Source organism: Paenibacillus sp. FSL R5-0378 (assembly GCF_038009285.1).
Classification (GTDB): Bacteria; Bacillota; Bacilli; order Paenibacillales; family Paenibacillaceae; genus Paenibacillus_AQ; species Paenibacillus_AQ favisporus.
Genome location: NZ_JBBPAY010000001.1, coordinates 3,990,051 through 4,451,423, shown reverse-complemented (window position 1 = coordinate 4,451,423; position 461,373 = coordinate 3,990,051). Strand labels below are relative to the sequence as shown.

403 protein-coding genes, 1 pseudogene and 1 other annotated feature (2 of these 405 running past the window's edge) are annotated in these 461,373 nt (G+C 52.5%); of the genes and pseudogenes, 74 read left to right on the top strand and 330 right to left on the bottom strand.

Annotation, left to right across the window (positions count from 1 at the left end; all coding sequences use genetic code 11):
• The 18 genes from MKY74_RS20625 to MKY74_RS20540 all read right to left on the bottom strand — a co-directional run.
• On the bottom strand, positions 1 to 707 hold the 5' portion of the coding sequence (locus tag MKY74_RS20625; protein ID WP_076165510.1) for an NAD(P)/FAD-dependent oxidoreductase. 541 nt of this gene lie to the left of the window's left edge; 707 of the gene's 1,248 nt are visible here — the first part of the coding sequence; it begins with the start codon at positions 705 to 707; its stop codon lies off the left edge, out of view.
• Positions 704 to 1,036 (bottom strand): 2Fe-2S iron-sulfur cluster-binding protein, encoded by a 333-nt coding sequence (locus MKY74_RS20620; RefSeq protein ID WP_076165512.1) that lies wholly within the window; start codon positions 1,034 to 1,036, stop codon positions 704 to 706. Before MKY74_RS20620 ends, MKY74_RS20625 begins: the two co-directional genes overlap by 4 nt.
• A complete protein-coding gene (locus MKY74_RS20615) occupies positions 1,036 to 1,308 on the bottom strand; it encodes a (2Fe-2S)-binding protein (protein ID WP_076165514.1) in 273 nt (90 codons plus the stop codon). The genes MKY74_RS20620 and MKY74_RS20615 overlap by 1 nt, the downstream gene beginning before the upstream one ends.
• Before the next feature lie 10 nt (positions 1,309 to 1,318).
• Complete coding sequence (locus MKY74_RS20610) at positions 1,319 to 2,758, bottom strand: aldehyde dehydrogenase family protein (protein WP_076165516.1); 1,440 nt, start codon at positions 2,756 to 2,758, stop codon at positions 1,319 to 1,321.
• Between the two features lie 28 nt (positions 2,759 to 2,786).
• Positions 2,787 to 3,686 carry a dihydrodipicolinate synthase family protein gene (locus MKY74_RS20605; RefSeq protein WP_076165518.1) on the bottom strand — a complete coding sequence of 300 codons (900 nt, stop codon included), beginning with the start codon at positions 3,684 to 3,686 and terminating at the stop codon, positions 2,787 to 2,789.
• Positions 3,687 to 3,729: 43 nt separating this feature from the next.
• Entirely contained in the window at positions 3,730 to 4,728 is a 999-nt protein-coding gene (locus MKY74_RS20600; protein WP_076165519.1) for a proline racemase family protein, read from the bottom strand.
• A 27-nt stretch (positions 4,729 to 4,755) separates the two neighbouring features.
• The gene (locus tag MKY74_RS20595) at positions 4,756 to 5,757 is read right to left on the bottom strand and encodes a proline racemase family protein (protein ID WP_076165521.1); all 1,002 of its coding nucleotides are present in this window, start codon (positions 5,755 to 5,757) and stop codon (positions 4,756 to 4,758) included.
• On the bottom strand, positions 5,754 to 6,950 hold the full coding sequence (locus MKY74_RS20590; protein ID WP_076169291.1) for an NAD(P)/FAD-dependent oxidoreductase: 1,197 nt from the start codon (positions 6,948 to 6,950) through the stop codon (positions 5,754 to 5,756). Before MKY74_RS20590 ends, MKY74_RS20595 begins: the two co-directional genes overlap by 4 nt.
• A 22-nt stretch (positions 6,951 to 6,972) precedes the next feature.
• The gene (locus MKY74_RS20585; protein ID WP_076165523.1) at positions 6,973 to 8,043 is read right to left on the bottom strand and encodes a M24 family metallopeptidase; all 1,071 of its coding nucleotides are present in this window, start codon (positions 8,041 to 8,043) and stop codon (positions 6,973 to 6,975) included.
• A gap of 127 nt (positions 8,044 to 8,170) precedes the next feature.
• On the bottom strand, positions 8,171 to 9,001 hold the full coding sequence (locus MKY74_RS20580; protein ID WP_076165525.1) for a carbohydrate ABC transporter permease: 831 nt from the start codon (positions 8,999 to 9,001) through the stop codon (positions 8,171 to 8,173).
• Between the two features lie 5 nt (positions 9,002 to 9,006).
• Positions 9,007 to 9,897 (bottom strand): carbohydrate ABC transporter permease, encoded by an 891-nt coding sequence (locus MKY74_RS20575; protein WP_076165527.1) that lies wholly within the window; start codon positions 9,895 to 9,897, stop codon positions 9,007 to 9,009.
• Positions 9,898 to 9,936: 39 nt separating this feature from the next.
• Positions 9,937 to 11,316 (bottom strand): ABC transporter substrate-binding protein, encoded by a 1,380-nt coding sequence (locus MKY74_RS20570; RefSeq protein WP_076165529.1) that lies wholly within the window; start codon positions 11,314 to 11,316, stop codon positions 9,937 to 9,939.
• 112 nt (positions 11,317 to 11,428) lie between these two features.
• Positions 11,429 to 13,219 carry a cache domain-containing sensor histidine kinase gene (locus MKY74_RS20565; protein WP_076165531.1) on the bottom strand — a complete coding sequence of 597 codons (1,791 nt, stop codon included), beginning with the start codon at positions 13,217 to 13,219 and terminating at the stop codon, positions 11,429 to 11,431.
• A gap of 32 nt (positions 13,220 to 13,251) precedes the next feature.
• Complete coding sequence (locus MKY74_RS20560; protein WP_076165533.1) at positions 13,252 to 14,775, bottom strand: response regulator transcription factor; 1,524 nt, start codon at positions 14,773 to 14,775, stop codon at positions 13,252 to 13,254.
• A gap of 158 nt (positions 14,776 to 14,933) precedes the next feature.
• Complete coding sequence (locus MKY74_RS20555) at positions 14,934 to 15,479, bottom strand: helix-turn-helix domain-containing protein (RefSeq protein ID WP_076165536.1); 546 nt, start codon at positions 15,477 to 15,479, stop codon at positions 14,934 to 14,936.
• 245 nt (positions 15,480 to 15,724) lie between these two features.
• On the bottom strand, positions 15,725 to 16,651 hold the full coding sequence (locus MKY74_RS20550; protein ID WP_076165538.1) for a VanZ family protein: 927 nt from the start codon (positions 16,649 to 16,651) through the stop codon (positions 15,725 to 15,727).
• 241 nt (positions 16,652 to 16,892) lie between these two features.
• Complete coding sequence (locus tag MKY74_RS20545; protein WP_076165540.1) at positions 16,893 to 17,750, bottom strand: SDR family oxidoreductase; 858 nt, start codon at positions 17,748 to 17,750, stop codon at positions 16,893 to 16,895.
• Between the two features lie 171 nt (positions 17,751 to 17,921).
• Positions 17,922 to 20,054 carry a GMC family oxidoreductase gene (locus MKY74_RS20540; protein ID WP_076165542.1) on the bottom strand — a complete coding sequence of 711 codons (2,133 nt, stop codon included), beginning with the start codon at positions 20,052 to 20,054 and terminating at the stop codon, positions 17,922 to 17,924.
• A 332-nt stretch (positions 20,055 to 20,386) separates the two neighbouring features.
• Between MKY74_RS20540 and MKY74_RS20535 the strand changes: the two genes are divergently transcribed.
• Positions 20,387 to 20,998 (top strand): nitroreductase family protein, encoded by a 612-nt coding sequence (locus tag MKY74_RS20535; RefSeq protein ID WP_076165544.1) that lies wholly within the window; start codon positions 20,387 to 20,389, stop codon positions 20,996 to 20,998.
• 156 nt (positions 20,999 to 21,154) lie between these two features.
• Here the strand turns inward: MKY74_RS20535 and MKY74_RS20530 are convergent, their stop codons facing one another.
• The 4 genes from MKY74_RS20530 to MKY74_RS20515 form a co-directional block, all read right to left on the bottom strand.
• Entirely contained in the window at positions 21,155 to 21,541 is a 387-nt protein-coding gene (locus MKY74_RS20530) for a RidA family protein (protein ID WP_076165546.1), read from the bottom strand.
• A gap of 117 nt (positions 21,542 to 21,658) precedes the next feature.
• Positions 21,659 to 23,185, bottom strand: a complete 1,527-nt coding sequence (gene nhaC / locus MKY74_RS20525) for a Na+/H+ antiporter NhaC (protein WP_076165548.1) — start codon at positions 23,183 to 23,185, stop codon at positions 21,659 to 21,661.
• Between the two features lie 34 nt (positions 23,186 to 23,219).
• Entirely contained in the window at positions 23,220 to 24,395 is a 1,176-nt protein-coding gene (locus MKY74_RS20520) for a MalY/PatB family protein (protein ID WP_076165550.1), read from the bottom strand.
• Between the two features lie 41 nt (positions 24,396 to 24,436).
• Positions 24,437 to 25,108, bottom strand: coding sequence for a helix-turn-helix transcriptional regulator (locus MKY74_RS20515; RefSeq protein WP_076165552.1), 672 nt, complete (start codon positions 25,106 to 25,108; stop codon positions 24,437 to 24,439).
• A 467-nt stretch (positions 25,109 to 25,575) separates the two neighbouring features.
• On the opposite strand from MKY74_RS20515, the gene pdxR (MKY74_RS20510) reads away from it, so the two are divergent.
• From pdxR (MKY74_RS20510) to MKY74_RS20475, 8 genes are all read left to right on the top strand, one after another.
• The gene (gene pdxR, locus MKY74_RS20510) at positions 25,576 to 26,994 is read left to right on the top strand and encodes a MocR-like pyridoxine biosynthesis transcription factor PdxR (protein WP_076165554.1); all 1,419 of its coding nucleotides are present in this window, start codon (positions 25,576 to 25,578) and stop codon (positions 26,992 to 26,994) included.
• A 145-nt stretch (positions 26,995 to 27,139) separates the two neighbouring features.
• Entirely contained in the window at positions 27,140 to 28,018 is an 879-nt protein-coding gene (locus MKY74_RS20505; protein ID WP_076165557.1) for an alpha/beta fold hydrolase, read from the top strand.
• A 262-nt stretch (positions 28,019 to 28,280) separates the two neighbouring features.
• Positions 28,281 to 29,237: an ABC transporter permease gene (locus MKY74_RS20500; RefSeq protein WP_076165559.1), complete on the top strand. Its 957-nt coding sequence runs from the start codon at positions 28,281 to 28,283 to the stop codon at positions 29,235 to 29,237.
• 13 nt (positions 29,238 to 29,250) lie between these two features.
• A complete protein-coding gene (locus MKY74_RS20495; RefSeq protein ID WP_076165561.1) occupies positions 29,251 to 30,180 on the top strand; it encodes a carbohydrate ABC transporter permease in 930 nt (309 codons plus the stop codon).
• 82 nt (positions 30,181 to 30,262) lie between these two features.
• Positions 30,263 to 31,759 carry an ABC transporter substrate-binding protein gene (locus MKY74_RS20490; protein WP_076165563.1) on the top strand — a complete coding sequence of 499 codons (1,497 nt, stop codon included), beginning with the start codon at positions 30,263 to 30,265 and terminating at the stop codon, positions 31,757 to 31,759.
• A 159-nt stretch (positions 31,760 to 31,918) separates the two neighbouring features.
• Positions 31,919 to 33,652: a sensor histidine kinase gene (locus MKY74_RS20485; RefSeq protein WP_144025332.1), complete on the top strand. Its 1,734-nt coding sequence runs from the start codon at positions 31,919 to 31,921 to the stop codon at positions 33,650 to 33,652.
• A gap of 2 nt (positions 33,653 to 33,654) precedes the next feature.
• Complete coding sequence (locus tag MKY74_RS20480) at positions 33,655 to 34,416, top strand: response regulator transcription factor (protein WP_076165565.1); 762 nt, start codon at positions 33,655 to 33,657, stop codon at positions 34,414 to 34,416.
• A gap of 36 nt (positions 34,417 to 34,452) precedes the next feature.
• Positions 34,453 to 35,952, top strand: coding sequence for an ABC transporter substrate-binding protein (locus MKY74_RS20475; protein WP_144025333.1), 1,500 nt, complete (start codon positions 34,453 to 34,455; stop codon positions 35,950 to 35,952).
• A gap of 90 nt (positions 35,953 to 36,042) precedes the next feature.
• Here the strand turns inward: MKY74_RS20475 and MKY74_RS20470 are convergent, their stop codons facing one another.
• Both MKY74_RS20470 and MKY74_RS20465 read right to left on the bottom strand, forming a co-directional pair.
• Complete coding sequence (locus MKY74_RS20470) at positions 36,043 to 36,594, bottom strand: GNAT family N-acetyltransferase (RefSeq protein WP_076165569.1); 552 nt, start codon at positions 36,592 to 36,594, stop codon at positions 36,043 to 36,045.
• A gap of 138 nt (positions 36,595 to 36,732) precedes the next feature.
• The gene (locus MKY74_RS20465) at positions 36,733 to 38,742 is read right to left on the bottom strand and encodes a WD40/YVTN/BNR-like repeat-containing protein (RefSeq protein ID WP_167372819.1); all 2,010 of its coding nucleotides are present in this window, start codon (positions 38,740 to 38,742) and stop codon (positions 36,733 to 36,735) included.
• A 318-nt stretch (positions 38,743 to 39,060) separates the two neighbouring features.
• On the opposite strand from MKY74_RS20465, the gene MKY74_RS20460 reads away from it, so the two are divergent.
• Positions 39,061 to 39,840: a DJ-1/PfpI family protein gene (locus MKY74_RS20460; RefSeq protein WP_076165573.1), complete on the top strand. Its 780-nt coding sequence runs from the start codon at positions 39,061 to 39,063 to the stop codon at positions 39,838 to 39,840.
• A 218-nt stretch (positions 39,841 to 40,058) separates the two neighbouring features.
• On the opposite strand, the gene MKY74_RS20455 is transcribed toward MKY74_RS20460, so the two are convergent.
• The 13 genes from MKY74_RS20455 to MKY74_RS20395 all read right to left on the bottom strand — a co-directional run bounded on the left by MKY74_RS20455 (position 40,059) and on the right by MKY74_RS20395 (position 53,793).
• Positions 40,059 to 40,913 carry a phosphotransferase gene (locus MKY74_RS20455; protein ID WP_076165575.1) on the bottom strand — a complete coding sequence of 285 codons (855 nt, stop codon included), beginning with the start codon at positions 40,911 to 40,913 and terminating at the stop codon, positions 40,059 to 40,061.
• A gap of 271 nt (positions 40,914 to 41,184) precedes the next feature.
• On the bottom strand, positions 41,185 to 41,829 hold the full coding sequence (locus MKY74_RS20450) for an SDR family oxidoreductase (RefSeq protein ID WP_076165576.1): 645 nt from the start codon (positions 41,827 to 41,829) through the stop codon (positions 41,185 to 41,187).
• 264 nt (positions 41,830 to 42,093) lie between these two features.
• Entirely contained in the window at positions 42,094 to 42,579 is a 486-nt protein-coding gene (gene ybaK / locus MKY74_RS20445; RefSeq protein WP_076165578.1) for a Cys-tRNA(Pro) deacylase, read from the bottom strand.
• 184 nt (positions 42,580 to 42,763) lie between these two features.
• Positions 42,764 to 43,753: a phage baseplate protein gene (locus tag MKY74_RS20440; protein WP_076165580.1), complete on the bottom strand. Its 990-nt coding sequence runs from the start codon at positions 43,751 to 43,753 to the stop codon at positions 42,764 to 42,766.
• A gap of 247 nt (positions 43,754 to 44,000) precedes the next feature.
• Positions 44,001 to 45,635: a thiamine pyrophosphate-binding protein gene (locus MKY74_RS20435; protein ID WP_076165581.1), complete on the bottom strand. Its 1,635-nt coding sequence runs from the start codon at positions 45,633 to 45,635 to the stop codon at positions 44,001 to 44,003.
• Entirely contained in the window at positions 45,632 to 47,239 is a 1,608-nt protein-coding gene (locus MKY74_RS20430; protein WP_076165583.1) for a two-component system sensor histidine kinase NtrB, read from the bottom strand. The genes MKY74_RS20435 and MKY74_RS20430 overlap by 4 nt, the downstream gene beginning before the upstream one ends.
• A 207-nt stretch (positions 47,240 to 47,446) precedes the next feature.
• Complete coding sequence (locus tag MKY74_RS20425; RefSeq protein WP_076165584.1) at positions 47,447 to 48,325, bottom strand: hypothetical protein; 879 nt, start codon at positions 48,323 to 48,325, stop codon at positions 47,447 to 47,449.
• Positions 48,326 to 48,549: 224 nt separating this feature from the next.
• Positions 48,550 to 48,762 (bottom strand): hypothetical protein, encoded by a 213-nt coding sequence (locus MKY74_RS20420; protein ID WP_076165586.1) that lies wholly within the window; start codon positions 48,760 to 48,762, stop codon positions 48,550 to 48,552.
• A gap of 121 nt (positions 48,763 to 48,883) precedes the next feature.
• Positions 48,884 to 49,903 (bottom strand): ABC transporter substrate-binding protein, encoded by a 1,020-nt coding sequence (locus MKY74_RS20415; RefSeq protein ID WP_076165588.1) that lies wholly within the window; start codon positions 49,901 to 49,903, stop codon positions 48,884 to 48,886.
• A gap of 16 nt (positions 49,904 to 49,919) precedes the next feature.
• Positions 49,920 to 50,681: an ABC transporter ATP-binding protein gene (locus MKY74_RS20410; RefSeq protein ID WP_076165590.1), complete on the bottom strand. Its 762-nt coding sequence runs from the start codon at positions 50,679 to 50,681 to the stop codon at positions 49,920 to 49,922.
• Positions 50,682 to 50,684: 3 nt separating this feature from the next.
• A complete protein-coding gene (locus tag MKY74_RS20405) occupies positions 50,685 to 51,764 on the bottom strand; it encodes a FecCD family ABC transporter permease (protein ID WP_076165592.1) in 1,080 nt (359 codons plus the stop codon).
• 191 nt (positions 51,765 to 51,955) lie between these two features.
• Positions 51,956 to 53,179, bottom strand: coding sequence for a S41 family peptidase (locus tag MKY74_RS20400; RefSeq protein WP_076165594.1), 1,224 nt, complete (start codon positions 53,177 to 53,179; stop codon positions 51,956 to 51,958).
• An 8-nt stretch (positions 53,180 to 53,187) separates the two neighbouring features.
• The gene (locus MKY74_RS20395; RefSeq protein ID WP_076165596.1) at positions 53,188 to 53,793 is read right to left on the bottom strand and encodes a TetR/AcrR family transcriptional regulator; all 606 of its coding nucleotides are present in this window, start codon (positions 53,791 to 53,793) and stop codon (positions 53,188 to 53,190) included.
• Between the two features lie 239 nt (positions 53,794 to 54,032).
• Between MKY74_RS20395 and MKY74_RS20390 the strand changes: the two genes are divergently transcribed.
• The 3 genes from MKY74_RS20390 (at position 54,033) to MKY74_RS20380 (ending at position 57,169) form a co-directional block, all read left to right on the top strand.
• Positions 54,033 to 55,514 carry a DHA2 family efflux MFS transporter permease subunit gene (locus tag MKY74_RS20390; RefSeq protein WP_076165598.1) on the top strand — a complete coding sequence of 494 codons (1,482 nt, stop codon included), beginning with the start codon at positions 54,033 to 54,035 and terminating at the stop codon, positions 55,512 to 55,514.
• Positions 55,515 to 55,667: 153 nt separating this feature from the next.
• A complete protein-coding gene (locus MKY74_RS20385) occupies positions 55,668 to 56,903 on the top strand; it encodes a cytochrome P450 (RefSeq protein ID WP_076165600.1) in 1,236 nt (411 codons plus the stop codon).
• Between the two features lie 29 nt (positions 56,904 to 56,932).
• Positions 56,933 to 57,169: a DUF362 domain-containing protein gene (locus MKY74_RS20380; protein ID WP_076165602.1), complete on the top strand. Its 237-nt coding sequence runs from the start codon at positions 56,933 to 56,935 to the stop codon at positions 57,167 to 57,169.
• Between the two features lie 96 nt (positions 57,170 to 57,265).
• On the opposite strand, the gene MKY74_RS20375 is transcribed toward MKY74_RS20380, so the two are convergent.
• From MKY74_RS20375 to MKY74_RS20330, 10 genes are all read right to left on the bottom strand, one after another.
• On the bottom strand, positions 57,266 to 59,734 hold the full coding sequence (locus MKY74_RS20375) for a family 43 glycosylhydrolase (RefSeq protein WP_076165604.1): 2,469 nt from the start codon (positions 59,732 to 59,734) through the stop codon (positions 57,266 to 57,268).
• A gap of 115 nt (positions 59,735 to 59,849) precedes the next feature.
• Positions 59,850 to 61,610 (bottom strand): glycoside hydrolase family 2 protein, encoded by a 1,761-nt coding sequence (locus tag MKY74_RS20370; protein WP_076165606.1) that lies wholly within the window; start codon positions 61,608 to 61,610, stop codon positions 59,850 to 59,852.
• Positions 61,607 to 63,640 carry an alpha-L-arabinofuranosidase C-terminal domain-containing protein gene (locus MKY74_RS20365; protein WP_076165608.1) on the bottom strand — a complete coding sequence of 678 codons (2,034 nt, stop codon included), beginning with the start codon at positions 63,638 to 63,640 and terminating at the stop codon, positions 61,607 to 61,609. The genes MKY74_RS20370 and MKY74_RS20365 overlap by 4 nt, the downstream gene beginning before the upstream one ends.
• Positions 63,641 to 63,699: 59 nt before the next feature.
• The gene (locus MKY74_RS20360; RefSeq protein WP_076165610.1) at positions 63,700 to 64,599 is read right to left on the bottom strand and encodes a carbohydrate ABC transporter permease; all 900 of its coding nucleotides are present in this window, start codon (positions 64,597 to 64,599) and stop codon (positions 63,700 to 63,702) included.
• A gap of 16 nt (positions 64,600 to 64,615) precedes the next feature.
• Complete coding sequence (locus MKY74_RS20355; RefSeq protein WP_076165613.1) at positions 64,616 to 65,578, bottom strand: ABC transporter permease; 963 nt, start codon at positions 65,576 to 65,578, stop codon at positions 64,616 to 64,618.
• 44 nt (positions 65,579 to 65,622) lie between these two features.
• Positions 65,623 to 67,194, bottom strand: a complete 1,572-nt coding sequence (locus MKY74_RS20350; RefSeq protein WP_076165616.1) for an extracellular solute-binding protein — start codon at positions 67,192 to 67,194, stop codon at positions 65,623 to 65,625.
• Positions 67,195 to 67,321: 127 nt separating this feature from the next.
• On the bottom strand, positions 67,322 to 68,998 hold the full coding sequence (locus MKY74_RS20345; protein ID WP_244169147.1) for a response regulator transcription factor: 1,677 nt from the start codon (positions 68,996 to 68,998) through the stop codon (positions 67,322 to 67,324).
• The gene (locus tag MKY74_RS20340) at positions 68,998 to 70,797 is read right to left on the bottom strand and encodes a cache domain-containing sensor histidine kinase (RefSeq protein ID WP_076165619.1); all 1,800 of its coding nucleotides are present in this window, start codon (positions 70,795 to 70,797) and stop codon (positions 68,998 to 69,000) included. The genes MKY74_RS20345 and MKY74_RS20340 overlap by 1 nt, the downstream gene beginning before the upstream one ends.
• Positions 70,798 to 71,170: 373 nt before the next feature.
• The gene (locus MKY74_RS20335; RefSeq protein ID WP_076165622.1) at positions 71,171 to 72,505 is read right to left on the bottom strand and encodes a sensor histidine kinase; all 1,335 of its coding nucleotides are present in this window, start codon (positions 72,503 to 72,505) and stop codon (positions 71,171 to 71,173) included.
• 1 nt (position 72,506) lies between these two features.
• Positions 72,507 to 73,193 (bottom strand): response regulator transcription factor, encoded by a 687-nt coding sequence (locus MKY74_RS20330; RefSeq protein ID WP_076165625.1) that lies wholly within the window; start codon positions 73,191 to 73,193, stop codon positions 72,507 to 72,509.
• Between the two features lie 155 nt (positions 73,194 to 73,348).
• Between MKY74_RS20330 and MKY74_RS20325 the strand changes: the two genes are divergently transcribed.
• The 3 genes from MKY74_RS20325 (at position 73,349) to MKY74_RS20315 (ending at position 75,401) form a co-directional block, all read left to right on the top strand.
• Entirely contained in the window at positions 73,349 to 73,558 is a 210-nt protein-coding gene (locus tag MKY74_RS20325) for a hypothetical protein (protein WP_076165628.1), read from the top strand.
• A 106-nt stretch (positions 73,559 to 73,664) separates the two neighbouring features.
• Positions 73,665 to 74,717 (top strand): DJ-1/PfpI family protein, encoded by a 1,053-nt coding sequence (locus tag MKY74_RS20320; protein WP_076165631.1) that lies wholly within the window; start codon positions 73,665 to 73,667, stop codon positions 74,715 to 74,717.
• Between the two features lie 36 nt (positions 74,718 to 74,753).
• A complete protein-coding gene (locus MKY74_RS20315) occupies positions 74,754 to 75,401 on the top strand; it encodes a DUF2306 domain-containing protein (RefSeq protein WP_076165635.1) in 648 nt (215 codons plus the stop codon).
• Positions 75,402 to 75,516: 115 nt separating this feature from the next.
• On the opposite strand, the gene MKY74_RS20310 is transcribed toward MKY74_RS20315, so the two are convergent.
• The gene (locus MKY74_RS20310) at positions 75,517 to 76,065 is read right to left on the bottom strand and encodes an AAA family ATPase (RefSeq protein ID WP_076165639.1); all 549 of its coding nucleotides are present in this window, start codon (positions 76,063 to 76,065) and stop codon (positions 75,517 to 75,519) included.
• Positions 76,066 to 76,246: 181 nt separating this feature from the next.
• Between MKY74_RS20310 and MKY74_RS20305 the strand changes: the two genes are divergently transcribed.
• The gene (locus MKY74_RS20305) at positions 76,247 to 76,810 is read left to right on the top strand and encodes a restriction endonuclease (RefSeq protein WP_076169293.1); all 564 of its coding nucleotides are present in this window, start codon (positions 76,247 to 76,249) and stop codon (positions 76,808 to 76,810) included.
• 92 nt (positions 76,811 to 76,902) lie between these two features.
• On the opposite strand, the gene MKY74_RS20300 is transcribed toward MKY74_RS20305, so the two are convergent.
• From MKY74_RS20300 to MKY74_RS20265, 8 genes are all read right to left on the bottom strand, one after another.
• Positions 76,903 to 77,715, bottom strand: coding sequence for a formate/nitrite transporter family protein (locus MKY74_RS20300; protein WP_076165643.1), 813 nt, complete (start codon positions 77,713 to 77,715; stop codon positions 76,903 to 76,905).
• Positions 77,690 to 78,040, bottom strand: coding sequence for a nitrite reductase small subunit NirD (gene nirD, locus MKY74_RS20295; RefSeq protein WP_076165646.1), 351 nt, complete (start codon positions 78,038 to 78,040; stop codon positions 77,690 to 77,692). The genes MKY74_RS20300 and nirD overlap by 26 nt, the downstream gene beginning before the upstream one ends.
• A gap of 14 nt (positions 78,041 to 78,054) precedes the next feature.
• The gene (gene nirB / locus MKY74_RS20290; protein WP_076165649.1) at positions 78,055 to 80,460 is read right to left on the bottom strand and encodes a nitrite reductase large subunit NirB; all 2,406 of its coding nucleotides are present in this window, start codon (positions 80,458 to 80,460) and stop codon (positions 78,055 to 78,057) included.
• A 235-nt stretch (positions 80,461 to 80,695) separates the two neighbouring features.
• Entirely contained in the window at positions 80,696 to 81,181 is a 486-nt protein-coding gene (locus tag MKY74_RS20285) for a VOC family protein (RefSeq protein ID WP_373309554.1), read from the bottom strand.
• Between the two features lie 196 nt (positions 81,182 to 81,377).
• Positions 81,378 to 81,881, bottom strand: a complete 504-nt coding sequence (locus MKY74_RS20280) for a DUF1572 family protein (RefSeq protein WP_076165656.1) — start codon at positions 81,879 to 81,881, stop codon at positions 81,378 to 81,380.
• Between the two features lie 52 nt (positions 81,882 to 81,933).
• Entirely contained in the window at positions 81,934 to 82,365 is a 432-nt protein-coding gene (locus tag MKY74_RS20275) for an NUDIX hydrolase (RefSeq protein ID WP_076165659.1), read from the bottom strand.
• A gap of 321 nt (positions 82,366 to 82,686) precedes the next feature.
• Positions 82,687 to 83,145 (bottom strand): NUDIX domain-containing protein, encoded by a 459-nt coding sequence (locus MKY74_RS20270; RefSeq protein WP_076165662.1) that lies wholly within the window; start codon positions 83,143 to 83,145, stop codon positions 82,687 to 82,689.
• A gap of 45 nt (positions 83,146 to 83,190) precedes the next feature.
• A complete protein-coding gene (locus MKY74_RS20265) occupies positions 83,191 to 83,586 on the bottom strand; it encodes a VOC family protein (RefSeq protein WP_076165665.1) in 396 nt (131 codons plus the stop codon).
• A gap of 162 nt (positions 83,587 to 83,748) precedes the next feature.
• Between MKY74_RS20265 and MKY74_RS20260 the strand changes: the two genes are divergently transcribed.
• Positions 83,749 to 84,231 carry a nucleoside deaminase gene (locus MKY74_RS20260; protein WP_076165668.1) on the top strand — a complete coding sequence of 161 codons (483 nt, stop codon included), beginning with the start codon at positions 83,749 to 83,751 and terminating at the stop codon, positions 84,229 to 84,231.
• 111 nt (positions 84,232 to 84,342) lie between these two features.
• Positions 84,343 to 85,254: an AraC family transcriptional regulator gene (locus MKY74_RS20255; protein WP_076165671.1), complete on the top strand. Its 912-nt coding sequence runs from the start codon at positions 84,343 to 84,345 to the stop codon at positions 85,252 to 85,254.
• 109 nt (positions 85,255 to 85,363) lie between these two features.
• On the opposite strand, the gene MKY74_RS20250 is transcribed toward MKY74_RS20255, so the two are convergent.
• From MKY74_RS20250 to MKY74_RS20220, 7 genes are all read right to left on the bottom strand, one after another.
• A complete protein-coding gene (locus MKY74_RS20250; RefSeq protein WP_244169148.1) occupies positions 85,364 to 85,558 on the bottom strand; it encodes an isochorismatase family protein in 195 nt (64 codons plus the stop codon).
• 212 nt (positions 85,559 to 85,770) lie between these two features.
• On the bottom strand, positions 85,771 to 86,448 hold the full coding sequence (locus tag MKY74_RS20245) for a DUF3995 domain-containing protein (RefSeq protein ID WP_076165674.1): 678 nt from the start codon (positions 86,446 to 86,448) through the stop codon (positions 85,771 to 85,773).
• A gap of 12 nt (positions 86,449 to 86,460) precedes the next feature.
• Positions 86,461 to 87,519, bottom strand: coding sequence for a hypothetical protein (locus MKY74_RS20240; RefSeq protein WP_144025334.1), 1,059 nt, complete (start codon positions 87,517 to 87,519; stop codon positions 86,461 to 86,463).
• Positions 87,520 to 87,685: 166 nt separating this feature from the next.
• Positions 87,686 to 88,345: a response regulator gene (locus MKY74_RS20235; RefSeq protein WP_076165680.1), complete on the bottom strand. Its 660-nt coding sequence runs from the start codon at positions 88,343 to 88,345 to the stop codon at positions 87,686 to 87,688.
• 43 nt (positions 88,346 to 88,388) lie between these two features.
• Complete coding sequence (locus tag MKY74_RS20230; protein WP_076169294.1) at positions 88,389 to 89,753, bottom strand: sensor histidine kinase; 1,365 nt, start codon at positions 89,751 to 89,753, stop codon at positions 88,389 to 88,391.
• 543 nt (positions 89,754 to 90,296) lie between these two features.
• Positions 90,297 to 93,209, bottom strand: coding sequence for a glycoside hydrolase family 3 protein (locus MKY74_RS20225; protein ID WP_076165683.1), 2,913 nt, complete (start codon positions 93,207 to 93,209; stop codon positions 90,297 to 90,299).
• Between the two features lie 133 nt (positions 93,210 to 93,342).
• The gene (locus MKY74_RS20220; RefSeq protein WP_076165686.1) at positions 93,343 to 94,239 is read right to left on the bottom strand and encodes a stalk domain-containing protein; all 897 of its coding nucleotides are present in this window, start codon (positions 94,237 to 94,239) and stop codon (positions 93,343 to 93,345) included.
• 259 nt (positions 94,240 to 94,498) lie between these two features.
• Here MKY74_RS20220 and rlmD point away from each other — a divergent pair, with 259 nt between their 5' ends.
• Together rlmD and MKY74_RS20210 are read left to right on the top strand one after the other, a co-directional pair.
• Positions 94,499 to 95,908 (top strand): 23S rRNA (uracil(1939)-C(5))-methyltransferase RlmD, encoded by a 1,410-nt coding sequence (rlmD, locus tag MKY74_RS20215; RefSeq protein WP_076169295.1) that lies wholly within the window; start codon positions 94,499 to 94,501, stop codon positions 95,906 to 95,908.
• Positions 95,909 to 95,943: 35 nt separating this feature from the next.
• A complete protein-coding gene (locus tag MKY74_RS20210) occupies positions 95,944 to 96,651 on the top strand; it encodes a DNA alkylation repair protein (protein ID WP_076165689.1) in 708 nt (235 codons plus the stop codon).
• An 82-nt stretch (positions 96,652 to 96,733) separates the two neighbouring features.
• On the opposite strand, the gene MKY74_RS20205 is transcribed toward MKY74_RS20210, so the two are convergent.
• The 7 genes from MKY74_RS20205 to MKY74_RS35730 form a co-directional block, all read right to left on the bottom strand.
• Positions 96,734 to 98,446, bottom strand: coding sequence for an ABC transporter substrate-binding protein (locus MKY74_RS20205; RefSeq protein WP_432206586.1), 1,713 nt, complete (start codon positions 98,444 to 98,446; stop codon positions 96,734 to 96,736).
• A gap of 183 nt (positions 98,447 to 98,629) precedes the next feature.
• On the bottom strand, positions 98,630 to 100,051 hold the full coding sequence (locus tag MKY74_RS20200) for a glycoside hydrolase family 43 protein (RefSeq protein WP_084203684.1): 1,422 nt from the start codon (positions 100,049 to 100,051) through the stop codon (positions 98,630 to 98,632).
• 269 nt (positions 100,052 to 100,320) lie between these two features.
• A complete protein-coding gene (locus tag MKY74_RS20195) occupies positions 100,321 to 101,319 on the bottom strand; it encodes a cation diffusion facilitator family transporter (protein ID WP_076165695.1) in 999 nt (332 codons plus the stop codon).
• 167 nt (positions 101,320 to 101,486) lie between these two features.
• Positions 101,487 to 102,149 carry a hypothetical protein gene (locus MKY74_RS20190; protein ID WP_076165698.1) on the bottom strand — a complete coding sequence of 221 codons (663 nt, stop codon included), beginning with the start codon at positions 102,147 to 102,149 and terminating at the stop codon, positions 101,487 to 101,489.
• Positions 102,150 to 102,250: 101 nt separating this feature from the next.
• Positions 102,251 to 103,393: an NAD(P)/FAD-dependent oxidoreductase gene (locus MKY74_RS20185; RefSeq protein ID WP_076165701.1), complete on the bottom strand. Its 1,143-nt coding sequence runs from the start codon at positions 103,391 to 103,393 to the stop codon at positions 102,251 to 102,253.
• Between the two features lie 98 nt (positions 103,394 to 103,491).
• On the bottom strand, positions 103,492 to 103,920 hold the full coding sequence (locus tag MKY74_RS20180; protein ID WP_076165704.1) for a GNAT family N-acetyltransferase: 429 nt from the start codon (positions 103,918 to 103,920) through the stop codon (positions 103,492 to 103,494).
• A gap of 19 nt (positions 103,921 to 103,939) precedes the next feature.
• Positions 103,940 to 104,185: an NUDIX domain-containing protein gene (locus MKY74_RS35730; protein ID WP_084203685.1), complete on the bottom strand. Its 246-nt coding sequence runs from the start codon at positions 104,183 to 104,185 to the stop codon at positions 103,940 to 103,942.
• A 458-nt stretch (positions 104,186 to 104,643) separates the two neighbouring features.
• Between MKY74_RS35730 and MKY74_RS20175 the strand changes: the two genes are divergently transcribed.
• Positions 104,644 to 105,948, top strand: a complete 1,305-nt coding sequence (locus MKY74_RS20175; RefSeq protein WP_144025383.1) for a catalase — start codon at positions 104,644 to 104,646, stop codon at positions 105,946 to 105,948.
• Between the two features lie 236 nt (positions 105,949 to 106,184).
• Here the strand turns inward: MKY74_RS20175 and MKY74_RS20170 are convergent, their stop codons facing one another.
• The 9 genes from MKY74_RS20170 to MKY74_RS20130 all read right to left on the bottom strand — a co-directional run bounded on the left by MKY74_RS20170 (position 106,185) and on the right by MKY74_RS20130 (position 123,300).
• Positions 106,185 to 107,321 carry a glycoside hydrolase family 88 protein gene (locus MKY74_RS20170; protein ID WP_076165715.1) on the bottom strand — a complete coding sequence of 379 codons (1,137 nt, stop codon included), beginning with the start codon at positions 107,319 to 107,321 and terminating at the stop codon, positions 106,185 to 106,187.
• Positions 107,322 to 107,429: 108 nt separating this feature from the next.
• On the bottom strand, positions 107,430 to 111,629 hold the full coding sequence (locus tag MKY74_RS20165) for a glycoside hydrolase family 2 protein (RefSeq protein WP_076165718.1): 4,200 nt from the start codon (positions 111,627 to 111,629) through the stop codon (positions 107,430 to 107,432).
• Positions 111,622 to 112,302 (bottom strand): hypothetical protein, encoded by a 681-nt coding sequence (locus tag MKY74_RS20160; RefSeq protein WP_076165721.1) that lies wholly within the window; start codon positions 112,300 to 112,302, stop codon positions 111,622 to 111,624. Before MKY74_RS20160 ends, MKY74_RS20165 begins: the two co-directional genes overlap by 8 nt.
• Positions 112,303 to 112,549: 247 nt before the next feature.
• Complete coding sequence (locus MKY74_RS20155; protein WP_076165725.1) at positions 112,550 to 116,326, bottom strand: Ig-like domain-containing protein; 3,777 nt, start codon at positions 116,324 to 116,326, stop codon at positions 112,550 to 112,552.
• Between the two features lie 136 nt (positions 116,327 to 116,462).
• Positions 116,463 to 117,971 carry an ABC transporter substrate-binding protein gene (locus MKY74_RS20150; RefSeq protein WP_076165728.1) on the bottom strand — a complete coding sequence of 503 codons (1,509 nt, stop codon included), beginning with the start codon at positions 117,969 to 117,971 and terminating at the stop codon, positions 116,463 to 116,465.
• A 39-nt stretch (positions 117,972 to 118,010) separates the two neighbouring features.
• Positions 118,011 to 118,895, bottom strand: a complete 885-nt coding sequence (locus MKY74_RS20145) for a carbohydrate ABC transporter permease (RefSeq protein WP_076165731.1) — start codon at positions 118,893 to 118,895, stop codon at positions 118,011 to 118,013.
• Between the two features lie 15 nt (positions 118,896 to 118,910).
• Positions 118,911 to 119,945 (bottom strand): ABC transporter permease, encoded by a 1,035-nt coding sequence (locus MKY74_RS20140; RefSeq protein ID WP_076165735.1) that lies wholly within the window; start codon positions 119,943 to 119,945, stop codon positions 118,911 to 118,913.
• A gap of 221 nt (positions 119,946 to 120,166) precedes the next feature.
• Positions 120,167 to 122,476 (bottom strand): helix-turn-helix domain-containing protein, encoded by a 2,310-nt coding sequence (locus MKY74_RS20135; RefSeq protein WP_076165738.1) that lies wholly within the window; start codon positions 122,474 to 122,476, stop codon positions 120,167 to 120,169.
• A gap of 62 nt (positions 122,477 to 122,538) precedes the next feature.
• A complete protein-coding gene (locus MKY74_RS20130) occupies positions 122,539 to 123,300 on the bottom strand; it encodes an SGNH/GDSL hydrolase family protein (RefSeq protein WP_076165740.1) in 762 nt (253 codons plus the stop codon).
• Positions 123,301 to 123,433: 133 nt separating this feature from the next.
• Between MKY74_RS20130 and MKY74_RS20125 the strand changes: the two genes are divergently transcribed.
• Positions 123,434 to 124,300: a helix-turn-helix domain-containing protein gene (locus tag MKY74_RS20125; protein WP_167372820.1), complete on the top strand. Its 867-nt coding sequence runs from the start codon at positions 123,434 to 123,436 to the stop codon at positions 124,298 to 124,300.
• Positions 124,301 to 124,385: 85 nt separating this feature from the next.
• Here the strand turns inward: MKY74_RS20125 and MKY74_RS20120 are convergent, their stop codons facing one another.
• The 5 genes from MKY74_RS20120 to MKY74_RS20100 all read right to left on the bottom strand — a co-directional run bounded on the left by MKY74_RS20120 (position 124,386) and on the right by MKY74_RS20100 (position 128,582).
• Positions 124,386 to 124,769, bottom strand: coding sequence for a YkvA family protein (locus tag MKY74_RS20120; protein WP_076165743.1), 384 nt, complete (start codon positions 124,767 to 124,769; stop codon positions 124,386 to 124,388).
• A gap of 282 nt (positions 124,770 to 125,051) precedes the next feature.
• Positions 125,052 to 126,164, bottom strand: coding sequence for a hypothetical protein (locus tag MKY74_RS20115; protein WP_076165746.1), 1,113 nt, complete (start codon positions 126,162 to 126,164; stop codon positions 125,052 to 125,054).
• A 100-nt stretch (positions 126,165 to 126,264) separates the two neighbouring features.
• Complete coding sequence (locus tag MKY74_RS20110; RefSeq protein WP_076165749.1) at positions 126,265 to 126,642, bottom strand: VOC family protein; 378 nt, start codon at positions 126,640 to 126,642, stop codon at positions 126,265 to 126,267.
• A gap of 178 nt (positions 126,643 to 126,820) precedes the next feature.
• Positions 126,821 to 128,053, bottom strand: a complete 1,233-nt coding sequence (locus MKY74_RS20105) for an RICIN domain-containing protein (RefSeq protein WP_076165752.1) — start codon at positions 128,051 to 128,053, stop codon at positions 126,821 to 126,823.
• 253 nt (positions 128,054 to 128,306) lie between these two features.
• Positions 128,307 to 128,582 carry a hypothetical protein gene (locus MKY74_RS20100; RefSeq protein WP_076165755.1) on the bottom strand — a complete coding sequence of 92 codons (276 nt, stop codon included), beginning with the start codon at positions 128,580 to 128,582 and terminating at the stop codon, positions 128,307 to 128,309.
• A gap of 163 nt (positions 128,583 to 128,745) precedes the next feature.
• Here MKY74_RS20100 and pdxR (MKY74_RS20095) point away from each other — a divergent pair, with 163 nt between their 5' ends.
• Positions 128,746 to 130,182, top strand: coding sequence for a MocR-like pyridoxine biosynthesis transcription factor PdxR (gene pdxR / locus MKY74_RS20095; protein ID WP_076165758.1), 1,437 nt, complete (start codon positions 128,746 to 128,748; stop codon positions 130,180 to 130,182).
• Positions 130,183 to 130,230: 48 nt separating this feature from the next.
• On the opposite strand, the gene MKY74_RS20090 is transcribed toward pdxR (MKY74_RS20095), so the two are convergent.
• Positions 130,231 to 131,157, bottom strand: a complete 927-nt coding sequence (locus tag MKY74_RS20090; RefSeq protein WP_076165762.1) for a VanW family protein — start codon at positions 131,155 to 131,157, stop codon at positions 130,231 to 130,233.
• A 184-nt stretch (positions 131,158 to 131,341) separates the two neighbouring features.
• On the opposite strand from MKY74_RS20090, the gene MKY74_RS20085 reads away from it, so the two are divergent.
• Both MKY74_RS20085 and MKY74_RS20080 read left to right on the top strand, forming a co-directional pair.
• Positions 131,342 to 131,788, top strand: a complete 447-nt coding sequence (locus MKY74_RS20085; RefSeq protein WP_076165765.1) for a MarR family winged helix-turn-helix transcriptional regulator — start codon at positions 131,342 to 131,344, stop codon at positions 131,786 to 131,788.
• Positions 131,789 to 131,854: 66 nt separating this feature from the next.
• Positions 131,855 to 133,081, top strand: coding sequence for an epoxide hydrolase family protein (locus MKY74_RS20080; protein ID WP_076165768.1), 1,227 nt, complete (start codon positions 131,855 to 131,857; stop codon positions 133,079 to 133,081).
• A 61-nt stretch (positions 133,082 to 133,142) separates the two neighbouring features.
• Here the strand turns inward: MKY74_RS20080 and MKY74_RS20075 are convergent, their stop codons facing one another.
• From MKY74_RS20075 to MKY74_RS20020, 12 genes are all read right to left on the bottom strand, one after another.
• Positions 133,143 to 133,823, bottom strand: coding sequence for a formylglycine-generating enzyme family protein (locus MKY74_RS20075; RefSeq protein ID WP_076169300.1), 681 nt, complete (start codon positions 133,821 to 133,823; stop codon positions 133,143 to 133,145).
• A gap of 103 nt (positions 133,824 to 133,926) precedes the next feature.
• Positions 133,927 to 135,378, bottom strand: a complete 1,452-nt coding sequence (locus tag MKY74_RS20070) for a sensor histidine kinase (RefSeq protein WP_076165771.1) — start codon at positions 135,376 to 135,378, stop codon at positions 133,927 to 133,929.
• Positions 135,375 to 136,088 (bottom strand): response regulator transcription factor, encoded by a 714-nt coding sequence (locus MKY74_RS20065; RefSeq protein WP_076165776.1) that lies wholly within the window; start codon positions 136,086 to 136,088, stop codon positions 135,375 to 135,377. Before MKY74_RS20065 ends, MKY74_RS20070 begins: the two co-directional genes overlap by 4 nt.
• A gap of 93 nt (positions 136,089 to 136,181) precedes the next feature.
• Positions 136,182 to 138,383 carry a M1 family metallopeptidase gene (locus tag MKY74_RS20060; RefSeq protein WP_076165780.1) on the bottom strand — a complete coding sequence of 734 codons (2,202 nt, stop codon included), beginning with the start codon at positions 138,381 to 138,383 and terminating at the stop codon, positions 136,182 to 136,184.
• Between the two features lie 56 nt (positions 138,384 to 138,439).
• Positions 138,440 to 138,808 (bottom strand): YxeA family protein, encoded by a 369-nt coding sequence (locus MKY74_RS20055; RefSeq protein WP_076165784.1) that lies wholly within the window; start codon positions 138,806 to 138,808, stop codon positions 138,440 to 138,442.
• 13 nt (positions 138,809 to 138,821) lie between these two features.
• The gene (locus MKY74_RS20050; RefSeq protein WP_076165787.1) at positions 138,822 to 140,753 is read right to left on the bottom strand and encodes an ABC transporter permease; all 1,932 of its coding nucleotides are present in this window, start codon (positions 140,751 to 140,753) and stop codon (positions 138,822 to 138,824) included.
• On the bottom strand, positions 140,740 to 141,507 hold the full coding sequence (locus MKY74_RS20045) for an ABC transporter ATP-binding protein (protein WP_076165790.1): 768 nt from the start codon (positions 141,505 to 141,507) through the stop codon (positions 140,740 to 140,742). The genes MKY74_RS20050 and MKY74_RS20045 overlap by 14 nt, the downstream gene beginning before the upstream one ends.
• 261 nt (positions 141,508 to 141,768) lie before the next feature.
• Positions 141,769 to 142,992 carry a cytochrome P450 family protein gene (locus MKY74_RS20040; RefSeq protein ID WP_076165793.1) on the bottom strand — a complete coding sequence of 408 codons (1,224 nt, stop codon included), beginning with the start codon at positions 142,990 to 142,992 and terminating at the stop codon, positions 141,769 to 141,771.
• A 19-nt stretch (positions 142,993 to 143,011) separates the two neighbouring features.
• On the bottom strand, positions 143,012 to 143,632 hold the full coding sequence (locus MKY74_RS20035; protein WP_244169149.1) for a TetR/AcrR family transcriptional regulator: 621 nt from the start codon (positions 143,630 to 143,632) through the stop codon (positions 143,012 to 143,014).
• Between the two features lie 136 nt (positions 143,633 to 143,768).
• The gene (locus tag MKY74_RS20030; RefSeq protein WP_076165797.1) at positions 143,769 to 144,851 is read right to left on the bottom strand and encodes a hypothetical protein; all 1,083 of its coding nucleotides are present in this window, start codon (positions 144,849 to 144,851) and stop codon (positions 143,769 to 143,771) included.
• Positions 144,852 to 145,033: 182 nt separating this feature from the next.
• On the bottom strand, positions 145,034 to 145,234 hold the full coding sequence (locus MKY74_RS20025; protein ID WP_076165801.1) for a hypothetical protein: 201 nt from the start codon (positions 145,232 to 145,234) through the stop codon (positions 145,034 to 145,036).
• A gap of 65 nt (positions 145,235 to 145,299) precedes the next feature.
• Positions 145,300 to 146,148: a hypothetical protein gene (locus MKY74_RS20020; RefSeq protein ID WP_076165806.1), complete on the bottom strand. Its 849-nt coding sequence runs from the start codon at positions 146,146 to 146,148 to the stop codon at positions 145,300 to 145,302.
• Positions 146,149 to 146,396: 248 nt separating this feature from the next.
• Here MKY74_RS20020 and MKY74_RS20015 point away from each other — a divergent pair, with 248 nt between their 5' ends.
• Positions 146,397 to 146,924, top strand: a complete 528-nt coding sequence (locus tag MKY74_RS20015; protein WP_076165810.1) for a hypothetical protein — start codon at positions 146,397 to 146,399, stop codon at positions 146,922 to 146,924.
• A gap of 247 nt (positions 146,925 to 147,171) precedes the next feature.
• Here MKY74_RS20015 and MKY74_RS20010 read toward each other — a convergent pair whose 3' ends face one another.
• From MKY74_RS20010 to MKY74_RS19990, 5 genes are all read right to left on the bottom strand, one after another.
• Positions 147,172 to 147,339 carry a hypothetical protein gene (locus MKY74_RS20010; RefSeq protein ID WP_341012776.1) on the bottom strand — a complete coding sequence of 56 codons (168 nt, stop codon included), beginning with the start codon at positions 147,337 to 147,339 and terminating at the stop codon, positions 147,172 to 147,174.
• Entirely contained in the window at positions 147,297 to 147,590 is a 294-nt protein-coding gene (locus MKY74_RS20005; RefSeq protein WP_341012774.1) for an NUDIX domain-containing protein, read from the bottom strand. The genes MKY74_RS20010 and MKY74_RS20005 overlap by 43 nt, the downstream gene beginning before the upstream one ends.
• Positions 147,591 to 147,661: 71 nt before the next feature.
• Positions 147,662 to 150,010, bottom strand: coding sequence for an RNA polymerase recycling motor HelD (gene helD, locus MKY74_RS20000; protein WP_076165814.1), 2,349 nt, complete (start codon positions 150,008 to 150,010; stop codon positions 147,662 to 147,664).
• 495 nt (positions 150,011 to 150,505) lie between these two features.
• Positions 150,506 to 151,288 carry an NAD-dependent epimerase/dehydratase family protein gene (locus MKY74_RS19995; protein WP_076165817.1) on the bottom strand — a complete coding sequence of 261 codons (783 nt, stop codon included), beginning with the start codon at positions 151,286 to 151,288 and terminating at the stop codon, positions 150,506 to 150,508.
• 28 nt (positions 151,289 to 151,316) lie between these two features.
• The gene (locus tag MKY74_RS19990) at positions 151,317 to 151,601 is read right to left on the bottom strand and encodes a GNAT family N-acetyltransferase (protein WP_076169305.1); all 285 of its coding nucleotides are present in this window, start codon (positions 151,599 to 151,601) and stop codon (positions 151,317 to 151,319) included.
• A 220-nt stretch (positions 151,602 to 151,821) separates the two neighbouring features.
• On the opposite strand from MKY74_RS19990, the gene MKY74_RS19985 reads away from it, so the two are divergent.
• Positions 151,822 to 153,231 (top strand): amino acid permease, encoded by a 1,410-nt coding sequence (locus MKY74_RS19985; RefSeq protein ID WP_076165820.1) that lies wholly within the window; start codon positions 151,822 to 151,824, stop codon positions 153,229 to 153,231.
• Between the two features lie 85 nt (positions 153,232 to 153,316).
• Here MKY74_RS19985 and MKY74_RS19980 read toward each other — a convergent pair whose 3' ends face one another.
• Positions 153,317 to 154,000 carry a hypothetical protein gene (locus MKY74_RS19980; RefSeq protein WP_244169150.1) on the bottom strand — a complete coding sequence of 228 codons (684 nt, stop codon included), beginning with the start codon at positions 153,998 to 154,000 and terminating at the stop codon, positions 153,317 to 153,319.
• A 179-nt stretch (positions 154,001 to 154,179) separates the two neighbouring features.
• Between MKY74_RS19980 and MKY74_RS19975 the strand changes: the two genes are divergently transcribed.
• Positions 154,180 to 155,691 carry a stalk domain-containing protein gene (locus tag MKY74_RS19975; protein ID WP_167372821.1) on the top strand — a complete coding sequence of 504 codons (1,512 nt, stop codon included), beginning with the start codon at positions 154,180 to 154,182 and terminating at the stop codon, positions 155,689 to 155,691.
• Positions 155,692 to 155,782: 91 nt separating this feature from the next.
• Here the strand turns inward: MKY74_RS19975 and MKY74_RS19970 are convergent, their stop codons facing one another.
• Positions 155,783 to 156,325: a hypothetical protein gene (locus MKY74_RS19970; RefSeq protein WP_076165827.1), complete on the bottom strand. Its 543-nt coding sequence runs from the start codon at positions 156,323 to 156,325 to the stop codon at positions 155,783 to 155,785.
• A 236-nt stretch (positions 156,326 to 156,561) separates the two neighbouring features.
• On the opposite strand from MKY74_RS19970, the gene MKY74_RS19965 reads away from it, so the two are divergent.
• Positions 156,562 to 157,155 carry an NADPH-dependent FMN reductase gene (locus MKY74_RS19965; protein ID WP_076165832.1) on the top strand — a complete coding sequence of 198 codons (594 nt, stop codon included), beginning with the start codon at positions 156,562 to 156,564 and terminating at the stop codon, positions 157,153 to 157,155.
• A gap of 93 nt (positions 157,156 to 157,248) precedes the next feature.
• Here the strand turns inward: MKY74_RS19965 and MKY74_RS19960 are convergent, their stop codons facing one another.
• From MKY74_RS19960 to MKY74_RS19930, 7 genes are all read right to left on the bottom strand, one after another.
• Entirely contained in the window at positions 157,249 to 158,091 is an 843-nt protein-coding gene (locus tag MKY74_RS19960; RefSeq protein WP_076165835.1) for a nucleotidyltransferase domain-containing protein, read from the bottom strand.
• A gap of 112 nt (positions 158,092 to 158,203) precedes the next feature.
• Complete coding sequence (gene nadE, locus MKY74_RS19955) at positions 158,204 to 159,022, bottom strand: ammonia-dependent NAD(+) synthetase (RefSeq protein ID WP_076165839.1); 819 nt, start codon at positions 159,020 to 159,022, stop codon at positions 158,204 to 158,206.
• A 15-nt stretch (positions 159,023 to 159,037) separates the two neighbouring features.
• Positions 159,038 to 159,652, bottom strand: a complete 615-nt coding sequence (nadD, locus tag MKY74_RS19950; RefSeq protein ID WP_076165843.1) for a nicotinate (nicotinamide) nucleotide adenylyltransferase — start codon at positions 159,650 to 159,652, stop codon at positions 159,038 to 159,040.
• Positions 159,653 to 159,662: 10 nt separating this feature from the next.
• Positions 159,663 to 161,150: a nicotinate phosphoribosyltransferase gene (locus MKY74_RS19945; RefSeq protein WP_076165847.1), complete on the bottom strand. Its 1,488-nt coding sequence runs from the start codon at positions 161,148 to 161,150 to the stop codon at positions 159,663 to 159,665.
• Positions 161,151 to 161,239: 89 nt separating this feature from the next.
• Positions 161,240 to 162,016, bottom strand: coding sequence for an NUDIX hydrolase (locus MKY74_RS19940; protein WP_076165852.1), 777 nt, complete (start codon positions 162,014 to 162,016; stop codon positions 161,240 to 161,242).
• Between the two features lie 188 nt (positions 162,017 to 162,204).
• Complete coding sequence (locus MKY74_RS19935) at positions 162,205 to 163,800, bottom strand: copper amine oxidase N-terminal domain-containing protein (RefSeq protein WP_076165855.1); 1,596 nt, start codon at positions 163,798 to 163,800, stop codon at positions 162,205 to 162,207.
• Between the two features lie 136 nt (positions 163,801 to 163,936).
• On the bottom strand, positions 163,937 to 166,759 hold the full coding sequence (locus tag MKY74_RS19930) for a DEAD/DEAH box helicase family protein (RefSeq protein WP_076165859.1): 2,823 nt from the start codon (positions 166,757 to 166,759) through the stop codon (positions 163,937 to 163,939).
• 186 nt (positions 166,760 to 166,945) lie between these two features.
• Here MKY74_RS19930 and MKY74_RS19925 point away from each other — a divergent pair, with 186 nt between their 5' ends.
• Positions 166,946 to 167,374 (top strand): EamA family transporter, encoded by a 429-nt coding sequence (locus tag MKY74_RS19925; RefSeq protein ID WP_076165864.1) that lies wholly within the window; start codon positions 166,946 to 166,948, stop codon positions 167,372 to 167,374.
• 9 nt (positions 167,375 to 167,383) lie between these two features.
• On the opposite strand, the gene MKY74_RS19920 is transcribed toward MKY74_RS19925, so the two are convergent.
• From MKY74_RS19920 to MKY74_RS19820, 21 genes are all read right to left on the bottom strand, one after another.
• Positions 167,384 to 168,703 (bottom strand): VTT domain-containing protein, encoded by a 1,320-nt coding sequence (locus MKY74_RS19920; protein WP_076165867.1) that lies wholly within the window; start codon positions 168,701 to 168,703, stop codon positions 167,384 to 167,386.
• 327 nt (positions 168,704 to 169,030) lie between these two features.
• Positions 169,031 to 169,675 carry a TVP38/TMEM64 family protein gene (locus MKY74_RS19915; protein WP_167372822.1) on the bottom strand — a complete coding sequence of 215 codons (645 nt, stop codon included), beginning with the start codon at positions 169,673 to 169,675 and terminating at the stop codon, positions 169,031 to 169,033.
• A gap of 15 nt (positions 169,676 to 169,690) precedes the next feature.
• Positions 169,691 to 170,857 (bottom strand): MGDG synthase family glycosyltransferase, encoded by a 1,167-nt coding sequence (locus MKY74_RS19910; RefSeq protein WP_076165873.1) that lies wholly within the window; start codon positions 170,855 to 170,857, stop codon positions 169,691 to 169,693.
• Between the two features lie 82 nt (positions 170,858 to 170,939).
• Positions 170,940 to 171,116: a hypothetical protein gene (locus tag MKY74_RS19905; protein WP_167372823.1), complete on the bottom strand. Its 177-nt coding sequence runs from the start codon at positions 171,114 to 171,116 to the stop codon at positions 170,940 to 170,942.
• A gap of 47 nt (positions 171,117 to 171,163) precedes the next feature.
• A complete protein-coding gene (locus tag MKY74_RS19900) occupies positions 171,164 to 171,961 on the bottom strand; it encodes an alkaline phosphatase family protein (protein WP_076169309.1) in 798 nt (265 codons plus the stop codon).
• A gap of 124 nt (positions 171,962 to 172,085) precedes the next feature.
• Positions 172,086 to 172,709, bottom strand: coding sequence for an undecaprenyl-diphosphatase (locus tag MKY74_RS19895; protein ID WP_244169151.1), 624 nt, complete (start codon positions 172,707 to 172,709; stop codon positions 172,086 to 172,088).
• A gap of 106 nt (positions 172,710 to 172,815) precedes the next feature.
• The gene (locus MKY74_RS19890) at positions 172,816 to 174,222 is read right to left on the bottom strand and encodes a HAMP domain-containing histidine kinase (RefSeq protein WP_076165876.1); all 1,407 of its coding nucleotides are present in this window, start codon (positions 174,220 to 174,222) and stop codon (positions 172,816 to 172,818) included.
• On the bottom strand, positions 174,219 to 174,896 hold the full coding sequence (locus tag MKY74_RS19885) for a response regulator transcription factor (RefSeq protein WP_076165879.1): 678 nt from the start codon (positions 174,894 to 174,896) through the stop codon (positions 174,219 to 174,221). The genes MKY74_RS19890 and MKY74_RS19885 overlap by 4 nt, the downstream gene beginning before the upstream one ends.
• Positions 174,897 to 175,097: 201 nt before the next feature.
• Positions 175,098 to 175,709 carry a C40 family peptidase gene (locus MKY74_RS19880; RefSeq protein ID WP_076165883.1) on the bottom strand — a complete coding sequence of 204 codons (612 nt, stop codon included), beginning with the start codon at positions 175,707 to 175,709 and terminating at the stop codon, positions 175,098 to 175,100.
• Positions 175,710 to 175,923: 214 nt separating this feature from the next.
• Positions 175,924 to 176,679, bottom strand: coding sequence for an ABC transporter permease (locus MKY74_RS19875; protein ID WP_076165886.1), 756 nt, complete (start codon positions 176,677 to 176,679; stop codon positions 175,924 to 175,926).
• Positions 176,670 to 177,347 (bottom strand): ABC transporter ATP-binding protein, encoded by a 678-nt coding sequence (locus MKY74_RS19870; protein WP_076165889.1) that lies wholly within the window; start codon positions 177,345 to 177,347, stop codon positions 176,670 to 176,672. Before MKY74_RS19870 ends, MKY74_RS19875 begins: the two co-directional genes overlap by 10 nt.
• A 188-nt stretch (positions 177,348 to 177,535) precedes the next feature.
• Positions 177,536 to 178,708, bottom strand: a complete 1,173-nt coding sequence (locus tag MKY74_RS19865) for an amidohydrolase (RefSeq protein ID WP_076165892.1) — start codon at positions 178,706 to 178,708, stop codon at positions 177,536 to 177,538.
• A 41-nt stretch (positions 178,709 to 178,749) separates the two neighbouring features.
• The gene (locus MKY74_RS19860) at positions 178,750 to 179,205 is read right to left on the bottom strand and encodes a MarR family winged helix-turn-helix transcriptional regulator (RefSeq protein ID WP_084203689.1); all 456 of its coding nucleotides are present in this window, start codon (positions 179,203 to 179,205) and stop codon (positions 178,750 to 178,752) included.
• A gap of 139 nt (positions 179,206 to 179,344) precedes the next feature.
• On the bottom strand, positions 179,345 to 180,037 hold the full coding sequence (locus MKY74_RS19855; RefSeq protein WP_076165896.1) for an SDR family oxidoreductase: 693 nt from the start codon (positions 180,035 to 180,037) through the stop codon (positions 179,345 to 179,347).
• 44 nt (positions 180,038 to 180,081) lie between these two features.
• Complete coding sequence (locus tag MKY74_RS19850; protein WP_076165900.1) at positions 180,082 to 180,861, bottom strand: ABC transporter ATP-binding protein; 780 nt, start codon at positions 180,859 to 180,861, stop codon at positions 180,082 to 180,084.
• 28 nt (positions 180,862 to 180,889) lie between these two features.
• Positions 180,890 to 181,981: an ABC transporter substrate-binding protein gene (locus tag MKY74_RS19845; RefSeq protein WP_167372824.1), complete on the bottom strand. Its 1,092-nt coding sequence runs from the start codon at positions 181,979 to 181,981 to the stop codon at positions 180,890 to 180,892.
• A gap of 89 nt (positions 181,982 to 182,070) precedes the next feature.
• Positions 182,071 to 182,868: an ABC transporter permease gene (locus MKY74_RS19840; protein WP_076165907.1), complete on the bottom strand. Its 798-nt coding sequence runs from the start codon at positions 182,866 to 182,868 to the stop codon at positions 182,071 to 182,073.
• Between the two features lie 36 nt (positions 182,869 to 182,904).
• Positions 182,905 to 183,732 (bottom strand): VOC family protein, encoded by an 828-nt coding sequence (locus MKY74_RS19835; protein WP_076165911.1) that lies wholly within the window; start codon positions 183,730 to 183,732, stop codon positions 182,905 to 182,907.
• Between the two features lie 22 nt (positions 183,733 to 183,754).
• Entirely contained in the window at positions 183,755 to 184,735 is a 981-nt protein-coding gene (locus MKY74_RS19830) for a zinc-binding dehydrogenase (protein ID WP_076165914.1), read from the bottom strand.
• Positions 184,732 to 186,294 carry a class I adenylate-forming enzyme family protein gene (locus tag MKY74_RS19825; RefSeq protein WP_076165917.1) on the bottom strand — a complete coding sequence of 521 codons (1,563 nt, stop codon included), beginning with the start codon at positions 186,292 to 186,294 and terminating at the stop codon, positions 184,732 to 184,734. The genes MKY74_RS19830 and MKY74_RS19825 overlap by 4 nt, the downstream gene beginning before the upstream one ends.
• Positions 186,295 to 186,332: 38 nt before the next feature.
• Positions 186,333 to 186,743 (bottom strand): PaaI family thioesterase, encoded by a 411-nt coding sequence (locus MKY74_RS19820; protein ID WP_076165921.1) that lies wholly within the window; start codon positions 186,741 to 186,743, stop codon positions 186,333 to 186,335.
• Positions 186,744 to 186,923: 180 nt separating this feature from the next.
• Between MKY74_RS19820 and MKY74_RS19815 the strand changes: the two genes are divergently transcribed.
• Positions 186,924 to 187,907, top strand: a complete 984-nt coding sequence (locus MKY74_RS19815; RefSeq protein ID WP_076165924.1) for an MBL fold metallo-hydrolase — start codon at positions 186,924 to 186,926, stop codon at positions 187,905 to 187,907.
• Positions 187,908 to 188,025: 118 nt separating this feature from the next.
• On the opposite strand, the gene pepF is transcribed toward MKY74_RS19815, so the two are convergent.
• Both pepF and MKY74_RS19805 read right to left on the bottom strand, forming a co-directional pair.
• Positions 188,026 to 189,825 carry an oligoendopeptidase F gene (pepF, locus tag MKY74_RS19810; protein ID WP_076165927.1) on the bottom strand — a complete coding sequence of 600 codons (1,800 nt, stop codon included), beginning with the start codon at positions 189,823 to 189,825 and terminating at the stop codon, positions 188,026 to 188,028.
• Positions 189,826 to 189,920: 95 nt separating this feature from the next.
• Positions 189,921 to 190,808: an AraC family transcriptional regulator gene (locus MKY74_RS19805; protein WP_076165930.1), complete on the bottom strand. Its 888-nt coding sequence runs from the start codon at positions 190,806 to 190,808 to the stop codon at positions 189,921 to 189,923.
• A 148-nt stretch (positions 190,809 to 190,956) separates the two neighbouring features.
• Here MKY74_RS19805 and MKY74_RS19800 point away from each other — a divergent pair, with 148 nt between their 5' ends.
• Positions 190,957 to 192,441, top strand: a complete 1,485-nt coding sequence (locus MKY74_RS19800) for a sulfatase (RefSeq protein WP_076165934.1) — start codon at positions 190,957 to 190,959, stop codon at positions 192,439 to 192,441.
• A 144-nt stretch (positions 192,442 to 192,585) separates the two neighbouring features.
• Here MKY74_RS19800 and MKY74_RS19795 read toward each other — a convergent pair whose 3' ends face one another.
• From MKY74_RS19795 to MKY74_RS19775, 5 genes are all read right to left on the bottom strand, one after another.
• Positions 192,586 to 193,269, bottom strand: coding sequence for an ABC transporter ATP-binding protein (locus tag MKY74_RS19795; protein ID WP_076165938.1), 684 nt, complete (start codon positions 193,267 to 193,269; stop codon positions 192,586 to 192,588).
• Positions 193,266 to 194,390 carry an ABC transporter permease gene (locus tag MKY74_RS19790; RefSeq protein WP_076165941.1) on the bottom strand — a complete coding sequence of 375 codons (1,125 nt, stop codon included), beginning with the start codon at positions 194,388 to 194,390 and terminating at the stop codon, positions 193,266 to 193,268. Before MKY74_RS19790 ends, MKY74_RS19795 begins: the two co-directional genes overlap by 4 nt.
• Positions 194,391 to 194,456: 66 nt before the next feature.
• The gene (locus MKY74_RS19785) at positions 194,457 to 195,833 is read right to left on the bottom strand and encodes a sensor histidine kinase (protein ID WP_076165946.1); all 1,377 of its coding nucleotides are present in this window, start codon (positions 195,831 to 195,833) and stop codon (positions 194,457 to 194,459) included.
• A complete protein-coding gene (locus tag MKY74_RS19780) occupies positions 195,830 to 196,507 on the bottom strand; it encodes a response regulator transcription factor (RefSeq protein ID WP_076165949.1) in 678 nt (225 codons plus the stop codon). Before MKY74_RS19780 ends, MKY74_RS19785 begins: the two co-directional genes overlap by 4 nt.
• Positions 196,508 to 196,700: 193 nt before the next feature.
• Complete coding sequence (locus tag MKY74_RS19775; RefSeq protein ID WP_076165953.1) at positions 196,701 to 197,687, bottom strand: phosphotransferase enzyme family protein; 987 nt, start codon at positions 197,685 to 197,687, stop codon at positions 196,701 to 196,703.
• 288 nt (positions 197,688 to 197,975) lie between these two features.
• Between MKY74_RS19775 and MKY74_RS19770 the strand changes: the two genes are divergently transcribed.
• The gene (locus MKY74_RS19770; protein ID WP_076165957.1) at positions 197,976 to 200,420 is read left to right on the top strand and encodes an S-layer homology domain-containing protein; all 2,445 of its coding nucleotides are present in this window, start codon (positions 197,976 to 197,978) and stop codon (positions 200,418 to 200,420) included.
• 145 nt (positions 200,421 to 200,565) lie between these two features.
• On the opposite strand, the gene MKY74_RS19765 is transcribed toward MKY74_RS19770, so the two are convergent.
• The 3 genes from MKY74_RS19765 to MKY74_RS19755 form a co-directional block, all read right to left on the bottom strand.
• A complete protein-coding gene (locus MKY74_RS19765; RefSeq protein WP_244169153.1) occupies positions 200,566 to 201,225 on the bottom strand; it encodes a GNAT family N-acetyltransferase in 660 nt (219 codons plus the stop codon).
• 97 nt (positions 201,226 to 201,322) lie between these two features.
• On the bottom strand, positions 201,323 to 203,086 hold the full coding sequence (dhaK, locus tag MKY74_RS19760) for a dihydroxyacetone kinase subunit DhaK (protein WP_076165960.1): 1,764 nt from the start codon (positions 203,084 to 203,086) through the stop codon (positions 201,323 to 201,325).
• Positions 203,087 to 203,444: 358 nt separating this feature from the next.
• Positions 203,445 to 203,867 (bottom strand): nuclear transport factor 2 family protein, encoded by a 423-nt coding sequence (locus MKY74_RS19755; RefSeq protein ID WP_076165963.1) that lies wholly within the window; start codon positions 203,865 to 203,867, stop codon positions 203,445 to 203,447.
• Between the two features lie 259 nt (positions 203,868 to 204,126).
• Between MKY74_RS19755 and MKY74_RS19750 the strand changes: the two genes are divergently transcribed.
• Positions 204,127 to 204,993: an SPL family radical SAM protein gene (locus tag MKY74_RS19750; protein ID WP_076165967.1), complete on the top strand. Its 867-nt coding sequence runs from the start codon at positions 204,127 to 204,129 to the stop codon at positions 204,991 to 204,993.
• A 113-nt stretch (positions 204,994 to 205,106) separates the two neighbouring features.
• Here MKY74_RS19750 and MKY74_RS19745 read toward each other — a convergent pair whose 3' ends face one another.
• From MKY74_RS19745 to MKY74_RS19725, 5 genes are all read right to left on the bottom strand, one after another.
• The gene (locus MKY74_RS19745; protein WP_076165970.1) at positions 205,107 to 205,970 is read right to left on the bottom strand and encodes an SDR family oxidoreductase; all 864 of its coding nucleotides are present in this window, start codon (positions 205,968 to 205,970) and stop codon (positions 205,107 to 205,109) included.
• A 241-nt stretch (positions 205,971 to 206,211) separates the two neighbouring features.
• Complete coding sequence (locus tag MKY74_RS19740) at positions 206,212 to 207,693, bottom strand: S-layer homology domain-containing protein (protein WP_076165974.1); 1,482 nt, start codon at positions 207,691 to 207,693, stop codon at positions 206,212 to 206,214.
• Between the two features lie 132 nt (positions 207,694 to 207,825).
• On the bottom strand, positions 207,826 to 208,521 hold the full coding sequence (locus MKY74_RS19735) for a response regulator transcription factor (RefSeq protein ID WP_076165977.1): 696 nt from the start codon (positions 208,519 to 208,521) through the stop codon (positions 207,826 to 207,828).
• Positions 208,496 to 209,998: a sensor histidine kinase gene (locus MKY74_RS19730; RefSeq protein WP_076165981.1), complete on the bottom strand. Its 1,503-nt coding sequence runs from the start codon at positions 209,996 to 209,998 to the stop codon at positions 208,496 to 208,498. Before MKY74_RS19730 ends, MKY74_RS19735 begins: the two co-directional genes overlap by 26 nt.
• Positions 209,999 to 210,105: 107 nt before the next feature.
• The gene (locus tag MKY74_RS19725) at positions 210,106 to 210,696 is read right to left on the bottom strand and encodes an ankyrin repeat domain-containing protein (RefSeq protein WP_089550202.1); all 591 of its coding nucleotides are present in this window, start codon (positions 210,694 to 210,696) and stop codon (positions 210,106 to 210,108) included.
• 320 nt (positions 210,697 to 211,016) lie between these two features.
• Here MKY74_RS19725 and MKY74_RS19720 point away from each other — a divergent pair, with 320 nt between their 5' ends.
• Positions 211,017 to 211,211 carry a hypothetical protein gene (locus MKY74_RS19720; protein ID WP_076165985.1) on the top strand — a complete coding sequence of 65 codons (195 nt, stop codon included), beginning with the start codon at positions 211,017 to 211,019 and terminating at the stop codon, positions 211,209 to 211,211.
• Between the two features lie 81 nt (positions 211,212 to 211,292).
• On the opposite strand, the gene MKY74_RS19715 is transcribed toward MKY74_RS19720, so the two are convergent.
• On the bottom strand, positions 211,293 to 212,156 hold the full coding sequence (locus MKY74_RS19715) for a LysR family transcriptional regulator (protein WP_076165990.1): 864 nt from the start codon (positions 212,154 to 212,156) through the stop codon (positions 211,293 to 211,295).
• Positions 212,157 to 212,298: 142 nt separating this feature from the next.
• Here MKY74_RS19715 and MKY74_RS19710 point away from each other — a divergent pair, with 142 nt between their 5' ends.
• On the top strand, positions 212,299 to 213,513 hold the full coding sequence (locus MKY74_RS19710; protein WP_084203692.1) for an MFS transporter: 1,215 nt from the start codon (positions 212,299 to 212,301) through the stop codon (positions 213,511 to 213,513).
• 13 nt (positions 213,514 to 213,526) lie between these two features.
• On the opposite strand, the gene MKY74_RS19705 is transcribed toward MKY74_RS19710, so the two are convergent.
• The 13 genes from MKY74_RS19705 to uxaC all read right to left on the bottom strand — a co-directional run bounded on the left by MKY74_RS19705 (position 213,527) and on the right by uxaC (position 226,689).
• Positions 213,527 to 213,910: a YciI family protein gene (locus MKY74_RS19705; RefSeq protein WP_076165995.1), complete on the bottom strand. Its 384-nt coding sequence runs from the start codon at positions 213,908 to 213,910 to the stop codon at positions 213,527 to 213,529.
• Between the two features lie 108 nt (positions 213,911 to 214,018).
• Complete coding sequence (locus MKY74_RS19700) at positions 214,019 to 215,107, bottom strand: GerAB/ArcD/ProY family transporter (protein ID WP_076165999.1); 1,089 nt, start codon at positions 215,105 to 215,107, stop codon at positions 214,019 to 214,021.
• Positions 215,108 to 215,122: 15 nt separating this feature from the next.
• Positions 215,123 to 215,356, bottom strand: a complete 234-nt coding sequence (locus MKY74_RS19695; protein ID WP_076166003.1) for a hypothetical protein — start codon at positions 215,354 to 215,356, stop codon at positions 215,123 to 215,125.
• A gap of 10 nt (positions 215,357 to 215,366) precedes the next feature.
• A complete protein-coding gene (locus MKY74_RS19690; protein ID WP_076166007.1) occupies positions 215,367 to 216,539 on the bottom strand; it encodes a Ger(x)C family spore germination protein in 1,173 nt (390 codons plus the stop codon).
• Positions 216,536 to 218,038 carry a spore germination protein gene (locus MKY74_RS19685; RefSeq protein WP_076166011.1) on the bottom strand — a complete coding sequence of 501 codons (1,503 nt, stop codon included), beginning with the start codon at positions 218,036 to 218,038 and terminating at the stop codon, positions 216,536 to 216,538. The genes MKY74_RS19690 and MKY74_RS19685 overlap by 4 nt, the downstream gene beginning before the upstream one ends.
• 473 nt (positions 218,039 to 218,511) lie before the next feature.
• Positions 218,512 to 219,894, bottom strand: coding sequence for an amidase (locus tag MKY74_RS19680; protein WP_244169154.1), 1,383 nt, complete (start codon positions 219,892 to 219,894; stop codon positions 218,512 to 218,514).
• 133 nt (positions 219,895 to 220,027) lie between these two features.
• A complete protein-coding gene (larC, locus tag MKY74_RS19675; protein WP_076166018.1) occupies positions 220,028 to 220,513 on the bottom strand; it encodes a nickel insertion protein in 486 nt (161 codons plus the stop codon).
• A gap of 28 nt (positions 220,514 to 220,541) precedes the next feature.
• The gene (locus MKY74_RS19670) at positions 220,542 to 221,591 is read right to left on the bottom strand and encodes a LarC family nickel insertion protein (protein ID WP_076166021.1); all 1,050 of its coding nucleotides are present in this window, start codon (positions 221,589 to 221,591) and stop codon (positions 220,542 to 220,544) included.
• Complete coding sequence (larB, locus tag MKY74_RS19665; RefSeq protein WP_432206587.1) at positions 221,588 to 222,361, bottom strand: nickel pincer cofactor biosynthesis protein LarB; 774 nt, start codon at positions 222,359 to 222,361, stop codon at positions 221,588 to 221,590. Before larB ends, MKY74_RS19670 begins: the two co-directional genes overlap by 4 nt.
• Positions 222,362 to 222,379: 18 nt before the next feature.
• Positions 222,380 to 223,180 carry an ATP-dependent sacrificial sulfur transferase LarE gene (gene larE, locus MKY74_RS19660; protein ID WP_076166029.1) on the bottom strand — a complete coding sequence of 267 codons (801 nt, stop codon included), beginning with the start codon at positions 223,178 to 223,180 and terminating at the stop codon, positions 222,380 to 222,382.
• 26 nt (positions 223,181 to 223,206) lie between these two features.
• Positions 223,207 to 223,980: an SDR family oxidoreductase gene (locus tag MKY74_RS19655; RefSeq protein WP_076166032.1), complete on the bottom strand. Its 774-nt coding sequence runs from the start codon at positions 223,978 to 223,980 to the stop codon at positions 223,207 to 223,209.
• A complete protein-coding gene (locus MKY74_RS19650; RefSeq protein WP_076166035.1) occupies positions 223,981 to 225,267 on the bottom strand; it encodes a lactate racemase domain-containing protein in 1,287 nt (428 codons plus the stop codon).
• An 18-nt stretch (positions 225,268 to 225,285) separates the two neighbouring features.
• Positions 225,286 to 226,689: a glucuronate isomerase gene (gene uxaC / locus MKY74_RS19645; RefSeq protein ID WP_076166039.1), complete on the bottom strand. Its 1,404-nt coding sequence runs from the start codon at positions 226,687 to 226,689 to the stop codon at positions 225,286 to 225,288.
• Between the two features lie 204 nt (positions 226,690 to 226,893).
• Here uxaC and MKY74_RS19640 point away from each other — a divergent pair, with 204 nt between their 5' ends.
• On the top strand, positions 226,894 to 228,069 hold the full coding sequence (locus MKY74_RS19640) for an ROK family protein (protein WP_076166043.1): 1,176 nt from the start codon (positions 226,894 to 226,896) through the stop codon (positions 228,067 to 228,069).
• A gap of 150 nt (positions 228,070 to 228,219) precedes the next feature.
• Here MKY74_RS19640 and MKY74_RS19635 read toward each other — a convergent pair whose 3' ends face one another.
• The gene (locus MKY74_RS19635) at positions 228,220 to 228,780 is read right to left on the bottom strand and encodes a pyridoxamine 5'-phosphate oxidase family protein (protein ID WP_076166047.1); all 561 of its coding nucleotides are present in this window, start codon (positions 228,778 to 228,780) and stop codon (positions 228,220 to 228,222) included.
• 153 nt (positions 228,781 to 228,933) lie between these two features.
• On the bottom strand, positions 228,934 to 229,266 hold the full coding sequence (locus tag MKY74_RS19630; RefSeq protein ID WP_076166051.1) for an antibiotic biosynthesis monooxygenase family protein: 333 nt from the start codon (positions 229,264 to 229,266) through the stop codon (positions 228,934 to 228,936).
• Between the two features lie 116 nt (positions 229,267 to 229,382).
• On the opposite strand from MKY74_RS19630, the gene MKY74_RS19625 reads away from it, so the two are divergent.
• Together MKY74_RS19625 and MKY74_RS19620 are read left to right on the top strand one after the other, a co-directional pair.
• Positions 229,383 to 230,267 carry a LysR family transcriptional regulator gene (locus tag MKY74_RS19625; protein ID WP_076166055.1) on the top strand — a complete coding sequence of 295 codons (885 nt, stop codon included), beginning with the start codon at positions 229,383 to 229,385 and terminating at the stop codon, positions 230,265 to 230,267.
• A gap of 186 nt (positions 230,268 to 230,453) precedes the next feature.
• Entirely contained in the window at positions 230,454 to 230,879 is a 426-nt protein-coding gene (locus MKY74_RS19620) for a hypothetical protein (RefSeq protein WP_144025336.1), read from the top strand.
• Between the two features lie 73 nt (positions 230,880 to 230,952).
• Here the strand turns inward: MKY74_RS19620 and gndA are convergent, their stop codons facing one another.
• The 3 genes from gndA to zwf form a co-directional block, all read right to left on the bottom strand.
• Positions 230,953 to 232,371: an NADP-dependent phosphogluconate dehydrogenase gene (gene gndA / locus MKY74_RS19615; RefSeq protein WP_076166064.1), complete on the bottom strand. Its 1,419-nt coding sequence runs from the start codon at positions 232,369 to 232,371 to the stop codon at positions 230,953 to 230,955.
• Between the two features lie 30 nt (positions 232,372 to 232,401).
• A complete protein-coding gene (fsa, locus tag MKY74_RS19610) occupies positions 232,402 to 233,067 on the bottom strand; it encodes a fructose-6-phosphate aldolase (protein WP_076166067.1) in 666 nt (221 codons plus the stop codon).
• Between the two features lie 64 nt (positions 233,068 to 233,131).
• Positions 233,132 to 234,655 carry a glucose-6-phosphate dehydrogenase gene (gene zwf / locus MKY74_RS19605; RefSeq protein ID WP_076166070.1) on the bottom strand — a complete coding sequence of 508 codons (1,524 nt, stop codon included), beginning with the start codon at positions 234,653 to 234,655 and terminating at the stop codon, positions 233,132 to 233,134.
• A gap of 148 nt (positions 234,656 to 234,803) precedes the next feature.
• Here zwf and MKY74_RS19600 point away from each other — a divergent pair, with 148 nt between their 5' ends.
• The gene (locus tag MKY74_RS19600) at positions 234,804 to 235,682 is read left to right on the top strand and encodes a LysR family transcriptional regulator (RefSeq protein ID WP_076166074.1); all 879 of its coding nucleotides are present in this window, start codon (positions 234,804 to 234,806) and stop codon (positions 235,680 to 235,682) included.
• Positions 235,683 to 235,765: 83 nt separating this feature from the next.
• On the opposite strand, the gene MKY74_RS19595 is transcribed toward MKY74_RS19600, so the two are convergent.
• Positions 235,766 to 236,641, bottom strand: coding sequence for an AraC family transcriptional regulator (locus MKY74_RS19595; protein WP_084203693.1), 876 nt, complete (start codon positions 236,639 to 236,641; stop codon positions 235,766 to 235,768).
• 117 nt (positions 236,642 to 236,758) lie between these two features.
• Between MKY74_RS19595 and MKY74_RS19590 the strand changes: the two genes are divergently transcribed.
• Entirely contained in the window at positions 236,759 to 238,294 is a 1,536-nt protein-coding gene (locus tag MKY74_RS19590; RefSeq protein WP_076166078.1) for a sulfatase family protein, read from the top strand.
• 147 nt (positions 238,295 to 238,441) lie between these two features.
• On the opposite strand, the gene MKY74_RS19585 is transcribed toward MKY74_RS19590, so the two are convergent.
• The 4 genes from MKY74_RS19585 to MKY74_RS19570 all read right to left on the bottom strand — a co-directional run bounded on the left by MKY74_RS19585 (position 238,442) and on the right by MKY74_RS19570 (position 243,174).
• On the bottom strand, positions 238,442 to 241,000 hold the full coding sequence (locus MKY74_RS19585; protein ID WP_076166082.1) for a glycosyl hydrolase family 95 catalytic domain-containing protein: 2,559 nt from the start codon (positions 240,998 to 241,000) through the stop codon (positions 238,442 to 238,444).
• Positions 241,001 to 241,226: 226 nt separating this feature from the next.
• The gene (locus tag MKY74_RS19580; RefSeq protein WP_076166086.1) at positions 241,227 to 242,024 is read right to left on the bottom strand and encodes a polysaccharide deacetylase family protein; all 798 of its coding nucleotides are present in this window, start codon (positions 242,022 to 242,024) and stop codon (positions 241,227 to 241,229) included.
• Between the two features lie 39 nt (positions 242,025 to 242,063).
• Entirely contained in the window at positions 242,064 to 242,231 is a 168-nt protein-coding gene (locus MKY74_RS19575) for a hypothetical protein (RefSeq protein ID WP_167372825.1), read from the bottom strand.
• A 31-nt stretch (positions 242,232 to 242,262) separates the two neighbouring features.
• Positions 242,263 to 243,174 carry a LysR family transcriptional regulator gene (locus tag MKY74_RS19570; protein WP_076166088.1) on the bottom strand — a complete coding sequence of 304 codons (912 nt, stop codon included), beginning with the start codon at positions 243,172 to 243,174 and terminating at the stop codon, positions 242,263 to 242,265.
• Between the two features lie 214 nt (positions 243,175 to 243,388).
• Between MKY74_RS19570 and MKY74_RS19565 the strand changes: the two genes are divergently transcribed.
• On the top strand, positions 243,389 to 243,856 hold the full coding sequence (locus MKY74_RS19565; protein WP_076166093.1) for a DinB family protein: 468 nt from the start codon (positions 243,389 to 243,391) through the stop codon (positions 243,854 to 243,856).
• A gap of 149 nt (positions 243,857 to 244,005) precedes the next feature.
• Here the strand turns inward: MKY74_RS19565 and MKY74_RS19560 are convergent, their stop codons facing one another.
• From MKY74_RS19560 to MKY74_RS19545, 4 genes are all read right to left on the bottom strand, one after another.
• Positions 244,006 to 244,617: an NAD(P)H-dependent oxidoreductase gene (locus MKY74_RS19560; protein WP_084203694.1), complete on the bottom strand. Its 612-nt coding sequence runs from the start codon at positions 244,615 to 244,617 to the stop codon at positions 244,006 to 244,008.
• A 141-nt stretch (positions 244,618 to 244,758) separates the two neighbouring features.
• Positions 244,759 to 245,070 (bottom strand): ArsR/SmtB family transcription factor, encoded by a 312-nt coding sequence (locus MKY74_RS19555; protein WP_076169325.1) that lies wholly within the window; start codon positions 245,068 to 245,070, stop codon positions 244,759 to 244,761.
• Positions 245,071 to 245,182: 112 nt separating this feature from the next.
• The gene (locus MKY74_RS19550; protein ID WP_244169155.1) at positions 245,183 to 245,737 is read right to left on the bottom strand and encodes a GNAT family N-acetyltransferase; all 555 of its coding nucleotides are present in this window, start codon (positions 245,735 to 245,737) and stop codon (positions 245,183 to 245,185) included.
• Positions 245,734 to 246,666 carry an AraC family transcriptional regulator gene (locus MKY74_RS19545; RefSeq protein WP_076166100.1) on the bottom strand — a complete coding sequence of 311 codons (933 nt, stop codon included), beginning with the start codon at positions 246,664 to 246,666 and terminating at the stop codon, positions 245,734 to 245,736. Before MKY74_RS19545 ends, MKY74_RS19550 begins: the two co-directional genes overlap by 4 nt.
• Positions 246,667 to 246,883: 217 nt before the next feature.
• On the opposite strand from MKY74_RS19545, the gene MKY74_RS19540 reads away from it, so the two are divergent.
• Positions 246,884 to 247,138 (top strand): Atu4866 domain-containing protein, encoded by a 255-nt coding sequence (locus MKY74_RS19540; RefSeq protein WP_076166104.1) that lies wholly within the window; start codon positions 246,884 to 246,886, stop codon positions 247,136 to 247,138.
• A 79-nt stretch (positions 247,139 to 247,217) separates the two neighbouring features.
• Positions 247,218 to 247,955, top strand: a complete 738-nt coding sequence (locus tag MKY74_RS19535; RefSeq protein WP_076166108.1) for an SDR family oxidoreductase — start codon at positions 247,218 to 247,220, stop codon at positions 247,953 to 247,955.
• Positions 247,956 to 248,046: 91 nt separating this feature from the next.
• Here the strand turns inward: MKY74_RS19535 and MKY74_RS19530 are convergent, their stop codons facing one another.
• Both MKY74_RS19530 and MKY74_RS19525 read right to left on the bottom strand, forming a co-directional pair.
• On the bottom strand, positions 248,047 to 248,958 hold the full coding sequence (locus MKY74_RS19530; protein WP_076166111.1) for a GNAT family N-acetyltransferase: 912 nt from the start codon (positions 248,956 to 248,958) through the stop codon (positions 248,047 to 248,049).
• 127 nt (positions 248,959 to 249,085) lie between these two features.
• Positions 249,086 to 249,643, bottom strand: coding sequence for a GNAT family N-acetyltransferase (locus MKY74_RS19525; RefSeq protein WP_076166115.1), 558 nt, complete (start codon positions 249,641 to 249,643; stop codon positions 249,086 to 249,088).
• Between the two features lie 340 nt (positions 249,644 to 249,983).
• On the opposite strand from MKY74_RS19525, the gene MKY74_RS19520 reads away from it, so the two are divergent.
• Entirely contained in the window at positions 249,984 to 250,874 is an 891-nt protein-coding gene (locus tag MKY74_RS19520) for a class I SAM-dependent methyltransferase (RefSeq protein WP_076166118.1), read from the top strand.
• Between the two features lie 33 nt (positions 250,875 to 250,907).
• The gene (gene trxA / locus MKY74_RS19515; RefSeq protein WP_076166122.1) at positions 250,908 to 251,216 is read left to right on the top strand and encodes a thioredoxin; all 309 of its coding nucleotides are present in this window, start codon (positions 250,908 to 250,910) and stop codon (positions 251,214 to 251,216) included.
• A 121-nt stretch (positions 251,217 to 251,337) separates the two neighbouring features.
• Here trxA and MKY74_RS19510 read toward each other — a convergent pair whose 3' ends face one another.
• The 16 genes and pseudogenes from MKY74_RS19510 to MKY74_RS19435 form a co-directional block, all read right to left on the bottom strand.
• Positions 251,338 to 251,694, bottom strand: a complete 357-nt coding sequence (locus MKY74_RS19510) for a hypothetical protein (protein WP_076166125.1) — start codon at positions 251,692 to 251,694, stop codon at positions 251,338 to 251,340.
• A 69-nt stretch (positions 251,695 to 251,763) separates the two neighbouring features.
• On the bottom strand, positions 251,764 to 252,732 hold the full coding sequence (locus MKY74_RS19505; protein WP_167372826.1) for a phosphotransferase enzyme family protein: 969 nt from the start codon (positions 252,730 to 252,732) through the stop codon (positions 251,764 to 251,766).
• A 78-nt stretch (positions 252,733 to 252,810) separates the two neighbouring features.
• The gene (locus MKY74_RS19500) at positions 252,811 to 253,413 is read right to left on the bottom strand and encodes a class I SAM-dependent methyltransferase (RefSeq protein WP_076166131.1); all 603 of its coding nucleotides are present in this window, start codon (positions 253,411 to 253,413) and stop codon (positions 252,811 to 252,813) included.
• A 14-nt stretch (positions 253,414 to 253,427) separates the two neighbouring features.
• Positions 253,428 to 253,577 (bottom strand): annotated as a pseudogene (locus MKY74_RS19495) (aminopeptidase); the annotation flags it as partial.
• Positions 253,578 to 253,592: 15 nt separating this feature from the next.
• Complete coding sequence (locus tag MKY74_RS19490) at positions 253,593 to 254,150, bottom strand: hypothetical protein (RefSeq protein WP_076166134.1); 558 nt, start codon at positions 254,148 to 254,150, stop codon at positions 253,593 to 253,595.
• Between the two features lie 5 nt (positions 254,151 to 254,155).
• Positions 254,156 to 255,307: a non-hydrolyzing UDP-N-acetylglucosamine 2-epimerase gene (wecB, locus tag MKY74_RS19485; RefSeq protein WP_076166138.1), complete on the bottom strand. Its 1,152-nt coding sequence runs from the start codon at positions 255,305 to 255,307 to the stop codon at positions 254,156 to 254,158.
• A 181-nt stretch (positions 255,308 to 255,488) separates the two neighbouring features.
• Complete coding sequence (locus MKY74_RS19480) at positions 255,489 to 256,115, bottom strand: hypothetical protein (protein WP_144025337.1); 627 nt, start codon at positions 256,113 to 256,115, stop codon at positions 255,489 to 255,491.
• A gap of 99 nt (positions 256,116 to 256,214) precedes the next feature.
• Positions 256,215 to 257,273 (bottom strand): ATP synthase beta subunit C-terminal domain-containing protein, encoded by a 1,059-nt coding sequence (locus MKY74_RS19475; RefSeq protein ID WP_076166145.1) that lies wholly within the window; start codon positions 257,271 to 257,273, stop codon positions 256,215 to 256,217.
• Between the two features lie 257 nt (positions 257,274 to 257,530).
• Entirely contained in the window at positions 257,531 to 257,881 is a 351-nt protein-coding gene (locus MKY74_RS19470) for a 4Fe-4S binding protein (protein ID WP_076166149.1), read from the bottom strand.
• The gene (locus MKY74_RS19465) at positions 257,878 to 259,488 is read right to left on the bottom strand and encodes an FAD-binding protein (protein ID WP_076166154.1); all 1,611 of its coding nucleotides are present in this window, start codon (positions 259,486 to 259,488) and stop codon (positions 257,878 to 257,880) included. Before MKY74_RS19465 ends, MKY74_RS19470 begins: the two co-directional genes overlap by 4 nt.
• 33 nt (positions 259,489 to 259,521) lie before the next feature.
• Complete coding sequence (locus tag MKY74_RS19460; RefSeq protein WP_076166156.1) at positions 259,522 to 260,544, bottom strand: ABC transporter substrate-binding protein; 1,023 nt, start codon at positions 260,542 to 260,544, stop codon at positions 259,522 to 259,524.
• Between the two features lie 27 nt (positions 260,545 to 260,571).
• Positions 260,572 to 260,904 carry a 4Fe-4S dicluster domain-containing protein gene (locus tag MKY74_RS19455; RefSeq protein ID WP_076166160.1) on the bottom strand — a complete coding sequence of 111 codons (333 nt, stop codon included), beginning with the start codon at positions 260,902 to 260,904 and terminating at the stop codon, positions 260,572 to 260,574.
• Positions 260,901 to 262,502: an FAD-dependent oxidoreductase gene (locus tag MKY74_RS19450; RefSeq protein ID WP_076166165.1), complete on the bottom strand. Its 1,602-nt coding sequence runs from the start codon at positions 262,500 to 262,502 to the stop codon at positions 260,901 to 260,903. The genes MKY74_RS19455 and MKY74_RS19450 overlap by 4 nt, the downstream gene beginning before the upstream one ends.
• 31 nt (positions 262,503 to 262,533) lie before the next feature.
• Complete coding sequence (locus tag MKY74_RS19445) at positions 262,534 to 263,451, bottom strand: ABC transporter permease (RefSeq protein ID WP_144025338.1); 918 nt, start codon at positions 263,449 to 263,451, stop codon at positions 262,534 to 262,536.
• A gap of 12 nt (positions 263,452 to 263,463) precedes the next feature.
• The gene (locus MKY74_RS19440; protein ID WP_076166169.1) at positions 263,464 to 264,273 is read right to left on the bottom strand and encodes an ABC transporter permease; all 810 of its coding nucleotides are present in this window, start codon (positions 264,271 to 264,273) and stop codon (positions 263,464 to 263,466) included.
• Between the two features lie 36 nt (positions 264,274 to 264,309).
• Positions 264,310 to 265,086, bottom strand: a complete 777-nt coding sequence (locus MKY74_RS19435) for an ABC transporter ATP-binding protein (protein WP_076166172.1) — start codon at positions 265,084 to 265,086, stop codon at positions 264,310 to 264,312.
• 240 nt (positions 265,087 to 265,326) lie between these two features.
• Here MKY74_RS19435 and MKY74_RS19430 point away from each other — a divergent pair, with 240 nt between their 5' ends.
• Positions 265,327 to 265,797 carry a GNAT family N-acetyltransferase gene (locus MKY74_RS19430; protein ID WP_076166176.1) on the top strand — a complete coding sequence of 157 codons (471 nt, stop codon included), beginning with the start codon at positions 265,327 to 265,329 and terminating at the stop codon, positions 265,795 to 265,797.
• Positions 265,798 to 265,835: 38 nt separating this feature from the next.
• Here the strand turns inward: MKY74_RS19430 and MKY74_RS19425 are convergent, their stop codons facing one another.
• Positions 265,836 to 266,327, bottom strand: coding sequence for a GNAT family N-acetyltransferase (locus MKY74_RS19425; protein WP_341013963.1), 492 nt, complete (start codon positions 266,325 to 266,327; stop codon positions 265,836 to 265,838).
• Positions 266,328 to 266,436: 109 nt separating this feature from the next.
• Complete coding sequence (locus MKY74_RS19420) at positions 266,437 to 266,880, bottom strand: DUF5348 domain-containing protein (RefSeq protein ID WP_076166183.1); 444 nt, start codon at positions 266,878 to 266,880, stop codon at positions 266,437 to 266,439.
• Between the two features lie 408 nt (positions 266,881 to 267,288).
• Here MKY74_RS19420 and MKY74_RS19415 point away from each other — a divergent pair, with 408 nt between their 5' ends.
• The 3 genes from MKY74_RS19415 to MKY74_RS19405 all read left to right on the top strand — a co-directional run bounded on the left by MKY74_RS19415 (position 267,289) and on the right by MKY74_RS19405 (position 271,470).
• On the top strand, positions 267,289 to 268,077 hold the full coding sequence (locus MKY74_RS19415) for an AraC family transcriptional regulator (RefSeq protein WP_179231958.1): 789 nt from the start codon (positions 267,289 to 267,291) through the stop codon (positions 268,075 to 268,077).
• 138 nt (positions 268,078 to 268,215) lie between these two features.
• Positions 268,216 to 269,964 (top strand): methyl-accepting chemotaxis protein, encoded by a 1,749-nt coding sequence (locus MKY74_RS19410; protein ID WP_143811847.1) that lies wholly within the window; start codon positions 268,216 to 268,218, stop codon positions 269,962 to 269,964.
• Positions 269,965 to 270,549: 585 nt separating this feature from the next.
• A complete protein-coding gene (locus tag MKY74_RS19405) occupies positions 270,550 to 271,470 on the top strand; it encodes a nucleoside hydrolase (protein WP_076166190.1) in 921 nt (306 codons plus the stop codon).
• 510 nt (positions 271,471 to 271,980) lie between these two features.
• On the opposite strand, the gene MKY74_RS19400 is transcribed toward MKY74_RS19405, so the two are convergent.
• The 8 genes from MKY74_RS19400 to MKY74_RS19365 form a co-directional block, all read right to left on the bottom strand.
• Positions 271,981 to 272,862 carry a glycoside hydrolase family 43 protein gene (locus MKY74_RS19400; RefSeq protein ID WP_076166193.1) on the bottom strand — a complete coding sequence of 294 codons (882 nt, stop codon included), beginning with the start codon at positions 272,860 to 272,862 and terminating at the stop codon, positions 271,981 to 271,983.
• 12 nt (positions 272,863 to 272,874) lie between these two features.
• Positions 272,875 to 274,530 carry an MGH1-like glycoside hydrolase domain-containing protein gene (locus MKY74_RS19395; protein ID WP_076166196.1) on the bottom strand — a complete coding sequence of 552 codons (1,656 nt, stop codon included), beginning with the start codon at positions 274,528 to 274,530 and terminating at the stop codon, positions 272,875 to 272,877.
• Between the two features lie 130 nt (positions 274,531 to 274,660).
• Positions 274,661 to 275,980 carry an ABC transporter substrate-binding protein gene (locus tag MKY74_RS19390; protein WP_076166199.1) on the bottom strand — a complete coding sequence of 440 codons (1,320 nt, stop codon included), beginning with the start codon at positions 275,978 to 275,980 and terminating at the stop codon, positions 274,661 to 274,663.
• A 109-nt stretch (positions 275,981 to 276,089) separates the two neighbouring features.
• Complete coding sequence (locus MKY74_RS19385) at positions 276,090 to 276,923, bottom strand: carbohydrate ABC transporter permease (RefSeq protein ID WP_076169332.1); 834 nt, start codon at positions 276,921 to 276,923, stop codon at positions 276,090 to 276,092.
• Between the two features lie 12 nt (positions 276,924 to 276,935).
• Positions 276,936 to 277,850, bottom strand: a complete 915-nt coding sequence (locus MKY74_RS19380) for a carbohydrate ABC transporter permease (protein ID WP_076166202.1) — start codon at positions 277,848 to 277,850, stop codon at positions 276,936 to 276,938.
• A gap of 110 nt (positions 277,851 to 277,960) precedes the next feature.
• A complete protein-coding gene (locus MKY74_RS19375) occupies positions 277,961 to 279,529 on the bottom strand; it encodes a helix-turn-helix domain-containing protein (protein WP_076166205.1) in 1,569 nt (522 codons plus the stop codon).
• Positions 279,504 to 281,330, bottom strand: coding sequence for a cache domain-containing sensor histidine kinase (locus MKY74_RS19370; RefSeq protein WP_076166209.1), 1,827 nt, complete (start codon positions 281,328 to 281,330; stop codon positions 279,504 to 279,506). The genes MKY74_RS19375 and MKY74_RS19370 overlap by 26 nt, the downstream gene beginning before the upstream one ends.
• A gap of 257 nt (positions 281,331 to 281,587) precedes the next feature.
• Complete coding sequence (locus MKY74_RS19365) at positions 281,588 to 282,886, bottom strand: Gfo/Idh/MocA family oxidoreductase (RefSeq protein ID WP_076166212.1); 1,299 nt, start codon at positions 282,884 to 282,886, stop codon at positions 281,588 to 281,590.
• Positions 282,887 to 283,010: 124 nt separating this feature from the next.
• On the opposite strand from MKY74_RS19365, the gene MKY74_RS19360 reads away from it, so the two are divergent.
• Positions 283,011 to 283,874 (top strand): AraC family transcriptional regulator, encoded by an 864-nt coding sequence (locus MKY74_RS19360; RefSeq protein ID WP_076166216.1) that lies wholly within the window; start codon positions 283,011 to 283,013, stop codon positions 283,872 to 283,874.
• A gap of 102 nt (positions 283,875 to 283,976) precedes the next feature.
• On the opposite strand, the gene MKY74_RS19355 is transcribed toward MKY74_RS19360, so the two are convergent.
• The 8 genes from MKY74_RS19355 to MKY74_RS19320 all read right to left on the bottom strand — a co-directional run bounded on the left by MKY74_RS19355 (position 283,977) and on the right by MKY74_RS19320 (position 295,560).
• Positions 283,977 to 286,385: a glycoside hydrolase family 95 protein gene (locus MKY74_RS19355; RefSeq protein WP_076166220.1), complete on the bottom strand. Its 2,409-nt coding sequence runs from the start codon at positions 286,383 to 286,385 to the stop codon at positions 283,977 to 283,979.
• Between the two features lie 32 nt (positions 286,386 to 286,417).
• The gene (locus tag MKY74_RS19350) at positions 286,418 to 288,082 is read right to left on the bottom strand and encodes an ABC transporter substrate-binding protein (RefSeq protein WP_076169334.1); all 1,665 of its coding nucleotides are present in this window, start codon (positions 288,080 to 288,082) and stop codon (positions 286,418 to 286,420) included.
• 70 nt (positions 288,083 to 288,152) lie between these two features.
• Positions 288,153 to 289,073 (bottom strand): carbohydrate ABC transporter permease, encoded by a 921-nt coding sequence (locus MKY74_RS19345; RefSeq protein ID WP_076166224.1) that lies wholly within the window; start codon positions 289,071 to 289,073, stop codon positions 288,153 to 288,155.
• Between the two features lie 25 nt (positions 289,074 to 289,098).
• A complete protein-coding gene (locus tag MKY74_RS19340) occupies positions 289,099 to 289,953 on the bottom strand; it encodes an ABC transporter permease (RefSeq protein ID WP_076169336.1) in 855 nt (284 codons plus the stop codon).
• A gap of 301 nt (positions 289,954 to 290,254) precedes the next feature.
• A complete protein-coding gene (locus MKY74_RS19335) occupies positions 290,255 to 292,567 on the bottom strand; it encodes a helix-turn-helix domain-containing protein (protein WP_076166228.1) in 2,313 nt (770 codons plus the stop codon).
• Positions 292,568 to 292,701: 134 nt separating this feature from the next.
• Entirely contained in the window at positions 292,702 to 293,718 is a 1,017-nt protein-coding gene (locus tag MKY74_RS19330; RefSeq protein ID WP_076166231.1) for a zinc-binding alcohol dehydrogenase family protein, read from the bottom strand.
• Between the two features lies 1 nt (position 293,719).
• Complete coding sequence (locus tag MKY74_RS19325; RefSeq protein ID WP_076166234.1) at positions 293,720 to 294,667, bottom strand: aldo/keto reductase; 948 nt, start codon at positions 294,665 to 294,667, stop codon at positions 293,720 to 293,722.
• A 50-nt stretch (positions 294,668 to 294,717) separates the two neighbouring features.
• Positions 294,718 to 295,560 (bottom strand): amidohydrolase family protein, encoded by an 843-nt coding sequence (locus MKY74_RS19320; RefSeq protein WP_208629237.1) that lies wholly within the window; start codon positions 295,558 to 295,560, stop codon positions 294,718 to 294,720.
• Positions 295,561 to 295,772: 212 nt separating this feature from the next.
• Between MKY74_RS19320 and MKY74_RS19315 the strand changes: the two genes are divergently transcribed.
• The gene (locus MKY74_RS19315; RefSeq protein WP_076166236.1) at positions 295,773 to 296,639 is read left to right on the top strand and encodes an AraC family transcriptional regulator; all 867 of its coding nucleotides are present in this window, start codon (positions 295,773 to 295,775) and stop codon (positions 296,637 to 296,639) included.
• A 128-nt stretch (positions 296,640 to 296,767) separates the two neighbouring features.
• On the opposite strand, the gene MKY74_RS19310 is transcribed toward MKY74_RS19315, so the two are convergent.
• The 12 genes from MKY74_RS19310 to MKY74_RS19255 form a co-directional block, all read right to left on the bottom strand.
• Positions 296,768 to 297,178: a VOC family protein gene (locus MKY74_RS19310; protein WP_076166239.1), complete on the bottom strand. Its 411-nt coding sequence runs from the start codon at positions 297,176 to 297,178 to the stop codon at positions 296,768 to 296,770.
• Between the two features lie 206 nt (positions 297,179 to 297,384).
• Positions 297,385 to 298,671: an ammonium transporter gene (locus MKY74_RS19305; protein WP_076166242.1), complete on the bottom strand. Its 1,287-nt coding sequence runs from the start codon at positions 298,669 to 298,671 to the stop codon at positions 297,385 to 297,387.
• Positions 298,668 to 299,084: a hypothetical protein gene (locus MKY74_RS19300; protein WP_076166245.1), complete on the bottom strand. Its 417-nt coding sequence runs from the start codon at positions 299,082 to 299,084 to the stop codon at positions 298,668 to 298,670. The genes MKY74_RS19305 and MKY74_RS19300 overlap by 4 nt, the downstream gene beginning before the upstream one ends.
• Before the next feature lie 280 nt (positions 299,085 to 299,364).
• On the bottom strand, positions 299,365 to 299,952 hold the full coding sequence (locus MKY74_RS19295; RefSeq protein WP_076166250.1) for a TetR/AcrR family transcriptional regulator: 588 nt from the start codon (positions 299,950 to 299,952) through the stop codon (positions 299,365 to 299,367).
• The gene (locus tag MKY74_RS19290) at positions 299,953 to 300,708 is read right to left on the bottom strand and encodes an alpha/beta fold hydrolase (RefSeq protein WP_076166253.1); all 756 of its coding nucleotides are present in this window, start codon (positions 300,706 to 300,708) and stop codon (positions 299,953 to 299,955) included. It lies immediately after the preceding gene.
• A gap of 175 nt (positions 300,709 to 300,883) precedes the next feature.
• Positions 300,884 to 301,279, bottom strand: a complete 396-nt coding sequence (locus MKY74_RS19285; RefSeq protein WP_076166256.1) for a VOC family protein — start codon at positions 301,277 to 301,279, stop codon at positions 300,884 to 300,886.
• A 177-nt stretch (positions 301,280 to 301,456) separates the two neighbouring features.
• Complete coding sequence (locus MKY74_RS19280; protein WP_167372827.1) at positions 301,457 to 301,630, bottom strand: hypothetical protein; 174 nt, start codon at positions 301,628 to 301,630, stop codon at positions 301,457 to 301,459.
• A 16-nt stretch (positions 301,631 to 301,646) separates the two neighbouring features.
• Positions 301,647 to 301,841 (bottom strand): small acid-soluble spore protein H, encoded by a 195-nt coding sequence (locus MKY74_RS19275; protein WP_076166259.1) that lies wholly within the window; start codon positions 301,839 to 301,841, stop codon positions 301,647 to 301,649.
• 139 nt (positions 301,842 to 301,980) lie between these two features.
• A complete protein-coding gene (locus MKY74_RS19270) occupies positions 301,981 to 302,283 on the bottom strand; it encodes a putative quinol monooxygenase (RefSeq protein ID WP_076166262.1) in 303 nt (100 codons plus the stop codon).
• Between the two features lie 172 nt (positions 302,284 to 302,455).
• Positions 302,456 to 303,541: an aspartate-semialdehyde dehydrogenase gene (gene asd / locus MKY74_RS19265; protein WP_076166265.1), complete on the bottom strand. Its 1,086-nt coding sequence runs from the start codon at positions 303,539 to 303,541 to the stop codon at positions 302,456 to 302,458.
• Between the two features lie 197 nt (positions 303,542 to 303,738).
• Positions 303,739 to 304,006, bottom strand: a binding site (T-box leader).
• A 119-nt stretch (positions 304,007 to 304,125) separates the two neighbouring features.
• Positions 304,126 to 305,043, bottom strand: a complete 918-nt coding sequence (locus MKY74_RS19260) for an NAD(P)/FAD-dependent oxidoreductase (RefSeq protein WP_076166269.1) — start codon at positions 305,041 to 305,043, stop codon at positions 304,126 to 304,128.
• Positions 305,044 to 305,099: 56 nt separating this feature from the next.
• Complete coding sequence (locus MKY74_RS19255; protein ID WP_076166272.1) at positions 305,100 to 305,585, bottom strand: RrF2 family transcriptional regulator; 486 nt, start codon at positions 305,583 to 305,585, stop codon at positions 305,100 to 305,102.
• A 225-nt stretch (positions 305,586 to 305,810) separates the two neighbouring features.
• Between MKY74_RS19255 and MKY74_RS19250 the strand changes: the two genes are divergently transcribed.
• The 4 genes from MKY74_RS19250 to MKY74_RS19235 all read left to right on the top strand — a co-directional run bounded on the left by MKY74_RS19250 (position 305,811) and on the right by MKY74_RS19235 (position 311,120).
• The gene (locus tag MKY74_RS19250; protein WP_076166275.1) at positions 305,811 to 306,950 is read left to right on the top strand and encodes an NADH-dependent flavin oxidoreductase; all 1,140 of its coding nucleotides are present in this window, start codon (positions 305,811 to 305,813) and stop codon (positions 306,948 to 306,950) included.
• Positions 306,951 to 307,126: 176 nt separating this feature from the next.
• Entirely contained in the window at positions 307,127 to 308,734 is a 1,608-nt protein-coding gene (locus MKY74_RS19245) for a spore germination protein (protein ID WP_076166279.1), read from the top strand.
• Between the two features lie 36 nt (positions 308,735 to 308,770).
• Complete coding sequence (locus MKY74_RS19240; protein WP_076166282.1) at positions 308,771 to 309,994, top strand: Ger(x)C family spore germination protein; 1,224 nt, start codon at positions 308,771 to 308,773, stop codon at positions 309,992 to 309,994.
• 19 nt (positions 309,995 to 310,013) lie between these two features.
• A complete protein-coding gene (locus MKY74_RS19235; protein WP_076166286.1) occupies positions 310,014 to 311,120 on the top strand; it encodes a GerAB/ArcD/ProY family transporter in 1,107 nt (368 codons plus the stop codon).
• Positions 311,121 to 311,279: 159 nt separating this feature from the next.
• On the opposite strand, the gene MKY74_RS19230 is transcribed toward MKY74_RS19235, so the two are convergent.
• The 27 genes from MKY74_RS19230 to rhaB all read right to left on the bottom strand — a co-directional run bounded on the left by MKY74_RS19230 (position 311,280) and on the right by rhaB (position 351,857).
• On the bottom strand, positions 311,280 to 313,109 hold the full coding sequence (locus tag MKY74_RS19230; protein ID WP_076166289.1) for an alpha-L-fucosidase: 1,830 nt from the start codon (positions 313,107 to 313,109) through the stop codon (positions 311,280 to 311,282).
• Between the two features lie 49 nt (positions 313,110 to 313,158).
• Positions 313,159 to 314,334 (bottom strand): glycoside hydrolase family 88 protein, encoded by a 1,176-nt coding sequence (locus MKY74_RS19225; protein WP_244169157.1) that lies wholly within the window; start codon positions 314,332 to 314,334, stop codon positions 313,159 to 313,161.
• A gap of 37 nt (positions 314,335 to 314,371) precedes the next feature.
• Positions 314,372 to 315,403 (bottom strand): glycoside hydrolase family protein, encoded by a 1,032-nt coding sequence (locus MKY74_RS19220; RefSeq protein WP_244169158.1) that lies wholly within the window; start codon positions 315,401 to 315,403, stop codon positions 314,372 to 314,374.
• Between the two features lie 91 nt (positions 315,404 to 315,494).
• On the bottom strand, positions 315,495 to 316,694 hold the full coding sequence (locus MKY74_RS19215; RefSeq protein WP_076166292.1) for a glucuronate isomerase: 1,200 nt from the start codon (positions 316,692 to 316,694) through the stop codon (positions 315,495 to 315,497).
• A gap of 22 nt (positions 316,695 to 316,716) precedes the next feature.
• On the bottom strand, positions 316,717 to 319,101 hold the full coding sequence (locus MKY74_RS19210; RefSeq protein WP_076166295.1) for a glycosyl hydrolase family 95 catalytic domain-containing protein: 2,385 nt from the start codon (positions 319,099 to 319,101) through the stop codon (positions 316,717 to 316,719).
• 57 nt (positions 319,102 to 319,158) lie between these two features.
• Positions 319,159 to 320,721: an extracellular solute-binding protein gene (locus MKY74_RS19205; protein ID WP_076166298.1), complete on the bottom strand. Its 1,563-nt coding sequence runs from the start codon at positions 320,719 to 320,721 to the stop codon at positions 319,159 to 319,161.
• A 209-nt stretch (positions 320,722 to 320,930) separates the two neighbouring features.
• On the bottom strand, positions 320,931 to 322,772 hold the full coding sequence (locus MKY74_RS19200) for a cache domain-containing sensor histidine kinase (protein WP_244169159.1): 1,842 nt from the start codon (positions 322,770 to 322,772) through the stop codon (positions 320,931 to 320,933).
• A gap of 29 nt (positions 322,773 to 322,801) precedes the next feature.
• Positions 322,802 to 323,827: a response regulator transcription factor gene (locus MKY74_RS19195; RefSeq protein ID WP_076166304.1), complete on the bottom strand. Its 1,026-nt coding sequence runs from the start codon at positions 323,825 to 323,827 to the stop codon at positions 322,802 to 322,804.
• Positions 323,828 to 323,903: 76 nt separating this feature from the next.
• Positions 323,904 to 325,484, bottom strand: a complete 1,581-nt coding sequence (locus MKY74_RS19190) for an extracellular solute-binding protein (protein ID WP_076166307.1) — start codon at positions 325,482 to 325,484, stop codon at positions 323,904 to 323,906.
• Positions 325,485 to 325,701: 217 nt separating this feature from the next.
• Entirely contained in the window at positions 325,702 to 326,565 is an 864-nt protein-coding gene (locus MKY74_RS19185; protein ID WP_076166310.1) for a carbohydrate ABC transporter permease, read from the bottom strand.
• 19 nt (positions 326,566 to 326,584) lie between these two features.
• Positions 326,585 to 327,544 carry an ABC transporter permease gene (locus MKY74_RS19180; RefSeq protein WP_084203699.1) on the bottom strand — a complete coding sequence of 320 codons (960 nt, stop codon included), beginning with the start codon at positions 327,542 to 327,544 and terminating at the stop codon, positions 326,585 to 326,587.
• A 109-nt stretch (positions 327,545 to 327,653) separates the two neighbouring features.
• Positions 327,654 to 330,068 carry a glycoside hydrolase family 95 protein gene (locus MKY74_RS19175; protein WP_244169160.1) on the bottom strand — a complete coding sequence of 805 codons (2,415 nt, stop codon included), beginning with the start codon at positions 330,066 to 330,068 and terminating at the stop codon, positions 327,654 to 327,656.
• A 44-nt stretch (positions 330,069 to 330,112) separates the two neighbouring features.
• Positions 330,113 to 331,405 carry a cupin domain-containing protein gene (locus MKY74_RS19170; RefSeq protein WP_084203700.1) on the bottom strand — a complete coding sequence of 431 codons (1,293 nt, stop codon included), beginning with the start codon at positions 331,403 to 331,405 and terminating at the stop codon, positions 330,113 to 330,115.
• A gap of 257 nt (positions 331,406 to 331,662) precedes the next feature.
• Positions 331,663 to 334,344, bottom strand: a complete 2,682-nt coding sequence (locus tag MKY74_RS19165; RefSeq protein ID WP_144025339.1) for a discoidin domain-containing protein — start codon at positions 334,342 to 334,344, stop codon at positions 331,663 to 331,665.
• A 271-nt stretch (positions 334,345 to 334,615) separates the two neighbouring features.
• Complete coding sequence (locus tag MKY74_RS19160; protein ID WP_076166320.1) at positions 334,616 to 334,933, bottom strand: thioredoxin family protein; 318 nt, start codon at positions 334,931 to 334,933, stop codon at positions 334,616 to 334,618.
• Positions 334,934 to 335,308 (bottom strand): MerR family transcriptional regulator, encoded by a 375-nt coding sequence (locus tag MKY74_RS19155; RefSeq protein ID WP_076166323.1) that lies wholly within the window; start codon positions 335,306 to 335,308, stop codon positions 334,934 to 334,936. It lies immediately after the preceding gene.
• A gap of 79 nt (positions 335,309 to 335,387) precedes the next feature.
• Positions 335,388 to 336,068 (bottom strand): serine/threonine protein kinase, encoded by a 681-nt coding sequence (locus tag MKY74_RS19150; RefSeq protein WP_076166325.1) that lies wholly within the window; start codon positions 336,066 to 336,068, stop codon positions 335,388 to 335,390.
• A gap of 210 nt (positions 336,069 to 336,278) precedes the next feature.
• Positions 336,279 to 338,354, bottom strand: coding sequence for a serine hydrolase domain-containing protein (locus MKY74_RS19145; protein ID WP_076166327.1), 2,076 nt, complete (start codon positions 338,352 to 338,354; stop codon positions 336,279 to 336,281).
• A gap of 209 nt (positions 338,355 to 338,563) precedes the next feature.
• Positions 338,564 to 340,810, bottom strand: coding sequence for an FAD-dependent oxidoreductase (locus tag MKY74_RS19140; RefSeq protein ID WP_076169348.1), 2,247 nt, complete (start codon positions 340,808 to 340,810; stop codon positions 338,564 to 338,566).
• Positions 340,811 to 340,814: 4 nt separating this feature from the next.
• Positions 340,815 to 341,660, bottom strand: a complete 846-nt coding sequence (locus MKY74_RS19135; RefSeq protein WP_076166330.1) for a carbohydrate ABC transporter permease — start codon at positions 341,658 to 341,660, stop codon at positions 340,815 to 340,817.
• A gap of 23 nt (positions 341,661 to 341,683) precedes the next feature.
• Positions 341,684 to 342,565, bottom strand: a complete 882-nt coding sequence (locus tag MKY74_RS19130; protein ID WP_076166334.1) for a carbohydrate ABC transporter permease — start codon at positions 342,563 to 342,565, stop codon at positions 341,684 to 341,686.
• 349 nt (positions 342,566 to 342,914) lie between these two features.
• Positions 342,915 to 344,255, bottom strand: coding sequence for an extracellular solute-binding protein (locus MKY74_RS19125; protein ID WP_076166339.1), 1,341 nt, complete (start codon positions 344,253 to 344,255; stop codon positions 342,915 to 342,917).
• Positions 344,256 to 344,405: 150 nt separating this feature from the next.
• Positions 344,406 to 345,155, bottom strand: coding sequence for a response regulator (locus MKY74_RS19120; protein ID WP_076166342.1), 750 nt, complete (start codon positions 345,153 to 345,155; stop codon positions 344,406 to 344,408).
• A 119-nt stretch (positions 345,156 to 345,274) separates the two neighbouring features.
• The gene (locus MKY74_RS19115; protein ID WP_076166346.1) at positions 345,275 to 347,065 is read right to left on the bottom strand and encodes a sensor histidine kinase; all 1,791 of its coding nucleotides are present in this window, start codon (positions 347,063 to 347,065) and stop codon (positions 345,275 to 345,277) included.
• Between the two features lie 239 nt (positions 347,066 to 347,304).
• Positions 347,305 to 348,579, bottom strand: coding sequence for a BNR-4 repeat-containing protein (locus tag MKY74_RS19110; RefSeq protein ID WP_076166349.1), 1,275 nt, complete (start codon positions 348,577 to 348,579; stop codon positions 347,305 to 347,307).
• A 515-nt stretch (positions 348,580 to 349,094) separates the two neighbouring features.
• Positions 349,095 to 350,372 carry an L-rhamnose isomerase gene (rhaA, locus tag MKY74_RS19105; protein WP_076166352.1) on the bottom strand — a complete coding sequence of 426 codons (1,278 nt, stop codon included), beginning with the start codon at positions 350,370 to 350,372 and terminating at the stop codon, positions 349,095 to 349,097.
• A gap of 36 nt (positions 350,373 to 350,408) precedes the next feature.
• Positions 350,409 to 351,857 (bottom strand): rhamnulokinase, encoded by a 1,449-nt coding sequence (rhaB, locus tag MKY74_RS19100; protein ID WP_076166356.1) that lies wholly within the window; start codon positions 351,855 to 351,857, stop codon positions 350,409 to 350,411.
• Between the two features lie 253 nt (positions 351,858 to 352,110).
• Here rhaB and MKY74_RS19095 point away from each other — a divergent pair, with 253 nt between their 5' ends.
• Positions 352,111 to 353,004: an AraC family transcriptional regulator gene (locus tag MKY74_RS19095; protein ID WP_076166361.1), complete on the top strand. Its 894-nt coding sequence runs from the start codon at positions 352,111 to 352,113 to the stop codon at positions 353,002 to 353,004.
• 90 nt (positions 353,005 to 353,094) lie between these two features.
• On the opposite strand, the gene MKY74_RS19090 is transcribed toward MKY74_RS19095, so the two are convergent.
• From MKY74_RS19090 to MKY74_RS19080, 3 genes are all read right to left on the bottom strand, one after another.
• A complete protein-coding gene (locus tag MKY74_RS19090) occupies positions 353,095 to 354,813 on the bottom strand; it encodes a histidine kinase N-terminal 7TM domain-containing diguanylate cyclase (RefSeq protein WP_076166366.1) in 1,719 nt (572 codons plus the stop codon).
• Positions 354,814 to 355,013: 200 nt separating this feature from the next.
• Positions 355,014 to 355,883: a sugar phosphate isomerase/epimerase family protein gene (locus tag MKY74_RS19085; protein ID WP_076166370.1), complete on the bottom strand. Its 870-nt coding sequence runs from the start codon at positions 355,881 to 355,883 to the stop codon at positions 355,014 to 355,016.
• Positions 355,883 to 356,875 (bottom strand): Gfo/Idh/MocA family protein, encoded by a 993-nt coding sequence (locus MKY74_RS19080; protein ID WP_076166373.1) that lies wholly within the window; start codon positions 356,873 to 356,875, stop codon positions 355,883 to 355,885. Before MKY74_RS19080 ends, MKY74_RS19085 begins: the two co-directional genes overlap by 1 nt.
• A 304-nt stretch (positions 356,876 to 357,179) precedes the next feature.
• On the opposite strand from MKY74_RS19080, the gene MKY74_RS19075 reads away from it, so the two are divergent.
• Positions 357,180 to 357,380: a hypothetical protein gene (locus MKY74_RS19075; RefSeq protein ID WP_076166375.1), complete on the top strand. Its 201-nt coding sequence runs from the start codon at positions 357,180 to 357,182 to the stop codon at positions 357,378 to 357,380.
• Positions 357,381 to 357,447: 67 nt separating this feature from the next.
• On the opposite strand, the gene MKY74_RS19070 is transcribed toward MKY74_RS19075, so the two are convergent.
• The 9 genes from MKY74_RS19070 to MKY74_RS19030 all read right to left on the bottom strand — a co-directional run bounded on the left by MKY74_RS19070 (position 357,448) and on the right by MKY74_RS19030 (position 369,488).
• The gene (locus MKY74_RS19070; RefSeq protein WP_076166378.1) at positions 357,448 to 358,752 is read right to left on the bottom strand and encodes a discoidin domain-containing protein; all 1,305 of its coding nucleotides are present in this window, start codon (positions 358,750 to 358,752) and stop codon (positions 357,448 to 357,450) included.
• 177 nt (positions 358,753 to 358,929) lie between these two features.
• Positions 358,930 to 360,882, bottom strand: coding sequence for an elongation factor G (locus MKY74_RS19065; RefSeq protein WP_076166380.1), 1,953 nt, complete (start codon positions 360,880 to 360,882; stop codon positions 358,930 to 358,932).
• 262 nt (positions 360,883 to 361,144) lie between these two features.
• Entirely contained in the window at positions 361,145 to 361,702 is a 558-nt protein-coding gene (locus tag MKY74_RS19060) for a GNAT family N-acetyltransferase (protein WP_076166382.1), read from the bottom strand.
• A gap of 127 nt (positions 361,703 to 361,829) precedes the next feature.
• Positions 361,830 to 362,114, bottom strand: a complete 285-nt coding sequence (locus tag MKY74_RS19055) for a DUF4183 domain-containing protein (protein WP_076166384.1) — start codon at positions 362,112 to 362,114, stop codon at positions 361,830 to 361,832.
• A 163-nt stretch (positions 362,115 to 362,277) separates the two neighbouring features.
• Positions 362,278 to 364,566 carry a 5-methyltetrahydropteroyltriglutamate--homocysteine S-methyltransferase gene (metE, locus tag MKY74_RS19050; protein ID WP_076166388.1) on the bottom strand — a complete coding sequence of 763 codons (2,289 nt, stop codon included), beginning with the start codon at positions 364,564 to 364,566 and terminating at the stop codon, positions 362,278 to 362,280.
• Positions 364,567 to 364,743: 177 nt separating this feature from the next.
• Entirely contained in the window at positions 364,744 to 365,781 is a 1,038-nt protein-coding gene (locus MKY74_RS19045) for an iron-hydroxamate ABC transporter substrate-binding protein (RefSeq protein WP_244169161.1), read from the bottom strand.
• A gap of 101 nt (positions 365,782 to 365,882) precedes the next feature.
• Positions 365,883 to 366,815, bottom strand: coding sequence for a DMT family transporter (locus MKY74_RS19040; RefSeq protein ID WP_076166392.1), 933 nt, complete (start codon positions 366,813 to 366,815; stop codon positions 365,883 to 365,885).
• Positions 366,812 to 367,672, bottom strand: coding sequence for an AraC family ligand binding domain-containing protein (locus tag MKY74_RS19035; RefSeq protein WP_076166395.1), 861 nt, complete (start codon positions 367,670 to 367,672; stop codon positions 366,812 to 366,814). The genes MKY74_RS19040 and MKY74_RS19035 overlap by 4 nt, the downstream gene beginning before the upstream one ends.
• Positions 367,673 to 367,880: 208 nt before the next feature.
• Positions 367,881 to 369,488, bottom strand: coding sequence for a gamma-glutamyltransferase family protein (locus MKY74_RS19030; RefSeq protein WP_076166398.1), 1,608 nt, complete (start codon positions 369,486 to 369,488; stop codon positions 367,881 to 367,883).
• 273 nt (positions 369,489 to 369,761) lie between these two features.
• On the opposite strand from MKY74_RS19030, the gene MKY74_RS19025 reads away from it, so the two are divergent.
• Positions 369,762 to 369,905 (top strand): hypothetical protein, encoded by a 144-nt coding sequence (locus MKY74_RS19025; protein ID WP_163873822.1) that lies wholly within the window; start codon positions 369,762 to 369,764, stop codon positions 369,903 to 369,905.
• On the opposite strand, the gene MKY74_RS19020 is transcribed toward MKY74_RS19025, so the two are convergent.
• Positions 369,886 to 370,851, bottom strand: a complete 966-nt coding sequence (locus MKY74_RS19020; RefSeq protein ID WP_076166401.1) for a DMT family transporter — start codon at positions 370,849 to 370,851, stop codon at positions 369,886 to 369,888. The two genes, MKY74_RS19025 and MKY74_RS19020, sit on opposite strands and share 20 nt — an antisense overlap.
• Positions 370,852 to 370,974: 123 nt before the next feature.
• Here MKY74_RS19020 and pdxR (MKY74_RS19015) point away from each other — a divergent pair, with 123 nt between their 5' ends.
• Positions 370,975 to 372,390, top strand: a complete 1,416-nt coding sequence (gene pdxR / locus MKY74_RS19015) for a MocR-like pyridoxine biosynthesis transcription factor PdxR (RefSeq protein WP_076166404.1) — start codon at positions 370,975 to 370,977, stop codon at positions 372,388 to 372,390.
• Here pdxR (MKY74_RS19015) and MKY74_RS19010 read toward each other — a convergent pair.
• The 15 genes from MKY74_RS19010 to MKY74_RS18940 all read right to left on the bottom strand — a co-directional run bounded on the left by MKY74_RS19010 (position 372,387) and on the right by MKY74_RS18940 (position 384,046).
• Complete coding sequence (locus MKY74_RS19010; protein WP_076166407.1) at positions 372,387 to 373,211, bottom strand: isocitrate lyase/PEP mutase family protein; 825 nt, start codon at positions 373,209 to 373,211, stop codon at positions 372,387 to 372,389. The genes pdxR (MKY74_RS19015) and MKY74_RS19010 overlap by 4 nt on opposite strands.
• Positions 373,212 to 373,371: 160 nt before the next feature.
• Positions 373,372 to 373,605, bottom strand: a complete 234-nt coding sequence (locus tag MKY74_RS19005) for a hypothetical protein (RefSeq protein WP_076166411.1) — start codon at positions 373,603 to 373,605, stop codon at positions 373,372 to 373,374.
• Positions 373,595 to 374,035, bottom strand: a complete 441-nt coding sequence (locus tag MKY74_RS19000) for a hypothetical protein (protein WP_076166414.1) — start codon at positions 374,033 to 374,035, stop codon at positions 373,595 to 373,597. Before MKY74_RS19000 ends, MKY74_RS19005 begins: the two co-directional genes overlap by 11 nt.
• On the bottom strand, positions 374,028 to 375,071 hold the full coding sequence (locus MKY74_RS18995; RefSeq protein ID WP_076166418.1) for a discoidin domain-containing protein: 1,044 nt from the start codon (positions 375,069 to 375,071) through the stop codon (positions 374,028 to 374,030). Before MKY74_RS18995 ends, MKY74_RS19000 begins: the two co-directional genes overlap by 8 nt.
• A 12-nt stretch (positions 375,072 to 375,083) precedes the next feature.
• Entirely contained in the window at positions 375,084 to 375,674 is a 591-nt protein-coding gene (locus tag MKY74_RS18990) for a putative phage tail protein (RefSeq protein WP_244169163.1), read from the bottom strand.
• A complete protein-coding gene (locus MKY74_RS18985) occupies positions 375,664 to 376,725 on the bottom strand; it encodes a baseplate J/gp47 family protein (protein WP_076166422.1) in 1,062 nt (353 codons plus the stop codon). Before MKY74_RS18985 ends, MKY74_RS18990 begins: the two co-directional genes overlap by 11 nt.
• Position 376,726: 1 nt before the next feature.
• A complete protein-coding gene (locus tag MKY74_RS18980; protein WP_076166426.1) occupies positions 376,727 to 377,140 on the bottom strand; it encodes a DUF2634 domain-containing protein in 414 nt (137 codons plus the stop codon).
• A complete protein-coding gene (locus MKY74_RS18975; protein WP_076166430.1) occupies positions 377,140 to 377,607 on the bottom strand; it encodes a DUF2577 family protein in 468 nt (155 codons plus the stop codon). The genes MKY74_RS18980 and MKY74_RS18975 overlap by 1 nt, the downstream gene beginning before the upstream one ends.
• Positions 377,608 to 377,610: 3 nt before the next feature.
• Positions 377,611 to 378,621 (bottom strand): XkdQ/YqbQ family protein, encoded by a 1,011-nt coding sequence (locus MKY74_RS18970; protein WP_076166433.1) that lies wholly within the window; start codon positions 378,619 to 378,621, stop codon positions 377,611 to 377,613.
• Positions 378,618 to 379,277, bottom strand: coding sequence for a LysM peptidoglycan-binding domain-containing protein (locus MKY74_RS18965; protein ID WP_076166436.1), 660 nt, complete (start codon positions 379,275 to 379,277; stop codon positions 378,618 to 378,620). Before MKY74_RS18965 ends, MKY74_RS18970 begins: the two co-directional genes overlap by 4 nt.
• Positions 379,277 to 381,283 (bottom strand): phage tail tape measure protein, encoded by a 2,007-nt coding sequence (locus MKY74_RS18960; protein WP_076166438.1) that lies wholly within the window; start codon positions 381,281 to 381,283, stop codon positions 379,277 to 379,279. The genes MKY74_RS18965 and MKY74_RS18960 overlap by 1 nt, the downstream gene beginning before the upstream one ends.
• A gap of 230 nt (positions 381,284 to 381,513) precedes the next feature.
• Positions 381,514 to 381,912: a phage tail assembly chaperone gene (locus tag MKY74_RS18955; protein ID WP_084203702.1), complete on the bottom strand. Its 399-nt coding sequence runs from the start codon at positions 381,910 to 381,912 to the stop codon at positions 381,514 to 381,516.
• Positions 381,913 to 382,052: 140 nt separating this feature from the next.
• A complete protein-coding gene (locus MKY74_RS18950) occupies positions 382,053 to 382,487 on the bottom strand; it encodes a phage tail tube protein (protein WP_306433663.1) in 435 nt (144 codons plus the stop codon).
• 38 nt (positions 382,488 to 382,525) lie between these two features.
• The gene (locus tag MKY74_RS18945; protein ID WP_076166449.1) at positions 382,526 to 383,578 is read right to left on the bottom strand and encodes a phage tail sheath subtilisin-like domain-containing protein; all 1,053 of its coding nucleotides are present in this window, start codon (positions 383,576 to 383,578) and stop codon (positions 382,526 to 382,528) included.
• Between the two features lie 18 nt (positions 383,579 to 383,596).
• On the bottom strand, positions 383,597 to 384,046 hold the full coding sequence (locus MKY74_RS18940) for a hypothetical protein (protein WP_076166454.1): 450 nt from the start codon (positions 384,044 to 384,046) through the stop codon (positions 383,597 to 383,599).
• Between the two features lie 278 nt (positions 384,047 to 384,324).
• Between MKY74_RS18940 and MKY74_RS18935 the strand changes: the two genes are divergently transcribed.
• On the top strand, positions 384,325 to 384,912 hold the full coding sequence (locus tag MKY74_RS18935; RefSeq protein WP_076166459.1) for a response regulator transcription factor: 588 nt from the start codon (positions 384,325 to 384,327) through the stop codon (positions 384,910 to 384,912).
• On the opposite strand, the gene MKY74_RS18930 is transcribed toward MKY74_RS18935, so the two are convergent.
• The 8 genes from MKY74_RS18930 to MKY74_RS18895 form a co-directional block, all read right to left on the bottom strand.
• Entirely contained in the window at positions 384,899 to 386,305 is a 1,407-nt protein-coding gene (locus MKY74_RS18930) for a sensor histidine kinase (protein ID WP_167372828.1), read from the bottom strand. The two genes, MKY74_RS18935 and MKY74_RS18930, sit on opposite strands and share 14 nt — an antisense overlap.
• Before the next feature lie 720 nt (positions 386,306 to 387,025).
• Positions 387,026 to 389,395 carry a glycoside hydrolase family 2 TIM barrel-domain containing protein gene (locus MKY74_RS18925; RefSeq protein ID WP_076166473.1) on the bottom strand — a complete coding sequence of 790 codons (2,370 nt, stop codon included), beginning with the start codon at positions 389,393 to 389,395 and terminating at the stop codon, positions 387,026 to 387,028.
• Positions 389,396 to 389,441: 46 nt separating this feature from the next.
• Positions 389,442 to 391,517: an alpha-glucuronidase family glycosyl hydrolase gene (locus MKY74_RS18920; RefSeq protein WP_076166477.1), complete on the bottom strand. Its 2,076-nt coding sequence runs from the start codon at positions 391,515 to 391,517 to the stop codon at positions 389,442 to 389,444.
• 26 nt (positions 391,518 to 391,543) lie between these two features.
• Positions 391,544 to 392,218 carry a GntR family transcriptional regulator gene (locus MKY74_RS18915; protein WP_076166482.1) on the bottom strand — a complete coding sequence of 225 codons (675 nt, stop codon included), beginning with the start codon at positions 392,216 to 392,218 and terminating at the stop codon, positions 391,544 to 391,546.
• Between the two features lie 108 nt (positions 392,219 to 392,326).
• Entirely contained in the window at positions 392,327 to 393,133 is an 807-nt protein-coding gene (locus MKY74_RS18910; RefSeq protein WP_341012684.1) for a Nif3-like dinuclear metal center hexameric protein, read from the bottom strand.
• Positions 393,134 to 393,290: 157 nt separating this feature from the next.
• Positions 393,291 to 394,928 carry an ABC transporter substrate-binding protein gene (locus MKY74_RS18905; protein WP_076166491.1) on the bottom strand — a complete coding sequence of 546 codons (1,638 nt, stop codon included), beginning with the start codon at positions 394,926 to 394,928 and terminating at the stop codon, positions 393,291 to 393,293.
• Between the two features lie 82 nt (positions 394,929 to 395,010).
• The gene (locus MKY74_RS18900) at positions 395,011 to 395,883 is read right to left on the bottom strand and encodes a carbohydrate ABC transporter permease (RefSeq protein ID WP_076166494.1); all 873 of its coding nucleotides are present in this window, start codon (positions 395,881 to 395,883) and stop codon (positions 395,011 to 395,013) included.
• Between the two features lie 13 nt (positions 395,884 to 395,896).
• On the bottom strand, positions 395,897 to 396,832 hold the full coding sequence (locus MKY74_RS18895) for an ABC transporter permease (RefSeq protein ID WP_244169228.1): 936 nt from the start codon (positions 396,830 to 396,832) through the stop codon (positions 395,897 to 395,899).
• Here MKY74_RS18895 and MKY74_RS18890 point away from each other — a divergent pair.
• The gene (locus MKY74_RS18890) at positions 396,732 to 397,163 is read left to right on the top strand and encodes a hypothetical protein (RefSeq protein WP_244169249.1); all 432 of its coding nucleotides are present in this window, start codon (positions 396,732 to 396,734) and stop codon (positions 397,161 to 397,163) included. The two genes, MKY74_RS18895 and MKY74_RS18890, sit on opposite strands and share 101 nt — an antisense overlap.
• A gap of 301 nt (positions 397,164 to 397,464) precedes the next feature.
• On the opposite strand, the gene MKY74_RS18885 is transcribed toward MKY74_RS18890, so the two are convergent.
• From MKY74_RS18885 to MKY74_RS18870, 4 genes are all read right to left on the bottom strand, one after another.
• Positions 397,465 to 398,580 (bottom strand): glycosyl transferase, encoded by a 1,116-nt coding sequence (locus MKY74_RS18885; protein WP_244169164.1) that lies wholly within the window; start codon positions 398,578 to 398,580, stop codon positions 397,465 to 397,467.
• Positions 398,581 to 398,593: 13 nt separating this feature from the next.
• Positions 398,594 to 399,760, bottom strand: a complete 1,167-nt coding sequence (locus MKY74_RS18880; RefSeq protein ID WP_076166502.1) for a glycosyltransferase family 4 protein — start codon at positions 399,758 to 399,760, stop codon at positions 398,594 to 398,596.
• Positions 399,757 to 400,806, bottom strand: a complete 1,050-nt coding sequence (locus MKY74_RS18875; protein WP_076166506.1) for a nucleotidyltransferase family protein — start codon at positions 400,804 to 400,806, stop codon at positions 399,757 to 399,759. Before MKY74_RS18875 ends, MKY74_RS18880 begins: the two co-directional genes overlap by 4 nt.
• 437 nt (positions 400,807 to 401,243) lie before the next feature.
• Positions 401,244 to 402,245 (bottom strand): BadF/BadG/BcrA/BcrD ATPase family protein, encoded by a 1,002-nt coding sequence (locus MKY74_RS18870; RefSeq protein WP_076166509.1) that lies wholly within the window; start codon positions 402,243 to 402,245, stop codon positions 401,244 to 401,246.
• Positions 402,246 to 402,606: 361 nt separating this feature from the next.
• Here MKY74_RS18870 and MKY74_RS18865 point away from each other — a divergent pair, with 361 nt between their 5' ends.
• Positions 402,607 to 403,863 carry a cytochrome P450 gene (locus MKY74_RS18865; RefSeq protein WP_432206601.1) on the top strand — a complete coding sequence of 419 codons (1,257 nt, stop codon included), beginning with the start codon at positions 402,607 to 402,609 and terminating at the stop codon, positions 403,861 to 403,863.
• Positions 403,864 to 404,022: 159 nt separating this feature from the next.
• Here MKY74_RS18865 and MKY74_RS18860 read toward each other — a convergent pair whose 3' ends face one another.
• Positions 404,023 to 404,292, bottom strand: a complete 270-nt coding sequence (locus MKY74_RS18860) for a YrhK family protein (RefSeq protein ID WP_076166513.1) — start codon at positions 404,290 to 404,292, stop codon at positions 404,023 to 404,025.
• A gap of 325 nt (positions 404,293 to 404,617) precedes the next feature.
• Here MKY74_RS18860 and MKY74_RS18855 point away from each other — a divergent pair, with 325 nt between their 5' ends.
• On the top strand, positions 404,618 to 406,354 hold the full coding sequence (locus tag MKY74_RS18855) for an ABC transporter ATP-binding protein (protein ID WP_076166516.1): 1,737 nt from the start codon (positions 404,618 to 404,620) through the stop codon (positions 406,352 to 406,354).
• A gap of 81 nt (positions 406,355 to 406,435) precedes the next feature.
• Here the strand turns inward: MKY74_RS18855 and MKY74_RS18850 are convergent, their stop codons facing one another.
• The 7 genes from MKY74_RS18850 to MKY74_RS18820 all read right to left on the bottom strand — a co-directional run bounded on the left by MKY74_RS18850 (position 406,436) and on the right by MKY74_RS18820 (position 415,416).
• A complete protein-coding gene (locus tag MKY74_RS18850) occupies positions 406,436 to 406,699 on the bottom strand; it encodes an HPr family phosphocarrier protein (RefSeq protein ID WP_076166519.1) in 264 nt (87 codons plus the stop codon).
• Positions 406,700 to 406,702: 3 nt separating this feature from the next.
• Positions 406,703 to 408,427 carry a phosphoenolpyruvate--protein phosphotransferase gene (ptsP, locus tag MKY74_RS18845; RefSeq protein WP_076166522.1) on the bottom strand — a complete coding sequence of 575 codons (1,725 nt, stop codon included), beginning with the start codon at positions 408,425 to 408,427 and terminating at the stop codon, positions 406,703 to 406,705.
• Between the two features lie 62 nt (positions 408,428 to 408,489).
• Positions 408,490 to 409,629 carry a mannitol-1-phosphate 5-dehydrogenase gene (locus MKY74_RS18840; protein ID WP_076166527.1) on the bottom strand — a complete coding sequence of 380 codons (1,140 nt, stop codon included), beginning with the start codon at positions 409,627 to 409,629 and terminating at the stop codon, positions 408,490 to 408,492.
• Positions 409,626 to 410,063 carry a PTS sugar transporter subunit IIA gene (locus tag MKY74_RS18835; protein ID WP_076166532.1) on the bottom strand — a complete coding sequence of 146 codons (438 nt, stop codon included), beginning with the start codon at positions 410,061 to 410,063 and terminating at the stop codon, positions 409,626 to 409,628. The genes MKY74_RS18840 and MKY74_RS18835 overlap by 4 nt, the downstream gene beginning before the upstream one ends.
• A 5-nt stretch (positions 410,064 to 410,068) precedes the next feature.
• Complete coding sequence (locus MKY74_RS18830) at positions 410,069 to 412,240, bottom strand: BglG family transcription antiterminator (RefSeq protein WP_076166535.1); 2,172 nt, start codon at positions 412,238 to 412,240, stop codon at positions 410,069 to 410,071.
• Positions 412,241 to 412,325: 85 nt separating this feature from the next.
• Entirely contained in the window at positions 412,326 to 413,801 is a 1,476-nt protein-coding gene (locus tag MKY74_RS18825; RefSeq protein WP_076166539.1) for a PTS mannitol transporter subunit IICB, read from the bottom strand.
• Positions 413,802 to 414,666: 865 nt separating this feature from the next.
• The gene (locus tag MKY74_RS18820) at positions 414,667 to 415,416 is read right to left on the bottom strand and encodes an SDR family NAD(P)-dependent oxidoreductase (protein WP_076166542.1); all 750 of its coding nucleotides are present in this window, start codon (positions 415,414 to 415,416) and stop codon (positions 414,667 to 414,669) included.
• 138 nt (positions 415,417 to 415,554) lie between these two features.
• Here MKY74_RS18820 and MKY74_RS18815 point away from each other — a divergent pair, with 138 nt between their 5' ends.
• Positions 415,555 to 416,448, top strand: coding sequence for a LysR family transcriptional regulator (locus MKY74_RS18815; RefSeq protein WP_076166547.1), 894 nt, complete (start codon positions 415,555 to 415,557; stop codon positions 416,446 to 416,448).
• Between the two features lie 98 nt (positions 416,449 to 416,546).
• Positions 416,547 to 417,203 (top strand): NADPH-dependent F420 reductase, encoded by a 657-nt coding sequence (locus tag MKY74_RS18810; protein ID WP_076166550.1) that lies wholly within the window; start codon positions 416,547 to 416,549, stop codon positions 417,201 to 417,203.
• Positions 417,204 to 417,300: 97 nt separating this feature from the next.
• Here the strand turns inward: MKY74_RS18810 and MKY74_RS18805 are convergent, their stop codons facing one another.
• The 19 genes from MKY74_RS18805 to MKY74_RS18715 form a co-directional block, all read right to left on the bottom strand.
• The gene (locus MKY74_RS18805) at positions 417,301 to 417,810 is read right to left on the bottom strand and encodes a GNAT family N-acetyltransferase (protein WP_084203705.1); all 510 of its coding nucleotides are present in this window, start codon (positions 417,808 to 417,810) and stop codon (positions 417,301 to 417,303) included.
• Between the two features lie 36 nt (positions 417,811 to 417,846).
• The gene (locus MKY74_RS18800; RefSeq protein WP_076166553.1) at positions 417,847 to 418,158 is read right to left on the bottom strand and encodes a Dabb family protein; all 312 of its coding nucleotides are present in this window, start codon (positions 418,156 to 418,158) and stop codon (positions 417,847 to 417,849) included.
• 111 nt (positions 418,159 to 418,269) lie between these two features.
• Positions 418,270 to 419,274 carry a LacI family DNA-binding transcriptional regulator gene (locus tag MKY74_RS18795; RefSeq protein WP_084203707.1) on the bottom strand — a complete coding sequence of 335 codons (1,005 nt, stop codon included), beginning with the start codon at positions 419,272 to 419,274 and terminating at the stop codon, positions 418,270 to 418,272.
• A gap of 13 nt (positions 419,275 to 419,287) precedes the next feature.
• Complete coding sequence (locus MKY74_RS18790; protein ID WP_076166561.1) at positions 419,288 to 420,178, bottom strand: CehA/McbA family metallohydrolase; 891 nt, start codon at positions 420,176 to 420,178, stop codon at positions 419,288 to 419,290.
• Positions 420,179 to 420,212: 34 nt separating this feature from the next.
• Positions 420,213 to 421,121 (bottom strand): carbohydrate ABC transporter permease, encoded by a 909-nt coding sequence (locus MKY74_RS18785; RefSeq protein WP_144025341.1) that lies wholly within the window; start codon positions 421,119 to 421,121, stop codon positions 420,213 to 420,215.
• Between the two features lie 17 nt (positions 421,122 to 421,138).
• Positions 421,139 to 422,863 (bottom strand): extracellular solute-binding protein, encoded by a 1,725-nt coding sequence (locus MKY74_RS18780; protein ID WP_076166566.1) that lies wholly within the window; start codon positions 422,861 to 422,863, stop codon positions 421,139 to 421,141.
• Positions 422,864 to 423,004: 141 nt separating this feature from the next.
• Positions 423,005 to 423,955: an ABC transporter permease gene (locus MKY74_RS18775; protein WP_076166569.1), complete on the bottom strand. Its 951-nt coding sequence runs from the start codon at positions 423,953 to 423,955 to the stop codon at positions 423,005 to 423,007.
• 608 nt (positions 423,956 to 424,563) lie between these two features.
• Entirely contained in the window at positions 424,564 to 425,562 is a 999-nt protein-coding gene (locus MKY74_RS18770) for a LacI family DNA-binding transcriptional regulator (protein ID WP_076166572.1), read from the bottom strand.
• Between the two features lie 78 nt (positions 425,563 to 425,640).
• Positions 425,641 to 427,107: a CoA-acylating methylmalonate-semialdehyde dehydrogenase gene (locus tag MKY74_RS18765; protein ID WP_076166574.1), complete on the bottom strand. Its 1,467-nt coding sequence runs from the start codon at positions 427,105 to 427,107 to the stop codon at positions 425,641 to 425,643.
• 21 nt (positions 427,108 to 427,128) lie between these two features.
• Positions 427,129 to 428,130 carry a 5-dehydro-2-deoxygluconokinase gene (iolC, locus tag MKY74_RS18760; protein WP_076166577.1) on the bottom strand — a complete coding sequence of 334 codons (1,002 nt, stop codon included), beginning with the start codon at positions 428,128 to 428,130 and terminating at the stop codon, positions 427,129 to 427,131.
• Positions 428,127 to 428,951 (bottom strand): 5-deoxy-glucuronate isomerase, encoded by an 825-nt coding sequence (gene iolB / locus MKY74_RS18755; protein WP_076166580.1) that lies wholly within the window; start codon positions 428,949 to 428,951, stop codon positions 428,127 to 428,129. Before iolB ends, iolC begins: the two co-directional genes overlap by 4 nt.
• 14 nt (positions 428,952 to 428,965) lie before the next feature.
• A complete protein-coding gene (gene iolE, locus MKY74_RS18750) occupies positions 428,966 to 429,877 on the bottom strand; it encodes a myo-inosose-2 dehydratase (protein WP_076166583.1) in 912 nt (303 codons plus the stop codon).
• A 23-nt stretch (positions 429,878 to 429,900) separates the two neighbouring features.
• Positions 429,901 to 431,763, bottom strand: coding sequence for a 3D-(3,5/4)-trihydroxycyclohexane-1,2-dione acylhydrolase (decyclizing) (iolD, locus tag MKY74_RS18745; protein ID WP_076166588.1), 1,863 nt, complete (start codon positions 431,761 to 431,763; stop codon positions 429,901 to 429,903).
• Between the two features lie 66 nt (positions 431,764 to 431,829).
• Positions 431,830 to 432,855 (bottom strand): inositol 2-dehydrogenase, encoded by a 1,026-nt coding sequence (iolG, locus tag MKY74_RS18740; RefSeq protein ID WP_076166593.1) that lies wholly within the window; start codon positions 432,853 to 432,855, stop codon positions 431,830 to 431,832.
• Positions 432,856 to 433,186: 331 nt separating this feature from the next.
• The gene (locus MKY74_RS18735) at positions 433,187 to 434,320 is read right to left on the bottom strand and encodes a Ger(x)C family spore germination protein (protein WP_076166596.1); all 1,134 of its coding nucleotides are present in this window, start codon (positions 434,318 to 434,320) and stop codon (positions 433,187 to 433,189) included.
• The gene (locus MKY74_RS18730) at positions 434,317 to 435,411 is read right to left on the bottom strand and encodes a GerAB/ArcD/ProY family transporter (protein ID WP_084203708.1); all 1,095 of its coding nucleotides are present in this window, start codon (positions 435,409 to 435,411) and stop codon (positions 434,317 to 434,319) included. Before MKY74_RS18730 ends, MKY74_RS18735 begins: the two co-directional genes overlap by 4 nt.
• 35 nt (positions 435,412 to 435,446) lie before the next feature.
• Positions 435,447 to 436,871 carry a spore germination protein gene (locus MKY74_RS18725; protein ID WP_167372829.1) on the bottom strand — a complete coding sequence of 475 codons (1,425 nt, stop codon included), beginning with the start codon at positions 436,869 to 436,871 and terminating at the stop codon, positions 435,447 to 435,449.
• Between the two features lie 160 nt (positions 436,872 to 437,031).
• Positions 437,032 to 438,912: a WG repeat-containing protein gene (locus tag MKY74_RS18720; RefSeq protein WP_076166604.1), complete on the bottom strand. Its 1,881-nt coding sequence runs from the start codon at positions 438,910 to 438,912 to the stop codon at positions 437,032 to 437,034.
• A gap of 250 nt (positions 438,913 to 439,162) precedes the next feature.
• Complete coding sequence (locus MKY74_RS18715; RefSeq protein WP_076166608.1) at positions 439,163 to 439,354, bottom strand: hypothetical protein; 192 nt, start codon at positions 439,352 to 439,354, stop codon at positions 439,163 to 439,165.
• A 322-nt stretch (positions 439,355 to 439,676) separates the two neighbouring features.
• On the opposite strand from MKY74_RS18715, the gene MKY74_RS18710 reads away from it, so the two are divergent.
• Positions 439,677 to 439,832, top strand: a complete 156-nt coding sequence (locus tag MKY74_RS18710; RefSeq protein ID WP_076166611.1) for an aspartyl-phosphate phosphatase Spo0E family protein — start codon at positions 439,677 to 439,679, stop codon at positions 439,830 to 439,832.
• Between the two features lie 64 nt (positions 439,833 to 439,896).
• Here the strand turns inward: MKY74_RS18710 and MKY74_RS18705 are convergent, their stop codons facing one another.
• Entirely contained in the window at positions 439,897 to 440,649 is a 753-nt protein-coding gene (locus MKY74_RS18705) for an SDR family oxidoreductase (RefSeq protein ID WP_076166614.1), read from the bottom strand.
• 197 nt (positions 440,650 to 440,846) lie between these two features.
• On the opposite strand from MKY74_RS18705, the gene MKY74_RS18700 reads away from it, so the two are divergent.
• Positions 440,847 to 441,716, top strand: coding sequence for a pentapeptide repeat-containing protein (locus tag MKY74_RS18700; RefSeq protein WP_076166617.1), 870 nt, complete (start codon positions 440,847 to 440,849; stop codon positions 441,714 to 441,716).
• A 73-nt stretch (positions 441,717 to 441,789) separates the two neighbouring features.
• Here the strand turns inward: MKY74_RS18700 and MKY74_RS18695 are convergent, their stop codons facing one another.
• The 3 genes from MKY74_RS18695 to MKY74_RS18685 all read right to left on the bottom strand — a co-directional run bounded on the left by MKY74_RS18695 (position 441,790) and on the right by MKY74_RS18685 (position 444,774).
• Positions 441,790 to 442,101, bottom strand: a complete 312-nt coding sequence (locus MKY74_RS18695; RefSeq protein WP_076166622.1) for a hypothetical protein — start codon at positions 442,099 to 442,101, stop codon at positions 441,790 to 441,792.
• Between the two features lie 244 nt (positions 442,102 to 442,345).
• Positions 442,346 to 443,845, bottom strand: a complete 1,500-nt coding sequence (gene proP, locus MKY74_RS18690; RefSeq protein WP_076166626.1) for a glycine betaine/L-proline transporter ProP — start codon at positions 443,843 to 443,845, stop codon at positions 442,346 to 442,348.
• Positions 443,846 to 444,006: 161 nt separating this feature from the next.
• A complete protein-coding gene (locus MKY74_RS18685) occupies positions 444,007 to 444,774 on the bottom strand; it encodes an arylamine N-acetyltransferase family protein (protein WP_084203711.1) in 768 nt (255 codons plus the stop codon).
• A gap of 204 nt (positions 444,775 to 444,978) precedes the next feature.
• Here MKY74_RS18685 and MKY74_RS18680 point away from each other — a divergent pair, with 204 nt between their 5' ends.
• Positions 444,979 to 445,407 (top strand): hypothetical protein, encoded by a 429-nt coding sequence (locus tag MKY74_RS18680; RefSeq protein WP_076166630.1) that lies wholly within the window; start codon positions 444,979 to 444,981, stop codon positions 445,405 to 445,407.
• A 24-nt stretch (positions 445,408 to 445,431) separates the two neighbouring features.
• Here MKY74_RS18680 and MKY74_RS18675 read toward each other — a convergent pair whose 3' ends face one another.
• The 6 genes from MKY74_RS18675 to MKY74_RS18650 form a co-directional block, all read right to left on the bottom strand.
• Entirely contained in the window at positions 445,432 to 447,105 is a 1,674-nt protein-coding gene (locus tag MKY74_RS18675) for an extracellular solute-binding protein (RefSeq protein ID WP_076166633.1), read from the bottom strand.
• Positions 447,106 to 447,128: 23 nt separating this feature from the next.
• Positions 447,129 to 449,477, bottom strand: a complete 2,349-nt coding sequence (locus MKY74_RS18670) for a helix-turn-helix domain-containing protein (protein ID WP_244169165.1) — start codon at positions 449,475 to 449,477, stop codon at positions 447,129 to 447,131.
• 239 nt (positions 449,478 to 449,716) lie between these two features.
• Positions 449,717 to 450,841 carry a glycoside hydrolase family 88 protein gene (locus tag MKY74_RS18665; protein ID WP_076166642.1) on the bottom strand — a complete coding sequence of 375 codons (1,125 nt, stop codon included), beginning with the start codon at positions 450,839 to 450,841 and terminating at the stop codon, positions 449,717 to 449,719.
• A 48-nt stretch (positions 450,842 to 450,889) separates the two neighbouring features.
• Positions 450,890 to 451,714: a carbohydrate ABC transporter permease gene (locus tag MKY74_RS18660; protein ID WP_076169368.1), complete on the bottom strand. Its 825-nt coding sequence runs from the start codon at positions 451,712 to 451,714 to the stop codon at positions 450,890 to 450,892.
• A 67-nt stretch (positions 451,715 to 451,781) separates the two neighbouring features.
• A complete protein-coding gene (locus MKY74_RS18655) occupies positions 451,782 to 452,705 on the bottom strand; it encodes an ABC transporter permease (RefSeq protein WP_076166645.1) in 924 nt (307 codons plus the stop codon).
• Between the two features lie 58 nt (positions 452,706 to 452,763).
• Entirely contained in the window at positions 452,764 to 454,389 is a 1,626-nt protein-coding gene (locus MKY74_RS18650) for an extracellular solute-binding protein (protein WP_076166648.1), read from the bottom strand.
• A 311-nt stretch (positions 454,390 to 454,700) separates the two neighbouring features.
• On the opposite strand from MKY74_RS18650, the gene MKY74_RS18645 reads away from it, so the two are divergent.
• Together MKY74_RS18645 and MKY74_RS18640 are read left to right on the top strand one after the other, a co-directional pair.
• On the top strand, positions 454,701 to 455,891 hold the full coding sequence (locus MKY74_RS18645; RefSeq protein ID WP_076166651.1) for a cytochrome P450 family protein: 1,191 nt from the start codon (positions 454,701 to 454,703) through the stop codon (positions 455,889 to 455,891).
• 85 nt (positions 455,892 to 455,976) lie between these two features.
• Positions 455,977 to 457,167 carry a styrene monooxygenase/indole monooxygenase family protein gene (locus MKY74_RS18640; RefSeq protein ID WP_076166655.1) on the top strand — a complete coding sequence of 397 codons (1,191 nt, stop codon included), beginning with the start codon at positions 455,977 to 455,979 and terminating at the stop codon, positions 457,165 to 457,167.
• A gap of 15 nt (positions 457,168 to 457,182) precedes the next feature.
• On the opposite strand, the gene MKY74_RS18635 is transcribed toward MKY74_RS18640, so the two are convergent.
• Together MKY74_RS18635 and MKY74_RS18630 are read right to left on the bottom strand one after the other, a co-directional pair.
• Positions 457,183 to 457,848, bottom strand: coding sequence for a response regulator (locus MKY74_RS18635; protein WP_076166658.1), 666 nt, complete (start codon positions 457,846 to 457,848; stop codon positions 457,183 to 457,185).
• The gene (locus MKY74_RS18630; RefSeq protein WP_167372830.1) at positions 457,832 to 459,019 is read right to left on the bottom strand and encodes a sensor histidine kinase; all 1,188 of its coding nucleotides are present in this window, start codon (positions 459,017 to 459,019) and stop codon (positions 457,832 to 457,834) included. Before MKY74_RS18630 ends, MKY74_RS18635 begins: the two co-directional genes overlap by 17 nt.
• A 208-nt stretch (positions 459,020 to 459,227) precedes the next feature.
• On the opposite strand from MKY74_RS18630, the gene MKY74_RS18625 reads away from it, so the two are divergent.
• Positions 459,228 to 459,743: a hypothetical protein gene (locus MKY74_RS18625; protein ID WP_076166661.1), complete on the top strand. Its 516-nt coding sequence runs from the start codon at positions 459,228 to 459,230 to the stop codon at positions 459,741 to 459,743.
• 93 nt (positions 459,744 to 459,836) lie between these two features.
• On the opposite strand, the gene MKY74_RS18620 is transcribed toward MKY74_RS18625, so the two are convergent.
• Positions 459,837 to 460,532, bottom strand: coding sequence for an FHA domain-containing protein (locus MKY74_RS18620; protein ID WP_076166664.1), 696 nt, complete (start codon positions 460,530 to 460,532; stop codon positions 459,837 to 459,839).
• 154 nt (positions 460,533 to 460,686) lie between these two features.
• On the opposite strand from MKY74_RS18620, the gene pbp4 reads away from it, so the two are divergent.
• Positions 460,687 to 461,373, top strand: partial view of a penicillin-binding protein PBP4(5) gene (pbp4, locus tag MKY74_RS18615; protein WP_076166669.1) — the start only. Its footprint extends 1,368 nt past the window's final position; the window shows 687 of its 2,055 coding nt (coding positions 1-687); its start codon is at positions 460,687 to 460,689; its stop codon lies beyond the right edge, outside the window.

Here is a 461,373-nt window from a genome sequence, read left to right as displayed (position 1 = left end):
ATCTTGATCCCGCTCCTTGGAATGAACCTCGATACGAAACCCGCCATCCCCAAAGCGTTTGCAGCTTTTCCTCCGATCCTCATCAGCGGTGACGGCGCCAAATGGGCCATCCCCATCAGTTCCTTCAGGCTCTCTTTTGGCGATGCTTCTTTGCCGGTTATCGGCCCAATCCTGGGCAGGACAATGCCTGCGATCGAAACGCCGCTCACCGACAGCTCGCGGGAGATCGCCATGGCGAGCACATTGACGCCTATGATCAAGCCTCGGCGTCCCGGTTTGACGTAATGGACATTGGCCATCACCTGTGCGGCGCCGATCGACATGACTCCCGGCAGCGTCCACCCCGGCAGGGGGTGGGGAATTTCAGCGCTGCCTGTGGCGAGCAGTACGTTCCTTGCCTGCATGGATCCTTCGGAGGTCTTCAGGACCCAAACGGCGCCGCTTCGCAGGATGCTGTGGACGGATACTCCGCACCGAATCTTTACTCCTAGCGCGGAGCACTTGTCGAGAAGCTGCTCGGCCACCTGTCTTCCGACCCACCAATGTCCTTTCTCCTCGTGAAACTGCCCTAACATGCGGCCTCCTGGTTCGGGAAATTCGTCCACCACGGCAACGCGGAGACCTCGGCTGGCAGCTTCCGCAGCCGCCGACAATCCTGCCGGACCGGCACCGACGATCAACAGATCAAAAGGAATCGCCTGCGTCATGGAAGCCTCCTCCCCGTAATCTCATTGGGAAGACGCTCCCCTTCCGAGATGCACATCCCCGCTTCCAAAGGAGTCAGGCAGGCTCTCACCGAACCTTTGCCCTGCACGTTCACCCGGCACTCCATGCAGTGGCCGATGGAGCAGTACAGACCGCGGGGGCTGCCCGACTCCTCATGCCGACGCAGTGTTCGTAGGCCCAAGGCGAGCAGCGCAGCCGCAATCGGCTCGCCTTTCAGCCCGGCCCATTTCTCCCCGTTAAACGTGAAATCTACGGGTTCCCGCTTTGTTTTCCTCGGTCCCAAGATCGGATGATTTTCAATTCTGTCCATTACACCTCTCCCTTCGCCAGCTGCCCGAACGTGACGGGACGGATCGGCGGACGGTAAGACAGCTGCTCCGCATCCCGGGGTAACTGCGGGTTCTTCATATGAACCCAGGCGTCGAGCATCTGTCTGCATACCCGGCCCTGGCAGGCTCCCATTGTCTCTCTCGTCTTCATTTTGATCTGCCTGGCTGTACAGCAGCCCGATTGGTAGGCTTGCTCCAATTGTTCCAAGGTCACTTCTTCACAACGGCAAACGATCAGGTTTGATGTACTCATAGCCGGCCTCCTACCAATACCGGATTGCGCAGGTTTTCAGCTCGGTATAAAAATCGAGCGCAGCTTGCCCCTGCTCGCGCGAATGTGAGCTCGACAGCTTCAAGCCGCCGAACGGGGATTGATATTCCACGCCCGCCGTTTCCTGGTTGACGCGGACCATTCCGGCCTGAGCCTCATCCAGGAAACGATGCGCATAAGCCAAATCCCGGGTAAACAACGAAGCGCTGAGTCCGTATAGAGATTGATTGCATAATGCGATCGCCTCGTCGAAATCGGCTGCCTTCATCATCACGGTAACCGGTCCGAAAATTTCTTCCTGAATCAATGGATGGCCTGGATCCACGCCGGCTGCTGCGATCGGCGGAATATAATATCCTTCTTCGTTCGCCTCGGCAGAGCGGCCTTCGGCTACGATTTCAGCCTGCTCCCGCGCAAGCTTCACATAGGACCTCACCGTTTCATACTGGCTTGCGGAAGCAACAGGTCCAAGATAGGCCGACGGATCCAGCGACGGAGCGAGCTTAATTCCGTCGATCGCCTTCTTCATCGCTTCAACAAAAGCGTCATAAATTCCGGATTCAATGATGATTCGGCTGGTTGCCGTACATTTCTGGCCGGCCGAACGATACGCGCCGCTCACAATCATCGGGACCGTCTTCTCCAGGTCGGCGTCATTCAGGATCACCGCCGCATTCTTTCCGCCCATTTCGGTCTGATACTTGATGTTTCGTTTCGCACAAATTTGGGCGATGCGGGTTCCTGTCGCCGTGGAGCCAGTAAAGCTTACGGCGTCGAGGGAAATCTGCTCCAGAAGGGCGTCGCCGATCCTGCTTCCTTTGCCGACCACCAGGTTCAGGACGCCTGGCGGAAGAGCTGCTGCCGCAAAAACTTCGCACAGCAGGGTGGCGGTCAAAGAGGCGTTTTCCGCTGGCTTCCAGACCACCGTATTGCCGCAAATGAGCGCAGGTGCGATTTTCCATAAAGGGATCGCCACCGGGAAATTCCATGGCGTAATGACACCTACCACGCCCAAAGGAACCTTCTTCGTATGCTGGAGCACGTTCGGCTCGCTTGCGGGGATGACCACTCCGTTAGAGCGGACGCCTTCCGCCGCATAATACCGAAGCAGGTTGACTCCCCGGATGACTTCGCCTTGCATTTCGGTAATTGGCTTCCCCATTTCCATGCTGGCGAGGCGGGCGACATCCGCGGAGGCGGACTCGAGCGCTGCCGCCATGCGATACAAATACTCACTTCGGGCGGCACCGGTCAAACGGGACCAGGAACGATATGCGGCTCGGGCTGCCTGCTCCGCCTGAACGATATGCGATGCATCCGACAGATGAAGCACCCCGATCTCCTCATGAATGTTGGACGGGTTCTTCACGGCCAGCTCATCCGACGCGGGGGTGATCCACTCTCCGCCAATCCAATTTCGGCTGTGTACCATACGCTAACCCTCCTTTTTCAATCTCTTCTTATGAGCTCTTCGCTTCACCGGCAGCATGACGGTTAACGGCATGCTCAAATGCCCTTTGAATCGCTTCATACTCAGCTTCCGGAAGCGGAAGGCGCGGAGGTCTGGTCGGACCAACCGGGAATCCGCCAAGCTCCATCATGTACTTGATCGACTGCACTAACTGGGGACTCGCATCATAATGGAACAATGGGAGCAGGCGGCGGTACAGCGTGGTCGCTTCCTGAACCTTCCCTTGTCTCGCCAGATTAAAAAGCTCCACGCCTTCCTTAGGCAGCGCGTTTGGCACCCCGGAAATCCAGCCCACGGCCCCCATCAGCGGACCTTCCATGGCTAAGTCGTCGACGCCGATCATCACATCCAGATCGGTATATTCGAGGATGTCATGCACCCTGCGGATATCGCCCGAAAACTCCTTCACCGCCACGAGATGCTCCAGTCTCGAAAGCTTGGCGAGCAGCTGCGGTGTCAAATCGACCTTATAATCATGCGGATTATTGTAGGCGATCATCGGCAGGCCGACTTCATTCAGCGCTTCATAATGGGCAATGACCTCATGCTCCAGTGGACGATACTGGATCGGCGGGAGGGCCATAACGCCTGCAGCGCCCGAATCCTTCGCATGCCGGACCCACTCCGCGGCTTGCCTCGTGGATGGAGCGGCTGAACCGACGACAACCGGTACGCGTCCCGCCGCGGCTTCTATGACGGTATGAACGACCTTTGCCCGCTCCTCATTCGTCAACGTGGCATATTCCCCTAGCGATCCTGTCGGAACCAAACCGTTGACGCCCTGCGTGATGAGCCAGTCACATAGCTCAGTTAGACGCTTGTAGTCCACATCAAATGTGGCCGTAAACGGTGTGACGATCGCCACATAAACCCCTTCAAATTTTGGCATATCAAGCTGTCTCCTCTCATGGTTCAAGTTGATATTCGTAAGGCTAATTCAGTACGAACCCATCCGGTAGCGGATCGTCCGGATCCAATACGAAATTCATAAAACCAAGTACATAGGCGGTTCCCGTCAACTGAGGAATGACGGTTTTATTGCCGGCCAGCAGGCCGTCCCCGGCGATGCTTCCTATGACCTGAACCCCGCTGATCCCTTGATACACGGCCTGCTGTCCGGGTTCGAGCCGTCCGCGGGAGCCAAGGACCGCCAAATGAGCGCATACTCCGGCACCGCCCGGCGACCGGTCAAGCTGCTCTCCGGCAAAGACGCATGCGCTGCGGAAGGACAGACGATCACGCTCATCCCGCCGATAAAAAAACACGCCGTGAATACCGGTTATCCAATCCAGCTGCGGATGCTGAAGTTCAAGCCGCCTTTCAGCTTCACTGCGGATCATAACTGCCCATTCCCTAAGCTGATGGGGCTCTAAGGACGTCGCTGCGAACTCGCTCATATCCACCACGGCATAAAATTCCCCACTGAAAGCGACGTCCACCCGGATTTCCCTTCCCTGGATCGTTACGGGAAATTGCTCCGTATACACATAACTGGGTACATTCCGAAACGACACCGACCTAACCTCGTCCCCCTCCATATCAGCGATCACCCGGACGGTTCCCGCCGGACAATCGATCAATATACCCGCTGCCGCATCGGACGGGGCAATCTGCCCCGTCGCGGTCCAAGCCGTGACCGCGGCGAAGATTCCGTGCCCGCTGACGGATGCAAGACCATGCTGGTTCAGGAACAGCAAACCGAATCGTGCTTCCGGCGTCACCGGCGCTGTAACGATGGCACCGGTCATTGCGTAGTGGCCGCGCGGCTCCGACATCAGCAGCTTCCTTGCGTCATCCTCATGCCGCTGGAAAAATACAGCCTTGTCGCGCATCGTCGAACCGGCCAATGGCGGCAGGCCGCCCGTAATGATCCGCAGCGGCTGTCCGCAGGAATGCACATCGATCGCCGCATACCATTTTTTTGTTTCCATCGTGCTGGCCCCCCGTCGTAGTGATGTTTAGAGCAGGAAGAAACCAGACTTCAGTTCATCCCGTTCCTGAAGAATAAATTGGTGAAAGCCCATCACCCAAGCCGAACCGGAAATCTGCGGAATCACGGCCGGCAGATGGCCGACCGTCGTATCTTCCAGAACACGGGCGCGAAACATCGAACCCACGATGCTCTCATGGACGAATTCCTCTCCGATTGCTAGTTCGCCCTTCGCACGCAGCACAGCTACTTTGGCGGATGTGCCCGTTCCGCAGGGGGAGCGGTCAATCCCCCCGGGAGGGACGACGACCGTATTCCGGCAGTGGGCGACTGGCGACACCGGATCGCTGTAGAACTCGATATGGGTTAGTCCACGAATGACGGGAATTTCGGGATGTACAATTTCAAAGCTGTCATTCACCGCGTCGCGGATCCGGACGGCGGTGCGGACGATCTCGGAAGCCCGCTGGGGAACCAGCGGCAAATGCAGGGATCGGGCATCGACGAGCCCGTAAAAATTGCCGCCGTAGGCCAGATCCAAGGAGACCTCTCCAAGGTCGCCGATCTGCACCCGAACATCCTGCTTGTAGAGAAAAGACGGAATGTTCGTAAAGGTGACCTGTCGTACCTTTCCTCTCTCGATCTCGAGCCTGGCTTCCACAAGGCCGGCCGGCGTGTCGAGCCGGATGATGTCCTTAGTTGCCGGATAATATCCCGTCTCGATCAGCGCCGTGCACAGCCCAATCGTATCGTGACCGCACATCGGCAAATACCCGCCGGTTTCGATAAACACCACCCCAATGTCGGCCTTCTCATCGCATGGCGGAGTCAAAATGCAGCCGGACATGACCTCGTGCCCGCGGGGCTCGAACATAAGCGCTTGGCGGAAATCGTCATGATGCTCGGACATGTAGACCATCTTCTCGGTCATCGTTTTCCCGAAGAGCTCTGGAGCTCCGGACATGACGGTCCGGGTCGGATTCCCGCCGGTATGCGTGTCGATCGTGGTGACCATCTTGGACCATCTCATCGAATCACCTCCTGGGGGTGCGGCATGTTACGGAAGCGGTCATACCGAAGACGGTCCACCGGAATGCAGGTCGCCGCCCCGCTCAGCATTTCGCTGATCACCTTCCCGGTTACGGCGGCCAGGCTGATCCCATCCCCTTCATGCCCCGCTGCCACATAGAATCCGGGGACTTCGTCGATTGCGGAAACAATCGGCAGATGATCAGCCGTCCACGGCCTCAGTCCCGCATAGGTTCTCAGGAGCGGAATCTGTTCCAGCACGGGAAAAAAACGAATGGCTCTTTCCGCAATCAAGCTGATGACCTGCTGATCTACGCCGCTGTCCATCCCGACAAATTGGCGGCTGGAGCCAATCAGGAAGTTTTGCGAAGCGGTAGGCTCGAAGACGAGCGCAACGCCATATTGATCGAATTTAGGGTCCACGGTACGGGTGCCGCCGAATTTACTCATCAAATATCCGAACTCCATCACCTTCCGTTTCCCAATGTTCGCCCATCGGGATGCGACAAGAATGTGTCCTTTGCGGGGTTCGATCGGAATATCGATGCCCACCATCCGTCCGATATGCTTTGCCCATACCCCGGCCGCATTAATGACGATGCTCGTGCGGATTCTGCCCTCTGAGGTTTCAACGGCGCGTACTTTCCTTCCCTCGTCAAGCTGAATGCCGGTGACGAGCGTATGGGTTCGAAGCCTTGCCCCATAGCGCCGGGCTGTGGACGCCAGCGAGTAGGTCAGCAGCACCGGATTGACCGTTGAATCCGTCGCACATTCCAATCCGCCTGGCAGGTCTTCGGCCATGTATGGCCATTCGTCCCTTAGATCCTTTTGATCAAGCATGCGGAAGGGCAGGCCGGCTTCACGCTGGCGTGCGACCCAGGATTCGGCAGCGATCATTTCTTCGTCCGACTCACAGACCAGAATGCTTCCGGGAGCCCTGTATTCGAACTCCTCATCGAGATCCCGTACCCACTCCTTGACCAATTCCTGCGACTTCAGTGACATCTGGCTGTCGAAGCCCGGATCCTTGTCGATGGCGAGGATGTTTCCGTCGCATTTGGAAGAAGTACCGCCGGCGATTTCCCCCTGTTCCACGACGATTACGTCCATGCCGGCTTTCGCGGTATAGTAGGCAATGGACATGCCGATGATCCCTCCCCCGATGATGACAACTTCTGCGGTTTCATCACGCATGGATGCAATCACTTCTTTCGTTTTATAGGACAATCAGCTCTTTGTTTGATTTCGTCAGCACTTCAATCCCGGTGTCCGTCACGAGAATGTCATCCTCAATGCGGACGCCTCCAAAGCCGGGCAAATAGATGCCGGGTTCCACGGTCAAAACCATGCCGGGCTCCAGCAAATCCTCCGTTTTTTCGGAAAGGCGCATCAGTTCATGGATCTCCAGCCCAAATGCATGACCGAGCCCGTGTCCAAAATACTCCCCATACCCATAGCCGACAATGCAGTCTCTAGCCAAAGCGTCCCCTTCCTTTCCGGTCATCCCCGGCTTTAAGCCTTCCAAGGTCTTTCGATTGGCTTCAAGCACAATCCGGTAAATCTCTTGATGCCGCTCCGTCGGATCACCAATAAAAACCGTCCGCGTCAGATCGGAACAATAACCCTCGTAGCTCGCGCCGAAATCGAGCGTCACAAATTCGTCCCTTTCCAGCGGCTTGGAGCTGGCCAGACCATGCGGCAGCGCCGAACGGACACCGGAAGCCACGATCGTCGGGTACGCGGACGAGACGGCTCCGTTTTTGCGCATAAAGTATTCAAGCTCCGTGGCAACCTCCAATTCGGTAACGCCCGGCTTCATGTAGCCCAGGATGTGCTCAAAGGCCAAGTCTGTAATTTCGATCGCCTTTCGAATGTGCTCCTGCTCCCGCTTATCTTTGATTCCGCGCAGCTTTTCCACAATATTTTGCGTCGGGATCAGTTCAAAGCCCTGAAAGGTTTCAATATAGGTTTGATATGACTCGTAAGTGAGATGATTTTGCTCAAAGCCGAGCTTCCGCACTCCTGCAGCACTCAGCTTCTCCCGGATCATTTCAAGCGGCTGGCCCGTATGCTGTTCAACCTGGTATTCTTTGGCCTGTTCCGCCGCTTGACGGGTATAACGAAAGTCGGTGATCAGCAAGGCTTGATTTTTCGTAATGGCGACAAAGCCGGCTGTACCCGTAAATCCGGTCACATATCTGCGGTTATACGGGCTTGAAATCAAGAGTCCATCAATACCTTGACGCTCAAGCTCTTCCCTTACCTTGGTGAGGCGCTGTGCTTCCATGTTAGGTTCACGCTCCTTATTCATCCTCGCAGCTGCAAAGGATGCAATGGTTTCTTGATAATCAATCTAATGTAACGAGATTCAACCCTGTTGAATGACGGCTGCACAAATCTGCAAATTTGCTTCCTTATCCTTTCATGCCAGTCAGCGTAATCCCCTCGATAAAATACCGCTGGCCGATGAAAAACACGATAATGACCGGCAGGATGACCACGGTGGAGGCTGCCATAAGCAGATGCCACTGCGCGCTGTGAAGCGACTGGAACATTTGCAGTCCAAGGGCCAGCGTAAACTTGCTTTCTTCGTTCAAGTACACAAGCGGTCCCATGAAATCGTTCCACGAGTTCATGAACGAGAATAAGCCGATGACGATCAGAGGCGGTTTGGATAATGGGATGATGATCCGCCAGAAAATCGTCCATGGGCCCGCACCATCCACATAAGCCGCTTCATCGAGATCTCTCGGGATGCCGGCATAAAACTGTCGCAGCAAAAAGATGTCGAATGCGGAACCGAACCAAACCGGCAATATCAAAGGTACGTAAGTGTTAATCAGGTCTGCAAGCCTCCACCCGATAAAGGTGGGTATCAGCGTGACCGCGCCGGGAAGCATCATGCTGGCGAGCAGCAGTCCAAAGAAAAACTTCTTCCCCGGCCAGTCAAGCCTTGCGTAGCTGTATGCCCCGAGCGAGCTGCTGATGAGCGCTCCGATCAGACAGCTGGCGGTAATGGTCAAGGTGTTCCGAAAAAAACGGAGAAAATCGATGGTCGTCAGCGCCTCCGCATAGTTCTGAAACTTAAACGGCGAGGGAATCCATTTGGGCGGCATCTCGAAAATCTGCATGGATGACATCATGGAGCTGCGCACTAACCAGAACAATGGCAGCAAACAGAAAACACTCCCCAGGATGAGAATGGCGTATACGATGATCTGCGAGACCCGGCGGCTTTTCCTCATGGGCGCTACACCTCACTTTCGTAAAATACCCAGGACTTGGATGTCCGGAAAAAGATCGCCGTGACGATCAGGATGATGATAAAGAGGATCCAGGCGATGGCTGAGGCCTGCCCCATTTCGCCGAACTGAAAAGCTTGACGGTAAATATAGTAGTTGTAGAACAAGCTGGCGTTATTCGGTCCTCCCTGCGTCATAATTAAGGCTTCCGTGAATACTTGGAAAGCCCCGATCGACCCCATGATCAGGTTGAAGAAAATGATCGGCGTCATCATCGGAATGGTGATATGGCGGAACTTCCGGACCGCCCCTGCCCCATCCACGATGGCCGCTTCATACAGGGATCTGGGTACACCCTGGAGGCCGGCCAGGAAAATAATGATCGTGCTCCCCATTCCCCACAGGCTCATGATCACAATGGAAGGAACCACCGTATTTTCAGAGTACAGCCAATTTAGGGTAGGCAGGTTCAGCGCTTCCAGGAAGCTGTTGAACAGCCCTAGGTCCGGGCTGAACAGCCAGATCCAGATCATCGAGGACGCAACAGCAGGCACGATCGCCGGCAGATAGAAGATCGTGCGGAACACCGATTTGCCGCGGATAAATTCCATGTTCAGCAGGAAAGCGGCGATAAATGAGACGATCAGTCCGAGCGGAACGCGGAGAATGACGTATTTAAAGGTCACCCACAGCGAATTGTAAAAATAAGGATCCGTTCCGTCGAAAAGCCGCTTATAATTCGTAAACCCGATGAATTTGGGCGTATTCACGATCCGGTAATCCGTAAAGCTGAGCAACAAGCTGGTGAGCATGGGCAGAACGACAAACAGCATAATACCAAAGATGCTGGGCAGGGCGAAGAGAATGCCCGCCACGGCGATACGGCGTTTGTGCAGCATTGGAATCCCTCCTTTCTGGATCGGTTCGTTCGGACGGGGTTATTTGCCGTAATAGCCTTCAATCAGCGGCTGTACTTTAGGTTCGATCTCTTTCAGTGCTTCCTCCGCTGACTTCTTGCCGGTCCATACCAAGTCAAGGGCAGGGGTCACCAGCGCATTGATTTTATCCAGGTTCTTCACTTCAAAGCCCGGGGTCCGGATGCCGTTTTCAATCGTCTGTTTCATGTAAGCATCTGTGTATCCCTCCGGGTGAGCCTTGTTCCCCGACGCCCATTTATTGATGAGGTCCGGATTCGTATACCACTCTTTCTTGAGCGGCATCCACAAGCCGCCTTCGATCAGCGGCAGCACCGATTCTGGATCCGCCATGTACTTATACAGCATCCATGCCTCTTTCGGATGCTTGGTCGATTTGAAAATGACCGTCGGCGCGCCGTCCAGCAGCGTATTGCTTTTCATTAATTTAGGCAGGACACCGACGCCAAGATTGAAATCCTGTTCTGCAAAAGCCTGAAGCGCCCAGTTGCCGGATACGGTCATGGCGACCTTCTTGGTTTGGAGCGCCATGTCAGGCAGGCTCTTGGTCTGCAGCGGAGTCGGCGATACGTGGTGCACATACATCAAGTCCGCCAGCTTTTGAATCGCGTCGATCGCCTCCGGCTTCGCCAGGCCGAATCCCTTTCCGTCTTCCGTCAGGAAATTGCCGCCGTTCGAGACCACCGCAGCCATCATGTTGTACGGGTCGTATTGGAGGCCGAACTGCTTGATCTTATTCGGATTAAAATTAGGGTCGAGCGCATTTCGTCCCTGATCGTCCAAGGTCAGCTTCTTTGCGTACTGAATGAACGTGTCCCAGTCCCATGCCTTATCTGCCTGCGTGGGAGGAAGCTCCACACCTGCTTCAAGAAGCATATCCTTGTTGTACATGAGTCCGTAACCTTCTACAGCCGTACTCATGCCGATCGTATTGCCCGGTTCGATTTCATACCAAACTTGATCCAGGTAATCTTCCTTTTTGAATTCCTTGTCCTCCTCGATCAGCGGAGCCAGGTTCAGAAGCTTCCCGTCTTTCCCCCAGCTTAATGCCGCTCCGGATGATAAATATCCGAGGTCGGGTGCGACATTGCCTGCGACCATTGTCGTCAGTTTCGTCAAATAGTCCGCCGGAATGTGCATAGGCTCCACCTGAATCCCGGTTTTCTGCTCAAAGCTTTCGAGCGCTTCCGTGACCGTCTTCTTTTCGATCGTGTCTCCCCAGAAAGCAAACTTTAGCGTGACCTTTTCTTCCCCGTTGCCCCCATCCTTGGTGCCACCTTCACTTTGGACTGATCCTCCGCTGCCCGAACAGCCCGAAAGGGAAACGGTTATAGCCAGTAAAGCGGGTAAGGCGCACCCAGCGAGAAATTTGGAAATCCTCATTCTTTTACCCTCCAATCACATGGAATTGATGTTTGTAAATTCATTGTAAAAAGGCGGAGGTTCAAAGAAAATTCGAACATTTTTGGAATGGTGGACAATTTTTATGTGTTGTTCATTTCGGCAGTTTGATGATGACGGTTGTCCCCTTGCGTTCTTCTGAGGTTACGGTCACGCCGTAGGAATCACCGTAGATGAGTTTGATTCGCAGATCAACGTTGCGGATGCCGATGGAGCGGCTCTCTTCCCGTGTCAAACCAGCCAATCTGTGATGCGGGATGCCGATTCCGTTATCCTCTACCATGAAGATCCGCTCGTCCCCAATAAGCCGCCCCCGGATCACAATCTTTCCACCGCTGTGCAGGCGGGCGAAGCCATGAACGATGGCGTTCTCAACAAAGGGCTGCAGGAACAGCTTCGGGACTTTGAAGGCATACAGCTCAGGCGAGATGTCATAGGTTACCGTGAATTTGCCTTCAAACCGCTGCTCGGTAATCGAAAAATAATGCCTCAACCAATTCAGGTCTTCCTCCAGATCGCCGATGTCCTGATTGCTTGCGGAAGTATACTGCAGCATGGAAGACAGGCTGACGATCATGGCACTCAATTCGTTTTGCTCGTTTTCGAGCGCCGTCCAGTTCATGATGTTGAGCGTGTTATACAGAAAATGCGGATTCAGCTGAATGTTCAGAGACATAATCTGGGTTTCTTTTTCTCTCAGCTTCACCTTATAATTCTCTTCGATCAGGTTGTTGATTTTAACATTCATTTGATTGTACTTGTGGATGAGCAGTCCCATCTCGTTATAGGATTTGACCGGGATGCGGGTATCGAATTCCCCTTCTCCTGTTTTTTTGATCGCTCGAAGCAGCTGTTGAATGGGCTTGGTGATGGAGTTGGCCAGAAAAAATGCCAAGAGAAGCGAGAGCAGCAGAAGGATCAGCGTCAAATAGAACGTGTACGACTTCACCTCCGGCAAAAAGGCGCTGCCGAGCGCCTCCGGCGAGATCGTGACACCGGAAATCCAGCCGGTCACATCGGAAGTGTCGAAGCATACGATGAGCGGTTTACCGTTTCTTGTGATCGTGAGAGTGCCGCTTTTCATCCCCGCCATTCTTTTCAATGAGGTTTCATCCATCGTGGAATCCTTTTCCTGCGAATCGGCTACCCTCTGACCGTCCCGGCTCATGATAAAAAAAGAAGCCCCGGTGGATGGGAGCACGCTGGCGAAGCGGGAACGGTAATAATCGGGCTGATAGGTAATAACCAGCACGGGAAGCTCGGCTGCACCCTGCAGCTCGATCACCTCCCCGTTATTGATCCGAAACAATTTTAGCAGACGGACGCCGGCCAGAAGCTGAACGTTCTCAGAGGGCACGGGAGAACCATCATCCCGATGAAACATGTCACCGAACGAAAACGTCGGGACCCAAGCCATTCCCCCATCCGCTTGTACGGCAGCCTGATACAGGGCTGTTTGGTTAAACCCTTCATAAGGGATGAAGGTCGTAGCACCGGTTGGCCCGATGTCTGAATAGCTGGTGATTAAGTGGATCGAGTACATGTGCTTCAAGTCTGGAAAATATGTATTCAGCGCCCGGCTTACCTTTTTCTCCATCGTGAACATTTGGTATTCGTCTTTCGGGTCGGCGGTGAGGTATTGTTCGTACAGAACCTGCTCCGCGATCAAAGCGAGGCTGCTGTCTTCGACCCTGGCGAGCTCGGCGTCCATAATTTCGTTGTTCTGCTTCACAATGGAGTACAGGTTCTGTCTGGCAAAGTCGGAAATAAACCCGCTGCTCGACACAAAATATCTATAGCTAAGTATCATTAGGGGAATTGTGACGATGAGGGCATAGGATAACATCAGCTTGGTTCGATAGCTCAGATCCTGAAATCGCGGCATCCATCGGCGGCTTCTCAATGAACATCCCTTCCTTATATGCGGGTAGCGGATAAATGGCGGTATTCATCCGGACTTGTGCCGTACTCCTTCCGAAACAGCCGGATAAAATATTTCACGTCCCTGTAGCCCACGTTCTCGGCCACTTGATAAACTTTCTGGGAGGTATGCAGCAGCTGGCTGGCCGCCGCCCTCATTCGGATATGGGTGATGTATTGGTGGATGGTCATACGGGTGTGGTTTTTAAACAGAATACAAAAATACGAAGGGTTAAAATGAAACTTCACGGCCAGCGTGCTCAGGGACAAATCCTCCTCACCATAGTTGGCTTCAATATAGGCTTTGCAGCTGTCCACCACGGTCTCACTTTTACACTGTCTCCGTTGGTCTATATGATTGGCCATATCTAGAGCCCATTGGCACGATGTCTCCCGTAATTCGTCCATGCGGCTGCAGCGCATCAGTGCTCCTTCAAAAACGGCATCGGGAGTGTGAGAGAGCCCCTTCTCCTTCAAAATTGAAGTGACATGGTGGATCGAGGCGGCGACGGAATACTTCAACCTGGAAGGATCGGGATAACCCTGGGCCAATGTACGATCCAGTTCAGTCATAAGACACGCATGAATGCCATCCTTTTTGCCGGATAGAATCGCTTTGGCCAGTTTGCCTGCATCTAAATGGATGATCGCGGACGGGTCTTTAGGGTTCTGTTGGTCAGACTTATACAATTTCCCCGGCCCGTCGTAAAATAAGCTTTGAAGTGCAATTCGGGCCTGCTGATTAGATGAATGTGCTTCTTGCCCCCACTCCGTAAAATACTTGCCAAAGCCAAATGTTAGTTCCCTCTCATGGTCATTTCGAAAATGATCGATCAGTTCCTGCAGTTGCGCTTCAAGCGCATAGATGATGTCAAAAGATACGTCGGCGCTAAGGATCACCCCCGTCAACCATTGATCCGTAACGTAAAAGGCATGGGCAAGTCCGGCTTCCTCCATGATGTGGGCAAGCATGCGTTTAAGCAGGGACAACATCCGCTTCCGGTCCGCTCCGCTTGTGTGGATCACGGCACCCAGCGAGATTCCGCGTCTCCAGCCTGAAAAGGACCTCTGCAGCAAAGTGATGTCTGTTTCGGCAGGACTTCCCTCGAGCAGTTCGGACAAAGCCGATTCGATGGTCGCCTCACGCAGGGCTCCCGCCTTATGTTCGGCTTTCTGAAGGAGAGGCGTAACCTTCTGGGCTTCCACCGGCTTGAGCAGGTAATCGCTTGCCCCGAGCTGCAGCGCGCGCTGTGCATAGGCGAAATCCGAGTATGCGCTCAAAATTACCACGCTTTCGCTCCCCCCGCGGCGGGTCAAATGTTCCACGAATTCGAGTCCGTCCATGATCGGCATCTGGATATCGGTAAATACCAAATCGATCGGATGGAGCTCCATCCTTTCCAGCGCTTCCGCACCATCCCGGGCATTAAAGATGTGATACTCTGGCTTCAGATTTTTCAGCATCCGCGACAACCCTTGTCTGTGCTTTGGTTCGTCGTCAACGACTAAGACGTTCAGCATATCCAATCCCCCTTGCGTATGAATGGTACAAAAAATGCCCATCCGGGTTTCAAGTAAATTGAAGGTGATGGCGCTGCCAACCGTTTACAAGAATCCTGTATGAGCATGTTACAACAAGGACAGACATCAACTTACCGGGCATTGTCGGTTAGACGGACTCAAGCTTTGGAATCCGAACAGAAAACCGACAAGTACTTTACTTCATCCGTGATGGGCGTATATTTATGATTTTCGTAGGAGTCGAAATACAGGCTGTCGCCGGCATGCAGTGTATAAGCTTCCTGGCCGACATAATAAATCATGGTCCCTTCGAGCACATAAATGAATTCCTGCCCGACATGGGAGACCGTCCGCTTCTCCGTCTTCCCTTTTTTCGCTACAAAATAAAAGGGCTGCATCAACTTCTCGGGCCGCTCGGCCGCGATGGCCGAGAACGAATATCCTTTCTCCGACGTGACCATCTTATCCAGGGTCCCCGACATTGTGGTATACACCGTCCCGTTTTGGTCGCTGTCATCAAGCAAGATGGATATTTTGGTTCCAAGCGCCTCGGCGATTTTGATCAGCGTGCCGATGGGCGGCACCGTTTTTCCGTTTTCGATTTTGGACAGCAGGCTTTTGGTAAAGCCGCAGGCATGAGCGATTTCGTCCAGGGTCCGATTTTGGTCCTTGCGAATTTTTCGGATCTTACTCCCCAATTCCATCAGATTGATCTCCTAAATAGAATGAAATTCAACTTAGTTTAATAAAATGAAACAATATTTAATGACGATTGTCAATAAAATTTTCCAATGTATTCAGCATTTTAGCTGTGTGCGAAAGGACGGAAAACCACCATTTACAGCAAAAAAACAAGGAATCTCCGCAGCAAGGACACTCCCTGTTCTCGATAATTAATCACATAAATGATTAATATAATGAATCATAAACTTTCGCGCTTCAACAAGCACTAATTCCAGAAATACTTCATTTCCCTGTAACCGAGATCCCACAATCTCGCATTTCCCTTAACGGTGATCGTTAGTTTATTCGCTTTCTCAATTGGAATTTCGTACGTTTCAGCAGTTCCCTCTTGATAGGTTGGTGCTTCTGTCAGCAGAAGCTGCTGCCCATCGACCGAAATCGCAAGTGTTCCTCCCAGCTTCCCCGTTGCTCCATACTTGAAGTAGAGGATGATATCTCTTCCCCTTAGTTCAGAGGTGTAAACTGCTGCAGTTTGCTCTTTGAAACTGAACACATTGTACTGAGGCAGCACCTGTTCGCGGCCCAACTCAAAACGATATGGTGCTGTGTGTTGAACTGTATTTCCACTGGCGTCCTTCACTTCGTTGATTGCAATGAACGGTCCTTCTTTTTTTGTCAGCGCCGTTTCGATAACTTCGCAGCAGCCCCATACGGCAGCGAAAATGAACAATGCGGAAAATCCGGAAATCACAAGCTGCTTCTTTATCGTTTTTGCGTTTGATCCTAATTTGTAAGCCGCGTATCCGATGGAAGCCCCTATTGAATTCTGAATCGCGTCGTTGATATCGCCGCTGCCCAGATAAGAGAGCATCTGCACCGTTTCGACCACCATGATGGACAAAAAGAACAATGTAATAAATCGAACGTAGCGCATGGGAAACAACATCGGAATCAAAAAGCCGAAAGGAATAAATGCAGCGAAGTTGCCAAAACCAAACAGAGCCATTAAGGAAAATCGAAACAAATCAGTCAAATCCGGTACATGATAAAAATCAAGGGGCGTAAAAATAAATTCGTACTCTGTAATCTGGTGCGATGCCCCGATTCTACCAAAAGCAAAAAACATAAAGTACAAAATGAGGACTGTATAAAGGATGGTGATGATCAGGATAACCTTGCGATTCTTTGCCATAAATTCTGCTCCCTATTGCGAAATGAGTGGATATCTCATGCAATTTTATCCCAAGATTCATACTTCTCCTAGGGTTCATTCTTACACCAAACTTACACGGTTGTCATGTAAGGGAACATTGGGACGCGGCAAAAAGAAGGGCATCAGGTGAACCCTCATCCGTTGCCCTTCTTGAATGTTACCTAGGACCAGCAGTTCGCAGTGGACACGAACACTTCAAGCGGCTGTCTACCAGTTTTGCCTAGGCTTGCAAAGCTTTTGTTATAAGTTCTTTAAGCGTCGTCTGATGTCCGATCAATTGATGTAAATCGTCGGTCGTTTTCTCCATAGTTCCTTCTGCAACAGTGTTATAGATAAAGGCCGTCGTTTGAGCTAAAGATTCCGATAAGCCTGCTTGAACGAGCATGGCCTTCTCTTCGTCGAAGGAAACCTTTTGATGGATGATGTGCTTACCTGAAACTTCGGAGAGAATTTCCGCCAACTCATCGAAACTCCATGGACGATTGGAAACCAGCGTGTATTCCTTGTTTTCGTGTCCTTCCCCGGTCAGTACCGTCGCGGCAGCAAGTGCCAGATCGCTGCGGCTGACCGCATTCAATCTCCCTGTGCCTGTGTTGGTGAAGATCGCCCCGCGTTCTACATTTTCTTGAAGGTGGTCATTGATGAAAAACTCCGCATATCCGCCATTTCGTAAAAAGGTATATGGAATACGGGTCGCGCGGATAGCATATTCGGTCGCCATATGAACGAGTGCAAACGGATTTTCCTCGGCAAAAGCGAAGCTGGTGTAGGCAATATGCCTGATCCCCGCATCTCTGGCGGCTTTGATTACATTGGCATGCTGAACGATCCGCAGCGGATCATCGGTATCCGGACTGGATACAAACAGCAGTTTGATCCCGCCTGCAAAAGCTGCGCGAAGCGTTTCCGGATCGTTGTAATCGCCTTGGCGGACTTCCAGCCCTGCCTCCGTCAGCGAAGCAGCTTGATCCAGATTTCGAACGACTGCAATGATCTGGCTTTCCGGAATCTTTTTCAGTAAATGGTCTATAACGAGCCCGCCTAAGTTTCCCGTGGCTCCTGTGATAACCAGCTTCATCCGATGTGCTTCCTTTCAGAAAGGTATTGTGCGTGAGGAATCATTTCGATTCCATATACAATCATCCTACCACAATCAAATGGTAATAAAAGGTTATAACCGAACTTTCCTCACGCCAATTGATGGAGGGTTATCTCACTAACATTCTGGTATTTACAGCTGATAACCGTTTTAGCCATGCTTCACGATGTTTTCCGAAGTGCGGAATGCCAAAGCTAGAATCGTCAGTACCGGATTCACTCCACCGTTGGTTACATGCACGGATCCGTCGCTCACCCACAGGTTGTCGTAACCGTGTACGCGTCCCATCGGATCGGTGACCGAAGTGGCGGGATCATCCCCCATCCGAAGCGTGCCTGCCTGATGCTGTCCGCCGCTAAGCCCGGTTCCCGGAGTTGTTCGCCAAACCTGGCGCGCACCGGCAGCCCAGAGCCACTTCTCGGCCTGTTCGCCCAGCATCGCTGCCGCCCGAAGCGACTCCGGATGAACCTGGCCCGAGAGCTGGGCGACTGGCATACCGAAACGGTCCTTGACCGTTCGTGAGAGACGTACTCTCGATTCCGACGTCGGGATCTCTTGAATCGGTCCCTGGATCTGGCTGGTGCGCAAATAGCTGTCACGCATCACTTCTTTGCCTGCCAGCCCCCATCTCGGAGCGTCTGGAGCAAGTGCCCTGTACCAATGAATAAGGGGAAGCCGGGTAAATTCGTTGGCAAGCAGTCCGCCACCGATCACGCCGCCGCCATTGTCATGGGCGAAGCGAAGCGTAGCGATGCTGACACCAGGGCCCAGACCGTCCTGGATCGGATCGTCCATGAGACCGTACGCGCCCGTGTAGACATGCCCCTGCAGATTCCGGCCGACTTGGCCGGAACGGTTGCCGATGCCGTCCGGCTCTGCATCGGTAGCCGAGTTCAGCAGCAAACGCGCGCTTTCGATCGCGCCGGCAGCTACGATGACTTGACCGGCTGCCACCAGTTGACGCCGGATCTTCCCGCCTGCTTCCTGCACCAGCCTTACCCCGGTGGCCCGCTTCCCGCCTTCCGTCTCAATCCGCTCCACCATCGTATCGCAGATGATATCGCAGTTACCGGAGGCGGCCGCCCGGACGAGCATCGTGTTATGTCCCCCGTTTTTGCTGTTGGTTGGACAAGCGAAGCCAACGCATTGGCCGCACTGTCCGCATGCCGGCCTGCCGTCCCGTTCGACCGAGTTGATCAGCAGCGGGACCGATCCGGCGTCCCATCCCAAACGGGCTGCCGCTTCCGCCAGCCGCCGCGCTTCCGTCGTCAAGGGCATCGCCGGCATCGGGTAAGGCCGGCTTCGCTTGGCATGCCCGGTGTGGGCGTTCCCGTCACCGGATACGCCCACCTCCCATTCGGCCCTCACATAATAAGGTTCCAGATCCTCGTACGAGATCGGCCAGTCGCTAAGGGAGCTCCCGTCCGGGATGCCGTAGTGGCTTGCCATGCGAAAATCCTCCGGATGGAACCGCCAGGCCTGAGCGCCGTACACCCGCGTACCGCCGCCAACCGTCATGGCATTGTTGTGGTAATCTCCTTCATGCGGAGCTGTGATTCTCTCTTCCCCAGCCTCAGCAAGAAACGTACGCGGACTGCCCTCCAGATCAGGTCCGGTGTTGTGGCCGAATTTGCTCAGCCGGTGGTTGCGCAAATGGTCCCGGCCTACCTGGTCGTACCGAAGCCAACGGCCCCGTTCGATGACGAGAACGCGCATGCCCGACTCAGCCAGCACCGCCGCCGCTACCGATCCGCCCGCCCCGGCTCCGATCACGACGGCATCGTAGCGGTCTTGAAGCTGATCTAGTGTTCGTAAAGGCAAATCGGCTTCGATTGGCGATCCCTGCTGGCCGGATACCGGACCCGGCCGAAAACCGATCATTTCCCATGATTTACCCTCGCGATTCCCGCCGGATTCAGGATTTCCATAATAGCCTTCGACGACAAGCTCCAACAATGCGTTGAAGAACATTGCGGACGAAACAGGCCAATCGCGGACCCGGTCATGCTGGACATCCTGCAGCAATCCATCCTGTTGTTCCTCGGACATTTCTGAAAATGCGTGCCCATACCGGGCCAATGCTTCCGACTCGAGTGCGCGGAGGCCGGGTTCGATCAGCTTGTTCCAAGCTGAAGGATCCTCATCCGCCCTACGTTCCATATAGACGAGTGCTCCTCCGTTGGCCGCAGACGGCCATTCATTTTCCGGGATAAACCGGTTAGAAACCGCTTCCAATATAGAATGCCACTCGACTAACCGGGATGTTTGATCGTTCTGATTCATTTGCTGCCACCTTTCTTCTCGTTCGGATATTCGCTTCTTGTTTTTTCGATACATTCGTAGAGACTACAATTGTTCTTCATGCAAAATTGCCGGTTCACCGTAACCGTTCTCACTATAAGAGATGCATCTAGAATTCTCTTTATTCGTCTCTAAACCCTGCTTGCGGCCATGGTCATTCTGTAAATATACCTAATCATCCATTAAAGATTTTGATTTGACTATATCCAAGTTAAATCATATATTTAATTATATTTAATTAGTAAGTACGTAAGTTTAAGTAAGCAGCAATGACAACACTGCAAATATTTATTTAAAAAGGAGAGAAATCGCATATGAGCAACGTTCAATCCATCGTCAATGAAATTTTGCCGGAGGTGCAAGGACAGCGCAAATCCGAATACCCGGTAAGCCCGCTATTTCTAAATCGCTGGTCTACACGGGCTTTTTCCACCCGTAAAGTCAGTGATCAGGACCTTTATACCATCCTTGAAGCCGCACATTGGGCTCCTTCTTCTTATAATGATCAGCCTTGGCGCTTTATCGTCGCTAAAACCGAAGAGCAGCTCAGCACATTTCATTCATTTTTAAACGAATTCAATTTAACATGGGCATCCAGTGCGCCAGTTCTCATTGTTGTCGCTTCCGACAAGCTTAGAGAAAACGGCGACCCGAACGGTGCGCACGCTTTTGATGCCGGCGCAGCCTGGGCTTCCTTGGCGATTCAAGCGACGATCCTCGGTCTGCATACGCATGCCATCGGCGGTTTTGACCGCAATAAAGCCCGTGACATATTGAACGTACCGGATCACATCGAGCTTCACGCCGTGATTGCTCTCGGCTACCTGGGCGATAAATCCGTACTTCCGGAAGCAATCCAGCAGCGCGAAGTGCCAAATGACCGCCGCCCGCTGAACGAACTTGTTTTTGAAGGGAAATTCGAGTAAAGTAAGCCGCTCCATCGCATCTATTTAACCATTATGTATACCACCTATTTAAAAAGCTGGCCGATCTTGGCCAGCTTTTGTTGTGCTGCATTTAGTCCCGCGAAAAGAGGACAACCCCTTGGAGAACCAAGGGGCTGTTATGTCTACATTTTCAAATTAAACCCTGACGGCAATCACTTCGATCTCCACCAGACCACCCTTTGGCAGCTTGGCTACCTGAACCGCACTGCGTGCCGGATAAGGTTCTGTGAAGAACGTGGCGTACACCTCATTGACTTTCTGAAAATCGTTCATATCCTGCAAAAATACCGTCGTTTTAATCACATCGTTCATGGTAAAGCCCGCTGATTCGAGAATTGCTTTTACATTGAGGAGCGATCGCTGTGTCTGTTCCTCTACGGATGCTGGGAACACGCCTGTTGTGTCCATACCGAGTTGTCCGGATGTAATCAGCATATTACCGATTTGAACTGCCTGGGAGTATGGTCCGATCGCTCCTGGAGCTTCGGTTGTTGCGATGGTTTGTCTCTCTTGTGTTGTCATGGTTTCTCTCTCCTTGTCGCGCTTGAAAGCACGTATAAATGTTTATGGGAATTGCAAAAACCTGGTCAACGTCAACCTGTATTTTTGCAAGTACCTGAATGGAAATTAAGGTTATCGTTAGTTCGTATGGGCTGCCTTCGTCGGAGCCGTTGTATTCAAATTCAACTCTTCTGCATTCGGACCGTCATATTCTTGCAGCATTTCTTGTTGCTGTTCCGGCGTCAGTTTGGCGATCCCAAAACCAGTGAAGCCCCAAATCATGGCGAAAATGATCCCTGTCCAGCACAGCATGGCCCATGGCAGATAGGAGAGCGTTGCGACGCCCAGCGTACCGGCCATGTAGGCGCCTGCTGCCGTCCATGGCAAGATAGGTTCCGTAATCGCAGCGGAGTCTTCGACGGTCCGCCCGAGATTTTTTGGATGCAGTCCACGGCGGATGTATGCTTCGCGCAGCATTTCGCCCGGCATCAGGATGGACACTTGGCCGTTGCTTGTGACGCCGATCATTGTCAATCCGGTCACGATCGTTGCAACGATCATGGACCCTGTCGAGCGTACATGCTTCAGGATTCGGTTCACGATCAGCTCAAGCGATTTGGTGAGCGATATGGTGCCGGCAAACGTAATTGCGCTGAAACAGATTAACAATGTTCCCATCATGGAGTTCATTCCACCGCGGTTCAAAAGCTTCGGTACATCCGGAATGACCGCAGCCGGATCGAATCCTTGGACGTGAACCATCGCGATATCGAACCCGTTCAATACAGAACTTACGACATCGTGCAATGTGAAGCCCTGGAATATCAATGCGTTCGCCATGGCAAAGGCTGAAGACAGCAGCATGACCGGCAGCGTAGGCTTTTTCCGGATCGAGCCATACAACACGATGAGGATCGGGACGATGAGCAGTAAATTCCAGTGGTAAATCGTGCCCAGCGTATCCATAATGGTCCCTACTTTTTCAGGGATACCTGCACCTGCCGTATGTGTGTTCAAACCTGTGATGACATAGACGATTCCGGCTACGATAAACGAAGGCAGCGTCGTGTACAGCAAATGACCGATATGCTCATACAAGTTTACGCCTGTGGACAGGGCCGCGATATTCGTCGTATCCGATAGCGGCGACAGCTTGTCGCCGAAGTAAGCACCGGCAACCACCGCACCGGCAACGGCTGCCAGATTCACATCCAGTCCGGCGCCAACGCCCATAAATGCTACCCCGATCGTTCCTGCAGAACCCCAGGACGTACCGGTACAGACAGATACGACCGAAGTCACCAAAAAGGCGGTGATGAGCAAAAACTGCGGGTTGATAATTTTGAGCCCGTAATAAATCATCATCGGAATCGTGCCGCCCACCATCCATGCCCCGATCATCAACCCTACGGCAATCAGGATTAGAATGGCCGGCATCGTTTTGGCTATTTTTTGGGCAATGGAATTCAAAATATCGTTGTAACTGTGCCCCAGCCTAACTGCAATGATCCCCGCGACAACCGTTGAAGCAATAATGAGCGGTTCAGGCGGCAGCTCGAACATGACGTATCCCAAGCACAGCAGTACCACCATCGTTATGATCGGAAGTAAGGCCAAAAACAGCGTCGGTTCTTTGATTTGTTTTCCCTTCGTTTGCTCTGTCATCGTTGTATTCCCCCTGGGATAAATGAATTGTGAACTACTTCTCGTGCAGAGGATAATGATCTGCCATACGCTGCAGCGCATCCCGGAGAAGAGACCTCGGAGTGGCAACGTTCATGCGGATATAGCCTTCGCCAATCGCCCCGAATGAGGTTCCGTAGCTGACACTAACCCTGCTCTTGTTTTGAATCCAATCCACTAAATCGCTTTCAACCTTCCCGCAGGCGGTGCAGTCCACCCACAATAAATAGGTACCCTCAGGCTGAATGACTTTAAGTTCGGGCATATTGGCCTGTATAAAATCGATCGTAAAGGTGATGTTGTCCGTTATATATGCGCGAAGCTCGTCCAGCCATTCATCGCAACCCGTATAGGCCACTTCCAGGGCAGGCACGGCAAAAAAGGTCGGATTATGAATCCCTGCCTGCTGCAGCCCATCTTTAAAGCGTTTCCGCAGCTGCTCGTTAGGAATAATAATGTTGGCGATTTCCAGACTCGCGAGATTGAACGTTTTTCCCGGGGATGTGCAAATGATCGAACGGTCTGCCACCTGCTCCGTCAGCTTGGCGATCACGGTATGCTCGTGCCCCTGATGGATGAAATCCGCATGGATGTCATCGGATACGATCAGTGCATCGTATTGGATGCACAGCTCACTGATCCGCTCCAGCTCATGGATCGTCCACACCCTTCCGGTTGGATTATGCGGGGAGACTAGCATGACCATTTTCACGCCATCCCTCATTTGCGCTTCCATATCTGCAAAATCGATCTCATATCGTCCGTTCACAAGCAGCAGCGGACTTTCAACCAACTGTCTGCCATTGATCGCTACCGCCTTCGCGACGGGTTGATAAGCAGGTGTATGAATGAGGATGCGGTCACCCTTCTCCGTCAGGTTCTGAATCAGAACCGAGACGGCTTGTACGATTCGTGGGCAGAATACGATCCATTCCTGCGGCACCTGCCAATCATAAGCTTTGGACAGCCAGCCTTGTACCGCTTCGTAATATGGCGGGAACGGATCGGTGTAACCGTAAATGCCATGTCTTGCCATTTCCGTTATCCGGTCCACCACGGCTGGCGGCGCCGGTAAATCCATGTCCGCGACGGACAGTGCGATCATGTCCTCCCCCTGGGATTGGGCCATTCCGTCCCATTTGGCGCTGTTCGTTCCGTATCTGCTGATGATGTGGTCAAAATTATATTTCATGGATGTCACCTTCCCTTGATCCTGCGTATGCCAGTTCCTGATTACTTAAGCTTTTGCAAATAACGGTAGACGGTAGGCTCGGATATCGCTAATGCTGCGGCGACTTGGGAAACGCCGCCTTTCAGCAAGAATACCCCCTGCTCGTTTAACTCACGCACGAGCTCGATTTTCTCCTGTGAGGATAACCGGTCGACAGGAATGTTTATTTTGCTGATGACGGATGCGATCATATGAGTAAGCAGATCATCCGCGTTGCCCTGCAAATATTCCTTGGACTGTTTGTCTTCCTGCGGAGCCTCAATTGAAGCTGGAGGAAGCGGCGAACCGCCTTGTAAAATATGCTGAATCCATTCTGCGGCAGCCTCCATGTGGGTGATGTCAATGTTCAGACACATCAGCCCGACGAGCTCGTTGTCGTCATTTTTGATAAAAAAGGTGGACGATCTGAAGCTTTGCCCCATCTTTCCCGAAGCCTTATAGTTGGCGATAAACTGTTCTTCCCGGTATGCTTCCGCTTTCAGCAGTTTCAAGACCAAGTCCGTGGACGCGTCTCCTACCTTACGCCCGCTGATGTGACCGTTCTCAATAAAAATAATCGATCGTTCCGGATCGCTGACGTCATGGACTACGACTTCGCATTTGGGCCCAATAATAGCCGCAATAAATGAGGCAATTGGAAAAAACTTCTCAAGGAACTGCCGGTTATCATTCATGTACGGATGGTCTCCTTCCCTGTAAACCTTATGTGTTGTTATAAAATTTATCAATATAATAATTTATTATCGTGATAAGAGTATATTACATTTTTAAAACGGTTTCAATCATTATTTTGCAAAAGTGCGCGAAACATGTCGGAGTTTGTTGTTTTTTTTGATAAGGACATGGATTACCCATGCTTTAATAGCGCAAAAAGCCGCAAGGCAGGCGGCTTCAGCATGATAAATTTTTATCAAATTATTTTAGGTTTACATAATATATCTTACGTTAATCAGTCTGGTAATTCCTCTTCTTTCAAAGCCACAAGCTCGGCAATCTGCCCAACTCGGCATCCATTGCACGTTTAAACATCCCTGCATCCCCTTTGTGCGAGTTCTTCAGCTTCCGTATAATGGTGATAATTGGTCATCATAGGAGCCCGAAAGTTGTTTATAAGAAGAACCAATGTAAAGGAGACATGGCTATGTTCGGATTTAGTGCTGCTGCAGGGGCAGGTTCGGTCACCAAGCAGCTATGCAGTTACCTCCGTCAGGAAATTGAGAGTGGTGCACTCGCACCCGGTCTCCAGCTGCCGCCGACGCGCCGGGCCGCCTTGGACCTTGGGATAGCGCGCAACATCGTGATCGAAGTGTATGAGCAATTGACCGCCGAAGGGTATTTGACTTCTAGAGCCGGCTCCGGAACGTTTGTCGCTGAGGGCATCGAAACCCGCAAAGCTATGAAAATCGACCCTATGCCTTCTTCAGCATCAACCGCTCGATCCGAGTCCGTTCCTAAGAAACCGAAGCTCATCGACTTTGACGGAGGTCTGCCTGATTTGTCTCATTTTCCCCGCAGGCTCTGGAGCAAATACGTACGGGAGATGACCGATTCGGCGGTGGAAGACATATTTTCGTATGGCAATATTCAAGGGCTGCCTGCACTGCGTGAGGCCATTGCCGATTATTTGTACCGGGTCAAAGGTATGGCGTGCAGCATGGACCAAATCGTCATTACGTCGGGAACCTCCGAAGGAATCCTGCTGCTGGCGTCTACCCTCTCGGACCGTTTTCATACGGTTTACACGGAAGAGCCGACGATCGGGTTTGTCGGTGATATTTTCAAAAGATTAAACTATACCATCCATCCGGTCGAGGTTGATCATCAAGGAATGCAGATCCAACGGATCGAGCATAACTTTCCTGCCGGTCTGATCGTGCTGACGCCTTCCCACCAATACCCTACAGGGAGCATTCTTTCGATTCAACGGAGGCAGATGGCTATTGCGCTGGCTGAAAAAGCTGGACACTATATCATAGAGGACGACTATGACAGCGAGTTCCGGCATAAAGGCGGGCCGGTCCCTCCACTGCAGCTTCTTGCCCCGAGCAAGGTCATCTATGCAGGCACGTTTAGCAAAACGCTGTCGCCCGCCCTGCGGATCGGATTCCTCGTTGTCCCCCCGGAACTGATCGAGCCGGTCATTCGCACCAAAACGGAGCTAAACCTGACAACTTCCGGTATCATGCAATCGGCACTTGCGCGTTTTATATTGGACGGGCATTTTGACAGGCATATTCACAAAATGAGAGCGATATACAAACGAAAACGTCTCTTTATCGCGGAACAATGCCGCCGCTTATTCGGCGACCGCGTCGAACTGCTAGGTGACGAAGCTGGAATGCATGTCCAGCTCCATTTTAAGCAGCATGCTTACGGGCCGATGGACTGGCACAACATTGAAGGGCTCGGCGTCCGCCTCTCATCTTTTGAAGACTATGCGGTATTAAAAGGCCGCTCCCCCGGCAAGGTGGTACTCGGATACGGGAATCTGACAGAGAGGGAAATCGCTGAAGGGCTGCGTAGAATCCAGCAATTTACGGATTCTTGGAGAAGGATCTGAGATATAGTTTAAAGTTGAACCTTCAAGTGCTACAACAATATAGTTTTGCCATTAGTTCAAGTATATCAGGATAGTTAATTCGCGAAACCGAAAGATTGCATGAATGTTATATGATGACTGTATAAACCATTGGGGAGTGAAATAAATGGAAAAAGTCATCAGGCTCAAGGATTCATCCGAAATCAAAGTTGGTTTGGCAGGACGATCCAGAGGCAAAACAATCATACTGCCTGTCGCCAAAGAATCCGTGTACGGCCAAGAAGCTGAAAGCCTGAAGCTGTGGGGGGTCGACCCCGAATCCGGACAGCATTTCGTCGAGGGACTGGCTGATATGTTCCAAGTCTTGTACTTTGACTATGAAGGCCATCGCATGAAGCACCCCAATCCCGACCATCTGACACCAGACCAGATCGTAGAAGATCTGCTGTTCATCGCCAACGACATGAATGTCCTCCATTTTAGCTATTATGGTTACTCCTGGCTGGCGCTGGTCGGTCTGCAGCTGGCTATCCGTACGGAGCGGCTGGAGAGCTTGATCATGGGCGGATTTCCGCCATTGGACGGGCCCTATAAAGAAATGATGGTGGTGACCCGCAGCACTTATGAACAAGCTGTACGCAATCAATATACCCCTATAATGAAAGATTGGCAGGATTCGAGCAGTCCGGAAAAGGTGGATTGGGACCAGGTTCAGGTCAAGATCGACACGAATCAGACCAAACAGTTTATGACGCTATACCAGCATTTGATGGATTTTGACGATCGGGCGGTGAGTCTGAACCCGGCCGTTCCGAAGCTGGCTTTTGCCGGAGAGAAAGATACGATCGTGTATGGGGAAAACTTCGGCGGCGTCACTGTGGACATTGCCGGGATATTGCAGCGAAACCAACAAGCTTTAGAAGAAATGGGCTGGGACGTTCGTATCTTAAAGGGAGATGGGATGGACCATACCAAAGCCATGCACCCGGAGACCGTTCTTCCGGTCATCAAGCCCTGGTTCGTGTCTAATTTGTTGGACGGTTAGAAGATGTTCGGCTAACGCTTTTTAAGATGATCCCATCGATTATCATTCAAATAAGATTCTTAATTCACTATTTAAAAAAAGGCATCCGGTCGTAGAAACCGGGTGCCTTTATACGTTTATTTCGACAAAAAAATCATAGTCACCTAACGTTTTTTGACTATAGTATCAAGTTTGTTATCTGGAAGCATGGAATCTTCCTTTTATACAATGAATTTACGAAGCGCAAGCTGCAATAGAGAAACCACCGGAAGGAGTGACTAACATGAGTTCAAAAGCCGAGCAAAGCCACAAACGTAAGCGCTTACGTCCGCGTTGGCACAAGCAGGATACAGAACTGACCCTGCTCGCCTTGCCGACGACCATATGGTATATCCTCTTCTGCTTTCTGCCTATGTTTGGGATCATTATCGCCTTTAAAAATTTTAGAATTAGCGGCGGATTCCTGAGCAATGTGTTCAACAGCCCGTGGATCGGCTTCAAAAACTTCGAGTTCCTGTTCAAATCGAACGATGCTTGGATCATTATCCGCAACACGATTGGATACAACCTGATCTTTATCGTTCTAGGCATCGTCCTCCCTGTTCTATTCGCCATTATGGTAGGACTGCTGCACAGCCGGAAGGCCAGCAAAATCTATCAAACGATGATGTTCCTTCCCTATTTTTTATCTTGGGTAGTCGTATCCGCCGTAGGCTGGGCTTTCCTAAGCTTCGATAAGGGGATCGTCAACCAAATGCTCGTCAGTATGGGCAGCGATCCGGTGAACTGGTACATGGAACCGAAATACTGGCCGTTCTTCCTGATTCTCTTAAACGTCTGGAAAGGCCTTGGCTACGGAATGATTATCTACTTGGCCACCATCACGAGCATTGACAGCACGTATTACGAAGCCGCGGTTATCGATGGCGCCTCGATCTGGCAGCAGACGAGATTTATTACGCTGCCGATGCTGAAGCTGGTCATCGTCATGATGTTCATCTTGGCGGTCGGGCGCATTTTCTACACCGATTTCGGCTTGTTCTACCAGGTCACGCGGGACTCCAATTCCTTGTTCAACGTGTCTACGACCATCGATGTCATGGTATACAAGCAGCTGAAAACCGCTACTGTCGGGATGGCCTCCGCTGCTGCATTCGTGCAGTCCGTCCTGGGCTGTGCCACCATTCTGATCGCTAACTGGATTGTCCGCAAAATCGATCCGGAAAGCGCAATGATGTAAGGAGGTAGGGTCGATGTCAACAAGAACGGCTTACGATACGGGCCTGGAGAAATTTAATCGTACCCACAGAGTCGTCGACGTCATTTTCCATCTGATATTTATCGTCTTGGCGCTGATCTGTGTCATTCCTGTCGTTGTGGTTCTGTCCATCTCATTTTCCAGTGAAGACTCGATCCGTGAGACGGGATATCATTTACTGCCGACCGTACTATCGGGTGATGCATACGCCTATATCGCCAAACAGGGGACGACGATTTTGAGGGCGCTCGGTGTGTCGGTTCTTGTCACTGTGATAGGGACCGTGCTCGGCGTCCTGCTGACCGCATCCATGGGTTACGTCATTTCCCGCCCCAACTACAAGCTGAAGGGGTTTCTGACCTGGATCGTATTCATTCCGATGGTGTTCAACGGCGGTTTGGTGTCCAGCTACTTTATCAATACGAATTTATTGGGTCTGAAAGACAGCATCTGGGCTCTGATTCTGCCGCTGGCCGTCTCCTCGTTTAACGTGATCATCTGCAAAACGTTTTTCAAAAGCACGATTCCCGACGGACTCATCGAATCCGCGGAAATCGATGGCGCGAGCCAGCTGCGGATCTTCTTCTCTATCGTCCTCCCGATCTCGCTGCCTGTGATCGCGACGATTGGATTGTTTCTCTGCTTCGCCTACTGGAACGACTGGTTTCAATCGATGCTGTATATCGATAACCAGAACCTGTACTCGCTGCAGGCCCTGCTCAACAGCCTGATGAGCAATGTCGATGCCCTGGCAAAGAATGCCGCAAGCATGGGCGTCAGCTACGCCGTACTTGTTGCGACGATGCCGAAGGAATCCGCGCGGATGGCTGTTGCGATCCTCATCGTTTTGCCTGTAGCCTGCGCCTACCCGTTCTTCCAGAAGTATTTTATCTCCGGGCTTACGGTCGGTGCCGTTAAAGGATAATGACGAAATAAGCCAAGACATCTTGGTTTATGATAAATCACTGCTAATCACGGTGATTCAACATCTATAAGGGGGATTTGGAATGAAAAGATCTTTCAGATTCATCTCGACGCTCTGTTTGCTGACCCTGTTGGCCACAGCTCTGGCGGCCTGCGGCGGTTCGAAGCCTTCTTCTACAGCCGATGGATCGGAAACAACCAAGGAGCCGACGAAGGAAACTTCGACAACGACCAAGGATGTTCCGACGCTGGTCTGGTGGACGATCGGCGGCCAGGTGCCGAGCAACTTCAGTAAGGCGGTTGACGCCATGAATGCCTACACGGCCGAAAAGATCGGCGTGAAAGTGGACATCAAGGTCGCCAGCTGGGGCGAATGGGATACGAAGATGAACACCATCGTCAATACCGGCGAGCCTTTCGACATCATGTTCACGAACAGCGGAAAGTACAGCAAGCAGGTTGCGATGGGCGCTTTTGCCGATATTACCGATCTGGTACAAAGCGAAACGCCTGACCTGTACAAACTGATTCCGCAAAACGTATGGGACGGCACCAAAATCGGCGGAAAATATTATTCCGTACCGACCTATAAAGATTCCGCGTTGACGCAGTATTGGGTATTCGATGACAAGTATGTGCAGAAGTACAATATCGACATCAACAACATCAAGACGCTGCAGGATCTGGATAAGCCGCTTCACGATATGAAGGCCGGGGAAGGTAAAAGCTTCTACCCGCTGCCGATGACCCAAGGTGAAGGCCTGAACGGATTCTTTAACGATTATGACGATTTAACGTTGGGCTTCCCTCCGATCGGCGTGAAAGCGGACGATGCATCGCGCAAGGTCGTTTCCGTTCTGGAACAGCCTGACGTTATGGCTAATCTGAAGCTTTTGCATCAATGGTATCAAGACGGCATCATCAATCCGGATGCTCCGACCAAAACCGAAGCTGATAAAGGCAGACCTTTCTTTGCGGCACAAGCCTTCCCTGGCGCCGAAATCAGCTGGCAGATCAATGATAACGTCCAGAAATACGACATGGTTCAGCATTACGGACCGATCTACACCACGAGTACGATTCAAGGTTCTTTGAACGCGATTTCGGCGAATTCGAAATATCAGAAGGAAGCATTGAAGTACCTTGAACTGGTCAACACCGATCCGAAGCTGCGCAACATGCTGGCCTTTGGCGAGCTGGGCGTAGACTACAAGAACGTCGACGGCGAAAAGGTCATCGAGCGTACAACCGATACTTGGCCGCTGGCTGCTTACACCCAAGGCACGTTCTTTAATCTGGCGGTGACGAAAGGCGCTCCGGAAGATCAATGGGAACAAGTTAAAAAGTTGAACGAAGCGGCCTCCTCCTCCACGATCCTTGGCTTCGCGCTGGACATCAGCAATCTGCAGACCGAAGTAGCGAACTGCCAAGCCGTATGGGACAAATACAAGTATGAGCTTATTACCGGCGCATCCGATCCGGAGAAAATGGTGCCGAAGATTACCGCTGAACTGAAGTCGGCCGGCATGGACACGATTATGAAAGCGGCTCAAGAGCAAATCGATAACTACTTCAAGTAAAAGAAATGGAAGCGCATCCCTTAATGAGACTCTCTTAAGGGATGCTTTTTCCTTCCCATCGATGAAGTTTCGTACTAATCGTGGTACCTTTGCACTAATCGTGGTACATTGGGATTAGCATTCATGCTTTCGACGAGTTGCTGTCAATCGAGGTGTATTATGGGCTCTTTTTTGCAAATCAAAATTTACCGCCACAAGTTTATCGCCTATGTCATCTTCGTCGTGAGCATCGGACTCACGCTGGGCACACTGACCTGTGCCATGCTGCTCAACCAATGGGTCGGCAATGCCCGGATCGAGGCGGCGAACGCATTCTCGCGCGTGGAGAATGAACTGCAGTATGACGCCGACCGTATCGAGGCTTACATGCAGCGGATTTACTCCAATCCGGGATTGCTCGACGATGCCAGAAGCTTTGCGAGCAGCAGCGCTGAAGGTTACTTGACCAGCAGGCTGGATCACAGCATCTACTCGCAGCCGCTGGTTTCCTTTCCCGAAGATCTTAAGACCTACTTATACAGCTGGGCGCAGGGCGAGATTACGCAGATCAGCCTGCACACCGGCGAATACGGCAATGTAGTACGCTTTAACGATAACGGTATCGCCAGTTATACGTTCGGACTTCCGAATAAAGATGAGGCTTTTCATGACACGATTACGAAAGGCTTCGTATACCGCAAGAAACTGTCGAATCCTACGCTGGGCTCTCAGGAATTCGGAGAGTTGCGCTTTTTGGTCAGCAGTGAGCAGGTTTTCAGATCGGTCCAAAATTTCCGGGTTGGCGAAGCTGCGGCCGTCAGTGCTGCCGGCGATATCTACCTGATCGGCGGACACGGCGAAGATTTGGAGCAGATGTCCCGCCTGGCTGCGGCAAATGGACGCACACACGGTATTATTTCAAGGGGAATGCTGAAGCCGATATTTTATGTCACCTTCGCCTCCACCAAGTTTAATTTCAAATTCGTCAGCATCATCGATTTGTCCACGCTGATTCGTCAGCATGCCGGGATGCTGATCACCCTCTTCCTGATTGTGCTGGCCGCGATGGTCAGCGTACTGCTTCTCATTGTCTACAATTTACGGGATGATGCCCTCTTCCTTCACCGCATTATCCAGTCGATCGGACGTGTCAAAACGGCCAATTTTACGACGAGCCGCCCGGCCCGGTACCGGAGAAACGAATACGGAATGATCGCCCGTGAGTTGGATGATATGATACAGCAGCTGGATAAGTACATCCGCAATGAATATTTGCTGAAAATAAAGCAGCAGGAAACCGAAATGAAAGCGCTTCAGAACCAGATTAATCCGCACTTCCTGTACAATACGCTGGAGGTGATCCGCTCTACTGCGCTGGTCAACCGGGACACAGATACCGCCGATGCCATTGCGACTTTAGGGACGCTCTACCGCGAAATCGTGAAGAAGGAAAATATCATTTCGATTGCCAGCGAACTGGAACTGCTGCAGAAATACTTGGAGATTATGGAGTTTAAGTATCCGGGACGTTTTTATTATCAGGTCAATGTCGAACCGGCCCTCCTCTCGATCCCGACCGTTAAATTTTGGATGCAGCCGCTCGCGGAAAATTTCTTCATCCACGGCTTCGATGCCGGTCATGAGTTTAATTTGTATGTCGTTAATGGCTGGGAAGCCGATGACGGTTATGTGCTTGAATTTGTGGATAACGGGCAGGGAATCCCGGCGGAGCGTTTAAATACCGTTCGGCGCACGCTGTTTAACCAGGATGACGCTTCCTCCGGAAGTATCGGGCTCCGCAACGTATATACGCGGCTGCATTTCTTCTATGGGGTCGGCTGTACGATTGAAATCGCGAATAACGAGGAAGCCGGGGTCAAGATAACGGTACGGATATCAAAAAGAGGTGATTGAACATGTACAAGTTGATGATTGTGGATGACGAGCCTCAAATTTTGGAGGGCATGAAACGGATACTGGACTGGAACCAATACGGGTTTGGCCGCATTGAAACGTGTGAAACGACTGAGGAAGCCATGACCAAAGTGGTTGACCTGCAGCCGGACGTGGCCATCTTTGATGTCTGCATTGGCAAGACACTCGGGTATGAGACCATCAGCAGGCTTAACGAATTTAAGATCCCGACGAAATACATTATAATGAGCGGCTATAGTGAATTCAAATATGCTCAGGAAGCCATCCGCTGCGGTGTCAAAGACTATCTGCTCAAACCGGTGGAGCGCACCAAGCTGCAGCAAGTCATTGAGAAAATCATTGTCGAGGATCTTAACGGTACGATCGGCGATAGGAACAGCGAGAACCTGAACAGGGATCCCGTATTAGGGGTTCAATATGAGCACCTTTCCAAGCTCGTCAACCGCATTTTGCTGATGATCAAGATGGAATACGCCCAGAACATAACGTTAAAATCCGTAGCGGAGCGCTTCCAAATGAACAGTACTTACCTGGGACAGCTGTTTCTTAAAGAAACCGGTATGAAGTTTTCGGAATACCTCATGGCATACCGGATGCTGCTCGCAGAAGACCGAATCCGTTCAACCGAAGAGAAAATATCTTATATCGCGTTTTCCGTCGGCTACAACAATCTCAATTATTTCTATACGCACTTTCATAGCTTTTTCGGAAAGTCTCCTTCCGAGCTCCGTGGAAAAGCTTAAGCTGCGTACTTTTCGGAAAGGAGGCTGCTGGTGGTCATGAATGATAGACGCAAGCCGCTCTTAATGACCCTCTCTCTGATATTGCTGCTCATATCATCGACAGGCTGCTTTCGTCAGTCCGGCCAAAATAGCGACTCCGATGACGGCGCACCGGTCAATCTGATTTATTATACAATTGGAGAACCTGATAAGGATTTGCAGCTCGTCAACGATAAGATTAACGAAATCATGGCACCCAAAATCGGCGTCACCGTCACGTACATCAAGGTCGGTTGGCAGGAATATGAAGATCGGCTGCACACGCTCATATCCGCCGGCAGTCCATTCGACATCGCCTTTGTTCCCGATTACGCCCCCACGGCGATGCGCGGTGCCTGGCTGAGGCTGGATGACTACCTTCAGGGACTGGGCAAGGAGATGTACGACGAGGTTGATCCGATCTTTTGGCAGGGCGTACGCATGAATGACGGCGGTATATACGGCATTCCGACCAATAAAGAGCTGGCGGTGCGCGATCAGTGGATGTACCCTGCTTCCATCGTGGATAAGTACCATATCGATATTTCCAAGTACGATACGCTGCAATCACTTGAGCCTGTTCTCCGGATGATTCAACAGAAAGAACCGGATTACGTACCGATGGAGCTCGATCGGGATTCGCACAATTTCTTCGCACTCGACGGTTATGAGTACATCATGAACAACAAAATTCCATTAATGATCAAATCGCTCGACCCGAACGCTAAGGTGGTCAATATATTTGAAACCAAGGAAGCGCGGCGGATTCTGGATACGCTGCGACGTTATTACAAGGAAGGCTTCATTAACAAGGACGCCGCGCTGCGGGAACCCGGAGGCTTGAAGCGGGGCGCCAAAGTATTCTGGAAATCCTCCGGCGGCGGTCCCCTTTCGGAGACGACCTGGAGCAAGGACCGCGGCTACAAGGTTGTGGCGAATCCCGTCACGCCGAGCGTTGTCACCACGGAATCGGTCCGGGGAGGAATTATGGGGGTCAATGCCAACACCAAGCATCCCGCCGAGAGCATCAAGTTTTTGAATCTGCTGAACACGGATCCGGAAATACGGAACTTATTTAATTACGGTATTGAGGGCGTGCACTACACGCTTGATGCCAAAGGGCAGGTTGTCCCCATCTCCTCAAAAGATAAGGATGGAGCCGATGGCTCGTCCCGTTATGCTGGAGTACAGTATACTCAGGGAAATTGGTTTATCCTGAATACGATGGGCGGCGACTACCCGGATCCCCTCGATAAATGGGAGCAGTTCCGTCAATATAACGCTGGAGTCGTCAAGTCGGCCGTGCTCGGATTTACGCCGGATCTTAGCAAAATGACGGCTCAAACCGATAACATCGAGATGGTCTGGCAGAAATACTACCCCAGCCTAATGACGGGCTCCGTCGATGTGGAAGCGATCCTCCCCAAGTTTAATCATGAACTGAAGCAGGCAGGTATTGAAGACGTGCGAAAAGAAGTGCAGAGACAGCTGGATGCATGGCGTGCAGTCAGCAGGTAGCCGTTTGCGAATTCAACTTTGCGCGATACAATCCGTTCTTTAATTAGTACTTTCCGGCAGCCGATCATGCAGCATGTGACCCGCTGCCGGTCATTTCATCGAAAGATATTCCTCTTTCAACAGTCCATAATACACAAGATCCTCGTATTCCCCCTGCTTTTTAGCATGCTGTCGTAACGTGCCTTCATATTTCATCCCCACCTTAGCCATCACTTTACCCGAGGCGGGATTCCTGCCAAAATGACGCGCAAATACGCGGTTTAACCTCATTTCTTCAAAGGCGTACCGAACGATTCCCTTTGCGGCTTCGGTACAATAACCATGATTGCTATAGGGCTTCCCGATCCAATAAGCAAGTTCGCCATGGTCAAATGGCTGATGGAATGCGATGCAGATGGCACCGATCACATATTGTCCTTCCTTATGTACGATAGCCAGCTCGAGGGATCGTCCCTGCTCAAACTGATCTTGGTGGGATGCAATCCAATTCTCCGCTATGCCATCTTCATAGGGATGAGGAATATATAACGTCATGTCAGCGATGTAGGGATCCCCGGCTAATTCCTGAACAGCCTTGGCATCGTCTAGGCAAAAAGGACGTAACAGCAGCCTGTCTAGTGGAATGGTCGGCAATGCTTTCATGCACCAGTCCCCCTTTCTTCTTACTTACATTTAATTAGATTTTAGTTCAAGCGAAGGATTAAAAAAAGCCGCCTTTTGGCGGCAGCAAATGGGCACATGTTTTCAGCTTCTCCGATTTCCGGCTAGCCGAGTCGATGATCACTGCTGAACGGACCAGCTCAGCCCGCCATCAGCCGTTACGGCAGTTCCCTGCAGGAACTGAATCCAGCCATGCTGCGGATCGGAAAAGCCAATCGATCGGACGTCTACCATCTCGGCATCTGCGGGAAAAGGATGATCCGTCCAGGTGCGGCCCCCGTCAGCAGTCATCAAGAGCCGCGTGATCACACCGTCTGTGGCTTCGAAATCTTCAAAAAGCATATACCCGTGCGTTTCATCGCTAAAATAGACCGCATCCGGATACCAGTCCTTGTCCAGCGTCAATACCGTCTCCTCCGGATGGTCCGCACCGAACCGAATGAGCTCAAGACTTCCCTTGGTGTCCGTCTGCTTCAGCAGCCATCCACTGGTATAGGAGGTCAAGGAGACTTGCATTTCACTAATTTCTTTGCTCACCAGCGTTTTGCCCCAGGTCTTTCCGCCATCCGAAGTGCGATAAATAGTCTTCCCTTCTCCTGTGGCGAACAAGACGCCATGATTTGTGTCAAAAAACCGGAAGGCTGAAACGTCGGATATCCCCAGCTTGTTCAGCGATTCGCTGAAAACTTCATGCCAGGTGAGCCCGCCGTCCTGGGTTTTCAATAAAACATGCTGGGGGTCTTTATCCCGGAAAGCCATCATGAAGCCTTCTTTCTCACTGACAAAGCTGATTTTCTCGAGCCGGATATAAGAATCCAGGGAAGCGATGATCTTCCAGCTCGCCCCTCCGTCGATCGTTTTCAGGACCTTACCGCTGTCCAGCTGGGTCCCGATGCCAAATCCGTGTTGACGATTGATAAAAGCCATGTCCTCCGTCGGACTGCCAAACGGCTCGGATATCGGATAAGACTCTTGCCAGCTTATTCCCCCGTCAGTCGAGTGAATGAGAAAATCGGAGCCGTTCATCCCGTCGACGGCGGCCCATATTACCTTAGCGGACACCATCTGTACCTGATTTACTGCCACCGCCTTGCTCACACGGGTAAAGCTGCGGCCGCCGTCCTTCGTCAGCCAAATGCCTCCTTCGATCGGTCCCGCGCCCGGGTGCAGCGAAATTACGCCGGATTTCCCGTCGATCAGCTGAATACCGTTTACATAAGGACGACCCGTCCGCTGTGTGCTCATTTTAGTCCAATGCTTACCACCGTCAACAGTACGGTAAACGTCCCCGCTCAGCATCCCCTTCTCATTTGTCAGCAGCCATCCGGTATTTTCACTCGCAAACTGGATTTGAAAGGCGGACAAAGGCGAATCCTTCGCAGAGAGATCCAGCTGCTTGGACCATGTCCGCCCACCATTATTAGTCTTTACAACAGCAAGCTTGGTATCATCCTTGCCGACCGTACCGACCACATAGCCGGTGCCGGCTTTTGGAAAGCTTGTGCTGATCGGTTTGAAGTCCTGAATTCCAAACACAGCCGTTTGAAAATGATTTCCCCCATCCTGTGTGAGAAGCAGGCGGCCGTTTACGAGCATCGCCCCGCTTTCCTCATTTACGAACGACAATTTCCGCAGAACGGGATTGCCTTGGCTGTGCTCCTCTTGGGATTCGGACTTCCATTTTGTAATCCAGCTGCGGCCGCCGTCTCCGGTTTTCAACAGACGGATCTGTTTGCACTGCAGCTGTCCTGCGCTGCTGGAACAGTTGTCTTCGACCAAAGCATACCCGGTTTTGGCATTGATAAAATCCAGGCTGCGTATATACTTCCCAGGCAAATTCTGTTCCTGCCACTGTGTCCCGCCGTCCTGGGTGGACAGCAGCCTTAGTTGAGCGTCAGTACGCTCTTTGACCGCAAATCCGTTTATGGAATCGACGAAATCGATGACCGGGAGATCATACGGGATATTCCCGTTCCAAATGAGCTCCTTTCCCTGCTGCGGCTGAATAGGGATATCAGCCGAAGACAGCGCGGCCGCTGCTGGTTCCGTCCCTTTAGCACACCCCGTAAGAACGGCTGCCACAATGGACACAAGGACTGCTGCTCTGAAATGCCTGCGTCTTATTCTCATGTTTAACGCCTCCTTCATCCGCGCAAAAAACATTCTGTAAAATAAATCTCCTGTGCTTTAACCGTCCAAGGCTTAAGATTGTTTATGACAAGTTTTATTATAGAGTTTGCTTTAGTGCGATGGGTTAAGGATTGTTCTCGTTTTGGAGTCAACATTTTCATATATTCACGGTTCGATGTATTGTGAGGAGTTGTTGATCCTTTTGTGACTTTTATAGAACGCCGTTTGTGATATTCGCTTGATATGATTCTACTGCGAATAAAAAACGCATGAGCTATATTACCTTGGCTTGGTGCGAAGAGAAAGGAAGATTCAGAAATGAGAAAGATGTTTGCATTATTTTTGTCATTGGCATTGGCACTCAGTCTGGCTGTCCCCGCCGCAAGTGCAAATGCTGCACCAGACAATCAAAACAGGAAGGATAACCTTCATGTTCAAGTCGTGCTGTTCGATGGATTCGATTTGCTCGACGCCTTGGCGCCCTATGAAGTATTTACCGCTGCGGGTATGTATTCCGGTGACAAAGTGACGGTCGAACTGGTGTCCGCAGAAGGCAAGCGTTCTGTTCCGAGCGGGCTGGGTGGACCCTCTCTGGAAGCGAAATCCAAGCTGGACCCCCATCAACCGGGAATTATTGTGGTGCCTGGTGCTGCTGGCAAGCCGGCGGGAAATACTCCTGATACCATTCCGAACCTTCTTTGGAAGGCGAAGCAAACGTCCTTAACCAGCATGATCAAACAGGCAATGAACGATAAAGAAGTGACGGTAGCAACGGTATGCGGAGGTTCCTTATTGCTTGCGATGGATGGACTGCTGAAAGACCGGCATGCCGTGACCAATCCGATTGGCATGGCTGCGTTAAGTGCCGCGGGCGCAATCCCGGTAGAGGCCAGAGTTGTTGAGGATGGACCACGCCTGGTCAGCGGCGGAGGCGTGACTTCGGGATTGGACGTAGCTCTATATTTGGTCGAACGCGAGTTGGGGCCGCAGATCGCTAACGCTGTAGAAAACTTATTCCAGTACGAGCAGCGCGGCACGGTATGGAAAGCCGAAGGCACGGCGCCCATCGACTTTTTCAAGAATACGGCTGTAAAATAAGCGAACGCTGTCCTTTTCAAAAGGTCAAAGATCGGCGTCTGAGCTGAAAATGTAGTTATGAACATAATAAGACACCTCTAAAATGCCATGGCATGTAAGAGGTGTCTTTTAGTTAACGTATCAGGAACGTTTCGGTCGAGACGAGCCTCATCAGCAGGATAGAGGTATGTTCGTACCGAAGGCCGGTAGTTTTTGTATTGCGGTTAGTCGCTGCTAAGTTAGATCTGCTTCAGCTCGAGGTCGCGAGCAATTTCGGCAATAAGGCGGTCGAACCACGGCTTCCCTTGAGGAACCCATTTCCTGGCCGCTTGGGCATACCATGCGAGATGCAGGAAATGATAGATTTGCATAATGCCGATCGGGACGTAACGAACAGGATCAATACCCAGCGAATGTAATAAAGCAGCAGCATCCAGTGATACCGGCCCCCGAATCGGGCGCTGCCAGTCGAGGACCCGGTACCCGTCGTTTGTCACCAGCACATTTTCCGCTTTGAGGTCTGCATGAACATATCCTGAAGGTGAACGGAGTTCGGTAAGCAATGCCGGGGCTTGACTCCACTCGCGCAGTTCGTTGACTTTGCCGATGTCCACTTCCTTGAAGCTTCCTTCGTGAATACATTCGGAAATATCATGAAGAGCAGCCTCGATATATGCGGCCCATCCTTCTTCCGTACTAATGTCGAACATGACAGGCAAATCTCCATGGATCTGTGAGATCATGTCTATCAGATCAGTGGCGATGCTGGCTGCCTCCGAATCTTTTAAAGGAACGTCCTTCAGCCGCGGCGCCTGGATTTCTTCCATGAGCATAGCCGTCATATGGTCCTTCGCTTCGATCACGCGAACCGGTACCAGGAGCGGAGATTGGGCACAAGCATAAAATTTGGCTTCCAGTGTCGGCGGGGCCTGCACTTTATAAATGTAACGGCCTCCCTGCTCCGTAACCATGCGCTGAACACACGATAACGGCCATTCATGAATGGTGATCCGTTGTGAGACCGGGCTGCCTAGATATTCTGCCAGTTCTTCGTCGTCGTGAAGCAGCAAATCAAACGATGGATGACGATGCATATGATCCTCCGCTCCTTTTCAAATTACTCGGCATATTGCTACTAGGTTTACATTGGCGGGAAACAATTCGGAATCTTTCTTATTTCGTGATAACGATCGGTTATCCTCCTTGATCCTTTCGACCTTTGCAACCAATGATCGCTGATGAAACGGAGCGGCAGGGTAGGACATCGCGGCAAAAAGCCGCTTATTCAGCGGCTTCAATCTTATTACGATGTACTTACCGTAACCTGGTTTACCTAGAAATCCCCCTCCGGTCTCTACGGTGTGTTTATAACGCGTTTAACGCTTCCAGGATTGGGGTTTCACCACTAATCATATCAAAAGCTTTACCGATCGTATGAGGATTTTCCAATGATGCTAGTATAGCCTCAGCCACATCTTCGCGGGGAATTTCCCCCCGATCCAAGTCAACCGCCGCGGTGACCTTCCCCGTTCCGGGTTCATTAATCAGCCCTCCTGGGCGAACAATCGTATAATCCAGGCCGCTCTGCTGAAGCCAAATATCCGCATAATGCTTCGCGGCGCTGTAGTAAGGCGCACTCTCCATCCAAAGCTCGCGGTGATGGACCCCGATCGCGCTCACCATGATGAAGCGGCGCACCCCAGATTGTTTGGCAGCCTCCACCGACTTGATTGCACCATCCAAATCAATCATCATCGTTTTATCGGCTCCTGTATGGCCGCCCGAGCCTGCAGTAAATACGACTGCATCCGCCCCCTCGGCAGCGCGGGCAATCTCATCGATACTTCCTTCCAGGTCAGCAAGCACCGCTTGCACGCCCTGCTCTTCAAATGCCGCTTTCTGCTCGTCGCTTCGTACCATTGCGATGGCATTGTGCTTGTCGGATTCCTGCAGCTTTCTTACAATATGCCGGCCAATCTGGCCATTGGCTCCGATAATCAGTACGTTCATAATCAATCCTTCCTTTCTTCTATACTAATTATGGATAAATAAGATTGTTTTTAACGCCTTGCTTTCCATATTTGTTATGGATCAGGGCTATCTTTTGGTATAATCATCCTGAGGTGTTTAACGATGGATGGAAAAAGATTTGTACTGATTATGGTCATTGTTTTAGTGGTAATTGGCGGCTTTTTTATCGCATTTATGCAGCTTTTGAGTTCAATAGGCAAAATCTGATTGGACCTACAGGTTCATGTGTTTGAACCCGTTCCATCATTGCGGGCTACTGTACACAAGATCGGCCAGCACTCCCTCAGCAGCTGCCGCTAAGTCTTGTCCACTTAGAAAAATTTGCAGCCCCCGTCTTCCTCCGCTAATGCTGACGACTTCCATGGAGCTCACGGATGCATTCATATACAGCGGATACTTCTTTTTCATGCCCAGTGGAGACACGCCGCCCCGGATATACCCTGTTAAGGATTGAATGTCTTTCACAGGCACCATCTCCACTTTTTTATTGCCGCTTGCAGCGGCCAGACTTTTCAGATTCAATTCCCGGTCGCCTGGAATACAAGCTGCGATGACCCCTGTCTTATCCCCTTTTAAAATGAGCGTCTTGAACAGCTGGCCGGGCTCCAGCCCTACTTTCGCGGCAACCGTTGCCGCATCCAGCTGATTTTCGTCCCATTCATATTCGTGAAGCGAATACTTGATTTGAAGCGTGTCGAGTATTCGGCAGGCATTCGTCTTGGCTGACAATTTTCTTCACCTTTCCTTTGCAATGACGATTCGTTAAATAACTGGCCGTTGATTAGCTCCGTACTATTTTATCATGGTAACGGACGCCTGGAAAAATCACATCATCGCTGCCAATAGAAAAACAACCTGAACCATGCTCAGGTTGTTTTCTGTCTTTTCAGCGAACCAGCCCACACGATCGCGATTAAAAAATGCTGTCTGGAACGTAATAAATTTTCTGGGTATTCTGCTTACTGTCGGGATTGGTTACGATATTAAAATAAACGTTCCCGTTTTTGTTTTGTACACCCTCAATTTCATGTTTTCCCACGTTGGTGATTTTCACCAGACTCTTATAAGCTCCTGTGTTAGATATCATAGCAATCTGCGGGGTGTTTCCTTCAGCGCCGCCAGACGTATAAATTTCCGTTTTGCCAAGCAGGTCGGCGCCTTGGAAGGAACCGTTCGGTCTCACGATGGCACTGCCCGACTGGGTAAAGCTGGATACACACGCTGCCTTCGCCGCCGCACTATCCAGACGGACCTGCTCGTTGCTGTCCAGCAGCTTGTTCAGTTTAACCGTATCATAAACGGACCAGGTGACCTTTCCTTGTTTCGTTTGAACCCGGAAAAAGGTATATGTGCTGTTTCCGCCGCCGTCAACACGGTACGTGTCGCCTAGTCTTGTGCCCTTTTTGTTGGCGTAATTCATATACGTGAACCGGTGAAGGTCCGTATAATCCAAGGTCTTGCCGGCCGAATATTGAAGTCTCGCGACCTGGAGCGACCAATAATTGCTTGTTGAAGGATCGGCTTTTGAGCTGAAGTAAAAATAGTTGATCCCTTTGTAGGTATACATATCAAGCGTTTGCCCGTGACCGGCATTGGTGATCTTCATTTCATCCTTGTAAGTAGCGGTATTGCCGTTGATAACCAGTCTTGATAGATAGACCGTCCCTTTGGACCGCTGGGTAACATATACGTACTTCGAAGCAATATAAGCTTTCTGAACCGCCAGTTTATGATGAAGTCCTTTGAGGTTGTATGCCAGTTTCGCCGAAGCGTTGACGGTTTTTCCCGGCGATGCCGCAAAGGCGGTCAGACTCGACATCCCAAAGAGCAGGATGGAAAGAGCAACGAAGCAGAATAATTTAAAATGCTTGTTCCTTGAGATCAATGACTGAAATGAATACATCTTGTTGATACCTCCATTTAGAGTTGTTAGCATTATGCTAATAGAAATAACTGGCTATGAAAACCGTTTTTCAAAGAATTAGGGCTTAATACTCACATAATTTTCCCTTATTTGAGATGAACCCAATTCATAATGCCGCAAAATAATCCTCCCAATCTATCATAATTACGAAAATTTGCAAAAATAAAAAAGCGCCATATAGGCGCTTCTCTCGCGTAATCCGGTCAATTCGGTATGCAAAAATACCTTAATCGAGCTTCATTTGCCGGGCCAAGGTGGAAGGGATCTCCTCTTTGTCCACGATCACGTCAATCACAAAAGGCTTATTGAGCTGCAGTGCCTGTTTAAACACATGCGTAAATTCCCTGAGCGTCGTGCACCGTGCACTGTCCGCTCCCATGGAAGCCGCATACGCTGCGGCATCCAAAGGCTGCTTAAAGACCGTGCCGTCGGTTCTTCCGGTAAACTCGCGCATCCCTTTTAATGCCATATCCAGCTGTCCGTTATTGATGACGATAAAAATAACCGGAAGCTGCTCGGCGACGCAGGTTGAGATTTCGGAGCCCAGCATAAATAAACAGCCGTCTCCCGTCAAGCAGATGACGTTCTGGTCCCTGTCGGCAAATTTTGTACCAATCGCCATCCCGATCGCATTGGCCATCGAAGCAAAATAGGAATCGAAGAAAAAGGTGACGCCCGGCTTTACATCCAGCCAACGGACCGCATGGTACCCATGTGCGCCATCATCGGCAAAAACCGTGGTTTGCTCAGGAATGATATCCCCTACCGCCTGGCAGACTTCCGCGACCGAAAGGGACTGAAGCTCGGGCAGCGGATCATGATACCGCTCACCAACACGCACGTCATCAATCACATTGTCATTCGGATACAGGCGCAGCAGTTCCTCCAGATTCGTTGCGATATCGCCGAACACATGCGTATGCTCAGCCTGGATAATTCCGCCCATAAATTCATAAGAGATATCGAACTGAATGATCCTTTGCGGGAAATAAGAACGGTCTAAACCCGCCAGTGCGGTATCGCTCAACCGCGATCCCATCACCAGCATCAGATCAACACCCGACTCCAGCTGGTGCTTGGCTTTTTGGTGTCCTCCAAGACCAAAAGGTCCGTAATATTGTGCATGCATCGAATGGATGCTCCCCTTGCCACCGGGAGTTGTGACGACGGGAATCTGAAACTGCTCGGCGAACCTGGCAAGGGGCTCCTGAGCTCTGGAGAGGACGACCCCCTTTCCTGCCAGAATGACCGGGTTTCGGGCGGCTCGCACCTGATTCACCACATCCGTCAGATTGGTTGCGGCATAGTTTAGACGGCTTGACGGAATATGGATATTCGTCTCGGCTACCGGCGAAATCATCACATCAAACGGGATGCACAGATGTACCGGACCTTTGCGTCCGGTCATGGCTTCGCGAAGCGCATGATTAAGAATCGCCGGGAAGGTATCGGCGCGGGAAACCATCGTGCTGAACAGCGTAACGGGCTTCATAATTTCCGCCAAATCGATGCCGAATAACGAGGAATCCTGGCATTGCGGGATCCCTGTTTCCGCCGCCGACTGATGTCCCGTGATGAAGAGAACGGGAAGGCAGTTCATTTTCGCATGCGCTGCGGCAGTGACCAGATTGGTCCCTCCCGGTCCTGAAGTTCCGACGACCACCCCCAGCTTTTTCCCCGCAAAAGCATAACCTCCGGCTGCAAAACCCGCCCCGCTTTCATGCCTTCCCAGAATAAATTCGATTCCCTGGTTGCCAAATTCCAGAATCACAGGGGCAACCGATTTGCCCGGAATTCCGAAAGCATGCTGAATATCCAGACTGACCAGCGTTTCAACTAAGAGCTCTACGACATTTTTCACACAGGACACTCCTTTAAAATGCCTGACAAAGGTAATCGGATATTGAATTCCGTTCCTGCACCCAATCTGGAATCGACGGTGATCTCTCCGTTATGATTGTTAATAATGCGGTAGGATACGGATAGACCCAGACCCGTTCCGTTCTCTTTGGTCGTAAAAAAAGGATTCTGTATTTTTGTGAGGTTTTCAGGACTAATACCGCTGCCATTGTCAGAAATAGTGATGGTTAGATGTTTGTTTTGTATGGTAGATTTTAAGGTTACGGCTTCTTTAGGCTGAGACGCTTCAACGGCATTTTGTAAAATATTGATCAGTACCTGCTTAATTTGCGAAGCATCGGCATACAGGATGTCCTGGTCGCCGGTATGGTAATCCCGGATAAACCGGATATCGTGCAGCGCGGCCTGTCCTTCCATAAAATCAAGCACGCTGTCAAGGAACAGATTAATTTCGATCGGCTTGACGATTGGAAAAGAAGGCTTGGACATCGTGACAAAATCCGATACGAGATTTTTGACGCGCACCAGCTCCTCGTGTACGAAACCCAAATAACGGGCCGTGTCCGGGTCCAGCGGCCGCTCGCGGATAATTTGCACAAAGCCCATGATGGAGGTAAGCGGGTTGCGGATTTCATGGGCTAAACCGGCGGCCAGCTTGCCGATGGCCGACAGCTTTTCGCTGACGATGATCTGCTGCTCCAGCAAATAACGTTCGGTAATATCCCGCAGCTGCGCATAGGCGCCTTGAATGATCCCATTTTCAAATATCGGAATGATGTCGGCAAGGCAAACCGTGTGTGTCCCGCCGGCGTGAAAATGAACCTCGATTCCCCGCTGCCGCTGGCCGTTAGCAATCGTTTGCAAAAAAAGCGGTCCGAGCTCCGTAATTTGATAGGAGGACTGTCCGACGGAAATATAATCGGGGATGATGTTCAGGGCGACGTGGTTGAAATCGACTACAATTCCGGATCGGTCAGCCAAAAGAATTCCGGTATCCAAATTGTCGACCATGAGATGGTGCAGATCCAGCTGCCGCTGGTTTGTTTTCCTGAGCTTCAGCTCCCTTCCCATAGATTCCGCCATATTCACAAGCATGGCGAGCTGGTAATTGCTGAAATCAACGATGCTTGTCATCAGGGAGATCGTTCCTTCGCGCACCCCATGATTTCCTGGAACCGAAAAAGGGACGCTGTGGCAGGCCGATTCGTGCAGAACAAGATGATAATGATCCGTCCCCACCGTTTGAAATGGAATTTTGTACTCCAGCGTGATCAGCGTCGCACATATCCCCACCTCTCTCTCAATCAGCAAGCTCCCTTCTTTAATATTCAGCTGTGAAAGTTGTTCTCTAATAATCCGATCACCGAAGGAATCAATTACCAAACCTTTGTCATCCGTGACGACGAATGAAACCATTTGCCCGTTTAGTAATTGAATCGTGTTCTCTCCAAATCCCTTGGTAACCTCCAGAATGTCGGCATATAGCCGCTTCTGTCTCTGTAGATGCTCTTCGGACACGGTTGTTCGGAGTGAGGGAACATCGGTTGGCTGCATTCCATAGGCGATGCAACGTCGTCGAACCTCGGCGAGGTAATTGTTTTCCATGTGGTCGAACCCCCAAATTACGACTGTACTTCCTATATCTTATAGTAAATCTGGCTTAAGGAATATAAATATTTTGGGGATTAGGCAATATTTTCAAAGTTAATGTCGAACAAACAAAGAGACTGTCCCCAGGTCTACGGACCCAAGGACAGCCTCTTCATTGTGTCTAAGATATTCACAAATCATCATGGTTTCAAATCACTGATTTCAAATGGCTTCTTCAACCGAAATCGCTCCGACCGAAGAGGACAGCGTAATGACCGGACCCCCGCCATTGAAGTCGGTAGAACCGCTCGATACACCGGAAATGGTTCCGAGTTCGCTCTGAACCTTCAAGGTGCAAGACAAGGAAGTTGCAAGTGCCGCTTGGACTCCGCCTACATCGGTACCTACCTGAAGAGTGCTGTCCTTCTCCATTTCCTGGATGTCCACACGGACGCTTCCGGCATCCGATCGGATTCTGGATTTCCCTGCAACATGCGCTCCTTCAACGGTTATACGACCAACACTATTTTCAACCTGATACGATCCGTTCAGGTTTTTCATCGTGATGCCGCCGACATCGTTAACAATTTCATAACCGGTGATCCGATCCGGTACGTTGACGACATACTCGATGAACAGCTCGGATTTCCCGAAACGGGACTCTGCCCAATCCCATAAATCTCGTTTGGGATCCCCCTTTGCATGTGTCACGATTTCCATCGTGCCGTTGTTATCCACAATGGAGGTTTCCGCTTGCTCGGCAATATTGCGGTGAGTCTGATCATTTAAAAACCAGATGGTGGTCTCCACGGTGATCTTATTTCCTGTACCCCGTACGAGCGTGATATTCCCTGCTTTATGGTGAATTTGTAGCGATGAATCCGCCCCAACTTCCTGTGCGGCCGTAAGCTGAATGCTGTCACCCTTGCTTTTGATGCTTTCTTCGATACCGCTCACTGTATCCATGACCGTTGTTCCGGCAGTCATTGCCGTTTCGTGCGCCCCCTGCTTGAGCTTTTGTGCAGCATCGTCCACGGTTCCGCAGCCTGCGAGCAGCATGACGGCAAGTACGGCGGTCGTCCCTGTGATTATGTTTTTCATTTGTACCCCCAGTTTCTTCCTGTTTGGTTATGTATAATATTCATTATAAGGAAAATCGCATGGAGCACACCTATCAAAAGGCCAGAGTAATCACTAGACCTTAGTCGAGGATAACGGAATGGACGAGAAGCCCATCAGCCTGCTGGGTATAGATATGAAAGTCTTCACGACAAAAAAACAGCCCGGATCGTTCCAGGCTGTCGTTCGGTATGCTAATGACCCATTCAGCTTTTAGACGGAAGCTGTTTTTCGCTGTTTTTGCCAAAGCCGGACTCATACACGGTAAAAAAGGAAATGTTCGAAGTTTGCACCTGATGCTCATTCAATTCTACCCATTCCTCGCTCTTCAGCCTGGAAATTACACCGCTGACGTCATCGGATATAATATTAAGTGCTTCTCCGCCGACAAAATGAATCGTAATGCTGGTCTCGCTCATCGCTCCCACCTCCCATTCATTTCCTATTGGCATAGTATGGCCCAGGCTGTTACTTCTTATTTACACAAATCAGAAGGAAGGAAATCTGATGGAGGAGCGGCTGATTCTATAGGATATGAAACTATTTAAACAAGTCAGGGTACATTTCTTTCGCCAGCTTTTCCATCCCGTCGATCGTATTGTAGCCATAGCCAAACATATAGTTGTAGTCCACCGCATAGATTTGCTTGTTTTTGATCGCCTTCATGCTGGACAATTTGGGATTCGCATAAAGTGCCTCTTTGAGCTTATCCTGGGTCGTGCCGCCCGTCGTGCTCCAGTCCGGGATGATGAGTACATCCGGGTCTGCCTGAATCAGCATTTCGACGCTGACCTCGCCCGTTTCATTCTTAAAGACATTGTCCAGTTTGACCATTTTGAACGCATCATTAAAAAATGTTTCTTGTTGGGCTGCGTATACGCTCACTTCCTTCGGATCGCTCATATGGAGATAGGCGAATGTTTTCTCCGCTTGGATCCCTGCGAGTTTGGAAGCGATGCCTTCCTGCTTCCCTTTCAGCTCCTGGATGAACGACTCGGCCTTGTCTTGTACGTTAAAAATTTCACCTAGATGTTCAATATCTTTGTAAATCGAGTCATAGGTTCCCCCAGTCACGGACGATTCCAGAACATAGGTTTTGATTCCCATGCCGTTCAAGGTGTCCACCGTACCGACTCCCCAATCGGCGTTATCGAATAAGCCGCCCCGTCCGTAAACCAGGTCAGGATTGGTACCCAGCGTAACCTCTTTGCCGACGTACTCGTCGCTAAGGATATTCAGTTTGTTATATTCCGATTCGACCGCTGGATCCGGTGCCCCGAAATTCGCGCCGACCCCGGCGATTTTGTCGCCAAGTCCAAGGTGAAGCAGCAGTTCCGCTGCCGGGCGGGTATTGGCCATGATGCGTTCTGGCGCCTTATCGAATACCTGCTCTTTTTTCTCCCAGGTCGTTCCGCCTTCCGCCTTCGTGAAATTTTCGATCGTTACCGGATAGTGGCTGGCAGCCTGGGCCTCCGGTTCACTGGTTTTCGCCGCATTTCCGCAGGCGCTGAGCACCAGTATTGCCGCAATCCCGGCAGTCAGCAGCAGATGTTTTTTCACTTGTCTTCCTCCCCTTTTATAGACCATAAGCAAATCCCAACCCGTTCGTAACCGGATTGATATATGTCTTACACTTGATCTGATACAGCGCTTCAATGTTCTCCGGCGTCAGCACCTCTTCAGGCGTGCCATGCGCATATACCTCGCCATGCTTCATCGCATAGAGATAATCGCAGTAATGAGCGGCCATTTCCAAATCGTGAAGCGCGGCCAGCACCCCGATATCCAACCCTTTTACACAAGTCAAAATTTCGAGCTGGTACCGAATGTCGAGATGATTCGTCGGTTCATCCAAAATCATGAATTTAGGCTGCTGTGCGATCGTCCGCGCCAAAATGACCCTCTGCTTTTCCCCGCCGGACAGCGACAAATAGCTGCGCTCTTTATAATCCAGCAAATTCGTTCTCGCCAAAGCTTCTTCCACAATCGCCATATCTTCTGCTTTGTCGGATTCCAGCAGCTTCTTGTGCGGCGTCCTGCCCAGCATGACCATCTGCTGGACCGTTAAATCAAAATTCATCTCATTGAACTGGCCCACGACGCCAAGCCGCTGCGACACTTTCTTTTCGTTCGTTTTCAGCACATCCAGGTCGTCTAAATAAACAGTCCCTTTCTGCGGAACCAGGCTCTTGTATATGCTTTTCAACAGTGTGGATTTCCCGCATCCGTTGGGACCGATCAGTCCAACGAACTGCCGGTTTTTGACCTGGATCGAAACGTTCTTCACGATATCTTTTTTGCCGATCCGGACTTGCATTTCCTTTGCGGTCAACTCCATGTCTCACCCTCCGAAATTGTAGCCTTTTTTCACGATCATGTAGATAAACAGCGGCGAGCCGATCACCGATGTAATGATCCCGATGGGCAGTTCCACATTATGAATCAGCGTTCTGGATAAAATATCCGACCAGATCAGGAACAATCCGCCCAGCAGCAGCGTTCCTGCCGTCAGCCGCTTATGATCCGCGCCAAAGATCCCCCTGCCGATATGGGGAATGATTAAACCGACAAAACCGATCATGCCTGCATAAGCGACCATCGTACCGGTAATAAGCGCCGCGGCGATCATATAAAACTTGCGGTAGGCGCTCAAGTTAATACCGAGCGTAATGGCTGACTCGTCCCCGAGCAGCATCGTATTGAGCACACGGTGCTGCAATAGGAACAATGCGCAGCCGAGCAGTACGACCGCCGCCATGATTGGCGTTTTATCCCAGCTGGAGGAAGCCAGACTGCCCATGGACCAAAATGTGACGGTCTTGATGCCCTCCGCGTTGTTGGCAAAATAAATGACCAGGCTGGAAAAGGAACTGCACAAGGCACCGATGACGACGCCGGATAAGACGAGCTTTACCGATGTCGCTTTACCTCCGATGCTGGATAACACCAGCACGGCAATCGACGTGACCATGGCCCCTGCAAAAGCCCCAAAGGCGACGCCGAACTGGGACAGCAGCGCACCGCTGCCGAATCCGACCAGGATTGCAAAGGTTGCTCCCAAGGATGCGCCAGACGAAATGCCGAGAATATACGGGTCAGCGAGCGGATTTTGCACGACCGCCTGCATGATCGTTCCGCATAAGGAGAGCCCCATGCCGATCAAAAGGGCAAATATAACGCGGGGCATCCGGACTTGCAAAATGATGTTGACGTAGGAGTCGCTCTCGACATGGCTCATGGATCCCCATTTACCGTTGGTCAAGGCATGCACGATGATCTCCCACGCCTGCCTGAAAGGAATATGTACCTGTCCAATCGATACGGAAAAGACAGCGGATAACGCAATTAGAATCATCAAGATCAAAATCACTGCATAATAGCCGCTTCCCAACCTAGTCGTTGTTCCTTCCTTCGTATTCAAGAATTCACCTCCTATCGATGCGTATCGATGTCTGTGTATGTAATGATAATGATTATCATTATCGAATATATTAAGGCATATTCTTCCGCATGACAATCCCTAGTTGAAAAATAAGTTGGGTTTTATGTCCTCACAAAATAATAAAGGCCGGGCACTCTATGCCCGACCTTCGTTTTATTGTCGAATTACAATCATGCATTTTTGATAACCTCAAGCGCCTTCTCCAGCGCTCTGTCCCTTCGTTGATACAGATCTTCTCTCCTCACCGGAACTTCGATATCAGGTACGATGCCGATATTCTCAAATGGGTCCCCGTTTGGAAAATAGGAGCGGATGGCTCCGACCAGCACAACGATATTGCCGTCATCGAAATGCTGAACGAGCGGCTGACCGGTTGAACCGTAAGTCCTCTCTCCGATGATGATTGCTCTTCCGTTGTCAATAAACGGCATGGTAAAGTCTTCGGCTGCAGAACCGGTGAATCGATCCACCAAGATGATGACATTCCCTTGGTAGGAGGTTTCGACCGAAGGTTGCGTATAGTCCGGATCAAATACGGGAAACCGATAATCCGTTGTAAAGGATAGTTCTGCATTCGGATGCCGACGGTATAAAAACTCAGGATGGCGCGCCATCTCTTTCCACCATCGATACGGCCGATTCATAAGTTTGTGGATTAACCTTCCCGGCGTGCTCCCGCCGCCGTTTCCTCTCACATCGATGATGATCGATGAGGCGTGTTGATATTCCCCAATCAGCTCGAGAGCCTTCTCTTCAAACCTCGAATGGTTAAAGCTTGGAATATGTATATATGCCGTTTTGTCTTGCTGCAGCCATTTTCCTGATGTATCGCCATTGTTGTGACTGATATAATCTATAGGCCGACGAGATAACGTAACCGTTCGAGTATGGCCCTGCTCATTCAACAATTCGATATCTGCCTGCTCCTTCATGTAAAAATGCGAAATATACACAGGTAGGCGGCCAGCCATCATACGCCAATCCGTAATCCTGAGCCACTGGTTCAGCTCATTCAGCCAATCATTTATCGATTTGCCAGCAATGGATACCACCATATCTCCGGGGTGGGTAAGCCCGGTGTCGTCTTCCTTTACAAGCCAAGAGCCATCCGACTCCAGCAGTGATAATGGAAACGCCCCGCCATGTGGGAACGGCGCCGCCCTGTCGATATAATTCGAATGAGCGTTACGAAGCTGTCCAAAATACCCCCACATCACCTTTTGAAAATCAGCCCGGTTCTCGGCCGCTGCGGCTTTGTCGAAAAACTCTTTTGCGGCTTCCCCCAATTCATCTGGTGTGATGGCTGCACTCTCCCAGTGCGCAAATGCTTTTTCGGTCATCCGGATCGCTTCCGATAAAATCAACAGCCGCTCTTTTAAAGTTAACTCCTGCATCCAACCATTCACTCTCCCTTCGTTTCAATCCGGCTGCGCGTCAGCAAATAAAACTGCTTGGCGAGAAAGGCCGGTGTGTAAGGCATGTCATTGCGCAGCCAGGCCACGATTGTACCAATGAGGGCTGCCGATCCATGCCAGATGGCGATGTCCTTGGGTATGCCTGCTTTGTAACAAAAAGACTCGGTCCCCATCTCTTCGATTCTTGCCGAAATTAACTCGGTCAGCATATTTAACAGCCTTTCACTGAATATGGGCGCCTTCCGCGATCCCAAGATCACCTTGTAAAATTTGTGATGCTCCGCAATGTGCTCCAAAAGCCGCAGCATCATGAACCAATCCTCTTCCTCGGAAGCCGCCGGTTTTTCCGGCTCGATGCCCACCGCCTGCTTGAAATCTTCAATCATATCGTCGGCCATTTTTTCAAGCATGTCGGGAATATCGCGGTAGTGCAAATAGAAAGTGACACGGTTAATGGTAGCACGTTCGGCGATCCGGCTGATGGACATTTTCTCGATATCCATCTCCTGCAGCAGATCGATAAAAGCATCCTTGATGAGCTGCCTTGTACGAAGCACTCTGGGGTCGGTCGGCTGTTTGGAAACGTCGGGCATTTTTTCCTTCCTTTCTCCTGGCCTGCATAATAGACAATTTAATAGCAATGTGCAGTAATTCTCATCACTAATCAACATTAAAACGGTGAAACGAAAACTAATTTACATTTTTTGTGAAAACGTTGTTTGTAAGCTCCCACGGTTCTGTCTATAATCTCATTTATACAATGTTAATTATCCAACACATTGTAAATTAAGTCTAGAGAGAAAAGAAAGGAAGGAGTAGATTGAGTCATCCTATGGACACAACCAGCAGTTCCGTCAAGAAGGGCCCGATTCTGATCATTATGATACTGGGCGCCTTCCTCGCAACACTGAATCAGACGCTCATGAGCGTGGCCACCCCGGAATTGATGATTGATTTCGACATTTCGGCCACCACGGCTCAATGGCTGACCACCGGCTACATGCTGGTCAATGGAATCCTGATTCCGATTACGGCTTATTTTATGCAGAGGTTCTCCACCCGCCAGCTGTTTCAAGCTTCGATGATGATCTTCCTCGTCGGAACCATCGTGTCCGCCCTCGCGGTCAATTTCCCGGTTCTGCTCACGGGACGCATGATTCAGGCTGCAGGCGCCGGCATCATCATGCCGCTGTTAACCAACGTAATTTTGGTATTGTTCCCTCCGGAAAAGAGGGGCGCGGCTATGGGGATGATGGGACTCGCCATCATTTTCGCTCCGGCGATCGGCCCGACACTTGCCGGTTACATCCTGGAAAATTTCAAATGGCAAACGATGTTCTATGGCATGATCCCGCTTGCCGTTATCGTCATTATCTGCGGCTTTATTTATTTGAAAAACGTGTCGGAGACCGTCCGCTCCAAGATGGACATCATCAGCGTCGTTCTGTCCACAGTCGCATTCGGCACGCTGCTGTACGGTTTTAGCCAGGCAGGGAGCCAAGGATGGTCCAGCTCCGAAGTACTGGTGTCCATTGCTGTCGGTGTGATTGCCCTCGGGAAGTTTGTATGGAGACAGCTGGTTTCCAAGAAACCCCTGCTGGATCTCAGGGCTTTCAAATACAACATGTTCTCCCTGACCACGGTGATCAACATCATGGTTACGATGGTCATGTATGCGGATATGATGCTGCTTCCGTTATACCTGCAAAATGCACGCGGCTATTCCGCCCTGGAATCCGGATTGCTGATGCTCCCGGGTGCGCTTGTGATGGGACTGCTGATGCCCGTCACCGGTCGACTGTTTGACCGCTTTGGCGCCAAATGGCTTGCCGTTGCCGGATTGATCATTACGATCGCAACCACAGCCGGATTCATCAACTTGACGGATCATACCACCTATGCGTATCTGCTGCTCATGTCGACAGGACGCCGGATCGGTATGGCGCTGCTGATGATGCCGATTCAGACCGCAGGTCTCAACCAACTGCCTGCCCGATTAAACGCGCATGGAACAGCCATATCCAACACCGTGCGTCAAGTGGCTGGTGCGGTCGGTACTTCCCTGTTGGTAACGGTCATGTCCGACCGGACGAAAACGCATCTGACGGACATGATGACGTCCGGCGGCGCAGCGGCGAATCAGAAGCAACTGGTGCTTGAAGCGACCATCCAAGGAATTAACGACGCCTACGTTGTCATTATCGGCATCGGTATTGTTGGCCTGCTGCTCTCGTTCTTTATCAAGCGTACGTCTCGGAGTATGGAGCATGCATCCGAAGCTGCGATCCAAAAAGGCGTCGTGAGTGAGGCATAAGGGTTCGCCCATAGTCTTGATCCAACCGTTACAACCGGTAAGCGGACCTTTAGGCATAGGTCATTCGGTCGTGGTTCCTCTGTAGATTATATGTTAAATTAACATATGTTAATTTAAATATATTCCAAATAATTCAAACCGGGAGGGAGTATTATGCAGAAGGAAATTATCTCCTTAGCTAAAATCACCCAATTTCGATCCGCCGTGGAAGAATTCAGTCCCTTTGAATGGTACAGGCACCACTTGGAACATGATCCGATCAGCTATAATGAGGAAACGAATTCCTGGAATGTCTTCCGGTATGAAGATGTAAAAAGAGTATTGAGCGATTACGAGTACTTCTCCAGCGTGAGAGCACGGACGACGATCAGCGTCGGCGCCGATAATGAGGAGGGTCAGCATAACTCCGGGCGGGTCGATCTCAGCTCGGATCCTCCGGAACACCGCAAAAGCCGCAGCCTGCTGTCGGCGGCGTTCACGCCCAGAAGCTTGAAGCTGTGGGAGCCGCGCATCCATGAGGTGGTCAGCCAGTTGATCAAGGACATGGGTGACGACCCGGTCATCGATATCGTCAAGAGCTTCTCAAGCGCGCTGCCCACCATCGTGATCGCCGACCTGCTTGGCGTTCCTTCCGAAGACCGCTTCTTGTTTAAGGAATGGGTCGATCATCTGTTCCTCCCTCTTCCGGCCGACAATGTCGAAGATGTTCAGGAGCTGAAGCGGCAGGCGGCAATAAATTACTACAACTATCTCTATCCTCATGTCATCGCCAAAAGAAGCCAGCTCACCGATGATATTATTTCCGACCTGATCCAGGCCGAGGTCGATGGCGAACGTTTGACCGATGACGAAATCGTCCGGATGACCATGTTCATTCTCGGGGCCGGCATTGAGACGACAAGCCATCTGCTGTCCAGCACGTTCTATTCCTTCCTGTATGATAACGACCAGATCTATGGCGAGGTCCAGGCTAACCGCGAGCTTCTTCCGAATACGGTGGAAGAAATGCTTCGCTACCGGTTCCACATGGCGAAAATGGACCGTACGGTGAAGCAGGATAATAACGTGCTCGGCGTGGAGCTTAAAAAAGGAGACGTCGTCGTCGCTTGGATGAGTGCTGCGAATATGGATAAAGAGGTTTTTGAGGACCCGTTTACGCTGAACATCCACCGTTCCAACAATAAACGGCATTTGACCTTCGGCAACGGCCCGCACTTCTGCCTGGGAGCACCGCTGGCCCGGCTGGAAGCCAACATCGGCCTGGGGCTGTTCATGGACCAATTTGAGCGGATTGAGCCCGTTCCAGGATTCAAGCTGGAAGATCACCTAACCCCATCCGCCGCCGGACAGACGCTGACCTCTTTACCGGTACGCGTGATACGCCGGTAGTAAGCATTTCATCGAAAGGGTGAGACCGAATGCCTTATGTGATTACTTCGGGATGTATTGATGAAAAAGCGGCAGAATGCGTGGACGTTTGTCCGGTAGACTGCATCGAGGAAGGCCCGGACCAATTTTTTATCGAGGCGGATATTTGTATTGAGTGCGGTGCCTGTGAGGTAGCTTGTCCGGTCGGAGCCGTTTTTTACGATACGGATGTGCCGGACGAAGAAAAACATATGATCCAAAAAGCCGAGGATTTTTATAAATCGTGATGATGCGATCATGAGAACAGCCTGCCGATCCAGAAATCGGCAGGCTGTTGCTGTTACGGAGAGTACGCAGAGATCGGGCTACCTTCCTGTTACGACTTACGGCGAAACTTTAAAGTTATCAAAATGCGTATGCTTATTGGCCGTTCTGACGCCTGCTTTGCCATGCGTGAACGGGTTCAAACTGTTGTCCGTATAATCGATTTTCGGTTGGTTCATATCATCCACATAAACTTTCATATTTGTCCCTTTCGCCACCACTTTCATATGGTACCAGGTGTTGGTCGCATAAGTCTGCGGAGCACTTTTGATGAACGTCCAGCTGTAACTCATCTTGCCGAGGTTAACCCCGCTTGTCGTCAAATAGGCGTAGTACCCCTGGAAGGCGTCATAGTTGTTTTGCCCCCGCTCCGTGCCATGGGAAGGATTGGACACCCTGAAGAGCAATCCACCGTCACCTCCAGCGTCGATCATTTTGACGTCGGCTTCGACCGTGTAATCCGCCCAGTTCGCGTCACCGATCGTGGACTTGGCAGGTCCAGAGCTCCCAGCGCTGTACTCGCCATTCTCTACGGCCCATGTCCCTTCAAAGCGCGTCCACCCGTTGTCATTCCCATCGTTAAAGTCATCGCTAAGCGCTGTAACTTGTGCGCTCTTATGAAACGTCATCCGCGAGAAATCGGCCTCACCTTTAACGAATTCGACTCGAAGCTCCCGCTGCCCGGCATTCAGATAGACTCCCTTCTTCGTTACGGTCTGCCAGTTATCCCAGTCCCCTGTGTTTGGCACGTCGATGATTCCAGTTACGTCCGTCGATCCGTCCCACAGGCGGATTTGCACACCGTTCATCGTCGTGGCCATTCGGAAGTCGATATCGTAATAACCGCTTGATTCCACGTTGACTTTGTATTTATACCATTCTCCCGTTTGATTCCAGCCCAGGTTAAACAGCCCTTCGCTATTGAGACGAATATCGCCCGCGTCCGTGCGGTACGCGCCGCCGATATTATTCGCGGTCGTGTCATGATAGGCGACACCCTCGCCTCCTTTCATGTAATGCACCGCTTCGATCGTGCCTGGAACCGGTTTGTAAGCATCCCATGCGCTGCTTCCGTTGACATCGTTACTGACAGCCACATAGCCGAAATCCGCATGCGTATCTTCCGTCAGGACACCGATTTTACCTCCGCCCAAATTGGCCGTCCGAGTCCCTTTCAGCATGCCGTCCACGTAATATTTAAACGTCGTGCCGGACTTCTCAATGCGAATGCTGTGCCATTTCGTGTAATCAAAACCTGCAGGCAGGTCGAACGTTTGCCATGCTTGATCCACACCGTTGATCCGGAAGGACGTCGCAAGGCGGTTATTTTTCGAGCTTAGCAGCGCTACTCCATAATTGTCCTCATCCGTATACGAGAAGGTAGCCCCGTATCTTGGGCTGGCGGAAGTGCCCCGCTTCATTTCTTTCGTATTGAATTCAGCCGTATAATCGGAAGCGCTGGATGCCAACGAAATCTGTTTGTACCAGGTCGTATCCCCGATCGAGTCCTGCCACATCAGCTCCTGATTGTAGATGCCCCAATGGCCGCCGTTGACATTGGTCCACCCGCTGCCGATCGATGTCCGGTCGAAGTAATCGTAGAATGTGGGCATCGCCGGATCCTGCTGCGGCGTTGTTGTCGGTCCCTGAACGATCAGCTTGTCGTTGTTCCAAACGATGCGGTCCATATTCAGATGACGAAGCGGACCGACTACGCCCGGCCCCTCCAAGTTGTGATACACGATGTAATGGGTATCGAGGTTAGGGCCGACCACCACCGTGTTGTGACCAAGTCCCACGGTCGGGCCTTCCGTGCTGATTAACGCCGGATTCAGGCTGTCGGCCGCGTAACCGGACCGCGGACCTGTCGTACTCACCGCATAATCTACCCGGTATCCTTTGCTGAACACGTGATTGCCGGTATAAGTCATATAGTATTTGCCGTTCCGCTTGAAGACGGTCGCCCCTTCGGTCCAGCCTCCCATGCCGACACCTGTAGACGAGCTCGCCCCGATCGAGGTCGGGCTGCTCATCGGTGCTGCATCGATGCGTCCCTGCCCGGCATGATAGAAGCTGAATGATCCGTCGTCGTCGATAAAGACGTGGCCGTCGATCGTTTTACCGAGATTGCCGGTAACGACGTTGAACGGACCGGTAGGACTCGTGCTGCTCAGGACGTAATGTCCTTGGCCTGCCGGCGATGTATACATGTAGAACATGCCGTTCCAATAGACGACCTCAGGCGCATAAGCGCCATGCGTAATCGGGTCCGTTGCGGCCAAACCCCGGTAGGACCAGTTCACCAAGTCTTTGGAGCTCCACACCTTAACGCCGTCATCCGTATCTCTTGTACTCACATACAAATAGTAATATCCGTTAAATTTCAAAACGTAAGGGTCTCCGAGACCATACTGCCCCCATTCGTCAGGCAGTGTTCTCGGGTTTTGATAAGCAGAGGTTTCGGTGGGAACCGTGGTGATCAGGGAAAATGTAACCGCTACCATCATTAGCCATCGCAAGGATTTCACTATGATATTACCTCCCTAATTTGTACGATAGATTATGTTTTTCGTAAATGGATCTGATAACGGGAAGAGCCAAAAGAAATATGATTCTTTTGGCTCTTGGAGTATCGGCGTTCGGTTATGCCATATTGATCTGTTTAATTTTCTCGAGCGGAAATTTTGGCGTACGGTCTTCCTTCAGAATCCCGTTAATCTCCTGCTGTACATCAGTCAGCTGCGTATAGCAGTAGCCAACGATGGAATCGACACTCTTGATCGCCATCGTCAATCCCTCGAACCGGCTCAGAAACTCCTCTTCAGTTAAGACTTGACGTCCGTAACCCCAGCCTTTGTCCGACCGGAACGCAATGCCGCCGTACTCGGTGATCATTATAGGCTGGCCCCGGTATTCATACCCTTCGGCAAAAGCGAATTTCCATTGGTTACAGGTCGTTTCGCATGTTAAGACAGCCTCCAGGTTCGAGTACCGTTTCATGAACCCGTCTCCATTTTCGACATAATCATGCAGTGTCAAAATATCGGATACGGTATGCTCCCAGCCATCATTTGTAATCACCGGCCGGTACGGATCAATCGCTTTGGTCAAATGATAAATGCCCTCGGTGAACTTCTGCTGTCTTGTGTCGCGAAGGATCGAAGCAATCCCCCAAGATTCATTGAAAGGAACCCACGTGATAATGCTCGGATGATTGTACTGCTGCCGGACGATCTCCAGCCATTCCTTCGTAAACGCCTCGACCGCCAGATCGTGGAATTCAAAGGTCGCAGCCATTTCAGACCATACCAGCAGACCTTTTACGTCGCACCAATAGAGGAAGCGGGCGTCTTCGATTTTCATATGCTTGCGAACACCGTTATAGCCCATCGCTAACATGCTGTCGATATCTTCGATCAGGGCTTCCTCGCTCGGCGGTGTCAAATGGCTGTCCGTCCAGTACCCCTGATCCAGGATCAGCCTTTGGTAGATCGGCACGTTATTCAGCAGCACCCGGCCATTTTCGATCGAAATTTTTCTCATTCCAAAATAGGAAAAGACGCGGTCCACCACTTGGCCGTCCAAAGTCAGGACAAACTCAACATCGTACAGATTCGGGTGCTGCGGTGACCAAAGGCATTTTTTCCACGGCCCGTTCGCCTCATGAATCAGATCCACTTCCACCGTCAGGCAGGGGCGGTCAATCACTAAGCTCACCCGCTTCACAGGCTTGCCCTTCAATGTAACGATCGCCTCCAGCCTCAAATCGCCTGAAGTTTCCACCCCCTCCACTTGGTAATCGAAACGGACGATCGACCGGTCGACATCCGGTGTGATTTTGACGGTTTCCAGCCGCTGCTCTTCTACATATTCCAGCCATACCGTCTGCCAAATGCCCGTCGTCTGGACATAAAAGCATTCGAAGTTGTCCTTCGTCCAGCGCTGTTTGCCGCGCGGTTGGGTGCAGCTGTCGCTGTCTTCTGCTTTCACCGTAATTTGGTTATCGGCGCCAAAGACCAAGTATGGCGTGATATCAAAGGAAAAGGCGGCATACCCGCCCTGGTGGCTGCCGGCCATCCGGCCGTTGATCCACACTTTGGCAACGTGATCGACGGCTTGAAAATGCAGGATGACCCGTTTTCCCCCGGCTTCTTTCGGGATATGTACCTTTTTGTTGTACCACACGTAAGGGTGGAACTCTTCGATCCCGATTCCGCTCAGCCGGGTTTCGTACGTAAAAGGAACATTGATCTTATGCGTTTCAACAAACGTCTCCTGCCAGCGTTCCTGTTCTCCCGCGTTATGGTCGTCGAATCGGAAATCCCACACTCCGTTCAGGCTCATCCAATCGCCTCTGACGAACTGCGGCCTGGGATAATCCTTGATATAGCCTCTGGTTGTCATTTTGCCACTCCTGACCTTTGTTCTTTCTTGATTTCTACCGCATACACCGATGTTTTCCGTAAAGGATAACCGTCCTGCCAGGCGGAAACCGGAACGACACGGGGCAAGCATTTGATGCGCTCCGGTTCGAAAACGGAGTTAATGTCTTCGAAAGAGTCGCCTGTGATCTCATGTAAAATAGTGTCACCGAAAGGTTCGAATGAAAGCAGGTCAAGCTTCGCCTTTACTTCATGCAGGCTGCGGTTCACGATCAACAAAGTGATGGCGCTGCCGTCCTCGTTAATACCTGCGGTCACGTCCAAGTCAGGCACCGCATCAAGCCCGATGCGCGTCTGCTTCGGCGACTGCACGGCAAAGGTGCCGCACTCCGCATCCACCGGCAGGATCCGCCGGATGTCCCGGTTGGCGTACAGCTTTAACACTTCATAGGTCGGCGTTCCGTACACTGTAAGCGGCAGGCCGCTCCAGCCGGGCTTCTTGCCGCGGTATTGATCGGCGTAGTAATCGCCCACACGGATGCAGCCGCCAAGCCAACCGTTCACCAGATCGGAGAAGCTGCCGATGTGCACCATATCGCTCCTGCGGAGCATTTCGTTCAGGTTGGCGGCGTTGGCCACGGCGGCCCCCAGCGTGTGCTCATCCGGCAGCCCTTTGCGGACCGTGTTCGGAAAATACATGGTGTTGTACTCGGTGACGGCGAGCTTCACATGGCTGTGCTTCGGATTCGCGCGTATGAGTTCCTCCGCCTGCCGGATATCTTTACGGGTCCATTCCGGGAACGTTGCGATGGCTTTATATCGTTCCTCTGCCGGCGTATCACGGTTCATCCCAAAGCGTCCGAAGCCGTGGTATAAATGCATCGTCAAGTAGTCGATATGTTCGCCCGCAATATCGAGCACCGGCTTGTTCCATTCCGGGTCGGTATGCCCGCAGCCCAAGATGACGATGGACGAGTCGACCGCCTTCATCGCTAGCGCGAACGCCTTGCAGCGCTCGGCGAATTCATCGGCGGAGCAGGTTCCCACCTGCCAGTCGCCCCATACTTCGTTGCCGATTTCCCAATACCGTACGTTGTACGGCTCGGGATGACCGTTCGCCGCCCGCAGTGCGCCCATCGGCGTGTCGATGCTTCCGTTGCAGTATTCCACCCACCGTGCGGCTTCCTCAGCCGTACCGGACCCGTCGTTGACGGAGATCAGCGGTTCCACCTGCAGCTCTTGGCAAAACCGGATAAATTCGTCTGTCCCGAAATACTTGCTCGTCCATCCGCCCCAAGCTTCGTTGTACATCACTGGCCGCTCCAGCACTGGACCCACGCCATGTTCCCAGTGGTATGCGCTGATGTAATTCCCCGAGAGCCGCATCATGCCCGCATTCAGCGGCCGGGCCATATCGATCACCTCGCGTTTCACCAGGCCGATGTTGTCCTCAGGAAGCAGGGATACGTGATCGAGCCACAGCATGCCGGTGGAAACATGGTCGGTCCAGCGGGGATGATCTGCCGGAACATAGACGCGAATCTCCGCGTCGGCGCAGTTTCTGGAGACGGGCAGGCTGGCTTCGTATTCCTGCCAATTGTGGCTTTTGAGCTCCATTTTCACACGCCCAAGAAGCTCCTCGGTCCGCCGGTCCACCGCATCCAGTATGATATAACGGAGCTCAACGGATGCGCGGGCGACAATCCGGACCGTGTATGTCATCGGTCCCTTTAGCGCAGCGTTCTGTGCGATGCCAGCGTAGGCCTCATCGTCGCTCATGATCCGAATGCGCTGAGCGCGGCCTGAATGTCTCAGTGCCGGCGCTTCCAGCGCATATTGCGTATTTCGTCCGTTCGTAAAGGGAAACCAGCTTCCCGACACGGCGCTCTCTCCGGTTTTCTCGCTTTCAAAATCCATATCTCTTAAGGGAAAGGCCAGCATCGCTTCCATATGGTCGCGAATATCTTCCACAAAATGCCCGAAGAGATAGGGGTTAACCGTATGTTCAGCAGGCCGGCTGCAGTCGATTGTTATCGTCGCATTCGTTTGCACAATGTACCTCCATAAATAAGATGTTATTAAACGCCGCCAATAAAGGCGTCTGCCCTTGTCTATCCTTTAATGGAGCCAATCATGACGCCTTTGACAAAATGCCGCTGCACAAAAGGGTACATAATCAAAATCGGCAGGCTGGAAATAATGATGACCGCGTACTTGATACTTTCCGCAAGCAGCACCTTACTCTCCAGTCCGACGTTGCCGTCAACGGCGTCGGTCTGGCTGATCAACAGGATTTCCCTCAGGACAAGCTGCAGCGGATACCGTCCCTCGTCGCGGATATAGATCAGGGCATTAAAAAATGAGTTCCAATGGCCGACGGCATAAAACAGCACCATAACGGCCAGGATCGGCTTGGACAGGGGCAGGATGATGTTGATCAACAGCCGCCAGTTCGAGCATCCGTCGATGTGGGCGGCCTCCTGCAGTTCCCAAGGGATGCTGCTCTGAAAATACGTTCTCATAACGATCAGGTTGTACGTGGAGATCGCTCCCGGAACGATCAAGGCCCACATCGTGTCCAGCATGCCCAGATTTTTGACAAGCAAATAAGTAGGGATCAGCCCGCCGCCAAAAAACATCGTAAGCGTAATGATGACCATCAGCATTTTCCGGCCGGGCAGATCGGGTCTTGACAGCGGATAAGCCGCCAATATGGTCAGGATCATATTGACGATCGTGCCGACTACCGTATAAATGATCGTATTCATGTATCCCGTCCATATTTTTCCGTTATGAAAAATATTCGAGTACGCGTCCAAAGACACGCTTTTCGGCAGCAGCCATACTTCCCCGTTCAGCACCTTCGCCGGGTCGCTGAACGAAGCGCTGACCACGAAAATGAGCGGATAAAGCACGATCAGAATGATAAGCGATGCGATCGTATACACGATCGCATCGAACACCCGCTCATCCCTGGGTCTGCTGATCATAGCAGCAGCTTGTTTAGACATGGCGCATGGTCCTCCTTTACCAAAGGCTCGTTTCCGACGTTTTGCGTGCAAACCGGTTCACCAATAGCAGCAGCACCAGGTTAATGACCGAGTTGAACAGCCCGATGGCCGAGGTGTAGCTGTACTCTCCTTTGAGAATACCGGTCGTGTATACAAACGTGGAAATGACATCGCTCGCCTCAAGGTTCAAATTGTTCTGCATTAGTAATATTTTCTCGAATCCGATGTCCATGAAATGGCCGATGTCCAGGATCAGCATGATCACGATGACGGGAACGATTCCCGGCAAGGAGATATGCCACACGCGCCGCAACCGGGAGGCACCGTCCATCTTCGCCGCTTCGTACAGCTGGGGATTGATCCCGCTGAGCGCCGCGATGTAAATGATGGATTGCCAGCCCATGTTCTGCCATATGTTCGAGCCGATGAAAATCGTTTTAAACCAGCCGGCCTCCTCCAGAAATCGGATCGGCGAACCGCCGAATGCCTCAATCAGCGAATTGATCGGCCCCGTCGTAGGCGAGAGGAATACGTTCAGGATGCCTACGATGACGACGACGGAAATAAAGTGCGGTATGAACGTAATATTTTGCAGCAGCTTACTGAACGACTTGCTGCGAATTTCATTGACAATCAGCGCCAGCACGATGGAAATTGGAAAAGCGATCAGCAGCGAGAACAGATTAATCGATAACGTGTTCCACAGCAGCCGCCCGAAATAATACGAATCGAAAAACCGTTCGAAATGATCGAAGCCGACCCAGCCGCTGCCTATAATTCCTTTGGCGGGGTTGAAATTTTTAAAAGCAATTTGCAGACCGTACAGCGGCCCGTAATGAAAGATCAAATACCAGGCGATCGGCACCAGCAGCATGAGATACAGGTCGTACCGCTTGACCATCTGAATCCATATGCGTCTCCCCCGTCTTGCGGAAACCCGGGATGGAGCGGCCGTCGCCTGGACTTGCGCGCTCTTCATAACCATCTACTCCTTACCTCATGAGGAAATATCATCAAATTCGATTACTTTTCCATCTTGTCATAGGCTGCTTGATACATCTCCTGAAGCTTGTCGATCTGCATCTTTTTCAGCGTGGATTGGAATTCATCCCATTTATCGAAGCTGAGCGCACCGGCAATGAATTTCGTGCTTTGCTCTTCGTAATACTTGTCGATATCGTTCCGGAGGATGTTGACTTCCTGTGCCGTCTTCTCGTCGAACATCGGAGCCGCATAACGGACCTTCGGCATGTATGGATCCAGCTTCTTCTGAGCTTCCTGCACCTGAGGAGGATTGATATAAGAGGCTACCTTATCACTAATGAGGTGTGGCGCTCCTCCCCCTGCATAAGGTGTAATTTTGGGCTGGTTATCGGTCTTCAGGAAGTCTTCTTTATAATATGGAATTCCGTCCTTCAGCTCATAGTGCTCGCCTTCTCGCCCGAACCGCAGCAGGGTCGATCCTTCGTCGCTGTAGAAATAGTCGATCCAGCGCATGGTGATTTCCGGATATTTATTGACGGACGAAATGGCGAAGGCACCAAAGTCACGCGGCACCGGCGCTGTCTGGGCCTGCAGCCGATCGCCGTGCGGACCTGCCGGAGGCGCAATCCCTACATATTGGTCGGCAATTGGCAGAAAGTTGTTGTTCGTCTGATCAAAGAAAAATCCGGCATTGCCCGAGCCCTGTTTGGCCAAATACTGTGCTTCCTTCTGCGAGAACAATTCCGGATCCAGAAGCTTCTCTTTGTACAGCTTGTTCAGGTACATGAGCATCTCTTTGTTCTTCTCGCTGCCCATCCAGATGTTGACCTTGTCGTTCTCCAAATTGATGTTGTAGCCAAGCTGCTGATCGAGACCAAACGATCCGCTCATCAAGTTGACGACAGCCAGGCCCGCCCGGGCGGTCATCGGAATTTCATCCTTCTTGCCGTTGCCGTTTGGATCCTTATCGCGGAAGGCCACCAGCACATCGTACAATTCGTCCGTCGTTTCGGGCTCTTTCAGGCCCAGCTTCTTCAGCCACGCCTCATTGATCCACTTCTTATCCGTACGGGCGGCTGCAAGCGTCACGATTCCCGGGATCGCGTAAATGTGGCCTTCCGGTGTCGTGATCGCCGAGCGGATTTCCGGGTACTGTTCCATCAGTGATTTCAGGTTCGGCGCATATTTGTCGATCAGGTCTTCCAGCGGAATCAATTGGCCAACGGCACCATACTGCGTCGCTTCAAGCGGCGTAATGCCTGAGCGGTAAAAAGCGTCGGGCAGTTCATTGGACGCGAACAGCAGGTTTTTCTTCTCCTGGAAGCCGTCTGTCGGCGCTTCGGTGAAGTTTACATGCACATTGCTCATTTTTTCATAATCCTGAAACACCGGCATGTCCTTAAAAGGACCATTCAGCGGGGCAATCCGGGTGAACATGTTCAGTGTGACGGGCTCTTTAGTTAGCGGAAACCCGGTCTCATTCACCGTTGCTTCGGACGGCTCCGCAGTCTTGGCTTCGGATCCCGAACCGCTGTTGGAGCTGCAGCCCGAGAGCAGTAAAGCGGAAACGAGCGCTGTGCTCAGCGCATATTTACCCCAAAGTTTGTACATGATTCTATGACCTCCGTTTTTGTATATTTGGGAACAGTTGAAAGCGTTTCCCCTGGTGCATGTGAGTATTATAGTTCACCCGGCATGACAGCAAATTCTACTTATTTGACTATTTACTCCACATATTTTACGGTTTCGACCGCTGTCGTTCCGGACGGAGGCTCTCCACATAAGCATGCGGCGTCATCCCGGTCAGCTCCTTAAACACTTTGAAAAAGTAGTTATATGTCGTAAAGCCCACTTGGCTGCTGATTTGTTTGACCGAATATTGATCGCTCTCCAGCAGCTTTTGGGCCGCGTCGATGCGTATGCGATTCACGTATTCCGAGAAGTTGCACTGCGTCTCCTCTTTGAATAAACGGCTTAAATAAGAGGGATTGAGCCCGATGGAAGCAGCCACCATTTCCAGGTTGATATAACCTTGATACCGCTCCAATATAAAATGGATAGCCTGCGAGACATGCCGGGAATAGCTGCCTCCAGCACGCTGACGCTTCAGTAAATTCAGCAAGGCGGTAAAGTAGGATTTCAGCCATTCCTCAAGCTCATCCATGCTGCCGATCCGCCCCAGATCGCGTCGCGGTGGGAGTTCGGACATGGCGGCTTCTGCTGCAGGCGTGGAAATGGACTTTTTCAGAGCTTTGTCGCCGGTTTGAAGCAGCTCGCTGACAATCATCTGCACCGCAGGCGAATGAAGCGGCTGATGGCATACAGAACCGCAGACGGAGGCGATCAACTGCTGCATCCTTTCCTGGTCCAGACTTTCCAGGGCAAGAAGCAGCTGTTTCTGTTCCTCAATAGTCAAGGCAACGCGAAGATGCTGCACGTTTGGTCTTTCTTTTGCAGCAGGCTCCTTATGGGTTACATGTTCGGATGGTATTCCATTCTCCACGGCAGGAGAGGTATCGAGCGCCTTTTCGGCCGATCGGTAGCTCGTCCCCAGCTGCATCAAGCTAGCACATGGATGCCCAAGAGCATAGACAGATTTCAAATTCAGCATCAGCTCCAGCGCATGCTGAACTTTGCCCATCCAGCGGTGCGCCTCGCTGCTGCCGGCATGTTCGCTGCGCTCCTTGAACGCAAACACGACCATCAACCGCCCGTTCTCCACATAAGCGGCCGTCCGCTCATGGATATCTCCAAGGCTCTGCTGCATCACATCGACCGCCTGCTGCACCAGGCGGTTTGTTTGGCTGTCGCTGAACGATTCCGTCAGCAGCAGGAACGGGATGATCTGCAGTGCCGCTGCCGCATAACGGACAGCACCTGGATACAAGCCTTCCAGCCCGCCCGCAGCCTCAAGGCTACCTGCCCCTTCCCCGTTCTCTCTCACCAGCTCGGCAATGCGGCTTCTGATCAATACGGGTTTCATCGTCTCCGCCATTTTTTTGCTCGCCAGCCTTCCTTCCTCCACCCGGTCTTCTTCCTGTAAATCCTTAACGGCTTTGCCCAAAACGTTCAGCAGCAGCGCCTCATCAAGCCGGTGCTTGAGCAAATAGTCGACCGCCCCATTCCGCAAGCATTCGCGGACATAATCGTAATCGTCATAACTGCTGAGCATGATCGTCTTAACCGACGGATACCGCTCACGGAGGATGCCTTGGAGCTCTACCCCGTTCATCTCCGGCATGTTCACATCGATAATGGCGATGTGGGGCTGCGACTCCTCCATCATCCCCAATGCTTCCGTCCCGCTGTATGCTTCGCCAACGAACTCGAACCCGTGCTTCTTCCAGTTGAATAACGTTCGAATGACATTGCCAATCAACGGCTCGTCGTCGATCAACAGTACTTTAAACATCATCAGACCACCTCTTCATCAGATTGATCGCTGTTACGAATTTGCGGAAAACGAATTTCTACCTTTGTATATAGTCCCGGCTCGCTGTATAAGCTCAAACCGTACGATTCGCCGAACATTCTCACGATCCGTTCGTTTGCATTGCGTACACCCATGCTGCTGAAGCGTGACGGCATATCCTCACGTCCCGCTGCTCCAAGAAGAGCGTCGATCTGGTCCTGTGTCATGCCCCGGCCGTTGTCCGTGACTTCGATTCTCAGTTCTTGATGCTCCGCATAGACCCGAATCAGGACGTAGCCCCCTTCCCCGGATGGACCGATGCCATGCATAATCGCATTCTCGACGAGAGGCTGGAGCATCAGCTTCAGCACACGGCAATCCAGCAAAGCGTCGTCTTCGATCTGCGTGTGCACCTCGATGGGTTCCAAATATTTGTATTTCACGATGGATATGTAGCTGTTCACATAGTCAAGCTCTTCGCGCAGCGTTAAAAATTCGTTGGAGTTCCCAAGTAAACCCCGCATGAGCTCAATGAGCGAGCCGGATACTTCCTCGATATTGGGCACCCCGTTCAGCTTGGCCAAGTACTTGATCGTATTCAGCGAATTGTACAAAAAATGCGGACGAATTTGCGCCTGAAGGGCGGTCAGCTCGGCCTCCCGCTTCTTCTTCTCGCTTAATCGGATGCCTTCCATCAGCCGTTTCAGTTCGTCTACCATGCTGATGAACACGCGGTACAGCTGTCCGATTTCGTCCTTGGAGTGAATTTCCGTTCGGGGAAACGACAGATTCCCGTCCTTCACCTGCATCATCATCGATCTGAGCCGACGGATATTTATTGTGGTCCGCGAAGAAACCTGATGGGAACCGATCAGGATGACGATAAAGACGATGATCGATACCTCGGTCATCAAATTACGGATTCGCGTCGATTCGCTAAGTAACGAATCAAGCGGAATCAGTGCCAGCGTGCTCCAGCCCGTATATTCGGAATGGCGGCTGACCACGATGTAGGACCTGCCGTTGATCTTCTGCTCCACGACGTCGTTATCTCTGGCAAGCTTCCCTTTGATCTGGACGATTCTGTCCAGCGGAGGCGCATAAGAAGACGGCCCAGACTCGGATTGATACACATAGCCGTTCTGCTCATCAAGAACATACAGCATGCTGTCCGCGGTCGGTTTGACCCCGTACGTTTTTTTAATAAAGTCATAGTCCAAGTCAACCATGACGATGCCGACCGTCTCGCGATTATAGCGAATCTCGCGGCCGACGGTAATGGCATCCGCCGTTCCTTCCGGCTTAAAATACGCATGACGCGATCCATTGTGCAGCATGTAGTTGAGCATCGGAGTACCAAGAACGCTCCGGTCCATCCAGGGACCGCCGGTAAAAAATACTTTTCCGTTCAGCCCGACGACCGCCATGCGGGAAATATAAGGCTTATATTGAATCAATCCGGATAAATACTCCGTAATCCGTTTCTGTTCCAGGAACCATTCATAACTGGGCTCTTCGTTTGGGCTCATGATCGTATTGATCACCGTGTTTTTATTGGTTACGACAACCGTGTTCAGCCGGTCGATCTCCTCGAGCATCACATTAAGTGATTCATCCGCCTGCCGGATGCTGTCCGAGACGGAAGTGACCGCGTTATGCTTGATCGTCTCGCGCATATTCACATAGACGATGGCAGTGACGGAGACGATGGACAGAAATGTGATCAGGCCGAAAGCCATAAAAATTTTTCCCTGGAAACTCGTTTGCGGCCACAGCCATCTTCGCAGCGTTGATAAATTCATATTATACCACCCTTATTAGTCTGCTTTAAATTCGTTTTATATGGCGTTGGACAGGCAATTTATATGCAAGCGCTTCCCAATCCTCAGAAAAAAATATTCGCTTGTTTCTCTAAGGTTACTGCTGGAAGAGATGGTAACACTTTGTACTTACGCAACAAAATGACAACTTTCCAATTGGCACGGGGCTGCTTCTTAACGGGGGAAATTTATACATATTATATAAAGGAAAATAAAAAATTGTCGAGTCAACCTGACATATTGCCAAATCAGGACCAACTGAACGAAATAGAAGCAGCTGCTTAAACGCAAAAAAAGCCGGCCGCCGAATGGCAGTGACCAGCCTATTTCAAAGTGTTATGCGCAGTAAGCTCCGTCAAGAAAGATGTGAGTCTGCAGCTGGAATCCAGCCCGTCAGGCTTGCGCCTTCCTCTGGATCGTTACTTGCCGTGAGTTCGCCTCCATGCTGCCGGATAATTCGCTGCGAGATGGTTAACCCCAGGCCGCTGCCTCCGGTCGAACGGTTTCTGGATGCTTCCCCGCGGTACAGCGGTTCGAACACGCGCTCCAGCTCTTCCGCCGTGAACCCCGGCCCGTTGTCTCGGATCATAAACGCGATTTTGCCTTCTTCCTTGTTACATCGGACATTGATCGTACCGCCTTGCGGGGTGTGCCTCACCGCATTATCCAGCAGGTTGCTCAGTGCGCGCTCCAGCAGATGCGCATCCCCGCTAACGATGCAATCGGCGGCCAGATGGCTGTTGATTACAATACTTTTATGCCCGGCACCGGGACTCAAGCTGTCGATGGATTGCTGGAACACGACCGGTAAATCGATTGGCGCCTTGTTCAATGGACGATCCCAATACTCCATTTTTGTAAAAGTAAACAGGTCTTCCACCAACCGATCCAACTGGGCCGATTTCTCCTTACAAACCGCCACATACTTTGAAATTTTCTCCGGCGTTTGGGCAATGCCTTGCTCCAAGCCGTCCAAATATCCCCTCAGGGCGAACAGCGGAGTGCGCAAATCATGCGCGACTGCGGATATGACAAAGCGCCGTTCTTCCTCCAGCTTTACCTGCTTCTGGTATGACGTTCGCAGCCCTTTTACCATCACATCAAATCCGTCCCCTACTTCAGCGATTTCCGTAATTCTGGACTTCGGTAACCGCACCTCCCAATCGCCTGAAGCAATCTGCCTGGCGGCCCGGCTCATCTTCTCCAGGGGCTTCAGCAGGAACTTCCGCATCTCTACGCCAACGATGAAAAATGCGAGCAGCAATCCGGCAAACGCCGATATCATCGGAAGCGTATTGGACTTGGGCAGGTAAAGAACCACCCTTCCAAGCAAATGACCGTTCTCGATAACGGAGAACCGCTCGGTTGACCGCAAACCACCTTCACGCTCGGTAGACTGATAAATCTCCTCATCAGAACCTGATAATATGACCGCGTCCAGCTTGGTTTGACGAAGTTCGCTTTGCAGCTGGCCTTGCCAGTTCGGATCCCGCCATTGGCCCGAGCCCATCTCAATCATGTGAATGGCCTCGTTTATATCTTTCTGCAGACTTTCATCGTATAGCTGGTTTGAGCCGATTTTTAGCGAATGGGTTTCCAGAAAGTTGGCTGCAACGAAAAATACCCAAGGCACGAGCGTGATCATAAATAGGCAGAGTATCGTAAATGTGCGAATGCGAAGTGTTTTCATCTTATCCTCCCTCGAAGCGATACCCTACTCCCCACACGTTGACCAGGAATTGCGGATGATTTGCATCAGCCTCTATTTTCTCCCGGAGCCGGCTGAGATGGACCCGAATCGTATGGCGGTCGCCGATCCCTTCCCAAAACTTGGCGAGCAGCTGCTCGTAGGAAAATACATGCCTTGGATGTTCGGCAAACAATCGCAGCAAATCGTATTCCTTCGGGGTGAGCACGATGCCGACCCCATCCACAAAAACTTCCCTGGTGGACAAGTTTAATTGGATCCGGCCGTAGTCAAGGATCCTTTCCTTCGTATGCTCCCGCGAAGCGGTGCGCCGCAGGACGGCTTTTACCCTGGCGACAATTTCTCCCGGAGAAGCCGTCTTCACGATATAATCGTCGCCGCCGAGCGTCAGCCCCCGGATCTTGTCCACGTCATCGCTGCGCGCGCTCAGAAAAAGGATTGGAACGTCGCTATCCGTGCGAATCCGGCGGCATAAATCAAACCCGTTTTGTCCCGGCATCATAATATCCAGAATGATGGCGTGAACCGTATTCCGTTCGAACATGTCCCACGCCTCTGCCGTATCGCAGGCCGTGATCACACGAAAATTGTCATTCTCCAAAAAGTCTTTCAACAGTTCGACGATGCTTGGATCGTCGTCTACAACGAGAATCGTATGGCCTCCGCTCATGTACATCCCACCTTCGCATCTAGTTTATCATCTTTTTAGGGAAGAGCTAACTGCCCTACCCATTTTGTGATGCAATGTTTATCGTTTTGTGACACTTATATTTCTTCATTCGAGATATTCATTTGATAGGATGTTGTTCGTGAAGGAGGTTGACCATGGATAACAGCAGTGTATACGTGTTTAGCGCTTTGTTTTGTATCACGCTTTTTTGTTTTTTGGCGGTTCGGATTTATTCCATTCGTCACAAGTCCGGTAACAGCCCCCGCCGGGAGGATGACATTGCCTGGATTCTCAAAAACCGGATGGCCAAAGGTGAAATTGACGAACAGGAATATAGCCGGCTTAAGGACTTGCTGACCAAATAACGATGATGACCCATAATGTACCGTTCGGCGATCGTGTCCCGCGTAAAAACACAAGGGGCTCAAGTCGAACGTACGGGCTTCGTCTTCAATGAAGGAGGATGTATCGATGTTAACCGTTCAAATTGTTCTTTTTGATGGCTTCGATCTGCTGGATGCCTTGGCACCTTATGAAGTTTTCTGTGCCGCGGCGATGATGTCCAATGGTGCGTTGGAGGTGAAGCTTGTCACCGCCGAAGGAGCAAGAGCTGTGGCCAGCGGCACCCAGGGCCTGCCTATTGAAGCAGCCGGCAAACTAGATCCAAACCGAGCGGGGATTATTCTCGTTCCCGGCGCTGCCGGGGATGTCGAAGGCGACGGTCCCGATTCCGTCCCAGCCATATTGGCACGAACCGCAAATACCGAATTGACCGGCATGATCAGGGAAGCACTCGGAAAGAAAGACATCATTGTCTCCACTGTATGCGGCGGATCCTTGGTTTTGGCCATGGGAGGCTTGCTGGAAGGCAGACGGGCCGTTACGCATCATTTGGGCATGGACGTTCTTGGCGCAACCGGTGCCCTGCCCGTCAAGGCACGTGTCGTGGACGACGGCAATTTGGTTAGTGGCGGAGGCGTAACGTCCGGGCTCGATGTTGCCCTGCATCTGGTGGAACGCGAGCTTGGCCCTCGGATCGCCCATGCGATCGAGGAGCTGTTCGAATACGAGCGGAGAGGTATCGCGTGGCGGGCACAGGGGATGGTGCCGAACTCGGAAAAGACCAAAACAGACAAGGAATCGAACCTTGTGCTGAGTACTGAAGCGGTGAATCCACAGTCCCCTCCCCTTCAAAACACATTCGAACAAACAGAGTCCGTTTTCGACGGAGACTGGGATGTGACCATTGCAACGCCCGTGGGCAAAATGGATGTCAAGCTCTCGATCGCAACAAGCCATGGTGAAGTCCACGGAACGGCCACCCAAGGGGATGAAACGGTCAAATTTATAAGTCCCGTCATTCAAGGCAACAAGCTGACCTGGTCCCAGCAAGTGACCAAGCCAATGCGTTTAAACCTGAAATTTGATGTAACCGTCGATGGCGGCGAGCTGCACGGCACCGCCAAAGCCGGCGTGCTTCCGGCCTCCAGGGTCGTCGGTAAGCGCTTGAAATCAACTTTTTAACAATGAAATGAAGTGCTGTCGGGGGTTGTGAATGAAGTGAACAATCGAAAAATCTTATATGGTGTGTTGGTTTGTATCAGTATTTTGTTTATCCTTTACGCTTTATTGGATAATTTTATTATCGATCCAGGTGCGGAAGGTTTTTTAAGCCATAAAACCGGTCTTAGACGTGAAATTCATCTCCCAGCGTGGTTAAGCGTCATGCGCATACATGTTGCTTTTGCATGCATCGCCATGGCGGCTGGGCTTGTCAATTTTTCCAACCGCATTTTTCAAAAAAGCCGCAAATTCCACCGGATCAACGGATACCTATATATGGTGTCGGTGCTTCTTGTCGTTATCACTTCCGGGTATATGGCCCCTTACGCCACCGGAGGAAAGGTGACGAGCATGGCGTTTAACGCGCTGAATTTAATCTGGCTGTTCATTACGGTGACGGCACTCGTTCAAATTAAGAAGAAACGGGTCATTCGGCACCGCAACTGGATGATTCGGAGTTATGCGTTTTGTTTTACAAACCTGCTCATTCATCTGATCACGTCCGTCCTTCAACAGGGCTTTGGGTTGGAATACGCATTGAGTTATACCGTCGGCGTCTACGGCGCGATCGTGCTGCTGCTGATTGTTCCAAATATTCTGATTAGAACGATGGGGTTATCGCGAAAAATTACTGTAGAACTGTAATAAAAATTGTGCTGAGATGAGAAGTGCTAATGTTCCTCCTGTAGAACTGCGAAAGGCTGCCGTGCGTACGGCAGCCTTTTAGTAATCCGCTGAACAGACCAGCAGAATCTGCCGGCTATTGTTGCTCTATCACATGTTCTACGACGATTTCTCCTTCCCCCTGAGGCTCTTCAAACGAGTTAAGAAAATGGTTCAACGTCTCCTCGGTAATAGGAAAGGCGGCGTTCGCATCGAAACGTTGGCTCCGGACCTTGAGGCGCTTTCGCAATTCATCAGGGTGTACTTTTAAATAAATTAACTTCCACTTTCCTCCCGAATGTTCAATAAGCCGTTTATAGTCATCTCTCGCGGAACGGCTCCAAAAGCTGGAGTCGACCACAACCTGCTTTTTGTCTTGAACGAATGTTACTAGCTTTTTTCGCAAGCTTGCATGCGCTTCATCAAGGTATTCTCTGTATTTCTCAACCGGATAATCGATTCCGTAGCGGCCATGCGTGTTCCACACCTCCTCGTCAATAGAAAGACGGATGAATCCTTGTTCCTCCAATCTCTGGGAAAATGTAGTTTTCCCAGAACCGGCGATCCCGCACATGAGCACGACTAGAGCAGTGTCACGATCCCGTTCCCGCTCCAACCATTCCTCGATATTCAACGTATCGGTCATTTATCTATCACACTCCATGTTTTTTATGTATTTACTTTACTCTCTAACGGTCGTGTTCAGCCAGCAAGTCATTTGAAATGACTTCCTTCGTTGACGCGATTTTGATATAGTGGATAAGAACAAACATTCGGATATTTGGAGGAAACCTAATTTGCCTACTACCTTGGATACAACGACCATCATGATCGCCGGGCTGATTGCCCTGCTCCTCGTCCTATTCGTCATACGTTTGGTCAGAAATCGCAGAAAAAGGATCCGCCGGGAGGCGAATCCGCGCAAGATTACGATCAAGGATATCGATTTAATGGCAGACGGCTCTGAATTTGAGCTGTATCTCTTCCGGCTGTTTCACGAGCTCGGATATAGGGAAGTGTATCAAACGACAGCCAGCCGTGATTTTGGAGCCGACTTGGTATTTACGGATCAGAACGGACTAAGGAACGTCTTACAGGCCAAGCGCTACGGCAACAGCAACCCGGTCAGCATCGGAGCGGTTCAGGAGGTTTATACCTCAATGCGTTACTATGAAGCTGAACGGGCAATCGTGCTGACCTCCGGCAGATACACCGATGCCTGCCGCATCCTGGCGGCCGTGAACGGGGTGAAGCTGTTGGACAGGGAAGATCTCGAGGAACTGATCATTCTATTCAAAAGCCGCCGTTACGATGAAGCAATGGCTATCATTGAGGGGCCTGCTGAGACGGAAGCGCCAACGTGGAAGCCAAAAGCCAAGAAAGCGACCTGATGGGGCGTACCGCTCTTTCTTGGCTTTCATTCCCGCTGCACCCTTGGGAGCTCTATAAAGGAAGGCTCACGGCGATTGACTATTTCACAACATTAACTTGCAGACCTTTTGCTTTGCGGCAGAGTTTCGATCTCCACTTTCTCTTTATCTTTCGTCATATACCAATAAGCCAGACCTACGAACACGCTGCCGCCGACCATATTACCGAGGGTAACCGGAATCAGGTTTGCGGCCAGCCCTCCCCAGGTTACCGTGTCTGGATGCGGGATGAAGAGCGAAACCGAGAGCAGCGTCATGTTCGCCACACTATGCTCGAATCCGGAGGTAATAAAGGCGAACAGACACCAGAAAATCATGACCAGCTTGGCAGTCTCGTCCTTCAGCTTCATGGAGCACCATACGGCAAGACAGACGAGCGTGTTACATAAAATTCCCCGCATGAACAATTCCATAAACGGTGCATTCATTTTAACAGCGGCCGTGCTGTTGATAAATTCGGCCGTTCCCCCTTTCGCCAATCCCGTCCATACGAAGATCGCCGCGACCAGCAAGGATCCGGCAAAATTGCCGAGGTAGCTGTACAGCCATATTTTAAGCGTATCGAGCCAGGTCGTCTTCTTGTTCAGCGTGCTGACCACCATGACCATATTGTTGCCTGTAAACAAGTCCGATCCGGCCATCAGGACCAGACTCAAGGCGATACCAAAGCTGGCTCCCATGACGATCTTCATGGCGGGTGCGTGAACCGGCGCGAGCAGTCCGCCGATCGTAAAGATCAGTATGATGCCGAGACCAACGAACAAACCGGCAAGCATCGAGGATACAATGTATTTGCCTATACTCCGGTTCATGAGGCTAACCTTGTTTACCCCGGCGGTTTCAACGATCTGAATGGTGTTTTTCATGCTCTTTCAGTCCTCCAATATAGACGTAACCGTCGATGACCGCGGTTTCGTAGGTCTGGATGCAGCCGTCGTCCGGCTTTTGCACTTCCCCTGTCGTCAGCGAAATTTTCCAGTCGTGCAGCGGACAAAAGACAAATTCACCCGACACAATCCCCTCAGCCAGCGGACCGTTCTTGTGGGGACACCGGTTGCTTACCGCCCGCACCTCCCCGTTTGACAGCCGGAACAACGCAACCGATTCATCGCCAACGCGTACCTCCTTGCCAATCTGCGGCTTCAGCTCCTCCAGCTTCATCACTTTCATCATTTCTCTTGTTACGCTCATGCCCTTCCCTCCCCTTATGGTCTCTCCACGGTATACATCCGGCGGCGTTCTTCGTCTTCCAGCGCGGCCGACCAAGCTTCGCGATACGTTGTTTTCGCATGCTCGAAGCGGCTGGCTAATCCGGCAATCTCCTGCTCATTGCCCAGCATTTGGCGCACCCAATCCGTGCCCATGCGCTTTACCCACGGGGCTGTGCGTTCGCCGTAAATGCCGGTTTCCCGGTATAGCTGTACGTAGGCTTTAGCCAACAGGATCACCTCATCCTCTGTCGCCACCGTCGTCAGGCTGTCGCACTCCCGGACTTCGGTACCGCCGTTTCCGCCAAAATACAGCTGGTATCCGTTCTCCACGCAGACGACGCCAAAATCCTTCGTCAATACTTCGGCACAGTTTCGCGGACAGCCGGTCACGCCCATTTTCATTTTGTGCGGCGTATCGACCATCTCGATCTCCTGTTCCAGCCGGATGCCAAGCCCTAACGAATCCTGGGTGCCGAACCGGCAAAATCTCGAACCGACACACGATTTAACGTTACGCAGCGACTTGGAGTAGGCGTACCCCGAACGCATCTCCAGCTCCTCCCAAACGTTCGGGACGTCTTCTTTCTGTACGCCGTACAGCCCGATGCGGCTTGCGCCCGTAATTTTCACCAGGGGCACGTTGTATTTCTTCGCGACTTCGCCGATACGGATCAAATCCTCCGGTGTCGTCGTTCCGCCATACATCCGCGGAATGACGGAGAATGTGCCGTCCTTCTGCATGTTGCCTTCCATTCGTTCGTTGACATATCTGGATGCCTTATCGTCGGCATACGTCTCGGGATGCAGCATCCGCAAATAATAATTCAGTGCCGGACGGCACTTCGAGCAGCCTTCCTCGGATGCAAACCCGAGCACGATACGTGTCTCCCGCGGCGACTGCAGACCTTTCTCGCGAATGGCGGCTACCACCTCATCGCGGGTAAGCGTCGTGCAGGCGCACATGCCTGCCGCCTTCTGCGCCGATGCGTCGAATTTGTCGCCCAGCGTATGCGCGAGGATCGCCTCAACCATGCCGCGGCATTTGCCGCATGAGCCTCCGGCTTTGGTCACAGCTTTCACTTCGTCGAACGTGGTCAGTCCGTTCTCGAGAATGGCGCCGACGATGCGTCCCTTGGTTACGCCGTTGCACCCGCAAATCGTTTCGTCCGCGCTGATCGACGCGACATCGAGTCCGCTGTCTCCCCCGGCTTTATGGAGCACGGAGGCACTCGTATATTCCTGAATGTCGCTGCCCTTCTTCAGCAGGCTGAACAGCCGGGTTCCGTCGGATACGTCCCCGTACAGCACGACACCGACGATGCGGTTCTCGCGAACCAGGATCTTTTTGTATGATCCGGCGACCTCGTCCTGCACAACGATCGCTTTCGTGTCCGCATCCGCATGGATTTCTCCGCCGGAAAACAGATCGCATCCCGCTACCTTAAGCTGCGTGGACAACACGCTGCCCGCGTAACCTTCCGTTGGCCTGCCCGTAAGGTGGTCCGCAAGCACGATGCCCTGTTCATACAATGGCGCCACCAGACCATAGGCTATGCCGCGGTGTTCAGCGCACTCGCCTACGGCATAAATTGACGGGTCCGTCGTCTGCATCAGGTCGTTGACTTGAATCGCCCGGCCAACCGCCAGTCCCGCGTCCCGCGCCAGCGCTGCATTGGGACGAATGCCGACGGCCATGACGACAAGATCGCATTCGACGTTCGTTCCGTCTTCAAACCGAAGCCCTTGTACTCTCCCATCACCGTAAATTTCCGTTGTTTTCTTTTCCATCAGAAACTTCATGCCCTGGGCTTCCAAGTCCTGCTGAAGCAGCTTTGCCGCTGCCGCGTCGAGCTGCATTTCCATCAGATGCGGCAGCAAATGAACGACATGGACCTCCATCCCCTGGTTCATCAATCCGCGAGCTGCTTCCAAGCCGAGCAGTCCGCCGCCGATCACGACCGCCTTTTTGTATTGTTTAGCCGTTTCCAGCATCACTTTCGTGTCTTCAATGGTGCGGAAACCGACGACGCCTTCCAGGTCATGTCCTGGTACAGGTAAAATAAACGCGCTGGATCCGGTCGCGATAATGAGCTCGTCGTAGGGGACGACGGTTCCCCGGTCGGTTCGGACTTCCTTCGACGCCCGGTTAATCTCTACAGCCCGTTCCTGGGACAGCAAATGTATGTTATTGGACCGATACCAGTCCCAATCGTTAATCGTGATTTCTTCAAACGAAGTTTTCCCTTGCAGCACAGGGGACAGCATAATTCGGTTATAGTTGGGATACGGCTCATCCCCGATCATCGTTATCTCGTAGCGGTCGCGGTCCCGGCGGAGAATTTCCTCGATACACCGCGCCCCCGCCATCCCGTTGCCTATCATCACCAATCGTCTGCTCATAAACACGCCTCCCGTGCAACCTTGTGAAATTAATTACATTGATATCGTAACGGATATGGGAGGCTTTGCCTGTGAAGTAAATCACAGTGGCTTTGTTAAAACAAAAAATTTGTGAAGGCCAGGAATTTTACGGCGTTATTGAGATGACCTCCAACGGTGAGACGCAAAAGTGCAAAAGGCCACCCTGATGGATGGCCTTGATTTCGAACCTTTGTATTTTACTCGGGTAAGAACTCTAATTGTCGTAAGCTTGGTGCAGCGCCTTTATGTCGATTTTCTTTTTCGTCTGAAGTATGGCTTGCATGACTCGCCCTGCTCTTGCCGGGTCGGGGTCACAGATCATCTCCGTTAAATGGCTGGGGATGATTTGCCAGGATACGCCGAATGGATCTTTTAACCATCCGCAAACCTGCGCCTTTTCGTCTCCTCCTTCGGAGAGCTTATCCCAATAATAGTCCAGCTCCGCCTGATCATCGCAATGAACGATAAAAGATATGGCCTCATTGAACTTAAAATGCGGACCCCCATTCAGCGCGACGAATGACTGCCCTTCCAATTGAAATTCCACGGTCATCACCGTTCCCTCTACACCCCGGCTTTCCGGACCGTAGCGGGCAATTCTGCCGATTTTGGAATCATGGAAAATGGACGTATAAAAATTCGCCGCCTCTTCTGCTTGAGAATCGAACCACAGGTTTGGGGTAATCTTGTGCAATTTCATTCGTGTCATACCTCCCGGCTATAATCATTCTATGATGATTGTAGCCGATCAAGGGAACCGGCGTTTCTTTTCGATTGCTTTGTTTCTAGTTTTCAAGGCGCTAATCATGAGGTATACGCCATCCCCTTTGCACCCAGCTGCTGATCGATCGAACAACAGCAATGATGAATGAGATGAACTACAGTTTCTGATCTCTTCAGTCCCAAGTTAACTCGCCTTTTCTCATTTTGGCAATATATATGATCTGTCCCGTATGGTAGTGCACTTCTCTGAACATCGCCATCATCAGATTTAGGGCTGTCGTTTCGTTGTTCACTTGGCTGTATGTAAGCGGCGGCAGATGGAGGAAAGGCTGGGACATCAATTGCTCCGGCTCGGATTGAAGCTGTTCTAGATACTGAAGAATGATATCAAACGCTTCTTTTGTATGCTGATATGCCTCTTCTTTCGTCATCATCAGTCCACGTTCGAATTCCTTCTCCCTGTCCCGCTTGTCCGGAATGTTACACAGGATCGTCTCAACCCGAGAGTGGGCAGCGCCCCGAATATGCGCAACCAAATTAGCAATACTGTTGCTTTCCGGAGTCGGGTGCCAGGTAATATCTTCTTCCGACACTTGTTCAATGGCTTTAAGCGTCCCTCTTTGTTCGGATATCAGCTTGACCTTCATGCTTTGGATAAACTCGAGTGCTAGTTCCATGTTCACACCCCTTCCTTTATTAGCCCGAACATTATGGATACCCTACTGATCCCTATTCGATCCATTGTCTTGGCCCCACCTTGTGAAACAGCTCATGGTTTGGGGTATTGCGAAGTGCATCTTCGATCCGTCTGCATGTGAAATCACTAATGGGTCTAGGCAGTTCGTCTCTTGAATAAAATCCGCATTCCATAATTTCAGGCGAGCTTGGCTGAGGCGCACGGGTATCTTTACTCGTCGCAAGGAACACAAAGTGATGAATGTCATAATCCGGATCGTAATATATGCCTGTTAGGTTCCCGATAAGCACTTCCATGCCGACTTCCTCAAATACTTCCCTTTTTGCAGTTTCCTGAGCCGACTCGTTCTCTTCCGCCTTACCGCCGGGAAGGTCCCAATTGTGTTTGCCATAGCTGTGTTTTACCAGCAGCACTCTTCCCTCAGCATCCAAAATTATAGCCGCGGAGCCAATTAACTTTGGCATGGCTAGTCCTCCTTATGGGTATTGAAAGATATTTAATCGACTTCAATTCATGAAGGTCTTGTTGTTTTTCCAAAATTCTCCTGCTTATTATACCAGAACATATATTCTGAATCATCCCTGAAAATAACATAACCCTCAACAGATTTCTGCTTTCTCAAATCCACATAAAAAAAGAAGCCGCTCAGGCTCCCTTATCACGCTCATTTGTTAAATCACTCGATTTTCAGCAAACGAACAACCTCACTATCCCAAAGGTCATCGCTAACTTTCTGAAACCTCAAAGATTCGTATAAATGACCTGCGGTTATTCACCTGAATCACTTAATTCACATCACCGAGATACCGGACGTTCATTTCATTATTCACTAAATGATGTCCAAGCGCTTTCGGATACAGCCTGATGTGATCGAGTTGACGAATATCCACCCATTCTACGCCGATCTGATCCTGGTCGGGATGAGTTCCATCCATCTGTGCCGGCGCATCCTTTGCAATCGAGCAGACAAAATAAAACTCCACTTGATGAACGTCATGATCCCATGCTGCGAACTCATGATTTTTCCCGATGTACTCGCGCACGTAAACAAGGTCCTGCACCTCAACTTGTACTCCAAGTTCTTCGATGCATTCCCTCTTGAGGGTCTCCTTCAGTACTTCTCCGTGTTCCTGGCCGCCGCCGGGGAACAGGTAGAAAAAACCGTCGTTATCCTTGTTTTTGGTCAATAACAATTTGCCTTGCTGAATGATGATCGCTTTCGCAGAGTTTCTAATTGGCTTTATGCTAACCTCACGATTCCTAGATTTATATGTGGTATGGATCAGTCTTTAAAATCCGTTATGTTGGACAAGGTCCAGCCGATTTCCATAGAGATCCTCGAAGACCGCCTCAATGCCCCATGGGACCTCTTTCGGTTCACTGAGAAAATGAACACCGTTTGCCTTCATTTGTTCGTAATCGCGATAGAAGTCATCGGTTTGGACGACGAGGAATACGTGGTTCGCTGCTTGGGTTCCAACCCTGTCCTGCTTAGCCTCCGTGTCTGCCACCACAAATACGATGGCGGTTTGCGCATCCTTCGACGGAGCTACGGTGACCCATCTCATGCCGTTCCCGAAATGGTTGTCCGTTAACAGAACGAACCCTGCCTTTTCTGTGTAAAATTCAATCGCTTCGTCAAAATTGTTAACCAGCAGCGTAACATGTCCTATTTTTTGCTGCATAAATGCTCACTCCTCGTTGGTATATGAAAAAGCTCATTGGTCCTGAACCTTTTTTATATTTTTCCTTCGGCCATCTCCATGGTAACATTTCCGCATAACAGAAAAAAAGAAGAAGTTGACGGAATGAATCGGCTTCTACATCCGTAAAAGGAGGTTCTTATGATGATTCAGGAAAATGATCTGAAGCATCTCAGACGCTGTGTAGCGTTGGCCAAAGCCGCTCTAGAGGAAGGAGATGAGCCCTTTGGCTCCATACTTGTCTCTGCCGATGGTGAGGTACTGGCGGAAGACCATAACCGCGTAGCCGGCGGCGATCATACCCGGCATCCGGAATTTGAGCTGGCACGTTGGGCGGCCCTGAACATGACGACGGAAGAACGAAGCAAGGCGACGGTCTATACTTCAGGCGAGCATTGCCCGATGTGCGCTGCGGCCCACGGCTGGGTTGGATTAGGCCGAATTGTTTATGCCAGTTCGTCCAAGCAACTGATGCAATGGCTGGAGGAAATCGGTGCTTCCCCACCACGTGTACGAAGCCTCCCGATCCAGGATGTAATTCGTGACACGGTCATCGACGGCCCTGTTCCTGAACTTGCTGAGCAAGTTCGCGATCTTCATCGCCAATTTTATGCGCAGATTCGATAACCCCATAGCCCCGATATGATATACGGCTGTTCAGAACATCCATCCATTCTTGCCTGATGTCAGCTCCTTTGTTATTCTTACCGTATGTTTGAACAAGGAGGCGTTCTGAAAATGGATCGAGAAATGCAACCCAACGGACTCGAACCCTATTTATCTGAATTATCCGGGCGGTTAAACCAGCTGTTGCAGACGGATGGATTACATTTAACAGAGATCCCGTCGCTGCACATGATGCGGGCCACGGCGACGTCCGAACCTATTCATAGCATGTACGCGCCTTCTTTATGCTTCATTGTCCAGGGTGCCAAATCCGCAGCGCTTGGTCAAGAAATATACCATTACAATCCGACCACGTACCTCGTAACATCCGTTCATCTCCCGATCAAAAGTGAGATCACCCAGGCATCGCCGGAGGTTCCGTTCATAGGGCTTCACTTGGAGTTTACGCCGGATCAAATTCTGGATATACTGCAGCATACGGAATTGGCCTGGCCTGAAGAATCTGAGCCGGGAAGCGGCATATTTGTCGGCAAGACGAATTCGCAACTGCTTGATGCCCTGCTGAGGCTGGTAAAATTGTTCGACCAACCTGCCGAAATCCCTATCCTGGCTCCCTTGATTACACGGGAAATTCTCTTCCGCGTTCTGCAGGGCGAGCAAGGCCATTTGGTCAAGCAGTTTGCGGTGATCGGCAGCCAGGCACACGCCATTGCGAAGGCCATTCAGCTCATCCATCGTGATTATTCCAAGCCGCTTCGCGTGGAGGAACTGGCCAAGGAAGTAAATATGGCCGCGTCGTCTTTTCATAAACATTTCAAACAGGTCACAGCTCTGAGCCCGCTGCAATATCAGAAGCGGATCCGACTCCAGGAAGCAAGACATCTCATGATCAGTGAAAAAATGGGGGCAGCCGATGCCGCTTTCCAGGTTGGTTATGAAAGTCCTTCCCAATTCAGCCGCGAGTATGCCCGATTGTATGGCCTGCCGCCTAAAAGTGATTTGAAGCAAGCCTCTATCCAGTAAGGGGGTTCCCTCATTTCCATAGGTGATACACAAGCTGCGCCACAAGAACAGCAGCCCCAATCTTAGTGAGATTGGGGCTTGTTCTCTACATGATGACCAATTTAATTAATCATGTTAATGATTTGTTCACTGGCACGTAACTTCTCGATTCGGTGAAAAATCGTACAGCACACATGCTCATGTTCTTTCTTGGTGGATAGGGCATCGCATCTTCTGCAAACACATGGTGATATTCATGCTGATAGGCTTCACGGGCCGTCGTATCCACACCAATGGATGTCGAAATGCCGCACAGGACGATCATATCAATGCCGCGCCGACGAAACTTCAGGTCGAGAACAGCTTAAAGTACACCCAAGCGCTGTTCAGCAGAAGCAAAGGTCACCGTTTTTAATTAATGTTATTAATTATTCATAATATAAATCACAAGGACATTGGTACCGGATCACTGCAAAAAGCCGCTAATTTAGCGGCTTTTTGGTATATGAACCCTCCACTTTCCTAAAACGGATCATGTCAAAAACTCAAAATATCGGAAAAATCGAATACGATCGACGCAATTAATAACAAAGTCAGAAGTGATACGATCACAACAAATCGGATCATCCACAGCCGGAATCTTGGGAGCATCACCCCGGAAGCATGAGCATAGTGCGCGGCAGCCAGCCCGCTCATTATGCCCATGATCAGAAACCATGGTTCATAAAAAATTAGATCCCATATAGCTAGCCGTTCTTTGTCAATGACTGCCCACCCTTTCAGCTCCAGAGGAATAGCCCCAACCAGGAACAGCGTCTTGGTAACGATCCCAGTTGTCCCATGAGCTATGAGGATAGAGGTGCTGAACAGAGTGGGGATCAAAATCAACTGGCGGGGAATTCTTTTGCGCCTGAAATGGGGGACCCATGCGGGAACCGTAAGCCCCCATGGCTTGACAAGACCAAGCAGAATAAAACCGCAGATTATGATTAGAACTCCCGCTCCATAACTAGCCATGCTGAACCCTTTCGGATTGGAAAGCTGTCCATAACCGCCAATGATGCCGGCAGCCGCTTCATAAAAGCGCACAAAAACGGCATAAAGCAGCGCACAACAGAAACCTGCATATGCTGGCCAAACCGACCGCATAGTAAAACGTTCAAAGGCATTCATCACCTGCGTGGTTGAAGTAACGCTCGTGTGATCTTTGTTCATGGCCTCCCCCTATTAAGCCCGGTTACAAAAACCGCAACCGCCTCGCCGACGGTAATAGTAAGTAACGGCTGCAATGGCAAGCGCCACACCCCAAGGCACCCATAATATCATCGGGCCGATGCCCCCTTGAACAGCATTCAGCGGGAAACCATCGAGTGGGATGAAGTTAAAGCGGATACCCAAATAAGCAAAACTGAACACAACGCCAGCTGCAGTGACCGGGACGGCTACGAACAATGCAGGAATGACCGCCAGTGAAATGGGCACCCTTTTGCCCCCTACAAATGGAAACCAACGCGGAAACACTTCTCCCCATTTCTGGATCAACCCAAGAGTCAACAGACCACCTCCAATGCATAACGAGCCAAACACCCATTCCGTTACATAAGCCATCGGATTCATCCTAGGGAAGTCCCGTACGAAGCTTGGGTCGACCCCCATAGGAATATGAAGTGCCCAAGCAAACCGAGATATCGCATACGGAACGGGGGCTACAGCGGCAATGACCGCTGCGATGCGACCAACTCTATTCAGCAACCGGTGATTCCCACTTTCCTTTCGCCCGCAATGCATGCAGGCATGTAACGATTTACGCCGGTATCCTAATCCGGCAAAAGCCCACAGGCAAGCGCCTAATATACAGACCAATTGATAAAACATTTGCCCGGTAAAAGTGAACTTAAATAAAAAGGCGTAAGCCATACTCATGATCAAACTGATATCCGGAATAAACAAAATTAACGCGATTGCGAATCCCCAAGCATAGCTTTGTATAAGCCAACGAGGAAGAATGCCGATCCGGACGTTATGCATAGCAATGCCGACAAGTATGCTGACAGAACAGATCATCATGGAAATCAGACCGGCCGTTTGTTGGGGAATATAGGTAATTAAGGCCGAAAATATTCCCATGTTTCCCTGCTTATAAGGATATCCTTCTCCGCCTAGCAGCCAGTAAAGCTGAAGCCCCCCATAGATCAGCGACCAGATGATCGCTGCGCTGCCGATCCAAGCTGGCCATCGATTCAAAAATCCGCCGGTCCCCTTTTCCCGTTGTACAATCGCAGTCATCGCACTCACCCTTATCATGTATTATTTGCAGAAGCGAAGATCTGCAAGCTTCGGCTTCGTTAAAAATGATACATTAGGGTACATGGTTTGAAACGCTTCTTGAGGACCGTTTAGACACCCGACTGGAGATCCGTTTAGCGGCAGGACTTAAAGTTCGTTCAGTGGCCTAATTCGGCTCCATCAACCCTTTTTGCCAGGCAAATACGGCAGCTTTGGTCCGATCCAGCATATGGAGTTTGCTTAAAATATTGCTTACGTGGCCCTTCACCGTTTTTTCGCTGATAATGAGCTTCTCGGCAATTTCGGCATTTGACAGCCCTTCGGCGATCAGGCGAAGCACCTCAAGCTCACGATCACTCAACTCGGCAAAAGGGTTGGCATCCTCATGCCGTGATTCGCGAATTTCCTGAACTACGCGAGCGGCCACCTGCGGATGCATCATCGATTCTCCGCGAACGGATCTTCGTACGGTCTCGACCAATTGGCCCGGTTCGATATCCTTCAGAACATAAGAGACCGCACCAGCCCGAAGGGCCGGAAAAATATGCTGATCATCGTGAAATGAGGTCAATACAATGATCTGCGATCTTGGACTGACCTGCTTTACCCTCTGGGTTGCTTCTACGCCCCCGATGCCGGGCATGACCAAATCCATCAGCACGATATCGGGCACCAGTTCCTCGGCTATCCGAACGGCTTGTTCTCCTGAATCCGCCTCCCCAACGACAAGGCAATCCGGCTGTATTTTGAATAATGCGTGCAATCCCTGCCTTACAATCGCGTGATCATCGACGATCAGAATGGTGATCTGTTCCAATTCTGTCACTACGGCTCACTCCCACACTAGAAATCTATCAATACCAGTAACCTCAGCTTATTTCCTTTTGGTTTTCACGGGTATAGCACTGTGCTGTTATCAAGGTACCTTTGCCAGGTTCACTCCAAATATCTAGCTTTCCGCCCAGGGCTGCCATACGCTCCCTCATGGATGAAAGCCCGACGCCGGGACGGATATGCAGTTCATCAAAACCGCGGCCGTTATCCCGAATCATGAGCGTTATGGAATCGCTGCACTCCAAACGAACCGTCACTTCTCTGGCCCCGCTGTGACGGGCCGTATTAGATAAGGCTTCCTGCGCAATCCTGTAGAATGCTTCCTCGATGGCCGGCAGCGCCATATCGTCGCCAAATGATTCAAATGCAGCCGCAATGCCTGTCTGCCCCTGCCAAGCCCGTACATACTCCGAGAGAGCCTTGGGCAGATCTTTACCTTCCAATGCAATCGGTCGCAGTGCCAATATAAGAGCATTCAGCTCCCTCTGCATATGGCCAATCAGCTTTTCCGCTTCCGCCAAATGCGATTTGGCAGTTTCTTTATCCTGTTCAATCAAGGATCTTCCGGTATTTACCCAAATAGAGACTGCAAACATTTGCTGCTTGATGCTGTCGTGCAGCTCCCGTGCCAAACGATTGCGCTCTTCGACCGCCGCCAAATCCTGCCGTGTCCGCAGCAGCTGTTGGAGCTGTCCGGCCATATGATTTAGCCTGTGACCCAGTTGTCCCAACTCGTCACCGGAATGGTCCTGTACAAACACGGAGAAATCACCTTCACTCCAGCGGTTCGCCGATGTGAGAAATTTCTGAATCCGGCGGACAAGACTCCGAGATGTTACAATGCCGAATGCAATACCGACAATTGTGGCACCAACCAGAAATCCCAACAGACTGATCCCGAAGAAACTAGCCGCATTCGGAATAAACTGGCTGAAGGTTTGGGATGCCAGATGGATATGGCTCGCCTTGACCACAAGAACCGCCCGAACTTCCACGTTATTAGCAATCGGCGCTACGATATATACCGTATCTTGGACCTTAGCTGTATAAGTCCTTAATGTCTTGGCCGCTGTGGGCACTAGTGCAAAGGTTGACTGGATGTTCAGCCGGACTTTATCAGGTATGTGAAGCATTCGGATGTCAGGCATAGAATCACCTGAGAAGGCCAGAATCTCGCCGTCTGGGTCAACCACGGCCGAATAACCTTGGAATTCAGCACCGAATTCGGCCGGCCACTCCCGTAGAGCTTGATCGAGCTTGTTTTGGTTGATATAAGGCCCGCTGATGCTTGAAGCAGCATTTTGGGCAACGGTCCCAACCTGCATGGCAAGGACTTTGTTCGTATTGAGATTCACAAAAGCATAATAACCCAAAACGGCAATCATCTCGAGCAGAATCATGACGACAATCGTTGTAAGGATATAAAATAAGGTCAATTTCCACTGCAGCCGATGAAATCGTCCGGATTTGTTCGCTAACACGGTGAATCCCCTCTTTTTCTGATCAAATCATACCGCCCCATCCGCTTGTAATAGGCGATTCGATTATAGCATGGAAACATTAACCAAAGACAAACGGAAATATGAGACTTCTTGACGAAAATGACTGCCTACTAAGCTCAAATGTCATTCCCATCGGCATATTGCGCTTTGAACAGAAAGTTCTAATCGTTACCGATAACGGAATAACACTGAATGGCCTGATAAACAAGCTTTCAAGGATTGTCTTGATGTCATGCTCCGTGACTTTGATGCGGCGGCCAACCCATTGCTCAGATCCTGGAAAAGGAAACAAAATGGACCGGAACAGTACTCGAGAGCGAAGTAAACCGTGCTAATTCTGTCTAAATCAAACACTTTAACCCGCCTTCAATTGAAGGCGGGTTAAAAACATTACCCAATATATATAGGGCATCCTGCATTATAAAATGAGATGCTCTTCGATTAAGCGAATTGGAATTGGCTAATTGCCAGGTTCCCTTTCAAAATAAAATACACATTCTGACTTCCGTGTATTCCGCTAAGCTTGCAGGAATAATCCTGCCATGTCTGTAAGTCGCCTGAAGTTAGAGTGATCCGGCCCACAGGCAGCCCTTCAGGATGATCCAGCCGCACTTCAACAACGGCATCCGCCGCTCCGGCCGCCCGGATCCGCAGCGTATCCGCACCGTCCTCGAACTTGGCATCACGGAAAGTGATCCATCCGGATTGATCCTTCACGATCACGGCGCTGCCGCCTTCCGTACACTCACCAATCAGAACGCCTTCGTAATCGTCGTAATTGATGGCTTTCGTTGATTGCGTCAGGTCACGCGGCGGAATGGTCTCCCCGTCTACAACCAGCTCGGCTGTCAGCGGCAGGTTCTCCGAAGAAGCGCCGGCCATCATCATATAGGTGCCGGTCTCGATGCAGTAGCGCTCGCGGGTGACATCCCAGATCGCCAGCTGATCGAGCGGAACTTCAAAGGACACATCGGCTGTCTCGCCCGGTTGAAGCATCACTCTGCGGAATCCAAGCAGCTGCTTGCGCGGACGCTTGACGCGGGACTGATTTGCCCGGCCGTACAGCTGCACCACTTCCTCCCCTGCCACTTCACCGATGTTGGTTACCCTGCATGTCAGACGAACCGTTTGATCCGTGCCTGCCGTAAGCTTTTCCTTCTCAAGCTGCAGCCCATCGTACCGGAAGCTGGCGTAGGACAAGCCGTGTCCAAACGGATACAGAGCCTCGCCCTCGAAGTATTGGTACGTTCTGCCGTGCTTAATGACATCATAGTCCATAAATTCCGGCAGCTGGTCGACGGATTTATACCACGTCATATTCAGTCGTCCCGCCGGGTTGGTGTCCCCGAACAGCACGTCTGCCAAAGCATGGCCCAGTTCCTGGCCGGCATGGGACGTGTACAGGACGGACGGTACATTCGCGTCCACCCAGTTTAGCGCGTACGGGTAACTGCCTACGATGACGACCACCGTGTTCGGATTGGCTGTATAAACCTCCTGAATCAGCTTCTCCTGCGATTCCGGAAGCGTAATGTCCGGACGGTCGATCGTCTCCTTGCCGTTAATCAGCGGATGATTGCCGACGAACACAACCGCCAGGTCCGCTTCCGCAGCTGCTTCTTTGGCAGTCTGAAGCTTGTCCGTGACGATTTCCAGCTCGAACAGATCGGCATGGACGATCGGGGCGTCCTCACCGGATACTTCGGCAGCACCTGCAACGTTAATCTCATTCGCGGTCTCCGCGGCTTGGCCGTCGCCAACCAGCAGCTGACCTGATTCGGCATGAACCGTCACCGGTGTACCGTTCCATGTTGAGAAGGTTACGCACCCTTGCTCATGTTCGGCAGGATGGATGAGGAAGACTTCTTTGGTGAACCACTCCCAAATTTGTTCGGACGACGCTTTAACGATCTTATCGTCAGTTGTCAGGTAGCGGCCATTGTCTTCAGAGATCAAGGTGTGGCTTCCCCAGCCCCAATCCGTCATTTCAAACACAGACGCATCCAAAGCATTTTCGGTCGTTGCAGCCAGCGCGGCCTCTTCTCCGGCCTGAATTCGCACATACCGCCCCGTCTTTTTGGATTTAAGCCGAATCCGGTCCGTTCCCCCGCTGTAACTTGTCTTGCCGTTCGTTCCTGCCCCGGAAAGCTTCTCTTGGATGCCCTGAAGCGGCGTGACGGCATAAGGGAGCGAACCGCTGTACCAATCCCGGTACACCATTCCGGCGAGCGGCCCAATCACGGCCACTTTGTTCAGCTTGTCTGCATTGAGCGGGAGAAGCCCACGGTCATTCTTCAGCAGCACCATTGCCTTTCGGGCGGCCTCCCGGGACAGCACCGCATGCTCTGGCTGCAGGATTACGGATTCGTCGATCGCAGCATACGGGTTGCCCTCTTCAGGATCGAATTCGCCGAGCCGGAAGCGGACGCGGAAGGTATTCGTCAGTGCGGCGTCAAGATCGCTCTCGGCCAGCAGTCCCTCACGCAGATCTTCACGCAGCGCCTCCTTGATCACAGCCGAATCGTCCGTGATGCTGTCAATCCCGCCTTCTTTAACGGAGCGGGCGACGGCCTCCTTATACGTATCCAGGTATCCATGATCGCGGACGGTACCGGTCACGTCGAAGGCATCGCTTACGACAAAACCGTCCATGCCCCACTCGTCCTTAACGATGGCTTTGACGTCAGGACTCAGGTTCGCCGGCACGCCGTTGATGGCGTTGTAAGCCGTCATCATGGACTGGGCGCCGCCTTCCTTGAACGGAATCTCAAACGCTTTCAAATAATATTCCCTCATGTTGCGCGGATCAATGCTGACCGAAGCGTCACCCCGGCCAACTTCGTTATTATTCGCAATAAAGTGCTTCAAAGTGGCAACCGCTTTCAAGTATACAGGATGGTCGCCTTGAATGCCCTGAATGAGCGCGGAGGCCAGTTTCCCGGTCAGGATCGGGTCTTCTCCATAGGCTTCTTCTGTTCTACCCCAGCGCGGGTCGCGTTCCAAATCGACGGTCGGAGCCCACAGGGTCAATCCGTTCACTTCGGGATTACGGCGGTAGAACCCTCTGGCCTCGTCACCGATGACGCTGCCGATTCGTTTCATGAGTTCCGTGTCCCACGTACAGCCAAGGCCGATCGGCTGCGGAAATCCGGTCGCTTCTCCCAGCCACGCCATGCCGTGGGCTGCTTCCGTACCGTGTTTATACGCTTTCACACCGAGCCGCTCGACGGCAGCTTGATATTGAACCATCAGCTCCACTTTTTCTTCCAGTGTAAATCGGGAGACCAGGTCTCTCACTCGTTCTTCTAGAGGTAAGGATGTATTCTGAAATGGATAGTCGGTCTGTGCTGGCATCGTTATCATCTCCTTCAGGCGTATTTTAAGCCATATCGGTTTCAGGAGATACCCGGATAATTAGAGGCGTTTTCATATAGAATTCATAGAAAGCCTGTCCGTTAGATCACGCTGAGGAAAGATTCGTATGTTCCTAGTTCATCGGTGCGTATTCGACAAAGCCCGTCGTCAATGTTCTTATGCGGATGTCGACGCGCTCCACCTTCCAAGCCCCTCCTATCCAGATGAGCGTAACGGTCCGATCCTCAATGTATTGATCCTCTCCCGTCAGCCCGTTCCCTAACGGAGCCGATTGTGTAAGCGTGGCGGCAGTTTTGCCGGTATATTCGGGGAGGGTATCCGGATCTTTATAGCGGCCGGCTGCCTGCAGCCCTCGATCATGAATCAGTGTACGGATGAAGCGATCGGTAAAATAGGGTTTGTAGTGTGCGCTCACGTATTTAGCGTCCGGGTTTTGGACTTCGTTTAATTTATCCGACAACATCTTCATGCGGGCGGAGGTCAGTTTTTGGGTACCCGGCATAGAAACAGGAGATGGTGACGGTTTAATTTGGATCCGGATTCCTTCCAGCTTCGCCGTGGCAAGCTTGGACGGACCACCCCACTCAACAGTAGCTCCCAATGCTGCTGCGACAAATTTTAACGGAACATAGACACTTCCATTCAACACTTGGACGGGAGCTCCCATATCGGCATACTCGCGATGCGGCAGGTCCGGATATTCAGGAAATTCTCCTCTTGATGGGGTCTCCACGATGGCCCGCTTGAAATTTGCAGCCAGCCGAATGGTAAGGTCGTTTTTGCGGATGACCAATTCCTTTTCTGCAGGAAACCATTCTATACGGGCTCCAAACGGTTCGATTAAAGGCCGGACCGGGACGAGGAGATGTCCTTGGTTCCATTCTGCATGTTGAACTGCTACCGACAGTGGGGCTGCTGCGGCTTGTGCAGATTCATTCATCGCAAATCCCATCATTTCCAATCCTTTTGTGGCCATCGTGATCCATAATAATAATTTCAGCTTTTTCATATGAAACAGGTCACCTCTGCTGCTTTTTAAGATATAAACGCTGACCAACAGGAAATGTCACGGAAAATGCAGAACCCGGCGTCGGAACATGGCATTCGTACCTTGCCGCGTGGTATAGTGAAACGAAGAACAAGCGATGGAGTGTAGAACGAACATGAATGAACGAAAACATCCCAATAACAAACGACAGTCCCAAGCAGGGACTCATTTATATCGAAAGGATACAGCTGCTCGCAAAGGCTTCCGCAAAAATGAGCCGATGAAGCAGACGCCTGGCTCTGCCCGCGATCATGCCGATGAGCTTCGGACCGGCGACCGCATCGTCGTGACCATCAAACGTTTGGGCATTAACGGTGAAGGCGTAGGTTATTATCGGCGGAAGGCGGTTTTTATCGACGGAGCGCTGTCCGGTGAAGTCGTCAAGGCCGAGGTAACTGAAGTGCAGCCTAAGTTTATCAAAGCGCAGCTTACAGAGGTGGAGAAACGATCTCCCCACCGGATCGAACCTCCCTGCCCGGTTTTCGGCGTATGCGGCGGCTGCCAGATTCAGCATATCTCATATGAAGGACAGCTGCAGGCCAAAACGGACATTGTCCGCGAAGCGTTCAACCGGTATGCCGGTATCGACCAGCTCAAGCTGAAACCGATCCTGGGCATGGACCACCCTTGGGGATACCGCAACAAAGCCCAGCTGCAAGTGGAACGCCGGAACGGCGAAATCATAGCAGGGCTGTATGAAGCCGACAGCCACAGCATCGTGGATATCAGCGGCTGTCCAATCCAGCATCCAAAGGTGAATGAGGCCGTGGAGAAAGTGAAATCCGTGCTGGAAGAACTGCGCATCCCGCTGGCCAAAGAAAACGGCAGTAAAGATGGCGTGCGTACGATCGTGGTGCGTCACGGCTTTCAATCCGACCAGCTGCAGGTGACGTTGGTTTGCGCAAACAGCAGCCTGCCGCGTCAGGACGATCTCATTCGTCTGCTCAGATTGTCTATCGACGGATTGGCAGGAATCGCCCTGAACGTCAATCCGAAGCGGACCTCGCTGATCTTCGGAGACCGGACCATCACCATATGGGGGGCCGATTCCATGCAGGAATCCTTGAGCGATTTGGAATTCTCTCTTTCGCCGCGAGCGTTCTTTCAGCTCAATCCGCAGCAGACCGTAAAGCTGTACGAATCGGTCCGGGCAGCCGCCGGCCTGACCGGCCGCGAGACGGTCATTGATGCTTACTGCGGCACCGGCACGATCGGACTCTGGCTGGCCCCGCATGCCAAGGAAGTTCGTGGTATCGAGACGATCGCAGAAGCTGTAGAGGATGCCAAGCGGAATGCCGAGCGCAACGGCCGTCATAACGCCAGCTTCCATCTAGGCGAAGCGGAGGATTTGCTCCCGCGATGGGTCAAAGCGGGACTTCGCCCGGACGTCATCGTCGCCGACCCGCCGCGAACCGGACTGGACCGCCGCTTCCTGGAAACCGTTCTGAAAACGAAGCCCAACCGTTTCGTGTATGTATCCTGTAACCCTTCCACGTTGGCCAAGGACAGCAAGGTGCTGATCGACGGCGGTTATGAGCTCCAGTGGGCCCAGCCCGTGGACATGTTTCCTCAGACGAGCCATGTGGAGTGCTGTTCGCTGTTCGTTTGGAACGGCAAAAGCGGAAAATAAATACGGCAACAATTTGAAGAAGGCGGTGTCAAAGCATGGATTTTGAACAGGTCATGCAGGAGCTCGAAGCTCTCGGCAAGGAACGGCTCAAGAAGCAGTATATGTCCAATGGAGCACACGAACCGCTTTTTGGCGTAGCGACAGGTGCCATGAAACCTATGGCCAAGAAGATCAAAATCGATCAATCGTTGGCTGAGCAGCTGTACGCCACAGGAAATTATGACGCCATGTACTTTGCCGGCATCATTGCCGATCCGAAAGCGATGACCGAAGCGGATTTTGAGCGTTGGATTCAGGGGGCCTATTTTTATATGCTGTCCGATTACGTGGTGGCGGTAACCTTGGCAGAAACCGATATTGCGCAACAAGTCGCCGATCAATGGATCGCAAGCGGTGAGGAGCTGAAAATGTCGGCGGGCTGGAGCTGTTATTGCTGGCTTCTAGGCAGCCGGCCGGACACTCAATTTGACGAAAGCAAACTCGCCGATATGCTGGAATTGGTGACAAAGACAATCCACGAATCTCCGGAACGCACAAAATCGGCGATGAACAATTTTATATACACGGTTGCCGTATCCTATCGGCCGCTTCATGATAAAGCGGTCGAGACTGCAAAAGCAGTCGGTCCGGTAGAAATGAAACGCGATCATAAAAAAAGCAGCATCCTAAATGCTTCGGAAAACATTCAAAAAGCGGTGGACAAGCAGCAGCTTGGTTTTAAACGCAAATATGTAAGATGTTAATTGCAGATATGTAATCTATTAAAAGAAAAGAAGATGCACAGAAGGAGCTAAAGACTCCTTTTGTGCATCTTTTTATGCGCGTTTATTTACCGCTCCACAGCTCCACTCTCGCTTTGACCAGCTCTGTATATTGCTTTTCCATCTCCACGGCGCCCGCGTCGTCGAGCTCCTTCAGCATACCGTCAAAGATCGCATCGAACTGCTCCGGTTTTGCCAGAATGGCTTCCGGAATCCGTTTACGGATAATATCCTGCGTTTTCTGATAAATCACATTATAATTACCGTCCTGCGGAGCTGCAATATTCCAGGCAGCACCCCACGGCTTGACCGGAAATTCCTTGCTCGATGGGAACAGGTCTTTCCAGGTGGTTGCTCCGTATGCCTCAAGCGTTTCCTTTTCCGGCTTGGTGTATGAGGCGATAATTTGTTCCGGAAAATTCGTCGTGTAATAGTTTCCTGTGGCGTCCTTGACACCGTCTCCGTAGTGAGCCGACATGTTTCCGTACAAGCCGATCCCGGTGGTTTTCGTAAAGTTGGCGTTATCATTCACTTTCTTATCCAGCACTTCTTGGGGAATGACCCGTTTGCCATCCACCACATTATAGTGCTTGCCTTCAATCCCCCAGTTGATCAGGACCTGGCCTTCATCGGATGCAAGGAAGTCGAGGAACTTGATCGCCCGTACAGGATCTTTGCACGCGGTCGTAATGCCAACGCCCCAGCCGGACATAAATCCGGTATCCTGGAAGTTATGATCCTTGTACTCTTCCGACATGGTCACCGGAAAATGGGCGTAGGTGCGCTCCGCCTTCCCGCTGGACTTCAGGGCATTCTCCGCTTCCGCATATCCCCATTTGGCGTCAATCAGGCCGAGGACGCGGCCGCTGGCGATTTTGGACTTATACTGATCGCTTTTTTGAACAAACGTTTCTTTATCCAGCAGACCCACATTGTACATATGGTTCAGCCAGCGGAAGTATTCTTTTTCCTCCGGCCGCTTATAGTGCAGCTTGGCTTCAAAGGTGTCCGGATTAATGTAGTATTCACCGTCGTCCTTAAGTCCGGTAGTATACACTGCGGGGTTCGTAACCGTGATCATGATTCTCCAGTCATCGGCGTCCAAAGTTAACGGAATGGTCGGCTTGCCGTCAATGGTCGGATGCTTATCTTTGTACTGCTGGAGAACGTTTTCAAAATCCTTGACGGTTCTGACTTTCGGGTAACCCAGCTCCTTCAGCACCGCATTTTGGATTTCAAAGCCGCTGCCGGCGTCAAAGTCCTGCTGATCAACAGCCGCGTTACTTGGTATGACATAGATAGATTTATCGTCGTTGCTGTATGGCAGGCGGTTCATATACTTGCCGTATACCTTTTTCAGATTCGGTGCATACTTGTCGATCAAATCGGTCAGGTCGATCATAGCCCCGGCTTCCACCAATTTATCGACATCGCCTTTGCCGTAAATCAGATCCGGGTAATCACCGCTCGCCGCCATAAGCGATATTTTATCCGCTCCCGCGCCGGATACGGCGAATTCCGCATCCAGGGTCACCCCTGTCCTTTTGGTGATCTCTTGGCCAACCTCATCCTGCATTTTGTTCCAGTTCGGGCTCGCGTCCGCCCCAAAAAACGAAAATGTGATGGGGCTCGTATCGTCCGCTTTGGAGTCCTGCGTGCTGCCGGCCGAATCGGCTGGCTTGCCATCCCCTGAACTGCTGCACCCTGCCGAAATGAACAGCATGCCGGCAAGAAGAAGCAGCCCGAATTTTTTCCCAACTGTACCTGTCATGGTCATGTTCCCCCTTATTTCTGTTAAGAATGCGTTTGCATTTTTGGGTTTAGCATAGCTGATTGATGTTAGCTCTCCCGGTTATCCTTCCGTTTGTGCCTGCAGTAAAAACGTTTTCGGAAATATCCTCGACAAACATCCCTCCTCTACCGGTTTCCGGTTTGGTTAATAGCCATTGTAATTCGTAATCTACAATCCCCCGGCCACTTCCGTGGAAAGCAGGTGGGTCTCCCCCCAGCCGATTTCCGTCAGTTCTGCTCCCGGCTGCCCGTAATAAAACACGAATTTGTCAGGGTGTACCTCGATCTTCAGTTCCAGCGGCCCTGCTGGACAAGCATGTTCTTTCTCCACGCTTAAGGAACCGACAGTGCGCCGAAGCCGTATCTTCTTGACTCCATTTCTTGACGTAACGGCAAGATCATAGTGATACTTCTCATTCATATAAACCGTTAACCCGGCTTCTTCCCCGTCGCCGACTGGTTCATATTCCATGGCTGCCGAAATATTGCAGGTAAAATGGCACAGACGGCGGCCAACAAACGCCGGAGAGCCGGTGTCGGACAGCGTCGTCCGATTTCCGCGAAGTTCCAGGTGCCCAGGCCGCCGCTCCAAAGACCAGCTACCAGGAGCGGGATTACGCAAGAAGGTCCACTCCAGCTGAAGCTGTGATGCGTCAAAGTCATCCCTTGCCGGCTTCTCGTCCCAGAGGACGGCAGGCAAATTCGGCGAGTCCATAACGGGTTCGATATGTCCGCTTGCGCCGATGACCGGCCAACCGTCCGTCGTCCAGGTTACCGGCGCAAGCATCACTTCCCGGCCCAGGTGGTGGCGCATCGGATAGGACGGAGGCCGGATTCCCAAACAAACCGCCCACCAGCTTCCATCATGAGCTTGTACCAGATCGGCATGACCTGTCGCATGGATGGTGCTCTTTATGCTCCGGTTCGACAGAATCGGATTATGCGGGCAAGAATCATAAGGTCCGTAGGGATCGGTGCTTCTGGCGATCGTCACCATATGTCCGAACTCCGTCCCGCCTTCGGCGATCATCAAGTAATAATAATCCCCGATTTTGTAGAGATGCGGCGCCTCGGGATGCGCCCCTCCGGTTCCCTGCCAGATCAACCGGCTTTCTGTGAGCATCTCACCGGTTTCCTTATCGATCTCACATTGATAAATCCCGTCTCCCTCGTCTCCCATTCGGGTCGATTGGAAATACACACGGCCGTCCTCATCGAAAAACAAGGATGGATCGATCCCGCCCTGCGCAACGTGTATTGGATCGGACCAGGGGCCGGCTGCCTCTACACTGGTCACATAAAAATTCCCGATCCCGCTAACATTGGTCGTTGTCATATAAAACATACCGTCATGGTAGCGAAGGGTTGGCGCGTAAATGCCGCCTGAACTGCCTGCACCCGCCAGCCGCAGCTGCTGCTCGTTCGTCAGGCAATGCCCGATTTGCCGCCAATGCACCAAATCTTTGCTGTGAAAAATAGGCACCCCCGGAAAATACTCGAATGTGCTGGTGACCAGATAATAATCTTCACCGACCCGGCAGATGCTGGGATCCGGATGAAACCCGGGAATGACGGGGTTGGTATACTGCATCGATGCTCAGCTCCTAATCGTGATGATTCCACATGTGACTATATGAGAGCGGTTACGCCAATTTGTTCTGGGTTCAACCGGCTCTGTCCATATTCTAAACGGTTGCCTGCAGTCAAACCTTGATGATCAAGTCAGGAAAATAGCATGATCTAGACATTCAAGCCATAAGATATGGCACATTTGACACCCAACCATCCATCCGGATTCGTGCAGCCCAACACAAAAAAGCCCGCATGCTGCGGACTTTTCAAATATCTTAATGCTAGCGATTACGAAAACTCATTCAAATGCTCCGGCGTCCAATTTTTCACACCGTTATCTTCGATGATGCCCAATACGACATCCGATATATCCGGATCCGAGCTGAGCTGGTCCTGAACGCGGAACTTAATATCATCGGCATCGGCAAGCGACAGGCCGCTCCGAAGTTCGATCATCGTATCCACATGATAGTACCGGCCTTCCTGGATAATCCGCAGACCGTTGATATCGGTGACGTCCTGATCGGACAAAATGATGGAAGACACCTTCTCCGCCACGTCGCGCGGCGCAGCCACACCGATTAGTCCGACCATATTATCATAGCCTACACGAAAAGCCACGGCCACCATCAGCACACCGATGATGACGGTCACGATGCCGTCCAGTGCTTTAAAGGCTGTAAATGTCGTGACGACAACAGCGACAAGAGCCAGAAACGCACCGGTGACCGCTACCAAATCCTCATAAAAGACCAGCCGCGTCGGAGGTGCTGAGCGTGATACATGCTTGAAGGACATAGGGATGAGTGAGATCCCGGAGGCCTCAATCCTTGCTTCTCGGGCAATTTCCTTCATCACCTTAAATAAAATCGCGCCATCGATCACCAGGTTCAGAATAAGCGCACCCACGTTAATCCAAAAAGCTCCGCCCGCTTTGGCCGGATGATGAATCAGATGCCATCCTTCCCGAATCGTTTCATAAGCCATAATCGTCACCACAATGACGGCGACCATGCAGAAAATGTTGATCACCCGGCCGAATCCGGTCGGAAATTTACGGTTGGGCTTTCTTTCCGCAAGCACGCTACCGGCAAACACAAACCCTTGGTTTACACAGTCCGCAAGCGAGTGCATCGCCGATGCAAACATCGCCCCGCTGCCGCTCAAAGCCGCCCCCACCCCTTTGGCTGCAGCGATGACCGCATTGCCGAGCATCGCGATCGCCGATGATTTGTTTCCCTTTTTGATGAGTGCCAGCCAATGCTCCCGTTCCTGCTGCTGCGCCATCTTTTGCCTCCTGCTTAAGAATCCGACATGTTTGAATATGTTCTTACGATGGGAAAAATAGCCTGATTTTATGCAGTGTAATGGGAAATTGACGATGTTTATTGGTTGCCGGGCAAACGATAAACCAAGAAAAAAAGCCCGCTATCAAGCGAGCTTTCGAAAAATCCCTAATCCACGCCGATCATGAGCCCGGTATCTCCGGGATCTTTCAGCCAAATGGACGAAATCGCCCATTGGTCATCAGCAGGTCCAGTCCCCTTCTCAATCGTGAGCATAGCTTTGCCCGTGCCTTCCACGCCTGCGGAGGTCACCAAAGGGTAATCAAAGGAGATTTGCACTTTGCCGTCCGATAACGTCTTGGTAGTCATGTTGGTGACCGTGCCCATATGAGGACTGGAGCCCCCGGTAACCCAGAAATTGTCCTCAAACTGCTGTTTGGTTTTGGCCTGCAGCGCGGGAGTCATCACAGCATACTGCATTGGCCCGCTGCGTTTCTGAACGCCGCGGATCCAGGTATTGGCGGCATCCTCCGGCGTATCGGCCTTCAGGGCATTCATGAAGCCGTTCACCTGCTGAGCCAGCTTGCTCGCCTCGGGCAATGACACATGAATGCCGTCGCTCTTGTACTCCACTTCGCCTTTCAGCTGCTCCACGATGGCCCGCAGCGAGACCATGGCGCTTCCGTTTTCGATTTTCAATTTCATAAAAGTGTTGGCGAATTCCGCCCCATTGATAAAAATCCGCGGCCCGGCCGACACCGCCAGCGCGGAGCCCGACAGAACGACAAATGCCGAACACGCCGCAATGAACACCTTCAACCGTTTCTTCATGGATCATTCTCCTTTATATACGCCATTGGAGACGTATTTCATATGTATTGATGTCATTTCTATTGTAGAAGAATAGCGATCCATGAAGGGTTACGTACGGGTTACGATTCGGTTAACGAACCCTCATCTATGGCTTTGCGGATATCGTAATCGTGTATGTCGATATCAAGCTCCATGCCTTGCGCCAGCTTAGCTAACTGATAGCCGATAAAAGGCCCCATCGTCAAACCGGAAGCACCGAGCCCGTTCGCCGCGAGCAGGCCGCTCCAGCCCGGAACGGCCCCAAGCACCGGCAAAAAGTCGGAGGTAAACGGACGGAATCCGACCCTGACCTCCTGAAAGGTACCGTCCGCCAATCCGGGCGCCAAGGTTAATCCTTTATTCAAAATCTCCTGCATACCACCCGCTGTTGTTCTTGTATCGTAGCCTTCCACGTCATTTTCATGCGTTGCCCCGATCACAATCTTCTGCTTCTCGAAAGCAAGCAAGTATTGATCCGAAGGCGGCATGACAACTGGCCATGTGCCTGTATCCTCATGATTTTCGAGCTGGAGGTGCATGATTTGCGCCTTTTGGTAACGGACGTTAAAGCGGACACCGAGCGGCTGCAGAAGCTGTCCGGCCCACGCCCCTGCACAGACAATCGTGCGGTCCGCTGCATATTCGTCGGGTCCGACCGATACTCCGCTTACCCGGTTCCCATCCACCAGAAGCTTCGCATCCCCGTGAATCACAGCAGCCCCGTGCCTCTGGGCAGACCGAATCAAAGCGTCGCGCAGGGCACGGCCGTCGACCCGGGCGGCGCCGCTGATCCGTACCGATTGATAGCCTCTCTCCAGCAGCGGAAAGCATTGATGGGTTTCTTCTTCCGAAAGCCGGGTAATACCGCCGATTTCCGGTGCATCCGCCTTACGCTGCAATGCCCGCTCCTCCATCTTCCGGATTTTCTCCGGGTCCTGGTGAACGCTGAGTGCACCGACCTTCGCATAGCCCGTCTCGGTTTCGCCTTCTCCTTCCAGTTCCTTGATTAACCCGGGATAAAAAGCCGCTCCTGCCTTGGCGAGCCTATACCAGGCCTGATTGCGGCGCTGCGACAGCCATGGACAAATGATGCCCGCAGCGGCATCCGTCGCCTGTCCTGGATCCTTGCGGTCGATGAGAAGGACATCCGCTCCCATTTTTGCCAGCTGATAGGCCGTCGATGCTCCCAGGATGCCAGATCCGATGATGATATATTTCTTCATAATTACATTCCTTTCTTGATGCCTGTTTCCCCATTATAGCGGACACTTCTCTTACAGAGGAAATTGGAGCTGATCTTTAGGTTTTCCTGAATGTACGGTTACAAATATTTTTTAAAGCCTTTGCTGACTGAGCCGTCATATCCTTCGCGTTCAAAAAATTGATGGGCCCGGACTCGTTTGGAATGGCTGAGCAGCATGATTTTGTGACAATGCAGCGATCTGCAATATTCTTCGGCATATTTCAGAAGGGATTGGCCGATATTGTTGCTGCGGTGGTCCTCATGAACGACGATGTTCTCGATCAATCCATAGGGTCTGGTCCCATGCATGGCTTGAAGACAGATGTTCAGCGTAAGCGTTCCCAGCAATGCCCCTTCCTCTTCATAGACCAGCAGAAAATTGGCGGGATCCATTCTGATTTTCTCGATCTGCTCTTCCGGCACACTCATTTTCTTGCTGTTCGGCACCAGCATTCTGTACAAGTTGCTCAGTTGTTCCCTATCTTTGGATTCCGCTTCACGGATCATAATATATTCTCCCTCCGATCTATCTGACGGCTCTATTTTTAATGTGTTTGACCCCTGTCGTATGATCAAATATGGAATGATCTCTTGGCAAATTTACAAGAAAAAACATCCCCAGCTCGTGAACCTTACGATCCGGAAAGTCTATAAAATTTTCGATTATCCAGAGAAGCTTACGGTCATAGATTGGCGCCCCATATTCTTCCATCATTTCACGTTCTATCGTTTCCTCTGCGGTTTCACCGAATTCCACTCTGCCGCCGGGTATAAACCACTATTGATTATGATCTGCTCTTTGCATCAGTATCTTATCTCTATGGAGGATAATGCAAGCAGCCCTAAACTGAAATGTATTTGTATCGGTCTCATAAGATATCATCATGTTATTTCATTCCCCACCCTCGATAATAATTTTCTTTTGAGAGGCTTATTTATGACATTCCAGCTAACCTATAAGCGACTATATTTCGATACACCGCACCGTGAAACCTGCAGTGACATATGGATGTCCACTCATATTTTCATTGGTAGTCCGCATAAACCATATAGGAGAGAAGTCATGAATATGGAGGTTAAGGAATGAACGATTCCCATCACAACGGTGCTGCCCCTCAGGCTGGCAATACAGCGAACCGTGAACCCAATTCAGCGGTTCCAAATCAGGGGAACGACAGGCCGCATAGCGTTAACCAGTCCTTACCATGGGCAGAGGATCTGCCGGCCGCGATGCACTCGCAGACGGTTGGCGAACGCGGGCCTGTCCTGGAACAGGATAACATTTTGCATGAAACGCTGGAAACCTTTGTACATAGCAAAATCATTGAGCGTCCCGTCCACGTAAAAGGCTTTGGCGCATTCGGTTATTTTGAGACAGTGCATTCCATGACCGACTATACGATGCTCAGCTTTTTGCAGACGCCCGGTCAGCAGGTTCCCGTCACGGTTCGCTTTTCCCTCGCGGTCAGCAATAAAGGCACACCGGATACTTCGCGCAATGTACGCGGGTTTTCCACCAAGTTTTACACGGAACAGGGGGTATTTGATTTGTTATGCAATCATATCCCCGTCTTTTTGGTTCGAGATGCCGTCCGGTTTCCGGAATCAATCAAGGCCTTTCTCCCCTCGCCGAAAAACAATCTGATCGATCCCGAACGCTTCTGGAGCTTTGTAGCGAGGGCGCCGGAAGCTACCCATTTCCTCGTTTGGCTCTACTCGGACGTGGGCACGGTGAAGAGTCTCCGCCATATCAAGGGTCACAGCGTGAGCACTTACGTGTGGAAAAATGCACGGGGTACGCGTTTTTATGTAAAGTACCACTGGATGCCATTAGCCGGCGAGCAGTATATCGATCGGCAGGAAGCAGCCCGGCTGGCGGGTGAGAACCCGGATATTGCCGGCCAGGATCTGTACGATACCATTGCCGCAGGCAAGACCGTGGAGTACGGGCTGTATGTGCAGCTGATGAATCCCGATGATGCGGCGCATCTTCCGTTCGACCCGTTGGATGATACCAAGGTATGGGACCAGCAGCAGTACCCTCTTCGTCCGGTCGGCCGCCTCGTATTGAACCGCAATATGGACAATTATATGGGACAGGTCGAAAAGATTGCCTTTTCCCCGTCCAATCTGCTGGAGGGCGCCGAATTGTCGGATGATAAAATGCTGCAGGGCCGCGCCAACATTTACTGGGATTCCCAGCGCAGGCGGTTAGGCCCTAGCTTTCGCAGCATACCGATCAATCACCAGGAGAATTGGTCTCCGGCTTCCCTGGTGACCAGCGGAAATGGCAGATACGTGGAGGGCAAGCTCGAACGGACCGACATCTCCAAACCGGATAATTTCACCCAAGCCGGGGAGTTTTACCGCGCCATTTCACCAGTACAGCAGGAGCACTTGGTGGATAACTTAGCAGCTGATTTAAAAGGAATATCCCATGAAACGCAGCGGATCGTATTAAGTTACTTGTACGAAGCATCTCCGGAGCTGGGTGAAAGGGTTGCGCGGCACATCGGTATGAAAGGAAAAGGCTGAGACTGAACAAGGAATCATTTCGAGGATCGTTTCGGGTATGCCATACGGAGTTTGGTAGACGGGAGGGGGGATACGTTCTTTAACGTGTCCCTTCTTTTTGTGCTCAGCAGTCTATATGAGCGAACTTTTGTCGTTCAGCGGAAACAGGAACAGCATGAACAATGGCAAAAGGCGGCACAATGGCCGCCACCTTTGTTCATACTCCATTATCGTTTACATTGATTTCGACCCAGCGTTTAGAGCGACCTTTCGTACCAATACCCGGGCGAGCGGCCATCCAGACGCATCAGTGCTTCAAGGAAAAAATAATCGCCCCAAATGACGAAATCATCCGGCGAAATTCCCCCTCTGACAAAGTAGGAGCCATGCCGCAGGAATCCCTCTTCCTCCGTGCTGCCGGCCGTGAAATAACCGTTCGCCATGGAAATGACGGACTGCTCCGCGAACTCCTGAAAAGATGCGCGCTCAGGATCCGATTCGTCCAGATGCTGCGCCAGCTCCAGCATGCCGCATGCTGCAATAGCCGAAGCAGAGCTGTCCCTCGGCTCACCCTGCTGCTGCGGGGCGTCAAAATCCCAATAAGCCACAAGATCCTCCGGTACGTGATCCATGAAATACCGGGCCAGCTGCTTGGCTGTATCCAAAAAATACGGCTCCCTCAAATAACGATAGGCAAGCACGAAACCGTAAATGCCCCAAGCCTGCCCGCGGGACCAAGTGGAACCGTCCCTGAAGCCCTGATGCGTACCCCCGCGGATCGAATCACCCGATAACGGATCGAAGTAGAAAGTATGGTAGGATGATCCGTCCCCCCGTACGAGAAATCTCCGGCTCTTGTCCGCATGAATGCGGGCGATCGCGGCATAGTGAGGGTCCCCGGTCTGCTCGGACGCCCAATACAGAAGCGGAAGATTCATCAGGCAGTCGATGATGATACGCCCGCCGTTTTCCGGGTCCCCTTCCGGACCCCACGCCTGAATGATTTGCGCGGACGGTCTCCATCGTTTTAAGAGCAGGTCGGCTGCCTGTAAGGCGGTTTGCCGGGCATCTTCATTCTGCTCGACAATCCAGCCTGCCATGGCGGACAGAGAATACAGGAAGCCGATATCGTGGTGCTGCAAGTGACTCTCCTGCTGCAGCCTCTCCTGAAAAGAACGGACACTTTGGACTGCTGCATCGTGGATATCCGGATCTTTACTGTATTCGTAACTCAACCATAAAATGCCGGCCCAGAAGCCTTCCGTCCAATCGGTATGATTCACCAGCTGATATTTGCCATCTCCGTGGCTGACATGCGGAAATTGGCCTTGAAAGCGGGCGATGTTGGCTTTCGTGGTTAACAGCGTTTGCTCGATCGTTGCGCTCCAGTTCATAACAACCTCCTGAAAAATGATGAAGTAGGGTCTCTGTTTGGAACTATGGGATGAAGCCCCCTATAAAGTTGCAGTTAAACCTAATCGGCAGCACGCATGTGTACCTGCCTATTTCGGCTCGACTTCGTCCAGCGTCAGGCGGAAAGCCAGATCCTTCATGTACGTACCGTCCCGATTCAGGAAGGTCATGCCGAAAAGAAGGTCTCCCGTTGTCCCGCGAACGATGGCGATGAGCCGGTTCAGCCCGCCCTTCAGGATGATTTCCTGCTCAGGCTTCGAGACCTTTTCCCCGTTTATATAAATCTCGAACCACGCCTCGGTGTTGATCCGCAGCTTCCCCTGCCGCATCTCGTTTTCCTTCCCGGGCACCTGGATGAAACAGCTGAGGAACCATGGCGTGTCTCCAGCGTCCGCTATGCGAAGCATGCCGTCATCCGGGCGCCGTTCCTTCTTCTGCATCCATCCGTACAAGCCTTCGCCCAAATTGTTCAACGAAAATTCGGGGTCCGTGTGATAAGCTTTCATCGCTTCGTAATCGACATGCGGCGGACAAGGCAGGGCCATCACGGCTTCCACAGCCCACTGTGCATCTCCCTTCTCGCTCGTAAGCAAGCCGTCATCGAAGGCCGCACCAAGATTGGCGAGCAGGCGCGAATACAGGCGCAGCGCCTTGTCGCTGCCGGGATCGGGCAGCAGCTGAGAGCAAACCACGCTTCCCCCGCCAATCTGGGCTTCGATCACGAATGCCCCTGCGGGTACGGCCTTAGCGCGATTAAGTTCCACCAGCGCCAAACGGCTGTACTCCGCCGTGTAGCCGTTCACGAAGTAGTCCTTCCAGGCGGTGCCTTCCACGCTGCGGCATAGCACCTCCGTGCCGGGTGCTTCGATTTTGTGGCTGGCCAGCACCCGGTTGACCACGTCGCGCGGCGACAAGAATACCTTGTCGTAGCCGAACAGGTCAACCGGGCTGATGCCGCGCATGGCGGCGCCGTCATCCGCCGCCAAGTGATACGCCTCGTGCGGCGCCACCCGCACGGGGCGGTCCAGCAGGCGCGCCAGCGCCGCCTGCTGCGGACCCTCCGCCGGCAGGACGAGCACGCGTCCGCCGGCTTCGGCGTGGCGCCGGACGGCCTCGGCCGCGCCCGGCGCCTCAAGCAGGCAGGCTTCGGCCACCAGCAGGCCGAAGTCCTGCCCGGGCGGCATGGCGGCATGCCGGCCATGCCCGCCTGCGTCCGGCGCCGGGGCGATGCCCTGCGCCGGCATCCCTGGCGCGGCGGCTGCGCCCGCCAGCGCGAGAAGCGGCGCTGCTTCGCCAAGCGCCGTGTAGTTCAGCCGCAGCTTGTCGAGGAAAGCTGCGGCCGCTCCGCCGGCGCGCACCAGCGCGGCCGTGCGGGCGGTTTCGCCTGCGCCCGCGTCATCGGCGCGCCCGGCGTAGGCGATCAGGTTCCGCAGCAGCAGGCAGGCCTGCGGAACGCGCGTGACGTTCGCCATCAGATCGAGCTGGCTCGCGATAAACATACCTGTGCCGCTGCGGTATTCCAGCAGCGGTGACCACAAGTCTCCACCGTCTCCAAAATCGCCTGCACCGCATTCGAGCAGCAGCGTAAAGTCGCCGATGACCGGCTTTTCAAAGGCCGCCTGGATGATTGGCAGCGGTCCTTCTTCCCGCAGCTCCTCATGCCAGAACATTAAATCCTCGTCGCCGATTCCCTTCAGAACCGGATGGCTGTAGCTGCCAGCATGGGCACGGATGAAAGGCCTCCGTGACAGCGTCAGCTTGCCGAGCGACAGCTGGTTTTGCTCCAGCAGAATGAGACGGCCGCCGCGTTCCACGAATGCCTTCAGCTGCGCTTCCAGCCCGCCGTCCGCATCCTCAGCGTAGGTGCCGATGATGAGTAAGCTGTCCGCCGGCAGTCCGGCTAAGCTTTCCCGCTCTATTGCTGCGCATTCTGGAATCAACCTGCAGATCATGTCATATTCGCCGGCCGGCCCCCAAAAGAATGCTTCCCGGCCAACTTCCACCGCTTCGCTGCGCAGCCTGCCGGAAACCAATCTGTATTCGATACGCAGCTCATGCACAAGCTGCCCGTCATGCATCAGCTGCGCGGTCAGCTCAGCCCGTTCTTCTGCATCCACAGATTCCGGGGTCCATTGCAGCGAGATGATTTGGTGCTCAGCCGGAGCTTGGCGGAAGTCAAAGCTTTGCTCGTGAACCAGCCTCCCTCCCTGCCTGATCTTGCATTCCACCCGGACGTCCTGCGCGGCAAGCGTATCGTTGTACACGTCGAAGCTGCGGTGAACCGGCGCATCATCGTAAAAACAGCGGTTGTATTCGGCCGCGATGATGGTGGCCGGCTTGAATGCTCTGGCCATGATGGCAAAGGCCGGATTTGGAGAATAAGCCGGATACTCTTCAGGCAGCAGACCGTTGTTCAAGGTCAGTGAATAAGCGGGGATCCGCTTTGGCTTGACGCCGGGCTGGCAAAGTTCGCCGGGACCTGTTGCCGGTAAAATCACGTCGCGGTCAGGCATAGCCCGCATGAAATAATGCGCAAAGTTAAAGGTCGAAATGCCGGATACGCCTTGGCGCCGGGCGTATTCCACAAACAGCCGCTCCTTCTCGGCAAGTCCGGCCGTGCTCTCATCTGTCCCGCAGTAGGCTCGCAGTCCGACATACATACTGCTGTTCTGCGGGCAGATGTACCACCACCCGCCATGCTCGCCGAACGTCAGTGGAACGTCACGGTCCCACTGGCCGATCGTGCCGTCGATATTGTAATGGCGGCTCTCCACCTCCGTATCTTCTTTCGACAGAAGACGGTTGTCTCCTTCAGCAAGAATCGGCCGCGTCGGATCCAGCTCGCGGATGGCGGCCATCAGGCCGGGAATATGTGTTTTGAAACCGTCGCGCCCGTCGACCCAGCGCATCTCATTCTGTACGCTCCACAAGATGACGGACGGGTGGTTTTTGTCCCGCTGCACGAGGCGGCGGACATGGTTCCGGCAATTTTCCAGGTAAGCCGGGTGGTCTGCCTGCATCGATTTGCCCGAGCCGTATATTGCAGTTTCATCCACGATGAGCATGCCTTCTTCATCGGCGATGCGTACGTAGTCCTCAGGGTACGGCTCGGCATGCAGCCGGATGCTGTTCACGCCGATGGAGCGGCACATCCGGTACCAGTTCCGGATGTAGGCTTCCGTCTGCTGCACCCCGCCTTGAAAATGCCAGGAGTCTCCGCGCAGATTGACCGGAATGCCGTTCAGGAAAAACTGGGGCCCTTCGCACCAGAACTCCCGGAATCCGAACGTAATATGACAGCGGTCGATGACCCGCTCATCCGCCAGCAGCTCAAGCTCTGCCCGATAGAGGAACGGGGAATCTGGACTCCACTGATGGGCGTCCGGCCAATCCAGTATGATGGAGGCGCGGTATGCGGCCCCGTCCCGCTCGTTTTCGCACAGCCTAGGCAGCTGAACGGCACTCTCAACAGGAACGGCCATTGCACTCGCTGCAAGAACCGGGTTTGGAGCCGGATGAGTCGAGGATGCTTGAGCGTGCTCCAAAGGCTGCGGATCCCCGCTCAGCACACCAAGCTCCCGTACGACAAGCCTGATTTGCACCGCATTCTGCTCCATCTCTCGCGAATTGTGAACTATCTTGGTGGAAGCTCCTCCGGCAATCGCATGCACTTCCAGTTTCCCATCCCTGACAGACGTGCGGATGGTGACGTCTTCCAGAGATAATTCCGGATAGCTCTCCAAGTAAACATCCTGCCAAATGCCGCGGCATACGGTGCCGAACCAGGAACCGGTAAGGCCGGTCACTTTTTGCGATCCGGACGGAAGGGTCACGCGGTCAAAGCTCCCGCAAACGACGTGCAGGTGGTGTTCATGATCCGCCTGCACCCGGGACGTAATATCCAGCCTGAGCGGCAGGTAGCCGTCTTCCCATACGGCGATTTCCTCCTGGTCCAAATAGATAACAGCCTTCTGCATGATACCGTCCAGGCGCAGCACAATCCGCTGGCCGGCCATGTGGTCCGGAAGCCGGAAGCTCCGGTGCAGCACGCCCGCCTCGGCGGTGTCCCATTCCTTCGGATAATCGTACAGGTCCATCGGAACATATCCGTATTCGGGAATGTTCCCGAACGACCGGCCGGTGCCCTGCTTGTAGGTCCTTCTCCAGCTGGATGGGACCTGAACTTTGTGCTGATCGTATACGATGTTCTCCGGCAGCTGACGGGATTGGGGCTGATCGTACAATGGCATGAAATCCCAATCTCCGTTCAGACATAGCGAGTTACGCATGTTGTGCACCCCTTCTTTCGGCCGGGCAGCGCACTTCTAGCACAAGCATCAGCTTGCGCCAAATGTCCTGCCCGTCCGAAGCCCCCTCCCACTTGATAAAATGAGGCTCCATCACCTCGGCCCAGTTTTCAGGCTTCAGCGACGTTTTCAATCGGCCCTCATAGAGCACGGGCGTGATCGTCTCCGGCAGCTCTGAATAGAAAAACAACACGTTCTCGTGCATGCCGATCATGCCGTACTTATCGCCGTCCCCCGGCTTTTCCTCCTGGTATTGGTAGTGATAATATACATAGCTTGCCGTTTGCTCCGGCTTTAGCAGAGCAATTCTTCCGTATGGTGTGCGTTCCTTATGGACTCGGGCCCACTGCGAATTCGACACAGGGTGCTGGTAATGAAAAATATCCGTCATCGGTACCCAACATCTTCCCGGCGCGCCTCCCGGCCATTCAGCCAGCCGCTCTCCGGTTTCAGCCAGCAAGCTTTCCGGGAGAACCGGCGTGTCCAGACATTCATAATATAGAAACAGCTGTTCTTGATCGGCAAATAGGCTTAGATTGGCGACCTGAAGCCGCTCCATCGCATCGGCAAGCGAATGCTCTCTTTCCTGGGCCCGAAAAAAAGAGCGCGGACTGCCTTCTCCGTTCCAGACGGCTCGAAATAAACATCGAATCATGTTGTCCCTCCTTGAGGTGGTTTTTGGTTTTACCGTGCTAAAAATCTTTAGGTATCCGAGAATCGCGCTTATCCATGAATTTCGCGCTGCGCACAGTTAGCACGATTTTGCCATGGAAGGTATACCGTATTGTCCTTGAATAGAATTGAATTGAACCTCTTGAGTGCTGCACCGGACCTGGAATTGTAAAAGCGCCCCCTCCATGCAGGGAGAGAGCGCCGAAGAAACCCTTAAACACCAGTAAGCTTTAAGGCACTACCGAGAAACGAATGTCGTCGAATAGCATGTAATCGAATCCGCTCACATAGAAACCGACTTTGCCGGAAGCTTTATGTCCCGGATCAGTGCCGGACAGCCTCAGTTCCCCGTTCACATAGAGCTGGATGTCGCCGTCTTTGACGACCGCCTTGACGTCATATTCCGTATCCGGCTGCAGGTCTTGCGTAGGCAGCGCTTCTTCCTTGATCTTCTGCCAGGCGGTGTCGTACAGTATCCATGCCGATGTGCCGTCGGCCCTTGTTTTGTAGCCGATTCGCGTTGATGCAGTGGCGTCCTGGCGGTCAAAAATGTACAGCACTCCGTCATTTGGCATAACCGCAGGCGTCTTCAGCTTGAATTCAAGCTGGTAGGACGAGAAGGTTCGGTCGAGCAGGCCGGTGGCGCCGTTTAAGATTTTATAGCGGCGGTTCCCGTCCGGATCGGCTGCAATGCTGCGATTGGGATCGACAGGCCAGCCGTTTCCTCCGGTTTCAAAATCGGTCTCATGCATGACGTTCGAGACGGTGACCGCGATATCCGCCTTGATCAGCGGGTTTACCTTGGATACGGCCGTGATGACCGTTTCGCCCTCGTACACGGCGCTGACGACGCCTGTGTCGTTCACTTCTGCCACCGCAGGATTCGCGGATTGCCAGGTCACATCCGTATCCGGCGTATCCGCGGGATCAAATGTCAGTTGGAGCTGCTTGCTCTCTCCGGCAGCCAGCCGAACCTGATTTTCCGCCGGGATAATTCCGGCCAGATCTGTAGTCAGCGCCTTGAACTGGATGTCATCGAACATCATGTCGCTGACATTGTTAACGTAGAACCCGACTTGACCCTCCGCGTTATGGCCCGGATCGGTGCCTTTCAGCCGGAACCCACCGTTCACGTACACGCTGATGTCGCCGCCCTTGACGAGCATTTTGACGGCATATTCCGTGTCCGGCTTTAAATCATGATCAGGCATCTTGACTTCCTTCAGCACGGACCACGCCGAGTTGTACATCAGCCATGACGATGTTCCGTCCGCCCGGGTTTTATATCCGATACGGCTAGAACCGCTGCCCGCCTGGCGGTCGAAAATATACAGCGTTGCGTTTTCGCCGATGGTCGCCGGCGTCTTCAGCTTGAAGGTCAGCTCATAATCGGAGAACTTTTTGCTGCTCAGCGCGGACGCGCCGTTAAGTAACTTGTACCAGCGGTTTTCATCCACTTTAACGATGCTCCGGTTGGCGTCCACCGGCCATCCATTTGCGCCGGATTCGAAATCGGTGTAGTCCATAATGCCGTCGCCGGCTTCCACGGTTACTTTCACTGATGCTGTCAGCTGCGGATTTTCCACAGATGCTACAGTGATCTCGGTTTGGCCGACAGACTGTCCGGTAATAACGCCGGCTTTATCGACCGTTGCGATTCCCGGATCGGCGGATGTGAAAGACAGAGCCGGATGATCTGCGTTCCACGGCAGGACCGCGGTTTGCAGTTTGACCGTTTTCCAGCGGTCAACCGTCACATCGTCGTTGTACACGGCAACCCCCTGGACAGGATGGCTGTCCTGACCTGTGCTGGTGCCGGCTCTGCCGTTAATGCCGATTTCACCAAACGGGATGTTGGGAAAGCCGGGTATGGCGCTGAATACAGCCGCATCCGGCCGCAGGGACAAATCTCCGTTCGCCAGATCCACAAAGCCCGGATCCTCCGTCGTAACGAAGTTATTGGCATACTGAACCAGCCCGAATTTGTCATACGCTCCGTTGGCATTGGTCGTCGTGCTGCGTGGAATGGTCGGGTTGTAGATGACATTGCCCTGGAACGTGTTCGTATCGGGATAATAACGGTTTTCTGTAAAGAAGTTGGCCAGCTCTGGATACTTGGTCAAATAAGGCGTGCCTACAAAGTCGTTGTTGGCGGCGAAGAGCGCCTGCCATTTTGGCATGTAGTTTTTCGGGATTTGATTGTCCGGCTGATCCCCGAGGTAGATGTCCGCGTAATCATACGGAACTTTACTGTCTACGAAAATATTGTTGCGGGACAAAATATGTGCGCCGCCGTTGTTCTTGATCGCCGAGTTGCCCATTTTGTAGAAAATGTTTTCGTCGATCTGAAGCCCCATAGTGAAGTTGTCGGGATAGACGCCCTCCACGCCGGCCTTGCTTTCTCCAATATTGTGAAAATAGTTTCTGCGGATGACGGTCCCCCGCTGCTGCGGAGTTTCGCCCGCGTTCATGTAAATAGCCCCGAGGTCCGAGAAGGTTTTGCACACATCGTATATGTTGTTGTACTCCACGACATGGTCGTTGCCGAAGATCAGCACGCCAGGATGAGGCGCGTCATGCAGCTCGTTATGTGCCATGCGGTTGCCGACCCCGGAGAGAAGAACGCCCGGATTGTAAGCTTTATGGTAATAAGCAAAATCATGAATGTGCGAATTTTCAACGACATTGTTTCCCGGCTGCAGGGTCGTTTTGTCGCCGCCCGTCAGCGTGACCGCGGTCCCGCCGATATGGTGGATATGCGTGCTGACGATGGCATGATCCGTTCCCGGCACGCCCTGAAAATCATTGTAGTAGAACCGGCTTTGCGTATTGACCAGCACGCCGCTGTTCGTGAAGTTGCGGATTTCGCTGTTCAGAATACGCACGTGGCTGCCGCCCATAATAACCGCTGCCGAGTCGCGTCCATCTTCCATGACCAGCTCGGAAAAGTCGATGTACGAAGCGTTCAGCGCATTGATCATCGGCGTTTTCAGCATCGTAACCTCGATCGTCGGATTCGCCGCTGTAAATTCGGCGTTCGGCAAAAAGTACAGCTTTCCCGCCTGGCGGTCGATGTAATACTCGCCCGGCATATCGATTTCTTCCAGCAGGTTTTGCGCAAAATGAAAATCCGGATACCAGTTTTTGAGCAGGCCGCTCATCTCTCCGTAGCTGAGGGTGATGGTTTTGGCGGCTGTGTCAATGGAGGCGATTTTGTTGTAGGACCATTCCCAGCTGTAGCCGAATATACCGTCCAGCCAAATATCGTCCGCCTGGGTCCAGTACTGAGGCCGGTCATACGAATAGGAAAAGGTTCCTCCGCGCGTATGTACCTCCCCGTTCGGATCTTTCCGCGTCGGACCTGGATCGATGATTTCATCCATCTGTACCGTCCCTTGGTTCGGCCATCTCGCTAAGGTCATTCCCTGCCCGTTGACGTACAGCTCCATCGGTGGGACTTTGCTCAGGTCGTTGGCAAGATAGTAGCCGTGGCGGCTTTGCTCGCCGTAATCGGTAATGCCCTGGCCTGCCAAGTCGGCCACCAGCACGTTTTGTCTCGCCTCGGGACTGATGATCCGGTTAAGAATCGCTTGATCGGTGACCGGTGTGAAGGCGGATTTTTCAATGCGTTTCGATCCGGACAAAGTCACCTTCTCTCCCGGATAAGCCGTATACTTAATCGGCTTCCCGGCTTCGCCGGAGTCCTGCTCGTTCAAATCAAAGCTGCCTGATCGTTCGTACCGCCCCTCACGCAGATACACCGTCACGCCGCCGGCGGGCAGGCCATCTTTCGCTTTCAGCTTCCGGATGGCATCCCTTGCCTTCTCCAGCGTTTTAAACGGATGGTTCTTGGATCCATTATTCGTGTCGCTGCCATTTGTGGCTACATACAGCGATTTTCCCGTTGGTTTGGCGGCAGCTTCTTCCGCTGCAGCTGGCGGCGGAGACGGGGTAAACGTGATCAGCACGATGGCTGCGAGAACCGCGAGCAACCGTTTTTTTGCCATGGCTTCTCTTTCCTTTCAGCATGGATTAGGGCCGGCCCCGGTCCCGTTGTATGCTTCTATTGAAGCCGCCCATGACAGCAGGTTTCTCCCCGTTATCCGTACGCCGCTTGCGCTTCTCTGCCTTTAAATGAACTTCTTACTTTTTCAACCCCTTGTCTTTCAGGAATTGTTCAAACTGTTTCTTCACCTCCTCCACATACTTATCCTCGCCCGCTTCCTTCAGCTTGCCGTAGAGCACCGGCCAGGTTTCGTCAAAATCAAGCGTCCCGGTCACAAGTCCGCGTTTGTATTCGCCCCATACCGCGTTCAGGTTGGCGATCTCCGTGCTGACCGGCTCCGAATTGAATTTGAACGCCCCGACCGGATTGATTTCGGCTGTTTCGTTGATCTTCTTCGTTTCCTCCCAGACGTTCTCCGGCTGGCCTTCCTTCAGATAAGAATTGAATACGCTGCCGAACACCCAGTCCATATTCGGTTTATATCGGGAATCCGGGAGTGCGCTAATGTATTCGCCGGACTGCTTCTCGTAATGAACGCCTTCCAGGCCGTTGCAGAGCAGATTGTACAGCTCCTTGTCGGTGTTCACGAGATTCAGCAGCATCATGGCCCGGTCCGGATTCGGCGAAGTGCGGCTGATCGATTGGTTGGTGGTCGCCGAATAACCGTTGGAGAACCAGTTGCTGAGCGGGATGATGACCACGTCGTGTCCGCCGTTTCTCGCCTTGACTTCAGCTTCGACGCCCGGTTTCAGGACGATATGGTAATCCACCGCGATCTTGCCTTTGAAGTCGCCCGATTTCACGGTCGCCGCATCCTTGTAAATGTAACCTTCCTTGTACCATTTGCTGGCCAGGCGGAAATTGTTCAGCTCTTCTTCCGGATAACGTTGAAGCGTATAGGTCGGGTCATCCGTCTTGATGTAGAAGTGGTCATCGAGCCCCGGCACAATCCAATATTTGTCGTCATGCACCTGCGGATTGATAAAATCAGTGCCGAAGATACCGAACGGGATCATGTCCGGTTCGTTGTCCTTGATCTGCTTCAGGAACGGTTCAATGTCCTCGATCTTTTTAATCTTCGTGGTGTCCAGTTTATACTTGTCGGCAAGCTCCTTCAGCACGATAAATCCGTAGCGGGAACCGTTGATCTGCTGGTTGGGGATGCCATAAATCTTGCCGTCGACGGACAGGCCGTCCCACATCACCTGCGGCACATCGGATTTCAGCTCCGGCGCGTATTGATTCAGCAGATCGTCAAGCGGCTGTATGGCTCCTTTGCGTACCAGCTCCTCCGGCTTCAGCATGTAGCCGGTCCAGAGAATGTCGAACTTCTCGCCTGCTGCCAGCACGGTGTTCATTTTCTGCACGTAGTCGCCGATAGAAACCGGCATCAGCTTGACGGTAGCGTTGATCTTTTCTTTGACGATTTTGTTGATTTCGTCCTGCACTTTCTGCTGATCGGGCTGGAGCTGGGACAGCGGATAATACCAGGTCAGCTCGACGGGTTTCAATCCGCTTTCGTTCTTCACATCCGTTGATCCGGCCGATTCTCCGCCGCCGTCCGCGCTATTTCCTCCGCCGCATCCGGCAAAGACGGTCGCGGCCAGCAGGATAAACGCCAGCACGCCAAACCACTTTTTCTTCATCTGTGTGACCTCCTGTTTTTATAATCGCTTGCGTGTATGTTAACCCTTGAGGGAGCCAACCGTAAGCCCTTTCACGAAAAACCGCTGGAAGAACGGGAAGATGATCAGCATCGGTCCGCCGGCCAGCACGGCGATCGCCATCCGGGCGGAATTGTTCGGGAAGCTCGCCAGGTCGATACCCAGCTGCGTCGCAAACTCGGTATTCGTCGTGAGAAATTCAATGCTGTTCAGCGTCCGGACCAGCAGCAGCTGCAGCGGTACCTTACCCGGATCGTCGATGTACAGCATCGCGTTAAACCAGTCGTTCCAATAGGAGAACGAGATCAGCAGGCCCAGCGTTGCCAATGCCGGCGTGGACAAAGGGAGAATGATGCGGAAGAAAATCCGGAATTCCCTCGCCCCATCCATTTTCGCCGATTCGATGATCTCAAGCGGTATCTTAGACATGAAACCTTTCATGACCATGATGTTGAACGGCGACAGCAGCACAGGCAAAATGAGTGCGAGCAGGCTGTCTTTGAGATGCAGGTACTGGGTCATTAGAATATAGGAAGGAACGAGTCCTCCGCTGAACAGCATCGTGAAAAATACGTAAAAGGTCGTCATCCGGTTGTAACGGTAATCCGGCCGGGAAATGACGTAAGCGGTCATCGCGGTCAGCAGCAGGCCGACGAGCGATCCAATCACCGTGACGGTGATCGTAACCCCGTATGACTGGATCATCACGTCCGGGGCATCCAGCAGATAGCGGTACGCCTCCAGGCTGAACGATTTGGGGATGAATTGATAGCCGTCCCGGGACAATGCCTTCTCATCCGTAAGCGATACGGCGATGACGAGCAGAAACGGCAGCACGACTAAGACGGACAGGATGATAAACAGCAGGTTGATTAATACTTTCGACAGCTCCAATGTTTTTGTCACCTTTACGTCACCTCCTTACCATAAAGAATGGTCGGGATTGATTTTGCGCACAATGCCGTTAGCCAGCAGTACCAGTACGAAACCGACAACCGATTGGTAAAAGCCCGTTGCCGCCGACATGCTCACGTTCCCGATTTCCCGCAGCGCGCGGTACACGTAAGTATCGATAATATCGGTGGATCCATACAGGAAACCTGAGTTGTTCGGAATGAAGTAGTGCAGGCCGAAATCACCGCGGAACATGTTGCCGATGGACAAAATCAGCAGTATGATGACGAGCGGCGACAGCAGCGGAATGGTGATCTTGCGGGCCATCTGCCACTTGGTCGCCCCGTCGATCCGCGCCGCTTCGTAATATTCTCCGTTGATCCCCAAAATTCCCGCGAAATAGATGAGTGTATTGAAACCTACGGCCTTCCATAAATGAACCAGAATGAGAATGACCGGCCATGGCGCCGCGTTCTGATACCAGCTGACCGGATCCATCCCAAACGCTTGCAGCGTCCGGTTGATCAGCCCGTCCGCATGGTTCAAAAAAGCATACGCGACGTAACCGACCAGAACCCAGGACAGGAAATGCGGCAGAAACAAGGCGGTCTGATAAAACTTGCTCCATTTCTGCTTGATTTCGTTCATCAGGATCGCAAGCAGCAGTGCAGCCACGGTGGTCACCAAGATGTAGGCGGCATTGTACAGCACCGTGTTGCGCGTAATCCGCCAAGCCGTATCAGTAGAAAACAAATACCGGAAATTATCGAGTCCCACCCATTTGCTGCCGAAGATGCCCAGATCGTACCGATAATTTTTGAAGGCGATGATGAGCCCCACCATCGGAATATAGGCGAATATCAGCTTATACAATATTCCCGGCAATGAGAGCAGGAACAGCTCCCGGTTGTTACGGAAATGGCGCAGCTCCTTCCGGATGATCGATTTTTGCTTGCGCTGCTTTGGCGGCACGTCCGGCGAGGGTAGCAATCCGGTTTGTCCGGGTTCTGGCGCCACCCGTCTGTTTTCTGCGTCACCCGCCAGAGAAACCTTATTCAACATATCGTAAGCCCCTTTCCTCCTTTGCGCTCTGCCTGGTGTCAGGCTTTGCACGTCTAACGATAACGTAAAACCCTTGCTGCTGCGTACTGTACAATTGCAGGATCACTGTACTGGCGGGCTGTATAGATGCCGGATTCCTGTATTTACAGGCCTGCAGCCGCTCTTGGACATGCAAAAGACCCGCCAGGAAAACGGTTCTCCCGTGCGGGTCTTCATCAGGTTCATATGCTTCTCTCTATGGCTGATTTCAGGCGGTACTCCTTGGGTGTGGTTCCGTATCGGCGTTTGAACAAGCGGTAAAAATAGCTTTCGTTGCCGAAGCCCACCTTTTCCATAATTTCCGCTACGGTCAGCTCCTGCTGCTCCAAATACGTTCGGGCACGGGCCAGGCGGGTGGCATTAATCTGATCGACGACCGTCGTCCCTTCCTGTGCCTTGAACACCTGCCCGATGTAAACCGAGCTCATCTTCAGCATGTCGGCGATCCGCTGCACGTTGAGATCCGGATCGGCAAAATGCTTGTCGATGATTTCTTTCACGGTATCGGCAAGCAGCCTGTTTTTGTCTTCACGCCCGTTCCGCCGCTGTTCGAATACCTCGCGGACGACCTCGAGCAGCACCGTCTCGATTTCATCCAACGTTTCTTTCTCGAGAATGCGCCGGTTGATGGCCTGAACGTTGACCGATACCGGGTTCAAATTGTGATGGTTCATCTCTCCCAGCGTATTGCTGAGCGTCACTGCCAGATGCAGCAGCGCGGAGTACATATTCTCGAAGCTGAATCCGCCGATCAGCTCTCTCCAGCTCCGGATCGCCTGCTCCGTCTCTTCCAGATCGCCGCTCTTTAATCCTTCCGTCAGGCGCCGCTCCAATTCCTGTGGAATGCGGAACGTATCGTTTGCCTCGCAGCTTCGGACCCGTTCCGGCTCTAGCACCGCACCTTTGCCAAAAACCATGCGGTAATTGGCGTGGCGGACAGCCAGGTTATAATGCGCCGTGATTTCGCGGTAGTCTTCAAACGGGTCGCTGAGCGTTACCGTGAAGGTAACCCGATAATATTGAAGGATGGTGTGCTGAAGCTCCCGAAAGCGGTCGGCAAGCATGGCTAGATCCCTGGATTCGCCGCCGACGATAAAGACGAGATGCCCGCTTTTCATATCTGCGGCTTCGCAGGATCCGTGTTTGTGGAGCAGTTCCTGGCCAATATTGGCTATGGCGAAATACAGCAGCGATTCGGCTTGCGATCCCTGGCCGCGGGCAAGGCTCTGTACGTCGTCAATCTGGACCAGAGCCAGCCGGAGTCTTGATGGATACGCGATATCGAGCCCGTACTGCTCCCTGATCCGCCGAAACTCCAGTTCATGTACGCCTTCGCTGAGACCGATCAGGCTGCGCAGGTGATAGACCTTGGCGATGTTCCACTGGGATGCCCTCTCCTGCTCGAGCCCTTTCAGCTTTCCGATCATTTCCGTAACGTTGGCGGCAATGACCGACAGCTCATCCTTCGCTGGGGGAGCATCACGCCGCTGAGGCGGAACGAGCGTCAGGAGCTGTCCGACCGGTTTATACAGCCGAAGCGAAAAAAACACGGACAGCAGCACAGCCAGGACCGCAACGGACAGCGTCACGGCCATCTCCGTCCATTTCATCTGCCGGACGCTGCCGAGCACGTCGTTATAATTCTGGAGGCTGACGATTTGCCAGTTGTTCAATCCTTTGCTCAAATACGTCACCTTGTATTTATGCGAACCGTGCTTATAGATAAAAGAGTCCAGCGTACTGCCGGTAGATTGGATTCGCGGAAGCAAATCCTTTTTGACGCTCAGCCCCTCCGGCAGCGACCGGTCGTTGGAGATCAGCATGCGCCCGTCACTGTCAGTCACGAACAGCATGTCGTTCTCCCGCTCCGCGACACGATTAAGCGCTTTCACGTTATCCAGCATCCATCCCGGCTTGACGGTCAAAATCAGGACATTATCATTTACGGAACCTAAGGACGGTCCGTCATAAATGAAGAAGGCGAATACGTCGATCCCTTCATTTCCGCCGTCCAGATCCATCGGAATCAACTGGAGCTTCGACAGGTCGCTGCGGGACGACATATAATCCCCCAGCCTTTGATACAGCAGCCTGTTGTCCATATCATGGTTGAGCGATGAGAAAAACCGGTGCTGCGCCCCGTTGTAAAAAACAGCAGCGTGGAGATACGGAGACGCTGCGACGGTCTGATTCAGCCGCTCGATCTTCAGAATGCTCTGCTTGTAATCCGCTCCGGATTTCAGTGCGATCAGCTCTTCATCGTTGTACATGGATACCGCCAGGTCCTTGACGATGCCGTTCATGTTTTCGATGTTATAGTTGATTTGGGTCAGCAGCTTGCGGTCGGCTTCGTTCTGAAGGCTGAGCACTTTGTCGCGTGCGAAGGCGTTCATAAATAGGGAGGCCACCGCCAGTGTGGCGACTACGAGCATAAAGCTGAGCAAGATCCGCTGTAAATATTTCCGCGTTCGCAGCATTTGCAGCAAGTTCATCGTACCTCTCTCCCTCCCAATTGTTGGAGTGACCTAACTATAATCCGGTTGATTTTTAGGTGTCAATCCGTTTCTTCCGCAAGCGATTTCGAAATCGCATCCACATCGGGAATAACACCGGGTGCCGCGCCGAACATTTCCTTGAGAAGCGTACGCGCCATAACCCAGTGCCCAGCACGGTTCGGATGAATACCGTCCCCCGAACGATAAGCAGGATCCAGTGCTCTGTGTTCCTTTGTATGGTCCAGCAGCGGACTGCGCAAGTCGATGATCTGGTCTGCCACATCACCCGCAGACAGAAGCCATGCGGAATACTGCTCGAGGACGCGGTCATATTCCTGGAATGGTGTGAGATAGCTGAAATCCGGTGCGCTTTCGGGCAGAAGCCCGGCGTACATAGAGGGTGGGTCAAACGGCGGCGGCGTCATGAGCACTACCTTGGCTCCAGCCCCTCTGATGCGTTCAACTAGACGAAACACCCCCTCTTGATAGGCAGCAAAGCGACCCTCGGAGTAAGGATGGTAAATCCCGTCGTTCATACCGTAACAGGCGGCCACGATCCCGGGCGATACCGTATCCAGCGCGTTCCGAAGCCGATCGTGCACGCAAGGGCGCGGAAACGGGTGTGCCGCCTCACTGAGACCCGATACAGTTTCGCTGGGCACACCGCATGGAACCAGCTTCATCTCCATCGTAGGCCGGTGCTGACGGAGCCAAGCTTCGGTATACCGGATATAATGACCGCTGGCCGTAATGCTGTCCCCCAGAAAAAGGATAACCGGCTTCACGGGCTGATTCGTCCTTTCATACCACCATAAATCCATAGGTACCTCCCCATTGACATTCTATAAGCCGATGACATTTCGATCTGCCATGCGTCGGCCCGTAAACTTAATGGTAGCGCGGTATGCCGTTCTTCGCCTTGACGATGCCGACATTGTTTAGCATAATATGGACATGATGACCAGACTGTTTGCCACGGACATCGGACTCGAACCGGGATTTACGTTCCGCATCCAGAAATGTCCGCTAACGCACGAATATTTTGTACATAGCCACGATTTTTCCGAACTCGTCGTCATTTTGCAGGGCAGCGCCATTCATATCATTGAAGGGAGGGAATACTCCGTTACAGCCGGCCAGGTATTCTTGATTCACAGCGGCGTATCCCATGGATACAAAAACGTCGACGGGATTGAATACATCAACGTCATGTTCCAGCCCGAGCAGCTTCTGCAGCTGTCCGAGCTTAGGCTGCTTCCGGGCTTCCAAGCGCTCTTCTACATCGAACCATTTTACCGCAAGGAAATGAACTTCAAGGGCATGCTTACGCTGAACGAAGCGCAGCTGCAGGAAGCGACAAAGCTGCTTGACCTGATTTTAACCGAGTATGAGCTGCAGCCGCAGGGCTATCGTCTGATGATTCGCTCTTATTTTACCGCTCTCGTCGGCCTGCTCTCCCGGTATTATCAGATCGGTAGCGGACATGAAGACAATAAGGCGCTGCGGATCGGTGAAGCCGTCACTTACATTGAAGAACACTTTCTCCAGCCGATCACCCTGCAAGCGATGGCCGACAAAGCCTACCTCTCCACCCGCCAGTTTCAGCGCGTCTTTACGCGCAACTATCACACCACACCGATGGATTACGTCATACGCAAGCGTCTGGACTATTCCTGCACGCTGCTTCGCTATCCAAACCTGTCCATTTCCCAGGTAGCGCTCGAAAGCGGCTTTCGGGACCAGAACTATTACGCCCGCCAGTTCCGTAAGGTGTACAACTGTACGCCATCCGAGTATCGGGAGAAGCTGCAGGATTCATAAATACGGGGGAAAGGCCATGGTTTAAGCAGGCCGATTGGGCGGGCGATCCGAATCCAGCCGGAAGGCCCTGCTGTGAATCAGCGGGTTACTTCAAACGGTTGTACAGGTAAGTTAATACCGCTGCCAGTACAGCAGCCCATAACAAAATAATCAGGACACCCGCAGCCCAATTCACCGGTTTTCCTTGGTTCATGCGAGCATCCGCTTTCTTTTTGGCATCCTCAATGACCTCACCAGGCATCATTTTTATAGCAGCCAATACTCCCAGCGGTATCAAAACCAAATCGTCCGCATAGCCAATGACGGGTATGAAGTCCGGTATTAAATCTATGGGGCTGAATGCATAGGCAACGACGCACATGGAAAACAGCTTTGCATACCATGGCGAACGTTTGTCCCGATAGGCGTAATAGAGTACAAATACCTGCCTTTTTAATTGTTTGGCCCAAGCTTTCAGCTGTTCCATCATGTCTTCCATTCTCCCCTTGGCTTGTGATGGCTCATTGTATGATCTTCGTATTTAACTTGCTGCACGACTTGCTTTATGTATTCTTCGCCGCCTTAAACTGACAAACCTTCCTGCACTTATTTACGATTCGACACGATGGGAAGGGGACTCTCAGCAGCAGCCGTCCTCTATCTATCATCATTTCCAGTCATACGAATTGGAATCACTGCGGGATATGTACGTTATATTTTCGTGATCATGGGCACCTGCGGAATATGGACATGAAGCATTCAGCCTCAGCGATCAACGCAGCGACTGCAGGAAATCGCTGAATTCTTTGGCGTTCCGAAACCGGTTGATTTGTACTCCGCGGCTCTGAAGATGCTGCTCCAGCTGCGAATCAAGCTGTTCAACCGCCACTTTCAGGGGGGTGAAATCTTCCTGATTCAGTATTCCGATTAAATCTGGAAAGCCAAGTTCCTTATACAAGGTTAGCTCTTCCTCTCCGTCGCACAAAGGCGACGGCCAATACCCTTTCTCGGTGAAATAGAGAAAACGGGATACTTCTTTCTGCACGCCGACCGCCCAGAAATATGCTGTATGGTAGTCGCTTGATTCACAAGCGCTCACCACCTTATCCATAATCCCTTTTACTTCTTCATAGAAGCCCTTCATCCGGCCAGGATAATCTGGACCGCTGACGTCTTTCTCTTTCTGCTGCAAAATGAGACGAAGCGTATCCTTGGTCAATCGTTCGCAGGCTTCCCGGATTTGAAATCCCGAACAGGAAGACAGAATCGTCTCCATCGTCTGCTCCAATGTGTCCGGTTGTATAGGGAAGTTTCGGATTTGCTCCCTGTTTTTGCCCCAGCCTTTGGTGTAGTATGTATGATTAATTAATGAAAGGCTCTCAAGGTTTAAGATCAGGATCTCTTGGGCTTCATAGCGAAAAGAAACCAGATCATCCATAGAGCTCATTTTGCTTAAGTTGTAAAGGTGTATATAAGCTTCTTTCAGCCTCGATTCGGCTTTATGGAGCCATTCCAAGCGTGCCCGGGCTTGGTCAGCAATTTTGCTGCGAAGCTGGAGAAACCGCCCATGATCTTCTTCGGACCGCACATACAGTAGCTTGCAATCCGCGATGATCGATACATTCAGTTCTTCGAAAGCGGCGATTCTCTCCGCACGTTCCCAGCTGATCGGCCAAAAATCAAAGCTGATCCCGTTCACTACAAACTGCAAACTATGACGGAAAGCTTCCACGTTCGCCGGTATAAAGAAAAAATCGAGATCGGAACGCTCCGTCGCCGTTCCTTGCGCGCGTGATCCATAATACCCGATCAGAGAGACGTCGTCTGGAAAATTCGTTGAGATATGTTGGACCATAAGCTCGGCCACTTCAAATGGATTGAACATCTGAAATCCTCCTTGTTCAGGGCTTGCGTTGCATACTCCCTTCTTGCGAAAAGAGCGACGGATCGTTGCCATCGCCCTTTCTTCCGCCCGTGAGCGGCCGTTATTTTTTTTCCATGACCGCAAAGTAATTCGCTTCGTCATCCGCAAAGTTAAACACCCTGCCGGTAGGCAGCTCAACGATTTCACCGACGGTGATCTGTTTATCGGTCAAATCGCGATACAACGCATCCACGTCCTCTGTGAAAAACATTAAAGAAGGCGTGCCGAGATTTAAGCCCTCGGACATCTTCGCGACAGTTTCTTTATCATGCAGTACGATGCTGGAACCTGCATCCTTGGCCGGGGCGACTTCGATCCATCTCATGTGTTCATTGTTTTCTTCAGAAATGACACGAAAACCTAATTTTTCCGTCCAAAATTGTACCGCCTGATCCTGGTTGTTGACGTACAGCATCACTTGACCGAGCTTGTTGATCATTTGTCGTAACTCTCCTTTAATTTGAAAATAGTAGATGATATTTCATTCATGGTCTTCTCAAATTATAGCACGCCCAGCCACCGGAGTTTCTCATCGATTGCCAAGACCTTAGCATTTGTTCCGCTTCAGACACGTATACACAAACAAGCAGCCCATATGTGGACTGCTTGTTTGTGCCTTAATTGATTTTGGTCAAGGCCCACTTCTGGGCGTCCGTTCCGTTATCCGTCCACTGCTGAACGGCCGCGCCATCCGCTGTGGATGAACCGGACACGTCAACGACAAGTCCGTTTGCTTTGGAGACCAGCTTATAATACCCTCCGCCTACGTCGACAATGCTCCATCTTTGCGCGTTCGTCCCGTTATCATCCCACTGCTGCAGCTGGACGCCGGCTGCTGTAGACGAATTCGGCACATCCAATACTTTGCCGCTGTGCACGGCAGTAAGCTTGTAATAACCGTCTCCCGTGCTTTCGATCCGGAATTGCTGGTTGGTGGCGGTATAATTCGTCCACTGCTGGATTTTGGCTCCGCTGGCCATGGACACGTCAATGACATCCATTACTTTTCCGCTCGCCTTGGAGGCCAATGTATAAACTCCGTTGCTGATTGCGCTGGACTGGCCATTGTCCTGATATACACGGACGTAGTCCACGAGCATCTGAGCTGGAAACGGCGTCGAATCGTTCGGAGCCCCCGGCCAGTTGCCGCCGACCGCCAAGTTCAGGAGCAGGAAGAACGGCCGCTGAAATTCCTCGGTATTTCCGGTGCCATTCTCAATATAAAATTCATTGAACTGCTGTCCGTCAACGAACCAGCGGATATACTTCGAATCCCATTCGACGCTGTACACATGGTATTGGGAAAAATCGAGGTTGCCCGAAACTCTTCCGTATTCCGCATGCCCTCCCGCATCCCAGTGAACCGTGCCGTTAACATAAGGGTTGTTATTAACCCGCTCCATGATGTCCGTTTCCCCGCTGTACGGCCATCCGACCGTGCTGATGTTGCTGCCCAGCATCCAGAACGCCGGCCACAGCCCTTGTCCGGAAGGCAGCTTGATCCTAGCCTCTATTTTGCCATAGGTAAAGGATTTCAGGTTTTGCGTTTTGATACGTGCCGAAGTATAGTTCATTCCGCCGTATGATTCTTTTCTCGCCGTAATCACCAGATTTCCTCCGGTAACCTGCAAATTCTGCGACCGGTCCGTATAGTATTGAAGCTCGTTGTTTCCCCATCCGCCGCTGCCCGTGCCGATCTCCGGTGTCCAATTGGAACGGTTCAGTGCGGTTCCTTCAAATTCATCGCTCCACACCAGCTTCCAGTTTGGAGCCGCACTCACCTGTTTGACAGGAAATAAAGCAATCAAAAGACTGACCATGATGATTCCGCATAATCCTTTTTTCAGCATCTTGTTCCCTCCTCATCAAATTGGGAAAACGTCACAGACACTATAAGGAAAATCAGACCTGCATCATTAAGGAGCCCGCCTTTGGGTCGTTAATCACCTCGCTTTATGCATGGAATGGGACAGCGGCAGGGAAATCTAGAAGTCTCAATCTACTAAAGCAAGCGCTTACATTGCTAGTATATCCGGTTTGGATAACATTAACAACCTTTATTTATATTTTTTTACAATTAACTCATCATTTACCTCTGTTTATTCACTTGATCAAAATCACAATCATTATAGCTGCCGCAACGATGCTAATTATGTAGAAGCCTAGAAGCCTAAACCATTTTTTGCCCGTATCTTGGAAGTATTGTGGATTTTGTTCTTTATTGCTTTGGGATTGTCCAATTCTCATCGTTGCGAAGAGTCCCCATATTAATACGATCACGGCAAAAACCATCAGCCAGACCATGCTGTTCACCCGCCCGTCAAGTAGATTTGTTGCAGCTTTATTATAATCACCATCGGACGTGAACACACCAGCCATTGCAATCGTTCCCTGACCATCCATTTCACTAAATGAAACGGGCCGTGTTCATGAAAACGCAAAACTTTCAGTGAGAAAAAGACGGAAATCGTTAAGCGAATAAGATATATTGGAAAGGATGATAAAAATGTGTCGTAATTGTTGTTCGAGGAAGTGAAAACGTATGTGGGGTCTTGACCGAGAAAGTAAAAAACCATTATATCAGCAAATCGCCGACCACATCGAGCGGCGAATTTCGTTTGGGGAATTTCCGCCCGGCAGCCTGCTCCCTTCAGAAAGGAAATTGGCTGAGCAGATCGGTGTAAACCGGAGCACGGTCGTACAAGCTTTTGCGGAACTCCGTTCGCTCGGGATCATCGAAAGCCGTTCCGGCAGCGGAACTCGGGTGAGCCAATTTAAGTGGGGTGCTTCGCCGAAACATACACCAAACTGGAACAGGTATGCCCAAGGCGGGAGCTTTCTTCCGAACCTTCCGTTTCTCCGGAGAATTCGGGAAGCTCTGAGCCAGGATCCCTCCCTGGTCGATTTTGCAAGTGGAGAACTTGCGGCCGATCTGGCCCCGACAAGCGAAATCAGCGAAATCATGAGCAGCCATCAGTACGCATCGTATTTGGGATACGACAACCCGCAGGGATATATCCCGCTCCGGCAAGCTCTGGTTCGATATTTGGCCGAATACCGCGGGCTTCAGGCGACGGAATCATCCATCCTGATTACATCCGGGTCTCAGCAGTCCTTATTTTTAATTACGCAATGCCTGCTGTCCCCTGGCGACGCCGTTGCTATAGAGGATCCATCCTATTATTATTCGCTGCCGATGTTCCAGTCGGCGGGACTGCGGATCTTCCGGCTCCCCGTAGATCAGGACGGCATGAGGCTGGAAGAAATTCGTGGACTGTACAAAAAACACCGCATCAAGATGATATTTACGAATCCGAATTTTCAAAATCCTACCGGTACGCTGCTTGCCGACGAACGGCGTCACCAGCTCCTGCAAACCGCAAGCGAGCTCGGACTGCCGATCATCGAAGACGATCCTTACAGCCTAACCGATTACGAAGGCTTACCACGCATGCCTTTAAAATCAATAGATACGTCCGGCTCTGTCATTTACATCGGATCCTTCTCCAAAATCGCCGCTTCGGGACTGCGGATCGGTTGGATGGTTGCTCCGAATTCCGTCGTGCTGAGACTGGCGGATGCCAGGCAGCAGATGGATTTTGGACTTAGCGTCATTCCCCAGCAGGTGGCGGCGCAGTTTTTGGAATCGGACTTTTTTGAGCCTCATCTCAGCCGCCTGCGGACAAATCTGATGTATAAGCGCGATCTTCTGATCGAAGCGCTGCGGAAGGAACTGCCGGGAGAGATTCAATTCCATATTCCCAAAGGGGGGCATCATTTGTGGTGCAAGCTGTCCGAGCCAGTCAATGACGCAAAGCTGCTGGAAGCAGCGATCCGGAACGGCGTCGTATTCGTGCCTGGCAGCGTGTACGGTTCGGATGCCGGATTCGTCCGGTTTACGTTTGCGCGTGCAAAATCGGAATGCATTGGACAAGGCATCGCCGGATTTGCCCGTGCGCTGCACAGCTTAAGGAATTAATTTGTTCCTTGTTTGGACTGTGAAAGCTGCTTCAAGCAAGCCTGTGGTCTAATTTTTCTTATGATGGCCGGGGCTTTGGCTTGCGGTGATGTCGCGCACCTCTTCCGGCAGTTGATGAGATATGCTGGGGACCTTTTTCGGGAAGTATTCGATCACGTCAGACGACAAAATGGACACAGCCATGCTGCCGCCGCCCGCAAACGCGCGAAGAAGGACCGGCTGGTTGTACGCGTTATCAAAAACAAAATCCGGTCCGCCCCAGCTTACGGTTGCATCTCTGCCCGATGGCACATAGGGAACGTGACGGCTGTGGGAATATCGCTGAACGATCTTCAGCCCTGCGCGATCGGCGGCATTAAACAAGGTGGAGGATACCTGACAGATGCCGCCTCCTACGCCTTCAGATAATTCGCCCCGCACAATGACGGCAGCCCGGCGGTATCCTCTGCCGGTCGTTCGTATGCCGACCACCCGGTTAAATGAGAACCGTTCACCAGGAAAGATGACCGTACCGTCAATCGCTTCAGCCGCCAGAGCAATATTATGCGAGCGGTCTCGGTTGCCGGAGTTGTAGTAAGTAATATAATAACCGATTTGCTTCGAACGCAAAGACGCGAGCAGTTCCGTATCGACCTTCGGATATACCGGGTACGTCGGAACCTCAATCGTGGCCGGCCCGCTCGTTTCGTACAGATACGCATAATATTTCATTAAAAAAGCCCTGCGGTCGAGCTTGTATCCGTTCTTCCCCTCGACAATGCGCCCCCCGGCGTCAAAACTGGCGTTTTGCGCTTCCTTATAGGTTTTCCGGTCCAGTTCGTTGACCCACGCATTATATTGTTCCTTGTCCAGTAAAGGAAACACCCCTAAGCTGTGCGCGTCGCGATTGAGCACGGAGATGGTTTTTCCTTCATGGGTGACCGTAAGCTTGTCCTGTGCCTGTTCTTGATCTGCGGTCGGATTGTGCAGCAGCATGAACAGGAGGCATGCCGCGGATGTCCATCTCAAGCCTCATCACTCGTTTCATCTTGGTGTTTGGAGCAGATCCTGCTTTCATCCTGCTATTATGATGCGATTCCACAAAAATCATTCACCTCCAATTCTCATCCATTCCCAATTTATATTAGACATTTATATAAGTTTCTAATATATTAGTGATATGAAACCTAAACATCTATCCAAAGAATTGGATGTCGCCGATTTTGTTCAAGTGATCGAAAATCTGACCCGGATTAATATTCGACTGCCGTCCATTGAAAAGCTCAGCTTCACCGCCCTGTCGGTCCTGCACACGCTAACCCACAACAGTCCGATGCGCCTGACAGAACTGACTGCCACGGAGCAGGTAACCCAGTCGGCGATCACGCAAATTGTGATCAAGCTGGAGAGGGACGGGCTCGTGGAACGAAGATCCGATCCGCATGACGGCCGCGCTGTTCTCGTGCAGATTACCCCCCAGGGAGCTAACGTGATCGATTCCCGGCGCCTGGAACGGATCGGTCGGATTGCCGGTTTTGCGGAACATCTCACGGCAGAAGAAAGACAGGCGATAGCTGGCGCCATCCCGGCATTGAGACGGCTGGTCGAAATTGCTGGCGAAGCTTAGCGGATTTTTCTCGCTTGAAACGTTCACCTTTTCGTCGGCTCCAAATCACGTCAGAGGAGGATCACTATGTCCCATGCCGAATTTCCGTTTAAAGCAAGTCCCATCCATGTTTCCGAAGAGGTACTGAACGATCTAAACCGTCGTCTTACCTCCGTCAGATGGCCCCTGGATGCAGGGAACGAAGACGGTTACTACGGCGTTCGCCGCGATGAACTGAAAGCGCTCGTCGACTACTGGATTCACGAATTCGACTGGCGTAAATCCGAGCAGGCGATCAACGCCTATGAGCATTATCAAGTCCAAGTCAACGGTGTGCCTGTCCATTTTATGCGCAAGCCCGGAGTGGGGCCAAACCCGGTTCCCCTCATTTTGTCCCATGGCTGGCCATGGACGTTCTGGCATTGGTCCAAGGTGGTGGATCCGCTCGCTGACCCGAGGGCGCATGGAGGTGACCCCGCTGATGCTTTTGATGTCATCGTCCCTTCGCTGCCGGGCTTCGGCTTCTCTGCTCCGCTTCCCGACCATCCGGACATGAACTTCTGGAAGATGGCCGATCTGTGGCACACCCTCATGACGGACATGCTCGGATACGAGAAGTATGCTGCTGCCGGATGCGATGTCGGCGCGCTGATCACCGGTCAGCTCGGGCATAAATACGGAGCAGAGCTGTATGGTATACATATCGGTTCGGCACTCAAATTGGACTTCTTTAACGGGGAGCGTGCCTGGGATTATGCCGGCGGACGTCCGATTCGGGAAGACCTGCCTGAGGAGATCCGGAATCAATTGTTGGAGCTGGACCGCCGCTTTGCTTCGCACCTTGCCGTGCACGTTCTGGATCCCGGCACGCTCGCTTACGGGCTCAGCGATTCACCTGTCGGCATGCTGGCCTGGATTCTTGAACGCTGGATCAAGTGGAGTGACAACAAAGGCAGCATTGAACAGGTGTTCTCCAAAGATGACCTGCTGACGCACGCCACGATTTTCTGGGTCAATAACGCCATCGAAACGTCTATGCGCGTATATGCCAATAACAACCGGTATCCTTGGGAGCCCTCCCATTCACGCCAGCCTGTTATTGAAGCACCGACCGGCATCACTTTCGTGGGATACGAAAATCCACCGGGGGTGACGACCGATCAACGCGTGGAGCATTTTCTCAAGACCGACCGTGCTGCATGGTACAACCATGTGAACATTACAGCCCACGAAGAAGGAGGCCACTTTATACCGTGGGAAGTGCCGGAGCTGTGGGTTCAAGATTTACGCCGGACCTTTCACGGCCGCCGGTAACAGAAGAAGGACCACCCTTAGCGGGTGGTCCTTCTCTTAGGATTTAAATAGGATAGGCAGTTTATCCGAATGACCGATTCCCATCTCCGTTATAGGAGTAAATCGAGCGGGCCAGGCGAAATCCGAGATCGTCGATCTGAAACGTCGGATGGCTGCGCCGGCGGCATGTCGCTCCGCAGCCCCTTGCTTCTTCCGCCCAGCTGCCTCCCCTGAATATGCGATAGGATCCATATACCTCTTCGTCATACAGATCCCAGCACCATTCCCACACATTTCCCAGCATGTCGTATAGCCCCCACGCATTCGGCAGTTTGCCTCCGACTTCATGCGTCATGCCATCGGAATTCTCCTTGAACCAGGCGACTTCTTCTAATTCGCCGTACCTGTAGCCTTGAGAGCCTGCTTTACATGCATGCTGCCATTCGGCCTCTGTAGGCAGACGATAGCCGTCCGCTTCCCGATTCCAGACGACACGCTCGCCCTCAGCGGCAATCTCATAACAAGGCTCCAGTCCCGCTTGCCGGGACAGCGTATTACAAAATGAGACTGCTTCGTACCATGATACCCCTGTGACTGGTGCTTTCGAACGTCCGTGCGTGCGGGTTTTATGCTGCAGCACGGCGTCGTAGAATGCATTCGTTACCGGGACGGGTGCCATGAAAAAGGCATCCAGCTTGACATTCCATGATCTTTTAACCCTGTCATCCCTAAGCGCAACGTCTCCCTCTGGAATACGTATCATCGGATATTCGCCTAGACTCGTCATCCATTCAGCCAACTTCAAACTCTGCCTCCCATGAATCTTGATTCTTTATCATCTATCAAATGATATAGGAATCTTTATCTTATAGGATCTCATCGGATTTGTGAACTTCTGGAAGCGAATGAAGTCTAATCTCGATCTTCGTTCCTTGGTGGAGCTCGCTGGTGACGCGGATCTCTCCCCCATGTGCTTCCACGATATCATGCGCGATGGCCATCCCCAGTCCTGAACCTTTATGCTTCTCGCCCGTATGGGTCCCTCGGTAATAGCGGTCAAAAATCCGGTCCAGTTCCTCTTTGCGGATGCCTTTCCCATGATCCTCTATGATCATCGCCACCGAATCCGCCGTTTTCTCAACCCCAACCTCAATGACCGTATCCTCTGCATTGTGAACCATCGCGTTGTATATTAAATTGCTGACGGCCCTGCGAATGAGGAGGTCGTCCACTTTTGCCTGAATGGTCTCTTCGTTGTAGCTGAAATCGATGTTCCTGCCGCTGTATCGGGGATCATTCAGCACGTCGATAATTACGCTGCGCACCAGGCTGACCAGATTGACGCTATTCAGGTTAAGCGTAATATTTTTGTTTTTAAGGCGGGTGGACAAGTTCAAATCTTCAATGACGTCTTTCAAGTAGTGGGATTTCTGTTCGATGATTTCCGCGTAATCGCGCATTTCTCCGATCGTAAACTCATAATCCTTGTCCCTCATCATTTCGGCGTATCCTTGGATCGAAGCCAACGGCGTTTTGATGTCATGCGTGATATTCGCGATCCACTCTTCCTTCATGCGGTCCAGTTTTTTGCGTTCGGCCTCGCTGGCTTCCAGCTCTGTGCTCAGCAGGTTGACATGATGGAACACGTCTTTGTAAACCCCTTGGGGCTCGTAATGAACCCCATATTTTTTGTGGGCGAGCTGCTTGATTCCATCGATCAGCGTGTGAAGCGGCCGGGTCAGTTTTTTGCTGAACAGATAAGCGATGCACAGCGCAATAAATCCGTCGACCCCCATGACGGCCAAGCTTCCGATTTTGAAAAAATGCACCACGGAGCGAATATCGTACGTTAAGACGTTACGCTCCAGATAAGTATTTTTAAAACCGATTAAGTAGCTGTAGCGCTGCTGTTTGACCTGCTTTTCCCCCACAAAAACGGTCGACATGAGCTCTTTTTCTATATACTTGTAGGTCTGAACCATATCCATCGGCGTATATTTGGTCCTTGCATCCGGGGGGACATGGTAACCGTAGACCTCCTGACCGTTCTCATCCAAAACTTGGATCCAGGCCTGGTTACGGTCAAGAAGTTCCTTCCCTTCACCTGTAATCGTCATCCCCGAATCGGAGAGGATCACTTCTTTGCCGAACGACCGGGTAATCAAATCCGGATTATTCTGTTTGCTTTGAAAAGAAAAATGGGGAAAGGCAAACTGGTTTAAATAAAGACCGGTCACAACCACGATATTCATGAAAATGACAATCACGACGATGAGAACTACAGATACCAGGTATCTTCCGGTGAGCCTCCATTTCATCGCTTCGCGCCCTCCAGCGCCAGCTTGTACCCCAGGCCCTTTACAGTGACCAAATACTGCGGATTGGAGGGATCGTCTTCGATTTTTTCCCGGAGTCTCCTAATGTGGACCATCACGGTATTGTCGTAGCCGAATGAATCTTCGCCCCATACCTGGTCATACAGGCTTTCTTTGCTGATAATTTGGTTCGGGTGTTTCAGCAAGTGGGTGAACAATCCCAGCTCTTTCGGCTTCAGTTCGATGATTTCACCGTTTTTCTTCAGTTCGATCTTTTGCTCGTCAAACACAAAGGGGCCTGCTTGCACAATATGCGCTTTGTCCACATCTTCATAGGCAGCCTCCTGCCTCCGAAAGCGGGCTTTAATCCGGTATGCTACTTCCTTTGGACTGAACGGTTTGGTGATGTAGTCGTCGCCTCCGATGGCAAACCCGAGTATTTTATCGATCTCCTCCGTCTTGGCCGATAGGAAGAAAATCGGTACGTTCGAAACGCTGCGGATTTGCTTGCAGACGTCATAGCCTTCTCCGTCCGGCAGCATAATATCCAGGATGACGACGTCAGGGCGCTGGTCCTGAAATTGCTGCCAACCCTCTTTCGCGGAAAAAGCGGCAAATACATGCTCGAAGCCTTCCTTCAGAAGAACGGTTTTCAAAAGCTTGACGATATCTTCTTCATCATCGACGATCAGCACTTTCTGACTTTGCAGCATACGATCAGTACCTCCTTTCTTCATCATTTCCACCCTGACATCTACTATAACTCTATTTTCAAGTCCACGTCCTCATTTGAAACGCTGCCCGACTTATTCCTGCGCGAAAAACTTAGCCAACGGATTGGCGGTTTTTCGGTCTGACGTGATTTTGCCTGACGCATTCATAAGATAATATTGGTAGTAATCCGTGCTGAAGCTGAGTGCATTTAACATCTGAGCAGGAAAAACCTTCATAGCCGGTTCGCTGAGCGCCTTACCGTTCCAGAAAAAGTGCAGCAGCAGGCGGTTTTGGTTGTAAGGATGCTTGACGATATAAGCGCCTGAAGCTGCTTTTTGTCCCATCAAGCTCGTCCAGTTCAGACCGATCGACTTTGCGTTTATCATGATACCGGGCTTCAGCGCCTGGATCAAGCCGTTCGACCCGGCGCTGCCGATGGCGATAATGTTGCTGGCGGCCAGTTCCTTCTCCATTTGCTTCTTGAGTACTTGACGCTCTGTAATGACGTCGGCATGAATTCCCATCAATTGCAGGGAACCTTGCAGCTGCTCAAGTATCGATTGCTCCTGCTTGTGGGCAGCACCGTCGGCCTGGTCGCTCAACACGATCGTAAGAGGTTCGCCTTGAAGTGCCTTATCCACGATGCGGCTCATCGTTTCCTCCTCAAGATCGGAAATCTGGGTCAGGGACGAATGATAGATGCTCTTGAACTGCTCATGCCAATACGCGGCTTCTTCCGCCTCGGACAACCGGTATTCAGGTTTTAATGTAAAATTCGGGTCATGCAGCGCGCTGTCCATTTCTTTCCGCGCTTCCGTACCGAGCGTATCCTGAATCGTCTGCAGCAGACCGTCAATGGTCGCGTTTTTATATTCATAGCGCTTGAAATATTCCCTCATGAATGCATCAAATTTCTCCTCGCCCACCATACGGTACAGCTGGTAGATCGCCTGACGTCCTTTTCCGTAAAAGACCGGATTCTCTTCGTCCCCCGCATCTGCATTGGTTGAAGCAATCGGCTTATCTATGGACGACAAGTCATCGATTTGGATCGATTGGAATCCGCCCAGAACATCGCCTCGTTTTTCCGCAAAATATACTTTTGAGAAATCTGCAAATCCTTCATCCAAAAACGACTCTTTCTCCGAATTGTTGCCGATTAAGCCGTGGAACCATTGATGGGCGATTTCATGCACGAATACGTCATTATGCGCCGGATCGCTGTTCTCCGCGATTTGCCCCATTTGGATGACCCGGGAGAATTCGACAGCAACCCCCTCTACATAGGATTCCGCAATTCGGAATTCCGGATAAGGGTACTTTCCGTATTTGTCGTTAAAAAAACGGATCGCCTCGAAAGCAGCGTCGATGTACTCATCCACGAGTTTTTTCTTGTCCGGCATATTATCGAAATAATAATATTCAACGGTCAGGCCGTCGCGCGTCACGCTCTCCACCTTGTAATTCGGGCTGGCAAAAAAGACGAGCTCCCGGGTATGATCCGCTGTCGAGCTAACTATTTTCCGTCCCGGCTCCTCGGGAACTTCCTGTGAAGTGATGGTCCCTGGCATCAGGATTTGATAAGATTCGGGTACATTCAAATGTACTTCAAAATCAGAGATGTCGTAATAATCGGTTTCGAAGGTTTTGCTGTACGGCGTCTTGTCCCATTGATGCTTGCTTTCGTCATAGACCGAAGCGGCCGGGAACCAATGCGCGCCGTTCACGATATCTTTGTAATACGACAGACGCTGCATCCCGTACGGAATCTTAACGTCGAAGCTGATTTGGACCGTTACCGACTCGCCCGGTTTCAAACCCTGCTTCAGCTGTACGGTCAAAGCCTGGTTGCTGTTCGCAAATTCTGCGGATTGCCCGTTGACAGCAGCACTCCGGATGTCGATTCCGCCAAGGAAATCTTCCGCCTTCTTCTGCGGATTCTCTTTCCGGATCTCCTCATTGTTGCGCTCAAACATCGACGTTTGGGTCGCTGTGGACCGGTTCGCGTCGGCAAATGTGTGGAATACGATCTCCTGGAGCGTATCTTTGGACAAGTTCCGGTAGGTGACCGATTCGCTCCCCGTAATACGCATCTTTTTCTCATCCAGCCGCGCGTCGATCCGGTACTGAACCGGAGCCTGAACCTGTGCAGATTCAGTGGATAGGAGCGTTGGTACCGACGGGGCGGCCAGCACATGGGAAGAGCCTGCGATTGTTGGACAAGCTGCCAGCGTCAAAGCCAGCGAATACGCCAGTGCTTTTTGGGATACGGTTTTTAAAGTTGTGCGATACATCGGATTCTCTCCCTTTAGTAAGTTTTACTGAATAAATCGTGGTTCACGCAGAGAGATTAGTTCCCTGCACCGTCCAGCTTCTGCTTCGCTCCTTCCGGCAGCTCATCGGCCTTCACTTCTTGATAGGAACTGACCCCATCCCCTTTTACATAAATCCGCAAATAAGCGTCCCTGCGCAGTTCCTTATGTGCCGTAAAAGTCAGAGCTTTTTGTTTCCCGCTTGGATCAAAACCATCCAAGTTGTATTCGTAATAAACATATTTCTCACCATTGTCCGTTTTGTCTTCCATTCGTTTTCCGTCTTGGTTAATCTGCACATAATACTGCTGCGCACCGAGGCGGTTCAAATTCACGTTTTGGATAAATACGACGAATCCGACCAGAACGATCAAAATAACCGCTATTGAGATAAGTCCTTTTTTCACTTCAATCCACTCCTCACTTTACATTCGTAACGATTTTGTAGTAGCTGTTGACGGTCAGGAAATAATAAACGAGATAAATGCAGATATAAATGCCCATGCAGCTGACGACGGGAACGACCAGACTGGTCATCATCAGGTTCGATAAAGCCGATAAGGCCACGGCGCAGTGGGCAATGCCGGCCGCAAGGGGCAGCGCGAATACAAACAGCACCTGCTTGGCGACCGATTTGCGGATTTCGCTTTTTTTAACGCCGATTTTATGCAAAATCAAATACCGGGCTTTGTCGCTGCTTGCTTCCGTCAGCTGCTTGAAGTAAATAATGCTGCCTGTCGCCGCCAGGAATACGAGCCCCAGGAATCCGCCCATAAAGATCATCAGTCCGGTTGACTCCATACCCCGTGCATAATCACTATAGAAGCTCGCCAAGCCGGCGTTCTCGGGCAGAATGCTGCTCAGCTGCTTGGTCAGTTCCTTGGCCTTGTCCTGATGCGTGATCTCGTATGCTTGGACGGTCAAGGATTTGGCTTTGTGCTGAAGCGCCGCGAACAAATCGTCGCTGACGACCAAGGTGGAATAGACGGTCCCGAGGTTCAGCACGCTGTACGTTTTCAATTCGGTAAAATGGATCTGTTCATGGATTCCCTTTCCAGTCAGCACAATGGTAGAACCTTCGTATGCCGGTGAAATCCCCTTCATATACCCGGGCTCCAGAGCCGCGGCATCGCTGCCTTGAAGGCTGAGCACTTCGTCCCGTCCTTGCAGCTTGGCCAGCTTGTTGAAGGTGTGGTTCGACATCACCGTAAACGTCTGATCATTGGAGCCGTCTGTTTGCCCCAGTCCCGTTGTGTCGGCATCCACTTCAAGCAATGGAATGGACTCATGATAGATCACTTTGTGACCTAGAGCTTGTTCGATTGCCTGATCTGCTTTGTTATCTGTCGCTTTGTCCCCTCCGATAAACATGTAGCTGTTCGGGTTCGCCAGCGCCACATTGATCCGGTTATTGTAATACAAGCTGTATGCTGTTCCGACCGCCGTCAGCGTCGTTGCGCTCAGCACGGCGATGATCGTCAGCGTGCGTGCATTCCCTTTCATCCGGTACAAAAGCTGGGAAGTTCCAATCAGGTTCAACCCCCGCCAATAGCTTCTTTTCCGTTTGCGGGCCAGCTTCAGCAGTGTAACGGTCAATGTGTTAAACAGCAGATACGTGCCGAGAATAACCGAGACCAGAATAACTAACGGGGTCACCAGCACACCAATCGTTTTCCATGCCTGTGACGTCAGCATGTTTTGCAGCGCAAGCCAGTAGCCGAAACCAACAAGCAAGACTGATAGAAGAGCAATCCACACCGATGACCGAGGTTCCTTCTCCCGCTCCTGGTCCGCCCGGAACAACTCAATCAGCTTGAACCGGTAAATCAGGCGGTAGCCTTGCACCGAAGTGATCAGCGTAATGATTAAGAACACGGTAATCGTGTTCAGGACGGCTGCCGGGGAAATGGCAAAGTTCGGCATGGCATCGTAACCCATCACGTTCATCAGAAGCATGACAAAAAAACGGCTGAGCACGGCTCCAAGCGCAATGCCGACCAGCAGTGCCAACACACCCATCAGGAAATTTTCATAAAAGAGCATGCGGCCGATCTGCTTTTTTCGGACGCCGAGTAATGAGTACAGTCCGACCTCCTTTTTGCGCTTACGCGTAAAAAATGAATTCGAATACCAGATAAAGATGGCGACGAAGATGATCAGGACGACGGCCGCTCCGCTGAACGCCGAGTTGATTTTATCTGACCCTTCCGATGCCGATTGAATGGTATGATCGTACTTCAACGACACAAACGTAAAATAAATAACGATGCTGAAAATCATTGATGCAAAATACAGAAAATAATGTTTGAAGTTATTCCGGATATTTTTGCCGGCGATATTAAACAATGTCATCTTCCTCACCTCCAAGCGTCGCCAGAACCTCGAGTATTTGACCAAAAAACTGTTTTCGTGAGAGATCATCCTTCCGGAGTTCCATGAACAGCCGGCCGTCGTTGATGAAAATGACCCGCTTGCAGTAACTCGCCGCATTCGCATCATGCGTAACCATCATAATGGTGGATCGATTTGCCTGATTCAGCCGGCTCAAGCTTTCCAGAAGGCGGGTGGCCGACTTCGAATCGAGCGCGCCGGTCGGTTCGTCCGCCAAAATCAGGCTCGGATTGGCCACGATCGCCCGGGAAGCCGCTGCCCGCTGCTTTTGTCCGCCCGAGATATGGTACGGGTACTTATCCAGGATTTCACGGATTCCAAACGTGTCGGCAATCTCGTTAACCCGCTGTTCGATCTCTGCCGCCGATACTTTGGACAGGGCCAGCGGGAGCAGAATGTTTTCCTTGACCGTGAGTGTATCGAGCAGGTTATAGTCCTGAAAAATAAAGCCGAGCTTATTCCGTCGGAAATCGGACAGCTTTTCTTCATTCATAGTCACGATGTTGTGCCCATCAATGATGATTTCCCCGGAAGTCGGCGTGTCGATCGTCGAAAAAATGTTCAACAGGGTGGATTTCCCCGCACCGGAAGGTCCCATGATGCCGACGTATTCGCCCTCTTCGATGCTAAGGCTGATATTGTGCAGTGCCGTATATTGGTTTCCTTTGGTGCCAAAGGTTTTATTGACGTTCTCCGCTTGCAGTATCGTTTTCATGAGTGTCTCCTTCAATTGGGTTGTATTCATTCCTTATCGCTTACATCACTCATGTTAAATCCTGAACCTTTCAGCATGTTAATCCCAACCTTACAGGAACCTTAAATTGATAGAAGGTGCAACAAAACGGAGAGAACCTTTATGAGCTGCGGTCACAAATAAAAACTCGCCTGTCTTCAGGCGAGTTGATCAATGAATTGTAAGCAATATAAAAAGTCCGCATTTCGCGGACTTTTCCTCTAACATGAATATGAAGAAGCTTTAAAAGCTGACGGGAAGGCTCACCAATGATCGGAGCGTACTGTAGTGATATGCCAGGTCTTCCGGTTTCACGTCGAGACGCAGGTTGGGAAAGCGCCGCATTAGGGAGCCGAACGCGATTTGTCCCTCCATGCGGGCAAGGGGTGCTCCCAAGCAAAGATGGATTCCTCTGCCAAACGCCAAATGATCGGTTTCTTGTCTTGTGATGTCCAGCCGCTCTGGGCCGTCAAATCGGCTTGCATCCATATCCGCTCCGGCCAGCGAGACCATAACCATCTCGCCTTTTCGAATAAGTGTACCATGGATCTCGATATCTTCATCTGCAACCCGGCCCGTAATCATAACCGGCCCCGCATACCGGAGCAGCTCTTCAACCGCACCCGGCAGAAGGGTCGGATCCTCACGTAGCAGCTGCATTTGTTCTGGATGCTGAAGCAGTGCCAGGGTTCCGTTGCCGATCAGATTCACGGTCGTTTCATGTCCTGCCGTAATGAGCAGCCAAATGGTAGAGAGCAGCTCGTTCTCGTTAAGTTTATCGCCCTCGTCATATGCCTGCAGCAAACCGCTGATAACATCGTTACCGGGCCGCACCCTCTTTTCGGAAATCAAAGATTGAATGTAATCAATAAACTCCTGTAGGGCTTCTTGAACCAAGTTTGCTTGGCCGGGGTTCAGCGCGCCTTCGGCCAGCTTGTGGGTCCACTCGCGAAATCGCGCCTGATGATGGCCGGGGATTCCCAGCATCTCCGAGATTACGATGATAGGCAGCGGATAAGCAAATTCAGAAATGAGTTCCATCTTGCCCCGGCTGACCACCTTATCCAGCAGCTCGTCGGCGATTTGTTGGATGCGCGGGCGCAGATCCTCAATCATTCGGGGCGTAAATGCTTTGGAGACCAAACGCCGGAGCCGGGTATGGTCGGGTGGATCCACCATGAGCATATTAGGCATGCTTTTGAACCATTCGAGCAATTCATTGACGGAGCTTTTCTCAGGTGAAGATTGTTGCTGTGAAGCGAACTTTCGCCGGTCCGAAAGGAACCGGGGATCTTTCAAAATCGCTGAGACATCCTCATACCGAAAAGCTATCCAAGCTTTGCCCATGCCAAAAAAGTCGTCAAGCCGGTAAAGTCTTTCCTGTCGATTGACCAGTTTTTGGTAAAACGCATTGAAATCACGCATCGTTTCCGGTGCCACCAAATCACTGCTGGTGATGTCTTTCACGGCCGCTCACCTCTTCACTTTAGTTTTCCATACCGTATCGGATCATGTCACATAAAGCTTCCAATTCCTCCATAAGGCTGCGGGTATAGGCTTCGTCAATATGGCTCATCCCCTTCGTCTCATCCAGAAACTTCGTTTCGAAATGTCTGGTTACAGACATGACGAGCTCGAATGCATACGTTCGATTTACGCCTTCGCGAAGGGGAACCTTGTCAAAAAGCTGTGCCAACAGCGCATTTCGGGCTTCGCTCACCTGGCCGTACTTATCCTCGATTTCCTCCTTCAAGCCATCCGGTGTGGCATAAAATGCCTCATATACCAACTTCCATTCATCCGGATGCTCGCGAAAATAGCCGAGTTTCGCACGGCTTAACTCCGTGATGGCTGTAAAAAAATCAGCATGTTCCGTAGTCCGCTCATCAAAATGGATACCCGTTCGGACCTTCTCAAAGCAGTGGTCCACTAAGCTAAGATACAGTTTCTTCTTACTTGTGAAATGGTGAAAGATCAAAGCTTTGGAGATCCCGGCAGCAGCCGCCAGCATTTCCGTTGAAGTGTTCTTGTAGCCGTTGCGGGCAAACACAGTTAAGCAGGCTTGCAAAATTTTCTCCTGTTCGTAGAGCTGTATCGGCAGTCTCATCACCTCTTTTTGAGTATGCTGACCAATTGGTTAGTAAAATCATACAGGATGCTGACCTGCTGGTCAACATAAATGACAAAAAAATCCACCTGCAGAAAGCAGATGAATTTTTTGAAGGTAAAGGTGTACAGGTTTCCTAGTCTCCTCCCCCTCCACAGGAACTGCAGGATGAGGAGCTGCACGAGGACGAGCTGCAGGAAGAATCGCTGGACGAACTGCAAGAAGAATCGTTGGAAGAACTGCAAGAAGAATTTCCGGAATCATCGCCGCTAGGGCTGTCACTGTCCGGAGATAGGCCTGAATCGTCCACCCCAGGATTTGTCGAAGGATCGCTGTCAGAAGGATTCCAATCGCCCGAAGGGTCGTCATCATTCCACGGATCCGTATCCATGGCCGTCAGAAACAGAATGGAGCTGAACGGATCTACCGTCACCCCGTTCTCCTCACTTCGGCGGATGCCGGTGGATTGACCTCGGCCGCTTCTGGGAGGCAAAGGACGGCTTGCCCTCAATGTGCCGGGTTTTGCTGACTTGACGTCACGATAATGTTTTCGGATCGAGCCGATGATGGCCAGTTGAATGGCTTCGATTGCGGCATCGGAACTGCTCTGAAAATATCGGCTGCGGATCTCTTGATCGTTTAGATTGTCGAAGGTTTGAAAGAACTCTTCGTCGATTTTAAATTGGAAAAACGGATTCAGAAGTGCCTCGTTTGCCGGATAAATGTGAAACAGCATGCTGTAGATCAAATCATACCGTGCCCTCTCTTCTTCCGGCAATTTTTTATTATTCGTGTAGGCCACGTTAGGTTGATGATGAATAAACCGTCCTGCGAACGTGGTGCAGAAGCGATCATAATCGCGGGTAAACATCAGCATTTCATGCCAGATCAGGTCGGCATCTTTACTGAACATGGGAACCTGCTTGAGAATCGCGCACATAAGAAAGAACCTCTTCACTTCCAGAAGCATCCATTGATATTGGGCTTGGCTGATGGGATGGCGCTCCATAACCCGCTGCTTTACGTGCTCCATATAGTCCGTTCCCAGCGCGTTCTCCAATCGTATGGCGAGATCGGATAAACCTTGTATCTCTTTATTGATGCCTATGTATGGGGGTATGGGTGTATCAAACCCGTGACCCTTATTCCCTTCTTTTGAGTTATCCCCGGAAGCCGAACCGGAACCCAGCAATCTTTTCAAAAATGACAGCAAACTCATGTTTCTCCTCCTTATGCCGTGGATTTCGGTCCCCAATGGAAATGAATCCCCTTCAATGAGATTACCATATCACGGGAAGGAAGCAATGACACTTTCGTTACTGGAAATCCGTTTCCTATAAAAAGGCAAACCCCCGCTTCTCTAAGAAACAGGGGTTCACCATACACCATTCACTTCCAGGATTAAGAGCTTTGTTTGGCTGACTTCAGTCTGGCCAGTTCTTCCTGAACTTCCTGCTGACGCGACCAATCGGTTAATTTGTCAGCCGCTTGATAAGCCAGCGTCCCTGCTTCTACGTGCATCAGTTTCTGCTCCATGCGCTCAAAACCGCGGGAGATTTTGGTGATATCCGATACCGGAGCAGTCTTTGCCGTATCCCTCATCGTATTCACCGCATTAGCACGAACAAGTAGAAAGGTGAGCTTGTCGGTGAGCTCTTTGTAAAATATTAGCCGTGTAAAGTGTTTAGTTTCCGAAACAATTTACGGATCCACCCGACGATTACAGGGACCAAAAACAGCATGACGAATCCGGCAGCGATGAGAACCCCGGTTTGCGTTTCCTTTTCACTGGAGAGCATTTCCTCTACACTGCTCCCAATCAAAATCATACGCTGATCTTCTCCCTCGCCGGGCAGATGAATGGGCTCCAGATGTCCGTTAACGGCCCGGCCGATCACCGTGATCCTTTGCCCTAGACTAAGCGCGTGATAACCGTATGCCGTCTCCTTAGGGCTCTCCACAAGCAGCGGGCGGGATGTTTCCCCCTCATGGACAAAGGGGAGTTGGCTCGTTTCTACTGTTTCGAAATCCAGAGGCAGCCAGCCGGAGTAGAATTTGAAACGTTCACTTTCCACTTTAACGCCTTGAATGCTTAAATTCCCCCATACTTGCGGGACGGCGTCTTCATTCCACATATAGTTACATCCGCTTTTGCTGCAATGCCAATTAAACTTTTCCTTTTGAAGGAGCAGGTAACGCTGCCGTAACTTGCCTTGATCCGCTGCAGCGGTCTCCCCCTCAGCTTCTCCTTCGATCCGGACGATCCCGTTCGTGTCTGCTGTCAGCTGCTGAACCGGAGCCGCATGTGAGATTAATGAGGCCAACCTGGCCGAGTCCCAATACAGCAGCAGTAAGCCGGCTAATATGAAAAAGCCCAGGAATTTTAATAAACCCAGCCAAAGACGGGAAGCCCGGCTTCCGGCCAGTTTCCCCTTCCGCTTGGATTTACCTTTGCGATCCCCTTGATGAGTCTTTGTGCTGCTGTGCTTTGTTTGACGTTTCGAATGCCTGGCCACGCGCTCGTTCCCCCTGTGAGCTCAAAAATGTTGTCCTTGTAACATTACGGAGCCGCACTAGATCGGGTTTCAGCAGCGTGCACCTGTGTGCTTGATGATTCATACACTTTTCCTGTTCCCTGAATTTGGCTTGCAATTTGCAGGATCTTCCATTATTTTTTTGAATGATGCCGGTATGTGCTGCGTCCTGCTTGCAGGTGTCGGCTTTGATAAGTCCAAATATGATCGAATGACGAAAGGAGATGCCCATGAAGGAGTCGGGAGCTCTAGTTTCTCCACCAAGGGTCTGGTACCAAAAGAAAAGAAACATCCTGCGGATCGTCCTGCTATTGCTATGCCTGGTAGAACTGGCTATTGTCGGGGTGAAGTATGATGGTCATGTCCGCCAATTTTTGTGGATTGGAATCGCCGGATACTGCACAGCTTTAATATTTTTCAGCTATATTTTTACATACGTGGCGCTTCGGTACGGCAAACGGCAACCGGTTACGCGAAGAGCAGACTTGCTATTAGCCATTTTTATATTCTTCCTATCGTTATTCCCTATAATTATGCTTGGGAGAGTAACAGCGGATATCGTTCAGGGGCCAGTGGTCAAAACCGTGCACGTCGTCGAAATATGGGATCCTAGACGTGGCGGGGACCGCGTACGAACAGAGGACGGTAAGGAATACGAGCTCGGGTACAAGCAAATTGTCATAGAGAGTGGCGGCACTTACCGAATCGAGGCTCTGGAATATTCGGGAATGATTCTGGCAGCCGAGAAGCAGAACTAAATAAAAGATTCGATAAACTGAGAGCTGAGAGCATAACGAGCCCGCTGCAAAGCGGGCTTTCTCTTTATATGCCTTGTCAAACCGCCGCTTCCGATAAATTTGTTTGAACTCAGCCCAGAATTCTTTTCATTTGCACCGTAATGATTTTGCGGCCGTCATCTAACTGTGAAATTTTCAAATCGCTCCTAAAGCGGCGTAGAGTGGATAAAATGCAATAAAGATCGTTAGCCTACGCACTGATACGGAATTAAATCAGTTCAGGAAGCGCAAAGACGCCATGGTTCGTAAAGTCGCTGATGATCTCCTCAGGCAAATATTGAACGAGCTCCGACTTCGTGGCCCATCTATATTCATCGTGCTCATGCGAGAGGGTTACGTGCGGTTCGTCGGTTCTGCACAGATAAGATAAAAGCACAATTTGCCTCCCCGGATCCGTAAAAAATGTCGTTGCAAACAGCAATCGATCGATACTTGCGTGAAAATCCCCGCTTCTTCTTTAATTTCGCGAATCAAAGCGGTATCCAAATCCTCGCCAAACTCCAGATTCCCACCGGCTGTTTCCCAGCCTCCCGCGCCTACTTCGTCTGAACTGGATCGTTTGAGGATCAGGATACGGCCTTGATGGATGATTACAGCTTTTAATACGACAACGATCTTACCCGTCATGATATGGTCCTCCCCACATGCAGCGTCTCTCATTGTGATTGAAGATACATGAAATAGGGATGGTTTTCAATTCATAAAATCGAATCTTCCGCAATCCATGAAGAAGCCTCTTGAACAAAACGGCTCGGCTTCCCGATGCTGTACAATTGCAGTTCATGCATGGCCCGGGTACAGGCGGTATAGAACAGCCGACGCAAGCTCTCTTCTCCGTATTCTTCGTCCGAAGCGTTATAGACGATCACTGCATCGAACTCGATTCCTTTGGCCAAATATACCGGAATGACGACGATCCCCTGTTTATATTCGATCGAACCGCTGGTAACGAGCTTGATATCCTCCAGATCGTGAAGGGATTCAAATACGGATGCGCTTTGGGCTGCGGATTTGCAAATAATCGCAACGGTCCGGTGCCCCTGTTCCCGGAATTGTTTGACTTTTTGCCGAATGGACTGATGTAATTGCTCCGCGTCGGCAGCTCTCGTGAGTACGGGGCGGCTTCCGTTCCGGTCAAAAGGAATGATCTCTTCCCCATTCGGGATAAGCGCCCGTGTAAATTCGACGATCGGTCTGGTGGACCGGTAGCTTCGGTTCAAAATAATGGCATCGGTTTGTTCCTTTCCGTACAATTCGGCCAGCATGCCGAAATCATCCGTACCGTCGGCGTGCGCGAAGACTGCCTGGTTGAAGTCGCCAAGCACCGTCATTTTCGCCGCCGGGAACAGCCTTTTTATAAATTCGAATTGAAACGGCGAATAATCCTGCGCCTCATCCACGAGGACATGCCGGATCGAAACATTGGTCTGGAAGCCTTCGATCAGCTCTTTTAACAGCAAATAAGGTGTCGCGTCCTCATATAAAAGCTTCCCTTGGTCCATCTGTCGGGACGTCATTTCGCTGATTTCGTTCCATTCGGAAGGAAGTTCTGCTCCTTCAACCTCGCCGTCAGCCGGATGGGAAACCAGCATTTGCTTATAGATGGCCGGCGTATCGATAAAGCCCAAATCTTTAATTTGTTGCCGAATACGTCTGAATTTCCTGCTGACGATCCGGCGCGCGAGCTCCTTACGGACAAGTTCCAGATCCACATCCTCTTCCGATTCTTCGGTTAACCCGTGTTTTTTTCGAAGATGCGCATAAGCCTGCTGGTATTCATCATTGTCGACCAGCTCAACGGCGTCCTGCACCCAAGGCTTTCTTCTCTCGGCCTTCTCCGCTTCTTTGACCAGCTCCTTCAACCAATCCGACAACTTTTCCAATCTGTTGTTAAAGCGAAGCGTCGTGTGCTCACTGTAAAATCTATCCAGAATTTCCTCGGCGGAAACGAGCGTTTTGCCTTTAAAGGATATATCCTTGAATACCATTCCGGATTGTTCCAGCGCCTGGCGGCAGGATTGGATCCGATCAAAAAACGTCTTTGTCGCCTTAAAGCGGATACCCGCCATCCGTACCCGGTAATCCGGGTCTTCCGAAGCCGTAAGGACGTATTCCAGCTGCGTGTAAGGATCTTCAACGTCGAAGAAGCCGCTCAGCCGGTGATTCAGGTACTCCTGAAACGTGACCTGCTGCATATTCTCTTCCCCAAGCTCTGGCAGCACGCTGGAGACATAACTCTTGAACATGGCGTTTGGCGAAAATAAAAGCATTTGGTCCGCCGTCAAACGGTTCCGGTATTTGTACAGCAAATAAGCGATCCGCTGCAATGCCGCCGACGTCTTGCCGCTCCCGGCCGCCCCCTGAACAATGAGCAGACGTGCGCTGTCATGGCGGATAATCCGGTTCTGTTCCTGCTGAATCGTCGCCACGATGCTTCGCATGTGCGTGTCTGCGGATTGACCGAGCACCTGCTGGAGAATTTCGTCACCGATGGTGAGCCGGGTATCAAACATCGACTGAATAACTCCGCTGCGGATGATGTACTGCCATTTTTGCTCCAGCGTACCCTGAATCGGCCCGCCGGGCGTGATGTATTCAGCGGGACCCGGTGTGCAGTCGTAATACATGCTTGAGACCGGGGCTCTCCAGTCATAAATCAGGAACTTTTCACCGGTAGCATCCGTGAGTGAGGAAACGCCGATGTACACGCGCTCTGTCTCGTTCATTCCCTCTTCGGCAAAATCAATCCGCCCGAAATACGGCACATCCTGCATGCGCTGAAGCTGGGACAGCCGCTTGGAGGACTGACGGTGGCTGCCCTGGCTTAAGGAGAGAACCTCGGACTGCTGCCTTAAGCTGATAATCGTTTCTAGAAAATCGTCAAAGTTGTCCGTGTTCACCGTAACGTCTTCCCAGAAATGCTTACGGATGTCCACAACCTCTTGCCGGCGGCGGGCCGTTGCTTCCTCATATTCGTTGATCTGATCTTGGATGATGCCAATCACCTGATCCACCCGCTGCTGCTCCTGTTGAAGTTCTTGACTCATGAAGAAACACTCCTTTACACAAATGATTGTGAGTTACTGAAAAATAGGGGTTGACGGAACCGACGCTATGGTGTAAGATATAATTAGGAAATACTGATTAAATCAATAGGGATCACATGACGCATATTTAAATTTACCATGTTGCTTTCATTTTGGCAACTCTATTTTTGTTTACCTTCTAACTCCGCCTTTCACGGGATAACTTCCGTATGGCGGAGTTTTTTTATGATTATAGAATTTATAAATTTCAGCGAAGCTGAACCATTCTATAATCGCAAGAAAAACTTCGGCTAAATGCGGTCTGTCTTCTTTGAAGGTACGTCGATAGACGTTTTTCTTATGTTCCAATGCAAATATTTTGTGCCGCAACTCATTGATCAAAGTCAACAAGAAAAGGAGCTACACCGCCTGCAGACGACATAACTCCTTCGCAACTTTTTATAAAAGCAATTCCCGCTTTTCTCGGGAACATATTCAGAACCATTATTTCTATGCCTATTCCTTCTTTACCCCTGGACCGCCTTGGTATACTCCTTCCTCCTGCTTGATGTCGTCTTCGTCCAGCCCCTGCCGTGCCAGCACGTCCGCCGCGTTGTCCTTTGGCACATAGCCGATTTTTTCGCGCAGATATCCAATATCATAATAATTGTCGTCATTCGCTGAGGTTCCGTACATGGTCAAAAACTTAAGGGATGGATCTGCCTCAATGCAGCATTCGGCCAACTGCACCATATCGCGCCGGGAGATCCAAATATGAGCAGTACGGTCCGAGTGCGGACGGTCGTCGCCCGGAAAATTGCCGATCCGGATGTTCACGGAGGAAACTCCATACTTATCAGAATAATAACGGCCCAGAAGCTCGATATAGCTTTTGCTGAGTCCATAAAAGCTGTCGGGACGGTGATCCTCGGGCTTGATATGCTCTCCTACTTTATAAAAACCGGTGGCATGATTGGAACTCGCGAAAATAACCCTCGATACGCCGCCTTTACGGGCGCCTTCATAAATGTGATAAGCACCTGTCACGTTAATCGGGAGCACCTTCCCGAGGAAATCGTCTTCGTCTTTAGCCCAGCCAAAATGAAGCACCGTATCGATACCCTCCAGCGCTGCCGCCACAGCCTCTCCATCCGTGATGTCCAGCTTGCCGACTCCGTGCTCCGGATCGGGACGAATATCTGTTGCGACCACTTCATACTTGCCTGTCGACCGGAGTCCATCCGCTACACAGCTTCCGATCCGTCCGGCTGCACCGGTAACGAGTATTTTCCGTTTCACAGCTCCCACCTCATTCCTTTTTGTTCGATCAGCGTTCTTCCTGCTGCCACACATCCTTATAGTCTTTATGCCGCTTGAATTGAACATGGGCAAATGAGCAGGCGGGAATAATCTTCTTGCCTTCCTTCCGGGCCATATCCACCACCGCTTTGACCAGTTCATCCCCGATCCGCTGTCCTCGCAGCTCTTCGGACACATACGTATGGTCTATGACGATGGTTCTATCGTCTACGGGCTGAAAAGTGATTTCCGCCACCTCCCGGTCATCCTCTACCATCACGAACCCTTGACCCGCTTCACGGATTTCTCTCAACATTCCCACGCTCCTTGTGCAAAGTTGTTCCATCTTTGTTCTATCTTCTTTATTCTTCCCCGCCGAATGGACAAGCGAAACCTACAGAAGGCGTAACGTCATAAAATTGGCTCCCCTAAATTTTACTCTGGTGCTTTACCAGAAGAAAGTGTATGATTAATACTTGTCAGTGTTTTTTCAACAAGTCGATGCATTATTCATTCAAAAGGAGTTTGACATCATGACCAGACACAAACTGGGATTCTGGATTTTGACCGCTCTCGTCGTGGGGAATATGGTCGGTTCCGGAATTTTTATGCTGCCCCGCTCGCTGTCCGAAGCGGCCAGCCCTGCGGGCGTCATTCTGGCCTGGCTGGCGACTGGGCTCGGGGTTCTTATGCTGGCGCTGGTTTTCGGAAGCCTGGCTGTCCGTAAGCCGGAGCTGAGCGGCGGGCCGCAAATTTATGCGAAGGAGCTGTTCCGGGAAGGCTCACATGGCTCCCGCCTGGCCGGCTTCATGTCCACTTGGGGGTACTGGGTAGGCAATATAGCCGGGTTTGTCGCGGTGATTACGACCTTCGCCAGTTACCTGTCGACCTTTTTTCCCGTGTTGACCAGCGATAAAGTGTGGGTGGATACCGGAATATTGACGTTAAAGGCGGGCAATGTGCTGACATTTATCGTCTGCTCGCTTCTGCTGTGGGGCACGCATGCCATCTGCATGAAAGGCATGAACGGCGCGGGCCGATTGAATTTTATCGCGACGGCTACCAAAGTGGTTGGCTTTGCCTTGTTTATTATCATTGCTTTATTTGCTTTTCAAAAAAGCAACATCGGCCCCTTCCTGGCTCCACGGACCAATGACAACGGCGAAACGCTCAGCCTGCTGTCCCAGGTCAATGCTGCTGCCGTTGGAACGCTGTGGGCTTTTATCGGCGTCGAATCCGCCATGGTCTTTGCCGCCCGAGCCCGCCGCAAGCAGGACATCCGCCGCGCAACCATTGCCGGGCTGCTCATCTCCATCGTCCTGTATGTAGGCATCAGCATCCTGACGATGGGACTGCTGACGCAGGATCAGCTGATGGCTTCCCAGAATCCGCTGGTGGACGGCATCACAGCGGTAGTCGGCCCGATCGGCGGCAAGCTCCTCGCTGCGCTGGGCTTGATCAGCCTGCTTGGATCGACGATCGGCTGGGTGCTGCTGAGCGCCGAGGTGCCGTTTCAGGCCGCCAAGCTGGGCGTGTTTCTCCCTTCCTTTTCCAAGGAAAACGGAAAGGGCATGCCGAAGACGTCGCTATGGATTTCGAACGCAGTCGGTCAGGTTCTGCTGCTGTCGACGATCTCCGGCTCGATCTCGGCGGCGTTCGATTTTATCATTTACATTGCTACGCTTGCCTATTTGGTCCCTTATTTGATTGCTTCACTCTATCATATTAAGCTGATTTGGACCGGAGAAACCTTTACAGCTCGCAAAGAACGGGTAACCGAGGGCATGATCGCGGGGCTTGCGGCATTGTATTCGCTTTGGGTCATCATCGCGGGAACGGCGGATTTGAAAACCTTCCTGCTGGGCATCGTGTTGATCGTCAGCGGCATTCTGTTTTATCCGCTGCTGTTCAAGAAAGGCAAGGTACGCGGCACATCAAACTGATCATTACTGTATGAAACACAAAAAGGCGGCCATCTTGGATGGACGCCTTTTTCATAGGATTCCGTTGCGTCGACGGCTTCAACTTCTATGGCTTACCGATATACAGCTTACCGTTCGCAAAAATCGCCGAATATCCGAGCTTGTACAGCTCGAAATACGGAGCAAGCGGGTCTCCTTCAAGCCCGTATCGGTGCCATTGAAGGTAGTACGAAATCCAGTAGTCACAGGCAATGGAATAATAAGCCTCGCTCAACATTTGAACGGGTTCCTGATCATCCGTATGCTCACTCACCAGTTCAAACAACGATTCGTGTACGACGGGATCATATTCCTCCCGGAATTTTTCGAATTCGCTGCCGGATACGATGACTACTTCGGAGACCGTTTCGAGATACGCCGATGCCTCAACCGCTTCCTCCAGCTCGGAATGATCGTCCATCAGCTGCTTCAAACCGAGGATATGCCTTTTGCCGAGATCCCTGAGCTCCTCTTCGGATACATGATCGGATTTTCCGTTAAAATACCCGGGCACCCATTCCCCTTGAAAGTCCTGCGGATCCAGCATTTCATAGATCGGGAGGATGCGTTGTAAAAAGATATCACCGTCTTCCAAGGGTGCGAACGTAGCTTCCACCCCTTTTCCGCTGGGCATATAGATTTGAAAATAGCCGTAAAACATCTCTTCTTCAATGGGCCCTACAGTTTCTTCAGCCTCTTCTTCATCCATCAATCCAAGCACGTATTTTCCATACTCCTGCTGATCGATCATATCCGCCTCCTGTCTCTAGATTCTACTAAATAGAATTATAAAGCGGAGAGAGCGGCCGGGGCAACGGTTGGCCGGGCACGGAGCTTGTCCGATTAAGATTATGCTTGGGCCGCGCAACTTCCCGCATGATGCTTGCGTCTTGATTAGTAGATTCAAGTAAAAGAACACGGAGGATGATCATGAAATATTCCCACTTCATGCAAGGGGTGCTGCTAACTGCAGTGGTTGTGACGGCGGTATCACCCCATTCGCTTGCGGCAGCATCCACTCAACCGGGAGATCGAATGGATTCTGCAGCACGGTTATCGGTTTCCAGCTCTGCAGAGTCACCAGCCGCGTCAGCTTCCAGCACCGCCGCTTTGGGAACGGCTTTCGTTCAGGTAGCAGCCGGGAATTATTATTCGGTCGGACTCCGGGCAGACGGCTCGGTGTGGACCTGGGGAAGAAACTTATTGGGCGAACTCGGGATTCCCGATACTACGGCCGTTTCCAGCATGGTGGCACCTGTTCGTCTCAACACACTGCCACCATTGAACTCGATAGCTACCGACGGGTATGGTTACCAATTGGGCGTCGCACGCGACGGTACGGTATGGGAATGGGGATCACGACCGGGCTACGTCCGGGAAACCCAGGTTCCGCGAGCACTCCGGGGTTTATCCGGGATCTCGCAAGTAACGACATTGCAAAAATACAGCTTTGGTCTCGGAAGCGATGGGTCCGTTAAAGCGTGGATGAAAGATCAGAAGAGCGGCGATTCGAGCCAGCCGATTTCAGTTAAGGGCTTGAAAAATATCGTCCAGCTGCAGTCAGCTTCCGATTATATCTGTGCGCTGGATTCCGCCGGATCTGTCTGGAGGTTTACGGTGAACACTTCAGACAATCAGCTTCACTTCTCCGTACCGATCCGAATACAGGGTTTGCCGGCATTGAAGCAAATTTCCACGCAGCATGCCTATGACGCTTATGGAGTAGACAGATCCGGCAAGGTTTGGAAATGGTCGTCTATCCAAGCTTCTTCCGGCACAGAAAAGCTGTATGTAAAGCCAGTGAGCATTCAGCCGTCCCTTCAGGTTCAAAATGTGTATGCTTCCATCGGTTATATGTTGCTGGTGAGCCGGCAAGGCGAAGTGTGGATGTACGACGGCAAACCGGGCCGATCGGCCGTTAAAGTCAAAGGATTGCAGCGGATCGTATCGGCATCGGCCGGGGATACCCATCGTTTGGCCGTTGATGCCAAAGGCCAGGTGTACGGCTGGGGGGCAAACAATTGGAATGAGGTTGGCGTCGCGCGTAATGCGGGTGACGGCATGGAATACGCACCGGTTCCCATTCAGCGGCCGATCACCATTCGGATCAACGGCAGCCTGCTCCCCGCCTCCTTCCCAGCGGTCAACAAGAATAACTCGATCATCGTCCCTGTAAAAAGCATAGCGAAGGAGCTCGGAGGCTCTCTCGAGGCCTCTACAACTCAGGAAGGGACCACTTACAAGCTTCAATACGGCCAAACTACGGTGACTTTCCGTCTCGGCTCGGCCGAAGCTGCTATACAGGGGCGGTCCATGGCATTATCCAGCCCGGTAAGTATGATAAACGGCGCCGTTATGGTGCCAGCTTCCCTGTTCAAACAGCTGGGATGCCAGGTCGATTGGAATCCGAATCTTGCCGAGCTGAGCATTCAGGGCAAGTAACAGGCTGTTCATGCACTGTTAGCACGCGCCGCTAAATGCGGTGTGTACTTTTTTTATAGCGTAATTGCCTAACGATAATTGTAGCTAAATTTCATTCAGCGGTGATATGCTTAAGCAAAGCCAACAGCTCTCTGATCCTGGGAGCAAGGTCCTCGTTTCCGTTCATGATCCGGATGAACTCCGCTTCACCCTGTTTTAGCAGCACACCGCTGAAATAATAATATCCATAAAAAGGATCCGGCTCGTAACCGCGAGGTTCTTCTTCCTCCCACTCCTCCTCGTCTCCGTCTTCTTGCTCGGGCCAGAGGTACTTGTCATCCAGCAGCTCTTTCATGGAGTTTATCGAGCCCACTTCTTGAATATCCTGATCTGCTAATGCAGAAGCTACAGCAAGGAATAAATCGATCTCTTCGATGGAAACCTGTACCGGTTCCACCGTCCTTAGCTTCTCCATCAGTGCAAGAATGGTCCATGGGGTCACCTGCCACAAGGTCCCTTGATGTTCGATCAATCCCGCTAGGGAAGCGTACTGTTTTTCTTTAATGAACCGTGGAATGTCCGTGCCTCTCCCATAGGCCGTCGTCAATCGATGCCATGGAACGTTTGGAATTTGAATATCGGTATTAGCCTTCATCGATGACCTCACCTCTCGCTCTCTATCTTACTTGCTCTGCTTTTATTTATTTCAACGCCGCAGTACATGCTTCCTTTTTCCAGAGGTTAGCACCTTAGTTACTTAAATAAAGTTTTTATGTTGACAATATTAAATTTAAAAAATATAATAACTTACGTAAAGTAACTTACTGATGAATTCAGACTGCAGTCGGTTCATAATCCAAATACATCATAGATGGTTCAGGTGGTGCAAACATGTCGTTTTTCAAAAAATTATTTGGCACAGCAGCCAAGGAGGAAGTTACAATGAGCAAATTGAACATCGGTATTATTTTGGGAAGCACGCGTCAAGGCCGGGTAAGCCCGCAAGTAGGACAATGGATCAAGGAGATTGCCGACCAACGCGGTGACGCTAACTACGAAATCGTGGATATCAGCGATTATAATCTGCCTTTCCTCGGAACGACAGATGGATCCGAACCTGGCATCGCTGCCTGGAACCAGAAGCTCGGAGAACTGGACGGCTTCGTGTTCATCGTTCAGGAATACAACCACAGCATTACCGGCGCGCTGAAAAATGCGATTGACTTCGCCCGTGAAGCGTGGAACAACAAGGCAGCAGGCATCGTGAGCTACGGCTCTACCGGCGGCGCCCGCGCAGCGGAACATCTCCGCGGTATCCTGGGAGAACTGTTGGTTGCCGACGTTCGCGTTCATCCAACGCTGTCTCTGTTCACCGATTTTGAAAACGGATCGGTCTTTAAACCGCAAGCCCTTCATCTGGACAATGTCAATGCGATGCTGGATCAAGTCGTGGCTTGGAGCGGAGCCCTCAAGACTTTAAGATAATTGTATAGTCAATCCAAATAAATGCAAAAAAGCTGCCGAATTCCCGGCAGCTTTTTTGATATTTTCCTGCATGCTTGCTTTCCCTCACTTGCTTCAATCCCCCGTGGTGACCAGCCTATTGGTTTCCTGCACCAGCTTGCGCAGAATATCAAGCGCCTCCTGTAACCGTCCAGCATTTGCCGATACCAAGGTGAATATTTGATGGACACGCTCTGCATAGGCTGGCGGTACGATTTCGAAAGCGTCGGCGATGGCTGTCGCTCCCTTTTCGTTCATGCAATACTGATGATTTATGGCGAACAGCACCTGGTTCAAGCAGGATACCGCCCTGAAGCAGCATCCGCTCACATAAGAGATGTCTTTCTTGGCGACCCCTTTCATCCCGATGTCAAGCGAAAATTCGGCTTCCCACAAAAACTTGCCGATGACCGCTTGCCGGTATACGGCTGGGAAAGGCGACGTTTTGGACTTCAGTGCGGTAATGATGTCCGCAGGATCCCATAGCACTTGGCACAACGCGACTTCCGCCATGTAAATGGCGTTAATAAAGCCGTGAGGATGGCCTGGCTGATAATCAATCGTGACGTTTCCCTCGAGGCATTCTTCTATCACCATGGAGACTTTGCGGATATCGCGGTACAAAAAATCAACGGGGATTTGTTCGACGTGCAGCCAGCCCCCGCCATTGATCCAAGGTCCCCATCCGCCAATCTCCGTGATCAGGTCCGTTCGGCCGTCATCATCGAGGACAGCAGCGATCCGACGGAGTTCTTTGATGTCCAATCCTTCCCTTGAATCATAATAGATGCCGATATCGATATCGGATCCGGGATGATGCGTCCCTCTGGCTCTGGAACCACCAAGTACGATGGCCCTGACCCCATCAACCTGACCAAGATCCTGTGTTATTCGATGGATTATGGACTGAATATCCATGCCGGCTCACCTCATTCGACTCTTTTCATTTATTATAGCAGCCGCACAAACCGGATTTACGGTAGAAAACGATTTAACGTAAAAAAGCACCGGCTAAAGCCGGCGCCTTGCCTTATTTCCACCATTCATCAAAAGGAGTCACGGGCAGCTCACGTTTATGCTGCGAACGGTCATAACGCTGCTCAATCTTGAGCTGTTCCTGCGGGTCAACCTGCTGCCCGGTCAAATACTGGTCGATCACTTCGTATTCCATGCCCAGCTCGGTTTCATCCGGCTGCTGCGGCTTGTTGTCCAGCAGATCGGCCGTAGGCGTCTTCAGATACAATCTCGCTTCGGCGTCCAAAGCTTTAAGCAGCTGACGGCCCTGCTCTTTGGTCAGCCCCGTCAGCGGCAGAATATCCGCTCCTCCGTCACCGAATTTCGTGAAAAATCCGGTGAGCGCTTCGGCGGCATGGTCCGTCCCGATCACCAAACACTGCCGCTCACCGGCGATGGCGTACTGGGCGATCATCCGCATTCTCGCTTTGACGTTTCCTTTATGGTAATCGGGAAGCCCGTTTCCTGTAGTTTCAGAATACGTAAGGGCAAAAGCGTTGACGGCATTCATAATGTTGAAATCATAGCTCTCGTCCGGCTTGATAAAATCCAGCGCCTTCTGCGCATCGTCCTCATCCTTCTGAATGCCGAAAGGGAGCCGAACCGCGTAAAATTTGGCCTCATATCCTTCCGAACGCAGCTCCTGGACCGCAAGCTGGGCAAGGCGTCCTGCCAGGGTCGAGTCCTGCCCGCCGCTGATGCCAAGCACGAACCCTTTGGCCCCTGCCTTTTTGCAGTAATCCTTGAGGAAACCGATTCGTCTGCGAATTTCCTCCTCCGGCTTAATTTCAGGCTTTACATGAAGTTCTTGAATAATTTGTTGTTGGTTTTTCATATCAATGACTCCCTTCTATCGGTACAGTTTATGTTGGCACATATAAGCATAGCAGTTGTCGGGAACCAGATAACGCGGCTCACCGCCTCGTTGAAATTCATCCCGGATATACGTCGAGCTGATTTCCATCGCGAGCCCTTTGTCGATCAAATGAAACGTCTGTCCGTCGTCGGCATTCCGCAGAATCGGCGATTTGCTGATGGCCGCCAGCATGTTGATCCCGTCCCGAGCCATCACGATGAACTTGTTTTCCTGGATGAGCTCCTCTGATTTTTTCCATTTCCCTTCCCCGATATCAAGCAGCAGATCCGCACCCATAATAAAATAAATGTCGTCGTCCGGGAAAGCCTCCTTGTAATGCTTCAGCGTCAGATAGGTGGCAATTTCCCATCCTGCTTGCTTCATTTCATAATCGTCAGCGACAAATTTATCATTGCCATCTATCGCAAGTTGAATCATGTTCCACCGGTGCTCGTCGCTGGCATGCAGCGATTTATCCGGCCTTTTGCTTGAACAGGGCAGGAAGATCACCCGGTCCAGCCGGCAGCGGTGGGCCACGGTGCTGGCCGTCCACAGATGTACGTTGGTAATAGGATCGAACGAGGATCCGTATATTCCGATTTTCGCCATGTTCCCCTCCTTAAGGCTGCAGCTGCCGCTGGATGTCCCGCTGAATTTCGTCGATCAGCCTCATTTTGTTATCCCAGCATGCCTGGCTCAGGTTCACCGGATACTCTGCCGGATTCAAGATCCGCTGGTATTCCTCCCAAAGCACCTGTAGGTTATCACGCGCAAACGCTCTGATGTCCTTCAAATCTGGCAGTTCATACACCAGCTCTCCGCTGTCAAAAACCAGATGATGAAGCTCCCTAGCCTCAAAACCGGTCACGAACTTGGCAATATACGTATGCACCGGATGAAACATTTTAAGACGCTCCTCTTTCTGTGGTTCTTCATGCTCCAGCGCAATATAATCGCCTTCCGATTTGCCGTTGTTCCGGTTGATGATGCGATAAACCCGCTTTCTGCCCGGGGTTGTAATCTTTTCGGGATTCGAGCTGATTTTAATGGTGTCGACCATATCACCAGTTTCATTCTCAATGGAAATCAGCTTGTAAACGGCTCCCAGTGCGGGCTGATCGTAAGCGGTAATGAGCTTGGTTCCGACACCCCACACATCGATCTGCGCCCCCTGGGCTTTTAGGCTCATGATCGTCTGTTCATCGAGATCGTTGGAGGCATAAATTCGGGCTTGCGGAAAACCGGCATCGTCGAGCATTTTTCTGGCCTCTTTAGATAAATAAGCCAGATCGCCGCTATCCAAACGTATACCTTTGAAGGTGATCCGATCGCCGTACGCTTTGGCCGCCTTAATCGCGTTCGGTACTCCGGACTTCAACGTATCATACGTATCGACAAGAAATACGCAGTCCCGGTGGGACTCTGCATACTTACAGAAAGCGGTATACTCATCCCTGTAAGCCTGAACCATCGCATGGGCATGCGTTCCTGCCGTCGGAATGCCGAACAGCTTGCCGGCCCGCACGTTCGATGTCGCATCAAACCCTCCAATGTACGCCGCGCGCGTTCCCCATATGGCCGCATCCATTTCCTGGGCCCGTCTGGATCCGAATTCCATCGTGACGTCGTTTCCGGTAACCTGCTTCATGCGGGAAGCCTTCGTTGCGATCAAAGTCTGATAGTTGACGATATTCAGCACAGCCGTCTCGATTAACTGAGCTTCCGCCAGCGGTGCCTCAATCCGCATCAGCGGTTCATTGGCGAACGCCAGCTCCCCCTCTCTCATAGACTTCACGGTTCCCGTGAAGCGGATCCCGGAAAGATATTTTAAAAACTCGTCGCTGTATCCATCTTCCTTCAGGTAGGACAGATCAGATTCCGTAAAACGAAATTGCTGCAGATAGCGCACCACCCGTTCCAGTCCGGCGAAGACGGCATAACCGTGGTGAAACGGGATTTTACGAAAATAAACCTCGAATATTGCCCGTCGTTCATGAATTCCATCCTGCCAGTAGGACTGCGTCATATTGATTTGATATTTATCCGTATGCAGCGCGAGGCTGTCATCTGCATGAAGATTTGTATCCGGATTCGGTTGCTGATTCATTCGTTGGTCCTCCTTTTGTAAAATAACAATTAACCAAATGTTAAATCAGATTTCAAAAAAAATAAGATCTTTATTTTCGCACAATGGATTTACTTCTTGCTGTGATATATGGAGCTGCTGATATCCATATCCACAAAGCGGTACAGCTGCGTCGGTTTCTTCGACGTTCGGCTCGTCTTCTTGCCGGCCACCTCCTGGATAAACGGGAGGGACTTGATCTTTCTGGCAAAAGCCGCATCCAGGGCAATCGCCGAATCTTTCGTTACGGTGAGCAGTACGCTCTGCAGCTCCGAATAGGTGAACTCTTCAGGCAGAAAATCCTTGGCCGCCGTCGTCTCCAGCAGCTTCCGCCGGATGACGGCAATGGCGTCCTGGATGATGACTTCATGGTCAAACGCCAAGTCCAGCGACAGGACGTCGTCGACCGGAAACAGCTCAACCTCGCTCGCGTCATCATTGGCTGCTCTCTGGGACAGATGGTGTTCGGGCACGATCGCATAATGCGCGTTCGATATGATCCAGCCCCGCGGGTCCCGGCCCGGCGTATCGTATACACCAAAATGTTCCAGATGAATATGCTCGACCCCAGTCTCTTCTTTCAGTTCCCGCTCCGCCGTTTGAAAAGCGGATTCCGTTGGTTCGACAAAGCCGCCCGGCAGCGCCCATTTCCCTGCTTCGATGTTGGGGCGGCCCTCACTGTCCGTCATACTCCGTTTGATGAGCATGATTTGCAGCTCCATTACCGGCGGTTTAAATGCTTCCGTCTTCTCCGAACGGATTGTAAAGACCGCGATGTCGGACGTATAGCCGTCAGGTGTGCGGTACTTTCGGACATCGTATTGCTGAAGTGCTTGTTCGTTGGACATATTTGCCTACGCCTTTCCTGTTTTGATTTACAATTAACATTTTGTTAATTAATAATATACCCGGGTTGGTTTTTTGTGTCAAGGGTTATGTTGCCAAAATAATAAAAAACAAGCCGACTTCTGCGTCGGCCTGTTCAAATGTTTCGGTCAGGAAGCAGTTAGACAAAATAGGCGGTTCCAAGACTGACCTAATTATTGGAACTTACTTTTAAGCGCTCGAAAGTCTTGACCATTTCGGCATCCTCCAGAAAAATATTTTTACCTCCTAATTGGTTACCCATGCCCAGCTTGTTTCCTCCAGCCAAGTAAATGCTGACGGAATCCCCGGCAGTGAACTCTACCGACATGCCGTGGAAAAACGTTACTGGAAAGGTCTTCGGCAGCGTCACTTCTGTGCCTTCCGAGGAAACTTTTTTAAGGATCCGGCAAACCGTACGAATCCCCTCCTGATCCTTCTTGTTCGCTCCAATCAGAGGTTTGTAAATGAGGTCCCCATCCTGCATATGAACAGACTTTACGGTGTCGACGGCACATGAAGCGGCCATCTCCTGAAAGCTGCGTTCTTTAGGCAGTGCCTTCCGTTCTTCGGCATAAGAAGGCCGTTCATAAGTTAACCGCTCGGAGCTGGCGTTCTTTTGGAACGGACTGAGATAAGCAAAATCTACAATTCCATGCCCCATATCCCCGGCGAAGCTCAGCGTATCTCCAGGATACGGCGTCTGGTTGTCACGGGCGTATGCCAAATCTTTTCCCGTTAAAAGCTTGTCGGCGAGTACTGTGGTCGTGTTATCCTTCAGATCGACCAGCGTCAGTAATCCCGTGCGGCCCGGCCGGACGACTAGATAATCCGCTCCAACAAACTGAACGCCGAACACATCATCCTCCTTGGTCAGCTCCTGCAAATCATGCGTGGCAACGATTTTCCCTTCGTCGTTATATAACCACACGATCTTTCCGTCCGTCAGTACTGTATATTCGATCCAGCCTTTAGGATCATAAACCTCATAGTATGACGTATTTGATTCGTACCGTCGATCATAAGCCGCATGCTTCTGATCGACGATCCGGTTATTGCGGATAAGTAGGGAGTAGACATCATAATGAGGTTTTGGATTGTTGTATTTATCCACAAACGTCAGTACCGTATTCCCTCCTTGCTGGGACCCGCCTTCAGCCGAAACTGTTCCCTTCATCTCCGCATCCAACTTCCCAATGTTCAATACATCGGATTGTTCGTCTTTAGCCGTATACAGCTCATGGGTCGTTCGATCCCACCATATCGTTAGCCACGAGTACAGTTTGAGGTAATCGTCCGATTTCGTCATATGTACGGTTTGCGTAGCCTTATCCCACTTCACTTCCGTTCCCATGGCCTCCGAGAAAAAGCGCAGCGGAGCATACACCCGCCCGTCGACCATTCGAAGTGGCGAGGACAGGGCGACATGCTGTCCATTGACGCTAGCGCTTTTCGAGCCAAAAGGCAGTTTCACGGTGAGCTTTGGATACCTCATGGTTACCGTTTTGGCCTGAACGTTCCAAGAGACCAGGGTACCGAGCACTTCTCCCATATCCCGGACCGGCAGATAAACCGTACCTTTGTCCAGGAAAGGGGGTGTTTTCGGATTTGCAGCTTTACCGTTCATCGTCAAGTTAATGCCAGTATTGGCCGCCGCTTTGGTTGACGCGGAATTGTCGGCGCTAACAGGCAGTGTAATTGCAAATGCAGCAGCGGCGGCCAGAAAAGCAGCCGGCAGAAATGAATTCCATCGTAGTTTGAAGCGCATCAGATAGGATCCTCCCGTTATAAAAAGAATGAGTGCCTAATCAATAAACGCCGGAAATCAGCTGTTGGTTGCTGCCCTGAGAAATTTCCTCGCAAATAATTCACCAGCTACAGTGCCGCATGTGATGGTTCTCGCCTTACAGCCAAGCGCTGACCCGCTCGGATTTGCGGACAAACATCGCCGTCAGGGACTTCGCTCTCGCATCAAGCAGCTTCTTGCGACCCTCGGGAGTCCGGGTATAGACCAGCTCAGCCGGTCCGATATGCTTGCGCCACAGAACGGCAAAACGCTCGGCAATGTCCTTGCGGCGTCCGATCTCCTCCGGGACGGCATGATAATCATGCGACTGGCCAAACCACCGCCGCGATGTGCGATAGACTAAATAGCGGGGATTATCGATCGGATCGAGCAGCTGCTGCAGAGCATTCAGAAACAGCGTCTTTTCATGCGTACTCCCATCCCTCAGCCAGCATACGAAGGTACCTCCTTCCTCCTGGGTACCGATCAGATGAATGCTCGGAGCGGGTTGGACCAGCTTCATTTCATACAGCACGGTGTATACGGCTAATCCGACTTCGCGAATACTTCGATCCAGCGACTGGTGCTTGATCGTCATTTTTGCAGCCTTGTAGATCCAGGGACTGGCACAGACGGCCGCCAAGACGGCTGCGATGCTGAATTTGAACCATCCCGGTGCATCCGAATGCAGCATTTGAGGCGATGAGGCCGCATCAAAAAAGGTCTCCAAACCGAGCACCAGCGCAAAAATAAGAACTGCTTTGATCGTATAGGGATAAACAACCGGCCTTGGAACGCTCTTGCCTTCCGCCTTCAACTCCTCGGTCATCGAACCCTGCAGGGCGACAGCTGATGCCCAGTGCTCCTTAAGCAAATGCCGCTCCTTTGCCCTTTCCAATGTTTGTGCGTTGTACTGCTCAATATCCCTTACCGCTAACTGTCCCTGCCCCAATCCCATTCGCTCCATGCCGGATTCGATCGTCTCATTCGTAATGGACAAGCCCACCAACGAGCGGAAACGTCTGGTAAGAGACGCCATATCTTCTCCACCATCCGCAAGCTCCGTATCGACGCAGGCCAAATGCCATATCGCCCCAGTTTTGTCCGGATTTCCGCGCTGCGAACGGATCGCACGCCCCCGCATCTGATTAGACAGCATAAATGAGCCTACGTAGGAGGCCATGATCATCGAATTGATCCCCGGCGCATCCCATCCTTCGCCCAGCAGCGCAGCCGTACCAACGAGTACGCGGACACCGCCTTGGTCAAAGAGCTCTGTGACCCATTCGACGATAACGGAACGATTCGAATCGCGCACATCGATCGTCACGTAGTCGGAATCGTGGGCGAGCGGCCGCTCCGTGAGCGTAATACCGCGCTGACCGGCCGTCTCCCGCACCCATGCCGCCGCAGCGACTGGCAGGATCACAAGGGAGCCGGTCAAAACGCCGATGGGGAGCTCTCTCCCGCACGGTTCTTTTTCTCTAAGCCGTCTGCGTATGGTTTCGAAAATCGGGACCACCCCGAGGCGCTGAATCGGCTGTTCATCCCCCGCTTGCTTAGGCATGTCTTCCTTCCGGATATAATCGGTCAGGATGACCATTCGCAGGCCTTCGCCAAGGACCGATCTCTCAAAATCGAGGATATGCCCGATTTTCTTCAGCTTCGAAACGCTGTGAATCAACATTTTGTCCAGTGCCGGAGTGGACCGCAAGTACAGCTTGCGCCGCTCAATCATGCCGAGTTGGCTGAGCCGTCTGCGAAGTTCCTTCAGCTCAGGCCGATCTGAATCCACATGGGCATCTTTAAACAATACCCCGCTCAACAGCTCCTCCAGCCATTCGTCGCTTAGATTTGGCGTATCTGCTTCTTTGAGCCCCAGCAGCTTGACCGCATCGCGCCACACTGGCTGATTCGCCGCCCGTAAGAAAATGACCATGCTGGAGTAATAACCAGGGGAAGATAATATCTCTTCCATATGGGATTCCGCGTTCGTGATCCAAGGGTGGCCGGCGATCAGCTCGGTTATGAACTTGTCCCGGATGAGCTCGCCCCGCAGCCTGGCCGCATGCATGCGAAACTCGCGGAGCTGCGCCGCTTCCTTCTCCTCAGGCGGGGTCAGCATGATGTAATCCTGATGCGGGCATAATTCGCCATGACGGACAAGCTCCGGCACGCTGATCTCCTCATCAATCGGCCCGCACAGCTTGATATACCGCTGCCACTCGTTCGGATTCACGTCATACGGCGGCGTTGCTGTCAGCGCAATTTTGGTCGGCCGCTCCAGCAGGCCGCACAGCTGAACCGCGCTCCTCCACCAGGACACGCGCAAATGATGGGCTTCATCAAAAATGACGGTGTGCAGTCCCAGCTTCTTCAGCTTTTCAATGATCTCTATCGCTGCTGAAGGCTGGCCCACCTCGTCTTCCTTTTCCGCCTCAGCCGTGTCTTCTGGAATCTCCTGCTCCTCCGGAGCCGATTCACGTTCAGTCATAGCATCTTCCGTATCATCGACCGCAGTTTTCATCCCGTGTTCACTTAGAACAGTTGACTGCTTGTCTCCCTGCGCCTCATCCTTTTTACCGGCGGCGGTGAGAACAGTATGTAAGGCCTGATATGTTGTAATTGTGACCATGGCCGGATGATGAATAGAAGTCGACAACCAGTCCGGGCGTATGTCTGTATCCAAAAAAAGCTCCATGAAGCGGTTTGCCCACTGCTCCTTGATCGTCAAAGTCGGTGCCAAAATGATCGTCGGCCGGTTGATGCGCAGCATGACTTCCAGGCCCAGAACGGTTTTGCCGGATCCGGGAGGCGCAACAAGATGCAGGTGCCGATTGCGCAAATGCTCGTCCAACCGGTCCAGTATCCGCTTTTGATAGGAACGCCACGGATAGTGAAATTTGATATGCTCAGGAAAAACCTTGGTCTGATTCTCCATGGCAGTTCACCTCTTTTCATCTATTTCCTTTCGTCCATACCCCTCTTTACGCCGAAAAACGTGCCAGGGATTCGGGGAATGGATATTTTGTAAAATCATTCATGATTTGAGCCCGTGATGAACAATACTATAATAGGGAATCTTTGCCGCTGTTGAAAAGTCATTTATGAAAGAAGGGGGATGCTTATGGCTGCATGGCTTATTTACGCGCTGCTTTCAGCCGCGGCGGCTGCGCTGGTGTCCATTTTCGGGAAAATCGGTCTGCAAAACATCGATGCCAACGCCGCCACGGCGATCCGGGCCGTCATTATGGCCTTATTTCTGCTCGGGGTCATTGCCGTACAGGGGAAGTTCGGCCAACTGGGAAGCATTTTGGCACAAAAAAAAGCACTCAGCTTCATCGTGCTCAGCGGAGTGGCAGGTGCAACGTCGTGGCTGTTCTATTTTTTGGCCCTCAAGTACGGCAAGGTGTCGCAGGTAGGCCCCATCGACAAGTTAAGCGTCGTGATCGCCGTCATTCTGGCCTTTCTGTTCCTCGGCGAAAAATTATCCTGGCTGAACTCGGCCGGCGTCGTGCTGATCGCAATCGGCGCACTGCTGGTCGCCGTGAAATAACCACACGCATTAAGCATCTTTGCTGCCGCTGCCTTTTCCTGGGCCCGTCCCGAGTTCCGACTCCTTAAATTTACGCATAATTTCCAGCAGCATCACATGCAGACTGACCCAGACACCGCCAAAAATGTATCCGGCAAACACATCGCTTGGGAACTGCACGTGAAAATAAACCCGGCTGACCCCGACGGCCAAACAGATCAGGATCACCGCCAAAACGATGGGAATCCGGACGTAACGGAAGTGATAATGCCGCAGCAGTAAAAAGGCCGAAAAACCGCATACTGTCAGCGTAACTAACGTTTCCTCGCTCGGAAATGTATTGAACAGCTGTACGCCAGCTGCCACCGGACCTGGACGATGAAACAACAGGCGAAGCACCCTGTCCAAGAACTCTCCGCCGGCCACAACCCAAACCAGGAACGACAAATCAAGCCCGCGGTCTCGGCTGTGGAGCACGATCCACAAGCCTGTCAGGCATAGAACCGGCCCATACAAATCCAAAGTCCCGAACCTCGCAAATACGTGCATCCAGCCCGCCCACTCTGGACCGAACAGAACCGATACTAAATAAGAGGCAATTTGGTCGAATTGTCCGTACTCATGCGACAAAAAATCTTGAATGACGCCGAGCATTAACGAAAAAAACAATACAAATGCGGCAAACGAGGACAGCAGCAATAGACGGACCTTTCCGAACGACTGAAAGTGCCGCACGCCGCTTGCCAGCAAATCCATCAATCGCTCGATCACTTGATGTTTATACTTGCGGTAGACATAAATAGCCGCTGTGACCAGTGCCGAACCGATCCCGAAAATAACCATGTAACGATTGACCGTAGAGTGATAGGCTTCCCATTTCGGGCCGAGCACTTTACCAAGCGAAATGAACAGGCCTACCCAGAAAAGCGCGCCGGTGTAGGCAAATAGCGCATAACGCCGGAAGGGCATACGCGTTACGCCGCAAAAGTAACCGGTAATGTGACGGACCCCCGGTATAAAATATGCGGCAAACAGAAGCTTGTCCCCGTAGCGCTCAAACCAGCCCGTAATTTGTTCCATCCTCTCTTCGGTGAGATGTACCTTGCTGCCATGGCGCGAAATAAATGGGCGTCCAAGCCGGTATCCGATCCAATAAGATAAAGTCACGCCGGTCAAGACGCCGGCTCCGGCCGACGCCATGCTCAGCAGCCAGTTCAGTTTCCCTTCATACACAAACAAACCGGTATAGCTCATCATCATTTCACCGGGAAGAGGCAGAGCAAGCATTTCCAGGCACAAAAATAGATAGATCAATGCGTAACCATAGTGCTCCAGCAAATTCGTCAGCATACGTACTTCCAGCTCCCTCTACACATAACCGCTATAACTTATTAATCGTATAACTATTACTTCATCGGCTTTATAGCAGCCACCTTCTCTATATTTCCCCTTCATTTCACGCTTTTAACATGCGCCGAACCGGTCTTGAATAATACGCAGTGTAAAAAGACTTTGCCTTCTTGTCAAACCGCAGGCTCCAAGCCGAAATAACCAACCCCAACGAAAAATCCGCCGGGCTTGGTTGGAGTTACCAGTCATCCTATGAAACGCTAAACTATTTTGCATAGATCCCAATAAACGGCAAACCGTTCCTTGGCTGCTCCCTCATTGTCTACATTACTCCGCCGTCACCCTGCTTTTTCGGGACTTACCGGACGTCCGCTTCTTTACATACCATGACAAACCGGCAAGGAGCATGAAGACCATGCAGCCGATCACAGCCCAGAGCAGTGAACCTTTCCTTACACCGGCGTACAGTGCGCTCATAGCCACAGTATGCGGAAACACACCGATCGCCGTCGTCAGCATGTAACGAAATAGGTTAACCTTTAACAGCCCGGCGGCATAGTTGACGGCATGATAGGGGATGAAGGGAACGAACCGTGCGATCAGAAGGCCTTTAAATTCACTGGCTCTCAGCCAATCCTCCATTTTGGCAAGATACGGTTCAACCCGCGTACCTGCAAAATAAGAAGAGAAAGACCAGGCAAGCCAATATCCCCCAAAAGCTCCGATGATCCCTGAAGTCCACAAGCAGAGACCTCCCCAATATGGCCCGTAGATTTCCAGAACCATCACGGCGGTGATTTCGCCTGGCAGCGGAAGCATATTTAGCAGGGTTTGAAACAGAAACACAGCGACGAAGCCAATGAAACGATAGCGGCGTATCCACGCGACAATTGATTCCGCATCCCCTGTTTGCAGCACATAAACGGTATATATCGCCAAGGTGGTCAGGAGCAGCATTCCAATCCATTTCATCCTATGCTTCATCGTTTAGGGACGAAGCATCAGCTCATAATCATGGTTTGCATCTTGATAGTTTTGCAGCGTCTTCAAAATATCGTTCACGATCCGCTCGCCTGCCGCTCCTTTATGAAATTCTGCCATTTTTCCGCGGATCCGATCAGCTGTCGTCGGCGCCCCGAGAAAATCCCGGAGCTGCTCCGCGAGCTGGCGGACATTGGATGAAATCTGGGCCATGCCGTTGGTTTTAAAATAGCGGGCGTTTTCCCTCTCCTGACCGCCATACGGACTCAGAATAAAAATCGGCAGCTTCAGAATGACGGCTTCGGACAAAGTTATGCCTCCAGCCTTCGTTACGATGCAGGAGGACGCGGCCATCAGATCATGAATGTTTTTGACGTATCCAACAATATTCACCTGCGACTGACCCGAAAACAGTGTCGTCAATTTCTCATAGGTTTGCTGTTTGCGTCCGCATACGACTGTAATTTCGCAAACTTCCTGGTCAACCAGCTGATGAATGAGCTCCACCAGCTGCTGGAACACCGTAAATGTTCCTGCCATCACCAAAATACGTTTCCCCTTGGCCGTTCCATGTGCAGCACGGCGCAGCGGGGCTTCAACGGCTGCTGTATAGAATTGGGGCCTCACAGGGATACCGGTAACGCTGATTTTCTCCGCTGCGGCGTCATAGTTTTGGACCATCATGTCCTTGATCTCATCAGTAGCCACGTAATACCCGAACGTATCCGGATGAATCCAGCGGGAATGCAGGGCATAATCGGTAATGACTGTAAACGTACGCGCGGCGTGAACGCATTCTCGCTCCGAAACGACGCCGAAAGGGAATGTATTGATGATCGCATCGGGCCGGAAACGGCTGATCGTCTCCAGCATTTTGCCTTTCACGAGTCCGTTCAGGTACCGCATCACCGGCCCGGATGGATTGGAATCCCTGGTCATGTAATAGCTCCAGCCATAATAATCGAAGCCCAATTGGGACGTAAATGTGCTCATTTGATACACTTTCGAGAACAAGGAATTTAATACCGGATGAGCTTCCTTCATGAGGTCAATGATTTGCACCTGGTTGACCTGCTGCGCATGAAAATAGTGCAATAACGCCGAAGATACCTGAAGATGGCCGTCTCCAAAGCCGGCTGTCAAAATCAAAATACGCGGGCGACGGTTAGACATGCTTGTTCCCTCCCTTTGGTCTCATCGGATTGCCAGGCGACACAAGTCGATGCCTGATCCGGTCAGGATGATCTGCCAAGAGTTAACCGTAATTACGCCGATATGAAAAATCCTTGCCGGGAATGACCAATATATGGTCCAAAATAAACTGCTGCTCTTTCTCGGAAAGGCCGGACCGTTGAATCATATGACGAATACGTGTTTCCAAGTCATGCATGGACTGCAAAAACAAATCCATATCCTGAAGCTTTTCATACATGCCTCTCACTCCCCATCTATATTCAAATTCCATGGCTTCCATTTCATTTAGGACGGTTTCCACAGATTTCGGATCGGTTCGCTGCCCGATGTTCGGCCAAGATGCGACAAACCGTACAGGTCTTCCAGTGTCCGCAGGACATTTAAATGGGTGATCTTCTGATCGAATACGGCTTGGCGAACATGATCCCCCACGATGATGGTCGGGATATGATTCCGGCTGCCGTAATCGTCTTCGTCCCAGGTTAAAATCAGGACGCTGTTGTGGCTTTTCGCCCATTCGACATAAGGGCCCATGTTCTGTTTAAGCCACTTGTCTGCCGACTGGACCGTTCCGTCATGCATATCATGATCCAGGTTAGGGATCACAAAGGAAACGGTCGGAAGCTGGGTGTAATCAGCCGGGAAATCTGTGAATCTCCGGTTTGCCGATTTCGGAATGTTCGTAAAGTTCACCCATGGACTATGCTTTCTTCCGTACTGCTTGTTGGTGCACGCGGTCGATCCGACAGAAGGAAGACCTTCCGAGTATCCGGCAAAAGTGAGCTTGTGTTTGAACAGCTCGCTTGCCAGATTGGGCGTGGTAAACGTATGTCCGCAGGAATCATCGTGAACGCCTTGATCAGCTCCGGAAAACAGGATTAGATAATTCGGCTGGCTTGGATGAGCGTTGGCATACGATTCCGTGAAATACGCCCCTTGCTTAGCCAAGCTGTTCATATAGGGTGCCGCCCGATTCCCGATGATGTTTTGGCGGGAATGGTTCTCCTCCACGACGATGACGACATGATCGGGAACCTTTGCGGTTCTTCCGCTTTGAGCTGCATTTTGGCCAACGGGTTTCATCGTCTGGGGCTCTGATTCGCTTTGCCCCGCCTCCGCTTGCCCGGTTCCCTTAGGCCCGGCACAAGAGCACAAGATAATGATGAGAACAAACAGTATTGTAAATTTACGCATTTGCATTAACATTTCACTTCCCTGCGGGCAGTTGATCTTCTTTGTTCACGGGCCGGGGCAAAATCTTCGATTCGTATTTTTCATACCATCCGAGACCTGCTTTAAACAATCGGGATGCGAACTTGAAGCGTACTGCAAGATAGTGCCCCCCTACTGAGACTATGATACCGATCAACGCCCCACCTAATACGTCGAACGGATAATGTACACCCGTCCATACCCTGGAGAACGCAATGCATGCAGCCAAGATCAGCCAGATGACCCCTTCTCTTCGGCGATATATCACGAATATCGCGGCAATGGCAAATGCTCCAATGGAATGATCACTTGGAAATGATGCATTAGCAGGATGCGGGATCAACTGAAGCACCGAATGGGCGACAAACGGGCGGTTCCGGTAAAATAAGTGGCCGATCACCCAACTAATTCCAAGCCCGATGACTGCGGAGACGACAGACTCCACCACCATTCTCCGGTTGTTCTCCTTACGGGTGAACCAATAAACCAGCAGTCCGGCAAAAAACAAATAAAATGCTCGTTCCGCCAGTATACGCATAACAGGATTCAGGGAGGAAACGGATCTTCCCCACTCGTTAATGACATGAAATATTTGATAATCGATTTGACCCATACTCATTCTCATACTCCTTCTGCTTGTTCTGATCTGTTAATGATCGGTAGAGATCAGCTTAACGCAGGAATATGAAAATTTAATGAGAATCAAACCATCAATGGCATCGGCTTTAGGAGGATACCGACGGGAACGACAAGGTTACGCGGGTTCCTTCGTCTTCGACGCTCGTAATGGCGATCTCGCCTTGATAATGCGAAATGAGATTTTTGGCGATCGCAAGGCCCAGGCCCGTTCCTCCAATTTCCCTGCTGCGAGCACGGTCCACGCGGTAAAACCGGTCGAACACATGCTGGATCTCAGCCGTCGGTATGCCGATTCCATAATCTTGAATCGATATGCATACCCGTTTGTTTTCTTCATAGCAGCGAATGTCGATTTGTTTATGTTCCGCTGAATATTTGACTGCATTTTCAATGATGATCAACAGCATCTGCTCCAGGTGAAGCGGGTTGATCCTCACCACTTTACCGGTACCCTCTGCTTTCATGCGAAAAGCAAATTCCGGATACAAATCCTCCATCCGCTGAATGGTTTGGGCCATAAACGGTTCAATCCGGATCCGTTCGATATGATCGGTCAATGTCGCTGTATCTGACCTGGACAGTGCCAGGAGCCCTTGTACGAGCCCCTTCAGCCTTCGGACTTCCTGAAGCGACGCATTCAGCGACTCCTCCAGGATGGCCGGATCCTTCTTCCCCCATCGGTTCAGCATGTTCAAGTGACCTTCCAGAATGGTGATGGGCGTGCGCAGCTCATGCGAAGCATCGTCCACAAACTGCTTTTGCTGGCGGAATGACACTTCCAGTTGGTCCATCAGCTCGTTGAACAGGCTGGCCAACTGCGATAGTTCATCCCCGTTTCCGATGTTTCCGACGCGTTCCTGAAGCCCGTTTTGCTTCACATTTTGAATGGTAACAGCAAGCGCCTTAACCGGCCGCAAAAACTGCTTCGCGATCGCCCAGCCGCTGGCAGCGCTAATGCATACGGCCAGAAAGCCTCCGATGACCATGACCCACAGCAGCGTCGCGTTAAAATGGTCGAAAGTTTCGAGATTCGTCGCCATTTCGACCGTTCCCGATTCGTTCTTGATCGCAAAGGGTGTCCGGTAAATGAGAATGTGATCCTCTCCATGCCACGCATCCTGCAATGAGCTGGTCGCACTCGGAAGCGGGTTGATCCACTTCGGATTAAAATGGTTCGTGACTAACAGCAGATTCGCCCCTTCGTCGTCAATCAGGCGGATCATTTGATTTTTACCGAGAATATTGCGAATGAAAGAGCTCGCTTCCGGTGATTCCAGCGATTCCTTCGTTGCCTGCTGCTCTTCCAAATAACCCTGGACCTGCGACATCATGACGTGCAGCGCGTCCCGTTCCTGGTTCAGCATCCAGTGCTTCAATACCAGATATTGGGCAAAATTGTACGTAGCGAACAGCAGAAAAATGAGCAGCGTTGCGCCAATCATCAGCTTCCATATGACAGGCAGCCGCTTGAGCCAATCGGTTATTCGCCTCATGTCCGCATCACGTATCCCATTCCGCGCACGGTTTGGATGACGCTTTCTTCTCCGGCAGAATCTAATTTATTCCGCAAATAACGGACATACACATCAACCACATTCGTCTCCACCTGCGAATCGTAGCCCCACACCAAGTCGAGCAGCATATCTCTGGTCTGGACCAGGTTTGGATGCTTCATAAACACGGCCAACAGGTCGAATTCCCGCTTCGTCAGCTCGATGGGGGTACCGCCCCGGGTAGCTACTCTGGCATCCAGATCCACCGTAATGTCCCGGAATGTCAGAACTGCCCGGTTCGATTGATCCTGAAGCTCAATCCTGCGGAAAATCGCGCGCATGCGGGCGAGGAGCTCCTCGATGTCAAAAGGTTTGGCGATATAGTCATCGGCACCGCTGTCAAGGCCCTGCACCCGGTCTTCGAGACCGTCTCTCGCCGTGAGCATGATGACCGGGGTACTTTTCACATTTCGGAGCCTGCGGCACACCTCTACCCCGTCCAAATGAGGCAGCATGATGTCCAGCAGGATCATATCCCATTCCTCCGCCAAAGCGAGCTGAAGTCCGCTGGATCCGTCATAGGCGGCCTTCACAAAGAATTGCTCATGCTCAAGTTCGAGCTGGATGAAACGCACCAGGCTCTTTTCGTCTTCTATAATAAGTATCCGTTTCATTGATATCTCCTCCAGGTTACTGCTGCGAAGACAAGTATATTGGAATTTCATGAGAAAATGATGAGAAGATAGGCACTGTTGCCATCAACAATCAGTACTAGTTTGATCATACCTTGGAATTGTAAACAAATGATAATCCTTCCTAACATTTTCTGTATACAAAAAGCAGAGCCTCACAAGAGACCCTGCCTTGAATGCTTTTTATTTTTGGCTGCCTGCATTTTGTCCGTTACTACTCTGTTCATTCGAAGCCTGACTGCTTGCTGTCTGCCCGCCGGAAGCCTGTCCATTGTCGGAAATGACGCGACGAGCGGTTACAAAGGTATGATCCCAGGTGCTTCCTGCAAAATCGGACACCGTCACGCCAATACCAACTCTGTAGGTATGCAGCAGTTGTCCGTTGCCTATATAAATGCTAACGTGATTGATGTCGCCGTCATGATTCGTATCAGAGAAAACCAAGTCCCCTGGCTGTAATTGATCCTTGGACACCGGCGTGCCTACCTGCGATTGCTCTCTTGATGAGCGTTGCAGATCGATGCCGTTTTGCTTGAACACATATTGCGTGAATGAAGAACAATCGAATCCATCCGTTCGGCCGGATGGTGCCCCAAACTGATAACGAACGCCTAGAAATTGTTTGCCTGTCGCGATGACCCGATCCGCCACGGAGCTGTCAGATACCGAGGCTGCGTGAACCGGATGGGCCGGCAGCAGCATGCTTCCGGAAAAAGCAACGGAGAGGCACACGCCGATTCCCATAAAAGTTTTGACGATACGGCTCTTTCTGTTGAGGTTCGTGTTGTTGTTCATAAAGACCCTCCCTAGAAGTCGTATTGGATAAGTGAAATTCATGCGGATTAGTGCTTTACCTTTCACAAACAGTTATAGGCGATAGAAATTAAAAAATGATGAGAATGTCCAATATCCTCCTCAAGCAATTTTATCCAAGCCCATGCCTGCAAAGTAGAAACAAAGTACCGCTTGCTATCACCTTTTATAGGATCCAAATCAACATAGCAACGACTTATGTATCCGAACGCATAAATTGGCCCAGCTTACCGAACCATAACCGATAGCTCATCAATGCCAGCAAAATGCTGGTGAGCGCCGCCGACGAAGCGAACGCAAACATGATCAAAATTTGATAACGGACCGCCTCCAGCGGACTGGCGCCGGCCACGATCATGCCCGTCATCATGCCGGGCAGTTGGACGAGCCCGACGGTCTTCATCCCGTCGATCGTCGGGATCATGCTGGAACGCGCCGAGCGGTTCAGCATGCGATGGATCGCCTGCCGTGGGCTCGCGCCGAGGGACAGCAGCGTTTCCACTTCTCCCCTCGAGGTCACCGCTTCCCGCTTCATTTGGTTCAAAAACAAACTGGACACGACCATGGCGTTGCCGATGGTCATGCCGCTGATCGGGATAACATAACGCGCTGTGAGCGGGATAATGCTTAGAGCGAGCAGCAACCCCATCGTCACAACTTCCGTAATCGTAATGGTCAAACCAACGTACAAATAGATGCGCTTGAGCCCTTTTCCGCGCTTGCCTGCATTCCAGGTAGCTACCGCAATCATAATGACCAGGATGAAGGCAACAAGCAGGAAATGGTGTGTGCCAAATATGTATTGAAGAACAAACCCGACAGCGAGCAGCTGTATCGCGGAGCGAATCGTTCCATATAGAATATCCCGTTCCAGTCCGAGCTTTTGCCATATGGATATGCCGACGGATACCGCAATAAATACAAGCGTAGAAGCCAGTGCGATCAAAGACATGATATTCCTCCCTCGGACAAAGTCCCATTGGAGAGCGACCATACCCTTTCCCCGATCCGTGCCGCTTGGTCGCGATCATGGGATATCCAGGCATAGCCCGTTCCCTCCTGCCGATTGATGTCCGTAATCAAACGCTCAACCGCATATTTACTGACATCATCGAGCGAGGAAGTGATCTCATCCAGCAGCAAAAGCTTGGGGCGCAGCAATAAGGACCGCACTAGAGCCACCCGCTGCTTTTCACCGCCCGAAAGGGTGGAAGCTTCTTTGGACAAGCCCATATCTCCAAGCCCAACGCTTGACATCAGATGAGCCGCATAGGCTGGATCATATTCCGTATGATGCAGCCTGCTCACCGTACGCAGATTATCTTCGATGGAACCCTCAAGCATGACGGGCGTTTGACTGACGTAGCAGACGTTCATCCGCCAGGCTTGTGGATTCCACTCATGCAGTGGCTTTCCGAGCAGAAGCATTTCCCCGCTGTCCGCTTCATCGAGCAGGCCAAGAATGCGCAGCAGGGTGCTTTTGCCTTGGCCGGACGGCCCGACGAATACAATTTTCTCCCCTGCGGGGACGGTGCCGGCGATTTTCGAAAAAATGATTTGATTAGAGACCGAGGATATCGTTTTGCTTAAATTCGTAAATGACAAGATGTTATCGATCATTCATATAAATCTCCTCTGCGTGTGGCTTACTATCGTCGATTACCATCCATTTTAAACATTCGCAGTCGGCTTGTCATGGCTTAAGGATCGATCGGTCTTCACTCATTTGCCTAGTTGTCGTGAGCAAATCGAGCATGCAGAAGCAAATGGAACAAACCGGGAAATAAAAAAGCCGCGAAGATCGCGGCTTATCGAGTATTCAATTCGTTGAGGCAGCGTACCGCCAGATGGCTGTAATATTCCGCAGCCGGGAGCAGCGCGTCCTCTTCCGGATTAAACTTCGGATGATGCAGCGCATAGGGCGAGTTAGACCCTACATATACAAATGCGCCTGGGATGTGCTGGAGATAGTAGGAGAAATCCTCCCCTCCCATGCTTGGTCCAAGCACTTTGGTGACATAGCCGGATTCCTCCGCCGCATCGCTGGCGAACTTGGCCCAATATGCGTCGTTGATCGTGGCTAGCGGTCCGGGATACCATTTCAGCTCGGCCGACACCCCTGCCGATGCTCCGATTCCGTCAATAATTTGCCGGATCGTGTCCGGAATGCGTTTCTGAACCTCCACATCGAGCGTTCTTACCGTTCCTTCGAGCTCCACTGTCCCAGGAAGGACGTTCCATGTGTTCCCACCAGAGATTCGGGTGACGCTGACCACGACGGCATCGAGTGCACTGACCCGGCGGCTGGTGATCGTTTGCAGAGCCAGGATGATTTGGGAGGCGGCGACGATCGCATCGGTCCCTTTCTCAGGCGTTGCCGCATGGGCACCGATTCCGTTAATGACGATTTCGAACCGGTCAACGCCGGCGGTGATGGCGCCTTCGCATGTGCCCAGTTCCCCTACCGCAAGCTCCGGCGAATTGTGAAGGCCGAAGATCGCCGATACGCCCTCCAACCCACCGGAGTCCACCACGTCTTTAGCTCCGTGTCCAGTTTCTTCGGCCGGCTGGAAAATGATCCGTACGGTTCCTTGAAGCTCTTGCTCCTTTTCCTTCAACAGATAGGCGGCTCCCAAGGCGACGGTTGTATGAAAATCGTGGCCGCAAGCATGCATTTTTCCTGCAAACTTGGATCGGAACGGAACGTCCGTCTCTTCATCGATCGGCAGCGCGTCGATATCCGCCCGCAAGGCCATGATCGGTTCCCTGCCAGTGCCGATTTGGGCGATGACCCCCGTCTTAAGGTTGGGTAAATCCAGAATTTCAATATTGGCTTCCTTCAGCCACGCTTTGATTTTGCGCGTCGTTTCGAACTCTTCATTGGATAATTCGGGTTCCAGATGCAGATTGCGGCGGATGTCCACCAAGCGTTCCTGCAGCTTCGCAGCGGAACCGGTATTCGTTATACCGGGATTGGCCATACGAATTCCTCCTTCTAACTCCGATGATGTAGTATACATTGTCATTCTTCAAGGTACCGGCTTAATTCTTCGGTATAGCGCTCAATAAAGTGCAATATCAGCTTCTGCTCGTCCGGGGAATAACTGTCGAAGTCCCGGTCGATATCCGAGCTTCGGGACTCGTGATACCGGTAATGGCCTTCGAATGCAAGCTGTCCAAGCTCCGTCAGCCGGAAATGGACCTCTTTCTTGTTATCCTCTCGCTGGAACTTGCAGATGAGTCCCTTTGAGCCCAATTTGGCGATCGTCTTGGAGGCGGTTCCCTTGGTGATGTTCAATATGCCGGCAAGCTCCGTCAGATTGGTGTCCTGATGCCTTCCAATGGCTTCAATCATATGGATTTCCGAATAATACAGCAGCATGCCGGACACATATTCTTTTGGTTTTTTATTCAGGAGATTATAAATTTCAAACATCCGTCCCAAGGCCAGGTCCACTTGAATATGAAACTGATCCAATACAAACGCTCCTCTAAATTGTTGTGTTCGTCAGAAACATTCACCTCATCTTATCCATTCTTCCAAAATCCGTCAACCAAACGCAAGGACCCATCGTGAAATTATGAAATGAACCTTTTCCAATGCCAGCTAGTATCGTCTAAAAAGTGTCGCCCAGCATCGGTCGGACCGTTAGCTCTTCGACGACCGCCTGCGGACTTAAAGACAAGATGGCTGCAACCAGCAAACCGATGTCGCTGCCTTCCAGCAGTCGGTCCGGGGCTGTTCGCTCATTGGGAACGCGTCGCTCGGTAAAGGTACCGCCGGGATGGATCAGCGTCACACCGACTCCGGCAGGCTTCAGTTCCTCCCGCAGACCGAGCGTGTAATTTCGGAGCGCCGCTTTGGAAATGCCGTACAGCGAGGTATCCGCCCGCAGTCCGGCCGTCGACCCAATGACCAGAATGCGTGGGTATTCACCTTGGCGGATCAGCGGAAGCAAAGTTCGCACCCAATTGTAGTTGGATACGACATTGGCCAGAAGGATGCGTTCCAGCTCTTCACCCTTTGGCTCTGTAACAGAACGGGTGTCATCGAAGAAAGCTGCAGCGTTTAAGACGAGAACGTCCGGTTGGAATTGATGTTCCTTCATATATATAATGAGCCGATCCGGAGTTTCCTCGCTCGTCTGGTCTGCCGTGAAAACCAGTGCATTTCCACCAAGCGAGGTTCGCGCTTCGGCCAATGATTCCCCGTTCCGCCCCACCAGCAGCAGTTCATGACCGGCGATGGACAGCTGCCGGGCAATCTCAAGTCCGATCCCCCGGCTGCCCCCCGAAATGATGACTCTCATCGAAATCCCCCCATATCATCCGGTCTTTAGTCCCTTTGATTCGGTTAAATAAAATACTCCGTGTCATGGCTCTGGACCGGGTTGTTGATCGCCATATAAATCTTTTCCACAATACTCAAGAGCTCCATATCGTTTCGGTTACGAGGCCGATCGAACGGAACGTCGAAGATTTGCTGGATGCGGCCGGGACGCGGACTGAGAAGGACAATCCTTGTCGCCAAATAGACGGCTTCAGCTACATCATGCGTAATAAAAAAGATCGTCTTCTTCTCTTTCTCCCAAATACGTATCATTTCATCCTGCAAGGTCAAACGTGTCAAATGGTCCACCGCGCTGAAAGGCTCGTCCATAAGGATGACCCGCGGATCGGCTACCAGCGTCCGGGCAAGCCCGGCGCGCTGCCTCATGCCCCCGGAGAGTTGATGTGGATACTTGTCCTCGAAACCAGCCAAGCCTACAAGCTCGATCGTCTTTTGAACTTTGGCGCGCCGCTCCTCGCGGCTGACGCCGGCAATCTCCAAGCCGAATTCGATATTGCGGCGGATGCTCCGCCAAGGGAACAACGCGGAATCCTGAAACACGACGCCGATGTCACGGCTGGTTCCGGCTTGCGGAACCTGATCCAGCAGCACCTCTCCGCTCGTCTGGGATAGCAGGCCCGCGGTAATTTCCAGGAGCGTGCTTTTTCCGCAACCGCTTGGACCAAGCACGCACACAAATTCCCCGTCCTGCACCGTCAGGTTAATGTCGTGCAGCGCATAGGTTTGCTCTTCATCGATGTTTTCGTATTCCTTGGTAATATGCCGAAGCTCGATAGTCGGCATGACATCAGCTCCTTTCCCGCTTCCCCATTTAATTGTTCGCCTTGTATTTCCCCAGCTTCAGCCTTTTGGCGACGCGCTCCGCAAACGTGTTGTCGAATGTGCCGTCGACCGAGATTTTGTCCCGCTGCATGCCGTATTGATTCAGCAGATCCTCGGTCACTTGCAGGCGGTTTTTATCAACGATCGGATCGTTCTCCCAGAGGACGATTTCCGATTCGATTGCAGTACGTGCTGTCTTCTCATCAAGGTTCAAATACTTGGCTGCCCAAGGCAGGAATTCATCCAGATGCGTCTTGGCGTATTCGTTGGCATAGAAATACACTTCGAGCACGCGTTCGACTACTTCTGGCTGCTCATTGATCAGCTTCTCGCTGGCTACCAGCACGCCGGTTTGGTATTTCGGCATAAACTCCCAAGTCTTGGCCAGCACATTCCCCTTACCGGCTTGCTCCGCCATCGTTGCGAACGGCTGGTGAATAATCGTGGCATCGACCTCACCCGACTCAAACGTCGCGTAGGCGGATTGATACACGCCGTTCGGCACAAGCTGAACATCCTTTTTCGGGTCGATGCCGTTCTGCGAGAGCACCTCCATCAAGGTGAGCGGCATACCTCCGATCGGCTGCGCAGAACCTATTTTTTTGCCTTTCAGGTCGGCGAACGACTTGATTTCGGGCTTGGCGATAATCCAGTAAGCCCCGCGGCTTCTCCACATATTGCTGACGACTTTAATTTTCACCCCGTTCACAATGGCAGGGATATAGGTTCCGGGATCCCCGTCGGCGATGTCGACCTCTCCGGCACCGAAAGCCGCAACCGGGTTAATCGTATCGACAAAGTTCAAATGAATGCCGGCATCCTCATACCAGCCTTTATCAATGGCAAACTGATTGGCAATTCCGGTCATCCCTTTGGAAAAACCGGCCGTAAGGGTGACTTCCTTGTTATCCCGCCCTTTCCATGGCGGAACCCCTGAAGCGATATCCACAGTTGTATTGTCCAGTGTACTTGAAGCTGCCTCCGTGCCGCTTCCAGCTTCGGAAGAACCAGTGGAGCTGGAGGAAGCGGGAGCATCCTTGGAAGACGAGCCGCAAGCGGCGAGCGTGAAAACCAGGGACAATGAGATAACACCGCTAATTGATTTGCGTAACCATTGATTTGAGTACATGTTCCTCTTTCCCACCCTTTGTACAATGTATAATTTTATAATCAGGCGATCCGGCTCGGCATCCACCGGCGGCATACCAATCTCTCGATCAGGTTGATCAGCCCGACGAACAGAACGGATAACACCGTCACCACAATGATGACTAAATATAATCTTGGCGTATTCAGCACAGCCTGAGACTCATTCAGCAGGAAACCAAGCCCATTCTTCGCTGCTGCCATCTCGGCAAATACGACGCCGGTGATCGCCGTCGCCGCCGTCACACGCAGCCCGTTGAAAATGGAAGGAAGCGCCGAAGGCAGCAAAACCTTGAATACCGTTTGCGCCCGGCTCGCCTTAAACACTTTGGCCAGCTTCAAATGCTCCGTTCGGGTCTGCTTGGAACCCGTAACGGTGTTATACAAAATGTTAAAAAAACAGAAAAGAATGACCAGGACGACCTTGCTCTTGAAGCCGATGCCGAACCATACAATGAGCAGCGGCATGATAGCCGTCTTTGGAATGGCCATGATCGCCGCCATCAGCGGGTCGATCAGCTTTTCCAATAACGGGAATGAGACGAACAGCACTCCAAGCCCGATGCCCGCCACCGCCGAAATGAGATATCCTACCGCAACCTCTTGCAGGGAAACGGACAAATGCGGCCAAAGTGTGTTTTCTTTGAGCATATATACGAACTCCTGTACGATCTGGGAAGGGGAAGCCAAGAATACCCGGCTCACCCACTCCTTGGACACCGCCAGCTGCATGCCCGCCAGCAGTGCGGCAATAAATGCGATTTGAACAAATCGGATCCATAGGTTTCTCGCTTTAGTGTCTTTTTTGGTACGTAACGCCATGCGATGCCTCTCCTTTCCTTCAGGCGTCCCCTACGACTACTTCAAATGATAGAAAGAACCGTGAATGTTGACGTACTGCTCTGGTGAGCCTCCCTGACCGCTGTTCAGTCCGACTAGAAACGGACGCTCTCCCCTTGATTGCAAGTACTCCCTTGCGGGTCCCTCTTGATCGGGCTCCAGAAAAACCAGTTGGAACGAACCCAGAGAAATGACTTGTTTCTTGCCCTTCCAATAGTCATCATAGACGGCTTCCCCGGCCTCTAAGTGGAGCCATTTCTCCCAACGGCTGACCGTCTTTCCCAAGTCGCGAACCGTAAACGCCACATAATCCAGAGTTATGGGACCCCGGGCATGATCCGTAATGGTGCCGTTTGCCGTCAGTTCGGCCCTTCTGTCTTCATCGGAATCGTTCCATTGGATGAAGAATGGCAGCGGCAGCCCTTCGTCAGGCAATCCTGCGAACAACAGCTTCCATTCCAGCAGTTTTCCGTCCGGCCTTCTGCGGGAACAATCTACAGGACCGATCACCTGATTGCCCTCGGCGGCCAGCTGCTCCGCCAACTCATCAATTTGCTCCGTCCGCAGCGCGATCCGGCTGAGCCCTTCGACATAACCGTCACCTGCCAGCGTATCCACGAGCCCATAACGTTGGGTATCCTGGTGGGGAGGCAGCAGCTTCGGGTCAAAAATGCCGATCCATTCGATATAGCGAAGATCAAAATACGTTAGCGCGTTGTACGTTCCTACCGATTCGTGCCTCCCGCCGTTCACCGTATGAATCCCCAGCCCTGCAAGTTCTTCCGGCGCTTGCTCAGGTTTATTCACAAAATGTACGGCATGATCAAACGTTAATTGGACTCCCATGGTTCGCTCCTCCTTGGCTTGTTTAAGGATGAATGATAATCTTGCCGAAAAATTCCCGTTCTTCGATCAAACGGTGCGCTTCCCTGATCTCTTCCAGCGGCAGTACGCGGTCGATGACCGGCTTCAGTTTTTTACGGCTTACCAAATCCAGCAGCGTATGCAGATCTCCCTCTCCCCAGCCGTTGGAGCCGATGATCGAAATCTCACGGACCCATACGTACCGGAGGTCCGTAACGGCCTCGAATCCCGTCGTCGCTCCGCAGGTCAGAATCCTTCCTCCTTTGCGCGTCGCTTTGATGCTCTGCGGCCAGGTGGCTTTGCCGGTATAGTCCACGACAATATCCGCGCCTTGCTTGTCCGTCAAAGCCCATACTTCCTTGGAAAAATCGGTTTTGCTGTAATTGATCACATGATCCGCTCCAAGCTCCTTCAACTTCTCCGCCTTGCTGTCCGATCCGGCTGCCGCAATAATGCGTGCCCCTGCCAGCTTAGCGATCAGCACCGCGGCATTCCCTACGCCGCCGCTAGCCCCCAAGATGACAATCGTTTCGTTGGCCTGAAGCCTGCCCTGCGTAATCAGCATCCGCCAGGCCGTTCCATAAGCGATCGGAAGTGCAGCCGCCTCGTCAAAGGAGATGTCTTCCGGTAGTGGAATCAAATTGATTGCCGGAACCTTTACGTATTCCGCCAGTCCACCCGTCGTATCCTCACCGAGTGCCCCTTTGCCCGGGATATGCGGATCGATCAGGACCCGGTCACCGGGATTAACGTTCGTGACCCCGGATCCGATCTCTTCGACGACGCCGGCGACGTCTCCACCCGAAATATGGGGCAGCTCCAGTTTTCTTCCAGGAATCCCTCTCCTGACGAAGATATCCAAATGGTTCAGGGATACCGCCTTAACTCTTACTAGAACTTCTCCATGACCGGCTTCCGGTTTCGGATAATCCCCCACGACCACATTGTTTCGATCTCCATGTTCAAGAATCAGCGCTGCTTTCATATCGATTTGCCCACTCCTTTTTGTAATTGTTCGGCCAACATTTGTTTGAGCCGCGTCCGATCCACTTTCCCCGGACCGGTCAGCGGAAAAGCGTCCAATTCATAAATCTCGCGAGGATGCGCATAGGCCGGTCCCCGCTCGATGAAGAACCGCTTGATTTCCTCACGATCGGTGGGATGATTCAATACGACATATGCTACCGGCACCTCACCCTTGAGTTCGTGAGGGACCGGAAGAACACAGGCATCCTCGACATGCGGGTGCTGGAGCAGGATGTTTTCGACTTCCTTCGGATAGACGTTCTCGCCGCCTACGTTGATCATGTCGTCCTTGCGTCCAACAATGTAGACATAACCCTCATCGTCCTGCCACGCCATATCTCCTGTTTTGAGCCAGCCGTCTGAGGTGATCCGTTTGCGCGTCACGTCCGGCAGATTCCAATAGCCGTCCGCTACGCCGGGGTTACTCACCCACAATTCGCCTATCGTTCCTTCCGGGACATCTGCTTCTGTCTCATTCACGATCCGAATCGAACATCCCGGCAGCGGAAAGCCGGCCGATCCCGGCTTGTGCAGACCTTTACGCGATTCCAGCACAACCGGTCCTCCTTCGGTAAGGCCGTAACCTTCATACACCTCGATGCCCATCCACTGCTTGATATCCTCCAGGAGTTCAACCGGCGTATCGGACGACCCGCATATCGCATACTTCAGTGAGCTGAGATCATAAGAAGCGGATGACTCTTTCAAGTGAGTCACAAGCATGCGGTACAGGGCTGGAACGCCGGAAATATAAGTGGCCCGATGCGTCCCGATCGCATGAAAAATAGCCGCTGGCTCAGGCGCCGGTAGGATAACGGCAGATGAGCCGGAATAAAACACCGCCTTCATGGACAGCATGGCATTCTTATGATAAAGAGGCAGGGATATCACGATCCGGTCTTCCTGCTGCAAGTCGCGGATTTCAGCAATCGCCGTTACGTTCCACAGCTGACCGCTGTGAGTGAGGCGGCATCCTTTGGGATTTCCCGTAGATCCGGAAGTGTACGGAAGCAGGCACAAATCGCCTCCGCGGGTTGGATACAGGTCCAATTGGGTATCCTGTGACGATAGTATTTCATCATACACCAATGAATTCAGCCCGTGATCGTCCGGATGTGATTCCGTCGTGCAGATGACGCTTGCCGCGACATCAGCCTCCTGATGAATGATCTTTGCCTTGTCCCCCATAGATGAGTGGTAGACCAGCAAGCGGCTGCCGCTATCCCTGTAAATATAAGCAAGCGTATCTGCGCCCAGCTTCGAATTCATCGGCACCGGAACCGCTCCTATGGTCATCAGTCCGAAGCAGATTTCCAAAAACCTGAAGTCATTGATGAATAGCACGGCCACCCGGTCTCCGGGCTCAACACCAAGTCCGGCAAACAAATTGCCCGCCTGGTTTGTACGGCTTTGAAGCTCACCGTAGTTTATCGTTCTCCCTTGGGCAATGATCGCAGGACTTAAAGGAGCACGGGCTGCCGAGGAACGAATGATATCTGCAAAATTGTAAGAGTTCATCGCTGCTCCACCTTTGTATTCTGAATATTGTTGGCTTCTTACTCTTGTTTTGAGCTAAACAATCCTCTTCCGATAGCAATCGCTTTACCGGTTGTGTCGGCAGCCACGATGTCGGCGATGCTGACGGTCCTTCCCAGCTTGACTACGGAAGCGGTAAACAGCAGATCCCCCGCCCTCCCGGGACGCAAGTAGTCAATTTTGAGATCGACCGTCGGTACCGGCTGATTCAGCTGGCTGAACACGGCAAAATATCCGGCGATGTCGATGACAGTGGCAAGAATCCCCCCGTGGATATATCCGTCGGCGGAGGTATAAAAAAGCTCGTTATAGGGCAGCCGGATCGTAACGGACTGCTCGTTCACTTCTTCGAGCCGGATGCCCAGAAATTGATGAAACTTTGTACCGGTCAGAACCGGCTCAATTGCTTCTCGAGTTAAAACGGCGGCCATTTGAGGTTCACCTCCTTTTTGTTTGCCTGTGAAACATTTTTATTCATACTAAACCGGTAGGAATTAAAAGTCTAATTGAACTTTTCTATAAAAAATCAAATAAAATCTATATGTCATTGACGCAGGGCTCGACATTGATCTATAGTTCTCACTAAACTTCGACAAAGAGGAGATCAATTCATGGAGACGCCGCTGAAGCAAATCTATCAGATTCGCATCCCGCTTCCCTTTCGACTCAATCACGTGAACAGCTATCTCGTTCAGGACGGGTCTTTTTGGAGCGTCATCGATCCCGGGCTGGACACCTTAGTTACCGAGAAATCATGGGTGCAGACGCTGCATCAGCTCAATGTAAAGCCCTCTGATATCCGCAATATTTACATCACGCATTTCCATCCTGACCATTATGGGTTTGCCGGTAAGATGCAGCGCTGGACGGAAGCCGACGTTATCGCAAGTCCCGAAACGTTTACCTTGGCCGAGCGTTATTTCAGCAAAGAGCAGGGGGTGCGAAATCTCCATTTTTATTTAAAAAGCGGCATGCCGGAGACGCTTGCTCAGGATGTAGCTGAGCTGGATTCGCGGCTGCTCCATCAAATTTCCCCAATTACGGGTACAAGGGTAAACCTGCTCGAAGGCGACTCGATCGTGCTCGCCGGGGAGCCGTATGAAATTATACTTGGCGGCGGTCATGCCGAGGGCAGCGTGGGGTTTTGGAATGCGGAGAGGCAGGCGCTGATTGGCGGGGATCTGCTGCTGCAGAAAATCACGCCCAACATCACCTATCAGTTCGAAGAGGATGAGGGGAATCCGCTTGCGTCATATTTCGAGACATTGAACGCGCTGCAAAGACGGATGGTTCGCACCGTTCTGCCCGGACACGGACCGGTGTTTCAGCCGCAAACGGACTATTTTGAATCGGTGATCGCCCACCATAAGGAACGGCTCGATCATGTCCTGGGCATTGTACATGAGGCTGGAAGCGCTGGTACTACGATATATGACATTAGCATGAGTCTGTTCTCCAAAGTTTTTGACAACGACAGCGCACGGTTTGCGCTTGGGGAAACCGCAGCACATGTACGTTACCTGGAACGACAAAAACTCTTGCGGGTGCAAGAGTCCGGGGGAAAGTATTCCGTATATGAAAATGTACAGTATTAGCTTCACATAGCCGTGATTCCACACATCCAGCAAAAATAGTACGATTCTCAAACCATCTCGATCTAAAAAAAAGAAAGGTCCGGTAAATCCGGACCTTTCGTCTCTTTCATGAAAAAAATCAATACAAACTTTCAAGCTCATCGATCAGGGAACCGACATAAGCGGCCGCACTCCGGATCGGATCGGGCTGAGACATATCCACCCCGGCCAGCTTCATCAGTTCCAGTGGGCTCATAGAGCCACCGGCTTTTAACACTTCGAGCCAGCGGTCCACTGCAGGCTGTCCTTCCTCCCGGATCAGCTTGGCAACGGCAGTGGATGCAGAGAGGCCGGCTGCATAGGTGTAAGGATACAAGCTCATATAATAATGCGGCTGGCGCATCCAAGTTAACTTGGCTTCTTCGTCGATGACCACGTCCGCGCCCCAGAACGATGACAGGATATCGCCTTTCAGCTCGCACAAGGTTACCGCAGTGATTGGCACATTCTTCATGGCCAGATCGTAAACTCTACGCTGAAGCTCGCCTTCCAGTAAATGCGTCACAAAGTTATGGAAGTACGTACCGAGCAGCTGCGAAATCACCCAGCGGCGCATTCTAGGTTCATTGGACCGAGTAAGCAAATGATCCGCCAGCAAGAGCTCGTTCATTGTCGATGGTGCCTCGATAAAATACAGGGACGGACGGGCATTCGTCAGCCGCTGGTATTTCCCTGCGAGCATCAAATGGCCGGCATGCCCTACTTCGTGAGCGAGCGTAAACGCCCCGCGCATGCTGTCGGACCAGCTGATCAGAATGTACGAGTGAACGCCCGGAATCGACGAGCAGAAAGCCCCCGTGCGTTTGCCGGCGTTGTCCGCGTAATCCACCCAGCGGTTGCGGAAAGCATCCGATACGATTTCCCCGTACTCCGGTCCGAGGATAGCCAGAGCTTCCTTGATCAGTTCACCGGCTTCCTGAAAGGATATTTCCGGGTTGTAATCGGGATCGAGCGGCGCTTTCAGGTCGGCAAACGTCATCTCATCCAACTGGAGCACCTTTTTCTTCAGAGCGGCATATCTGCGCATATGCGGCGCAAGCTCCTCCTGCAAAATATCCAGGACGTTATTGTACATCTCTTTGGTGACCTGCTGTGGCTGCAAAAGCATATCAGTCACGGACTCGTAACCGCGCAGACGGGATTCAATGACCTGTCGCTTGACTTCGGTGCCGTATGCCTCGGCAAACGTATTCCGGTATTTGTGCAGCGTGTCGCTGAACGCTTTAAACGAGTTGCGGCGCAGTTTCGTATCAGGCGATTCGCAGTACTTATTCTCGTACAGGGCAAACGAGACCGGAACTTCTTCCCCTTCGCCGTTCACCGCCTGCTTGAAGGTCATATCGGCCAGCTTGCTCCGTTCATAAATCCGGTAAGGGGCATCCAATACCTCGCCCAGCGAGGCCAGCACCTTCTCCGTTTCTGCCGTCAAGCGGTGGGGCTTCGTTTGCAGGAGCAGGCGAAGGCTGCGCTCGAATTCCCTCAGTTCGGGCTGATCTGCTATGTACTGGTCAATCGTACCGTCCGGAAGCGCAATGATTTCGGATTTGATAAAAGACAACGCCGAGCTGACCTGCGAAGCAAGGTCGCGCGCTTTCGAAGCGTTCGTCTGATTCTCCGGATTGATGCTGTCGCCGGACTGATGCAGGTAGGCGTACGCTCCTGCCCGGCTCATTCTGCCGGAAAGCTCTTCCTGGGCCTGCAGGCAGGCCAGCAAAGTGTCAGCGCCCTGACTTAGTTCGCCCTCATATTTCGTCACCGTGCCGATATCCCGCTGAATATCAGTTAATTCTTGTTCCCATGCTTCTTTGGATGGAAAGATATCATCCAAGTTCCAGGTGGTTTCCACCGGCACTTCAGCCCGTGTTAAAATTTTCGACATATGCAAAGCCCCTCTCCCATGTACTTGAATTGACCATTGTATAAATACCAATATGCTCCATTGTATCATAGATGGATACTGTAACGGTAAGCGTTTTATTGATACAACGAATTGTTCTTCCGGTAGTGTGAAGGGGACATGCCGACGATTTTGCGGAAGGTGGCCAGGAAGTGGCTGTACTCCTCGAACCCGACTTCAGCGGCGATTTCCGCAAGCGGCCTGTTTGTGGCCAGCAGCAGTTCCTGTGCTTTCCCGATTCTTACCTGCAGCAAATACTGGTAAGGAGACACCATTAAATGTGTGCGGAACAGCAGACGCAGATGGCCCTCGCTCGTATTGGCTACCTTGGCCAAATCTCCAAGTCTAATGGGTGCTGCATACGATCTTTGAATAAAAGCGCAAACTTCGCGCACCCTCTCGTCGATGACCGGTTCCGGGGTCATCAGATGCGGCTCCAGAACGCGGATCATTTCGGCAAACCAGTTCAGGCAGACTGCCTGTGTCTGCAGTTGCCTTGCGGCCTGGGAGATGGATAGCATACCGTCTCCTCTGCTGGAAGCCTTCTCCGAATCACGCGGCTGCCAGGCACGAACAAGATTATACCAGCTGTCCTTAAGCCTTTGCCCATCCTCAATGTTTTGAATCCGGAAGCGGGGAGGCAGCCCGTACAATTCGGACCACTCGATCCCATGCATGTAGGCTGACACACTGGCTGACAAATAATGGATCGCTCCTCCTTCCCCCTCCCCTCCTTCCGTCATAAAAGTGGTGTTTGGCGGAATCAGGACTACTTCTCCCGGCTGCAGGTCAAAGGCTTGTGCTCCAGCGAGCAGCCTGCGGCGGCCGGCCAGAATATACCACAGTGTAACGCCGGGGTTGCGGTACCCCGGAGCGTTCCATTCCGGGCTGCGGATCCATTCAAACGCAAACTGCAGCACCATTTTGTAGGGTTCATGAACGATTCCAATCGGATCAGGGAACATGTTTCAACAGCCACCTCGGGTTCGGTATGACAATGCCATGTTGTTCGTTTTTTATGAGAAAATCATCGTTCTTTTCTACTGGATCATCTTTCGTTTATTTTAACATAGATCTATGAAAGGGGACCTGGTCCAAGAAAGGGATGATGGAATGAAGGCCATTATGGTCATGTTTGATACGTTAAACCGGCGCATGCTTCCTTCCTATGGCTGCGATTGGACGTATCTTCCCAACTTTCGCCGATTGGAAGAGCGGACGGCGGTTTTTGACCGCAGCTTTGTCGGCAGCATGCCATGCGTGCCTGCACGCCGGGAACTGCATACCGGGCGCTATAATTTCCTGCATCGGAGCTGGGGGCCGCTTGAGCCATACGACGATTCCATGCCGGAAATTTTGAAAAACGAAGGTGTACATACGCATCTGGTCACGGATCATCAGCATTATTGGGAGGATGGCGGGGCGACGTACCACAGCCGCTATACGACTTACGAGTTCATCCGCGGTCAGGAAGGCGACGCCTGGAAAGGCCGGCTGAAGGACCCGGTCATTCCGCCCCAAGCCGTCGACCGTCCGCTGACGGGCATGTTCCGCCAGGACTGGATCAACCGCGAGTTTGCCAAGGAAGAAGAACGTTATCCGCAAGCGTTAACCTTTGAGGCGGGTTTGGAATTTATCCGGGCGAATGCAGATCAGGACCGCTGGTTTCTGCAGCTCGAGACCTTTGACCCCCATGAGCCGTTTCGGGCTCCGGAACGGTTTCGAAAGCTGTACCCTCATGCATATGAAGGCAAGCATTTCGACTGGCCGCCGTATGAAGAGGTCCGGCAGTCCCCGGAAGAAGTGGAGCATTTGCGGTATGAATATGCCGCCCTGCTGTCGATGTGCGATCACTACCTCGGTCAGGTGCTCGACTTGATGGATCAGAACGCCATGTGGCAGGATACGATGCTGATCGTGAACACGGATCACGGATTTCTGCTGGGCGAGCATGATTGGTGGGCGAAATGCATCCAGCCTTTCTACAACGAGGTGGCCCATACACCGCTCTATATTTGGGATCCGCGTTCGGGCGTTCAGGGGGAGCGCAGACAAAGCCTGGTGCAGACGATCGATTTAGCGCCAACCCTGCTGGAGTTCTTTGATGTTGAAATCCCTGGGGATATGACCGGGCGCCCCCTCCGAGACACCATTGCGTTGGATACGCCGGTGCGCAAAGCCGCATTATTCGGCTTGCACGGTGGCCATGTGAACTGTACGGACGGACGGTATGTGTACATGCGTGCCCCAGCAGGCCCAGAGAACGGACCACTCTACAACTACACGCTCATGCCAACGCATATGCGCACACGCTTTTCGGTCGAGGAGCTGCAAAACATCGAGCTGGCACCTCCCTTTGCATTTACCAAAGGCGTGTCCCAGATGAAAATCCCCTCGGAATCGTTGGAACGTTACCATGGATTCGGCACGATGCTGTTCGATATGGAGAAGGATCCCGGGCAGAAGCATCCGTTCCGGGATGAGGACATCGAGCAGAAATTAATCGGTTACATGCTGGAACTGATGACTGCCCACGATGCGCCGGAAGAGCAATACGTTCGGCTCGGCTTGGAGGGATACAGACGTAAGGCGCAGTGATATTTTACAAAAACTTTATAAAACAAAAAACGGCAATCTCCTCATAAACTGAGTTGGGGATTGCCGTTTGTTCCATTTAGACCTTCGCCGCTGTTCGGGTAGATCCCAGGCTTATATCGTATATTTTACCTTGTTTATCGAATGTCACACCGGATGCTCCGTCAGCTTTCCTTTTTCCAGATAAAATACCCGGTCGCAATATGGGAGCACCCTGTCGTCATGCGTAACCATCACCGCGCTTTTCCGCTGCTCCTTGACCTGCTTCGCAATCATGGCGACAACTTCCAACCCGCGCGAAGCATCCAGGCTTGCTGTCGGCTCATCGGCGAACAATACGGCGGGGGCATTCATCAGCGCCCTGGCGATCGCCACCCGCTGCCGTTCACCCCCGGAGAGCTTATGCGGATAGGCATTCTTCCGATGCGTCAGCCCCATCTTCTGAAGCAGTTCGTCAGCCCTCGCCGCGCAAGCCTCCTTGCTGCTTCCCGCCAGCTTAGCCACGAGCATCAGCTGCTCCTCCACCTTGAGATACGGTATCAGATTGGCATTCTGAAAAATAAAACCCATCTTCCGCAGGCGCAGCTCTGAAAGAGCTTGTTTGTCCTGGCCAATGATGGACTTGCCGTCAATCAAAACCTCTCCCCCGGTCGGCTCCAGCAGCCCCCCAGCGATCGACAAAAATGTGCTCTTACCGGAGCCCGACGGTCCCATGACGGCGACCAGTTCCCCTTCCGCCACCTTCAGGTTGAGACGGTCCAGAATCGTCCGCTGAAATCCACCGTCTGCAAAAGTGCGTGTGATGTCGTGCAGTTCCAAGCGATTGTTCATGCTGCTGCCCTCCCTATTGCGTCCAATGCTTCGATGCGGGCTACCTTCCACACCGAAAACAGCGAGCCGGCCAACGACATCGCGATAAACGCAGCGCAGGTAAGCGCCAGCATGTTTGCCCCTAACTGAAACGGCATGGTCCCGGGAAGCGCCATCTCCAACACTTTCACCAGGAAAATGCTGACTGCCAAGCTGAATACGGACAAGAGCAGTACTTGAAGCGTCACGCTTCCGGCCAGATACGCGGTGCGCGTGCCAATCGCTTTGAGAATACCGAATTGGCTCGTTTTTTGAATCGTTATGACGTAAAAGAAGACAGCCAGCACGAACGCCGAGATAACAAACAGGAACGCAATCATCATCAGAAGCGAACCCTGCTCCTCTTTGTATCCGGGAATCGCCGACACAGCATCCGCCTTCTTAATGATCTCTGTGTTCGGAACCGCACTTTGAAGCTTAGACACCTGAACCTCCGTTGCTTTAACCGCAACCGCGTTATATACGGCCTGCCCTTCGGCACTGCCGGAACCTGATTGCGCAGACGATAGCGAATGAAGCCCCATCCACTCCTCCTTGCTCAAGAACACGGCCGGGGCGTGGCTGAACGACTCATTTTTGACAAAACCGGTTACGGTCCACCGGGTTCCCGAAGCTTGATCGACCAGAATGGATCCTAATCTGACGCCGTGCTCCGCCAGCTTCTCATCCACGACGACACCGCCTGTTTCCTGTTTCTCCGCAACCCCCATAGTTAGATCCGGTGCCAGCCATCCTTTGGGATTAACGGCTAACAGCGCAACGTCGATTTTTTGAATGTCACCGGAAAGAACGACGCTCGTCATTTGCACCCCCAGCGGCTCCGCATTCGTTTCGCCCACGACGGACCGGGTCTGTTCGAGCTTCTCCCCACTGATCTGTGATCGGGTAAAGCGATGATCGGATCCTTGCTCCAGCACGAAATGGGTGGCGGGCATATTTTGGATCGATGCTGCATTATCATAGGCCAAGCCCTGGGCCAGACCCGTGACGAACAGCACGAGAAACGAAATCAGCAGCATGATGGCTGCAATCAACGTATACCGGGCCTTGGCGAATCTGATTTCCCGTAAAGCTAAGTACATCCTGCTTCCCTCCTTTGGAATGAGTCCAGTATAGGAAGCGAATGTGAACGGCGCATGAATGGCAAATTACAACGCAGGCAGCGTAACGGTAAAGCTGGTTCCTTCGGGTGAACTGGTTACCTCGATGTGGCCTTCGTGGAGCTGTACGATCCTTTTGACAATGGCCAGTCCAAGGCCTGTGCTTCCGGAACCCCTTTCATGCGCCCGGTCTGCGCGATAGAAACGGTCGAATAAGAAGGGCAAATGCTCTGCGGCAATGCCGTCGCCCGTATCCCGGATTACCACCTTGATGTCGGCATGCGTTTGTTCGGCATGAACGGTGATGGTCCTCCCCGCAGGAATGTGTAGGGCAGCGTTTCCGATCAGGTTCATCCACACCTGTATAAGGAGCACGTCGTCTCCGGTTAACGTTATGGATTCGGGTATAGATATTTTCAGCAGAAGCTCTTTCTCCTCGATACGCCACTGGAGCATCTGAACCGCCTGACGAACCTGATCCCGCAGGGAAAATGTTTTCCGGTTAACTGCAACCTGTCCCTGTTCCAGGGATGACAGCAGGAGCAGCTGCTTGCTGAGCATCGAAAGATGGCGGCTTTCCTGTTCGATGATAGATGCATAGTGCGCAGATTCCTCAGAAGATAGACGGGACCCGCCAAGCAGTTTGGCAAACCCCTGAATCGACGTCAGCGGCGACTGGATTTCGTGCGAAACGTTGGACACAAACTGCTGTCTGGCCGCGTCCGTACGTTCCAGCTCCCGGCTCATGACCATAAAATGCTCGGCGAGCCTGCCGATTTCGTCCCTACGTTTGGTGGGAAGCACGATATTGTAATTCCCCTGCGCGATACGCTTCGTTGCCTCCGACAATCGGGTCACCGGCTTAACGAGATAGCGTGTGCTGATCAAAAACAAGACGACGCTGATGGCTACCGTTAAGATCCCGACCAAAGCGAAAAAAATCCGCAGCTCCCCAAATTGCAAAATGACGTCAGGATGCATAAACAAAGCGAATTGACGGCCGCCTGCCGCGACGGGTACCCCGACCGTATTGCTTAACCGGTTATCGAAGAACCCGGAGATAAAAGGCTTGTTCGGGAATTGGGCTACCCCGTGATAGATGTCTCCCTGCAGAACCCCCGATATGGTACTTTCACTCAAGTCCATTTTGCGAAAACTGCGGCCGTAATAGCCGTCATCCTTGTCCCCGTCCGTCAAATAAATCTGATATCCAAGCGCTGCCGCATTCTGCAGGTAGGCATCGACGTCCGCAGGCTCATTCTCCAAGAACCGCTTCATTTGGCTGGCGATTCCGACGAGCTTCTCGTCGTTGAACGGTTTGAGTTTGACATGGTAATACATATTGGAAGCCAAAAAGCCGAGCGTGCTGCTGACAACAATCACAATGAGGGTGATAAGAAACACACGCGAGTACAGCGATTTCATCGTTTGGGCACCTCTAATTTGTACCCGATGCCCCTTACTGTTTGAATGGAGAAATCGTCTGTATAGTCCGCAAACCGCTGACGAAGCCGCTTGATATGGACATCTACCGTTCGGTCATCCCCCTCGTAATCGGCTCCCCATACCAGCCGGATCAGCTCGTCCCGCGAAAACAGCCTTCCCGGATACTGGGCAAGCTGCGAGAGCAGCTCAAATTCCTTCATCGGCAGCAAAAAGACGCTCTGACCATCGGTGACCTCCACGTTGTTCCGGTCGATCACAATTCGGTTCAAATAAAGCGTATCGCTTGAGGTGCGCTGATAGCGGCGGAACAGCGCCTTGACGCGAAATACGAGTTCCTCCGGTTCAAACGGCTTGGTCAGGTAATCATCTGTTCCCCGGGAGTAAGCCTCTTCCTTGTCGGTTAGCTGATCCTTTGCCGTCAGCATAACGATGGGAATATCGTAATTTTCCCGAATATATTCGCACAGCTCGTACCCGTCCATATATGGCATCATGATATCCACGACGGCGAGGTCAATGTCATGCCTGTCCATCATTTTGGCTGCTTCCATACCGTTCTCGGCTTCATAGACTTGATAGCCCTCTCTCGTCATGACGAACCTCAGCAATTCACGGATATGGCTGTCATCATCCACAATCAGCAGTTGTCTCATCAAAACTCCCCCACTTTATACAACATTCATAACGATCAATATATCAAAAGGAGATGAACGGCATATGAACAAAACAATACAAAACTTTTCTCTCCGATTAGTTCCCATTGTTCCCCGCTCTGTCTGCATCTAAAAAACAGGCTTAAACAACAAAAAGAGAAGCCCCATTGGGCTTCCGGCTTCCGCTCACAGCTTACACTTTGGAAAAGATCCGCTCACCCTGCAGGAACGGCTTGCAATATTCTGCGCACAAGCGCGGCATCCTCTCCCGCATCCACCCATGAACCGCTTCATTCGGCATTTGAAATGCATAATATCCGATGATTGCCACGAGCGCAAAGCCATCCAGCAAGACCCTATCGTCTGGGCTAATGCTGCGTCCTATCGCTTCATAATACCCATCCAACAGCACGTCCCTGTGTTCGGGCGGCACCATCATGGCCCCCATCGCCACGTCAAGCAGCTCGTAGCCTTGTCCGAAAAAACCAAAATCGATAAAGCTCATGATCCCTTCGGGTGAAATAATTACGTTGCCTAACCCCAAGTCCCCATGGATGAGCCCTAACCGGCCGGAAGGAACCTCAGTTGACGCAGCTAAAAGCTTGTTGTTCTCCCGCAAGGTTTCATCAATGATGTCGACATCGGATGCTGTAAACAGGCCGAGGTTGAGTCCTTTCCGGACCGTTTCCGCCAACCAACGATTGTAATCCATCCCCTGGCTGGGCCGGTTCTCCAACGTTTCGTGACGGTAACCGCGAAAAAAAGTGTGCAGCTCGCCGATTTGGCTGCCGAGCCTGCGTACCAATCCGGGTTGGCTGACATCCGTTTTATTGAGGTCCCTCCCCTCTAACCATGAGAGCATGGAGCAATTCAGCTGACGCCCATTATGCTCCATCACGGTGATCAAGTTCCCTTCCGAATTACGGATCGGTGTCTGGACACTAAGGCCGCTGTTATGGGATAGCTCCTCCAGCATGTGCAGTTCACCCAGCAGTCCTTCATAGGTGTGCTGCTTACCGGTCATCCCCTCTTGGAAAGGCTGATGGATTCGCAGAACATATTTGCGGCCGTCGCCCGCATTTACCTTGTATGTTTCGTTTTCGTTATGCCGGAGAAAATCGAATGATGCTCCCTTAATGCCAAACCTTTGTGCCAACCGCTTCAGATCTTCGTTTGTCATGGATTGTACCTCGTTCAATTGGGATGAATGGCCTCTAATACCAAAAGACTATCATACGTCCAGCTGAATTTATAGATTGTTATCCGTAGTTGCTGTGAGTGTGCGAGCCCTATTTTTTTCGAACTATACTCTCCAGCTTCGCGAAATCCGATATATTCTATAGCTAAATAGAATGAACTATCGAAAATGAAGTTTACAGGCGGCTAACAGAAGGCTCGATGCTCAGCTTTAGTTCAATCTATATAGAAACAGCACGACTTATTTCATGACGCAAATAGGAGGAATTTTATGAACAACCGCTCGAAGTACGCGGCAATCATTACCCTGATCTGGGCATTTCAAATGGTAACCTCTTCGGTTCTTCCCGAATCCGCATCCGCTGCGGACGACCCTCAACCTGCTGCCATCGTTAGCGAAGGAGGTGCGGCAGATGATTCATCCCCAAATACCAACCAAATGACGAATGCCAGCACACAGCCGCAAATTGCCACCAGTGACGGAACAACCAGCTTTAGAGCAGGGAATAATACAATAGCCACTCCCGTTACCGTGGATTCGAATATTTCCATCAACGACGCCAACACTTTAGTTTCGGCTACAGTTCAAATTTCGAACGGTTTTCATCCCGGAGAAGATTTGCTTCAGTTTGTGAATACCAGCTCGGTCGTATTTAAGGATATTACTGCAAGTTATGATTCAGAGACCGGGATCCTGTCCCTGACATCTGCGAGTCATACCGCGACAGTCGATCAATGGATTCATGCTCTTCAGGCGGTAACCTACACGAATACGGCCATCACCCCCGATACGGCGAATCGCATCATCACATTTACGGTGAGTGACGGTACCGTTTCAAGCAATCCCGCAGACAAAACGGTGACAGTGACAACGGTCAACCAGGCGCCGATTTTGACAACAACGGGTGGCACCTCTACCTTCAAAGGGATCCCCGTTGCCATCGATTCCGGCCTTACCCTTTCAGACCTGGATAACAAGATGATGTCAGCGGCCACGGTCTCGATTTCGGGCAACTTTTTTTCAAAAGAAGATACTCTTGACTTTACAAACGACGGCTCCACTATGGGTAACATTACAGGAAGCTATAATGCAGTAACTGGTACATTGACTCTGACTTCTTCCGGAGCATCGGCCACGATTGCCCAGTGGCAGAAAGCGCTGCGAGAAGTGACCTATGGCAATACATCTAAAAATCCGAATACGGCCGCGATAAGAACCATTTCGTTCACGGTGAGCGACGGTATCGCAAGCAGCAATTCCGCCACCAAGACGGTAAAGGTGTCCAACCAGCCACCCGTTGTGACAACAAGCGCCGGTTTAACCTCCTACACAGCCGGGACCGTCCCTGTAGATCCAGCACTGTCCATCTCGGATCCCGATGATCAGACTTTGGCTTCCGGCCGCGTGTCTTTCGTCAGCCCGTATCATGCCGGTAAGGAGGATCTTCAGTTCACCAACGATGGAAAGACGATGGGCAACATCAGCGGCCGCTTCGATCCCGCTTCTGGTATGTTGACCCTGACATCAGAAAATGGAACAGCCACTGTTTCTGAGTGGGAGTCAGCTTTTAGAAGCGTAACTTACATAAGCTCTGAAAATGCATCAGAACCATCAAATCGAACCATCCGCTTTGTCGTAAGCGACGGCAACGACGAAAGCAATCAAGCCGATAAAGGCTTAACAGTTCAGAGCTTGACACGCTTGAGCGTCAACGCAAGCAGCTTACATATGGAGGTTGGCCAGAGTTCATCGGTCTTGTTGAAAGCTCTGTATTCGAATCAGTCTGAAACTGACGTTACAAAGTCAGCAGCATGGACTACTGCCGATCCAGCGGTTGCCGAGGTTACCAACGGCGAGATAACCGGTAAGAGTGCGGGCACGACTGTGATCACAGCCGTCTACGGGGGCAAGAGTGAATCACTGAACCTAACGGTCACAGCCAAGCCGGTCGTTTCTAACCCTTCCCAACCGGCAGATACACCATCTGCACCAAGTCCGGCCCCTGTACCGACGCCTACACCTACTCCAACTCCTACGCCAATACCGCAAATGCCGGAATCTTCATTCCGGAAGTTTATTCGCGCAGAGGATATTGCTGCTTCGTTCCGCCACGCCTTGGCGATAAACCCTCCGGAGAGATTTGCCGATACATACACGCATTGGGCGGCAAAAGACATCGCGGTGGCTTCCCGGCTTGGATTGGTCAACGGATATGGTGACGGAAGCTTCAAGCCGGACCTTCCGATTAGCCGGGCAGAAATCAGTGAACTGCTTGTCAGTGCTTTCGCGCTTCGGCAAGGGAATGAGGTCGTTACCTTCAGGGATATGCATGATCATTGGGCGGCAGAGTCCATAGGCATTCTGGCTTCCAATGGAATTGTCAAGGGCAATGCAGGCGGGCTTTTCCAAGCCGGGCGCAGCCTGACCCGGGCCGAAATGGCTCAAATGATGGCCAATTTGGCGGATTTGTCTGAACTGGCCACCGGTGAAGCACGCCATTTTACGGATATTGCCGATTCATATTGGGCTAAGGATATCATCGGACAAGCCGCAGCAGCCGGACTTCTCGAAGGCAGAGACGAGACCCGTTTTGCCCCTAATGAACCCGTTACCCGGGCCGAAGCCGTCACGATGATTCTTCGGCTGTTAGGAACCAATGCAGACCTCCGTTCACTCTGGAGCAAAGCTCCAAGTAACGGATACACACAGCTTTAAACTTGATAGCCAGCTAGCCGGAAATTGCCTTGAGAGAATAAGAGCGTGTTTGGAACAAGTCCAAACACGCTCTCTTTCGTTCATCGATCTTCTTGAATTCTACAATCGTGTCCGCGAATTTCAACTAACGCCCTGATCACGTTTATTAATAAATCGAAAAATTCACGCCATAGAAAGAAAGCCCCATTTTTCCCGCGACGCGCTGAGAAGATAGATTATCCGATGAGGTGCTGTATAGCGGAATACAGCCGAGCTCCCGGACGGCTTCAGCCCATCCCGCCGTCGCTGCAGCAGCGTATCCCCTGCCTCGGAATTGTTCTAACGTTTCCAGCCCGGCTTCATGCGCCTTCGTACCGATGCGGACGCTGCGGCACACGGAGACGGCTCGGCCCTCCTGTACCACCGCAACGCAGGGCTGCGCATAGCTGATCTCGTCAGCGAGCCATTCGAATCCTTCCCGCGCAAGCTGCCTTACGTTTTCCGGCGTGATTCGCTGCACATCCACGGATGGCCCTCTCGTTTCATTTTCAATAGAAAAGCAAGGCCCCATCGTCATCTTTTTACCTTGCAGCAGGTACCAGTAATCCTTCTCATGCTTCGGCCTGTCTTGAAAGTCAACGACCGCAGCCTCTTCGGCACACCATCTCTCCAGCTGTTTCACCAGTTGGTCAGGAACGTCGTGACGGAAACGCCAAACGCTCCCTCCCTCCGTGGTTCTTCCCAGAAACAATCGTGGAGCCGGGTCTGAACCAGGCCAAGGTTCATTGACCAGATGCAGGCGTCCGCTGCGGTCATGAGTAAACATAGCCTCCGCATGATATTCCATTAGATCCCGGGCGGAGGGTTTGTTACTAAGGCCATCATTCAAAATTTAAATGCCCCCTTTGAGCGTTCTTAGAATCTCACTGATCGGAAGGTTTAAGGGAATGCGCGAGTTCCGTAAAAATCACGCCTAATGCGTAGGCTCCCGCATCCGGGTAACCGATACTCCGGTCGCCAACCGTTCCGGCTCTCCCCATCCGGGCCGCAATGTGCTCGGTTTGCTTGGCCCCCTCAACGGCTGCCTCTGCTGCGGACAGGCCTGCGCCGATCAGATCGGTGCCCTGCTCATCCGCCTTCGCCCAGGCTTCGGCATAGGGGACAAGCGCATCGATCAGCGTTTTGTCACCCACAACGGCACCCCGTCCAAAGGAACGCTCACCTGTATCCTGGATTCCCTTCACGGCAGCATTCATCATACCGGCGATGTCCGTAACGGACAGCTCGCTCCGGTTCCCCGCAAATTTACCTGCCGCCCGGAAGGCCGAACCCCAGATCGGACCGGAGGCACCGCCGCAATGCTCCATAATGATTAGAGAGCAGGCATCAAGAAATCCTCCGATATCTTGCGCCTGGGAGGTGAGTTCCTCCCACTCGGATTTGAGCTGCTTAAACCCTTTGGCTACGCTCATCCCAAAGTCACCGTCACCGGCATGAGCATCCAGCTCGCAGAACGGAATTTCGTTTTCGATAATGACGCCGCTCATGCGATCAACCAGATAAACCAGGTTTTCCAGTGTAAGCTTATTGTTGTGTATGACTCCATGCGCTTCATCGGTCGTGGCGCCGATGGATGCCGGGTGTCGGACGGCCCCTTCATCTGGTACGTACTGTACCGGCTCGAATGGTCCGCGGACGGTCAGCGCCGGCGTCTCGCAATCCTCGCTGAGCAGCTGCTTCAGCTGGGGATTCAGCTTCATGATCGACAACGACGCGCCGGCCATATCAATACTTGTCATATAGTTGCCCACGAATACTTTATACACAGTGACGTTCCGTTCGGCAAGCTCACGTATGACCGCATGGTTCAGCAGGTACAGCTCCTGCAGCGGCGTGCCGCCGAATCCGTTTACCAGGACAGCCACCTCCGCGGGTGCACTGTCGGTGATACGCAAGCTTTCCAGCAGCTCGGCAACCATTCGGGAAGCCAGTTCGTCAGCCGTGATCAGCTTCTCCCGCCGGATGCCGGGCTCGCCATGGATGCCGACGCCGTATTCCATTTCCTGATCACCGATCTCAAACGTCGGACTGCCTTTGGCCGGCACTGTACAGGACGTGAGCGCAAACCCGATGCTTTTCACGTTATCGACTGCATTCTGGGCGGCCTGCTTGACTTCTTCCAGCGGTAAGCCCGCTTCCGCTGCGGCTCCTGCGATTTTATGTACGAGCACCGTTCCGGCAACGCCTCTTTTGCCGACGGTATACAAGCTGTCTTCAACGGCGATATCGTCATCCACCTTCACGTAGTCGACTTGAATGCCGTCTTCGGCAGCGAGATGGGCCGCATTTTTAAAGTTCATGATGTCACCGCTATAGTTTTTAATAATCAGCAGCGTCCCCTTCTTGCTCGCAGAAGAGCGGATCGCCTGGTACACCTGAATCTGGGACGGGGAAGCAAACACGTCGCCGCAGACGGCCACATCCAGCATTCCTTTGCCGACGAAACCCGCATGTGCCGGTTCGTGGCCGCTGCCGCCGCCGCTGATCAGCGTCACCTTATCCTGCTGGATCACTTTTTTCTTGATGATGTTGTATTTACGGATAAACTCAAGCTCAGGGTAGGCCAATACGAGACCGCTGCACATTTCCGCAACGAGCGTCTCCGGTCTGTTCATGATTTTCTTCATGAGATCACATCCTTTCTTTAAACACTCCAACACGCTATAACCATTATACCGTTGCTGACACCGATTTTAATGGATACGTCGTACGATTTCATCGGCCACCCCCGAATATCCTGCTTCTTCAACATGAATTGCCGCAACCAAACATCTGTAATAAATGCAAAAAAGCCCGGCGCATGCCAGACTTTTCAAAACATATTAAAGCTTATTCGTTACACGCCTTCAGACGCTATCCGAATCGCCCGGTTCATCAAGACCGGCATGGCCGATCTGTGATTCTCATCAGGGAATTCCTCGTAACGGGTCTTGAAGCCCTCCGAGGCGTACGGAGACCATCACCGGACATTCCGATATTCAGCACTCAGTAGTTTTTCAGCGGCATCCCGACAAATTCATGGAAGGACCTAATCCATTCGTCTTCAAATTCAAACACGACGGTAAGTACGTTGTGATAAGGTTGGTTACTGAGCAGACCCTCTGCTCGAAAAACGACCACTCCGTACTGTGAATCAAAGAGCTGAAACTGCGGGGTTAACGCTACTTGCAGCACTTCCCTTTCAAATTGGACCAACTCGATGAACCGCTGCCTTCCGAACTGCGGCTCTTTCCAATCGTCATACGGCAAGGGTACGGAAAAACGGAAATCGTCAGTCACAAGCGCGAGAAAATCCGCCGTTTCACCGTATTCAAATGCGGTACGAAACGCTTCAAATGCCCTTCCGCAGGTCGTGTTGGCATCCCAAGCAGCTGTATGGGGCTTCCCGAAATCAATATCTACTCTCATCACTATTTCTCCTTACTGGCTGTATTATCGTCTCGACGAATCAAATGAGAAGACACTCTCAGGGTACGAAATAAACAAGACAGATGATGGCTTATTTACCCAAAAAAAATGGAGCAGCTGTAAAACATTTTGCAAATGCAGCTCTGCCAATTTTACATGAACATGCGAAGGTTACGTAATAATTATTATGTTAACTAAGGCGAGTTCTCTCCCTAAATCTCCGCCACATCGGTTACAATAGGGGAAAGGAGCTGTGGATATGAACATCGAAACGAAGGAAATCACGGCCAAAACCATCCTCACCGAAGTAAAAGGATACTTGGATGTGGGGTTCACCCACTCGTTAAATTCATACAGCGGCTGTGCCTTTGCCTGCAAATACTGTTATGTAAGGGAAATGCCCATCCAGAAATTTAAAGACATGCCCTGGGGAACCTGGCTGGAGGTCAAAACGAACGCGGCGGAAAATTACCGAAAGGAGATATTAAAGCTGCGGAAGAAAAACAAACCCGTTCATATCTTTATGTCATCCGCCACCGATCCTTATCAGCCTATTGAACGCAAAGCGGGCATAACCCGGGGGATTCTCGAGGAAATGATCAGCTATCCGCCGGATTCGCTGCAAATTCAAACGCGCGGGCCGCTCATCACAAGAGACATTGACTTGTTGACTCAGCTTAAGGACAAATGTGAACTGCTGGTATCCATAACCGTGGAGACCGACCGGGAGGATATGAAGCGGATTTTTGCCCCTCAGGCACCTGGTATTCGCCTCCGTCTTAGTGCTTTGCAGGAAATTCGTGAAGCAGGAATCCGAACGCAGGCCTCCATCTCGCCGGTACTGCCGTTCACACCTGATTTCCCCAAGACTTTAAGCGGAATTGCAGATTACTTATGGATCGATACATTACTGATAGGAGACGGTATGCTTGGTAAGCGTTCAGCCAGACTCGGTATGCCAGCTCTTTTCGGGGAGCACGGAATAACGCCTTGGTACGACAAAGATATCCATCATCGGGTATTGAAATACTTCAAAAAACACTTTCCGCCGGAACGGATTCGCGTTTCCAAAGAAGAAGCTTTCCCGATAAAACAGACGGAAACTAAGAGAGATGAACACGAGTGAGACCACTAGATTTCACACCAGTAAAAAAGCTGCAGACCGGGTCATAAAAGACCTGTTGGTTCTGCAGCTTTCTTCATGCCATGTCAAGATCATGGCCAACGATCGAAGCTCACTTATTTAAGTCCGCTTACGATCTGATCCAGTGCTTTTGCAATAGGCGTTAAAGGACGTCCAAGCAGCTTCTCAAAATCCTGGCTTTCGATCTCAAGCTGCCCCTCACGAATCCCCTGCTGAATGCCTACAACGATCGGGAGGGCAAACTCCGGAACTCCTGCTTGTTTCATGATGTCAGCATATTGTTCGTCGTCGACCTGCTGGAGCGGTACCTCTTTACCCAGCACATCGCCCAGCGCATTCACCAGTTCCGCTTGTGTCAGCAGTTTGCCTGACAGCTCGTACACGGTGTTCTCATGACCTTCCCCCGCTAAAACAGCTGCAGCTGCTTCGGCATACTCCTGCTGCAGCGCCCAGCCAACCTTGCCGGATTCTGCGGACGTCACCCATGGTGCTCCGGCTAGAACCCCCTGAATGCTCGGAATCTCATTCTCCAGGTACCAGTTGTTCCGCAGGAACGAATACGGAATGCCCGTCTTCAAAATCGCTTGCTCTGCTGCTTGATGAGGTGGTGCAAGAAACAGCTTGCTCTCAGCTGCATTTCCCAAGCTCGTGTAGGCGATGAAACCAACTTTGGCTCGTGCGGCAGCTTCCACCGCATTCGTATGCTGCCGAATCCGGGTTTCGTTGTCTCCATCCGCGGAAATGATCAGCAGCCGGTCAATCCCGGCAAAGGCCTTATCCAATGTTTCCGGCACGTCAAAATCACCATGGCGGACGTCAATACCCCGGGCCCGAAGATCTTCAGCCTTGTCCGGGTTGCGCACGCTGACCGCCAATTGACTGGCAGGGACAGTCTGCAAAAGGGTCTCCACTACTTTTCTGCCAAGCTTCCCTGTGGCTCCGGTAACTAATAATTTCATCTTGATTCCTCCAATGTAACGTTATGATCTTATTGTCCCATTATGATCTTAATTGTAACCATATTAGTAACAAATCAGTTATGTAACTATTATAGTTACAGGATTATCGTGTGTCAACGGCCTAACCCTTTGCTCGTTATCTGTTCACAGCTAACAGTGATCCTATTAAACTTAAGCGTTAAAGAAAAGTAAAAAGCTGCCGGACATCCGGCAGCCGAAACGAGCAAAAGGCGTATAAGATTTAATTCGCTGTCAATGGAGTCTGGGAAGAACCGGCCCATTCACCCACCGGCGTGACGGTGTAGGTCGTGCCTTTCACAAGTTTGCTGTCTGGTGCAAGATCGAAGATACCCACGGCCCCTTTGCGGCTGGAGTATTTATAGGCGGCGGTCAGCTTATGCCCTTCCGCATCCGTCAGCTCGACACTGCGGCCCGAGAACAGCTCGTCTCCCGGGTCTTCCGACAGCGTAACCGTAATGGAAGTCTCGCTCACGGCTTCGGCACCGACGATGTCAAGCGGCGCGATGCTCTGCGCCACGAAAGACGGGCGTTCCATCTGCGCCCAATCCGAAGTCACGGTATAGGTGACGCCCGGAGTCAAGGTTTTGCCCTCAGGCAGGCGGAATTTCGGTTCCTGTCTGCCATCGGTCGACTGCGTGAATGGTACATATTTAGCGACCATCGGTTGTCCGCCCTCCGGCGTGATCGTTACCTCCCTGGCTTGTCCGGAAGAAATGATCTGATAGGTTTTGCCATTGGCGCGGTTGTTTTCGTCGAGGATGAAGGCAGTCGCTCCCCGGCCGGTGCTGTACGCGGAAATGACATATCCGTAGTCTACCACACCGTTCGCCTGTAGGGATTCCAGCTCAAACGTATCATTGGTTACCTGTCTGGCCTCGGTCATGTTCAGCTTGTCTGCATTCCCGGTAAAAGTCCCCGCGTTTGCTCCTCTGTAGGTCAGGGAGTATTGGACACCCAGCTGCTGAACGGAGGTTGGTACAATATAAGTAGCGATGGAACCCGTTTTCAGCCGCGGAAGATTGGTTAACGTAAGACCGCCGGTGAAGGCAAAGTCTTCTTTCGCTTTCGTAAATGCCTCGTTGTCCGCCGTTAAAGGCGCATCGAACGTCACGATCAGCGTAATCGCATTTAAGGAACGGATGCTGGTGATTTTGGCTTTGTCCGACGGGATCGCCCGCTGCGCCATATTCAGTAAATACGCAGTTTCTCCGCGAGTGACCGGACCGCTGCCTGGATCAAGGCTTTCAGCCCAGTATTCCACGGATTTCGCATCCCGCTTCAGTGCTTTGGTTACAATCTGTACAAGTTCCGTTTTCGTTACGGTTCCCCGGGGCTCGAAACGGCCATCATTTGCCGGCATGATCCCTTGTGCTGCCGCTTCAGCGGCATATTTCGAATACCATGCCTGCGGATTGACATCCGTGAATCCCTGCTGTGCCTGATCCGCACCTTGCAGACTAAACGTCAGGGTAAGCAATTTGGCCAGCTCCGCACGTGTGACTGGCTGTTCTAAGGCGAGTGAACCGTCCTCGTACCCCTGCATAATATGAAGCTGCGATAACTGACGGACTGCTTGGCTGATATCTCCTTCTCCCAGCGCCCTTGAATCGTCTGCGGCATGCACGGCACCGATAGGCAAGGCGGCTGTTCCCAAAGCTGCGGCCAGCATCAAGCCGGCCAGTTTGTTAGCATGTTTATTCATCGATGGTTCCTCCTTCAATCCCATAGATGGATTGGTGTTTGTCATGTCCCTATCGTAAACGAGACGGATAAACGGCCAAGAAACCCGGCATAAACAAAATCGAAACTTTATATTAACAATTTATTAAATCGGTTAGACGGTGAACCGGTATCCCGCTCCCCATACCGTTTCGATATACTGCGGGTTGGACGGATCGACCTCCATCTTCTCCCGCAGTCTCCGTACGTGTACGGTGACGGTCGCGATATCCCCGTTCGAGTCCATGCCCCAAATCCGTTCAAACAGCTCGCTTTTGCTGAATACCCGGTTCGGATGACTGGCCAAAAATTCGAGCAGGCTGAATTCACGGGAAGTAAATATAACCTCCTTATTGCGGACGTACACCCGGCGTGCCGCCTGGTCAATGACCAGGCCGCGGATATGGATTTCGGTTTTGTGGGCCGCTTCATGCCTGCTCATGAGCCGTTCATACCGGGTCAAATGCGCCTTTGCCCTGGCTACCAGTTCGCTCGGGCTGAATGGCTTCGTAATATAATCGTCGGCCCCCAGGTTAAATGCGCGTATCTTATCGATTTCTTCATTTTTGGCGGAGACGATCAGGATCGGAACTTCCTTTGCCTGCCTGATCCTGCTGCATAATTCAAAACCGTTCAATCCCGGCAGCTGCAGGTCGACAATGATAAGATGGTAATCCGTTTCAAGAGCAAGCTGCAGCCCTTCGTCTCCATGATGGCACAAATCTACATGAAATCCGTTCAATTCAAAATAATCCCGTTCCAACTGCGCGATAGTCGTCTCGTCTTCAATAATCAGAATGCTGCCGGCCATGTCTGCCTTCCCCTCCTTCGTATGTGGTACGCCGCAGCGTGAAGAACACGCGTGTACCAACACCTACCTCGCTTTCCACCCAGATCCTGCCCCCGTGCCCCTCAATGATCTGGCTGGCTATGGCCAGTCCCAGACCGCTGCCTCCGGTTGAAGAATTCCGCGAAGCTTCGGCGCGGTAGAATCGTTCGAAAATATGCGGCAGTGCTTCTTGCGGAATCCCCGTCCCGTTATCGCTGATTTCGACGGTTACCCATTCCCGTTCGGGATGTACGGAAATATGAATGTTCTTATGTTCTTTATCCATGTAGTTCTGAGCGTTCCCGATTATATTAAGCACGGTACGCTTTATTTTTTCCAGGTCGGCAAATACGTTGACCGGCGGAATGGGCCGATGAGCCCATCCGATGACCACTCCCTTCTCTTCCAGAACGTATCGCTGCTCCTCGATGCAGTCGTCCAGAAAATCGACGATATCAACCGCCACAAGCGTGAACGGCACCTGTTTCAGATCCAGTTTGGAGTACAGGAACAGCTCATCCACAAGCTTGTCCAGGTCAACGGCTTTGGAATAAATGATGTTGACATACTTGTTCATTTTCTCGGGTGTATCCGCCACTCCATCTCGAATGCCTTCAATATAGCCTTTAATATTGGTGATCGGTGTCCGCAGGTCATGTGAAATGTTCGAGATGAGCTCCTTCCGGTTCGCCTCATCCTCCAGCCGCAGCTGAACCGACTCCTGAAGCCTTTTCCGCATGTTTTCAAAAGCTGCATTCAGCTGTCCGATCTCATCCTTTGTATTCGGTTCAAGCGAAAACTGCAAATTGCCCCTCTGAATGTGCTCTGCCGAGTGACGAAGCCGGTCCAGCGGCTTAACAACGCTGCGCGTAATCCAGCGAAAGAGCAGTGCATTGAATATCACGATAATGCCTGCCAAACTAATGACGAATGCCGGGAGAAGCTTTCTCGTGACTTCGCCAAACGGACTCCGCTCGCGAATGACGAACACACTGCCTTTCTGGCCGTCCGAGTAAGGGAAGTCGTATTTGGCGTACGCATAAAAACGCTCACCGATATTAAACGTACTGCGAATTTGGTTGTTGTTCAGGTCATAAGGCGGAAGATGGCGTCCCAGCTCAGGCTGGTTGAACGTATACGACTGGTAGATGCGTCCGCTCTCACGGCGTACATACAGCCCGGCTCTGACCGTTTTGAGCTTGAAATCGAAATCCTTCAGCAGCTGCTGATCCTGTAATCGATCCGGCTCATTTTTGGCAAGATACTTCAATTCCAAAAAAATAGATTCTTCTTGTTCCGTCAGCGGATTGAGCTGATAGTGGACTTTGTAAAAATCGCGCAGGCTGTGCACGTCGCCCGTCGCCGCGATCGTAAACAGGCTCGCCGTCATGGCAAAGACCAACAGGCTGATGAGCAGCATGCCGGTATAGGACAATAAAAGCTTGATGCGGATGGACATTTGCTCACCTCCATCTTTGATAGGTACAGAAAAAGCGAACGGTACTGACCGTTCGCTCTTTAGCGCATGGAATATCACATGCATTATTTTAGCGGATTTGCTGAAAGTTACGAACCTGCTCGTTCCAGTATTGCGGCGATTTCGTGATAACCTTTGCTTTTGGCATGCTGCAGCGGAGTGATGCCTTCCGCATCCGCGATCTCCCGATCCGCGCCATGATCGACCAGCAGCCGGACGATTTGCTGATGCTTCTCCCCGCCGTTTCCCAAAATGACCGCTTCCAGCAAAGCCGTCCAGTGCAGGCGGTTGATATGATTGACATCGATATCGGTGCGGGTCAACAGCTCCCGGACCACTTCAACATGCCCCCGTTCAGAAGCGGGGATCAGCGCCGTCCCGCCATAGCGGTTAGTCAGTTTGGTATCTGCATCTGCGTCGATCGCCAGTTGGACGATATCCAGCATTCCCTCAGCTCCGGCATACAGAAATACATTGTTGAGCAGATGATCCCTGATGTTGATGTCCGCCCCTTTGCTGATCAGCAGCCGGACCATCTCCGTCTGATGGTTGTACGTCGCAGCCATGACGGCCGTTCTGCCCCGCTCATCCTGTGCGTTCATTTCGATTCCGTCCTGAAGCAGGTTCTGTACCGCCTCAAGATCACCTGCTTCCGCCGCTTGTATGAATTGCTGAGTCACCGTTTCCACCCCCGATTGTTCCTTCGCTTGTTCTCTTGAAGAGCCCGGCATGATGTCGCATGAGCTGAGCCAAAGTATGCAAACGATACACAAAAAGAGACGAATCATAGATCAAATCCCCTTTTTCCTACTCAACGACATGCTAACACGCCCTACTCCATATGCAAAATATTTAAAACCTTTGTTTCGCTTACTTTTTTCATATAGCAAAATCTATGCCCCATCATTACACATATGAAGCATAAGTGAAGCATAAGTTTGCCAAACATCGAGGCGGGTAATAATAAGAAAGTGAATTTGAATTCGAGGAGGCTTTCCCCATGACAACCCAAGATCCGAAAAAGATACTGAAACAAAAGCATGAGCAAGATGAGCAGAAGGCGGAATTCACTGATTTCGCCCGCAGCCAGTCGGGACACACTGAAATGGAAGCCGGCCAGGAATTCGGCCATGACCGCGCGCCCGACGAACAAAACCGCATGAAATCTGTTGAGAATCGTCAGAGCAGCCGTTAAGGAGTTATCGTCCAGCCCAGCTATCCATTGAATATAGATTAACAAACAAGCCGCTTCCGGCATATCCGGAAGCGGCTTGTTTCATGATTCTTTCATCATTCGAACAAACTCCATGGACGCTGGTGAAATCTCCGCAAATGAGAGCGCGATGATCCCGATCTCCCTGGTGATGACCGGCGTAATGGGCTTTACAATCAGTTCATGGGACACGGAAGACAGCGTAAAATCGAAAACAAGACCGATCCCGAGTCGTCTGCGGACCATCTGGATCAGGGTTTCGGCGGTTTGGACGGTCAAGCTGCTTTCGAGATTAAAATGGTGCTGTTGTACTGCACTGTTCAACGCCGCCTCATGTCCGCCTTTACAATAAATCATGTCTTGCTCATATTTTCCGAGATCCACAATCTCTATATTGTGCAGCTCATGATCGTCCGGAATGACGGCCACCATGTGATCCTGAACCAGGCTATGATGCTCAAAGCCCGCAAACGGAGAAGCGACGAGCCCGATTTCCACGGTACGGTCGGTAACCCATTCCTTGATCTGGTCGGATACCCCCTCACACAGCTCGATTTGAACTTGTGGGTACTTGGCCCGGAACCTGGAGATCGCCTCCGGGAGCAACAGGGTCGACGCCGCAGGAAACGAGCCGATTTTGACTTTTCCGGTCAACAGCTGGTTCTCTCGGCTGGCTGCCTGGAAAATACGATTTTCAATGGACTGCATCTGCCTGGCCAATATCAGAATCTCCCTGCCCACATCGGTCAGCATGATCCCCTTCTGCTTATCCCTGACAAACAGCCTCACTTGCAGCGCATCTTCCAGCTGTTTAATCGTTTTGCTCACAGCCGGTTGGGATATAAACAACGCTTTCGCCGCTTCGGTAATGTTCATTTTCTCGGCGGCTGCCACAAAGACATTCAGATGATTCAAGTTTAAATTCATCACTCAACATCATAACCTAATGGTTATCTCCTCTATTACTAATGTGTATTTCAGTTATAAACTATTATAACGTATTCTAAATGCATGACAACAAGGATGCCCTGCACACATTCAAGGGTTGGTTGAATAGGAGGAGATTACCTTGATCGATCATGCAAAAAACGCGGAAATTCCTCAGGCATCGGAGGATTCCCGCGTATCAACACGCCGCATCTGGATTACCGCCTGGATCGTAACCGCCGTATTTATGCTGTCCAATTCAGCAACGCCGTTGTATGTGGAGTGGCAGACGGCGATGGGATTTTCGAATGGAACGTTGACGGTTATTTTTGCCGCTTATATTCTGGGTCTGCTCGGCACTCTGCTCGCGGCCGGCCAATTATCGGACCGCTTCGGACGCAAGGCCGTACTGTATCCGGGTCTATTAGCAGCGGTGGCGGCTTGTGTGCTGTTTGCTTCGGCCGATTCGGTCGGCATGCTGATGGCGGCGCGGTTGCTGACAGGCATAGCCGTCGGCGTCATCGTCTCCGCAGGCATGGCTGCTGTAGTGGACACTGGCGGACACAGTAAAAAACAGCTGGCATCCCTTGCCGCCTCCGTGGCCATGGTCCTCGGAGCCGGGCTGGGGCCTTTGCTGGCTGGAATGATGGCCCAATTTGTTGCGCATCATGTTGTCACGGTGTTTACCACTCAGCTGATCATTTTGGCAACAGCCTTCATGGTGGCAGCCCGCCTCCCCTCCCGACAGCACCCTGCACGCGAAGGATGGAAACTGCGCTTCCCAACAGTTCCTAAGCAAAATCGCCTGCATTTAGCTTTAGGAATATCCGCGTTTGCTCCAGGCATTACCTCGACTTCCTTTGTGCTGTCGCTGGGTCCGTCACTGCTGTCCAAACTGCTTCATGTGACCAGTCCCTTGGTAGCTGGAGGAACGGCCTGTATCATGTTCTTGGCGGCGACGGGAATACAATTCGCTGTCAAAAGGCTGCCGGTTCGGAGCCTGTTTCTCCTGGGAAGTGCGGCAACCCTTTTGTCCATGATATGCCTGGTTGCTGCTGTCATTGAGTCGGCACCCGTGTTGCTGGTTATAGCCGCTGTATTTGCCGGTGCAGGACAGGGATTAGGGCAGCTCGGAGGCCTGACGCTGATCAGCCTGCATGTCCCGGTACACCGCCGCGCCGAAGCCAACGCGGTACTGAATATCGGAGGTTATGTACCTGCCGCACTGCTGCCGATCGGAACAGGATTTGTGATCGATATGACCAGCATCTCCCTGGGTGCCTCGCTGTTTGCAGCGGTTTTGGCGGCGGCTTCGGTCGCGGGCGCCGTTTTTGTAAAAGTGAAGTTAAGTAAATAAATGAAATCGAAAGTTATCCCTCTGGACTGAACAATTCAAAATGATGTACCGGGCGAATTTCGATGCGCCAGCCAAACGATTCGCCCGCGCTCACCTGAACGGCCGGATGAAGAGATGCCACACGGACCGCATCTTCAAGATCCTCAGCTTCGATCAGAAACGCGCTGCCAATCAGCTCCTTTGATTCGGTAAATGGGCCATCCATCATTCTCAGCTTTCCGTTCTTGCGCTGCAGGGTCGTCGCGGCCTTGTCCAGGCCGGCGTCGAGAAGCACCTTCCCGCTGTGATACAACTGTTCAAGATGGGGCTTGCATTCCTGCATCACTCTGTCGATTTCATCCTGGGGTTTGGCATCCATCAGATCCGGTTCCAGGTAACCCAAACACAAATACTTCATAACTTCATCTCCTCATCGTCATATACAGCATTATAACGCTGCCTATATAAGACGACGAGAGAGATATTCCCGGATCGACATTTCTTTGCGAAGGACGAAGAAAAAAGTTTATTTCCGAGCTCCGCTTCCGCGGACAAGGCTGACCAAGAGTATAAGGATCGGCAGCAGCAGCAAAGCGATGATGGAACTGCCCGTTCCCCCAGTGGGAAAATAATGAAGCATCTGCTGGAAATTTTTAGCCACCCAGATACTGAACACACCGATCAGCAGCCCAACCGGAAATACCAGTAGACGGAAATCCGTCATCTTTAACCATTGGGCAGTTCCCAAAGCAAGCGTGTAATACCACATCGAAATTTGCGCAAAGCCCCCGAGGATCCACAGCGCCATCACGATGGCTTCCACATGCGAAAAGAAATCAGCGATATTCACAAAGCGCGAAGCAGACAGGAACGGGAAGGTGAGATTGGCAGTCGATTCCCCAAACAAAAACAAACAAGTAAAATTCGTGATGACCATCGTGATCATCATTAGAAATACGGCAAACAGCCCACCCTTGAGGCCGTTGTCTTTTTTTCGGACGGACGGGTAGACCGATGAAATAAAGATGAATTCCATAAACCAAACCGAAGGCTCTAAAGATCCTTTGAGCGATGGCTTGATTCCGGTCCCCAGAATGGGGAGCATGTTGGGAAAGCGATATTCCGGCAGAAGAAACAGAAAAATCGCCAGGACAAAGCACAAAAAAATCGGACCGAATATTTGCGCGAATCGTCCAATCACTTCCACGCCGGACCGGACGGCAAATGAACATGTCAATACAATACACCCGATAATCATCACCAGCGGAGTTTTGGGCAGAAACGCCTGTACGATGAATTCGGCGTATTCCCGGGTAATCAAGCCGATCGCGTCGATTTGGAATAAGAGGAAAACGATGCCCAGAATGCTTCCGGCCCACTTCCCAAAAAGGCGCTGCGTCTGCTCGATCATCGTAAGCCCCGGATTTCTCCGATACAGCAGCCAAGCGACCGTCACGCTGAAGAAACCGAAGACAGAGCCGATGACCGGCGAAATCCACATATCCTGTTTGGCATACATCGCGGTAAAAGAAGGCACGACAAGTATGGAGGTCCCGCCGATCATCAGGTACATCATCAAACACAGTTGAAGATTCGAAACTTTCTCCTTATCCATTCCGCCGTCCCCCTCCTAACCTTCGGGATAAAAGATAACCCAGATCGGTTTGGTCACTTGATTGATCCATTCGGTCGGACCGGGCAAGCCGGGAGCAAATAACAGCATGACCGCTACTACCCACCCGGTGAAGGTAATGACGGCAATGGCTGCCCGTTCCTTTTTCTTGTTCGGCTCCACACTCGAAAAATCATATATAAACACGGCCACAAAGAGCAGCGTAATGCCGAGCAGTTTGAGAACAATCATCGCTTATCCCTCATTTAAAGGTTTTACCGGAAAAACCAGGCGAAATAATATGTACACTGGAATGGGCGTAAACGCTGATTTCCGGGAATATTTCATCCCATCGGGCCTGTTCCTTGGTCCAACGTGCAGGATACTTTTGCCAAAACGCATCGGCCGTTCCGAAAACATCGGCGCCAGTCTCATCCTGGATCTTCCGAAACGTCTCTTTCACCTTGGACTCGATTTCCTTGTTCAGCTGCTGTTCCAATCGGGGCATTTCTTGGGGCAGCATCACATTGACATGGGTTTCATTCTGAAGCACACTTGCTTCACCTTCAATCCGGATCATAACACTCCATTGATTTCTGCGAATCAACGGAATCAGCTTCGTATGGCATTTGATCAGCCGGACGGACATGATACCCCCATCATCGCCTTTACTTTCCTGTACAGGAAATGTTACCGTCGTTGATTCCAGCTCGTTACGGATGATCTGAACGTATCGCTTGACTTCTCCTTGATATTGACCCGCCATTTTCCCCTTCATTAAAACCGCCGCCCCGTTAATGTACGGGTAAGCATTACTTTGTCCAGATTCCTCCTTTTTCCCGATGAGAGGAACGATAATTGCTTTCGACCGCCCTGCCAGCATCCCTCCCAAATCTTTAAGCGTAACTCCCATACCTCCGGCTAGAACGGTCAATTCGCGAAGGGTTTCGGCGCTGTCCCGCTCCATTCGCGTGTTTATGCTCAAAATGCTCTTAGCCCTTCCTTGGCTGATAAAAAAATAAGCATGCTCCCTCGGCTGGGGATGGCGAAAGAGAAAATCGACCTGATCCATGATCCCCCTCTTGGCGAGCTCCTCCCCCACGATAAATACTTCGCTGTGGCCCCAAAAGACTTTGCGGGGCATTTCCTCCTGCAGCCGCTGGGCCGCATCCGCCAAATCCGTCCCGACTGCGCTTTTCACGATAACCATGTCTCCTTGGTTTCCACTGCTCGTCATCTCGCCGTCGCTGCTCATGCTGGACTGGTTGGGTGTGTAGACTTGAACGGACAGCTCTACTTTCCCGTTTGGCGCAGCATCCATCCCAGCTCCCATAATTAAAGCCAGATCGTTCACCTCGGTGCGGTCCCAGCACCCTGTAACGAGCGGGATGATCGTAAACAGAAAAAACGCAGCGGCAAGTCTTGCGCTTTTCATTTTCTTCGGCCTCCCCTTCCAGGTCCCGGACGCTGGTTAGCACCCTGGCGATACCTGTTCCAAACGCCGATTCGCGGTCTTGTATTCATTTTCCAAGTTGGGACGCGGACCAGGATGTCCTTCAGCTGGCTGAGATTGGTGGCTGTTGACAACGAAACATAAGGAACGCCAAAAGAACGAAGCGCGAACAGATGGGTCAAAATTAAGGTGATCCCCATCATCAGTCCGAAAAAGCCCAGAAAACCTGCCAGCAGCATCATCGGAAAACGAAGCAGCCGGACCGTGATGCCAAAGGCGAAATGGGGGATCAGAAACGAGGCGATCCCAGTGAGCGCAACGACCATGACCATCGGCGAAGAGACGAGGCCGGCCGCTATGGCCGCCTGACCGATGACCAGTGCTCCGACGATACTGACTGCAGCACCAATCTGTTTGGGAAGTCGAACCCCGGCTTCCCTTAAAGCTTCGAACGTAATTTCCATCAGCAGCGCTTCAACCAGAGCCGGGAAAGGGATTTGCTCCCTCGATTTGGTCATATTAAGCAGCAGCGTCGTTGGAATCATTTCCTGATGATAGGTAACGATAGCGACATAGAATGAAGGCCCGATGAGAGCAATAAACGCGAAAAAATAACGCAGCCAGCGGATGGCTGTGCCGATGTAATAACGCTGATAATGATCTTCCGGCGATTGCAGAAAGGTAAAAATCGTTGCTGGAGCAATCAAGGCAATGGGAGTTCCTTCTACGAGTATGGCCGCTCTGCCCTCAAGAAGATTGGCTGCCACCACGTCCGGCCGCTCCGTCGTCTGTAATTGCGGAAAGGGCGAATATGGATTATCCTCGATGAGCTCTTCAATCATCCCGCTTTCCAAAATCCCGTCGATGTTGATGCGGGAAAGACGGCTTTCGATTTCAGTAACCAGCGAAGATTCTATGATACCGCTGACGAAAGCGACGACAACTTCGGTCTGGGAAAAACGTCCGATCCGGATCGACTTCATCTTCAAATCGGGCGACTTCAGCTTGCGGCGGATCATGGACACATTGACCATCAGCGTCTCGATAAACCCTTCACGCGGGCCTCTGACGACGGATTCCGCCTCGGGTTCCGTGATCGAGCGCTGCTCCCACTTTGCCAGGTACAGAGAGATAGCCCTTTCTTCCCCATCCATGAGCAGGACGACATTGCCGTCACCAATCTCGATCACCGCCTGTTCCATCGTTTGGATCAGGGTATAGGAGGACACCGGCAAGCACTTGCAAAAATCCTCTAAGGTGTTGCCCCCATCTTCTGACAACTGTTTCAGAGTGGGTTCGAGAATGTAACGGTTAATCATGTCGCTGTCGGTCAAACCCATAAAGTAGACGATGACCGCAGGAGTTTGGCCGCAGCTGAAATCGTGGAACACGACATCAAAGCAATCCGCATACCGCTCTTTCAGATGAGAGATATTTTCTTGTAAACGAGCTGAGAAGATCACATCTTCATTGGTTTGCATGTCCACACCCCCAACCGGCAAAAGTCCATACTGGTGGCAAAATATACTTTTTTAGTATCGCACTAAAAACTTCCTCTAAACGCGGTCTAACTTCTTTGAAATTTCATCGATACAGTTTTAGTTAGATATAAGAATGTGTAGGCATCAGAGACTCGGCATCCTTATATCGCACTAAAAACTTCCTCTAAACGCGGTCTGGCTACTTTGAAGTTTCATCGATACAGTTTTTAGTATGGTCAGAACAGCTTGAAAAATTCGGTAAACGAGAGATTTCTAATATTTCCGGAATTATGGATGAACAGAAAATAAGAAAAACGTCTATCGACGTACCTTCTAAGAAGAAAGACCGCGTTTAGCTGAAGTTTTTCTTGCGAGATCCGGAAGCGGAGGCTCCGAATCTTATACTTTCTGATCTTTTAAGAAAGGAACACCGCTGCACGGCAGTGCAGACAGTGTTCCACTCAAGTGCTTGATTAGTATCCTGCGCAGATCTGATCCCGGAGACGGTAGAATTCCTTCAGCTGGTCCTGCTCATAAGCGTATCCGGCGCGAATCAGCAGATCTTCCCGCTCCTTTCGGGCCACAAGCTGCAGTCCGACGGGAAGCCCTTCGCTTGTCAGCCCGCAAGGAATGGACAGAGCCGGAACCTCCACCATGTTGAACAGGCCCGTATAACGGGTCATCGCGTCAAAGACACTTTCCGTATAATCACCAAAATGGACTTCGTCCACGCCGATTTTCCGCGCAGGGATCGGGATCGTCGGTGTGGCCAGCACATCAATGCGTTCGCGGAACAATTTATCGAACATGTTCATATACATTTCTTTTGTCTTAAGCGCTTCGATATACTGCAGTGAGGTGATATCCCGGGACGATTCCAAAAAGGCTCTGGCATCCGCTCCGTATTGCGATAAGCAGCATTCCATCCGGCTTTTGTGGACATAACCGGCCTCAGAAGCGGCGATGGTCAACGAAACCTCGCTGTTCCCCTCCACAAAGGAGACGTCCGTATCAATGAGAATGGCACCGAGCGACTCCAGCGCCTCCAGTGATTGAAGATACAATGCATAGGTTTCCGGGTCGATGTGTTCGTTAAAGTAGCTGGTCGGCACGCCGACACGAAGCCCCCGGATGTCTTGATTCAGATATGGCAGGTAGGACTGCTTCGTCATGGCACCGAACAGGACTGCCAAGTCAGTCATATTGGCCGTGATCGGCCCAACATGATCCAGAGTCCAAGAAACGTAAAATACGCCCTCAGTAGGTACTTTGTTATACGTAGGTTTTAACCCGACAACGCCACAGGATGCCGCCGGAATCCGAACGGAGCCGCCCGTATCGGTCCCGATGGAAGCTGCCGTCAAATCAGCGGCTACCGCCGCAGCCGATCCGCCGCTGGAGCCTCCCGGCGTGTACTCATGATTCCATGGATTGTGCACAGGTCCATAATGCGGGTTATTTGAGGTGACACCAAGGGCATATTCATGCAGATTGTTTTTTCCCAGCAGGATCGAATCCTGCAGCAGCAGCCGCTGGACGATAGCAGCGTTCTCGTCTGGTATGTGATTAGCGTCAATCGAGGAGCCGTAAGTGGTGCGGATACCTTTCGTATCGATATTATCCTTATAGGAAAGCGGAATTCCGTACAGGAGACCGGTCTGCTCTCCCGATGAGGATTTGGCTTCGAGCCGCTTGGCTTCTCCCGTGGCCCGATCCTTGGCTACCGTAATATATGAATTGAGTGCAGGATCTTTCTTTTTAATCCGTTTCAAATAATGCTTCGTAATGTCCAGCGTCGTCCAAGAGCCTGTTTTGTACCCGGATTGAATTTCCTGAATCGTTTTTCTCCCCATCATTCATTCTCCTTTCTTAGTCAGACAAACGAAAACTTCCCTTTCGGGAAGCTTTCATGTCCAGTTCTCTACTAAGCTATGCGGAAATGCTAGAGAACGTATGGGGTTTTTGACAATAAAAGGTAATTCTAAAACATCACGAATTGGTAGGCACGAGTCCGACGGATTTCCATACTTGCTCGTAAACAGACTTGATCGGGATCCTGTTCTCTTGGGCTATTCGTTTGCAGTCCTCAAACTCCGGAGCGCATTGAACGGTCTCCCCGTTATGAATACCCAATTTTACGGTAACGGCTCCCCATTCTGTTGGGACCTGAGTAAATGTTCGTTCCAGACGGTGCACCGTGAGCGGATAATACCGGATGCCAAGCGTGGTTGTCTCGCGAAAAATGATTTCTTTCATCCGGTCGATCTTTTCTTTGGCGCATAGCAGCTGAAGCATCGTACCCGGCCGGTTTTTCTTCATGTAAATGGGCGTATAGAACACGTCGTTTGCACCGTTTTCGAGCAGAAGGTCCATCACGTAGCCCAGCCATTCACCCGAAATGTCGTCATAGTTGACTTCCATCTTCACCATGTCATGATCGACATGTTCATGATTTGGGGGCAGCTCGGATTTCATAAGACAAACTCCTTTCGGATCAAGAGCGTTATTCGCCCACGATGACACGCAGCACGTTCGGCCGGTCGGCAAACGTTTTGGTCCCTGCTCCGTAACCGACGGCGGTCACCTTGATAGACGGAATGGGCCCGTACTGCTGCGCCAGCACCGATACGATCGCCGCACCCGTCGGTGTCGTCAGCTCAAAGCGGACATCCGACGCTTCCAGCGGCACGCCTTTCAGAATCTCCAGCGTCGCAGGCGCAGGCACCGGGTAAATGCCGTGGTCGATCCGGATTTTGCCCATACCGACGGGCACGGGCGAGGAATGGATCGCTTCGATACCCATTTGATGAATCAAAATCGAGGCGCCGACAATATCGACGATGGAGTCTACTGCGCCTACTTCGTGAAAATGAACGTCGTCTAACGGAACGCCATGTATCTTTCCCTCAGCCTCCCCAATGATCTTAAAAATACGGAGCGCCGTGTCGCGTACCGGCTCCTCATAACCGGCCGCTTCAATTATTTGGACGATATCCTTGTATGCCCGGTGATGATGATGGTGATGATGGCTGTGATTATGCGAATGATCATGGCTATGATGGTGATGTGCATGGTCGTGAGGATGATGTGCATGGTCGTGAGGATGGTGCGCATGATGATGGTGGACATGCTCGTGATGATCGTGCGCGTGGTCGTGATGGTGTACATGATCGTGGCTGTGGTCATGTCCATGATGATGTTCGTGACTGTGGTCGTGATCATGCTTGTGGCTATGGCTGTGAAGATGCGCTTCATGCTCGTGGAGAGATTCGCCTGAACCTTCCTCTGCCTCAAGATTCGCTTGGGAATGTTCATGCATGTGATGATGATCATCGTGATCTTTCTCATGCACTTCTTGCAAAAGCACGTCAAATTTGGTCGCGGTGATCCCGTTCTTGTTCACCTTGCTCCACTGCAGCGCATATTCTTCTTCGATGTTTAATTTCTGCAGCTCCGTCTGCATCCGCTGCGCATCACCGCCGGCATCCAGCAGCGCACCGATGAACATATCTCCGCTGATGCCGGAAAAGCAGTCAAGGTATAGCGTTTTCAAGTTCGTGTTCCCCCTCTATGTACAAGCTGATGAATCAGCGCGGCGTTATAACCTCCGCCGAATCCGTTGTCGATGTTCACCACGCTGATGCCTGAGGCGCACGAATTCAGCATCGTAAGCAGCGCCGACAAGCCTTGAAAATGAGCCCCATACCCGACGCTGGTCGGTACTGCGATGACCGGGTGGGAGACCAGGCCGCCCACGACGCTGGGGAGCGCCCCTTCCATCCCAGCCACCACGACAGAAACCGACGCCTGCTGGATTTCTTCCAAATGGCTGAGCAAACGGTGGATCCCCGCAACGCCTACATCATAGATCCGGTGGACCGTGCTGCCTAGCACTTCGGCCGTCACCGCCGCCTCCTCCGCCACGCGCAAATCCGAGGTTCCCGCCGCAATCACCGCGACATACCCTTGCCCTTGCGAATCATCAGCGGGCATCTGCTCCTTTTTCCAGTACAAGACCCGTGCCGTCTCGTGATAACTGTAATCCGGACACGCCCGCAGCACCGTCTCGGCTTTTTCCTTGTTCACGCGTGTGACCAGGACGCTGCTGCCACGGGCTTGCAGGGCGCAGGCAATCGAAATGATATGATCCGCCGTTTTGCCTTCCCCATAGACGATCTCAGGGAAACCCTGCCGTTTACTGCGCTGGTGGTCAACCTTTGCAAAGCCGAGATCCTCAAATGCCGCCAGCCGCGCTTTGGCTTCCGCCACGCTCAGGGCTCCGCTGCGTACTTGCTCCAGAACGTCGTCCAACAAAGTTCTCATCCCCTTCCAGAGCTTTCGTTATGCCAACACCTTGTTCATGCTGCCGCTCTGATAACCCACCAGGTCAAGCGTTACGTACTTGTAGCCGTACTCCTGCAGCCTGCCGGAAATTTGCGAGTGCTGCTCCAGAACGGTCTGCATGTCCTTCGGTTCTACTTCGATCCGTGCCGTGTCCTGGTGCGTGCGCACCCGTACCTGGCGGATGCCGAGCGATTTCAAATAGGCCTCAGCTTTTTCAACCTTGCTCAGCTTCTCCTTGGTGATCCGTTCCCCGTAAGCGATTCTCGAGGACAAGCAGGCAAAAGAAGGCTTATCCCAAGTGGGCAGGCCGTAGCCTCTGGACAGCTCGCGGATTTCTTCCTTATACAATCCGGCTTCCAGCAGCGGTCCGCGAATGCCCCTTTCCTTTGCCGCCTGCATGCCGGGCCGAAACTCATTCATGTCGTCGGCAATGACGCCGTAAACGATATTTTTATAGGATTGCTCCGTCAGTACGGGAACCAAATGGTCGAAAAGACTGCTTTTGCAAAAATAGCAGCGGTTTTGCGTGTTTTCGGCATATCCGGGAATCGCCAGCTCGGAGGTTTCAATGACCTGATGCCGCGCTCCGATCCATTCGGCCAGCTCCCTCGCCTCTGCAAGCTCGGTCGACGGATACGTTTCCGAATCCGCGGTCACCGCCAGTACTTGATCCGGGCCGAGCGTATCGACAGCCGCTTTAAGCAGAAAGGTGCTGTCCACCCCTCCTGAAAATGCCACGACAACTGAATTTAGTTCCCGTAGGATGGACTGCAGTTTCTCATATTTTTCAGTTAGCATTGTCCTGCCTCCTTCCCGTATGGCCATTAAATCGTCATGCTGCCGAACCCGCCATCCACCCGGATCATCGAGCCGGTGATAAAGCTCGACGCCTGATCCGAAGCAAGCAGGATCGCCGCCCCTTTTAATTCATCCGGCGTACCGAAGCGATTCATCGGCGTATGCCGCATGATCGATTCGACCCGTTCCGGGCTTAATATTTTCTGGTTCTGCACAGCCGGGAAGAATCCCGGAATGATCGCGTTCACACGGATCCCCTCCGGCGCAAGCTCCCGAGCCAGGAATTGGGTGACGCTGTTCAATCCGGCTTTGGACACCGAATACGTAAACACCTTGGAGAGCGGCGTCGTTGAGGACACCGACGAGATGTTGATGATGCTTCCCTTGCGCTTCTGCTCGACCATGCGCTTGGCGAAAATTTGACAGGTAAGCACGATGCCCTTCAGGTTCACGTCCATAATGCGGTCCCATTCTTCCATCTCCAGCTCGAAAAAGGGAGTGGTGCTGTTCGTACCCGGAGCGTTGAGCAGAATGTCCCATCCGCCCGACCATGCTTCGATGTCCGCGGCCGCTTGGACCAGGGACTCGCGCGAGCCCACATCCGCCTGAAATGCTTTCGCTTCCCCGCCTTGGCTCCGGATGACGCTTACGACTTCCTCCGCTTTGTCCAGGTTCCGCCCGACGATTGCCACCTTGGCCCCGTGTTCGGCAAAGCCCTCGGCAATCGCCGAGCCGAGCACGCTGTTGCCGCCGACTGCTACCGCCGTTTTCCCCGTTAAATCAAACAAACTCGTCGTCATCTAGTGACTCTCCTCCGTTTTCGGTAAATTTCCGTGCTCGTCAAAAGGCAGATCATACGGCTCCGAGGCCAGCTCCATTTGCGGATGCTGCTTCACATATTCATACAGCGCTTCGGACACCTCGATTTGGCTCAGAACGAGCGTATTTTTGATCCGGACGATTTTCGCCTGGTTAAAATCCAGCACATTGCTCGTTTTCACCGCCGCCTGAATCGCTTCCTTGTCATTCGGCAGCGTCGTGGCGATCTTCGTCGGCGCGACGACGGTGGACGTCAGCCCGTTGGCGTAAGTAACCTCCAAATCCATCTTGTCGACAAGCCGCTGCGTCGTAAAGTCCGCCGTGCCCACCCCGTTTGCATTCCCTTCGGTTTGCGGCGTCAAATCCAGGACGACCATTTTGTTGACATCCGGTCCTCCGTGCGCATACGGCGTCGGATATCGGCCCGTGATGTTCGGATCCATGCCGTCGCCGCTGATGTTTTTGCCGATCTCGTCAATGATCAGCACTTCCAGCTGGTCAAAAAACAGCTTCGGCAGCAGTTCCTTCGCCTGAAGCTGCAGCTGCGGTTCCTTGTCGGTAATCTCCTCCGGCGTAAGCACCTCAACGACTGCAACCTTGTCGAACGCATTTTCGATCGTCGCTACCCCGAACAGGACCGGTTTCTTCTCCATGATCATTTGGGCCATGGCCGGAACGTTCTCGGCCATATATTTAAACCCTAGCTGGTGGCAGGCCTCCGCCCCTTTCTGCTTGCCAAGGCCGATGCTGATCATTTTCATGATGCCGCTCTCTACCGGTCCCCGAAAAGCCGTATGCGGCTTAATGCGGTTAATGACGACGATGCCGTCCGCGGCGGCGGCGTATTTATCCAAATACACCGGAAGGCCGTTCGGCAGCGCACCAAGCTGAACGACTTCCATCGAGGAGCGGATTTCGCAGCCGGCGCTCTCTTCCGTGACGCCCAAATGCGCCAGTACCTCCCGCTGCCCTTCCGCCGTGGCACCTCCGTGACTTCCCATGCTCGGCACAATAAACGGCTTAGCCCCCGCTTCCTTTAATGCTTTGACGGTCACGGCAGTTAGCTCCACGATGCGGTCAAGCCCCCTGCTGCCGACAGCGATCGCGATTTCCATGCCGGGCTTGACCTTCTCCATAATGTGCGGCTGACGCAGCTTGGCCCCAAGGTCGCCGCCCAGGTCCACGATCTGTTCATCGTTGAACCGCACGTTGACCTTGGCCATTTTCGGAATCGGAATATCCTTCAGAAGCTCCTGCAAAATACCCATGCGCTTTCCCCTCCCCCGTTATCGTTTCATGAAATAGGCTTCAGCGTTGCCGTAACCGATGTTTCGAACCATCCGTTCCAGAGCCTCCATATCATCCGGCACGAGCCCTTTCTCCACCCATGCTCCGAGAAGATTGCAAAGAATGCGCCGGAAGTATTCGTGTCGGGCATAGGACAGAAAGCTGCGTGAATCGGTCAGCATGCCGATAAAATGACTGAGCAGACCAACATTCGCCAGGTCCTTCATCTGCTTTTCCATACCATCTATATGATCGTTGAACCACCAGCCAGACCCGAACTGGACTTTGCCCGGCACCCCTTCCTCATAAAAATTGCCCGTCATCGCGGCCAGGACAGCGTTGTCTTTCGGATTCAGATTGAACAGCACCGTTCTCGGCAGGGCGTTTTCCTGATCCAAAGCATCAAGGAAGCGAGCCAGACCCTGTGCAAGGTTCGTTTCTCCCACAGAGTCAAAACCGGTATCGGCACCGATGCGGTTTTTCATCTTTGTGTTGGTGTTGCGGAGCGCGCCCATATGCAGCTGCATGACCCACTGCTTGCCGGCGTACATTTTGCCGAGCTCCTTCAGCAGGAAAGAACGATATGCGTTAATCTCAGCGCCTGACAATTCTTCACCGTTCAGTCTTTTATTAAAAATAGGAACGATTTCTTCCCTTGTGACGTCTGCAAAATCAAGGTACGGGATATCATGGTCGGACGCACGTCCGCCATGCTCATCGAAGTAATCCACGCGCCGTTGAAGCGCATTCAGGAAGGCATCCAGGGAACCGATGGTTTGGCCTGTAATCTCCCCGAGCTTATGTATCCATTCGGTGTAAGTGGGGCGCTCGATATTTAATGCTCCATCCGGTCTGAACGTCGGCGCGATGATGGTTTGAAAGCTGTCATCGGCAGCCAGCCGCTCATGATATTCCAGCGGGGACAGCGGGTCGTCGGTCGTGCCGATAAATTTCACCCGGGCTCTGGCAATCAGCGCCCTCGGCAGGAAATCGGGCTGCTGCAGCTTGGCGTTGCATGCCTCCCATATATCGCGGGCCGTGGCTGGGCTCAGAATTTGTTCGATGCCGAACACGTTCTTGAGTTCCAAATGTGTCCAATGGTACAGCGGGTTGCCGATCAGGTGAGGAACCGTCTCCGCCCAGGCCATAAATTTATCCCAATCCTCCGCATCGCCTGTAATCAGCTGCTCACCGATGCCGTGCATCCGCATCGTACGCCACTTATAATGGTCGCCTCCCAGCCACAGCTGCGTAATATTGGCCCATGGCTTGTTCTCCCATACTTCCTTCGGGTCCAAATGGCAGTGAAAATCAAAGATCGGTAAATCGGCAGCCGCCTTTTCATATAATCGAACTGCTGCAGGGGTATCCAGCAAAAATTCCGAATCGAGAAATTGGCTCATCCTGTTCTCCTCTCCAGGGATCGATAATTGGTATGAAACCCTTTACAATTTTTAATTTGTTTATTAAACTTACAAAATATATTCGTACTGTACCAACTCCCCACGCCTTTGTCAATCGGGTAATTTCTGAGCGGGCGAGGCGGGTACGTGCTACAATATGGTTTATGCTGAATTTTCATGACGTTCAAAAATGGGAGGAAACAAATGGTAACCGGAGACGCCTCTTATATTAAAAAGATCAACCGGGCGTTGATTATACGGGAAATTATGAAAGAAGGAAAAATTTCCAGAGCGGATCTGTCTAAGATTACGGCCTTGACCCGGGCGACGATCTCCGCGCAGGTCGCGGATTTGCTGGAAGAAGAACTGGTCGTTGAAACCGAGCTGGAGCACAACCCCGTCGGACGCAAACCGATTATGCTCTCCCTGAATGCCCAGGCAGGATATGCGCTCGGCATTGACCTGGACGCAGGACATGCGACATTTATGCTATCCGATTTAACCGGTCATCCGGTCACAACGGAAATCATTCCAATTCAATCGGAAGCCTATGAGGATATCGTACAGCTGCTGGTTTCCGCGATCAGACGTTATCAAAGCCGATGTGCAGGCAGCCGCTACGGGATGGTCGGCATCGTATTGGCGATCCACGGACTCGTCTCCAATGAAGAGACCATCAAGTTCGTGCCCCGGTTCCAATGGCAGGACGTTGACCTGAAGCAGGATCTGGAACGTGCAGTCGGTACAGCTGTCCATTTGGAAAATAACGCGAACCTCAGCGCTTTTGCCGAGCGGGCATACGCTCACCATACAACCGACAACCTGCTATGCGTAACGCTGTATTCCGGCATTGGGCTCGGCATGATCATGGACGGCAATTTTTTTCGCGGCCATGAAGGCTTTGCCGGGGAAATCGGCCATATGATCGTCGTTCCCGGCGGAGAGCCCTGCGCTTGCGGCAACCGCGGCTGCTGGGAGAAGTATGCTTCGGAGACAAGCGTGCTCCGGAACATCCTTGCGGCCGAACCTGGTGACGCCTCGGATATGGAGTGGATCAGCCGGCGCATTGCCGATGGCGATGAACAAGTGCTTGACGCGCTGAATCAATTCGTCTATTACCTGTCGATCGGGCTGAACAATGTCATCAATATGTACAATCCGGACGTTGTCGTCATCGACAGTGAGCTTCTGCGAATGGTTCCCGATGCACTGCAGAGGATCCATCATCAGCTCCACTCCCAAATCAGCCATTACCGGGAGATCACACTGTCGGGCATGGGGCGGAAATCCTGCGTCATGGGTGCCTGCGCACTGGCGATTTCCCGTTTTCTGAACGTTCCTGTGCTTAGCTTGCCCTCCGGAGACGACCTTGCTGATTGATTACGGGTATGAAAATCTAACTGATGCTCGCTCCCACTCCCTTTTCACAAGCCCGGATACAAGGACGCTGCCTATACAAAAAAACAAGCCCGGATCCATCGCGGCTTGTTTTGCGTTATCGGTAATTTGATTTCTCGTTTTTTTACTTGCCTATAACCCCAGCCGTCTGCCTAAAGGAGTCGGCATTCCGTCGATCGTGCTCCTGTTTTTCTCCTGCCAGTAGTCGTGAAGCCCTTGTTCGCCTTTATGCTCTGCCCACCGATTCAGCGTATCCCTTTCCTTTTCATAGGTCATGAAGGGAACCGCATAACCGCAGGACGTCTGCACTTTATGCACATCGATCGTGATGATCTGTCTGGCTCCGGGCATCGGATCAAACAAAGGGTATAATGTCTCCCACTCCCTGCTCTCCGGTAAAATCACCGTCCCGGTTCCGTACAGGCGCATAATGTTCGCCGGCCCTTCAAACGCGCAGAACATGATCGTGATGCGGCCGTTTTCTTCCAGGTGGGCACTCGTTTCATTGCCGCTTCCGGTCAAATCCAGGTATGCGACTCGGTTCTCGGACAAGATTCGGAACGTGTCATAACCTTTTGGCGACAAGTTGACGTGCCCCTCCTGCGATAACGGCGCCGTACCAACGAAAAACATATGCTGCTTCCGGATAAAGTCCATATGCTCAGGCAGCATAGCCGGAAATTGTTTCCCCATTTGAATCCCCCCATTCGTACTCTGCCGATTAATTAAATTCATTGTATGTTCATCCGCTGCATATTAAAAATATATTTTTACCGCGTAATCATACATTATAGTTATGAGTGTTTGTGCAATGGGGACTTCCATTCAGACGGGGTTAATTACAGCTTACATATTCATAAAATTGTCCCTCTCGACCTTACTCACCCGCAAACCGAACCGTGCGTACCACTCGCTCTTCCCTTTGTCCTGAGCCACCCTGTGCAGGGAATTCTCCTTCCAGGCCTTGATCGCCTCAAGTGACTCCCAATACGAGACGGTAATTCCGACTCCATCCGTTCCCCGAACGCTTTCGACTCCGAGAAAACCCGGCTGTATCGAAGCAAGCTCGACCATCTTATCTCCCATTTTCCCGTACCCTCTGTTCTCTCCATCAGACATTTCCGAAGTAAAAATGACCGCATAGTACGGCGGTTGCGGCGTTTTTGCAATAGCTCCCATCCCTGTTCTCCCCTTATCCGTTTTTCTATCTGAATTATACCGAGCCTCTTATAATAAATAAAATGAATGTTTAAAATGGTTGTAATGATTATTTTTCATGGCGGGAGTGTTTGAAAATGACCTTGGCGAAGTACGAAATTCTCGGAAAAGTCGTCGAAACCGGAAACCTGACCAAAGCGGCGGAACAGCTGAGTTTAACACAATCGGCGGTGAGCCGTGCCATCATCAGCCTGGAGCAGGAATTGGGCATCCAAATCCTTGCCCGGGGCCGGTCTGGCGTCCGGCTGTCCCATGACGGAGAACGGTTGTGGGGATATATGAAGGAAATGCTCCAACTGCATGAAAACATGCTGCAGGAGGCGGATCAGATCAAGGGGCTGATGCGGGGAACAGTTACTATCGGAACGTTTACCAGCGTATCGATCCATTGGCTGCCGGATATTCTTCACCGTTTCCAGCAGGAGTACCCGCAGATCGAAATCCGGCTGCTCGACGGGCATTATTACGATATCGAGCGCTGGATTGCCGATGGGACTGCAGACTTTGGATTCGTGAATTTGCCATCTTCGCATGGCCTTGAGACCACAATGCTCATACAGGATCGGATGGTGTGCGTTATGCCGGCTGATCATAAACACAGCGTAAAATCCACGATATCACTGGAGGAGATTGCGGATGAACCGTTTATTATGCCTGCGAAAGGCTGCGATACGGATGTAAGGGCGTGGTTTGACGGTCAAGCAGCGGTTCCCCGTGTGCGATTTGAACTTGAGGACGATCATGCCATTATGGCAATGGTGCGTAGCGGACTTGGCATCAGCATCCTGCCGGAAACGATTCTTGCCTCAGCTCCTTCTGGGCTCGTGGCTAGGCCGCTTGCCCCGGAAGCTTCGAGGTCCATCGCTCTGGCCGCGGTTTCTTTTAAGAAGTGCTCTCCGGCAGCAGCTAGGGCGATTTCATGTATTGTGGAGATGATGGGCGAACAGAAATCGGATGCTTAAACAAAAATATGTAATTCTCGCTCCAACTAAACTGCGAAATACTGCGTTTTACTATTGAAGTGAAAAATGCGTGTTCACTGTGATCTCGGGTTAAGGACGTGACGAATGAAAATCAGATGCATCATACTGTTATGTTTCTTACTGATTACGGGCTGTTCAAATTCCCCATCCACGATCGAAGAAGCGATGAACAAATCCAACAAGCCTTATGACGACATTTTAAAAACCTTTGATACAGACAATAAGCATACGGTGCTGTTCTATAGTAATGACAATCAATATAACGTCGGCCTTTTGAAGCACAACCGTCAAAGTTGGACTTGGATTGTCGGCACGTACACGGATATCCATCCTGACCAGGATATCGACTGGAGTTACTGCAACCTGAATCAGCTTAGCCCCATGTTTGTCGGGACTGTGAATAACAAAGACATTCGGAGCGTCGCCGTGGAGACACGAAAAGTAAAAACCGAAGCCCAGCTGATCCATTCATCCAACGGCACCGTATACTGGTATGTGCTCGTGGATGAACCGCAAAACCCGCCAATGCGATTCACCGGATATAACGCTCAAGGGCAAGTCGTGTATGATACAGGCTCGCTCGATGATTAAATTCCGCTTCATAGAACAAAAAAAGCGTTCCGATGCTCTCGCATCGGGACGCTTTCTTATGAATTACAGCCGATTATTCTTCGGACTCGATCCATTGGAAATGGAAGGTGCCTTCTTTGTCGACACGCTGGAACGTATGCGCGCCAAAGTAGTCGCGCTGCGCTTGCAGCAGGTTGGCCGGCAGACGGTCCGTACGGTAGCTGTCGTAGTAAGCCAGTGCGGAAGCGAAGGCCGGAACCGGAATGCCGCGCTGCATGGCGAGGGACACAACGTTTCTCCAAGCATCCTGGTAGTTGGTAACGACCCAGCCGAAGTAATCGTCCAGAAGCAGGTTTTTCAGCTCCGGATTTTTATCGTAGGCCTGCTTGATGTTTTCCAGGAAGCGGGCGCGGATGATGCAGCCGCCTCGGAAAATCATCGCGATGCTGCCGAAGTTCAGATTCCAGTTAAACTCTTCGGAGGCAGCACGGAGCTGAGCGAAGCCTTGGGCGTACGAACTGATTTTGCTGGCGTACAGCGCCTTGCGTACGGCTTCCACAAACTCCCGCTCATCCCCTTCATACGGAGCAGTGTGCGGCCCTTTCAGGATTTTGCTTGCCTCCACGCGTTCTTCCTTCATTGCGGACAAGAAGCGGGCAAATACCGATTCGGTCACGATGGACAGCGGTACGCCAAGATCCAGCGAGCTTTGGCTCGTCCATTTGCCTGTTCCCTTCTGTCCCGCCGCATCCAGAATGACGTCAACCATCGGTTTGCCGGTGTCCGGATCTTTCTTGGAGAAAATATCAGCGGTAATTTCGATCAGGTAGCTGTCCAGCTCGCCGCGGTTCCACTCGGTGAAAATGTCGTGCAGCTCTTCCGTGCCGAGTCCCAGCACATCCTTCAGCAGGTGATAAGCTTCGCCGATCAGCTGCATGTCGCCATACTCGATGCCGTTATGGACCATTTTCACGTAATGGCCGGATCCGCCTTCGCCGATGTACGTCGAGCAAGGATCTCCGTTGACTTTGGCCGAAATCGCCGTAAGAATCGGTTCAACGAGCTCGTAGGCGTCCTTCTGGCCGCCAGGCATAATCGCCGGTCCTTTCAGGGCTCCTTCTTCGCCGCCGGATACCCCTGCTCCGATAAAGCGGATGCCCTTCGCCTGAAGCTCCCGGTATCTGCGCTCGGTGTCCGGGAAGAAGGCGTTCCCGCCGTCAATCAGGATGTCTCCTTCTTCCAGATGTGGAACGAGCTGCTCGATCAGCGCGTCCGTCGGTCCGCCGGCTTTAACCATCATCATGATTTTGCGCGGGGTTTCCAGCGACTGCACAAACTCCTCGATGCTGAATGTACCGACAAAGTTTTTTCCTTCGGCTTCGGCGAGCAGTTCTTTCGTTTTTTCCGGCGAACGGTTATATAAAGCGACTGCGAAGCCTTTGCTTTCCATATTCAAAGCCAGGTTTTTGCCCATGACGGCAAGACCGGCCACACCGATTTGCTGTTTGCTCATCGTTTCTCTCTCCTCCAGATCTCTCTCTTTTTACTTGACGCTGCTTTTCCAATCGGCCGCAAATTTAACCAAACCTTGGTCCGTCAACGGGTGCTTGGCGATTTGTGCAATCACGCCGAACGGAACGGTCGCAATGTGCGCGCCGGCCATGGCGACGCGGGTGACGTGGTCCGGGTGGCGTACCGAGGCTGCGATAATTTGCGTATCCAGGTTATGCGTGCGGAACAGCTGCGCAATTTTGTCCACCAGCAGGACGCCGTCTTCAGAAATATCGTCCAGACGACCCAGGAACGGCGATACGTAGGTTGCTCCGGCACGGGCGGCCAGCAGCGCCTGGTTCACGGTAAAGATCAGGGTCACGTTCGTTTTGACCCCTTTTTGGGACAAATAACGGCAGGCTTCAAGACCCGCGAGAGTCATCGGCAGCTTGATCGTGATTTTCTCATCGTTGTTGTTGATCTTGATCAGCTCGTTCGCCTGGGCAATCATTTCCTCAGCGGTTTCCGCATCCGGCGTCACTTCCGCCGACACGGACTCCACTTCCGGCACAGCCTGGCAAATCTCGGCGATCCGGTCTTCGAATTTCACGCCTTCCTTGGCAACCAGGGACGGGTTCGTGGTGACTCCGGACAGAACCCCGATTTTGTAGGCGGATTGAATATCCTGCAGATTGGCGGTATCAATAAAAAATTTCATCTTACAACCTCCTGTGAATGTTCAATATATGATTGGCTCGGTAAACCGAGCATAGAACCCAAAATCAGCTGGCGGTAACTTGCTCGACAAGCGGCTCGGAAGCAGCCTTTCCGGCTTCGTCTTCCTCGTCGAACCACCAGTGGAATCCGTCTGCGGCAAGCAGCTCATGGGCCGCTTCCGGACCGTGCGAACCGGCAGCATAAGGATGCAGCGGCACCTCATTAGCGGCGAAGGCTTCCAGGATCGGCTGCACCCACTGCCAGGACAGGTCGACCTCATCCCAATGGACGAAGAACGTCGAATCTCCGTTCAGTGCATCGTGAATCAGCGTTTCGTACGCTTCCTGGGCTTCTTTGCGGTCCGGATACATATCGATGTATACCGGTTTAAAGCCGGTCGGATGATCCGGGTCCTTCGCATTCAGCTGAAGCGTGATGCCTTCTTTCGGCCCGATCTCGATGACCAGCAGGTTCGGTACGGTTGCCTGCTCTGCTTGAGTCGCCGTGGTGAGCGGTTCCTTGAATTCGATCACGATGCGTGTGCTCTTCGAGGCCAGACGTTTACCTGTCCGAATGTAGAACGGAACGCCGCGCCAGTAGTAATTATCGATATGCAGCTTGGCCGCGATAAACGTATCGTTCATCGAACCTTCGGAAATGCCGGGCTCAGCTGTGTATGCGGGAACCGGTTTGCCTTGAATGGATCCGGCAGTATATTGTCCGCGCACGATGTTGGTAAGCACATCCTGCTTTTGCAGCGGATCCAGTGCTTCAAGCACCTGCTTCTTCTTGAGCTGGACGTTCTCCGCCGAAGCCATGTTGTGCGGCGCGTGAATGGTCAGCATCATGAGCAGCTGCATCATGTGGTTCTGGAACATATCCCGCAGGGCGCCGGCTTTGTCGTAGTATCCAGCGCGCTCCTCTACGCCTACGGTCTCGTCAGCCGTAATTTGGACGTTGGCGATAAAGCGGTTCGTCCACAGCGCCTGAATCACAGGATTCGCCTGCTTCAATGCTTCAAGCCGCTGCACCATAGATTTGCCGAGGTAATGGTCGATCCGGTAAATTTCTTCTTCCGCAAAAGCTTGGCTCAGCTGGTCGTTTAGCTCGCGGGCCGAAGCGACGTCATGGCCGAACGGCTTCTCGATCACGAGGCGCTTCCAGCCCGTTACGCTGCCAAGGCCGCTGTTTTCGATTTGGGAGGCGATAGTGCCGAAGAAGTTCGGCGCAACGGACAAGTAGAACAAGCGGTTCGATGTTCCGCCGATTCCTTGCTCCCAGGCTTCCACCCGATCTTTTAACCGGACGAAGTGATCCGTGTCATCGATGTGCAGGATGTTGAAGCCAAAGAGTCCCAGGAAGGACTGCAGGGAGTCATCCTCTTTCACATTCAGCCGGTAAAAATCGTACAGCGACTGCTTGACGTGAGCCTTAAACGTCTCATCCGTCATTTCTTTACGGCCGAGGCCGATTACAGAGAAAGCTTCCGGAAGCTTTCCATGAATATATAAATGATACAGAGCAGGGTATATTTTGCGCTTGGCCAAATCGCCAGTCGCTCCAAACAATACAAAAGTTGTAGGATTCATCTCAATTGCTCCTTCCTTTCAAAGCTCCGCGACTTCCACTTCTCATTCTGTCGAAAAAGCTCTGGTTTCTGTGTCTTGGATTCACTATAATACAAATATGTGCCATACATGTAATCAATATATTTCTGAGGAGATATAGACCATATCTATGACTAACAATTACGAGTTGTATAAAGTGTTTTATTGGGCCGCAAAGACGGGAAGTTTAACGCAGGCCGCCAAGGCGCTGTACCTGACCCAGCCCAGCGTCAGCCATGCCATCAAGCAGCTGGAGGAGCGGATCGGCGTTACCCTGTTTTACCGCACCTCCAAAGGCGTAAGCTTGACGCAGGAAGGCAAAATTTTATTTTCCTATATAGAGCAATCGCAAATTCTCATTACGCTCGCTGAAGAAAAAATGGTGGCGCTCAAAAATTTGGACAGCGGCGAGCTGCGGATCGGCGGAAGCGATTCGTTGTTCAAGCACTACCTGCTTCCTTTTCTCGAGGACTTTCACGTCAAATATCCGGGTATCAAGCTGCACCTGAATCACGGAACGACACCCGAAGTGATCTCCTATCTAAAGGAGGGGCGGATTGACCTTGGCGTTGTAAGGATGCCGATCTTCGACTCGCAGCTGGAGGTAACGGAAAGCATTGAGCTGCAGGACTGCTTTGTGGCGGGCGAACGGTATGCGGAGCTGAAGGGGCAGGCGCTGTCCATGGAACAGCTGATGGAATATCCCGTGATTCTGTTCTCACGGAACAGCCGGGTGCGTATGGCCATTACAGAGCTGTTTGAAAAATACGGACACGAGCTGAAACCCGACATCGAGGTGGGAAGCGTCGATTTGCTGATCGAATTCGCCAAGCGTGGGCTGGGCATTTCGTATGTCACGCGCGAATTCGTAGCCAAGGAGCTGAAGGAAGGCTCTCTCTTTGAAATTGAGCTGGATGTGGAGATCCCCCCTTCCAAGGTGGGCCTTATGGTAATGCGAAACATGCCGATTTCGGCGGCGGCGACGAGATTTATCGAGGTGGTTCATTAGTCGGACGCACATCTTTCAAGGTAAGCAAAATCAAAAGGACGCCAACACAATGGCGTCCTTTAACGCATCATCCGTTCTTAGATTCAGTGCTGCTTCCGGTACGCTGACGGTGACATCGAACAGTAGTTTTTAAAAGCACGGGTAAATGCGAACAGGGTCGGATACCCAAGGGAGTAAGCGATCTCCGTAACGGCAGCCGACGTCCCGGACAGCATTTGCTTGGCCTTGTCCATCTTGACCTTGGCAATATACTCGGCCGGCGTCATGCCTACAAACCTCGTAAACTGTGTCGAAAAATAGGTACGGTTCAGGCCGGCATATTCGGCTACTTGCTGTACGGTGATCCCCTCGGCGGCATGCCATTCGATGTACTCGGTCCACTGGGATGCTTTGCTTTTCTTTATCGTTGTTGCACCTGGACGCTGGGGCTCGTCCTGTGCTTTAGAGCTTGCGATCATCTGAGATAACGCCTGGTACAGCAGTCCTTTCAGGTTCAGGGCGGCGGCGACCTGATCTGTCTTACCATCCTTCCACTCCGCAAACAGACGCCGGATCAAGTTCGCTACCTCTGGACTCCACAGCCCTCTGGAGCAGGGTACATCCGGATGAAAACCTGCCAGATTCAGCATCGGTTCCATGCCGGGTCCATCCAAGGCCAGCCATGTTAACTGCAGGGAATGATCGTCGTCCGGCTTGTAATACATATAGGTACGGTTCGGATACATGCAAAAGGCATCCCCTGTCTGGAGCCTGTACGTGTGACCCTCATATTCAACCATCAGACTGCCCGCCCTGACAAAATGAATACTGTAGCATTCAATTCTGCGCGGACCGATCCGGTATCCCGGCTTTGCTGTACTCTGACCCGCCCTGACCAGCCAGAACGGGGTATCTTTGTCGATCCTGGTCGGCGTGTAATATAAAAATTCCGCGAATTCGTGATCATACTCCTGCAGCATGCGTTCTCATCCTCCCCATCATCCTTACATGAACTGACAAAATGATAAATCTATCATACAATACGCCATTCTCTTTGGGCACCCCTTTACATATAATCAGTTCGAGGAGGTTGACGGATGAAGAAACCTAATATTTTGTTAATTACGAGCGATCAGCAGCACTGGAATACGATTGGCGCCTTTAATCCTGAAATACATACCCCGAATCTGGACCGGCTTGTCCGGGAAGGGACGACGTTCGATCGGGCGTATTGCCCCAATCCGACCTGTACGCCGAGCCGTGCCTCGATCATTACCGGCATGTACCCGAGCCAGCATGGCGCGTGGACGCTCGGCACCAAATTGCTGGAGGATCGCCATACGGTAGGCGAAGATTTCAAGCAAGCCGGTTACCGGACCGGGCTGATCGGCAAAGCACATTTTCAGCCGCTCACTTCGACCGAGGAATTTCCGTCGCATGAAGCCTATCCCATTCTTCAGGATTTGGAGTTTTGGAAAAATTACAAAGATGGGTTCTACGGTTTTGAGCACGTGGAGCTGGCGCGGAATCACACCAATGAAGCCCATGTCGGGCAGCATTATGCGCTGTGGATGGAAGAGAAAGGCTGCCATAACTGGAGAGACTATTTCCTGCCGCCTACAGGTACCATGGACCGGGATCAAACGTATAAATGGCCGATTCCCGAAGAGTACCATTACAATACCTGGATCGCCGAACGGACCAATGCTTTGCTGGAACAATATCATGAAAACGACGAAAGCTTTTTCCTGTGGTCCAGCTTCTTCGACCCGCACCCGGAATACCTCGTTCCCGAGCCATGGGATACGATGTACGATCCCGAGCAGCTCACCATCCCGGAGATGGTTCCGGGCGAGCATGACCGCAATCCGCCGCATTTTGCCAAAACGCAGGAAGAGCAACCCGACTTCACAAACCTGCAGGAAACGGGACATGGCATTCACGGTTACCGTTCGCATCATTATTACGAGTACGGCAGCAGGAAGCGATTGACGGAGTATGATAAGAAAAAGCTGGTCGCCGTCTATTACGGCATGATCAGCATGATGGATAAGTACATCGGGCATATTCTCGATAAGCTGGAGGAACTGGGAATGGCCGATAACACGATCGTCGTCTTTACGACGGATCACGGGCATTTCTTCGGACAGCACGGTCTGCAGGCCAAGGGCGGGTTTCATTACGAGGACTTGATCAAGCTGCCGTTTATCGTCCGGTATCCCGGTGAAGTGCCGGCCGGCAAGCGGAGCAGCGCCATTCAATCTTTGGTGGACCTGGCTCCGACCTTCTTGTCCCTGTGCGATCTGCCGGTTCCTTATGCGATGACGGGCATCGACCAGAAGAAGGTATGGCTAGGCGAAGCCGTGCAGGCGCGGGATCACGCTATCTGCGAGTTCAGGCATGAACCGACCACCATCCACCAAAAAACTTACGTCAATGAGCGCTATAAAATCACGGTCTACTACAATCAGACCTACGGTGAAATCTTCGATCTGCAGGAAGACCCCGAAGAGCTGAACAATTTATGGGACGACCCGGAGCATGCGCCGCTCAAAACCGAACTACTGCTAAAATATGCCTGGGCGGAGCTCGGCAAAGAGTCCATGCCGATGCCGAGAATTACCGGAGCATAGGGCTTGTCAGGCCCGATTCAAAGCACGGGAATGCTTGGCCCGGCGTAATGAAATTCATGAACCTATGAACGTTCGATCGTAAAAGTAACAGCAGCACATCCAAAAAGGCCGATTCACATCGCTGTGAAACGGCCTTTTCCAACTCATTTATCGATTCGGATACAGTTTGAATTCATCACCTGACTCCGTCTCAAACTGGAGCAGTGAACCTTCCAGCATGTGAACCTCGCCTCCTACCTTCTGCAGGCGTACTTCGCCTTCTCCCCATGGATTCCGGATCCGGCATGTTCCTCCCAGGGAAGACGTGATCGTTATATATTGTATATCGCCACCCCGAACAGCCGATTTGACGTTAAATCCACCAGGACACCATAGCGAAAATTCAGCGTCCCAATCCACAGGACATGCAGGGAACAGACGGATAACCGAATCCTGGCCTGGGCCCGCTGGCTGGCTTTGGCACAGCGCCGATTGCAGCGCAGCTGCAGCGTTCCCAAGACGCTGAATGCTGATGCAGTTCACCCCTTCCCTGACGGTTAAGCGGTTTTCAAACGATTTGATTCGGCCTGTATCGTTGAAATAACAGTAATCCCGCTCCGCGTTGACACATTCCAACTGGGCCAGCACGACCTGCTTAAAAGGCTCGGCAAGCCCCATATTGGCCAAGACGCGTGCCATCCCCGACATTTCAGAGGCAGCACGGCTCCAGTCGTGATCGAGAAGCTCCTCCTGGTACCGAATCGTCGCCATAGTCGTCTTAAACATGTCTGGGTTACTCCCGGCGGTCTCGAGGGAACATAAGCTGCCGAAATAGGCTGGCTTCACGTCGATATGGCTCTTCTGATCCAACACCGGACCGAGTGCGCCGATCCATACGGCCGCTTCCCCTTCTCCCGTTTTCAGGACGGCGTCTGCTTGGTCGCTTCGCGGAAGCGGGGCCAAATGCTCGTACAGCTCCTGCCACGCCGGCCGTATATCGCGATCCAATCCGAGTAGGTCCGAAGCCCGGAGGACGATCGGAAAGATCGTATGCATGCCCGCCATCGAATCCATCGTGTCTTTGCCGCCGTAATATTTTTCGTCGCTGGTCGTGTGATACATGTGATACAGTCCGTCCTCATCCTTCCGCAGGTTGGGGTAGTGGCGGAAAAACTCGGCGACGCCCCGGATAATCGGATAGGCGCGCTCACGCAGCCATTCTTCATCCTTGGTGAACTCATAGTACAACCAGTAGTGGTAAGCAATTCCGACCTGGGTGGCGAACATGTGCGTCGTGAATCCAAAGGGGCCATAACCTCGTTCCTTGTACGTAAACCTGCCGTCCACATATTTTTCGTGATACTTCCAGTTCCAGCGGCTCTCATGCGGCCGCTTGGAGTAAGCATATTCGCGAAACCGGTCGGACATCTGCTCCCACGGCTTGCGAAGCAAATAGAGGTCCCTCATTTCCTCGGCAATGTCTTCCGGCAGCTCCTCCAAGCCATCAAAGGACACGACTTCCGGGATATAAATGCCTTGGCTTCCCCACTGCTGCCTTGCTGCGGCTGCACACGAATCGTACATGGCTGAATACATGTTGAAATACGGATGGAACAGTTCATCATGCCCGGTTGGCAGTACGGCGTTATAATACAAATTCATGTTGTTCCACCAATGCATGGCCCCCCAGTGCCGAAGATCTCCGCGCGGGCTGAGCAGCATGCCGCCGAAATTCGGAGGAAATTGTGAACCACGCGAATTGGATGCCATCAGGTATACGTAATACGTGTAATGCTGCTCGACGAATTCGGCACGTTCGTCCTCGCTATGAAGGCGGATATACGATTTGTCCCAAAAGGAATGCCACCACTTGCGATGCTCCGCCAGCAGCGCGTCATATCCCGACTGCATGGCATGCCGCACCGTTCGGATCGCTTCCCCGATGACATCTTCCTGTTCATCAAAGCTGGCTGCACTGCTCATAAAGATGTCAAAACTGCCGTTTCCCGGTTGAACACACAGGCGCATTTCCGTCTCATTCGGCTGCCCGATCACCAGACTTTCCCGATAAGCGCCGACTGGCTTCCGGCCGCCGTACTCGTCGTTCATCCTTACCTGCGCGTCCCTTCCCGTTATCGCAATAACGACCGCTGAAGCGCAGAAATAGTCTCCTTCGCGGAATTGCTGATGAAGCACCATCATGCCGTCCCTTATTATGAGGCGTGATACGGCCGAGTGGTTTTTGGTCACGACCTCTGCAGGGCGCAGCATTTTGAGCTTAATGTTAACCACCTGAGGCGCCGGCCGGCGATCATGGATCCGGACGCCGAACACATCTTGCCCGGACGCAGCAAAGGCCTCCGCCGCCACTCCAATCCCCGATATCGATGCCGTCGCGTCATACAGACTTAGATGCTGACGAATTCCTTTGTCATTAAATACATCCTCGCCATAATCCACCAGATCGATATCGACAAAGCCGCAGCCGTAAGCATAATCCGAGTGCCGCTGGTTGAAGCTGTTGGTACTGCTGTCGTTCGCATATACATCGGCCCGGTTGATTTGAAACTTGAGCGCCGAGGGGGAAGTCCAAATGAGACTGCCCATCCGTCCATTTCCGAGCGGAAGGCCGCCCTCACTTCGCTCCACGGTATGACGGTAATGCAAATCCGCCCGTGAGACATGCTCGCGCATGTTGATGTTTCGAAATTCCACTGCTTTTTTCACTGGCCTGCACTCCCTGCGTGTGTGATGAAAAAGCTTTAGACTATCTCTCTTAATGGTGAATCCAAGTCTATCTTAATCGTGTGCGGGATGCTGCCAGTATGAATAAGTTACGACGGACATGGAATTTGTTACGAAACGACAATCCAGGCCAACCTGGAGTGGCGACAAAAAAAAGAAAGCCGACCTAGCGGCTTCCTCGTAAACGTGTCTGACTCATATAGTCTGTTTATAAACATACGATTTCTCCGGAGCGGACTTCGATCGGATCCCCATCTACGCTAACCCATACCGTTTGGGCCGATGGATTATGAATGAGGTGTGAATCGGCAGAGTACCGGAGTCCTTCCACGGCCTTGCAGTAGGCGTATATTTCCGCATTGGTTGCGTACCAAATGTCGTCCTTGCCGCCGATCATCTCACCAAACCTCTCTACCAAATCCCAGTTATTGTCGTTATCGAATTCATAACTGTGGCCCCAGACGTAAAAAAGCGACATTCTCGAATATCGTTGCTGCATATCAATCCATTGCTCAGCGTATTCGACCATTTGCTTATGATGGCAGGTCGGATGCCAGCGGAGCCAGTCGTCCGGCTTATGAAAGCCTCCATGACTGTTCACTGTACGGGCGTATTCGATACCGATGGACCGCAATATGTTCACAACCTGATCGCTGTAGGTGCCAAACGGATAGCTCATCCCTTTGACCGGATAGCTGACGAGCTCCTCCAATGCCTTGCGGTCCGCCACCACCTGCTCCAGCACTTGATCCGGCGGCGTCTGTTCCAGAAAGGGATGGTCCACCGTATGAACCGAAACCTCATGCCCCTGAAACAATGTCGCGACTTCCGTTTTGTCGATATATCCTGCTTTGCCGAGATTCCCGCTGTTCAGATGAAACGACCCCTTGAGGCCATAGTCGTTCAGCAGACTGACTAATTTGCGGTCATGGTCCCGCCCGTCGTCAAAGCTGAGCGTCACCGCCTTGTTCACACCGTTAGGAAAACGGTCCAGTTGGATGCGCATATGTCGTCTCTCCTCTTTTGTAATCATAGTGACAATCGTTTACCGGTATATATGAATTCGCTTCTGTTGATCCATCTTCATTTTCATAGCCGCCAGCGTTTTGCGTATCCAAGGAATTTTGTTCATGGTCATCACATTCAGAACGTAAATCAACACAAGCTTGATCCCTGTCAAATCCGATTGTGGTTGATCCTGAAAGGATTCCATTGACTTCCCTCCACTTCATTTTATGACCCGTCTACCCAAGCGAACGGTTTGCACTTTCAATTACACGCTCTATGTAAGCTTGTAATGCCTCAATGAATATGCGGCCTGCCTTACCCAGATATTTATCCGTCCGGTAAATGATGCAGATCTCCTGGCTCGGCGTTGGATGCAGAAGCGTGACTGCGGTGATTTGTTCCCGGCCAAGGTTGTCGAGCAGCAGCCGGGGAAGAATGCATGCTCCAATTCCCTGCTCTACCATGGAGAGAAGCGTCGATAGCGTCGAGGTCACCATCGGATGATGCAGCTCCATGCCTTTTTCCTGGCAGCAGGCCCGAATCAGCTTCGTGATCTGGTGATCGGGGCCGAAGGTGACCATATCCAGCTCCTTCAGCTGTTCAAAGGGGATGGCCTTTAATCGGGCAGCGGGATGATCCGATCGGACGGCAAGCGCAAACTCCTCATGAAACAGTGGGATGATGGCCATACGATCGTCGGGCCGCTCAGGCATCGTCGTGACGCCCAAGTCTCTGTTCCCGGCCAAAACCTCTTCATATACGTTCGTCGTTTCGCTGACCGAAATGGACAGCTTGGGGTAAGCCCGGTGAAAATCAAGCAGCAGCGCGTCAAACAGCAGGTCCCCATCCCCTGGCAGTATGCCGATGTCCAGCTTGCCGCCCTCCACTTTTTTAAGATCCGAGATGGCCCCCTGAATGTAATCCACCCTCTCAAAGATCAGCTGGCTCTGTTCGAGCAGGATCCGGCCGGCATCGGTTAAGGCAATCTTTTTGCCGATCCGGTCAAACAGAGGCATCCCCAGCTCTTTTTCCAGAAACTTGATTTGCTGGCTCAAATTCGACTGTGTCGTGCAGAGATTCTCGGCGGCCCGGGAGAAATGCATTTCTTTACATATCGCTGCAAAGTATTCAAGCTGTCGAAGTTCCATGGACGTCTCCTTCCCATTGTTTCGTATGCTGCCATGTTAAGTTCTATATCCAGTATAACGGAGGACGGAAGGATTTCCCATAAGATGAAAGATCCATTAGTGAAAACGATTCATACCATCGGAATTACGTGATTGTTGCTTATGGTCTGGACCGGTAAACTTGGTAACAAGAACGAAATAAACCATCCCACAAACCACTAAGGAGGAATTACAAATGAGTACACAATCTATCGTGAATACAGGCAAGGTGCTGCATCAACTGGTGATCGGTCAAGTTCAGGGAATACCGGAGTCACTCTTCGATATTACGCCGGCAGGCTTCAGAAATACGATCCGCTGGAACGTCGGGCATATCGTATTTTGGCTAGACCGATATCAGCAGCTGTGCTTCGGTTCAGCGTCGACTATTCCGGCATCCTACGAAACGTTGTTCAACAGCGGTACAAAGCCGGCCGACTGGACGATTGCTCCGCCATCCCAAGAAGAATTGGTGCAGCAGCTTGCCAATCAGCTGTCCCAGATTTCGGAGATTACGCCGGATATGCTTCAGCAGGATTTGAAATCCCCGTTCGTGCTGGGACCCTTCGAATTCACGACCGCTGCCGAGTTGTTCAACTTCGCCTTGATGCACGAGGCTATCCACCTTGGGACGATTACGAGCCAGCAAAAAGCGGTACAATAGCCGGCTTCCTTGTAACACGGATTGCATTCGCGCGAAAATGTGCCTCATAGCGGAAGTTCTACCAGCTAAACGGAAGAAGCCCCTTCACAGCAGCGCTTGGCGCCTGGAAGGGGCTTTAACTTATGCGTGAGAACTAATCTTTTACCGTGTTAAGCACTTGTTGTGCCTGATAAGGCTTTCTCGCCTTCTACATAGTCCGCGTATTCTGCGGCATACTTCTCCAGCTGCTCATCGCTGACTTCGCGGATTCGGCCAATAACAAACGGCGACCGATAGATCATCCCGGTCAGGTTTGCCGTCTGTTGGAATGGACGGAGCAGCTCGCCATAAGAGTAATTGTGAAAGCCGCCGGCTTGGTACATGCTCGGAGAACCTCCGGAAGAGATGGCGATGATCAGCTCTTTTCCATTCAACTTGACCCCGCCTGGTCCATGGGCCCATCCAAACTCGAACACTTCATCCATCCATTTCTTCAGCAGGGAAGGCGAGCTGTACCAGAAAAAAGGAAATTGAAGCACGATTCGGTCGTGCGCCAGAAGCAGCGCCTGCTCGCTTGCAATATCGATCTTTTCGTCCGGATAGGCTTCATAGAGCCGATGTACGGTCACATTGCCCCGCCGTACCAACTCTTCCGCAAGCCGCCTGTTGATCCGGGAATGCTCCAAATCGGGATGAGCAACAATCACAAGTGTGGCGGTCCTTGAGGATCGGTTCGTTTGGCTGGAATGCGTATCGTTGGTCAAAATCGAAGGGTTGGTCATTGAAACATCTCCTTGTCTTTTAATTATAATTCGAGATATGTCGATGTATTGGATAAAAAATTTTATATTTACATATCACGAATTATCGATTTGTTTTGTATATAAAAACTGAATTCATTGAATTGAATCCAGTCTCTATCATTACAGGTCTTTCTGGATGTACGAGGCGATGGCCTGAATCGCTTCTTCATCCCTTTTGTAATAGGTCCACTTACCAATTCGGGTTGCATGGATCAGACCTGCCCGCTGCAGCACGGACAAATACTGGGATGTGGTCGATTGAGTCATGTTCAGCTTGGCTGTAATTTGGCTTACGCAAACCCCAACTTCGATCAGTTCCACCCCTCCCTGGGGGCCAAAATAGGCTTGAGGATCTTTCAACCACTCTAAAATTTGCAAACGCGCTTCATTGGACAATGCTTTAAACACTTCAGTGGGTTCAAGTCGTTTCATGAGTTTTATTATATCGATAATTCCCGATATGTCAACATGACGATAAAGTATTGTTACACCCTTACGATCTGCAAGCCAACAACTTGTTATTTTGAGTACCTTATACCTCATGTCACTGTATTTCATCGGACTCGTCTGTATCAGAATTAAAGACAAAGACCGGACCATGCCACTGCTCGTTTTGAAGAAATTCTTCGCAATAACGATCGTGATGTGCATACTCTGAAATCACATGTTTCCAAAAAGTATACGCCGGCTTGTTGCCAACCGTTTGCCTGATCTCCCATATCCCTTTGAACTCCTCGAATAGGGTATAGGCAGTTTTTTTACCTACCCCTCTCCGCCTGTATTTTCTCATGATAAAAAAATCGCTGATTACATTTGTTTTCTCAGCCTTGCTCAATTTCATATACTCCTGCGGTACATCCAGACTGACCAGAACAAATCCTGCGATTTCCCCGTCCACAGAGACCATGAAGGGCCTCCGATATTCATCTGTCCATTGATGATCAATGTATTTGTATAAGTATTGACCGTACCTGTTCAGCACATGCCCATCAAACTCACTGCTGTCGTAGCGGTATAGCTGTATGAGATTGTACAGTAGAGTCTTATCTTCATAAGGAATACGGCACAACTTTAAATCCATAAATTCATTTCCTTTCATTTGATTTCCGCCGAAATCGTCATTTCGTCAACCATCGTGCTCCGCAATCGGCGTAGGTCCCGGACCGGCGGCATCCCAAACATCCGCGCATATTCCCTGCTAAAATGCGATGGACTCTCGTATCCGACCTGAAACGCAGCTCCCGCCGCATCGATCGATTCGGAGAAAAGCAGCCGGCGCGCCTCTTGCAACCGGATCTGCTTTTGGTACTGGATCGGGCTCATCCCGGTGACTTCCTTGAAATAATCGTACAAAGACGAAGTGCTCATACGGGCCTCCGCAGCCAACTCTTCTACGCGAAGAGGCAGGGCAAAATCGCGGTTAATCTTCTCAACCACCCCCGCGATTCGCTGGGCGTGGCTTCCGATCACGGCAAATTGCATCAGAGATGCGCTGTGCTCGTTCTGAAGCACCCGGTAAATGATTTCCCGCATGGCATAAGGCGCAAGCACCGGAATATCACGCGGTGTTTCAACCAGTTTCACAAGCCGCAGCACGGCATCCAGAAGCGTATCGTTGAGCTGGCTTACCTTCAACCCCCGGCTGGTCTCATTCCCAGTTCGGATAGCATCATCGGATGCTTGAATCACATCAAGAATTTGGTTCATATCAAAAAGGATCTGCAGGCTTAAATACGGTGTTTCATTCGATGCCTCCATCACTTGCCCTGTAATCGGTAATTGGACTGAAGCGGTTAGGTAACTGCTCGGGTCATACTGATACACCTCTTGTCCCAGCATAACCACCTTGGAACCCTGCGCTACGACGCAAAGGGATGGCTCATAGACAGAATATACCGGTTCAGATAACCGGGAAGAGCGAATGAAGCGCAAACCGGGAACTTCCGTCTCATGCGTACCGTCTTCCGGTGTGAACTTCTCGATGATCCGGAGCAGTTCTTTTCTTTGTTTCTCGAACCATTCATCCATCCTCTTCTTCCCCCTTTGATCTATATGATTAGCTTAACTTTATCCGCTTCTGGAGGATTAGGCAATCATCTTGTATGATCCGGCTACCGTCTCTCTTCCGGAAGGAACGATAATGAACATGTAAGAAATGCGAAACGTGGTCCGAATTTCTTAACTGTAGAAAACGATGACAAGGCAGGATTCAATCCGGCTTTCGCAAAGGAAAGGAGAATATTCAATGACTACGCAAAACGAACAATCCCATCCGTATGTCGGCATGTGGGTGACTAAAGACGGTTACATCCGGCATGAGCTGCTGCCGAACGGGCGGTATGACGAAGCGCGCGGTAATCGGAAGAGCGCTTATCAAGGCAGGTACACCATTGTAGGCGACCATATCGAATATGTGGATGATACAGGGTTTACAGCGGACGGCGACTTCCGCGATTCGGTGCTCTACCACGCCGGCATGATTCTCTATCGTGAAAATTAGCGGGGAGATGCCCCTTTTTCATCACAAGAGTTCGAATCGAGCAACTTAGCATAAATCAAATCCAAAGGAGAAATGTTCAATGTCCGAAATCAATGGAAAAGTCGTTGTGATTACAGGTGCAAGCAGCGGGATCGGCGAAGCTACTGCAAAGCTTCTCGCCAGCCGGGGCGCCCATGTCGTCATGGGGGCCAGACGCGTAGAAAAACTGGAAGCACTGGCTTCCCTCATTGAGGCAGAAGGAGGCTCTGCCTTATATCAACAGCTTGATGTGACGAGTATCGAGCAAATGCAGTCCATCATCCGCTTGGCGCAAAGCCGGTTCGGACGGGTCGATGTCATCGTGAACAATGCCGGCGTGATGCCGCTATCACCGTTGGAAGCTTTGAAAATCGACGAATGGAACCGAATGATCGATGTCAATATCCGTGGGGTTCTGCACGGTATTGCCGCCGGTCTCCCCGTAATGAAGGAGCAGCAATTCGGCCATATGATTAACGTGGCTTCCATCGGGGCTTATTCGGTCACGCCAACGGCGGCGGTATACTGTGCAACCAAATACGCTGTTCGCGCCATCACGGAAGGTTTGCGGCAGGAAATTGATGCAAACATCCGGGTAACGCTCGTTTCTCCCGGCGTAACGGAATCCGAGCTCGCTGAGAGCATTACGGATGACGGGGCAAGGGAATTTATGAAAACGTACCGGCGTAACGCTCTTCCTGCTTCCGCTATTGCCCGAGCCATCGCCTATGCGATCGAGCAGCCGGCGGACGTCGATGTGAACGAGCTGGTGGTTCGCCCCACAGCCCGGCTTGCATGATACGATGAATAAATAAAAATCAAGCATCCTAATGACGAATCAGGCAGCCGGTCGACAAAACGATCCGACTGCCTGATAGTTTTTTTAATGGTTACAAGTCCCGCTCATACCGTACTTCCTCCGATACCTCTTTGAACCCCACGGCATGATACAAGGATAAAGCCGATGAATTGGCCGTTTCAACCTGCAGTACGGCACACTCACATCCGATATTTTTGAGATAGGTCAGCGCTTGGTGCAGCAAATGCTTGGCAATGCCCTGTTGTCGCCAAGGTTCTCTGACAAAAACATCCTCGATGACGCCATCCCCCTCTGCATCCACCCATGCCATCACGCTGCCGACCAGCGTATCATTCTCCCGGACGACAAAAGAAGTCCAAGCTTGATTCATCCGGTTTTCCATGAGCCGCTCCATCCCAATTGGAGCCCCCGGCCAAATTTCCATGTCTGCTGCCAAGTATTCATGGATGCCGGCTTCCGACGGCATGTCCCACTGGATACAGCGATATGGTGCGGAAAGAGCAAATTGATCCATTTCTCCAACCAGATGTCGCTGCATGGTATACAGACTTTTACTGTAGCTGAATCCTTTCGATATAAAATATTGGGTGTTGTTCACTTCAGTGGACTGGTTACCGATCCCAATCAACGTCTGGTGAGCCGGGGGCAGGGCTGCTTTCAACTCGTATGCCCTGTTCAGCAAAGGTTCGTATAGCAGATCATAGAGATGATAATCATTCTCCCTTTCCGGACGCGTCTTCAAGTTGAGATAAATTTGGTGCTTATGGTCCTGCGGGCTGCCAGCCGGGATTTCCGAAATGACGCTGACCTGCCCTTTTCCGATCATTCGTTCTCCCTCCACTGCAATGAACACATTCGGCCAATTGGCTTCGTCTCCAACCCACCAGAACACCGTTTCTCCCCTTGAAGTTACGGCAGCATACAAATCTCCCAGCATCTGAAAATCTTCTTTCGTAAAATGGCGGACTTCAATCAGTGTCATTCACAAACCTCTCTTTTTATGATCTGTAACTCTTCACTAACAGGTTGATTTTACCATTTTACGTTTCAGTTGTTTGGTAACATTCGTTTATATTCGTTTTGGAGGTTACCGAAGATCAGGCGGTCAATTAGGACATGGCTTGCTGGTCTAACCACTCCTGTTGTGTAAGACCGTAAATGACCCTGTCTAAATATTGGTCATGTAAACGTTCGTAATTCCGGATAATCCCTTCCTGCGTGAAGCCCAATCGTTCCGGAATCGCTCGGCTCCTGATATTGCCTACCGCTGCGCCGATCTCGACTTTACGAAGCCGCAGATCATGGAACGCATGAGCGACAAACGTTCTGCATGCAGAAGTCATTAACCCCTTCCCCTCAAATGGGGAGCCTAGCCAGTAGCCTATTTCTGTTCGACCCGCTTCCCAATCGATCCCTAGAAAACCTATGGACCCTGCAATCTGTTCCTTATACCATATCCCAGCCCAGTACCCATCGTTATTCGCGAATCTTCTTAATGACCTGCTTATAAAGGCTCTTGTGTCCTCGACTTTATGTGTAAGATCAGGAAACTGCAGCCACTGCCGTATAGATTCACGACTGCTGTCAATTAATTGATAAAGCTCGTTAGCATGCCTGTCTTCCAGAATCGAAATGTATGTATCATCATTGACTATAGCCTTGTACATCGAATGACTCCTCCTTTATCAAACATTAACGTTCTTTAATTAAGATCCTAGTCTCTCGTATCAAAATTATGAAGGGGTATGAACAGCTATACAATGAATTTTTCTGAAGTAGGCATTGCAAATCCTTGAAGTATAATTTATTATGGATATTATAGGTCTATAATATTGTCAAACAGAAAGGAGGATCTCACTTGAAACATTCCTCTTCGCTATAGGTACTTTGGTGTGAGGTTTACGATGGTTTCGGTCAAGCAAGAGCCTTAATGTTTTAAACATACAGACAAACTTATTTTTTTGTTTCAATTATGGATATAACAGATCTATGGAGGTTTAAAAGGTTATGAGCGATTTTTTTAATGAAGCCAGCTGGGAAAAAGCGTGGAAAGAAGATCCCGACACCTATATAAACAGGTCCAAACAGGCCGGCATCGACCCTTCTCGAGACTTTGATCATAAAGCCAAGGCTTTCCATGAGCAGTCATTTAGCCCGGAGGGAAGAAAACGAACGAATCGGATCCTGAACTGGATTGAGGGACAAGGGGTATCATTTAAGAATGCCTCTGTGCTGGACATCGGCGCCGCTTCGGGCGTATTTTCGGTGCCGTTTGCAGAGCGGGGAGCCCGTGTAACGGCCGTCGAGTCCTCTCCTCCACAAGTTGAATTGCTGAAGGAAAACATAGCCAAGTTTGATGAAGGCCAAATGAAGATTATCCCCGTACCGTTTGAGGAAATCGACGTTCAAGCCAATGGCTTGAGCCAGGCTTTCGATCTCGTCTTCGTTTCGATGTGCCCGGTCATTCGCGACTGGGAGAGCGTAGAGAAAGTGCTCCAATGTGCCCGAAAATTCTGTTATATCAGTCTGCCTGTTTCTTCCGCAGAACATAGTCTGGTCAACGAAATTTGGCCGCTCGTCACGGGCAAACCTTACAAGTCCAAACCAGCGGAAATGGGATATTTGCTCCATCTGCTGTATCTCAAAGGCTATGCCTATGAGTCCCTGGTCACCCGGGAAACGAAAACGGTGGAAATGTCGAAGGAAGAAGCGCTGCAGGAGATGATGAGCTGGCTTCGCAGACATGGTCTTCCTGTCGATGAGCGCAACCAAACAATCGTTGCAGACTATCTGGACCAGGCATATCCGTCTGGACAAGTATCCTTCCAACAGGGCGGACGTTTTGGCAAGGTTCTGATTCGACTGCAGGATCAGAACATGTATACCAGAGAGATTTGAGTAGGGAAATTAAGAATTGAAAGGAAGATAACGATGGCGATCCAGCATGCAACAGACGCGACGTTTAAAAATATGATGCAGACAGCAGGCGTAACAGTGGTGAATTTTTGGGCATCATGGTGCGGTCCTTGTAAAATATTTGCTCCCATTCTGGAGGATTTTGAAAGGGAAACAAGCGGTTCGGTTAACGTGATTAAAGTGAATGTAGACGAGAACCCGGTGACCTCTTCCCAATTTCAGATTATGAGCATACCAACCACCCTTATATTCAAAGATGGCAAGCTCGTTTACCAGGAATCGGGGATTCTGCCGAAACAGATTTTGAAGGAGCTCACGGCCTAAGCATAAATCAAAGAAGCAAAACAAAGCCGGAATTCCTTCAACGGGAATCTCCGGCTTTTGCTTATCGTTCAATCTTGTACTTGAAGGTGGCCGATCTATCGCTGATTCTGAATCCAAAGGTTTACTGCAAATGAATACCCGTGACCTTCCAGTCGCCTTTACGGACGTACACGTCAACTTTTCTGTCGTCTAGGGTTGTCACATAATAATATTGCGAATCACGATTCATCCCTTGGATGTCGGATGTTCTCTTGCATTGAATCGTCGGGCTTAGGCGTGCCATAAACTGATAAGTCTGTTCATTTTGCGAAAGGGACTTGATTTGATCAACAGCGTGGTTTGCAATGATCGTGTTCAATTGCTTTTCAAGAGATACTCGGCCTCTGGTTTGGGGATGGTTGTACATGATCACAATAAAGAACAACAATAGAGCGATCCCGGTACACGCAACAGCAAAGATGCTATTCTTCCGATTCATGCGTATTCCCCTTTCCATGCAGTGAGGGTCATTTAGGATCCCGGCACTGACGCTTTGAAATTGGTAAAGCTACATTTCAATCTCACAGCCGTCAAAGGAGCGGCCATCCGCGATGATTTTCACCGCCTCGGTTATTGCATTTTTCTGAAAATCATTCAGTTTACTTTCATCACCATCCCAATCCTGCAGCCACCAGAAGAAGGAACATATATTTCGGTAATCCATAAACATGGGAATCCGCTGAATCCAATGAGAGTCCAATGGATGATGCTTGAAGTACCCTGCAAGAAAATCATCCAAAAATCTCCGGGCAAATTCATTTTTTGACATCCTGTCTTCTCCTGGGGACCCCCACCAAACCGCATGTGCTGCCGCAATGGCAATGTCCAGTGCATACCAGCCATAAATGCAGTCGTCAAAATCAAATACGGTAATCGTATCTCCGTCGATCATGAAATTGTAGGGATGAAAATCATTGTGGATCAGCCCATAAGCATTGCCCTCCCGTGGGAGCGAATCGATTTGATCTTCAAGGCTTTGTAATTTATCGAGAAGCACCCTGTACTTCCCATGCTGCAAATTCGGATTGCTGAACTCGCTCTTGCTCCAATGATCTCTATGCCTGCCCTTCACCACAGGTATATAGGACTTCGATTGCTTGTGCATCTTCCCCATGGTTTCTCCCCATGCATGATAGATGTCTGTCCCCCATAAGTGACGGTTGCCTTTATCGAAGAATTTTCCCGGTGCCATGCGAAAAACAGCGGCAATAAAACATTGCCCGTCTTCTTCATACAAGGCGGTCAACTGTTGATCCTTCGTTAAAATCGGCAGAGAGGCGTTTACGCCATGGTGTACCAAATCGTGAATCCATTCCAATTCGGCGTGTATCTTTTCTGCGTAAGCGAGAGGCTTAACCGATATCCGCAGGAAATAAAATTCATTGTTTTTCGAAAACCGGTAAACCTCATTCGTTGAATGGCTAACAAACTCCAGCGTATTCACATCAAAGTCAAACGATGCGGCCGCTTTGGACAAAATATCCGCTGTGACCATTTGAAACCTCCGTGTCTTCATGTTTGCGAACCGAGGTACTGCCCGCTATGGATATCATTATTATTTCTGTAACAGGAGTCCCTGAAAATAGGGCTCACCCTCTTTTAAAGGAACGGTTTGAAAGCTGATTTCCTTAAAATATTGCCCCGTTAGCGCTCGTATGGAACGATCTGAATACGAGGCGAAAAATCGTTTTGGCTCACACCAGTCGTTTTCCCAAACCCCCTCGGAATCTGTACCTCCATATAATCCCATATAAAATAATCCATCAGGCTTCATCACTCGTTTGATTTCCGACAGCACGCCGCCTATTTCATTTTTAGGCACATGCAGCAGACAGTTTAAGGCGTAGACAGCATCAAACGAATCGTCCTCAAATGTTAGATGATAGAAATCCATCACATACGCCTGCAGCCCTCTTTCTCTGCAGTAACGCACCATTTCACTGGATAAATCAATGCTGGTTACCTTTAGATCATGATCTTTAAAGTATAGGCTGTCTATCCCTGTTCCGGCACCGATTTCCAGAAGTTTCCTTTGACCTGAATCCTGCAGGCGGGTAAGAAACCTGTCTCTCTCGATCACCTTCCAATCCGCCGGATGCGCGTTTGCTCTTCGGTGTGAATCGATATCATACGACTTCGCCAGATTTGTTTTATCCATGTCTTTATCCCGCCTTATTCACGATTTAAACCCTGGAGCTCATCCAATACAAATCGGCCGTTCTCCCGGACCAAGACGTCATCAAACCAAAGCCGGCCGCCGCCCCACTCCCCGCACTGATTCAGCACGATATCCCAGTGGATGGAGGACAGATTGGCATGTTCTTTTCGTCAAACACTTTACTTTCTTACGCGTATCAGTTGGCGCTCCTTCCACTCATAATTGTCCCCCAATTGAAAAGTGGACAAATCAATCAGAAGATCATCCTGGTTAGGCAAATCCCAGGATCGATCAAATCCGTAATCCGTGCAAGAGTACAGTTCCAATTCTTCACCAGTCTTTAAATGACGATCGATATACCGGAACAGCTCCGTTATGCATTTTTTGCTGCATTGGTAATATTCAGGCGAAGACAGCTTCTTCTCGTCATTCATCTCGAAAGATCCTCCATCAGGGTCTACCTGATAAATGTATGGGTGCTGGAACGGGCATGAAGCGTCTACTGATTTCATAGGACCCGCTACATACAAGCCAGCTGCATCTAATTCCGTTTCAAAGATATCCATCAGCTGATCCCCCTCCGGGTCCTTTTCCAGTAGCGCTTGCATAACAATCTGATCTTTCGCAGATGGGTTCACTTTTTCAATGTAATCCCGAATGGTCATTACGGTTTTGTTCATACCGAAGGAGCCGGTAGGAAGCTCTCGGCTTGAAGCGATATAGTATTGTTGGGTCATGAGGCTTACTCCTCGAATTCATTTGGAAGGTCGTCAGTTAATCCGAAATGATGGGCAATAATATGTACGATTCTTTTGGAGGCGAGCCCGTCACCAAATGGGTTTCTCGCATTTGCCATCTGTTGATAGAGATCCGGGTCCGTTAATAGTTTATTAGCTATGTTAAAAATAGAATCCTCTTGGGTTCCGGACAGGTAAACGGCATTCGCCGCAACAGCCTCTGGCCGTTCTGTAGTATCTCGCATCAGGATCAACGGCTTATTAAAAACGGGTGTTTCTTCTTGAAGTCCGCCTGAATCACTTAATACAAGATGAGAACGGGATATCAGATTGATCATATCAGGGTATTCAATGGGATCAAGCAAATGGATCCGATCATGACCGGACAGCATCGTAAATGCGGTATCTTGGACATATGGACTCAAATGAACCGGATAAACGATATGAACATCTGGATGTTCATCAGCCACACGTCGGATCGCCTTGAACATTTGCTGCATAGGTTCTCCATAATTTTCCCGGCGGTGAGCCGTTACTGTAATCAATTTTCCTTGAAGTTGGACAAGATCGTTTAATTGTTCATTATGAAATTTATAATCAGCTTTGTTGGTTAGAATTGCTGCATCGACGGCAGTTTGACCGGTAATAAAAATATGTTCGGATTCATAACCCTCTCTATTCAAATTGTTCTTGCTAACAGAAGTCGGCGCAAATAGTAAATCTGTAATAACATCGACAATTCTGCGATTTACTTCTTCGGGCCAAGGCGAATATTTTTGATGAGAACGTAAGCCTGCTTCGACATGCCCAACCGGTATTTTATGAAAGAACGCTGCCAAACTGCCACACATGGCGGTTTGCGTATCGCCGTGAACCAGTATCATATCAGGTTTGTCCTCATTAATAATGTCGTCGAGGCCTATGATTGCAGCTGAAGTCAAATAGGCCAGTGATTGATTTTCTTTCATCAAAGCCAAGTCGACATCGGGTTGAATATGAAAATGTGAAAGAGCTTGAGATAATTGTTCTCGGTGCTGGCCGGTAACAACCACCTTCGTCTCAAACCATTCATGATGATGGCGTAATTGTTGAATCACCGGGCACATTTTCGTCGCTTCAGGCCGAGTGCCGAATATAACCATTATTTTTTTCTTCATTGTCGATTCTCTCCTTTGGAAAACCCTCTACTTTGCCACGATTTTATACCGTTTCCATAATATTACTTCGCTTCGAAGCACCACATCTCCTTTTGTTCAGGAATGACTCCCTTTATAACCCAAACAGGCCGCCGTTGTTCGGCAGCCTGTAGCTTGTTTCACCTGGTATGTATTATTGTGCTTATTCGTCTAACGCCTTCAAAATTTGATTCGCATAATCATCCCACGCTGCTTCGTCGGTGTTGATTTCCATTGCAGGAATGAGCGATTGTTTCATACATGTGCGCAGCCTTTCCTGATCCTCAACGAACTTATGGCAAGCTTCGTCTGCAGACGGATGATTCGCCATGACATAGGACCGCCAGGCATCACCTCGGCTTTCAACAAATCGGGTCGGAACAGCTTCCGGAGACAAGGTCAAAAGAACGCATTTTGCATTGAGACGCAGCAATCGCTGTTCCAAAGCTTCGATTTTAGTATGATCTGCGAATGCCGCACGATGATTAAGATGAAATCTCTCCAAGATGAAAAAAATTCCGTTAGACGGTTTCGTTTGACCCAGAGAATCAATCCAACCGTGCAGCTGTTCAAGATAAGCGATATGCTGATTCAACAGCTGGATATGTTCATTTTGATCCAAGGACCTCAACACGCCGTGATCGGAATGCAGGATTTGCGAATAATGTTCACTTAGCGCGATCATCGTTCGCTCGGCATGCGAACTTAAACTATGTACTCTTTTTAATGCAGATAATACGGATGTTTTCCCAGTTGTGGATAAGCCTTCGAGTATGACGCCGCGAATCAAGCCGTTCACCCCTTTCGATAACCATTCGATACGGTTCGTAAGAGCCGGTCAGCCGGACCGGCCCCATGCAACCGTTTACCAGATCTCAATCATCGCGCTTCAGCTGGTGAATTCCAGCCGCCCTTTAAAAAACAATTCGGATGGCTCGGCAGCATCCATTTCGCCGTCCAAGATTCGTTTTACATCAGCCAGTGTATCATAAAGCGTCAACCATTCACCCGGTTTCTTAGTATAGGGCTCGGATACGTAGAAAGGCTGTGCAAGATAAGCTTCGAGCCTTTCACCACGTTGGTACAGCTGCAAATCACTATCGGAAATTTTCTCCGCGCCCAGTACGGTCACCAGCGATCTCAGCTCTCTGTAACGGCGGAGCAGTTTCCGTGCCGCTTGCTGGGTGGTCAGATGAACGGCATCCAGATGCGCTCCCTCCAGAACGGTCGAGGTCGACCCGATCGGATCGATTGCCGGATAGATGCCTCTGCTGATCAGATCGGTGTCAAATCTCCACAGGGTGTCCAAAGGTCCATACGCATTATCGTCGTCAGCCGCTTCACACTTAATATCTACAAGGGCGATCGTGATGGGCCGGGCTCCCACCTCTTTAAGACGATCTCGCAAGGATAATAACTCGCCGGATAAAACTTTGCTCCGATCGACGCCGAGGAGGATATCTTTTTCCCCGCGCAGCTGCACGATTTGTTGATAAACGTCCTCTTTGGCCGAATGGGAAAATTCGGATTGCTCCTGAACCAGCTCGACGCCCGAAATGTCCGATTGCGGGTCCCAAAACACGGTTGCGAATCCCCGTTTCTTCATGCGGAGCATCAACTCTGCGAGCATAACGAGCTGCCCCATGTTCGGCCGTGCCACAAATCCAACCGTTCCCCCGCGAACTACCGGGGCGAGCAAATCCAACGCTTTTACACCTGTCTCGATCATACGAACACCACTCCCTCTAATAATGAGTTCATCAAGACTGCATCCCGCCAAAGAGGCAAGAGCCACCAACGTCCTTACTTCAGCGCGGCCGACGGGGATTTTACCTGTACACAGATTGGAAACCGTTGCCGCTCTTAGACCAGCCTCTCGTGCCGCCGTCGTTAGATTGGGTACGCGTCGGCGCAGCAGCGGAACGTTAAGCTGTAACTCCTCATCCATTTTTTAGCACCTCCTTACTTTGTATAGTAATTTATTTTACTCTATAGCGCAATATAAAATTAGGAAAAATTTGTGATTGTGCGTTACCTTGCACCCAAGACATATTTAAAACCTCAACATTTGAGTGAAAACCGAGGACTCTAATACAAATTGGTAACTCACTCAACCATCCGCCGGCAGCCGACAGCACGCCAAAAAAGCCACCCTTGTTTGAAATCAGGGTGGCTTTACACATCCATATACTTCAGTACGTTACATTAGCTTTCCTTGGGCCGGTGGGTTTTCGTAAATTGTTCAAAAAACGGCGTAGTATCCCTGGCGGCCATCGTCGTTTCACTGCCCGTGGTCCATCCGATTTCTGCCCTCCAGCTGCCGAGCATTCCCTGGTGCAGCAACGCCTCTTCGCTGACCTCCACGGATCGGTCCGCATAAGGCGCAACATACAAAGCATCAACTGGACAATACGCTTCGCACATAAAGCATGTCTGGCAGTCTTCCTGCCTGGCGATCACAAGCTGTCCATCCTGCATATCAAACACGTTGGTTGGACAGACCTTTACGCAAATGGAACAACCGATGCACCGCTCCCCGCTGACCAGCTCGATCATAAGACCATCCCCTCCTCCGGCGTGAGTTCGGACGCATGAGGGACTTTTTCCGCCCGGATGTGGATTCGGTCGACTCCCGACACCAAGAGGCGGTGAGTCTGACGGGGATCCAGCTGGGGGTATTCCGCAAAGGCGTGCAGCCCGCGGCTCTCTTTGCGCGCAAGGGCGGCCGAGTACATCCATCTCGCCGTAGCCACCATGCCTGCCGCTTCCCGGGCACGGACACGATGACGGTGATCGTCAGATACGCTGTCATGCAAAAAAGGAACAAGCCCGTGCAAACGGTCGAGAGACGCCCTGATGACCGGTTCGCTGCGAAAAAAGTTAATCGACAAGGGGAACACCTCGCGCTGAACGGCCGAGATGATTTGCGGAACGTCCATCGGCCGGTCGGCGTCGGAGTGCTGCACCAAACCGTATCTTCCTGCAGGCGTCAGATCCCGCTTACAAGCATCCTTGGATTGGGACAATGCATACTCCGCAGCACCTTCGCCCGCCCAGTTTCCGCTGCATATCGCCCAGGAAGCGTTATACGCCCCTCCGCCTGAAATGGCGCCCGTTACTTTCTCCCGCGAGGCGGCATCGCCTGCTGCATATAAACCCGGAACGCTCGTACGGCAGTCGTTCCCGGTGAGCCGCAGCCCGCCCGTCCCGCGCATCGTCCCTTCGTACCGGAGCGTGAGCGGAAACTTATCCAGGAACGGATCGATGCCCGCGCGCTCAAGCGGCATAAAGAAGATCGGATGCGCGTGACGAAGAAACCGCCGCTTCTCCTCTGTGTCGGCCAAATTGATCGAAGCGTACACCGGTCCTTTCAGGAGATGCTGCTGCAGACTGCCGAAGGCGCGGTCTCCCCGGCCTATCACGCGTCCTTCTTGATCATAGAGCGTAGACCAAGCCAGCATTCTCCCCCGGGTCACACTGCCAAAGGCGGCGCTCGGCGCATATTGGCGGCTGAATTCCATCCCGGAAAGCTCGGCTCCCGTTTCGGCAGCCATAAGCAATCCCTCGCCGGTAAGTACGTTGCAGCCCAATCCATTGCTCAGAAACGCGCAGCCGCCGGTAGCCAGAACGACCGCATTGGAGCGTACTTCCCATTCTTGGCCCGTCAGCCGGTTCACGCCTCTTGCTCCCCCGACGCCATTCGCATCGTGCAGCAGCTCCAGCGCAGGGGACTGATCCAATATACGCACACCGGCCTGCCGGACCGCCCGGCGCATCAGCTTCATATATTCGGGGCCGTGCAAATGCGTGCGGAGCGGATTCCCGTTATCATCTTTCGGAAAGGGATATCCCCATTCTCCGACTTTTTCCAAATAGGTCTCCACCTCATCCAGAACCCGGTGAATCCAGGCATTCTCCGACAGGTAGCCGCCTGCCTTGAGCCTGCTCTGCACGGCATCTTCCCGCAGCTCGGCAACGGGAGGAATCACCAGCAGGGTTGTTCCTCCAGGTGCCGTCGCACCGCTGCTGCCCAAGAAACCTTTATCCGCAAGCACAACCCTCGCTCCCTTGGACGCGGCTCTCCATGCCGCCCAAGCGCCAGCTGGCCCGCCACCAAGAACCAGTACATCCGTGGTTAATTGAATATCCATTTTGGGTGCCATCCGCTGCAATCCCCCCTGTCGTCCTGAACGTGGTTATTTCAGCACCCAGTCGTTTAGATTAAAATCTTTTTTCGCAAGCTTCTCTTGAACCAGAAAATCTTTCGTTCCTTCGATCAACTTTAAGCCGTCATCGGTAAACGGCGTATCCTTGATCTCGCTGATCGGGCTGATCTTCTTGATAACTTCCGGAGTCGTTCCCTGCGCATCCGCGACAAATTGGTAGTATTCGTCTTCGTGCTGCTTTAAGTCATCCAGCGCCTTTTTGCGCGCTTCGTTCCATATTTTCGGAAAGTCGGGGAATTTGGCTAGAAAAGCGTCCGACACGACGGTAGCACTCGTACCGATCAGATCGGGATGTTTGGTGGCATCGTCAAGCAGCGGATAACCTTCGTCAATCTGCTTCATCGCCTGCACGCCGTTGTTGGTCAACGCGTCGACATCCCCCCTTGCCAAAGCAGCCTGCGCATCGGGAATCAGCATGTGAACCAGCTTATAATCCTTTACGCCCTCCTGCTTGAGCAAGCCAACGACATAGCGGTGCATAAAAGATCCCTTTTGAATGGCAATCGTTTTGCCTTCCAAATCTTTGATGGACTTAGCTCCGCCTTTTTTGGCAAACAAGTACCCGATGGAATAGGTCGCTGGCTGGGAAATCAAACGTGTTTTCGCACCGGAGGCGTAAGCGATGATCGCCGGTGTATCGCCAAGACTGCCCGCGTCCAGCCGGCCGCTGACTAATGATTCCGTTTGGTCGGGTCCGTTAGGGAAGCCGGTCAGGTTGACCTGCGTAATCCCATGCTTCTTCAGCTCCTCCTGAATAATCCCTTTATGGAATCCCCAGCCTTCAGCTCCGCTTGACGGCACATTTAATTTATTGATCCCGATGTAGCCATAATTGAGCACCGTCGGCTTATCCGCGGCAGCTTCGGCAGCATCCCCGGTGCGCTTGGACGGCGAGCAGCCCTGAACCACGATGACGGCTAGCAGACCTGCAAGAATGACAGCTGACTTCCAAAAGCGGCCGTGTTTGGTGTTTTTATGATGCGTTGTCTTCATGATTGGCTCCCCCACTTCAGTCGATAATTAAAATCCGCTCCGCTTCGACAGCTGATACATATATTCGTGACTGGCGACAGGCTTGCGGCCTTTCCCCCAGCCAACCTTCTCCCGGTATCCTCCCATTAGGCCTTGTTCTGACAGCTCGCTTTCCGTGACACCGATGACCGACTCGGATTCCGGGGCGACATACAAGGCGTCGACAGGGCAGTACAGCTCGCACATAAAACAGGTCTGGCAATCGCTTTGCCGGGCGATCACGGGAATCCCGTCAGCAACGCGATCGAATACGTTGGTAGGACATACAGACACGCATTGATTGCAGGCAATGCATTTGCTTTCACTGATAACTTCAATCAATGGACGACGACCTCCTTACGGACTTGTTCCGGACGAACCCACAATTGGTCCAATCCGCCTGTGATCAGGCGGTAGTGCTGATTGTCGTCCATCCCGGCAAAATCGCTGCGCTTATGCATGCCCCTGGATTCTGTCCGGGCCAAGGCGGATGTGTACATCCAACGGGCCGTTGCCGTCATGGCGGCCGCTTCCCTTGCTTTGACGCCATCCACGGTGTGCTCGATAGCCTGCTCCCGCTGCTCGTTCCATAAGCCGTTCAGCCTGTTCAAAGACTGGGTCATCACCTCACCGGTCCGGAACAGGTTGCGGTCATAAGGTTTGACCTCATCCTGAACGGCCTGCACCCATTCCGCTGCCCGGCTTGGTTTAACGCTGCCCTTGCCTTCCTCCACGATGGGCTGGGTAGACTTTCGCTCTAAATTGCGGCTTCCATCATGGGCACCCAGCTTCTTGACGTAGGCCGCCGCACCTTCTCCGGCGAAGGAGCCGGAGGACATAGCCCAAGCTGCATTGTGGCTCCCTCCCCCGGTAAACCCGCCGCAAATCAGCTCCCGGGTAGCGGCATCGCCTGCAGCATAGAGCCCGGGCACATCGGTTGCGCAGAGCTCATCCGCCAGCCGGATGCCGCCGGTCCCACGGACCGTCCCTTCCAGGCGAAGCGTAACCGGGAACGGGTCCGTAAACGGATCGATGCCGCGGCGGTCGAACGGCAAGAAGAAGTTGGTCTGGCCCACCCGGAGCAGCGGCTTCAAGTGCTCTGGCGCCTGATCCAGGACGGCAAAGACCTGCCGGCCTTCCAAAAGATTACGAGCAATCACGGAACGCCCCCGCTTGGAACCGGCTCCTTCAACAATCGTGCCGTCTTCATAATAGAAGCTGGCATAGCTGTAATAAGCCGTCTTCGTCACGGACGAGAATGTCGGGCAAATCGCGTAAGCGTTGGAAAATTCCATGCCGGACAGATTCGCCCCGGCCTCAGCGGCCATTAGATACCCGTCGCCTGTGAGGACGTTGCAGCCGAGCGCCTTGCTGAGAAAGGCGCAGCCGCCTGTGGCGATCACAACCGCTCCGGCCTCCACCGTCCACGGGATACCCGTCTGCGTATTGACTCCTGCAGCACCTCCCACGCCATGCTCGTCGGCCAGCAGTTCCAGCGCCGGGCTGTGGTCCAGAATCGTCACGCCCGCCTTCCTGACGACCTTGCGCATGAGGCGCATATATTCAGGCCCCTGCAGACTGCGCCGGTGCTGATTGCCCTCGTCATCCAGCGGGAACGGGTACCCCCAGCCTGCCAACTGGTTCATATTGGCATAGGTGCAGTCAAGCACCCGGTTCATCCAGCGGTGTTCCGCCAGTCTTCCGCCCATGTCATAGCGGCTGGCTTTGGCTTCTTCCCTCAGCCGTTCATCCGGCTTCACATACCACACTCCCGTGCCTGAAGGCGCCGTTGCCCCGCTGGATCCGCAATACCCTTTATCGGCAAGCACCACTCTGGCTCCCTTGGCGGCTGCCGTTACGGCGGCCCAAGTGCCCGCCGGTCCCCCGCCGATCACCAATACGTCCGTTTTCAAATGCTGCGCCTGTTCCTGAATTGCCATTTGCCACGCCTCCTATTTTTCGAAATTGGATTTAACCACGATAGGAATCACGCCAATGAAGCCACCTGCGCTCCAGCAGGCGAACCAGCGAATCGATCAGCTTGCCTACAACCGCGAAGATCAGAATGCCGACAAAAATAACCGGGGTATCCGAGTTTTGCTTGGCTTCATTGATCATAAAACCGATCCCGGCCGTAGAACCTACGAGTTCCGCAACGACAAGGCTGATCCACGATACAGCCAGCGACAATCTGACGCCAAGCAGGATGCTCGGCAGTGCCCCGGGAACAATCAGCCGCGTGAACCGTTGATACGGCTTGAATTCGAGCACCCTGCCCACTTCGAACCATTTACCGTCCACTTGGCGAATCCCAGCGTATGTATTGATATACATGGGAAAAAAAGAACCGGAAATGATGATGGCAATCTTGGAGGTTTCGCCAAAGCCAAACCACAATATGATCAAGGGTGCGATGGCCAAATGTGGAACCAGCCGCAGCACCTGGATGCTGGGATCGAGCAAATACTCCGCCTTGCGGAACATACCGGTAAAACATCCGAACACCAGTCCAAGCAGGCCTCCGATCGCAAATCCGAGGAGCGTACGCTGTATACTCACTCCAATCTGGTAGGCAAGATCACCCGAGGCAATGAGATGAATCAACGATTTCAGAATGACCCACGGCGTCGGCATGAATTCGGGCGATATCCAGCCTGCGCCGCCTGCCCATTGCCACAACACCACCACCACAACCGGTATAATAGATGCCCATAACAGATCGGCCCACCATCTCTTGGAGCTCCTCGGCTGCCTGTTCATTTGTACGATATCCGCTGTAACCTTAACTGCATCCTCCCCACCCGCGGGATTTGAGTGTGGAGGTGAATGGATACCAAGATCTTGTTTAACCGTTGTTTGGGGAATCGGCATTTCACTTTGCAGGCTCATTTGAATACCTCCTTACCTGGAATAGCTTTCCTTCCACCTTAACAACCTGCGCTCCCCCAGCCGAACGATATAATCCGTAATGAGACCCGCGGCCGCAAACACGATAATGCCTACGAAAACGACCGGCGTATCGGCAAACTGGCGGGCATCGGACATCATATAACCGACCCCGGATGTCGAAGCAATTAATTCGGCTACCACCAGTCCCAGCCACGATAACCCGATCGATAACCGGGTTCCCAGGAGGATGTTAGGAAGCGCTGCCGGGATCACCAGCCTTCTGATCTGCTGGATGCGGCTGTACCCGAGCACACGGGTCACTTCGAACCATTTGTTATCCACATTACGGATACCGAGATAAGTATTGATATAGAGTGGGAAGAAGGCCCCTTTGGCGATCAACAGAATTTTGGATTCCTCGCCAATTCCGAACCAAAGAATAAACAGCGGCACGACAGCAAGGCTCGGAATCATGCGGATCATTTGAAGCGTAGGATCAAACATCTTTTCGACTTTCGCAAACAGACCGACCAGTATTCCGAACAAGAGTCCCAAGCTCCCCCCGAGCGCAAATCCTGCAAGTGCCCGTACGGCGCTGATCCGGAAATGATCCCATAAATCACCGGATTGAGCGAGACCGGCAAAGGCCTTCAGAATCACGAGAGGCGTCGGGAACAACAAATCGGATATATACCCCAGCTGTCCGAAGATCTGCCACAAAACAAGGACGGCTCCCGGCAGAATCAGTCCCAGCCCGAGAAGCTTCCACCTTCCGAGGCCCGCTCTAAGGGATGGCCCTGCTGCTGAAATTTCGTGACTCATACAATCACCTGCCTTCCTGACATGAGTACAAGATTTTTATATACCTGCCCCATCCGTAAGCTCTAATTCATCCAGGGAATCCAGCAGCTTAAGCACGCGGAGCCGAAGCTCTTGAAAGGATGAAGTCGTTTTCTTCCGGGGATAGGGAAGATCGATCGGCACGATGCTCTTGATTTGACCCGGCCGCGGCTTGAGAATGACGACCCGGTTGGCCAGAAATACGGCTTCATCAATGTCATGGGTGACAAAAATCATCGTCGTCTGATTTCTGCGCCAAATGTCCAGCAGCACATCCTGCATATGCGCCCTGGTGAACGCGTCCAATGCGCCAAACGGTTCATCCAGCAGCAGCACCCGGGGATTACGCAGCAGCGCCCTTGCGATTGCCACCCGTTGGGCCATGCCTCCGGACAGCTCTTTGGGATAGGCTTTTTCAAAGCCCCTAAGTTTGACCAGTTCGATGAGTTCATCGACCTTGCGCCTAACCTCGGGATCACGCAGTGACAGATCCGCGGCAATATTTTTTTCCACCGTCAGCCAAGGAAATAGACGATGCTCCTGAAAAATAAATCCTTTGTCGATTCCCGGTCCCGTAATGTTCTGGCCGCCAAGTGTAATGGTGCCGGAATACTGTCCGTCCAGCCCGGCGATGATGCGCAGCAGCGTGCTTTTCCCGCAGCCGCTCGGACCGATGACCGTAATGAACTCTCCTTCCCGGATGTTCAAATCCACTTTGTGCAGTGCTTCAACACGTCCTTTGGCTGTTTCAAAGCTTTTACTCAGCGCCGTGATGTTTAGCAAAGTCTCCGCCATATGCTCTGCCTCCCTTTAGAAATCAAATGATGCGACAAGCCAAATTGATATTTTCCTACCCGTTTACTTGGATATATGACAGCACTTTATCATTCTAAATCCGATTCAACAAGTAGGGATTAATAAATTCAATTGCTAATTCAAAATTCTGATCCACTCTTTTTAGCGGGGTATACAAAATCTCAGGTTAGGTCGTATGATAGTACGGTAGATTGGTTTTCAGTAATGGAGGTTGTCATCATGATCATCCGAGAAATCGAGGAAAAAGATAATAAGCCGGTCGAGCAGCTAATCCGGACATGCTTGATTGAGTTTGGTGCGAACAAGCCCGGAACCGCCTGGGCCGATCCCGATTTAGGTAACTTTTATCACGTATATCGCCCTGAAGGATCAAAATATTGGGTGGCCGAAGATGAGGGCCGTATTGCCGCCGGATGCGGCATTGGACCTGTGCCAGGTTTCCCGCACATTTGCGAACTGCAGAAAATGTACGCCTGCCAAGAAGCCAGGGGAACGGGGATCGCGGCGGAGCTGCTGCGGGTTGCGCTCGATTTTGCCAAAGAGCATTACGAGCAGTGCTACCTGGAAACATTCCACAACATGACGGCGGCCAACAAATTTTATCTCAAGCACGGGTTTGTTCCGATGGACAAGCCGCTGAGCGCGACCGAACATTTTGCCTGTGACGCCTGGTATATCAAGACGCTGTGAACAGCAAAAAAAGCACCCGCAGGGTGCTTTCATTCGTTTTACACGATCGGCTTTTCCATCACATAATCGTCCATGACAAAACCGTTTCCGATATCGGCCACTTGCGTGCGCACGGTTTTAAACCCTTTTTTCTCATACACCGCAATCGTCGAGTCGTTATGCCGGTTCACGGTAAGCCAGATGGCGCTTAAGCACCGATCTTTGCATAGAGTTGTCAGAAACTCCATAGCCCGGCTTGCGTACCCATGCCCCCTGTACTCCTTGGCAATGTACAATTTGCTCAGGAACAGCTTGCCCTCTTCCTGCTTGACTCCGATATATCCAGCATGAGCCCCGTCAACATTGATAAAGAAATACTCGTATCCTTGATGTTGAATTTGGTCGGTTATCGCGGGAACCGATTGAAATTTGTCGACCATGTACTTGATTTGATCCCGTGTGATGATGCGGATAAAGTATTCGTGCCAAATCCCATAGGCCAGATCAGCCAGTGCCGCAATCTCCTCTTCGGTGTTTACTTGAGTTAACATAACTTCCACTCACGCTGCCCCCTCATTCCCAGTGCTTAAAGCTGCTGCCATTCTAGCACATCCGATCTTCTCGTGACAAACGTGAGCGTGTTATACACCGCAGCGATCTCTATTCGGAGGGATACTGTTTGACCCTTACCGTTAGACCCTCTAAGTCAAGTCTGGGAAAACCCGTTAATGCATACTCCTCACCGCATAATTCGACACCGCTTTCAATCCATTCGGCATCCTGCTCCGAACTGCGGAACAAGACCTCGACGGCAGAACCTGCAGTTAACATGATACCCGTGTTTCCGACTGTATACTGTCCATCAGCGGTCTTTATCAACGTACCTTGGGCAATCACGCGTGCCCCAATGCCTTGAATCAGGCGGCGGACGGCGGATAGCTCGTCTTCCACTTTGGCGAATGTCGAACACAGATACATATCGTCCGGATCAGCCGGGTCAAAATGCTCACTCCACGTGCCGTCAATCTGCCGAAGGCCATGGGTGATTTCTTTCAGATGGGCTTCCAAGTTTAATAGTTCCTGTAGCATCGTATCCTTTGTCATGCGAACCCCTTATCCATAAAAAATTTATTGACGCTGTCTCACCAAAAACGTTTTCTGAACATGACAATCCCGGCAAGCAACCACAGCAAGCCTGAGAGCTAAATGATTCGGTAATCGCTTACAAAAACGGTTTGAATCGAACGCACCATTCATGATATGGTACTCAAGTATGCTCCACTAAACTATAATAAAGTTTGTAACAAGTAAACAGGAATTTTCACATTCATAAGCCTGTAATCCGGCTTGCAATAACTAATGATGACTGAATTTCTTTATTACAACTATGCTTATTATAAAAGTAAACCATTTTTAGAATCCATAGAGCAACTAAATATTATTTGTAATTATTAAATATAGTTTTCATCATGCCGTCCGAATGTGGATAAAACGGAACAAGGGGGATTCCGCATGGATTTGAAAAGGCTGCAAAATCTCGTTCCAGACGTTGTTTTCTTCGTGGACAGGCGCTGTTTCCCACAATGGGAAATTATTCGCCAGACGATCAATTTTCAGGATTTGACGTTTGTTGTCGAAGGGAAATCCAATTATTTTATTAATGGCGTTAAATATACGGTGGAAGCCGGGGATGTGATTTACATACCCGTAGGCAGCGTTCGCGAAGCTTACACCTTTACGGACTGTCCAATGCACTCTTACGCATTCAACTTCAAATGGCTTGCTCCCGGCAGATCGGAAGCGCTTCCACTTCAGACCGTTACGAAAAACCTCATCACGAGCGAAATCCTGGGTTACATCAAGCAGTTCACCCAGGTGTGGATGCGCAAGCATCCGGGCTATATCATGCATGCAAGAGCGCTGTTTATGCTTATCGTCCATCATGTCCTCATCACCAATACCTACCGCAGCGCCGGACATCATCCTGTTGATCCACGCGTCAACAAGGTGCTCGAATATATTATCGACCATTATCCGGAGGATCTGCATTTAAGTGGGATGGCGGATATCGTCAACCTGAACCCCGTTTATTTCGGCAAATTGTTCAAACAAGTCACAGGATATTCCTTCAAGGAATATGTGAACCAGATCCGGATTAATCAAGCGGAAATGCTCTTGTCCACCGGAGGCTTCACCGTGACCCAGGTTGCGGACCGCTGCGGATTCCATGATATATCGTATTTCAGCAACGTATTTAAGTCGATCAAAGGATATCCTCCTTCAGCCGTTTCGAAGTCATGACAAAGGTCAGAAATCCGGAATGTTGAACCGCCTCCTGGGTGGAATATATTACCTCTGCCCCCCCCCGGTTTCTCCACTAAATAAACGAGTGCATGGTACCGATATATTGGTTATTCCAATCCGAGAGGGTGCACAAACGTGAAATCAAAGAAGATATTTAGATTCCGGAGTTTAATGGCGCTGAGCACGCTGCTGCTGGCCGTTCTGTTCGTCGTCGTGATCAGCGCTCAAACGTGGATCTCCTATAATGAGCAGAAAAGTCTGTTCCAGGAACGGTTTGAAGGGCTCGGAAGCGTTCTTGAGTCCCAGCTGGATACCAATATAAGCCAAGTGAAGCAGATTGCCAAAGCGGTAGCTAATCATGAGCCGACGGATACGGAGCCTTTTCAGGTCATTCGCAGTCAGCTGAAGGCGATGGTTAGCAAAGACCAAGGCATTGGCAACGCCTATATTCTGACTACAGAAAAAATGGAACGCAACGGTAACAGAGCCGTTATGAATTTGCAGGGCCCGGATGATCAAATGCTGCAGCCGGGAACGGAATACGTGATGCCTGCTTATTTTGAACATGCTTTTGATCAGACGATAAAAGAAGGCTCGGCCGTAACCGTTCCTTACGACGACGAGTTGGGGACCTGGGTGACCTATCTTTCAGCCGTGACAGATGAACAAGGGAACATCGTCTCGGTCTTCGGCATCGATTTCGACTATGACGGAATTCAGACGCGCCTCTCCGAAATCCTTTGGACAAGCCTGGCGGGTGGAGCCGTGTTCCTCGTCGCAGCCATCATTATCGTATCGGTTGCTGTCCGATATGCCCTTAAACCCCTTCGCCGACTGGCGGAAGTGTCCCAATTGGCTGCCGAAGGCGATTTGACCGTCAGTATCCCGGTCAAAAGCAGAAACGAGATCGGCCAAGCGGCAGATGCGTTTAATAGTATGGTTTCGAGTTTGCGTGAGCTGGCTGGCAATGTTCAGCATACTTCCCGCGAAGTTACCGATGAAGCCAAGCTGATGCAGGAAAGTGCCCAGCAAACGGCGCAGGCCACTAACGAAATTACCGAAGCGATCAGCCAGGTCGCGGCCGATTCGGAGACGCAGCTTCATAGCTCGACGGAATGCCAGCGGGCCATGTCTGAAATGGCCGTGGGCATCCAGCGCATCGCCGAGTCCTCCAGCGTTGTCTCGGATCTTGCTGCGAATACGACCGAGCGCGCGGTTGAAGGCGAATCCGTCATGAAGAAATCACTGGAGCAGATGCAGACGATTGAGAACAATTTGTCTGATTCCGTTGGAACCATGCGGGAGCTGGAAGAGCTGAGTCGGCAAATCGGGGGAATTCTGGCCCTCATTGCGGATGTGGCCAACCAGACGAACCTGCTGGCCCTTAACGCTTCCATCGAAGCGGCCCGGGCTGGCGAGCACGGCCGCGGATTTGCTGTGGTCGCCCAGCAAATCCGCAAGCTTGCAGAGCAGTCGAAAAATTCGTCCGAGCAGGTGAAAGAAATCCTCGAAGGCATCGGAGACCGGACGAATGAGGCGGTAGCTTCCCTCCAGCGTTCTTCCGACGAGGCCCGCATGGGTACGCAGATCGCGCTGCAGGCCGGCGACAGTTTCCGGGCCATCGTGCAGGCCATCCGCGAAGTATCCGCCCAGGTCCAGGAAGTATCTGCCGCTTCGGAGCAGATGTCCGCGGGCAGCGAGGAAATTGCGGCTTCGCTGGAAGAGCTGGAGCGCATCACCACCTCCTCCGCCATGCAAACACAGCGCGTTGCGGCTTCTTCCGAGGAGCAGCTCGCATCGATGGAAGAAATCGCGAGCTCTTCCGAGCAGCTTCTGACGATGGCGCGCAACCTGTCGCAAATCATCAGCAAGTTCCGGGTATAACTCGAATCATCTGCAAAAAGGGTAAGCCTAATGGCTTACCCTTTTTTAACGGAGATGTCGTGCCCTGCTGACCCCCGTTTCTATTTCCCCAATCCCTATTCCACCTTAAAATGATCTGCACAAAAAAGCTGCGACGGTTCGCAGTTATAGATTATTGATTCAAATGATTCAATCTCTAGGACTCAAAAGGATAAAATTCGTTCCATGATTCGTACCAGCATACCTAGAGCATTCTCAGCAAAGTAGACCGAGTGATCGATCAGCCGCCCGAAGCAGGAAATCAGAATGATAAAAAGCATGACGTAAAGTGCGATATTTAGTAGATGGTTTTCTTGTTTGTCTTCCATTACGGTTCACCTTCACTTTCCCTTTCCTTATTTAATCAAAGTATACATGTGAACCGGCTTGCCACCTATTGATTTCACTTACACCTATCTTACAGACTTGTAAGTTCCGGGGATGATCCGTTACCTACAAAGTTGAAAATTTAGCTGCATTTAACCGACTTGCCCTTCGTTTCTGTGATATATTGAGGTTAAAGCTGGAAGTCCAAATCATGCAGTGGAGAATAGGAGGACGTAAAGCGTGACCACATTTCCTCAGATCACAGACGATGAGCGAATCAGGCGGCTGCAGCATCCCGGAAGACCGGTAAGAATCGTTTTGGATACGGACACCTTTAACGAAATCGATGATCAGTTCGCTGTCATCTATGCCATGAAATCAGGCACCAGCGTTACTGTTGAGGCCTTGTATGCCGCGCCTTTTTACAACGAACTGTCGGAAAGCCCATTGGACGGTATGGAAAAAAGCTACCAGGAGATCTTGAAAATCCGGCAGCTTGCCCAGCGGGAGGATATCCCCGTTCACCGGGGATCAGCGAGCTATCTTCCCGGCGCTGATGTGCCTGTGGACAGCGATGCGGCACGGGATTTGGTCCAACGGGCTCTGGCCTCTTCACCGGACGATCCGCTGTATGTCGTTGCGATCGGAGCCATCACGAATGTGGCCTCGGCCATTCTGCTGGAACCGGAGATTATCAACCGGATCGTCGTCGTATGGCTGGGCGGCCATTCGCTGCATTGGCCGGATACGCGCGAGTTCAACCTCGCGCAGGATCTGCATGGCTCAAGGCTGCTGCTCGGCTGCGGTGTCCCTCTTGTTCTCGTCCCGTGCATGGGAACGGCATCTCATCTCCTGACGACCCTCTCAGAACTGGAAACCCATATGAAGCATAAGGGAGAAGTGGGACAATATCTCTACAACACGTACCGGAATTGTTCGCCGGATCATTACGCGTATTCCCGCGTCATCTGGGACATCTCTGTCATCGCCTGGCTGGCTGTTCCGGAAGCCTGCCCCAGCATTTTGGTTCCCAGCCCGCGAATTTCCGAAGATTTCCGTTGGGTGAATGACCCTACGCGGCATCAGATCCGTTATATTTACCATGTGAACCGGGATGCCATATTCCGCGATCTGTTCAACAAGATTGCCGAAGTGAAGTAATTTCTTATGAGCTGCTGCTCCCTTTACAGGAAGTAGTCGGCTCTTTTTTTAAAATATATGAAAGTACATGTATCCGGGACTTGGCTGCCTCTGATCGCAAGATTCGCCAGAAAAACACCTTCTAAATGCGGTCCGGCTCCGTTGAATGTACATTGTACAAAGATTTTCTAATAATTCGACAAAAATCTTGATTAATTTCCGGAATTCTGTTTAATTATAGTTGATTAACGATTGTGTATGGGGGTGACCATTCCAATTTGAATAAGGAAATGATTCTTTCTGCAGCTGAAACGAATACAGAAATTACGATTCATCTGGTGAGCGGAGAGTTCTATACCGGAGTTTGCCATAGAACCGACGACCCCCGGACATTCGTTATCGTTTCTAATGACCGTAAACCTGTCATCGTCCCCTTTTGGACCGTCAAACGCGTTCAATGGGTTCATTCATAAAGACTCTGCCAGCATGACTGGCGGAGTCTTTCTTTCATATGATTGAATTCATCAATTTTCAGCGATGCTGAATGAATCCCTCTGCTTCCTCAATCCGCAGAAATAACGGGCGCTCGTCAGGTGTACGGTTGGGAGCATGGAGGGTCAATACAAGCTTACTGTCAAACGTCCGGAATACCATGCCATGTCCTCCGTCATTCCGATACAGTGCTTCCGGCTGATGTATCCATGGTCCGGTGACGCCCCCTGTCGCCGAGCGCGCAACACCCAGCGCATACCAGTTGTCGATAAAGCTGGCCCACAACATGTATACATGACCGGATTCACCGCGGAACAAAAAGGGGCCGTCCGTGACATAATTGACCGTTTCCTTATATCGCGGCGACTCGTAGGGCGTCGTCCACGGCGCTTCAGATGCCCGAAACAGCGTGATTGGTTCTCCGGCCGGCTCGGATAAATCGCTGCTCAATCGCATCGCACACACTTCACCGTCCCCGACCTGCTGCCATTCGTGGCAGAAGATCATCCATGGCTGCCCTTCTGGGTCCATAAATAGGCTCCCATCCAGTGAACTCCAGGCTTCCGGAGTGACAGGGCCGCTGCTGTGAGGCATGAATGGCCCCAGCGGACCGGGTGACGACAGAACTGACGTGCCAAGACGCCCGTTGTCGCGCCGGCGAAACGTGGCGAACATATAGAATTTATCGTGCAATGCATAAACCTCAGGCGCCCAAAAATTCGTATCGGAATAAAAATCGGCTCCGGGCCTGAATACAGGGTACGGCCCGTCCCAATCCTCCAGATCGTTGCTGATATAGGCGTCGAATCCGGTTCCAGGCCCCCAAATGTTAGCATCCGTACTCCCGTATAAATAATATCTGCCTTCCTCTGGGAGGGGTAACACAAACGGGTCCCGAATCTGAATCTCTTTCCTTTTCATGGCAAGACCTCCTTAAGAATATGTCGGATAAATGATGCCAACATCTCTGGCTTGTTTCAGTTCTCCATCGCCGTACTTGAGATACTCATTACCTTTGACCGAAAAAGGGATGCTCCGGCCTTCCCATTCCAAAGGGCCATGAACCGTCCGCACACTCATTCCAAGGATACCCTGCAGGCTTCCCTCCCGGTCCGTAACGACCCGGACGCCGGAAGGGAATTTCATATAGGCTTGACCCTCCCGGTAAATGACCGACTTGTCACGCAGATTGACCAGCTCATAGAGCACCCTGTCTATGGATCGTGCATAAGCCGTCTCGCCGGCGACCTCCTCTCCATGATCCATCGCAGACGGGAGAAGCCCTGTGAACCAGACTTCCCCATCGGGTCTAGGCAGGATTCCGCTAAGCCGTTCCACGTAGTCGAGCAGGCACAAGATGGCAGGCGAATAGGCTTCGGTAAAACCCTCTTTCCCTGTCCAGGGACTGATGGTCTGCGCGAAACGCTCGGCCCTGGCCAATGAACACAAGATCGGCTGCATGGCCCATGTCAGCTCGACATGCCGGTGATGATGCTCAAAGGCATGCGGTGCCCGGATCAGGCTGAGAAAGTTGGACGGCCCCGCCCAGCTGTTGTAGCTGGAGAACGGGTCGAACCGCGGATCATCCATCGCAATGGAGGTAAACGGATATTTGGCAAAAAACTTGCGCGTATTCAGCAAGTAACGCGACAGCATCGCATCAAAAAATTCACGGTCACCGACTTCACAGGCGAGTACGCGCAGCAGAACATCGGACTGAACACGGACAAATCGGTTCTGACGGTCACGGTCGTAGAAAAAGGCGTCTTCCTCGTCAAAACAGTACCCGAAGAGGCTGTCAGCGCTCTGCTTAGCTTTGGAAATCCACCCCTCGCCAAGCAAGCCCAGCTCCTCGGCGATTTTGGCCAAATACAAACGCTGACAATATACGTTCGCCGTAAGGTCCGGCGCCAGAAACGGTAAAACTGGCGAATCGGAATCGAACCGGCTCGGATCGCCATGGTGTGGCGTGTCCGGCACATGCCAGAAGCGAGGCGACAGATCATGGCCCGTATCGAAAGCCGAAAATGCCTCGACACAGCCGGTCCCCCGGGTATTACGTTGAGCAGACAACCAGACATCATAACGTTCCATCGCCTGGTACATCATCCGCAGAAACGCATGGTCCCGCCCTTGCAGCAAATAATGATTCCAGACGCTGCGGGCAAGCGGGGTAACAAGCTGGATTTGGCGGTAAGCCGGCCCGTCGCCCGTAATTTTGTAAGGGAGCAGACCATCGGCCCGCTGGTGCAGCGCAAAGGAGCGGAACGTCGATTGCGCCACGCTCGGCAGGAAACGTGACAGCAGCTCCGCGTTGATCGTGCCGGTGCTTTCGAGCCAGCAGCCAAGATATATCCCTCCTTCCTGCAGCATCGGTACGCCGCCAACAATAGCGATGCAGTCAAGCAGCCTGCGAACCGCCTTGTAATAGACACTTTCAAGCTTGCCTTCGGATGCGGCAAACCGGACACCGCTCCGCTTCCACTCGGCAGCAACATCTAAGTCCGGCGCTTTCCCGGGCTCTCCCATCCGCTGTTCCACGTTCACCGCCCTTAATTTTTCTAACAGCGCCTTCTCATCCACGATCATTCTCCTCGCTTTCCGTGTTTCTTCTATCAGAAAAAAGCCCCGCCAAGTCTCTGCCGCAGCGGATGACCTTTCGGGGCCATTGATTATGGGATCGGCGTCATCGCCAGATATGCCGGATACTGCCGAATACTTATTGATTGCTTTGGAAAATTTTTACTGTACCCGCATAGAAATCAGACACCGCTTTTTCCACGCCTTCTTTCCCGAAGCCGATCAGCTGGACCGTATTATCCGCAAGCTTGATAAACTCGGCGTTCCCCGGTGGGTTGTAGCTGATCGCAAAAGGCTCCTTCTTGTTCGCTTCGGACACGCGGCTCGTGAAGTCATAGACGATCTTGTCGGCAGCGCTGGCCTCGGCCTCCAGCGTCTTGCGGCCTTCCTCCGTCACTGGAACGCCCCGGTTGCTGCCGAGTATTTTCACAGCCTCCGGATCGTTAATCCAAAAGTCCATCAGCTCGGCCACTTCCTTCGGATGCTGGGTCTTCGCGTAGCCGGACATGCCCTGGCTGGATTCGAACACCACGCCGGTTCCTTTCGGACCGCGCGGTACCTGCACCATCGTCAACTCATCTTGGGTCAGGCTTTGGTACGAGGCCAGCATATTGGACGGAAGCAGGGTCATTGCTACTTTTCCTTTGATGATCAGAGACTTGCTCGCATCATTCGCCGGATTGGAGACCTGAAGCTCAGGCGTGACTACGCCTCCTGCCTTCGACGTTTGATCCCAGTACTGGAACCATGGCAGAATATCGGCTTCCTCAAAACCAAGCTTGTTGTTTGTCATGTCATACAGCTGCTTGCCGTTCTGCTTCAAATAAATGTCCATGCCGTCGGTTGTGAAATTGTAAGTCCCATAGTAGCCTTTACCCAGCTTGTCGGAAATTTCCTTGCTGATCCGGGCGTAATCTTCCCAGTTCCAGCCATCCTGTGGCACTCCGATGCCGGCTTTCTCAAAGAGCGTCTTGTTGAAAACGATGCCGCGGGCGTTGGCGCCTGCTGAAATATGAACCAGCTTGCCGTTGATCGTTCCGTACTGCACCATCGTCGTGTCCATATCGTCAAGCTTCAGCTCATTGCCTTTATAAGGTTGGAGATCCAGCAGAACGCCCTTGTTGGCGTAGTCCACCACATTGCCTCCCAGAAAAAATACGTCCGGAGCTGTTCCCGAAGCCAGCTGCGTGTTCAGCTTGTCAAAATAACCGTCCTGCGGCGAGAACTCGCCCACGACTTTAATATCCGGATGCTTCTGCTCGAACAGCTCAAGCGCCTTATTCGTCAAATCCGCCCGAGCCTGGTCCCCCCACCACATCATCCTGAGCTCGACTTGGTCGCCTCCGGAATTCGCTTCCCCGCCGGATCCGCTGGATGCGGCCGGGCCACCCGAACTGCCGCATGCCGACAGCATCACGGTCATGGCCGCCAGCACAGAGATGAACCATCTTTTTTTCATGTTCCATTTCTCCTTCATCGCTATAAGTTTTATGAAGCGTTTGCACAATTGTCGTTCCTGCCGCAGACTGCTGCACTCCTCATTCGGTATCTTCAGAACTGCGCAGGGGTTATTTCAGTCCTGTCGTCGCAATGCCTTCAAGGAAGTACCGCTGGAACATCAGGAAAATCAGCGTGATCGGGAGCAGCGACAGTACGGAAATGGCGAGCAGCGCCCCCCAATCGGATGAGCCCGACGGATCGTACAGCGCCCGGATGCCGAGCTGCACGGTAAACAGCTTGATATCGCTGATGTAAATCATCTGGCTGAAGAAATCGTCCCACGTCCAGATAAACGTAAAGATCGCGGTTGAGATCAGCGCCGGGGTTAACAGGGGCAGAATGATCCGCAGGTACAGCTTGCCCTGGCCGCAGCCATCGATCGTCGCGCTCTCGTCCAGCTCGCGCGGGATGCCGCGAATGAACTGAACCATCAGCAGGATAAAGAAAGAGTCGTGAGCCAGCCATTTGGGCAGGATCAGCGGCGCAAACGTGTTAATCCAGCCCAATTTGCTGAAAATGATATACTGCGGCACAAGCGTCACATGATAAGGCAGCATGATCGTCACCAGCATCAGTGCAAACCATATTTTTTTCAGCTTGAAATCCAGCCGGGCAAAGGCGTAGGCCGCAAGCGAGCAGGTCACGATGTTACCCAGCACGCAGAGGATGGAGATGAGCGCCGAGTTGCCGAAAAAGCGGCTGAAGGATACGCCTTGAAAGCCCTTCCAGCCATTTTTGTAATTATCGAACGTAAAGCTGTGCGACCATAAACCGGTATCGGTAAAAATCGCTTGATTTGGCTTAAAGGAGCTGCTGAGCAGCCACAATACAGGATACAGCATAGCCAGTCCGACCAGGAGGATCAGCACATGCCTGATGGCCTTTGAGTAAGTTCCTTTCATCGTCAGCATGGCTTATCTCCCCTCTTTCCCGTCGCCGTAGAACACCCAGAAGCGCGACGTGGCAAAGATAATGCCCGTAAAGACGGCAATAATGAGCAGCATGATCCAGGCCAGCGCCGATGCATATCCCATATCGAAATAGGAGAAGCCTTTCAAATACAGGTATAACGTGTAGAACATCGAGGCATCCAGCGGTCCTCCGTGACCGTCGCCGATGACGTAAGCCGGCGTAAACGCCTGAAACGAGTTGATAATGCTCATGATCAGATTAAAAAAGAGAACAGGCGTCAGCATCGGCAGCGATATGCTGAAAAACTGGCGTATTTTCCCGGCGCCATCTACTTGGGACGCTTCATACAGATCGGCCGGCACCTGCTTCAGGCCTGCTAAAAAGATGACCATCGCCGAGCCGAACTGCCAAACCGACAGCGTGACGATCGGATAAATCAGATAATCGGGGTTGGCGATCCATGCTGGCCCTTCCAGGCCGAACCACCCAAGGAACGCATTCATAACGCCTTCGCTGTCAAAGATTTGCCGCCAAACGATGGAGATGGCAACACTTCCTCCGAGAAGGGACGGAATGTAATAGACGGTCCGGTAGATGCCCAGTCCACGAATCCCCTTGTTCAGTGCCAGCGCCACGACCAGCGCAAAAATGATACGGAGCGGTACGGACAGCAGCACGTACACGAATGTCAGCTGCAGCGAATGCGTAAACGTCGCGTCATTCGTAAAAATCTGCTTGAAATTGGCGAAACCGATCCATTCGGGTGGACGCAGCAAGTTGTATTTGGTCAGCGACAAATACAGCGAGCCGAGCATCGGTCCGAGCGTGAGGCAAAAAAAGCCGATAAGCCATGGCAGCAAAAAAGCGTACGCCGTACGGTTGTGCGAATGGATCGGCAGCCTGCGTGATGTTCGCATCGCGAATCCTCCTTCTGATGTTGGTAAGAACATCATAAGCAAGATGCGGCACGCGCTGAATTCTATTTCTTCGGCACTTCGCTATCAATTTTTTCAGGTAACTCTCTCGGTCATCTCTCGCGGAAATCGGAAGGAGAAATGCCGTATATCTTTTTGAATTTCGAGCTGAAGTAGCTGGCATTGCTGAAGCCCGTAAGTTCGGCTATATCCCACAGGCTGAGCTGGGTCTCCTCCAGCAGCCGGATCGCCTGCGTCATCCGCACATCGGTCAAGTACTGAATGAAGGTTCGCCCGACCCGTTTCTTGAACAATTCCGAGAAATAAGAAGGATGATAGTTAAAACGGGCAGCCATATCGCTCAAGTTCAAGTCTGATGCATAGTGGTCATCAATATAGCGGCGGACGGATTCAATCAGGTTGACATCGGCATCGGCAGCGCCTTCTTCGCGCTGTCTGGCGATTTTCCGGGCGATCCCTGCAAGGTACGAGTACGCCTTATCCACCGAATCCAATGAATAGGCCAACTCCGGCCGGAGCCACAGTTGTTCTGCACTCTCGATCCTGATGAGCAAATCGCTCGCTGCCGACTCCAGAGCCAGGTACAACTGAAAAATGACTTTTACCCTACTGGCAGCAGGCCCTGTAAAAGCCAGTCGGAGAATGGGGCGGACGGCCTGATCAAACGCAGCATATTCACCTTTGGCCAGGTACCGTTCGATGACTTTGATTTCATCCGCGCTTATGGACGTTTTGTCGATGGATTGGAGACGGGTCTCGGCCGGCAAACGGCTGTCAGCATAGTTCCAGGCCACAAGCGATGAGAGGTAGCCGTCCTTCCAAGCCTTGAAGCCTGCTACGGATTGGCCGATACCGAAGCCCAGCTCAAACCCAAGCATACGCTTCACTTCTGACCGGAGGTGATCTGCAAAAGAGTACAGCCAGTCCACGGACTCCGCGGTGACCACATGAATCAGCCCCGGATAATGCCCGTCCCGGAACGCCTCGCATGTTCCAGCTGCGTCTTCTGCCTTTTCACGGCAGATCATTTCCAGCGGGAGGAGGAATTGATCGGGTGCCCGATCCGGGGCATGTCCGATATCCCTCACTTTCAGGCCGAGGGTCATAAAGCGCACTTGACGCTCATCCCAACCGCCAAGCCCGAATCTACGGGCGTGGTCCGTAACGGTGCTCTCCGACCCGGTTTCCCAGCGGACGAGCCGAAGGATAAATTGCTCCTTCATCTCCCTGTAATATTGCGACAGCTCCCACTGGGTTTTGGCCTCTAGCTGCGCTTTATCCCGATCCCGGTTCAGCTCGGCGGTGACGTTTTTCAGGACGGAATTCAGCTCATCGCGGGCGACCGGCTTCAGCAGGTATTCGCTCGCCTGGAAGCGGAGTGCAGCCCGAGCGTACTGAAAATCCTCATAGCCGGTAATGACGATGACCCTGACGTTCGGGCAGCGTTCCCTGCACACTTCCATAAACTGCACACCGCCCATGAGCGGCATGTTCATGTCGGTAAGGACGATCTCAATATCACCGTTCTCCAGAAGGGACAGCGCCTCCGCCCCGTTCGACGCTTCGCCAGCCAGCGCAATGCCAAGGCCGTCCACATCCATCTTGAGCCGCAGACCCTGGCGGATCTCCGGTTCGTCATCCACGATCAATAAGCGATACATCGTTATACACCTCCCTAATCGGTAACATCAGTTCAATTCGCGTTCCCCCGCCGGGTTTTGAATCCAGATGAGCCTCGAACAACGAGCCATAATACAGCTGGCACCGCGCAAGTACGTTCCCGAGTCCGATCTGCCGTTCCCGGCTGGCCAGTATTTGGTCCGGCCGGGCGGCGGCCGCTTCTTCCAGCACCTCGCGGATCTGTTCCTCCGTCATCCCGGGCCCGTTGTCCGTGACGGACATGACCACATGGCTGTCCCCTCGATATACCCTGACGGATACACGCGCCTCAGTCCGATGCGCAAAACTGTATTTTACGGCGTTCTCGAGCAAAGGCTGAAGGACGAACTTGACGCAGGCGGCATGCTCCGGCAGCCCCTCCTCTTCCATAGACAGCCAGAGGCGGTCCCCGAAGCGGATGCGCAGGATAGAGGCATAATCATGAACGTATTTAAGTTCCTCTTTCAAGGCGACCAAATCGTCGCTGATCCGCAAGCCGAAGCGCAGCATTTTGCCGAGCGACTCGATAACCTTCACGGTATCGTCCGTACGCCTCTGCATCGCCAGGCTGCTGAGCAGCTCCAGCGTATTGAACAAAAAATGAGGATTAATCTGCATCAGCAGCGCCTTATATTCGGCCTGCTGCCGGAGCAGCTTCAGTTCGAATTCGGTTTTGATATGCTGCCGCAGCCTGCCGATCATGTTGCGGAACGTCACTGTGGCAAAGCCGACCTCATTTCGGACGGTGCCTTCCAGAGGCAGCCGGCTCTCCGCGCTGTCAAAATCCCCCCGCTGCACATGCCGCATGGCCGATACAAGCCTCGACAGCGGCCGCGTAATCCCGTTCGACAGCCAGAATGCAATGAAGAGCGAGATCAGCAGCAGCGCCGCCGCCAGCACTATAATACTGTTGCGCAGCTTAAGCAGCGGCGCATACAGATCGCTCTCCGGGACGATGCCAACAAGCATCCAACCGTTTTGAGCCAGCTTTTTGTAAACGAGGATTTGCGCGTCACCCTGGCTGTTCCGGAAATAGACGACGCCCTGCTTGCTTCGCCCTGCCTGCGCCCTGGCGACCTCGTTCTTGGCAAGATTGGCGCTCGTTTCATAATCCGCTTGGGTCAGGAGCGGGCTCCCATGCTGATCGATTAAATACATCGTCCCGCTCTCACCCAAATGGATCCTGCTCAGCGGCTCCAGAAAATAATCAGAGCTTACGTTGACCTTCAAAACCGTTTTCGCCTGCTTCGGTTCAAATGCCCCGATCGGCATCAGCATGCTGACGACCGGATGGTCGCTGCGGCGGATTTTCAATTCCACATCGTCGGTGTGCGCCGGTACCCAGCGGACCGTCTCGTCCCGAAACTGCTTGTACCAGGACTGATCCAGAAAGGAGCTTTCCTTGATGACCTGGTTATCCATACTGACCCACAAGCCTTCCCTGCGGTACAGCGCGACCGATGAGATGCTGGTATAACTGTTGGTCGTCTGCGTCAGAAACTTGCTCATCTGGATATGGGCAAGCATCTTCTCCCCTTCCGTTGCCGACGTGTCCGATGCGATGTTATCCCAGGTATCGGTCTGGTCGCTGTTAAAGATCAGGGAAGCCAAGTCGTAAATTTGCGTCTGCACCATGTCGATGTAGGAACCGTATTCATTCATTTTCTCGAGCGCGGACGATTCAATATAGGAACGGATAATCGTTCGTGATTCGTTAAAAATGAGAAGAGACAATGCACTGAACGACAAAACGAACAACAACACAAAAAATAAGATCAGCCTGCTTCTGAGCGAGTAGAACATGACGAACCTTCCTCCCGTTAATTTGACAGCGCTTTCGCGATACTGATGAACACATCATACCAAATCAGGTTCAACCCTGTGTGCCATGCCTTTCCTGCACTCCATTTCCGGCAGCAGTAAGTCCCCGGACCATTGGCGAAAATGACAAAGACACTGATCTATACCGGTCAGTGTCTTTGTAACTCTTACCGCATCGGGAAGCCAAAGGCCACCATGGCTGCCGCTCAGGGGGCCTCGATCCTTATCCGTCGCGCATGTTACTTTGCCCCGTAAAACCTTACCAGATCGTCGACTTTCACCGGAAGTCCGGTGGAGATTGATTGATTGGCGGCAATGCCCGTCAGGATCGATCGTGCGCCGTCAATATGGTTCGCCGCCCGATGGAATTTATCTTCCACAGGCACGCCGAAAATGTCGTTCAGCAGCACAGGATCGCCGCCGCCGTGCCCGCCGGCCCCTTCCTCGAAGTCAGCCTTGTAAGGCTCGCCGAACATAGGGAATACCAGGATATTGACCCCCTTGACCGCTCCTTCCAGCGCTTTGTCTCCGCCGGAATTGACATAGGATTGCTCGATTACCGTCATTTCGATCCGGCCCTTGGTGCCGTTAAAGGCGATCCGGTATCCTTCCCACGGCATGTAAGCATTCAGCGAATAGGTCAGCTGCGCTTTATTTTTGTACCGGACCATAACGCTCATCGTATCCTCGATCGAAATCCCGTCGCCAAATACGCTTTGATCCCGGCGGTAGCCGTCCTCCCACTCCGCGTCGAGGTACATCGCTTTCAGATGCGCGTTGCTGTCCAGTGAGAGCGCAAACGGATCGTCCTTCGCGTTCGGATGGCCTGTGGCCCGGTCATAAAACTTGGTGATTCCGCGCTTCTCGGCATTTTCCCGTCCGTAAAACAGCAGGTTTCCCATCGCATAGACGGTTTCCGGCTCGGATCCGATCCAGAAATTAACCAGGTCGAAATGGTGGGTCGACTTATGTACGAGCAGACCGCCGCTGTTGCGCTTGTCCCGATGCCATCTGCGGAAATAATCCGCGCCATGCTGCGTATTAAGCAGCCACTCGAAGTGAACCGACGTCACATCCCCGATGGTTCCGTCTGCAATCAGCTCCCGGGCTTTCGTATGATGAGGCGCATAACGGTAGTTGAAGGTAACCCGCACGTTACGTCCTGTTCTTTCCACCGCGTCGAGAATGTCCTGGCATTTGGCCGCGTCGACCGTCATCGGCTTTTCCGTGATCACGTCGCAGCCGAGCTCCATCGCCCGGATAATATAGCGGTGATGGGTACGGTCCACGCTGGTTACGATGACGAAGTCCGGCTTTTCGGTCCGGATCATCTCGTCAAAAGCTTCGGTTTTATACGTTCGTACCGCGTCGTAATCGTACTTCTCCGTCAGCAGCTTGTTGGCATAATCCATGCGAGTCTGGTTCACGTCGCAAAAAGCGAGCAGCTCCGCCGAATCCCGGAAACGCTGGGCAATCGCACCGTAAAAAAATTCCGCTCTTCCGCCTGCTCCGACCTGCACATATGTTTTTTTGGCCATATTATTCCCTCTCCTTCTATGAACCTGTTTATTTGCAGATTACTGCAAAATTCGCTTATTGTCCCCGCATTTTATGCTAGAATGATGAAAACCCCGCATTTATTGCGCTTGTGGAGGAACGATTATGGCTTTACACCAGGAGCTGCGGTACGGAGACGCGTTCGATCCCTTTTCTGTTGAATATAACCGCCGCAAGGGACACTTCTCCATGTCGGAGGATCATATGCACAAACATTACGAGCTGTATTATTTGTTTGGCGGCGAACGCTTTTACTTCATTAAAGACCGGGTGTATCGGGTCCGATCCGGAGATTTGGTGTTCATCCCGGGGAATGAAGTGCATAAAACCTCGGACACCGGTGTGCCGAACCATGAACGCATCGTCATTTATGTCAACGATTCGTATTTCGAGCCGCTCCAGCAGGATGAGACCGAGCTGCTGCTTGCTCCGTTTCACGGTCCCCACCGCGTGGTGCATCTGGCGGATCAGGACAAGCTTCGGATCGAACAGCTGCTCTATGAAATGCTGCGGGAAATTCAGGATGAGGCTCCCGGTTACCGGATGGCCGTCCGGCATGCTGCGGGACAGGCATTGCTGTTTGCGGCCAGGCAGTCCGCAGCATACAAGCAAGGGGTCCCCGAAGTCTCGGTCTCTCCCGCTGCAGCCCGCATGAACGACATCGCCAGCTACATCTCGGAGCATTACCGGGAATCCTTGACGCTGAGCGGCCTGAGTGAACTGTTCTACTTGAGCCCCAGCCATTTGAGCCGGTCGTTCAAGAAGTATACCGGCTTTGGCCTGATCGAATATATCGGCATTACCCGGATCAAGGAGGCCCAGCGTCTGCTGCGCGAAACCGATGAACGCATCATTCGGGTGTCGGAGGACGTGGGGTTCGAGAACTTTTCGCATTTTGAAAAAGTATTCAAGTCGGTCACTCGGATGTCTGCCCGCAGCTACCGCGCCGGTTTTCGGCGCAGGGAATGAAGCAGACTGGCTCTCCAGACGTTCTAACGAACGTGACCCTCGCGTGACCATCCCCATGCCAAATGAAAAAGCCCTGCCGAACCTTCGGCAGGGCTTCAACAATCAGAGCCTTCCTTGTTGAACGGATGGCTCAAGCAATAAGCGGTACGTCATACCCGCAGTCGTAGGGAATGAGTACAAGTTCTCTCCAGTCTGTTGAACAGGAATGCTGTTTTCATCCGCCAAGATCGTCAGCGGATTCAGCGAATAGATTGACAGGGACGATCCGGCATGGGAGACAATCTCAGCCTCCGCAAGCCTTCCCTCTTTCCATTCCAGGCTGACCTCGAACCCTCCGCGTGCGCGAAGGCCCTTCACAAATCCGTTCGGCCAGGAAGCAGGCAGAGCCGGAAGGAATTCCAAATATCCCTGATGCGACTGAAGCAGCATTTCAGCAATGCCGGCCGTCGCCGCAAAATTGCCGTCAATTTGGAACGGCGGATGGGCGTCGAACAAATTCGTATACACTCCGCCATGGTGATAATTATCCGGTTCATCTTCGCGGACGAGACGCAGCAGGTTGGAGAGCAGAGCAAGCGAACGGTCGCCTTCGCCGAACCGGGCCCACAGGGCGACCTTCCAGCCAAGACTCCAGCCTGTTCCGTCGTCGCCCCGCCGTTCTAGGGAACGGCGGGCGGCCTCGAATAAATCCGGCGACTGCCGCTTGGTGAGCTGCCGGCCCGGATATACGCCGAACATATGGGACGCGTGACGGTGGTGGACATCCTCGTCTTCGAAATCCTTGGACCATTCCTGAAGCTGTCCGTACTTCCCGACCTGCAGCGGCAGGAGACGCTCCCTGGCCTCCAGCCACTCCTGGCGCAGCGCTTCGTCTTCTTCCAGCGTCTCGGACGCTTCAATTAGATTGGTGAGCAGGTCCCAGATCAGCATCAGATCCATCGTCGATGCTTCGCTGACCGCAGCCAGACCGCCCGCCGGCGTTCTGAATTTATGCTCCGGCGAGGTCGACGGCGAAGTGATCAGGCGGCCGCTGCCGTCGTCCTGCAGCCAATCCAGGCAGAACAGAGCCGCGTCCTTCATCACCGGGTAGGCATGTTCCCGCAAATACTTCTCGTCCCGGCTGAACGCAAAATGCTCCCACAAGTGCTGGCACAGCCAGACACCGCCCATCGGCCACATGCACCATACCGGATCGCCATGCCCGTAATCGCCTACGGGATTGGACATCGCCCAAATGTCAGAATTGTGGTGGGCGGTCCAGCCGCGGGCGTCATAGTGAGTCTGTGCCGTTGTCCCGCCATTCCGGGCCAAGTCGCCGATAAAGCGAAGCAGCGGCTCATGCAGCTCGGACAGATTCGCCGTTTCGGCCGGCCAGTAATTCATTTCTGCATTGATATTCAGCGTCCAGTTGCTGCTCCACGGCGGGCGCATCTCCTGGTTCCAAATTCCCTGCAGATTCGCCGGCTGGGTGCCGGGCCGAGAACTAGCGATCATCAGGTATCGGCCATAATGAAACAGCAGTTCCACCAGCCCCGGATCGCCGGCTCCATAGCGGACAATCCGGTCCTCTGTCGATAGTTCTTCTCCTGCCTTGCTTGCCCCAAGCGACAACTGGACCCGGTCGAACAGCGAGCGGTGATCGGCAATATGCGTTTGGCGCTGGCCCTCATAATTGCCTTGAATAGCTCTGTCCAAATCGTCCTTGGCGGCCCGTTTCTCATCTTTGCCTTGGCTTCCGGGCAGTTTATCAAAGCCGCTAAAACTCGTCGCAGCGCTGAAATAAAGGGTTGCCGCCGTCGCGCCTTGAACGCGGATGTCCGTTTCGCTGACCGCTGCGCTGCCTCCCTCCGTTACAGCCGTCAGGCGTCCTTGAAAACGCACCGCTTCCGTCTTATCCGGGTCGCCGTAAATAATGGGATCATCGCTGCGGTAATAATTAGGCCAAACCTGTTCCGGCGCGGTACCCCGGAGGACTAAGGTGCCGTCCTGCGCCTCCGTCACGCTGCGCAGCGGACTGCTGAGCGATGCCCGAAAATTCAGCTTTCCTGCCTCGCTGGAAGTCAGACGGACGACCAGCACCTGGTCCGGATGGGATACGAACATCTCCCTCGTATACACAACGCCGCGAACCGTGTATTCAACACGGGTAATGCCCTCAGCGAGATCCAGTTCTCTTTTGTAGCCAGTAAACGAAGCTTCTCCCTCCTGCTTCAACTCAATATGCAGATCTCCGAGCGGAAGATAGGACTGGCTGTAGGCACCCATCATCCCTTTCGCCGCACGGTCAGCTTCCTCGTATTGCCCGCTGCGGATCAGCTCGCGCACCCGGGGCAGTACCTCCAAAGCCTCCGGATTATTCGTGTCTCGCGGATATCCCGACCAAAGCGTGTCTTCGTTCAGCTGGATCCGCTCTTCGGCCACGCCTCCGAACACCATGGCGCCAATCCGGCCGTTGCCGATCGGAAGCGCTTCCGTCCATACTGTAGCAGGTTTGTCATATTGAAGTTTCATGCTTCCCCTCCGGTTCAATAAAAAGGTTCGTATTATTCTGCTTTTTTGGTCGTGTCATAAGCCTGCTGCATGATTTCCAAATACCGCTTCAGATTTAATGCATCCAACCCTTTGACGTAGGCATCCCAGTCTTTGTCCAGGTTCTTGGCGCCGGTGACAAACTGCAGGGCATTTTGATCCACGTAGTCCTTTATATTTTGCTGAAGCATGCTTTGCTCATCGGCAGCCGCTGGATCGATCCAGACCGACCAATTGGGATAGACCTCCTTAGGTTGTTTATTCTCGTACAGGTAGGTCGCTTCCTGCAATCTGCGCTCATAACCCGAATTTTTATAAATATCGGTTTCCTGAATCCAGCCATCGCGGAATTCCCGGGTATGGTTGTACTGGGCGGTGGCTCCCCACGCACTGTTTCGCGGCTCGGAGCCTGCCGGCTGCTCCAGCGTCTTGAAGATCGGTTTCGCTTTTTCGTTCAATGGCACGTCTCCGTCTTTCGGCTTCACCCAATCCTTGCCCTCCTCGCCGTAGTTGCCCAGCAGCTGTCCCTCTTCGGTATAAATGTAATCCAGCATTTTGATGGCGGCGATTTGTACTTCTTTGCTTGCCTTGTTGGTCAGGACGAAAGTAGCGCCAGGATCGACCGGGTAATTGAACGTAGCATATGCGGCATGTGGCCCCTGCAGCGGCGGAATGGCGTCGTAATGGGAGCTGTACTTGTTGCCTTCCCCGGTATCCGTAAATATCGCCGGATGCATCGATGCTCCCGCACCCAGAAGCTCGGTTGCGGTATTGTTGCCGATCAGCTTGAACGCGTCGGCGTTCTGTGTGAATGCGCCCGGGTCAATCAAGCCTTCGGCATACAGCGACCTGGCATAGGCAAGTCCTTCCTTCCATTCCGGCTTGTTGGCCGCGATGTCTACTTTATCGCCATTCACCGTCAGATAGTATTTATCGTCATCATAGATAAAGCCGTTCATTAGAAAAGGCAGAATGTGCACGCCAAAATTTTCGATGGAACCGCTCAGAGGAACCTCGTCGGCTTTGCCGTTGCCGTTTGGATCCTTGGTCTTGAAGGCTTCCAGCACCTTCTTGAAATCTTCCGTCGTTTTAGGGACCTCCAAATTGAGCTTCTTCAGCCAGCTGGTGTTAACCCACATTTTGTTGGGGTAAGAGCAGTGAAAACATTCGTTCAGCATGGTCAGCCCGTAGATGTTGCCGTCCGGAGCGATGGACATCGATTTGTAATCCGGGTGGTCATCCAGCGCCTTCTTGATATTGGGAGCATATTGATCGATCAAATCGTTCAGGGGAAGGATCACGCCCTGCTGCCCGAACTTCACCAGATCCGATTGGGAGAACTTGTCGACCCACGGGATCAGCATGTACAAATCAGGGTAGTCGCCGCTGGCGAGGGAAATTTGGCGTTTCTCCGCCGCGCCGTCATAAGGTACCTCGGTAAACTGCAGCTTGACGTTTGCTTTTTTCTCCAGCACTTTGGTGAACAGGTTTGTTTTATAGTCGATGTTGCCGTCGGTATTGACAAACACGCTGATCGGAACGGTTCCGGTTTCCCCGCCTGTACTCGCAGATCCTCCATCCGCTCCTGAATCATTCGGTGATGCCCCCCCGGAACAGCCTGCAAGGACCAGCACCAGTGCAATCAAGCTGAACCAGCCTCGGTAAACACGTTTCTTCATGAACACGACACGCCCCTTTTTCATCAAAAATTGAAAAGCTCCCCTGCTAAGTCATCCACTGTTATGCGGTTTAGCCCTTAATCGAACCGATCAGCATCCCTTGAACGAAATACCGCTGAATAAAGGGATACAGGATCAGCACAGGCAGGCTTGCGACCACGATGAGAGAATATTTCATCAAATAGGCAAGCTCCTGCCGCTTGACCTGCTCGCTTGCGTCCATATTGCCGCCGGAGAAATTTTGAATCAGAATGCTGCGCAGCGTTAGCTGGAGCGGATACAAATGCTGCGACTTCAGATAGATCAGCGCGTCGAAAAAGGCGTTCCACTGCGCGACCGCATACACCAGCGTCAGCACGGCCAGGATCGGCTTGGACAGCGGAATGACGACGCTGAGTAAAAAGCGGATGTCGCTACAGCCGTCGATTTCGGCGGCATCGTTCAGCTCTTCCGGAATGGACGCTTTAAAAAAAGTGCGGGCAATAATGACCTGGAACACGAAGATCGCATTCGGCAGCAGCAGCGCCCACCTTGTATCGATCAGATGCAGGCCTTTGACGACGAGATACGTCGGAATCAAGCCCCCGGAAAACAGAAAGGTGAACGTGATGAACATCATAAGCACATTGCGTCCAAAAAACGTCTTTTTCGATAACGGATAGGCGATTGCCACCGTTAGGATGACGCTGATCAAGGTCCCGCAGCAGGTATAGAACAGCGAGTTTCCGTAGCCGACCAGTATCTGGTCGTTGCTGAAGACCGTTTTATACCCGGCAAAAGAGATATCGACCGGCCACAGCCAAACTTTGCCGGATGCAACCGCCTGCGGGCTGCTGATCGATGAGCTGACAATATAGATGAGCGGGTAAAGTACGGCAACAAGGATTAAACTGAGCAGGATGTAGGTGATACCGAGGAAAACGCGGTCCCCCGCCGATTCGCGGATTTTTCCCCTTGTCGATATGGAAGCGGTCGTCTGTACAGCAGCCATAGCCTCCCCTCCTTGTTCATTGGAATTACCATAGGCTGTTCTCGGATATCCGGCGCGAGACGGCATTGACCGCCACGAGCAGAATCAGGTTGATCACCGAATTGAACAAGCCCACGGCTGTGGCAAAGCTGTAATTGGCGTTCAGCAAACCGATTTTGTAAACATACGTGGATATGATTTCTGAAGATTGCAGGTTCAGCGGGTTCTGCATGAGATATACTTTCTCAAAGCCCAGCGACATGATATTGCCGACGCTTAGGATCAGGATGATGACGGCGGCCGGCAGAATGCCCGGAATGTCCACATGGATGATTTTCTGCAGTCTGGAAGCCCCGTCCACTTTGGCCGCTTCATAGAGCGACGGGTCCACGCCAGCCAATGCCGCCAAATAAATGACACAGGAGTATCCGGTGGTTTGCCACACTTCCGACCATACGTAAACGGATCTGAACTTCGTCGGGTCGCCGAGAAAATTCGTGGATTCCATACCCATTGCATTTAGAATCACGTTCAGCAGTCCGAGCCGCGGTGCCAGAAAGATCATAATAATGGAGACCATGACGACGGTCGAAATAAAAAACGGCGCATACGTAATCAGCTGTACCGCTTTTTTGAAACGGAGGCTTCGCACCTCATTGAGCAGCAGCGCCAGAATGATCGGGATCGGAAAAGTGGCTGCCAGCTGATACAGAGACAGAAACAACGTGTTCTTGATCAGCGTCCAGAATTGCGGATTATTAAACAGCATGTCGAAGTACTTCGTCCCCACCCAGGGGCTTCCCCATATTCCCTTGGTCACCTGGTAATTCTTGAATGCAAGCACCGCGTTCGCCATCGGGAGGTATTTGAAAAGAATAAAGAACAGGACCGGCGGTATCACCAGTAAATACAGCTGCCAGTGCTTCCTCAGACTTTTCTTGGCTTCCTTCCAATAATTTTTGGAAGTGCTCCTCTCCCGGGTCTCCGTCTGCGGCTGAACCGATACAGCCTTCACAAGCATATTCCCCCTTCACGTTACGACTCCGGAGCCGTTTGTAATGGTAGCGCTTACAGAATTCATGGTAAAATCTCCGCGCCACGACCGTAAAGGTACAATTGCAGCGAATGCATCCACAACCCGACCGTACAATCCGCGATAAAGCGTACATTTTTCGATGAAAGCGCATTCTATCGGTACTTGATCAACGAGCGTCCCCTAATTCGGCCGCCTCCCGGAACATGCTTGGGGAGATCCCCCGGACCCGCTTGAATGCCCGCCGGAATGAATGTGCGCTGTTATAGCCGACCCTTTCGGCAATATCGTCGATTTTTAAAGCCCGGTTCAGCAGCAGCTCGGACGCTTTATCGATGCGCAGCCGCTCCAGGTAATCGAACCAATGCTCCCCCTCGCTTTCCTTGAATACCGTGGAGACATACTTTTCCGGCCTTCCAACCTGCTTGGCGATGTGGTACAGCGTCAAGTCCGCATCCCCGTACGCAGATTCAAGATAATCCTTCACCTGCTGTACCGTCTGATGATGCAGGGCATTCCTTTTCTCCTCGATCATCGAACAATAGAGGCTGATCATTTCGCCCATTTGCCCAAGAAGCCTGTCAATCCCTTCAAACGGCTGGATTTGAGCGATCCGGCACTGGAGATTCTCTGTGAACTCGGGATCATCTCCCGCCTTTTGATCCAGCAGCTTGAGCATCGTCCCCTTAAGTTCGCCGATCAGCTGCTCTGTCATTTCACGGGACAGCTCCCTCTCCTGAAAATTCCGTACGGCAATGTGTTCGAGGATCCGCATCGCTTCCCTGCCATCTCCTGATTTGATCGTGTTCAGCAGCCGCGTTTCCGTTTCGATCGGATAATAAAATAGCGACGCGTCCCTGCTTGAATCCTCATACCGAATGACGCCGCCCTCATCGGTGAATGCCGCATAGTCCAGTGCCTCCGCCGCTTCGCCGAACGAACGCCCGACATCCGCCAGCGCTTCGAAGGGCCTCCCCATTCCGAACTGGACAGGCATGTGATAATGGCTGAACAGCGTGCACGCCAGATCCTGCAGCCTTTGTATCACCAAAGCCTCATCCGGGGCCAGCTTGCTTGTGCGCAGCAGCAAAAAGGCAAGCTTGTCCTGACCCCAATCCGTTACCAGCATATCGGGCTCGGCCTCCACTAGGGACTGACGCACAATAAGGCGGGCCACACTGGACTCCGCAAGCGATTCGCGGCTGTCTGAACCGCCATAGGTGTTGATTTTAGCCAGGCCGGCGTAACCTGCGTCACCCTTAATGGAGACACCCGCTTGCGCGGAAGCAGCGGCCAGCTCTTCTTCGTTGTAAAATTCTCCTACCAACAGCCGTTTGATGAAAGCGTCGCGGATCAACGGCACCTGGTTGTGGAGATCTTGTTCCAGCTGTCTGTTGCTCGCAATCAGGCTTGAAATGTTTCCCGCGATAAAATCGTAATCTTGGATCCCTGTACCGAGTTCCAATCCAAGCTGTTTCTTGAGTGAATTTATCAGATTGTTGATCGGAGCGCTGCTCCGGTATGCCAGCACAAGTCCGATGACAAGTCCGGAAATCAGTGAAATCGCGGTAAGTATTCCGGTGATGTTCTTGATTCGGTTCGCGTTGATCATGAGGGCGGATTTCGGGACGCCGGCCGTGTAGACCCAGCCGCTTAATTCATCCCGGATGGATATGAGTAGCATGTCATCCGCCGCACGGCTGATATCGCCGGGTTTACCTGAAGGAATATTTCGGATTTTGGCTATGTCGCTGCCAGTGATCCCCTCAGACAGGACTGTTTCTCCATCATGGTTCCTGACGAATGCCCATCCTCCATACTGATTGGTTATCCCTGATAGAGATGCAGACATTTTCTTCGTATCGATCAGGACCACGACGGAGGCGAGAGGTGTATCGAAGCTGTTCAGGGGCAGGGCTTGCACGAAGGTAACCACCGTTTGCTGATGTGTCTTCGTCACGTAATCGTGCTGGGGAACGACCATGCTGAGGTTGCTCTTCTCGAGAAAGTTTTTTTTCCAAGTTTCAAAGGTCATGCCTTCATAATGGTTCGATTCGTAAAACAGCTCCGGCCGGTAATAGACCGTGCTTGGCGTAAGCACCAGATGGCTGTTGCGGAGGTAGATGTAAAAATTCGAAAGGAAGTCGTTGGTCTGGCTGTAGCTTGCGATGTCCCGCATCATTTTCCACAGACCGTATACATCGTAATTCTGCTCGTCCGAATGCGAAGTCATGAGCCTGGCTAAATCCTGGTTAATGGCGAGCTGTTTGGTAAAGCCCTGAACTTCAGCGAGCCTGCGCTCCATCAGATCCTTGCTCTGCTGCAGCGTCATAATGCTGGTCTTCAGGGAACTTTGCTCCGCTACATCGATCGACGTCCGGTAAGACACATATCCCGCAATCAGCGGGATCATCAGCACGATTAGATAAGACATAAGGAATCTGCGAAATACCGGCGAAATGTTCAGCCACACCTGTTTCATGGAACCACCTGACCTTTCATGGATATCGAATGAGTCAGCCGCCTGCGGCTTGTTCCTGCCAAGCACCGTAAGTTGAGAAAAACGACCGTCTTTAAAGACGGCCGTTCTCTTTTGTACTCCATTCAGCTATAAGGCTACATATCTACCATCGCTTTGATGACCTTGGCAGCCGGGTCCAGCCAATGGTTAAATTGTTCAATCAGATCGTCAAACGCGGACCGGTGCGTGACGTATGGAGCGACGTGGATCCCGCCGGACCGGATCGTATGCAGCACGTGCATGAAGTCTTCGCGCGTTGCGTTGCGGCTGGCCAGCAGCGTCAGCTCCCGTTTATGGAATTCCGGATCGTGGAACCGGATATCCGCTTTGACCAATCCGACATAGACCAATCTTCCGCCATGGGCGGTATAACGGAACGCGTCAGTCATCGACTGTGCGTTTCCCGTAGCGTCAAACACCACCGAAGGCAGCTCTCCGCCGCAGGCCGCCGCAATTTGTTCATCGGGATTCTGCAATGCGTTCACCAGCGCATCCGCCTCAATCCATTGCTTGCAGAAAGCCAGGCGTTCGTCGTTCACATCCATCGCGAGCACATGGGCACCGATGGCCTTTGCAAAGGCCATGACCCCGAGCCCAATCGGCCCGCCCCCGATGACGAGCGCCGTCTCGCCGGCCGCCAGCCCCGATCTACGCACGGCATGGGCACCTATGGCCAGCGGTTCAATGACCGCAGTCTGGTCCAGCGTCAGCCCGTTCGTGCGAATCAAGTGGGTCACCGGAACGGCAATCCGCTCACGCATGCCGCCGTCCGTATGAACGCCAAGGACCTGCATATCCGTACAGCAGTTGGTCTTCCCGCTTCGGCAGGCAATGCATGTCCCGCAGTGCAAATAAGGGATGATACTCACCTGATCGCCGGCTTCAAGCCCATCACTGTTAGGGCCGACTTCCTTAATGATACCTGCCAGCTCATGGCCAAGGATTCTCGGATATGTAAAAAACGGCTGGTTGCCGCGGAATGCGTGCAGATCGGTTCCGCAAATCCCGACCCGCTTGATCTCGACCACCGCATGCCCCGGCTCCATCACGGGCTCCGGGAGATCCAGCACCATGTCAAATCGGCCGACGGCTGAACATATGATGCCTTTCATCTCACGCCTCCCCTATTTTTGTGTTATATTCGGGCCTTCCGCTAGTCCAGGTCCGGTTATGCACAGGTTCCAAAATGGCGAGCACTTCGCTTAGCAGACGTTCATCCACCGGCTCCTCCACCCAGGAAGCATTCCTGCGGATATTTTCCGGATTGGCTGTGCTAACCAACGTGGTGGGAATGCGCTCATTTGAAGTGGAAAACTGCACCGCGAGCTTCGCGATATCCTCCCCTTGGTCCGCGCAGAACTGTGCCGCCTTCAAACAGGCCTCCTTGATTTCCGGATCGGCCGGATGCCAGGCAGGCGTTCCCCGGGTGCTCAGCAGTCCCATGGAGATAGGTGAGGCGTTAACGAGTCCCGTATTCCTTTCCTCAAGAAGCGGCAGCAAGTCCAGCAGACTGGTGTCATTCAGCGAATAATGGCAGTAGGAAATGATCGCGTCGACATCGATTTGCGGCAGCAGCGTTTCAAACAGCGATAGCGGCAGTCCGCATATGCCGGCAAACCGGATTTTGCCCGACTGCTTGAGCTTTTCAAGCGCAGGTATGGCTTCCTCCAGGATCATTTGCGCCGGGACGAACTCGATATCATGGAGGAACAGAATATCCACTTCATCCACGTTCAGCCGCTTCAGGCTTTCATCCAGACTCGTAAGAATCCGGTTATGGGAAAAATCGAATTCGTGCTCCCCGTAGCGTCCGGCCTTGGTTGACAGCAGGTACCGGTCGCGCGGAATGTCCTTAAGCGCCTTGCCGAGTACCGTTTCGGCTTTAGTCAATCCGTAATAAGGCGAGACGTCAATGTAATTGATCCCGCTGTCAATCGCCTCGTAGACGGTTCGCAGGCTCTCCTGCTCATCCGTGTCGCGGAATACGGAGCCTAACGAGGAGGCGCCAAAGCTGAGCGCCGATACTTCCAGACCTGTTTTTCCTAGTTTCCGGTATTTCATTTCGGTTTCACCCAACCCTTCTATTCAGTCATTTCCCCCGCAGCGTGTCATCATGTCTCATTCTTCAGCCGGTAAAATGATGCGGCGTTGCCCCCGAACAACTTCAAACTCTCATCTGCCCCCCAATTCGGTGGAAGCGTCTTCATAAGAGCATCCACGACACCGTCGTAGCTCGAAGCCATCAGGCATACCGGCCAGTCGCTGCCGAACATCACCCGGTCTGCGCCAAAACAGTCCAGAACATGACGGACATAAGGCGTAAGCTGATCCGGCTTCCAGCCATCATGGTCCGCCTCGGTCACCATGCCGGACAGCTTGCAGTACAGGTTCGGGTGAGACGCCAGCTTTTTCATGTAACCGGCCCAAGGCTCCATTTCCCCTGCTGCGATTCGCGGTTTCGCCAGATGGTCGATCACCGCATGCAGATCCGGAATTTGCTCGATCAGCCGGACCAGCGTATCCAATTGATCGGAACGGACGAGCAGATCGACCGGAACGCCAAGGCTCGCATAGTGTTTGAGCGAAGCTGCGTATGAAGGTTCCAGGATCGCATCTGCATCCTCCATATCCTGGATCATGAGGCGGAAGCCGACGAATTTGGGATGCTGCGCAAAGCGCTGGAAATGGTCCTTGTGATCATCATCCGCGAGATCCATATATCCGACCACACCCAGAACCCGATCATCCTGTGCCGCGAGTTCAAGAATATAATCGGTTTCTTCATACGTTGGTGCGGCCTGCACGAGGATCGTCCCGTCGAGATGATGTTCTGCCAGATGCGGAAGCAGATCCGACGGCTGATAATCCCGGTACAGGACAGGAATGGACGGCGTAATCCAGCCGTAGTCGTCCCGGGCGATACTCCAGTAATGCTGGTGAGCGTCTATTCGCATTGCAATTCCCTCCATTCATGTAAACCGATGTTCTTTTCTCAATATAACAACTATGGATCGGTTCTAAAAGAACGAAATCTTGCACAATCATATCCGATTTTGATATCTTCAAGACAACGAACCCATTTGCTGACCCTCCTTATCTGTTTTGAATCGTTTACGGAAGGTGAAGGTTCGGCTGATGGTTCCCAATACGCTCAAGGGGCAACGCTATGAATCCCATTCGCAAACAATTTGACGCGCAGCCGGAATTTCCTTTCTCATTCAATTACCGCGACCGCAAGACGGCGCAGCTGGAGCTGCCGCATCACCTTCACGATTGGCATGAGCTGGTGTATGTCCACTCAGGTATGGGCTCCTTTTTTATCGACCGGACGATTTACGAAATGCGCCGCGGGGATCTGTTTATCATCCCCGGCAGCACGATCCACCAGGCGTTTCCGGACAAAGACGATCCGGTCACGTCCACTGCCGTGTTTTTTAGTCCCGAACTCGTCCGGCAAACTTCTTTGGGAGAATCCTTTTCTTACTTACAGTGCTTTGACAGCTGCAGTTCGAACCATGCTTATAAGCTGGAATGCCCCGCTGCACTGGAGTCGCAGCTCGAAGACAAGCTGGCCGCCATTCAGTCCGAGCTCACGGGGCAACCCTCGGGCTACCGCCACTCGATCGTGCTGTACGTTCAGTACCTATTGCTGCTGATCCACCGGGAACAAAGAGCCGGGAGCAGCGGCTCGCGCAGCCCGTTCGTTGGTCCGAACTGGATGCGGCAAAGCTTGCTGTATATCGATGGGCATTACTGCGAGCAGATCAGCCTAAGCTCTTTAAGCCGGCTCGCTTCCGTTAGCTCCGCCCATTTCAGCCGCGTGTTCAAACAGTTGACCGGGATGAGCGTAACGGATTACATCAACGTCAAACGGGTGATCCGGGCTAAAGAGCTACTGCTTCACACCGACGACAGCATCAGCAGCATCGCCCCGGCCTGCGGGTTTGACAGTATGCCTCATTTTCACAGGAAATTCAAACAGATTGTCGGCCTGACTCCTTCACATTACAGGCATAACTCTACAGCCCGATAAAGAGCTCCGTTCATTGAAATAACAGAAGCACCCATCGGCGGGAATTTGCCGGAACAACAAAATAACCCCTGCTTAAACCTAAGGTTCAAGCGGGGTTTCCGGATACGGCCTATTGAATTGGAGAACGCTTAGGACCGGGTAGATACGGACGGTGCAGTAATCATCCAACGGACACCAAACCGGTCCGTAAGTTCGCCCAGGTACAACCCGAACGGCTGCTGTTCAAACGGATAGATGACGTGACCTCCGTCGGCAAGCTTCGAGAATGCCTCGCGGGCTTCCTCCGACGAAGGGTAGTCGATATTCAGCGACATATTGTTGCCTTGAAGATTCGATTCCATGGAGTCCGACATAAAAATATAGTTGCCTCCGGCGACCGATAAGCACATATGAATCACTTTATCCTGCAAGTCATTCTGGACTCCCATCGACTCCCCATGAGTGATAACGGATTCCAGATTGCCGCCAAGCGAACGGATATAGAAATCCGCCTGACTTCTTGCATCTTCCGAGTAAATAAAAGGTTTCAATACGCCCATCTTGAATACTTCCTTTCCCTGTGGATTGTTAACTCTTCCAGATCAGCGTATCACAGCGGATCACCTTCCGTTTCTTACTGATTGCTAACTTGGGATATAGCGGTGCGGTGCTTAAACGCAATGCCGGAAACTAAATAAAATGCTGCAAAATAAAAAGGAACACTTCGAAGGTGATTCGAAGTGTTCCTTTTGTACATAACAAACAGCTATACATTCCGATGTTCTTCGCTCATTGAATAGCGGACTTCATGATCGATAAACTCGTGGGACCGATCCGCTGCCATAATGCCGTGATAACTGATGTCGAGGCCGATTTCCTCTTCCTCCTCGCTGGAACGAACAGGGACGAGGAGACCAATCAGCATAAGGCCGACCCAAGTAAGGACAAATCCCCATGCCGCCAGCGCAGCCAGTCCGAGCGCCTGGACGCCAAGCAAATGCCAGCTGCCGCTGTAAAAGAGGCCGCCGTCTGTCGCGAACAGACCAACGGCAAGGGTTCCCCACGCACCGGATACGGCGTGGACCGGGAAGGCGCCGACGGGATCGTCAATCCGGCGTCCCTCCAGCCAGCTCGTTGCCGCCATCATAAGCAGTCCCGAGATCGCACCGATCAGGATGGCAGCGCTGTCGCTGACAAAAGCGCATCCGGCCGTAATTCCGACCAGACCTGCCAAGGAGCCGTTAATCACGGATGGTGCGTCGGAGCGCTGGTAGCGGAACAGCGTATACACCAGTGTGACCGCTCCGCCGGATGCGGCAGACAGCATCGTTGTCAGCGCAATATGTCCGATGCGGACATCGGTTGCACTGAGCGTGCTGCCCGCATTGAAGCCAAACCAGCCAAACCAGAGAAGGAAAGCCCCTACCGAAGCGAGAGGCAGGTTGCTGGGCAGGGCGATCGTGCTGGCACCCGCTTTATTGAATTTCCCTTTCCGGGGACCCACGATCAGCGCAGCCGCCAGGGCCGAGAAGCCGCCGAGCGCGTGAATGACGGCAGAGCCGGCAAAATCCTGCATGCCTAGCTTAGTCAGCCATCCGCCGCCCCAGGCCCAGTGGCCGCCGATCGGATAGATCAGGCCGGTCATCAGGACGATGTACAGCAAATAGGCTCTAAAATTGATCCGCTCGGCCACAGCACCCGAAACGATTGAAATGACGGCGATGGTGAAGGCCGCCTGGAACAGCCAATACGTATCCAGCGACACTGGCAGCTGGAGGTGGGATAAATCGCCCCCAAGGACAAATCCGCTCGTCCCGATGATCCCTCCGGCGTCCTTTCCGTACATGAGCGCAAATCCGAATACATAAAAAACCAAGGTGCCGATCGTGATATCGGCGAACACCTTCATAATAATGTTGACGCTGTTCTTGTAGCGTACAAATCCTGCCTCAAGCAGGGCGAACCCGCCCTCCATCAACAGAATCATAGCGGCGCTGAGAACGACCCATACGGTATCCATTCCCGTACCTAAAGATTCAAGCGTTAAATTCATTCCTGTGAAGCCTCCATTTCCTGAAGCAGTCTGATTTCCCGGATCAGCTCAGGAGACAGAAATACCTCGTTCGAATCCCTTATCGGTAAACGCAGCTTATCAAGCACCTGATCCAGTTCCCGAATACTGCGCTTTATCGCGTCGATCTTCTTGAACCGTTCTTTGACATGGACCATATACTCAACTGCCTGATGATGGCTGGCTGGCCGCCCTGTAAACAAGCGCCGGATCGGGGACATGGATTGATACAACGCCTCTTCCGCCCGGCGTTTCTGCTCGTATTTATCGATTTTGTTTTTTAACTCTTCTACGTCTTCTTCTTTCTTCGCTTTAACGCGTTCAAGTAAAATGAATAATTCCTGTTCCGGCATATCAAAACTGATATTGCGGTACACTTCATCGATAATAACCATGTTAGGTCTCCTTACACGTCGGGTCACTTTAGTTGATTATATGGTCATTAAACGTAGAAGTCAATAGATTGATAGAGAAAAACACCTTTGCTGGCAAAAAAGCTTTCATGAAGTATTTCTACTCGTTTTGTCCGATAGTTACCACTTATATCAATAAACTTTATCGTTTAAACGCCCCTCTAAGACACGACCTCGATCAGCAAAAAACAGCTGCATCAGCAGCTGTTCCCTGTTCATTTCGATTTATAAAAAGCGGGGGATTGCCTTCTTACATTTGGCGCTAAACTTGGCAAAAATCCTCGATGATTTGCCGCTTCATAGCCTCGACCGGAAATTGATCCGGATAAGTCGAGATCATGAGCATGATTCCCTGCAGTGCCGAGGAAAAGTACAATGACCTCGCCACCGGGTCGGATGCTCCCAGTTTTTCGAACATGCGGCACTGGATTTGAAACTGGCGGGCACTTTCCTCAATCAGGAGCTTTCCGTATTTGGCGACGGTTTCATCGGCTTCCGGCTGGGTCTGCAGGTGCAGATAGAACCGGAACACCTCGGGAGAACGCCATACATTATCGACGGCCCCTTCTACGATATGTTTCAGCTGCTCTGCCGGCGTCTCCAATGCCTCTGCCTTCTCCATGACCTGTATCAATTCCCCGATTCTGGCTTCGACCATGGCACTGAGCAATTCTTCTTTCCCTTTGTAGTAGTTGTATAGAAGCCCTTTGGACACGCCGGCGTGTTTAGAGACATCATCGATCGAGGTGGCATGATAACCTTTTCTCATAAAAAGGTCAATGGCTGCTTCTCGGATCTTCGCCTTGGCCTGCTGACGTATTCGTTCATTCTCTTCCTGGGTGCGCGGCATTTAACGTCTCTCCTCCAAAAACTCGGTAATGTAGCTGTACATCATCTCCGGATGGGTTAAGGGCATCATATGGTCCGCCCCCGGAATTTGGACATAACGAACATTCGGCAAGCTCCGGAACAGCTCTGCGACGCGTTCATTATCCGGGATCTCATTATCGCCGATCATAAACAGGGTTCTTATGTGAAGGTCTTCCAATCGGCCGATGGCTGGAGGCTGCGGCCAAACGGATTCGAAGCTCCCCCACTCGGCCGTTTTGGCCAGGTGATGCCTGAACATGTCAATCATCAAGCGGCGCTGCGGACTGGACATCACGATCCGGTACAGCGGAGCGCTGAACGCAAGCTCCATGATTTTATCGGCATCGGGGGCGGCCGCGTTCACCTCACTCATCCAGCGCTCAAACTCCGGTGATGGCTTATAGCCCGTCAACGATGGGCCGATGAGCACCAAGCCCGAAACACGATTCGGGTATTGAAGGCTGAAGTCAGTGGCGATTTGGCCGCCTCCTGAATGGCCGATGAGGACGGCGGTATCCAGGTGAAGGTCATCCATCAGCTCGCGCAAGTCCTCAACGTAGTTCGCCGGTTCCTTGGGAGAAGGAGATTTGCCTGCACCCCGGCCGTCATAAGTAATAGTCTGGTATTCTTTGGCGACTAATGGCGCCAGGAATGACCACAGCCTGCTGTCCGTCCCGCCGCTGTGTATAAAAATGACGGGTTTTCCACTGCCATGAATCTCATAATACAAATCCATCCCGGATCCCTCCATCCATCATTTACCTGATCTTGCCATCATATTACTATTGGTTGAACGGTTAGTCAATGAAAAAAACGCCGACCCATTGGGTTCAGCGTATGAGGTTCAGCATATCATCATCTCTGAGCTTTATTCGTCATTCCCAGCTCCCTGCAATCCATATCCAGAGGAATCAACGCAGCTCCTGCGCGATTTCCCAGATGTGTCCGCCCGGATCCTGGAAACTTGCCGTACGTATTCCCCATGGGCGGTCCATCGGACCGTTCAGTAGCGCAACGCCGGCTGAATTCAGCTCTGTACACAACGCATCCACGTCATCAACACGGATCGTGAACACAAACCTCGCTCCCGCCCCGCGGTCTGCCACCGGAGCCGGATGCGTAAGCTCGTCCGCTTCGGATATTTTCAGCAGATTGACGCTCATGTTCCCGAAGTTATATACTGCCGAGTTGTCGTCCTCGTAGACGGAGGAAAGGCCGAATACCCGCTCATAGAATGATTTGGCCTCCAGCAGATCTTCCACAAACAACGTGATGACATCGATGTTTTTGGCTCCCCATTGAATCATCGTCCATCTCTCCCTTTTGAAATGTGATCAGAGACACTCGTTCTCATGCTGATTCTATCAAATCATCATGAGCCGGATTTATTCTCGCTTGCTATTCTTGCGTAAAAAGTGAATACATTCGATCGGGAACAACAATAAAGCGCACAGGCTCGCCTGTACGCTTTAAGAGCTTTGTCGTTATTTTTCCTCCAGCTCATCGGGCACATCATACTTATTAATATGCGAAGTCATGGCCGCGACGGCATCACTGGCATCGGTCGTAGCAGGCACTTCGCGAACCACATCATCGGTGACGTCATAGTCGTTCAGCCGATCTGCCTCTTTTTCATTTTGTTTTGGCACTTCTTTCATCGCAATTCTCTCCTTTTTATCCCAGAAAATGATCCTGCTCCTCTAACGAATACAGAGGTACTTCCCGCTCAGCTTCCGGATTGTCGAGCGGATAGACACGTGCGGTTTCGCTCAGCTCGTCCACATGCTGTATATAGATGGGGGTTCCATCCAGCAGTACGTTTGCCATGACTGGCGAGGACGCGATTTCCTGCGCTCTTTGAACGTTCATGTTGTGTAATGCCTCCAAATGTTGAGTAGAGTTCGCTTATACTATGTACGGGGGCATGCGGTGTTATGCATCGCGCTCCCCGGAAACAAAAAAACCGCGGCATCCGCGGTTTGCTGTTATACATGTTTTGTATCAGAAATCAGAATCCTTTGCCTCCGATCGGCCGGACCTTGATGCCGCCGGCTTCAGCAATGAGATGCCTGCAGCGTCCGATGAGCTCAAGCACCTTCTCATTCTTCAACGAGGCCGCGTGAGCTTCCTTGCTTTCCCATAGTTCCGTAATCCAAAGATCGTCCGGATTGTCCTCCGCTTCATGCAGGATATAATAGATGCAGCCTTCCATATCCTCAAGCGTCCCGCTGGATTCCAGCATCATTCTCGCGAGCTCATCGCGCTGCCCCGGCTTTGCCGTCAGTTTGCCGAACATAGCGTATTTTTCCATTCTTGTCCTCCCCTTCATCACAACTCGTACATGTGATTCATTCACTCTCAGCTATCATCAGTATAGACGATAATGACTGACAGATACGGTCAGGGATTGTGAGAACTTGTCCTAAATTTCGTGAAAACAAATAGAAAGGGACCGGATACACCGCTCCGATCCCTTGTACTTGTTACTTGGCTTGAATATATCCTTCTTCCTTCAGCAGTTCAGCAATCAGCACAGCCCCGCCTGCGGCGCCGCGCAGCGTATTATGCGAAAGACCCACGAATTTGAAATCATAAATGGAATCCTCGCGCAGTCTGCCTGCCGAAACGCCCATGCCGCGTTCAATATCGCGATCCAGCTTCGTCTGCGGCCGGTTTTCTTCCTCAAAATACGTAATGAACTGCTTCGGTGCGCTTGGAAGGCCCAATTCCTGCGGTCTTCCTTGATACGCGCGCCAGCGCTCAATAATTTCTTCCTTCGACGTCTTTTTCTCAAAAGAGACGAACACGGTCGCCAAATGCCCGTCTGTCACAGGAACGCGGATGCACTGGGTCGTGATGATCGGAGAGGACGCCTTCACGATTTGCCCGTTGTCGATGCTGCCCCAAATGCGCAGCGGCTCCTGCTCGCTCTTCTCTTCCTCACCGCCGATGTAAGGAATGACATTATCCAGCATTTCCGGCCAGTCCGTAAAGTTTTTGCCTGCGCCGGAGATGGCCTGGTAAGTCGACGCAACCACCTGAGTCGGTTTAAAATCAAGCAGCGCGTTCAGCTGCGGCACATAACTCTGAATCGAGCAGTTCGGTTTGACTGCGATAAACCCGGTTTTGGTACCGAGCCGCTGTCTTTGCGCTTCAATGACGCCGATGTGACCGGGATTGATTTCCGGAATCACCATAGGCACGTCAGGCGTCCACCGATGTGCGGAGTTGTTCGATATAACAGGCGTACCCGTTTTGGCATACGCTTCTTCAAGCGCTTTGATTTCGTCCTTCTTCATATCTACGGCGCAGAAAACAAAGTCAACTCCCGAAGCAACTTCTTCGACCTTCGAAGCGTCCTGAACGACAATTTGCTTGACGTCTTCGGGAATCGGCGTTGCCAGTTTCCATCGTCCCTGCACCGATTCTTCATAGGTTTTACCGGCGGAACTGCTGCTTGCCGCAATCGCGGTCACCTGGAACCAGGGATGCTGATCCAAGAGCTGTACGAAACGCTGGCCAACCATACCGGTTCCACCGACAATACCAACTTTAAGTTTTTGTGACATGAGTGATTCCAATCCTTTCGAAGTAGAGTATGAAATGTTGTCTGCTAAACAAATACTATGGTGACAGGCGTGGCTCATTAAACCGTCTATTAGACACTATTCAAACCGTTTGAATTGGTGTGCCCATCCGCCTGTGTGCAGCGATATTTACAGGATCATGACGAAAAAATAAAAAATCCCACCCCCAAGACTGCCGTCTTAGGGACGAGATATCATACTCGTGGTACCACCCCAGATTCGCTAAAATGTCGCCATTTTAGCCTCTTCGAGTACGGCATCAGTCAACTGATGCATATACTCTAGCTCTGTAACAGGAGCTCCTGGCACACCATCCTCTCATTGAACATTGGGTTCCGGCGTGCTGCTCAGAGGCTTTATTCAATAAAGGACTCAATGCTCCTTTTCAGCGGACGGAGCTCTCTGGGAAATGCTTCCTTTACCTACTCTTCTCTTCATCGCATTTCAAATTAACGGTTCTTACATTACGCTTATAATATCGGAAGTTACGCCTGACGTAAACCTTTTTTCGTAAAAAAATTCCGATTTCACAAACCTGGCAAAAGAATGGATCCATCGGCTGCGATTCAGCGAACCGATTTCCATGCCTCATCCAGCAGCTCCGCATTGATGCCCATGCCTGCCAACGCGCCCATGGAAGCCGCAGCAATGGCTTGATACATGTCAGAAGCGGCATCTCCGGCACTGAATACACCGGGGATATTGGTCTTGCCGATCCGATCGGCCACAATGCTTCCGGATTCCGACACTTCGCAGCCCAGCGATTGCGGCAGGTCAGTGGCAGCGGCCAGTTTCGGCGCAAAGAAAATTCCGGTGCAGGCAACGGATTCGCCGTTCTCCAGGAGGACCTGCTTTACGTTGCCTTCTTCAGACTCAATCTTGTGAATCGGCGAGTCCTTAACGGTAATGCCGTGGCGCTCCAGCTCTTCACGCTGCTCCGCATTCAATTCATCCGGACCGTTCGTACATAACGTTAAATTCGCAGACCATCCCATCAGCACTTTGGATAAATGCATCGCTCCCTCGCCCTTGGCAATCATCACGAGCTGCTGGTCCTGCAGTTCCCAGCCGTCGCAATAAGGGCAGACAAACGCGGTTTTACCGTATACCTCGTCCAACCCGGAAATATCCAGAGGCAGGTCTCGTTTGCCGGTTGCAAACAACAGCTTCTTGCTGCGGAACACCTTTCCGTCAACCGTGCGGATCCGGAAGTCGCCGTCACTTCCTTCCACGGATTCCGTCTTCCCTTGAACAAACTTGATTGCAGGGTACTGACTGATTTGTTCTCTGGCGATCCGACGGAACTCCGCGGGAGCGATGCCGTCCCGAGACAGGAAGTTATGCATCTCATGGGTTACCCGATTCCGCGGTCGGCCTTCGTCAATGACCACCGCGGAACGTCTTGATCTGCCCAGCGCAAGCGCTGCGCTCATGCCGGCTGGCCCGCCTCCGATAATAACCGCATCCAACAATACTTCTGACATTTTAATTCCTCCCTTTATAGATCCTTTTTATCCATAATAAACGCGCAAGAAGTCTATTACTTCTTGCCTGCTGCATGGGCATCACATGAGCCCGCCTGGTTCAGTGCCGATTGAATCGTATGCTGCTGGAGATAACGGTTCATCTGCTGTTCCGCGGCATCCATCACTTGTTTGACCGGGCATCCTTCGCCGAAAGCAAATTCCGGCGTTTCCGGTTCGTCCCCCGCAGCTTCCAGAGCCGGCAGCGGATGGTTGCTCCCGTGGAAGCATTCGTACAAGTGCTGACGTCCTTCGAGAACCTGAACCACGTCCAGAAAAGTAATTTCACTGGCGGCCCGGGCAAGCTCATAGCCGCCGTTCACACCGGTAACTGCGCGAACAAGCCCATCCTGCCGCAGCTTGGACATAATTTTGGATAGATAGCTCTCGGAAGCGCCCAGGGATGAGGACAGTTCTTTAATGCCCACGTTGCGGCCCCGTTCCGATTTCGCCAGCAGCATCAAGGCGTGTAAACCATATGCAGTACTTTTTGAAAATTGCATGCTGGATTCCTCCTTTTCAAGCAGCAAACCATAACAGCGCATTTATTATGGACCTGTAATATCCATTATATGCAGAACATGATGATAAATCAAGCTTACTTTATGTTAGTTGGTCCAGGTACTTGGATTATATCCATAGATTTTGCGTTCTTACGGGATGTTGCTTCTCCTCTTATAATCATAACAAGTTCAATAAAAGAATCGTTACGAAGGAGTTGTCACCCCATGAAAAAATCGTATTCCCCCCTTTTTGATCCATTTCATTTTCCGTCAGCCAACATTTCTTTAAAAAACCGGATCGTGATGTCTCCGATGACCCATATGAGTTCCAATGCGGACGGCTCCATTTCCGAACAGGAAATTCAATACTACAAACGGCGTTCTCATGGCGCTGCCATGGTCATCACAGCGGCAACATATGTCATGCAGCAAGGAGGAATGACTGGTGCGCCCGGCGCCGACAACGACGCCCTCATTCCCGGACTCCGCCGGCTTGCCTCGACGATCCAGGGGAACGGAGCCAAGGCCGTGCTGCAAATTTTCCACGCAGGCAGACAAGGCTCTAAGACAGGCGATTATGTCAGCGCCGGAAACATCCCGGAAGACCGGGAAGGAGCCCCCGTCCCGCGCAGTCTCGCCGAGCAGGAAATGGAAGGCATCATTCATGCTTATGTAGAAGCAGCCCGAAGAGCGGTTGACGCCGGATTTGACGGGGTGGAAATTCACGGCGGCAACGGGAATTTGCTGCATCAATTTTTATCCCCGATGACGAACCGCCGCACGGACCGTTATGGAGGGAGCCTGGAGAATCGAATGACGCTGGCCTTAGCCATTATTCGCGAGGTCCTTCGGACCGTTCGCAAAGAGTCTGAACAACCTTTCCTGGTCGGCTTCCGGTTTTCGCCTGAAGAGGCGGGAACGCCAGGCATTACGATGGCCGATACCCTCTCGTTCGTCGATGCATTGTCGGGCACCGGGGTCGATTACCTTCATGTATCGTTGACCAGCTTCCGTTCCGTCCCGCGAAGGGGGATTCAGGACAGCCGGTCAAGATTGGCGATTCTTCAGGAGCGCGTCGGCTCGCGTATCCCCATTATTGGCGTCGGCAGCATTTACACGCCCGATGATGCGCTGGAGGCGCTGTCCTCCGGCATCCCGCTCATCGCCCTGGGACGCGAACTCATCATGGAACCGGATTGGGTACAGTTGGTATTGGAAGGCCGTGAACAGCAGATCCGAACGTCCATCTCCCCTCTCGACCTGCAGGAATTATCGATTCCCGAACCGCTGTGGAACCTCATGATGAGTATTCCCGGCTGGTTTCCGCTGCGCAGCGACCCGCAAGTTGTGGACGCCGAAAGGTAATGATTTTCCCTCAGTCTATTGCTAGTTTATTATTCACGACAGACGGCCGTCAGCCGTCTGTTTTGCTTTTTCCGGCACGTTTTCTGAAGAGCAATCCTCTTTCGATGCCCCTAGTTTAAGTTCCTCCGAAAAAGGCAACGATGAAGCAGAATATAAATTTCAAGGTGAGGATTAGGATGCGGCCTTTTTTCAAATCCAAACAAGATTCCAGCGGTGATTCCAACCAAAATCAAGACAAAAATGAGCAGCCATCGGAATTTAATAGGCCTGAAACGCCTCTTTCCAAATACTTGGATGTTAACGTCCAAATGATCAAGGAAATGACGGGCGACAGTTCCGATATCATCATCCGTCGGTTGGACCAGGCCCTGGGGAAACCTGTCCACGTCGCCGTCATCTACACCGACGGTTTGGCCGATGAGCAGATTATCAACAATTCCATTTTGAAATCTTTGACGCAAATCCAGGCGGATGCGGATTGTTCGCTTGACCCGCCAAAACAGGTGCTGGGCTGGATCAAACACCGGTTTTTAGCCATTGGCCAAGTCACGGACATCGATACCATGAAGAAACTGTTTGACGCCATTCTTGCCGGCAATACAGTCATTCTGGTAGATGGCACAGCCAAGGGAATATCAGCATCCTCTGCCGGTGGGGAACAGCGCGGTGTAGACGAACCCCAGTCTCAAACGGTCATCCGAGGACCAAGGGAAGGCTTTACGGAGAACCTTCGGATCAATACGTCATTAATCCGCCGCAAAATCAAAAATCCGAATCTATGGATCGTCGACCGAACGATCGGCCGCGTAACCCAAACGGACGTAGCCGTGATGTACATTCATGGTATCGCTAGTGAAGACGTGGTGCAGGAAATTTTAAGAAGGCTTGACCGGATTGACATCGACAGCGTTCTGGAGAGCGGATATATTGAGGAATTTATCCAGGACGCCACCTTTACGCCTTTTCCGACCCTTACGAATTCAGAACGTCCTGACGCCATTGCCGGAGCTATTTTGGAAGGAAAAGTAGCCATTCTCGTAGACGGGAGCCCCTTTGTGCTCATTGCCCCCATTACGATTTTTAAGCTGTTCCAGTCCAGCGAGGATTATTACCAAAAATTCGATATCGCGACATTTCTACGGTTGATGCGTATTATCGCATTTGTGTTTTCCATGCTCCTGCCCTCGATGTACATCGCGATCACAACATTTCATCAGCAGATGCTGCCGACAACCCTGCTTATCAGCCTCGCGGCCCAGCGGGAAGGCGTCCCCTTTCCGGCCTTTGTCGAAGCGCTTGCCATGGAAATCACTTTCGAAGTTTTGCGGGAAGCCGGGGTGCGGATGCCAAGGGCGATCGGGTCCGCGATTTCGATCGTCGGTGCGCTCGTGCTGGGGCAAGCGGCAGTTCAGGCAGGTTTGGTATCCGCCGCGATGGTTATTATCGTGGCTTTTACCGCCATAGCCGGCTTCGTCGCTCCATCAGTCAGCTTATCCAATTCGGCTAGGCTGCTTCGTTTCGGATTCATGCTGCTTGCGGCTACGCTGGGATTGTTCGGGATCATTGCAGGATTAATGGCGATGCTTATCCATTTATCAGGGCTGCGGTCCTTCGGAATCCCTTATTTGATTCCGCTTGCGCCCTTCTCTCCTTCCGACCAAAAGGATGCGTTGGTACGTGTGCCTTGGTGGGCCATGCTTAAACGTCCAACCTTAATCAGTCAAAAAAATATCAAACGCCAAAAATCAATCCAAAAGCCGTCGCCATCGAAAGATGAACAATAGCTGTATACATCCAGGTCAAACAAAGAGGTGGAAAAGATGCTCCGGAGACTGGGCCTTATGATTCTCTCGCTGTCGGTCGCGCTGCTGACGGGCGGATGCTGGGACAGCCAGGAATTGAATACGCTGAGCATCATTTCGGCGACGTCCATCGACCGGAGCAACGGGAAATGGGAAATTTCGTTCCAGGTCGTCATTCCGCAGTCGATTGCCACCCAGACAGGCGGCGGCAGTGCAGGAAGCCAGTCTCCGACGACCATTTTCTCAACCAAGGGGCGCTCCATTGCCGAGGCGATGCAGAATGCCAGCTTGGAAACATCAAGGAAGCTCTTTTTTGCCCATAACTCCGTCCTTATTCTTAGCGAAGATGTGGCACGGAAAGAAGGTGTCGGAGAAATTCTTGATTTTTTCCTTCGTCCGTTCGAGAGCAGGGAGACCATGTCCGTCCTCTTGACCAAGGGCAAAGCTTCCAATTTGCTGGAAGTGCTGATCCCTTTGGAGAAAATATCCGGCAACGCCATCCAGCGGATCATCGATCAAAGCCAGAAAAATCTGTCCCAGGCTCAAAACATGCGGCTCATCGATTTCGCCAGAATGATAGCCAGCCCGGATGAAAGCGCCATGGCGCCCGAGCTCGAGGTATCCGGAGATCTGAGCAAGCAGTCCTCCCTCGATGCCCTGAAATCGACGCGAAATGATGCGGTCATTAAGCTCGGGGAGCTGGGCGTATTCCGTAAGGACAAGCTGGTGGGATGGATCGATCAAAAAGATAGCCGATCTGTCGCATGGCTTTCCAATCGTGTCAGCAGCATGATGGTTGTGTTTCCGTGCAGCGCAAAAGGCCAAGAAAATCAGCTGCTCAGCTATCGAGTGCTGAAATCGTCCACCAAACTGGAACCGAAGGTCATCCATGGAAAATCGATCATTCTCGCCAAGATTCAAGCAACGGGAGCGATCGACGAATCCGGCTGCAATCTGGACTTAAAGAATCCGGGGGTCATTCGCGACATAGAACGTACGATAAGTAAACAAATCGGCGGCGAAATCATGGAGACCTGGAGCCATCTGCAGGAAATGAACGTGGATCTGGCCGGATTCATGAACGCGATACACCGTAAAGATCCCTCTACTTGGAGAAAACTAATGAAAACGAAGCGTCCCATCGAGGAAATCAGCCTGCGCGTGCAGGTCAAGATTAACATTGAGCATACGAACATGATTACCAAGCCGTACTCCAGCTTGCTCAAAGACCAAAAATTCTAGCGAAAGGAGTGCCCCCAACTTGCAAAAAATAGACAAATACGAGCTGATTGCGATGATGATCCTGTTTTTGATCGGAACTTCCCCATTATACGAATTGGGCGTGGGAGCCAAGCAGGACGCCTGGCTGGTCGTCATTGTTGCGATGCTGGCCGGACTGCTGCTGCTCCTGGTTTACCTTTTCATCCAAAAGGGGGACGAGGAACGCAATCTCTTCGAAATCCTGAACCAACATCTGGGTCGTATTCTCGGAACGATCGTCACCATCGCTTATATCTTCTATTTTTCCTATGAGTCCATGAGAAACACCAGGGAGTTTGGGGACATTATCAACATTTCCTTTCTTCCCAAAACGCCGCTGTCCCTCCTGATGCTGATCATGATTCTGCTGTCCGCCTATGCGATTTCCAAGGGAACGGAAGTTTTTTTCCGCGTCGTCGAATTTCTGCTCCCCTTTACCATCCTGGGTTATTTCCTGATTTTCTTGATGTTCATCGTCTCTAAAAATATTCATCTGGAGCGGCTTCAGCCGGTGCTCGAGCATGGCATCATGCCTGTGATCAGGGAAGCCATTCCGAAAGTCATCAGCTTCCCGTTTGGCGAGGTTGTCGTGTTTCTTGCGTTTTGGAAGCATTTGAACAACAAAAAAAACCTGTCCAAGCTGTCGATCTTTTCCTACCTGTTCGTGGGAATCCTGCTGCTGATCTTCAACTTGTTGAATTTAACGATATTGAGCCCCCAAATCTTAAGCATTACCACCCTCCCCATGCTTAGATCGGTCCGCTTGATCGAAATCGCTGATTTTCTCGAACGGCTCGATCCGGTCATTATTTTGCTGATTTATATCGGCATCTTTGTGAAAATGACGGCTTTTTACTTGGGGGCGGTCATCGGCCTTTCCTATCTGGTAAAGATGAGCCACAAAAAATTAACGGTCATCGTCGGCGCGTTTATTTATACCATTTCTTTCGCCGCGCCCAATTTTATTTACCATACCTGGATCGGATTCACACGAAACCTGATGTACGACTTTCCGGTTTTCCAAATCTGGATTCCCCTTGCTTTGGCAGCCGTTGTCCTAATGAAGAAGCTTTTTTCCCGGAAAGGAAAACAGACGGGAGGATCTTGAGAGAAACACCGACCGAAGTACATTCTCGGAGGACAGACCGCTTAAAGCGGCAGTTTCTCTTGCGGTATAAGGAAGCCAAGTCAAGAAAAAAGGAACCGCTGCCTTCTGCTTGCAGAGGCAATGGTTCCTTTTCCGTAATTCAACGCAATCCGGTTCGGATTAACGCTGCAGCTTCAAACATCTGGGCTGCATTAAATATTGGCCCGTAATTCTTTCCGCCTGAAGACGGATCAAATACTCCCCTGCTTCCGGAAAATGCAGCTTCCCTACGTAAAACTCACGGAAGTCATACGGTCCGCCGGTGGGCTGCACCTGAGCACGCAGTGACTGGTCTCCGGTGGTCACCAGGTAGGTCCCGCCTCCTCCCTCGGCGTCACCGCTGCCATATTCGATGCGCACGTCGAAATCTGCGGCCCCCAAGGTCCGGACAGACCAGACCGCCTCGGCACTTTCGTCTGTCCAATCAAGGAGGTTGTCACGGCCCTTTTTCCCGGTATCATACTTCAGTCCGGCTCCGGATATTTCGGCATCGAATACGCCTAATTCAAGGATGCTGCCTTCCCGTGAGTCAAATAGTCCCACCGGATTGCCATCGATCGGACCGGAACAGAGGACGGCGATGACTTGTGGTTTGGAAAATTCGTTCACTTCGGAAAGCACCGATTCAGGCAGCTCAATCTCCAAATCCTGTTCCGATAATCGGGTCAATTTCAGTTCTCTGCCGTCTTCCAGCATATAGGCCCGCAGAACGTCCGTTTTCAGGCCGGGAACGACCAGCTTCCGGTCCGTTGGCCCTTCGAAGACATGCAGATACAGCGTGTTTCCTTTCGCGGTGCACCTGCCCCAGGACGGCTTTGCCGTCGGGGATGCCCCCGCCCCGTAAATACTGTCTCCGTATGTATCTAACCAACCGCCGATTTCCAGCAAAATCGATTCGGATACCGGATCCCACTCTCCCGTCTCTGTCGGTCCGATATTGATGACCAAATTGCCGCTTTTGCTGACGACATCGATCATCTGCCGGATGATGGATGCGGGTGATTTCCAGTTGTGATCCGATTTTTTGTACCCCCATGATTCGTTTAGCGTGATGATGTTCTCCCAGTCCTGGCGCAAAGTCCGCGTGGTCAGCTGATTATCGGACGTGTTGGAGTAATCCCCGAGGGGAGCCTTCCACACCCGGCTGTTCACCAGGCAGTCCGGCTGAAGCGAGTATACGGCGTCCAGAAACTGCTCCCCCTGCTCGCGGGTCAGCTTGCCGCCGCAGTCGAACCACATCAGACCGACCTTCCCGTAATCCGTCAGCAGCTCGCGAACCTGAGGAAGTGATTTATTATTCAGATAACGCTCAAAGCGGCTTCGCTTATCCGGATCGTGCACCCAGCTCTCCACGTCGTCATAAGCACCGATATTGCCGGGGTAGTCCCAGGTGTTCCCCTGGGAATCGGGATCATGCCAGTCCATAGCGTGCGAGTAGTAAATACCCAGCACCATTTCTTCCTGCTCGCATGCTTCCGCCAGCTCCCGGAGCGGATCTCTTCGAAAGACCGCATGCTGGACGATGGAGTAATTGGACACATGCGAATCATACATGGCGAATCCGTCATGATGCTTGGCCGTGAAAATGATATATTTCAAGCCAGCCCTTTTAGCGGTACGCACCCACTTCAGCGCGTCAAAAGAAGAAGGATTCCAGCCTGCGGCCATCTCTTCATATTCGGCGGCCGGAATCTTTGCGCGCAGCATGATGTGCTCACTGTAGGAAGCTTGGATCTCCTCCCCTTTCCACTCGCCTGCCGGCCGCGCGTAGGGTCCCCAATGGATGAACAGGCCCAGCCGGGCTTCCCTCCACCATTCCATCCGGTCATTTTGCACTTCAGACTGAGGGCCATCAGGGACTGTCTCTATAGGAAAAGGATCATCGAGCAGGTTCTCCGGCGCGGACCCTGCTGCTGTCTGTTGGGCCTGTTGTTCAGCCTGTCGTTTCATTCGTCATATCTCCTTTCGCGCTGAATTACTGCCTCAACGCTGATACACATTACCACAGTCTCAGCGCCGAGCCGCGCAGCTTGGATACCGCCTCAACAAAGAAATAATCGCCGTAAATCAGCGGCGTATCGATATGCACACCACCCGGCAGATTGGATGTGCCGGACAGGATCAGGCCTTCTTCCCCCGGCATATCCCATGTCCCGTAATGTTCATGCAGAGAGCGCACGATGCGTTCCGCAGAACGGAGATACAGCCGCGCTTCCGCCTCGGGTACGAGACGGGACATCTCGATCAGCCCGCATGCCGCGCAGGCCCCGGCCGAAGTATCCCGCGGCTTGCCCCCTTCTTCAGGCGCCCGGAAATCCCAGTGCGGCACATGGTCCTCCGGCAGATTCGCCAGGAAAAAATGGGCGGCCCGCTTGGCGCCAGTCAAAAAGCGTTCTTCTCCCGTGTAAATATAAGACAGGGTGAGTCCGTAGATGGTCCAGGCGCTGCCTCTGGACCAGGCGGATTCTTCCGCATACCCCTGACCGGACATGGCACCGATTCGTTCACCCGACTCGGGATCAAATTCGAGGATATGGTAACTGGATCCGTCCGGACGCAGAAAATGCGCCAGCACCGTATCTGCATGCGCCGCGGCGATATGGCGGAACCGGGGATCCTCCGTTACTTCAGAGGCCCAATACAGCAGCGGCAGATTCATCACCGTGTCGATGATGGACCAGCCTGCCCGGTTCACCTGCTCCAGGTCATGCCAGGCGCGGATGAAGCTGCCTTTTACATTAAAGCGGCTTGCCAGCTGGGCGGCGGCCATCAGCCCACGGTGTTTGGAACGCTCGCTGCCGGTAATCCGGTAGTCGGCCACGGCCGAAAGTGTCCATATAAATCCGGCATCATGATGCACAGCGAGCGAATACAGCGGTTCGTCCAGCTTCTCCTCGATCAGCTCGGCAATCCCCTGCAGCCCCGGATGGTGCCCGTCTTCGGCAATCTGCCACAAGATCCCCGGCCAAAAGCCGGCGGTCCACCAGGACGGGCGCATGTTGTCATAGACCCCGTTAACGGATGCATGCGGAAAACTGACGCCAATCCGCTGACTGGTGCGCTCCACTTTGTTTACGATTTGCTGCCAAGCCCCTTCCGCCCACTGCTGAACGGATTCCGAAATAAGCGCCGAGCTCCCTTCGCTACCCATTTGTTTCGATACGGTTTCTCCCATATAATCTCCTCCTGTAATTGATTGTTCCATTCTAAATTCAAGGTGAAGTCCGCAGCGGAATAACCATGTTCCAGGTATGTTCGGCTTGCCGGAAGCCCCCCGGTCCGTCCGCAACCGCGGCGAACAGATGCGTCGGCAGTCCATCCTGAAACAGCAGGAAGGGCCGTTCGAAGCTGCCCATCCAACGTTCCGATCCGTCCTCCCATCGGACGCGCCGGGAATAGGATTTGGGCTGGTCTGCGAGCCTCCAGTCCCTGCCATCCGGAGAAAGTGCCAGAATGCCGCCGTGCTTCTCTCCACACAGCTTTCCATCCATGTCTTTCGCGATCATGGCGTACCCTTCCGCCGTGCGCCAAATGAACGGGTCTTCGATATGAAACCGTTCCGGCGGAAACAGCGGCGTATCCTGAGTTACACGATAAGGCCCTTCATATCCTGCTGCCTCTGCCGCACCCAGCGTCATTTGCCCATGGGCTGTGCCCTCATACCGCCGGGCTTTATAAACCAGCAGCACGGAGCCATCCTCCCGGATACATGGCGCCGGATTCGAGGTCAGGAAGCTGTCGAACTTGCCCGGCCTCGTCGGCAGAATCGGCGTATCGAGGCGCTTCCACGGCCCATAGACGCTGTCGGCGACGGCCAGGCCGACACGCTTGTTCGCCCTTGCCGCAATGACGCGGCAGTCGTCCGCCTCCACTCTCTCTCCTGGCCGCGGCTCAGGGAAGGGATGCGTCGATCCCATGTAATACAGCAAATATTTGTCTCCATACCGGATGATGTGCGGGTTATGGGTGCTCCTTCCGTCCCAATACTCCGCTCCCCGCGCTGGGAACACGGTTTCTTCGTAGGTATAGGGCCCTTCCGGGGTATCGGACGAGGCTCGGACGATTTCCGAACGGAGCAGCCAGCCCGGGTGCATCGGCATCCACTTCGGCCACCGGGACGCAAACATATGAAAGCGTCCGTCCTCTCCGCGAACGACCGACCCGCACCATACCCACCAGCCTTCCATCCGGAAGCCCCCTTCCATGGGGGCAGGCAGCATCCGGTCAAACAGTGAAAATGTCACGTTCTCCCTCCGTTCATCATTAAGTTTCTCGACCATCTGTCTTTGCCAAATGGCACGCGTCATTCACAATTCAGCGGTCCCGGTTTCACGATCAGACCGTCGATTCCGCCAACCCGTACCGTTTTGCCGCGCTGCCATGCAGCCATTCCGCGGCCAGTGCCAGCGCATCCTCACGGCTCAGCCATTCATCCCTGACCTGCTCATCGAGAAAACGAGCAAGCAGCTGCTTCACGATCAGCAGCTTGCCGTACGTCCATTCGATGCAGCGCGCATCCGAGACGATCAGCGAGCTTTTGAGCGGGGATAACGCCTCGAGCCGGTACTGCATGCTCTGCGTGTATGTGCTGGCACGGAAGTTATACCACCACATGCCGCCTACGTGAACATTGGCAAAATTCCAGGCCGCCTGTACGACGTCCAAATTGTTCAGTTCCGATGCAACCACCAACTCAAACGGGATGTTGTAACGCTCAAACAAGCCATACAGCTTTACGATCCGGAGCGGATCGTTCACAGGAGCGGCCGAACTGCTCCCCCAACTTCGTTCCACGCCGAGGAACAGCTGAAGGAACATGCCCCGCTCCTGCAGACCGGAGCAGATTTCATGGAGAAGCAGCATCATGACCTCATCGGTCCGCCCCGCGGTTTCAAGCTTATAATCCTCATGCGCCGCAGCCTCATAATGGGGAAGCGTCGTCATGATCCCCGGACAGCCCATCTCATGATAGGACTTCAATTGCTCGGAAATGAACGCTTTCGCCTGCGCGAAACGGTCTTGGCGTTCATTGGCTGCGAAGGAGACGATGCCGGCGGCAAGCTCCGGCAGCCATCCGTCGATCCGGGGCAGCAGCACGGCATCCTCGCGCATACCGTCAAATACGGCATGTTCAGGGCGGTTCACGACAAACCGCTTCACATGCAGCCGGTCGGCCACGCTTTGAGCCCAGCCTGGAGTATTTCTCTGCGTGCGTACAGTTTCGTCCGCCTGAAGCACAGACGCCGTGTCATGGATGGTGATTCCGTATAAATCCCCCATGATCGCCGTAAAAGCACGATTCATCATCGTATTACGGGTAGCCTTGTATGCTCTGACGAAGGCTTCCGCCCGCTCCGAAACCGGCAGCTGTGCCGCATCCTTCGGATATCCCGCCGTCTGCAGTTCTTGGTTCAACCAGAAATAATCGGCGATCTCCCAAAAGTCGGCCGCGCACAGCTTATCGCCTATCAAATGCGTATGCGTATCGATCACAGGCAGACGCATAATTTCTTCTACTAATGAAGATATATTCATGATCCTTGCCTCTCCCCTCTCATTAGCTGAACGTCAACTGCAAGGTTAGGGATTCTCCCTGTTCAAGCAAGATGTGGATTTGCCGATTCTCAGGCAGTCTGCCCCCGTCCCGGAAGCCGCTGCAAGCTTCGGGGAGCGCGAGGGTAACGGAGCCTCCAGCTCTCAAAGATTGGAGCCGAACATCAAGCGTGCCATTCTTTCTGTCCCAGGCGATGTCTACCTCGTAGCCTCCGCATGCCAGCATTCCAGCGGCGCTTCCGGAGAGGAACCGCTCCGGCAGGGCTGGGAGGATTCGGATCATGTTGGGATCGGAGTACAGCAGCATTTCCTGAAGCGCAGCCGTCATGCCCATATTCGCATCAATCTGAAACGGAGCCCACTCCATATCCAGGCCGATGCCCATGCCGCGCCAATCGTTGTGAAGCGTAAAGAAATTATTGATCACGGCTGATCTGGCCAGCAGATCCAAACACTCCAGTGCCTTATCCGCTTCGCCCATGCGGGCGTACAAATTGGACATATGAGCAAGTGACCATCCCGTCTGCTCCTTTAATCCAACGACCAGCCTCTTTCTTAACGCGGTCTCGAAGGCTGCGAACAGACCGGGATCGGTCTCCCGCGTTACCTCTTTGCCCGGAAACACCGGATAGAGGTGCGACTGGTGCCGGTGATGGTATTGATCCTCATAGGCAGGATGCATCCATTCGCGGACTGCGCCGTCTGCATTAACCTGATACGCCGGGATTTTGGCGATCATTTCTTTCCAGCCATCGACTTCTTCAGCATACATTCCTTCCTTAGCGGCACCCTCAACCAGCCGGGTCAGCACTTCCTTGGCGATGGCAAAATCCATCGTTGCGTTCATTGCCGTTCCTTTAGGCCCACCCGCGCCGTTACCCGGCCGGTTCTCGGGCGAATTGGACGGGCAGCTGATGAACAGACCATCGTCCCCGGTAATCAGGAAGTCTTCATAGAACAAAGCGGCCTCCCGCAGGAACGGCAAAGCCCGGTTTCTTAAAAATTCCCTGTCGCCCGTGTACAGGTAATAATCGTAATAGTGCTGCGCGATCCAGCCCGCTGCCCCGGTCCAGTGGATAATGTGGGGCGCGATCGTCTTCAGCAGGCCGGAGTCCGGCGAGGTCGGCGCGGGGATCCAGATCCCCCTGCAGCCATAGATACAGCGCGCGTTGCGGCGATAATCGTCCATCTGCCGCTCCACGTAATCGAATACGGGCAGCAGCAGCTCGGGCATATGTCCCGCGAGCGCCTGCCAATACATCATCTGCAGGTTCTCGTTGGCCATATGGAACGCCCAGAAGCCGCGATATTCCCCGCACCATAAGCCGTATAAATGGCATGGATCCCCGCCTTCGCGCGAGCTTGCAATCAGAAGATAACGCCCGTAGGCCCACATCTTCTCCAGCATGGCCAGCGGGGCTTCGCCGCGGTAGGCTTGCAGCAGCAGCTCTTCGTTCGATGCCTCTCGTCCGGGAGCATCCAGATTCAGCGTCATCCGCTGAAACAAGCGTTCATGCTCCTCAATGTGCGGCTGCAGCAGTTCGGTGTAAGACCGATGTTCTGCGGCCAGCTCGTGTTTCAACTGTTTCCAGGCCGCTTGACGCGGCTCATGAACGAACAGTTTAACCAGGATCAGTGCCTGAGTGGCGCCTTCAAGAACGGACTCGCTGCCTGTACTGCTTATCCTGCCATCGATCGTGACCACCCGGGCGACAGCACCGAAATCGCTGCCCTCGTCATGGCATGCGGCATACCATATGAACTCACCGTCGGACGCTGATTCGCTTCCAGTCGGCAATGGAGCGTCAGGTCTGCCAGGGGGACGCCTGACATCCCCGCGATGATGCAGGTCAAGGGCGATCTTCGCCGATATCGGGCCTGGCCCTGACGACCGCAGCTCATAGACGATCAAATCGTCCGCCCGGGATACGAACAACGCCCGCTCATAACGGGTATGCCCGTCCTGCCAGCGCACCGTTACTTCACCGGTTTCCATGTCCAGCTCCCGGCTGTAGTTCTTAAAGCCTTTACTTACGTCCATGCTCAAGTTCAGGTCGCCAAGCGGCAGCGGAACGGCCATGACCGGATCGTAGCCTTGCTCCTTCAAACCGTCGACCAATACATTTTCGGCCAGCGCCTCTTTCCCCTCCATCATCAACCGGCGCATCTCTCCAAGCCGGCCGCTCACGTCGGGCAGATCCGGCGTGCGGCTCTGCCACCATAAGCCGCCGTGCGTCAGCATGACCGTTTCCAAATGGACGCCGCCATACACGGCTGCTCCGGTTACTCCGTTGCCTGCCGGCAGCGCCTCCCTCCACTTGGCTCCCCACCAGGATGAAGGGGTCAGAAGCTTCAGCTTATTCCGTCCGTCTCCGGTCTTCCTCCCCATATATTCCCCTCCTAACAGGAGGAAGCCCTTCGCGTGAAAGGCTTCCCCAAAATCAACCTATTTGCGGCTTTGCTGATCGATAATTCCGTCTTTGTTGTTGTAACGCTCCGTGGCTTCTTTCACGATTTCATCGCCGCCCTTTTGCTTATACTCCTCGATGACTTTAGGAAAATCGCTGATCGGCTCTTTGCCGTAGATCATTTTGACCATGTGGTCGATGATGAGCTTCGGCGCCTGGTCCGGACGCTTGGAAGCCAAGTCAGGGAACTGGCTGAAGGATTCCAGGTCCGGCACAAATCCGATCCCGCCCACGCCTTCTTTGGCCAGCGTATCATCGAGCGCCTTCAGCACGTCTTGTCCGCCTGGGAGCAACTCCGTCCGTTCACGGTTAATCGTTCCGTCACCGACCCAGCGAAGCAGCGAGCGGAATCCGGCTTCGTCCTGAGCGGCTTTGCCTTCCGGCAGCTTGTAATCGATTTTTCCGTCTTTCACCGTGTAATCCTCGCCTTCGATGCCAAAGCTGTAGAAGTTTTTCGCTTCCGGCGTCTGCATCCACTCGAACATTTGGATGATCCGGGCCGCTTTCTCTTTGCTGACTTTGCTGTTGATATAGAGCGAAGTGTTAACCGAGCTGTACAATCCATAACCCTTCTGTCCGTTGTCCCCTATCGGTGACGGGATGATATCGACCTTGGCGCCGGGAACCGCCGCACCGATCTTCGTGCGGAAATCGAGAAGGCTGGCGGCATTAGCCGTCCACATCCCGGCATTGCCAGCTTCAATATTTTCGCTGTACTGAGGCGCCTGGATCGTCGCGAAATCTTTCTGGATCAGGCCTTCGTCATACATCGTTTTGTAGACGGTCAGCGCCTTTTCCATATTTTCAGCGTTAAAAAACTTCGGTACGACCTGGCCGTTCATTTCGGTAAACTGATAGCCCAGGGCGTCATACGCACCAAAAACGATGTCCGCGTATTTAAAATTCTCCCTCATCTGATACGGCGCGCTGAGGCCCAGTTTTTTAAACGCACGCAGGACGTTCAGGAAATCGTCCATCGTTTGGGGCGCCGGCAGGCCCGTTTTTTCCAGCAGGTCGGTCCGGATATAAGTGGCGCGGCGGGAAGGGTTGCTGAGCCAGGTTGGCACGCCGTAGATTTTCCCCTTGTAGCTCACCTCGTCCCACGCTTCCTTCGGAACGGCTTTCATCAAGTTCGGAGCATACTCTTTCAGCAAGTCATCCAGCGGCATAAACACGCCAGCCTGAACCGAACCGGCCATAGACTTATCCGTTGCCCCGCCGACGTTTTGCACGACGTCCGGAATATCGCCGCCGGCGAACATGACGGCCATTTTCGCATCGAAGTCTTTCAGGGGAATCAGCCTGATGTCCAAATCCACGTTGGCTCTCTTCTCGACCTCCTTGACCCATTTCTCGTTGTTGATGTCCTTGGAGCCTTCCGCGTAAGCGTTTCCACTTGTGGTTAAAGAAATGCTGAATTTCACCGGTTTCGATGCGTCGGCCGCATCGTCACTGCCGCTCGAGGCGCTTTTGTTTCCACAGCCTGCGGTCAGACCCGTGACAAGCGACGCCGCGAGGATCAGACTGACCCATTTTTTCATCTTATAATCCCCTCTCTTCATGCAAAGTGCAAAAGGTATTCTCTTTGCTGCTGTCCCCATCATAAGGCTTAACCAGGGAAGCTCCCATGGGGCGGATTATTGTCGTGATGTGTTTTTTTGCGGTTTTTTACGGCTGTCTGAACATAAAAAAATCCCGTATTCCATGCTCCGGAATACAGGATTTGCTTAACGTTCTCCTTTGTTTGCGCCTAGCCGCTGCCCGCCATGGGCAGGGTCAGAATAGGCGCGACTGCCTCTTGCCCCGCTGGGCTGCTCAGTTCTTTGACGCCTGAAATCGGCATCCGCATGATCATCCGGGTTCCCCACTCGGGGCTGCTTTCCACAGTTACGCCGTAGTCCTCGCCGAACACCAGCTGAATCCGCCGGTGCACATTGGGTACGCCGATCCCGCCCGCGCTGCCCCGGTCCTCCTCGTCGGCAAGCCGGTTCTCGCTCAGCTTGGCGCGAAGCTCCTCAAGCCGCTCTGGGGCCATGCCGCAGCCGTTGTCCTGCACGCTGACCCAGAAGGAATCTCCCTCTTCGCCGGCATCAATGATGATCGTATGATGATCCTCCACCCCTTGCCTGAAAGCATGCTGGAACACATTTTCCACCAGCGGCTGAAGCGTGAGCCGGACCATCTTCCGCAGAAGCAGCTCCGGCCTTACCCGCACATCAATCTCGAACGTCCGGCCGATCCGGTGATTGATAATGACCATGAAGTACATGACGTGTTTGAGCTCATTCGCTACCGTGATCTCTTCCAGATTGGTCCGTACCGAATAGTGCAGCATATAAGACAGAGCCCCGACGATCTCCGTAATTTCGTCCGACTCCTGAATAACCGCGTAACATACGACCGTTTCCAGTGTATTGTACAGAAAATGCGGGTTGATCTGCAGCTGGAGCGACTGGAACTCGGCCTTCTGCCGTTCGGCCTGCATTTCCTTGTTCCTCAGCTCCGCACGGTACACCGTATCGACCATCTCCGATAAGCGGTTCACCATCAGGTTGTAGCGGATCATCAGCTCGGTAATTTCGTCCCGGTGCTTCGGAAGCGGAATGAACTTCCAGTTTCCCTTTTCCGTCTGGCTCATCCCCTTCATCAGCGTCCGGATCGGGGTAGTAATCGACTTGCCGAACCGGCTCGCCAGGAACAACGCCGTCAGGAACGTAATGACCGCAACGACGATAATGGAGCTGCGTATCGTGTTAAGCGGTTTTTGCAGCTGGCTGTACGGAATGGACACCACCAGATTCCACCCGGAGTATTCGGCTTTGCGGCTGATGTATACCCGGTCCATTCCCTCCGCTGAACTGCGGAACATCTCGGTGCCGGCCTCGCTGATTTGTTTGCCCAGGCTGGCCGGAACGATCGATCCTACCTTGGTCTGATCGTTGTGATATTGTATCCTGCCTTCGCCGTCCACAATGAAAAAATAGCTGTCCTTCCCCAGATCGATCCCCTTCCACAGGGTGGACAGCTCCTCCGCCTTGACCTCGATCCCCACAAAACCTTTCATGTCCGTGGAACGAAGTCCGCGGATACGGCGGATTAGCGTCATCATTGGGGTCTTTTCGCCCAAAATGCTGTAATTCATAATGGTCAACCGGCCGCTTTCATCCGTGTTCTCCTTAAAATATCGGATCTGTTTGGCGGTATCTTCCGGCTTAAAGGATGGTTCCGATCCGCCGTTATAATAATAGAGCGCATTCCCGGAGTAACCGATGATATACAGTGCTTCGATCTCGGGATTGCGGATCCACACCGGATCCACGATCGCATCCCGGATATCGGTCATGTAGCGGTAATTTTCGTACTCCTCCCGATCAGCCGGCAGATCGATGTACCGTTTGACCCTGAGGTCGGTCAGCAGCGCCACCATCGACCGCTGATAAGACGACAAATACAGATTGGTATGGTGTACGGCATTGTCCACGATCTGGACCATTTGGCTCTTTGCGCTTTTTTGCAGCTGCTTGGCTGAAATGCTGTAGAAAGCGATGCCAACCGCAGACAGGGAAAGAAGAATCACGATGGTAAAATACAAAAGCAGCTTCAGCCTCAGGGATACTCTCATCATTCAATGCCAAAAGAAGACCGGTACTCCGACGGGGATACGCCGACGAAATTTTTAAAGGTCTTCGTGAAATGGGGATAATCCTCGTACCCCACCTTGACCGCGATATCGGTGATCGTCAGGGTCGGTACGGCAAGCAGCCTGCGCGCTTCTTCCATCCGTTTTTTGATCCGGTAATGCACAAAGGTCTCCCCTGTCATTTTCTTGAAAAGAGCGCTGAAATAGGTCCTGGCGAGCCCCACCCGCTTGGCCACTTCCTCCAGTGTGATGTCCTCCGACAGATGCTGGTCGATAAAGGCTTTGGCCTCTTCAATCGGATCCTTGAAATTGCCTTTCCGTGTCAGCTGAAGCTCTTCGAGAATCCGGTCCATACTGGCGGTAAAAGCGATCATGACTTCCTTCTTCGTATTCGACGCGCCTTGTGTTCCCCGGCATCCGGAACGCGGCTTCCAGCCGCGGCTCTCCAGCCGTTCTATGATCATGCCAAGGCAGTCGCTCAGCACCGCTTCCATGTTGATCACATTCAGCCCATCGAACAAGCCCGACCGTTCGCCCTCTTCGATGAGGCGAATCGTTTCGTCCCGCTGCAGCAGCCAGATGCTCTGCTCGAGCTGATGCGCCCACTCCACATATTTTTGCACAGGAATAATGCTGCCGGTCATCCCTGATATCAGCTCCTTCAGCGTATCGTGTATGTCCTGCTGGGTCACCGGCTTCAACAAATAGCGCTTGACCCCGTACGCCATAGCCCGCTGTGCATACTGAAAGTCATTATAACCGGATATGACGACAACCTGGACATGGCTGAATTCCCGGTGTATCCGTTCGCACAGCTCCAGTCCGTCCATCCGCTTCATCCGCAAATCCGTCAGCACCAGGTGCGGTTCCAGATTCCGGATCGTCTCGAAAGCGGCCTCCCCGTCATCGGCGGTATAAATCGCGGAGAAGGAAGCCGGATAACGCTGAACCATCTTAACCAGTCCTTTTTGAATGACAGGCTCATCTTCCACAATCAAAACTCGCACTTGTATCAAACCCCTTCCTAGAGCGGATAGAAAAAGCGCAGCTGCATTATCGAAAAGAGAAAGAAATGTCGCATCCCTATCGGTTGTGCTGGATCAGCACCCCCTGCTTGGCCCGGTACCTCGCCGTCGCTTCCTGAATAATCGCATTACCGCCGCGTTCCCGGTATTCCCGAACGACCTTCGGCCAATCCGAGATCGGTTCCTTGCCGTAAATCATTTTGACCATATGGTCAACGATCACGGGCGGGGCCTGGTTCGGCCGCTCCGAAGCAAGATCGGGGTAAGCGCTGAAGGACTCCAGCTCGGGAACAAAGACGATACTTCCCAGCCCTTCCTTCGGCAGCGTCACGTCCAAAGCATGGAGCAGATCCTTCCCGCCCGGCACCAGTTCCGTTCTGGCCCGGTTGATCGTCAGATCATGCGTCAGCCACAGCAGTTCGCGGAAGGTTTCCTCGTCCTGCTCCTCCCTCGTTTTCGGAAAATGATACGCGATCGTCCCATGGTCTTCCGTATAGGTGTCGCCTTGAATCCCGAACGAAAAAAAACGCTGAGCTTCGTCCGAGACCATCCAATCAAAAAATTGGAGAATGCCGATCAATTTTTCCTTGGGAACACCCTTATTAATATAGAACGAATTGATGACGGAGCTGTACAAGCCGTAGCCTTTCGTCCCTTCCGGCCCTTCCGGTGAGGGGATGATATCGATTTGTGCCCCGGGAACCGATGCCCTGAGCTTGGTGCGGAAGTCCAGCAATCCGGCGGCGTTCGCCGTCCAGCTTCCCACTCGGCCTGCTTCGATGTCATGGGTATATTCGGTTGACGAGACTGTCGCAAAATCCTCCGGGATGAGTCCCTCCATCAGCATCGTCCGGTATACCTGCAGCGCCTTCATCATATGCTTTTCATCCAAAAATTTCGGAACCACCTCACCGTTTCGGACTTCAAACTGGTAACCCAGCACGTCGTACGCGCCGAAAATGACATCCGCATACTTGAAATTCTCCCGCATCTCATATGGAATTTCGACTCCCAGCTTCTTGAAGGCGCGGAGCACGTCCAGAAATTCGTCTACGGTTCTCGGTATGTTCAGACCCGTTTGTGCCAGCAGGTCCGATCGGATATACGTTGCCCGGCGCGACGGATTGCCGAGCCAGGCCGGAATTCCATAAATATGCCCCTCAAAGCTGGTTTCCTTCCAGGCTTCTGGCGGCACCGCTTTCCACAAATTCGGAGCATAAGTCTTGATCCAGTCGTCTAGCGGAAGGAACAGTCCCGCCTGGACCGATCCGGCCATGGCAGCCGAGCTTGCCCCGCCAATCATCTGCACGACATCCGGATAGGTATCTCCTGCAAGAATAACCGGCATGCGCCGGTCGAAATCCTTCAGCGAGATCAAAGAGATGGACAGCTTCGTGTTTGTCAGCGCTTCCAATTGTTTGACCCAGCGGTCCTCGGATGGATGCGCCATATTCACCGCATAAGGACTGGCACCGTTGGATATCGCCAAGCTGAAGGCCGTCGGCTGCGGAGAGGAGTCTTTCACACCTTCCTGAGCAGGCTGCGGCGAAGGAAAGGCTAATCGGTCCGCGCTTCCAGCCAGATAACAGAACAGGAGAATAACGGCTGCTGCCAGAACGAAATAAGCTGCTCTTTTCATGCCGTCTCTCCTCCCTGCATCCATTTGACTCCTGTTTGATTCGGCTTCGCTCTCTTGTTTTGCGCTGCGCGCAAAGCCAAATTCACTCACCATTCCAAACCCTTGTCTGCCAGCCTATACTTGAGCGCCGCGCTAATCGCATGACACTGATGTTTAATATCTTATCACATTTCACATCTATGAAAACGTATACTTTTCTAGCTGTAATAAGATAGTGTCAGGCCTTGATCGACCCGATCAGCATTCCTTTGATAAAGTACTTCTGCAGGAACGGGTACACGATAATGATCGGTACGACGGAAACGACGATGACCGCCATTTGCACGCCAGCCGGAGAGATCTGGTTCACATTTTCAAGCAGGTTGCCGGCCTGACCGAGGTCATTGCTCAGAACGATTTCCCGGAGGCGAAGCTGCAGCGGGTAAAGCGCCCGGTTGTTGATAAAATACAGCGCCGACGAATACGAATTCCAGTGGGATACCGCATAGAACAGCCCCATGGTTGCCATGGCCGGTTTGGACAGCGGAAGAATGACGCTCCACATCGTGCGCAGCTCTCCTGCCCCGTCGATTCGGGCGCTGTCGATGAGCTCCGACGGAAGCGCGACGAAGAAGGAGCGCATGATGAACAGGTTGTACGCGCTGATGGCCGACGGAATGATCAAGGCCCATAGCGAGTCAATCAGATGCAGGTTTTTGATCACCATGTAGTTTGGGATCAGCGGCGCCTGAAAGATCATCGTGATCAGTATAAAAATCAGCACGACTTTGCGCATCGAATACTCGGGTCTGGACAACGGATACGCCAGTGATGCGGTCAGGATCAAGTTGATCAGCGTCCCGACGACCGTGATGAATACGCTTACCATAAACGCTCGCCAGATGGAGCTGTCACCCAAAATTACATGGTAGTTTGTCAGCGTCCAATCGACCGGGATCAGCTTGACCTTGCCCGCATTGATCGCCTGGCTGCTGCTGAACGATTTGGCGAGCACATGGAGAAGAGGGAACACCATCAAGCATCCGACCAGCGTCAAGAAAATATAATTAAATCCGTCAAATAAGCTGCCTTTGTTTTTCATTGTGCCATCCTTCTCCTTTCTAGTATAGTCCTTCGCCCGAAGCCCGCTTGCTCAGCGTATTCCCGATCATGACGAGCACCAGTCCGACCACCGATTTGAAGAGGCCGATCGCCGTCGTGTAGCTGTACTGCTGATCAATGAGGCCGACCCGGTAAATGTAGGTGTCGAGGATGTCGCCCTTGCTTTCATTCAGCGAATTGACGAAGACGAATACGCGTTCGAAGCCGAAATCAAGGAAGTTGCCGATATGGAGCAGGAACATGATGGTGATGGTCGGCAGGATGGCCGGAATCGTGATCGACAGGGTTTGTCTCCAGCGGCTGGCACCGTCGATGCGGGCGGCTTCATACAGCTCAGGATTGACGCTGGCCAGTGCGGCCAAATACACGATTGTGCCCCAGCCGCTGTCTTTCCAGATCCCCGTTCCGACCAGGATGCTCCGGATATACGAATCCTCGCCCAGAAAATAAATCGATTTGAGTCCGAACGCATTCAATACCTGGTTCACGATTCCAGTCGTCGGCGATAATATGCCGATCATGATCCCCCCGATAATGACCCAGGAGAGGAAGTGCGGCAGATAGACGACCGTTTGGAGAATCCGCTTGTATACGACTTTCCTCAGTTCGTTCAGGAGCAGCGCAAAGATAATCGGAACCGGAAAGGCAAAAATCAGGTCATAAAATCCGATCAGAACCGTATTTTCAAGAATCCGCAGAAACTCCGGGTAAGTGAACATCCGACGGAACTGATCGAGTCCGACCCATGGGCTGCCTGTAAAGCCCTTGAAAATGTTGTAGTTTTGAAACGCCATGACGGACCCTAGCAGGGGCAGGTATTTAAACACGATAAAATAAATGATTCCAGGCAGTGAGATCAGGTACAGCGCCTTGTATTTGCGCAGATTGCTCATCCGCCTTTTTGGTGCGGGCAAGGCCGGACTGGAGGCTGAGATGGCGGCTGGCGCTTGTTCTGGCATAAATATCGCTCCTTTTTATATAGATCGCTTCATCGCTAATGTTAATCTTTTTGTCCGGACCCTCGGAATGGGGATTTGTCGCTTCACTTGTGTTTTATTACGGTCGCGTTCATCCTTTGCGTGCCCGAATGCCGCAGCTTTCCCCAGCTGCCAAGGTGATCACATATTCAAAACCGGAAGGGTCATCGTCGGACTTATTGCCCGAGACACCGGCTTCCAGGTGGCCGGAAACAGCAAGCTCCAAGGGGACAGGCGACCACAGGCGGCACAAGCCCGCCTTGGAGGAGCGGATCGTCACCTCGTCAAGCGTCCCTTTACTCCAAGACAGACCTACGGTATACCCCCCTCTTGCCCGAAGGCCTTCAACACGGCCGGAGGGCCACGCCTTTGGCAGGGCCGGCAGCAGCCGGATTTCCCCCGCATGGGATTGCAGCAGCATTTCCGCCGCTCCCGCTGTTCCGCCAAAATTGCCGTCGATTTGAAAAGGCGGATGGCAGTCCAGCAAATTCGGATACGTGGAAACCGCAAACAGCTTCATCAGGTGCCCGTAAGCCTCCTCCCCCATGCCAAGCCGGGCATAGAAATTGACGATCCAGGCCCGGCTCCAGCCCGTATGGCCGCCGCCTGCGGCGAGGCGCCGCGCGAGCGTCCGCTCGGCAGCAGCCGCCAGCTCCGGCGTGCACCGAACATCAATCAGCTCACCCGGATGCAGAGCGAACAGCTGCGAAATATGCCGGTGTCCGGGATCGGCCTCCTCATCATCGCGCAGCCATTCCATAATTTGCCCGTGTTTACCAACAGCCGGGCGTGGAATGCGTTCGAGCGTCTCCCGCAACTCGCCGAGAAACGCCTGATCCTCCTCGCCGATGATCGCCGCCGCTTCCAAGCAGGCGGACAGCAGCGTCAGCGCGATTTGCGAATCCATCGCCGGACCGATGCACAGGCTGCCGCTGCCGCCGTCCGGGAGAAGAAACCGGTTCTCTGGAGAAACCGACGGTCCCGTAACCCGATAACCGTCCTCCTCGATCATGTAATCAAGAAGAAATAGCGCCGCTTCCTTCATCGCCGGGTATGCCCGTTCGGCAAGAAAAGCCGGATCATCCCCGAAACGGTAGTGCTCCCATAAATGGAGGCACAGCCACGCGGCGCCCATCGGCCACACCGTGCAGGTCATCAAAATCCCTTCCGGCCGGGTTTCAGCCCACAGATTCGTGTTGTGGTGGGCGGTAAAGCCCCGGCAGCCGTACATCTCATGAGCGGTAGCCCGTCCGTTAGGCAGCATCCGGTCGATCAGATCGAACAGCGGTTCATGGCAGTCGGATAAATGGAGTACTTCTGCCGGCCAGTAATTCATCTGGACGTTGATGTTGATCGTATACTTGGATTCCCACGGCGGGGTATAACTGTCGTTCCAAATCCCCTGCAGATTGGCCGCTAAGGTGCCCGGCCGGGAGCAGGATATCAGCAAATAGCGCCCATATTGAACGTAGAGGGCCGCCAGACCGGGATCTTCAATCTCCGCTTCATTAGGCAGCAAATCGTTTCTGTTTCCTTCGCCGCTTTCATGTCCCAACGCATTCTGCAACCGGAGCAGCCGCTGGTCTGTAGGAAGTGCGGCAAGCGGATCCCCGTCCGGCGTCAGATCGATCGCAAAGCGTCCGAACCGGGACGCGTACTCGTCTATATGCCGTTTCAGCAGCGTTTCAAACGGTTTGGCCGCCGCCTGCTCCAGCTGCTTCAGGCAAACCTCTGCCGGCTGCTTCACCCGAAACGTGCTGTGCGCCGCCAACAGCAGGGTCACGGCATCCGCTCCTTCGATCGAAAGGTAATCACCGATAACCCGCTGCCGTCCTCCCTGAATTACGGAACGAAATGCTGCACTAAACCGGACGCCGTCCGTTCCGCATTCCCCGTCCATGACGATGGCTCCCGAAGGGTCGGTCCGGCAGCCATAATCGAGCGGACGGCGCATGAGATTGACGGCCAGCGTAAGCTGTCCCGGCTGGTCCGCGGTCAATCGGATGACCAGAACCCCATCCGGTTCGCTGGCGAAATAGCTCCGCCGAAACCGGACGCCCTTGTGCCTGTATCGAACGTCCACAACGGCTTGCTCCAAATCCAGCTGCCGCTCGTAGTCTTCCGCAGGTCCTTCCTGATCAAGGAATTTGATCATCAGATCCCCTAGAGGCTGGTATGGCTGCTCATATTTTGGGGAAGCCGTCATCGCCATTCTCGCCAAGTGCTCCGCCTCTGCCTGCTTTCCTTCCTTAAGCAGCGTCCGGATCTCAGCCAAATAGGGCTGGGACCGGGGATTGGCCGCCCGTCCCGGACCGCCGTACCAAATCGAATCCTCGTTGAGCTGGACTTTTTCCAGTCCCGGCGTGCCGAACACCATTGCACCCAGCCGCCCGTTCCCTATGGGCAGCGCTTCGTTCCACCCGGCTGCCGGCCGGGTGTACCATAATCGAAGGTCCTTCGTAGTTGCAGACGTATGCTCTTGCAAGCTGACATCCTGTTTGACCACACGCTTCACCTCTCCTCATCCTCCGGCTTTTGCTGCAGACACATCTATTTGGGTATACCCACCTCAAAAATGATCGCTTTTATCGGCACATCCCCGTCATTCCGAAGGCCGTGCCTCCACCAAGGCTTGTTCAGGACGATGTCCCCGGCTTCCACTCGATACGTTCTTCCGTTCACCGTCATCAAGCCGCTTCCTTCGAGCAGAACGTACAGTTCTTCATCCTCGCGGTGACCATGCAGGCCGATGGATGACCCCGGCGGGATGACCGTGTAATGCAAAAATTTCAGCGGCGTATCGAAATCGCCGCTCCCGAACAGCTTGCTGCCATGCACCAAGCCTTCCCCCCCATGGCTCACGGAGCCTGTAAGTTCGGCCCGAAGAAAATTGCGGATGACGGCCGGCCCATATCCCCAGCTGTCCGAAGGATCCACAGGGACACCTGTCCGCAGAGACCTTCTCGTGTAATCCGCCAAAGCCTGATTTTTTAAATAATCCCTGGCATTCGTTTCACCCGGGCGGTGCTCCTCCAGTGACCGCAAAAACTCGGTGAACGGTCCCGGGGCGTCTACATCACTAAAATCCTCCATCCGCCGGACGCCATCCGCCGTCACGAGCTCGAGCACGCCGCCCACAAAGGTCAAGCTGCCCAGCGATCCCTCGATCCGCCAATCGCCGGCCCACTGCGTTTCCCGCCCCTGGCTGGCCAAGGAACAGCGAAACGAGGCCTGGATTCCGGCCTGCAGGTCCATAACAATATGAAACACATGCCTGCGTGAAGCATACAGCCTGCTCACTTCGCGGCCGGACAAATACCGCAGCAGGTCAAAATGGTGAATGATGACTTCTTCCAGCACCTCGTCCCGTTCCAGCGTTATTTTTTGGCGCTGCCTGAAAAAATCGCATTCCATGGACCGCAGCTCTCCGATCGCCCCTTCGTCCAGGAGCTGCTTCAGCTTCCGGACCGCTGGAAACGTCCGGTAGTTTTCCGCGATCATAAACGGAATTTGCTCCTGTTCAGCACGCTGCACCATCCCGGCGGCATCCTCATAATTGTCAGCGATCGGCTTTTCGCAAAATACCGGCAGTTTATGATCGAACGCCAGCTCGTTAATGCGCTTGTGAACCTCCCTTGGGGTAACGTTGATCAATAGATCTGGCCGCTCCCTCTCGATGGCTTCCCGCACATTTTCGTAAAAAGGGATTCCATCTGCCTCTACCGCCGTCCTTTTACCAGAGTCTGTATCTGCAACGGCGAGTTCTATATCCGCGTACTGGGACCGGAGCTTCCGGTACCAGCCGCCTCCAAAACCTCCCAACCCAACGAGAAGCGCTTTCATAATTTGGCCTCCTTTTATTGAACAGCATCTTTCAGATTTATTCCGTTCACTGCGTGATTCCAGCCTCCATGCTACTCCTGATCCGCCTGTCTCTCCATGGCATAGATTCCTGGCGGTTGTGTTTTTTTATGCTTACATAAAAAAGAACCATGATTCCTCCCGCCGTACTCTAAAGAGAATAGGATGGGAATCATGGCTTCATCGTCTGGCTTCATTCAACAAATTGTGGATGCTGCTCAGCCGGAACTAACGGTTGGTTACTTTTGTATATTGTTCAGCGCTTTTTTGCCCAGCCGCTCCTCCAGCTGCTGCTTATACAAGCTCTCAACGGTCACATGCTGGCCGTAATTGTCCCAGTATCCGTCGCTGCGCGGGCGGGGATCATAGTCGCTCGGAACCAGTCCGGCAACCTTCTCGCCGACATGTCCGATGGCATAGTTCTGTGCTGTCGGCGGCTGCTGGGAGGTGAGCTCTCCTTCCGTGTTCCAGCTCACATAGTTAGCCCCGGCCCAGCCATGGCCGCTGCCGAGCCAGGCTCTGTCCCGGATGGAAATCGGAGCCTTGATGTTATCGAACAGTCCGCCTACGGACCAGCGGTGATGCGGTTCGCTGGTGTTATAATTTTTGACCGCTTCACCGTCCAGAAACACGTTTGGCCCCTGCACCCTGCTGTCAACGACAAACGCATGCCGCGCGGTCTCCGTGTAGATCCGCTGCACAAAATTCAGCTGACCCATCTGATGGATCACGTACCGGCGGCCGCCGGTGATGATACTGACCATATCGTACATCTTGCTGTCCTGAACGGTGATCCATTTGGAGTTGCGGCTCATCTGAACGAGAGAGTACGACAGATGATACCCCGTCACATCCCGGACCCAGCCGTTTTTAACACTGTTAAACACGACAAAGCGCTCGGCATGCTTCTCGTCCGCATAATACGGGTCGGTCGTATCGTTATCCATGACGGTATCGATGACGCTCGGATCGAAGTCCGAATCCACCCGCATATTTTCGACGCCTACCTGCTGAATGCGGGCCTCATCCGTGTATTTGTAGATTTCACCGCCGCCCCACTGGCGCTCAATCGCGCTTGCCAGCGGCGCATCGACCGTAATCGAATTGCCGTCGATGGCCGTGATGATCCGGTCAAAATCCAGGTTGAACGGAGACCACTGGGTTGCCGTGCCGCCCGGACGGTTGTAAATGTAATCCATGCCGATCGCATGAATCCAGTTTTTATCCCCGATCCGGCGGACGACGATTTGGTCGCCTACATGATAGGCACTGGCGTCTTCCACATGAAAGGTTCGCGCACCCGATGGCACGTACAAATCGGAGATCGTCTGCTTAGAGCCACTGTCCAAAGTAAGGCCGACATTCTCCCCGATTTCGATCAAATTGCGCGGATTGGCCCCGGTGCCATAAATAAGCGTCCCGTTTTCGTCCTGACCCATACCCCGCAGCACGATTCCGCTGGCTTTTACGGTCAGTGTGCCGCCGACGTCATATCTGCCTTTTTTCAGCAGGACCGTGCCGCGGAACCCGTCCTTGCCGAGCGGAAGCCGGGCCACCTCGTCGATCGCCGCCTGGATGCGTGCGGTATCATCTCCCTCTCCCGGAGATACGGTGGCTTTTACAGGCACGTTCGGTATCTTTACACCGCCGCCCATATAGCCGACATTCGAGAAGTCGAGAATTTGGTTGCCGCGGTAATCGCCGACGTATACCATTTTCCCGTCTTTACCCCGGAAAGCGATTTGGCTTTGTCCCGCAGGAACGCTTTTGGGATCAAGTACGGTAAAATAATATGATTCGTACACCGGTTCCTTGCCGCTCTGTTCAATCGTCAACCGCAGCTGATAGGACCCTTGCCGGTCCGCTTTCCCTACAGGCGTCCATTCCACCGCTTCTCCTTTAGTCAACGCTGTCTTTGGCAAGGCATCAACTGTCTCGTTTCCGTTATAAATCAATTCGCCTGTGACATTTCCGTTTACGGTAGGCGTCAGGGACACGGTCGGATAAACGTCCTGCGGTTCGATAACGGCCGGCTGTCCGATTTCCGTCTTCATCCGCGGATGCGTCAGCTTGGAGTTGACGACATAGGCTTCACCTTGAAAAGCTGCGGGATCATCAACGACCACCCATAGGTCGCTTGTCTTCAAATCTTCCGTTGTATGTACGACCGCCTGCATCAGCGAAGCCCCGATCTGGTTCGCCGTCACGGTTCCCGAAGGGGATACGGACACGTCCATGGTGGAAGATTTAAAGGTTTTCGCCACTTCACTTAAATCCACGACGCTGCCGGATTTCAGTTCACCTTTCAAAAACAGCGCTGCTTCTTCTCCTTTGTTCAGCCGGATTTCGCTGTTGTTCGGGTATTCCTTTCCGGCCGCATCGGTAAAATAGATCCGCTGAAGGTCCGCCGGTGCCGGTGCCTCCGAACTGTTATACACGGACAGCTCGGACAGCTGCACGTTCAGGTCTTTGCTGAGATTCAGGCTCAGCTTCAAATACCGTGCGCTGACCGCCTCAAAGCTGGCGGTTTCCGATGCGCTTACATCCTTGTTTTTGCTGAATGCTTCATTCCAATTCGTCTGGTCGTTCGAATAGAGCAGCCGGTAATCCTTCAGATTGTCTGCCCGGTTCAGGTTGAACATCACCTTGTTGAAGGTTTCCTCCTTACCCAAGTCGATGGAAAGCCACACGTTCATATCATCCTTTCTGTCGGCGGCTAATGGCTGCCATACGGTTTCGCCTTTGCCGTCCACCGCGTTCGCTGCGCTGCCCGAGCTTGCCGTCGCCGTACTGCCAACCGCCAAGTTCACGTCCCCGTCCGCAGCAGCGTCAACTGCCTGCTTCCCCCCGGCCATTGCCGCTTGGGAGCAGATCATCAATACGATCAGACTTGCGCTGACCTTTTTCCTCCAACCCGTCAAATCATATCCCACCTTTTCTTGTTTTGAAATCGCTTACATAATAACAAGGCTCTTCACCGTTTAACATGTCGTTTTTATCGATCGGTTTGTGTTTTCTTATTCCTTCCTCCAAACAGACAAAGACGGCTCCCGGCCAACATGTGAACCATGCTTCCGGAACCGCCGTCTATTGATGACTTCATACTATTTATCAAATCTCACCGTGAAGGCGACAATCCACCCTTCTTACCGGGAAAATCGTCCAGCTTCGCTTACCACTTCCTGCTTTTGATCAGCTATGCTTGGATACAACCTGCTCGTAAACGCTCTTCGGCCGCAGGCCGACCAGCTTCTCGACAGCCTCCCCGTCGCGGAACACGATGACCGTCGGAACGGACATCACCTGATATTGGCTGGCAGTAGCAGGAGACTCATCGCAGTCCACCTTCAAAAAATGCGCCTGATCCCCCATCTCTTCAGACAATTCATCCAGCATGGGGAGCAGCTTCTTGCAGGGAGGGCACCATACCGCTCCAAATTCCACCAATGTGGTTCCCTGGGCTCTTATTTGCGACGCAAACGTCGTATCGTTAACCGCTTGAATACTCATTTAACCTTCCTCCTGACCGGATAGGGATCGTTCGAGCAGGATGGAATCGATGCGCTCGGTCAAATTGGCCCGGATGCTGGTCAGCACCTGAATCTGTTTATCGATCTCCTGAAGCTTTTGCTGGTAGATCGGCAGCACATCTTTACAAAAGGCTTCTTTATTCTGCAAGACACACTGCAAGATTCCGGATATTTCGTCTGTAGACAATCCAAGGTTCAAATACAGCTGAATGGCCTGCACCTGCTCGACCGCAAACGGGGTATATTCCCTGTACCCGTTCTCCTTTCGCAGCGGCGTAAGCAGCCCCTTTTGTTCGTAGTAACGAAGGGAGCGAATGCTAACACCGGTCCGCTCCGCCAATTCTCCAATGTTCAAGGCTCCATCTCCTCCTTCCTGCACGGTTGGTCTTTATTGTAAACCCTGACACTAATGTGAGGGTCAAGAGGCAGGCCAATTAATTTTTTATAAAAAGCTTTCGTATGCGTTCGGAAAATTCCTGTAAATTAATGTTCAACGGATCGAGATGGTTATAAGCCGTCTTCACGGCTTCAATCAGCCATAAGGGAATCCTTTTGCCTTCCAGCAGCGGATACACGTTGTCATACGCCCATTCCAGATGCTCCCACCGCTTATCGTTTCCGCTCTGGACATATTCAGACACGTCAATGACTTTCCCGCGCCCGTCCTGAAGCAGCACATTTTTCAGATGAATGTCCCTTGGGTTAAGCCCTTTGCTCCTTACAAATACACGAGCGGCATCCACGTCGTCGATGACCTGCCTTGGCACCGGGATCCCATACAGGAGGCAATCATACAGAGTCATACCTTCTTCCCGGCTGATGACGACATAGCGTTCTCCTGACCCGTAAAACACAGGAAAAAACGGACTGTCTTCCAGCCGGCTGTAGACATGAATTTCCGCCTGCTTCTTTGGAAGCGCAGCTTCCGTGTATAGCTTATATGCATACGCTGGAAGCGGTTCGTATACAAACACAGCCGCGTCGGTTCCGATGCCGATACAGACTAAATCCTCCGATTCACCGGTTATCGCCACCGGCTCGTTGCTGCCTTGTTTCAACACTTCGATTCGGGATAGAGCATGTTCGGCCTGCTTCCACTCTTCACTGTTGTTCATTGTTCGACCGCCCCCTGCGAGCTTAGGTTTTACTTATTCTACTGTATTTGAGCCGGGTAATCCAAGTGAATGGCAGCTTGTTGGTTACAGCCAGGATTTCGCTCCCTCTGTAATATAAAACCACCGCCCCTAAGTAGATGAAGGATGCGGTGGTTCTGCATTCAATGGCTTTGAAATGATGAATGATGATAGCAGGTTACGTATTATACCTTACTTTTTATCGATTTTGACGTTGAACGAAGATCCGGCGTCTCCTGCGAAAACAACGGTTCCGTCCTTAGGCAGGACAACTTGGTTAGATCCGCTGACTTCACTCATATTTACGAGCTTGCCTTCGGCGTCATAAACGACGAATCCTCCTTCAACCGGAAGCTTCACCGTCATCGTTTTTCCGGCGGCTTGCTTCGGAACCGTGAACCATCTAGCATAACCATCGGCCTTGATGCTGACGGTCGATTGTTTGCCATGGTACAGCGGCTTCACCAGATCTTCGCTGACGAACACGCTGCCCGCGGCTTCCAGGTATTCGGCCCCGTCTTTTTTATAGAAGCTGTATTCCGACGTGTCCCGGCCGCCCATGCCCGGAACCTGAAGAACGCTGGCTGCCGTATTCGGTCCGGTAATTTTTTTGTCGTTCAAATACCCTTGGAAATCTTGGGCCCGCTTGATCTCCAGCGTAGGCTTCATCAAATACATGACCGACGTGTATTTTTCGTTCACCGGATAATAGGTTTTACCTTCACGCTGATCCCAAGCTTTGGCCGCGTCTTTCGTCAGCGGGTTGCTGTCCAGCTTTTGAGCCAGATAATGGGACAACGCGATTTGCCCAAGCTCAGGAACGCTACTGTATTCCTGGACCCATAGGTAAGTCAAGCCATTCTTTTCCTTCACAATGCTGACTTTCGCGGTACCCGCTTCGTTCACGAACGTTCCGTCCGAAGTGTACACATATTTCTCCGCAGGATACTCAGGTACATTCGGAACTGTGACGGACATCATTCCATCCTTCAAATCAACCTTGACCAGTTGATTGGTCGAGCCGTAATATCCGGCTTCCTTCTTCAGATCTTCCGGCATGCTGGCCGGAACCGGTTTACCGAACGATTTGTTCGGCTTAATCTCTTTGATCGTCCCTTTTTCTTTCAGCGCTTCCAGCAGGATTTGTGTCGCAAGGAGCTGGTTCGTCGAGCTGCTTCCGCCTGATGATACGACAGCCGCAGCCATATTCTGTTCCGGAAGGGCGATCAGCGAAGCGTGGTACAGAATCGTGTCCCCGCCTTTAACCACTGCTTTGATGCCATAGTCGTTAAACGGATACAGCCTAACGCTGTCCCAGCCCAGGCCGTAATCAAAGGAATTGTCCGCATCTTTTGGCCACAATCCTTTTTTGTATTCAGGCTGACCCATAGCTTCCACCGACTTGGCGGACAGGATGCCCTGCTGTTGTCCGGTAAAGATTTGCGAGAACCGCGCCAAATCCTCCGCTGTGGAATAAATGCCTCCCGTTCCGATCACGTTCACCGTTTCGTTCGGCAGCTGCTGCTGAATGCCCGGATAATAGAGACCTGCCGTTTGGGAAGGATCCACCATATCCTGCGAAGTTTTGGTATTCTTCATGTCCAGCGGTCCGGTGAAATATTGATGAACGAAGGCAGTAAATTTCATACCGCTTACACGTTCCACCAAGATCTCCGCCAGCGTAAAGCCGTCGTTGCAATACACCGAGAAAGCGCCCGGATCGGCCTTTAAGCTTTGTTTGGACAGCTGCTCAAGCAGGGTGTCGTGCGCGTAGGGGTCCGAGTCTTCAAACAAAAACGCATTATTCAGGCTGGAACCTTGAATCCCGGAGGAATGGTTCAGCAGCATGCGCGGGGTAATTTGCTTGTAACGCTCATCCTTCATTTTGAATTCCGGTATGTACTGTACAAGCGGGGTATCCAGGTTGATTTTCCCCTCGTCAACCAGTTTCATGACAGCGGCGGTCGTAAACATTTTACTCGTTGAGCCGATACCGTACATCGTGCCGCTCGTTAGCGGAACCTTGCCCCCTTGATCATTCGTTCCGGTTTGGCCGGAAACTTGAATCTTCCCTTGGTCGATGAGCGCGTACTGCACGCTGATCGTCCCGTACTGCTTCGTGAGCAGTTCCGCTTTCTCTGCGGCGATTTGTTCAAGCCCTTTGGCGCCTGGAACCGTCGCTTCCGTGCCGGACGCCATTGCAGCGGTTGGGACCAGCGGGGTCAATGTCAGTGCGGCGGCCAGAAGCCATGCCATCCTTTTTTTCATGAATGAACCTCCTTTTGTTGGACTATTCGGTACTACGTTCATCACCCCGAATTTGGTTCAGTTTTCCAACAAAAAGGGAACATCGTCTCATACTGCGGTTCGACATAGGACCAACTATCTAGCTTGCGCTAACTCGAAAAGGCAGCCATCTTGGTGGATGGCTGCCTCAAACCGTACTTTTGCGATAATTGGTTCCGTTGACCTTCCAATCAATATACCCGAATCTCCACGAGTTCGGCGGCAGGGGCACCGTTTGTTTCTTCGATCACGAGGCGCAGCGCGTCGGCGGAAATGCGCTCATTCAAAGCGATCCGATTGCTTCTTCGCCGATTATCCTGAACACTGGCGATCGTGCTCCATTCCCCACGGATGCGTGCCTCGAGCCGGTATGACTTGACCAGTTCAGGGATGATTTCGAACGGTGTACGGTGATGATGCAGATTGATCAGGTCTTCGTTGACGTCGTCGTTCCATGTCAGCCGCACCTCCTGCAGCGTGATTTCACTCTCCCATGTCAACTGCAGCCATGCCTCGTCCTCTGGCCCAAGCGAATCCGACGCCCACAGATTGGGTCCGCCGAATGGCCGCTTGTATCCGCCGACCGCCTTCGCTGGGGAATAGGCAGCGGTCGTACCCAGAACCTTGAAGCAGAACGGCTGCCGGACCAGCGCCTTCATGCTCCAGGCCACGACGGGCTGATTCTCGTCATGGTCCTCCAGATCAGCTGAAGCGTTCGGGACCGCTCCCTTCTCAAAAGCAAGAACGCCGGTAAGGGGTTCAGCCGCCCGGTACAGGCTAATGTCCGGATTCCCGCGGATGATGACAAAAGCATTCTGCGGCGTGTCCGGTGCCCAAGCCAGCGGAAGGGATATCCACTGCGCTTCGCCTTTGGAGACAGCTGCTTCGGCTTCAGCCACCTTTGTGCAGGGCACATAATTTTCCGGACGGCCGGTGTCCCACAGCTCCACCATCAGCCGGGTATCCCCGCTCGCGTTCACGAGCAGCTCCAGTCCCTGCATCCCCGGCTCCACCGGAAACAATATCGCGGCATCCCGCTCCAGCCGGTAGGCTGAATGCGGTTTGGTGACGCCGATGCTGCCGCGGACCGACGAGGCCGATACCTTTGCCTGACGGGCGAGGTCGCGGTCGTCTTCATGCCGCAGGCCGATGACGGCCGCGTCCTGGCGCAGCAGCGTCTGCTGCAGCTCGTGCAGATGCGAGCGGTAAATGGCCCGCGGCGGCACGCCCTTCGCCGCGCAGAGCGCAGCGGCGGTTCCGGCCGCTTCCCCCATTACCGCGCATGTCGCCATGACGCGCGTTGTGCCAAAAGCCACATGGGAAGCGCTGATGTTGCGCCCGGCGAACAGCAGGTTGGAGACGTTCGCCGAATACAGGCTGCGGTACGGAATATGGTAGATGCCGTCCGCATGCATATGCTTGGAGCCGCTGGCTTCGGCATACATCCCCTGCGGCGGGTGCAGATCGATGGACCAGCCGCCGAAGGCGATGCGGTCTGGGAACGGCTCCTGCGCGATGATGTCGTTCTGGTTCAGCACATAGTCGCCGACAAAGCGGCGATATTCCCTTTTTCCTGGAATAGAACCGACCCATTCCAACGTCATGGCGTCGGCTTCAAACCGCCCTGAATTTTTAATATAATCCCAGATCCCATAGATGACCGACCATAGTTCGTCCCGGATGACTTCGTTGTCATGGACCGTGTCCAGTTCGCCTCCCCACTCGATCCACCAGTAATGGCAGCCCGAGTCGCCGCTGCGGATGACCCGCTTGATCGGAATCGGCGTCTGCGTAATGTCCTTGGCGAAAGAAGGCGGTACAAACCGGACGGGATGACCCGCGTCCTTCGTATAAAACAACAGCGTACTGCCCAAGGTGATGCCGTCCGCCTCCTCCGGCGCCCACGCTTCTCCGTATTCACGGGAGGCTTCCCGGCCGATCCGGGAGCGGGCTCCCGCCATAAAGCCGACGAGACCGTCGCCGGTACAATCGAGAAAGACGGGGCTTTCCATGCGGATGCGCCGCTCGGAGCCCATCATCCACCCGGTCACCGACCGGATCGTCCGGTTCTCCTCCGGACCGTCCGCCTCGACTTCATGCACATCGGTGTTCAGCAGCAGCGTAATGTTCGGCTCCGCCCGAACCGCTTCCAGGATCACCAAATCCCACAGGTACGGATTGCCTTCCGGATTGCGGTACTGGTTCTCGACGAACAGTTCGCCCATGATGCCGGTCTCCCTAGCGTACCGGTTAATGCCATGCGCGGTCGCCCCGCACACCCACACCCGCACCTCACTGCTTGAATTGCCGCCGAGTACCGGGCGGTTGTTCACAAGCACGACCTGGCTGCCGAGCCTTGCCGCCGCAATAGCGGCACATACGCCGGCCAGCCCGCCGCCAATGACGGTTACGTCGCTTCGTATCGTCTCGTTCTTCATCATCTCACCCTTTCACCGCAGAGTTCGTCAACCCTTGAATAATGTAGCGCTGTCCGATCGCAAACACGACGATCATCGGGATAATGCCTGCAGACGCCGCGGCCATCATGCCGTTGTAGTCTACCGTATTTTCCAGGATAAAGTTCTGAAGTCCAAGCGGAATGGTGTACAGCCGCTCATCGATCAAAAAGACCAGCGCGTTCTCGTAATCGTTCCACTGCCAGGAGAAATCGATAATGGCCAAGGTGGCCAGCGCCGGTTTGGCGAGAGGCAGTATGAGCCGGAAGAAGATCCGGAAATGCCCCGCCCCGTCGATAAAGGCCGACTCGGAAATCTCATGGGGAATGGACAGGAAGAACTGGCGCAGCATGAATACACCGAAAATCGTAAACAGGCCGGGCAGAATCAGGGCGAGATGCGTATTATAAATGCCAGCCCATTCAAACATGATGAACTTGGGCACGAACAGTACCTGCGGGGGAATCATCATCATGGATAAATATAGCATGAACAACGCGTTCCTTCCCTTAAATTCGATCCGGGCAAAACCGTAAGCCGCAAACGCGGACAGGAACGTGGCGCCCGCCATGCCGATCAGGGCAATTTTTAGCGAATTCAGGTAGTAAGTACCGAAGCTTTTCGGTCCGGTCCACACCTTGAGGTGGTGTTCCCATGTCGGATGCGCGGGAATCCACTCGATCGGGTATTTGAATACTTCGGTCGGTGTTTTCAAAGACGTGCTGATCATCCATAGAAAAGGCATAACCATCACGATGGCCAGCGCCAGCATAATCAGCGTAACCAGCAGCCTGCCCGGCGTGCCGGCCAGCAGTCGTTTTTGGAGTTCCATGATGCTTCAGGCCTCTCTTTCTCTTAGTAATGAACCCATCGTTTTTGGCCGATCCATTGGATCACCGTAATGATCAGGATGATGATGAACAGCGCCCACGATATCGTGGCGGCGTAGCCCATGTCGTAGTACCGGAAGGCGTTCTGGTAGACGTACAGGGACAAGATGGTCGTGCTGTTCCCGGGGCCGCCCTGCGTTGTCGCCTGAATAATGCCGAACGTCTTGATCGTCATGATCATTCCGGTCACCAGCAGCAAAAACGTGGTGGGGCTGACGAGCGGCCAGATGATTTTGCGGAGCAGCTGTCCCGGCCGGGCGCCGTCGATCTTCGCGGCTTCCAGCAGCTCCGGCGATACCTCCTGCAGCGCGGCTAAATAAATGATCATGTTATACCCCATCAGAAACCAGATCCAGATGATGTCGATCGCAAACATGGAGGAGGTGGTCGTCGACAGCCATCCGGGAGGATGATCGATTCCGATGCCGCGGAGAAATCCGTTGATTGGCCCCTGTTTCGGCTGGAACAGCAGCATCCACACAAACGCGACGGCCACCCCGCTCGTAATGTACGGCATAAAGTACAGGGCGCGCAGAAGCTTTTTCAAGTAGATCCGCTGGTTCAGGATGACCGCGACGACAAAGCCGAGTGCGATGGACACCGGCACCGCCACGAGGAACAGTACGGTGTTCTTCAAGGACAGGTAAAACAGCTTGTCGTGCAGCATCCGGGTTACATTATCGAGACCGACGAACCCGACCTTGGGATTCATGAATTTATAATCCGTGAAGACCAAGCCCAGGGAGTATGCGGCCGGTATGAGAAAGAACAGCAGCACGCCGATCATGCTGGGCCCGATGAAGACGTAACCCAGCCTGCGCTGCCTTCTCATCCAATGGTTGTTCATGCGTTTCGCCTACTTTCATATTTTTGATGTCCTCAGTCTAGCAAGCCGGGACGTTTCGCAGAAGGAACAAAACCACCGTCTTCATATCACAAAATGATGCAAAAAAAGCGCCTCGAGGACGACTCGCTGCGCTTTTTCATCAAATCGTTCTATTTATAATCGGGCAGTTGAATCCTTGTCGGGGCATGTGCATAAAGTTTCCACCGATCGCTGTTGTTCGCCGTTTTTGTTCTCCCTTGCCTCGGTACTTTTTTTGCGTAGATCCAAGTATCCAGAATGCAGCAAGGGACGGCCGTTAAACTTGGCCATCCCTTGTATTCAAATAGCGTATCACCTTCGTGGCAATAGGTCACTGCTGCGGATTGGATTTTAAATATTCGTCATGGCGTTTCACCATGGCCGCCACCGTCGCGTCCAAGTCCTGGGACCCCAGGAAGTACTTCTCATATTCCTGCGAGCGCAGATCCATAACCTCCTGCGGAACAGTACGGACGAAGGTCGGCGTCTTGTTGTCAAACATGACGTACATCAAGGATTCCTGATCGTAGGTGTCCCCCTTGTCTCCCAGCATGCTCTTCAGCGCCGCATCCTGATTCGCATCCTTGGATGCAGGCAGACGCCCGCCCGCTGCCATCGGTGCCATACCGCCGTCCGCGTACCATTTCAGGAACTCCCACGCTTCCTTCTGATACTTGGACTTGGCGTTAATCGATATATAATCGCCCAGTCCGCCGCGGGTCACGTAGTTTGCGGCGTCTTCTTCCAGCCGCGGTACCGGTGCAAACGCAATTTTGAAATCGCGCGGATAATCGGTAAAGTTGTTGGAGCTGCGGAGCAGCCAGGCCCCGATGTTCAGCATCGGCACTTCACCGCTGAGGAACATTTGCTCGACCGGCATTTTGGACGTCAGCTGCTCGCCGAGTGGAGGCGTCGTCTTGTCATCCTTCATCATGCCATACAAGCTTTCCAGCCATTTGCGCACGAGCGGATGATCCAGGTTGGAGCTGCCGTCCGCCTTGGTATAGCCTTCTTTGGCAAGCACGGAGTCGATCGGATCGACAAACGGCTCGGTATTCTGGATAAAACCGTAGCCTTCGCCTTTCTTCAGCTTCTTGGCGTATTCCCTCATCTCATCCCAGGTCCAGTCCTTCGGAACCGGGAGGTTGGCTGCATCCAGGGCATCCTTGTTCAGCGCGACGAAAAAGGAGCTTTTTGTCGTCGGTACGCCATAATATTTGCCGTCGATCTTCCAGCCGGCCGCTTCGGGCCCCATTTTCTCATCGATATTATAGTCCGTGAAGGCGCTCAGGTCAGCCGCAGCCCCCGAAGCAACCCGTTTTGACGCCTGGGAAGCGGAATAGTTGACGAAGAGATCGACATCCTGTCCGGTCATAATCGCCGTATCCAGCTTCAAGTTGCCTTCATCGTCATTGACAAAGCGCACATACTCCACTTGAATATCCGGGTGATCCTTATTCCAGGCATCCACCACCTCTTGCGGACCGGCCTCCGGCGGAACCCCGCCCCACATTTTCAGTTTGACGGCGCCGCCTGAAGCGGACGAAGCGGCTTTTGCACTGCCCGCCGCCCCCTCGGTATCCCCCTTACTGCCGCCGCCGGAGCAGCCCGATACCACGCCCGCGATCAGCGCCAGCGATACGAATCCCGCAAGCCAACCTTTTTTTCTCAATTGAAGCCCCCCGTATCAAAATGAATTGTTTGTTGCAGCTCAAGGATAGCAAAGCGGCGGGCCCCGCCGTAAGTAACAGAATCATGATTCCCATGGAACAGAAATACGCAGTTCGGCGGCTCGTGACCGATACTGAATATGCATTTTGTTCTATTGCTTCATCCGGTATTGGCTCGGGGTCATCCCCGTCATCCGTTTAAAAATTTTAATAAAATAGTTGTCGTTCATAAAACCAACGTTCTGGCAGATCCGATTGACCGGAAGGTCCGTCGTCGTCAAGTATTCGATGGCCTTCTCGACCCTCGTCCGGTGCAGATAGTGGATCAAGGTCTCCCCGGTTTTCTTTTTAAACAAGGCGCTGACGTAGTTTTCCCCCATCATGACATAACGGGCGAGCGATTTGAGCGTAATGTCCTGATCGTAGTTTTGTTCGATATACTCCATAATTTTGTTCACTTCCGGGTGCGTAATCTTCTCCCGGGCCGCCGGCTGCCGAACCGGACGTTCAACTTGCGGCTGCCGGGCAGACAGCTCCCTGCTCACTTTGGACAGCGTCTCCCGAAGATCCTTCACACTCATGGACAGCTTCAAAATATAGTTGGAGGCCCCGTATTCCATCGCTCTTCGCATGGATTCAAAGTCCCCGATGCAGGTCAGCATGACGAACTTGGACCCGATGCCGGCTTTCCGCGTTTCCTGCAGAAGTTCAAGGCCGTCCATCTGCGGCATGACGATATCGCACAGCACCAGATCCGGCGGGTCGTTCTTGATCATCGGTAACGCTTCCAACCCATTGCTCGCCTCGCCCGCAAGCGTAAAGCCCATCTCCTCCCACCGGATGATCTCCTTGACCGACTCCCTCACGAAGGTTTCGTCTTCAACCAGCAGCACTTTCCACATGCGCGTTCACTCCTTAACAGCTAGATAGAAGGAACCAAAGAAAGTCACAGCTCAGACTTAGAACAGTTGCACATTCCAAGAAATCAGCCGGATCAACATTTTAGTTCCATTTAGATCGTTCATGATATCGATTGACGCGTATTCTCATAGGGCTCGGACAGCAGCACGGGCAGGTGCATCCGGCACAGCGTACCCTGCTCAAGCGGGATGACCTCAAGCTCCCCTTTGTCCTTGAACAAAAGGCGCAGCCGCTCCCTCACATTTTGCAATCCGATGCTCGGACGCTTGCGGGCTTCGCCCTGATTTTTGCTGGACTGATCGATGCCGATGCCATTGTCTTCGACTTCCAGAGTGAGCCGGTCCTGCAGCAGCGGGCTGCGCCCCATCCGGATCAGAATCCGTCCGCCTTCGGCCATATTGCCGATGCCGTGCTTGATTGCATTGTCCACCAAGGGCTGCAGGCTCAGCTTCGGCACCAGCGCATACACCAGCTCCTCATCATAGCTGAACTCCACTTGAAAGCGGTTCCCATATCGCACCTGCTGAATATAAAGAAAGGCGCGCGTAAGCTCGATTTCATCCCGGAGATGAATCAGGTCCACGTCGGAGTTGAGGCTCGTCTCGAGCAGCTTTCCGAGCGACAGGCAGATCTCGACGGTTTCTTCGCTACCGCTCCGCAGGCCGATCCACTTGATCGTATTCAGCGTATTCAGCAGGAAATGGGGGTTCATCTGCGCCAGCAGCATCTGAAAATGCACCGCATCCTTCTGCCGTTCTTCGGCTCTCAGCCGCTGGACCAAACCATTCATATCTACCATCATCGTGTTAAACGTCCGGGTCAGTTCCAAAATTTCTCCCTTGTACCGCTTCTCAGGCAGCCGGATCCGCAGATCCTTGCGGACTGCCTCCTTCATCTTGATCTGCATATGCGACAACGGCCTTGTAAACGCATGGGCAATCATGAACGCAACCGCAATAAACGCGGCGGTAATGGCATAAAAGGTTACAAAGTATTGCTTCTTCAGCGTTTCGATTTCCCGGAACAGCAGATGAAGCGGTATTCGATCCACCAGATACCAATCCAGGGAAGACAAATAGCTGTAATTCACCAGCGTGTCGGACTGCTGATCCGTCCAATGACCGCTCTGCGGCATGTCTGCGATTTCTTTGACGGCTGCGGCAGACAATGACGAATCGGGAATCGACCTTGCGATCACCTCACCGGTACGGGTCATGATAAAGTAGGCTTGATCGCTTTCGGATTTTTGCAGCATGGATTGAAACCAGAAGGAAAAATCGATGCTGATGCGTGCCAAGCCGTAAGCCTTGTTGCTCCGGTCGCGCAGTTCGGCGTACAAAGACAGCAGGCTCGGGCTCTTACTGATGTCACGTGACACGTAATTGGCGTCGTCGGACACCCAGAGATAAGAGGACTTGGATTCCTTAAGCGCCTTAAAAGATGCGTTAGATGCAATCTGGCTGTAATTCAGGGAAGTATTCGGCGGATAGGATGTATATACATGGCCGCTGTTGTCGAGGAGCGTGAAATAAACGGACGGATTGTACAGGAAAAAGCTGTTGTTGAGCCCTTTGAACTTGTCCTCCATGATCTCTTTGTTATCCAGGACCGACCGTTCCTCCGGCTTCTGCAGAATGCGCCTCACCTCGGTGTCCTGTTCCAGGAAAATCAGCGTCTTGAACGCAATGCTGAGCTGATCCTCGAGTGACCGGTGCAGATTGTCCAGCTGCTCGTGGCTCTGCTCGCTGATTTTATTTTGGACAAGCGATTCGATTTTCTGGTAATTGTACAAATTCAGCACGCTGAACGGAAGCAAAATGACGAGCGCAAACAGGGCAAACAACCGGTATTTCAGCTTGTGGGGAATGAGGTGACCGAGCCATTTCCGCATAACGAGAACTCCTTTTTTACACTTGGTGCTCCCATTATATCTCACACGATGTCCCTAGATAACAAGGTTTGTTTAAGAGCGTAAATTTGTAGTGTGCAGCCCTGAAAAAAGCATCAAATCGTTCTATTGACACGCCGCTGTTGGTCCTGCCGGTTAACGAAAAAAGAACCGCACCCTCATGCGGTCCTTCAGGAGATTTATACGTATAATTTGATCTCGCTTTCAGCAAGATCGCAGGCTCAGTTTCTACCGTAATACAGCTTGCGGTTCGTGACGTCCACAAGGTACATAATATCGACGCCGTTTTCATTGCGCTCCACGCTAAGCCGCTCGATCGGCTTGCCTGGCGCGATGGACGTTTGGCTCCAGCCCCCGCCCGTCGGTGCGGCCATAAATGCGCGGTCCGTACCGCTGCTCTTGGCGTAGTACACCCGCGGCACCGAGCCGGCCCATGTAATATCAATGGCTGCCTTGGTCTCGGAAGCGTTATACACGGTTTGCAGGTTCCAGCCGTTGACTCCATAAGATGCATACTTCACGGAAAAGGTCGTGCTGCCTTCCTCCCGGTAGCGGTAGGCTGCGACAGGATTGCCGGACGAATCGACGGCCAGTTTGGCGCTCTGCACACCGGGGCCACCGGGGTCACTTCCCGTCTGAACATACGCTTCGGTCGGGGAGAGCGGCTGGATGATATCGGCGGTTCCCGGCGTCAGCGGCAGGGAAACGGCGCTGCCGTCGGCCTTGGTGAAGCTGCCTGTCGATGGGCTGTATTTGACGTAAGACAATTCATGCCGCAGCGGACTGGCCGCAAATGCGGACCACTCGAACAAAATGTGAAGGTCGCCGTTCGCATCAAAAACAAGATCATCAGGGTAGAACGATTTGTTCAAGGACGAGCCGATCACGGCCACCTTGGACCATGTGGAAGCCGCGTTATCCCACCGGAACAGCTGCCCTGACCGGTAGCCGGCGGCGTCTTCTCCGGACCGGATCAACAGGTATACGTCTCCGTTCGGTGCCGTGGTCAAGACGGGATAGGTGCCTTTAAACGTGGAAGGCGTTGGCATATCGGCGGAATGGTTTTGCGGCGCGCCCCCTACCGTGTCGGACCGGAAATAATGCCATGCTTCGTGGTGCATCGAAGCGAACACGTGAAACCTGCCGCTCCCGTCCCGCGCGATCGAGGGCTGATTATGTCCCAAATCATCGCTGTATTCTGCAACCGAGCTTCCGTTCATGACTGGAATATTGGACCATCCTCCGTTCCCGTCCCGCCTCGCGATATATACTTTATGCGTTGACTCGGCGCTTCCCGGCGCGTTATACGCCATGTAGGCGTACTCCAATCCCGTTCCATACGTTTCGAGGGGCGTCCACCAACCCGCTTGGTTGCTTGAATCCATGGCATATGGCACCTCGGTCAATGCCGCGTCAGCGCTGCCCATCCCGGACGGCAGGAGTGTAGCCAGCATCAACGCCGCCGCTCCGGTTTTCCACGGTCTTCCTTTTTTCATATCTTCAGCCTCCTTTAGGTAAAGTAACCCCTTCATATGCCTGAAGCATGAGACTATATCCTGCCCACAATATAAAGCGCTTTCAAATTGTCAGAACGCTCATGCGCACGGTTATCGTAGCACGAGGCCCAACCCCCGTGTCATACACAAATTGATGCATCCCATAGAACAAATTCACGTCTTTTCATCCAGCCGGAAACAGATATAGAACGAATTAGCAGTGCGCGGATATCCCATTAATACGGTCAAGCCGCTTGTAGGACTAAACTTAGCAAGATGTATGATGCGAAAATAATTCTGCCCTGCCAGGCCAGACGATACGGTTATTGCCGACGTAAAAAAACGTCTATCGACGTACTTTCAAAGAAGACAGACCGCGTTTAAAGGTAATTTTTCTTGCAATATCAGGAAGCCATCGCCCTGGAGTTTATACTTTCTGGTATTATAAAAAAACGACGCCGGATGCGGCGTCGCTACTGTTATTTAAAGCACTTCATTCTAAGCAATGCCAGAAATTAAGAGTTCTGAACCAGGCTGTATCTAGCGGATAACACTTGCTCCTCATAGCGTTTCACTTCATGCAGCCACTGCTCACGTACAGGCACGCCCTGCGAAGCGCAGTAGTAATCCCACACGGCCCCGAAAGGGTAGGATTTGAACTCCTCGGTCAAAGCCAGCCGTGAGGTGAAATCGCCTGCAAGCTCGATCCTTTTCAGCTCATCCACCGGTTCCAGCATGGCCCGGAGGAGCGCTTTGATCGTATTGCGGGTGCCGATGACCCATGCTGCAATATGATTGATGCTGCCGTCAAAGAAATCCAGGCCGATGCTCGTTCTCGGCAGCAAATCACCCCGGACCAGCTCGCGGGCGATTTCGAGCAGCTCATCATCCATCGTTACGACATGGTCGCTGTCCCAGCGCACGGGACGGCTGACATGCAGCAGCAAATGTTCGCTGAACATCAGGATGGACGTCAGCTTGTTGCTGATCACTTCAGTCGGATGAAAATGCCCGGCATCGAGGCAGACCGCTTTCCCCCGCGACAGCGCGTAGCCCATATAAAATTCGTGCGAACCCACAACGTAGCTCTCGGAGCCCAAACCAAACAACTTACTCTCCACCGCGTCGATGTTATACGACGGATCGATCTCTTCGCTGAATATCTCATCAAGCGAATCGCGCAGCCGCTGGCGCGGTGACAGGCGGTCGACCGGCGTATCCTTGTACCCGTCAGGTACCCAGCTATTGGTCACGCAGGGCTGACCCAGCTCGCGGCCGAAATGCTCGGCAATCCTGCGGGATGCCTTGCCGTGGCGGATCCAGAACTGGCGGATTTCCTCATCCGCATGGCTGAGTGTAAAACCATCGGCCGCTTTCGGATGGGAGAAATACGTAGGATTGAAATCCAGACCGAGTCCCTGATCTTTGGCCCAATCGACCCAACGCTGAAAATGGCGGGGCTCGAGCTCGTCAAGGTCAACCTTCTCTTCGGTGTCCGCATATATCGCATGGAGATTCACCTTATGCTTGCCGGGGATCAAGGACAAGGCTTTCTCCAGATCGTCTCTCAGCTGATCCGGCGTGGCCGCGCGTCCCGGATAACTGCCGGTTACCGCAATTCCTCCGCTAAGCTCCGCGTCTCTGAACAGAAAACCCCGCACATCGTCACCCTGCCAGCAGTGGAGCGAAATTTTAATTTGCGCCAGCTTTTCCAGCGCCTGATCGACGTCGATCCCATGCTGGGAATATAGCGTTTTGGCATCCTCATAACTCTTCTGAATTTGTTGATCCATATGACTTGCCTCCCGAAAATTGGATTTGGAAAATGATCATTTCTTCACGATCCTATTCCAGCGTTCCTTCACGCCGGCCGCGAGTGGGCCCGGTTTATAGCGGGTCACTTCAAAAGATTCGGCAACGGTTCTTCTGGCTTCATGGATATCCCTGAACACTCCAGTTTGGATCATTTGGACCATCAGGTTGCCGAGCGCCGTGGATTCGACGGGGCCTGCGCAGACCTCCCGGCCGGTGGCGTCCGCCGTCAGCTGGCAGAGCAGTTCGTTTTTCGCTCCGCCGCCTACAATGTGCAGGACTTCGACGGGTTCTCCGGTCAACGATTCCAGCTCATCCAAGTACGTGCCGTAGCTTAGAGCCAAGCTGTCGAAGATGCAGCGTGCCACCTGGGCCACCGACTCCGGAACCTTCTGCCCGGTGTCCCTGCAAAAGCGGCGGATTTCCTCCGCCATATCCGGCGGATTTAGGAACCGGTCGTCATTGCAGTCGATCAGACTGCGGTAAGGCTCGCTTTGCTCCGCCATTTGAACCAGCTCAGCAAAGCTGTACCGGTCTCCGCTCTGCCGGCGGACTTCCTGTATTAACCAGAGGCCCGTAATATTTTTCAAAAAACGATATGTTCCGTAAGCGCCCCATTCATTGGTGTAGTTCGCTACCATCGTTTCCTTCGTGTTCAAGGGCTGATCCCGCTCCACGCCCAGAAGGGACCATGTACCGCTGCTCAAGTAGGCCCAGGAACTCCCCTCACGGGCGGGCACTCCAAGCACCGCGGAAGCGGTATCATGGGTTGCCGCAACGACGAGGCTGCACAACGGCAAATCGTACCGCTGCTGAAGTGCCGGGTCCAGCCCTCCAAGGGGGGTTCCCGGCTCGGTCAGCGCGGCAAACTGTTCCCGCCGCATCCCGAGAATGGACAACAGCTCTGCATCATAATCCCGGCTCTGCAAGTTCAGCAGCTGGGTGGTGGACGCGTTGGTCACTTCGTTGATCCGCCTGCCTGACAGACGGAAATACAAATAATCCGGTACGAGCAGAACCTGGTCTGCCCGTGCCCGTTCTTCCCGGTCATGTGCAAACAGCTGGTAGATCGTGTTGAACGTCAGCTGCTGGATGCCTGTCTTCTCATACAGGGCTTCACGGGAAATCAGCTTTTCCAGCTCCGCCGGGGCCGAATCCGTCCGCCGGTCACGGTACGCATAGACTTCCCTAAGCCTCCTGCCTTCCCGGTCGACCAGTGCATAATCCACCGCCCAGGTATCGATCCCCAAAGTACAGGAATCGACGCCGGCCTTTTTGGCTGCCTGCAGCCCTGCAACGATTTGCTCCAGCAAATGCTCGATATCCCAATACAGAGAGCCGTCCAGCTCACGGAAGCCGTTGTCGAATCGGTGGATTTCCTCCAGCACCAGCTTGGAATGCTTCAGCCTTCCGAGAACGAGGCGCCCGCTTGATGCCCCGATGTCAACGGCGATATGAGCATCCATACCTCCATCCCCTTTCTGTACCAAGTTCGTCCCCTTTCATGGAAACGCTTTCGAATCACACTGCCATATCAGGAAAAGATTCTGCCGCCAGCCTTTCGGCTGCTTCCATACACCTTTTCGCGCAACATTTCCAGCGTTCCATGACCAGATCTTGTTCTATCCTCCTATTTATCATAAAATGATTAACACCCCGGGTAATTTAGGTGAAAGCGACATTTTACCCGGTAATTCCGACATAGCGAGGATAATCATCATGCCTAAGCGTACGGTAAGGCTGCTGAGCGGCAGGGAGTATTTCAACAATTGGGATGACTTCTCGATTTTCGTAAACCGCAACGCCGAGTCCTATGAGTTAACCGAACATCACCATGATTTTCTGGAAATGAGTTATGTCAGTGAAGGAACCGGGTATCACCATACAGGCGATGAGGTCATGCCCGTATCTGCGGGGGACCTGTTCGTCATTCCGATCGGCGCTTCGCATGTGTTCAGGCCGGGGTCAACGGCCAAAGACCGTCAGCTGATCGTGTATAACTGCCTGACTTCCATGGAGAATGCCACCAAAATTTTGGAAATGGTGCCTGGAGGCGATGAGCTCGGAAGGCTTCTGGCTTTTAACGAAATCATGCACTACCGCGACCGTGACGGCGAAGCCAAAGGCTGGTTTGAACGGCTCTATCGTGAGTATTCGGTGGAACGTACCGGAAGGGAAACCGCCTTGTACGCAGGCATGCTTCAGCTGATGATCTGCATCATCCGGATTCACGAAGCCACGGTGGAAGGGGCACCGCCGCCTACCGTAGGTATGGACCATGTGCTGTCTATGCTTCATGGCCATTACAGCCGTCCGTTTACCGTAGAGGAGCTAGCCGGTGAGCTCGGGATTGGGGAGCGGCAGTTTCAGAGGCTGTTCGTCAAACATACCGGACTCACACCAATCAAGTATCTGCAGCGGATCCGGATTCAGGAGGCTTGCCGCCTGCTCCGGTCAAGTCACCGCCGGATTCACGATATCTCAGGCGCCGTAGGGTATACGGACATCGCGTTTTTCAACGGGCTCTTCAAGAAGATTACCGGCATGACGCCAAGGGAATACCGGCAGTCACACGCCTCCATAACGAGGACGGCCGCCGGAACGGAAGATTGATTAGTGTAACAATGTAATATTCATATACACTATGCATATACACAAATAAAGCCAGTCCCCAAGGGGCTGGCTTCCTTCATTCCATATTGTTCAGGACGTTTCCGCGGCAATCCGCACCGTGTCTCTTCCGGCCCGCTTGGCATCGTACAGCGCCCGGTCGGCCAGCTTCAGCAGCCGCCGCAGCTCGGCATCCGGCCAATTGCCTCCTCCTATAGGGAGCACTCCCGCGGATGTGACTTCCATCCCCGCTGTAAGACCTCCATCACGGACCCAAGCTGACGACGGGCCAGTCTCGCCCGCCTCCGCGCTCGCCGCTGCTTCCATTCTCGCCAAGCCCGCCGCAGGCAAGCCGGCGGCACCAAAGCTTGCCGTCATCGACAGTGGGCCGCCCGCTGTCTCAAGCGGCTGCAGGGCAAGGCTGGCGCGTATGCGCTCCGCTGCTCCGGCAGCCTCTACCGGGCTGAGCCCCGGAAGGGCGACCACAAACTCCTCGCCCCCGTACCTGCCAAACACATCCTCGGGTCGCAGCTGCTCACGGCATACCGCGACGATGTGCATCAGGGCGTCATCGCCCGTATCATGCCCGAACTCATCGTTGATCCGCTTGAAGTGATCGATGTCGAACAGCAGCAGCGACATTGGCTCCTCCTGTTTCAGGCAGTCGTACAGCAGGCCGCTGGCCAGCTTCATAAAATGGGCACGATTGTAAATCCGCGTCAACCCGTCATAGTAAGCCAGCTGGCGAAGCTCTTCCTGAAGACGCGCTTTCTCGGTGACATCGATCAGCACGATCAGCCGTCCGGCCGGCTGCCCGCCCTGATTGCGGATGACAGACGTCCGGATTTGATAGTTGAAGTCCCTCTCTCCAATATGCCAGTTCAATTCCTGAATATCCGCTGCTGAACCGCTATCCGTATCCGGATCGTAATGAAGCAGCGGTCCACCGGCGTGCTTTTCCCACAGCCCTTCCAGCGGCTCCCCGATGGACGAGACGCCGAGCTCTGGAATCATGGCGCCGGCGGCAGGGTTGTAATCGACCAGCCGGTTGTCCCTGTCGAGTACCAGCACCCCGTCACGCATGCTGGCAAACAGCTTGTCCCGGGCAATCGGAGCGACGTGAAATAATCCTTTGGACACAAGCGCCCATAAGTAAAGCGCTGAAGTCACCGTCATGATCACCGGGATCGGATCCATTCCTTCAGGGGTTTGACCGCCCAGGTAAAGAAAGTCTCCGGCTAGCGGCAGCACCAGGCCGATCAGCATCGTGCCGAGCTGAAAGCGGTAAGAAGGCATTCTCCGCCAGTGCCTCAGCAGAAGCACGACACCGCCGATCATGCAGCCGAACGTGTAAGCACCTTGAATAATATACCAGGGACCCCCCACCACGTCCGCCTTAAGGCTGGACCCTCCTGCCCGCAGGACAATGTCGCGGTAATAGAGGTGATGCCAATCGTTCGTCATGACCAGCAGCAGTGTGACCGCGGGAATGATGAACATGGTTATCTTGAGGCGCCTTCCCAAATAACGCTCCATACCGAGATAGGACATAATGATGAGCAGATTCAGCGGAGGCAGAAACGGCATGCCCAAGTATTCGAACTTGATCCAGAACTTGATTTCTTCGAGCGAACCGCTGGCAAGTTCAAGCGCGGACCCGAACGTATAAATGGCTGCCAAAAGGCTGAACGCAAAAAAGGTTCTCACCATGGTGAGCTTGGACCTTCCCGACAAGGCATATAAACCCATCAGAAGATTTAACACACCGGCGGATACGATCAGAGTCAGGACAGCGGAGTAAGGTGTTCCCATAAGGTTGCAGGCTCCAAATCATGTGTGGTTAGCCGGAGCCGTCGCGGTCCGGTCATTGTTATCCCGATGTTACCACAGGAAATAAGGGCAAGGATACAGAAAAATAATCATCCCGCCATACGAGATGGCGGGATGATGACGGGATTGAATCCCCTGGATGCCTTTCATTCAAGACAGCCATATATATATGCCGGTCCAAATCATTTAAAATACTGAGCCAAATGTTCGGCAGCTTTCACGATCCCCTGCCGCTCCGCCTCGATCGATCCCCAGAACCGGTGATCTTCGAGCTCGATACTTACCGCTCCCTGATAACCAAGCCGGTCAAGCCTTACGGCAACCTTGCTCCATTCCACTTCACCATGCCCAGGGATCGTATAGCGCCATGACCCTTCGGAGAAGCCATACTTCTCCCCAAAGGTTGCGGGGATGACGCCGCACTCGTACAGTTCATCGTGCAAAATTTCCGTATCCTTGCCGTGGCAGTGAACGACTCGGTCACCGAATTCGCTTAAAGCGCGGAGATAATCAATGCCCAGCCGGACCAGGTGGGAAGGATCATAGTTGAGCCCGAAATGCCGCGAAGGGATCGCTTCGAACATCGCTCTCCACATTTCCGGCGTACATCCCAGCGTCGGATAATACGGCGCCGGGCCGGGCCAGCCCTCGATCGCCATATAAACGCCCTTCTCCTCGGCATGGCGGACCAGTTCCGGAAACGTATCCTTCCAGATAGCGAAGCCCTCCCTGCGTGGGAGCGTATGGTCTTCCGGGACGAGACACATAAACATGACGCTGCCGCCGAGTTCCGAAATTCCTTCCATTTGCTGTTTTACTGAGGTCACAGCCGCCTCTCTTACAGAGTCGTCGCGGCTGAGAAGCTTTGCCGTCTGCTGGGCATCGACCGATCCGATCCCGATGCCGGCCTCCTCGCACGCCTGCTTTACTTCCGGAGTCAGCTGCGGAACATCCAGAATATCGAGTCCGGCTTCTGCTGCCCACAGAGCCGTTTGCCGGATACCTTCCGCACCGATTTTGGGTGGTATCCGCATTCCGATAGGATTGCTCATTAGACGTTTTCCTCCTCTGTTATCGATGCGGCCTGCGGGACATAGCCTGCCGCCTGGTAGATCATCTCGGACAGCTTAACAACCTTCAGGGCGAATTCTCCAGGCACCAATACTTCATGCCGTCCCAAAATCGCGTCGATGAAGCTTTTGTCCTGATTCGTCGTCTGCTCCGGCAGATCAGGGACGATCGGTTCCTGCTTCAGCCGCCGCAGCGTGATTTTTCCGTTGTCATAGAAGATACCGCCGTCCTCGCCGCAGAACACAAAGGTTTCATGCCAGCAAGGTGCATAGCCGACCAGATTCAATCCAGCCACAGCTCCTTCCGCAAACCGGATCGAGGTAAAGGTATCGATCTCGACCGGCGCACCATGCATATGCAGCTGCGGTTTGACGTCTACCGGCGTCAGCCCGGTGGTCCAGAGCAGCACGTCGATAATGTGGCTGCCGGAATCCATCAGGAAGCCGCCCCCGGAGAGCGCCGGGTCTTGACGCCAGGAACCGGGCGTCCCCTGTCTCCATTCCTGATACAGCGAAGCGGTAACCGAGGTGACCTTGCCGATGACGCCGCTCGCAATGGCATCCCTTATGTACAGGAACTCAGGTTGAAAGTGGCGCTGATACGATACCTGCAAAATTTTCCCCGCCTGCTCGGCGGTATGAATCAGCAGCTCGGCCTCGGCCGAAGAGCAGGTCATCGGCTTCTCGATCAGAACATGCAGACCGCTGCTGAGCACATCCTGCGCCTGCTGAAAATGCTGGGTGTGCGGTGAACAGATCACGACCGCGTCCAGCTCTGCCTGTGCCAGCATGTCCTCGTAATTCGAATACTGGCGGGCTTCGCGAAGCTCGAATTTTTCCACAAATGCATTCCGATTTTTGTCACTGGTGTCCGTCAAAGCTGTAATTTGAACCTCCGGTAGTTCCAGCAGTTGTCTGGCATGCCAAGCGGCGATGCCTCCCGTGCCGATGATGCCTACGCGAACTTTGCTCATGTACACAGCCTCCTCAATAAAATACGGTACAGTAAGGATACTTCCATACGGCTTGCCGGCTTCATCTCAGCAGTATTTTATGTCATCCCCATTATAGAAATGAAAGCGCATCCGAACAATGCAATATAACGACAACTTGACGGCCGTCCTGTCACGATTTCACAGAAAGGCGGCACTTTTGAAACTGAAGCTATTACTTCTGTCAGCCGCTTATTTTCTAAACGCTCGATGATAAGCGGATATAATAGCTCCGATATGGAAAAAGCTGAATTATACTCATTACAAGGACAAAGGAAGCTGGCCCATGGATATACATGCGATTAACAGCTGGATCAGGCAGCTCGCCCACAATTACTTTTTGATCGTCATCGCCGCGGTCGTCTTTTTTCTGTTCAAAGCGGTGCTCGGTTATTTAACCTACCGCCATTACGATAAGAAGCTGGAAGCATTAAATCGTAAGCTGGACAGGTTAACGGATGAGCTGGGCAAAATCAAACGCGATTGACGGCAAAGCACCGCCAGCCTCTAAACGAGAGCTGACGGTGTTGAACGGTTCACGCGAGGTTAGCGGTTTACGGATACAGGCCAATTTCGGCGATCTGCAGCTCCGCGCCACCATTGTTCGCCGTCACGTTGAGCCGGTAATACGAATAAGCGGTCGTGTTGCTAAAGGTATACGTTTTCGTCAGGAAGCGGCTTGCAAAGGTTTGGCCTGTACGGGTATCCAGCGTCGTCCAGCTCGTGCCGTTATTCGATCCCTGAAGTGACCAATTCTTCGGATCCCTTGCTGGAAAATCATTAGCTGACGTTACCGAATAGGAAGTGGCGATATGGGATGCCCCCCCGCCGAATTGATACTGAATCCATCCCGCATTCGTAAAAATCAGCCATTTCGTTGAGCTGCTCCCGTCAAACGCCTTCTCCTTCTCTTCGCCGGATGGACTACCCATTGCGCTGGCGGATACCGTGCCGCCCGTCGTCAACGATCCGTTAGCGGGTGCGCCCAGCGCACTGTTGATCGCCGCCGCGTAGTCCGCCGCCGACCCTCCGCCCGGATTGTTCAAAATGGCGTCATAATACCAGATAAAACCTCCCTGGATGCCCGCCGACGACTTCCACGCGCTCATCCGGCTGTTGACTTGAGCCGGGGTGTTGCCGCCGCTGGACGTTTTGCTGTCCAATCCCGGCATTACCGTCATTCCGAGCTGGCTGCTCCAGGCTGCCGGATCATTCCCCGCTCCTCCGTCGTATACCTGCAAATACACACGGTCCACGCTGGATCCCAGTTGGGATTTGACGCTCTGCCAATAGCTGACGTTGGTATAAGGACACAGCGTGATCTTCAAGCCCATCCCGGACAGCATCTTGCCAAAGGCGACCGCCGAATTAACGTCGTATAAGTCCTCGTTGTCAAAGCTCACCGCATCAACCCCAAGCGCCGACTTGAGCGCAGCAAAGTTTTTGTACAAAATGCTTCCGGTTCCCGTCCCTTGAGTGGCGACGAGATTTTTGATGTTCTGGAAATCGCTCACGCCCCATGAACCAACGCTGATCTCAAGGCGCTTCACCGAGGTGGGCGCCTGCTTGAGCGAAGCCAGCTCGGCAGGCCATGATGCTTTGCCGACATAGGTGCCGTTAGATACCACCGGTTGATCGTTATACACCAGATCCCCGTTGCTGTTGACATGGATAGTCCACAGCATGACCGTCGTGAAACCGGAAGCTTTCAGCGTGTTCATCGTGTCGGTTCCCCCTGCATAGAACGGACCGCCGCCGTAAATCACGGATTCGGATACCGTCTCTGCCGATGCGCTCCAGGGCAGCAGTCCAAGGAGCAGAAGGCAGCTCATGAGCGCTTTGAATGCTTTTCCTTTCAAACCAGTTCACCTCTCTACACAAAATGGATGGTTTCGGCTAATATACAGCAGATGAAACGTGGTGCCATCTAACGATATGTGTCATATTCGGCGTTCAGAATCAGATCTTGCATGACGGCTTGCGGGCATGCCAACAATCCGACGTTCGCCCGGAACTTCGGATTGTGGATGTACCATTTATTTTATTTTGTTGATATGCAGCATGTATTCACCGCGCTGGAGCGGATTCAGCTGCCTCCGTTGATTGACGGGGATCGGCGAGGCAGCGGTGATGTATCCGCCCGGCTTAACCGACATCACGCCTTCTCCCCCTGTGAGCCCGTGCAGCTCGGTTTTTAAGATGTCGGCATTTCGCACCGGAATCGTTCCCGTGACATATACGCTGCCGTGATCGAACTTCGGTTCTTCAAACGTCCCGTCCAGCGCCGTGACCCGAAACAGCACTTTGCTGATGCTCGATTCGGGAAGGCTGATCTGCAGCTCGCTGACCGGTTCGTACACCTGGGTCCCCGCTCTTTCTAGCGCTTTCATCAGAACAAGCGGTGTCAGCAGGCGGAAATCCTTTGCCGTAGATACGGGACTGCTGTAACCGCTGTGGGTCAGGGTAACCGTGATATCAGTAACGCCCCACCCGTACAGCCCTTCCTGGAGGACCTCCGTTACGGTTTCCCGGATCGCCTTTTGAAAAGACAGCGGAAGCGATCCCAGTTCAACCTCCAGGCGGTATACCAGACCGGAATCTACTGGGCCAGGATCGACGCGGAAGCCGACCGTTGCCCAGAACGGGTTGTCCGGCTCACCAATGCTTTCCGCAGCCTCCCCGGAAGATACCGGTTTTTCGATGCAGATCACTTGCGGTGCCGAGAAAGCAGCCTCAATCGCATACCTCTCTCTCAGCGTTTCCAGCAGCACTTCCTGCTGTACCTTGCCGAAGACGTGGATGATATTTTCGTGGGTTTGAGAGTCGTATACATACTGCAAAAACGGGTCTTCCACGGTCAGTTCGCTCAGCGCCTGATGAAGCGGGTGTCCATCTTCCGGCCGGACCGCGGATACCTGCACTTGAATCGGAGGCTTCTGAAAACGAAATACCTTCATGCTCTCTGACACGCAGCCGATCACGTCCCCTACCTTCACCTGCTCGCTGCCAAAAATCGCGATATCCCCGGCATCGACCTGTTGAACCGGTTTCCTTTCGCCATCTTTCAGCCCGTACAGCTGCTTGATTTTAATCCGTTCCGACAGGCCATCCTGCGCGATGACCGTCACATCAGCCCGGGCCTGCAGCTGTCCGCCAAACAAACGGACAAAAACGAGCCGTTCCCCGCCCGCCTGGACAACCACTTTGAAGACCAATCCTGACAGCGGCAGAGCGGAAAGCGCCTGCGATGCTTGGACAGGAAAATAACGGGCCAGCCCGGAGAGCAGCTCCCGAACCCCCAAACCTCTCGCCGCCGATCCGGCAAACAGCGGAAACGCAAGTCCCTGCCGGCTTTGTCTGCCCAGCTCCTGCCTCAGCCGGTCTTCGGTTATGACCTCATCATGGGCGAAATCCTCCATCAGCGCTTCGCTGCCCAAAGCCAGCACTTCGATCCAGCCGGAAGCTCGGGGATCCGCCGGAACCACCTGAACAGACTCGGTTCCCTCTTGGTCGGCCACAGACACCTCGCATATGCGCTCATCCAGCAGCTTGCGGATTAAATCCCGCACCCGAATGAAATCCGCACCCAGCCGATCGATTTTATTGATAAAGAAAATGACCGGGATTCCGTGCTCCTTGAGTGTCTGCATCAGCACCCGCGTCTGTGCCTGCACTCCCTCAACCGCGGATACGACCAGAATCACGCCGTCCAGAACGCCAAGGGAATGTTCGACTTCGGAGATGAAGTCCGCATGCCCCGGCGTATCGATTACATTCACCTTCAGATCGCCCAGCATAAACGACACGGCTGCCGCTTTGATGGTGATCCCCCTTCTCCGTTCCATGTCCAAAGAGTCGGTGATCGTACTGCCTTGGTCGACCGATCCCGCTTCCTCGATTACCCCTGCCTGATACAGAATTTGCTCCGTCAAAGTCGTTTTGCCGGCGTCAACATGGGCCAAAACTCCAATATTTATCGTATCGTTCATATCGCTCTAACCTCACAGGTTTCATTAGATTGGATCCTTTCGGTTTCGTGTCGATATAGCGTTGCCGCATGCGTACCGCCTCCTGTATCATTTGTAAACTTATTGTATCCCTCTTCCGGACATCCGGAACGGGTATAAAATGCTTATAGCTAAAAAATATCCGGCCATGCATTTTAAATAGCGCCAAAAAAAGACCGCTCCCATCAGGCCGGTAACCGGCTTGATGGGGCGATCCCAACAAAATTGCAGCAATTCGGTGATATTATATTTTGAACGAGATGGATATATCCTCGACTTTTCGGGACCAGATCATATGATGCTGCCCCTCTCCCCAATGGTTGTCCAGCACATAGTCCGCCTCGCCAAATTTCCGGGTCCAGATCCGCTGGGCGTTCCGATACCCGCTGTCCAGGCAGAATTGCGAGATGCCTTTTGCCTGCAGCGTGAGCAGCATGGTGCTCCAGAGCGTGCTGCCGATACCCTGGCCATGGAGCTCGGGGTGAACCAGGACGGTCCCGACTTCGATCACATCCCTCAGCGCATGGCCGGTGGATTCATCGATCAGGGAGCTGGAAGGTCCATACTCGATCGTTCCGGCGATCTTGCCTTCCATCCATGCGATGAGAAAATAACGCTGGCGGCCTTGCGATTCCAAATCCTGTCTGAGGTAATCATGCTTAGAGGCGATTTCATGCTCGATATCATCGTGCAGGTCGGCTATGCCTTCCTTCTCAAACGTATCCGTGATAACCAGCCTAAAAAACGTATGTATCGCCTCGACATCCGCTGCCTTTGGTCTTCTGATCTCCAATTTCCCCATATGCCAACCCCCAAACCGGCTTCAGTATTCTATTAATATATCATGAAAGGGGATAACGGATGGATGCAAAAAACCGCCCGGAAGGATCCGGACGATTCATTGCACTGCGCTTGCACCGTGATAACCGTTAGGAGACGACGAACTGAACGACGAGAGGAGTTCCTCCGTCCAGTGCATCACCTCCTGGAATGGTGATGGCGGTCGTCGTGACCGAGGACGTGTCCGCCGTCTGGAGCATTCCGTTGATAAAAAGATTGTAATATTTATACGCTCCAGGAAAAGCCGTGGCCGCCGTGCCTGCATCATTCGTAAATGCCGTAGCGGCCACGGTGAACGCAGCCCCTGTTCCGGTCCCCGAACCGATCGTGGACGTATACCGCAGGCTGTTCTGGTATGGTGTTACAATAGGCATCCTTGCTCACCTCCCTTCTCTATCAATAGATGCGATAGGATCAGAGAAGTGAGGGCAAGTCTATAAAAATGGATGAAAACAGCGGTAGATTCATAGCCGGCTTTACCGCGCCTATTGGCTTCGCAGCAACAAAGGCGATTAACTCATTTTGGGTTATATCAATTTACACCTGCAAAGCGTATTTTTCACGGGCAAGGCGCGTAGCTTCAACCATGTTCCGGAGCGAGGCTACGGTCTCTCCGATTCCCCGGGTTTTGAGTCCGCAGTCCGGGTTGATCCAGAAGAGCTTCGGATCCAGCACCCGCAGAGCCCGGTCGATCATCCGGGTCATCTCCTCTACGTCCGGAACGCGGGGACTATGAATGTCATAAACGCCGAGGCCGATACCCAGCGGGTAGGTATTCTCTTCGAAGCTCTGAATAAGCTCCCCGTGGCTCCGCGAGGTTTCAATGGAGATGACGTCCGCGTCCATGTCAATGATGGAATCGATCATGTCATGGAATTCGCAATAGCACATATGGGTATGGATTTGCGTCGAATTCTGCACCGTGCACGTGGTCAGCCGGAACGCCTTCACCGCCCATTCGAGATAGCCTTTCTGGTCCTGTTCCTTCAGAGGGAGCCCTTCACGAACGGCCGGCTCATCCACCTGGATCATGCCAATCCCCGCACTCTCCAGCGCCTCGACCTCTTGCCGTAATGCATAAGCCAATTGGTAGGCGATTTGCTCGCGGCTGATGTCATCGCGGACGAATGACCAGTTCATTATGGTGATCGGCCCGGTGAGCATACCCTTGACCGGCAGCTTCGTCTTGGATTGGGCATACGCGGTCTCCTTGACCGTCATCGGCTTCTCCCAAGCGACGTCGCCGAAAATAATCGGCGGTTTGACGCAGCGGGAGCCGTAGGATTGAACCCAGCCGTTCTGCGTAAAGGCAAATCCCGCCAGCTTTTCCCCGAAAAATTCGACCATGTCCGTCCGTTCAAATTCGCCGTGAACGAGCACATCAAGTCCGATTTCCTCCTGCAGCTGTATCCAGAGATCGATTTGTTCCCGGATAAAATTCGTGTACTGCTCGGCGTTCCATTCGCCTTTGCGCCACAGCTGGCGTGCCTTGCGCACTTCCGCCGACTGCGGGAAGCTGCCGATAGTCGTCGTTGGCAGAATAGGCAGCTGCCACCGTTCCTGCTGCACGTCGAGGCGCTTCGCAAAAGCAGCCTCACGCTGCGCAGGCTCCGCGCTGACAGCGGCCACCGCCTGCTGGATATCGGTGCGGTTGCGTTCGCCGGAACGCTTGAGCGCGGTTACCGCCGCTTCACTCTTTTCCAGCTCAGCAGAAATCACCGATGCTCCGGATTGAACGGCCTTGCTCAGCAGCACGATTTCTTCCAGCTTCTCATCGGCAAAAGCCAGCGCACCCAGAAGTTCGGGCTGAAGCTTCGTTTCTGCCTGAACCGTGACGGGTACGTGCAGCAGGCTGCAGGAGGACTGAATCACCAGCCGTTCAGACGGCACGGTCGCCGCGATCTCGTTCAGCAGATCGAGCTTTTCGCGCAGGGATGCTTTCCAAATGCCGCGTCCATCGATGACACCCGCTCCAAGCACTTTATCCTGCGGAAACCCGAAGTCACGGATAGATTGCCGGTTCCCTGCCCCTCCGTGGACCAGATCCAGCCCGATACCGTCGACCGGCAGCTGTGTAACCTCTTGATAACGTTCGACTGCTTCAAAATAGGTCTGCAGCATGATTCTGACGCCTGGCGCCGCAGCTTTGAGCGTTTGGTAAATCTTCTGCAGCCGGCTGACGTCTGTATCGCTTAGCTTCGTTACGAGAATCGGCTCATCCACCTGCACCCAGTTGACGCCTTCCTGTTCCAGCTCCTTCAGAACCTGCGCGTACAGCGGCAGCAGACGATCAAGCCAGGCGTCCGTTTCCGATGCGGCATACCCTTTGGACAGCTTCAGGAAAGTGAGCGGTCCGACGATGACCGGTTTTCCTTCGATGCCAAGCTTGTCCTTGGCTTCGCGGTAAGCCGCAAGCGGTTTGTTCTCGGTTAGGACCGGCGTGATGCCGCCCAGTTCCGGCACGATGTAATGATAGTTCGTATTGAACCATTTGGTCATTTCGCAGGCAGTGGCGTCTTTGTTTCCTCTCGCCATCGCAAAGTAGACGGATACGGGAACGGGCCCGCCGTTGTATTCAAAACGATCCGGAATCATCCCGAACATGGCTGCTGTGTCCAACACATGATCATAATAGCTGAAATCGTTGACCGGGATCAGATCGATTCCTTTGTCCCGCTGTTTGCTCAGATGATTCAAACGAATGTCCTGCAGCTGCGCGTGCAGCTCCGATTCTTCGATTTTACCGGACCAAAACGCCTCCAGCGCCTTCTTCCATTCCCGGTTTGCGCCGATGCGCGGATATCCCAAACTGCTGCTGTATGCCATCTTCGTTACCCCTTTGCAAATTGTTACCAAAAAGATAACACGTGACGTCTGCTGCCGTATAACTGGAAATAACTATATCTAGTTATAGCCGCAAACTATAACGACCGCTCTTGTTCTAACCAAAATAAGCTCCACAGGCGGCTTGTTTACCCGCAGCTGCAGAGCTTTATCCATACTTTATTTAACGGACAGCAGACTGTCCGATATAAACGTCAGCTGAGCTTCCAACGACACCGGGTCGTTGTACGTGTCCGCCTTCGGATTCAGCTGAAATACATGACCTGATTTAACCGCAGGCAAGCTTTTCCATACCGGGTTGTCATAGACGATATTCGGGTCGCTTGTGTCTCCTGACCACGGACATGTGAAAATGATATCTCCGGCAAATTCCGGGAGCTTCTCCATAGAGATGGTAGCCCATCCGGTCCCGCTGTCAATTGCTTCCTTCTGTGCTTCCGGCGGCGCCTTCAAGCCGAATTCGTCATATATGATTTCTCCGCCGCGGCCGAAGTTATGTCCAAACACGTACAGCCCTTTGGCATAAGGGTTCAGGATGGACACCGTTTTGCTGCCTACCGCTTCCTGGATCTTGGGCTTCAGTTCATTGATCTTGTTTTCCCACTGCTCGACCCAAGCCTTCGCTTCTGCTTCTTTACCGGTCAGTTTTCCGAAGTCGATCATCTGATCCTTGTAATTCTTTTTACCGTATTCAATGGCGACAACCGGGGCAATCTGCTCCAGCTGATCGATTCCGTCCGTCCCGGTATACGTGATGATCAGATCCGGTTTCAGCGACAGAATTTTTTCGGGCGATGGCTCGCTGCCGACGCTTTCGATGCCGTCCAGCATGCCCTCGAAATACGGATTCTCCATGGCGCCTTCCAACACGCCGACCGGCTTGACGCCTAGCGCCAGGAAGTACCCTGTATAGAAATTCGTCAAATCGACGATCCGCTGCGGATGCTCGGGTACCTGAACATCGCCGTTGCCCGCTTGGAACGTCACCGTTTTACCCGTTCCGGAAGACTCATTCCCCCCGGCTTGGGATGGAGCCGTGTCGGACGATGATCCTGCTGAAGCAGTTCCAGCGGCCTCTCCTCCGCTTCCCGACGTCCCCGACCCTGCATTGGATCCGTTCCCGCCGCAGGCCGCCAGCAGCAGGGCTATTCCTAACACACAGACCATCAGCGTGTATGGTCTTATAAATTTAAACAACTGAATCCACCCCTATGTATTTGATATTGAGAATCATTATCAATATAGCATGACACTTCGGAGGTGGCAATCCATTTTTTAAGTCATCTGTATTATCTGTTTTACAGTGGCTTCCCAGATGTTTCTTTGTCCATCCCCGCTCTCGTTTGTATCCCCCTTCGTTCAGAAAGAACCAGTCCGGCGACGGTTAACAATGCGCCCCAGACCGCAGCTGCTGTGATCTCCTCGTGGAGGATCAAGGCCGCCGCTGCCACGGTGATGACCGGCACGAGATAAATATATACACTGGTCTGCACGGGCCCAAGTACACCAACGCTCCAGTTCCAGGTGACAAAGCATACCGCCGATGCACCCAGCCCAAGAAACAGCAGATTGGCTATATTGGCGCCATCGGACAAACGCTCGAGGTTACCGGGCAGACCCTCAGTAAGCAAGAACGGAAGCATAAACAGAAGACCATAGAAAAAGATCCGCCGCGTACAAGCAATGGTATGATACCCCAGCCGGCTTATTTTGCGCGTGAGGATCGAATAGATTCCCCAAAACACGCATGCCAGTGCTGCCAGAGAATCCCCGATCGGATTCAGCTTCAGCACTGCGCTTCCTTGCAGCGTGAGCAGCACCACTCCACTCATGGCCACCGCGAAGCCCACGAAAAACAGCCCATCCAGCCTCCCTTCTTTTAAGATAAGCCTGGACGTTACCGCGGTGACAAAAGGGGCAACCGAAACGATGATGCCGACGTTGGAGGCTAGCGTATAAGTTAACGCCACATTTTCCAGCAAAAAATACAAGGTTACCCCGCAAAGGCCCGCCCCCGCAAACAGCAGCTCTTCTCGGATCCGCCGGAATGGAATCATTCGGGGATGAACGGCAAGCAGTGCAACATATCCGATTGCGAAACGCAGCAGCAAAATGGCGAAGGGTTCAAAATCGTCCAGAAGCACTTTGGTCGATATGAACGTCGTCCCCCAAATCAGAATCGTCAACAAGGCGGTCATATGGCCAGCGTTCCGGCTTTCGGACAGCTTCATACGCCTTTGGCCCCCTTAGTTGGCAGGACAGGCTCCATCTGCCGTTCATTCCCGAAAATTCGCATATACTGGCGCGGCGTTAGCCCGATAAATCGCTTGAAAAAGTTGCTGAAATGGCTTTGATCGCTGAACCCGGTCAGCAGTGCCGTATCCGCCGGAGGCGTTCCCTGTTCCAGCAGTTTCTTGGCGTGTCCGATCCGCACCGTCTCCAGGTAGCTGTATGGGGATATGCCCCGTTCCCGGGTAAACGAGCGTAAAAAGTGGTACTTGCTGAGCCCTGCCAAAGCGCTTAAGTCATCCAGTGAAATGGCCCCTGCGAAGTTCGTCTCCATGTAATCACACACGTCCTGAAAGCCCGCTCCCCCCTCATAAGCCTCGCAGGCCGAGACATCCGTATATTCATGAATCAGCTGTCCCATGAGCAAAAAGAACTGTTCTTCCTTGATAAAATCAGACTCTCCCTCACAGATCATGGCATGAATATCCCTCAGTGAAGGGGCAAGCTCACTCTGGTACAGAACGGTTTGTGCAAACGCCGGCAAATAGCTTCGGCCCGTAATTTCCTGCGCGATTTCCATCATCCGCTGAGACTGGATATTTATGCAGCGGTAATCCAAGGCACGGCCGTCCACTTGCTCGCAGGCATGAACATCACGCGGATTGAAAATGATGATATCTCCAGGATTGATGATGTATTCCCGCTGCCGGCATTCCAAATAGCGCTGCCCACCTTCTATAAATCCGATCACGTAATAGTCGTGAAAATGAGGGGGGAATTTCTGTTTGACACCCACAAATCGGTATGCCTCGACCTGCAGGCTGGCGTCATAATAAACGGTTCGAATTTCGTCCGGCATGCCGTCACCTCCTTCTTGGTTTCTCTATAAAGGTAACCGAATGTTCACCCGCAAGGATTGCATAATATTGCTCTAGGTACGAGCCAAGCATGATCGCCATGGCGAAGCAGTACGATCAAAAGGAACAAGCCCGCCAACATCCAGATTGGCGAGCTTCGTATCCCTTTCTATATGGTCCGAGATCGGCCGAACTAAATGCTGAAATCTATTACCAGACGGCAACGCCCCCGTCGGTCCGGGGGTCGGTTCCTCCGCACAGCACCCCGGTATCCGGATCTCTCCAGATGACCTGCCCCCGCCCAAACGAGCCGAAGTCGTGTGCAACCTGAACGTCATGTCCCATACGCTGGAGACGTCTGACCATATGCATCGGAAAGTGAGGCTCGACCGTCACCGTCTTCCCCTTTACCCACTGCCATCTAGGGGCATCGAGCGCCGCCTGCGGATGAAGTCCGTAATCAATCAGGTTCATCGCAACCTGAACATGTCCCTGCGGCTGCATATACCCGCCCATCACGCCAAAAGGCCCCACCGGCTGTTCTCCTTTGGTGATAAAACCCGGGATGATCGTGTGGTACGTCCGTTTTCCCGGCACCAGGCGGTTGGCATGATCCTCCTCCAGTGAAAATTCCAGCCCGCGGTTTTGCAGGGCGATCCCCGTACCGGGAACGACGATCCCTGATCCGAAGCCGGTATAGTTGCTCTGAATAAAAGAAACCATGTTGCCTTCTCCATCTGCGGCCGCCAAGTACACCGTTCCGCTTGCGCGCGGCTCGCCTGCCGCCGGAACCATCGCCTCGGCGCCGATCAGCCCTCTTCTCAGCTCCCCGTACTCTTCCGTCAATAATACATGCGGATCGACGGACATATGCGCAGCATCCGTTATGTAACGGGCACCGTCTGCAAACGCCAGCTTCATCGCCTCGATCTGACGGTGATATGATTCGGCCGATTCCTGGGATGCCGCCGGAAATCCCTTTAAAATATTGAGCGCAATCAAGGCAATCAAGCCTTGCCCGTTCGGAGGGATCTCCCAAATGTCGTAGCCGCGGTACGGTACCGACATCGGCTTCACCCACTCCGGTTTGAAGGCAGCCAGATCTTCTTCGCTCAAAAAGCCGCCGGATTGGGATATAAATCCGGCGATCCGCTCGGCCAGCTCCCCGCGGTAGAATGCTTCCGCTTCCGTCGAGCCGATCAGGCGGAGCGTCCGCGCATGGTCGGGCGAGCGCCACATCTCGCCGGCCGCCGGCGGCCTGCCCCCCGGCGCAAACACGCTCAGCCATGGCGCAAATTCCTCGCCTTCGAGCGTGCTGTAGCGCCGGAAGGCGGCATGCCAGTTAGCTGCGGCCGTTGGCGATACCGGGTAGCCATCCTCCGCGTAGCGGATGGCCGGCTCCAGCGACTCGGCCAGCGGCAGCCGGCCGAACTTGCGCGATAGCTCCGCCCAGGCCGCCGGCGTTCCCGGCACGGTCACCGGAATCGCGCCGTAGCGGGGCATCTCGTGATGCCCCAGCGCTTTCACCGCCTCGATCGAGATCGAGGCCGGCGCCGGACCGCTGCTGTTCAGCCCATGCAGCTGGCCTTTCATCCAAACGAGGGCAAAGGCGTCACCGCCGATTCCATTCGAGCACGGCTCCACTACCGTCAACGCCGCAGCCGTAGCGATCGCCGCATCGACGGCGTTGCCCCCGCGCTTCAGAATGTCCACGCCTGCCGCTGAGGCGAGCGCCTGCGAAGTGGCCACCATGCCTTTATTCGCGTAAACCGGCAGCCGGTAAGAAGGATACGGATGGTATAGAGGATCAAAGGACATGAATGCTTCAGCCTCCTGATTTCTTCGGTTTTGCCGGTAAACATATCATCCGGGTATTAAACTGTCAATCACCTTTTCATAAGCCACGTGCAGGATTCTGGCAGCGGGGCTGTTGTTCTTACTCCCTATTTTCGTTCATATACTGAACTAGAAGAATGAACCAGAACCTTGCGGATCTACGGGCCGCAGCGGCTCCGACTCTTATCAGAAGCGATTCTGATCAGGGTCTTTTTTCATCCCTGCTCTATTAAAATTTTGAAGGAGTGATCGAGAATGAATATGCTGACCAGATTTCTCCTCTATTTCGGCAAAGGCCTGCTGATCGCGGTCATCGCCGTTCCATTCCTGCTGTTCGTCATAATCGGCAGTTATGAAGACACGACGGCCATTGATGAATTTATGTCCCGCTTTTTTTAGGTAAGCCTGCAGGCCTCTGGGTCTGCCTTACAAGCTTGGATTCCCAATCCATGCCGATCAGAACCATGGCGGCAATGACAAGCAGGCCCCCTGCCCACTGCGGCCATCCGGCCTGTTCGTGCAGCAGCCACACGGAGAGTGTCAGGGAAGTGAACGGCATCATGCCCGAAAAGGCGGCCGCGGTCGAAGCTCTGCAGTGCCGGATGCCGGCATACCAGCAAATAAACGCCAGGGCGGTCACCACAGGACCATACCAGACAAGAGCCAGCCACCCTTGCCATCCCATTCCGGAGAGAGCCGCTAAAGGCTGCTCCGCCAAACAGGGGACCAGGCCGATCAGCCATGCCATCGCGGAGACGAGCGTCGTCTGCACGACAGGATGTATAGCTTCGTGTTTCCCGCTGCTTTGGACTGCCGCTGCGCGGGACAGAACGTTGAACAGCGACTCGCAGCCGGCGGCACCCAGGACCAGAATGTTTCCAACCATATGTTCATTGCTGAAACGGCTTTCCGGCATAAACACGCCCTGGATCAGCAATATGCCGCAGACCGTGCCGGCGACGCCTAGTAAATGGGCGGCTCTCATCTTTTCGCGCAGGAACAGCACGGCCAACAATACCGTCATCGCGGGAGTCGCGCCGGTTAATATACCGGCCTCCACCGAGCTTGTACGGGTGAGACCGTAAAGCAAAAACATACGGAATAGCAGGACGCCGAGCATCGCCTGGCAGAACAGCAGCAGCCACTGCCTGGCAGACAGGGCCCGGATCGTTCTCAGCAGCTGCCCCATACAGAACGGCAGCAGGCAGACCAGCGAGAACAAAAGGCCCATGGAAGTAATCGTAAACGTTCCAAGCTTACCGTTTACAAACGAAGCCGCCACGACAGAGGTGCCGGCAAGCCCAAATGCGCACAGCAGATACACATATCCTTTGATTCGTTCCATTTTCAGCATCATCCCCGGTTCAGTAGTTTCGTTTCCCAAAGGCTGTTACAATCATAGTGGAACAAACTGGTACGGAAAAGGACCAGTTCATCCCGAAATGATACCAACCAGTTGGAGGATGCCATGTGGGGAATCGAGTTGGACCGGAGCTTGGACATTTCATTGAAACGTCAGATTTATCAGAGGTTGAGGGATCAAATGATAAACGGGATCCTGAAGGAGGGCTCGCCCCTCCCTTCGACCCGTGAATTGGCCCAGTCGCTGGCCGTGTCACGGAATACCGTGAATGAAGCATATGACATGCTGATCGCCGAAGGGTACGCGGAAAGCCGACAGGGGGCGCCTACCCGGGTTGTTGGAGGGTTAATTCTGGATCAAGCGAAGCTGAGCGCATTCCAGCAGCATCAAGAAGCGATCCCTGTTCCTTCCTTTCGGGCGGACTTCAAAACAGGCCAGCCGGACCTGCGCCAGTTTCCGCGTTACGCTTGGCAGCGGGTATTCCAGAAGGCCTTGGGCGAAATGCCGGTGGAACTTCTGGGATATGGCGGCCCTCAAGGCCTGGTACAGCTGCGCGAAGAGATTGCCGCCTGGCTTTTGCGCAGCAAAGGAATGACCGTTGACGCCGGTGATATTTATATTACCGCTGGCGCCACGCAGGCGCTTCACTTGGTTGCCGACCTGCTCCATACGGACCATCCGGAAATATTGGCCGAGGATCCCTGTAATATTGAGATGATCCAGACTTTTATTCAAAAAGGTTACAAGGTGACGCCGGTTCCCGTCGATGCCCATGGGATTGAGACCAATGCCTTATCCCTGGATCACCGCGGGCCGATATACGTTACACCGTCCCATCAATTTCCTCTTGGGGGTATTTTGCCTGCAGCCAGGCGAGCCGAGCTGATCCGCTTTGCGCGCCGCTGCGGCAGCTATGTCATTGAGGACGACTATGACAGCGAATACAGATATTACGGGGAACCGGCAGCACCACTGTATGCGATGGCCTCGGACCGGGTCATTTATATCGGCACGTTCAGTAAAGTTCTGTTTCCTGCGCTCCGGATCGGGTATGTTCTAGTTCCCCGCGAGCTGCAAAGCCGCTGGAGAAGGCTGCGCACCTATACGGACGTGCAAAATCCGCCATTTGAACAGGCGGCGCTGGCCGAGTTTTTGCGTACCCGCAAATTCGACCGGCATATCGCAAGGATGAAGAAGCTGTACAGAGAACGGCGCCAGGTTCTCCTCGATGCGCTGGCGGACTGTTTTGGGGAGCAATGGCGTCCTTGGGGCGATGCGGCAGGGCTGCATTTGGCCGTCGAGTTTGCCGGCATGGCCTTCGATGATTCGTTTCGGGATCATGCACGCCGGAGCGGGATACGCACGGTCCCCGTGGAGCATCACTGCATACGGAAAGGAAGGCACACCGACAAGCTGCTGCTTGGCTACGGTCATCTGGAACCCGGTGAAATCCGCTACAGCGTGCAATATCTTCATCAGTTTGCAGCCGAGTATTTTAAGGAACATGCCCGTCATCGTTAGAGCTGCAATAAATCATCATACGTGAGGACATCCGATGTCACTCGCTCAAACGAGCCGTGCTCCAGCATTTCGCCGCCGATCCTGTGGAGCATCGATATCACGGCACGGAAAGGGCCGGAGCCGGTGCTGATCCGTTCAATTCCCAGCGAATGCAGCTCCTGAAGGGACGGTATGCCGGCGCCGGCCAGCAGGTTGACCGGACCTCCGATTTCTTTCCGGAGGATGCGGATCGCAGCAATATCTGTAACGCCGGGCACAAAGACGCCGTCTGCCCCTGCTTCTCTGTAAGCCTTAGTTCGTTTAAGCGTGTCCTCCAGCATGTCCTCCGGCGTTCCCTTTCGAATCCAATAAGGATCCGTCCGGGCGTTAAGAAACACCGGGATGCCCAACCGGTTGATGGACTGCCGGATGGCGGCTATTTTCTGCTGCTGCTCGGAAATGTCATACAGCCCGTCTCGGGGATTCATCTTGCTGTCTTCCAGGTTGATCCCTACTGCGCCTGATTCGATCACTTGTCTAACCGAATTCGCGACTTCTTCCGGCGTCGATCCATACCCGTCTTCCATATCTATGGAAACCGGGATGCTCACGGCCTGAACGATCTCCCGGACCGCGGCCAACATCGCGTCAAACGGCATGCTCCGGTCCGTGTAACCATGGGCGGCGGCAATGCCTGCGCTGGTCGTTCCTACGGCCTTGAATCCGCACTGCTCGAAGACCTTGGCGCTTGCCGCATCCCAAGCGTTGGGCAAAAGGAAGGTCTGCTTATGAAACTGTCTGAAATCCAGTGCTTTGCGGATGTGCTGCTCAATATCCACCATTCACCCATCCTTTCTCTTTCACTTTTTGATCAACCTGACTCCTTGATAAACCGGAAACCCTTCGGTCATCATCGAAATATGGATTGCATTCACCGGAAGGCCTTCACTACATAACAAAGACCTCTATCCGCCGCTCTGTGCGGAGAGATAGAGGTCAGAATCAGTTCAACGGCTTTCCCCTCATATACTGCTCCAACCGTTGTTCCAGTATGGACTGTTTCTCCAAAATATCCGTTAACAATTCGTATAGCATGTCGTTGGTGACTTCCACTTTCTTCAGACTGCGCTGGCTTCTCCCTTCATGGCGGGCTTGTATCTCTTCCGACTTGACCCGGAGCGGGTCCTTCGGAATGTGAAAATGGGTTTTTGAAGACACTGCCTTCTTAGCCGGCATCGGCAACCACCACCTTCAGCTCCGCATTTCGGTCCAATCCGTGTGTCTTTAAAACGAACGCGCCGGGCTCATCACTGGTAACCGTGATATGAGCCACGCCTTTTTCTGTTTTCACGGACTGCAGCACCCCGTTCAGCTCCACCTGGATCACTTCATTGTATTGGTCCTGCACGTTCCCCTCCCAATCGGTTATGATGATCTGGGCAGACAGGGTATCTTCACCTGTTGCCGCAATGGAGGATTTATCCGCTTCGATCCGCGCAAAGGCTCCTTGGAACTTGCCTTCGACGAAGCGGGTAAACAGGAGCCGCCGATCTTGATATTGCTCGAAAGTAATCGGGATCATAAGCGGAGAATCCACAACGCCAGCCAGTTCGCTAACCGCAAACACCTTGCCATCCCCATCCAATTCCGCGTAGTAATTAGGCAAATTCGATCACCTCCCAGGAAATTTCCGCATATGCCTCGTAAAATCCGTCCATGAAATTAAATTTGACCTTGTTATTTCCCACAAGGGTTGCACATACTGAGCCGTCCATCATCGGCGAGGTTTGAGACCAATGCGACAAGCCGGTTGTGGTGATATTAACAAAGCTTTTTTGCGGATTAACTGCCGTAATGGTCACTTCTTTAACCAATGAGCCGTTTCCATTCGGATAGAAAAAAGAAATATTCGTCGTTCCGCGCTGTACGCTTTTAATTCCCACGCCCTTCCACCCCGATCCGTCATGAAATTTCAAAACACCATTCTCGACTTTAAAATCGGGACTGCTCTCCGGACAAGCCCTGCTGAGCACACCGAAACCGGCGATGATCGTATTGCCCGAGCTGTCTGGAGCGGTCACCGTTAACCGGATGTAAGAACCGGCTGCCGCTTGATCAAAGGGATGATACCTTGGGAATTCGTCCGTTACGCTGCGCGAATAGGTGTAAACCTTTCTCCAATTGGTGTTGTCGCTGCTGGTTTCGATATAGAAGCTGACGGGATCCGCGTTCCAACCCTTTTCAAAAGAAACGCCTTCAATATCCGAATATTCGTCGCCCAGCATCACTGTCATGGATTGAGGAAACTTGTTATAGGCTGAATACAAAGCCCAAAAATGTTCGCCGGATTGGAAATACGGCACCGTCGGCAGTCCGCTGAGCTGTCCGGCAGTCACCGTAACCGGTTTGTATTTGGCAGCATTCCCGCTGATCCGGCCGGATTTCAGATGCCTGCGGCACAATGTGTAGCGTGCCACTTTGTCTCCAGTGACAGCGGTGGATGCGATCTTATCACCTGTGACAGCGCCGCCGGCGATGCTTTCGGTGCCGATGAGCGGCGCATCCCCTGCTTTCCCCGTATGCCGGTGCCCGCCTGTTCCGTGAAACAGCGCATCGGTCGCTTCAATATTTTCATTTTGCGCGATCCTCCTGACCGTATCAGAAGGCTCGTAAGTCTGCAGTCCGCTTGGCAGTTTTGCCATGTCTACTCCCCCTTACATTTCAAGCTCTGTTCCTGGATGATCCGGCTTCCAGACCTCCAGTTCGTCCCATGTCATTCCAAGCGCTTCTAGCTCCTCCCAGGTTAAATCCGCGGCATCCAGTTCCTCCCACCTCAAGTAGGTAAACTGGAAGTTCAGGTGCAGATGCGCCGGGACGATCTCCCGCAGCGCCTTCTGGACGTCATTCAAATTCGGCGGCACGCCGCGCTTGCCGATAAAGGTGACGACAACTTCATAACCTCCGAAGTTTTCCTGGATGTCGACTTCTCCGTTTTCAAACGAGTCGACGACGCTGCGAATGACAGCCAGAGTAACTGTTCCGGCACCGCGCAGCTTCGTCTTGATGACGGATCGCCGTTGATCGTCGGGTTTGCCCGGCGTATGCGGAATGCCGCAAATGTTCTCCCATGTATCCAGCCCCCATGTGGCCGTATCAATAAAAAATTGTTTAAGGACGTCTTGAATGCCTTCATGCAGGCGGTTTAATTCATCCGCTTCACGGCCGGTCAGATTACCAACGATCCGGGAATCCGAATAATACTTGGGGAGATACTCCAGCATATCCGACGAAATGTTACGCAACAACGAAATTCACCGTCCCTGCCACAGCAACCTGCTCTTCGGCGAGTTCCAGATTCCCGGAAGTTCCATTGATTGTTAGCTGGCTGAAATCCAATATTTCTTCAACGTCCAGCAGCAGACCAAACACCCGGTTATAGGGAACCAGCGTTTGGTGAAAAGCAAGACCCGCCAAAAATGCCGCCAACTGCCGCTGAAATTTGGTTTTAACGTCTTCAAGCACCGCACCCGGCATCAGCTTGATCGCCGCCGACACATCAATCTTCACCTCCACCGCAGGAGTCACCGTGACCTGAGCCCCAACCGGACGCCGTTCTTCCACGGCCGCTCGCACACGCTCAATAATGGTGGGGACTGGGGCACGTTTGTCGTCGGACAAAACGGACAGTTTGACCGTCCCGCCCCCGTTCCATACAGGGAATACTTTGACGTCGCCTACGCCTGGAACTTCGAGAGCCCATTCCCGATAATGCCACGCATTGCCGCTCGTCGCCGGTCTTCTGACGCGGTCGAAATACCGTCCAAGAAGCGATTCGTCCGACTCCGTGTCAGCCCCATTGACAAAAGGCTGTGGATTGGTCACCGTCAGGACGCCGGATAAGTTGCCTCGTACTAGCGTAATTCGGCCTGCAGCCACGTTCCCACTCCTGCCTCCCACAGCCGCGGCGGCTTTCACGACAGCGCTCCCCTGCTTGATGGTCGCCTCATCGACTGTGACGAACACAACAGGATCCTCGTCTTCCGTTGAAACGGCGGTTCCCCGTGGAATCACAGTATGGTCGTCACCCTTAAAGCGAAGCTCGCCTTCCGCCTTCACGCTCGGACGGCGAGCCAGGCCAAATTCGGCGGCCCGGAGATCCAGAAACTCGGAGGGCTGCTGCGGGCCGGCAAAGCCAAACTTCAGCACATTGTCGAGTTCAATATAGGCATGCGCCAGCTCGATGGCCGCTGGCGACAGCAGGTCATACGTTACCGAACCTTGGCGCTTGTCGAGATCGGCAGGCGAAGCATCCAGCATCCGCTGCAAGATGGCCCCTTTCGTCTGCTGTTCATACATATCAGATCGTCACCTCTTGTTCTAAGATCCCTTCACTGGTCCATACGGTAAATGTCACAAACAACCGGTCACCGTCACGCACGATGGCAAACTGCTCCACCGATGTGACGCGGTCATCCGCCAAAATCGCCTCGGTAATTACTCTCGTAATTTCGCTCTTCAGCAGCTGATGGGAAATATCCTGGCCCAGCAAACTTTCAAGCTCGCAGCCGTACTGACTGTCGTAAATAAGATATCGGTACCTGGCCGTGAGAATGGCCTTCCGGATCCATTGTCGAAGCGCCTCCTGCCCGTCGATGATCCGCCCTCCGACCTCTCCTGTATCAAAATCAAGGCTATACGTCCGCGACGGTGCGGAGAGATGCTTTACTTCAACAAATCGCTCCTCGCGGTTGCGCAATGGTGATAGTGCCATCAGTACATCACCGCCCGGTCCAAAATAATATAAATTTGTCCTTGCTGTATCCCTGCCACGACCACGCGGTCGCCTTCCTCCAGTTCGTCGATAAATTCCAGCTCGGCTTCCTCGGTGGAGAAATCGGCGGACGACACATTTATTCCGGTAAACGATATCTTGCCTTGGCCCACAAACACGGCGCCAGGATCGAAGTTGAAAGGAGGCACCTCCGGATTCATGTTCGTTGCGGACACTTTCGTCTTGCTTTCACTCTTCAGATTCACTTTTCGCTTATATTTGGTTAGAGACTGGGCCACGATGAGATCATCTTTTTCCAGCTCGACATTCATGTGATCGACTTTGATTTTGAGCTCGGGAGGCGCAGCCGTCACGGTCGCAAGTTCAATGGACATATCGGAATTGTATCCGATCGCACGAATCAGCTGCACAAGCTGGCTGGCTCCCGATCCTTCGATTCGTTCCATCGTTTAGCCTCCCTTCGCTTCCTTGTATTCCATCCTGGGGATGTCGTCCGTCGCCGACAGCGTGAGCGACATCGTATGGTTGCCCCGTTCGAACCGATGATCGTCCGCAGATACGTAATAGCCTCCCAGGATGCCGGTGACGCTTTCCTTTACATATACGCAGGAACCCGAAATGACCTCAGGGATACCAAGACAATCGATCCGTGCCTGATCCTCAATGGTGCCCAAATCGGCAAGGAGCTGCTTCGCCCGCTGCTCCATTTGGGATTTGGTCATACTTTGTTCGGGCTTTTCCAAGTGCTGCATGACACCGAACCTCCGTATTAATTCCCCATCCTTGGCTGCTGCCGATATTTCTTTTTTGGCTGCATCCCCTCCAGCCACTTTAATTTGGGTCTTTGTGTCTTCGATGGATTGGGAATAACTCGCGTCCAGCACATTTACCCCGTTTTCCAGCACCCATTTGACCGACTGCTCTTTACGGGCAAGCAGCTGGAGTTTGCCCTCCCGTGAAGTCAGATGATACCACTCCCCGTTTTGCTTCTGGGACTCGGTCAGCGACATGACCATCATCTCAAACAACGTTTTGTCGCGGAACACGAGCTTAGGGATTACATAACCGGTATCCTGGATTTCACCGGTAGAAATTGAAAATTCGCCGCACAGTTTCTTGATCACAGAGGAAGCGGTCATGTTCCGAAATATTTTGGTATCCTTGCTTTTGGTCAGGTAAATGTTCTCATCATACGCTGTCAGCGTCATCTGTCCTTTAGAGTTAAGCTGATCCGCAAACAGCACACCCCGGAACAATTCCAGCTTCTCATCCCAGATCAGGCGAAGCTCGCCGCCCTTCTTATAGGTCATGTATATCTCCCGCTGATCACCGGTGTTGGACAGCTCCACAACCAGCTTGCGGGCAGCCTGCTTAATATCGCCGGACCAGCTGACCGATTTGACGATCGGGTCCAAATGAACGTTCTGTTGATCATCTTGGTACTCCACGCTCCAGCTCATGATGGAATCACCAGCTTCTGGCCTGGGACAATCCGGTTTGGATTTTTTCCAATGACCGTTTCATTTGCCGCATAAACCTCTCTCCACCGATCCCCGTTTCCCAGCGTTCTTTGGGATATTTTCCACAGGGTATCGCCGGGAACCACAACATACGCTGCGGGTCTGACTCTGGCATCTGGACGCTGTTCTCCAGAAATGATCGTTGCTTTACCCGAACCGGTGGTTTCAACCTGACGGAACCGGACTTCGGCATACTCTTTTAACTCCAGCTCGTAAAAAACGTCCCCTGGATTACCTGCCCGTTCCGTGTACTGGAAGGAACGGATGGTAACCAGCCCTTTGATTTTCGTCCCCGTAATATCCAGCCGTACAGAGCGCCGGCTTTTGATCCATTTCTCGATCATCTCCACCGTTTCCCAAGGATCCCGAATATCTTCGTACTCGCAGAACCCAGGGTGGTAATCGCGTGGAAAGAAGGAGGCAAGCGAATATTCTTTAAGCAGTGCCTCACCGATGACCGTATATTCCCCCAGCTGCGTGACCTGGACATCCTCATAACCATGCGAGGTTTTGACCGATATTTGCTCAGGATTTACAGGCAGCTGCAGCCATTCCGTCTCATCCATCGTTTTCAGCCAAAATTCCAATGAGGCCATTACGCCATCAAACCTCCTGCCGCTTTGATTTCCCTGGCAAGCGCCCGCGCAATCGCATCGATGTCCGACTCCTGGCGAACATGAAAAGTGTTGCCTGTGATAGATATCGACCCGCTTCCGGCAGATCCGCCGGTAAATTCACGGTTGTCGCTGGCCGTCATAATTCGTTCCCCTTTATGAAGCCTAGCGATCATTCCGTCATATGGCACATAATCCATACCGTGATAATGTCCCGGAACAGGTCCGCCGTTTGCGGTGATCTGCCCCGCGCTTTTCCGGTTTACATCAATGGAGACTTTTTTCTCCTCATCTCCAAAACCAAAAAACGACCCGATGGCATTGGCTACTTTTGTGACGGACTCCATGATCGCATCCATATGGTATTTGAACAGGTACGCTAGCCCCGCGACGGCAGCGCCGACGAGCAGGACCGCAGCGATGATCGGCAGGAACGGCGCGACTAATGCCCACCCGGCCACTGCCGAAGCCCACAATGCAGGGGCGAACACGCCGAGAAGCAGAGCTGCCATCGAACCGATGGTGGCCAGCACGATGTCCGAATCTCTGGCAAGTACTTCGATCACGGAAGCCATCGCTTCACCAAATGGAAGAAGCGCCTCCCCGAGCGGGGCCAGGGCAATCGTAATCCGGTTCTGAAGTTGATCCCATTGATCACCGAACGTCTTCACCTGACCGGATTGCTGTTGGATAGCTCCATTGGCCGAATTCATTGCGGCAATAACACCCGCAAACTCGACTTGCCCGCTCCGGAGGGCCGTGACCAACCCGGAACTGGCCTTTTCGCCGAAATATTTGGTGGCGATGCTAGCCGCATCCGCCGCTGTCGCGGCATCCTTGATGTCGCTCGCGATCTTCGCAATCCCCCCGTTGGGGAGATCCTTCTTCAAAGCATCCTGTATGGGAGTAAGGCCTTGGGCCTGCCACTGGGCGAGAAGAGCCATCGACTGTTCAAATCCGAGGCCCATCGACTGGAGCGGTGCACCGATCTGGGTCATGTTTTTCATTAAGTCGCCCATTCCCACGCCGCTTGCTCGGCTGGCCGCGTAGAACTGGTCCATCATTCCGGTTCCCTCGTTCGCTTTTTTGCCCCAAATGTCCATCACTTTGGCTGCCGATTCCGCCGCTTCCCCGCTGCCCGCACCGGCTAACCTGGAGGCGTCAAGCACCGCTTTGGACATAGCCTCCAACTGAGAGCCCGACATTTTTGCCTTTCCGCTGAGGGTTCCCATCACTTTTGCGACCTCGTTCAGGTTCTGCGGCACCTGACCGCCGACTTTCTTCAGCGATTCCGTCAGCCCCTGGATTTGACCGGGCCCCGCACCTGAGGAAGCGCGCAGCGTGCCCATGGCGGTACTGAACACCTTGGCTGCTTCGAAAGATTTGTCTTTTAGCGCACCGAGCATGCTGCTGGCTGTACCCGTGACCGTAGAGAGCATCTTCATCTGCTTCTCCGAATCCTGGATCGGGCTTGATCCGACAATCTTCTGCAGCCGCTTGATCCCTTTCTTCTTCGGAATCGGCGTGCCGTACAAATAATTCGCCCTTTCCGCAGCGGCATCTTCATCCGCTTCCTTCTGGTCGGCTGCTGCTTTCATCGCTTTTACCTTACTCCAGACCGCAGCAAACGGTTTGGCTGCCGTCCTGGCACCAACCGAGATTCCCTCGGACACACCCTGGCCAATTTTCGAGAATGCCCCGGAAATTCCGCTGTAGATCGTCGAGGCCGCTCCGGAGACCCCTTTCGTCACCGTCGTGACCGCGTCGCCGGCCGCCATTTTGACCGCAAACAGCTGCCTCGTGACCTGAGCGCTCAAATCGCCTGCCTTCCACATTTCCTCGCTCATTTGGGCGATTCCGTTAAACTGCTCCAGGCTGATCGTCGTCGCCTGCAGCTGTTTCATCATTTTGTTATATTGCTTGAGGCTGTTCATGCTTTTACCCGATATCTGAACGCCGCCTCCGTTGTTGTTCGAAGACGAAGCCAATCTTCCTCACCTCCCTGCCTGCCGTGTAGACCGTCTAAGGTCCTACGGCGTTTTTCTGCGGGCAGCCCTCGCTTCTTCTCGCCGTATCTTCTCCTCTTCCTCCAGCTGCAGCATCATCGAAGCATACATAAACCGCTTCGTCCCTTCATCCTTGTTGAATACCACGTCAGGCGGAAGATGATGCCGCTGAAAGATCAGATGCAGCAGAAAAGCCTCGCCGCCCGCCTTAATCAGTTTTTTATTTCGTCTTCGTCACTGTCAAAACCGCTGATCTCCAGAATTTCGGAGGACAGCTTTGCAATCTCGCCGGCCAGCAGTACTCCCAAAATGGCTTCCGTTGGCGACCCGTATTTGTCGATAAGCTCTCTGGCGCTCCAGTCCGGGATTAGACAGGCCCGTTGAATCACCAGGGCGCCGAACTGTTCCTCGTCGAGTACTTTTTCCCGTTTTGCTCCTTTGCCGGTATAATGCGTGCATTGTTCCTGGATTTTATGGATCGTTTTCCCGTCCAGCGCCTGGATTTGGAAGTCCACCCCGAGCCTTTTCATCGGGATGTCGCGCTTCGGCTTGCTGTCCGCGCTGAGCAGCGCCTGCAGCACACTGATTTGTCGGTTATCCGTTATCGTCATGGTTCATACATCTCCTTTATATATCGTCGTTGTATATGTTTCCGCAGCGGGTGAAGCCGAGAGCCCTGCGGCGTAGTTTTGCCCGCCTTCTTCGCCAGGTCCCTTCCGGCTTCGTGTCTCCACCGCATTCCGAGCAGGTTTTACTCAGCCGTTATTTTGTCTAGAAGCTCATAGCCTGTGAAATTAAAGGGAAGCTCCTCCTCCACGATGGCTCCGACTTCAAAATGCATCAGCGGGATTTTATCGAATGTCACGCCTTTGAGCCGAACACGGTATGCTCCATATGATTCGGGATCCTCCAGCTTCAGAATCAGCTCGGTAATGAACGTGCCTTGGCTGTCATCAGCGATCTTGCCAATCCGTTCGACGAACTCGGAAGTCACCTTGTAACCGGAAATGGTACCTGTTCCGCTAAGTCCGGTCACCTTGTGCGCTGTCCAGCGGGTTCCTGCCCTTTTAATCTCTTCCTTCGTAATTTCGACGTTTGCCTCGGCTGATTTGATGTTGGTCAGCCAGGTTCCATCATGGTACACATATCCATAAGTCCCGTTAATTACGCGGGTCGAATCCAGCACAATAATCCCTCCCAGTTATATTAGGCATTTATCGTTGTCTACACCTTAATCGTTAAGAATATCCGCTCCATACTGTCAATTTCCGTAAAGCCGATCAGAAGAAATACGCTGTCTCCTTCAGACTTGCGGTCCGGATCCAGGGTAACGACGATATCGGTCAGCACGTTGTTCAGTTCCAGTCGTTCCAGATAGGCTTTCACGGCGGAGATTAGCGCAGCCTGACCGTCCGCGTTATTATCGAGCCTGCCGATATAAGCCTCCGCCGCCGCTTTCGGAATATCGGTCGAAATCGCCTGGCGTGCGCGCATGGCCCGGATCTTTTTCTTGCCTGTTACGAGCCCCTGCTCGACCTTTACTTTCTCCCCGTCGTGGACAAGAACGAGCGAACCCTTCTGCAGTGACGCATTGATTTCGCTGTTTTTAAGGCGTTTAACGACATCCGCCGCCATGACCGGCGTATATGTTATCGATTTGTTGATGCCTGTTCCGGCGATCAGTCCGGCAATGTATGGGGCATAGCGGGCCGAGCTGTACGCTGTTCCGCCAATCTCTACGCCCGTAATCAAGTTCACCGCGTATTCGTCGGCGAGGTCCGTGCTGCGCTTGTTTCCCACAGCCGGATCCAGATCATCTTCGAGTGACCCGCCGAACACGGTCATAAAATGCTTGCCTTCGTCTTCACGGTTGTCCTTACACCACAGCTGGGTGGCTTTGCGCTCTTCGGCAGGAACTTCATCCGGATACACAAATACGTTAAACGGCCGTGATCCAAAGACGTCCCGAATGGATGTGTATACAGCCGGCGTGACGTTGCCCTCTACCGGAGGCACCGTATATACCAATACTTCTTTGGCACCACCCTGCAAAATCAGCCGGATGGGGCCCACCGCTTCCGCACCGAACAGCTGAATGGCTTCAGCCTCTTTCTCAATCGTGTAAAATTTACCCGCTTCGGCTCCTGCATATTGGAACAACGGAAGGGCGACCGTTCCGCGAGCCCCTCCTTTGATTTGTGCGGCAGCCGCCTCCACAAAGTTAATGTACAGTCCCGGCCTTACCGGTAAACTGATCGGATCCCATGCTCCACCCATTTTCTACATGCCACCTTCCTATAAATTGTTTGTGCGTACTTCGACGTGTCTTACTTTCTCGAACATCGGGCCGGCCACAGTTTCCCGTGACTGGATTTGTATCGTTCCAGGGCATCGAAACACCCCGTTATCCAGCTTTTCGGGCGCGGTCAGCGTCATCGTGTCGATTCTAAACTGGGATGGTCCAGCTTCCGGGGGAGCGGCAGGATATTCATTCATCAAAAACTTGCTTAAGGCTTCCATTGCCTGTACCGCCTGCTCCGCATCACGGCCAAACCCCTGGATCACATACTCCCGATCGACCAGCGTGTGGTCCCGGTTCACCGCTTTCCTCGTTTCCTGTTTGAACAAAACGGTAAAATCGCCCGGCGATGCTGCGGCAGGCTCCTGATACCGGTGGATCCCCGCTCCCGGAAATTTGGCCAGAATCAGCGCCGACATTCGGTTGATGCTGTCGCTTACCGACACATGTTTTCACCTCTTCCGGGCCGGACCGGACACAAAGCATAGAGCAGTGTATCCTTTACCGAGCATAATTCCATTATCAAATCATCTGTTCCCCACTTCCTTCAGTCAGCTTCTGCACGGGTTCTCCGACCCGCTGCATTTCGGATTATAGGCGGAAGGAGCGCATGACGAACAGGATGAACTTTCTTCACCTGGGGGTGAGAAGAATTCATCCTCCTGCGGACTCGTAGGTTCTGCTATACTTTATGCAACTGTAATCTTCTGTAAGGGGGTTTGAAATGGAGCGGATTCGAGTGATGCTGGTCGAGGACGATCCTTTTTGGCGGGATCACATCAGCAGCGATTTGTCCGATGAGCCTGATATTGAGATGATTGCCGCCTGCGCAACCAAAGAAGAGGCTGTCGAGACCGCTGCAAAATCAAGGATCGACGTCGTCCTGATGGACATCAATCTGACCGGCAACAACCTGGACGGGCTGGAAGCGGCCGAGCTTATTTTGCGCCTGCCCGGAAATGAGCCCGTGAAGATCATCATGCTCACCTCCATTACGGAAGCGGAAGTCGTCATGAAATCTTTCAGGCTCGGCGCGCTGAATTATATTAATAAATCGAGTTATCAGGATATCGTTCACGCGATTAGGGAAGCGCATCATGGCCGGGCAGCGATCCATTCCGATGCCGCCCGGATCATGCGGAGCGAGGTTCAGCTCATGGAGCTGACGCCCATGGAGAGAGAAGTGTTTGATCTGAGGAAGAACGGATTAAGCAAGCGGGAAATTTCCGAGAAGCTGCACAAATCGACGAATACGATCAAGTCCCAGCTGCGCAGCATCAAAAACAAACTGACCCATTTCAAAATGGATTGACCTGGTCAAGCGTCCGGGAATCCGCTTGCCGTTTGAATGCAGGCGCCAATGGCTTGAACCTGGCGTAAGGAAAATGCAGGACGATCGTCGTGCCCTTCCCGGGTTCGCTTGCGGCAACGGATAACCTCCCGCCGTGTTTGGACATGACGCTGGTGCAATAGGACAGACCCAGTCCATAGTTCAGAGCATGTTTTTTTGTCGTAAAGAACGGCTCGAATATTTTGGCCAGATGTTCGGGAGGAATGCCTGCGCCGTTATCCTGTACGGTAATCCGGAACTCCTGTCTGGTGGAAGCCGTATGGAGTTCAATACCTCCGCCGGAGGCAGGCAGCGCGTCAAGCGCGTTGCGGATCAGGTTGGATAGCGTCTCCGCGACGTGAACCGAATCGCAGTATAGCCGCCCTTCTGCGTCGTAACGCGAGGTTATCGTGGCCGGACGGCGCTCGATCAGCGAGCCGGCGGACGCGACGACGGAATCGATCAGCTGCCGGATATCGTGCTCCCCCTCATGCAGGACGACGTCCTCCGCTTTATCCTTGATCCGGTTGACCATGTGCAGTAAATGGGCGGTTAAGCCATGAACCTGTGCGATCGTATGCGCCGCCTTATCCGATTGTCCCGATTCCAGCTGAACCCGGCTTTTCTCGGCCAAATAATCGATTTTCTGGATTTCGTTCTTGATGGAATGGTTCAGGATGGAGACGCCCATGGTCAGCGTCCGGATGGAATAGTCAATGCGCTCCCGTTCGATTCGCAGCTTGATGCCGAGAAACCCGGATCTCGCGATATAAAAAATAATAAACCCCACCGTCCCCAAGATCATGATAAAGTTAGCCTCCCACATTCCGTTGCTGTCCAGGCGAAACGACCACCAGCCCAGCTCCAGACGTTCGAAACCGATGTAATCGCTTGTATACGCCCACAGCATTGCCAGCGGCAGCACGAAGATCCGCCACTGTCTGCGTCTCGCCGCTTCGCTCTTCTCCTTAAAATAGGCAAAGATGTAGCCAAAGCTACCGGCGGCGATATAGAGTCCGTCCCACCAGCGAAAACGGGCGACTTCAAACTGATTCCAAGGTTCATGGGCCCAATGGTCCGCCATCAGCAGCCATGGACCAGGCAGCAGCGCGAGCGTCAGCACCTTTTTAACAAAACCGGTAACGCTCTCATTCAGCCATAACCCTCCCATACAGTAAACGTACGGCAGGACGTAAAAATAAATATGCATGGCGGCTACCGTAAGCCAATAAAGAAAGTAACTCAGCCCGGGGGATAACCAATCGGCTGGAATGTAGGGGATGATAGACAGATGCAACGCAAATGCGAAGCTGGCAGATCCGCCAAGCAGTATAGTCAAGCCGATCCATACCGTCGAGCGGGTGCGGTTGGCCAAAAAAAACAGGCCTAAAGACCATAAAGAAACAAACATGAGTATGTATATTATTTTCATGGGTTGGGTGCTAACCCATCCACCTCCGTGCCAGAATCACAGACCTCCATGCCATGTTCGCAAAAGTATTACACTTACTTTCTGACCTTCTATTCCCCTCCTTTTTTACAATATCCAAGCTCTTGGATAAGCTATTCGGCATATGCTATGATTCGGACTTTAACATATATGTCACTGCCCACTTCCCCATGCTTGCGGGTCCAAAACAGGCTCACCCATTCAGCAAGACCATTGACATCTTGATGGCAAAAAAAACGGATTCCGGCCTATTCTCTTTCAGGTTACCTATCATGGCAATAGGGTATCCTTTCGGTCACTTCTCGGGGAATCAACATATTGCCGAATCGCCGGATACATATACATAATCGGGCTGCACTGCACAATCTTACCAGATCCCAATCAAAAAAAGTATCCTTCCCGATACCTTAATTTATAATGGAATAGTGTACCGCAACCGGGATCCCCCAGCCATATACATAAGCATCCGCAATACTATGGATTTCTTCAAAACCCATACTGTGTCGAGCGTATCCCTAAAATTTTCCGAGCTGCGGCTGCTACGGAAATCTGCCCGAACCGGTGAAACGGCGATGAGACCGGTTTAACAGAATAACGGGCAGCAAAGAACGAATTTCATCGTCCTTTGCTGCCCTTTTCATAGGCCTATTCTTCCACCTTAATCCGCAGTTCACCCTCTGCCAAACCGTCCCCAGCTGCGCGGATCACCACTTCGCCGGCCTCCAGTCCCGCCTGAACGACTAGGAGGCATCGGCCCCCGCGGGTTTCCCTGCGGCTGCTCTTATAGGGCTCGTGGTCGCGCAGATCCCCGTTATCAGCGCCAATGATCTCACCTTTACCTTGAATGTCGAAGCTTAACTCGAAGTCCGAATTCGGAACGACGATCCCCTGCTCATCCACGACGCTGACTTCGATATGTGCGATATCACGGGCGTCCGCCCTCAGCAGGGAGCGGTCGGTGTCCAGCACGATCCGATGCGGCGCCCCTGCCGTTTTCATCTCATACTCGGATACTATCGCATCGCCGTTACGGCCGACCGCACGAATGGTGCCGGCATGGTAGGGCACATGCCATTCCATGAGGCGGTTCGGGTAATCCGTCAGCTTCCGCACGCCGTACGATTCGTTGTTCATGATCAGCTCCACGCTCTCGCAATTGGTGAACGTAACAAGCCTCATCAATCTGCCCGCCTGCTCGGGAAAGGTCCAGTGGCTCGCGAGCCCAGGTGATTTCCAATGCAGCGTCCACTGCGCGCCGGCATCCTCTTGTGCCGGATCGAACACGGCGATATGAACCATCGGCTCTTCCGACCAGAAACTTTGCTGCAAATAAGAAATCGGTTTGCGGAAGCCGCAGGTATCGATCAGTCCGGATGCCCAGCCTTTGTACGGGTATGAAGCCTCTCCCAGATAATCAATCCCGGCCCAGACGAATTGCCCGATAACATAGTCATGCTTCTCGACATCAAACCAAGGATTGACCGGAAGGTAGCCCTTTACGCGGTTGCCTTCCCCCCGGTAGTAGGGGAACGTCTCAGTGCCGACGATCAGCGTATCCGGCATCGCTTCCCGGTAATGCTCATACCACTGCTCCTGATAATTAAGCCCCAGAATATCGACCAGCTCCGCCATCTTTTTCGTATGCAGGACCTTGTCTTCAATCGGGCCTTCGCGCAGGCTGATCGGCACGTTATGCGGTTCGAGCGCGCAGGTGACAGGGCGTGTTGGATCCAGCTTGCGGCAGTAGTCGGTAAGCTGCTTCAGCATAACCAGCATGGATGGCTGTCCCTGGTTTTCGACCTCATTGCCGACGCTCCACAGGAAAATGCTCGGATGGTTCCGGTCCCGGATCAGCATCGCCTCCAGATCCTTCTCCCACCAATCATCATACAGGTGCTCATAATACAGCGATTTCCACTTGTCGAACGCTTCATCAATGACCAGAAAGCCCATGCGGTCGCATAGATCAAGCAGCTCCGGAGCCATCGGGTTATGGGCAAAGCGAATCGCATTGCAGCCCATTTCCTTCAGCCTCTCCAGCCTGCGCTTCATGGCCTGATTATTGTAGGCTGCACCCAGGCAGCCCAGATCGTGGTGGATGCACACGCCCTTCAGCTTCAAAGGCACCCCGTTGAGAATGAGGCCCCGGTTCGGGTCCAGAACGACTTCACGGATGCCAAACGGCGTTATATATTCATCGGTTTCAGATCCATCCCGAACAATCGTTGTCCGGGCATAATACATGTCCGGCTGGTCCGGCGACCACAAATGCGGAGAGGGGATCACCGTTTCCTGATCGACCGTAACCTCCTCGGAAGGAGATACGGTCACCGGAGACTCACATTTCCCCAAGACTACACCCCTGCTGTCCACGAATTCGGTAATAACCGTACAATCCGCAGGCTCTTCGCCATGATGGTTAACCCGGATTTGCGCCTGGACCGTTGCTTTATCCGGATGGATCTCCGGTGTTGTTATGAAAGTTCCCCACGCTGCAACATGCAGCTCATCCGTCCGAATCATCCATACGTTGCGGTAAATACCTGAGCCCGAATACCACCGGTCGGATGGCATCGGCGTATTGTCCACCTTGACCGCGATCACATTGTCTTGATCCCACTTGATATAAGGGGTCAGATCGTATTGGAAGCTGACATATCCGTATGGCCGTTTTCCGGCGAAATGACCGTTGATCCATACTTCGCTGTTATGATGAACCCCATCAAACTGAATATAGACGCGCTCCTTGTTGGATGACGACTTGATATGGAAGTGCTTTCTGTACCATCCCACGTTCCATCGCGGCAGATAAGCCTGCATGCCACCGAATGCCATGGCGGGATCCACCTGCTGCTCGATGCTCCAGTCATGCGGAACCTGCAGCTTACGCCACTCCTGATCTTTAAAATCCGGCTGCTGGGCGCCTGCGTAATTTCCCAGGGCGAACAACCAGCCCGTATTCAACGAGCTCATCTTCCTGCTTCGGGTTCCCGCTTCCATTGTCAGTTCTGCCATGAGCCTACCTCCTGCTCTACTCGTAAGGGATATGATCGTTGAATGACTAATAGATGGTTCGGCCGGCTGCATCCGGAATACCGGATTTCCGGTAAAAATACGTATTGATGACATCCCGCCATTCTTTGGCATGCTCCAATTGAATATGCAGCCGCTCCCAGACATTCCGGTAGCGCCATTCATCGATATGACCTTCCAGCTTGCTCCAACGCCCGATCAGCTGCTCCACACCCTCCACACCGTCGAAATGGGTGTCATAAATATGCTGGATTACCGTCTTGCCGGAATGAAGCACATGGCTGTACGGAACGTGATGGAAGAACAGCAGCAGCTCATCCGGGCACGATTCCAGCGATTCATACCGCTGTGCATTTTCGGGGAAATATTGGGAGACAAAGCCGGTTCCGTCCTTGACCGTCCGGTTTACGCCGATGCCGTGACAATCGGCAAAATGATACGTCCCCCACACCGAATACTCATAACCGTCGACATTCGGTCCGTAGTGATGCCCCGGGGTGACCATCCAGCCGACGCCAAGCGGTGAAGTGTAGCTCTCGTAAACATGCCAGGAATCTGCAAGCATAGGTTCAATTTCTGCGGAAACCAAAGAATCGCCGCCGAATGTAAGGCGAATCCATTCCCCCGTGATATCCTCTTCAGTCAGATCCGGATTCCAGGCAAGGCGGCCGTACCCGTAAAGGTTGGCCTGCGCCAGCGTATGCCCGGTCCAATTGTGGTCGTCTCCCACGTTGATGACGGCGGCGATCCCGCAGGCTCGATAAGGATAGATCCCCCCGGAGACCACTTTCTTGACCTCGGTGCCCTGGCCTTGGGCGAACGTATCAAAATCCAATATCTCTTTCCACTGGGGAACAAGATAGCACAGATGCTTCTGCTGTCCCGTATACTCCTGCGTGATTTGAAACTCCAGCATCTGATTCGTGCCCGGCATGGCTCCAAGGAGCGGGGATACCGCTTCACGGACCTGAAAGTCCATCGGACCGTTTTTGATTTGGAGAATGACGTTAGGTTTGAACTGCCCATCGAGCGGCTTAAAATGGTCGTAAGCTGCGCGTGCCCGGTCCGTTGACCGGTCTCTCCAATCCTGAAGGCAGTTGTACACGAAGCATCTCCAAATGACGAGCCCGCCGAACGGCTCCAGCGCTTCCGCCAGCATGTTCGAACCGTCCGCATGCGTACGGTCATATGTAAACGGGCCCGGACGATGCTCCGAATCCGCTTTTACGACAAATCCGCCGAAATCGGGAATATATTCGTATATTTCTTTTGCCTTTTCCTTCCACCAATCGCCCACCCGGGAATCCAGCGGATCGGCCGTGTCCAGTCCGCCAAGCTCCATCGGGCTTGCATAGTTGACGCTGAGAAACAATCGGATGCCGTAACGGCGGAAGATCCCGGCCACATTCGCCACGTCCGGCAGAAACTGCCGTGTAATCAGCAGCGTTTCTGTCCGGTGGACATTGACGTTGTTTATCGCGATGCCGTTGATGCCGATGGATGCCATCAGCCTGGCATAGTCCTGGATACGGGCGTCATCCTCAACAAGCCGGTTATTTTGAAAAAAGATCGATCTGCCGGCATACCCCCGCTCAATGGAACCGTCCATATTGTCCCAATGGTTCATCATGCGCAGCGGGTTCCGCGGTCTGTCCGTCACATCCAATCGCTCCAGTTCCTGTCCGGTCCGCAGAATCCGCAGCAGATGAAATGTGCCGTACAAGAGGCCCGTGTCCGTATTCGCCATCACATACAGCGAACCGCCGCCGTTCTCGGAATGACGCCGGATGGCATACCCTTCTTCCCCCAGATCCTTGATTCGTGCTGCATTCATCCATTCTTCCGGTACACCGATCTCCTCGAGTAAAGCAAGCCGGATCAGGTTCGACGCCTGCCGCTCCGGGTCTGACACGATGGCAGGAAGGGTGCCTGTCATTTCAAGAATGCCGTGCGTGAGTTCGGCGAGCGCGGAATCGATCACATCCGAATTGCCATATACCGCGATTTGGGTCAGTTCTTTCATCCCGGCGAGTGATTCATTATTCGTATAGCTGAGCCAGCCCTGATCCGCTGACGAGTATGGAAGCCTTACCTCTTGCGCCATGAGCTTCTCGTCCCTCCCGATGATCTTTATATAAAATAATGCGGATATTTCTCTTTTAAAAAGTCCTGCTCCACGACAACAAGGCGGAGATGCTGCTCCATCACCTTCATCGCATGTTCTTTATCCTGCTGAATGATCAGCTGGTAGATTTCCTTATGTTGACGAATAATATTTTCCCAGTTGGAGTCTTTGGAGAGCCGGAGCAGCCGCAGCCTGTTAAAATGAATGTTCAGCTGCTGCAGCATTTTCCACGTCCGCTGTTTGCCGGTGGCATCAAACAGGATCTGATGGTACTCTTCATCCAGCTCAAACAGCCTGTAGAAATTGTTCTGCCCGGCACAAACATCCTGCATGGCAATGTTCGCTTCAATCTTGAACCGGGCGTCTTTATCCAATTGGTCGCAGGCAAGCGCCACGATTTCTTTTTCCAGCTTCTCGCGGATAAACCGGCCTTCCTCCACATGCTTCAGGTTAATGCGGGACACAATGGTGCCGCTTTGCGGGATGATGTCCAACAGTTCTTCTTCCGCCAGCTTCATAAACGCTTCCCTGACGGGCGTTCTGCTGACGTTCAGCTCGTCCGCGATTTCCTTCTCCGAAATTTTGGTGCCGGGCTCGAGCTCCAAATGAAGAATTCTTTCCCTCAGCAGGTTATAAGAATAAGCCCTGGTGGAACCCTTGATTTTCTGCTCTGTCGACATTACGGTTACCTCTTTCTCCTTGCTTTCATTTCACAACACGCGAAGGTTGAAATGACTGCCAAACATTCTTTTTTTTAAAATAATTAAGTCGGACAACACTGCGGGCACTTACAGGATTTCAATCATCGAACCGGTTGGAATAAAGTGGACCGGAAGTCCGGGAAATCTGCCGGCAAGCCGTTCGCTGATCAGCTTCATCCCCGGTTCCTCGCTGGCTGCATGACCCAGCATCAGCAGCGCTTTGGCTCGTCCCTGCGCCGATGCATCCCTAACATATTCGTGCGTTTCCCATTCCGGCCCTTCACCGATGATCATCAAATCCAGACGTTCTTGCTCGAATAACGGGATCGCGTGCTGTCCACCTCCCCTGTACCCGACAGCAACTCCGATTAGCCCGCAGACCGTCTCGGGATCGCCGACGGCACGCAGGTAGGGCAGATTCAGCTTCTGTTTTACATGCTCGGCGATGTCGGATAACCTACGGCTCTGCGGCAGCCGCACAACGGAAGCCGTTCCGAGATCCCGGTGCTCATCATCCTCCCATCCCAATGCTTCGATCAGTCCCGCCGTGATGATATCCGGCCGATAACTGTGCGGATGATCGTGAAACCGGTAAATGATCATATCATCCGATTCGATCAGCTTCCGTTTTGCCGCATGAACGGGATCTTCCGGAGCGAAGCCCTGCTCTTCATGATGACTGTAAAAAGCCCCTTCGTGCGTAACCAGCAGGTTCACCCCAAGCCGGATGGCCTCAAGGACAACATCATGGGAAGCGATGAAAGCGACCCCGATTCCGCGGACTTCCGCTTCGGGAGTTCCGGCGATGATCCGGTCGATCCGGGATTCCAAATCCCCGGCGGGTTCCGTTAAATACGTTACAACCTCCTGAGCAGTAACACGCAAACCATTCACTCCTTCGGACTATGAAAAGCATGGATGTTCGTGGTGGATGTTATGCTATTACGGCATAACGCCCGGTGAGTTGAAAACAGGCTGCCATTTCGCTGGCGAAACGGCAACCCGATTCGTGTAACTTCAGATAAGTTCGTGTTTATGACGACTTACCGACCTACTTCTTCTCTTTATAAGCTTTATACGTCTTGTTGGCAAGCTTAACATAATTATCCAGACCTTGTCCCTTGAGCTCGTTCACGAATGCGTCGAACTGGGACAACGGTCGCTCGCCGAGGATAAATTTGAGCGTGTTTTGATCCGAGTAGTCTTTCAGCGGCGTGCTCAGCAGGGTCGCCTGCTCACGGTCTTCCACGGAATACGGGATCGGCGGCTCGGCCGGTACGACGGTTTTCGTCTTTTTCATATCTTCCTGGAACTTTTTCTCTTCGTCGCTGAACATCGATTGCAGCAGCTCTGTTGTACCGCCGTAGGCGAACACCCCTCCAGAGAAGCCATAATCGATACGCAGGTCCTTCGTTCCTTTCGGGTTCAGTCCGTTATAGTTGATATCGTCGACCAGCTTCCGGACGCCGTTCTCTTTGGTATACGTTACCCCTTCAACACCCCACTTGGCAAACTCTTCGCCTTCGTCACTGTAGTAGAGCCAGTCAATGAACTGAAGAATCGCCTTAAAGTTTGGGTTTTCCTTGGCTTTGGCCAGAATCATCACGCCATTCTCCAGACGGGAGCCAGACATCAGCTGACCTGCAGGTCCTCCTGGCACCGTAATTTTGGCGATGGAGAATTTGCCCTCTCCGAGCGATTTATTCATGTCCGTGCGATGCAGCACGACGGTCTGGGAGTTGCCGTTGATCACAAACGATTTACCGGATACGAACTTCTGGGTCGCCTGATCGTCCGTTTGCGTAAAGCTTTCTTTGTCCAGCAGGCCTTCGGATACAAGCTTGTTAAAGTACGTCAGCATATTTTTGTATTCCGGCGTCGTGGACGTGTACACGAACTCGTCCTTGTCCGCTTTGTAAGTAAGTCCGTTGCCGAAGCCCCAGCCAGCCTTTGTTCCGAATCCGGTCGCCGCGATGTTCAGCGTACTGTTGAACTGGAACCGGTCGGAGAACGGAATCGAGTCCGGATAAATTTCCTTCAGTTTCTTGAGAGCGGTATACAGCTCATCCCAGGTCGCAGGAATCGGAATGTTGTTCTTCTCAAAAATGTCGGTCCGCACAAGTAGCGTATAATCCGGCCATACCTCTTCATGCATGCCAGGGAGCACATAGTATTTACCGTCCTCCTGCCGGAGTCCGTCCAGCTCCTTTTCCATGCCCCACTTTTCGACTTTATCCTTAAAATTCGGCATCATATCAATGTAATCGCTTACCGGCAGAATCGCACCGGATGACACAAAGGAAGCCTCTTCCCCGGGATACGTTTTCGGAATGACCAGCGGAGCGTCTCCCGAGCTGATCAGCAGCGAGCGCTTCTGGCTGTAATCGCTCATCGGAACGATGGTTGGTTGAAGCGTGACGCCCGTTCTTTTCGTGATTTCCTGGAACAGCATCCAGTCCTTCTTGTAAGGGTAGGCCGGCTGGTCGCTGAAAAGAATCGGCAGGTTAAACGGCTCGGTTGCCTTGAAAGAAACGTTAACACCGTAATTTTCCATCGCGCCTTTGTTTTGGTCCTTGGCTTCTCCGCCTCCGCCGCTGCTGCCAAGATTGTTGCTGCAGGCAGCCACGGACAGGCTCATGACTGCGGCCATCAGCGTCATTCCCCATTTTTTACGAGAACGCTTGAACATTTGTTTACTCCCCCCATGAATGAATGTCGGAACTGCAAAGAAATGTAAAGCTATGAAATGAATGCGGCGATCCGGACCGGATTTATCCTTTCACGGAACCCAGCATAACACCCGATACAAAGTACTTCTGGACAAAAGGGTAAATCAGCAGAATTGGCAGAATCGTCAGAACCATCGTAACCGATTTAATGTTCGCAGAGATTTGGGTCAGGTTATCCGCTGACGTCGCTCCCGCAGAAGCGCCACCTGTTGCCCCGGCAATGAGGTTCCGCAAGTATACGGTGACCGGGAACAGTTCCTTCTGGTCCATGTACAGGAAAGCGGAAAACCATGAGTTCCAATGTCCCACCGCATAGAACAGCATCATCGTGGCCATGATCGCCTTACTGAGCGGAAGAATAATGCGGAACAGAATCCCGTACGTATTCAAACCGTCGATCGAAGCCGCTTCTTCCAGCTCCTCCGGCATGTTCTCGAAAAATGATTTCATGATCAGCATGTTGTAGATGCTGATGGCACCCGGAACGACGATCGCCCAGATCGAATTGGCAAAGCCAAGGCTGTTAATGAGCACATAGTTCGGGATCAGCCCGCCGTTGAAGAACATGGTGAACACCGCGAACATCGTCAAAAATTTGCGTCCCATCAGCCTTTTCTTGGACAAGGCGTAAGCAAAGATCGTCGTCATGAACATCGAAATGGCCGTTCCGACCACCGTATACACGACGGTGTTTTTGTAGTTCGTCCAGAACATCGCGTCCTTGGCCACCGTTCGGTACGTGTCGATATTGAAGCCTCTCGGAATCAGGTTGACCTTCCCCGCATTGATATAAGCCTCGCTGCTGAAGGACTGGGCAAGTACGTTAATGAAAGGAAATACCGTAATGAAGACAACCAGCAGCAAAATGATCGTATTGACGACTTTGAACACTTTATAAGAAACGGAATCTTTCACTTGAGGCACCTCCTTACCATAGGCTTCTTTCCGTTACTTTTCTGGAAATCGCATTGACTGAGAACACCAGAATGAGCCCGATGATCGATTCGAACAATCCGATGGCCGTGGCGTAGCTGAAGCTGCTGGACTGCAGACCGACCCGGTACAAATATGTAGAAATGACGTCGGACGTTTCGTAGATGACCGGATTGTAGAGGAGCAGTATCTTTTCAAAACCGATCGCCAGGAAGCTGCCCATGTTCAGGATCAGCAGAGTGACGATGGTCGGCAGGATCCCTGGGATCGTCACGTGCAGCGTCTGCTTCCACCGGTTGGCTCCGTCAATTTTCGCAGCTTCGTACAGGGACTCGTCAATCGTCGTCAGTGCGGCCAGATACAGAATCGCTCCCCAGCCCATACCCTGCCATACCTCGGAGGTCACGTAAATCGCCCGGAACCACTCGGCTCGCTGCATGAAATTAATACCGTCTCCTCCGAAGAAACGGATGAGCGCATTGATCGACCCGCTCGCCGAAGTCATCTGCAGAATCATGCCGGCCACGATGACGATCGACAAAAAGTGCGGCATGTAAGAGGCGGTTTGAACGAATTTCTTGAATTTCTTGTTCTTTACTTCATTAAGCAGTAACGCAAAGATAATCGGAATCGGGAACGTGAACAGCAGGGTCAAAGCGCCGAGAATCAGCGTGTTCGTAAATACCTTCCAGAAGTTCGGATCCTGGATAAACATCTGGAAGTAGTGAAACCCTACCCATTTCTCTCCATAAATGCTCCCGCCGGGAACAAAACGACGGAAAGCGATGACGTTGCCGATCATCGGCCCGTATTTGAAAATGAGCAGGTAAATGACCGGTAATACCAAGAGCGAATACAACTGCCAGTCTTTGCGAAAAAGCCTTCCTACAGAACGTTGCTTCTGTTTTTTGACGGCTCTCTCCTGGGGCAAGACGGGGCTTGCGGCCTTCGTTTCCATTCTTCAGATCACTCCAATCCGCGCAGAACATGTCGCTGTTATTTTTGCACTTCTCGTACCAATCCGTCTGATGTCTCGCGCAACCATTTCACATATGAACATTCATCCCGGTCCGGGCAAACGGATAAACCGCTTACAATTCGTGTGGCTCAAGTGCGGTCGTCGAACTTTGAAAAAGACCTCCCCTTTCTTAAAGCGCTTACAACTAACCTTCAAAAAATTCAATACATCTGTTCTCCAAAGCTTTTTTGAACCTAGAAAAACAATAGACCGGAATAAAAATGGTGAGGCAGTTCAGAAGTAAATTGGAATACTAGTATAACTAGTATGGTAGTTGAGCTGTTTTTATTGTAATGGACCTTTTCCTGGATTTCAATATTTTTCTTTCGAGAACTTTAAAAAAGTTACGCCCTCTGCGAACAAGCGGAATACGAAAACAGTCATCCCAACCGCAAAAAAGCGCCAGCCGTGACCTATCACAGCTGACGCTTCATATGAAACATTCGCATATCCCTGCTTCACTTCGGCATGATTGCTTGATCGCAAACATGGAATTCCATTCCATATGGAGAAGACTATGGATTTGTTTTCAAATGTCCATAGATTTAAATGTTCAGCATCTCGGCACGCTTTTCTAATTCGTCTCGGCCACAATGCAACTCGGCAAACATATACTCTGTCAGCAAAAAAGAAATCGTGGATTCCGCCCCCTTGTTCCGGTTCGGCCCGTTCGGCGTCAGTCCGTCGCAGCAGCTGCCGTCTGAAGGATCGGCGAGCGGCCGGTGACAGTCATTTTCACCGTGGAACCACTCCCGGCAGCGCCGGATTAGCTCCTTATATTCCTGACTGCCTTCCACACGATATGCCTCCCTGGCGGCCAAAGCCAGCTTCATTACTTCGAGCGGCTGCTGATCCCACCGGCTGCGGTGGCCGCGGTCGGCCCAGCCCCGGTTGCCGATGGGCCGGATCCAGCCTTCCTTTGCCGTCATTTGTTCGGCCAGAAAATCCAGGGATTCCTTGGCCACCCGCCGGACGGTATCGCGGCCCGTGGCTTGATAAGAGGAATAGAGTGCCCATGGAAGAACGCCGTTTCCGTAGGTCATCTGCGGCTCGAACCAGTGCCAGCCCGGCTCAGCCGACGTCGAGTACAGGTCCATCAAATTTCCCTCTAAACGCTCGATCAGCGTCCATGCCTGAAGCTTCTCGAGCAGCTCCGGCCTTGTCATTTGGAGCGGATAGCATTCCTCCACTGTCCAGAGCCGGGAGTAGGCTGCAAGCGTATACGCCCATCCCCGTGGGAACTGCAACTGCTGCGCGGCAGCGGCCGACCGGAGCAGGATCGTTTCGGCTGCCCACCTGCTTCCCTCATCCGGCAGCTCTGCCCATGCATTCACCGCAGCCCATACGGCGCGGCCGTGGCAGTCATCCGATGCCGTTTCCGCTTCTGGAGAACGGTCATAAGCAACATTGTTATGGAACGTTCCATCCTCTTTTTGAAGCCACAGCAGAAATGCCAGGTAGATGTCTGCCAGCTTCAGCCAGCGTTCGCTGGCATCCGGCTCCATGCGCTGAATAACCGAACAAGCCCAAAGGGCACGGGCATTGTCGTCTGTTGTATATCCTTCCTGTCTCCGGGGAACCGAACCTAAGGCATGCTCGAGCAAACCTGTATCATCAGTCATCCTTTCCAAATGTCTAGGACAGATGCGGTAACTGTTCAAGGGTCCCCCTCCCTCAGTTCGCTTTCATGATTTCCGGAACGGAAGCGGCCAATCCGTTGAACAGCTCCAGATGGAGCTGACCGACCTTGGACCAATGCATGTCCGCTCCAATCCGCCCCATTTCCCGTTCCCATCTTTTCGCCGTTTCCTCTTCGGAAAGAATAGCTCCCATTTGCTCCGACCATCCCTGCGTATCATCAAAAGGAATCAGCAGCTCCGGATAATCCCCCAGCAAGTCCTTGGCATAGGCATACGGCGTCGTCAGAACCGGCCGGCCTAAACCGACCGCATAAGCGAGTGTTCCGCTCGTAATTTGCTGCATGCCCGGATAAGGCGTAACGTACAGGTCGGCGGCCGATAACAGCCCGGCCAGTTCGTTCTCTTCCACGAACCTGTCGATCATGACGACATGGCCATCCATTCCCAGCTCACGGGCAAGTAATTCGAGCTCCTGCCGATATGCCTCGCCTTCCCATTTGCGCACTTCAGGATGCGTCTGCCCCACGATGGCATACAAGGCGTTCGGAACTTTTCGAACGACACCCGGAAGAGCACGAAGGATCAACTCAAAACCTTTCCCCCGGCTAAGAAGGCCAAAGGACATCATGACCTTACGTCCGTCCCAGCCCATGGATTGCCGCGTCCGTTCGCGTAAACCGGCTGCAGGCTCCGGTGTTCCATGAGGCACGCAGCGGATTTTATCCATCGGCACACCCATCGATCGGTGGAGATAGCCGGCAGCCAGCCGGTTCATAACCAATATCAGATCGCTCCGCTGGGCAATCCGTTTCTGAATGCTTAAATACGGCTCTTCCGGATGTTCAAATACGGTATGAAAGGTAACGGCCAGCGGCTTATCGAGATGATCGACCAAATCAAGCACATACTCGCCGGCTTCCCCGCCGAAAATTCCGAATTCGTGCTGAAGCGAAACGACGGAGACGTCGCTCCGGTTCAACCGCTCGGCAAGCTTTCGGTATGCTTTGCGGTCCTCCTTCTCGACTTCATGGATCATCGGATCTGTGTCTCCCAGCAAACTGAACGCCGGCTTGACGGCGTAAACCTCGTCTTGGCCCTTCCAGCCTCTGGCTCCGTTCACGCTTTGCCGCAAGTGATGCGTATAGGTGGCAATCCCGCATTTTTGAGGCACATAAGTGCCTATATAAGCGATCCGATTCATACGGTAATCTCCTCCTCCTCTTTGATGCGGTGTGCAAAAGCTTCGTAAAGGATATGCCGGGATCCGATTTCCGAGCCGAATCCGAATACGCATTGGTACAGCTGTGCTCCTTCCCTTACGTGACAGCCGTCCCACAGAATCGTCTCCGATAACCGGGTGTTATTGGCAATCCGGCAGTCGTCCCCGATGACCGTATACGGTCCGATGATGGCTTTATCGCCGATTTGCACGCGGTTTCCGATCACGACTGGCGGGATCAAAAGGGCACCGTCGCCGATCCGGCAGCTGTTTCCTGTCCAGATTCCCGAAGTCTTCTCTTTACCCGGCAGAGGCAGCTTCAATTTGCGATCCAGAAGGTCCCAATGCACCTGCCGATAACGTTCCCGGGTGCCCATATCGAGCCAATATCCGGTCATCGTGAAGCCATACACGCCTTCCCCTGCTTCAATGAGTAGAGGGAAGGTTTCCCTTTCGATCGATACCTCGCGACCTGCCGGTATGTAGCTCAAGGCTTCTTTGTTCATGACATAGATTCCGGCATTGATCAGTTTCGAAGGTGCTTCCCCCGATTTCGGTTTTTCCACAAACCGGGCTATGCGGCCTGTTTCCGAGATGTCTACAACGCCAAAAGAACTGGGATCCTCTACCTCGGTCAGCCCGATGGTAACGGTCGCCTGCCGTTCCTGATGATATTGAATGAGCGGTTTAATATTCATATGCTGTACGATATCGGCGTTAAACACCAGGAAGCAGTCGCCAAGGAGCGATTCCGCGTTTTTAATGGCGCCGGCAGTACCCAGCGTCTCGCTCTCTATAACATACTCGATGGAGACCCCCCATTTTTTGCCGTCTCCCAAATGGTTTCGAATCAGGTCCGGGTAATGCTTGAGCGCCAGGACAAATTCCCTCACCCCTTGATCTCTAAGCTGCCTTACCAAGTGTTCGATCCAGGGACGATTTCCTACTGGCGCCATCGGTTTCGGCATTTGTTCAGTTAACGGCCGCAGGCGTGTGCCCAGTCCCCCGGCCAACAGCAACGCTTTCATCGGTTGATCACCCTCCAGTTCGGTTTTCGGTCATAAAAAAAGAAGCCGGCGCATGGCGAACCTTTTCTCGATCATGGCACCATGAGCGTAAAAAATTCATTCATCAACGACTTCTGTTTTGGAGTTGTCTGGTCTTCAGCCCCTATTCGCTAAAGCCCGTCCACTATGACCTTTTGCCCCTCGGCGGGATCAAGTGCCGCATCATCGAACAGAATGGTCATATAAATATAACCCCCTCCCGTTTCTGATTATTAGCACTCACCTAAATAGGCTGCTATTAATACTAATAACGAATTCCTCCCTGGCTTTCAATAGCGATTACACGCGGAAGTGAATGAATATCCGCCATGAAAGCCAATACACGGGATACTTTCGCCAGTTTTTTCAAATTTCCTCATTCATACGCCAGAAATTGTAAACTCGATAGGGAACGAGCATTATGATTCTACGATGGCCCTATTTTTTACGCTCATTGTGTCCTCAAGCCTGCTGAGGACGCTGTCCGTAACCGGAAGTCCCAGCTTCTCCATGGCATACAAGAACGAGCCTACAACGGGAGGAAAATGCGGCTCCATCAAACCGAATGGCCTTCCCGGATCATCTGTGGAGATACGCTTAAGTTTTCCTTGAAAATAAGTGCTGTTCGCCACGCTCCCGATGCACGCAACCCGCAGCGTTTCGGCCTGAAAATGCCGTCCGAGCAAGCGGATGCCGACCACGATCTGGTGAATGGACCGGTCGCAAACCGCTTGGGCTAATGAACTGCCTGCCGCTGCCGCCTCCGTAACATAAGGAGCAAAGGCTCCAAATACCCGGTCCCTTTCGCGGCGGTCATCATGGAAACCATTCCTGCCCAGGAGTGCAAGTTCCCCAAGGTCGGCTGCATTCCAATGCGAGAGCATATCATGTACCAGACGCCCGTCAGTATCGTCCGTATGTCCGGCAATTGCTTCATAAACGGCGTCATAGGCCAGAAACCTGGCTGCGCTTGCGGCATAGTGATGATAGTCGTAATTACGTAAGTATTGCCCTTCTTCATTGATACCGAAAATAATTGAGCCTGTACCGGAAATCACCACGATGCCTGGCTTTGCCATCAACGCACCATAATGGGCGGCGACCGCATCGTTTACGTGCCACTTGGGGCATGTCATTTCCGGTAAATGAGTCAGTTCCTTCACCCATTCAAAATCCTGATCCCGGTCGTAACCGGCGATGCCTGCGGCCAAGCCGCAAATTTCCCCGGGAGAACACCCCGCAACGGAAAGAGCTTTGCGGATCGCCGTCTTGACATTATCCGTAGCCTGGTTATCCCGATGCTGCGATGCCGCTTTCTGATCCTCGATGTACGCAGCGATGTTTCCTTCCGGACTTGCGATGATTACTCTGGTATTGGAGCCCCCTCCGTCGATACCCATAATCAGTTTCCTTCCAGCCATATCATCCCCTGCCCCCTTATCTCTACCATCCAATTACTAACCCGAGAAGAACTCCTGCCTTCTTGGAAGTTATTTACTTTTACTTGTTAGGTTTAATTCGACAAAGTTCTCTTCATATCCTCCTCCAAAAACTCCCTCAGAACGACCCAGGACTCCGAAACATTCGGGGGTCCTTGACCGCTTCCTCCAAAGCATCTTAGTTTGCGGCTGCCTTTTATCCTTCGGGGAGAATGGGAATACTTCGATTCGTACCCCTGTTGACCCAAATCCTTCTCATGTCCATGCCGGGTACGATCAATCGAGTACAGTTCGGGTAAGTATATATGATGCGGTTTATTAGTAAAAGGAGGTTGCACTCATGTTGGAAGAAAACAGACCGATGCCGGCAGAAGAAGGCTTGGATCATAGTTTAGCTTTTCTTAAAGAAGGCTATTTGTACATCACGAACCGAACCCTCGGATTTCAATCGGATGTATTCGAGACGCGTTTGCTTGGCGAAAGGGCCATTTGCATGCGCGGGGAAGAAGCCGCCAGGCTGTTTTATGACGAGGACAAATTTATCCGGTTCGGTGCGGCACCCAAACGCGTGATCAAAACGCTGTTCGGTGAAAACGGGGTTCAAACGCTGGACGGCGAAGCCCATCGCCACCGGAAAGCGATGTTCATGTCTCTCATGTCCGACGAAGCGATGCAGCGAATGCGGGGGCTGACCCGAAAATATTGGGAGATTGCAGCGAAAAACTTTGAAACGCGGAAAGAAGTCGAGATTTACGAGGAAGCCAAAGAATTGTTATGCCGGGTTGCCTGCGAATGGGCTGGAGTTCCGCTTGAACCGGAAGAGGTACGAGAGAAGACGAGCTGGTTCGGCGCGTTGTTCGAATCCCCCGCTTCCATTGGAATCACTTATATGAAAGGCCGGAACGCCAGAACCAAGGCGGAGTCCTGGATCAGCGGCCTGATTGAGGACGTGCGCACCAACCGTTTCACAGCGCCGGAACATTCGGCACTGGCCGTGATTTCTTTTCACCGGGATCTGAATGGCCAGCTGCTCGACTTAAAAACCGCCGCCGTGGAAATGCTGAACATTATTCGTCCGATCGTCGCCGTTTCCATTTACATCGCCTTTACCGCACTGGCCGTCATTCAGCAGCCAGAAGAGCGGGAAAAGCTGGCCGGATCGGATGAAGTGCGGCTTGGACATTTTATCCAGGAGGTCCGCCGCTTCTATCCTTTCTTCCCCGTGACGGCAGCACGGGTGGCAGAGGATTTTGTCTGGAACGGCTATCGGTTTGAGCAAGGGACGTTAACCATGCTGGACCTGTACGGCACCAATCACCACCCGGACTTGTGGGACAAGCCGGAGAAGTTTATGCCGGATCGATTTCAACATTGGAGAGGATCCCCTTTCAGGTTTATTCCTCAAGGCGGAGGAGATCATGATACAGGGCACCGGTGCGCCGGTGAATGGATAACCCTGGAAATTATGAAGGAGAGCCTCGACTTCCTGGCCAACCGGATGAGCTATGACGTGCCACAGCAGGATTTAAGCTACAGCTTCAGCGATATTCCGTCGCTGCCCCACAGCAACATTGTCATTCAGAACGTCCGAAGTGTTTAGATATTTATTTGCTTATGTTCAACAGCCCATGCTTTCCCTGCACAGAGAAAAAGCCGCAGCAATGCGGCTTTTTAACTTGCGTCAGAATGATCATTATCGGGGTCCATCGCCAAGGACCTGGATTCACATGGCAGCCAGACCTCTTTTTTGCGTAATGACTTAGCGCTGTTTCCAATCGATTTTGCCCAGAATGCGCAGCACGCTGCGGACAAGCATTTGGCAGCTGCCCATGATGAACAGCCACACGCCCGCCGTTTGCGTCGACTCCTGAAAAAACAGCATGCTGCCGCTGATGTAGCACAGCGAAATGATGATGTCGCTCGCGATCCGCAGAACCTTGCCGGGTTCATGGACCACAAGCCGGTGGTGCCGGAACTTGACCACCCAATGCCAATGATGTTCATCCGTCTTAAGCTGCTCAAACTCCATGAGATGATGCCGGATAATAAATCAGCTCCTTTCGTAACACAAAGAGGACTGCCTGCACAGGAGCCCGCATCTTTTTATAAGAAAGTGCGTTTTATTTCATTACCCGCCCCATCCTTCATGAATCAATTCCATGAGCCGTTAGAACGTACCCACACCGCAGTAATTTTTAGATATAGGCAAATTTTACTCCTAAATGGAAATCTGTTCGGATATGATGAAAGTAATTCTTATGGAAAGGGTGTTTTCTATGAAAAAAATCGCCGTCTTACCTACCAACGGGAGGGCGACTATACTTTAACCCTCCTGCATTACGGGAGGAATCCAATTGAATTCCAGAATCAAAAAATTCATTTCCTACTATAGACCCTACAAGGGACTGTTTGCCGCCGATATGGCATGCGCTTTTATTTTGTCGGCGATTACGCTTGTTCTTCCGCTCGGCGTCCGCTACATTACCTCCGAGCTGCTTGACGGTGCTCATTCTGACTCGCTGTCCCAAATCTATGAGGTCGGTGCAGGGATGCTCGCATTGGTCATTCTCCATATTGCCTGCGAGGTGTTCGTGGATTACAAAGGCCACATGATGGGCGCGATGATGGAAGGCGACATGCGAAGCGAACTGTTCGAGCATCTGCAGAAGCTTTCATTCCGTTTTTACGACGAACAAAAAACCGGCCAGCTGATGACCCGGACGACAAACGATATTTTATCCCTTGCCGAGCTGTACCATCACGGACCGGAGGACCTGCTCATCTCGATCTTGAAATTTACCGGTGCGTTTATCATTTTGATCGCGATCGACGCTAAGCTGACCTTAATTGTCTTTCTATTTTTGCCGGTGATGGCTGCGTACGCGTTTTATTATAACCGGAAAATGAATGCGGCTCTGCGAATCAGCCGGGACCGGATCGGGGACATCAACGAGCAGGTGGAAGACTCCCTCGCCGGTATCCGTGTGGTCAAATCGTTTACGAACGAGCACGTGGAGATCCGCAAATTTGCCCGGGCCAATGCCCGCTTTCTCCGGAGCCGGAGCGACGGGTACAAGAGCGAAGCCATTTTCTCCGGCGGAATGATCGGCTTTACACAGCTGATTACCGTGGCCGTTATCGTCTTCGGCGGTGCCGCTATCCTCCACTCGTCGATGCAGCTTCCGGACTTGCTGACCTTCTTTTTATGCATCGGCATTCTGATCGAGCCCATTCAGCGGATGGTGAATTTCGCAAGGCTGTATCAGGAAGGTATGACGGGGTTTGACCGGTTCATGGAGATTTTGGAGGTAGAGCCGGATATCTGCGACGCGCCAGGGGCGGCAGAACTCGGCCATGCCGAAGGCAAGGTGGAATTCCGGCAGGTCTCCTTCAAGTATAAAGATGATCACCGGGAAGTGCTGACCGACCTGTCTCTTACCATCGAAGCCGGCGAATACGTAGCCATCGTCGGTCCGTCCGGTATCGGGAAAACGACGCTGTGCTCCTTGATCCCCCGGTTTTATGAAGTCAGCGGAGGAACCATTCTATTGGATGGCAAAGATATCCGCGGATTAACTTTGCGCTCCCTCCGGCGGAACATTGGCATCGTCCAGCAGGATATCTATTTATTTGCCGGCACAGTTATGGATAATATCCGTTACGGCAACGTGGAGGCGACCCGCGAGGAAGTTATCGAGGCGGCGAAAAAGGCTCATGCCCATGATTTCATTATGGGGCTGCCGGACGGCTATGATACCGACATCGGCCAGCGCGGAATCAAGTTATCCGGCGGTCAGAAGCAGCGGCTCAGCATTGCACGCGTGTTTCTCAAAAATCCGCCCGTGATCATCTTTGACGAGGCCACCAGTTCGCTTGACAACGACAGCGAGCAGGCGGTACAGTCGTCGCTGGAGAGGCTGTCCGACAATCGTACGACGTTGGTGATCGCCCACCGGCTGTCTACGGTCCGGAATGCACAGCGGATCATCGTGCTGACCGATGACGGGATTGCGGAACAGGGAACGCATGAAGAGCTTTTGGCACGGGGCGGCACCTATGCGCATTTATATAACATGCAGCTTAAGTTGTGACCGGCTGCTCCCCTACAAAAAAACCATCCAGTCCAACAGGGATTTCTCCCTGAGGCTTTGGATGGTTTTTGCTGCTTCAGACTATTCTTCGTAAATTTTGGTGAGCATTTGGCCCAGCTCCTGCAGCGCCTGCTCTTCCTGCTCACCGTCGGCTTCCAGCCGGATTTCATCGCCGGCGGCAATGCCCAGGGTCAACAGCCCGAGGGAGCTTTTGCCGTTGGCTTTTTTCTCGCCTTTGAACAGCGTAACTTTACAAGGAAACGTATTTGCCTTCTCTACGAACAGTTTCGAAGGGCGGGCATGAAAACCTTGCGGGTGGATGACGGTAAAAGTTTGGGATACCATAGCTTATGCTTCACTCCTTAGTTGTTGGTTGACAAAATCAAGCACCTCTTGCTGGGTGCTCATGCCGATCGCCTGCTCGGCCAAACCTGCCCATTCCTCTCTGGACAAGCGGGAAATCAGTTCTCTGGCCGGGAGTACGGACGAGGCGCTCATGCTGAATTCATACAGTCCGAGGCCGAGAAGAAGCGGAATCGCTGCCGAATCTCCGGCCATTTCGCCGCACATGCCGGCCCATTTGCCGTGGCGGTTAGCTGCCTGGATCACAAGCTGCACCAGACGGAGAATCGACGGATGATGAGGCTGATACAGATAAGCGACCGATTCGTTCATCCGGTCCGCCGCCATCGTGTACTGAATCAGGTCGTTCGTGCCTATGCTGAAAAAGTCCACTTCCTTCGCCAACACATCGGCGGCGATCGCTGCAGCGGGAATTTCGATCATAATGCCGACTTCAAGCGTATCGGACACCTTCGTGCCCTCCTGCTCGAGCTTGGCACGTTCTTCCGCCAGAATCCGCTTCGCCTCACGAAGCTCACCCAGGACGGCGATCATCGGGAACATAATGGCTAGCTTGCCGTGCATGCTGGCCCGGAGCAGCGCCCGAAGCTGGGTGCGGAACAAATCCTCCTTATCCAGGCATAAACGGATGGCCCGCTGGCCCAGAAACGGATTCATCTCTTTCGGCAGCTGCAGGTAAGGCAGCTCTTTATCGCCGCCGATATCCAGTGTACGGATGACGACGCGCTTGCCGTTCATTTTCTCCAATACATGCTTGTAGACGGAATACTGCTCTTCTTCGGAAGGGAACGAGCTGCGTCCCATATACAGAAATTCGGTACGGAACAAGCCAATGCCGTCCGCCCCGTTCGCCAGTACCTTCTCCAGATCGTCAATGCCGCCGATATTGCTGGCCAGCTCCACTTGAACGCCGTCAGCGGTGACCGACGGCCGGTCCACATAGCTGCGCATGCGGGTCTTATACTCTTCATATTCTGCCTTACGAGCGGAATATTCGAGGAGCTGCTCCTCCGACGGATTGACGATGACCTGCCCGGCCGTAGCGTCAAGAATGATCATATCCCCCGTCCGAATCGCAGAAGCATCCGCACCGGTCCCGACGACGGCAGCCAGCTCCAGGGAGCGGGCCATGATAGCGGAATGCGACGTCCGGCTTCCGATCTCCGTGACGAAGCCCCGGACGAATTCCAGATTTAACTGGGCGGTATCCGACGGGGTCAAGTCTTTGGCAATCAGAATCGTTTCGGCGCTCAGCTCGGACAGCGCGCTGTGCTCCCGTCCCTCCAGCTTGCTGATGACCCGTCCCGTGATATCCTTAACGTCTGCCGCGCGTTCCCGCAGCATCTCGTTATCCATGGACTGCAGCGCTTCGATGATGCTGGAAGCCACTTCGTACAGGGCATATTCCGCATTGACGCCGTCGCTCTCAATCTGGTCCAGTGTCGTGTCGATCAGGTCCGGGTCGTCCAATAGAAACAGGTGAGCTTCAAAAATCTCGGCCTTCTGCGGTCCAAGCCGCTCCAGCGTCGTTTCCCGGATCCGGTCGATATCAGCCTTGGCCGCATCCACGGCGCTGCGAAGACGCTGTTGCTCAGCAGCAGGATCGTCGACCTTTCTCTGCTGCGGGATGGACTCCTCCGCTTCCAGCCGGTACGCTTTGGCAATGGCGATGCCCGGTGATGCGGGCACGCCGGTCAGCAGTTGGCTCATGGGCCATACCTCCTTATTTTACGTTGGAATTCATCTATCGTGAACATGCTAGTTTCGATCGATTATTGATGATTGTAGGCCTTCAACACTTTCTCGGTCAGCATATGGTCTGGATCCAGGCCGCTTACTTCGGCAAAAGCCTGGCGGACGCCTTGATCCGCGATCAGGCCCTGCAGCTTGACAGCCTCCGGATCTTCCGCGAAGTCGAATTTAAGAGCCAGCGCCATAACCTCGGTCAAATGCTCGAAAGCACCGCCCTGCTCCCAGGCACGAAGCGCCGGCCGGACCAAGCGGTCATCCGGGGACAGCTTACGGATCGGCGACCGGCCGACCCGGACAACCTCGTCGCTCAAATACGGATTACGGAAACGGTCCATGATCGTGCGGATATAGTTCTCATGCTCCGCAGGATCAAAACCGTAAGCACGCACGAGCATGCTTCCCGTTTCCTGAAGGGCACCGGTAACCAGCCCGGCGACTTCCTCGTCCTTCATCGCTTCCTGGATGGTCGAATACCCTTTCCGGTATCCGGCATAAGCCGCGCTGCAGTGACCGGTATTTACTGTGAAAAGCTTGCGTTCAATATACGGAATCAAGTCGTCAACGTAATGAACGCCTTGGATTTCCTGGGAGCCGGAGAACATTTGGGATCGATTGATCACCCATTCGTAGAACGGCTCCACCGTGACAGCTAGCGGATCCTCATGATGCTGCAGCGGCACGATACGGTCTACCGCAGAATCCGGGAAGGCTGCAAAAGAAGCCGCTTTTTGCTGCTCTTCGAGCGACAAATGGCCCATGACGTGTTCTCTCAGCTGGGTGCTGGCGCCGATGGCGTTCTCGCAGGCAATGACATGCAGCGGAGCTGCTCCGCGTTCCATCCGAAGCTTCAAACCAGCTGCAATCCCCGGGGCGATATGTTTCAGAATGTTCACTCCTACAGCCGTCGTAACCATATCGGCGGAAGCCACTGCTTCTGCCACCGCTGCGGGATCCCGGCCGTCAATGGCGTTCACGCCCTCTACCGGGATTTGCTTCCCGCTCTCGTCGGCAATGGTAACCGTGTAAGAACCGCGCTGCTGGATCGTTTGCACCAACGACTCGTTCACATCGGAAAATACGACCTCGTAACCCGACTGCGACAGCAGCAAGCCGATAAATCCCCTTCCGATATTGCCTGCGCCGAAATGTAGAGCCTTCATTCTTCCATCCCGCTTTCAAAGATGCTCAAAATTTCCTCGGCGGTCTTCGCCGTACGGATGCCTTCCATGCTGTCCTCATCCGAGCAAACCATGGCGACGCTGGTCAAAATGTCCATATGCTCACCGTTCTGGGCGGCAATCCCGACGACGAGTACCGCCGGCTCATCCCCGCCAAAATCGACCCCATCCGGAATTTGCAGCACGGCCAGTCCGGTCGACTTGATCATTCCTTTGGCTTCGTTGGTCCCATGGGGAATGGCCAAGCCTGCGCCCATATAAGTGGACAAGGCGTTTTCGCGTTCAATCATCTTATCGACATATTCCTGTTCCACATGTCCGGCATCAACCAGCATTTGTCCGGCAAGGCGAATGGCCTCATACTTGTCGGATACTTTAACGTTCACTCGAATTTGATCTGCGGATAAAATACTCATGATGATCACTCTCTTTCCAATTTGTTTTTTAAGTATGCGCGGAGATGGGCGGACATTAGTTCCCTGATGCGCCCTTCATCCCCCTCCGCAAGGGCTTCAATCATATCCGTGTCCAGCAGTGTTGCGCTGATTTCGCTCAGCACCTCCAGGGTTTCCCGCTCGAGCTGCCGCGGAGCCAGCATCAGCAAAAAGCGCGACAGCTCAACGTCACCTGAGTCATCCAGCCTGAGCCGCTGATCCAGTTCAAAGAGCATCAATGCCGGCCGTTTCACCGCATCGCTGCGCGTATGAAACAGCGCCAGCTCCGTGCCGGGAATCAGCTGGGTCCCGTGCTGTTCCCGCTGCAGCAGCAGAGCTGCGACTGCTTCCGGATCCAAAATCACGTCCCTGAGCACCGGCGCTGAGCAGGCGGCAAGCAGCCATTGATCAAGGCTCGGCTGCCCTTCGATCCGCAGCGGCAGCACGCGAAAAGCTTCCAGGAGCTCGATGCTTTGCTGGAGGGTTTGGTGCAATGAACGCAAGCCGTCAATATCGGCTGTGCCGGCCGCTTCCCGGCGTCCGGCAGGCCAATCTCTCAGCTCAGGTGCCAAATCCTCCAGTAATCCCGGCAGCGGCTCGGCATCCGCTGATAACGCGTCCGGCAGGGGCTTCACGCCGCGGTGCCGGATATAATCCCGGAGCTTCTCCGCTTCAGACGGGGTAAGCAGCGGGCTCAGCTTCAAATATTGTTCCTCCGGCAGCGGCAAATCGACGGTACTGATGATCAAATCATAGTCCGTTCTCGGTATCCTTGCGGCCTCATACCATGAAGCCTGTTCGACGATTTGGAGCTGCGGAAATTCTTTACGCAGCCGAACTGCCAGCATTTTCGAAGAACCGATCCCGCTCGTGCATACGATCACCGCTCGCATATGCTGAGGGATCTGGCCGATCCGCTCCCGCGCGGCTCCAAAATGCATCACCAGAAAAGCGATCTCCTCGTCCGGGATGCGGACGGAAGGAAAAACGGCGTCAGCTGCCTGCCGGACCAGGCCGAACAGCTCGGCATAGTCCTTGCGGATCGTATCCAGCAGCGGATTCCGGATCCGCTGCCCTGCTGTGATTCGTTCCATCGCCGCTTTCAGATGCATGAACAAACCGTCCCGAAGGGAGCGGTCAGCGGTGTAGTCGTTCGCATCCAGTTCCCTCATTTTACGGATGAGCGACCGGACGGTCCCGGCAAGCTCCAAATCGTCCGCCGGCAGCATTCCTGTCGAATGAGCCAGAGCTCTTTCAAGAAGTTCTGCGGTATACCTCATTTCAGCAAGCGGATATTCCATTTTCAGAACTTGACCCAGCTCATCGCATAAAAGTTTGGCAGACTTTAATTTATGGTCTTGAGCCGGCATAGCGGATGGCCGGTCAAACCGCCGCAGATTGATGAGGCGGTCGGCTTCCGCTTCAGTGACCGTGATGCCCTTGCGAATTCGGGCTGCCGCGATGGACAACCGGATCAGCAGATCGGTATAGGCTTCCTCACTGAAGGATTCTTCCTGATGCCGCTCCTCCCACTTCCATAAGGTTTCTTCGATCACCGAAATGCGGTCCGCCCCGGCCATTGAGGCGATTCGGGCATCCACAGGATGATGCGGATTCTGCTCCGAGTACCCGATAAGCGACAAGTCATCCAGCCGGAAGCGGACGAGCGTACGAATCGCCTCGCGGATCAGAGGCTCCGAGCCGGTAATTTCCACTCCATAGCCTCGCCGGCGGATCAGCAGCAAGCCTTGTTTGCCGATCCAGTCGGTCAAATCGTCCAGATCCGCTCCTACAGTCGGTACCGTGACCTTCATCTCGTGGGCAAGCGTAAACAGCTTCACCGGTTCCCGCGAACCAAGCAGCCGGGCAAGGAGGTATACCTGCCGCTCATCCGCCGAATATTCGATCTCGGCGGGCATGAGCAGCTCCGAGCGGACTTGTTCCATTTGAGAAGGGTCACCTTCTACACTGAGGCCGGAACCGGCTTTCCGGTGAAGCGTAATCCCGTGCCGATGCAGATAGCTCTCGACCGTGTCCAGCTCCCTGTGCACCGTCCGCGGGCTGACCCGAATGCTGCTGGCGATTTCGGCAACCGTACTCTCCGAAGGGCTGCGCAGCAGCAAATCCAAGATCTGTCTTACACGGTGTGACAATTCCATGCCCCTTAGCCTCCATAACGACCGCAAAAGGCGCTTGGATGCCGGCCCATATGCCCGCATCCATTCGCCTCAAGCGTTTTTATAGTTATTTCAAGCGTTCGACAAGCTCGTCATATTCCGGACTCTTCAGGAAGTTGTCGATGGAAATATGCTCTGCTTGCGGCGCTACGCCGCGAGCACGGTCTGTCAACGTTTTATGCGTGACAACGATATCCGCGTCGGACGGAATGTCACTGATCGCCGTGTTCGTGACCTCGATCGGCGATCCGGCGGCTTTCATCTTCTTGCGAAGGATGGAAGCGCCCATGGCGCTGGAGCCCATGCCGGCGTCGCAGGCGAAGACGATTTTATGAACCTCGTCTTTGCTCTTCTGCCCTTCAGCCGTGCTTGCCGCCGAAGGAGCCGTTGCTTCTTTCGCCCCATCTGCCGCAGCGGCCGCCGCAGCAGCCGGAGTTCCTGCAGCTTTCATGTCTTTCATACGTTTCGTTGCTTCTTCAAGATCGTCCTGGTCTTCTTCCGTCTTCTTGCTGGTTTTCAGCAGAAGCGCAGCCACGACGAAGGATACGATCGCAGCGGTGATGACCCCGCTCAGTACGGGTAGGATTTCCCCCCGCGGCGCCATGGCCAGGTAAGCGATGATGCTGCCCGGAGATGGCGGGCCGACGAGTCCCGCGTTCAGCAGCGAGAAGGTAAATGTGCCTGTCACGCCGCCGGCCATTGCCGCCAGAATGAGGCGTGGGTTCATCAGAATGTACGGGAAGTAAATTTCATGAATCCCGCCAAAGAAGTGAATAATCGCCGCACCCGGTGCGGATTGACGGGCGGATCCGCGGCCTACGATCATGTATGCGAGCAGGATACCGAGTCCGGGACCCGGGTTCGATTCAAGCATGAACAGGATGGATTTGCCTGCGGTCTGCGCTTGTTCAATCGCGATCGGGCTCAACACCCCGTGATTGATAGCGTTGTTCAGGAACAGCACCTTCGCCGGCTCGATCAAAATGTTGACGAGCGGAATGAGGTGGTGGTGAACCAGAAACTCAACGCCGGAGGAAAGCACGTTGGTGACGGCTTCGATGATGCGTCCCACGATCGAATATGCGATCAGGACGAGTACGCCGCCGATAATGCCGAGCGAGAAGTTGTTGACCAGCATTTCGAAGCCGGACTTGATTTTGCCTTCGACGGCTCTGTCAAACTGTTTGAGCACCCAGGCAGCTCCTGGACCGACGGCCATCGCGCCGAGGAACATCGGAATGTCGGTTCCGATAATGACGCCCATCGTGACCAGGGCGCCGATCACGCCGCCGCGCTGCTTGTGCACCATCGTACCGCCGGTGTATCCGATCAGCAGCGGGAGCAGGTACTTGATCATCGGGTCGACCAGCTTCGCGAGATACTCGTTTGGAATCCAGCCGGTCGGTATGAACAGTGCCGTGATCAAGCCCCACGCGATGAACGCTCCGATGTTCGGCATGACCATGCCGCTCAGGAAGCGCCCGAATTTTTGAACTCCGACCCGGGCGGCACCGGATGCGGAGGAAGATGTGGATTGCGCCATGAGGATAACCTCCTTGTAAACTTTTGTCGAACGGTATTTTGCAATACGTCGTTCGTCCTATATCCATCCTAGCCGACATCAACCTGACACTCAATAAAATGAAAACGCTATATTGTCAGGAGCCCTGATGACAAAACTTTATGAATCCCGCCTAAACCCTTGATGTATCAGGCTTTTGCAGACCCGGTGAGGATGGCGTGCTGGGGAAACATACGGGCTAAGTTCACTCCGTTCAGCTGTGACTGCATTCGTTTAATCTGTAATTTTCCAAGATTAAGTTTTCCTTTCTGGAACCTGATCATGGGTAGCTTTTCCCATTAAGTGGACCTGATTCAGAAATTACCGATTTTTCACAAAATAAGAAAAACGTCTATCGACGTACCTTCACAGAAGACAGACCGCGTCTAAAGGAAGTTTTTCTTGCAATATCAGGGAGCCATGGCTCTGGAATTTATACATTCTGATATTATAAAAAAAACGTCTATCGACGTACCTTCACAGAAGACAGACCGCGTCTAAAGGAAGTTTTTCTTGCAATATCAGGGAGCCATGCCTCTGGAGTTTATACATTCGGATATTATAAAAAAAACGTCTATCGACGTACCTTCACAGAAGACAGACCGCGTCTAAAGGAAGTTTTTCTTGCAATATCAGGAAGCCATGGCTCTGGAGTTTATACATTCTGATATTATAAAAAAAACGTCTATCGACGTACCTTCACAGAAAACAGACCGCCTCTAAAGGAAGTTTTTCTTGCAATATCGAAACCATGGCTCTGGAGTTTGTACTTTCTGATATTAAAAAAAGCGCCCTGGTATAGGGCGCTAGCGTGCGTATGTGTTGGCCATATCCGGCATGAAAGATGTCATCTCCCAAAAAGCCATCCGCCATTGACGTTCAGAATTTCTCCAGTGACATAAGATGCATCCGGCGAAATCAAGTATAAGACCGCGGCAGCTACCTCGTCCGGCGTCCCCGGACGCCCGGCGGGAATATTCGGGATCAGCTGCTGCAGTTTATCCTCACGGTGGCCAAAACCGGTATCCGTAATCAAGCCTGGAGCCACGGCATTCACCGTTATCCCTCTGACGCTCAGCTCTCGGGCTGCAGCGTACGTAAGACCATGGAGCCCGGATTTCGAGGCGGCGTATGCCAGTGATCCGGGGCCGCTTCCACCTGTAAACGCCCCGATCGAGCTGATATTGACGATCCTGCCGCCCGGACTTGCCAGGTATGGCGCGGCGGCAGCCGTCATCAAAAATGCCCCCTTCAAGTTCACGCCAATAATGTCATCCCAGAACCGTTCGGAATCTTCAAGAGGCACTCCGGTAGAAACGGCCTCACCCATGAACCCCGCATTGTTAATCACGATATCTAAACGTCCGTTTTGGTGGACTACCTCCTCGACGGCCCGCTGTACATCTTCACGGCGGCGTACATCCGCTTGTACCCATGAAGCGCCTTCGCCAAGCCGCTTACATGCTTCCCTCAGGGAAGTTTCGTGTCTCCCAAGGATCATGACACCGATTTCTTCTTGTATGAGCCGTTGAGCAATCGAGAATCCGATTCCACTGCTTCCGCCAGTTACGATCGCTGTACGTTTCATTGGAGTCATCTTGATCACCTTTCCTTTCGCCATGTGTGTGACATTGGATGAATTCTATTGTAATATCAATCCGATCATAAGCGAAATATCGGTTTTATATTTCTGTAATAAGTTTTACTTATTAAAAAAGGGACTTGGAGGATCTTTATGGAACTGCGGCAGCTCAAATATTTCGTCACTTTGGCCGAGGATCTGCACTTCGGACGTGCAGCCGATCGGGTGGGAATCGCCCAGCCTGCACTTAGTCAGCAGATTCGCCACCTCGAACAAGAACTAGGCGGGGCCTTGTTTATCCGTACCAAACGAAGTGTTTCCCTGACAGCGGCCGGAAGTTTATTTTATGAGGAAGCGAGAAACTTGCTCCAGCACGCGGATCGTGCCGTGGACAAGGTTAGACGCGCATTTTCGGGGATGATCGGAGAAATCAGGATCGGATTCGTAGAATCCGCAACTTGGGACATTCTTCCTCAGGTCATTTCGGCGTACCGTCAAAAATATCCCGAAGTCCAAATCAAACCATGCCATTTACATTCATCTTCCCAAATCGAAGCTCTGTTGGATGGCACGCTTAGCATCGGTATTACAGGCATTCCCGTGAACGAGCCGCTTCTTATGTCATACTCCATCCGGAGCGAGCCTTTCTGGGTCGCACTCCCTCCCGAACATCCTTTGGGTAACCGCCATACTGTGCATATCGGCGAATTAAGCAGGGAATCGTTTATTACTACCAACCGGGAAGTAGGAAAGGTTTATTACGATACCATGATTCAAGTATGCATGGAGGCAGGGTTCAGTCCAGCCATTGTTCAAACGGCCGACGAAATGCATACGTTGTTGTCGCTCGTTTCATCGGGTCTTGGCATTGCCCTGATTCATGAATCTGCCCGGCATTTGCGCACCGATCTCGCATATAAGCCAGTACTTGGAGTTAGCCAATCCGCATACAGGATGTCTTTTGTATGGAAAAAGGACCCCATCTCTCCTCTTCTCCGAGGCTTCCTGGATACCATGCAAAAGCTCTACCCGCAGCAGGATCATTAATTTGGGAAAAAATAGTTTGCAGCGCTTTACATCGATAACTGTTTTTGTTACAGTTTATTTGAGATATACAACTAATTCGAGAAAGGAAGTCGGAATAAATGAAAATTGCGATTATCGGTGCTGGAAATATCGGCGGAAATCTCGCCCGCCGCCTGACCAAACTCGGACATGAGGTGTCCATCGCCAATTCGAGAGGCCCACAAACCTTGGCTGCACTTGCCGAAGAAACGGGAGCAGCACCCAAGGAAGTCACGGAAGTGGCGCAGGGCGCAGAAGTGGTCATTGTGACGATTCCACAGAAAAACATTCCTGACCTTCCTGCCGGAATCCTCGACCATACCGCACCGAATGCCGCGATTATCGATACGGGGAACTATTACCCTCGCCAGCGCGACGGTCTCATTGCAGAAATTGAAGCAGGCCTGCCGGAGAGCCGCTGGGTGGAACAGCATCTGAAGCGGCCCGTAAATAAAGCTTTTAACGGCATATCCGCCCAAAATCTGCTGGAACGCGGCCTGCCGAAGGGCAGCCCTGGACGTTTGGCGCTGCCGGTGGCTGGAGACGATCCCGCCTCTAAGCAGGTGGTGCTTGACCTGATTGAAGAACTTGGCTTTGACGCCATCGACGCCGGGGGACTGGATGAGTCCTGGCGCCAGCAGCCGGGTACGCCAAGCTACCGCGAGCACGACGCTGACAGCCTTCGCCAAGCGCTCGCGGAAGCCAGCCCTGAGCGCCCGGCGGAGTTTAAAGCTTGATCGCCACATAAACAGAACAAAAATCCCCTTAGTCTCCACCGTACGGAGAAAAGGGGATTTTTTCTTTTATGCTGGTATCGGATTACCTTGCCGAAGACTATACAAACACTTTTTCAAAAGCCGGAAAGCCCGCTTCCCGTCCCGGATAGTTCACTTCGCCCCGCTGATTGTAGCCGAGGCCCCGGTACAGCTTGAGGGCCGGCGCGTTTTTGGCGTATGTATCAAGCCGGATGCTCTTGTATCCATTCTCTTGGGCAAAGTGTTCCGCAAAAGCAACCAGCTTACGAGCGATTCCTTGTCCCTGGGCCATCGGATCCACAGCGATCCGGTGCATCATCAGATGCGGCCCTTCCGTCTCCGTCCAAGGTATCTTGTCATACTGCTCATCTTGATGTTGATCCAGCACCATGATGCCAAGGATCCGTCCGTCGCCTTCCGCTGCGAACAGCGTCCCCCGGCTCAGATCTTCCCCGATGACATCCCGGTTCGGATACTCGTCGTCCCATTGGTCGCTGCCGCCTTCTTGCATGACCTGAACGCATCTGGAGATCAATTGCATGATCTCTTCCATCTCATCTCTCCGGCCTGTTCGAATTTGAATATTCAAAGCTTGCACCATCCTCGTCCTTTCGAAAATCTAACCTCAATGCTCATATCCGGCATAATCGATTTCGAGGAACTGGCTCACTTCCTGATCCCAACGGTCCCTCACAAAAGCCACGTGCTGCGGATGAGCGTTATAGGCTTCATAATCCTCCCGGCTGTCAAACCTCATGGAAAAACCAAAGTCATATGTATTCTTGGGGCTGATTTCCCGGAATACTTGAAATTCCTTTACCGTAGGAATCGAGCTGAGCGCAGCCCTGCCGTCCTCCAGAAATCGCTGTTCAGCGGACGAACCCTTCTCATGCTTGAGCGAAAAGATGACCGAATGGATGATTGCGTCGTCTTTCACGTTAACACTCCTTTTTTCATCGAAATGACAAACGAGTCTTTTACTATTATAAAGGCTAACCCAAGAGATGGACAGCTTCAATGCATCCCGGTTCATGGGGATTCACAATCTTCACAGAGGTCTGCAGCTGTCGCGCACCGCTAACCGATGACCCAAAATGATATCTTCCGCTGTTCGCTTTTCTCCTGCAATGAACTGAAGCAGCGTTTCGACCGTCACCTCGCCCATTCGCTGAATGGGCTGCTCCATAGACGTGATCCGCGGCCGGACGAGCTCGGTCATCTGGCTTCCGTCAAAGCCGATCACCGAAATATCGTCAGGAACTTTCAGGCCGTGATCGATGATGCAGTTGACCGCTCCGATCGCCATATCGTCGCTGACGGCAAAGACCGCGGTCGGTTTATGTTTGTACCGCAGGAACTCACCCATCAGTGCATAGCCGCTGTTCACCTTGTAATCGCCGAAACGGACCAGTTCATGGACAAATTTAATTCCATGGTCCGCCAAAGCATTCCGGTACCCGCTGTACCGGTTTTGGCCGGAAGTCATATCCCGCATGTCCCCGCCGATAAAAGCAATCTGCTTATGCCCGAGTCCGATTAAATATGTCGTTGCGTCATACGCTGCGGCATAATCGTCCACGATGACCGATACGAAGGATTGGTCCATCGGCTTCACGCTGGAGAAGATGACGGGAATTTTTAATTTCTCGATAAAATTCCGGATATCCTCATTGATCTTCTCGTGCATGATAATGATGCCTTCCACGCGCATTTCCTTGAAAATGTTCAGGTATTTGAACTCCTTGTCAATGTCCTCGCTGATATTGCAGACGAGCAGATTATAATGATTGGAAGCAGCGGTCTGCTCGATGGAGCTCAGAATGGTCGAATAAAAGCTGGAGGTCAGATCCGGCACGATGACCCCCAGCAGATTGGTTTTGTTCCTGACCAGGCTTCTGGCAATATGGCTTGGCGCATAACCCAGGTCTTCAATGGCCTGGTTGACGCGGTCCTTCAGTTCTTCCCTGACGTATTTTTCCCCGTTTAAAACACGGGAGACCGTTGTCGTAGAGACACCGGCCCGTTTGGCAACATCCTTGATTTTAACGCTCATACCCATCTCATCCCTAACGCTGATTAATGAACAAGGGTTGAGAGAACGCCGCATAGCCTCCTTCAATGTAGGCGCTGACGCGGACATACCCTTCGTCTCCCATACACGAATAAGTCACTTCCGTAATCCGTCCCGTTTCCTCATGCAGCACCCTGCCGTCTTTCCCAAACAAGGTCACGTATTTATACATCCGATCCAGCAGTTTGTTCGACTTCAGGCGGATGCAGATCTGACGATCTTCGGTCTGAATCGATTCAAAACCAAAACCAGTGGAGACATAAAAACTGCCGCTTCGGATCGCGCTGAGAATGGACTGCTGCGAATTTTCTTCGGCAAGCACGATGTTCCAGGCCTGCTTCTCTTGTCCGTACACATGGGAATCGTCGTTTCCGAAGCCCCATACCCGTCGACCAGCCGAAAGCATCGCATCCCATTTATCAAACGCGATATCGTATTCGATGTTCCCGTCCCCGTTGTAAACCTCGATTCCGGTCACCCGCTCCATTTGCAGCATGTCCTCCAGGTTCCAGTAATTCGAAAAATACCGGTTCGGATGCACGAGAACGCAGATTCCGCCATTATCCAAGGTTACATCAGCAAGCCTTTGGTAATTTCCTATCGAAAACTCACTGCTGTAGCCCTCCATTATGGAACGTGGAGGTGCAACGAGAAGCATGTGAGGCTGGCGGCTGCTGACCTCGATCGCTTCAAAAACCGTGGGGATGCCGCATTCTCCAGCCAAATCAGTCATTTTGTCATGATCCGAAATCGCTAGAAAATCATAATCGGCGTACATCCGATATACCGTTTCCAGCGGAAACCAGCCGTCGCTGTTGTTGGTATGGTTATGAAAACTCCCGCGAAGCCATGTTCCTCTTTTATCATAAGGGTTTTCGATGCGCATGCCAAATCCTCCCTGGTTGATCATCGTTCTGCAATTATTCCTTAATCGAACCGATCATGACGCCTTGGGCGAAATACTTTTGAATAAACGGGTAGATGATGATGATCGGTGCTACGACAATGATGATCGTGGCCATCTTCATGGAATCGCCCGTTACCTGCATTTTCTCCAGCGCGTCATATTGGTTCATGCCTGCGGCGGATTCCAGCTTGCTGCGCATCGCTTCCGCCCGCGTGAGCATCTCTTGCAGTAGTGTCGATAACGGCCGCAATTTTGCCGAACGGACATAAAAAGCGCCCGTAAACCAGTCGTTCCAGTGACCGACGGCGTTGAACAGCGCGATGACGGCGATCACCGGCTTGCTGAGCGGCATGATGATCCGCATAAAGATAGCGAAGTCATTGTAGCCGTCCATCCGCGCAGACTCTTCCAGGCTGGGATGAATTTGCTGAAAGAACGTCCGCATGATGATCAGGTTCCAGGCGCTGTACAAGCTCGGGATAATATATACCCAGATCGTATTGGTCAAATGCAGCGATTTCAGCAGCATATAATACGGGATCATTCCCCCGCTGAACAGCATCGTAAAGAAGATCAGCAGCGTGAAGAAGCGTACTCCGGGCATCGTTCTGCTCTTCAGCGCATAGGCGCCCATCGCGGTCAGAAATACGCTCGCGACCGTGCCGACCACGGTTCGAAACAGCGAGATGCCGAAAGCCGTTACGATATTCGAGGAGGCGAACACCTCCTTGAAATTTTGGATCGACCATACCCGGGGCCAGAAGTAAATCCCGCCGCGCTCCGCATCCTTCCCTGCGTTGAAGGAGAGCGCCAATATGTTCAAAAACGGCAGGACGATGGACAGGCACAGCAGCGTGATTAGCAGGTAGATTACGAAGATATATACTCTTTCACCCAGCGGCGTCCGGTAAAATGGCTTCATCCGCATGATCCTCCCATTTAGAATTTCAAATGCGTTTTAGCGTCGGCATTTTTCTGCTTCAGCAGATCAAGGAACGCCTGCAGTCCGGAGGCATCCAGCTGCTTGGAAGCGGAGTCCAGGATCTTCTTCGCCTCATCCAGGTTTTTTGCATAATACGCCCGAATCAGACTGTCGTCATAATTTTCGAACGCCGCCTTCAGCTCGGTTCCCTGATCAAATTCTCCGATGAAAGATAAAGGTGTGTAGCCGTCCACAACATTCGCTTGTTTGCGTTTGTCATTCCAGCCCCAGTAATCGGCGATTTTCAGCGCCCCAGCATTCACTTCCGGAGCAACCGCGTCGCCGTACTCCATTTCCCCGAAGTCGGCCATCCGGTCGATATCCGTCGATCCCAGCAGCTCACCCCAATAGTTGCCGACACCCGCAAAGCCAAGCTTCTTCGCTTCCTCGGGATTGTTTTGCTTCAAATCCAAAATATCTTTGTTGGCCAGAGGGTTCCCCTTAGCATCCAGGGTGTAATCCCTTCCTTCAATCCCGTACTGCCACAGCAGCTTTCCTTCCCGGCTTGCCAGGAAGTCCGCCAGCTTCATAATGTCTTCCGGATCTTTGGTCGTTGCCGGAATCGCCCAGGCCGAGTATCCGGATTTATAATCGACCTGCATTTGATACGGACGATCAACGTAATTGATCGGTCCCAGCGGCAGGTAATGCATATCGCGGTTAAATTCCTGATAATTGTGCATATCTCCGATAATTCCCCACGTTCCATTCAGGGCGCCTTCCGTCGCCCGGCTTTCGTCCATCGTGAAAAATTCGGGATGCAGCAGTTTCTCGCTCAGGAGCTTTTGCACATACTCAACTTTTTTCAATGCATATTCGGTCTGACTTTCATGCAAAATGTTACCTCCTGCATCCTTATTGATCCGCTGGTCGGCGCTGCCCCACTCCAGGTCGTTAAACAAAGCGCCGACCTCCTTGCCTCCCCAGTAAGAAGGACCGATCGGAACGACGTCCTTGCCGTTCTTGTCCTTGAACCCGCCTGCCTTGATCTTTTGCGCCAGCTCATACAGCTTCTGGGTCGTATCAATCGTGCGCGGATCCACGTGCAGAGCGTCGGCAATATCCTTGCGGATATAAGGACCGCCGGCATATTTACGCGTCGAGTACCCGCCTTGTCTGGCGATGTTCATATGGACGAAATAGGACGATCCGCCGAATTCCGGCCGGAACATGACCCCATACTTCGTATCAAGCGGTAGGTAGTCGTCCTGCAGATATTTGCTGTAGATCTTCGTGTCCTTCATCAGCGGCGTGAGGTCCGTAAACATTTGCTCTCTGGCCGCTTTCAGCACAACCTGCATTTCGGGCCGGCCGCTGTTGTTAAGATAGAACGTTATAAAATCGGGCAGGTCGTTCGACGCCAGCCCTGCAATGAGTCCGTCGATGGAATGGTCCGCCACCATGATTTCGATTTCCAGGTCAATGCCTGTCATCTCCTTCAGCTTGGCCTTGATCTCAGCATTCATATCCTCCGTGTAGTCATCCGTCCCCATAAAGACCAGCCCTTTTACTTTGCGGTCCGCAATCCAGGTCGCAGGGTGATTACCCGTACCCGCATCCTGATTAGCCGCCGTCGGTTCGCTGTTTGGACCGCTTGAATCATTTCCGCTGCACCCAACTAGAAGCATGGAGGCGATCAGCGGCATGGACAACATTTTGAACCACGTTTTCCCTTTCAGCATTTCGGCATCCCTCTTTTCAAATCATTGGTTAATGGCCTTTCCCCTGTCTTTACATGGATGCAATCATGGATGTAATCATAGTTGGCAATCATAGATGGCAATCATGGATGAAAGAATGCTGTTGCAAAGCATATGGTATCGCTACCATACTGACGTGTCAGAAACTCTTCTTGAGATACGGTTGGCAGTAACGACAAGGATCAATCCGATCAAGCCCTGCATTAATCCTACGGCCGTTGCATATCCGTATTGGCCGCCCTGAAGACCGATGCGAATGACATAAGTATCCAAAATTTCAGAGAGCTGCATGTTTCCCGGGGTTCTCAGGAGGTACAGCTGATCGAATCCGGCGGACAAAATATTACCCAGTGATAGAATGAACAAAATGAGAATCGTTGGACGGATGGAAGGGAGTGTGATGTACCAATGCTCCTTCCACTTGTTCGCCCCGTCGATTTTGGCCGCCTCGTACATATCCGGGTTGACGCCGGCGATCGCCGCCAGATAGATAATGGAGTCCCATCCGATGGTCTTCCATAAATGGCTGCCGAACATAATGGAATAGAAATAATTCGGTTCCATCATATAAAAGGTGCTTCCGTCCCCGCCGAAATAAGACACGATCTGGTTGAGCAATCCGTTATCCGGAGCTAGCAGGCGTTGAGCAAGCCCCACGACCACGACCCAGGACAAAAAATGCGGGAGATAGGCGATACTCTGGGCGATGCTGCGAAAATAACGGTTGCGGATCTCGTTGAACATCAAGGCAAGAAGGATCGGAAAAGGCAGGCCGATAAACAGCTTCATGCAGGAGATGATCAAGGTGTTCTTGATGAGCATTGCGCTCTGATAATCATTGAAAAAACGCTCAAAGTACTTCAGACCGACCCACGGGCTTCCGAGGATTCCCGTATTGAACTTGTATTCCTTGAAGGCTAAGATCAGGCCGACCATCGGTATGTAGGAAAATATGATAAAAAAAGCGAGGCAAGGAAGCAGCATGATGTAGAGGTATTTATGCAGAAGAATGTTTTTCCATCGTTTGCCGGGTGTCTTTCCAGGTACAGCTGCTGTTTTCACCTGGGTTTGCATGGACTGGGATCACCTTCTTTTTTGTGGATGATTGCTGATGAACCGAAGCGGTGTCTTGGATGCCGCCCATCACTCTTAACCGATGTCATGATCACTGCATATCTGTTATCCTAAGGCTCAATCCCCCCTTTTTACTATAAGAATGGCTTTTCATCTCGGCTTTAATTGGAATATAGTCTCTCAAGATGAGGAGTAAATCAAAAACGGTTGCACTTTTTGTAAAATATTACATTTCTTAAGCTAAAACTAAGAGCAAATCCAATCACGATACGATGGTTGGCATCGATATCTAAATCGTTATTCAGTGCATATGGTATCGATACCATATTAAGACTCTTCTCTTCTTCTTAAAGCTTAGTAACATAAACTCGAAGCGAAACGGGCTTTGGACTCTCCCCCTAGGAACTATGTCGCAATCTGGGACTGGAAATGTGAGGTAAGCGCTTTACCTTGAGGAAATTATAATCTACTCCGGCATGAAAGCGCAATCATTATTTTTGTAATAAAATGTCTATGTTTGTAAAATGGTTGGAACTGCCTCCTTAGTCGGGGAAATGCGATGGGATCATCGCGAGCACAAAGGGGATTCAACAACAAAAAAAGCGCCGTTACACGGCGCTGGTTGTTCCACGGACCACGAGTTCCGGCAGCAGAACCAGGCGCTGCTTGGAGGGCTTGCTTCCGTCGATTTCGCCAGTGATCAGCTGGACGATTTCTTTTCCCATTTGCTGAACGGGCTGGGCCACCGAAGTGAGCGGCGGATCGATAATCGTCGCCAGCACCGTGTTGTCAAAGCCAACGACCGAAACATCCTCAGGCACGCGCAGGCCAAGCTCCCGGGCAGCCTGCACGACTCCGATCGCCAGCAGATCGTTGCATCCGAAGATGGCGCTTGGCGGGTTGGCCCCGCTGAGCAGCTCCTTGGCTGTCGCCTTCCCTCCCTCTACATGAAACGGACTGACCGCCACCAAATTCTCGTCATAGGGGATACCTGCTTCTTCAAGCGCTTTCTTGTAACCGCGAACCCGTTCCTTCGAGCTCATCACAGCCAAGTCCTCCGCAATCACGGCAATGTTCCGGTGTCCGAGCCCAGTCAAGTGAGACGCAGCCAGATAGCCGCCTAAGTAATCGTCCACGAGCACTGTATCCACTGCAAGCAGCGGCATTTCCCGCGCGATGACGGCAACCGGAAGCTTGTATTTCATCAGCTGCTTCATCATGGCGTCGTTGCGGGCGCCAGTGGCGATGATGATCCCGTCGGCGCTCTTTTGCCGGAGAACGTTGATGTACCTTTCTTCCCGGGTCAAGTCGTTGTCGGTGCTGCAAATGACCAGGCTGTATCCAAGCTCGTGGGCATGATCTTCAATGCTGCGGGCCAGCTCGGCAAAAAACGGGTTCGCGATATCCGGGATCAGGAGCCCGAGCGAATACGTCCTTTTCTTGGTCAATGCGGATGCGACGACGCTCGGCTGGTAGTCAATCCGTTTCATCACGTCCTGCACATGCTTTCTTGTCTTGTCGCTGATCCGGCCGGTCTGGTTGATGACCTTGGATACCGTGGCAATGGACACGCCGGCTTCCCGGGCGATATCGTATATCGTCGCCACCCTCGTCCCCCCTTCCTTAACGCTGCTCTGTACTCTAAGTATAGGGAAAGTTCCAGTCTGTGGCAATTTGCTCCATGATCAATACCGGGCCACAACCATTTTCTTTCGGGTGTAGAATTCCATCCCGTCTTTGCCGTTGGCGTGAAGGTCTCCGTAAAAGGATTTTTTGTAGCCGGAGAATGGGAAAAATGCCATGGGTGCCGGTACGCCTACATTGACCCCGAGCATGCCGGCTTCGATCGATTCCCTAAACTCTCGAATCGCTTTGGCGCTGTCCGTGTAGATACAGGCCCCATTGGCAAACTCGGACTTGTTGGCAATCGCCACGGCTTCCTGAAGGCTGTTTACCCGAACGACCTGAAGTACAGGCGCAAAGATTTCGTCCGTCCAAATGTTCATACCGGGAGCGGCGTGGTCAAAGATGGTCGGGCCAAGAAAATAACCTTCTGCGTTGGCCAAGGCATGATCCCTGCCATCCAATACAAGCTGCGCCCCCTCCTGTACTCCCTTCTCAATATATCCAATGGTCCGGTTCTTATGGGAGTCCCGGATCACGGGTCCCAGGAAGGCATCCGGTTCCATACCGTCGCCTACGGGGAGATTCTTGGCGGCTTCGGCAAGTCCGCTCACCAGCTCATCGGCGATATCGCCGACGGCCACGACGACCGAGCAGGCCATGCAGCGTTCGCCTGCGGAGCCGAAAGCCGCGCTTGTGATCTCTTTGACCGCCAGCTTGAGATCGGCATCCGGCATGACGATGGAATGATTTTTTGCACCGCCGAGCGCTTGTACCCGTTTACCGTGAGCTGCTGCCGTCTTGTACACGTACTCGGCCACAGGCTGGGATCCGACAAACGAAATCGCCTTGACGTCTTTGTGCTCAAGCAGGCCGTTAACGACGTCGTGCGCACCGTGAACGATGTTGAACACGCCATCCGGGAGCCCGGCTTCCTGGAGCAGCTCCGCCAGCCGGTTCGCGAGCAGCGGCGTCCGTTCGGACGGCTTCAGCACGAAGGTGTTGCCGCATACGATCGCTAGCGGGAACATCCAGCTCGGCACCATCATCGGAAAGTTAAACGGCGTGATGCCGCCGACGACGCCGATCGGATAACGGTACATGGCCGACTCCAGTCCCGAGGCAATATCAGGCAGGTTGCTGCCCATCAGCAGCGTCGGAGCGCCGGCGGCGAACTCCACGCATTCGATACCGCGCAGCACCTCGCCGTATGCTTCCTGGTAGCTCTTGCCGTTTTCCAGCGTAATCATCCGGGCAAGCTCTTCCCAGTGTTCCGTCAAGAGCTGCTGGAACTTGAACATGATCCGTGCCCGGCGCGGCACCGGGGTGCTGCTCCAGGACGGAAACGCCTCCGCTGCCGAGGAAACGGCGCGGTTCAGATCGTCCAGGGTGGATAAGGGAACGCGGGCGATCTCTTCCCCGGTGGCCGGATTATAGACCGGCTCCGATCTTCCTCCGCTCGAAGGAACCCACCGGCCCCCGACGTAGTTGTGAAGCTGCTGCACTTGATCTTGCACTTGATCCGTCATGTAGATACCTCCATCGTTTGGTCAGATTCCTTGCTGCACAAAGCGGTCGATCCGCTCCTGGATTTGCGAGGCTGTCGGCATCGCGTCGGAGCAGCTGTGGCTGGAGACCACGATCGATGCTGAGGCACTGCCGAACCGCTGGCACCGGTCGATACTCCATCCCTGCATCAGGCCGTAAATAAAGGCACCAGCAAAGGAGTCCCCTGCGCCAAAGGTTTTCACTACCTGTGCCGGAAAAACGGCACCTACGTGCCTCTCTCCGTCCGCCGAAAATGCCGTCGACCCATCGCCGCCCCTTTTGACGACCACCAGCTTGGCCCGGTGCTTAAACCACTGCTTCGCGGTGGCTTCATCGTCCTGCATAAGCGGGCCGTCCAGCGCTTCGATCAGGTCGAACTCTTCACGTCCGCCCATAATAATATCCGATTTCTCGGCGGCCAGACGGTAATACGTGCCGATCTCATCGGCCGAGGTCCATGTATACGGACGGTAATCGATATCAAAAACAATGACGACTCCGTGTCTTATGGCCAGTTCCATCGCTTTAAAAGCCGCTTCTCTGGACGGGCTCTTGGCAAGGGCTGTACCTGAAATGAGCAGCGCTCTGGCACTTTGGATATAATCCTCGCTTACGTCGCCAGGCTCCAGTTTGAGGTCCGCTACGTTATCCCGGTACATCAGGATGCTGCAGTCCGTCGGCGACTTGATTTCTGTAAACGTGAGTCCCGTGACGCTGCCCGACCGGTCGACGATAACGTGTGTGGTGTCGATGCCTGCGTCCTGCAGGTACCGGGTGATGAAACGGCCGTGGGCGTCGTCGGACACCCTGCCGATGAAACCGGTCCGCAGCCCCAGCTTCGCCATGGCGATCGTAATGTTGGCCGGGGAGCCGCCGACATATTTGGTAAAGGTGACCGTGTCCTCCATCGGGCGATGGATTTCGTTGGCGTTCAGATCGATGCACAGCCGGCCCAGCCCGATAAAGTCCAGGGGACGATGGTCTGGAAATGAAATCGTGGTCAACGCTTTGGCACCTCCTGCCCAGGGGTCATCAGCCATTCATGCTGAGGGTCGTTATGGAACTTCCAGGTGCGCACCGGCCCGGCCATGACGTTAAGGTAATACACGTCGTACCCGGGAGGCGCCGATACCGGATGGTAACCGCGGGGAACGAGGACGGCGTCCCCGCTCTTCACGGCCAGCGTTTCATTCAGCGACAGGTCGTCGGTATACACGCGCTGCAGGGCAAACCCCTGACCCGGGGACACCTTGTGATAATAGGTTTCTTCCAGCAGAGACTCATGCGGGAGATCGAGTTGGTCATGCTTATGCGGTGGATAGCTGGACCAGTGCCCGGCCGGCGTAAAGACTTCCACGACGAGCAGACTTTCCGCTTCCTCCTGCTCCGGCAAAATATTGCGGACGGTCCGCTCCGTATAACCGGAGCCCCGCTGCTCCACCCCGATCTTCTCCGGCGGGATGAGCCTTGCTTCGAGCCGCCCTTGGCCGGGAGCGCTGCACACGGCCACCTCCGTTAAGGTAACGGCTTCCAGCCGGAAACGATCGTGCGCAGGAATGTATACCGCATAAGGGGCAAGCGGCTCAAACACGCTCATCCGGCGGCCGATCCGCTCATAGCTTTGTCCTCCTGCTTCCACATTCGCCAGCCCGCTGAGCAGCACGAGGCAGACTTCACGGTCTCCCGTCTCCTGCTCGATCGTTTGACCGGGTTCCAGCCGGTACGCTTCAAAGCCTACGTGCTCCCACCCCGCCGATTCGGGCGTGATGCTGAGCAATCTGCCGTTCTCATCCGGCTGTCCGCCGGCAACGATAAGCTTGGACATATTCCTTCCTCCTTTCAGGCGTTCAATTCCTGAACAATTTGAGCGAGATATTGCTTGGACTTGCTGGCATATTCGTAAGGATTCGCTTGGCCGGGATCCTGCTCCGCCTCCAGAATCATCCAGTCGTCATAACCATGCCGCACGAAGCTGCGGAAAATCGGCGCAAAGTCGATGCATCCGTCGCCAGGTACGGTAAACACGCCCTGGATTACCGCTTGCTGAAAAGGGATTCCCTCCCTTTTCACCCGCTCCAGCACATCGTTTCGGACATCCTTCAAATGAACGTAGGCAACGCGATCCGCATAGCGTTCATACAGCTCCAGCGGGTCGGACCCGCCGTAATAGGCATGCCCCGTATCCAGCAGCAAATGAACCAGCTCGGGATCCGTCGTCTCCATCAGCCTTTGAATTTCGTCCGGCCGTTCGACCACCGTTCCAATGTGATAGTGGTAGACGAGCTTCATCCCGTTTCGTTTGCAGATTTCACCGGCTTGATGCAGCCCCTCGACCATGTAGTTCCATTCCTCGTCTGTCAGGGGATGCACGTCCTGGACGCCTTTCGGTCTTCTCGGGTCGCCGATGATCGAACCCCCAAGCTCGCAGGTGACGACATGGCGGCTGCCCATCGACTTTAAAAATTCAACATGCTGCCGGTACGATTCCAGCTCGGACGCCCTGCGGCGCGGCTCGGAGAACAAGACGCCTTTCCACTGTGAAGCCATCTGGAGTCCATGCTGAGCCAGAGCCTTCTTGAGAACGGCGGCGTCTTTCGGGAATTTTCGGCTGTTTTCCGTTCCGGTGAACCCCAGCTGCGTGAAATCCCGCATCAAGTCGTCGAACGTATAATGGTCGCCCAGTTCAAGCACATCTTCATTAACCCAATTGATCGGTGAAATGCCCAATTTAATCGATCGGATATCCGTCATCTTCGTGTATCCTCCCTTTGGACTTAAATTTTCAGCGCCTGCTGTACATGTTCGTTCATCGTTTCCCTCGCGGCCCGCACCTTATCGCTGGTCGACACTTCCGGAACATCCACCCTCCACCAGGATTCGTATCCGCCCGACTGGGTGCCCGGCAGCACCTTGATTTCGATCAGGGTAGAGCCCTTCTCCTCCCCGGCCTGCCGGAGGGCTTCCTTCAGCTCATCCACATGGGTGGCGGAAAATGCCTTGATTCCCATGCTTCGCGCATGGGCAGCGTAGTCGACCGGCACGTATTCTCCCGTCAGGCGCCCTGTTTCCGGGCTGCGCAGACGGAATTCGTTGCCGAAGCCGTCGCTCCCGTTTTCACGCTGCAGGCTGTGTATGCACTGGTATCCGTGATTGTCCAGCAGGATCACGTTCACCTTTGCGCCTTCCTGAATGCTGGTTAAAATCTCCGAATGAAGCATGAGGTAGCTTCCGTCGCCGACGAGCGCATAGACTTCCTTGTCCGGCTCGGCGAGCTTCACGCCGAAGGCCCCGGCAATTTCGTACCCCATGCAGGAAAAGCCGTATTCCATGTGATAGGATTTGGGCGTTTCCGATCTCCACAGCCGGTGTAAATCGCCGGGAAGACTCCCGGACGCCGCAACGATCACTTCGTTTGCCATGGAACGGTTCAGCTCACCGAGCACGCGGGTTTGCGTCAAGCCTTCTTCCGACTCCAAGCCGTACAGCCTGTCGACCTCCCGGGTCCATTCGGCTTTCAGTTTGGCAAGCTCTGGTTCGTTATGAGCAGACTTGTAGCTCCTTACCTGAAGTGCGGAAGTCAATTCTTTTAACCCCGTTCCAGCATCTGCCACCACCTGGCACGCATTCAGCTTCGACGCGTCAAAACCGCTCACATTGATATGAATAAATTCTGCTTCAGGACTCGTAAAAGCGGTTTTGGATGCGGTCGGAAAATCACCCAGCCGGGTACCCACGCAAATGACGGCATCCGCTTCTCTGGCAAGCCGGTTCGCGGCAAGGGATCCGGTCGCGCCGATCGCTCCCATATTCAGCGGATGGTCCCATGGGATTGCGCTCTTCCCTGCCTGGGTCTCGGCCACAGGAATGCCGAACGCTTCCGCGAACTGCCGCAGCTCTTCATAGGCCAAGGAATAATGAACGCCGCCGCCGGCGATCAGGATCGGCTTTTGCTTGCGCGAAATCAGCTCCGCAGCCCGCTCGATCGCTGCCTGGCTTGCCGGCTTGCGGTCAAGGTAATGCACTCTTTTGCGGAAAAAATCCTCAGGATAATCGTACGCCTCTGTCTGCACGTCCTGCGGCAGGCAGATGGTGACCGCGCCGGTTTCGGCAGGGTCAGTCAGTACGCGCATCGCCTGGATCATCGAGCTCATCAGCTGTTCGGGACGCGTAATCCGGTCCCAGTACCGGCTGACCGGCTTGAAGGCATCGTTGACGGACACGGTATAATCCATCGGATGCTCCAGCTGCTGCAGGACCGGGTCCGGCTGCCGGCAGGCGAAAATATCGCCTGGAAGCAGCAGCACGGGTATCCGGTTGACCGTCGCCGTCGCGGCGGCCGTGACCATATTCAGCGCCCCCGGGCCAATGGAGGAAGTACAGGCGAAGATTTCCAGCCGGTTCTTCTGCTTCGCGTACGCAACGGCGGCATGCGTCATGCCCTGCTCATTTTTTCCCTGGATGAATCTGAGGCTGCCCGGCTCCCGCTCCAATGCTTCGCCGATGCCCAGTACGTTGCCGTGACCGAAAATACCCATGACTCCCTTAACGAACTTGTGCTCCTTTCCGTCCAGCTGCACATACTGCTGGTCCAGGAAGCGGAGCAAGGCCTGAGCCATCGTTAATCGAAGTACGCCCATTCATAACCATCCCTTCACAGAATATTTCATTAGGTTAATCGCTTACCCTAAAGACAAACAAAAACCTCATGATGTAGACATCGAATACTCGGACAAGCTGACAGGTCTCTTCTCCAGCCATGACTTCCTGGCTGCATCCGCCAGCAGTTCCGCCTCATACCCGTCCTCTCCGCTGACAGGTACGTCCTCATTGTTCAAGATCGCATTGATAAAGCTCTCGATTTCAAGCCGATACGCCGCTTCATAACGCTCCAGGAAAAAATGCTTCGGCTTATCCCGGAACACGCCGCCGGCCGTGCTGATTTCCGCCGAGTTCGGAAAATCGTTCTGCACATTGACCTGGCCCAGCGAGCCGAACACTTCAACGCGCTGATCGTACCCGTAAGCAGCCTGCCTCGAGTTGTCGATGACACCGATCCCGCCGTTCCGGAATCTCAGCATGATGACCGCCGTGTCCACGTCTCCGAGCTCTCCGATGACTGGATCCACCAGGACTGCCCCTTGGACATACACCTCATCCACTTCGCTGCCGCTCAAAAACCGGGCCATGTCAAAATCGTGAATCGCCATGTCCATAAACAGCCCGCCGGATACCTTGATATAGTCATGCGGAGGGGGGCTGGGGTCGCGGGAAGTGATCTTGATCAGATGGGGATCTCCGATCTGGCCGGAAGCGACAATCTCCCTGACTCTGCGAAAATTCGGGTCAAATCTGCGGTTGAAGCCAAGCTGAAATTTGACGCCGCTGTCGGAAGCGGCTTGCAGCGCAAGGCGGGTTCCCCGGACATCGAAGGAAATCGGCTTTTCGCAGAAAATGTGTTTGCCCGCCTTGGCGGAACGCTCGATCATGTCAATATGGGTATTGGTCGACGTGCAAATAAAAACGGCATCGATGCCCGGATCACTGATGATCTGTTCCGCATCCTGGGTCAGCAAAGGGATCCCCAGCCCATTGCCCCATGCCCTGGCATGATCGATCTGCAGATCTGCAATCGCTTTCACATTAACCTGAGGATGCTTGAGCAGATTTTCGGTATGCAGCCTGCCGATCCTCCCTGCTCCGATCACGCCGATATTCAGTTGTTTACTCATGGACATTCCACCTTGTTCTCACGATATCATTTCAATGAAACATTTAGGGTAACCGCTTTCCTTGATCGGATTATAACACCGCACCGGACCTTTGCAAACCCTTTTTTGTTATTTAATCCCACATTTTTTGCCGGTCACTATAAGAGTGGCTCTACACCCTGCGTACTGTCAGGTCATCCGAATCACGGTTTCCATGACATATATATGAGTTTCCGCAAGTCAACATTCTATTTCCAGCGAATTGGAAAAGCAAAAAAAGCGGCCTGCCGCAGACGGCCAGACCGCAAAATATCGTTCATTACCGCATCCCGTACGGCATGGACATCAGCTGTTATTGAATGACCCCGGTATCGATAATGGACACCTGAACCTGGGTATGAAACTGCACGTTACGGTACTCCTTGTTCCAATCGATCCGCTTCCACAGTTTGGGATGATAGGCCATCAGCTGCCGGCCTACCCCAAAAATGTCGCAGTTCGCCTTTTGCAGCTCCCGCACGACTCCCTCGGCTTCCTCGGTCATGATGGACGATAGCTCCCTGTTCACTCGCGTCACGGCTTTATCATCCAGCAGCTGCGGTCCGGTGAATTCCTCGATAACCGCTTGAAGCTTTAGGCTCAGTGTCACGTGAACATCACCGTTCCGGGCGACGCTTACGTGAAACTCACGCTTCCTTTTCTTACTGCCGACGTTGTAGCTGATCGATCCGCGAATCGGCTTGGTTGTATCCAGATTCACGGTTTTGGTAAATCGTGCATTTCCTCCCGACTTTCCTTTCATCAGAACCAGCAGAATCGACTGATCCTTGCCTAACGATCCGCTATAGCTCTGATCGTGGAACAAGGCAACGCCTTTGGCAACGATCTCGGAGCCTTGTACCCCGATGTAGGGCAGAGCGAAATCCTGGCCTGGATCCGTCAAGGAACGGAAAACCGTATTCACGGTTTCCGGCGGGTAGAACAGGCTCATTCTCTCCAAGCTGCTGATTTTCTGTGACAAGAATTCGCCGATTTGCAGCTCTCCTACTTTTTTCATACCGATAATCTCTGAGGCGTCATTCTCCGTCACGATCAAGCGGACGTCGGAAGAAGGGTTCTTAGGGTCCCTGAAATTGACGTCCATGGGTGCCTTGATCCCTTCTTCGGCCAAAGATCTGCCGATCAGCTGCACGCTGTTCTTGATCACCCGCATATTCCCTCTTACGCGAGCCCGGAGGATGTTGCTCGCCCCGCGTGTTGACAAGCCCACAGCCGAATGGATTTCATTTCTCGTGGAGCTCTGTTCCGTTTTCGGAGGAATGATCAGCTCAACGGTTTCCTTGATCTTATGATCCTTGGTCAGATCAAAACCTGCGCTGTAAGCCAAATTCAAGTCTTTCAAATATTCACGGTCCCAGCATCCGGTCAGCAGCGCCGTGCTCAGACCCAGCATGGCGCAGCAAAGTGCCCCGCGGCATCGTTTCATACAGCTCCACCCGCTTTCTTTTTGACAAATAAAGAGAACAGCATTAGCAGGAAGGGAACGCCCGTAATGAACACGTACGCGGCATATTCGGAAATCTTGTTGATCCGGTCGATCGCCATCGGCGTGGTCGGCAAAAGAGCGATTAAAAAAAAGGCTACACTAACAAAGGGGTCAAACATTTGATGGTTCTTTTTTCTAAACAGGACCGCAAGCCCATCGGCAGCCGCATAAAAGTAGCTGGCGATGGAACAAACCAAGGTAATCGACCAAATCGACAAGAATAGAATGTCCGCCCGGTCGATGATATAAAAATTCAGCGATTTGACTAGGTAAATGACAGGTTCCGGGATCATCGCCAGCTGCGTCTGGTTAAACACCATGAGACAGGTACACACGACAAACACGTAGAACAGCGTAACGAACAGATTCGACAAGCTGATCATTTTCAATTTCTTGGCGTCAGATGCATTAATGAACGGAAAGATGATCATGAACATTTCGAACCCGTACATCGAGATGGTCGTATCCTTGGTTCCTTTCAGGATGTTGATCAGGCCTGCTTCGGTTAACGGGAGCATATATTCAATCCTTGCCTGCGTTAAGCCATAGCTGACAAAAATGATCAACGGAATGAACAGCATGGACGAAAGACTGTAAAACCGGGCCAATACGGTCAGCTTTTCTTTAGCCAGATAATAAGTCATGATACAGAAAAGGAGCAGTACCACCCACTTGGGGGTGGATTGCAGAATCCAGCGCTGGAGTACCATGTAGGCATTGAGCAAAACATTGCTGCCCAGCAAAATAAAATATCCGACGTAGCATGCGATCAGCAGCCTGCCTATAACCGGTCCGCCAAACCGGATACAGATTTGAAAAAGGTTCATCCCAGGAAACTTGCGCAGAAGAGTCCACATCATCAAAATGATGATTTGGGTAATCGCTCCGGCGATCACAACCGATATGCCCCCGCCGCCTTTTGCCGTCTTACTAAGGTCATAGGGAATCGAAAGCACGCCGACTCCGATTTGGGCTTGGATAATGAACAAAAACAGCTGTTTCGGGGACATCTTTTTCTCAGCCTGTTCCACCTTGGCCACCCCTCCCGGATCCGTGTCAACTGATGTTAGTTATGCTTTTTCTCGCCATGTCTGCCGCGGATCGTCCAGATCGGAAACCGAAGAAACGCATCCTTGAAGCCCTTTATTTTCAATGGGGCCAGCGGCGACAGGTAAGGCTTCCCGAACGACTCCAGCTTGCACAGATGAATGAACAGGATCGTTAGTCCGAAAGCAATACCGATTAAACCGAAAATGGATGCGCATATCATCAGGGGAAACCGCAATATCCGGATCGCCGAGCTCATCTCATTGGACGGTATCAAAAACGACGAAATCGCGGTTAAAGCCACAACGATAATCATCGTGTACGACACGAAACCCGCCTTGACGATCGCATCCCCGATGACCAGACCCCCGACAATGCCGATCGTCTGCCCTACTCGGCTTGGCAGCCGGAGCCCTGCCTCCCTCAGCAATTCAAAGATCAGCTCGAGCAGCATCGCTTCAACGAGCGGGGGATACGGTACGCGGGTCAATGAACCCTGCACAGTAAAGAATAGCTGAATGGGCAAAATATTCGAATGAAACGCTACGATGGCGATATAGAATGCCGGCAGCTGAAAGGCGGTAATGAAGCTGAGCAGCCGGATAAACCGCACAAACGATGCGATCATCCAACGGTTGCTGTAATCGTCAGGGGTTTGATAAAAGCAGAAAAAGCTCACCGGGACGATCAAGGCCGTCGGATCCCCTTCGAGCATAATGACCACATGCCCGTCGAGCAAATACGCGCCCGTATGGTCCGGCCGTTCCGTATTCAAAAACTGGGGAAAGATCGAAAACGGCTGATCCTCCATGAATTCTTGGATAAAGCCGGTCGAAATGACGGAATCGATCGTGATGCCCTTCAGCCTGCCTTCCACTTTTTTGATTACGGTTGGGTCCGCCAGGTTATTCATGTACATGACCGCCACTTTGCGGGGAGCTGTACTGCCTATATTGTGATAATGCACCTTCAGGTCCGTCGAGCTGATCTGCTGGCGGATCTGATACAAATTGACCGTTAAATCCTCGATAAAACCGTTGTGTGCCCCGCGGATAATGCCTTCGTTTTCCGGCTCCGTAATGCTGCGTTCGTATTTGGCCGGCGTGGTCAAAACGTAGAACTGCTTCATGTTATCCTTGGTGAAAAACAAGCAATTGCCCGACAAAAGGGATTGTGTGCCCTGATCCAGCTTGTGTTCGGTTTCCAGCCGGAGCGTCAGGAACAGCTGGGACAAGTCCTCGTCTCCTCCCTGCCGCAGCGGACGGATGACGTTACGCTCGATCAGGGTTGGGTCCACCGTAGATTCCAGATATATCAGCGCCGATGATTGTCCACGGTAGGTTAGGTGCCTGACCTTCAGATCGTCGGTGTGACACAGCTTGTCCCGGATGTAAGATATGTTTCCGTCAAGTGAAGGATAGATCGTTTGCTCGGATGAGGTCACAGCCTGCCCTCCTGCCATAACTAGTTAGACTGCGGTTAATATCCCCCGTCTCATGTAAAATTATTCCCAACCGATCCTGAACCTTCCAATCTAAAAAAACCGCTTGCCTTCAAGGCAGCGGTTCGTCGAATTCAAGGTTTATTGTGATTGGCGGGCTGAGTCATTTGGGAGGATCCTGGTCCCGCCAAATGGTTCTTCCGTCACGCGTTACATACGACATCCGCCGGTCAACTTGGACTTCAATTAGGCCGTCTCCCTTCAAAGTCAGGCTGCCGCTGCCTTCCACCTTTGGATATCCGGGCGCGGCTGCACCGCTACAATCGATTAAGAAGGTGTTCTGCCCATCCGTGACCGATGCCAGACCATCTTGATAGGCCGACACGCGGGTATACGCAAAGTCTGTCAGCAACCTGCCCTCCCAATCCGTAATCGCATAGTTCAAGTCGATGGACGGCTGCTCCGGATTCACGGCGTGTGCGAGTGCCAGCCTTTCCTCACCGAGATCACGAATCTCGTCATATACAGGTGGAACGACGAATTGACCTGATTCATCGATGACGCCGTATCTCTTCGTGCCGTCCTCCCCCATGTTCACGATCGCCCGCTGACGGCGGAAGGGGGATGCCGAGGTAAAAGCGGGCTGTATACGGACTTGGCCGCGCAGATCGATATAGCCGTATTTTCCGCCGGCCTGCTGCTGATAAACGAGCAATCCGCCGCCGGGAGGACCGGCATACTCAAACTCATATTCGTATAGATTGCGGCCGTCCAGCCCGATTAGTGCGTACGCACCGTCCTTCATTTTGACCCAGGCTCTTCCACCGCCAAAATCGCCGGCTTCCTCATATCTTGCCGGGATGATCTCGTATCCCTGGGAATCCAGATAGCCGGAACGGCCGATATGTACCGTTTCACCCTGATTGCCCTCTACAAGAAATACGGATCTGCCTTCCCGCATATCGGCGATATACGAGTACCCGCATTTCGTTACCACCTTACCTTGTTCATCGATCAGCTTGCAGTCGCCGCCGCCCTTGACGACGGCCCGGTGTTCCGAAAACGGTGAAATCGAATCATACACCGGGGGAACGACCCACATCCCGGCTTGATCGATCAATCCGTATTTTCCTCGTTCCCGGACAATGGCAAGGCCGTTCTTCTGAAATTCCGCCGCCTCTTCGTATCTGGCCGGAAGTACCATCGAACCGCTCGAGTTGATATACCCCCACCGAATCCCTTCGGCGGTTCGGTCCGAAAACCGCAGCAGCTCCGCCACGCGGGGCAGCTGCAGGATCTTCCTCTCCAGCGTCAAAAGGGTTTCCCGGGAAGGATACGGCTGGGCAAATCCTAATGCTCTTCGAACCGAATGCAGTGCTGCCTGCGGGATACCGGCCCGATATTGCGCCTCGGCCAGATAGTACCAGTAAAACGGATAATCCGGATAGGATTCGGTCATCCGTTCATAGTAGCGGGCTACTTCAGGGTAATAGGCGGGGTATACATCTTCTGCCGGGTGAAAACTCCCGTCCCGCCAGCGCAGCACCTCCGTCCGGTAGGCTTCGCCCGTATCGTGGATCCAGAGTGCGAGCTCGGATCTGCCGTCTGGACCTCCAGGGCCGGGCCAATCCGCCACGTCAATATAGCTGTAGCTCATTTCTGCAGGCGCCACATCCGTCAAACCATACTCCGTCCACTCATACACGGACAGCTTCGACCAAATGGAACCGATCTGCCAGCCTACGAGCAGGTTGTTCCGCCCAGGCTTGGTTACCGGTGCAGCGGTCAAAAGCGTGACTCCATAGCCTGGGCCTTGGATCCTGGCCATCGTTCTCCATGCCCCTTCGCTAAACTGAAGTACAAGCAAGTACAACGCATCATTCAACCGATAGACGGCGGAAATCTCCGGGACCCGATCGCCAGTTAAATCCTCGGCAATCACGGCAGGTTGTCCGGCTGGAGTATTCATCGTAACCAGCTCAGCCCCCTCCGGCAGATGCGTGCTGACCAGCTGTACCGGACTTTGCGGTTCAATTACGTTCATCCGTATCCTCCCTCTCTCTTTGCTTTTGCCTAATGGTATGCCGAGAGCGGGAAGATATGCCAGGACTGAGACAGAAAGCGCCGGCGAACTTGTTCTTTATCATATCCCCGGCATGGATGATATACAAAGAAAGCCTAGCCCATACCGGGTTAGGCTTTTTATTTTAGCTCTGTTCTCTTCGAAGAATCAATTTATTGATGCAGCAGTGTGCGCGAATAACGCTGCGTCAAGGACGCCGTCCTAACCGGTCCTAGGCAGTTCTTGCGACCTGCCATGCCAGAATCCGATCCATCCGGAAGGTTCTTGGGGCACCTGTCTTCAGGCATACCGCCCTGACAGTGTTCCCGCGCATCTCTTTCACTTCGATTTTACGCTGTGTGATGTAACCGGCCTGGTCTAAATAAACGATCTCCACGGTTTGCCCAACATATTTTTCTGACATGAAAGCCCCTCCTAACCGAACGTATGTTTTTATTATATACGAACACCCGTTCTTTATACCATGTAAATTTTACCCAATGATATCGAATTTCGCTGTCCAGGCTGGAAGGGTTTTATGAACCTAAAAAAAAATTTCATCATCGGGTAACATTTCGATAATATGTCAGCTTCACGGAAGGGATTTGAGGGGAATTTAGCGAAAAATGTAGTATCATTCTTTTTCAAAAAACATGTGCTGGATCGAAAAATGTGTTGACGCATCTGTCGTTGCGGCATGCTGCGAGCGCAAAGAGGATGCAAAATTTCTAAGGAGCTGTTCAACCATGGATAAAATTATTCGTAAAATTGAAGAGCTTCGGTTGGAATTGAATAAACTGTCCGTATGCAGATGTCTCACCGATCCGGAGCTGATCAAGGCCAGTCAGAAATTAGACCGGGCATTAAACGACTACGACAAATTTTTAAAAGAAAACATGTAACCCAAAGAGGACCTGCTGATCCTGTCAGCAGGTCCTCTTCCTGTTCTGCATCCTGTGCAAGATGTTATGTACCTGATCGGAAGCCATCGTACATCCGGGCTGCCGTCTCTCTTGCCTGTATCGCCGACAGATGCAGCCTCTCCTCCGTACCGCCATAACCAATCTCCTCTTTACCGGTTTGCAGATCCCTGAATACCGAGTCAGCAAACTCGTCAAGAGGCGCGCCGAACGTGTGAAGTCCCGCCCCGCCAAGATCGGTGTTGACCGCAGGCGGCAGCACTTCGATCACCTTGGCGTTCGATTTAGCCAGCTGAATCCGGAGACTAACGGTAAAGGAATGGAGCGCGGCCTTGGTAGAGCTGTAAATCGGAACCCAGGCTCCCGGCGTAATGGACAACCCCGAGGTGACATTGATGATGACCGGATCCGGTTGTTTTAACAAGTGAGGCATAAACAACAGCGTTAAATGAATCGGCGCATCTACATTAATTGAAATTTCCTGACGGTAATACTCCCACTCTTTCTCCGCTTCGAGCAAATGAACCCGCTGTTGAATGCCTGCATTGTTGATGAGAACGTTCAAACCCGGAAACTCGGACGTCACATTTCGGAACAATTCGAGCCGGTGGGACTCCACAGAAAGGTCACATGCCACCGTATGGATATCCGGGTAACGTTCCTTCAGCTCCTGAAGCTTGTCTGCGTGGCGCCCGCAAATGATCACGGTGTTACCCGCCTGAACGAACCGCTCCGCCAAGGCCAGCCCGATTCCGGATCCGCCGCCGGTAATGAGTATCGTATTTCCGCTAATCTTCATTTCTCCATCACTCCCGCTGGATAAATTAGTTCACGATGATAAGTTGTCCAATCTCCGCTCGATTCCATGTATCAATAAATCTGGCGAAAGCTTCAGGCTGATAAGCATCACGTCATCGATAAATGCTTCAATTTATTGTAAGATAACGATAGGTAAAAAGAAAACCGGACTGATTTGACATGAAGGAGATATCAACATTGAGTGAACCAAACCCTTATCATTTTGAAGACTTAGGAGACTTCGGACGAGCTGCCCTGAAGGCAGACTGCGAGAAATGCTTCGGCCTGTGCTGCGTTTCCCTCCCTTTTGCTGCCTCATCCGACTTTGCCATGGACAAGCAGGCGGGAGAGCCCTGCCGCCATTTGCAATCCGATTTCCGCTGCGGTATTCATAACAGCCTGCGCCAAAAGGGATTTCGCGGATGTACCGTTTATGACTGTTTCGGGGCCGGACAAAAAGTTTCCCAGTTTACTTATAGCGGCATAGACTGGCGCCAAGCGCCGGAGACGGCGAAGCAAATGTTCGAAGTGTTTCCCGTCATGCGTCAGCTACACGAGCTTCTGGCCTATTTAAGCGAAGCGCTAAGCCATGCAGACGCCCACCTGATCCACGAGGAGCTTCGAACGCAGCTGCACGAAACGCAGCGTCTCACCGAACTTCCGCCAAAAGAAATATTGAAGCTGGATATTCCCGCTCACCGGGCCGAAGTCAACCTCCTGCTCCTTAAGACCAGTGAACTCGTTCGGGAGGAGGCACGCCGACGTTACAAGGGACCGTCTTCTCGTAAGAACCTGAAGGGACGCGGGGCGGATCTGATCGGCGCCAAGCTGAAAGGCGCCGATCTCAAATTCCAGAGCTTTAGAGGCGCATATTTGATCGCGGCGGACCTTCGGGACGCAGACCTCCGGATCACGGATCTCATCGGCGCCGACTTCCGGGACGCAGACATCCGCGGCGCGGACTTGAGCGGAAGCCTTTTTCTGACCCAGTTCCAGATCAATGCTGCCAAAGGGAACGCAGCTACGAAAATTCCGGCAGCTTTGGAGCGACCTTTTCACTGGACCTAGAGCCTGCCAAGAGTGCACAAAATAAAACAACCGCTGGAACCTCGTTGTCCCAGCGGTTAATTATTATTGGATATTAGGCGCGTTCTCCACGCAAATCGGGGAGGGACGGCTCAAAGGAACTGATAAATACGTCCTTCTGCTTCTTCTTGTTGTTCTTCTTCATGACACCAAACAGCGTAATGACAGCATACATCGGCACCACGTAGTAGAAAATCAGAATCAGATAGAACAAGCCGCCAGAGCTCAAATGCATTCCGGACGCAATCGCAAGACCCGTGAGCAGCAATGTATTCATGACGTTGGCAATCAACACCTCGTGCTTCTTCCCGAAGAACAACACACCGATCAACGCAGCGGTAAACACACTCAGCAGTAAAAAGGTCATGATGAATTCCTCCTTAAAAACATTGGATGCTATATCATACGCTATGGATCAGCGATGATTCACAATTTCGACAAATTGCTTTCACAATTTAGACACAATTAGATTACCTCAAAGATAACATATTTAAACACAGTTGAAAAGGCTTTCACAAAAATATTTGGAAAAAGAAGCAAAAAAGACGCCGGAACCCTTGTTCCAGCGCCTTTTTTAGATTTATATATTTCATAACGAAATCCTTACTTCCTTAACGTGTCGGATCTGAATCGGACAGCTGATCGTGGATGGCCGACTGCTCCTCATGCCACCACAGCGCTTCCTCCGGCTCTTGAAGCACCTCATGAACTTCGTGCGGCTTCTCCACCGCGGGCGCAGAACCGCGCAGTGACCGTCCTGAGGTCTCGGTAAACCACATGGTCACGATGACGAAGCCGATAAGCGACACCGCGATCAAATAATACGCCGGAACCAGGGGCTCCCCGGTCAGATTGATCAGCCAAGCCATGACAAGCGGAGTGGTCCCACCGAACAGGGATGCTGAAATATTATAAGTAATCGCCAGGGCTCCATATCGGACCTTGGTAAAAAACAAAGCGGGAAGCACGGACGGCATGGTGCCTTCAAAGCAGGTCAGCAGCACGGCGAGGCACAGCAGACCGAGAAAGACCATCCCTCCCTTACCGCTGCCGATCCACCAAAACGCCGGCAGTGAGAGCACGATCAGCCCCAGTAGACCGCCTTGGATGATGCGTTTGTTCCCGATCCGGTCACTGAAGTACCCCATGAACAGCACAATCGGGATCATGATGAACATGACAATAAGGATGAGCAGCAGCCCTTCCGTTTCCCCGTAACCGAGCACCGCGGTAAGATGCGATGGCATGTATGACAATACCATATAGTCAACAACATTGAAGGAACACACCATGACGATGCAGAGCAGGACGACTCTCCACTGAACCTTTAGCAGTTCCCGGAAAGGTACCTTCTGCCTCCCTTCATCTTGGGCTGCTTTCTCCATCGCCTCAAAGGCGGGTGTTTCTTCGAGATGATTCCGCAGGTACAGGCCGACCAAGCCGATCGGAGCCGCGATAAAAAAAGGAATCCTCCAGCCCCATGCCAGCATCCGGTCGGGTCCGAGCAGGTAGCTTAGCAGCGTCACCAACCCGGATCCGGCAATGTACCCCACCAGGGTGCCCACTTCCAGACCGCTCGCCATAAATCCGCGGCGCTTATCGGGCGTGGATTCGGCAATGAAGGTCATGGCGCCCGAATATTCTCCCCCGGTGGAGAAGCCCTGAACCAGGCGGGCCAGCAGCAGCAGCACCGAAGCGGTAATGCCAATCGATGCGTAGCTCGGGATGAGGCCGATGCACAGCGTAGACACCGCCATCATGACCAACGTGATGGTCAGCACTTTTTTCCGGCCAAGCCTGTCCCCCAGCCTCCCAAAAAACAAACCGCCGAACGGCCTGACGAGAAAGGCGATGGAAAACGTGGCAAAGGTATAAATCAGCTGGATGGAACCCGTCATCTCCGGGAAAAACACCTTGCCCATAATGACGGCCAAATAAGAGTAGATCCCGAAGTCGAACCATTCCATGGCATTTCCCAATGCGGTGGCGACGACGGCCTTCTTGGCGTTGCCGGTGTCCACGACCGTGATATCGTCCTTATGAAGCCGGGGTCCGGATTTTTTTCGGAAAGGCAGCGCCCATTTACTTTTCTCGTGATTGTTGCTGTCCATAATCGAAGACTCCTCTGCAAGCGAAAATACCTTGACCAAACTAGTATTCGCCCGAAGCCTTACACCAATTCATCGATGAGCCGGCCAGCCCCCTTCGTGAACGTAGTCAGTCTTCTTGGCCTCAATACAGGCTACTCACGAGACCGGCTGATAATGAACCGTCATTCCTTCCATTCAATATGGAACAGCTCACGCAGCACCTGCCCAATCTGTTCCGGCTCGACATCCTCTTTAGATTTCATCTCTCCGTTTACCCGGGTTAAAGAGTTTCCGCTCAGCGTAACGCGTCCCTGCTCCGTCTGAATCATTGCCACCCGTATTTTATTGAATTTCGATTCGTGCCCGTACTGCGTCATATCGAACACCGCTTTGAAATCTTCCAGCAGTCGCGGCTCCCTGTCCAACTGGTACAGCATCTCCCACTCCTCTGGGGTTTCCTTCTCCAAAACAAATCGGTCCTGCTCTTCTGTATATGGACGTATGCGCCATTTTCCATCCCAGTCCTCAGTCCATTCGCCATTCAACGGAACCGGCACTCGGGGGCTTCGGCCGCCAAAACCAACATCCACGAGGTAATCTCCACCCGGAAGGTGAACGACATTTACGGCATGGGTTCCGTCGATAAACCAACCTTCCTCCTGCTTGACGGTACAGGCAGCCATCGATACGCTGAATCCAAGCGCTTTGAGAAGGCTGTGAAACAACCCGTTCAATTCGTAGCATACGCCTCCGCGCCGGCCTTCAATGATCTTGTTGAAGAGAATATCCGGATTCATCGATAATGGGACCCCATCCATGATATCTAGGTTTTCAAAAGGAACATGCATGACGTGCCGATATTGCAGTTCACGCAGGAGCTTCAGATCGGGAATGATGTCGATGTGATAGGTCATACCCAGTTTGCTCATGTATTTTTGCAGGTTAAACATTCTTCTCTCCTCATTTCGGAATGTGAAATCTTGATTAGAGACGGGCTGATTTATGTGCGATTACAAAAAATCCATTACTAATAAGGTACAGGGAGCGATCTCCCGGGACAATGCGAATTTATCACAGCTGTACCGGTACAAATTGCCTATCTGTCAACGCAATGAAGCCCAGCGAATCGCTGGACTGATGGGAGATGAACCTTCATGCGCTATTTTTTCAAATTGAATGTGATGAGCTGTATTTACGCTTTCCTCTTTTTCCTCCATGCGGAAAGTTTGGGCAACGTGTACAGGCTGGAAAGAATCACGAATTGGACTGGCATCTATAATGCATTGAGCTGGGCGAATCTGGCCCTGCTCTCTATCTCACTATTCCTTTGCTATTGGCTGAGCAAGCGCCTCGTTTCCGGCCGCAAATCCGCTTATGCCGCTGCCGTTCTGTGGTTCCCTTATTTCATCCTGTGGATTTGGGGCTTCAGCATGGTGTTTCCGCTGACGAATCCGGGAGATGATCCCGCTCCGGTCACCGGCTTGATATTCATGTTCGAAATGATTGTGTTTCCGTTCTATATTGCCTTTAACACGTTCTTGTCAGCGCAGTTGCCGGCTATCAGGAAAGGCATAAAATCGTAGGTTTCGGGATAGCCCGTTCCACGGTCAACCGGAGGTGTTCCCGCCTGTTTTGGATACGGATGCGCGATAACGGTCCAGCGCCTGCTGCTCAATACCGATGGCACGCTGGATATCCATCAGCCGGATTTTTTTTACGTATTCATCAAAAGCGGATACCGGCTCCATGCCCATAATGATCTTCAACGACATTTCGGTTACGGCCTTGTTGACTTCCTGCATGATCACCGCCAGCTCGGTGCTCTCCTTCTCCGTGGTCGGAAGCGCAGGCAGCGTATGAAGCGCCGCATCTGTGTCGGACCACACCCGGACCGCCTCCTTCTGCTCCGGAAGGGAATAATACTGTTCCATGTAACGGATATCCTGGACGAAAGGTCCGAAATAACTTGCCCTGGTGTACATCGCCAGCGCCTGTGACGGCGCCAGCTTATCCGGGTTGTGCAAAATGACGTCCGTATACACAGGATACCCGTCCTTCATCTGGTAGCTGACCCCTTCGATGCCGAAATTAAAGAGCAGATGTCCTTCCGGTCCGTACCCGTAGTCCAGCATCTTGACCGCTTCTTCGACATGCTTGCTCTTCGCGGAAATCGCCACCCCGCTGGATCCGACAGCCGGGGCCAGCTGCCCGAATTCGGGTCGGTCCCCGCGTTGAAGCACCGGATAGGGCGCCGGAACGAGCTCCACCGACGGATCCTGCGCTTTCATAACAGGCAGCCACGTGCCGATGCCGGCGCCCGCATTCCAAATACCAGCACCGCTCCGGCTCAGGATCATGCTCGTGTCCTGCGTTTCAGAGTCCACGGCAGCAAAGTTCGGGTCGATCAGCCCTTCCGCGTACCACTGCCGGAACAGTGACAGAAATTGTTTATACCCCGGCTCAACCGGACCGAACTTGACTTTTCCCTCCTCTTGGTAAAAGCCTTTCTTAATTCCGAATGCGCCGATAAACCCTCCGCCCTCGATGCCAAAGAGCGGATTCGGTACGCCAAGGAAAGTAAGCGGCGCTTCGGCGCCTTTTTTTTCCTTGAACGCCTTGAGCACCGTATGCCAATCGTCGATCGTCACAGGCACGTCCAGGCCCAGCTCATCCAGCCAATCCTTGCGGATAATCGGTCCCTGGTAAGTCCGCAGCTTGTCGTCTCCCTGGATAAACGGGAATGCGTAGTAGCTGCCCCCGGCTGTACGGATTTGCATATCGATATCGGGATGCGCCTTCAGGTACCGCTTCAAGTTCGGGGCGTACTGATCGATGGCTTCGTTCAGGCGTAGAATATAGCCGTCGTTGATCGCCTTCTCCGGTCCCCCCGGATAATTGATCCATTCATACTCCATCATATCCGGCAGATCGCCTGATGCCAGCAGCACGCTGATCGCTTCCTTCGCCTGGTTGGCCGGAGGCTGGATGAACGTCAGCTGGACGCCGGTTCTCCGCTGCCATTCCTGAAAAAACGGCACCTGGTTAAAGGTGGACTTGATCCCCGCCGCGTTTCCGTTCAGTTCAGCCCAATAGGTCAGCTTGGCATCCGAGGCGGACGAACCTTTGCCTCCTCCCGCCATCAGCGTTGTTTCGGCAGTCGGCAGTGAACTTGCCGTCTGCGTCATCCGCTCACGATCGCAAGCCGGCAGTACCGCCATCAGCAGGACCATGAAAGCCAGCCATCCCCACACCGCCGCTCTCCTTTTACCTTTCCACTTCATAGGTACCTCCCGAAAATAAAACATCAAATAATTTCTTTGTACTTGCCTGGCGTAATGCCTTCGTATTTTTTGAACACCCGGATGAAGGTCGCGGGGTCGTTGTACCCGATCTGCCTGGATATCTCGCTGACCGACTCGGGCTTGGTCCGCATCAGCCGTTTCGCCTGCTCGATCCGGTATTTATGAATGCTGTCCAGTATGCCTTCGCCCGTCTGGGTCTTATACAGCTTCGACAGATAGCTCCCCTTCAGCTGAAAATGCTCGCCAATCGCGTTGACGTTTAAGTTCATGTCCATGTAATTCGCTTGGATATACTGGTGGACTTCCTCAATCAGGTTCCGCAGGGAATCCTCCCGCTCCCTGGATACGTGGGACGAACGTTTAGCTGATGCGTAGGCACACACTTCCTGAAGGAGGGACTGCAGCTTCTCCTGCATTTCCCGAAGCGTGCCGCATGCCATAATATCGTCGATCCATCGCGGGTTGTCGGCAAGCGGGATGCCGCCGCTCCCTTCGCCCAGCTCGTTGATCGCCTTGATCATCGTCCCGACGAGATTGAACATCAGGCATCTTGCCAGTGTGAGCGGCATGACAGGCTTGTCCAGATTTTTCTCAATGATCTCGTTCATACACGATGCGGCTTCATCCAGATCCCCCGCCTTGATCACATTAATCAGCTGCTGCTCGATTTGAAGCGGATAATAATAGCCGTAACCGATGTCTGCTGTGCTGTCGGCACGGATGTCCTCGTATGCGATGATCCCTTTTTTGCCGAGGACCATTTTGTATTCCATCGCGTCGACCGCCTCCCGGTACGCCTCGGAGATGCCGATCCAGGAAGCATGGCGTCCGCTCAGTGAGATGGTCATTTCCATGTCATACCGCTCCAGAAAGCGCTGCGCCTCGGCCGCGATCTCATAAAGATCGTGCTCCCAACCGGAAGTATCCGCTTTCAAATTGACAAGGCAGGCCATCATGTCATCCGTTTCGACCACATACCCGGCATGTCCCCGCTTTTCCGCCAGCTCTTCCACGACATTGGATATGATCAGATGGATCAGCTTACTCCGTTCATTCATGTCGATGCCCGGCAAAAATTCGTACAGCTTGTCTTCGTTCTCGATCACGAACAGAATGACGGCAAATTCCGTGGATACCTGCTTCATCTGAAATGAGCGAAATGCGTCCTCATAGGGCACCAGCGTATCCGGTTTGCCTTTCAGCAGCCGGTTGAGCATGTTAGACCTCAGTACCTGCTGGTGCTTCTGCAGCTGCATGGAAATCTCGTCATTTTCAGTGCGGGTGCGGGTGACGACTTTCTGGATGAACCGGAACTCGTTCGCATCGGCATAACCACGGTCGGTGTTCTCATCCTTGAGGGACTCGACCAGCTGCTGTACAGGCGAATAATTGCGGCGCATAAAAAACCAAGTCAGAACGCCGGCACCCGCCAGGCTTACGAGTATGCTGACATACGTAAAATTACGGACGTATTCCGCCTTTTCCCAATAGATTCCGCTCGGGATGATCAGGGCGTACTTCAGGTCCGAGACAGAGGAGTTGATTGAGAACAGTTCCGACGTTCCAGCCTGCGCGGAATCCGTTTGAATCCGCTTACCATTCAGAAATGGCCTCAGCTCCTCCGAGTCCGGATGGTTGGACATCAGAATCTCGTTATTATGGTTCAAAATGAGCAGCGTCGCACCGCTGAAGCCCGATATCCCCTCCACCGCTTCCTGGAACCGGCGGGTATCGGACATGACCACTACGCTGCCTGTGCTCCGTCCGTTCATGTCTTTCGGCAGCTGCGTAATATAGGCGATTGCCGTATGTTCATCAGCCGCATTGGCATGGGGAAGCACGATGAAGGAATTGCTTACCCCATTCAATACTTCGCTCTTCCATTCGTCGAATGTGAGCGCACCGGTTTGGTGAATTGTATAGAAGGCGGATTTCAAGTCGCGGATATTGCCGGACCTGTACACCGAGCCGTCCCGTCTGGAAACAACGTAAAACTCGTCAATGGAAGCATACGACGTTTTAAACAGCCTGAATTCATTCACCAGCTGGTATGCCGTGTACGGCACTTCCTGAGCCGGCATGCTGGAATACATCAGATGCTGCAAATTCGGGCTCCATGTCATTTCCATATTCAACCGCTTCATCAGGTCGATCTGATTATCGATCGTGTACCTCATCTGCTTCAGGAGCGAATCGTTGGCCCGGTGGATTTCGCTCTTCAGCGCATGGCTGGCCTGGGCATAGATCACCAGGCTGATGACGATCGGAACAAACAGCACCGCGCTGTATGATACGAGCCAGGTTACAATGATGCTCTCCCGTTTCCGCCATAGTTTTTGAATATTCAGCAAAAGACCATCACCCATACTTCAATAGTTTGTCTCGATTGATTAGACACCCATTATATCGAATAACGCCTGGGATGCGTATAGATAAAAAGTGCAATCCGGTTGATAAAAAGCGTAATATCCCTGGCTGGATGCGGAATTAACGCGAAAAAGCCTCGGGAGACCTCACGGTCTACCCAGGCTCATGTGGATGAATGGACAGGCGGTCATGCACCCGGCATCAACCCGCTATTCGTATCTTTTTAAAAGATCCGGTGCTTCCATCCGTTCAGTTTGGCGGCCGCCTCAATAAAAAAGTAGTCGCCGTAAATGAGAGAGACATCCACGTTTTGTGATACCGGCTTATGGCCGGTTCCGTGCAGCAGGACGGCCTCATGATCTTGATCATTCCATGTTCCGTACGCCGTGTACAGGGAATGCAAAATCCGCTGCGCGGCATGAAGATATCCCCTTCCCCGGATATCGCCAAGCACTTCCGCGAGCTCCAGCAATCCGGACGCCGCGATGGCGCCGGCCGAGCTGTCTCGCACGATGCCGCCCTCGGCCTCCACGGCTTCCGCACGAAAATCCCAGTAGGGGACGGCATCCTCGGGCAGATGCGCGATAAAAAAGTTCGCCACCCGCTGGGCTGCCGCAAGGTAATCCGGACGGTCCGTATAACGATACGCATTCGTTAGACCGTATAATGCCCAGGCCGCCCCCCGGCTCCAGGCCGAATCCGGCGCAAAGCCCTGTCCGCCGATCGCTTCGGCGGCTTCGCCGGTTTCGGCATCGAACCGGATGATATGATGCACGGACCCGTCCGCTCGGACGAAATGGCGGACGACCGTATCCGCATGCTGCCCCGCGATATGTGCATACCGCGGGTCTCCGCTCTCTTCCGATGCCCAGAACAACAGCGACAGATTCATCATCGTATCGATGATCGACCAGCCGGTCTTGTCGCCGTTCCAGGCGCGGATGAACCGGCCGGCTGGGTTGAAGCGCCCTGCCAGGAAGCCGGCGGCAAGGAGCGCGCGTCTTGCCGCGTCTTCGTCTCCAGTCAGCTTATGCTTGATGACCGCGGTCGGCAAAAACTGAAAACCGACGTCATGATCATAATGATTAGGGACGAGCCACAGCTCCGACAACCGTTCATCCCAGTTCCAGGCAGCCTCCCGGTATTTATCCTCACCGGTCATGTCGTACATCAGCCACAGCATCCCCGGCCAAAAGCCCGAAGTCCACCAATCGATCCGCATATCATCGTATTTTCCGTCTTGGCCTGCGGCATGCGGCGATTTGTCTCCGATTCGCTCCAGCATTTGTCCTGCCTTGAGGACGATCTGCCGCCACATCTCCTGCTTAACTGTTTCAAAGTCCTTCATGCGAAGACCTCCTTGATCTGAACAACATCTGTTTCGCAATTACGTGCATCAGCCCTTCAGCGAGCCGACCATGACTCCCTTCACGAAAAACCGCTGCAGGAACGGATACACGCACAGAATAGGCACGGTCGCCACCATAATCGTTGCGTATTTGATCGTTTCCCCGATTTGGAACCGGTCTCCAGCAGAAGCGCCCGATGACATGCTGTCGGTCGAGTTGGAGATCAGAATTTCACGCAGCACCAGCTGCAGGGGAAACAGGTTTCTGTCTTTGATAAACACCGACGCGTAGAACCATCCGTTCCACTTGTCCACCGCATAATAGAGAATCATGACGGCGATAACCGGCATGGACAACGGGATGATAATCCGGAACAAAATGGTGAAATGATTCGCGCCGTCGATTTTGGCCGATTCCTCCAGGCTGTCCGGAATGCCCATGAAGGCCGTGCGCATGATGATCAGGTTAAACGTGCTGACGGCGAACGGAACGATCGTGGACCACAGCGTGTCCAGCAGTCCCACGCCTTTGACGACGAGATACAGCGGGATCAGACCGCCGCTGAAGAACATGGTGAACACGATAATGAACATGAACACCTTGTTCCACATCACGTTTTTGCGCGAAAGGACATAAGCGCCCATCGAGGTGAGCAGCAGATTTACCGCTACCCCGAATACCAGAATGAACAGTGTATTGCGAAAACCGATGCCGATGCCCGGGTTGTCCAGCACGCTCTTATATGCGTCGAGGCTGAAGCCGAGCGGACGCCACAGAAAGCCCTTGTGGCCGAGCAGCCGGGCCGAATCGCTGAACGAAGCGAACAATACATACACCAGCGGATACAAGGTCACGACGACCAGAAAAATCATCAGGGCATAATTGATGACATTGAATATGCGGTCACCCCAACCGCTCTCTGTTTTCAAGCTTACCACCTCACCATAGGCTGTTTTGGCTCACCCTCCGGCTGATGGCGTTGGCCGTAATCAGGAGGACGAGATTGATGACCGAGTTGAACAAACCGACGGCGGAGCTGTAGCTCCAGCCGAACTCCAGCAGACCCTTGCGATAGACGAAGGAGGATATGACGTCCGCCGTTTCGTACGTAACCGGGTTATATAGAAGAATGATCTTTTCAAACCCGACGTTGAGCAGGTTCCCCATCCGGAGAATGAACATGATCATAATAGTCGGCAGCAGTCCGGGCAGCGTAATGTACAGCATCTGCTTCAAACGGCTGGCCCCGTCGATCCGGGCCGCTTCGTACTGCTCCAGATCAATGCTCATGAGCGCAGCGATATAAATGATCGATTCCCAGCCGATCCGCTGCCAGATTTCAGACAGCACGTAGATGGGCCGGAACAGATCGGGCTTTTGCAGCATGGCCTGGCCATCATAGCCCAGGAACATGAACAGGCGGTTGATGAGCCCATCCGCGTTCGTAAAATCGGTGATGATGCCGCAAATGACGACGAGCGAAATAAAATACGGCATATACGTGATCGTCTGAACGACGCGTTTGAATTTCTTCTTGCGTACTTCGTTGATCAGGAGTGCCAGTATGATCGGCGCCGGAAACTCAAAAACCAGCGTATAGAGGCTGATCAAGATCGTATTTTTTAAAATTCTCCAAAAATAGTAACTGCCAAAAAAGTCATGAAAATGCTTCAATCCGACCCAGTCGCTGCCCAGAATGCCCTTCATGGGTGAATAATCTTTGAACGCGATCAGCGCCCCGTACATGGGTGCATAATGAAAGACCAAATAATAGGCGATCACCGGCAGCATCATGATGTATAAATACTTGTTGAGCACAAAATCACGAACGAGCCGGCTTCGAAACGATTGCCGATTTGCCATGCCTGAAGTTCACCTCGATTATATTAGGGGGAGAGCAAGCCCTCCCCTTCCCTTGTGCTTACCGGCTGTTGTAACGCTGCAGCGCCGCCGTTTGAATTTCGATCGCCCGGTCCAATCCCAGCGACTTCATCTTGGCGACATAACTGTCATATTGATCGACCGGCTCGGAGCCGAGAATGATCTTGATCGTCATTTCATCCACCAGCGTGTTGATATCATTCATGATGGTGGCATACTCGGAGCTTTCATCCGGCGTCGGCGTAATGGATGGCAGGTTGTACTTCGCCGCATCGGTGTTTTTCCAAACCTCCACCGCATCCCGCTGCGTCTGGAGCGCAAAGAACTGCTCCGCGTAACGCTTATCCTGCACGAACGGCCCGTTATAGCTGCTGCGAGCATACAGGGATATCGCCTGTGCGGGAGCGAGCTTGTCCGGATTTTTCATCAAGAGATCGGTAAATTTCGGATAGCCGTTCTCCATGTTGTAGCTGACGCCTTCCTCACCGAAGTTGAAGAACATATGTCCTTCCTCGCTGTACCCGTAATCGAGCATACGCACCGCGAGCGCGGGATCTTTCGCTGCGGTCGTGACCGCTACCGTTCCTTCGGACGCGTAGGCCTGGTTCAGCTGTCCGAATTTGGGCTTGTCCCCTTTGTTCAGCACCGGATAAGGCGCCGCAACAAGCACGGCTTTCGGATCGTTTGCCTCAACGAGCGGCTGCCATTTGCCGATGCCTCCTCCGGCGTTGCCGATCGTGGCCCCGGTAGCGCCGGATGCCATATTGCCGTCGACTGCCTTCGTGTCCGCCGTCGCGATGTTTTTGTCGATCAAGCCTTCTTTATACCAGTCATGGAACAGTTTCAAATACTCTTTAAAGCCGGGCTCGGCGGGGCCGAATTTAACCTTCCCGTCTTCCTGGTAGAACCCGCGGTTTACACCAAAGGCACCAATAAATGCGCCGTTGCCGGATTCATTGAAAAAGCGCGGCTTGCTCACGACCGAAAACGGTGCGGCCGCCCCTTTTTTCTCTTTGAAGGCTCTCAGCGTCGTCGTCCATTCATCGATCGTTTCCGGCACCGGCAGACCCAGCTCATCCAGCCAGTCCTTCCGGATAATCGGTCCCTGGAATACGCGCAGGTATTCGTCGCCCCGGATGAACGGGAAAGCGTAATAGCTGCCGCTGTCCGTTTTGACCATTTTGTCGATGTCGGGATGCTCCTGAAGGTACTTTTTCAGGTTTGGAGCATACTTGTCGATCAGATCGTTCAGCTTCAAAATGTAACCGTCCTTGATCGCCTTTTCCGGTCCGCCGGGAAAATCGCCGATAAAGTTGTATTCGATCATATCCGGCAAATCCCCCGAGGCCAGCATGACGTTGAAGGCTTCCTTAACTTGGCCGGTCGGCGGCGCGGTGAACTCGAGCGGTACCCCGGTTTTTTCCTGCCATTTCTGAAAGAAAGGAATTTCGTCATGCGTCGCCTTGATTCCGACCAGGTTGCCGTTGATCTCGCCCCAGTAGGACAGCTTCTCATCAGTTTTTAATGGGTAGGTCGCCGATTCGGCCGCTCCTCCCGGACTTGCCCCCTTTGCCGCATCTTCGCCGCTCTTGCCGCCGGATGAACAGCCCGCCAGCACACTGCCCAGCATCGCGATGATCAGACCCGCAGCTGCGATTTTTCTCATGCCTACAACCTCCATTTGATATGTGGTGAATCTTGCCCTTTCAGACTATCGAAGCAGCGTTCCACCGGATATGAGCAGAAAATACAAAACGATGTTCTTTTTTCATGCGGCTGATGACGATTTCTCCAATCGAATGAACAAAAACGGGAAATATTGTCGAAAAACTACCGTTTTGATGTTGTTATCCGAAGAAATACAGGAAGGGCTGCATAGGTTGATATAGAGGCTAAAACGCGATTTTGGATATCGTTCCCATATTCTTTTATAATGAAAGGGCAATCTATCATTTTTTCGAGAGGAGTCCATTGTCTATGCATGCAAGCGAAACTCCGAAAAATGCGTTGTTTACAAGCGACTTTACCCGCAATCCTTACCCCGTGTACGAGAAACTGCGTCAAAGCGATCCCGTTGTGAAAGTCATGCTTCCGAACGGGCAAACCGGCTGGCTCATCAGCACCTACGAGGATGCGGCGGCCGTGCTGAAAGATCCGAGGTTCATCAAGGACATGACCAAATTCGTCGGGCAGGAGCATCCAAGCGTGTTCTCCAAAAACATGCTGTTCTCCGACCCGCCGGATCACAAACGTCTTCGCGGTCTGGTGCAAAAGGGCTTCACGCCCCAGCGGATCGAAAGCATGCGGGATCATATCCAAGAGATTGCGGACAGGCTTCTGGATGCGGTCTCCGGCAAGGATCGTCTGAACCTCATTGACGATTACGCTTTTCCGCTGCCGATCATCGTCATCAGTGAAATTTTGGGCGTGCCCACGGAGGATCAGGACAAGTTTCGGGTGTGGTCGAACTCTATTATTGAAGCCTCGAATCAGAAAATGGGCGAGGATGTCACCCGTCACATGAACGAATTTATCGCATATCTAAAAGATTGGTTCGCGAAGGTCCGCGAGCAGCCAGGTGACGACATGATCAGCGAGCTGGTGATCGCGGAAAACCAAGGGGACCGGTTAACGGAGGAAGAGCTGTACGGGGTGGTCACGCTAATGATCATCGCCGGTCATGAGACGACGGTCAATTTGATCGGCAACGGCGTGCTGGCCCTGCTCGAATATCCGGAGCAGCGCAAGCTCCTTCAGGACCGGCCGGAACTCATCCAGGGAGCCGTTGAGGAAATGCTCCGGTACAACGGCCCCGTGGAATTCAGCACCTCCCGCTGGGCGTCCGAGGATCTGGAATTCAGGGGCCAGCTATTCCAGCGGGGCGACCTCGTGATCGTCGCGCTCGATGCAGCCAACCGGGATCCGGCCCAGTTTGAGGACCCGAACCTGTTTGACATTACCCGCGGCAAGAGCCCGCATCTGGCGTTCGGCAAAGGAATACACCTGTGCCTTGGCGCCCCGCTCGCCCGCCTGGAGGGAGAGATTGCGGTCAATACGCTGCTGCGGCGTTTTCCCGACTTTGCGCTTGAAGGAGAGATCGGGGATCTGGAATGGAGACCCGGCATGATCGTGCGCGGGGTGAAAGAAATCCCGCTTCGTCTGAGCTAAAATTAGTCAATTGTTCCCTGTTGGTCCATCCGGGCTCGAAGGTATGCTTTTTAAATAGTCCCCAAGATCAAGGAGGAGATCACTCATGAGAACAATCGGCATTATCGGAAGCGGAACGGCCGGGCTGCAGCTGGCCTATGCGCTGAAGGACGATTTTGACGTCACGGTGCTTCATCATGAAGAGCCTGATGAGGTCCGCAGCGGAAGAGTCCGTTCGACACAGGTTCATTTCCAGCCGACACTTGCGCGCGAGCGGCGTGTGCACATGCCCGCGAACAGCGATGCGCCGCAGATCCGGACCATTCACTTTCAGCTCGGCGGACAAAAACTGTTTACCGGGCAGTTGACGGGCATCGCCACTTCTACCGATCAGCGCATCCGGTTTGCGGATGCCATGGAGGATTTGGCCAAAGATGGCGTTCGGTTCCGGCATGGACGCATTTCGGCTGGTGATCTGGATGCGCTCGCCGCCTCATTCGATCTGATCATCGACGCAGCCGGCAAAGCGGGACCTGTCGCCTCTTTTCCCGTCGATGAGAGCCTGACGCCCTTCCGGACGCCGCAGCGAAAATGCATCGTCGGTTATTTCTCCGGTATACGTCCGGTCGAGCCCGAAGGCATTTCCATTACGGTGATGCCCGGCACCGGTGAAATGTTCGAGATTCCTGCCGTTACATCAAACGGACGGGCCACAATACTGTTTATTGAGGCGGTTCCGGGCGGAGCACTGGATGCTTTTGTCGGCGTGAAGGGACCGGATGCTTTTGCCGAGCGGATGCTTGGCGTGGTGGAGGAACACCTCCCGGAGATTGCCGGGCGGATCGATCCGGCCAAATTCGCGCTGATTGACGACAACGCATATCTGCTCACGGCCGTCACTCCTGCGGTTCACCGCCCGTATGTCATGCATAATGGCACGCTCATCCTGGGTTGCGGAGACAGCGTATTCCTTGCCGACCCGATCACCGGGCAGGGCTGCAATACGGCTTCGTACGCTGCCGAGCAGCTGTACGAGACGCTGCTGGCCCATGCGGATGCCGATTGGGACGAGTCTATCGGCAGCGAATATTGGAACCGGACGCAGCCTTATATCAAGGCCGTGACCGAATGGACCAACGCCATGACCCAGCCGCTGCCGGGACATATTGCCGAGCTTCTGATGCAAGCGGCAGCAGACCAGAATACGGCGGACCGCATAGCCCATTGGTTTGAAGATCCGACGCAAGCGTACCGCAGCTTCTTTGAACAACACAACAGCCAGCCTTTTCCCCGCTAGGGGAAGGCTGGCTGTTTATTTTACCATACCGCTGCGAAGCGCAATGACCACGACCTGCGTTCGGTCTTGGCAGCCGAATTTTTGCAGGACCCGGTGAACATGTGATTTGACCGTGCCTTCGGAAATGACCAATTTACGGGCAATCTCATCATTCCGTAGGCCATACGCCATCTCCTGTAATATCTCACGCTCCCGTTCAGTGAGTGGCTCCGCCAGATTCACGCCCGCTTCATCGGGCTGCGAGCACTTCTCGGGGGATGCAACGCGCAGCATGGCGCTCGCAGCCCACGCCGTTCTGTACACCGCTTCCCCCCGATGCGCAGACCGGACGGCCCCCAGCATGTCTTCCACTTCTGCATCCTTCAGCAAGTAGCCGACTGCCCCTGCTCGAATTCCCTGGTAGATGTACTCTTGGTCATCAAACGTCGTCAGGATAACGATCTTCATCTTTGGCAGCCGTCTCATAATTTCCCTAGTCGCTTCAATTCCCGACATGACAGGCATCTGAACATCCATTAAAATGACGTCCGGACCAAGCCGAGTGGCCATTTCAACGGCTTCACCCCCGTCCGACGCCTCACCAACCAGCGTCATATCGGGCTGAAGCCCGATCAAATACCCAAATCCCTGGCGGATCATCGTCTGGTCATCGGCCAGCAAAACCTTAATGTTTTCGTTCATCCTTATCCCTTCTTTCTGCCTCAGGCCGTGGCCGGTCTTCAGCCGGCAGAGCCGCAACGATTTCAAATCCGCCGCTTTCCGGAATGCGGTACTGTAAGCTACCGCCTTTCTCCTTCAGCCGATCCCTCATGACTTTCAGGCCAAAGCCCTCGTTGATGCCGTGTTCCCCATTCAGCGTGCCATTGTCTCGAATGATCATCGTGATTTGATGGTTTTCCCTTGAAAGATTCACTTCCACCTGCGTCGCATTCGAATGACGAATAACGTTCGTGACGGATTCCTGCAGCACGCGGAACAACGTTTCATACGTCTCCGCAGGCAGATCTTCATCATTGATATCCGCTTGAAAGTTATAACTAATGGATGCTGTTGCTTCCATCCGGATAAGCAATGATTTCAGTGCTGTCATGCCGGAAAAAGATAGATCCCCTGCCAAAGCGTGGACAGACTCGCGGATATTTTGCAGCCCTTGGCGGGCCACAGACAGCATCTCTTCCAGTGTCTCCCCTGCATGGACCGGATCCTGCTTAATCATATAACGCAGTGCCTGCATCTGCACGATAAGCGACGTCAGACTGTGACCTACCGCATCATGGATGTCGCGGGCGATCCGGGCCCTCTCCTCCAGCACAGCGTACTGCATTGCCGTTGCAGAGGCGTCCTGAAGTTGTTCATAAGCTTCTTGAAGCTCCTTCAAGTGGCGCTCATTCAATTCGTGGATGCGCCTTCTTTCCATACGACTGCGAATAAAGAAGTAGAGGACAAGTCCAAGCAGTACAAAGGAGAGAAAGTCAAACACATCCTTTTCACCAAAACGGATGTACAATCCGGCTGATACGACCATGGCGATAATCAAGGGGACATAAGCTTTGGAAGCCGTCAACCGCATCACCCAGGCGAACAGCAGAATCACCAGAAAATACAGCAACTTGATTTCATGAAACCATAAGATCCCGATCAAACACTCCACGGAAATCAAAGAAGCGGCTAGGACTGCCCGTGTTACCGTCCACCATGATCTCCTGATTAGAAGAATACTCGAAAAGGTTATCCAAATCATCAGATGCAGCATTATTTTCTCCGGAGGATCGCTAAACAGCTCCTGCCGGTCAAGCAGAAAGAGCAGGACAGCCGCAATAGACAGGATTCTGCCATAAAAGTTGCTTTTCACCGACCGTCTTCCTCCTTTAGCGTCTGCGTAATTTCTAACATTGTAGCTCGGTCCGTGGACAAAATCCAACATTTAAGCCGGATGGCGGCAAATCTCTATCTGCAGATATAGGCGAGCGATCGTGAAGATCCATCCCCGGGTAGTCGAATCATCGGGCGAAAACGGGATATGATGATGACAGGCTAAATGATGAAGGAGGCAATCGAAGATGAGTGTTCAAATGCTCATTTGGATCGTACTAGGTTTATTTGTTATATACCGCATATATTTACGTTTCCGCCGCACATTCGGCTGGCAGGAGTTGAAACATCGCCGGGTCCGGACGATGACCATCATTCTGAGTTTGGTCGGACTGATCTTTTTTGCTGAGGGAGCCATGCATCCCGTCAGTCTTGTTTCCGATGTCGCCGGGATTGTACTTGGTACCGCCCTGGCATGGTACAGCTCTACGGTGACCGCGTTTGAGCATCGCAACGGCAAGGTGCTGTACCGCTCCAGCGCCTGGATCGCCGGTACCGTATCCCTGCTGTTTTTTGTCCGGCTGATCTACAGAATGATCGATATGGTCCAATCGGGTTATTTTCAGCAAGGAGCACAGATGTCCGACCGGCTGGCCGTGATGGGCAGCAGTTGGTCTGCGGGCTTGATGCTGATCATGTTCGCCTACTACGTAACTTACAATGTAATCCTGCTGAACAAGCAGAAAGGTTTGCAGCGATCCTAGCTGCAGGAATGTCCCCCGTAAATAAGCTTGAAACGCAGAAGAACCCCCCGAAAAATCGGGCGGGTTCTTTCCGCTTCTCTATTTACTCTCGTTTCATCTGCTAACCGCAGAATCCGCATCTTGATGCTCCCGTTTCATATAGACGCCTTTTTTGTACACCGACTTGATGACGAAATATCCTTGCAGTTTCTTGTTCGTCCGGTAAATCAGTGAATTGACCTCGTCAATGCCAACCAGCTCAGTATCATCGATACAGCGCTCGGGCCATACATATCTCATAATTTCGTCCCGGGTCACAAAATGGTCCAGCCGGCTGTGCATCAGCTTAAACAGCTGGTATTCCTTCTTAGATAGCGGGACCGTCTCCTCATCAATCTGAACGCTCTGCATATCGTCATTCAAGCGCACATCGTCTTCAGGCCACCCCGAAAAAACATACTCCCTCGTTTCCTCCAGGTCCATGACCGTCTCCAGCTCCAAAGCAACCAGTCCGTTAACCAAAGTTAGGCGGTCACCCGGAGACACTGCAGCGGGTTCATGGGCGTCCAAGCGGTGGCCGTTCAGCTCGGTCCCGTTCTTGCTCCCCAAATCCTCGACTAGGAGCCCCTCTTCGGTCCACGCGATCCGGCAGTGCTGTTTAGATACCAGCAGGTTGTATATCTCGAGCATCCCTTGTTCCGAGCCGGTATGTCTACCAACCGTCACGGTTTCTCCTTCTTCCAAGTAAATAAACGATCCATGGCCTTTCTGGCCGGCGGTATCAATCATGATTTTGATTTTGTCCGGCATATCTACCTCTCACTTTCCTTTGTCTCTTTCTCCCGTCAATGATAAATTCGTCAGATTTGTTCCATTGTTTGCCTACCCGGCTGATTTTATAGTTAGCCTATACCCGTTTCCATGTTTACTTGTGAATTATATTTCAAAAGCGAGGTTTATAGCAATGAAGCGATTGAAGCGAAAACAATTTTTTACATACGTGCTGTTAGCTTTTCTGGTTGCCAGTGGCATGGCGATATACGTGTTTATCCAGGGGCGGGATGAACCCGGTCCCGAACAGACGCTGCAGTCTTACTTCAACAGTCTGAAAGAAATGAAATTTGACAGGCTCTACGACCTCATGACGCCTGAATCCCTTGAGCAATCGGGAATGAGCCGCGAGCAGTTCGTCGATAAATACCAATCGATCTTCAGCGGAATGGGCGTTACCGGCGTTAAAGTGACGCAGGGGCCTGCCTTCCAGTCTGAAGAGGACCATCATTATTCCATGGACTATACCGCCACCTGGCATACCCCAATCGGTGATGTTGATGGGGATTACCATATGAAGCTGGTTCAGGTTGAACAAGACCACGATAAGGTCTGGGCCATCGAGTGGCATCCTTCTCTGATTCTACCAGAGATGTCCGCCGGCGACAAAGTAAGGGTCCGCGTATTGACGCCTCAGCGTGGTGAAATCACGGACCGGGACGGGAACCCGCTGGCCACCCGCGGCACCGCATACGAATGGGGGATTACCCCTTCCGAGCTCGGCGACCATCCGGATCAGACGATCTCCAGCATCGCCGCCTACTTCAAACTTCCGGTGGAATACATCCAAAAAAAGCTGGCGCAGAAATGGGTCAAACCG

What these genes read in the sequence shown, in the direction of transcription:
- MKY74_RS20620 (WP_076165512.1), bottom strand. Translation starts at nt 1,036, where the DNA reads ATGGACAGAATTGAAAATCATCCGATCTTGGGACCGAGGAAAACAAAG.
- MKY74_RS20615 (WP_076165514.1), bottom strand. Translation starts at nt 1,308, where the DNA reads ATGAGTACATCAAACCTGATCGTTTGCCGTTGTGAAGAAGTGACCTTG.
- MKY74_RS20610 (WP_076165516.1), bottom strand. Translation starts at nt 2,758, where the DNA reads ATGGTACACAGCCGAAATTGGATTGGCGGAGAGTGGATCACCCCCGCG.
- MKY74_RS20605 (WP_076165518.1), bottom strand. Translation starts at nt 3,686, where the DNA reads ATGCCAAAATTTGAAGGGGTTTATGTGGCGATCGTCACACCGTTTACG.
- MKY74_RS20600 (WP_076165519.1), bottom strand. Translation starts at nt 4,728, where the DNA reads ATGGAAACAAAAAAATGGTATGCGGCGATCGATGTGCATTCCTGCGGA.
- MKY74_RS20595 (WP_076165521.1), bottom strand. Translation starts at nt 5,757, where the DNA reads ATGAGATGGTCCAAGATGGTCACCACGATCGACACGCATACCGGCGGG.
- MKY74_RS20590 (WP_076169291.1), bottom strand. Translation starts at nt 6,950, where the DNA reads ATGCGTGATGAAACCGCAGAAGTTGTCATCATCGGGGGAGGGATCATC.
- MKY74_RS20585 (WP_076165523.1), bottom strand. Translation starts at nt 8,043, where the DNA reads ATGGAAGCACAGCGCCTCACCAAGGTAAGGGAAGAGCTTGAGCGTCAA.
- MKY74_RS20580 (WP_076165525.1), bottom strand. Translation starts at nt 9,001, where the DNA reads ATGAGGAAAAGCCGCCGGGTCTCGCAGATCATCGTATACGCCATTCTC.
- MKY74_RS20575 (WP_076165527.1), bottom strand. Translation starts at nt 9,897, where the DNA reads ATGCTGCACAAACGCCGTATCGCCGTGGCGGGCATTCTCTTCGCCCTG.
- MKY74_RS20570 (WP_076165529.1), bottom strand. Translation starts at nt 11,316, where the DNA reads ATGAGGATTTCCAAATTTCTCGCTGGGTGCGCCTTACCCGCTTTACTG.
- MKY74_RS20565 (WP_076165531.1), bottom strand. Translation starts at nt 13,219, where the DNA reads ATGCCGCGATTTCAGGATCTGAGCTATCGAACCAAGCTGATGTTATCC.
- MKY74_RS20560 (WP_076165533.1), bottom strand. Translation starts at nt 14,775, where the DNA reads ATGCTGAACGTCTTAGTCGTTGACGACGAACCAAAGCACAGACAAGGG.
- MKY74_RS20555 (WP_076165536.1), bottom strand. Translation starts at nt 15,479, where the DNA reads ATGGAATTGGGGAGTAAGATCCGAAAAATTCGCAAGGACCAAAATCGG.
- MKY74_RS20550 (WP_076165538.1), bottom strand. Translation starts at nt 16,651, where the DNA reads ATGGCAAAGAATCGCAAGGTTATCCTGATCATCACCATCCTTTATACA.
- MKY74_RS20545 (WP_076165540.1), bottom strand. Translation starts at nt 17,750, where the DNA reads ATGAAGCTGGTTATCACAGGAGCCACGGGAAACTTAGGCGGGCTCGTT.
- MKY74_RS20540 (WP_076165542.1), bottom strand. Translation starts at nt 20,054, where the DNA reads ATGAATCAGAACGATCAAACATCCCGGTTAGTCGAGTGGCATTCTATA.
- MKY74_RS20535 (WP_076165544.1), top strand. Translation starts at nt 20,387, where the DNA reads ATGAGCAACGTTCAATCCATCGTCAATGAAATTTTGCCGGAGGTGCAA.
- MKY74_RS20530 (WP_076165546.1), bottom strand. Translation starts at nt 21,541, where the DNA reads ATGACAACACAAGAGAGACAAACCATCGCAACAACCGAAGCTCCAGGA.
- nhaC (WP_076165548.1), bottom strand. Translation starts at nt 23,185, where the DNA reads ATGACAGAGCAAACGAAGGGAAAACAAATCAAAGAACCGACGCTGTTT.
- MKY74_RS20520 (WP_076165550.1), bottom strand. Translation starts at nt 24,395, where the DNA reads ATGAAATATAATTTTGACCACATCATCAGCAGATACGGAACGAACAGC.
- MKY74_RS20515 (WP_076165552.1), bottom strand. Translation starts at nt 25,108, where the DNA reads ATGAATGATAACCGGCAGTTCCTTGAGAAGTTTTTTCCAATTGCCTCA.
- pdxR (WP_076165554.1), top strand. Translation starts at nt 25,576, where the DNA reads ATGTTCGGATTTAGTGCTGCTGCAGGGGCAGGTTCGGTCACCAAGCAG.
- MKY74_RS20505 (WP_076165557.1), top strand. Translation starts at nt 27,140, where the DNA reads ATGGAAAAAGTCATCAGGCTCAAGGATTCATCCGAAATCAAAGTTGGT.
- MKY74_RS20500 (WP_076165559.1), top strand. Translation starts at nt 28,281, where the DNA reads ATGAGTTCAAAAGCCGAGCAAAGCCACAAACGTAAGCGCTTACGTCCG.
- MKY74_RS20495 (WP_076165561.1), top strand. Translation starts at nt 29,251, where the DNA reads ATGTCAACAAGAACGGCTTACGATACGGGCCTGGAGAAATTTAATCGT.
- MKY74_RS20490 (WP_076165563.1), top strand. Translation starts at nt 30,263, where the DNA reads ATGAAAAGATCTTTCAGATTCATCTCGACGCTCTGTTTGCTGACCCTG.
- MKY74_RS20485 (WP_144025332.1), top strand. Translation starts at nt 31,919, where the DNA reads ATGGGCTCTTTTTTGCAAATCAAAATTTACCGCCACAAGTTTATCGCC.
- MKY74_RS20480 (WP_076165565.1), top strand. Translation starts at nt 33,655, where the DNA reads ATGTACAAGTTGATGATTGTGGATGACGAGCCTCAAATTTTGGAGGGC.
- MKY74_RS20475 (WP_144025333.1), top strand. Translation starts at nt 34,453, where the DNA reads ATGAATGATAGACGCAAGCCGCTCTTAATGACCCTCTCTCTGATATTG.
- MKY74_RS20470 (WP_076165569.1), bottom strand. Translation starts at nt 36,594, where the DNA reads ATGAAAGCATTGCCGACCATTCCACTAGACAGGCTGCTGTTACGTCCT.
- MKY74_RS20465 (WP_167372819.1), bottom strand. Translation starts at nt 38,742, where the DNA reads ATGAGAATAAGACGCAGGCATTTCAGAGCAGCAGTCCTTGTGTCCATT.
- MKY74_RS20460 (WP_076165573.1), top strand. Translation starts at nt 39,061, where the DNA reads ATGAGAAAGATGTTTGCATTATTTTTGTCATTGGCATTGGCACTCAGT.
- MKY74_RS20455 (WP_076165575.1), bottom strand. Translation starts at nt 40,913, where the DNA reads ATGCATCGTCATCCATCGTTTGATTTGCTGCTTCACGACGACGAAGAA.
- MKY74_RS20450 (WP_076165576.1), bottom strand. Translation starts at nt 41,829, where the DNA reads ATGAACGTACTGATTATCGGAGCCAATGGCCAGATTGGCCGGCATATT.
- MKY74_RS20440 (WP_076165580.1), bottom strand. Translation starts at nt 43,753, where the DNA reads ATGTATTCATTTCAGTCATTGATCTCAAGGAACAAGCATTTTAAATTA.
- MKY74_RS20430 (WP_076165583.1), bottom strand. Translation starts at nt 47,239, where the DNA reads ATGGAAAACAATTACCTCGCCGAGGTTCGACGACGTTGCATCGCCTAT.
- MKY74_RS20425 (WP_076165584.1), bottom strand. Translation starts at nt 48,325, where the DNA reads ATGAAAAACATAATCACAGGGACGACCGCCGTACTTGCCGTCATGCTG.
- MKY74_RS20420 (WP_076165586.1), bottom strand. Translation starts at nt 48,762, where the DNA reads ATGAGCGAGACCAGCATTACGATTCATTTTGTCGGCGGAGAAGCACTT.
- MKY74_RS20410 (WP_076165590.1), bottom strand. Translation starts at nt 50,681, where the DNA reads ATGGAGTTGACCGCAAAGGAAATGCAAGTCCGGATCGGCAAAAAAGAT.
- MKY74_RS20400 (WP_076165594.1), bottom strand. Translation starts at nt 53,179, where the DNA reads ATGCAGGAGTTAACTTTAAAAGAGCGGCTGTTGATTTTATCGGAAGCG.
- MKY74_RS20395 (WP_076165596.1), bottom strand. Translation starts at nt 53,793, where the DNA reads ATGCCCGACGTTTCCAAACAGCCGACCGACCCCAGAGTGCTTCGTACA.
- MKY74_RS20390 (WP_076165598.1), top strand. Translation starts at nt 54,033, where the DNA reads ATGGACACAACCAGCAGTTCCGTCAAGAAGGGCCCGATTCTGATCATT.
- MKY74_RS20385 (WP_076165600.1), top strand. Translation starts at nt 55,668, where the DNA reads ATGCAGAAGGAAATTATCTCCTTAGCTAAAATCACCCAATTTCGATCC.
- MKY74_RS20380 (WP_076165602.1), top strand. Translation starts at nt 56,933, where the DNA reads ATGCCTTATGTGATTACTTCGGGATGTATTGATGAAAAAGCGGCAGAA.
- MKY74_RS20370 (WP_076165606.1), bottom strand. Translation starts at nt 61,610, where the DNA reads ATGACAACCAGAGGCTATATCAAGGATTATCCCAGGCCGCAGTTCGTC.
- MKY74_RS20360 (WP_076165610.1), bottom strand. Translation starts at nt 64,599, where the DNA reads ATGTCTAAACAAGCTGCTGCTATGATCAGCAGACCCAGGGATGAGCGG.
- MKY74_RS20355 (WP_076165613.1), bottom strand. Translation starts at nt 65,578, where the DNA reads ATGAAGAGCGCGCAAGTCCAGGCGACGGCCGCTCCATCCCGGGTTTCC.
- MKY74_RS20350 (WP_076165616.1), bottom strand. Translation starts at nt 67,194, where the DNA reads ATGTACAAACTTTGGGGTAAATATGCGCTGAGCACAGCGCTCGTTTCC.
- MKY74_RS20345 (WP_244169147.1), bottom strand. Translation starts at nt 68,998, where the DNA reads ATGATGTTTAAAGTACTGTTGATCGACGACGAGCCGTTGATTGGCAAT.
- MKY74_RS20340 (WP_076165619.1), bottom strand. Translation starts at nt 70,797, where the DNA reads ATGAATTTATCAACGCTGCGAAGATGGCTGTGGCCGCAAACGAGTTTC.
- MKY74_RS20335 (WP_076165622.1), bottom strand. Translation starts at nt 72,505, where the DNA reads ATGAAAACACTTCGCATTCGCACATTTACGATACTCTGCCTATTTATG.
- MKY74_RS20330 (WP_076165625.1), bottom strand. Translation starts at nt 73,193, where the DNA reads ATGAGCGGAGGCCATACGATTCTCGTTGTAGACGACGATCCAAGCATC.
- MKY74_RS20325 (WP_076165628.1), top strand. Translation starts at nt 73,349, where the DNA reads ATGGATAACAGCAGTGTATACGTGTTTAGCGCTTTGTTTTGTATCACG.
- MKY74_RS20320 (WP_076165631.1), top strand. Translation starts at nt 73,665, where the DNA reads ATGTTAACCGTTCAAATTGTTCTTTTTGATGGCTTCGATCTGCTGGAT.
- MKY74_RS20310 (WP_076165639.1), bottom strand. Translation starts at nt 76,065, where the DNA reads ATGACCGATACGTTGAATATCGAGGAATGGTTGGAGCGGGAACGGGAT.
- MKY74_RS20305 (WP_076169293.1), top strand. Translation starts at nt 76,247, where the DNA reads ATGATCGCCGGGCTGATTGCCCTGCTCCTCGTCCTATTCGTCATACGT.
- MKY74_RS20300 (WP_076165643.1), bottom strand. Translation starts at nt 77,715, where the DNA reads ATGAAAAACACCATTCAGATCGTTGAAACCGCCGGGGTAAACAAGGTT.
- nirD (WP_076165646.1), bottom strand. Translation starts at nt 78,040, where the DNA reads ATGAGCGTAACAAGAGAAATGATGAAAGTGATGAAGCTGGAGGAGCTG.
- nirB (WP_076165649.1), bottom strand. Translation starts at nt 80,460, where the DNA reads ATGAGCAGACGATTGGTGATGATAGGCAACGGGATGGCGGGGGCGCGG.
- MKY74_RS20285 (WP_373309554.1), bottom strand. Translation starts at nt 81,181, where the DNA reads ATGAAATTGCACAAGATTACCCCAAACCTGTGGTTCGATTCTCAAGCA.
- MKY74_RS20280 (WP_076165656.1), bottom strand. Translation starts at nt 81,881, where the DNA reads ATGGAACTAGCACTCGAGTTTATCCAAAGCATGAAGGTCAAGCTGATA.
- MKY74_RS20275 (WP_076165659.1), bottom strand. Translation starts at nt 82,365, where the DNA reads ATGCCAAAGTTAATTGGCTCCGCGGCTATAATTTTGGATGCTGAGGGA.
- MKY74_RS20265 (WP_076165665.1), bottom strand. Translation starts at nt 83,586, where the DNA reads ATGCAGCAAAAAATAGGACATGTTACGCTGCTGGTTAACAATTTTGAC.
- MKY74_RS20260 (WP_076165668.1), top strand. Translation starts at nt 83,749, where the DNA reads ATGATTCAGGAAAATGATCTGAAGCATCTCAGACGCTGTGTAGCGTTG.
- MKY74_RS20255 (WP_076165671.1), top strand. Translation starts at nt 84,343, where the DNA reads ATGGATCGAGAAATGCAACCCAACGGACTCGAACCCTATTTATCTGAA.
- MKY74_RS20250 (WP_244169148.1), bottom strand. Translation starts at nt 85,558, where the DNA reads ATGATCGTCCTGTGCGGCATTTCGACATCCATTGGTGTGGATACGACG.
- MKY74_RS20245 (WP_076165674.1), bottom strand. Translation starts at nt 86,448, where the DNA reads ATGAACAAAGATCACACGAGCGTTACTTCAACCACGCAGGTGATGAAT.
- MKY74_RS20240 (WP_144025334.1), bottom strand. Translation starts at nt 87,519, where the DNA reads ATGACTGCGATTGTACAACGGGAAAAGGGGACCGGCGGATTTTTGAAT.
- MKY74_RS20230 (WP_076169294.1), bottom strand. Translation starts at nt 89,753, where the DNA reads ATGATTCTGCTCGAGATGATTGCCGTTTTGGGTTATTATGCTTTTGTG.
- MKY74_RS20225 (WP_076165683.1), bottom strand. Translation starts at nt 93,209, where the DNA reads ATGCCAGCACAGACCGACTATCCATTTCAGAATACATCCTTACCTCTA.
- MKY74_RS20220 (WP_076165686.1), bottom strand. Translation starts at nt 94,239, where the DNA reads ATGAAAAAGCTGAAATTATTATTATGGATCACGATGGCCACAAAAGGA.
- rlmD (WP_076169295.1), top strand. Translation starts at nt 94,499, where the DNA reads ATGAAGCAGACGCCTGGCTCTGCCCGCGATCATGCCGATGAGCTTCGG.
- MKY74_RS20210 (WP_076165689.1), top strand. Translation starts at nt 95,944, where the DNA reads ATGGATTTTGAACAGGTCATGCAGGAGCTCGAAGCTCTCGGCAAGGAA.
- MKY74_RS20205 (WP_432206586.1), bottom strand. Translation starts at nt 98,446, where the DNA reads ATGACCATGACAGGTACAGTTGGGAAAAAATTCGGGCTGCTTCTTCTT.
- MKY74_RS20200 (WP_084203684.1), bottom strand. Translation starts at nt 100,051, where the DNA reads ATGCAGTATACCAACCCCGTCATTCCCGGGTTTCATCCGGATCCCAGC.
- MKY74_RS20195 (WP_076165695.1), bottom strand. Translation starts at nt 101,319, where the DNA reads ATGGCGCAGCAGCAGGAACGGGAGCATTGGCTGGCACTCATCAAAAAG.
- MKY74_RS20190 (WP_076165698.1), bottom strand. Translation starts at nt 102,149, where the DNA reads ATGAAGAAACGGTTGAAGGTGTTCATTGCGGCGTGTTCGGCATTTGTC.
- MKY74_RS20185 (WP_076165701.1), bottom strand. Translation starts at nt 103,393, where the DNA reads ATGAAGAAATATATCATCATCGGATCTGGCATCCTGGGAGCATCGACG.
- MKY74_RS20180 (WP_076165704.1), bottom strand. Translation starts at nt 103,920, where the DNA reads ATGATCCGTGAAGCGGAATCCAAAGATAGGGAACAACTGAGCAACTTG.
- MKY74_RS20175 (WP_144025383.1), top strand. Translation starts at nt 104,644, where the DNA reads ATGCACTCGCAGACGGTTGGCGAACGCGGGCCTGTCCTGGAACAGGAT.
- MKY74_RS20170 (WP_076165715.1), bottom strand. Translation starts at nt 107,321, where the DNA reads ATGAACTGGAGCGCAACGATCGAGCAAACGCTGTTAACCACGAAAGCC.
- MKY74_RS20165 (WP_076165718.1), bottom strand. Translation starts at nt 111,629, where the DNA reads ATGCGTAACTCGCTATGTCTGAACGGAGATTGGGATTTCATGCCATTG.
- MKY74_RS20160 (WP_076165721.1), bottom strand. Translation starts at nt 112,302, where the DNA reads ATGATTCGATGTTTATTTCGAGCCGTCTGGAACGGAGAAGGCAGTCCG.
- MKY74_RS20155 (WP_076165725.1), bottom strand. Translation starts at nt 116,326, where the DNA reads ATGGCAAAAAAACGGTTGCTCGCGGTTCTCGCAGCCATCGTGCTGATC.
- MKY74_RS20150 (WP_076165728.1), bottom strand. Translation starts at nt 117,971, where the DNA reads ATGAAGAAAAAGTGGTTTGGCGTGCTGGCGTTTATCCTGCTGGCCGCG.
- MKY74_RS20140 (WP_076165735.1), bottom strand. Translation starts at nt 119,945, where the DNA reads ATGTTGAATAAGGTTTCTCTGGCGGGTGACGCAGAAAACAGACGGGTG.
- MKY74_RS20135 (WP_076165738.1), bottom strand. Translation starts at nt 122,476, where the DNA reads ATGAACTTGCTGCAAATGCTGCGAACGCGGAAATATTTACAGCGGATC.
- MKY74_RS20130 (WP_076165740.1), bottom strand. Translation starts at nt 123,300, where the DNA reads ATGGATTTATGGTGGTATGAAAGGACGAATCAGCCCGTGAAGCCGGTT.
- MKY74_RS20125 (WP_167372820.1), top strand. Translation starts at nt 123,434, where the DNA reads ATGATGACCAGACTGTTTGCCACGGACATCGGACTCGAACCGGGATTT.
- MKY74_RS20120 (WP_076165743.1), bottom strand. Translation starts at nt 124,769, where the DNA reads ATGATGGAACAGCTGAAAGCTTGGGCCAAACAATTAAAAAGGCAGGTA.
- MKY74_RS20115 (WP_076165746.1), bottom strand. Translation starts at nt 126,164, where the DNA reads ATGTTCAATCCATTTGAAGTGGCCGAGCTTATGGTCCAACATATCTCA.
- MKY74_RS20110 (WP_076165749.1), bottom strand. Translation starts at nt 126,642, where the DNA reads ATGATCAACAAGCTCGGTCAAGTGATGCTGTACGTCAACAACCAGGAT.
- MKY74_RS20105 (WP_076165752.1), bottom strand. Translation starts at nt 128,053, where the DNA reads ATGCTGAAAAAAGGATTATGCGGAATCATCATGGTCAGTCTTTTGATT.
- MKY74_RS20100 (WP_076165755.1), bottom strand. Translation starts at nt 128,582, where the DNA reads ATGGCTGGTGTGTTCACGTCCGATGGTGATTATAATAAAGCTGCAACA.
- pdxR (WP_076165758.1), top strand. Translation starts at nt 128,746, where the DNA reads ATGTGGGGTCTTGACCGAGAAAGTAAAAAACCATTATATCAGCAAATC.
- MKY74_RS20090 (WP_076165762.1), bottom strand. Translation starts at nt 131,157, where the DNA reads ATGCTGCTGCACAATCCGACCGCAGATCAAGAACAGGCACAGGACAAG.
- MKY74_RS20085 (WP_076165765.1), top strand. Translation starts at nt 131,342, where the DNA reads ATGAAACCTAAACATCTATCCAAAGAATTGGATGTCGCCGATTTTGTT.
- MKY74_RS20080 (WP_076165768.1), top strand. Translation starts at nt 131,855, where the DNA reads ATGTCCCATGCCGAATTTCCGTTTAAAGCAAGTCCCATCCATGTTTCC.
- MKY74_RS20075 (WP_076169300.1), bottom strand. Translation starts at nt 133,823, where the DNA reads ATGATACGTATTCCAGAGGGAGACGTTGCGCTTAGGGATGACAGGGTT.
- MKY74_RS20070 (WP_076165771.1), bottom strand. Translation starts at nt 135,378, where the DNA reads ATGAAATGGAGGCTCACCGGAAGATACCTGGTATCTGTAGTTCTCATC.
- MKY74_RS20065 (WP_076165776.1), bottom strand. Translation starts at nt 136,088, where the DNA reads ATGCTGCAAAGTCAGAAAGTGCTGATCGTCGATGATGAAGAAGATATC.
- MKY74_RS20060 (WP_076165780.1), bottom strand. Translation starts at nt 138,383, where the DNA reads ATGTATCGCACAACTTTAAAAACCGTATCCCAAAAAGCACTGGCGTAT.
- MKY74_RS20050 (WP_076165787.1), bottom strand. Translation starts at nt 140,753, where the DNA reads ATGACATTGTTTAATATCGCCGGCAAAAATATCCGGAATAACTTCAAA.
- MKY74_RS20045 (WP_076165790.1), bottom strand. Translation starts at nt 141,507, where the DNA reads ATGAAAACGATACTGCAAGCGGAGAACGTCAATAAAACCTTTGGCACC.
- MKY74_RS20035 (WP_244169149.1), bottom strand. Translation starts at nt 143,632, where the DNA reads ATGAGACTGCCGATACAGCTCTACGAACAGGAGAAAATTTTGCAAGCC.
- MKY74_RS20030 (WP_076165797.1), bottom strand. Translation starts at nt 144,851, where the DNA reads ATGAGTTTGCTGTCATTTTTGAAAAGATTGCTGGGTTCCGGTTCGGCT.
- MKY74_RS20025 (WP_076165801.1), bottom strand. Translation starts at nt 145,234, where the DNA reads ATGAGGGATACGGCAAAGACTGCTCCGGTATCGGATATCACCAAAATC.
- MKY74_RS20015 (WP_076165810.1), top strand. Translation starts at nt 146,397, where the DNA reads ATGAAGGAGTCGGGAGCTCTAGTTTCTCCACCAAGGGTCTGGTACCAA.
- MKY74_RS20005 (WP_341012774.1), bottom strand. Translation starts at nt 147,590, where the DNA reads ATGACGGGTAAGATCGTTGTCGTATTAAAAGCTGTAATCATCCATCAA.
- helD (WP_076165814.1), bottom strand. Translation starts at nt 150,010, where the DNA reads ATGAGTCAAGAACTTCAACAGGAGCAGCAGCGGGTGGATCAGGTGATT.
- MKY74_RS19985 (WP_076165820.1), top strand. Translation starts at nt 151,822, where the DNA reads ATGACCAGACACAAACTGGGATTCTGGATTTTGACCGCTCTCGTCGTG.
- MKY74_RS19980 (WP_244169150.1), bottom strand. Translation starts at nt 154,000, where the DNA reads ATGATCGATCAGCAGGAGTATGGAAAATACGTGCTTGGATTGATGGAT.
- MKY74_RS19975 (WP_167372821.1), top strand. Translation starts at nt 154,180, where the DNA reads ATGAAATATTCCCACTTCATGCAAGGGGTGCTGCTAACTGCAGTGGTT.
- MKY74_RS19970 (WP_076165827.1), bottom strand. Translation starts at nt 156,325, where the DNA reads ATGAAGGCTAATACCGATATTCAAATTCCAAACGTTCCATGGCATCGA.
- MKY74_RS19965 (WP_076165832.1), top strand. Translation starts at nt 156,562, where the DNA reads ATGTCGTTTTTCAAAAAATTATTTGGCACAGCAGCCAAGGAGGAAGTT.
- MKY74_RS19960 (WP_076165835.1), bottom strand. Translation starts at nt 158,091, where the DNA reads ATGGATATTCAGTCCATAATCCATCGAATAACACAGGATCTTGGTCAG.
- nadE (WP_076165839.1), bottom strand. Translation starts at nt 159,022, where the DNA reads ATGAAAAACCAACAACAAATTATTCAAGAACTTCATGTAAAGCCTGAA.
- nadD (WP_076165843.1), bottom strand. Translation starts at nt 159,652, where the DNA reads ATGGCGAAAATCGGAATATACGGATCCTCGTTCGATCCTATTACCAAC.
- MKY74_RS19945 (WP_076165847.1), bottom strand. Translation starts at nt 161,150, where the DNA reads ATGAATCAGCAACCGAATCCGGATACAAATCTTCATGCAGATGACAGC.
- MKY74_RS19940 (WP_076165852.1), bottom strand. Translation starts at nt 162,016, where the DNA reads ATGTCCAACGAACAAGCACTTCAGCAATACGATGTCCGAAAGTACCGC.
- MKY74_RS19935 (WP_076165855.1), bottom strand. Translation starts at nt 163,800, where the DNA reads ATGCGCTTCAAACTACGATGGAATTCATTTCTGCCGGCTGCTTTTCTG.
- MKY74_RS19930 (WP_076165859.1), bottom strand. Translation starts at nt 166,759, where the DNA reads ATGGAGAATCAGACCAAGGTTTTTCCTGAGCATATCAAATTTCACTAT.
- MKY74_RS19925 (WP_076165864.1), top strand. Translation starts at nt 166,946, where the DNA reads ATGGCTGCATGGCTTATTTACGCGCTGCTTTCAGCCGCGGCGGCTGCG.
- MKY74_RS19920 (WP_076165867.1), bottom strand. Translation starts at nt 168,703, where the DNA reads ATGCTGACGAATTTGCTGGAGCACTATGGTTACGCATTGATCTATCTA.
- MKY74_RS19915 (WP_167372822.1), bottom strand. Translation starts at nt 169,675, where the DNA reads ATGAAATGGATTGGAATGCTGCTCCTGACCACCTTGGCGATATATACC.
- MKY74_RS19910 (WP_076165873.1), bottom strand. Translation starts at nt 170,857, where the DNA reads ATGTCTAACCGTCGCCCGCGTATTTTGATTTTGACAGCCGGCTTTGGA.
- MKY74_RS19905 (WP_167372823.1), bottom strand. Translation starts at nt 171,116, where the DNA reads ATGTATGAAAAGCTTCAGGATATGGATTTGTTTTTGCAGTCCATGCAT.
- MKY74_RS19900 (WP_076169309.1), bottom strand. Translation starts at nt 171,961, where the DNA reads ATGAAACCCGTTGGCCAAAATGCAGCTCAAAGCGGAAGAACCGCAAAG.
- MKY74_RS19895 (WP_244169151.1), bottom strand. Translation starts at nt 172,709, where the DNA reads ATGAGTATGGGTCAAATCGATTATCAAATATTTCATGTCATTAACGAG.
- MKY74_RS19890 (WP_076165876.1), bottom strand. Translation starts at nt 174,222, where the DNA reads ATGAGGCGAATAACCGATTGGCTCAAGCGGCTGCCTGTCATATGGAAG.
- MKY74_RS19885 (WP_076165879.1), bottom strand. Translation starts at nt 174,896, where the DNA reads ATGAAACGGATACTTATTATAGAAGACGAAAAGAGCCTGGTGCGTTTC.
- MKY74_RS19880 (WP_076165883.1), bottom strand. Translation starts at nt 175,709, where the DNA reads ATGAACAACAACACGAACCTCAACAGAAAGAGCCGTATCGTCAAAACT.
- MKY74_RS19875 (WP_076165886.1), bottom strand. Translation starts at nt 176,679, where the DNA reads ATGTCTTTGATCGCACTGGCTTCTACGCTTGTATTTATTGCGGTATCC.
- MKY74_RS19870 (WP_076165889.1), bottom strand. Translation starts at nt 177,347, where the DNA reads ATGATCGATAACATCTTGTCATTTACGAATTTAAGCAAAACGATATCC.
- MKY74_RS19865 (WP_076165892.1), bottom strand. Translation starts at nt 178,708, where the DNA reads ATGGCCAATCCCGGTATAACGAATACCGGTTCCGCTGCGAAGCTGCAG.
- MKY74_RS19855 (WP_076165896.1), bottom strand. Translation starts at nt 180,037, where the DNA reads ATGAGAGTCATCATTTCGGGGGGCAGCCGGGGGATCGGACTTGAGATT.
- MKY74_RS19850 (WP_076165900.1), bottom strand. Translation starts at nt 180,861, where the DNA reads ATGCCGACTATCGAGCTTCGGCATATTACCAAGGAATACGAAAACATC.
- MKY74_RS19840 (WP_076165907.1), bottom strand. Translation starts at nt 182,868, where the DNA reads ATGGCGTTACGTACCAAAAAAGACACTAAAGCGAGAAACCTATGGATC.
- MKY74_RS19835 (WP_076165911.1), bottom strand. Translation starts at nt 183,732, where the DNA reads ATGGGAGTCCAATTAACGTTTGATCATGCCGTACATTTTGTGAATAAA.
- MKY74_RS19830 (WP_076165914.1), bottom strand. Translation starts at nt 184,735, where the DNA reads ATGAAAGCAGCGCTGATTCTTGAACATGGAGATCGAAACAATGTGGTC.
- MKY74_RS19825 (WP_076165917.1), bottom strand. Translation starts at nt 186,294, where the DNA reads ATGAACTCTTACAATTTTGCAGATATCATTCGTTCCTCGGCAGCCCGT.
- MKY74_RS19820 (WP_076165921.1), bottom strand. Translation starts at nt 186,743, where the DNA reads ATGGCCGCCGTTTTAACTCGAGAAGCAATTGAGCCGGTTCTGACCGGT.
- MKY74_RS19815 (WP_076165924.1), top strand. Translation starts at nt 186,924, where the DNA reads ATGGAGACGCCGCTGAAGCAAATCTATCAGATTCGCATCCCGCTTCCC.
- pepF (WP_076165927.1), bottom strand. Translation starts at nt 189,825, where the DNA reads ATGTCGAAAATTTTAACACGGGCTGAAGTGCCGGTGGAAACCACCTGG.
- MKY74_RS19805 (WP_076165930.1), bottom strand. Translation starts at nt 190,808, where the DNA reads ATGTTCCCTGATCCGATTGGAATCGTTCATGAACCCTACAAAATGGTG.
- MKY74_RS19800 (WP_076165934.1), top strand. Translation starts at nt 190,957, where the DNA reads ATGAAGGCCATTATGGTCATGTTTGATACGTTAAACCGGCGCATGCTT.
- MKY74_RS19795 (WP_076165938.1), bottom strand. Translation starts at nt 193,269, where the DNA reads ATGAACAATCGCTTGGAACTGCACGACATCACACGCACTTTTGCAGAC.
- MKY74_RS19790 (WP_076165941.1), bottom strand. Translation starts at nt 194,390, where the DNA reads ATGTACTTAGCTTTACGGGAAATCAGATTCGCCAAGGCCCGGTATACG.
- MKY74_RS19785 (WP_076165946.1), bottom strand. Translation starts at nt 195,833, where the DNA reads ATGAAATCGCTGTACTCGCGTGTGTTTCTTATCACCCTCATTGTGATT.
- MKY74_RS19780 (WP_076165949.1), bottom strand. Translation starts at nt 196,507, where the DNA reads ATGAGACAACTGCTGATTGTGGATGATGACAGCCATATCCGTGAATTG.
- MKY74_RS19775 (WP_076165953.1), bottom strand. Translation starts at nt 197,687, where the DNA reads ATGACAAACGAAGATCTGAAGCGGTTGGCACAAAGGTTTGGCATTAAG.
- MKY74_RS19770 (WP_076165957.1), top strand. Translation starts at nt 197,976, where the DNA reads ATGAACAACCGCTCGAAGTACGCGGCAATCATTACCCTGATCTGGGCA.
- MKY74_RS19765 (WP_244169153.1), bottom strand. Translation starts at nt 201,225, where the DNA reads ATGTTTACTCATGACCGCAGCGGACGCCTGCATCTGGTCAATGAACCT.
- dhaK (WP_076165960.1), bottom strand. Translation starts at nt 203,086, where the DNA reads ATGAAGAAAATCATGAACAGACCGGAGACGCTCGTTGCGGAAATGTGC.
- MKY74_RS19755 (WP_076165963.1), bottom strand. Translation starts at nt 203,867, where the DNA reads ATGAGAGTAGATATTGATTTCGGGAAGCCCCATACAGCTGCTTGGGAT.
- MKY74_RS19750 (WP_076165967.1), top strand. Translation starts at nt 204,127, where the DNA reads ATGAACATCGAAACGAAGGAAATCACGGCCAAAACCATCCTCACCGAA.
- MKY74_RS19745 (WP_076165970.1), bottom strand. Translation starts at nt 205,970, where the DNA reads ATGAAATTATTAGTTACCGGAGCCACAGGGAAGCTTGGCAGAAAAGTA.
- MKY74_RS19740 (WP_076165974.1), bottom strand. Translation starts at nt 207,693, where the DNA reads ATGAATAAACATGCTAACAAACTGGCCGGCTTGATGCTGGCCGCAGCT.
- MKY74_RS19735 (WP_076165977.1), bottom strand. Translation starts at nt 208,521, where the DNA reads ATGGCCGGCAGCATTCTGATTATTGAAGACGAGACGACTATCGCGCAG.
- MKY74_RS19730 (WP_076165981.1), bottom strand. Translation starts at nt 209,998, where the DNA reads ATGTCCATCCGCATCAAGCTTTTATTGTCCTATACCGGCATGCTGCTC.
- MKY74_RS19720 (WP_076165985.1), top strand. Translation starts at nt 211,017, where the DNA reads ATGACAACCCAAGATCCGAAAAAGATACTGAAACAAAAGCATGAGCAA.
- MKY74_RS19715 (WP_076165990.1), bottom strand. Translation starts at nt 212,156, where the DNA reads ATGAATTTAAACTTGAATCATCTGAATGTCTTTGTGGCAGCCGCCGAG.
- MKY74_RS19705 (WP_076165995.1), bottom strand. Translation starts at nt 213,910, where the DNA reads ATGAAGTATTTGTGTTTGGGTTACCTGGAACCGGATCTGATGGATGCC.
- MKY74_RS19700 (WP_076165999.1), bottom strand. Translation starts at nt 215,107, where the DNA reads ATGGATAAGGAGAAAGTTTCGAATCTTCAACTGTGTTTGATGATGTAC.
- MKY74_RS19695 (WP_076166003.1), bottom strand. Translation starts at nt 215,356, where the DNA reads ATGATTGTTCTCAAACTGCTCGGCATTACGCTGCTCTTTGTGGCCGTG.
- MKY74_RS19690 (WP_076166007.1), bottom strand. Translation starts at nt 216,539, where the DNA reads ATGAAAAGCGCAAGACTTGCCGCTGCGTTTTTTCTGTTTACGATCATC.
- MKY74_RS19685 (WP_076166011.1), bottom strand. Translation starts at nt 218,038, where the DNA reads ATGCAAACCAATGAAGATGTGATCTTCTCAGCTCGTTTACAAGAAAAT.
- MKY74_RS19680 (WP_244169154.1), bottom strand. Translation starts at nt 219,894, where the DNA reads ATGATGGGGAGAAAAACGATTCAGGAAATTCAATCCGGGTACAAAACA.
- larC (WP_076166018.1), bottom strand. Translation starts at nt 220,513, where the DNA reads ATGAAATCCGAGCTGCCCCCAAATCATGAACATGTCGATCATGACATG.
- larB (WP_432206587.1), bottom strand. Translation starts at nt 222,361, where the DNA reads ATGAGAACTTTGTTGGACGACGTTCTGGAGCAAGTACGCAGCGGAGCC.
- larE (WP_076166029.1), bottom strand. Translation starts at nt 223,180, where the DNA reads ATGCTAACTGAAAAATATGAGAAACTGCAGTCCATCCTACGGGAACTA.
- MKY74_RS19655 (WP_076166032.1), bottom strand. Translation starts at nt 223,980, where the DNA reads ATGACGACGAGTTTGTTTGATTTAACGGGGAAAACGGCGGTAGCAGTC.
- MKY74_RS19650 (WP_076166035.1), bottom strand. Translation starts at nt 225,267, where the DNA reads ATGGGTATTTTGCAGGAGCTTCTGAAGGATATTCCGATTCCGAAAATG.
- uxaC (WP_076166039.1), bottom strand. Translation starts at nt 226,689, where the DNA reads ATGAGCCAATTTCTCGATTCGGAATTTTTGCTGGATACCCCTGCAGCA.
- MKY74_RS19640 (WP_076166043.1), top strand. Translation starts at nt 226,894, where the DNA reads ATGGTAACCGGAGACGCCTCTTATATTAAAAAGATCAACCGGGCGTTG.
- MKY74_RS19635 (WP_076166047.1), bottom strand. Translation starts at nt 228,780, where the DNA reads ATGGGGAAACAATTTCCGGCTATGCTGCCTGAGCATATGGACTTTATC.
- MKY74_RS19630 (WP_076166051.1), bottom strand. Translation starts at nt 229,266, where the DNA reads ATGGGAGCTATTGCAAAAACGCCGCAACCGCCGTACTATGCGGTCATT.
- MKY74_RS19625 (WP_076166055.1), top strand. Translation starts at nt 229,383, where the DNA reads ATGACCTTGGCGAAGTACGAAATTCTCGGAAAAGTCGTCGAAACCGGA.
- MKY74_RS19620 (WP_144025336.1), top strand. Translation starts at nt 230,454, where the DNA reads ATGAACAAATCCAACAAGCCTTATGACGACATTTTAAAAACCTTTGAT.
- gndA (WP_076166064.1), bottom strand. Translation starts at nt 232,371, where the DNA reads ATGAGCAAACAGCAAATCGGTGTGGCCGGTCTTGCCGTCATGGGCAAA.
- fsa (WP_076166067.1), bottom strand. Translation starts at nt 233,067, where the DNA reads ATGAAATTTTTTATTGATACCGCCAATCTGCAGGATATTCAATCCGCC.
- zwf (WP_076166070.1), bottom strand. Translation starts at nt 234,655, where the DNA reads ATGAATCCTACAACTTTTGTATTGTTTGGAGCGACTGGCGATTTGGCC.
- MKY74_RS19600 (WP_076166074.1), top strand. Translation starts at nt 234,804, where the DNA reads ATGACTAACAATTACGAGTTGTATAAAGTGTTTTATTGGGCCGCAAAG.
- MKY74_RS19595 (WP_084203693.1), bottom strand. Translation starts at nt 236,641, where the DNA reads ATGCTGCAGGAGTATGATCACGAATTCGCGGAATTTTTATATTACACG.
- MKY74_RS19590 (WP_076166078.1), top strand. Translation starts at nt 236,759, where the DNA reads ATGAAGAAACCTAATATTTTGTTAATTACGAGCGATCAGCAGCACTGG.
- MKY74_RS19580 (WP_076166086.1), bottom strand. Translation starts at nt 242,024, where the DNA reads ATGCGCATCCAACTGGACCGTTTTCCTAACGGTGTGAACAAGGCGGTG.
- MKY74_RS19575 (WP_167372825.1), bottom strand. Translation starts at nt 242,231, where the DNA reads ATGGAATCCTTTCAGGATCAACCACAATCGGATTTGACAGGGATCAAG.
- MKY74_RS19570 (WP_076166088.1), bottom strand. Translation starts at nt 243,174, where the DNA reads ATGGAACTTCGACAGCTTGAATACTTTGCAGCGATATGTAAAGAAATG.
- MKY74_RS19565 (WP_076166093.1), top strand. Translation starts at nt 243,389, where the DNA reads ATGAGTACACAATCTATCGTGAATACAGGCAAGGTGCTGCATCAACTG.
- MKY74_RS19560 (WP_084203694.1), bottom strand. Translation starts at nt 244,617, where the DNA reads ATGACCAACCCTTCGATTTTGACCAACGATACGCATTCCAGCCAAACG.
- MKY74_RS19555 (WP_076169325.1), bottom strand. Translation starts at nt 245,070, where the DNA reads ATGAAACGACTTGAACCCACTGAAGTGTTTAAAGCATTGTCCAATGAA.
- MKY74_RS19550 (WP_244169155.1), bottom strand. Translation starts at nt 245,737, where the DNA reads ATGAAAGGAAATGAATTTATGGATTTAAAGTTGTGCCGTATTCCTTAT.
- MKY74_RS19545 (WP_076166100.1), bottom strand. Translation starts at nt 246,666, where the DNA reads ATGGATGAATGGTTCGAGAAACAAAGAAAAGAACTGCTCCGGATCATC.
- MKY74_RS19540 (WP_076166104.1), top strand. Translation starts at nt 246,884, where the DNA reads ATGACTACGCAAAACGAACAATCCCATCCGTATGTCGGCATGTGGGTG.
- MKY74_RS19535 (WP_076166108.1), top strand. Translation starts at nt 247,218, where the DNA reads ATGTCCGAAATCAATGGAAAAGTCGTTGTGATTACAGGTGCAAGCAGC.
- MKY74_RS19530 (WP_076166111.1), bottom strand. Translation starts at nt 248,958, where the DNA reads ATGACACTGATTGAAGTCCGCCATTTTACGAAAGAAGATTTTCAGATG.
- MKY74_RS19525 (WP_076166115.1), bottom strand. Translation starts at nt 249,643, where the DNA reads ATGTACAAGGCTATAGTCAATGATGATACATACATTTCGATTCTGGAA.
- MKY74_RS19520 (WP_076166118.1), top strand. Translation starts at nt 249,984, where the DNA reads ATGAGCGATTTTTTTAATGAAGCCAGCTGGGAAAAAGCGTGGAAAGAA.
- trxA (WP_076166122.1), top strand. Translation starts at nt 250,908, where the DNA reads ATGGCGATCCAGCATGCAACAGACGCGACGTTTAAAAATATGATGCAG.
- MKY74_RS19510 (WP_076166125.1), bottom strand. Translation starts at nt 251,694, where the DNA reads ATGAATCGGAAGAATAGCATCTTTGCTGTTGCGTGTACCGGGATCGCT.
- MKY74_RS19500 (WP_076166131.1), bottom strand. Translation starts at nt 253,413, where the DNA reads ATGGATAAAACAAATCTGGCGAAGTCGTATGATATCGATTCACACCGA.
- MKY74_RS19490 (WP_076166134.1), bottom strand. Translation starts at nt 254,150, where the DNA reads ATGACCCAACAATACTATATCGCTTCAAGCCGAGAGCTTCCTACCGGC.
- wecB (WP_076166138.1), bottom strand. Translation starts at nt 255,307, where the DNA reads ATGAAGAAAAAAATAATGGTTATATTCGGCACTCGGCCTGAAGCGACG.
- MKY74_RS19475 (WP_076166145.1), bottom strand. Translation starts at nt 257,273, where the DNA reads ATGGATGAGGAGTTACAGCTTAACGTTCCGCTGCTGCGCCGACGCGTA.
- MKY74_RS19470 (WP_076166149.1), bottom strand. Translation starts at nt 257,881, where the DNA reads ATGATCGAGCTGGTCAGCGGGGAGCGGTGCATCGGTTGTTCCATTTGC.
- MKY74_RS19465 (WP_076166154.1), bottom strand. Translation starts at nt 259,488, where the DNA reads ATGGCACCCAAAATGGATATTCAATTAACCACGGATGTACTGGTTCTT.
- MKY74_RS19460 (WP_076166156.1), bottom strand. Translation starts at nt 260,544, where the DNA reads ATGAAGACAACGCATCATAAAAACACCAAACACGGCCGCTTTTGGAAG.
- MKY74_RS19450 (WP_076166165.1), bottom strand. Translation starts at nt 262,502, where the DNA reads ATGGCAATTCAGGAACAGGCGCAGCATTTGAAAACGGACGTATTGGTG.
- MKY74_RS19445 (WP_144025338.1), bottom strand. Translation starts at nt 263,451, where the DNA reads ATGAGCCTGCAAAGTGAAATGCCGATTCCCCAAACAACGGTTAAACAA.
- MKY74_RS19440 (WP_076166169.1), bottom strand. Translation starts at nt 264,273, where the DNA reads ATGAGTCACGAAATTTCAGCAGCAGGGCCATCCCTTAGAGCGGGCCTC.
- MKY74_RS19435 (WP_076166172.1), bottom strand. Translation starts at nt 265,086, where the DNA reads ATGGCGGAGACTTTGCTAAACATCACGGCGCTGAGTAAAAGCTTTGAA.
- MKY74_RS19430 (WP_076166176.1), top strand. Translation starts at nt 265,327, where the DNA reads ATGATCATCCGAGAAATCGAGGAAAAAGATAATAAGCCGGTCGAGCAG.
- MKY74_RS19425 (WP_341013963.1), bottom strand. Translation starts at nt 266,327, where the DNA reads ATGTTAACTCAAGTAAACACCGAAGAGGAGATTGCGGCACTGGCTGAT.
- MKY74_RS19420 (WP_076166183.1), bottom strand. Translation starts at nt 266,880, where the DNA reads ATGACAAAGGATACGATGCTACAGGAACTATTAAACTTGGAAGCCCAT.
- MKY74_RS19415 (WP_179231958.1), top strand. Translation starts at nt 267,289, where the DNA reads ATGGATTTGAAAAGGCTGCAAAATCTCGTTCCAGACGTTGTTTTCTTC.
- MKY74_RS19400 (WP_076166193.1), bottom strand. Translation starts at nt 272,862, where the DNA reads ATGAAAAGGAAAGAGATTCAGATTCGGGACCCGTTTGTGTTACCCCTC.
- MKY74_RS19395 (WP_076166196.1), bottom strand. Translation starts at nt 274,530, where the DNA reads ATGATCGTGGATGAGAAGGCGCTGTTAGAAAAATTAAGGGCGGTGAAC.
- MKY74_RS19390 (WP_076166199.1), bottom strand. Translation starts at nt 275,980, where the DNA reads ATGAAAAAAAGATGGTTCATCTCTGTGCTGGCGGCCATGACCGTGATG.
- MKY74_RS19385 (WP_076169332.1), bottom strand. Translation starts at nt 276,923, where the DNA reads ATGAAAGGAACTTACTCAAAGGCCATCAGGCATGTGCTGATCCTCCTG.
- MKY74_RS19380 (WP_076166202.1), bottom strand. Translation starts at nt 277,850, where the DNA reads ATGCGAACATCACGCAGGCTGCCGATCCATTCGCACAACCGTACGGCG.
- MKY74_RS19375 (WP_076166205.1), bottom strand. Translation starts at nt 279,529, where the DNA reads ATGTATCGCTTATTGATCGTGGATGACGAACCGGAGATCCGCCAGGGT.
- MKY74_RS19370 (WP_076166209.1), bottom strand. Translation starts at nt 281,330, where the DNA reads ATGTTCTACTCGCTCAGAAGCAGGCTGATCTTATTTTTTGTGTTGTTG.
- MKY74_RS19365 (WP_076166212.1), bottom strand. Translation starts at nt 282,886, where the DNA reads ATGGCCAAAAAAACATATGTGCAGGTCGGAGCAGGCGGAAGAGCGGAA.
- MKY74_RS19360 (WP_076166216.1), top strand. Translation starts at nt 283,011, where the DNA reads ATGGCTTTACACCAGGAGCTGCGGTACGGAGACGCGTTCGATCCCTTT.
- MKY74_RS19355 (WP_076166220.1), bottom strand. Translation starts at nt 286,385, where the DNA reads ATGAAACTTCAATATGACAAACCTGCTACAGTATGGACGGAAGCGCTT.
- MKY74_RS19350 (WP_076169334.1), bottom strand. Translation starts at nt 288,082, where the DNA reads ATGAAGAAACGTGTTTACCGAGGCTGGTTCAGCTTGATTGCACTGGTG.
- MKY74_RS19345 (WP_076166224.1), bottom strand. Translation starts at nt 289,073, where the DNA reads ATGGCTGCTGTACAGACGACCGCTTCCATATCGACAAGGGGAAAAATC.
- MKY74_RS19335 (WP_076166228.1), bottom strand. Translation starts at nt 292,567, where the DNA reads ATGAAACAGGTGTGGCTGAACATTTCGCCGGTATTTCGCAGATTCCTT.
- MKY74_RS19330 (WP_076166231.1), bottom strand. Translation starts at nt 293,718, where the DNA reads ATGAAAGGCATCATATGTTCAGCCGTCGGCCGATTTGACATGGTGCTG.
- MKY74_RS19325 (WP_076166234.1), bottom strand. Translation starts at nt 294,667, where the DNA reads ATGAAATACCGGAAACTAGGAAAAACAGGTCTGGAAGTATCGGCGCTC.
- MKY74_RS19320 (WP_208629237.1), bottom strand. Translation starts at nt 295,560, where the DNA reads ATGCGAATAGACGCTCACCAGCATTACTGGAGTATCGCCCGGGACGAC.
- MKY74_RS19315 (WP_076166236.1), top strand. Translation starts at nt 295,773, where the DNA reads ATGAATCCCATTCGCAAACAATTTGACGCGCAGCCGGAATTTCCTTTC.
- MKY74_RS19310 (WP_076166239.1), bottom strand. Translation starts at nt 297,178, where the DNA reads ATGGGCGTATTGAAACCTTTTATTTACTCGGAAGATGCAAGAAGTCAG.
- MKY74_RS19305 (WP_076166242.1), bottom strand. Translation starts at nt 298,671, where the DNA reads ATGAATTTAACGCTTGAATCTTTAGGTACGGGAATGGATACCGTATGG.
- MKY74_RS19300 (WP_076166245.1), bottom strand. Translation starts at nt 299,084, where the DNA reads ATGGTTATTATCGATGAAGTGTACCGCAATATCAGTTTTGATATGCCG.
- MKY74_RS19295 (WP_076166250.1), bottom strand. Translation starts at nt 299,952, where the DNA reads ATGCCGCGCACCCAGGAAGAGAATGAACGAATACGTCAGCAGGCCAAG.
- MKY74_RS19290 (WP_076166253.1), bottom strand. Translation starts at nt 300,708, where the DNA reads ATGGATTTGTATTATGAGATTCATGGCAGTGGAAAACCCGTCATTTTT.
- MKY74_RS19285 (WP_076166256.1), bottom strand. Translation starts at nt 301,279, where the DNA reads ATGATTCAATGGGGAGCCAAAAACATCGATGTCATCACGTTGTTTGTG.
- MKY74_RS19280 (WP_167372827.1), bottom strand. Translation starts at nt 301,630, where the DNA reads ATGAAAGAAGTGCCAAAACAAAATGAAAAAGAGGCAGATCGGCTGAAC.
- MKY74_RS19275 (WP_076166259.1), bottom strand. Translation starts at nt 301,841, where the DNA reads ATGAACGTTCAAAGAGCGCAGGAAATCGCGTCCTCGCCAGTCATGGCA.
- MKY74_RS19270 (WP_076166262.1), bottom strand. Translation starts at nt 302,283, where the DNA reads ATGGAAAAATACGCTATGTTCGGCAAACTGACGGCAAAGCCGGGGCAG.
- asd (WP_076166265.1), bottom strand. Translation starts at nt 303,541, where the DNA reads ATGTCACAAAAACTTAAAGTTGGTATTGTCGGTGGAACCGGTATGGTT.
- MKY74_RS19260 (WP_076166269.1), bottom strand. Translation starts at nt 305,043, where the DNA reads ATGTCAGAAGTATTGTTGGATGCGGTTATTATCGGAGGCGGGCCAGCC.
- MKY74_RS19255 (WP_076166272.1), bottom strand. Translation starts at nt 305,585, where the DNA reads ATGCAATTTTCAAAAAGTACTGCATATGGTTTACACGCCTTGATGCTG.
- MKY74_RS19250 (WP_076166275.1), top strand. Translation starts at nt 305,811, where the DNA reads ATGAAAAAATCGTATTCCCCCCTTTTTGATCCATTTCATTTTCCGTCA.
- MKY74_RS19245 (WP_076166279.1), top strand. Translation starts at nt 307,127, where the DNA reads ATGCGGCCTTTTTTCAAATCCAAACAAGATTCCAGCGGTGATTCCAAC.
- MKY74_RS19240 (WP_076166282.1), top strand. Translation starts at nt 308,771, where the DNA reads ATGCTCCGGAGACTGGGCCTTATGATTCTCTCGCTGTCGGTCGCGCTG.
- MKY74_RS19230 (WP_076166289.1), bottom strand. Translation starts at nt 313,109, where the DNA reads ATGAAACGACAGGCTGAACAACAGGCCCAACAGACAGCAGCAGGGTCC.
- MKY74_RS19225 (WP_244169157.1), bottom strand. Translation starts at nt 314,334, where the DNA reads ATGGGAGAAACCGTATCGAAACAAATGGGTAGCGAAGGGAGCTCGGCG.
- MKY74_RS19215 (WP_076166292.1), bottom strand. Translation starts at nt 316,694, where the DNA reads ATGAATATATCTTCATTAGTAGAAGAAATTATGCGTCTGCCTGTGATC.
- MKY74_RS19210 (WP_076166295.1), bottom strand. Translation starts at nt 319,101, where the DNA reads ATGGGGAGGAAGACCGGAGACGGACGGAATAAGCTGAAGCTTCTGACC.
- MKY74_RS19205 (WP_076166298.1), bottom strand. Translation starts at nt 320,721, where the DNA reads ATGAAAAAATGGGTCAGTCTGATCCTCGCGGCGTCGCTTGTCACGGGT.
- MKY74_RS19190 (WP_076166307.1), bottom strand. Translation starts at nt 325,484, where the DNA reads ATGAAAAGAGCAGCTTATTTCGTTCTGGCAGCAGCCGTTATTCTCCTG.
- MKY74_RS19185 (WP_076166310.1), bottom strand. Translation starts at nt 326,565, where the DNA reads ATGAAAAACAAAGGCAGCTTATTTGACGGATTTAATTATATTTTCTTG.
- MKY74_RS19180 (WP_084203699.1), bottom strand. Translation starts at nt 327,544, where the DNA reads ATGCCAGAACAAGCGCCAGCCGCCATCTCAGCCTCCAGTCCGGCCTTG.
- MKY74_RS19170 (WP_084203700.1), bottom strand. Translation starts at nt 331,405, where the DNA reads ATGAAAGCGCTTCTCGTTGGGTTGGGAGGTTTTGGAGGCGGCTGGTAC.
- MKY74_RS19160 (WP_076166320.1), bottom strand. Translation starts at nt 334,933, where the DNA reads ATGAGTATTCAAGCGGTTAACGATACGACGTTTGCGTCGCAAATAAGA.
- MKY74_RS19150 (WP_076166325.1), bottom strand. Translation starts at nt 336,068, where the DNA reads ATGAACAACAGTGAAGAGTGGAAGCAGGCCGAACATGCTCTATCCCGA.
- MKY74_RS19145 (WP_076166327.1), bottom strand. Translation starts at nt 338,354, where the DNA reads ATGAAAAAAAGGATGGCATGGCTTCTGGCCGCCGCACTGACATTGACC.
- MKY74_RS19140 (WP_076169348.1), bottom strand. Translation starts at nt 340,810, where the DNA reads ATGAAGAACGAGACGATACGAAGCGACGTAACCGTCATTGGCGGCGGG.
- MKY74_RS19135 (WP_076166330.1), bottom strand. Translation starts at nt 341,660, where the DNA reads ATGGAACTCCAAAAACGACTGCTGGCCGGCACGCCGGGCAGGCTGCTG.
- MKY74_RS19130 (WP_076166334.1), bottom strand. Translation starts at nt 342,565, where the DNA reads ATGAACAACCATTGGATGAGAAGGCAGCGCAGGCTGGGTTACGTCTTC.
- MKY74_RS19120 (WP_076166342.1), bottom strand. Translation starts at nt 345,155, where the DNA reads ATGTGGAAAGTGCTGCTGGTTGAAGACGAAACCTTCGTGAGGGAGTCG.
- MKY74_RS19115 (WP_076166346.1), bottom strand. Translation starts at nt 347,065, where the DNA reads ATGCGGAAATGGCTCGGTCACCTCATTCCCCACAAGCTGAAATACCGG.
- MKY74_RS19110 (WP_076166349.1), bottom strand. Translation starts at nt 348,579, where the DNA reads ATGAAAAAAGGAAGACCGTGGAAAACCGGAGCGGCGGCGTTGATGCTG.
- rhaA (WP_076166352.1), bottom strand. Translation starts at nt 350,372, where the DNA reads ATGGATCAACAAATTCAGAAGAGTTATGAGGATGCCAAAACGCTATAT.
- rhaB (WP_076166356.1), bottom strand. Translation starts at nt 351,857, where the DNA reads ATGGATGCTCATATCGCCGTTGACATCGGGGCATCAAGCGGGCGCCTC.
- MKY74_RS19095 (WP_076166361.1), top strand. Translation starts at nt 352,111, where the DNA reads ATGCCTAAGCGTACGGTAAGGCTGCTGAGCGGCAGGGAGTATTTCAAC.
- MKY74_RS19090 (WP_076166366.1), bottom strand. Translation starts at nt 354,813, where the DNA reads ATGGGAACACCTTACTCCGCTGTCCTGACTCTGATCGTATCCGCCGGT.
- MKY74_RS19085 (WP_076166370.1), bottom strand. Translation starts at nt 355,883, where the DNA reads ATGAGCAATCCTATCGGAATGCGGATACCACCCAAAATCGGTGCGGAA.
- MKY74_RS19080 (WP_076166373.1), bottom strand. Translation starts at nt 356,875, where the DNA reads ATGAGCAAAGTTCGCGTAGGCATCATCGGCACGGGAGGCATCGCCGCT.
- MKY74_RS19075 (WP_076166375.1), top strand. Translation starts at nt 357,180, where the DNA reads ATGGATATACATGCGATTAACAGCTGGATCAGGCAGCTCGCCCACAAT.
- MKY74_RS19065 (WP_076166380.1), bottom strand. Translation starts at nt 360,882, where the DNA reads ATGAACGATACGATAAATATTGGAGTTTTGGCCCATGTTGACGCCGGC.
- MKY74_RS19060 (WP_076166382.1), bottom strand. Translation starts at nt 361,702, where the DNA reads ATGGGGAAATTGGAGATCAGAAGACCAAAGGCAGCGGATGTCGAGGCG.
- MKY74_RS19055 (WP_076166384.1), bottom strand. Translation starts at nt 362,114, where the DNA reads ATGCCTATTGTAACACCATACCAGAACAGCCTGCGGTATACGTCCACG.
- metE (WP_076166388.1), bottom strand. Translation starts at nt 364,566, where the DNA reads ATGGCATACAGCAGCAGTTTGGGATATCCGCGCATCGGCGCAAACCGG.
- MKY74_RS19040 (WP_076166392.1), bottom strand. Translation starts at nt 366,815, where the DNA reads ATGAAGCTGTCCGAAAGCCGGAACGCTGGCCATATGACCGCCTTGTTG.
- MKY74_RS19035 (WP_076166395.1), bottom strand. Translation starts at nt 367,672, where the DNA reads ATGCCGGACGAAATTCGAACCGTTTATTATGACGCCAGCCTGCAGGTC.
- MKY74_RS19030 (WP_076166398.1), bottom strand. Translation starts at nt 369,488, where the DNA reads ATGTCCTTTGATCCTCTATACCATCCGTATCCTTCTTACCGGCTGCCG.
- MKY74_RS19025 (WP_163873822.1), top strand. Translation starts at nt 369,762, where the DNA reads ATGAATATGCTGACCAGATTTCTCCTCTATTTCGGCAAAGGCCTGCTG.
- MKY74_RS19020 (WP_076166401.1), bottom strand. Translation starts at nt 370,851, where the DNA reads ATGGAACGAATCAAAGGATATGTGTATCTGCTGTGCGCATTTGGGCTT.
- pdxR (WP_076166404.1), top strand. Translation starts at nt 370,975, where the DNA reads ATGTGGGGAATCGAGTTGGACCGGAGCTTGGACATTTCATTGAAACGT.
- MKY74_RS19010 (WP_076166407.1), bottom strand. Translation starts at nt 373,211, where the DNA reads ATGGTGGATATTGAGCAGCACATCCGCAAAGCACTGGATTTCAGACAG.
- MKY74_RS19005 (WP_076166411.1), bottom strand. Translation starts at nt 373,605, where the DNA reads ATGCCGGCTAAGAAGGCAGTGTCTTCAAAAACCCATTTTCACATTCCG.
- MKY74_RS18995 (WP_076166418.1), bottom strand. Translation starts at nt 375,071, where the DNA reads ATGGCAAAACTGCCAAGCGGACTGCAGACTTACGAGCCTTCTGATACG.
- MKY74_RS18985 (WP_076166422.1), bottom strand. Translation starts at nt 376,725, where the DNA reads ATGTATGAACAGCAGACGAAAGGGGCCATCTTGCAGCGGATGCTGGAT.
- MKY74_RS18980 (WP_076166426.1), bottom strand. Translation starts at nt 377,140, where the DNA reads ATGGCACTATCACCATTGCGCAACCGCGAGGAGCGATTTGTTGAAGTA.
- MKY74_RS18975 (WP_076166430.1), bottom strand. Translation starts at nt 377,607, where the DNA reads ATGGAACGAATCGAAGGATCGGGAGCCAGCCAGCTTGTGCAGCTGATT.
- MKY74_RS18970 (WP_076166433.1), bottom strand. Translation starts at nt 378,621, where the DNA reads ATGAGCTGGAGCGTGGAGTACCAAGATGATCAACAGAACGTTCATTTG.
- MKY74_RS18965 (WP_076166436.1), bottom strand. Translation starts at nt 379,277, where the DNA reads ATGGCCTCATTGGAATTTTGGCTGAAAACGATGGATGAGACGGAATGG.
- MKY74_RS18955 (WP_084203702.1), bottom strand. Translation starts at nt 381,912, where the DNA reads ATGACGATAACGGATAACCGACAAATCAGTGTGCTGCAGGCGCTGCTC.
- MKY74_RS18945 (WP_076166449.1), bottom strand. Translation starts at nt 383,578, where the DNA reads ATGGGTGGAGCATGGGATCCGATCAGTTTACCGGTAAGGCCGGGACTG.
- MKY74_RS18935 (WP_076166459.1), top strand. Translation starts at nt 384,325, where the DNA reads ATGGAGCGGATTCGAGTGATGCTGGTCGAGGACGATCCTTTTTGGCGG.
- MKY74_RS18925 (WP_076166473.1), bottom strand. Translation starts at nt 389,395, where the DNA reads ATGGCAGAACTGACAATGGAAGCGGGAACCCGAAGCAGGAAGATGAGC.
- MKY74_RS18920 (WP_076166477.1), bottom strand. Translation starts at nt 391,517, where the DNA reads ATGGCGCAAGAGGTAAGGCTTCCATACTCGTCAGCGGATCAGGGCTGG.
- MKY74_RS18915 (WP_076166482.1), bottom strand. Translation starts at nt 392,218, where the DNA reads ATGTCGACAGAGCAGAAAATCAAGGGTTCCACCAGGGCTTATTCTTAT.
- MKY74_RS18905 (WP_076166491.1), bottom strand. Translation starts at nt 394,928, where the DNA reads ATGTTCAAGCGTTCTCGTAAAAAATGGGGAATGACGCTGATGGCCGCA.
- MKY74_RS18890 (WP_244169249.1), top strand. Translation starts at nt 396,732, where the DNA reads ATGACCGGTAATACCAAGAGCGAATACAACTGCCAGTCTTTGCGAAAA.
- MKY74_RS18880 (WP_076166502.1), bottom strand. Translation starts at nt 399,760, where the DNA reads ATGAATCGGATCGCTTATATAGGCACTTATGTGCCTCAAAAATGCGGG.
- MKY74_RS18875 (WP_076166506.1), bottom strand. Translation starts at nt 400,806, where the DNA reads ATGAAAGCGTTGCTGTTGGCCGGGGGACTGGGCACACGCCTGCGGCCG.
- MKY74_RS18870 (WP_076166509.1), bottom strand. Translation starts at nt 402,245, where the DNA reads ATGGCTGGAAGGAAACTGATTATGGGTATCGACGGAGGGGGCTCCAAT.
- MKY74_RS18860 (WP_076166513.1), bottom strand. Translation starts at nt 404,292, where the DNA reads ATGGAGTTTGAGCAGCTTAAGACGGATGAACATCATTGGCATTGGGTG.
- MKY74_RS18850 (WP_076166519.1), bottom strand. Translation starts at nt 406,699, where the DNA reads ATGGTATCCCAAACTTTTACCGTCATCCACCCGCAAGGTTTTCATGCC.
- ptsP (WP_076166522.1), bottom strand. Translation starts at nt 408,427, where the DNA reads ATGAGCCAACTGCTGACCGGCGTGCCCGCATCACCGGGCATCGCCATT.
- MKY74_RS18840 (WP_076166527.1), bottom strand. Translation starts at nt 409,629, where the DNA reads ATGAAGGCTCTACATTTCGGCGCAGGCAATATCGGAAGGGGATTTATC.
- MKY74_RS18835 (WP_076166532.1), bottom strand. Translation starts at nt 410,063, where the DNA reads ATGAGTATTTTATCCGCAGATCAAATTCGAGTGAACGTTAAAGTATCC.
- MKY74_RS18830 (WP_076166535.1), bottom strand. Translation starts at nt 412,240, where the DNA reads ATGGAATTGTCACACCGTGTAAGACAGATCTTGGATTTGCTGCTGCGC.
- MKY74_RS18825 (WP_076166539.1), bottom strand. Translation starts at nt 413,801, where the DNA reads ATGGCGCAATCCACATCTTCCTCCGCATCCGGTGCCGCCCGGGTCGGA.
- MKY74_RS18820 (WP_076166542.1), bottom strand. Translation starts at nt 415,416, where the DNA reads ATGACTCCAATGAAACGTACAGCGATCGTAACTGGCGGAAGCAGTGGA.
- MKY74_RS18815 (WP_076166547.1), top strand. Translation starts at nt 415,555, where the DNA reads ATGGAACTGCGGCAGCTCAAATATTTCGTCACTTTGGCCGAGGATCTG.
- MKY74_RS18810 (WP_076166550.1), top strand. Translation starts at nt 416,547, where the DNA reads ATGAAAATTGCGATTATCGGTGCTGGAAATATCGGCGGAAATCTCGCC.
- MKY74_RS18795 (WP_084203707.1), bottom strand. Translation starts at nt 419,274, where the DNA reads ATGAGCGTTAAAATCAAGGATGTTGCCAAACGGGCCGGTGTCTCTACG.
- MKY74_RS18790 (WP_076166561.1), bottom strand. Translation starts at nt 420,178, where the DNA reads ATGCGCATCGAAAACCCTTATGATAAAAGAGGAACATGGCTTCGCGGG.
- MKY74_RS18785 (WP_144025341.1), bottom strand. Translation starts at nt 421,121, where the DNA reads ATGAAGCCATTTTACCGGACGCCGCTGGGTGAAAGAGTATATATCTTC.
- MKY74_RS18780 (WP_076166566.1), bottom strand. Translation starts at nt 422,863, where the DNA reads ATGCTGAAAGGGAAAACGTGGTTCAAAATGTTGTCCATGCCGCTGATC.
- MKY74_RS18775 (WP_076166569.1), bottom strand. Translation starts at nt 423,955, where the DNA reads ATGCAAACCCAGGTGAAAACAGCAGCTGTACCTGGAAAGACACCCGGC.
- MKY74_RS18765 (WP_076166574.1), bottom strand. Translation starts at nt 427,107, where the DNA reads ATGACGGATCAAGTGCAAGATCAAGTGCAGCAGCTTCACAACTACGTC.
- iolB (WP_076166580.1), bottom strand. Translation starts at nt 428,951, where the DNA reads ATGTCCAAGCTTATCGTTGCCGGCGGACAGCCGGATGAGAACGGCAGA.
- iolE (WP_076166583.1), bottom strand. Translation starts at nt 429,877, where the DNA reads ATGACGGATATCCGATCGATTAAATTGGGCATTTCACCGATCAATTGG.
- iolD (WP_076166588.1), bottom strand. Translation starts at nt 431,763, where the DNA reads ATGGGCGTACTTCGATTAACGATGGCTCAGGCCTTGCTCCGCTTCCTG.
- iolG (WP_076166593.1), bottom strand. Translation starts at nt 432,855, where the DNA reads ATGAGTAAACAACTGAATATCGGCGTGATCGGAGCAGGGAGGATCGGC.
- MKY74_RS18735 (WP_076166596.1), bottom strand. Translation starts at nt 434,320, where the DNA reads ATGAAACGATGCCGCGGGGCACTTTGCTGCGCCATGCTGGGTCTGAGC.
- MKY74_RS18720 (WP_076166604.1), bottom strand. Translation starts at nt 438,912, where the DNA reads ATGAACGTAATTGAACCGCAAAGTCCGGTACAGCTGGTCAGCACGCAT.
- MKY74_RS18715 (WP_076166608.1), bottom strand. Translation starts at nt 439,354, where the DNA reads ATGTCAGAAAAATATGTTGGGCAAACCGTGGAGATCGTTTATTTAGAC.
- MKY74_RS18710 (WP_076166611.1), top strand. Translation starts at nt 439,677, where the DNA reads ATGGATAAAATTATTCGTAAAATTGAAGAGCTTCGGTTGGAATTGAAT.
- MKY74_RS18705 (WP_076166614.1), bottom strand. Translation starts at nt 440,649, where the DNA reads ATGAAGATTAGCGGAAATACGATACTCATTACCGGCGGCGGATCCGGA.
- MKY74_RS18695 (WP_076166622.1), bottom strand. Translation starts at nt 442,101, where the DNA reads ATGACCTTTTTACTGCTGAGTGTGTTTACCGCTGCGTTGATCGGTGTG.
- proP (WP_076166626.1), bottom strand. Translation starts at nt 443,845, where the DNA reads ATGGACAGCAACAATCACGAGAAAAGTAAATGGGCGCTGCCTTTCCGA.
- MKY74_RS18685 (WP_084203711.1), bottom strand. Translation starts at nt 444,774, where the DNA reads ATGTTTAACCTGCAAAAATACATGAGCAAACTGGGTATGACCTATCAC.
- MKY74_RS18680 (WP_076166630.1), top strand. Translation starts at nt 444,979, where the DNA reads ATGCGCTATTTTTTCAAATTGAATGTGATGAGCTGTATTTACGCTTTC.
- MKY74_RS18675 (WP_076166633.1), bottom strand. Translation starts at nt 447,105, where the DNA reads ATGAAGTGGAAAGGTAAAAGGAGAGCGGCGGTGTGGGGATGGCTGGCT.
- MKY74_RS18665 (WP_076166642.1), bottom strand. Translation starts at nt 450,841, where the DNA reads ATGAAGGACTTTGAAACAGTTAAGCAGGAGATGTGGCGGCAGATCGTC.
- MKY74_RS18660 (WP_076169368.1), bottom strand. Translation starts at nt 451,714, where the DNA reads ATGATTTTTCTGGTCGTCGTGACCTTGTATCCGCTGGTGTATGTATTG.
- MKY74_RS18655 (WP_076166645.1), bottom strand. Translation starts at nt 452,705, where the DNA reads ATGGCAAATCGGCAATCGTTTCGAAGCCGGCTCGTTCGTGATTTTGTG.
- MKY74_RS18650 (WP_076166648.1), bottom strand. Translation starts at nt 454,389, where the DNA reads ATGAGAAAAATCGCAGCTGCGGGTCTGATCATCGCGATGCTGGGCAGT.
- MKY74_RS18645 (WP_076166651.1), top strand. Translation starts at nt 454,701, where the DNA reads ATGCATGCAAGCGAAACTCCGAAAAATGCGTTGTTTACAAGCGACTTT.
- MKY74_RS18640 (WP_076166655.1), top strand. Translation starts at nt 455,977, where the DNA reads ATGAGAACAATCGGCATTATCGGAAGCGGAACGGCCGGGCTGCAGCTG.
- MKY74_RS18635 (WP_076166658.1), bottom strand. Translation starts at nt 457,848, where the DNA reads ATGAACGAAAACATTAAGGTTTTGCTGGCCGATGACCAGACGATGATC.
- MKY74_RS18625 (WP_076166661.1), top strand. Translation starts at nt 459,228, where the DNA reads ATGAGTGTTCAAATGCTCATTTGGATCGTACTAGGTTTATTTGTTATA.
- MKY74_RS18620 (WP_076166664.1), bottom strand. Translation starts at nt 460,532, where the DNA reads ATGCCGGACAAAATCAAAATCATGATTGATACCGCCGGCCAGAAAGGC.